Raw genomic sequence first — 461,373 nt, 5'->3', positions numbered from 1 at the left:
ATATTTACAAGTCACGTCTATACCAAACGTGTTATATTCTTTCAAACTAAAGTTTTCGCTAATCTCAATCATTTTATTTCTAACTGTTAATCAACTCCGCGCTCTCTTTTCTCTCGCGAAGGTAAAATATATCAGGAAATAAATCACTAAATTTGTCCCATTAATCCAACGTGTATATGATCTCATTACCACCAGCATTTACAGAAAGGATGCAGCAGCTCCTTGGAACGGAATCGGAAGCCTTCTTCCAGGCGTTAGTTTCGGAATCACCCACTTCCATCCGGTTAAACCCGGAGAAAACACCCCTTACCAACCTGCCCTTCCCGGAATTAGTTTCACAACAAGTGCCCTGGTGCAGTAATGGATATTACCTGAAAGAACGCCCCTCGTTCACCTCCGACCCGCTTCTACACGGGGGAGCTTATTACGTGCAAGAGGCCTCTTCCATGTTTCTGCAAGTCGTTCTGCAGCAAATAACGGGGAATACCCCTCTCCGGGTCCTCGACCTATGTGCTGCCCCGGGAGGTAAATCCACGTTACTGGCAAGCAGTCTGCCCAAGGATTCATTGCTGGTTTCCAACGAGGTCATCAAATCAAGAGCCTCCATCCTTAAAGAAAATATGATCAAATGGGGGTACGATCACGTCGTCGTCACCAATAGTGACCCCAACCGTTTCACCAGTCTGAAGGGAGCGTTCGACATCATTCTCGTGGATGCCCCCTGTTCCGGGGAAGGTATGTTCCGGAAAGACGAGAAAGCCATCACGGAATGGAGCGAGAATAACCTCCGTCTATGCGAAGAACGCCAGAAAAGAATCCTTTCCGACGTGTGGGACGCGCTTACCCCCGGAGGGTATCTCGTGTACAGCACCTGTACTTACAATCCGGGTGAAAATGAAGAGATACTGAATTGGATGCTGACCACGTTCGATGCATCATCCATCGCGATCCGGCATAACTTCCCGGCTATCACCCCATCCCCCGCCCCTCTTCACGGGTATCATTTCTACCCGCACAAAACGAACGGTGAAGGTCTGTTCATGGGAGTTATTCAAAAAAACGACGGGACACCCTTTATCATGAAAAAAGAGAAGCGAGCCACCCCGTCACCCGCGGTCAAACTCCCGGCCGACATACTCCCGCTTCTACCGGACATGACCCCATACACGCCTTACATCGCGGGTGAAACGCTAGGTATTCTCCCCAAGCAACATGCCGAATTTATTCAATATCTATCCACCAAAGCCGGTGTCATTTACAAGGGATGCGAAATCGGTGAATGTGTAAAAGGGAAAACGAAACCCGCCCACTCTCTGGCGCTATACCACAAACTTCAACAAAAGTACGTCACCCGTCAGGAAGTGGACCTCCCGACGGCCCTCCAATTCCTACGCAAAGAAGACATCCGTTTCGATGCCCCCAAAGGCGAATGGATTCTCATCACCTACAAAGGCATCGGACTGGGCTGGGTAAAAGAAGTCGGTAACCGGGTAAACAACTATTACCCGAAAGAGTGGAGAATCAGACAATTTTAAATTTTAGATTTTAGATTTTAGATTTTAGATTCCAACCTCACAAAACCCCGGTTGCCCCAGCAGCCACAAGCAAAGCGCCCCGCAAGGGGCCACCTTACGGACTTTATAAACTTTTATCTCCTTTTACTCCTCCTCCACCGAGCAATAGCGCTTGATAATGCTATAAGAATCCGTCAGCCCAAGCTCCCCGGCTTTACTTAAATCCACGTTGGCCGCACTCCGGTCTCCCTGGTAGATATGGAGTAGCCCCCGGTTAAAATAAGCCTCGGCGATATCCCCGTCCACCTCCAGCACCTTCGTGTACATATCGATCGCTTTCTGGATCTCACCGCTCTTGGCATACACGTTAGCGATATTAAACAGGGCAAAAACGAATTCCGGATCAATCTCCAGACATTTGTTATTTCCTTCCAACACCAAAGAATAATCCACGTTCCGCTCCACTTTCTTCTCCTCACCCACGACACGGGAAGTCTTCTCTTCTATCGACTCGATGTAGTCGTACATTCGGGAACGGGCACTTGCCAAATTCATCAAAGCAAACAAATGATTCGGCTCACGCTCCAGCACGGCCCGAAAATCTTCGATCGCTTTCGTGTAATCTCCCCGGTTCAAGTACAACGAACCGCGCAGCAACAATGCATCCGTGACCTCCTTGTTTTTCCGGATATCCGAAGACAGCGTCTCGATATAATTATCCTCGAATTCCCTCGGGTAATTAAATTTCTTATTCGAGACGGTCAACGCCGGGTTATAATTATGTTCCTGGTTAAACTTCATGATCCGCTTGTCAAAATACTGCACCTTCCCTTTTCGTAATGTATCCAAAGACAAGTACTGCACGATAAACATATCCTGCAATTCGATAATCACGTTCCGATCCTGCAAGCGTCCGTTAATCACGTCTTTCATCCGGTCATCCCGGGAATTTATATCTATCAGTCGCTTGAAATTTTCCGTGGTATCCACCAAAGCATTCCGATCCCCCTCCTTCATCCGTCGGTAGCGGTCCATGATCTCTTCCGCCTTGTAACGATCCTTTTCGGCCGCATCGTAATCCCGCATATCCATGCTCGTCGCGGCTCTTGCCAGGTATGCCTTCACGAAATCGGGGTAGATCGAGATACTCTGGGAAAAGTCATTATAAGCCCCCTCGTAATCCTTGATCTCCATTTTCAACAATCCGCGGTTGAAATAAATCAAAATGTTATCCGGGTTCATCTCCAACACCTGGTCAAAATCATGAATGGCATTATTCACGTCTCCGATTTCCGACCGCAACAAAGCCCGGTTATAATAAGCATACGCGTAAGTACTATCCACTTTCAAGACGGCCGTGTAATCCTCCAAAGCCTCGGGATACTTTTTCATCTCGTACCAAGTAATCGCCCGGCTCATAAGAATCCGCTTGTTCTCCGGGTTAATCTTCAACGCCTTGTTATAATCCTCTATCGCGTCGTGATACTCTTTTGCCTGAAACCTCAAATATCCCCTCAACCCGTAAGCATCATCTGAAAACATATTCAACTTGATCGCCATGTTACAATCCGCAATAGCCCCCTCTTGATCGCCCAGCTTCTCCCGCATGATCGCCCGGTTCAGATAGGCAGGCAACAGGTTTTTATCAATAATCAACGCCTTTGAGTAATCCTTCTCCGCCGCCTTGAAATCACCCATATCCGCCTCGGTAATTGCCCTGTTCGCGAACACGTAAGCCTCTCCCGGATTTATCGCGATTGCCGTATTGTAATCGTGCATGGCCTCCTCGTACTGCTTCATGTTATGATAGGCTATTCCCCGGTACATGTAAGCATGGAAATAATTCGGGTTCAACTCTATCGCCTGTGTATAATCCCTTATCGCCCCCTCAAAATCATCCAGGTTCAACTTTGCCAGTCCCCGGAAGAAATAAGGTTCAGATAAGTAAGGCTTTATCCGTATAATATTATTGAAGTTTTCAATTGCACTCACGTAGTCGTCAAACATGATCGCACTCTTTCCCACTCGCAACATATTTGTCGTATTCCATTGTGCCGACACTCCCAATGTCGCCAAACAGAAGAATAGTATAATGCCAAATTTCTTCATTCGATAAGCATATATTTTGGGGGATAAAGATAATAAAAAAGTTCGCATCTGTATTACTTCCTGTATCAAGTTCATAATACCCGTATGAATTTTCCCTACACCACCAAGCCTGACTTATAATAAGAACCTAGGGAAAACCTAGGGAGATACTAAGGAAATAATTCCACATATTCGAAGATTATTCGAAGCTTAAACAGAGCTCAACCATTCCGGAACGTTTGAACAACGAATGAACAACGAAAGCGCAACGAATATGTAGGATTATTGGGGTAAGATTACTTCCTTATTTGGGTTAAATTAGAGTAACATCACGGGAGTAAATTACATGGCAAACAAATACGACCTTTCCCGCTACAATCTCATAGATACAAATACATCTTGATCGATTTCGTTTATCAAATAGGCATTGAGATACTTAGATTATAAAGTTATGCATCCCTATACCTTCAAATGCAAATCTCGAGAAGTCAAAAAATACCCTTCTCCAAAAGAATTTCCGATCATTAAAGAAGCATCTGCCTCCAAGATACTTCTTAAACGAGTAATACCTTTTCTCAATGCATTTCCCTTCTCTGTATACCCCATTCCCCATAATCCACGAATCAAATAATCATTGCTTGCTATCTCGTGCATTTTGACACAAAGCAAATGAAGCAAACGGGAGTCCATTGATTTTAGAACCAAATTTTTCCCATTCATAACTAACAATCCAGTCACGGCATTAAATTTTGTCGTTTCAGATAAGAAATATATTTGAGGACTTCCTTCATCTCGTACAACTCTACGATAAATACTTCTCAATTTTTCCAACAATAGCTCTATCGGGCAACCTTTCCGAATACAATCATCCGCTCCTAATTTTATCGCCTCCAATTCTTTCTCAACATTCATGTACGAACTATAAAAAACGATCGGAACTCGTTTGTTTACCTTTCGAACCAATTTAACAATCTTCAACCCATCTTTTTTCGGCATTTCCAAATCCAACAGCAACAAATCCGGGGGACTATGCTGAAAAACATCCCACACCCGCTTCCCGTCACAAGCAATCCGAACATGAAATTCATGATCTTCCAGCAAATTTTTCACCATCTTAGCCATCTTGTCATCATCCTCTGCGTACAAAACATCTATTTTCTTTTCCATTGTCTATGAGGTAAAATAATAATAAATTCTGTTCCTACATTTACAATACTACGAACAATAATCTTTCCATGATGAGCTTTCACTACAGAATACACAAAAGACAAACCAATCCCGAACCCTTTTCTCGAATGGTCATCCCGTATGGAAGGATCGCGATAGTAAATTTCAAAAATATGTTTTAAACTACGCGGGGGAATCCCTGCCCCATTGTCCTTTACTCGAATTTCAATCCATTTCCCCTTTTCTTGACAAGTAATATCTATTTTCACGTTCTTTCCTGAATACTTTATGGCATTTCCTATCAAATTTTCAAAAACAATCGGGAAATAGACCGGATCAACAGAAATTTCCGGGTTTTCCATCTCACAAGCAATATTCATATCTACCTGTTTTCCAGGTTGGATTTTCACAAAATTCAAAGCATTTAGCTTTTCAAGCATCTCTTTCAAACAAAGAGGATAAGGATAAATCTGAATCCGGTGAAATATATCCGACAAGGTTAACAAACGAGTAATGGCCCGCCCCATATCCGATTGTTTTTCCCGAATTCTTTCTAGTGCCTGTTGATCCTCTATTTCCATCATACTTCCATATTTCTTGTCAAGAACTTCTTGTGTAAAACTCATATAATCCAAAGGTGATTGCAAATTATGTATCACGGTATCAAGAAAAAGATGTTGCCCGATAGTACGTTTCCTCTCTTGGTTAATCTTGCGTATTAAGATCATAATACAAACAATCAACAAAACCATAAATACGAATAAAAGAATAAAAGAATTTTTCGAACGGTTCCAAAACTGATGAATCGAAAACATGAATCTAACTTCTAACACGTGCTTCTCCCCCAAAAATAACCGAATGGGTTCCGCTTTAACCATAGACCAAGGGTGTATATATCCACAACTAAAACTATCAATTCTATTTCCAAAACTATCCAACAAGCTAATCTCAATAGGAAAAGATTTTTCATCCATCCTCATGCTTTGTCTAAGAAGCGAGTAGAACTTTTCCAATGTCAAAAGAGTTGTATCCCGGATATCATATATTGCCCGACATTCCGCATCAACCCAATCATCATCTCGCCAATGTCGACACCTCTCGCTTTTTCCTCCTTTCGTAAGCATCAAACAAGGAACAGAACGCTCAACGGGAACGGTAGCTGATTTTTGTACAGCAAGCAAATTCAATTCGTTAACGAAATGAGTAATCTTATGGTTCACCTTGGTGACAAATCTCTCTTTTTGGAAATGATACAATTCAACAATCGAAAGTGCCTGCCAAACGAGCACTCCCAAAACAGCTATTACCGTTACCGCTATACCCCAATTTACGCCAAAGTGTTTATTCATAAACAAGATTTACTACAATAAATTTATCATACGGCACAAATAAAAACACCACAAAAAAAGGAACAATTTTACCACAAATCAACCAACATTGCAATTGTTTATTACCATACCTTTGCAAATATACAAATAAACACAGATAAAACATAAAGAGTTGTGAATTATCAAAATTTAGTCATTTAGTTAAATATCCAAGAAAGTGAGGTGTAATAAAAAGTAAAACAAGTAGCCGAAGAAAAACCGTAATCTTCACGTAAATAGCTCATTTATGTTTCTATATCGGGACTAATATTTATTAATAAAAATCAAAATCATGAGAAAAATTACAATTTTAATCGCCTTGTTCATTGGTGTTATGTTGGGATGTCAAAATTCAGATTTAGAACTAGTTCCGACTGAAAATTTACAGAGCAATGACCCATTTATTCCATTAAGAGAAACATTTGATTTCACTTACAATGGAAAAACTTACTCTTCACCTTTCTATATGGAAAATGACACACTTATGATATTAGAGGATGAAGAAGTTGCAGCAGTCTATAATAGGCTCCAAGAGTTACCAGAATTAGCAACTTATGTTGCTTCTAATGGAGATATAGAATATTACAATTCTTATGAAGAACTGGAGATGAACAAACAATCTAAAGGAGTTAAAAATAAGAATGCTATTTCAAGAATATTTGGGCCTTCATACGAAATCTACATATACGAACATGCAGATTACAACACTCTACGCCAAGGAAGAAAAGCATTGCTTATTCCTCCTGTTGCTATCCCACACCTTGACGCTTACGGTATGAATGACATGATATCATCATTTACAGCAGGCGCTCACAATCTGATGTATTCATCTAATGGCGAGGGAATAACGTTTTTCAGAAATCCCGATTATAAAGCTCAATCCATAACATTTACAGTTAATGGCCTCACCAGTGTGGAATCTGGTTATTACTATTATTGCAAAGTAAGGAATTTTCACGATTATAAAGTAAAAAAAGGAATTAATTGGAACGATCGAATTTCGTCTATCAAGACCTTTGAATAATTAAATATTAAAAACTCAATCGAAATAACCGAGTTTCATCTCTCAAATCTCAATGTTAATTATCTATTAATTAGGGACATATATCCCTAATTAATAGATTTCGTCTTTCATGATGCTCTATCAAAAGCACCACTACTATGACGCCTGCAGACTTCGAATGGCTAACTTTACTCTGTGACTTTCGTAAAAAGGCAACTAATCACCATAATCCGTGCGACCTCTTCGGATAAGGCAATATCTTTCTATACTATACTCTCTTCATTTACGGCAACTACATTCCAAATAGTGATAGAACACATTGATTTGTTTGGCGATTTCATCCATGCTAATATCTTGTATAGTGGTCCTGTCGTCAAGCCAGATGTTTGGCCATGGACGTTCTTTTAGACTCCTCCCTATACATACACCCTTGCCATTGTCTATGTAATTTTCACTATTAAAGTTTGCTCAGGATTTACACCTGTTAGACGTTGCTCAGCCACATCCCCCCAAAAAAAATTCTGACAAGATCATTTCTCTTGTCAGAATTTATAAACCTTTATGTGATCAAACTAAATTAATAGTCGTTTCTACGAGTTTCTTTTATATCTGGGATAAATTTCCAAGTAGAATTGGTAAAGTATCTTGTTGATGAACTTGAAACTGCATCAATTGGATCTATACTAGTACCACCTGTTGTATAATAACCATAACCATCAGCAACAAAAGATACAGCACCAACAACGTTACCTGCAGATGGAGCTAAATCCTCCATTTGATGCCATTGATCTTTTTTATGATTATATTTCCATACAGTTGAAGAACTATTTCCCGTACCAGTTGCAATATAAGCATAATTTTCACCATCCTTCCCTTTATTAGAAACGAAAGATACTGCGAACGCTCTTGGAATCCGATCATAATCTTTATCTTGCTTTACGCCTGGCTTATCAGTTAAAGCTTGCATATTATCCCAAGAAACTTTTCCCTCTCCTAATGGGGTACATTTAATAACATCCTGTGCATATCCAGATCCTTTTGCACCTAAACATACATAAGCAGCACCACCAACGACAAAAGCAGATGCCCCGTATCTTTGATCCCCCTTAAACCCTAACTCGTTCGTATTCCATGTTTCGGTCTTTGGGTCAAAGCAATAAAAATCTTTGAAGAGTAATGCTTTATCAGCACGCCCCGTTCCTACATATCCATAATTATCTAGAGTAAAAGCAACTGCATCTCTACGAGCTTCTCCTGGAAAATCTTCTATTCTTGTCCAAGAATTATCTGTCGGGTCAAAACGATAAAAATCTTTCAAATATTCTTTAGCACGAATTACGTCTGTTCCATCTGATCCCTGTATTTGATTTGCAGAAATATAGCCCAATCCAACATAAGCATAAGTTTTCCCTTCCTTTTCAGCTACAAATGCGACAGCGCCATGGCGTCCCTTTCCCGGAAAATTATCTGGAACATCAGTCCAAGTTCCCTCTTTCAAATTATACTTTTTAAAATCTGTATATTCTGCTAAATCAACTCCGAATCCAGTTCCAACATAAGCGTAATCTCCAATAACAAATGATACAGCTTGGTTACGTAATCTACCGCTAAATTCAGGAGCTTTCTCCCAGTCACCTAAATGATCATCATCATCACAAGCGACAAAAGCGAATCCTAAAATGGCTAGTACTAATAAACTAAATGTTCTCATACTTTTTCTACTTGATTATTTTATTTGCAATATTCTATAATATTTTCTCTAATTCAAAAGGCAAAACTACATATTTTATCATGAAATCCAACAAAACGATGACAGAAATGTCACGCATTCTTTTTTTTTAACCTCTCATTAGATAAAATACAACTTCAAATATCGATTTTTTAGAAAATAGTTATACCTTCGCATCTTGTTATAAAACAAAATCAAGAAACATGAGAATATTCTTTATCGCATTTTTTTTGTTATCATTATATGCGTGTGACAATGACCTTACAACGATTGGTGATAATTTAATTCCCAACGACCACTATGTAGAAGTAACACGTTTTATTTTAGACGAAACTTCTACAATTAAATTAGATTCATTTCCGACATCTAACATGTCAACGACTAGTGCTTTCCAGCTCACTATGGGGAAAATTAAAGATTACTATACTGGTGTCACCAAGGCAATACCTTATTTTCAAGTAAACCCAACTGGTTTCGCTAGTAATGTCACGTGGGAAACTAATTGTGTATTTGATTCTTTAATACTAACAATCCCTAATCCTCAAACATTAGCAGGAGATACCACAAAATATCAAGCATTCGATTTATACCAATTAGACAAACACATGATTTATAATATAGATAATCCTATATTCTGTAATATCGATTCTTTACCATGGTATAAAAAACTCGCAACATTAAATATTTATCCACAAAAAGAAAATTATACAAGAGAACTTTATTTTAAAATAAATGACACTATCGGTCAAAATCTATTTAACCGAATGAGATCTCGTGATCCCATGTTTGAGGAAAAACTTGGAATAAATTACCTATTTATGGATTATTTAAAAGGATTTGCCATTGTTCCCCAAGAACACAATTCAGTATTAACATCACTATCGGCTACCGATATACAACTTCGCTGCTATTATCACATTGGATCAAAAGAAGGATTATATTTTTCAATGCCAACATTTTCTTCCGGATCTTATGCTTATACAAATATTAAATATGAAGCATCAGAAAATTTTCCATTAAAAAATGCAACATTTACAGATGCTATACCTTTTCAAGAAGGGAGAATGGCTATCATAGAAGGAATGAATGGTTTCATGTTGAAGATGAAAATACCGTTTATTGCAGATGAGACCAGATACAAAACGATTGTAAAAGCAGAAATTGAATTACGACCTAAAACTGAAATATGGGAGAATATCCCAGAACCTCAATTATTAAGTGTATACATTGTCAGTAAAGACAATTACGTCAAGCAAGTTTTAACTGATAATTCATCAAATAATATATATGGAGTTCTTTCTCAAAATGTAATGGATATTAATAGTAAAAAGTATACTATAGATCTTACAGATTTTTATATTAAACAAGTAGAAGGAGTTCACCCTCTAGACAAAGAGATATACCTATTAATAGGTCTGCCAGGTTATATTTATTCTCCATGGGACGGGTATCAAATTTTTACTGGAGATGTTTACAACAAATTTCGACGGGTTATTTTTGAAGAATTACCTGTATTCAGCATATATTATAGTAATTATAAGTAAACGAATTATTACGTAGTGTCAAAAATGAAACTTATGAGAAAGTTATTAGGATGTATCATTATTTTATTGATAGCAATAAATACTTGGGCGCAAAATAATTCAGGAACACCTTATTCAAAAGAAGGTTTTGGATTATTGCCTGACAATTACGGAGCGTTTACAGGAATGGGAGGAGTTTCTGCCGCCATGCGCGATAATTACAATATCAATTTTTTAAATCCAGCTTCTTACACAGCCTTAGATTCTGTCAGATTTTATTTTCAATCAGGAATTACTGGAGAATATGTTGATATTTCAACTAACAAGACGCATACAAACTATAAAGTTGCTCAAAATGGAGAAGTCGTAATGGCATTCCGTGTTTACAAAAAATTATTTGTATCATTTGGTATTCTTCAGCGATCAAATCGAGGATTTGACGTATTATATAACAATGATGTACGAGGTGACTATTCTATGCGTTATATCCAACATATCGAAGGAGAAGGTGGATTAAATGAAGTTTATTTAGGGGCAGCTTATCAACTGGGACGCCTATCCTTAGGGGTAAACATGTCTTATTTATTTGGGAGAATTGATGATCGCTTGACATTGGTTTTACAACCTGCCACTAGCGGCTATTATATGAAAACGCAAACTGTTACCCAAATGGGAAGTGCTCTATTTACATTAGGAGCACAAATGCCGTTTTCTATTGGTGGAAAAAATAAATTTGTAATAGGTACAAGTTTTAATTTTGGAACCCCGCTTCACGCCAATCAGACTTTTGTTTCATACAAAATAAGTAATACTAATTCATCCATGATTCCAGTTGACAATGAATCTTTGGAAAATAGTAGCGTCTTTTACCCATTTAGAATTGTAACAGGACTTTCTTACCAAAGTAATCAAAAATGGCTTTTTGCCGGAGATTACACATTTCAAAATATGTCACAATATGAAGAATTCCACACAAACAAGGAGTATCAAAACTATCATAAGATAGCCATGGGGGCATATCTACAACCCAACGAGAATGGGCGTTATTGGTGGCAAAGAAATAAGTATATGGCAGGAACTTATTTTACCAGATCACATCTTAATTTCAACTCCACCGACATAAACACTTACGGCGTGACCATCGGAACCCAGATGCCTCTTCGCCTGGCCCGTCAGGAGTTGATGTTGGGAGTCGCCGTTGATTTAGGTATGCGCGGAACTCACCGGAATAACCAAATTTTGGAGAAATACGCAAAATTAAGAATAAACATTGCCTTTAAAGAGATCTGGTTTATGAAAGCTAAGATTTATTAAAGACAACATATTTCATATTTAGAAAACTAAAACACATGAGAAAACTTTTATTATCAATCGTTGCTGCAAGTATGACTCTTGCAGCATGTAACGCCCAAAGTGGTTACAAAGTAACCGGAACGGTAGAAGGAATGCCGGACGGTAAAGCCATTATCGCAACGGTTAATGGCAGTACTCTTGACACGTTAGCAAAAGCAGACGTGAAGAACGGTTCATTTGAATTTACCGGAAACGTAAGCGAACCTACCGGAGCTTACATCATGGTTATCGGTCAAAGAGGAGCGATCCCATTCATGTTGGAAAATGCAAACATCACGATCAGTGCCGGACAAGCAGGATTGACGGTTACCGGTAGCGAAGGTCAAAAAATATATGACCAATTCATGGCTATCAACGCAACAGCTCAACAAGAAGCCATGAAGTTGCAACAAGAATTCCAAGCAGCTAACGGAGATCAGGCTAAAATTCAAGCCATCCAAGAAGCATACGCTAAATTAATGACGGATGTTCAAGCTAAAGAAACCGAATTAATCAAAGCTAATCCGGATTCTTACGTTTCAGCTTTCGTTATCGCTTCCGGCATGGGACAAATGGAATACGAGCAATTGAAAGAAAGATATAATTTACTGGGCGAAAAAGCAAAAGCTGGCGCACAAGGTAAAGCTATCGCTGCTCAAATTGCTAAATTAGAAAGCACTGCCATTGGCCAAATCGCTCCTAACTTCACGATCACTACCCCGGAAGGAGAGTCTATCTCTTTGTATGACATCAAGGGTAAAGTGAAATTAATCGATTTCTGGGCTTCATGGTGTGGTCCTTGCCGCGGAGAGAATCCTCATGTAGTTGAGATCTACAAAGAATATCACCCGAAAGGATTGGAAATCTTCGGTGTATCTTTGGACAACAACAAAGAGGCTTGGGTGAAAGCTATCGCTGATGACGGTTTGGTATGGAAACACGGTTCCGACTTGAAAGGTTGGCAATCAGCTCCTGCTCAATTGTACAGTGTAACCGGAATTCCTCACACGGTATTATTAGACGAAAATAACAAAATCATTGCCAAGAATTTAAGAGGCGATGAATTAAAACAAAAGATTGCTGAATTATTGAAATAATTTTCAAGCTATCGATACAAGTGCGGCAAACATAAATTGATTGCCGCACTTTTTTTAACCAACCTCTAACGCTAAAATTTGCAACTACCATGCACAAGCTCCTTTCCGCAATCGGACTATTTTGCATGCTCCTCCCCTCATTTCACGGTCAAGCCCAGTCCGCGTGGGCCGATTCGACATTAAATACCATGAGCCTGGATGAAAAGATCGGACAGCTGATCATGGTTGCCGCCTACAGCAACAAAGACAGCGTGTACGAAAACCACTTAGGAGCTACCGTTGAAAAATATCATATCGGGGGAATCATTTTCTTTCAAGGCAGTCCCCTAAAGCAGGCTTTGATGACAAATAAATACCAGCAAAGCGCAAAAATTCCACTCATGATCGGGATGGATGCCGAAAATGGGGTCGGTTGGCGGATTAAGCCCGCCATGGAATTTCCCAACCAGACCTTATTGGGAGCCATTCGAGACACGAATCTGATTTACCGTCTGGGAGCAGCCATCGGACAGCAATGCCGCGCCATGGGCATTCACGTGAACTTTGCCCCCGTGGCCGATATAAACGTTAACCCCAAAAATCCGGTGATCGGCATTCGGTCGTTCGGTGAAAAGAAAGAGGAGGTTGGCAACCGCACCCTGCAATACATGCGAGGCCTGCAATCCCAGCACGTGATGGCCGTGGCCAAACACTTCCCGGGACACGGGGACACGGACGTCGATTCACACTTGGCATTACCCCTGATCCGTCACACGGTAGCACGTATTGACACGGTTGAGTTGTATCCCTTCCGCCAGCTTTTCGAGGCAGGAATACCGGGAGTCATGATTGCCCACTTAAACGTACCTTCCTACGATTCGGCCAATATCCCGGCTTCTTTATCCAAACAGATCGTCACGGATCTGCTACGCGAGAAATTGCACTTCGACGGTCTTTGTTTCACGGACGCCATGAATATGAAAGGTGTCACCCAAGGAAAGACTCCCGGGGATGCTGATGTCAAGGCGCTGGCAGCAGGCAACGACGTGCTGTTGTTCCCAGAAGACGTGGAGGCCTCCGTGAAGAAGATCAAAGCAGCCATCCAGCAAGGCATTCTCTCGGAAGAAATGATCCATGAAAAATGCCGCAAAGTCCTCGAAGCAAAAGCCGAATTTGTGCTCCCGTATGCTACTCCCGTGGATACAGTCCGGCTGACCGAACGATTAAGTTCTCCATCTGCCCAAGCATTATTACAAGAGGCATACGCCAAAGCGATCACGCTCGTGAAAAATGACGATCTCTTACTCCCACTGACACACGTGGACACGCTACGTATAGCCTCTTTGAATTTTGGCGACCGGAAAGCGACCGCTTTCGAGAGTACCTTGGAGAAATACGCTCCTTGTGCCCACTTTTCTCTATCGCCCGGATCCTCAAAAGAGAAAGTGGAACAACTGATCAAAAATCTATCAAAATACAATTGTGTCATCCTGTACAACAGTGCCGCCCGTAACATGGCCTCCCGACAATTCGGGGCGACCATGGAACTTGTCAATATCATCAAGCAACTGAAAGGGAAACATATCGTGTTCTGCCATCCGGCCACGCCTTACGGGCTCGACCTGTACAGCTACCTCCCCATGGATGCCATCATCGTGAGCTATTCACATGACACTCCCGCCCAGCAGTTTGCCGCCCAAGCCATTTTCGGGGGCATCAACGTGAACGGGAAATTGCCCGTGAGCATCAACCTCTACTATCCCGCGGGTACCGGGTTGTCCACCCCGAAATTACGGTTGGGATATTACCGGCCGGAAAGTTGCGGCATGAATTCTCAGACGCTGCTTAAAATTGACAGCATATGCCAAGCCGCCATAAAAACAAAGGCCACGCCCGGTTGTCAGGTACTCGTGGCAAAAGACGGTTACATTGTCTACAACAAAGCCTTTGGCTTCAACACGTATGATAAAAAAAAGAAAAACACGACCGACAATATATACGACATTGCCTCTATCACGAAAATTGCGGCCACCCTTCCGGCTGTCATGATGCTTTATGACCAGCAACATATAGCGCTCGACTCCCCGATTGTCCGATACTCTTACGCGCTTCGGGAAACCGACAAGCAAGATATCACCGTCAAGGAATTGTTGCTGCACACGTCCGGACTAAAGGCATCTTTTTCTTTCTTCCAGCACGCGATTGACTGGGACAAGATGCAAGGCCGGTTATTCACGACAAAATACACGAAAACCAATACCCGCAAACTCCGGGATCGACTCTACGTAAATCCCAAATTCACGTACCGGGACAGCACGTTCAATTTCACGGGAGGCGAAGGCTACCTGGTTGTTTCCCCACATTTTTATATTCACAAACATTTCCAGGATTCCATTCACGACTTGATTTTAAACTCCAAATTGCTGCCCCAGAAAAAATACACGTACAGCGACCTTGGATTCGTGTTGTTAAAGGACATCGTGGAAGCACAGTCCGCCACCCCTTTTGACGTTTATTGCCGGAAACATTTCTTTAAAAGACTGGGAGCCTATAACACGGACTTCAACGCTCATTTTAATCTTGACATGAAAAGAGTGGTCCCCACTAATAAAGATGATATTTTCAGAAAATCCCAACTACACGGGTACGTGCATGACCCGATCGCGGCACTCATGGGCGGTGTGTCCGGAAATGCCGGTTTATTTTCCACCGCGGAAGACCTGGCCAAAATCATGAGTGTTTACTTGAACCGCGGCACGTACGGGGGAGAACGTTTCATCGATTCGACGACAATTGACCTTTTCACTCAAACCCAATTACCTCTCGAACAGAACAGACGGGGACTCGGGTTCGACAAACCGGAAACCCTGCCCAACAAATTAGGCCCAACCTGCAAGGAAGCCCCTTGCTCCAGCTACGGGCACACGGGATTCACGGGAGCCATCGCATGGAATGACCCGGACAATCAATTGATATATATCTTTCTATCCAACCGGCTTTATCCCAACGAATTCAATGACAAACTGATCAAAGACAATATCCGTACTAAAATTCAAGAAGTTATTTATAAAGCAATGGACAACTGAGTTCGTAAACTAAAAAAGTCGAAAGTCCATGGACTTTATAGACTTTTGACCTTATGGACTTCCGACTTTTATACTCTTTTTCAACCTCCTTCATTACGGAAAAAATTCAGTATATTTAGAATGATTTTAAAATAGGCAAACCCGTTTAAAATGACGGAAAAATAGATACTTTTGTGCCAGATAAAGAATTTAAATAGTTATCAATAAATAGACCCAATTATGAGTAATTTCTTAACATCGTCGATCGGGAAAAAGATCATTCTGAGTTTATCAGGCCTTTTTCTTATTGCGTTTTTGTGCGTCCACTTAGCACTGAATCTACTTTTGATTGTAGATAATAGTGGAGATTTGTTTAATATCGGAGCCCATTTCATGGCTACAAATCCTATCATTAAAATCGTAGAGCCGATTCTTGCCATAGGATTCATTATCCATATCATCTTGGCTTCTATCCTGACTCTTCAAAACAGAAGCGCACGTCCTATCAAGTACGATCTTCGCAGACAATCAGGGAATTGTACATGGTCATCCAGAAACATGTACATCTTGGGTGGTTTGGTTTTGATCTTCTTACTTGTTCACCTTTGGAACTTCTGGTGGAAAATCAAGTTTGCCGGGGATCCTCTTTTAGCAGAGATCAACGTAGACGGTACTGCCATGGAAAACACCTACGCTTTGGTTTCCGGACTATTTAAATCAAGTATCATCTATTGCTTGCTTTACATCTTGGGAGGTATCTTCTTGGGATTGCACTTGACCCACGGTTTCTGGTCTGCTTTCCAATCTATCGGTTTCTGTAACCAAATTTGGAGAAAAAGACTGGAATGCTTGGCTAAAATCTTCGCTTTCATCATTGCTGCAGGCTTTAGCATCATTCCGCTTTATTTCATGCTTGGACTGGCAAACTAACAACAATTTTAAATTTATAGATTGTAGATTTTAAATTGCATGAATCAACGATCTAAATTTAAAATTTAAAACTTAAAATTTAAAATTACTAAGGTTATGACAGAATTAAACGCTAAAATACCAGCAGGCCCACTAGCCCAGAAATGGTCGAATCACAAAGCCCATATCAATGTTGTGAGCCCTGCTAACAAAAGAAAACTTGATGTTATTATCGTGGGTACTGGACTTGCCGGAGGATCGGCTGCTGCCAGTCTTGCTGAACTAGGATACAATGTAACCACATTCTGCTATCAAGACTCTCCCCGTCGTGCACACTCTATCGCTGCACAAGGTGGTATCAACGCTGCCAAGAATTACACGAATGATAACGACTCTATATATAGGCTATTTTATGAAACTATCAAAGGTGGTGACTACCGTGCTCGTGAAGCTAACGTGTATCGTTTGGCAGAGGTAAGTAATGCCATCATTGACCAGTGTGTGGCTCAAGGTGTACCGTTTGCCCGTGATTACGGCGGTCTTTTGGACAACCGTTCTTTCGGAGGAGCATTGGTTAGCCGTACATTCTATGCTCGCGGTCAGACCGGACAACAATTGTTGTTAGGATGCTATGGGGCAATGAACCGCCAGATTGAAAAAGGCAAAATCAAATCATATACCCGTCACGAAGTGCTGGATGTTGTTATCGTGGACGGAAAAGCAAGAGGTGTTATTGCCCGTGACTTAGTCACTGGAAAGATCGAACGCTTCGGTGCTCATGCCGTGGTACTGGCTACCGGAGGATACGGAAACGTGTTCTTCTTGTCAACCAATGCTATGGGATGTAACGGTAGTGCTGCTTGGCAAGCTTACAAACGCGGTGCCATGTTCGGAAATCCTTGTTTCGTGCAAATCCACCCGACTTGTATCCCCGTACACGGAGACCAACAAAGTAAGTTGACTTTGATGTCCGAATCATTACGTAATGACGGACGTGTTTGGGTTCCGAAAAAATTGGAAGATGCCAAGAAATTACAAGCCGGCACGTTAAACCCGAACGATATTCCGGACGAGGATCGTGACTTCTACCTGGAACGTCGTTACCCGGCATTCGGGAACTTGGTTCCGCGTGACGTGGCATCCCGTGCCGCTAAAGAGAGATGCGACGCCGGATTCGGAGTAAACAACACCGGTAAAGCCGTGTTCCTGGACTTCAAATACGCTATCGAACGTTTAGGAAGACACGTGATCGAGGAACGTTACGGAAACTTGTTCCAGATGTACGAAAAGATCACTGCTGTTGACCCGTACCACAATCCGATGATGATTTACCCGGCTATCCACTACTCTATGGGAGGTCTTTGGGTTGACTATAACTTGATGACTACCATCCCGGGATTGTACGCTATCGGAGAATGTAACTTCTCTGACCACGGTGCAAACCGTTTGGGAGCATCTGCTTTGATGCAAGGCTTGGCTGACGGTTATTTCGTGTTACCGTACACGATTGGAGATTATCTCGCCCATGATATTCAAACCCCGAAAATCAAAACAAATACACCGGAATTCGACGCGGCCGAAAAGAATGTTACCGATCGTCTGCGTAAATTGTACGACATCAAGGGTACGAAATCACCGGATCACTTCCACAAAATGTTGGGACACATCATGTGGGATTACATCGGAATGGCTCGCGAGGCCGAGGGCTTGAAGAAAGCAATCCAATTGATTGCCGAATTGAAAGAAGAGTTTTACAAGGATTTGCGCATAACCGGAGAGTTTACTGCGATGAACAACGAGCTTGAAAAAGCCGGACGTGTGGCAGACTTCATCGATATCGCACACTTGATGGCTTTGGATGCCTTGAATCGTAACGAATCCTGTGGAGGTCACTTCCGCTTGGAATCAGTTACCGAGGAAGGTGAAGCAAAACGTGATGACGAGCACTATCAGTACGTTTCCGTTTGGGAATACAAGGGAGATGACAAAGAACCTGAATTACACAAGGAAGACCTTGTATTTGAAAACATCCAAGTAGCTCAACGTTCTTATAAATAATCTTAAATGAAAAATCGTTATGGCAGATAAAATATTAAAAGAACTAACCCTAAAGATCTGGCGTCAAAAAGATGCAAAATCAAAAGGTGGGTTTGAAACTTACAAGATTCATGATATTTCAACCGGTAGCTCATTCCTTGAAATGCTTGACATTTTGAATGAACAACTGGTTAGCGAGAACAAAGAACCGGTGGCTTTCGATCACGATTGTCGCGAAGGTATCTGTGGAACCTGTAGTTTATTCATCGATGGACGCGCACACGGACCAGATGATGACGTGACCACTTGTCAATTACACATGCGCCGTTTCGAGGATGGGGCAACCATCACGATCGAACCGTGGCGTTGCGGGGCTTTCCCAGTAATCAAAGACTTGATCGTAGACCGCGGTGCTTATGAGAAAATTCTGCAGGCTGGAGGATACGTTTCAGTAAACACCGGTGGTGTTCCTGACGGAAATGCAATTCCAATCGCCAAGCCGGCTGCCGACGAGGCTATGGATGCAGCCGCTTGTATCGGTTGCGGAGCTTGTGCCGCCACTTGTAAGAACTCTTCAGCCATGCTTTTCGTGGCTGCAAAAGTTTCTCAGTTGGCCCTTCTTCCGCAAGGGAAAATCGAAGCTGCTCGCCGTGCTAAAGCGATGGTGGCTAAAATGGATGAACTCGGATTCGGTAACTGTACCAACACGGGTGCCTGCGAATCAGAGTGTCCGAAGAGCATCTCTATCGAGCATATCGCTCGCTTGAACAGAGAGTTCTTGAAAGCTAAATTGAAAGACTAGTACAGTTGGACGATTTAACACGATGATGTATATAAAAGGGTCCGGTATTGCACCGGACTCTTTTCTTTTAGCCTTGTTTTTATTCTCCAGCTTCCCGGTAATAAACAGAGGGTGTGTCACTACCCCCTCCAACTCTCCCCCTTACACAGGGGGAGAGTTGGTACTTCTTCTTGAAGATTGTGTATATTTCAGCTCTCCCTCTGTTTATAGAGGGAAACCACCGGGTAAGCGAGAACAGACGAAGAGCTTGCTCGGAATCTGTCAAACGAAAGGTGGTTCGAGTCCCTTTCGGGCTCAATACGGCGAAGCCGGGAGGGAGTTGAATCTGCGGAAGAAAAAGCCCCTCTTTTTCATTGTTGCTCAAAAAATATTTTTATAATTTTGCACGTGGGTGATGGCGCTTTTATGGTATTGTTTAGCATTATAAAGGACACGCACATACAAGCCGTGTTGCCCAATTACAGTAAATGATCAAAATCAACCGACGGATGTTGTAATGGAGCACATGATATATAGTTATTCACTTTGCGTTGCCTTGCCGTTGATGTTATTCTTCGGCTTTTCTTTTTTGTTCTCAAAAACTCCGGACAAAAATATTTTTAATAATTATCTGCGCTCACGACGTATTATGGGGGTAGCCCTGTTGTTGCTCGCGGTGAACTACTCCATGCACTTTTTCTTCGAAATCAGGTATCTGAATCCTAACGCAGCTATATTGATGAACCTGACCACCTATTTCTTGTGTTACTGGCTCTTCAGTTCGGCACTGACGTCTCTGCTCAACCGATTCTACATTACGCGGAAAAGGTTTGGCATCCATATCGGCATGTGGATATCGTTCTCATTACTTTCCGGGATCGTACTATTTGTCCTGCCCGAAGGGATGGTACAAAAGGTGGGCTTGATCGCCATGGCGATATGGCTGATCATTTATGGCCTTGTTTTGTCCCGAAGACTTCTTCTCGCCTACAAAAAGGCCGTTACGATTTTAAACAATTCTTTTTCGGATGACATCGGGACATACATCCATTGGATGTCCGTCTTTACCTATTGGGCCATCATATTCGGCGTAGGATGCGGGGCGCTAACTTTTCTCCCGGACAAATATATTTTTATATGGATTCTTTCTTCAGTTCCATTTTACATTTACCTCTATATCTGTTACCAGAATTACCTGCTGTTTTACGAGCAAGTGGAAAACGCGATGGAAAATGAAATGCCTTCGGAAAATGAAGTCTTATACACCCCTGAACAGGAAGACGGGAATACCCATGAGTTGCCCGGTAACTCGACCGAAATAATCGGGAAGAGAATCAACGCGTGGATAAACATGGACAAGTATGTTCATCCGGGACTTACCATAACAGAACTCTCTAAAGAGCTTCACACAAACCGTACTTACCTTTCGACATATATAAACACGGAGTATAATATGTCTTTCCGCAACTGGATTACCGAACTGCGCATGGAATATGCCAAGCGAAAGATTATTCAATACCCTGAGAAAACCATTGTTGAAATAGCCGGGATATCAGGCTTTTTGTCAATGAGCCATTTCATAAAGACATTCAAAGAAAAAGAGGGTTGTTCTCCGTCCACATGGAAGAAGACGAATCAAGGGAACAAGAAAAAAGCAGATCATGAAACGTGCTAAAACGATAAAGATATACTAAAACAACAAAAATAAAATATACCCAAAATATGAACAAACGATTGAATTTATTCCTGTTATTGTCCGGCTTGCTTTCCATGATAGCCGGTTGCAGCGAAGAAAGCTTTAACAGCGATACGACCGGAAGCGGGGACATACGTTTCGATATCGGGTTCACTTCCGCCGCGAGAGTAGCAACAGACGCGGAATTTGAAAGTACCTGGGAGAAAGGCGACGCTATCGGTATTTTTGCCTACGACGCCAATAACAATTTAGTTCTCAATAACGCAAAAGTGACCTATGACGGTTCCGAATGGAATAGTAGTGACGGTTTGTACTGGAAAGGCAAAACATTGAAATTCTATGCCTATTATCCTTACGACGCAACGGTATCCGATCCGGCAGACATTACATTTCAAGTAAAATCAGACCAAAGCGGTACGACGGGCGAGGACAATGATAAACAATCCAATTACAGCCTTTCCGATCTGATGACAGCAACGAACACGCAGGGCCTATCAGTAGGTTCTACAGTTTCCCTGTCATTTAAACATGAATTTGTCATGATCCAAGTAGAAGTTCCGGCTCAGGCACTGGGGAAAGGTTTGGGTGCGAGCGAAAACATGACCGTAAGCCTTAAAGGTGTACAGACAGGAGCAACACTAAATCTAACAAGCGAGAATACTCCCATCGTGCAAACAAAAACCGAAACGGGGAACGTGAAAATGTACCTTACCGGAAAACCGGGTACGGATGGTTACAACAATTACACGTACCGGGCAGTCATTCCCGTACAGACGCTACAAGGCGGTTCGGATTTGTTCCTGATTTCTAACGAGGGGGTACTTTACAAAGGTAGCGGTCCTGATGCGGAGTTGGAATTGCAAGCCGAAAAAGCAGTAATTTTTACCCGTTCGTTGCCGAACGATATTAAAAATTTGCATAGGGTACTTATTCCTGCCGGCAAGTTTATGATGGGTGATGCAGAGAGTATTTACGCATCTATGAAGCCCGTTCATGAAGTAACCTTATCGCATGATTTTTATATGACCAAATACGAGATAACCAACGCCCAGTATGCAGCTTTCCTAAATGCAACGGGAGTCGGAGAAGACGGTAAGGGACAGGTTTCCTATCCCGACGGAAAGGGCAATGAGCAGACAGAAGAACAGGCGTTGATTAAGATAGATACAGATGGAGTGAACTACGAAAACGGTACGTGGAAACCGCAAGACGGCAAGGATGATTTTCCTGTCATTAACGTAACATGGTACGGAGCTAAGGCTTATGCCGACTGGGTAGGCGGCAGTTTGCCAACCGATGCGCAGTGGGAGTATGCCTGCCGTGCAGGAACTACGACAACATACTCTTTCGGAGACGACAGCAACGAACTCGGTACATATGCATGGTTCAGCTACAACTCGGGAAGAAAAACACACGAAGTCGGAACCAAGGCTCCCAACTCGTGGGGACTTTACGACATGCACGGAAACGTGAATGAGTGGTGTGCCGATTGGTTCGATTACTATTCAGACGATGCTGTTACCGATCCTACAGGGCCTGCAACAGGTAGTTTCCGCATAGCGCGCGGCGGCTCATATACAGGGAATCCGCAGATGTGCAGTTCGGCCTATCGTCTCAACCGCAAACCAGATGAAATAAACACCACCTATGGTTTCCGTGTGGTCTTTTTGCCTTAGTTCACCAGTCTGAAATCACACCGCAATAATATGAAATTATTTTTTCGTACCATTGGAGAGGGGACTCCTTTAATTATACTACACGGTTTATGGGGGGCATCTGAAAATTGGCTCCCCATTGCCCATCTATTAGAAGATAAATTCCAAGTCATTTTACCGGATGTCCGTAATCACGGTCAATCCCCCCACGACGAGGCTATGAATTACGAAGTGATGAGTAATGATGTCATCGAACTCATTGAAGACCTGAAACTCCCCGTACGGCCTCATATCATGGGACACTCCATGGGTGGCAAGATCGTGATGGCTTTGTTACTCAAAAGACCGGAACTCGTGAATAAAGCCATTGTCGTGGATATCGCCCCGATATCGTATTCCCAACGAGATGGGGGAAGCCATAACCGGATTATCGATTTCATGACAAATTTCGATCTTTCCCGTTTACACAGCCGTGAAGAAATCAAGGAGGCCATTCGGCAACATTTCAGAACGGAACGTTCTCAACAGTTGTTTTTGAAAAATATTAAAAAGACGCCTTCCGGTTTCGAGTGGAAAATCAACCACCAAGTCATCAGTAAACACTTTGACGAGATTAGCGGTTGTCCGTCTTCACTACCCTACAAGACGTACGATAAAGAAATCCTGTTCATTAAAGGCGAACAATCCAACTTGATCACCGGAATGGAATGCCTGCAAAAAGAATTTCCGGCTGCCCGCCTTATCGAACTTCCACAGTGTGGACATTGGATTCATAGCGAACAACCGGAAAAACTGGTTCAGGCAGTTAGAAATTTTCTTCTAGAATAATCTCAACTTGCTATCTGCCAAGTAGGCATTTATCTGTCACGTACACGACTGCTTGTACGTGACTTTCTGCTATTACACTATTAGAAGCGACACCGGACTCCAACATAACAGCAGTCAAACGAAGAGTGTACTCTTTCTTGGAATTAATTTTATCCAATTTATTAATTTTCCCGATAGTACTCTCGTTAAGGATATATCTACCATTGTCATAAGGGAATAATCCACTCTCAAAATACACATCGGCTTCATTGTCCTTTGAATACACCTCCATCTTGTAATACACGTTTTCTCCCTCAAATTTATTCCACGTGATTTCCAACTGATTAGGATAGCCGGCCTTTATTGATGAAGTAAAATCAATGTCCGTTAATCGCATGGAACTGAAATTATCTGCCGTGATAAATTCGTCAAATTTCACGTAATCAGAGCCGATACGACAAGAGAAACGAACTCTTCGATCCTCTACCCGACTAATGTCAGCCTCTCCTTTCCAAACATTACCGTAACCTTTCAGTTCTATTTTATCGTCCGATAACAAAGCTAGTACATACCCCGCACGCATACTTCGATCGTTTGAGATCCGGAAACCAAGTTGGGGCTTACTTACTCCATCTACAAATTTATTTACCCAGAAAGCATCACCTGTCAAATTCTCAAGATAGGATGGCACCGTGACATATACCCGTTTACCCCATCCATTATTCACGACGAACTCACGAGACGTACAATTTTCCACCGTCCACATTTCGGTATTCCCATCCTTCCAATCCACGGCAAGAATGTTCTCCCCTTCATCCCGCCATGTTCCGGCTACCGAATCAATCACTCCTCGCAGATCAATGCCATTTATTCCCCCGCTTTTGTCAAAACGATGTATTTGCAGTACGTTTTCATCCGAGAATGACAAGTAATTCTTATTCGTGGTTCTATTGTAATACCAATCAACACCTGTCATTCGATTAATATCTAACATAAAATCCTTGTCATCGTCACTACAACCACTCAACCACAAACTCCCCACAACGAGAATTAACATTCCTAATTTCTTCATTTCACTCCGTTTTATATCATTAACCGTAATTCTATCGCAAAATTAATCCATAAATTATAATCCCCCAGTCACAAAATTCCTATCTTTGTTCTTAGTACAATAATTATGCCTAACAAAAAAATAAATCATGTTATACCCGTTAAAATTCCATCCAATTCTCAAAAAAAAGATATGGGGAGGTGAAAGATTAGCTTACAAAAGTAAAGAACACGAAGAATCCATTGGTGAAAGCTGGGAAATATCGGCCGTGGAAGACAATATTTCGGTGGTTTCAAACGGAATCCTTGCTGACAACGATTTGCAAGAGCTAATCGAAGTGTACATGGGCGACCTTGTCGGAGATCATATTTACGAGAAATTCGGGATTGAATTTCCTCTATTAATTAAATATATCGATGCGAACGATGACCTGTCCATCCAAGTTCACCCGGATGACAAGACCGCAAAAGAACGCCATAACGCCTACGGCAAAACCGAAATGTGGTACATTGTCGACGCGGAAAAGGATGCCTCCCTCGTGTTGGGATTCAATCAGGAAATAGACAAGGCAACCTATCTTCAGGCATTACACCAAAACAAACTCATGGATTTATTGAATGTCCAGAAAGTGAAAAAGGGGGAAAGCTTCTTTATTCCCGCCGGACTGGTACACGCTATCGGGAAAGGATGCTTGATTGCGGAGATTCAACAAACTTCCGACATCACGTACCGGATTTACGACTATAACCGGAAGGACGCTAACGGGAACACCCGCGAACTGCACACGGATCTAGCCACCGATGTGATCGATTATAGCTATCAACCACAACACCGGGTAAACTATACCCCTCAGGACAATCAATCCACAAGACTCGTGAAATGCCCCTATTTCACTACAAATCTACTTGTTTTTGACCGGGATATTGAAAAAGAGTATGTTCACCTCGACTCATTTGTTATCTACATGTGTCTGCAAGGCACATTCACCATCACAACCGGTGAATGTGACCCGGTGTTAGTCAACAAAGGGGAAACCGTTCTTATTCCCGCTTGCTTTAAAAATCTCACACTATACCCCGATGATATAACGCAAATCTTAGAAATATACGTGGAAGAGTAAGGTGGTCCACAAAGTTTATAAGGCAAAATTGCTTTATCCTGTTAAACAAACTACCCCCTCCAACTCCCCCTTACACAGAAGGGCTGCTTACCAAGCGGTTTCCCCTCCTGTGCAAGGAGGGGTTAGGGGAGGTAGTCGTTAAACAATCCCTTTATGGACCACCCTATCAACTTCATGAACTATCTTATCGCTTCTCTAATGCGAACCAGTTTTTCCAGTAATCCTTCGATCAGGTCCAAGCGCAACATATTTGCCCCATCCGATTTGGCACAACGAGGCTCAGCATGAGTTTCAATAAAAATACCATCTGCCCCCACGGCAATTCCGGCCTTGGCAATCGTTTCAATTAACGCGGGCTGTCCTCCGGTTACCCCGGAAGCTTGATTCGGTTGTTGCAAAGAATGTGTCACATCCACAACCACCGGACACTGGCAAGCTTGTTGCATGATACTGATGCCGCGGTAATCCACGATCAAATCCTGATACCCGAACGTCGTTCCCCGTTCTGTAACCATCACCCGGTCATCCCCGGATTCCCTCACCTTATCCACGGCGAATTTCATGGCCTCGGGAGAAAGGAACTGTCCTTTCTTGATATTCACCATTTTTCCCGTTTTCGCGGCAGCCACCAACAAATCGGTCTGACGACACAAGAAAGCCGGAATCTGTAACACATCCACGTATTCGGCAGCCATTTCCGCGTCTCGTTCCGTGTGAATATCCGTAACCACCGGGATGCCGAATTCGGCTTTCACCTTGGCCAATATCTTCAATGCCTTCTCGTCCCCGATCCCCGTGAAAGAATCCAGACGCGAACGGTTGGCCTTCTTAAACGACCCCTTGAACACGTACGGGATTCCCAAACGATCCGTCACCTTCTTCACGTGTTCAGCAATATTTAAAGCCATCTCCTCCCCCTCGATCACGCAAGGCCCGGCCAACAAAAAAAACATCTCCTGATTTATCAACTTATCCATGATACAACTTTAAATTTATGATTTCATTCTAAAATTTCAAATCCTATATCCTAAATTATCATCCCCTGTATTTTCTCCACCAAGCCTTCAGGCGCTCCAGAATCTTCGCTTCTTGAGCATTCGGTTGAGGCTGATAAAACTTCTTGTCCTTCAACTCTTCCGGCAAATATGGCTGGTCTACAAAATTTCCCGGATAATCATGCGGGTACTTGTAATCCTGACCGTAATTCAAATCCTTCATCAACTTGGTCGGGGCATTGCGTAAATGTAAGGGTACCGGAGAATTTCCGGTCTGTTTCACCGTAGCAATAGCCGCATCAATAGCCAGATAAGCGGAATTACTCTTCGGTGAAGTCGCCAGATAGATCACGCATTCTGACAACGGGATACGAGCTTCCGGCATACCGATTTTATGCACCACTTCAAAGCAAGTATTCGCGATCAAAATTGCATTCGGATTAGCCAACCCGATATCCTCTGCCGCAGAAATAATCAAACGACGGGCTATAAACTTCGGATCCTCTCCCCCCTGCAACATACGAGCCATCCAATAAACCGCCGCGTTCGGGTCACCTCCCCGGATGGACTTGATCATCGCGGAAACAATATCATAATGCTGTTCCCCATCCTTATCGTACATCAACGGGTTTTCATGCAGTTCCCGATGCACCGCCTCGTTATCGATCACAATATCCCCCTCGCCCAATCCATTTACCACCAACTCCAAAATATTCAACAACTTTCGGGCATCACCGCCACTATAAGAAATCATGGCCTCTTTCTCCTTCACCGTGATATTCCGCTTACTCAAGTAATAATCTTTGGTGACGGCACGATCTATCAGATCTTCAAGGTCTTTCTTTTCTTGAGATTTTAGCACATACACCTGACACCGGGATAAAAGCGGGGAAATCACCTCGAAAGAAGGATTTTCAGTCGTGGCACCGATAAGAGTCACGGTACCTTTCTCGACAGCTGCCAGCAAGGAATCCTGCTGGGCTTTCGAGAATCGATGGATTTCATCGATAAACAAGATGGGATTCGGCGTATTAAAGAATCGCTGTCCCTCGGCTTTCTGTATCACTTCTCGCACATCCTTTACCCCGGAACTCACGGCACTCAGCACGTAAAACGGACGTTTCAACTGTTCCGCGATTATCATTGCCAACGTTGTTTTCCCGACACCCGGAGGCCCCCATAAAATAAAGGAAGACACCACTCCCGAATCAATCATCTTTCGTAGCACCTTGCCTGGTCCTACCAAATGTTGTTGTCCGATATAGTCTTCTAAAGACTTCGGCCTCATGCGCTCTGCCAACGGCTTATTCTCCATGTTTCTCTTCTTTCTATCCTCACAAAGATACTCAAAATTCAATGGAGAAAAAACAAAAAAGGAGTTCATGCAAAAAGCGGGACTCACTGATCGTGCATCCCGCTTCCATATTTATTACAGTATCATTTACAGGTCCGTATTTCTTTCCGGAAGTTCGCCATTGATTGCAGCTTTTACCACGCCAATAGCCTCTTCTAAGCCCTCGACAAACTTGTCAAAGTCTTCTTTATACAAGAACACTTTATGTTTCTCGTAGCTTGGATTACCGTTATTATCAAATTTTTTCTTGCTTTCGGTGATCGTCAAATAGTAATCATTATTACGGGTCGCCTTCACATCAAAAAAATAAGTTCTTTTCCCTGCTTTCACTGCATTGGAATAGATTTCATCTCTATCATTCGTATCCATTCCGTCGTTTTGTTCGTATCCTTCCATTGTTTCTCAATTTTATTTGACTTTGCACCTCAAATGTAGAAAAAACAACGTAATAAATAGCCTTTTTTAATCTTTTTTTTTAACGATTCTTGTTTTTATACGAAAAAACCTCTCAAAACACCATATAAACACGAATTCATAGCCTCTTTCTTACCAATTTCGAATCAAAACTCCCTGTATTCTTAAAATTACAATTCATTGGGTATCTTTAAAATATCGCCATCAAGAATCCCCCTCCATTCCCTTGGGAAAACGAAGTAATATGGGTATATTTGTTTTATTAAAACAAACCATTATGATAGGAATCTACTTTATTATTATAGTCGTATTGATCGGCCTGGCTTTTATTGGCTTGGGGATCTCTACTTTTTTCAGCAAGAAAAAGAAATTCCCCGATACCCATATCGGGAAAAACAAAGCCATGAAAGAACGGGGTATCAGTTGTGCAGCCACAACAGATCGTCAAGAAAGAGAAAATTATAAACCCATTGAAATAAAGAAAACGGAATAAAAAAGGGAGGTCTTAACGCCTCCCCTTTTCATAATCATGCTTCGATTATATTATTTTTTATACATTCCCAAATCCTTCAATTCGAAATCATTGATAAATGCAGCATATCCTGCCACCTTTGCCTGACCATATTTCACGAAAATCTCGGCAGATTTAGCAAAACGATCGCAACGTTGAGAATCTAGCAACAGCAAGTAACCTAAAATAATATACCCAGCCATTTCAACCAAACGACGTGCATGGAAATCCACGTATTCCGTCTCTCCAACAGCCGTTACTTTTGTCACGGCAGCCTCGAATGCCCCGGTCATACCTTTCAATATTTCGCGAATATATTCTTGCTCCGGACAGATAGAAGCTTGCTCGTATTCTTCTCGAATTTGTTTCAAGAATTGTCCCGTGGTCACACCGCGGATGGCAGCCACGACCTGCAACTGAGAAGTCCCCTCATAAATATTAGTGATACGAGCATCACGAACCAAACGCTCAATCGGATAATCCTTCATGAATCCGGAACCTCCGTGAATCTGCAATGCATCATAAGCAATCTCGTTTGCATACTCGCTGGAGAACAATTTCAATAACGGAGTAAAAATATCAGCCAACTTCTGGTATTTCTTCATCTCCTCACGCTCCTCTTTATTTAATGTACGCTCGTTAGCGATGTGCGTGTAAGCTTTGTACATATCAACGAAACGGCTGGTCTCGTAAAGAACAGAACGAGCGGCTTGCAACTTCGCCTCCATATTGGTCAACATCTCGTACACAGCCGGGAATTCGATAATTGCTTTACCGAACTGGCGTCTTTCTTGAGCATATTTCAAACCTTCACGGTAAGCGGCTTCAGCAATACCCACAGATTGAGCACCAACACCCAAACGGGCACCGTTCATCAAAGACATCACGTACTTGATCAATCCAAGTTTACGCTCTCCCACCAATTCTGCCGGTGCATCCTTGAACACCAACTCGCAAGTCGGAGACCCCTTGATTCCCAATTTATTCTCGATACGACGAACAGTCATTCCACCGTTAGCTTTGTCATAGATAAACATGGACAAACCACGTCCGTCATGTGTACCTTCTTCAGAACGAGCAAGTACCAATGAAATGTGAGCATCTCCATTCGTGATGAAACGTTTCACTCCATTCAGATACCATTTCCCGTCTTTCTCACAATAGGTAGCTTTCAACTGTACAGACTGTAAATCCGACCCTGCATCCGGTTCGGTCAAGTCCATGGCGTAAGTATCGCCTTTAGCGGCACGAGGTAAGTATTGACGTTTTTGCTCCTCGCTAGCGAACTCGTGAATGGTTTCAGCACAATCCTGCAAGCCCCAGATGTTAGCAAAACCGCCATCACCACGGGAAACTAACTCTGCAGCCATCACGTAAGGCACCATCGGGAAATTCAACCCGTCATACTCACGCGGTAATGACATACCGTACAATCCGGCCTGAGTCAGCATATCATGATTCTGTTGAGTTCCGGCAGCATATTTTACCCGACCGTCAATTACTTCCGGTCCCTCGTGATCCACGCTCTCTGCATTTTCAGCCAGCACGTTACCACAAATATCTCCCACGATCTCCAACACTCTATCATAATTATCCATTGCATCCTCGAAATCACGCGGTGCGATTTCGCATTTCCCTGCATCCTCGAAATTGCGCTCTTTCAAAGCAACAATCTTCTGCATCAAGGGATGTCCCAAGTGGAACTTTAAATCCTCGTTATCTGTATAGAAATTTGCCATACCTTTTTTAATTTTAGATTTAGTGATTTATGATTTTAGATTTCTCCCCACAAAACCCCTCTTTCTTCGTAAATCCTCAATCGTAAATCGTAAATAATTTTACTTGCTATTCTTCTTATAATACTGAATCATCTTGGGGATAACCACGTTCAAGTCACCCGTGATCACGTAATCGGCAAATTTATTAATCGGAGCGTTTGCGTCCGTGTTAATAGCAATCACCATAGAAGACTCTTCCATTCCGGCCGTATGCTGAATCTGTCCGGAAATACCGCAAGCGATATATAATTTAGGACGAACCGTTGTTCCTGTCTGTCCGATCTGGCGTTCATGTTCACAGAACCCGGCATCAACAGCAGCACGAGAAGCACCGACTTCCCCTCCTAACACGGCAGCTAGTTCGTATAACAGATTAAAGTTCTCTTTTGAACCGACACCATATCCACCGGCAACAATGATCGGGGCAGCCTTGATATTCACTTTGGATTTCTCCATGTGACGCTCGATCACTTTCACCACCAAGTCGGTATCATCCAGATATTCGTCCACGTTCAATTTCTTCACTTCTCCCTGGTGTTGAAGATTGAAGATCTCTTTCTTCATCACACCTTCACGAACCGTCGCCATCTGCGGACGACATTCCGGGTTTACGATCGTGGCCACGATATTTCCTCCAAAGGCCGGACGAATCTGGTATAACAAATTCTCGTATTTTTTCCCGCTCTTGGCGTCGGTATATTCACCGATTTCAAGACTCGTACAGTCTGCCGTCAATCCGCTATGCAATGCAGAAGACACGCGAGGACCCAAATCACGTCCCACGCTGGTTGCTCCCATTAAAGCCACCTGTGGTTTCTCCGCGTCAAACAAACGTACCAACATCTTCGTGTGGGGTAACGTCGTGTAAGGAGCCAAGCGAGCATCGTCACCCACCCAAAGCACGTCCACACCATAAGGGAATACTTGTTTTTCAATACCTTTCAAGCCTTCGCCCAGAGCGATAGCCTCCAACTTCACGCCAAGTTTTGTAGCAAGGGCACGTCCTTTGGTTAATAATTCAAGACTCACGTCTGCAACCGTACCCTCTTCTATTTCGCAATATACAAATACACTGTTCATTCTGTAATTCTTTTATAATTTATGATTTATGATTTCATGATTTACGATTAGGTTCATCTAATCTAAAATCGTAAATCTAAAATCGTAAATTATCCAATTGTATGGTTAGTTATCAACTCTTTCATCATGGCATCCAACTCTGCATCCGTACCGGAAAGTACTTTAGCCTCTTTAGCTTGGAACACCACATTCTCGATATTCTTTACCTTGGTCGGCGATCCGCTCAAACCGAGATCCTCCGGGTTACTCTGAATATCGTTCACGCTCCATTCCGTCAATTTCAAATACGGACGTTCGTTCACCAATGCGAAATAATCCTCGTTAGCATCCTGCGCCTCTTGAGTACCTTTTGCATTTTTATATTTCATCACGAAACGGGCGTTTCTCGGACGACAAGGTGCAGCAGAACCGTTCACGGTCACCACGCAAGGCATCGGACAAGTAACCACTTCAATACCTCTTTCCAAACGACGTTTGATCGTCACGATCTTCCCGTCACAGCCTTGAATTTCTTCAGCATAAGTAACCTGCGGCAAAGCCAATTTCTCAGCCACCTGCGGACCTACCTGAGCAGTATCCCCGTCAATAGCCTGACGACCGCAAACAATCAAATCATATTCCAAATTACGTAACGCACAAGACAAAGCGTAAGAAGTTGCCAACGTATCCGAACCGGCAAAAGCACGATCAGACAATAAATAACCTCCATCTGCCCCACGGTACATAGCCTCGCGAATGATCTCGGCAGCACGGCCGGGGCCCATCGTCAATACATGAACGGTCGTCCCTTCAATTGTATCTTTTAATCTTAAAGCTTGCTCTAAAGCATTTAAATCCTCAGGATTGAAGATGGCAGGTAAAGCTGCCCTGTTTACAGTTCCGTCCGCTTTCATTGCATCTTTCCCCACGTTTCTCGTATCGGGAACCTGCTTAGCAAGAACAACAATTTTTAGTCCTTTCATATTAATATCCAATTTTATGTTCCAAGTGACATGAAATACTCCTTTGATTTACAACCAGAGACATGAACTCTCGTTACAGAATACTCCATATACCAAATATTTTCAACACTAATAAAATTTTAAGCGTGTAAAGATACTATTTTCCACTTAGAAATACAAAACAATCTCAGCAATCCTCTCTACTTTACCTTTACCCATTTCACGGCATCGGCAACAATACATGGGATGTACTCCTTAGAATCCCCGTGTCCCTTCCCTATAAGAAAAGAAGCCCCTCGATCATCCAAGACGACACGACATTCTCCCACCGGCAAAGTAAACATACCTAAAAAAATCCAGCCAGTATCGTCTTTTTCAAATTTTAAAACAACTTCCTCCTCCCCTTCCGGAGTATAAACTGTATAATAATTTTTCAACTCCGGACACTCCTTCCCGTCCGAAGGAGTACTGCCACTATAGGTTCTATAGACAAAAATCTCATATTTACTTGTTTCAGGAATATCTGCCACCCATTCCGCCTTACATCTACCTGTTCCGGCTCTCTTGACAAAAACACTAAGAACACTTTCCCCGTAAAACCAATCAAATCCGTTTGACAGGATAGGCTTTCCCCACGTGTTGACTTTAGGATTCAGGGCATTCGTGTATATGTCCTCGTTCTCTTTTGTGAACAGATCAGCCAATCGCTTTCGATCACCGATCGAATCAATCAAGTGGAAATCTTTATCTTCATTATCAACAACAATCTCTCCCGGAGGATAAAACTGCTCCCTCTCAAGTAACGTCACTCCTTCATCCGGGATCACATCATACTTTAAAACCTGTTCTCCATCAAGAGAATACGTTTTAGGCATATTCCCTGAAAAATTAGTAGTCAACTTCAAACCGTATCTCCCGTCTTCATGCACAACTATCCGTTTGCATTCCCCAGCTTTAATCAAGTAACTACGCCTATCTTCAATCTTATCCCTCCCGCTTTCTGTTGTCCCCATAGTGATAATCGATATTACCCCGTCCGTTTCACTAAAATTACCCACTTTGAAGTCCAAAACCTGCAACTCTTCCGTCTTTTTAATGGACAAATCTTTTATCCGCAACCACGGAATCGCACGGCTCGCGTACCACTCATCCAGAGTTTCTCGAATATTCTGCCCGAAACACCGTTCAAAATCGTCAATAAACATTTCAAAATCAACTTCATGAAAATGAGCTCTTGCACTAAATTCCTGCATAAATTGCTTCAAGGAATCCCTAGTCGTTATTGACGTCAAGTATCCTAGCAACTGAGAAACTTTTAAAGAAATCGCCAAACTTTGTTCCGAACCATATTCTTCCGCCATACATCCTTCCAATCCCTTTTCTACAACATGGTTCAATACTCTTGGACGTATTGTCCGATACAACATTTTTTCGTCCAACAACTCATTGTATATTAAATTTATTCCCCGGTATCTCTCGGAAGTCACACCACGAGTAAATTCCGTAAAAATACGGTCTATATTCATCCTACTTAAATTATAAGGCAGATTTTCGTAAAGCATCCCTTCCTGCACACCACCTTCCCCGGCAATTGCATCTGGTTTATAATGATCCGTTGTCGCAAACCGTTCCTCGAAAAACACAATTTCAGGCTGCACGTTATCCCCCGACAAAAAACCTCGTAAAAAGGAAGGAGGGGTCTCTATCATCTTAAAAAACTTAAAAGGATAAGGCTCCGCTTGATTCTCCTCTATCATCCCCTTACACATGTTAAATATTTTTGCCAACCTTTTCTCTCGCCCCGGCATCTCCTCTTTCAATACATCCCACTTGTCAAAATGCTTCATGTAGAAATCATTGCCCGGACCCGTATAAAACTCCACCGTCAAGGAATCGACTGTCACCGTCCGCTTCTGGAATTCTCCTATACAAAGACTCAATCCGGTCAGTTTTTGCACATTTTCAAATACAACATTACCCCCATTCATCTGCTGTTCACCTTGTGACACAACGGTCATATTCTCCCCGGGTTCTCAACCCGAAGCACATAACTCGTGAAATTCAACTCCTTACCTGCTGCTCCCCCGGGCAACACCGCCATCGGGTACCACATCACTTCTGGCAAGAGCAACGTATAACCTCGCGACACGAAAGCCGCACGTTTTCCGTAATTTTCATGGTACGAAGAATAAACAACAGGAGCGAAATAATCTTCGTCGAGAATTTTCACCTGATAAATATCCTCATCGATACTGCCCTCATATTCAATCTTTAGCTCGACTATCTCACCACAAGCCAACGCTCGTTCAACAACAACAACTTGACGATTTTTGCGAAAAGCCACTCTTTGCCCGTCGGATTCAATCTTAGAAATTTCGAGTCCCGGGTTTAAAAAAAGAGGGAACTTATCCATCTCCGCTTTCCGCCGATTCTGTATTTTCATTAGGCTCGTTGCTGAAAATTTATCCCCCAGGGGACGATACGTGATCTCGTGTTCAAGCACACGTGCCGTGGGGCACTTGCCGTATTCAAGAATAGCTTCCCTGAACGCACCCCTGTTTTTCAAGCGGGCTTGATACTTCCCGACATAAAGAGCCCCCAGGCACAAGGAAACCATCAAACACAAACAAGCGGGAACAATAAGGTAAAACTTTCTACCGGGAATATTGGGCAACCTTTTCACGAGAGAAGCGGCAAAACAAAGGAAACTAATTCCCAACCACAAAAAAGCCCCTCGTTGCATCAAATTCTCCTCGACATGTATAAATCCGACCAATGACGAAAAAGAGTCTGGCAACAAAGATCCCCGGAAATCCAACACCCCATACAAGGGGGACACCAAGAACGCATATGAAAAATAAAGAAAACCGATCAGAACAAACCAACTAACAAAAGGTAATTTCACCAACTTAGTAACAAGCAAAGACAAGCCGGAAACAAAAATAAGCGGAGGCAACACTCGCACGAAAAAATAAAAAAGAAATACCCAAAGATTCTCAGGCGAATCAGGCACGACTATATGGATCATCGCGCAAACAATCATGAAAACAACATCCACCACAAGGAACGGTAAGAAAATACCAAAGAATTCTCCAAGAAAAAAACGTCCATTCCCAACGGGACGGATAGAAAAAGTCTCTCGAGTTTCTGCCTTGTTCCGTTTCCTTTGAATATCACAAACGAGAAAAACAACAATCACCGATTGAAACAAATTCAAAAAAGAAATCCCTCGAGAAAAAACTGACGAAGCCAATGCAACATCCGACCACAGCACCTGTTTGGCATTCCACGGGATCAAAACACCCACGATGTAACCTAAAACCCCGAGAATAAAAAAGTAGAACAACCAATTTCTCCTTAATAATTTTTCCTCGTAAAAGATAATTGTTTTCATAACTGTTTTTTAACGTAATTAAGACACAAAGGGACTATCTAACAAGTCTTATTCCTATCAACAAGCTACCCCTTTACACAAGGGGAGGATTGATTACCAAGCGGTTTCCCCTCCTATAGGAGAGATTATGGAAGGTAGTCATTAAAAGACTGACTTGTTAGACACTCCCTCATAATTACTCTATTTCACAAACGGATCTTCTATCATTATCATATCACTCGGCTTTGATGGATCACTCAGTCCTTCTGCATTGACAGCACGCACACGAAATTGCATCTCACTACCTTCAACTAAACCATCAATAGTATACTCAAGGTCCGTAGGATTATCTTTTCCACTTACTTTATACCAATTATCTGATGACTTATACTTCCGCTCAATAATATATCCTGTTATCGACGACCCACCGTCATACCGGGGTGCGGCATACTTTATCTTACAACGATCTCTTTGAACATCAACCGCCTGAGGCCTTCCTGGAGGATCAGGAGGACTAACCATCATAACCGCACTAGTAAATACAATTGTAGCAATCAAACCTAAACAAATAAACAATAATGACCTAAACCCCTTTTTTTTCATAATTTTCTGTTTTTAGCTATCTGATTAATTCAGCATTCTATACAAAGATAAGATAAAAAATCACACTTATACAATTAACATACTTCTCGGATCAACTTGCTGATCTATAAAAATTTTCTACTCCGTTCAAGAACAGCTCTCGACACAATCAGTCATTCCATGTAAAAGAAATAATATTTATACTATAATCTTAGTATTAATAATTTGGAATTTATATACAGGCTTATAGCCAATGAACTCCCTTCCCCCCCTTCGGGAAGAAACACCAACTCTTCCCCTTGTGTAAGGAGTTGGAGGAGGTAACAACGGAGGAGTTTGAGTGTAATAACAAGAGTTACGTTGATGTACTGCAAAATGGTATATAATTACCATAATTTTTATGCTATTTCTATTTTCTATTCAAATTTAAATTCTATTCTTATACCTTTATAGTAAGAATTAAATGAAAATTGAATAGGAGATACTACCTATCAACCACAATTAAATTCTTTGTTTATACACATTATTTATCTTACATTAACGCAAACGCAAGAGAAACCTTTTAAAATCTAAAATCGATTTTATTTTCTATTCTAAACAAATCCCCTAATTTTGTGTCCCAATGATTCAGTGTAATAATTATTCACATTATAAATGACAAATAAAATGAAATACGACTTAATCGTGATTGGTAGTGGTCCTGGTGGATACGTGGCTGCTATTCGTGGGGCTCAATTAGGAATGAGCGTGGCTGTTGTAGAACGTGCCGAACTGGGAGGTATTTGCCTGAACTGGGGATGTATTCCCACGAAATCCTTACTCAAATCAGCACAAGTGCTGGAATACGCCCATCACGCCGCAGACTACGGGGTAAAGATCGAAAATGCCACACCCGATTTCGATGCCATCATCGCTCGCAGCCGGGGGGTTGCTGATAAAATGAGCAAAGGAATTCAGTACCTGTTCAAAAAGAACAACATTACCGTGATTGAAGGCCATGGAAAGTTAACCGCGGACAAAACGGTAGAAGTAACCAATGCCGCCGGAGAAAAAACCATTTTCGAGGCTCAACATATCGTTTTAGCCACGGGAGCACGTTCCCGTCAGTTACCGAACATTCCCCAAGATGGAAAGCGGATTATCGGTTACCGCCAGGCGTTAACCCTTGACCACAAACCGGAATCCATGATCGTGGTAGGCTCCGGTGCAATCGGTTCTGAATTGGCATACTTCTACAATGCCATGGGTACCAAAGTATTGCTGGTTGAATTCATGCCGACCATCCTGCCGCTTGAAGACGAGGAAGTATCCAAACAAGTGGGTCGCTCCTTCAAGAAAGCCGGCATTGACGTGATGGTAAAATCTTCCGTGGAAAGCGTGGAAAGCGGAGAAGGCCTGTTGAAAGTGAACATCAAAAACAAGAAAGGCGAGATCGAAGTACACGAAGCTGAAATCGTATTGTCTGCCGTGGGAATCTCCCCGAACGTGGAAAACATCGGCTTGGAAGAATTGAACATTGAAATGGAAAGAGGTCGCGTGAAAGTGGACGACTACTACCGCACGAACGTGGAAGGTGTTTACGCTATCGGGGACATCGTTCACGGTCCGGCACTGGCTCACGTGGCATCTGCCGAAGCCATCTGCTGCGTGGAACATATCGCGGGTGTCCACACGGAACCGATCGACTACACCAACATCCCCGGGTGTACCTACACGACTCCGGAAGTGGCATCCGTTGGTCTGAACGAGGCAAAAGCACTGGAAGCCGGTTATGAAATCAAGATCGGTAAATTCCCGTTCACGGCATCAGGTAAAGCAAGTGCAGCCGGGGCAAACGAAGGATTCATCAAATTGATCTTCAACGCTGCCGACAACACCCTGCTGGGAGCCCACATGGTAGGAATGAACGTGACCGAAATGATTGCCGAAATGGTGCTTGCCCGCAAAGTAAAAGCTACCGCTCATGACATCATCAAAACGGTTCACCCGCACCCGACCATGAGCGAGGCTGTGATGGAAGCTGCCGCGGCCGCTTACGACGAAGTAATCCATATCTAATTAAAAACGAGGATACCAAAAAAATGAAAATCACGCTACTCACAAGCTCTTTACTATTCATCGGTGCGTCGCTATGCGCCCAAACGATCGGTGAAAAAGAACTGAATGACATCAAGGGAAGCTTTCAAAAAGACGCCTCCACGAAAGCCATTCAGAACGTGTTGACCAATGACAAAAATATCCGGGACAACGCCCTCAACCGGGAAATTCAAGGGAAAATAGACCACTATTTCAAATATCGGGTAAAAGTACAAGGTATCACGGATCAGCAAAGCTCCGGACGCTGCTGGATGTTTACCTCCATGAACGTGTTACGTCCGAGCATCATCGAGAAATACAACCTCACGGGCTTCGACTTCTCTCACAACTACCTTTACTTCTGGGATATGTTCGAGAAATCCAATCTCTTTTTAGAGAATATGATCGCCACGGCCAACAAACCGATGGACGACCGGGACGTGACCTTCATGTTCCAAGCTCCCGTGGGTGACGGTGGTGTATGGAACCTCTATTACAACCTGGGAGAAAAATACGGTGTTGTACCCAAAGAAGTTATGCCGGAAACCGCCCACTCGAACAACACGAGCGCCATGGGATCATTGATCAACGAGCGTCTCCGCAAAGGTGGCTACACCATCCGGGAAATGGCCGCTCAAGGCAAAAAAATCAAAGAACTGCGTGCAGAGAAAGTGTCTGTTTTGAAAGACATTTATCGCATCCTGGCTCTTTGCCTAGGAGAACCGCCAACCACGTTCACCTGGAGATACAAGGACAAAAACGGGGATATCAAGGAACTGGCAAACTACACTCCTCAACAATTCTACAAGGAGATCACGCCAGCCGATTACAGCCCGAAGAATTACATCATGATCATGAACGACCCAACGCGGGAATATTATAAAGTATATGATATTCAAAATTACCGAAACACGGTCGAGGGCATCAACTGGGTATATCTGAACCTGCCGAACAAGGACATCAAAGCAGCAGCCATCGCCTCCATCAAAGGCAACGAGGCCATGTACACCTCCAGCGACGTGGGTAAATACTTCAACCGGGAAACCGGAATTCTCGACCCGGAAATGTACGACTACAACTCGTTGATGGGCGTAGACTTCTCCATGGACAAGAAAACCCGTATCCTAACCCGTCAAAGCGGTTCCGCTCACGCCATGACATTGATCGCCGTGGATGTTGACGCGAACGGCAAACCCACGAAATGGGAATTCGAGAACAGCTGGGGCCCGCAAGCCGGACACAACGGTTACCTCACCTTCACCGACCGATGGTTTGACGAATACATCTTCCGGGTAGTTATTCACAAAAAATACTTGGGAGAAAAGGCATTGAAAGCCCTAGATCAAAAACCGATCCTACTGCCGATGTGGGACTATATGTTCTAAAAGAAACTCAAACAACAAGCATAACGCCCGGAGGAACCTCCGGGCGTTATTTTATTTCATCAACTTCCGTCCGTCCATATCCGCCAACACTCTCATTTGCTGGATGGCAATCCGGTTCAATTTCAACAAACGCTCTTGTTGATCCATACCTTCCTGGATAAAAACGGCATTCAAGTTTTCCATGTTCGAAAGGCAGATCAATTCATTGATCGTGGCATAATCCCGGATATTACCTTTCAAATCCGGATGTGCCTCCCGCCATTCGAAAGCCGTCATCCCGAACATGGCCACATTCAACACGTCGGCTTCATTGGCATACACTTGAGAAACCCGTGCCGGAGAAAGCTCCTCCGGGATCAGATTCTGCTTAATCGCGTCCGTGTGGATATGGTAGTTGATTTTTGAAAGCTCCCGTTTGGCCGACCAACCGAGTTGAGCTTGCTCCTGTTCTTTCAAACGCTGGAATTCCTTGATCAAGTATAATTCAAATTCCACGGAAACCCAACTGGCAAACTTAAACGCGATATCCCTCTGGGCGTATGTACCTCCTCCCGCTCCATTTTTCGTGATAATACCAATAGCTCCCGTTGTTTCCACCCAACGAGACGGACTCATCGTGAAAGCATTGTTTCCCGCCTCGTTCAAAAGGGGGTCGAATTCGACCCCTTTAAAATTGAGATTATTCAATTTCTCCCACAGGCCAAGATATTCCAACGTATTCTTTACCCTCATCCAATTCTTCACCACATCTTTAGGTTCAACTGGATTCTTCTGACGAGCAATATCCGTGATACAGATATAGTCTATTCCATTTTCTTGTAACGTCCGGATCATCGTGTCCCGAACCTGTATAACCGCCTTCTTTACCATTTTATCTAGTTTTTCAATTTTCAAGTTACCCATTACATTTTAAACACACCGAATCAGAAGCATCCTTCCCATCTGCCGCACGGGCAAAAACATAGACAACCAGCCCCTCCTCTTCTGCCTTTTCCGGGAAATCCATGCTCTCGTTCCAATCCTCCCCGCGCGTTCCTAGTCGCATCACTTTACAGGAATGCGTCGATTCGTGAAGAAGTACACCATAAATCTCGTCATCCAAGAAACAGTCTATAGCCTCCACGACCCTTCTTTGGTGCGAAAAATGCACCTTCCGGTTCCCTGACTCCACCTCGCAAACAACTACCGGGCTGACAAGCGCACCCGCCGCCACGCGAAGTTTCGAGTAATCAATAACACCCCGGTATTCCTGGGTAGCCTTCTTATAGCGGGCAATCGGCTTCATGGGATTAATCTTTTCAACCGTCACCGCCGTTGTCACGTTCACACTCGTGAACCCGTTAAAACCTTTCGGGTATTGATTTCCCGGAAATCCCAATCGAATCGCCCGAGCCATCCATCCTTTTTTACTCACCACAACAGCAAACGCTGCAGCCCGTTGCTTTTGCAACTCCGTACTCGGCTTACGAGAAATACTCTCACCTTTACAATAATTCTTACCGTTAGCCCGCACATAGGCAACCACGTTTCCGAATTTTCCCCGCACCTGACCAATAGAGTTCACAAATTCCGCCATAATCCTTTTATTTAATTAAGACCCGCAATATACGACAATTAATCTGAAAGTAGAGCTAATTAGCATAAAAGTTGAAATAAAAATTCATCTTCATTTTTTGATGAATACCGAATTAATACCTTCATGAACCTTATAGATACCTTATAGAAACCTTATATGAACCTTATTATATATAAGGTTCATAAAGTGTAGATATTGTTTATTCAAAATATTATTACTACTATTGCACCGATATTCATCAATTATTCATTTCTAAATCAATATTGACATGGACATAACCTCTCCTCTATTTTTAGCTTTACTTGCAAACGGCCCGGTTAAAGCCGACGGGTATACTTATTTCTTGTACGGGGGGAAAGCCCGGAAATGCAAATCCAGCCGGGGACCCAGAAAATCCAGAACAGAGGGAGAGAAACAAACCACGGACCGATTCACGGAAGCCCGCAAAATGTGGAAAATTTACAAACGGGCTATCGGGGATTTACCCATATGGCGAATTGCGGCCCGGGAGAGAGGGGTTTCCAAGAGCGACTCTCTATTCCATTCAACCAATGGAGGATGCCTACTCCCGGGCAAAGGAGTATGGGCATTCAAAACTTTCCGTTTTTCCGTGGGAACACTAGAAGCTCCCGTCATCACCGGTTCGGAACGTAACGGGTGGACGGTCACCTTGCACTGGGAAAACGGTATCGATTGCCCGAAAGCAAGCGCCTCGGATCAAGTGTTCGTGGGATATTTCTACGACACGCTACGACGTTCTCCCTGTCTGCTTCGTGACATTCCCGCTCGCAGGGGCGACGAGGGCGTAACCATAGAAATCCCCTCCGGGGATCAACCGGAAGGGACACCGCTACATCTTTATTTATTTTTTGGAGATAGCGAACTCGCCCGGTTTTCACCCAGCGAGTACACCCAAGTATAACATCTACCGGGAGAATAACAGTTCCCGGTATTTCGGCAACGGCCAGATCTCGTCGTCCACGAGCAATTCCAGCTTATCCACGTGATAACGGATCTTCTCCAGGTAGGGACGAACCTTTTCCGTGTATTCCTCGGCCCGTGCCACTTCATCGGCAATCGCGTTGGCTTGTTTGCGAGCTTCCGTCATATCCGACACCATCGTCTGGATCTCCCGGATATGATGGGAAATCGTGCGGATGGCCTCGATTTGCACGTCGGCCACAGACTCGTAGTCCGGCAGGATATTCTTCAGCGCCGTCACGTTCGTCAACAGCGTATTCTGGTAAGTGATCGCGGTCGGGATAATGTGATTCAACACGAGATCGCCCAAAACACGGGATTCAATTTGCAACTTCTTCAAATAAATTTCATTCTTGATCTCGAAGCGCGCTTCCAGCTCCCGTTCACTCAATATCCCGTTGTCCACGAACAACCGTTTGGCCTTCTCCGAACAATAAGCCTTTAAAGCCGGGATACAATCCACCTCCGTGGACAATCCCCGACGGGCAGCCTCTTCCCGCCATTCCTTGCTGTAACCGTTCCCCTCGAAACGCACGGGTTTGGACTCGATGATGTATTTACGCAATACCTGGAAAATGGCCTCGTCTTTCTTGACGCCTTTCTCGATTAAGGTATCCGTTTCTTTTTTAAAGGCGATCAACTGCTCGGCAACAGCGGCATTCAACGCGATCATCGGTCCTCCGCAATTGGCTGACGACCCCACTGCACGGAATTCAAAACGATTTCCGGTAAAGGCAAAAGGCGAGGTTCGGTTGCGATCCGTGTTATCCAACATGATCTCAGGGATTTTACCCACGTTCAATTTCAACTCGGTTTTCTCGTCCGGGCTCATCTTCCGGTCGCTCACTTTCTCCACCAACTCGTCAAGCATTCCCGACAAGTAATTCCCCAGGAACACGGACATGATCACCGGTGGGGCCTCGTCTCCTCCCAACCGGGCCTCGTTTCCTTGAGAGACGATCGATGCTTTCAGTAAATCACCATGTTCATACACGGCCTTGATCGTCGATACCAAGAAGATCAAGAACTGCATGTTTGACTTCGGATTCTTGCCCGGCGATAATAGGTTCACTCCCGTGTTGGTCAACAACGACCAGTTGTTGTGTTTTCCCGAGCCGTTCACACCTTTGTAAGGTTTCTCGTGCAACAACACCCGGAAATTATGACGACGGGCCACTTTTTTCATCGTGGACATCAACAATTGATTATGATCGACGGCCAGATTCGCCTCTTCGAAAATGGGAGCACATTCGAATTGATTGGGAGCCACCTCGTTATGACGGGTCTTGATCGGGATTCCCAGGCAATGACATTCGTATTCCAATTCCTCCATGAATGCCGTCACCCGCGCCGGGATGGAACCGAAATACTGATCCTCCAGCTGTTGATCTTTCGCGGAAGAATGCCCCATCAGCGTACGACCGCACAATTTCAGGTCGGGACGGGCATTGTACAGAGCCTCATCCACCAGGAAATATTCCTGCTCCCATCCCAACGTGGCTATCACTCGCTGCACGTCTTTATCGAAATACTGGCAAATATCCACGGCAGCCCGGTCGATCATTGCCAACGCCTTCAACATAGGCGTCTTGAAGTCAAGTGCTTCTCCCGTATAAGCCACGAATACCGTGGGAATACACAACGTGCGGTTATTAATAAAAGCCGGGGAAGCCGGGTCCCAAGCCGTGTAGCCGCGAGCCTCGAAGGTGTTGCGAATTCCCCCGTTCGGGAAACTGGACGCATCGGGTTCCTGTTGAACCAGTAACCGTCCGTCAAATGATTCGATCACGCCGCCATCCGGCAGCAAATCAATAAAAGAATCATGTTTCTCAGCCGTAGCACCGTTCAAGGGATGAAACCAGTGTGTGTAGTGAGTAACTCCCCGTTCAACAGCCCAAGCTTTCATCGCGGCTGCCACTTGATCGGCTAACCCACGATCGATTGCCAATCCTTCAGACATGGTCTTTTCCAATCTTTTGTAAGCTTCGATGGAAAGGTAGTGGCGCATTTTGTCCATTGAAAACACGTTTTCTCCAAACACGACAGAACACCTGGGACGTTCCCCGCACTCCACGGGTTTACGACGGGCAATCTCTTGTAAAGCTAAGAATCTAAATTTTGCCATAAATTTATATTTAAAGAAGTGAACCCTGTTTTTACAGGGGCAAATATACAAAATAATGCTAATTTTATGCACATACCCCCATATTTTTTGATGCAAATTCAACAAAAACATGTTTATTACAAGACACACCCCCTATAAAACACACCCATGCTTAATTTTATAATACGCGTACTCATAAAAATAAACAATGTATATACATGACTAGTAAATAAAAAAACGTACATTTGAAAAATTTCATACACACGGATAAAAGACTCACAAAATAGCATTATATATGTCAGAATATCTTTCAACTTTCGGAGCAAATATTTCCGCAGAAATGCAAGAGGCTATACTAGCCGCAGCCCCCAACATGATGGTTTTCTTTGATGAGTCGTATCATCTACTCAGCTTGCTTAACCCCATCATCGAACATATCCCTTACCCCCCGGAAGAGATGATCGGTAAAACACTGGAAGAACTCATTGAAGAACCGGAAAGTAAAAACTATTTTCAAGAACAACTCCAAAGAACACGAGAGGAAAAGAAGCCCCAATATTTTGACATCTATCTCCCGGTAAGAAATACGAAGTACTTTTTTGATGTTCACACGGCCCTCCTCCCGAACAATCAAGTGATCGCTTTCATGCGGGATATCACCGATTACACGTTGAGAAAAACAGAGACAGAAAAATTACAACTCTTTTTGAACCGGGTACTTGAAAGTATCGAGTTTCCTATTTCAATCAAAGATATGAACACGGAACGTTATATATTCTGGAGTGAACGATCAGGCATATTCGGGCGTACCACCGAAGAGATGATCGGACAGACGGAGGAGATGATCGCCAGTAAAGAACGGGCCCGACAGATGCAAGAATTCGACCGACAACTAGCCTTGGGAAAAAAATCCTATCAAGGAATCGAGAAATTCATTTTTGCCGACGGTCAAGAACACTCGCTGCTAATCACCAAACATCTTTTCACGGAAGACAATATGAATTGGCTCGTGTGTACCACTCAGGATATAAGTGACATGCAAAGGCAACAAGAAAAAATCAAATCCCTTACCAAGAAGTTGATTCTCGCCCTAAACATCACGAAGCATGCCCTCTGGATGTACGATATCAAGGAGCAAGTGTTTATAACCAACTCCCTGCAGTTAAAGGGTATTTACAGAGAAACCCTCGAATGGGACTTAAAAATACCCATGATCAAATTCTATAACGCCATTCACCCGGATGACCGAAAACATGTAGAGAAAGAATTCAACGACCTTATTCGCGGTAAAGTGTTCCAGATAAGATTCACCTTTCGGGCTGATTTCAAATATCATAAAAACTACAAATGGTTCGAAATTAATGCCTTACAAAAAGAAGAGGAAACTTATAAAAATATGAACAGGCTAATCGGAACCTGCAGCTCCATCGATGATTACAAAAGACTGGAAACTTCATTGAGGGATGCCAAAGAGAAACTGGAAATCACGAACTCCTCGCTTTCCTCCGTTCTCAGCCTGGCACACGTTCTCCCGTGGACTTGCGACGTCCCATCGCAAACCTTCTCCTGTGATTACGACATCCATCATCACGAAGATGCTCTTTTTGCCATCAACGGCAAATATTACTGTAAAGTCGAAAAATATATCAATTCCATACACCCCGATTACCGCGAACATATGCGTGACATATTCCGTGAACTTTTAGCAGGTAAACGCAAGGAGTTTCACGAGGAATACCTCGTACACTGGTACAACGACTGGGAATACGAGTGGGTCAACAAGCAAGGAACCGTTTACGAGTACGACAGTACGGGAAAACCGAAAACCATCATCGGGTCAAGCGTCGTGATCACGGAACGCAAACAAATGGAACAAAAACTATTACAAGCTAAAGAACAAGCAGAAGAAAGCAACCGTTTGAAATCTGCATTTCTGGCAAACATGAGTCATGAAATCCGCACCCCACTCAACTCGATCGTAGGTTTTTCCGAGATTCTTGCCATAACTGAAGATGAAGCCGAAAGACAGGAATACATTCAGATTATAAAAAACAACAACAATTTACTACTACAATTAATCAACGATATTCTCGACCTCGCTAAAATTGAAGCGGGAACGTTGGAGTTCGTGTTTTCGGAAGTAAATATAAATAGTCTCATAGAAGAAATTGCCCAGACAACCCAGCTTAAAATGATTCATCCCAATGTCACGTTCAGCGTGGAAGAACGTTTGCCGCGATGTATCATCAGAACCGAACGCAACCGTGTATTCCAAGTTATAAACAACTTCATCACGAATGCCATCAAATTTACCCATCAAGGGAGCATAAAACTAGGTTACAGACTCTCGTCACCCGGCACGCTTTATTTTTACGTGTCAGACACGGGTTGTGGAATTGCACCCGATAAAAGAGAGAAGGTGTTCGATCGCTTTATTAAACTGAACAATTTTGTCCAAGGAACGGGATTGGGATTAGCCATCAGCGAAACGATTATCACGAAGCTAGGCGGCAAGATAGGCGTTGATTCAGAGGAAGGTAAAGGTTCCACCTTCTGGTTCACCTTGCCGTATGTTCCACTGAAATAAATTTTATTACCTTTGGGAAATAAAGAAAACGCTTAATCATGAAGAAAATTGCCGCCATTCACGACCTGTCTGGCTACGGAAGAGCTTCATTGACCGTGGCTATCCCCATACTTACACACATGGGATTCCAGGTTTGCCCCCTTCCCACTGCCATACTATCCGCCCATAGCGAATACAAGGATTTTCGCTCGCTGGATCTGACTGATTACATGGAAAGTTTTATCGCTCATTGGAAAGAGTTGCAACTCCAATTTGACGCCATCTACACGGGATACCTGGCTTCCGTGAAACAAATGGGCATCGTCAGTGATTTTTTCGCACACTTCAAAAATGATCAAAATTTCATCCTCGTTGATCCCGTACTGGGAGACCACGGGGAATTATATTCCAGCATGACACCCGACATGGTGGAAGGAATGCGGAAACTCTGTTCCCAAGCCAAAGTGATCACCCCCAACTTGACAGAAGCGGCCTTTCTGCTCGGGTATAACCCGCGACTGGAGATTTCCGTGGAAACCGCAATACAATGGTGCAAACAGTTGAGCGAGCTCGGTCCGGAACACGTGATTATCACCTCCGCTCCCGGAGGTAACGCCCAAAACGTGGCCACCCTCGCTTATAACCGCTTGGATCACCGGACCTGGCGGGTACTATGTGACTACATCCCGGCCTCGTATCCCGGCACGGGCGACGCTTTCGCCAGCGTGATCACGGGGTGCATGCTCAATGGAGACAGTCTCCCGGAAGCCCTCGACCGAGCCGTACACTTCATCAATATGGGTATTAAAGCCACCTTCGGTTACGCCCACAATCCCCTTGACGGCATGAATCAGGAAAAAGTACTCCACTACCTCAACGAACCTCTGCCTTATTACAAGTATGAACTCGTTGAAACAAATGAAGAAATTTAGAATTTAAAGTTTAGAATTTAGAATGAAAAGAAGCTGGTCATTTACGATTTACGAAGAGGACTTATGATTGAAAAAACGTCGTTTAACAGGTGAAAACCTCTTCATCCAAAATCCTAAATCTAAAATCAAGAAATTAATTAATCATGATTAAAGCTATTATTATCGATCTGGACGGGACTACTCTTCCTCGCAATTGGCACCAAATAAGCGAGGAGAACCGGGAAGCGCTGGAAGAAGCGGGACGACAAGGCGTGGTTCGCATCCTAGCCACGGGACGCTCCGTGTTCTCTCTCAACAACACGCTACCCGAAGGCCTTCCGGTGGATTACATGGTATTTTCCTCCGGAGCTGGCATCATGCGCTGGGGAGACAAAGAGATTCTTCTCACCCGGGAATTATCGGCCGAAGAGACACTAGACATTGCTACCCACCTCTGGAAATACGATATAAATTTTACCATACAGCAAAGAATTCCCGACAACCATCATTTCTATTACCGGAATATCTCCTCTCTTCACGAAGATTTCCGACGTCGCATCGAAAATTATCCCGGATTGGGAACACCCATCTCTTCAATTGACGAGATACGGGACGGGGCCACTCAATTTCTTGTTATCCTAGACGCGAAACAACTCCAACTTCACGGGGATATTCAACAAAAATTATCAACCTATTCCGTGATCCGTTCCACGTCCCCCATCGACAATCAAGCCATCTGGACCGAAGTTTTCGCTCCCGATGTCAATAAAGGTACGTCTTGCCAGTTGCTCCTTGATCAGCTAGGTATTCATTACGATGAATGCGCCGGACTCGGGAATGATTATAACGACCTTGATTTTCTCAAACGCTGCGGCCACCCGTTCATCGTGTCCAATGCCTCGCAACCTCTACGGGATCAATTCGACAACATGCCCGCGGATGAAGATAACGGACTGGCCGTTTTCATCCGGCACGCCTTAAACTTGTAAACATGATTTATAAACCGAACTTCTTTGTCATTGACACTTTAAATCAAACAAAGGTTATTTCAGTCGTACGTTGAAATCGTACAACTGAATTTTTCATTCATTCACGTTTCAAACTATCCTTTTATAAATCAAAAAGGTGTGTCGCCTAACGACACACCTTCTCTATATTGCAATCTATTTCTCTTAAATCACTCCTTTGGCAACAAGCAATTCCGCCATTTGTTGTTGCAATTTCACGGCCTCTTCTCTCGCTCTCACGGCAAAATTCTCGGTCTTGTCCGCAAAGATGATCCCGCGAGAAGAATTCACGATTAACCCGCAATGAGAGTTCATACCGTATTTAGCGACCTCTTCCAAACTACCACCTTGCGCTCCCACTCCCGGAACCAGCAAGAAGTGATTCGGAACGATCTCACGGATACCGCTCAACATTTCCGCTTTCGTGGCCCCCACGACATACATCATATTCTGGTCATTCCCCCACTCCTGAGATTTACGCAAAACCCGTTCATACAATTTCACGCCATTCTCCTCAAAGAATTGGAAATCAAAAGCACCTTTATTAGAGGTCAATGCCAACAGGATCACCCATTTGCCCTCATATTTCAGGAACGGGGTCACGGAATCCTCTCCCATGTAAGGAGCCACCGTGATAGAATCAAATTCCATCGTCTCCAGGAAAGCACGGGCGTACATCTCGGACGTATTCCCGATGTCCCCGCGTTTAGCATCGGCAATCAAGAAGATTTCGGGATATTTTGATTTGATGTATTTCACCGTTTTCTCCAACGTGATCCAACCGGCTACCCCATTACTCTCGTAAAACGCAATATTGGGCTTATAGGCAATTGCCACGTCGGCCGTTGCATCCACGATAGCTTTATTAAATTCGTACACGGGGTCCTCCGCTCCCATCAGGTGTTGAGGCAATTTCTTTATATCTGAATCCAAGCCCACGCAAAGGAAGGACTTTTTCTTTTTTACCTGTTCAAATAACTCGTTATAAGTCATACCCTCTAACTTTTATCTTTTAGTTTTTAACTTTTATCTTTAGAATCCGCTCTCCTTCAATTTCTCCGTGTTCTCCTCGATCTGCAATTTCTCGATAATCTCACCCAACTCGCCATCCATAACGGCAGCCAAGTTATAAAGCGTCAGATTGATACGATGATCGGTCACACGTCCTTGCGGATAATTGTAGGTACGAATCTTGGCAGAACGGTCACCCGTGGAAACCATCGTTTTCCGTTTTGAAGCTATTTCATCCAAATATTTCTGATGCTCGATCGCGTAGATACGAGACCGCAACTCGGTCATTGCTTTCGCCAAGTTCTTCAACTGCGATTTCTCGTCCTGACAAGTCACCACTATACCCGTGGGAATATGCGTCAAACGGATAGCGGAGTAGGTCGTGTTCACAGATTGCCCTCCAGGACCGGAAGAACAATAGGTATCTTTCCGAATATCTGCCGGATTCAACACGACATCCACCTCTTCTGCCTCCGGCAGTACGGCCACCGTGGCCGCAGAGGTATGCACCCGTCCTTGAGTCTCTGTCGCCGGGACGCGCTGCACGCGATGTACTCCCGACTCGTATTTCATAATCCCGTAGACACCATCTCCCGTGATGTTTGCGACGATTTCCTTGTATCCCCCGGAAGTTCCTTCACTATAATTGGTTACTTCTATTTTCCAACGTTTGGATTCACAGAATTTCGTATACATACGGAACAAATCCCCGGCGAAAAGACTGGCCTCGTCTCCCCCGGTTCCGGCACGAATTTCAAGAATCACGTTCTTCGAATCCTCCGGATCGGCAGGAACCAACAACATTTTCACCTTCGACTCCAATTCGGGGATCTTGGCACCCAGCTCCTCAATCTCCATCTCTGCCATTTCTTTTAGCTCCTTATCGGTCTCCGTGTTCAATATTTCCTGTGCCTCATCGTAAGAACTCACCGCACGTTTCAACTCGTCTCCCGCCTCCACGATCTGTTCCAGATCGCGATACTCTTTATTCAACTTCACAAAACGATTCATGTCCTGTATCACCTCCGGGTCGGTTATCAACTGTCCGATCTCGCGGAAACGGATATAAAATGTTTCTAATTTCTCTAATAGGGAATTGTCGCTCATATATATATCTAAATTATAATCGAACGCGAATTTAATAAATTATCCATTGATATCACAAATCTTCGATCAATTGCTCGACAACTTCCTTTAAAGGAGTTATTACATATCTTTGAAAAAACGGGCCGTCTCTTCAAGCGTATGAAAATGGAAATCGGGAAAAAGAGACAATACTTTCGCGCTGGAATAACGGGATTTATGTTGAGACGAACGAGCCGTTTCCTTCGTGAAGGCCGGTTTCTTTCCCGTGAATAGAGCCACGAAAGCCAGCAAACGCCAAGCCAAACCCGTCATCCACGGGGTCATCCGGATACAAGGCGGACGTTTACCCACGACACGGGCAATCACGGTGAACAACTCCCGATAAGAATAATTTCCCCCGCACAACACGAAACGCTCTCCCCGAACGCCACGATCTTTAGCCAAACGGATCATCAGTTCACAAACATCCCGCACGTCCACGTATCCATTCATGCCTTCCGTGTAAAAAGGCATTCCCTTGCTTGCCTGTTCAAACAATTTGACACTACTTCGTCCCCGTAACCCCGCTCCCAAAATGATAGCCGGATTCACGATCACGGCATCCAATCCTTGACGGACATATTTCCAGACAATCTTTTCCGATTCTCCCTTACTGCCGGAATAAAGCGAGTGAATCGACCCCGGAATTTCCGGCGTATTCTCGTCAATCACGACACGCTCGTCGGGAGCATCCCCCAATGCGGCAATCGAACTCACAAAACATAGGCGTACCCCACGTTCCAAACAAATCTTACAGATATTTTCCGTTCCCTTGATATTCGTTTCCAGTAACGTATTCCGGTCTCCGCCATTGAAAGAAACCAGGGCTGCACAATGATAAACGGTGTCCACTTTTTCCACAAACGGGGTCACGGATTCCCCATCCAGCACATCCCCGACCACCCAAGTCACCCGGGACACGGCCTCTTCCGGCGAATCGGAATAATACGAAAAGAGAGCCTCCGTTTCTTCAACGTGGCTCTTATCTCTTTTTAACGCGATGATTGTCTCACCGCATCGTGCCAAATGACACAGCAAGTGGCTACCTAGGAAACCGGTAGCCCCGGTTACCATTACTGCCAATTAAACACAAAGTTTTGTTTCACATCCGGGTGTAAGCTCAAATGCACGGGACAGGTGTGTGCCACACGTTCGAGAATCTTTTTATCTTTCTCCGAATAGCCTTTGGCCGGCATGTTAAAGATCACGTCGATCTCGGCAATACGACGAGGTTCTGCCGCCATTTTCTTGGTTATTTCGATCTCAGCTCCCGTCAGATCGATACCGTTATTTTTAGCATAGATTCCCATGATTGTCATGGCACAAGCAGCCAGTGACGTGGAACACAAATCGGTCGGAGAAAAAGCCTCACCTTTCCCGTTGTTATCTGTCGGTGCATCCGTGATAATCTTCGTACCACTCTGTAAATGCGTACACTCCAAACGCAAATCTCCTAAATATTTTGCTTTTACTGTTGCCATATCCTTTTTCTTTTATGTTTTACTTTTCAAAGATAGTAAATTTCGTACAAAATCATCCATATGAAAGAAAATTTGATACTTTTTGCAGGAACCCGAATTTCTAGCACAATTTTTGATAATACACAAGTATCCCTATTGACACTTTTCTTATGCCGGGTGGTTTTTCATATTCCTACCACACCACACACGACAAAAGCCACCCGGTTCTTTAAAACAAATCAATGGCTTCTTTTATATATTCCAGATGCATTTCTACACCGGTGACCACAACCAAATCGAATCGTATTTCCCGGTGAATGTTCTTTTTCGTCAAATAAGCAGCTCCCGCAGCTTGCAAATTTCTCCTCTTCTTGTAATCCAGCAAATCAAAAAGTGATACGTTGTCACTCTCCCGGGTTTTCACCTCCACCACGACCAATACCTCCCCGTCAAGACACACAAAATCCAGTTCCCGATGTCCCACCCGCCAGTTTCGTTCCAGAATCGTGTAACCCATATCCAAAAGATACCGGTTCACCTTTTCTTCTCCGTATTCACCCAGTTTGTTATGCCACGCCATAGTACAGTCTCCCCCTAATTTACAGCCTAAAAAGAGTTTCGCAATGTTATACAAATCTATCATAAACGCAAAATTTTTAGTCAAAAATTCTACACCCCGCATCGTTTTTAAGATTCAAGTGGTTTATTTCGAGAGAGGTTTATTTCGAACTAGTTTTGAAATCTGAACCAAAATGCCTATCTTTGTAAGGTTTTTGGGAAAAGTAGTAGTTATGGCTAAAAAAAGAGTTTTATTCATTTCTCAAGAGATAGTTCCTTATCTGCCGGAATCAGAGATGGCAAATATTGGAAGATTTCTACCTCAAGGGATACAAGACAAAGGTAAAGAGATTAGAACATTCATGCCCCGTTACGGCTGCATCAATGAAAGACGGAATCAACTTCACGAGGTAATTCGCCTTTCGGGGATGAACTTGATCATCAACGACACGGATCATCCGTTAATTATCAAGGTTGCCTCGATCCAAGCTGCACGAATGCAAGTTTATTTCATCGACAATGAGGATTATTTTCAACGTAAGTACACGATCTCCGACGAGGAAGGAAATTTTTTTCCGGACAATGACGAAAGATCTATTTTTTTTGCCCGGGGAGTATTCGAAACCGTGCGCAAACTCAGATGGGCTCCCGACTTGATTTATTGCCAAGGATGGTTCACCGCGCTGGTTCCCCTTTACCTGAAAAAGGAATATCATGATGACCCTGTTTTCTCCAAAACGAAAGTGGTATTCTCTACCTATAATGACAAATTCGACGGAAAGCTGGACGAAAAGTTCGGGGAAAAAGCGATCACGGAAGGAGTTTCCCGAAAAGATGTGACACTTTTAAAAGACCCGACACACACGAACATCAATAAATTGGCTTTCCAATATGCCGACGGAATCATTTTCAACCACAAAGACGTGGACGATGAACTCCGTACCTTCGCCTCCGATCTAAAGAAGCCCACCTTGGAATACCCGGGCGAGCAAAGTTACATCGAGGCTTATTCCGATTTTTTCGACAAGATTATTGAATAATTATATAAACAAGCGGCAATGGTTGTTATGCCGCTTGTTTTCATTTAATATAAATCATTAAAACATAACATTTATGTGTGGTATTGTAGGATACATCGGGCCCAAAGAAGCCTGTCCGATCTTAATTAACGGTCTGAAACGCCTGGAATACCGGGGATATGACTCTGCCGGAATCGCGTTGATCCATAATAATAACATCCAAGTTTACAAGTGCAAGGGAAGGGTACAAGACCTGGAACATCACATGGAACTGGAAGACACCAGTGCCACGATCGGCATGGGGCATACACGCTGGGCCACTCACGGGGAACCCAATGACACGAACGCGCATCCCCATACTTCCATGAACGGTCTTTTTTCCATCGTCCACAACGGTATTATCGAGAATCACGCTCTATTAAAGGAAAAATTGCAGGCCAGAGGCTATACGTTCCAAAGTGAAACCGACACGGAAGTGCTGGCAAACCTGATCGAGTATATTTACACGAAAGGCCAAGTCAATGCAGAGAATGCCGTGCGTCTGGCTTTAACCAAGGTTATCGGGGCATACGGACTGGTTGTTTTATGCAAGAACGAACCGGACCAGCTCGTGGTGGCGAGGAAAGGTAGTCCTCTCGTGATCGGCGTGGGACAAAGCGAATATTTCGTAGCCTCGGATGCTACACCTATCGTGGAATACACGAAAAACGTGATCTATTTGAATGATGACGATGTTGCCATCTTGAAGAGAGACGAGATGGTTTTGAAAACGATCAAGAACACCCCTGTTTCATTAAGCATCCAGCAGGTGGATATCGACATCGAGAAGATCGAGAAAGGCGGTTTTCCACACTTTATGCTGAAAGAGATTTTCGAGCAGGTAAATTCAATATACGACACGATCCGCGGACGCGTGAATGCCGAGGCTTCGGAAATCTATCTGGGAGGTATCTCCGAGATTATCCCGAAGATGGTCAATGCCCACCGCATCATCATTATCGGTTGCGGAACGTCATGGCACGCCGGAACGGTAGGCGAATATATCTTTGAAGAATTCACCCGTATCCCGGTAGAAGTGGAATACGCGTCGGAATTCAGATATCGCAACCCGATCGTGGACGCCAACGATATTGTTATTGCTATTTCACAGAGTGGCGAGACAGCCGACACGCTGGCGGCCATCAAGTATGCAAAGGCACACGGGGCTACGGTTATCGGCATTTGTAATGTCGTGGGATCAAGCATCGCCCGGGAAACCGATGCAGGAGTTTACACGCATGCCGGCCCGGAAATCGGGGTTGCCTCCACGAAAGCTTTCACGGCTCAAATATCCGTGTTGGTCATGATGGCCTTACAGATCGGCCACCGCAAGGGGACATTATCCGACGAACTGTACAAAAAGTATATCCAAGAATTATATAATTTACCGGACAAAGTAAAAGCGATTTTGGAAAAGAATGACAAGATCAAAGAGATTGCAGCCATTTACAAAGACTCCACGAACGCTATTTACCTGGGAAGAGGTTGTCAATTCCCGGTTGCCCTGGAAGGTGCGTTAAAACTGAAAGAGATTTCTTACATCCACGCGGAAGGTTACCCGGCAGCAGAAATGAAACACGGCCCGATCGCATTGATCGACGAGAATATGCCGGTTTTTGCCATTGCCACGAATGACAATTATTACGATAAGATCGTTTCCAATATCAAAGAGATCCAATCCCGGAAAGGACACGTGATCGCTCTTGTCAACGATAACGATACACAGGTAAAAAAACTGGCAGAACACGTGATCGAAATCCCCGAAACGCTGGAATATCTGTCACCGCTTCTGAACGTGATCCCGTTACAACTCATTTCCTATCACATTGCTGTAATGCGAGGTTGCAACGTGGATATGCCGAGAAACTTGGCTAAATCCGTAACCGTTGAATAGACTAAAAAAGGTGGGAAATCCCACCTTTTTTTACTTATTTAGTGTTTGCTGCCATTTCCAAGCATTCGCCAGCGTCTCCTCGATGGGTGTGACCGCTTTCCATCCCAGTTCATTATTAGCTAAAGTTGTATCGGCCCAGACTTTCTCTATATCCCCGGCACGACGTCCCACGATCTTGTAATTCACTTTCACCCCGGTTGCACGCTCGAAGGCATGAATAATTTCCAACACGGAAAGGGCTTTCCCCGTACCGATATTGAAAAACTCGTAATTCTTTTTATTCTTCCCTTCCAACAACCGATGAATGGCCACCACATGCGCTTTAGCCAAGTCTACCACGTCAATATAATCCCGTAATGGAGAACCGTCTGGCGTGTTATAATCGTCACCAAACACGCTCAACTGCTCCCGAATCCCAATAGCCGTTTGTGTCAAGTAAGGAATCAAATTATTGGGCACTCCATTGGGCAACTCCCCGATAAACGCTGTCGGATGAGCCCCGATCGGGTTAAAATAACGCAAAGCCAACGCCTTCATGTCCGGCTCCACCCGCATCAGATCCCGAATAATATCTTCACTCATCACTTTCGTGTTCCCATAAGGAGATTCAGCCTCATGACGAGGTGTTTTTTCCGTTACCGGCAACACATCGGCTTGCCCGTACACCGTGCAAGAAGAAGAAAACACCAAATTCGGCACCTTGAATTCCCGCATACAAGTCAACACGTTCATCAAAGAGTTCAAATTATTGAAATAGTACTCCAAAGGCTTGTTCACCGACTCTCCCACGGCCTTCAAAGCGGCAAAATGAATCACGGCCCGAAGATCCGAATGGCGAGCAAAAAAATCCCGTGTAACCTCCCGATCGGTAAGGTCTATCTCCTCGAACTCGGGACGAATTCCCGTGATCTTTTCTATCCCGTCTAGTACATCCAAACTCGAATTCACTAGATTGTCAGCAATAATTACATCATACCCATTCTTCTGGAGTTCGACCACCGTGTGGGAACCTATATACCCAGTACCTCCTGTCACAAAAATTTTCATACGCCCATAATTTTATCTCAATTTATAACATTCTGAGTGTCTGCAATAGACACAACAAAGTAAATAATAATAATCCGAAATGCCTAAAATCAGTTTGACAACCTTACGTTTTTTCTTACCTTTGTGGCATGAATAAATATGTTGAACACATCGAAGAATTGCTCTATTTGCATGATTGCGTGATCGTTCCGGGATTCGGAGGGTTCATTTGCGACTACACGTCCGCAAGCATCAACGAGAAAACGGGGATCATCGTTCCCCCGTCTAAAAAAGTCGTGTTCAACAAGTATCTGAAACAAAATGACGGTCTCTTGATCGATTGGATCGCACGTAAAGAACAGGTTGATTACGAAAAAGCGCAACGACGTTTGGCTCTATTCTGTGAAGAGGTCAAGGTACGTCTGAATCAGAAACAAAAAGTGGATTTCGGAACAATCGGGACTTTCTCGGTCGACCGTCGGTTTAATATTCTTTTTGAATCCAAAAACCATAACTTCTTACCGGACGTGATTGGTATGGAAACCCTGCCTTTGGTAACTGTCAACGGGAAGAAGGCTCGCAAAACCCAAGAAGAGGTGATTAACACCGAATCCGGTAATCTGGTTACCCGTTTATTCAAATTCGGTTTGTCGGCAGCCGTTGTGACCGGAATCGTGGTGATTTCCCAACAGGATATATTCCAAGGAGACGGGGTGACGAATATGACAAACATGCAACCCTCCCCGATAAAAAACAAAACAATCCTCGTGGAGAATCCAGCCGTGATCTCTCCTACATACGATTTTGTGGATTATGACCCGATTATTGATCTGCCCGAGCCGTCAGTTTCACGACAAGCACAATCAAGTAAGCCGGAAAGACAATAAACAAGGCTGCCCATTTCAATAACAGGAAGAGTAGCACGAGTACCCCCCAGAACCTCCAGTTCCATTTCTTCTTGAAATCATAACAAGAGATCAATATATAAACGGGGATCATACAGGATAATGCTTTCACACCCCAAATGACAAAACCGATTATTACAGCCCCCAAAAAACAATACAAGAGAGCATTCCCGTTCCATGAGAAGTTGATCAATTTCAACGAGAACATCGGGATTTCACTGATCAGCAAGATCGCCAGCACCAAGGCAAAAAGAGCCAACAGCCACGGTTTGCCCCACATCGCCATGAAAAATTCTTCCTGATGATAACGGGTAAATACCAGCATCACCCAAAACAAAGCATTCGACGGGGTTGGCAAACCGATAAACGAATGAGTTTGCCGCACATCCAGATTGAATTTAGCCAAACGATAAGCCGAAAAAGCCGGAACCAGAAACGGCACGTACATAAACGTCCCCTGCCAGGGATTCGCAGCGAACAACTCTCCACCACCATACCCCAGATCGCGAATCAGGAAAAAAGCCATCACGGAAGGCATTACCCCGAAACTAACCATGTCGGCCAAGGAATCCAGTTCCTTGCCCATTTCCGACTTCACGTGCAACAATCGAGCAGCGAAACCGTCAAAGAAATCAAACACCATTGCCAGAATCACGAGCCAAGCAGCAAGATACAAATAGCCGTGAAAAGCGGCATAAATAGCCACCGTGCCGGACGTAACATTCATACAGGTAATCAGATTGGGTATATGTTTCTTCATGATATTACTTTTTATGATCTGAGCACGAAAATAGTTCTTTTTACGATAGATAAACGACATTTTTATTACTTTTGTTGCAAATTCGTTTTAGATATGGCTAAATTTCTCATTATCAGGTTCAGTTCCATCGGAGACATCATCCAATGTATGAATGTCGTAAACGGTATAAAGAACCATTTCCCCGATGCCGAAATCCACTGGATTGCCCGAAAAGATATGGGTTCTTTTCTCAACATGGACAAACGCATCGACCGGGTGTGGGGATTCGATAAGAAAACGGGATTCAAAGGTTTACTACAAATGGCCCGTCAACTGAAAGCCGAAAAATTTGATTATATCTATGACGCTCATAGCAACATCCGCTCCAACATCTTGAAAGCCGTGTTACTCCCGCCCTTTTACCATCTTTTCCCAAGAGGGCCACACTACACACTACGCCACAAGGATCGCTGGAAACGATTCCTGCTTTTCAATCTACGGATAAATAAGTTCGACAAACCGTTCCGGGGTATCGTTTCTTACCAGAAACCATTAGCCACGTGGGGCATCACGAATTTTGAATCCGATTACAGCGATTGGAATTTCCCGGCAGAGTATGAGGAAAGATTTCGTCGCACACTTACCCCAAAGACAATCACGCTCGTCCCTTCCGCCAACTGGGAAATGAAACGCTGGCCGGTCAGTAATTGGCAACAAGTAATACAGCTTATGCCCGACTATCGTTTTATCATTCTGGCAGGTCCGACCGACACGTTCTGCGAAACGATCAAGGCCATCGCTCCCGAAAGAGTCAATAACCTGGCAGGTAAAACCAGCCTTTTGGAATCTTGTTATCTCGTGAAACAATCCAATCTCGTGATCAGCGGGGATACCGGCTTCCTTCATGCCGCAGACCTATTCCACACGAAAGCCATCGCCTTGATGGGTCCAACGGCTTTCGGTTATCCCACGGGCAAACAGTCCGAAGTCATCGAAGTCGATCTTCCCTGCCGCCCCTGCACCAAAGACGGTCACGGTAAATGTAAACAATCCACCTGGCAGAAATGCATGGTTGACATTCTCCCTAAACGTGTAGTCGACACAGCTCTAAGAATTTTAGATTTTAAATTTTAAATTTCAACAGCAAGGGGCTAACGCTTATTATATGATTTCGTGATTTCCGATCAGGTGTTTCCCTCTCGCAAAGCAATACTTTTTTGATCGTAAATCGTAATTCATAAATCATAAATTATTTAGTTTTCAATTGTCTTGTTTCAGCACCACATAAAACGTTGTTCCTTCATTCTCTACACTTTCAAAAGTGATTGAGCCTCCCATCGCTTCTATAATTTTGTAGGACATCGTTAATCCTAGTCCCGTACCTCCGGACTTCGTCGTGAAATTAGGCTCGGAGATCCGATCCCGAATGTTTTCCGGAATTCCGCAACCATTATCTTTAATAAGCAATATAATCTTACCCAACACCGTTTTCAGTCGTACCAACACGTGCCCTTTTCGTTCTTCCGGAATACTCTGTTCCGCATTCTTCAACAAATTCACAATTACCCGGTTCACCTGATCCCGATCACCGTACACGGAAACATTCGGTTCTATATCACATTCCATTGTGTCCACATTCTCATGAAACAATTTTGCACACCCGTTTACCAGTTCACTCAGATCAAACCACTCGTTATTTGCCTCCTGCAACTTGGCAAAATCAGAGAAAGCCGAGGCAATTGATGCCATATGATCAATCTGTTCGATCAACACGGCCGAGATATCTTTGAATCGTTGACGCACTTCCTCCATATTCCCCCTCTGCAACGTGCGCTGCATAAATTGCAAATTCAATTTCATCGGGGTCAACGGGTTTTTGATCTCGTGAGCAATTTGCCGGGCCATTTCCCGCCAAGCGCTCTCCCGTTCCGACTTCGCCAACTTCTTCACGTTCGCCTCCAATTTATCAACCATCTCGTTATACTCTTTCACCAGCATACCGATTTCATCCCGCTCATGGTACACGATCTTCTCGTTCTTCCCCCCCACCCTCATTTGACGCAATTTCTCATTCACGACTTGTAGTGGTTTCATGATTCGCTCCGCCACGATACTTGACAAGATAAAGGCAAGCACCATCACGATCATGGCTATATTCACCGCGATAATCACAATCAATAAAATATCCTTGTTCAGTTCCTCCCCACGGGTAAAATAGGGGATACTCAACACGTACCTTTCCCCATTTTCCAGCACCAACGGCATATACACAGCCATGTATGTCAACTCCACGATTTTTTCATCTTGAACAAAGTTAATTTGTTCCTTTTCAATAATTTGTTCAAAAGCCTTCGGATTCAACAATGTCCCGTCAAATCCCTTCTCGAATATCACGGGACGAGAAGTCGCCACGAGAACTCCATCCCAATTATAGATATTAATATCTACCCAAAGTACCTCAGACATATCCTTTAACTTTTTCAATATCTGGGGACACTTTGCAGCATCCATACAATCATTATGCTCCAATTCATCTGTTATATACCGAGACAACTCGATCACTTTCGAACTATGTCGACGTTCAAAACTCTTGGCATTCATGACAATACTCATGATTGTCATGATCAAGAACAACGCACCGATCAACGTGATAATATTCTTTTTAATCCTCAACGTGAGACTCGTCTGTCGAAAACTTCCCCATCCCCTGTCAAACCGGAAGAACATCCCGTAAGAAGTTAAGATACCACTGACAAAAATAGCGTACAACAGGTTCAAATAGTAGAGTGCAAACACGTCATCCCCCAAACTGACAATACACACCCCGTCATTCTCCACGGGAATCACCATGTGCGAAAACCTGTCCATGTTCATAATACGGGCGTGTTCGATCTTCCCGAAACGCTCCAAATAACGCGGATAACTAAAGTCTCCTTTGGAATCCACCAGTATTCCATTCTTGTACTTCGCATAAGAATAAGGATAACGTGCTTCCTTCTCCACGCCGATTTCCCTTGATAAAATCTGGGCATACCCTATCCCTTCATGCCGGTTTTTCGACTTGAAACGGATATACACGCAATTACTCCCCTGAGGAGTGGAGAAAGAAAAACGACCGAGATATTCAGCTACCCCGTCAAAATCCTTTATACTGAAAAATGATGTGTAACCAATACGGGTTCCCAAACTATCAATCAGCTTATCGTAAAACTCGTCACAACTATACTTTTTAAAAGTAGGTGTCAACAATATCGAATCCCGAGGATCACATATCATTGCCTTACAAGTATAATAGAAACCTGTCATATCCAGCAACTCACTTGAAATATAATCCGACAACAAATCCAAATCTCCTACCTTCACTAACGAATCTACCTCCTGGCTTTGTTTTATTTTATCGTTAACTTCCAGTAATTTATATTCAAAAATCGGGTCTCGTTCTTTGATAATCTCGTTCGCAAAACTTGCCCTCACCCCGTGTTCCCGATGGATCTCGCTACTTTTTGCCAAGAAAATGATATAAATACAAACCACCACTAGCGCAATCATGAAGATACTCTTCTGTGCATCCTGTTTCATCAAATACACCCCCAAAATAAACAAGATATAAAGCGCCAACGGGAAAAGACACTCCAACGGGGACAGAGAGAAATTAAAGAAATAACAAAGTGCCGCACAAAAAACAAGTACGCCAGTTACACCCAAAAACGCCTGAGTAATAGAGAATAAATTCCTGAAGTAACGCACAGAACTATTAATCAGCACGATAAACCCCATCCCGGCAATAATCAACGTGATAAAAGCCACTATCGATGAGAAATCAACATTAATAAGACGGGCTATATTCAAGCTGACTTGCGTGCTTTCAATTAACATGTTTATCGAAAAGTGTAATAAATTCGTGTAGAAGAAAACACCTATCACAAATCCCACTAGGAATATATATTTATAATGGACCAAACGAGGCTCATCATATTTAATTTTCAGCTTGTTAAAGGTAATGAAAAAATAATGTGCCAGACAGAACATCGTGACAAACAAATCTCCCACCGACACAATAAACCCTCCCCCAATTTGCCCCGTCATGAAAATAGGTAGAGAATAAAGCACTTGTGGCACCTTGTAATCAATCATCAAAGAACGCAACAGCATGATGAAAAAGAAGAATCCGAACACGTGGAATAATTGTATCCGGAACGACCGGGCCCGATCCAAGGATATTTCGTAAGCATAGAACAGCAAGAAAAGATACAAAATATAGGGAATCAACAGAAAATAAGAGGGAATGACATCCCCACGTTCCACCCGACTCTCGATCTTGAACAACGGTCTCCCGTCCCGGTTGTACACAAGTTGACCACCTTTTTCCCATATCTCCCGGACAATTACCTTACTCGCATAATCCAAGTTTTCGCCTAATGACGGGTTAAAATGATTTTTCACGTAATTACTCGAATACGGGTAATCCTCCTTTATAAACAGAAGCGCATAATAAACCGTATCCCCGACGACATGTCTACGAACATCAAAATAAAGATTATTAATCTTCACGAAGTCATTTCCCGCGGACAATATCTCGTACAAACGAGGTGAACCGACTCTCTCGTTACTCCAATAAACTAACTTACTTCCCTTAAAACCAACCAGCACAGACTGTTTACCTTTCCATTCCGGCTTTTTCCGCTCTGCCTCATAATCAAGTTTCCGCAACTGATCGTCAAGCCGCTTCTCTTCAAACTTCAATCGTTCTTGAAAAAGAAACAGCTTCTTGTCTGCAGACCAATCATTCAGAGAATACTCCCACAAAGAGCCCACGATCAGGCAGAACATGGCAAGTGACAGTACAAGCCAAAATTTCTTCATGCTTTTCATCCTCATTTTATTCATGATGATAAGGTTCTCCTTTCAATATAGTCATTGCCCTGTATAATTGTTCCGTGAAGATCATCCTCACCATTTGGTGAGAAAAAGTCATCTTGGATAGTGATATTTTCATATTTGCACGTTTATATACTTCTTCCGAAAAACCGTAAGGTCCCCCGATGATAAATACAAGTCGTTTCATACTTGTCAGCATCTTCTGTGCCAAAAAGTTCGCAAAAGCCTTCGAAGTGTACTCGTTCCCCTTCTCATCCAACAAAATTATGTAATCCGCTGTCTCCAACTGTCCCAATAATAACTCGCCCTCCCGTTCTTTCTGTTGTATCTCGCTCATGTTTTTCGTGTTCCGCACATCCGGAATCACCTTCATCTCGTAAGGGATATAATATTTCAAACGTTTCTCATACTCGGCAATTCCCGCCCGTACAAATTCCACATCCGTCTTTCCTATCACTAGCAAACAAACTTTCACACCACGAATTTTATCAATTATACTAATAAGTTCATCTACACGCAAATGTAAATAAATTTATGGTATCTTCCACAAACCATCAAAAAAAAGCCCTCCAATATTTGCCCGAATTTTAATAAAACACTATATTTGCACCCGTTAAAGGCTAACCACTTTAACACACGCAAGTGTAGGTCCTATAGCTCAGCTGGTTAGAGCACCTGACTCATAATCAGGGGGTCCTTGGTTCAAGCCCAAGTGGGACCACTTCTTACACAACAAACTCGCTGAAAATCAGCGAGTTTTTCTTTTTATAGTACGGTATTTGGTACACTATCGTTGATTCCCCTTTCATGGATCAACAGCAAAATCCGTAATTTAGGTACACATCTCTGTAATTTATATACAAGCAGGACACAGGAAGCGATGTAATTTTGTAACATAAAATCATGAACACAACATACTGGAATAATCATTATAAAAAATCATATTATGGCAAAAAGAATTTTAATTCTCTCTTCCAGTCCCCGGAAAGGCGGAAACTCCGACACTTTGTGCGATGAATTTTTGCGGGGAGCTAAAGAAGCAGGACATGACGTTGAAAAAATTTTCTTACGAGATAAAAAGATCAACTACTGCACGGGATGTAGCACGTGTAGCCTGTATCACAAACCCTGTCCGCAAAAAGATGATGCAGCGGAGATCATTGACAAGATGGTGGCAGCAGACGTTATCGTCATGGCAACACCCGTCTATTTTTACACGATGAGTGCCCAGATGAAAACCTTGATCGACCGATGCTGCGGTCTCTACACGGAAATGAACGACAAAGAGTTTTATTTCATCATCACGGCAGCTGAAGATAATAAAGAAAACATGATGCGCACCGTGGACACGTTCCAAGGATTTCTTGATTGCTTGGAAAATCCCACCATCAAAGGGGTTGTCTTCGGACTAGGCGTATGGCACGTCGGAGAAATCAAAGGCCACCCGGCCATGCAAGAAGCGTATGAAACAGGAAAACGAGTATAAATTTAGAAAAACTATGTACTTAGAAAACATTAACTCCCCGGAAGACGTGAAGCGTCTTTCCTTCGAAAATTTAAATATACTGGCGGATGAAATTCGTCACGCCCTACTAACCAAACTAAGTGCCCATGGCGGACACATCGGACCTAACCTGGGAATGGTAGAGGCCACGATAGCCCTACATTACGTGTTCAACTCGCCGGTGGACAAAATCGTGTATGACGTGTCGCATCAAAGCTACACCCATAAAATGTTAACCGGGCGTAAAGATGCTTTCCTTCACGCGGAAGAGTACGATGACGTGTCCGGTTATACCAACCCGCAAGAAAGCAAACACGACTTCTTCACGATCGGTCACACGTCAACCTCCGTAAGCCTCGCCTGCGGGTTAGCCAAAGCCCGAGATTTAAAAGGGGATCATGAAAATATTATCGCCGTGATTGGCGACGGTTCCCTGAGTGGCGGAGAAGCCTATGAAGGGCTAAGCAATGCCGCGGAAACAGGCACCAACCTGATCGTGGTCGTTAATGACAATGAAATGTCTATTGCCGAGAATCATGGCGGTTTGTACCAAAACTTGAAAACCTTGAGGAACACGGACGGCCAAGCGCCTTGCAATTTTTTCAAATCGCTCGGACTTGATTATATTTACGTGAAAGATGGGAACGATATTACCGCCTTGATACACGCTTTCACGCAAGTAAAAGACGCTTCCCATCCCGTCGTCGTGCATATCCACACGCTAAAAGGAAAGGGGTACACTCCCGCGGAAACCTACAAGGAAAAATTCCACTGGGGTATGCCGTTCAAACTGGAAACCGGAGAACCTTTGTCTAACGGGGGAAACACGGAAGATTACGGCAACCTGACGGGAAAATTCCTGCTGGAACAAATACAAAAAGATCCTACCGTGGTAGCCATCTCTTCGGGTACTCCCGCGGTAATCGGTTTTAATCCCGAACGCAGGCAACAAGCCGGGAAACAATTCGTTGATGTGGGAATAGCCGAAGAACACGCCGTGGCTCTTGCATCCGGTATCGCGGCCAATGGCGGGAAACCCGTGTATGGGGTTTACAGCACGTTTATCCAACGGTGTTACGACCAACTGTCACAAGATTTATGTATCAACCGAAACCCGGCAGTTATTTCCGTGTTCCTGGGTGGTTCCGCCGGGATGAACGATGAAACCCATCTTGGATTTTTCGATATCCCGCTTATCAGCAATATCCCGAACATGGTGTATCTGGCCCCGACTTGCAAAGAGGAATATTTTGCCATGTTGGAATGGGGTATCAAACAAACCACGTACCCTGTTGCCATTCGTGTTCCGGGACCGGTTGTTATTGAAAGCGAAGAGACCTTTGACACGGATTACAGTGAATTAAACCGTTATAAAATCACCCGCCAAGGGGAACGGGTGGCTGTCATCGCGCTCGGAAATTTCTACCCGCTAGGAGAGTCCGTATGCCAGAAGTTACAAAAAGAAACCGGGATACAGGCCACATTGATCAATCCTCGCTATATCACGGGAGTTGACAAACAAATGCTGGAAGATTTAAAGGCCAATCACCAACTGGTGATCACGTTGGAAGACGGTGTACTGGACGGTGGGTTCGGGGAAAAGATTGCCCGCTATTACGGGGATTCCGAGATGAAGGTCAAGAACTACGGTCTGAAGAAAGAATTTGCCGATCGCTTTGTTCTGGAAGAACTGTTAAAAGAAAATCATTTGACAGACACGCAGATCACGAACGAGATTCGGGAAATCTTAGATAAAAAACAAGACTAAGTTTTAGGTTTATATGTAGCAACCAGCAACTAAAAAAGTAGACATTTTTAGTGCAAAAGTCCGGACTTTCAATAGTTCGGACTTTTAAATTCCCAAACAACTAAATCACCCCAAAATGCCGTAAAGCCTTTTCAACTCCATCCTCATCCACGGAATCGGTAACATAATCCGCTGCCCGCTTCACCTCGTCTTCCGCGTTGCCCATTGCCACCCCGATCCCGACGTGTTTCAACATGAGAACATCATTTCCCCCATCCCCGAAAGCCATCGACTCATCCAACGATATTCCAAAATAATCCAACATCTTATCCACCCCCACTTGCTTACTACTTCCTTTCGGAATAACATCCGAGAACAACGGATTCCAGCGGGTCGCCTCGCAATGCGGCATAACTGCCATGATTGCTTTCTCCTGTTCTTTCGTGAAAAAAGCCACCAACTGAAAAATATCACCTGTGGCAGCCTCCCGTAAAGGCAGAGTAGGAGGTTGCGGAAAATTCAACAAACGAAAGACCTCGTCTGTCCGTTCATCCGTGTAATTGATACAAAATGCATTCTCATGCACAAAAATACAAGGGAAATTTTCTCGTTCTTCCATGTATTGCACCAAAGAAACCATATCCTCCGACGGCATACTGTGCTTATAAATCACTTGCTCTCCCACAATACAATATCCCCCGTTCAACGTAACATAACCGTCAAATTGTAAATCTTCTAAATTATTAATAGCCAGCAATTGTCTTCCACTCGCGATAAACACCCGAACACCTTTAGCTCGTAAAGCGGCTATCGCCCTTTTCGCGGAATCCGGAACCCGATGTGTCTTAAAGCTGACCAACGTCCCATCAATATCAAAAAATACAGCTTTTATCATATCATCCTAATTTCAACGCAAAAATACAGATTTACTCAACAACTCTCATTGACTTAAATCAAAATTTATAGGAAGAAGAAAACAGTCGGGAATGATATGGTATCGAAAAGAAGGCAGTATTTCTGTTGGTGTGATGATCTGCCATACCGACTGTTTTCTGTAGATCAAGTTCAAATTCTTTCACATTGCAAATATACAAACAATTTTCAATATTACACTATTTTTAATCCAATATTATTTACATTTATTGAAATAAAGAGCTATTTGCACTGTTTCAAAACAAATCGGACGGCTTCATCAATAAAAAATCATCCATTCTCCCCCTTTGCAAGCTACTTTCATTACTCCTGCTCTTTTCCCGCCTCCACGTTATCCAGCCTATATTCCAACGCCTTCACCGAAATCAATATCTCTTTCACGGAAATTCCCAATGAAATCACCAACAGCAACAAGGCTATACCAAACGTGTAGACGGCTAAAGTCTGCAGGCCAATATAAATAAAAAAGGTACAAACCACGCAAAGTAACAAACTGATCACCCCGTAAATTTGCATCGACCGAGCCAAGTAAAGCCGCTTCCGTAAATTATCCAGTTGCAACTTGGTCATCGTACTTGGCCGATTCTCATGCTCCCCCTTCAAATTCCGAATCACTTGAGCATACGCCAAGAAACGATTCGTGTAAGCCAACATAATCAACGATATCGCTGAAAACAAGATAGAAGGAGTTGTCAACGTAAGCTCTTCCATGGCAGCAACATTTAAATACCCAACACTTTACGAGCACATTCGTACCCTTGATTATACAAATCCGTCAATTTCTCCACGTCCTGTTCAATCCGATCCACCTCCAACGGTTTCTCCGGACGAATCAAGACCACTTTCCCCTCCCGCTCCAACTGTTCCAGGAAATCAAGCGTCTCGTTATAACGTTTATTCTTCACTCTCAAACTCTCCCGCAAGGCCGGATACTTACGATACATGAACCAAGGCAACGACTTCTCCTTTTCATCTTTCCGGTAACCTTTATTACGCGTCAATACCACCACGTTACGATCGAACCCGTCAGCTATAGCCTTCCGGATCGGGATGGCATCACAAATTCCCCCGTCCAGCATGGGTACTCCGTCCACGTGAGTGATCGGGCAAACAAAAGGCAGGCTGCAAGAAGCCCGACAGATATTCAGCAAACGCACGGGATCGTGCTTTTCCTCGAAATAATTCGCCTCTCCCGTCCTGCAATTACTTGTCACCATCACGAAACGCTCCGGGGAAGCAAAGTACGTATCATAATCGTACGGAATAATCCGGGTGGGGAAATCATCAAAAATAAGATCAAAATCCATGATACTCCGCTTCGTAAAAAAATAACGGAACCCGATATAATGATACTTGTCCAACAAATCAATATTACACGCCTTGGCCCGTCCTCGTTGACGGGATGCGTAAGAAAGCCCGTTACACGCCCCGGCTGAAACACCGATCGTGTAAGGGAAATAAATCTTTTTATCCATCAAGAAATCCAGTGCTCCGGCAGTAAAGACACCTCTCATCCCACCACCTTCAAGCACCAATCCCGTATGTGAATCCAATATCATAACCAACAAACATTTTTATCTTCTTTTAAAACAGGAGGAACCACATCCCACACATCACTCAAGTCCGGTCCTTCGCTTCCCGCCGCATACGTCCGCAATTGCTCTCCCGGGTGTTCCCGCCAATAATTTACGATCGGATCGATAAACTTCCAACTGGCCTCCAAGGCATCATCCCGCGTGTAGAGCATCGAATCCCCCTGCATGGCATCCAGTAACAAACGCTCGTAAGCCCCCGGCAGATAATTGTTGCACAGGGAAGCATACAGGAAATCCATCCCCACCTGTTTCACCGTGAAACCACCACCCGGCATTTTCAACCCGAACTTCAGCATCACCCCCTCATCCGGTGTCATACGAATAATCAACTGGTTACAGGACGCCCCCTCACATTGTCCCTGAAACAACTTGTGCGGCGTCGACTTGAAATGAATCACCACCCCGGAACGCTTATCCTTCAAACGCTTGCCCGTGTATATATAAAACGGCACATGACTCCAACGCCAGTTATCAATAAACACTTTCAACGCCACGTAAGTCTCCATGTCGGAATTCGGAGCAACATCCTTTTCCTGCAAATACCCGACCACGGGCTGCCCCTTTGATTCCCCGGCCACGTATTGCGCCCGGACAACATTGCGGGGAATATCCTCCCCCCTCCACGGACGAAGCGAGCGCAACACCTTCACCGTCTCGTCGCGAATCACCTCCGGTTCCATCGTCGCCGGAGACTCCATCGCCACGAAAGCCAGCAACTGCATCAAATGGTTTTGCACCATATCCCGCAAAGCCCCCGTCGTTTCGTAATACTTTCCCCGGTTCTCGATCCCGAGCGATTCCAAGGCATATATCTCCACGTAATCCACGTAATTCCGGTTCCACAGGGATTCGAATATCTCGTTTGCAAAACGCAAGACCAATATATTCTGTACCGTCTCCTTCCCCAAAAAATGATCGATGCGATAAATCTCCCGCTCACAGAACACCTGCAACAAGGCTCTATCCAACTCCTTCGCCGTCTCCAAACTTGTCCCGAAAGGCTTTTCCACCACGATCCGGTGCCATCCGCCCCGTTCCTTTACTCCAAACAGACAACTTCTCCCAATGTATTTCGTGATTGCCTGCTGGGAATTCGGCGGAGTTGCCAGATAATACACCACCCGCGTCGGGATAGCGTTTTCCTCCATCAAAAACATCACCCGTTCCCCCAACTCATCGGCTCCCTCCACCGGGTCAAAAGGCTGGTAGTACACTTTCTGCAAGAAACGATCCACCTCTTCCCCCTTCAAGCCTTTTTCCCCTTTCAACTCCTCCAACATCAAACGGATCGACAAACGGAACTCGTCGTCACTCATGGATTTCCTCGAAGTCCCCAAAATAACAAAACGCTCCGGCAACATCTGCCGCACGTGCAACTCGTACAACGAGGGCATCAACATCCGTTTGGTCAAATCGCCCGATGCCCCGAATATAACTAATACCTGATCCTCCGGTCTATTCATAATCACACGTTATAAGTTCCTGAAACCGTCTTTCCTCCCTTTCCCGTCCAGTCGGTATGGAAAAACTTACCTCTCTCCGCATCCGTACGTTCGTATGTATGCGCCCCGAAATAATCCCTTTGCGCCTGAATCAAATTCGCCGGGGATGTAAAATTACGCAACCCGTCAAAATAACTCAATGCCGAGAAGAAACAAGGTGCCGCGATACCGTTAAACACGCAATCCACGACCACGCCCCGCAAGGCCGGCAAGGCATTCTCCATCCTCTCGTGGAAAAAGGCATCAAACAACAGGTTCTGCAATCCCGGACTCTTCGTAAACGCTTGAGTGATCCTCTCCAAGAACACGGAGCGGATAATACATCCTTTCCTCCAGATTTTGGCTATCGTCCCGTAATCCAAATTCCAACCATTCCGCTCGGAAGCCCTGCGCATCAAAGAAAATCCTTGCGCGTAAGAGATCAGTTTTGCCGCGTACAAAGCATCCCTCACCGCCTCAATCCCGGAAGAATTCAAGGTAATACAAGCCTCCATATCCCCCACCTTACCCGACGGGTACTGCACGGATGCCCTCTCCCGTTCACTCACCAAAGCCGACATGAAACGGGCAAACACCGCCTCCGACACCAGCGTCAACGGGTCACCCTCGTCCAACGCCGCCATCACGCTCCACTTCCCCGTTCCCTTCTGCCCGGCAACATCCAAGATATGATCCAGTAAATAATCCCCATTCTCTTCCTTGTAATGCAGGATATGCGAAGTAATCTCTATCAAGAAACTATTTAACTCTCCCCGGTTCCACAACTCGAAAATATCTCCCAACCCGTCATTGTCCAACCCGGTTCTCTTCTTCAGCATAGAATAAGCTTCCGCGATCAATTCCATATCCCCGTACTCGATCCCGTTGTGCACCATCTTCACGTAATGTCCCGCCCCTCCGGCTCCGATCCATTCGCAACAGGGAGAACCGTCTTCCAGTTTTGCAGCGATCGACTGTAATATATCTTTCACCAACGGCCAAGCCATCACCGAACCTCCCGGCATAATGGACGGCCCGTTCAACGCACCTTCCTCTCCCCCGGAAATCCCGGCTCCAATAAAATAAAGACCCTTCTCTTCCAGCATCTTCACCCGACGCTCCGTGTCGTGGTAATCCGAATTTCCCCCGTCAATAATAACATCTCCCGGGGAAAGCCACGGGAGCAACTGCCCGATCAACTCATCCACCGGATCCCCGGCCTTCACCATCAACATGATCTTCCGCGGCAAACGTATGGACTCCACGAACTCTTCAATCGTGTAGGTCCCATGAAAACGCTTCCCTTTCCCTCGTCCTTCCACGAAACGGGTCACCACGCTCTCCCGGTCCGGGTGAACCCGGTTATAAACAGAAACCGTGTATCCCTTACTTTCCAAATTCAGAGCCAAATTCTCCCCCATTACCGCCAACCCGATCAATCCTATATCTGATATTTCCATCATAACAATAATTTATTCGTAACTCTATTGTACGACCATTCCTTTCAATTTGTTCGTAAATATAATAAAATTTACACTCGCAAAACATCCTACAAAAAGAAAGCCAAAATTAATCGGTAAACGAATAACCTCACTCGTCCACCCTGACATACTGACTCGAAGAATAGGTCATTCCTCCTTTCCCCGAGAAAAAGCAATACAAATGAGCCGCCTGCCCCCGTGTCCGCTCCAACCTAAATGTCATACGCCCATCCTTTCTCCGGGCATCCACGCCTTCCACGATAAAAGGAGAAAAACAACGGTCATTCAACAGCACGATCACCCGTAAGCGATCGTCATCCCCGGCCGAAGGCGAATCGATCCCCACCTTCCACGTCAAAGTAACTTGCTTCCCGTTATCTTCCGCTACCTCCAAGTGATTCACTTGTTGCAAAACACCGGCAGTCAAACACAAGCGAGAAAAATCCCCCACCCGCCCACACGGGGTAAACACCATCATGTTTTTCTTCATAAAAAGATTAAAACCATTCTGACTTGTCCCTGCCGCCGCTAATTTCCATATTTCCCGAGAAATCACCTTCGTTAACCGTTGATAAAAAAGAGTTGCCACCCTTAACCGAGACCTTCCGGATCGTTGCCCCTCCGAATCGGCATCTTGAAAATCACTCGCGGTGCTTCTCACCCGAGTTTCACTACCCATCTTGTAGAAAACCATATTACCCACTTTACCTCTAATCTCCTGTTCGGTCTTTGCCATATTATCTTTGTTTTTTAGATTACGGTGACAAAAATACTTTTCCTATCCCCTCCCAACGAATCTATTATACAAACAACAGAAAATACTACATAAACAACATTAAATACCACATAAACGACATTTTCCCTTATCAATTTCAGTACACTCCTCTTGCAAAACCAACAAACAAAGCACATTCCATTCCCCCACACGCCTTCCACCCCCGCTTCCCCTTCGCCCAACGAGCGAAGGGGCACCGAAGATATTCCGAAAATCCACCGGAATTAACACGTAAGTTTCCCCTTAGTACTAAAGTATTACACCGGAAATTATTCTATTAGAGTTTGCAAAAACTATACACCCCAGCTAATCAACCAACGATTTCCCCTCCCGTGCAAGTAGAGTAGAAATAGTGTGTCAAAATTTGTATTTCACCTAAAACTCCTCCGTCAGCTTCGCTGCCACCTCCTTCTTCCCCTGCTTGAGGGGAAGTACCCGGAAGGGGGAGATGGGGAGGGAGATATAACTTCCACCACGCAATCACTGGTATATCATCCGTTTAATCTGATACGTACCTCTTCTTTTATCTTTACATTGCTATGGATAAAACTAAAGTTATCCAACAATTGAGTTACTTCATTGTATATATTTCCCTTCTTCTTGGTATCCTTAATCGTAATGATAAGGCAAAAGTCCTGACTAGGGGTTCTGTCTTCCAGTTCGCATTTTTCTTCCATAAAATGACGATACAAACCTTCGACTTTCAAATACCAATTTTTAGGGGCTTTCAAGTACTTTTCTTTGTTCCCTTCTGTAAATTCATCCAAATTTACGCTCCACTTTTTTACGGGTTGAAATTTATCCCCGTATGTGACTAACATTCTTTCCGCAGCAAAAGGCATTTCAATGTCTTTTTTGGCTCTTGAACTATAGTTAGTCATCGCCAATATATTTTGTCTTCCACCTGCTCCAATTGGATTTTTTATCAATGGGTTTGACATATCTCTTTCGACTTTTTCATCGTAAGAGCCTATCATAACATCAATGTTAGATTGACAGTATTCCGCTCCTTGTGATACTTCCAATATTGGTGAAGTAACCAATGTAACGGTCATTTCTCCGTAAAAATATCCGTCTTCATCAACCATGCTCTGTGGGAAAGGAAAATCTAAAATATCAATGAAATGCCCTTTCTCCAAAGTGTCTTGAAGTATCAGTGTTATTTCGTTTGGCTCATTGAAAAGAATATCCTTTATATTGGACGGGAGGCCAAATCCGGCATATTTTATCTTTTCTACAATTGGCATTTTCATTTCTTCCGGGTATTTAGCCGAATGGATAATCAAAGCCTTTAATAACGTGGGATTGAATGATTCATTTAACATCGCATCAAGTCCTGATGCAATGGCAGCAATTCGTGGTGTCGAAAAACTCGTTCCAACCTGTTTTGCTATCTGTCCGTTAGGCGAAAATGATTTTACCGGATTTAGGACAACATTATTTGAGACATCAAGTCCCACATTACCACCGATATGAACAACATCAGGTTTAATTAAATGAGAAGGGCCTCGACCGATTCGAGAGAATGGAGACGGATTGTGTTTGTCTGCGATATCCGTTGCATTTTTGTCATGGGCTAACGAACCGACAACAAGTCCACGAACAGTGTCAGCTGACTTTGCAATCCGGCTTACAGGTGCATTTAATTTGAAATTAGTACAATTCCCCACAGATTTACAAATGAGAACATTGTTTTGCTCCTGTATTTCATCTAATGCTTTTGCAAAATCGGAAAATTCATACAAATCAACTTCCCTATTGGTTCCTAACGATAAATTCCAAACTTTGACATCATTATTGCGACTAACGGCATCCCATATTTGTTGTACAAGTTCATCTTCGGTTATTTGTTGCTTTTTTGTATCGGGCATCACTATCGCTTCCAACAATTTACATCCTTCAAAGCCTGTATACTCTTTGCCTTCCAATTCATCACCGTATAGTAATACTCCGGCAACAAATGTTCCGTGACTTTTATCTACATCATCATCAGGATAATATGTGATATTTTCGTTATGTAACCATGGTTGCAAATGTGGAATGCTTGCAATTCCGGTGTCTAACACTCCAACTACAGGGTAATTAATTCCGGCTTTGGGCTGTTTGATCGGAATGGTAATATCTTCGGTAAGCTCATCCAAAGTAATGTCGTAGGTTGGCATTTCTGCAATCAATTGTATTCCGTCAAAATCTTTAAGTTCATTAAACGCATCAGTAGTAATACCATTGATACGATATATATTTAACTCACCGGAATACGGAACGTTCTTAAAATCCAACTGATATTTCTTGCAATACTTTTCAAATTCTTTGGTAAGTACACTGTTTAATGAACTGTCACCATAATTGAATAGCTTTACCTTTAAAATAGTGCTTTCATGGGGTTCGACATTTACTTGCGGCTTAAATTCTTCGATGTTGGTTATAGCACAAATACCCGTTATTGTTGATTGACTGGAATATTTATTGCCAGCATTAGCAATCTTTTCTGTCATTTTTTGCAAATCTTCTTGATTGTCGATTTTAATCAAGACTTCATCTTCACCACTAACACCAATCGTATTCAATTTGCCAACGTTGAATAAATTGCCAATTTCTCTACGATAAGTTTTGGCAAGAGCGTCGGAATTTACTTTTAATTTTACTACAGACGGAATGTAATTGTTCCGCTTCACTTTCTCTGCAAGCGAATGTGAAACATTATCTAATACTTGCCGTATGTATATGGATTTTTCGCCTACACTACTTGCATCTATCCATTGGGGTGGTTTTCCGCCGCCACCACCTTCGGTGTCTCGCTCGTCTTTCTGTCTTTTCTGAAAGAACTTTATGGGAAGATTCTCCTCTGCCATGGTTATGATTGTTTATTTAAATAATTTCGTATTTGCCTAATGGAAACATTCATCCGTTCGGCGATAGTATTCTGGGGGACTCCATTCTCATAGAGATATTCTACCAATTTTTCAATCGTTAAATTACCTCGGTGATTAAACTCGAACAGTTCTATCAAAACATCTTCATAGTGCAATGTATCCCTGTCATTAATTACAGTTTGCGCTTTAGCATTATTAATTATTGTTTTTATATCTGACGGCGACTTTCCCGCAAATTGTTTGGATAATCTATCAAGTCGTTTGTCGTCTGTATTAAATTCAGTGCTAAAATCACTCGTGAAAGTCTTTATAAGGGTTACAATTTCTTCTTCTTGTGGCAACCCAATTTCAATTACCGTATTGAATCTTCGCCAAATCGCCTTATCCAATAACTCGGGATGATTTGTTGCTGCAATAAGAATATTTTGCTTCGAGAACGAATCAATGTTCTGTAAAAGGCTATTGATTACCCGTTTTAATTCGCCTAACTCATATTGGTCATCACGAGCTTTTGCAATGGCATCAAATTCATCCAAAAAAAGGATACAAGGTTTATGATCCGCAAAATCGAAAATTTTCCGAATGTTTTTAGCCGTATTTCCCAATAGCGAAGATACGATAGCATCAAATCTCGCTATAACCAAAGGTAATCCTATCTGCTCCGAAATATATTTAGCGACAGTCGTCTTCCCACATCCCGGATTTCCATATAATAATAAGGAATTAGATGTTTCCACCCCTTTTTGTATTAATTGACTTTGATGTTTAACCACATTAATGAAGTCTGCAATTTTTTCATCAACTAATTTGGGAAGAATGACAGGAATTTCTTCTTTTGACGGGATGGTAACATCAACAATACTTAACCTGCTTTCTTGGTCAACAGGCGTCGTGAGCAATTCGTCCATTGTCACTGTTGTCACAGCTCTGCTTTCAATGACTTTAAGAATCATCTTAGCCATTTTACTATCACCATCTTTCTCTACTTTTTTTGCAAGCAAATTGGCATAGTTAAAAACTTTTTTTGTATCCTTCGATAAGCCACCCTCTATTATCCGTAATATTTCCGTGTACATGAGACCTTTCTTTTAATTTCTTTTCTACAAAGGTATGGCATCTTCAAATACAAAACAAATTTATTGTCACTATTATATCAAATATCGTACTGAAAATAACACAACACGTTATCAAATACACAAAAATCGTAATTATTAATCCACAATTTAACACATTTTACCTTTATACTTTAATGAAAAGTAAATGCAGTTATTTTATTGTGCCGTTCTCAAATAGAGTAAACCGATTTCAGAACGGCACAGTGTCTTTTTTCCAAAATACCATTGTCGGATTCGTTCTAATTGGGTTCAATCTCCTTATTCGCTCAGATATATCGCCCTGATGCCACCACTTGTCCCTCCCGTCGGGATGTCAAGGTCGGTGCGTACGCCGTCCACCCAATAGCAGGGGTGTTTTTCACGGACATCGGTATAATGCTCACCGCCGACATAAACCTTGCCACCGATAACGCCAATGGATGCCGCTTCCGACCAAGCACCGTCGGGAACGCTGAGGTCGGTGCAGACACCGTCTATCCAATAACAGCCTTTGCGATAATTCCTATTTTCCGGAATAGAATATCCCGAAACATATACTTTACCGCCTGCAACGGTCATTGACTGGGCGACAGATCCCAATGCCGCCGACCCGGCAGAGACAAGTTCGTTACGTGTGCCGTCTATCCAGATGCACGGGTAATACCGAGAGTCCTGAAAGTACGTGCCCATGACGTAAACCTTGTTGTCCGAAACAACGATGTCCATTGTTCCGGAACTCCAGAAGGATGCTCCCTCGGGCAAGGAAAGCTGCACGAAACTACCGTCCAGCCAGTATCCCGGAGTACTTGTACCGTTGCTGTTTGCATGATATCCAACTGCATATATTTTCCCGTCCAAAACGGCAATTGATGCGGCAGCGCCCTCAGAAGCCCCAGCGGGCAGCGTAAGCGTTGTCAGAACGCCGTCCACCCAATAACACGGGGCATTTCTATAATCATTATTGTTGTAGGATCCCGCTATATATATTTTACCACCCGAAACGAGGATTGATTCGGAATAGTCGGGTCCTTCGACAATTGAGCGATCCGGAACTTCAAGTTTCGTGGCTGATCCATTGACCCAATAACAAGCTCTTGCCCAACCGTCCGTATCAAAATAACCACCGGAAACATAGGTTTTGCCGCCGGAAACCGCCATAGCCTTCGGGTAAGCATCACTACCTCCTGCCGGAGGAGAGAGCTCCGTCTGAGCATCGTTTACCAGCGTATATACAAACGTGTCATAATTGTCGTTTCTATACCACCCTGTCAGATATGTTGAATATGAAACCCCGCTGTCGTTGGTCAGCTTGAGATTTACCACCTTTTCCTCTCCTTCATTCAGCGTGGTTAGCCCGGCAGGGACGGGATAGGTGACGGTTCGGCCGCCCACGGTGATTTCTATCCACGGGGTGCCAGGAGTTACATTCTGCGGCAGGAGGAGGACGCAGAAGCTGTTGCCGTCAGTGGATTTCAAGGGGGTGAAGTCTCCGGTATTCCCAGCCTGCGGCATTACGCCGCCGCTAAAACTTACAACGCCTTTGGTCTCCATGTTCTTTATCACGACCGTGGTGGCATCTACATCCGCCTGCGTCAATGTGCCGGAGTTATCGGACAGGCTGAGGTTTACCGTGAGGCGGTGCATGCAGTGGCGGAACGTAAGCTGTATCGGTTGGTCGTTTTTTTTCCCGTTAGCCACCGCATGGAACCAGTCGCAGTCGGCATACTGCTCCGTAGTGCTTTGGTCGGTGGGGAGATTGATGGCCATTTGACCGAGTTCACTAAAGTCGCTCAGAGACAGTTTCGGGAAAAAGGCGGAGAAAGCGACGTGCGCACCCTCGCCGAATTCATCCCATGTCATGGTGGTAGTCCACGTTCCGTCCTTGTAGGTGGCGGGGGATTCTTTTTTGACCGGCGGCATCGCTTCATAGACGAATCCCATAATCGTCGTTTCGTCGCCGTTGGAGAAGCTGCCCGTACCATCCTCGTCGTTGATAGTGGCGCGTGCGCCGGGGTTTTCGACGGCATCACTGCCTGTGAAGCTGGCAATGGCGATGGTAAAGCGGATGGCGTTGCCGTCGTCCGGCGCAGTGCCACCAGAAGTATCATCGTCGCTACACGAGGCGAGCATAACGGTTGCGGCAATCGACAGTAGGACAGCAATGCAAACGCTTTGCCAGTAGCCGAAGGATAAAAATGTTATCTTGTTCATATACGCTTAATTTTAAGTTCTTAAATTTTAGGGGTTCAATATGAAAGAGTATTTTGTCTGTTCCTGACTATGATGCTAAAAGTCTCTTATCCAGCGAATATTGCCATCCATGTTTTTCTCATCCATACTATACTGCCCATCTTCAAGATTAAAACTGTAAGATCTTGTTGATACTACTTCCGATGAAGACAAATAGAACCAATCGGCAGAATTGCCGCTACTGCCAAAAGCCATTCCGCCTTTTGCTGCAAGACTGGAATTGAATGCGGCACGAGCCATTTTGCAGTTTTCCGAATCATAATCCGGCATTTTGTTCGATATCCAATCAGTAATCTCCTCGTACACCTTTCCGCTATATCCGGCATAAAGCATCTTCAACTCATCTCGGGCTGGCAAATACCAAACGCCATTTTCGTTACCACCGTTCATCGTATTATAAATGTAGTGAAAGGCGGGGTAATCTGCCGAGAATGTGCCACTGCTCTTGTATTTGGCAATCATACTCTTGGTAGCTGTCGCTCCGTCCGTAACGCTGCGGATACCTGCTACTCCCGCTGCTTGTTCATCATTATCTACACCCCATTTAGCGACATAAGTCTCTCCCAGTCCCACAACTTTACCCTGAGTACCAAGACTACCCGGCTTCACCCAGAAAACAATACCTACGGGACTGGTATTATCGGGCCAATAATCGCCAACAGCGTAGGAGGTCCCAATTATTGCATTAAGATCACCCGATTCCACTTTCAATTGGAAATAATAACTCTTGCCCTGTTCTATTCCGTTTGAAAGGAACTGGAGGGAAGTTCCGATGGGGTACGTTTTGGTAACAAGATAGTTATTGCTTCCTTCAGAGAAAGATAGTTCAAACATTAAATCATCAGAATCTTCAAACGCATCTGTAGCGGTGGGCAACACAGCCATATAGCCTTCGCACCGGTTCTTTCCATCTTGGATTGAGAAATTCCGGGCATCGCCGGTCAGTCGTAAGGTCAAAGCAGGAACATTCGCATAGTTGGAAAGCAACAACGAAGTAGCATCGACATCAGTCAATTTAGCTTTGGTAGCGAACACCGCTTTGCCGGAACTCAGTTTTACAATTATATTTTCCAGTCTCAAATTATTGTTGCCCGAATTATTCCAAACGACAAAGCGCACTACCGAAGCAAGATGGTTGTAGGTGAGCTTCATAGGAGTACTGCCGTCTACTGTTACATCGCTTTGGGCTTTCATCAGCATATAGGCTCCCAAGTGTGTAGAATTCGCCTGTGTCTGTGTTTGATAGGTGGGGATATTTGTTTCAAGGAAAGAGTAGTAGTCGGCTCTGACTTCCCAAGCCGAGGTCGGATAAAGACCGTATGCCGTGTATGTGCCATTATCGAGACTTTCCGACTGAGTGGCCTGAAATGTACAGTTATTGCTTTGTACACCTCCTGCAACGCTTGCCACATATTCCGCTCTTTTGTACTGGGTTGCATTCGTCATACTTGGATTTCGGAAAAGAACGGTGGTAGCATCTCCGTTGCTCCAATAGAATTTTTCACCGTCCGCATAGTTGCCGTTGTTCTCTATTACGCCCGACCGGGTGACTGGAAGCTGTTCCACAGTCGCTGCCAGTTGCGGCGCACCGCTTTTCCCTTCGGGTTGTCCGGTGATCGTTTCATCTTTGCTGCATGACCCAAGCGACATAACAACCCCTGCTAATAGTAATATATTTATTTTTCTCATATCTATGGAATGCTTTATTTATTTTCAATAGTCGATACCTCCTCCGGGGGAGTAGTTATCGCCGCTACCGCTGTCGGCACTTACACCTCCCCCGCTGTTAGTCAGCGTAAGGGTGATGAGGTATTCATTACCACTGACAAGGTATTTCAATTCCATCGTTTTATAGCTTATCACCTTGCCGGAAACGGTGATTTCAATTTCCAATCCATTTCCCACCGAATGCGGGGGAACAAGGGCATAGAACGTGTTTGTACCGGAGCTGTCCGATTTTCTCGGGATAATATCATCGCGTAACGTTACGTCTGTCTCCGTATCCCCGGAATACTTTCTTGTACAACGGATAGCCATGTTTTTAAGGATGATTGTGGCCTGGTCTACCTCCTCCGCAGATACCCCGCTTCCTTCCACGAGCTTCACCGTGACTCTTGCCATCGCGTGATAAAAAGAGAGATTCACGGTGCCGTCCTGCGGCTTTTCCGAGTATCTTGATTGGGCTTCCAGCAGGTCGGAGGCTTCATAGGCTTCGATGATGCTTTGGTCAGTTGCAACGCTGAACTCAAACTCGCTATCGGAACTGCCCCATGTCTGTTGGGGATAGTGGGCGGAGAAAAAACGCCGCCGTTCGTCTGTCGGCTCTCCCAACTCGTCCCAAGTTGGGGTGAAACCATCCCACGTGTTGCCATTATTGGTCAGGGTATACATCTCGCTCATATCACTGATAATGAAGTCGGGAAAGTCGACCATGTAAGTCCAAAGCCTTATTTGGTCGCCGTTGGTGAAACTGCCCGTTCCGTCCGGATTGATGGTGGCACGTGTTTCGGGGTCATTGGCGGCATCACTGCCCGTGAAGTCGATGATGGTGGAGGTAAAGCGGATGGCATTGCCATCTTTCGTGCCATCGTCCGGAGTTTGCACATCGTCCTGCGAGCAGCCTGCCAACAGGAGAAGGTACGCTAATCCGATAGTGGAAACGAACGCCGGAATGTTTGATTTCTTATTCTTCATATTCATATTTTTTTATTATTTTATTCTAACGGATTCTCATTCTCGCCACCGTCGCTACTATCTCCGGTAAGTTCATCATCCACCTCCGATCGGAAGAGTTCTTCTCCCGATTGGAGGTGAAAGTCGATGCATGGACTACTGCTGGAAAGCAATGCTTTTCCATTTCATGAAATGCGCATCGGCCGTAATCGTCCATTCACCGTTGGCTGTGGCTTTGGGGAGAGCCGCACCGGTATCGGGATGCTTGTCCGCATTCAGCACAAGGTCACACTTGGCGGGATTGAATGCGTTCTCTCCGGAATGAACGGGGGTTCTATTGAGAAAAACAGCGTAATGCTCTATATCGTCACCATCTTCTATGTGAACGATATTTCCGGCTGCAGTAACCTCTATCCGAGTAAGGCTGCTGCAACCCGTTACGATATAATTGGCGAATTTCGTACACTTCGGCAGTTTAAGTGTCTGTAGAGACGCGCATCCAAAGAAGGCCTCCAAGCCTATCGCAGCCACATTATCCAATGTGAGTGCCTCCAGTAAAACGCAACCCCGAAATGCTCTTTGTTCAATCCGGGTAACCTGCGAAAGATTCACCGCTGTCAGCGAAGCGCAGCCGTAAAAGGCATTCTCTCCGATTACCTGCACGTCATTGGGAAGCACCACTTCCTGCAAGGCGGTGCAATTCAGGAAAGCGCGTTCGGGCAAAGTTGCCGGTGTTCCCCAACCCGTCACTCCGCTGAGGTCACATTTCGTGATTCGGGGGTTATTGGCAAATGTACCCCAATTACCGCCCATTCCTATCTTGGAAAGTTCGCCCGTCAACTTGAGTTCGGTGAACTCCGCATCAAGAGCATTCTCAATGGCAGCCTTTGCCTCCTCGGCAGTCATGCCGGTCATATTGATATTACCGGAGATACCGGGTGGAAGATTTTTTCTGCGCAACTTGATTTGCCTATCCTCCGAAGCGAGATAAAGTTCAAACTTATCACCATATTTCCTCGTTTGTTCTCCATAAAGGCTGACCATCGACTCCGGATTCACTTTCAGCCGGTCGCAGTCCGTCTGCGTCAGTTGGTAACCACCGGTTCCTTGGGCGATGGGGGTTACACCGGGCAGACCGAGATAGAGGTGCACATCACCCGTGAGGGCTTTCGAAACGGAGATAAGGGGATAGGAAACGAGCGAGGCAAGATTGTAGCCTAAATCTATGTAAGTCCCGGCGGCGATCGTTCCTCCGTTCAACACGAGAGTGGCGCCATTCATGACGGATGCACAGAGCGAACTACCTGTCGCATAAGACAATTCGGAGCCGTCACCTAATTCCAATGCCGACTCCTTGCCAACAGCCATAATCATACCACCCCCGTTCAATGTCACATTCCCACTCAGCGTAATCTTACCATTATACATACATATCACGGCACCCATGTACAAATCTTGCTGAACCAAATTGATATTGGCAAATTCGATATAAACGGCATTGGGTGTGGCATTGGCATTGCCGAGAAAATAGTAACTACCTTGCTCCCAAGTCAGGGTATGTCCGCCACCGTCTATTTTGAAATAGCCGTTGTCGGTCATGGAAGGAGTGTTGTAGTCACCGCCTGCGGGTATCGTAATATCACTGCCCAGCGTGACAAGCGTCGGAGCGTCTGCCGAAGCGCCACCCGTCTTCAGGGCAGCGAGCAGGGCTTCGTAGGTAGTGACACCGGAAGCATCACCGCCTATCGCCACTTCATCCGTAATCGTTCCGCCATCGCCCCAGCCGGAGATTTCGGAAGCGGTCAGTTCCACCTCGGTCTTTCCCGTCTGCTGGTTCTTTTTCAGCGTGAGGTTGAGGGTGAGCCGCTTGCCGCTTTCGAGACGGGTTTGGTTACCAGGTTCGGCAGTATTCAGGTCGGCAGGTACATGATAGTACCACACATCCTCGTTGCCATCCTTGCTTACGGTTATCTTGAGCCATTCCTCCCCGGCGGTCAGGTCTTGCGGCGCTACTATCCAGTCGGCATTGCCATTAAATCCGTTGGAGAGGTTTATACCATCCGTTGTGCTGTTATAGCTCACCGCACCGGTCAGCAGGTTTACCTCCACGCCGAGAAGCATCGTTGGCATGCCATCTCTTGCCATGGAGTTTATCAGCGCGGAAGACAAGTCCACCCCTTCCATGCCCTCTCCGGCAATCAAGTTGACAACGAGCCGGTGCATCAGATGCTTGAATGTCAGTGCCACCGTCTCACCCTTGCTTGCTGTGGCAGTGGCGTGGAGCAGGTCATCCGTGTGGTTCCACGGCTTATATATGTACGCCTCCGGATCAGCAATCTCTTCCGTGATGTGCGGATAGTAGGCGGAGAAAGTCACCGCTTCCGTCTCACTGAGATCTTTCCAGTACAAAATGGTTTCCTCGTACTTGTATTCCGTATTGGCATTCATGTAATCGCCTTTGGTCGTGTACGTGTAAAGTCCCCACGTGTCGCCGGGGTCGAATGTACCTTCCCCGTCATTATCGACTGTCGCACGCCCCGCGGATACCGTTCCGCCATCGGCAGTGCCGTCGATCGAGGCGGTGATTTGTACTACGTTGTCATCGTCTTCCAGGTGATTACCTTTGTCTTTATTGCACGAGACAAGCAACAGCGTTGCCAGTGCAAGTAGAAATAGATTGTTTTTCATCATGCTTGTATATGGATTAAATGATAATTTACCGAGGAGTATTTATACAAAAATACAGGGTAAAAGCCGTCGAGACAAAAAAAGTGAATTATCTTTCGTTTGCTCGCACGAAAGATAATTCACTTCCAAAAATATCGGATTTTCAACGGGAAACGAAAAGAACAATCAACATCCGTCTTCCCCCGCTTGCGCATCGCGACGTTCCTCGTTCACTCTCTTCTGATAACATTTGGGTGTCATCCCTGTCACCTGTTTAAAATCCCGGTTGAAATTACTGCAATTATTGTAACCTACTTTTCCACAGACTTCGTCTATGCCGTATCCCGCATGTTCGTCAAACAACCGGGTTGCCTCGCGTAAACGCAACTCTTTACGCCATGAACGAAAATCCATCCCATGATACATTTTCATGTATTGTCGAAAAAACAACAGACTTACCCCCAAAGAATCCGCCACGCAACCGGAAGAAATATCTTTTTGGCAGTACTCTTTTTCGTCTATGTATCTCTGTAATTTCTCTTTTAACAACTGTTCCTCTTCGGCAGAAGCCATTGTCGTGATCTCACCGGGGGACTCTTGCACGTTGCCAATCGCTTCCGGGGGAGCAAGCATGATGACCGGAAGCACAAACTTCATTTTGCTATAGTAATTAACAAACCACATCACCATGAAACCATAGTAAAGCACGTACAACGGGACGAAATATTGGTACAACGCGGTAAAAAATAACACGGGTATAACCATGATGCCGATACCCAACGCGCTATAGAACCCCATTTTTATCCACGACAGACGATATTCCTCGTCATTGTCATAATAGTCCTCCACGTCATGCACCGTCCGGCGGTATGCCAACATGAATTGCCGCGTATAAATCATCAGTTGGATAATATAAGCAACCATGCCCGCGTAAAAAATTCTCGAATAATAGTCGGTACACCAAAACAGGACTCCAAACAAGATTACACCCCCTGCCGCGATCACGCCTGCCTGCCGGAGCACGACTCCCCACCGGACTACATTCGGACGTATAAAAACCAGCATGGACATCGTAAAAAGTAAAGCCTGAAACGAAGCGACCAAAAGTGTGGTGCCAGATTCGATATGACGATCATATCCCGTGAAACAACACACGAAACTGAGAAGAGCCAACACGAAATACGATGGCACAAGAATATTACGTGCCTTACGCAACTTTTCCAAGCCGCATCCCGGCTGTATTGTCGTAGCCGCCAGCATCCCCCCGAGCAACGCGATCACGAAAGCCGAGGTTCCCATCAAAAATTTATAGGTTACGACATCCATTCTTATCTATCGTTTAAATTTGACTCTATTTCATTGATTGATTACACGAATAAGTTTACTCATATTTCCCCCTTCATTTTTTACGCCTTCTACAAAAGCAGTTTCCTCTTTTCCCGTTCATTCGCAAATATAAACAAATTATCTTATCTTCGCAGCGTTATTTGAAAATGCAAATTCATTTTCAATTTTCAACTTTCAATTTTCAATTAAATATGATTTCAGTAGACGGACTAACAGTAGAATTCGGAGACAGAACACTTTTTAAAGACATTTCATTCGTGATTAACGACAAAGACCGCATCGCACTCATGGGTAAAAACGGGGCGGGAAAGTCCACGCTGTTGAAAGTACTCGCGGGCGAAAGACAACCCAATCGAGGTAATGTTTCTTGCCCGAAAGACACGGTGATAGCCTATCTACCACAACATTTAATGACCCACAACGAAAGAACCGTTTTCGATGAAACGGCACAGGCATTTGCCCACCTTTTCGAGATGGAGAAAGAGATTGAACGATTGAACCAACAACTCACCGAAAGAACGGACTACGATTCGCCTGAGTACTACAAGCTTATTGAAGACGTGTCTGCCCTCAGTGAGAAATTTTATAGCATTGATTCCACCCACTACGAGGCGGATGTGGAAAAGGTCCTGTTAGGACTCGGGTTTCAACGGGAAGATTTCAACCGCCCGACATCCGATTTCAGTGGAGGATGGCGTATGCGTATCGAACTGGCAAAAATGTTACTTAAAAACCCCGACGTGCTATTACTCGACGAGCCGACCAACCACCTTGACATCGACTCGATTCAATGGTTGGAAGACTTTCTCGTGAATAACGGGAAAGCCGTTGTCGTGATTTCCCACGACCGGGCCTTCGTGGATAACATCACCACCCGCACCATCGAGGTTACCATGGGACGTATCTACGATTACAAAGTAAATTACTCGCAATATCTCGTGTTACGCCAAGACCGTCGTATTCAACAACAAAAGGCATACGATGAACAACAAAAAATGATTGCAGAAACCAAAGAATTTATCGAACGCTTCAAAGGTACCTACTCTAAAACGCTACAAGTGCAATCCCGGGTCAGGATGCTGGAAAAATTGGAGATATTGGAAGTTGACGAGGAAGACACTTCCGCCTTGAGACTGAAATTCCCGCCCGCCCCGAACTCCGGTAAATACCCGGTGATCGCGGAAGAACTCACGAAAGACTATGACGGTCACATCGTGTTCCAAGATGCCCACTTCACCATCGAGAAAGGGGAAAAAGTCGCTTTCGTCGGTCGTAACGGGGAGGGAAAATCCACGCTGGTAAAATGCATCATGGGAGAAATCCCTTATACCGGAAAACTGACATTAGGATATAACGTGAAGATTGGCTATTTCGCCCAAAACCAGGCCTCTCTCATGGATGAAAGCCTTACCGTTTTCCAGACCATCGACGACGTGACCCCGCTGGAACTGAAACACAAAATCAAGGATATGCTGGGAGCATTCATGTTCAGTGGCGACGACATCGACAAAAAGGTGAAAGTCCTGTCCGGTGGAGAACGCACCCGCTTGGCCATGATCAAGTTGCTGCTCTCTCCCGTGAACCTGTTGATTCTCGACGAGCCGACCAACCACCTCGACCTCCGCACCAAGGACATCCTGAAAAATGCCTTGAAGGAATTCGATGGCACCTTGATCGTCGTGTCCCACGACCGTGACTTCCTCACCGGACTCGTCCACAAGGTCTACGAATTCGGTAACAAGAAAGTAAAGGAACACCTGGAAGACATCCAAGGTTTCTTACGGAAAAAGAAAATGGAAAACCTCCGGGAGATCGAACGTAAAAACGGGTAAATTACATATCTTCCAAGGATAAACCGACAAATTCGATATGATACTTGGGGTGACTTGCCTTTATATTAATGGCTTTCTCCTCAAGTACACGCATATTCAGAGACTTACGATTATATTTAACCTCTCCGATAAACATTTGTTTTTCCATTTCATTCAAAGCGACAATATCTATTTCATTTTGATTACCATTTTCCCAGTATGAACCAATGGCCGAGTAACGTTTCGATAAAATCAATTTTTCTCTGAAATATTTCTCCAAAACACGCCCCACATAGACAGTATAATCCCTTCTGATAATATCTTTCAAATAATCAAAATTTCCAATCTCAATCACACTTCGATATTTATATATAAAACGAAACCAGAAATTTAAAAAATTATCATCGATATAGTACTTGATCTGTCGGGTTTGAGGTTTGGCAAATATAGGAATTACTCGTTTTATCAAGTTAAAATCAGTCTCCAGATTCTTTATTTGAGGTCCGACAGACATTCCTAACTCTCCTTCGATCTCCGGCCTCGATGTTTTAGAAGAAGCCAACAAAGACAATATCGAAAAATAAGTTGTATAATCTTTTCCAAACTCCTCGATCAACACATTTCTCCCTTCATCCAGAAAATAAGAATTTTCAGAAAATACCATGTCAAGAAGTGCCTCCTTTGTAAAAGCTCTAGCCTCAATCATCAATTCAATATAGCGGGCAACTCCTCCCGTAATCATATAAAATGCCAGTAAATCATCATTTGAATACTCTTTATAGTGATCTGATAATATATTTTTGATAATCTCTACATTGAACGGTCGTAACACAATTCGATGATTAGCCCTTTGGAATAAAGGTTCTCGTGCATTCTCAAAAATACGTTTCATCAATGAATAAACAGAACCACAAACAATCAGATTCAATTTACTTTTCTCCTTGTATTCATCCCAAATATTTTGCATATCGCTATACACGGACGAATTAATATTAAAAAATTCTTGAAATTCATCGATAATCAATGTAAAATGCCGCTCTGTCGATAACTGCATGAGATACTCAAAAATACTTTTAAAATCAGTAAGTTGCCCTACTATCTTCACGTTTAACACGACACGAATCAATTCCACAAATTCCTCGCAAAGCAACGTCTCATTTTTCTTTGCCACGAAAAAATAGAGCGTCATTCTGCCTTCCATGGCCTTCTTAATCAAAGTTGTCTTTCCTATTCGTCTCCTTCCTACAACAACTGTCATTTGGGCATACTCGAGAGACAACTCTTCCCATTGTCGCAACTGTGCAATTTCTTTTTCCCGGTCATAAAATTTCATGGTTCTCGATTTATTGTAATTTTAAATACTGTAATACTCGTTACAATAACACAAAGATAAAACAAAATTACCGTATTACAAGCACATACCAAAAAGAAACGGGGTCTAAAAACAGACCCCGCTCCAGCAAAAAAAAATATAAAACACAACATTTATTTCCTATGCTTGTAACGCACGAAGACCTCCATCGCCTCGTACTCCGCCATTCCCAACTTGTTGTACAAGTCGGCCGTGTTGCGGTTACGGTCTTCGGCCCGCTGCCAGAACTCGCGAGGATCATCCCCCGGGTAAGCCGGTCCGTTATTCTGTGAACCGTGTCGATAAATCGCTTGCCGCTTGATGGACAACTCCGACGGGCTTACCGGTACGGCCATATCCACTTTTTCAACCTCCCATTCCAACCAAGCACCGCGGTACAACCACACGTAACAATCCTTGAACCAATCATCCTCACACACGACGTCAAAAGCCTGCATAATCGCATCCAGACAGACGCTATGCGTTCCGTGCGGGTCGGCCAAATCTCCGGCAGCATAAATCTGGTGAGGCTTCACCTCCCGCAACAAATTCACGATAATATCAATATCTTCTTTTCCTAACGGGTTCTTCTTGACGGAACCCGTTTCATAGAAAGGTAAATTCAAAAAATGTACTCTCTCCGAGGGAATGCCCATAAACCGACAAGCAGCCAAAGCCTCTGCTTCCCGCAAGGCCGTTTTATACTTCAATATCTCCCGGGAATTGCCTCCCTCCGATTTCTGCTTCCAGATAGCCTCCTTTACTTGTTTGTACCCCTCGTCAGGATGCCCCATGTTAAGGGAAAACAAGTCGGCAATATCCATCATCTCGTACAGGTAATCATCAAACACGGCAATATTCCCGGACGTCTGGTAAACCGCGTGGACCTCATGTCCCTGTTCCACCAAACGGGCCTCCGTACCTCCCATCGAGATCACGTCATCATCCGGATGCGGGCTGAAAATCAACACCCGTTTCGGGTAAGGATTCGCTCTCTCCGGACGGGTTGAATCATCCGAGTTAGGCTTCCCTCCCGGCCACCCGGAAATGGTGTGCTGCATATCATTAAACACGGCAATATTCACCTTGTTTGCAGAACCGAACTTCTCGATCAAATCGCTCAATCCGTTATCTTGATAATCTTTATCCTCCACTTTCAGAATGGGCTTTTTCAACTTCTGGCACAAGCGGATCACCGCCTTACGAATCAACTTATCATCCCAATCCACCTTGCTCACCAACCACGGGTAATCCGCCCGGGTCAATTCACTGGCCGCACTTTCATCAATAACAAACTGCACGTTAGAATGCATTTGCAAGAATGTTGCCGGAACCGAATCAGACACTCGTCCTTCCACGGTAGCCTTGATAATCGGGGCTTTCTTCTCTCCCCACGCCATCAAAATCACTCTCCGGGCCTGCATGATCGTCCCGACGCCCATCGTAATGGCTTTCGTGGGTACCAGATCCCGACTACCAAAATCCTTTATCGCGTCTTTTATCGTCAAGTCATTCAAAAACACCTTCCGAGTCTGAGACGTGATAAAAGAACCCGGCTCGTTAAAACCGATATGCCCCGTACGTCCAATACCCAATATCTGCAAGTCGATTCCCCCGGCAGCCTCGATCTCCTTCTCGTAATTCCGACAGAATTTATCTATTTCATCCCCTTTCAACGTTCCGTCCGGGATATGAATATTCTTCGGATCAATATCGATATGATCAAACAAATGGTGGTGCATGAAATAATGGTAGCTCTGCTCCGACTCTTTCGGCATCGGCAGATACTCGTCCAAATTGAAGGTAACCACGTTACGGAAAGAAACTCCTTCTTCCCGGTGCATTCTCACTAACTCTTGATACAATTTAATCGGAGAAACCCCGGTAGCCAAACCCAAAACACACTTTTCACTGCTAGCCGCTTTCATTTGTACCAAATCCACAATCTCGCGGGCAACGGCCTTCACAGCCTCGTCCGCTGTTTCATAAATCTGAACAGGAATCTTCTCGAACCTGTTAGCTCCCTCGCCCTTAGCGATGTAGTTTTTAGTAATCACCATATCTTAATCTTTAATTTTCCTCTGTTAATAAAGCGAGTACTCGCATTCCGTGTCATCGTACAAATGTTCCATGACCATCATCAACGTACCCAATATCGCCGAATAAACGCCCAAATTACTCATTTTCAACTCACAATGTCCCCGCATACGAGCCAAAGCGTACTTGTTTATCGCTTGTTGAACCGGAACCAGCATCAAGTCACCCGCTTGCACAATCTCCCCTCCGATCACCACCATATCCGGGTTAAACAAATGTATCATCGTGGCAATCCCCTCTCCCAACTTCTCTCCCGCACGATGCAACAGGTCGATAGCCGAAATATCATCCTTCCGGGCGGCCTCGATAATCTCTCGCAACGGTTTGCCCGCCACATTCTCGATCGCCCGTCCCGAAGACACGGTTTCCAAGCAACCGATCTTTCCACAATGACACGGAGCCTCCAGTCCTGAAATACGAATATGCCCGAACTCTCCCGCCATGCCAATCCCCCCACGATACAATTTTGAGTTCAGGATCATCCCCAAACCGATACACTCGTTCACGCTAATACACAAAACATTGTCCACGTTCTTGGCAACCCCGAACGTGTGTTCTGCCATAGCCATCACGTTAGAATCGTTATCTATAAATACCGGAATTTGCAGCATCTCCTCCAAAATACTCTTTATCCCCGGTTGTTCATACGTTAAATAAGTATACGAAGTCCCCTCCCGGTCAATCAATCCCGGAAGAGCGAAACCTGCCATCTTGATCTTTGCCCGATCAATGTTCAATCGCCCGATCGTCTCGTCAATCTTTTCCCTCACATAACGAAGCGTCGCCTCATCATCCTGCTCTTCCAGTATCGAAGGATACTCCAAAATACCCTCGATCGGTTCATTCTTCAAATTAAAAATAGCCACCCGCAGGTATTCCCGACCAATATCCACACCTAATATATAAGCGGCATCCGGATTCAACGAAAACACGTGAGGACGTTTGCCCCCGATTGAATTCCCACATCCCCGGTCAATCACCCATCCCTCGTCCATCAACTCTTCAATCATGCGACTAACTGTGGGCGTGGTCACGTTTGTCAAACGACAAATTTCAGGCTTGGACAACTCTCCCATCCGGTAAAGGAACCCGATAATTGCCTTCTTCTGCAAGTATCGTTTCTCCTTCAATCCCGGTAGTGAACCTTTATTTATGGTATTCGAGTCATTCATAGCTCTCCGTTTTCAAAAAAATCGTGTTTATCGTCCCACAAATATACAAATACTTTCTAAAATATTTACGTAAGTCATATTAAAAATGAAAAATATTTTTTATTCGATTCCAAATTCAAGAAAAAAAGCGACATACAGATTCCCGACACGCGCTCCCTGCAAGCATGTTGCCTCCCGACAGCATGATCGCATTCAACAATTACATTCTTTAATAACAAAAAAACTCATTTTACAAAAGAAAGTTTTATTCCTATCCAATAAAAATCTATCTTTGCCCCTCGAAAAAGTGGAAAGATTTGGCTGATTGCAACCACGGAAAAAAAGCGCTAAAATGCATATTAATTCTGAATTCAACCATCCATGTACTTTCCTATAGTTTAATTTACGATTTATGATTTACGATTTCCCGGGATAAACATCCGAAATCTTTAAATCTAAAATCTTTAAATCTAAAATGAATTATGGGATATTTATTTACATCTGAATCTGTATCGGAAGGTCACCCCGACAAAGTGGCAGACCAGATTTCCGATGCCGTACTTGACAAAATCATTGCCTTTGACCCGGATGCCAAAGTAGCTTGCGAGACTTTGGTGACAACCGGACAAACCATTATTGCCGGGGAAATCAAAACCAAAACGTATGTCGACGTGCAACAAATTGCCCGGGAAGTGATTAACCGCATCGGCTACACGAAAAGCGAATACATGTTTGACGGGAACAGTTGTGGCGTGCTGAGCGCCATTCACGAACAATCCCCTGACATCAATCGCGGTGTCGTTCGGGAAGACCCCATGGAACAGGGAGCCGGAGACCAGGGCATGATGTTCGGTTACGCTTGTAACGAGACGGACAACTATATGCCGCTATCTCTCGAACTATCACATGTATTATTGTACGAACTGGCACAAATCCGCAAAGAGGGTCAAGAGATGACCTACCTGCGTCCGGACTCCAAATCGCAGGTGACCATCGAATACGGGGAAGACAATAAACCCGCACGGATTCACACCATCGTGATCTCCACTCAACACGACGAGTTTGTCAAAGCCACGACTCCCACCCCGGAAGCACAACTGGAAGCCGACGCTCAAATGGTGGATCAAATCCGTTGGGACATCATCAACATCTTGCTGCCGAGAGTAAAACGGCAATTACCGGAACGAGTGCAAGCTCTCTTCGACGAGAACCTGATTCTTCACGTAAACCCTACCGGGAAATTCGTGATCGGCGGTCCTCACGGGGACACGGGGCTTACCGGAAGAAAAATCATCGTTGACACCTACGGGGGAAAAGGCGCACACGGGGGAGGTGCTTTCTCCGGGAAAGATCCATCCAAAGTGGACCGTTCGGCCGCTTACGCCGCTCGTCACATTGCCAAAAACATGGTAGCAGCTGGAATTGCCGATGAAATATTGATACAGATTTCGTACGCTATCGGTATTGCACGCCCCGTCGGTGTGTTCGTGAACACTTACGGAACTGCCAAGGTGAACTTGAGCGATGCTGCCATTGCCGAAAAAATCACCTCTATCTTTGACCTGCGTCCCAAAGCCATCGAGGAACGCTTGAAACTCCGTAACCCGATTTACCAGGAAACGGCAAGCTACGGCCACATGGGACGTACTCCCAGAATCGTGAAAAAAGTTTTCACTTCAAATTATTGGCCGACAGTAGAAAAAGAAGTAGAACTTTTCACGTGGGAGAAACTGGATTATATCGAAAAGATCAAAGAGGCATTTCTATAAATGGTCTATCCTTACGCTAGGATAGACACGGCACTTGTACATTATAAACACGGCATGGACACTGAAGTATGTCCATGCCGTGTTTATAATGTACAAGCGCTCCCATGGTGCCTTAGCCCGAGAAACACCTCGCTAATCTCTTCTTCCTAAATAAATCATGATATAATATAACAAGGTCGCCAGAGAAGAAAGTGCGGCAATTACATAAGTATAGGCAGCCCATTTCAGCGCATCCTTAGCACTCTCTTGCGATTCGTAAGTCGTGATACCGGAATTACGCAACCAAGCCAAAGCCCGATGACTGGCATCAATCTCCACGGGTAAAGTAATAATACTAAACAACGTTGTCATCCCAAAAAGAGCGATACCGATCAACAACAAATTGGGGAACGTGTCAACCAAAAGAATTCCGGCCAACAAGATCCATTGCACCCAATGCGAAGCAAAGCTCACCACCGGTACCAAAGCCGAACGTAATTGCAACATACTATATGCTTGCGCGTGCTGCAAAGCATGACCGCATTCATGGGCGGCAACAGCGGCGGCTGCCACATTGGCACCGTAATATACTTCATGACTTAAATTAATCGTCTTGTTCGCGGGATTATAGTGATCCGTCAATTGTCCTTCCACGCTACCGATCTTCACCCCCTGCACGCCATTGTCCCGCAACATTTTTTCTACCACGTCACGCCCGGTCATCCCGTTGGCCGTGGGGATTTTCGAATACTTTTTAAAACGAGATTGCAACTGGCTGCTCACCAACCAGCTCAACAAGGTAAACCCGATAAATATAATCCAAATTAAAGGTAATCCTATCATATTCAAATCATCAATTAAAGTTTTTCCAAAGATATACAAAAAATGCGCCATCGCCCTAGAGCCTGGTACATAAAAAATACTAACACGCACTTTCTGCATTTATTTTTATCAAGAATGACATTCTCTATTGTTTTTTTAGAAAATCTTCACTAATTTGTAACCCTCGAATCATTCGAAGAGTTAATACGTTTACAATATTAATCTAAACCGTATTATAATGAAAACCTATAAACCTAACGAAATTAAAAACATCGCGCTCGTGGGTAGTGCCGGATCCGGTAAAACCACGCTAGCGGAAGCCATGATGTATGAGGGCGGGGTCATCCCGCGCAGAGGTAGCATTAGTGCAAAAAACACGTCATCCGACTACCGTCCGGTAGAACAGGAATACGGATCATCCGTGTTCCCGGCCGTATTATACACGGAATGGAAGGAGCACAAGCTCAATTTCATTGACACGCCGGGAGCAGACGATTTCGTCGGAGGAGTTATCTCTGCGCTGAACGTTGTTGATACCGGAGTAATGGTCATTAACGCCGTCAGAGGTATTGAGGTCGGAACCGAAATCATCAGCCGTCATGCCAAAAGACTAAACAAACCGCTCATTTTCGTTATAAATCAGGTTGATCACGAGAAAGCAAACTTTGACCACACGGTGGAACAAGCCAAGGCCGCTTTCGGCTCGAAAGTCGTGCTCGTTCAATACCCGGTGAACCCGGGAATCGGCTTTAACCGCGTGATCGACGTCCTGAAAATGGAAATGTACCAGTGGAAACCGGAAGGTGGCAAACCCGACGTACTCCCCATTCCCAAGGAAGAAGAAGAAAAAGCGAACGAATTACACAACGCGCTGATCGAAGCGGCAGCCGAAAACGACGAAGGATTGATGGAACTATTCTTTGACAAGGGCAGCCTCACGGAGGATGAAATGCGTGCCGGAATCCGCAAAGGACTTATCGCACGGGATATGTTCCCCGTTTTCTGCGTGTCGGCAGAAAAAGATATGTGCGTGCGCCGTTTCATGGAGTTCGTGATCAACGTGGCTCCCAGTGCCAGCTCCATGCCACCTTCCATCACGGAAGACGGGGATGAAGTCCCGTACGACGAGAAAGGCCCGACCTCCTTATATATGTTCAACACGACGGTTGAACCCCATTTGGGTGAAGTGATCTATTTCAAAGTAGCATCCGGGACCATTCATGAAGGGGATGACTTGTACAATGCCACCAATGATGCAAAAGAACGCATCTCGACACTGTATGCCGTGGCCGGGAAGAACCGGACGAAAGTAACCGAAATGATGGCCGGAGACATCGGGGCAACCGTGAAATTGAAAAATACGAACAACGGCGATACGTTGAACGAAAAAGACGTTCATTACAAATTCGGCAAGATCCAATATCCGAATCCTCGTTTCAGAACAGCTGTCAAAGCCGTGAACACGGGCGACGAAGAAAAACTGGCGGAAATCCTGCAACGGATTCACCAGGAAGACCCGACATTCCTCGTGGAGTATTCCAAGGAATTGAAACAAATGATTATCTCCGGACAGGGCGAGTTCCACTTGAACACCATGAAATGGCGTATCGAGCATAATGATAAACTGGAAATCGAATTCTACCCGCCACGTATCCCGTACCGTGAAACCATCACGAAATATGCCTACGCAGACTATCGCCACAAGAAACAATCGGGTGGAGCCGGACAATTCGGCGAGGTTCATCTCGTGATTGAACCTTACACAGAAGGAATGCCCGACCCGACCATGTACAAGATCAACGGTGTGGATAGTAAAATATCGGTAAAAGACAAAGAAGTTATTGACCTCCCGTGGGGCGGCAAGCTGGTATTCTACAACTGTATCGTGGGTGGAGTGATCGACGCACGTTTCATGCCCGCCATCTTGAAAGGAATCATGGAAAAGATGGAAGAAGGACCGCTTACCGGATCATACGCACGAGACATACGTGTCAGTGTGTACGACGGGAAAATGCACCCCGTGGATTCAAACGAAATCTCGTTCAAACTTGCCGGACGTCACGCTTTCAGCACGGCGTTCAAACAGGCATCACCGAAGATTTTGGAACCGATTTACGACGTGGAAGTCCTCGTCCCGGATGAATACATGGGAGATGTCATGGGTGACCTGCAAACCCGTAGAGCAATCATCATGGGTATGGAAGCCGATACCGGATTCCAAAAATTGATGGCTAAAGTGCCGTTGAAGGAAATGCAACGCTACTCCACGGCATTGAGCTCCATCACGGGAGGACGAGCTTCCTTCACCATGAATTTCTCCGGATATGAAAAAGTACCGGCAGAAGTTCAAGAAGAGTTGTTGAAAGCTTATCAAGAGCAAGAAGAGGAAGAATAAAATTCCACATATTACAATTATCAACATTCTGAAAGTTAATCATTTATATCAAAAGCACCATTTAACTTCATCCAAGTTAAAATGGTGCTTTTGTATTAGATGGGATCACGGTTTTAACGTGAGTTCACGGTAATCATCAGAAGTAATTTATAACAAAACCAGAGGAAATCCTACTGAAATCCTAGGGAAATAATCCCACTCAGCCGTTGCTCAGCCGTTGTTCAAACGTTGCTCAAACGTTACGGAATGGTTCAGCTTCGAGTAAACACTGAATGATCTCTGAGTATGTGGTATTATTTGGGTTTATTTACTACCTTATTTGGGTTAGACCTGAGTAGTATCACACATACGCATGGATAAGAGAATCATTTTGGAAGTTCTCGTCTATTTTCATACTTTTGTTTCAAAATTTAACCACATTCTATGCATTTATTTTATACACCGGATATTACAGAAAACCTATACGCTTTACCGGAAGAGGAATCCAAACATTGTGTCAAAGTGCTTCGCCTCGAAGTGGGAGACGAAATTTTTCTTATCGACGGGAAAGGGGGATTCTATCGGTGTGAAATCATTCAGGCTCAGCCGAAACGTTGTGAAGTTCGCTGTATCGAGAAGACAGAGGGATACGGGAAACGGGATTTCCATATTCACATAGCCATTGCCCCGACCAAAAACATCGAGCGAATCGAATGGTTCCTGGAAAAATGCACGGAAATCGGAATTGACGAAATTACCCCCCTACTCTGCGCCCATTCGGAACGCAAGGTAATCAAGGAGGATCGCTTGGAGAAAGTCATTATTTCTGCCATGAAACAATCCTTAAAAGCCTACTTGCCGAAACTCAACCCGTTGACGGAGTTTTCCCATTTCGTGAAAAACAATCCGTCCCCGCTGAAATGTATCGCCCATTGTGACGAGGGGAATAAAAAATCACTTCAAGAGATATATCAACCCGGCCAAGAGATCACGATTCTCATCGGCCCGGAAGGAGACTTTTCGGGAAATGAGATCCGGCTAGCCCAAGAAAACAACTTCATACCTGTCACTCTCGGTGAAAGTCGCCTGCGAACAGAAACCGCCGGAATTGTCGCGTGCCACAGCATCAACTTTCTGAACGAGATAAAACATACATCCCAAATGAAGTAGTTCTGCCATATTATTTGTATTTTTGCGGACACAAGGTTAAATGTTTTTCTGAATTTATTTATCGTGGATTTTATTAACGAATTGAACGAGAACCAACGAGAGGCCGTCATGAACACGGATGGGCCCACGCTTGTGATTGCCGGAGCAGGATCGGGTAAAACAAGGGTATTGACATATCGTATCGCGAACTTATTAAGCAAAGGAGTACCCGCTTACCGTATTCTAGCCCTAACGTTTACCAACAAAGCCGCACGGGAAATGCAGAAACGTATTGCCACTCTCGTGGGACAAAGCAATGCCGCCAATTTATGGATGGGAACTTTCCACTCCATTTTCTCCAAGATTCTGCGGGTCGAGGCCGAAAACCTCGGTTACACGTCCAACTTCACGATATACGATTCACAGGATTCTAAAAACTTAATCAAGTCGATCGTCAAGGATTTGAAACTGGACGACAAGGTATATAAACCTAACGACGTGTTGGGACGTATCTCCATGGCCAAAAACAATCTTATCGTGGCACAGGCATACGCCCAATCGGCAAAGATCACGTCTGCAGATCAAGCGGCCAAGAAGCCCAAGATCTCGGAAATATACAAGTATTACCAAGCCCGTTGCAAGCAAAGCGACGTCATGGATTTCGACGACCTTCTATTACAAACGAATATTCTCTTCCGTGATTTCCCGGAAATACTGGAGAAGTACCAGAATAAATTTGACTATATACTCGTGGACGAGTACCAGGATACGAACTATTCGCAATACCTCATCATCAAAAAACTGGCAGAACAACATAAAAACATCTGCGTGGTGGGAGATGACGCACAAAGTATCTATTCGTTCCGAGGAGCCCGCATCGAGAATATCTTGAACTTCCGGAATGATTACCCAGGCTACAAATTGTGCAAGCTGGAACAAAACTATCGCTCCACGACCACCATTGTTGACGCGGCCAATAGTATCATTAGCCGGAACAAGGAACAGATTCCTAAAAAAACGTTCTCTCAAAACGAAGAAGGGGATAAAATCCGGGTAATGAAAGCCCTGTCCGATAAAGAAGAGGGTTTTCAAGTGGCACAAGAAATATTCCGCATCTCCCAAAACGAACAAGCGGATTTCAACCACTTCGCCATTTTGTACCGGACAAATGCCCAATCGCGTATCATGGAGGAATCTTTACGTAAAAGAAATATACCTTACAAGGTGTACGGGGGCCTTTCCTTCTACCAACGCAAGGAGATCAAAGATTTGATTGCCTACTTACGCCTGACCATTAACCAGAACGACGAGGAGGCTTTAAAACGAATCATCAACTACCCGCGGCGGGGCATCGGGGATACCACGATCGACAAGTTAAAAGAAGTGGCTCAACATTATAACGTGAGCATCTGGACTCTACTTTGCAACTTGAACAAAGTTCCCGGTATGGTTTCCGCCACGACGGCTGCCAAGCTAACTCGTTTCAGGCAATTGATCGAGGGATTCACCGAGATAGCCAAGGAGGATAACGCCTACGAAACGACCTGTCGGATAGCCCAAGCTTCCGGAATTAAAGAAGACCTTTCTTCCGATGACACACCGGAAGGAGTGTCCCGTCGGGAAAATATAGATGAGTTGTTGAATGCCGTCAAAGATTTCTGTGAAACCGCTTACAAAGAAGGACGGGATGACAAGCTTCCCGCGTTCTTGGAAGGTGTTGCCTTGTTGACCGATCAAGATAGCGAAAAACCGGAGGACAATAATAAAGTAACCTTGATGACCATTCACTCCGCGAAAGGACTAGAGTTTGAAAATGTCTTTATCGTGGGCATGGAAGAAGAACTTTTCCCCGCCCAACAAAGTGTCTATACCCCTTCCGCCTTGGAGGAAGAGAGAAGGTTGTTTTACGTGGCACTGACCCGTGCCGAAAAAAGAGTGATCATGACCTATGCCACTTCCCGGTATAAAAATGGTAATGTAGTCTACCCGCAGCCTTCCCGGTTTATCGCGGAAATTGACCCACACTACCTGGACGGATTTTTTACCCCGGCCCGTCCCTCCATGGGGCGCTCGTTAAACGGGCCCGGTATACAAGGGAAAGTGGCTCGTCCGAATATCACCCTTCAACCCAAGGTTGAAGTGCCGGACATTGACACCTCGAAACTGGTTCCTATCAACGGGGATCAGATTATTCCCGGTATGGTAATCTTCCATCCCAATTTCGGCCCGGGGAAAGTAATTTCCATAGATGGCCTGGGAGTCAATAAAAAGGCAAAAGTGATGTTCCCCAAGCACGGTCAAAAGGTTTTATTGTTAAAGTTTGCAAAACTTTACGTGCAAGGACATACAAATTAACGACTTATAAACAAAAAATATTATATTTGCAGCATATTCTAATTTCTAATAGATTCAAGGGATTGATTATTCCGGCATTTTAATGTGATTTTCCGGCGTTTTCCCATAAAATAAAAAAAATTAAGACCAAAATTATCCGGTAATGGACTATAATAGCCAAAGAAAAAAACTTATTCTTCCCGAATACGGTAGGAATATTCAAATGATGGTTGACCACCTGGCAACAATAACAGACAGAGATGAGCGTACCCGTGCAGCCAAAACGGTAATCAGCGTGATGGGAAATCTTTACCCACACCTTCGGGATGTTCCGGATTTCCGCCACAAATTGTGGGATCACTTGATGATCATGTCAAACTTCACGCTGGATATCGATTCTCCTTATCCTCTCCCGGAAAAAGATATTCTGGAAGAAAAACCGGAAAGGTTACCATATAACAATCACCATATCAAGTACAAGCACTATGGTCTTCTTACCGAGAAACTGATTGAAAAAATCAAAGAAACAGAAGACCCCGAAATCAAAAGAGTACTCACGGTGTTGACCGCTAACCACATGAAAAAATCATTCCTTACGTGGAATAAAGACTCCGTGGAAGACGATCAGATTTACAACGACATCAATACATTATACGGTGGCAATATCGAAATGCCGGAAGGCATGATCCTTTCTCACTCGAAAGACTTGTTGCAAAAGAAAAACAATAAACCCATGAATAACAACAAGCAACAGAAAAACAACAAGAAGCAATTTTACAAAAAACACAACTAATCGTAGATTTTAAATTGAATGCTTTTTCAATCTAAAATCATTAAACCTAAAATTACTTCGGATGTTTGTCACTTTAATCTTCGGGGGAAATCAAGGAGATCGAAAAGCCTTGATCCGTGAAGCGATAACGGAAATGTCAAGCATAGGGAAGATCCAACATTGTTCTTCCCTTTACGAAACCGCCCCGTGGGGATTCGAATCATCTGACTCTTTTTACAATCAAATTGTTACTTACGAAACCGATTTACTCCCGGAAGAGGTGTTGGATAAATGTCAAGCCACGGAACAAAAACTGGGACGGGTTCGTACCGGCACGCAATTCTGCTCCCGAACCATGGATATAGATATTCTATTCTGTGATTCCCGGGTCATCAATACTCCTCGTCTGACGGTTCCTCATCCCAGACTTGCACAACGAAATTTTGTACTCGCACCTTTAAACGAAATCATGCCGGATTTCATTCATCCGGTCATTCACAAAAACATGACCACTCTTCTCTCTGAATGCACGGACACGCTAAAAGCAGAGATCATAGAAAAATCATTCCTCAATCAATCCGTCTGATCTCCGCACCGATGGCATTCAATTTTTCATCAATATGCTCGTAACCGCGGTCAATTTGGTCGATGTTATCAATGACACTTGTCCCCTGGGCTGACAACGCTGCAATCAACAAGGCGATTCCGGCACGTATATCCGGAGAAGTCATCTTGGTGGCTCGTAACTGGGATTCATGATTTTGCCCGATAACCGTGGCCCGATGCGGATCACAAAGAATAATCTTCGCTCCCATATCAATTAATTTATCCACGAAGAACAAGCGGCTCTCGAACATTTTCTGGTGAATGAGCACGCTCCCTTTCGCTTGAGTTGCCACAACAAGGAATACACTCAACAAGTCAGGAGTCAAGCCCGGCCACGGAGCATCGGCAACCGTCAGGATGGAACCGTCAATAAAATCCTCTATCATGTAGTGCTCCTGGCGAGGAATATACAAATCATCTCCACGCTCCTCAATCCGGATCCCCAACTTGCGGAATGCATCCGGAATAATACCTAACTGGGGAATAGCGACATTTTTGATCGTGATCTCCGAGCGAGTCAATGCAGCAAGTCCGATATAACTGCCTACCTCGATCATGTCGGGCAGACAACGATGCTGGCAACCGCCAAGACTTTCAACCCCCTCAATCGTCAACAAATTGGAGGCAATTCCCGAAATTCGGGCCCCCATGGCATTCAACATCCGGCACAATTGTTGCACGTAAGGCTCACAAGCGGCATTATAGATCGTGGTTACCCCTTCTGCCAACACGGCTGCCATGATGATATTCGCCGTTCCGGTCACGGATGCCTCATCGAGTAACATGTAAGTCCCCCGCAATTTCTGGGCAGAAGCCTTGTAACATCCTGAAATAGCATCATACTCGAACGTGGCTCCCAATTTCTCGAAACCGAGGAAATGGGTATCCAACCGACGCCGTCCGATTTTATCCCCTCCCGGTTTGGGCACCAAACCGCAACCGTGCATGGCTAACAACGGGCCTAAAATCATGATCGATCCGCGCAAACTAGCCGCTTTACTGTAAAAATCCTCTGTTTCCAGGTAATCAAAATTGATCTCGTTCGCCCGGAAAGAAAACTCTCCTTTTTGAAGTCTCTCCACCTTCACTCCCATTCCCCGAAGCAGATCAATCAATTTCATTACATCCAATATCTCCGGGATATTACAGATAATCACCTCTTCCCTCGTCAGCAAACAAGCACAGATCACCTGTAATGCTTCATTCTTTGCTCCCTGGGGAATCAATTCACCTTTCAATCGTCTCCCACCAATAACTTCAAATTTGCTCATGTCGTATAATTAAAGAGTTACAGTTTTCGCTACAAACATTTTTAGTCACGAAACGCAAAGTTTATTCTCCTCTCGAAACGCAACCGGATTCTGCACGTAAAACTATTAAAAAAACAAATGTCAACAAAATAAGTTTGTAAAGTTTGTAACGTCGTAAATCTACAAAATCAAATAAAATTTTGTATGACCGAAATTATATCCATACATTTGTAAACAAGATTTACAATATAATTCATATTTTGTATATCGAAATTTTACCCGGGAATATTAATAATTTAAAACAACACATATGAAAAGCTTTCTGAAATACTTGTTAGCAACCATTGTTGGTATTATTATCGTACACGTTATCCTGTTTTTCGTGTTCATCGGACTCGTCGGGGCCATAGCTAGTTTCTCCAGTCCATCAATCGAAATCAAGGACAACACGATACTGAAACTATCGCTGAAGACAGCAATCCCGGATAGAGCATCGGAGAACCCATTACAAAATTTTAACTTGACGACCATGAGTTCCGAAAAACAAATCGGGCTAAATAAAATACTTGAATACATTGACAATGCCAGCAAGGATTCCCGCATCAGGGGGATTTACTTGGACCTGACCGAAATCAACTCTAACTTCGGGGCTCTTGCCACGATCGACGAGATCCGTAATGCCTTATTGAGATTCAAGCAAAGCGGCAAATTCATTTACAGTTATACCAACTTGGGATATTCTCAGAAAAGCTATTATTTGGCTACAGTTGCTGACAGCGTTTTCGTTAACCCCGAAACCCCGTTACTGTTAACCGGAATGAGCGCAAATATATCCTTCTATAAAGACCTTTTGAAAAAAATCGGTGTACAACCGGAGGTCATTCGTGTCGGCAAATTCAAAGCAGCCGTGGAACCCTACATTGAAACACACATGAGTGAGGCCAACCGGGAACAGGTGCAGACTTATTTAGGTTCTCTTTGGGGTAACATCGTGAAAGGTATTTCCGCCAGCAGAAATATCCCGGTAGAAAAAATCAATCAAATCACCGATGATTTCAAAATCTACCCGGTAGAAGAATTTGTGAAAGAAGGATTTTTTGACGGAGCCCTTTACGAATATGCCATGCTTGACAAACTACGTGAGGCATGTGGGTTGACAGAGAACGAAAAACTATCCTTAACAAGTTTCGAGGATTACACGAAAGTCACTTTCCCAACCGTAAATTTTGCCGCTGAGAAAATCGCCGTAATTTACGCTCAAGGAAACATTGAATTCCAACAGGGACCGGAAAGTATCGGACCGGAACTGGCCACAACCATCCGAAAAGCACGTGAAGACAAAAATATCAAAGCGATCGTGTTGCGTGTAAACTCCCCGGGGGGTAGCGCACTGACTTCCGATATTATCTGGAAAGAGGTGCAACTCGCCGCACAGACGAAGCCGTTCATTGCCTCCATGGGTAACGTGGCCGCATCCGGTGGATACTACATTTCTTGTGCAGCAGATACCATCGTGGCCGACCCGACAACCCTTACGGGATCCATCGGAATATTCGGACTGCTATTTAGTGGAGAAGAGCTAATCAAAGATAAACTTGGCATCTCTTCTGACGTGGTGAAAACCAACGAGCACAGTGATTTCGGCGGCGGATACCCGTTACCTATCCCAATCAGTGATCGTCCTTTGACGGAGTACGAACGCAACGTGATGCAGACTTACATCAACCGGGGATACGACACCTTCCTTGATCGGGTAAGCCAGGGACGCCACATGAGTAAAGAGGCGGTAAACGAAATCGCACAAGGACGGGTATGGACAGGAGAGGACGCTCTGGAACTCGGATTGGTTGACGTGTTAGGCGGACTGGAAGATGCCATTGCCATCGCGGCAAACAAAGCAGGCCTGGACTACTATCAGCTCATCGAACTACCGGTAGAACGCAGTCCTTTCAAAGATATTCTGCTAAATTTCTCGCAAAGCATCAGGACCAGCATATTAAAATCAGAACTGGGTGATTTCTATGATACTTATCGGGAACAGAAAGAGTGGTTAAAAATAAAAGGGATGGTAGCCAGAATACCTTACGATCTCACGTTTAATTAAAGCGAAATATTGTGTTGAAAAATCTCATTCTATGGCCTTTAAGCGTACTGTACGGCATTGGGGTCAGCATTCGGAACCGTTTGTTCAACTTGGGTATACTAAAGATCCATGAATTTGACATTCCTATTATTTGTGTGGGAAATATCACCGTGGGTGGAACGGGGAAAACCCCTCACACGGAATCCCTGATCAACGAGTTGAAAAATGATTACCGTGTAGCCTGTCTCAGTCGAGGGTATAAACGGAAGACGTCCGGTTTTGTTCTGGCCACGGAAACCTCTACGGCAAACGACATCGGGGATGAACCCATGCAGATAAAAAATAAATTTCCAGAAATCATCGTAGCTGTAGACGCGGATCGAGTACGTGGAATCAAAAAGCTCATGCAACTTCCGGAAAAACCGGAAGTAATCATCTTGGATGATGGTTTTCAACATCGCTACGTGAAAGCGGATATAAACATCATGCTAATCGATTACAACCGCCCCATATACGAGGATCATTTACTGCCCTTGGGACGTCTTCGGGAAAGTATTCATGCCAAGGAAAGGGCAAATTATATCATCGTGACCAAATGCCCCACGAACATTTCGCCCATAGAGAAACGGATTATTCTGAAACACTTGAATTTAAAAGCCTATCAACAGCTTTTGTTCTCCTCCATGAAATACGGAGAAATACGTTCGCTCGACGGGAATAGTCATCAAACGATAACCCCGAAAACGGCCATACTCTGTGTCACCGGGATTGCCCAGCCGGCTCCCTACCTGGAACATCTAAAACAGATGACTAACCAGATTGATCACATCGCTTTTCCCGACCATCACAATTACAGCGATACAGATATAAAACGTATTCTCCAGGAATACGAAAAGATCAGCACCCCGGACAAGTGTATTTTCACCACGGAAAAGGATGCCGTTCGCCTCACGTTATGCGATATACCGGAAGAGATCAGGCAACAAATTTTCTACATCCCGATCGAACCGGAGTTCCTAACCCCAAGAGACCAACTCATAAAAAATATATACGACTATGTTAGACAAGATACAAGAAAGTAGCAAATACTTGGCCCCCTTCGTGAAAGGAGAGCATACCATCGGTATTATCCTAGGAACAGGGCTGGGAGAATTAGGGAAATCAATAGAGATCGAACACGCCATTCCGTATATGGCAATTCCCAATTTCCCCGTTTCCACGGTACAAGGACACCGGGGTGAATTGCTTATCGGTTCCTTCGGAGGTAAAAAGGTCATTGCCATGCAGGGACGTTTCCACTATTACGAGGGATATTCCATGAAAGAAGTAACCTTTCCCGTGAGAGTGATGCACGCCCTTGGGGTAAAAACGCTTTTCGTTTCCAACGCGGCCGGAGGCGTGAACACGAATTACCTGGTTGGAGACCTGATGATTATTCGGGATCATATCAACCTATTCCCGGAACACCCGCTACGGGGTAAAAATATCGACGAACTCGGTCCCCGCTTCCCCGGAATGGCCGAGGCATATAGCAAACGTTTAATTCAATTGGCAGAGGAAGCCGGAAAGAAATTAAATATTCCCTTGCAAAAAGGTGTGTACGCCGGACTACAGGGGCCGTCCTTCGAGACCCCGGCAGAATATAACTGGATTCGGGTCATTGGCGGGGATGCCGTGGGAATGTCTACCGTACCGGAAGTTATCGTGGCTCGCCACATGGATATGGAATGCTTTGGCATGTCTGTTATCACGAACAGCACGGCCAGCGAGGAACTCATAAAAACAAATCACACGGAGGTACAAGATGTGGGTAATCATGCACAACCTCGTATGGGAGCTATATTCAAAGAAATCATCCGTAAATTATAAGTTTTTCCCTCGCCATCAACGAGGGAAAAACTCATGAAAAAAGACTCAACTTTGACAATTCGATCATAATTTTCGCCGCCCCCCGAGCATCACTTAATGCCTCATGATGATTTAACGCTATCCCGAAATGATCACACAACGTATTCAATTTATAATTGGGTAAACCTTTCACCAACTTCCGGGACAATCGGTAGGTACAAAAAGATTCAGGCAAACGAACGTACAAATCCGCCCGTTCCAGACAAGCCTTCAAAACACTTATATCAAACCCCGCGTTATGCGCGACCAACGCTTCTGCATCAAAATAACGCCCGATCACGCTCCACAAATCATAAAAGGAAGGTGCATCTTCCACCATCGTGGGAGTAATCCCGTGAATCTCGATAAACTTTTTGTTAAAATAGAATGGCTCCGGCTTAATCAGGTGCGAGAACTCTTCCGTGATCTCACCGTCCTGTACGACAACAATCCCGATCGAGCAAGCACTTGTCGGGTAACGGTTAGCCGTTTCGAAATCGATAGCTGTAAAATTCTGCAACATACATTAAAATAATGACATAACCCATTCGACAACAGGCACCAGTATCGCAGTCATCACCCCCATCAAACCAATCGCCAAACCACTAATGGCCCCTTCCAACGCACCCAGTTCCATAGCCCTGGCCGTACCCAACCCGTGAGCCGCGGCACCAAGGGATAACCCTCGGGCTATCTTACTATCGATATTCAATTTGTTTAACACGAAAGGCCCCACGATTCCCCCGAATATCCCCACCACGATAACTATTACCGCTGCAATGGCAGGAATACCACCCGCCTTCTCGGCTACCCCCATTGCTATCGGAGTCGTCACGGACTTTGGCTCCAATGTCGCTATCAACACGTGGTCTGCCCCCATCCAGCGAGCAATACAAATCACGCTTACGATTCCCACCAAACTCCCCACAAAAATGGAAGTCATGATCGACACCGCATTGCTCTTCATGTATTCCACCTGTTCCCACAACACATACCCCAAGGCCACGACAGAAGGGCCCAACAGGAAATTAATCATCCGACTCCCTTGCTGGAAAGATTCATACGGAATCCCCATCACGCTCATCACCGCCACCAGGGCCGGGATGGATACCAACAAGGGATGTAATAACGCCAATCTCGTTTTCCGATACAACCAGAGTGCTGCCAAGTAAACTCCGGCCACTAATGTTATTATAAATATCTCTGACGAAACTATCGACTGCATCTTTCTACAAATTAATTCGTTCTACCATGTGCCCGATGATCCTCCTGCCATTGTTGCAAAACCGCCACCACAATCAATACCAGCAACGTGGTTACCGTCCCTACAACCAACACGACATCCCAATAACGAGACAACACATCCATGGACGTGATAATCCCCACTCCCGCCGGAAGAAAGAAAAACGCCATGTTATCACAAAGAAAACGAGCCACCGGACGCACTCTCTCCGGCTTAACCCAACGCATGGATAATGCCAAGAACAAAAACATCATTCCCAACACGCTCCCCGGTACAAAACCATTTATCAACCAGGCACAACATTCTCCCAGTAAATAAAAAGCCATAATAATAAAAATTCCTCCTAACATTCCCTCTATATATTTAACATGATTCCCGCCCCGAATCGTCCCGTGTTACCCCGGTCCCCTCGATAGGAATAAAAATGATCATGATGACAAACAGTACAAATACCCGCCACTTCAATACGAGCGTCTTCCACTCCCACTTGCCGTAATTGACGACGGTTCGCCTCCCAGAGATTCAACTGGTACTTCCCGGGTTGTTTTCCCGTTTCCACCAAGCCCTCCAAATTCCCCAAGCCTTCGCGTGCCGCCTCAACGACTTCTTCCCCGACCTCGAAACAACAGGGACCGATAGAGGGGCCAATTCCGACAATCACATCCCGAGTATCGCATCCGAACTCATCCCGCATCCGTTCCACGGTCTGCGCGGCAATTCTTCCCACCGTACCTCGCCATCCGGCATGAACGGCAGCAATCACCCGCATTCGGGAATCGTACATCAAAACAGGAACACAATCGGCCGCAAGCACCATCAGGCAAACACCTGTTTCCCTGGTAATCAAAGCATCCGTCGAGGGCAAGCGGGTTGCTTTTTCCCGTCCTCCCCGACCGCGCTGTGCCCGGGTCACGACTTCTACGTGAGTGGTGTGTTTTTGTTCTCCAAAAGTAAAATTATCCACACTACAGCCAACAGCCTCTGCCAACAACATCCGGTTAGTCAATACCCGATCATCTCGGTCTTCATCCATGAATCCCAGATTCAACGCGGCTTGCCCACCGACACTAACACCCCCTTCTCTTCCCGACACGAAATGACTTAATCCCGGAAAACTCCGCAATCCCAAGAATTGGTAGAACGTAACTTTATCTCTCTCAACCCTAATCATATTTATTCGTTCTTTTGAGCGCACAAAGATACAACATTCCGAACAAAATTATCAACATAAATCACCTTGTCACCAATAACCATAAAAACGCCCCCGTTTTGTTTAGATGTTAACTCCTGCATGCAAGAAGGAATATTTACCATTCGTAATCCAATGGATAAGGGATTAACTTCCAAGACAAGCGCCAATCAATTTCGCCACGGAGACGCTCTGGGACGTTCCCGAACGTCTTTGTAACGTCTTTGATTCGTCTTTGATACGTCTTTAATCCCTAAGAACACCGAATATGCTACAGAAGATAAACGTGTATTATCTAGGAAAAGTTTACTTTATGTTTCATTGTAAAGTGGTATATAAATACCATTATAAAAAAGAACGATTACGTGGCAAGAGCTATGTGAACCCCGCGAAGAATGTGAATTTCAACTCTTTTCATCAGACTTTTCTCTCTCTCAATTAAAAAAGTCTCTGAAATTCTTTGTGATTTATAATGAATCAACTATCTTTGCTGCCCGTTAAACTAAGGAACAATTTTAAAATTATATACGAAATGAAAAAGGGCATACATCCTGAAAATTACAGATTAGTAGCGTTTAAAGATATGTCTAATGGAACGACTACAATCACCAAGTCTACTGCTGCAACGAAGGAGACTATCGAGATCGACGGAGTTGAATATCCATTAGTAAAGATGGAAATTTCCAACTCTTCACACCCGTTCTATACCGGTAAGATTAAATTGATTGACACGGCAGGACGTGTTGACAAGTTCATGAACCGTTACAAGAACCACATGGAAAACAGAAAGAAATAATTCTTCTGATATAATACAAAAAGAGGAGATTCTTGGAATCTCCTCTTTTTGTATGGTTACAAGTTGCAGGTTAGAAAGCAATTCATAACCTGCTAACGCCCTATCGTTCAGGATCCGCAAACACGTGTTCGAGAATTCGGCGATCGACATCATCAAACGTTTTGTTCCGGCGTTTCATAACAGCTTCAGCCGTGGAAACGAATTGATTCATTTTATGCTCCGTGAAACCGCTGGCACCTCCCCATGAGAAGGAAGGAACAAAATTCCGGGGGAAATCCGAACCGAAAATATTAGTCCCCACACCGATCACCGTTCCGGTATTAATCATGGTAGAAATACCCAATTTTGCATGGTCACCCATGATCAAACCGCAGAATTGGAGTCCGGTCCGACAAAAATGCTTCGTCTCGTAATCCCACAGTTTCACTTCCACGTAAGTGTTTTTCAGATTGGAATTATTCGTCCCGGCACCAATGTTACACCACTCGCCCAACACGGAATTCCCGAGGAATCCGTCATGAGCCTTATTCGAATAACCAATCATCACGACGTTGTTCACCTCTCCCCCACATTTACAATACGGGCCTAAGGTTGTCGCCCCGTACACTTTGGCCCCCATCGTCAGTACCGAATGTTCACACATAGCCAATGGTCCTCGCACGAGAACACCTTCCATAATCTCGGCATCCTTACCGATATATACCGGGCCTCCCTCCGTGTTAATTACTGCACAACGTACAACAGCCCCCTCTTCCACGAAAACGGGATACTTCCCGTACACCTGCACGCTGCTATTCAGCGGGGCACTTTCACGCCCTTCCGTAATCAACCGGAAATCAATCTCCAACTCTTGGGCATTCCGTGAAAACAAATGATAAGGATAAACAACACGGGTAAACTCTCCCGTGTATTCTTTACATATAAAATCGGGTATCGTCACCGGATCAAAGGTTGCAACGTCCTGTCTACCCATTCGCACGGCGATCAGACAATCACCCTGTAATAACATCTCTCCAGCCTGCAAAGACTTAATCTCCCGCATCAATTCATCATTCGGACAAACCGAACCATTGACAAGCAAATTATCGTCTTCCACAGACAACGGGAACTTTTCCTGAAGGTAATCTTTGGTCAGATATGCAACCTTATCTCCAAACCGTTTTTCCCACTTTTCCCGGATCGTGAGAATTCCTACCCTCAATTCAGAAATCGGACGAGTAAAAGTCAAGGGTCTTAAAGTTCCCCAACTTTTATCATCAAACAAAATTATTTTCATCGTGTGTTTTATATTTGCACACAAAAGTAACAAATGCATCATAGATCACAAAAAAAATATTTGGCATAGGAATTGTCCTATTATGTAGTGGTTTATTTTTCAGTACCTTTTTGTCAAAATGTCAGTTTTTTGAGACAAAGCTAATCACGGGGAAACAGAAGATAAACCACATGTGGAAAAGTTTAAACCAATAGAGATAAGGAGATCATAATGAATAACATAGACTTAAAAGATATTTTACAAGAAAGCTTGGCGGACAACAATCAGGATTATTTATCCATCTTGGGAGACGAGAAAGAAATGCTCAACGACCACACGGATATTCCTGACACCCTGCCAATTTTACCGCTACGGAACACGGTTCTGTTCCCGGGCGTCATAATTCCTATAAATATTGGCAGGGAGAAGTCATTGAAACTTATCCGGTACGTGTACAAAAGCAGCGCACCTTTCGGTGTTATTGCCCAAAGAGACACCAATACCGAAAACCCGAAACTGGAAGACCTGTACACGATCGGCACGGTAGCTACCGTTTTGAAGATTCTGGAAATGCCGGATGGCACCACAACGGCTATCATACAAGGTAAAAAAAGATTCGAACTCGACGACATCCTGTATGACGAACCCTATCACGTGGGAAAAATCATTGTTAAGCAAGAGGAGAAGATCACGGAAGAAGATCAAGAGTACAATGCCATCGGAGAGGCGTTAAAGGACATGGCTCTCAAGATTGTAAAATACTCCAGCAACATTCCGAACGAAGCCGGCTTCGCCTTGAAAAACATCGAGAGTATGCTATTCCTAATCAATTTCATTTCCTCGAACACGGATATTGACTACCGAAATAAACAGGAATTACTGGAAATTGACCTCTTAAAAGAACGGGCAACCAAATTACTGGAACTTTTAGGCAAACAAGTCAAGATACTGGAACTCAAAGAGGACATCCAGAAAAAAGTGAAAGTCGATCTGGATAAACAACAACGGGAATACTTGCTCCACCAACAGATGAAGACCATCCAAAACGAGCTGGGTGCCAACCCGGTGGATGAAGACCTTCAAGAATTGGAAGAGGCAGCCAAAAAGAAAAAGTGGGGAAAGAACGTGCAGGAAATTTTTGAAAAGGAACTTCAAAAATTGAAACGCCAAAACCCCTCCACCCCGGACTATTCCGTGCAATTCAACTACGTGAAAGAATTGACAGAATTACCGTGGGAACACTACTCTGAAGACAATTTCGATCTGAAGAAAGCATCCGAAATACTGGATGCCGATCATTACGGATTGGACAAGGTGAAAGAGAGAATTCTCGAATACCTTGCCGTACTGAAACTGAAAGGAGATATGAAATCCCCGATCCTGTGCCTATACGGCCCTCCGGGGTGGGCAAGACCTCTTTGGGCAAATCTGTTGCCCGGGCACTTAACCGGGAGTTCGTACGTATGTCATTGGGAGGTTTACACGATGAATCCGAAATTCGGGGACACCGTCGCACCTATATTGGAGCCATGCCCGGCCGAATCATCCAAAGTATCAAGAAAGCGGGTACATCAAATCCCGTATTCATACTGGACGAGATTGACAAAGTCGGTCAGGATTTCCGGGGAGATCCACAATCTGCCCTATTGGAAGTACTTGATCCGGAACAGAACACAACCTTCCATGATAACTATCTGGACGTGGACTACGACTTATCGAAAGTCATGTTTATCGCCACGGCAAACGACATTTCAACGATTGCTCCCCCGTTAAGGGATCGTATGGAAATGATCGAAGTGAGCGGTTACCTCATGGAAGAAAAAATAGAGATTGCCAAACGGCATTTGATCCCCAAGCAACTGGTGAATCACGGGCTGAAAGCAGAACAAATCGAATTTACCGATGATATACTAAACTTCATCATCGATAAATACACCCGGGAATCGGGAGTACGGGGATTAGATAAAACTTTGGCAAAAATCATGCGTCAAGTGGCAAAGAAAGTGGCCATGGACTCGTCTTTCACGATTAAACCGACAAAGACTACCGTGGAAGAATACTTGGGCACCCCCATCTTTACCCGGGAAGAATACCAGGGTAACGAGTTACCGGGAGTGGTTACAGGTTTAGCGTGGACAGCCGTGGGTGGTGAGATCCTTTACGTGGAATCCAGCATCAGCAAAGGGAAAGGCACGCTAACCATGACAGGAAGCCTAGGCGACGTGATGAAAGAGTCTGCCACCCTGGCATTGGAATACATCAAATCACACGCCGAAGAGCTGGGCATACAGCCCTCTGCCGTGGAAGAACACAATATTCATATCCACGTCCCGGCAGGTGCCGTTCCGAAAGACGGTCCCTCGGCAGGTATCACCATGGTCACCTCGTTAGCCTCATCGCTAACCGGAAGAAAGGTAAAGAAAGCCCTCGCCATGACCGGAGAGATCACGCTGAGGGGTAAAGTTCTCCCCGTGGGTGGTATCCGGGAAAAGATCCTTGCTGCCAAACGCGCCGGCATCAAAGAGATTATCCTTTGTCGGGAAAACAAAAAAGATATTGACGAGATAAAAAAAGAATACGTCAAAGGCATTAAATTCCACTTCGTCGACCACATTCGGGAAGTATTGGACATTGCCTTAATCTAAAAAATAACCAAGGTTTACGTCTGTGAATTTCAGACGTAAACCTTATTCAAGTCATTTTCTCCCCACGCTATTTTACCAAAAGAACAACATCATTTTCTCTTTTCATCGACATTATTTTTATAACTTTGTGTGATAAACATACACTCGATGAAAAATCTAATAGAATTATCGCACACGGAACTAATACTATCATTCGCCGCCTCTTGCATCGAAGGCGTTGCTCGCAAACTTGGAATCCCTTACCAAGAAGTATTTGCCCGTATGAAACGCGTGGGTATGATTGAAAATTACATTCTACCCTACTATGACACGCTCCACACGGAAAGTCGTGAACATGTAACTGACAATATGGTGGAATGTTTAATAACATGGGAGGCAAAACGATGACTATAACCGTGTATCATGGTGGAACGGAGCAAGTGAACTCACCTCTGTGTCGATTAGGACGAGAGAATTTGGATTTCGGTCGTGGTTTCTATGTGACCGATATAAAAGAACAAGCGTATCGTTGGGCTATCACAACGGCCAAACGCCGTAAAACCCAAGCAGTCATTAACATCTATCAACTTGATCGTGACGCTATTCTGACTGAAGCCCGTTGCAAGATATTTAAAGCCTACGATACAGAGTGGCTGAACTTTATCGTCGCCAGCCGCAGAGGCGAGAATCCTGCATCCATTTACGACTATGTAGAAGGAGGCGTAGCCAATGACCGGGTTATCGATACGATAAACTTATACATGTCCGGCTTGATGAGTGCCGATGTAGCATTGCAACGCCTAGCCCAATATCAGCCCAACAACCAAATATGTTTGTTAGACCAAAGTATTACAGACAAATATCTTGTTTATGAAAGAACAGAACTTGCAGAATGACCCGGTAAAGTCACCCGAAATTCAAGAAATGATATTGAGTAACCGCATCGGCATTATATCCGCCGAACTAGCGAAACGCTTGGATATTGCCCCGGTCCGAGCATTACAATTATTCTACGAAAGCAAGACTTGTGCCGATCTGCACGATAAGACAACCGGGCTTTATCTCTACGGTAATCTCTATATTGCGGATGAATTCATGCGAGAATACGAGAATAAAATTTAAATATTAGTTTTATCTATCCACACATAGAATAATTCAATTGGTTTTCTTGTTTTAATAAAAATAAATGATATATTTTTGTATTAGAAAATAAAAACAAGAACACTTATAAAATAAAAAACAATGGAACCAATTATCAATTCACAACTTCCTGAGTTCAAAGTTCAGGCATTTCATAACGGAGAGTTTAAAACAATAAGTAGCGAAGACATAAAAGGCAAGTGGGCAATCTTCTTTTTCTACCCCGCAGATTTTACCTTTGTTTGTCCGACCGAACTCGTTGACGTGGCAGAGAAATACGAGCAGTTTCAAGCCATGGGAGTAGAAGTCTACTCTGTAAGCACGGATTCTCATTTCGTACACAAAGCATGGCACGATGCCTCGGAAAGTATCCGTAAAATCAAATACCCGATGTTGGCTGACCCGACCGGAGTGTTGAGCCGAGGTTTCGGGGTGATGATCGAGGAAGACGGAATGGCTTATCGCGGGACATTCGTGGTAAACCCGGAAGGAAAGATCAAGATTGCTGAAATTCACGACAACAACATCGGACGTAATGCCGACGAATTACTTCGAAAAGTAGAAGCCGCTCAATTCGTGGCAGAACACCCGAACGAAGTTTGCCCTGCAAAATGGAAAAAAGGAGCAAGCACGCTGAAACCGAGTATTGATTTGGTTGGAAAAATCTAATCAAGACCTTCCAAGGGGTGCATTACACGACACCCCTTTTTACCCGCCTTCCCCCTCATTCTAAATTCTAAATTTTAAATTCTAAATTCTAAATTATATGCTAGATATCTCTTTAAAAGATCAACTTAAAAACATTTTCGCTGTTTTAGAGGCACAATACACGTTGGACATCGCCGTAGCTCCTCAACACGAAAGTCGTCAGGAATTAACAGAGATGTTGGCTGACGTGGCTGAATGTACGGATAAAATTTCTTGCCGGATTAGAGAGGGAAAGGAATTAGAGTTTGCTTTACTGAAAAACGGAGAGCCCACAGGTATCAAATTCCGGGGTGTTCCCAATGGGCACGAGTTCACCTCTCTTCTGCTTGCCATCATGAATGCAGACGGGAAAGGAAAGAATTTTCCGGACGAGACCATTTGTAACCGGGTAAAAGCATTGAAAGGCCCGATTCACTTGACAACCTACGTATCTTTAACTTGTACCAACTGTCCGGATGTCGTGCAGGCATTAAATGCCATGGCTACATTAAATCCACAAATCCACCACGAAATGGTTGACGGGGCCATCTATCAGGATGAAGTAGAAGAATTAAAGATACAGGGTGTACCTTCCGTGTTTGCTGATGGAAAACTTATTCATGTCGGAAGAGGAGAATTCGGTGAATTATTAAACAAACTTGAGGCACAATACGGGATCCAAGAAAACACGCTGGAGACGAAAGAAAAAAGTTATGATGTCATCGTTCTAGGAGGAGGCCCAGCGGGTTCGGCAGCCGCCATTTACTCTGCACGAAAAGGATTGAACGTGGCAGTTATAGCGGAACGCATCGGGGGACAAGTCAAAGAAACGGTGGGAATTGAAAACCTGATCTCTGTCCCGGAAACAACAGGAAATCAATTGGCAGATAATTTACGGACACATTTACAATGTTACCCGATTGACTTGTTAGAACATCGGCGAATCGAAAAAATAGAATTAAAGGACAAACAAAAAGAACTTTCCACGGCTACCGGGGAGAAATTCTCCGCACCGGCAGTTATCGTGGCTACCGGAGCCAGTTGGAGAAAACTGAACGTACCGGGAGAGGCAGAGTATATCGGCAGAGGTGTCGCGTTCTGCCCACATTGCGACGGACCGTTCTACAAAGGCAAACACGTTGCTGTTGTAGGAGGAGGAAACTCAGGGATAGAGGCTGCCATTGATTTGGCAGGAATATGTTCAAAAGTTACCGTATTGGAATTCCTGGACCATTTAAAGGCCGACCAAGTGTTGCAAGAAAAACTAAAGAGTCTACCCAACGTGGAAGTCTTTGTCAGTTCACAAACTCTTGAAGTTATCGGCAACGGGGATAAGGTAACAGGTATTCGGGTAAAAAATCGGGCAACCGAAGAGGCTCGCACCATCGAATTGGACGGAATTTTCGTTCAGATCGGGCTAATGCCCAATAGCGGTGTTTTCCGGGAAGTGGTCGACACGAATCGAATGGGAGAAATTGCTATTGACACGCATTGCCGTACGAATATTCCGGGAATCTATGCCGCGGGAGATGTCTCCACAGTCCCCTACAAACAAATCATCATCGCCATGGGAGAAGGAGCAAAAGCAGCCCTTTCGGCCTTTGAGGACCGGATGCGAGGAGCTATTTGAACTAAAAGATAAAAGTGAAAAACTAAAAGTGAAACAAACTCCGCTTTTAGTTTTCATTTTCCATCTTCCAGTCCTTTGGTCAAGGACTTGACCAATTTATATTTATTAAAAAATTCCCTCAATATTACCCTCAAAACCGTGTACCCCGGTATCGCCAAGATCATTCCCGGTATACCCGCCAGATTTCCCGCGATCAGTATCACCAAAAAAATCTCCATCGGGTGAGCGTGAACACTATTCCCGTAAATCAAAGGCTGTAACACCACGTTATCTATCAACTGGGTAATAATAAAAACAATACTCATGTATACCAACAAAGGAAATACCACTGTATAAAAATCGACATCCACATTCGTTGCAATCCCAACAGACAACCCGAAGGCCGCCCCGATCAGAGGACCAATATAAGGAATGACATTCGTAATCCCCGTGATCAAACCAATCAATACCGCGTTATTAAACGGAAGCCCCACGATCGTCAATCCCAAAATATTCAACCCCATCACGATCAGTACCTCGAAGGTAATCCCGATAAAATAACGCATCAATAATTTTTGAATCGAGTCCAACGCATTCCCCACGCCTTCCCCGTAACGTGTCGGTATGACGGTCAACAACATCCGGTAAAATAACTTACTATCCTTCAAAAAAAAGAAGGCCATAAACGTTACGGAAAACAAGGCGATGAAAATACTACTGATCGTGCCTGCCAAGGATCCGAACATATTTTGAATCTGCGAGACATCCACCACCGACTTCAAGTTCGTCACGATATACTCTTTCACATCTTGATCCGGTTCAAGAATTCCAAACCGTTTCAATCCTTGTTCCAAATCGGCCAGAGGATCTTCAAACTTGTTCACGATATTCGTGATACTAATATCACTTAATGACTGGAACTCTTGACTCACCAACGGGATTACCGTGTAAAAGAAAAGGATAAATACCACCCAGATACAAACCAGAGCTATCGCGGCTCGCAAGCCTTCCGGCAGCCGAACCCCTTTGACCTTCAGCCGTTCCAAGCAATTCATCACCGGTCGCCCCAAAAAAGAGATGATCACGGCAATCAAAATATAAGCTATTATGGAGGAAAAATACCAGCACAAAAATCCCACAACCGCCAAAGCGAATCCTCCAAGACAATACTTTCCTATATTATTCATAATTCAAACTTTACAAAATAACCAACAACTCTCCGTGTACGGCAAAAACAACTTGACGTTACACGTTTCTTTCCCCAAAAATAAATAAATAAATTCACTCTATCGGTAGATAGGTATTATTTATGCAAAAAAAACACGGAAATCAAGAAAACATTTTTATCTTTGATTACGTTCTTTAATAGATAAATAACAAAATAAAGTCGTGTATGCTAAGAAAAGCTTGGGACCTATATTACGATGGATTCAGGAGTATGCCCCGCTGGGGAAGAACTCTTTGGCTTATTATCATTATTAAGCTATGCATCATGTTTTTAGTTTTTAAACTTTGGCTCATGCCCAATTACCTCAACTCCCACTACGACAGTGCCGAGGAGAGAAGTAATCATGTTTTTGAAGAATTAACCACAAAACCTTAATATCATGCTTCTTGATCTGACAACAACCACTCTGGTGGAGTGGTCACGATGGCAATTCGCCATGACAGCAATTTATCATTATATGTTTGTACCCTTGACCTTGGGTCTGGCTCTGATGCTCGCCATCATGGAAACCATGTGGGTAAAAACGGGCGATCCAAGTTGGCTGAATGCCACTAAATTCTGGATGAAACTATTCGGCATTAACTTTGCCATCGGCGTGGCTACCGGATTAATTCTGGAATTCCAATTCGGGACAAACTGGTCAAACTACTCTTGGTTCGTGGGGGATATTTTCGGTGCCCCGCTGGCCATTGAAGGTATTATCGCGTTTTTCTTGGAATCCACCTTCGTGGCCGTTATGTTCTTTGGTTGGAATAAAGTAAGCAAACGCTTCCATCTGGTTTCAACTTGGATGGTATTTGTCGGGGCAAATATTTCAGCTTTATGGATTCTGGTTGCCAATGCTTGGATGCAAAATCCTGTCGGCATGGAATTCAACCCTCTGACAGCGAGGAATGAAATGGATGACTTTTGGGCAATTCTCTTCTCTCCCACCGCGATCAGTAAATTTACCCACACGGTAACTTCGGCCTACACGCTCTCGGCCTGTTTCGTGGTAGGAGTGAGCTCATGGTTCATCCTGAAGAAAAGAAACCTGGAATTCGCTCGTAAGAGTATCATGCTTGCCTCCGTGTTCGGGTTAATCAGTATCCTGCTCACGATGTACACGGGGGATTCCAGTGCACAGGATGTAACCAAAACACAACCCATGAAATTCGCTGCCATGGAAGGCTTGAACGAGGGTGGTAACGGGGTAGAATTCACCGTAATCGGTATTCCGACAATCGATCCATCATTACCGACACCCAAGATGAAAAAAATGGAGTACGCGATCCATATACCCCAAATGCTTTCCTTTCTGGGGTATCACGACTTCAACGCCTACATCCCCGGTATTCAAAATATTTTAGACGGTTACACGTCACAAGAAGGTATCACCTATCCCTCTTTGGAACAGCGTATGGCTAACGGCCGCACCGCCATCGATGCCTTGAAGACATATAAACAAGCCGTGAAAGACGGAAATCATCACCTTGCCGACAGCACGTTACAAGTCTTTAAAGCCAACTACTCCGACTTCGGGTACGGCTATTTGTCTTCACCACACGATGCAATTCCCCATGTGCCACTCGTGTTCTATAGCTTCCGAATCATGGTCGGCCTGGGGATGCTATTTACACTTCTATTCATTCTTTCCTTGTGGTATGCAAAGAAAAGAAAATTCGAGAAATTCAAACTAATTCCTTACCTGGCTCTTGTCTGCGTTCCCTTGGCTTACATCGCCTCCCAATGCGGTTGGATCGTGGCAGAGGTGGGCCGCCAACCTTGGGTCGTACAAGACTTAATGCCCACGAATGTCGCCGTTACCAAAATAGCGTCCGACTGGGTAATCACCACATTCTGGATGTTCGCCATACTTTTCACCGTCCTACTCATTGCGGAACTGAAAATTATGTTCCACCAGATAAAAAAGGGACCGGAAAATCATGAATCATAAATCATAAATCACAAATGAATATGGAATTTCTTCAACACTACTGGTGGATTTTAATATCATTGCTTGGCGGATTGCTCGTATTCCTGCTATTCGTGCAAGGTGGACAAACACTATTATATACCATTGCCAAGACCGAAGATGAACGCAATCTCTTGGTCAACAGTTTGGGGCGTAAATGGGAATTCACGTTTACCACATTAGTCGTATTCGGGGGAGCATTCTTTGCCAGTTTCCCGCTATTCTATTCAACCAGTTTCGGGGGAGCTTATCTCGCCTGGATGGTTGTTCTGTTCTGTTTCGTGATGCAGGCCGTTTCCTACGAGTACCGCCGGAAAGCCGGAAACTTGCTCGGCGAAAAGACCTACAACCTATTCCTGATCATTAACGGGGTCATCGGCACCATCTGTATCGGGGCTGTTGTCGGGTCTTTCTTCACGGGCAACCCGTTTAAACTGGGAGAAATGAACGATGTTACCTGGATGAGTCCTTGGAGAGGCATCGAGGTGCTATTCAACGTAGCCAACCTCTGCCTGGGGCTAGCTATTTTCTTTTTGTCCCGCACATTGGCCTCCCTCTATTTCATGAATAACATCAAACACGATGCGATTTACGCAAGAAGTAAAAAACAAGTACTATACAACTCGATCCCTTTCGTTGTACTTCTACTTGCCTTTCTAGCCATCATATTGCTGGGCAAAGGCTACGCTATCATGGAAGATAAGAGCATCCAACTCGTTCCATACAAATATTTCCACAACCTACTGGAAATGCCTCTGAACACGCTTGTCTTACTGATCGGGGTCATCGGGGTATTATTCGGAATCATCCAATCCATCTTGAAACCCCACTGGAAAAAAGGAATCTGGTTCTCCGGAATCGGAATCGTTCTGGCTGTAATCGCCCTGTTTATCGTGGCAGGATTCAATAACACGGCATTCTACCCGTCATACACAGATCTCAATTCGTCCCTGACCATTTACAATGCCTCTTCCTCCCTCTACACGTTGAAAACCATGGCATACGTATCATTGGCCTCCCCCATCGTACTGGCTTATATATTCTACGCTTGGCGTGCTCTCAACAAAAAACAGATTGACATACAGGACGTGAAAGACGACCACCATGCATACTGAGTAGAAACTAAAAGTTAAAAACTAAAAGATAAAAGTGGGAAATGCTCCCTAACTTTTATCTTTTAGTTTTTAACCTTTATCTTTCTTCTTATATGTAAAAAGGGCTGTTTCCAGCCCTTTTTACATATAAGAAGAATTGTCCCAACAGTGAGTACAAAGCTCTTCTTTCGGCAATCCGATGGCCTTCACAATATCTTCCAATCGTTGGAATTTCAATGAATCCAATTGCAAATGTTGAGCCATCACTTCCTGCATCTTCTTATACTTCTCGGAATCGGGATCAGTATACGGTTTCAGTATCTCTTCCGTCAAATCGGACGTCCCTTCCAAATCCCGAATCACCCGACGGGTAAACAAGTCAAAATTAGAACGAGAAGACGAAAAATTCAAGAACACGCAAGGATACACCAGCGGCGGACAAGCAATCCGCATATGAACCTCTTTCACCCCGCATTCCTTCAACTTCACCACGTTATCCTTCAACTGCGTTCCTCGCACGATCGAATCATCCAAGAAAAGTATCCGGGCATCCCGCGTAAACGCCTCGTTAGGCAACAACTTCATTTTGGCTACTAAATCCCGCATGGCCTGATTCTGCGGCATAAAACTACGAGGCCACGTAGGCGTGTACTTCACGAAAGGACGCTTGTACGGCAGGCAACGGGCATTCGAGTAACCAATCGCGTGACCGACTCCCGAATCCGGTATTCCTGCCACATAGTCCACCTTCACGTCATCCTTCTCGGCAATAGCCGCCCCACAACGATAACGGGCATCTTCCACGTTAATTCCCTCGTAATAAGAAGAAGGATAACCGTAATACACCCACAAGAAAGAACAAATCTGTTTCTTGCATCCCGGAGTCGTCACTTGCGTGATCCCGTCCCGAGTAATCTGTAAAGCCTCCCGCGGTTGAATATCCCGCACGATCGTGTAGCCCAGATTCGTGAACGAGGAACTCTCGCTAGCCACCACGTACCCATCCTCATTTTTCCCCAGGATAATCGGCGTCCGCCCATATTTATCCCGGGCCGCGTAAATCCCTGTTTCCGTCAGGATCAGAAAGGAGCAAGACCCCTTGACTTTATTATACACGTTCTCGATCCCCTCCTTGAATGTATTTCCGGCATTGATCAGCATCGCCACCACCTCCGTCTGGTTCACCGTCGAACTCGACAATTCGGCAAAATGCTTGCGTTCCTTCAAAAACTCGTCCACGATCTCGTCCAAGTTCGCCAAACGCCCAACCACCACGACTGCAAACCGTCCCAAATGCGAGGTCACCGTGATGGGCTGAGATTCCATATCACTGATCACCCCGACTCCCAAGTTAGATCCGGCAAAACGATCCAGTTCCGGTTCAAATTTATTCCGGAAATAGGCACTCTCCAAACTATGGATAGAACGATTAAATTCCGTGCCGTTATAAAAAGCAAGTCCCGCACGTTTCGTCCCCAGATGAGAATGGTAGTCTGTACCGTAAAACACGTCGGCAACACAATCTCTACGAGATACACAGCCAAAAAATCCGCTCATACTTCAATACCTTTTTAATTATTTCTCTTTAACCTTCTCTTTCGCGGCCTGTAAAGCCAGATCAAATTTCGGGTAAATATTCTCAACACCTACAAGTTCACCGATTCCTCCCTTCAACAAATCTTTCTTCACCGATTCGCTCACTCCCGATAAAACGATATACGTACCCTCGTTCTTCAATTGGAGAATTGTCTCTCTCAGATTTTTCAACCCGGTAGTATCCACGAAAGGAACATGACGCATACGAATAATCAGCACATCATAATTCACGCCTAAGTTACGAATTGTTTCACAATATGTCTTTGCCGACCCGAAAAAAAACGGCCCGCTAATCTCGTATATACCCAAACCTTTCGGCAGATCCTTATAATTCTCAAGCACATCACTATCCATATTCGTGGCACCGATCATCTCTTTCGGAGCGTTATCCGCCATACGTTTCATAAACAACAGGGCAGCCAACACAACTCCGATTTCAATTGCCACGGTCAGATCGACCAGCACGGTCAAGAAGAACGTCACCAGCAAAATCACCACGTCGGACATAGATGCCCGCAGAATAGAACGGAACGACCGCCATTCACTCATATTATAAGATACCACGATCAAGATACCCGCCAGACAGGACATCGGAATCAAAGATGCCCATTTCCCAAAGAACAACATGATCAGCAACAACACCACGGCATGGGTGATTCCGGCAATCGGAGTCCGCCCCCCGTTCTTCACGTTGGTTGCCGTACGGGCAATGGCTCCCGTGGCAGGAATACCACCAAACAAAGGAGAGGCAATGTTAGCAATACCCTGAGCGATCAACTCTGTATTCGAACGATGATGCCCACTAATCATACCGTCAGCCACCACCGCAGACAACAACGACTCGATTGCACCTAAAATAGCGATCGTCATGGCAGGCTGCAAGTAATGAGACAACTGCCCCCACTCGATAGAGGGGAACACCGGAGTCAAATTACATTTAATCTCCCCGAACTCGGAACCGATTGTCGTCACCGCACCTTCCGGCAAAAAGAAAGCCACGATAGGTGTCACCACCAGTATAGCCACAAACGAACCCGGCACCCGGCTCGTGATTTTCGGCATATACACCGCGATCAACACGGTCACGATCGTGATTCCCACGGCATACCAGTTCACCGTATCTATTCCCCCGAAATAAGCGCCCCACTTACCGATAAAACTCCCCGGCACATCCGTCAGCGTCAATCCCAACGCACTGGATATCTGCGTGGAGAAAATCGTCAAGGCAATACCGGAAGTAAAACCGACAATCAACGGGTGAGGAATAAACTTCAGCAAAGTCCCTAACCGCAACATACCAAACCCGATCATGATCACCCCGGCAAATATCGTTGAAATAATCATCCCGTCCAGACCGTAATCATTTACAATCCCGTAGACAATAATGATAAAAGCTCCCGTGGGTCCCCCAATCTGTACCCGGCTACCACCAAAGAACGAGATGAGAAATCCGGCCACGATAGCCGTTATAATCCCCTTTTCAGGAGAAACACCTGAGGCCACGGCAAAAGCAATTGCCAACGGTAAGGCCACGATACCTACCACGATTCCGGCAAGAATATCCTTCGACAAATTCTTCTTTACCGAACCGTCTTTAATTAATCCGAATAATTTCGGACTAAACACTTTTTCCATACTATTATACCCTTAATTAAAAAACGCACAAAGGTATATATTAATTTCGGAAGTTATACATGAATTTACAGTAAACCAACTTCCAGGCGGATTCAATCCATTGATACAATAGTTTAGACAGTTACTCGTACACCGGTTTCGACGCTTCAAATAAGCTCGTCAAATATGAAATACTTGGTGAAAGAAATGCTCCAATTCCCCTTTGGACACGGCCCCGCATCCCACTTGCGGCTGACCTTCCACGGGAACAAACATCAAGGTCGGGATGCTTCGCACGTTAAAGGCCTTCACCAGCTCCTTTTCCATATCGCTATCCACCTTGTATATATCAACTTTCCCCTCGTACTCCCGCTGCAATTCTTCCAGAATCGGGGCTATGGTCTTACACGGAACACACCAGTTCGTGTAGAAATCTATCACAACCGGACGCTCCCCTCAAATCTATACATCTTGCTATTCTGGTAGTCAAACACTTTCTGTTTAAAACTATCCTTTGTCAAATGTTCGATCATAGTCATATTATTACAAGTTAATAAATACATGAATCATACGCACGGTTCTCACAACAAGTTACAAGTTCCTTTCCATTCCTGTATCTAAATTGCATACTTTATCGTATCTTTGAAAAAATCATTATAAAACACGATAACACATGAAAATTCTTGGAAATATTATCTGGGTCCTATTCGGCGGATTTTTCATCGCCCTGGAATACTTTGTATCCAGCATCGGTTTGTTCATCACGATCATCGGAATCCCTTTCGGGCTACAAACCTTAAAACTCGGAGTACTGGCTCTTTGGCCATTCGGTAGTCGGGTGGTCGACATTCCGCAAAGTAGCGGTTGTCTATCCCTCCTCATGAATGTCATTTGGTTCTTCATCGGGGGAGTATGGATATGCTTATCCCATCTCCTTTTCGGGATACTCTTCTGCATCACCGTTATCGGCATCCCGTTCGGATTGCAACACTTCAAACTGGCCGGCCTGGCCATCACCCCCTTCGGTCACGACGTCCTATAGAAAAACGGGCCCCATCCCTAAGGCCCGTTCATCTGATAAAAAGCTCTAAACAACTGTCCAAAGCCAAACTAAAAATTCAGTGATCTCTCATTAATTGATTTCAGATTTATGATTTTAGATTTTAGATTTTAGATTCCAACCGCACAAATACTTTTAATCATAAATCATAAATCGTAACTCTAAAATTCCTAGATTCCCTTCAACGCCTTCAGCGTCTTTTCCGTTTCAGGATTTGACGGACGCGTCATATTGGGATTTACAATTTTTCCTTTCTTGTCCAACAGGATAAAACGAGGAATACCTCTAATCCCGAAAGCGGTCATAAATTCACGATCTCCGCCATTGTGTAATTGCACTCCGCCCAAACCTTGTTCTTTCACCATTTTCTCCCAGGCAGCTTTATCTTTATCACAAGAAATACTTACGAACACGATTTTCTTCCCATGCATCTTTTTCTCCAACTCTTTCAAATGAGGAAGCTCATACTGGCAGGGTCCACACCATGTAGCCCATACATCGATATAGACATATTTACCCTCCAAGTCACTCAAGGAAACTTCCTTCCCGTTTATATCCAAATACTTGAACGTGGGAGCTTGATCCCCTTCTTTCAACTCTTTTTTCTCTTGTGCATTCACCGTGATAAACGACAACAAGATCAACATACAGGATAAATAATGCTTTAATCTCATAGCTTTTCTTTGTTTATTTTTATAATAACACAAAGCTAACGATTAAAATCAGATCAATATCATGTACCCAAGGTTTTAAGATAGATTTAATACAATCCCTTATTTTTTATCCACGACCACCCGGAAGCTATCGTCCAGACGTAAGGTGCCGCTAAACGTACTACCATCCTCATTTTTAAAGCCATTCAACGACCCGGTTTTGCCTTTCAACACCAAAGCCTCGACTTGCTTTTGTGTTAATTTTTTCCCAAAAAATTCCATGGGGATAATAAAGTCACACGATTTCCGGTACAGGCTACACCCCCAGGCCGTCCGTCCCTTGATAACCTCACCGTTCCCACACTTCGGACATTTCAACACAACGGGTTCCGCGGGAGTTTTTTCTTTTTTCGGGGCTTTCTCTTTTGCAGCCGCTTCTTTTTTCACCTCTTCCACCGCCTCCACCGTAATCGCTTTCCGGGGCGAACACTTCACCACGTGTACCAACTCGTTCACCATCACCTTCAACTCCTCCATGAAATCCGACACGTTGTAGGTTCCCTCCTCAATCATCCGCAATTTTTTCTCCCATTGTCCGGTCAGTTCGGCCGACTTCAACAAATCATTCTGAATCGTATCAATCAATTCAACACCCGTGGCAGTGGCCACCAATCGTTTTTTATCCTTTCGGATATACCCTCTTTTCAATAACGTCTCGATAATCCCCGCCCGGGTAGACGGGCGTCCTATCCCGTTCTCCTTCATCAGATCCCGGAGCTCTTCGTCTTCCACCTGTTTCCCGGCCGTCTCCATCGCCCGTAGCAAATCCGCCTCCGTGTAATACTTGGGAGGCTGCGTCTCTTTCTCCTGCAATTCGGGAGCGTGCGGTCCCTTTTCCCCAACCTCGTACACGGGCAACACGTTCTCATCACTCTGTTTGTTCGATGCTGTCGGGAATACCACCCGCCAAGCCGGGTCTATAATCTGTTTTCCGGTCGCCTTGAACTCGTTCTCCCCGACTTGCGCCATAACCGTGGTGTTCGCAATCTCGCAATCCGGATAGAATACGGCAATAAACCGTCGAGCTACCAGATCGTACACCCGCTTTTCATCCGGGGTCATGTCATAACTGAAAACCCCCGTCGGGATAATAGCGTGGTGATCCGTGATTTTCTTGTCATTGAACACCTTCGGGGACTTTCGTATCTTACTCCCGCTAACAATCGGGTCGATCAACGTGACGTATGGTTTCAGTCCTTTCAAAATCCCGGGGACCTTGGGATATATATCATTCGGCAAGAAATTCGTATCTACACGGGGATACGTCGTCAACTTCTTCTCGTACAGCGACTGGATCACTTTCAAGGTCGTGTCTGCCGAGAAAGCAAACTTCCGGTTACATTCCACCTGCAACAAAGTCAAGTCGAACAATTTCGGCGGATGCTCCATGGCCTTTTTACGTTCCACGCTCTTGATTTCCAACTCCAGGGGCAGAATCTCTTGCATGAAAGCCTCGGCCTCCTCCTTTACCGTGAAACGTCCTTTCGTGTAAGAGAACCAACCGCCCCGGTAATCCGTCCTCACCTCCCAATAAGTTTCCGGTTTAAATTGCTCGATCGCTTTCTGCCGATCGACAATCAGTGCCAACGTCGGGGTCTGCACCCGCCCGATCGACAACACGTTCTTCCCGTTCCCGTAGCGTAACGTGTAAGCCCTCGTGGCATTCATCCCCAACAGCCAGTCCCCAATCGCCCGGGCCGAACCAGCCGCGTATAGCGTGTCAAAATCTTTCGATGACATCAACTTGGCAAACCCATCCCGAATCGCCTCTTCCGTCAACGAAGAAATCCATAACCGCATCACCGGAGCCTTACACTTCGCCTTCGTAAGCACCCATCGCTGGATCAACTCCCCTTCCTGCCCCGCATCACCGCAATTAATCACCATCTCCGCCCGGTTGAACAACTCTTCTATAATGGCAAACTGCCGCTTGATCCCATCATCATCAATCAACTTGATCCGGAACGAGGAGGGAATCATCGGTAACATACTCAAATTCCACTGCCTCCACTTCTCCGTGTACTCGTGCGGTTCCTGTAACGAACAAAGATGCCCGAATGTCCACGTCACGCAATAGTCATTTCCCTCGAAATAACCATTCCGACGCACTTTGGCTCCCAGAACCTCCGCAATCTCCTTCGCCACACTCGGCTTTTCCGCTATACAAACACGCATGAATTGATTTTAGATTTAATGATTTTAGATTTTAAATTTCAGCCGCACAAAGTCGACATTTTTAAAACTTTTAGTTTTTAGCTTTCCAACTACCCCTCTAACTCCCCCTTACACAGGGGGAGAACACGCTACATTATTACATTGAAGCACTTTCTCGCATCCGTCTCTTCCCCCGTACAAAGGGAAGCCGGTGGGGCAGGCCTTTCATTTTCAATTTACAACTTTCAATTTTCAATTATTTAAAAGCTCAACTGAATCCTCCCCTGTATCATGCTAAACGTCTGTTTCCCATCCACCGGTGCATACTTATCCAAACTCACCAGACTGTAACTCATCTTCACCGCCACGTATTTATTAAAATAATAGATACCGCCTATCGAAAAATCATTCTGTTTTCCTCCCATAATTCCGGCATCCTTATCGTTCATGTTGGTTATATTATAGCGACACAGGATTTCCAAACTCTTCGCACCCGGAGCCGTGGCCATACCACTCATTTTATTATAACCATAACGGCCATTCAGCAAGGCATATCCCACTTGTGCATACCAACCGTCACCGTTATAATTCTCGACCGACGCTTTACGATTCACGTGAGCCATCAAGTATTCACTCTGGAAATACCACTTGTCAAGAACCATCACCACCTCAGCCCCGAACTTCCACTCGTTAATCGCCTCGGTCACTTCAGCCTTTAAAAACTTCTCGGGAATTAAATTCGAAGGAGCCCCTGCCGAATAAGTCAATTTATTTTTTTCCGCCTTCCCTTGCACCCCGAAACGAGAGGATACACCCACATGAATAATATCTTTTCCCTTGACATAAGGACGGTACAACACTCTCCCCGACAACGCGTATCCCTCATCTCCTTTCTCCGTATTATCAATATCTTTATCACTGAACATACCTCCCGACACGTTCAACACGTCGCAATTGTACGTGTAACTGATTCCCAATCGCCGACGATCACCGAAGGCAGTTCCGGTCACGGCAGCCCCGTTAAACTTCATATCCGAAGTCCCGATCCGGTACTCCAAACTGAACGGTTCAAAATAATGCCCCACCTTGAACACATTCTTTCCATCATTATACTCGATATAAATATCTTTCATGGACACTTTACTCTTGGCAAACCCCAACTCAATCTTCCCCGTCCAACGTTCCAAAAAACGTACCACCGTTCCCAAACGAACATCGTACACTTCCAAAGAATTCCCCAACGCGGTCTTATCACTGAAAAACACCCCTCCGTCAAACAATGCCCGACCGATCAAGCGAGCCTCGAAATCCCCTTTCTCTGACTTCAACGTCAACTGTGCCGAAGCACTCATTCCACAAGCCAATAACATCAAAATTAACAGCGTATGCCTCATCATCAATAATTTAAAAGTTAATTTAATTAGTTCCAATTCAGAATATCTTCGCAAAAGTACAAAAAAATCGAGAATCCCTTACCTTCATTTTTTATTCGTATCTTTGTATATTACCTGAAACACCAAAACATGGAACAAGAAATTATCCATCAAACCATAAAAGCCTTGGAAAGAAATCATTTTGAAGTTTACTTTGCCCACGACCGACAAGAAGCTAAAAACATTTTCTTTCAGGAAATTTTTGACAGAATAAAGCCGACCACTATTTCATGGGGAGATTCTGAAACGATGAAAGCCACGGGGATCCTTTCCGAGATCGAACAACGACCGGAATGTATTCTCATCCGAACTTTCCAAGAAGGGTACAGCCGGGCCCAAAAAACATACTGGCGCCGCCAAGCCCTCCTTGCCGATTTATTCGTCACGGGAACGAATGCCCTCACCCGCCAAGGCCAACTTGTCAACGTGGACATGGTAGGAAACCGGGTATCAGGCATCACCTTCGGACCGGAACACGTCGTCCTATTCATCGGCACCAACAAGATCACGGATAACATCGAGCAGGCCATCGAACGCATCCGCACGACAGCCGCCCCGCTCAATGCCATCCGTCATCCTCATTTACACACCCCTTGCCAGACAACAAAAACCTGTATGAACTGCCAAAGCGCCGACCGTCTGTGCAACACATGGAGCATTACGGAAAAATCATTCCCGCCCAAACGGATCAAAATTATCCTTATTAACGAACCATTAGGCTTATAATCACGAATCATAATTAGTCATATCAAAAAAACATCTTACCTTTGCGTGTAGAAATAAATCTATAACCATGAAAGAGTACGCCTTTGAAATAGAGATGAAAGTACGGGACTACGAATGTGACCTGCAAGGCGTGGTCAACAATTCCAACTACCAACACTATATGGAACATGCCCGTCACGAGTTTTTGGAAACCACCGGAACCAGCTTTTCCACCCTTCACGATCAAGGTATCGACGTGATGGTCTCCCGCGTAGACATCTCCTACAAACACTCCCTTCGGGGCAGCGATCGCTTCGTCGTTCAAGTCGCCTACCAAAGAGAAGGTATCAAACTGGTATTCTTCGAGGACATCTACAAACTCCCGGAACATACGCTGTGTGCTAAAGGACGAATAGAGGCTATTTGCCTGCAAAACGGAAAACTTACCCGGGGTGAACTGTTTGAAACCATCTTTATTAACAAAGTGGAAAAGAGAGAAGAAGATCGGGGAAATATTATACCCTAGGACATCACTAAAATATAAGAAAACATAGTCCTAAGCCGATGCATCCCTGAGTTTACCGCAAACTAACCCAAATAAGGTAGTAAATAAACCCAAATAATACCACATACTCAGAGATCATTCGACGTTTACTCGAAGCTGAACCATCCCGTAACGGTTGAGCAACGGTTGAACAACGGCTGAGCAACGACTAAGGGGGATTATTTCCCTAGGATTTCAGTAGGATTTCCCATAGTTCTAGGCTATACCTTACCTATTCCTTTTTCAATTCGCGATATCAAAATTTTACACATCATACGAACATGTTGACTCTTATGAAGATTTTCCAATTTCTTTAAATTCTCACAGAGTTCTTGTAACTTCCATCTCACCATAGAATTACAAAGATCTTCAGTTTGAGTTCCAGTAACTTGTTCTAATAAAACATCAACACATAATATCTGCATATCCATCCGATCAAATGATATCTCGCTATTTTCAGCAAAATCACAAAACAACATAGAAAATAAATCTTTAAAATACATATCGGTCGTGTAAACCTTTCCCACGTGTTCTTGTTCCGAATCAACGATACGTTTTATTACCTCCGAAGAGGATAGATATTGAAATACTTTCTTCATTTGACGGATATAATTTTCTCGCATTTGCCCGAGCATATTCTCTCGAACCGTTTTCGTGATGATCTCCTTTTCCCCTGTAAACACATATTTGTCCAATATTTTCATGGCTTCACTTTGTTCCTCAATAGAAATCGGAACGTTTCCTCTCTTTCCGCCGATATAAGATGCAACTTGCAACAAGTATTCTCCGAACAAATCTATACCGGCTTTATTTAAAGCCATAATTGCTCGTCCCCAATCATACTTTTTACCGGGATAGACAATATCATCCATAAGTTCGGTTAGAGAGAGCAAGTTGGTTATTCCATCATCCAAGGCTTTCAATGGATTATTCGATAAATCCCCGCGACACACCCGCGTGTCTTTTTCTTTCGAAGACAAATTCTCCAACTCGAAATCCTTATATTTTTTTCGTAAAATCTCCCATGCCTCGTAACGATCTTTACAGGAAAGAAATTCCCGATATCCCCATTCAATGGCCAAACAGTCATAAATTCCAATTCTTGGAACAAGTTCTTTCAAGGGGACCCGATCTGTTTTCCGTATAGCATAATGATACGGATTCTCATCCATGATTGAACCCGTATAGCCGTATTTTTTTAGCCATGCTGCATCTTTCACCTGCTCTATCGTAAAAGCCGTACTACCGATTAAATTATCTCCCAATCCTAAAGCCTGACCGACGGCCTTCATTACCCGTGCACGCAGTATCTCCCCTGCCACTTCCGGGTGAAAACGATTAGCGCATATCCGATCATCAACCGTCCCGCACTGCAACAAGTAACGCTGTAATTCCCCAGGCAAAAAACCATGCCCGATGTTAATTCTACACGACAGGATTTCTCCCGTTTTAGGATGAAACGTACATGTTGTTTTAATACCGATCTCATCCAAATCGTATGCAATCACGGCTCGCTGTTCAACCAACACGGTGCGAGTATCCGCTATTCTTACTTGCATTACATTTTTAAAACCTGCCTTCTCAAAAGCCGTATTCCACGCGAGAACAGCTTCTTTTATACGAGGAATCCATTCAACCGGACAACAAGTGTCTATGTAAAAAACAATCGGATTCAAGGGGTTCACCCATTTCCCGCGTTGATACGCCTCCTTATCCCTTTTAGAAATTCCAAGATTCCATCTTCGGATGATTGAATCTCTTTCCGCACAATAAGGATTCTGAGAATAATCCCAAAAAGAAATCGCCTGATACTTGATTCGTTCATCAGCCCACCGTTCTTTCATTTCCTGTTCCGGCAATAAGGTTACGACACAACCAATTTCTACCGGTAGAAAACCACCAGGGGAAATCATACCGGCCTGTGCCTGTTCCGGAGAAAAGCCATACATCCGATGCACGGCAAAACTCACCCCATCAACAAACGAGTGCACCCCAAGAATCTTTGCTAAAGAAGATTCCTGCCCCCTCATTTTTGAAAAAGAAACTTTGAACCATTCATCTCGTGTTTTCAACATTTCAGTAATATCAATAATATAACCGGAATTACCCGAAGCGTAAGCTTTTATCGGATACACGATATCAACAGGTTGCAGGTTTGATTTCCGGAAAGCCTCGTACAATTCATCCTTTTTCCCAGACACACGTTCTGAAAAATTCCGACGCTGCAAATAAATAGAACCATTCTCGACTTTTTCCAAATACACGACGCCTAGACTCTCCAACGGACGAGCCACCATGTCAAACCCTTTATTTATTTGTGCCCGAATCTCTATTTCTCGTCCTAACAAACGATCCGGGATTTCAAGATACACGCTCGTGGAATCCTGATAAACAGGCAAAATCCCTACTATTTTTTCCATCTTTTCATGGAAAAAATCATTAAAAGCCAAGGGTTGTTTTACATCCTCCTGTCCCAACACGTTTATCACGGGCAAGCAACAAAAAAACAAAAGAAGTATATATAGTCTATCCACTCTTTTCATATTAAACAATTATTTTATAATGACTTTAAATTTTCCAACAGCCATGTAACTTTTTTTCTTTCCACATCACTCAAACCTGTCATATAAGTATTCCCTTCCTCTACGATGCGTTCAACTTCTTTCATCCCCTTTACAAGTACGCGCGAGGGTATATAATCGGGTTTGCCGAACAAGGCTTTTAATGCTTTCACGTAAATGGATTGCATCATATACCGGGAAGCCGAAACCGTTGTGTTTTCCCGCCACTCCCGAAATATCAAATGATGCAATTCATCCAGATATTCGTCCAATGAATAAACCTCTTCATTCACGTTATCCTCAATTAATGCTATATTTATGCTTTTTTGTACTAATCTGGTTATCGTTGATTCGTACAAATCTTTCGCTAACCTCCTCGCGTCGACATCCACCCTTGTTGCCAAAGAATCACGATATAACCATTCAAAAGGCACTAACACGTGTTGATCAAGGAATTGCATGACTTTTATCATGTAACTCTTACTGACAGGTACATAAAATCTTGTCGTGTCGTTCTCGCTTCTCATCACTCCGCCTATATCCGTAAGCACGTGACCTATATAAGTGGAATATTGATGCAACACTCCCATAAAACGAGATTTTACTACCCGATAAGATTGTTGGTCTGTCACTTGCCAAACGTCAGGCATATCCATTAATCGCTTCAAGTTTTCTATGCCCTGCCCATTAAAGTCAACATGATCATTTCCTAAATCCTCCGATTGGGCCCTTACGTCTATCATGTCCACGAAACGTTTCTCCGGGTTTCGTTGTTCCTTTTCAACCCACTCATCCAAATTTTTAACGCAACCCTCCGGGGCATAACGATATCCCCACTCTATTGCAAAATGGTCGTACGTTCCAATCCGAGCAATCCTATTTCTCAAACTCACCCGATCTTCCCCTCTTGCCGCATAATTAAATCGCATGTAATCCATGATAGAAGTTCCCATCCCATGTTTATCCAGAAATTCGTTATCGCGAAGTTGTTCCATTGAATAAAGACTACTACCGATAAAATTATGCTCCAATCCTAGCGTGTGTCCAATTTCATGCGTGACCACCATTTTTATCAATTCTCCCAGTAATTCATCAGGCACTTCGATTTGTCGGGCAAGACTATCGACAATACCACATTGAGCAAAATACCATTGCTGTACCAAATCCCAAACACTACTGAATATTCCCACATGGCTTGTAATTATCTCCCCGGAGCGGGGATCTACGGTCGACGGACCGTAAGCATTCTGAATAAACGAGGTTTTCCAAGAAATAAACGAGTAGCGAGTATCATCTTCTGAAAATTCCGGATTCTCTTCAGGAGTTGGGGCTAACTCTCCCCGAATGGCATTCTTGAATCCAATCCGTTCAAATGATTCCTGCCATGCATTCACCGCCTCAATAAAAAACGGAACCCAACGAGAAGGAGTATTCCGGTCGATATAGAACACAATCGGTTTTATCGGCTCAACCAATTCTCCCTTGAAATAAGCTTCCGGGTCTTTAGGCTCTAACCTCCAACGCTTAACAACAGAAATCAGGGAAGGGGTGTAGGCATTGCGGGAAAAATCCACTTTCGACAAACCAAAATATCCTACATTCCGATTACGCAGACGCATTTCCAATGGTTCACGAGGCAAAAGAGCCAGACAAACCCCGATTTTCCAACTTGTCGTAAACGTTCCATTTGCCCCCAAAGATCGATCTTCGACAGAAAAACTTCTTTTTGACCGGATTAAAATATTCTCCGGAAATCCTTTTATCTCCTCTATTCGACTTTTCTCCATCTCCTCCATGCCGAGTGTCAACTCAAAATTAAAAGGATGTAAATTGAACAAAGGGCTTTTCATCAACAAATTAGTTACCTTAACCAACACGGAAGAAGAGGTTCTCTCCAAAATTGGCAATGTTTCATGAAGCATCAGATCTCCTCGTTGACAAGCGACATGGTGTATGCCACCTTTATCTTTATCCATCCCGATACGGTCACATAAAGGAATTTGCAACAACACGTTGTTTCCATCTTTTTGAAAGCAAATGATTATTGGCCCGAGGAGATCTCCGGAATAACCGTAACGTTTCTCTTCACGTCTTGCCTTCAAAGCTGCAGCCTCAAGAATCGTCGTCGTAATAATCATATCGCGTCCGCATAAAGAATCCGGAATTTCCCAATATATTTGTTCTCCTTGGCAGTATGTAGTAAACATTCCGGGGATAACGATCAATGAATCTTTCGACTGACGGGAATCAAAAAAGTGATAAATCTCTTGCTGTGCAGTCAAATGAAAGCACACGCTTCCTATAAATAACAAGATTAGTCCAACTCTCTTCCACATATATAATCTATCTAAACGAAATTCTCGTATTCAGTTAATGCTCTCTGTCAAAAATCAATTCACATCAAAATAGACCGGATCAGAATACGGTGAAACACGGGTGGTGACACCATCTTCAGCAACAATCAACTGGATGGCGGTATAAAACAAACGCCACCCGTTGTCCCTGTGTCGCTTGTAATCTAAAACATGTTTCGCCCCGCTGAATGTATAAACGTTCATCGTGTCCACCTTTATTCCACGTGTATTCTCCTTTGTAAAGTCTGCTCCCTTCGGACGATTCATCTGGGTAAGAGCCACCGTGTGCCAAATTCGATTTCCTTTTTTTAGCTGTTGCTCGACTTTAATATCTCCGGAAAACACAACCGTCGCTCCCGTGTTTACCATTTGCATATTAAAACACTCGTTGTCTGTTCCATGGAGAAAATCAACCGCGTACTCATGTGGCTGACCATCCGTTATAAGGTTTACCACTTTTTCTTCCATGGCCATCCCTCTACGATCAGCCCAGTGACGTATGGCAAGTTTAACCTCTTCATCGGGGGTAGCGGCAAATGCTGTCGCCGTAAATTTAATCGTGAATTTACCTCCATCGTACGAAGCATCAAAAATGGGAGATTGAATAAGTGGGGTTAAAAGCTCCGGATCAGAAACAGCAGATCTCAAAACAAGTCCTTTCGTAGAAACTTGTCCCATAAGCATATACCATCCTTGCCCGGTCATGTAATCATGGACATAAGCATTCATATCCAAAGGTTTGTATTCGTTTTCAGCGAGTGTCGAATCCCCTTTTATCGTTGTGATCAAGACGCTCTGTCGCCCACCCTTGTCAACAACACGTTCTAAACCGACATAAACAATAATAGAACGAACCACAGAAGTATCCAACGATTTCCAACTCGCCACAAAGGTTTGTTCATTTTCATTAACTTGATATGGCGAAAAGGTATTTAATTTAGGCAAATCCATCCTGTATCCCTGTGCATATATTCTCAAAGGTGAAATGTAACACACGAGGAAACAATATAGTATCATTTTTTTCATTACATACAATATTTACCCGGACTATTCCAAAAGTTTTATTTGTTATCTAAACTTTTGGAATAGTCAAACAATGATTTATAAATAGGGAATTTCCTTCTTAAAGTTTCACGCTATATCCAAAATCAACAATTTTACCGAACCCTTTGTATTCCAACACCTCACTATCGCGCTCGACTTCTCCGGTAGTTGTTAATTTCAATTCAAGAATTCCTCCTTCATTCCCACCATAATCCAAGGAAACACCCAAGCGATAAGGAGTTCCAAGCCATATCCACTCAGAATCCCAATCATTCGGATCGGCCGAGTAACCCCAATCGTAATGTTCATTTTTGAATTTCAACCCGGTAATTTTTACTGCAGCATTTTCATATTCATAAAGCAACGTCATTCTCGGTACCGTACGATTGAAATCTACTTTATAAATTTTATTACCTCCGGCAATAAATAACGTCTTACCAAAAACATAGCACGTCGTGACACGCATCTCGTCAACACTCATGCCTCCCGGTAAATCAAAAGTATATTTCCCGGCACATATTGCCGTTTCCCCATTAAATCCTTCTCCATTAAAATCATAAACATGAATCTTACGATCAGATGTACTGAAGAATGTCGCCAACACATTCGAACGGATCATATTCATATTTATCATGATTTTATCATCTCCAATATTATCCGGGTTAAATACATTTTCTGCTTTTGGGTTCTCCCCTATCTTACCGATTTTCTTCACCACCTTGGAGGGGTAAAAATAATTGTTATAACCGTATTTTCTAAACATCTTATTATCTCGATAGCCTTCCATCATCTCATCATATTTTTTACATCTCAGGAAACGATGATTTTGTTCATCATAGAAAATAAAACCGTATTCCAATATGGGGGCTATTTTTGTGATCTTATACGATTCTTCGGAAGTACTTTCCCACTGAAGCGGATAATATACAGAAAAACCGTCGTCATTCGCCATGTACAACTTCCCGTTGTCAGATAAAACTTCTCCCAAACGTTGATAGGTGTTCGTAACCAGCCAATCCGGAGAAAAATTGTTATCGCCATTCACAACTTTAACGTGGAGCATGGCCTGATACGTATAAATTTGGTTGAAAGAAACGGCGTTCATTAAATGTACGTCTTGATCCGTCCCGATTATTATCACCGGTTGTTGGGGATTGATGAATGATCCTTCTAGTGAACCAAAAGCCCAATCCGTCAATAGATACTTGGGGGTTCCCCCTATAGGCAGATCCTGTTTCATATCCATTTTGTAGGCATCCGGAATGACAACGCCCCCACTTCCTTCACCATCTACCGCCCCCAAAACACATTTCCCGTCAGTATATTGAAGTACAAACCAACTGCGACTATAAGGCACAATCGGTCGCACCGTGGTTACCTTATACCACTCGCTACCGTCTTCTCTATGATCCGTAACGATCAAACGTATCGTCTGTGATTCCACGTCTGTCGGTTGAAACACCAATTGACACGTTTTTTCCTGTCCGCATTCCACCCATTCTTTTAATCCGGTACTCTTTTTTACTTCCTTTTCCCATCTATAGCTCAAATGAGATTCTTCCTTTTCCAATGTCTGGGATAATTTCGGTTCAATAGACACGGGAACAGCCTCTTCTTTACTCAAACGAACATTCACCGTGGCCGGTAATTCTATATTTATCTCATTTATATCATGATAGTTATAAGAACCTTTATCATCATAACACCCCAATAATAAAAGCAAACTACCTAAAAGGAAACTATTTATTTTTACAAACCCTTTCATAATCTTCATTTTTTCAGTTTACTTGTTTAAATACGATCTCTTCTCCATTTTCATCCAATAAAGGAGGATTACTCTTTTTGTATTCTTCGTAAGCATCATACAGATTTTTTTGAGCTTCCTGCGTGGTCGGAATGCCATCATGAGTTGCTCCAAAATAATCCATCATAAAGAAATATTTGGAATCCGCGTATTTCCCCCAGTACCATTCATTCCAGTCATTACGTTTTATCCTGTAATAAACATTCATCGATAAATATTCCCGATCTTCTCTCCCTGGATCAAACTGATGCAGGGGATTATCCAAATCGAAATAAATATCCGCCTGATACGCCGACGTTACGGTCAAAGCCTCCGGCCGATGAACTTTTATGGTTACAATCTGGTAAATCGAATCCATCGGGAATACATATTTCTCGTCAAAAGATATATTTGCTTTTAGGGAATAGGTCTCGTTCGGTTGAACTTTCAGACAAAAATTCCTCGCTTCCGGCAAACGGTCCCCCTGCAAATTTACCCTTAACATCCATTCTTTTTCCGTGTGTCCTTTCACGTAATCGGTGTCTACAAAATAAACATCCATATTACTATAGTAAAAATTCAAGCGGGGAGTTTCGTTATACAGATCAATATCATTTTCTTCACATCCTACATACAAAAAAAACGATACCAATAACAACAAAAGAAATCTATATTTTTTCATCTTCATCAATTTTAATTGTTATTACCAAAAGTTTTCTCGTTATCCGGTAAAGGCCATTGGTAAGAAGCGGACATATCCTCCTTTACACAATAAGGAAAAGTTTTATAATTATGCCGTTTATAAAAATAGAACAATTGCCCTTCAGAGAAAAACTCCTTCCGATACTCTTTCATCAATTCATTGACCCGCTTTGTATGCGTCGGATCGTATCCCGCTCTTGTGTCCAAACGATCATAATCATCGTCTGCAACAACTCCGTCCTCGTAAGCAATCCCACGGGTCCACATCACGGTATTTAAAGCCTCCGCACTTTTACTTTTATCAGTCTCACATTCTGCTATAATGTAATACATTTCGGGTAATCGAATCAATGGCAACACATCTTTCCCGTAATATTTTGAAGCATTAGAAGTATAGGAAGACTGATCGTATTTCAGGCAAAGTTTATATTCTTTACTACCATTCCCGGCAACATTTTTAAAAGCGGATGTATTTGCCCGGATATCAAAAGTTCCCCGGCTTCCTGTTTCAAAATGTTCATCAAAATTAGCTTTCGTACGCATGATATAAACGCCATCGGAAAGTTGGCCTTCCGGAATTCGTGTTTTATAATTACCTTCGTCTTCCAATAATTTATCCAATTCATAAACATTCAAACCGAAAATATGTTCAGCAAATAAAACAGGATTAGAATTATCTTCATAAAGAGCAAAATAATTGCTCTCCACAACGTCATACGCGTACGTTAGCGCTTTTCGCTTACTTTCTGCATCCCCTTTATAACAATATACTCGGGCCAACATGGCTTTTACGGCACACGTATTCATGCGTAACTGTCTTGAATCTTCAAAAGCATTGTAATCTTTGCTATAATACTCCGGTAAATCAAAATTCTTCGGATCTGAAATCTCCAATAGCGAATCTGCTTCATGCAAATCTGTCAAGATATGCTCAATCACCTTCTCTGCCGGTAGAACCGGAGTTGCTTTTTGATCAAAACTAGTTCTATACGGGATTGCTTTCCCCGTCGGAGTTACACTATACACGGGACCATACAATCTTAACAAATCAAAATGCAAAAATGCGCGTAATCCCAAAGCCTCTCCTTTCATCAACTCATAGTATTTCTCTGTTTTGATAACAGATCGATTCTTGTCTATATACTTCAAGAAATTATTGATGTTTGCTATTACATTGTACATACTTGTATAGACTCCGTCTTTCACACTCGACCACGTATTATCGTAATCATATATCTCTCGCCATCGCATTACTCCCGGGAACTCATCATAATTACCGGAAATAGCATCAAGATACCCATAGGTTAAATTTTTTGCGTACAGGTTGGTCTGCCCCATCTTCAAATAAAATCCAGTTAGGACATCCTTAAATCCTGCTTCGCTCTCGAATAATTTTTCCACCGGGATAGATGTTTTAGGTTGCACATCCAACCAATCGGTACAAGAGGTGATCCCTGCCACAAGTCCTAGTAATAATATATATAATCTCTTTTTCATATCTCAAAAGTTTAATTAAAATGCAATATTTAGAGAAAACGAAAACTGACGGGCAAAAGGATAATCAGTTCCCCGTTCCCGCTTCACGGACGACAGATAGAATAAATCCTCCATATTAAAAGCAAATTTTACAGAACTTACTCCCCAACGTTCAATGAATTTTGTATTTGTTTTATCCATACGATAACTCAATGAAAGCGAAGTCATTTGTAACGTGTTTTCATCCATAACAAAACGGGAAGTAGCTTTCGTTCCGGCTCCGTTAATACCTGTATTCATTCCCTTAAATTTTGCTTTATCGCCAACATTCATCCATCTCAAGTCTAAAACCCGTTTATCGGCATTATACATCAAATCAGCATTTTCAACCTTATCCAACAAGGTTTGATTATACACTTGTCCTCCGAATTTATAAGCCATGCTTACATCTATCCCAAAGCCCTTATAAGCAAAAGAAGAATTAATATTTCCCTGCCATTTCGGTTCAGTCGTACCTACTGGCACTAAATCTACGACATCATATTCTCCGGTAATCTTTCCATTTCTTCTCAACAATATCTCCTCGCCCGTCATCGGATCTATTCCTAAGGATTTCACCACCCAGATCCGGTTAATTGACTCTCCTTCTTCATAATACGGGAGCGGACTATCCCCTTGTTCATTATAATTTTCTTCATTCATGTGGCGTAATGCCTCTGAGATTTTTTTCAATTTATCTTTGTTATGAGAACCATTAAGGGAGATTGTCCAGTAAGCTGAATTTCTCGTGTCCTGATAAGGAATAAAGGCTACGTTCAATTCCACTCCTTTATTTTCTAAAGAACCCAAATTCTCCGGGTAAGAACTAAATCCTAAAGAAGGAGCTAAAGTAACTTGGGTCAATGAATTCTTTGTCAACTTCCGGAAATACTCTGCCCGAGCAGTTATACGCCCCTTCAACACGCCCAATTCCAAGGCAATGTTCCAAGTACCTGTCTGCTGCCATTTCAATTTCTCATTCGGCATCGCAACAATCTCTACGCCAGTTCCATCAGAAGCCAAATAGGGGTAAAGCAGATTATTATAACTGTAAAGTTCCCTTGATTGATACGGGGCAAAACCTTGGGTTCCGGTAATTCCATACGATCCTCTCAGCACGAGTTCTGAAATAAAATCAACCCGAGACATGAAATTTTCCTTTTTCACATCCCAGCGTATCCCGCCAGCCCAGAAAGGTGCAAACCGATTATCCTTTCCAAATTGAGAAGAACCATCTAACCGCACGTTAAAATCGACAGAGTATTTGTAAGCGTAAGAATACCCGAAACTTCCCGCCCAACCTATCAACCGAGAGGTATTCTCCGAACCGGACATTTTCTCGTTATATTGTTTACCAAACAATATTTCATCCATATTTTCATTCGGGAAACCTGTTACGTACGCTCCGTAATTTTCATCTCTACTCTCCTGAATTGACATACGAGCGTTAGCCGTCAAGTAATGTACTTCATTCAGTAGTTTATTGTAACTTGCCGTCAAATCTAATGAATATTGGAAGTTTTCCCTCTGCGTACGCCTAAAATCACCTCTTTTAGTCGGATCTGTTATTTTGTCAAAAGCCGTATGTTGAGCAGGTCTGAAAACATCCGTCTTACCATTCCCCTTGGAAAGAGAAAAGGCACCGATTAACCGGATGTCCTCGTTGGGATTGTACTCCACGCTAAACAAGTTTCTAACACTAAAGTTGGTTGTTCTATTTTTCGTGTTCAAGGTAGCATTGTACATCGGGTTGGCATAATCGGTCGTTCTTCCTCCCGTATAAGTAAATATTACAAAATTATCCAAACGCTTCAATATTTCGCCGTTTTCCCCGTAAGGACGCAAGTAAGGATTCAATTTCGCGTACTCGCTAAAACTCCCCCATGGAGACTCGTCCCCCACGGTATTATCGACCGTGATACTATTTTTTAGTAATACTTTATTAAAACGATACTGCAAATCCAATGCTCCGGTCATCACATCTCTTTTACTCCCTTTCATCACTCCCGGGGTATGATTGTATCCCACGTACAACCGGTAACGCAATGCCCGATCACCACCCTCCAAAGTTACCGTATGTCTTTGTTGCACGGAAGTTCGTAAAGGTTTATCCAACCAATACGTGTTCACGCCACGCTTTACTTCTCTCAATTTATCTTGGTAATTTTGAAGTATTTCTACGCCATTATTCCCTTTATACATACCGGCTAACACTTCTGCTCTCAACTTTTCCTCCGCATTCATCAAATTGTAGTCTGACAAATCAGGTATTTCTATTCGAAGGTTTCCACCATAAGAAACCCATAGACGTCCTTCTTTCGGTGTTTTGGATTCAATTACAATGACTCCATTCGCAGCCCGGGAACCATATATCGCGGTAGCAGCTGCATCCTTCAACAAGGTAATGGATTCAACCCGGTCCGGATCCAAATCAACCATCGTCTGTAAGTCGATCTCAAAACCATCCATTATTAACAACGGTTTATTAGGGTAAGTATCATACTCTCCCTGTAAAGTCACCATTTCCGCGGAAGCACCGGCATTACTTCCCCCGGGCAACGTGGCTTGTCCTCGCATTCGCAAATCCGGTAAACGATTCGGATTAGACCCATTCAACACATCCTCCATAATCCGAAAACTAGGATCTATTGCTGCTAATGCTTTCGCTATGTTTGTCGTACTTATTTTCTTTAAATCATCCCCTTTTACTGAAAGAGCCGATCCGGTAAAACCCTCTTTTCTTCGATTAAACATTCCTGTTACAACAATCTCAGACAGCTCTTCTTTATCCTCTTCCATAACCACGGTCAATGGTTTCATATCTTTCTTTAAGTCTTTCAACACGACAACCGTATTTTTCATTCCCACGAAAGAAAAGACCAATACAACACTATCCATTTTCGGCACTTCCATTGAAAATTTACCATCAGCACCCGTTGCCGTTCCAATACTCGTTCCTTTTATTAAGATCGTTACCCCGGGTAAGGCTTCTTCCTTTTTATCCTTCACGATTCCCGTTATTCGAAAAGACTCTTTCTCCGCCTCTCTCATAATTTGTTCTACACGAGTCTGGATCACGATCACATCATCTTGAATATAATATCCAAGTAACGTATTATTTAAACATTTATCAAGAATATACTTTACATCGTCAGAAGTCACATCCAAGGTTACTTTTCCAACTTTATTCACATCACCCTCATTGTAAATAAAAGTATATCCCATTTTTTGTTTGATCTCCTTGAAAACAGATTTCAAACTTGCATTCGAGACTTTTATCGTCGTCCTTTGTGCAATAGTCTCTGCCGAAACAGATAGAAACGACATCAACAAAAAAGCGGTTGTCAATTTCATAATTAATAAAATTTTCTGTCGGGTCTGCCGAAACAGGCCCTCCTCGTTCTTTTTTTTCATACCTTTGTCTAGTTTAAATTATACAATGTGCCTTTGGGCACTCACCGTGTCAGACACCGCTACATGTCTGACACTTTTTATTTCACAAAAACATTATTTCCTTTAACTTCTATCTGCACCGCCCTAGTTTGTTCTATCAAACGGAGAACCTCTTCAAAATTTTCATGCCTACGCGTATCCACAGAAAAACGTTCATCGCGTACTGATGAGTTTTCAAAGAATACGTTTACATTATACCAACGAGCCAATTCATTCAAAATGATCTCCAATCGTTCATTTTCAAAAAGGAAATACCCTTGTTTCCAAGCGATATAAGGAGTTACATCGACCTCCCGTTTATCATTCCTTTTCCATCAAGTTCCTTTATCACTTGCTCTCCCGGCTTCAATTGGATATTCTGATCAGCATCTCGAATCATAACACTTCCCTTTACCAACGTTGTCGCAGAAGGTAAACTAGGATAAGCACGAACATTAAATTCCGTTCCCAGCACTTCCACCTCATAAAGTCCCTCGATCTCTACCCGAAAAGGCAATAAAGAATCCCGAGCCACCTGAAAATAAAGTTCGCCACTAGCCACCACCTTACGTTCTTTTCCTTCAAAAATGGTTGGGAAACGCAATTTAGATTCTGAATTCAACCACACGATTGTTCCATCCGGTAACACAACTTGATACTCCCCTCCTCTCGGTGTTCTTATTTCACCATAATCTACTTTTTGCATATTTCCCGAATCTGTCGATGAAAATAATACTCCCTCTCTATTCTCTAATAAATTTCCATTTTCAGACACGAACAAATTAGTACTATCTTTATTTAACGTCATCACTCGACCATCCGATAGAACAAGTTCCGCATTTACTCTCCCCGGCTCAATGCTTTGCATTACAAACATCGAAGAAGTATTTTCCTCTTCTTTTGTAAACTTCCACATCGCAAAGATCACAATCCCCAATAGAGAAGCTGCAACCATCCAATATCCCCTATATATTTTTCTCTTCCCATGCAGTTTATATTCGACTTGTTTCCAACTTTTCTGCCAATCATATTCCTCCATCCTCTCCATTTTCATCATGATGCGATGTTTATCTACCAAACGAGAAAAAGTTTTTTTATTTTTCTCATCTTTCAACCACTCATCCAACTCTTTCTGTTCCTCACGAGAAAGTTTTCCTTGAAGATATTTAAAGATTAATTTTTCTACGCCCATTTACTTCAATTCTATTATCAATTGTTTACATATAAAACGACCAACTTTTCTATCAGTATTATTTAAAAAAAGTTAAATTTAAAGTTTACACATAAGGCTAACTTGCTTTTCGGGGCGAAAGCAATACCTTTGATTCTAATTAGAGAATGATATTTGTAACAAGATTTATTTTGTCTGATGAAAATTTTATAGCAAAACTTCATTTCGGTGAAGAGAGTATATTCAAGAAGATATTTAAACAATTTTATCTTCCTATCAGGTCATTTGCTTCACGTTTTGTAAAAGATAACGACATTGCCGAAGATATTGTACAAGATGTTTTTCTTCAAATGTGGGAAAAACGTCTGATGTTTGCGACACTCTCTGAAATAAAAAGTTACTTGTACACCTGTGTCCGTAACGCCTGTCTGGATCACTTGAAACATGAACGCATAAAACAAAAACACGAAATTTATGTACAAACTTTCGTGTCACCCGAAGAAGAGCAAGAATATATCCTTGAAGAAGAAGTCGATGCTTTAATTCACAATGCCATCGGACATCTATCCCGACAAGCACAAAAAATTGTAATCATGACAATGAACGGGGATTCAAATATCGAAATTGCCCAAAAACTAAATATAACCGTGAATACTGTCAAATCCACGAAACTAAAGGCTTATCAAGTTTTACGTAAACGACTTCGTAACGTACAATGGCTTTTAGCTCTTTTATTAACCTAAAGAAACGGATTCCTCAAGAAAAAGAAATACTTAAGATACAAATAAGGGGGCCTCGGATGCACAGCTCCGAAGCCTCCCTATTATTTGCATCATCTCGTTTTAAAAGCGATACTCTTTACCTTGCACAAATTCTTCCATTCACTTCCTTTCTCTTCCTCAATGATAATATGATCCACATCATCCACCACTTTATATTTCATAATCATTCCTCCTGTAGAGGTCGGTTTCGACGGGTCATAAAGAGCTATATAAAAATAATCACTCGAAGTCTGCACCAAGATATCCGATGAAAACAAGGTAATCTCGTAACCATCAAATGTCTTCAACAGTTCACACTTCTTCCTCGCAAAATCATAGCCATACAATTTATTGCCCACGGTATAATAAATCACAGATAACATATTGCTTGCCCCGAAAAACTCAGCCTTATCCAAATCAATCACGTTATCCATTTTTACCACCAACTGCTTTATAATACCGTAATTATTGGAAATTCTATAACTATACAAATAAAAATCACTTCCATCTTTCAGTATCGTGTAAGTCGATCCCGAACCTTTATGACAATTGAGCGTTGTCACATACTCGAGTCCCGGTTCCCAAGAGAAAGGATCTCCTACCCGATCAGATATATTCGCACAATAACCTATGGGGGTCCCATAACCGCTCTGCTGATACACGAAACGTCTGTCTCTTTCGTTATATAACACAATAGCTTGTCCCCGCTCTTTCACGCTATACCCAATTTTATCGCCCACGGGGAATAGATCATAATCCCCCTTGTAATGATTACTCGGGGATCCGAAGAAACAAGACTGTTGTCCAGACAATTCCGTATAATACAAATTACCATCCACAATAGCGGCCCTATAAAATCCCATAATCTGTGCCGCTTCAGTCATCACACACTCTCCGGCAGCCGACATATCATAAAAAGACCATTTCAAATGTGCGCCTTCGATAGGCAACAAGGTTGAAGTACTAAGCCTGTAAGTACCTTTATCCGTCCCGACGTGAATATAATTCAATGCGGCAACAGGGCGATACGGCGGGACAAAAATATAAGTCGGCTTGCCCCATTCTTGAATATCAACCTCTTGCAAAATATTTTTCAACAAGGTCGTATCCTCTCCTCCCGTTGATATCATATCAAGTTGGGCCAACCCGTTATCTCCTTCTCCCAACACGAGCCACCCCTGCGAAAACAAGGTTGACAACTGCAAACTTAAACTTGAAATCGTAGTCAATCCAGTGGACTTATCCTTAATTTTGAAATAGACTCTATACCTTTGAGAAGGTAACGTAATCGGATAAACCAAATCCTTTTCTTTTCCCAACAGATACTGTCCACCGATAGTCTGATCGCCACCCACGGCCATCCATTCATACTCATAATTATCGGGGTCATTGTTAACGGATGTCGAAATTTCAGGAAAAACCCGTAAGGTATCCACGAAAGAATACATACGTATCGTCGTGTCTCCAAAAAAGTCATGTTTCACGGTTATCTCGTTAATCGCGCGATAGGAGTAATTCCCCTTGTCATCATAGCAACTTTCAAAAAGGAAAATCCCCAATAATCCTATCAGCCAAATCTTATATATCATTCTCATAACATTTCATTTAAAAATAAATCATATCAGAGGCCCCATCGTCATCTCAAACTCGTTACCAGCAGCATCCTTATCCATCACCGTACGCCCTGCCGCCTTTTCCTCTTTCAGATACCGATCAAAATTCTGGGCTAACGCTTTCGCCCTATTCGAGGTCATAACCTTGTTATCTTCAAAATCCTGCATCGATAAACCAAGTACTTCGCATACCAGCTTAAACTTCGTGGGAGAAAAAGCTCCCCAATAATTCACGGTCCATTGCTTGGGAACAACCACTTGGTCATTTATCCCGATCACGTGAACAATAGGGTTAACTACTTTATCTTTTGAACCGTATATGCTTCCGAAAGGAATCCATCTCTTCAACGGTAACTTAAAGTCCGCACTCTCCTCCAGTCGTACCGTCAAATAAATCACTGTATCAGGATTTTGCATTAATTTTTCAGTCCACACGATCCGGCAAGGGATTTCCGTCTGTCTCTCCCCGGCTTCTACCACTTGGCTATTCTCAAACGGTTCGTAATCTTCTCCCACCTTTGCCGTCGTGAGAGTATCTACCACCCGAATGGTGAAATAACGGTCGTGATCTGCCACATCCCCGATAATCCTCACCCGGATTGGTAACACGGTATCCTTGGCCGTGAACATCGCAAAAGGAATCAACGTGGTATCCACGTATTCATACTGCTCCAAATCGCCATACCCGGAAGCCGGAGCCTTCTGCATCATAAAATAAATACCGCTCTCCCCTTCGTAGCCCATCATCTCTGTCTCACAAGCGCACAACCACATTGCCAGACCCATAACAAATATTGCTATATATCTTTGTTTCATAATCTCATCCGTTTAATTCATCATTCCATACTCCGTTTATCTTTCTCGCCTTGAGGCAAATCAAACAAATAAAAACTTTGCTCCATCTCGATCATGTTATTGAAGTCTTTACTTGAAGGTATTTGCGTCCTATTCTGCCGTTTGTAAAACCAGAACAATTGTCCCTCTCCAATAAACTCCCTCCGGAATTCGGCCTCTACCAGATTCATCAACCCAAGTGCTTGGTTCGCCTTGGCAACTCCCCGTGCCGCCCGTAATCGATTCAGATGGTCAAACGCTTCCTCCTCATCATTGGAACATTCCGCCACGATCAGATGCATCTCGGAAATCCGCATGACAGGCATGAGATACGTGTACCCTTGGCTAACTTTATTGTCATCAGGCCCTTCTGTATCATCCACGGTCATATACTTCACGAAATGTTTCTTTTCATTCCCGTCCGGGTCTTTCAACGTCATCCATTGTTCCGTGTAACGCCAATCATTCACCCGCGTGTCCTCCTCGTACAAACTCTCGATATTAGCATCCGTCGGGCGTAGAATCACCTTCTCTCCCAATTTGTTGGAAAAAGTGGATTCATACACGTCTGACCGCTTCAAATTATACAACCCGAACAAGATTTCCGTTTTATACACCCGGTCCCATTTCGAAAGAGTCGTAGCCGCCGCACGGGTCACAAAAGGAAACCAGCTATTATCCTCCTGCGTTTCTTTGATCACTTGTCGGGCATACGTCAACGCTGTTTCCTTATCTCCCGTGTACAACGCCAGCCGGGCAATATACGCCTTTACCGCGTAATAATTCAAGCGCAGGGAACGATACACCATATCATTGGGTAATCCCGGACCTTCATCCCCCCAAAGCGCTCCTTTTTTAATTACCGGATCATAATCCTTCAACAACTCCTCTGCCGCCTTGAAATCATCCATAATCAATCTCGCCACTTCCGATGCTTTCAGTAAAGGTCGTACTCTCAAATCAGAAGATTCCGAATAAGGAATACACTCCGTTTCCGGATCAACGGAATAGATCGGTCCAAACACCTTGAATACCTCAAAATGCAACAATCCCCGCAACGCCAAAGCTTCCCCTTTGATGACATGATAATATTCACTATTCAGCACATCTTTTCTCTCGTCACACGCCTCTATAATCGTGTTCACGTTGACAAGCAACGTATACACCTTCGACCACAACCCGGACACTTGTCCTTTTTTAGTTGTTGGGTCAAAAGTAGATAACCTTTGCCACGCCTGCTCATCTTTATCACAATCATAGTATTGCGCAAGAACATCAAACGTCTTGTAAGACAACGTGCCTCCATACAAGTTGGCATTCAGCAATTCAATATACACCCCATTCAACGCGGTCATAAATCCGGTTTGAGAAGAGAAAAGCGTATTTTCCATAATCCGGTCCTCCGATCCCAAATCCAACCAACTATCACAAGACACCACGGTAGAAACCAGCACGATCATCGTGATGTATTTCAACTTATTAAATAATTTACTCGCAAATTTCATAATTTCGTCTTTTAGAATCGTAAACTCAATGAAAATGAAACCGTACGGGCAAAAGGATAATCCGTTCCCCGTTCTTCCTTGAAAGAAGACACCCGGAAAATATCATTCATATATGCCCTGAAAGTAACTCCTTCTGCCCCGATTTTCTTTATCCACGCACCGGAATATTCGTATCCAATGTAGATGGATTCACCGGAAAACGTGTTTTCCGTCCTCACGAAACGGGAAGACATCGGTGTAGCGGAATTATCCTTTATCGACTTGAACTTTGCCTTATCTCCCGGTTTTTGCCAACGATCATACAACGCCCGCTTATCCTGGTTATAATAAATCTGCTCTTTCGATAGATTTTCCACTTTCGAGTACAATGCCGAAGCCATCACCTCTCCTCCTAAACGATACCGGAAATTTACCGAAGCAGAAAAACCTTTGTAATAGAAAGAAGAGCCAATAACTCCCTCCACGTCAGGACGGGAACACCCCACAACTACCTCGTCGGCTGTCGAATAGATAAAGGTTTGGGATCCATCTTTTTTTCTGAACATTTCCGCCCCGGTTGCCGGATCAATTCCCAACGAAGGCACAGCCCACATATCATCAGGACTGGCCCCTTCATAGTAACGAACTAAATTCTGTGCACTTCCCAATTCATTAAACTCGTTCAATTTATCACCAATATCCCGATACTCGGACTTGGACGTTCTAAAATTCGCATTCAGCGACCAACTCAGATTCTTTTTCTGGATCACTGTTCCGAAAATACTCCCGTTCCATCCCCAGGAAAGCTGCCGCCCGGCATTTGCATTAATGGAACCCACGCCCACGGACGGAGGCATCGGAACACTGATCAAAAGAGGATCGGTATCCTTGTAATAATAATCCAATGTCACCCGGATCCGATTCCGCCACATGGATATATCCACCCCGATATTCTTATCCAACGTTCGTTGCCAATCCAAATCCTTGTTACCGAACTGGTCTATAATCGCACTGGAGCCGAACATATTTTGCAGCTCCACATTATACTTGTAAATTTTCATCGCCTGGTAAGCGTCAAAATTCTGATTCCCGGGATTCCCCACGGATGCCCTGATTTTGAAATTCGAAAAAAGCCCCAAAGACTTCATAAATTCCTCGTTATGAAGATTCCAAGCCAACCCCACGGACCAAGTGGTCGAGAATCGTTTATTTGCCCCGAATTTAGACGTACCGTCCGAACGCATGTTGAAATCCATCAGGTAGCGATTCATAAAAGAATAGTTGACATTCATGAAGAAACTGGTTGCACGACTGCGCTCCAAGGAATAATTAGGCTTCTGTCCATCTTTAAAACCCGTGGAAAAAGCCGGATTCATATGCAGGTCATCGTTGAAACCGACAACACTGTAACCGTCCCGCTTACTTTTATTCTCGCTAAAAGACCATCCTCCCACCACATTCACTTGATGTTTTTCCACGAATAACTTACCGAAAGCAATATTCAAATCCCCGTTATACGAGAATGCCTCCGTGGTCGAAGCCGAAAATGACCCCTGTTTCAACTTTTCCGTTTCCAGAAAATCAGGATGTTTGGGGGATTTAAACTGCTCATCCCGGCTCACGTTCTTGGTTAGCCCGACCCTTGCCTTCACCCTTAAAAAAGGATACATCCTCCACTCGATCGAGAAGTTATCACGCAAGGCGATCGAATTACCGATATTCGTATTTTTTATTCCCCACGCATACAACGGATTTTTTAACGTTCCCGTATTTTGTTCCGTCCCGGTATCCTCCAACCACATGGGGACATAGCCGTTCTCCAATTTTTTCCGATAATACGGGTTAGCTTTTGAAAATTCGGAAAAAGCCACGGGTTCCCGCTCCGTATGAGTCACATCCATACTAAATTTATTGGCAAACAATAATTTATCTCGCCGATAAGTTAAATCAACGTTGGCACTGATGATATTCCTGTCAGACCCTTGCATCACACCATCAGAATTATTGTAACCGAATCCCAACCCATAACGCATGGCATCGTCGCCACCGTCAATATAAACGTTGTGACTATGCTTGAATACCGTACGGAGCGGTTCATTCATCCAGTAAGTATCGACACCCCGCTTTACCTCTGCCAGCCGCCGGTTATATCTTTCAATATTAACTACATTCGAGTAACTCTCCAAATCCTCGTAAAGCCCGGTCAGGCGTTCAAACTCCAACTTCTCGGAAGCATTCATCAAATTATAGGCAGAAAGATCTGCAAATTGAATCCCGTAATTACCGCTATAAGAAAGGCGTAACTTTCCCGCTTCGGGCTGGACCGTTTCGACTACAATCACCCCATTGGCTGCTTTGGAGCCGTAAATAGCAGTGGAAGCAGCATCTTTCAATATCGTCACGCTAGCCACCCGGTCCATGTTCAAATTAACAATCGTTTCCAGTGTCGTTTCAATACCGTCCAAGATAAACAAAGGCTGATTCGGGTCGTTATCAAATTCCGTCTTCAAGCCTACCACACTCGTCTTTCCCCGGATTTCAATGTCCGGCATCCGGTTCGGATCCGATCCCCATTGCTTACTCTCCAACACCAACATGGAAGGATCCAAACTTTTCAAACTCTGGATAACATTCTGACTTCCGATCATTTTCAAATCTTCCTTCGAATAGGTAGCAAACGATCCGGTAAAACTTTCCTTATTACGAGTATAAATTCCGGTCACCACCACTTCTTGAATCGTCTCGGAATCTTCCTCCAAGGTGACATTCAATGCCCTTGCATCCTTTACCGCAATCTCCCGTGTCTTCATCCCGATACACGTGAAGGTCAGTACCACACCATCCAGCGAGGGCAAGGCTAGCGCAAATTTTCCGTCAGCATCCGAAGCCGTACCTAACGTGGCCCCTTTCAACACAACAGATACACCCGGAAGGGTGTTACCGTCTTGATCCGACACGACACCCCGAATAACCACACCATCTGTTTTTGGGGCAACAGTTACCCGTTTTCTTACCACAACCGAGGAACCCTCGTAAGTGTACTCAAACAGGCTTCCCGCAAACACTCGCTTTAAAACAGCATCCACCGTTCCCCCTTCCATCGTCAGCGTCACGGGAGGGAACGCAGTCATCTGCTCCTTGTCGTAAACAAAATTCAGACCTGTCTGCTCCTTAATCTGTCGAAAAACCTCCTGCACGTCCGCCTTATTCACCCGAACGGTCACCTTTTGTTGTTGGGCTTTGCCAACAAAGGGCAACATCAGCAAAATCACACACGTAAGGCAAACGTGCCTCCACGGCATTTTTGCTTTTTCCCGGATACAACGCTCCCAAAAAACAAAATACTTCTTGCTTTTTTTCATAAATTTGTGTTTTAAAATTAAACCTTACTAGATGCTTCCAACATCTAGGACGAGCCGGGAGTTGTTAGCGCAACACCCGGTTTTTCATTATGTTACAGTTACATGTATTCTCTCGAATCTTGTTCGCCGTCAATCTTTCGAACGACAATTTAGGCGTAAAACTTTCCAGCCATAAGTTTTTTTCATAACTTTGATCGTTGATTAATTTGTAAAATTGATTAACAAGAGGAGTGAGTATTCTGTGTTTTCTAGGCTCGGGATACACTCCTTTTTTTTATCGAACTAATGTGGCGGCTCATTCATAGACTATCGCTATTTCAATTTTGCCCAATCCCCCAAGCAAAAATTATACAACAAAAAAAGCGAGGATCGTACATTCTATCTCATCTAAGGCATCGCCAAACGCCCGGTAGTAAATAGACAACGATCCACGCTAGCCAGCGTGAATCCGATGCCTAATCTCACTACCTTAAAATTGGCGATTTCTAGACGAAGATTAGAACAAACTCACAATATTTTCATGCGGACTCTTCCGCATTCTATTTTTCAACTCCTGCAAATATATGATATTATTTCATAAAATCAAACACTTTATTCCATCATAGCTATATTTACATCTATTTTTCTACTCATCAAGACAATAATCGGAATCTCTCAAAATTTCGAATCCATCGGAATATTCACAATTTCAAGTCAATATCAATTTTCGACTTCATCTTTTTGATTTTCTCTTGATACAGATTCATTCGATTCACTTCATTAACAAACTCCTCACAAACTTTATCCGGTGTATACTCTTTTCCCGTTAAATCACAATAAACAGGTCTTCCGTCTCGATAAAAAAGGAAATAATTCATGGCATAAAGCGTAAACATTTTATACTCTTTTGTATTTGCTTCCAATAATTTATCGGGAAGCCAAGAAACCACGTTCTCCCACTCCTCCGTCATGGATTCCATTTTCCAAACGTCATTTTCTTTTATTGTCATCAACAAAAAAGTTGTCCCGTCCTCCCGTTTCCCCCATAGACACACCTTATCTTGGGGAAGTGATAAACACTCCAAAATCTTTGCAGGAGATGGAGAAGAGTAAAATTCCTGAACATCAAATTCATAATAAGGACATATCTCTATATGACACTTTTTAAGCTCCACCAACGTCTTATCTGGCTCCTGTTGCAACATCGATCGAGAAACGGTCGAGTATCTCTCTACTAACGCATCCAATATTTGATCCACATCTTCGGTCAAAGGAAGATTAATCCTCTCTCTAACTTTATTCAAATCACTATTTCTATTCTTATCCATGCAACCACATACCAAGAACACTATTAGAACTAGATATTTGCTCATATTTAAACTATTTAATATCAACTAATTTTAGCTATAACTAATAAATCTGAAATATCCCTAATGTTCCGCTCCGCATATTGTATTGTTCCCGTTGCTGGATTGATCACTCTTAATTTAATCACATATTCTCCATTCAAAAGAACACGATCAAATCCTAATAATAATACTACATGTTTTAGACTTAAAATACACAGGGCTGTGGGTATATTCATATTAATCTCTGCAGAACTTTTTGAAATCCCAAATATTTGATCAAACGTCGCAACAACATGAAATCGTTCTTCTGCAAAATGTTTTTCTCCATTATAATAAGTAATAATATCTAATAGTTCCCAAGGGGTTACTCCTGCATCTATCACACAATATTTAAAAAAAGGATCATATGATGCATCAAAACAATTCAAATGAAATGGACCATCTAAATGAAAAATACCATGAAATGTTGCTGATTCCTCTTGCAAAACCATCCCACATGACAACATTTCAACAGTAGCATGTCCACACCACGTACTCCATTTCTGATAGGCTTTACACCAATCTACACGTCCAAACGATTGAGAATTGGATGTATAAACCACCATCAAAAACGATATAAATGTAATTAATCTTTTCATAACAATTTCATATTAAAAGATTGCTACTTTTCTTAAATTCACACTACTTTTTCGAAAAATCAAGAATTACATATCACTTGCCTAGACGCAACGATCAACCTGAAGATAAAGCAAGTAATCATACACTCAATCACTCAACAAAAGGCAATTTAAAATTAAAACTTGCTAGTCATAAGTTTTTCATAAATTATTGATTAATTTGTGAAATTACTCAACAAGAGAAGTGGTATTCAATGTTTTCTAGGCACAGGGTATACTTCTTTTACACATCAGTATGGTGGTTCATCCATAATTATCATTATTTTAAAGTTAATTATTAAGTTCCTGATGTCTAAAGCAGTCTTTAGATAAAGATCAAAACTTACTTACCCTATTTCATGCAGACTCTTCTGCACTTTATTTTTCAACTCCTACAAATATATGATATTATTTCATAAAACCAAACACTTTATTCCGTCATAGCTATATTTACATCCATTTTTCTACTCATCAAGATAATAATCGGAATCTTATCAGACTCTCTCAAAATTTCGAATCCATCGGAATATTCACACTTTCAAGTCAATATCAATTTTCGACTTGGTAGTTATATACGATTTTATTGTGAGATGTTAACTCCTGCATGCAAGAAGGAATATTTACCATTCGTAATCCAATGGATAAGGGATCCATTTCCAAGACTAGCGCCAATCAATTTCACCTCGAAGACATATCGTGGACGTTCACGAACGTCTTTGTAACGTCTTTGATTCGTCTTTGATACGTCTTTAATCCCTAAGAACATCGAATATGCCACGGAAGATCAACGTGTATTATCTAGGATGTCTAAAGCGACCTTTAGATAAAGATTAAAACTTACCTACCCTATTTCATGCAGACTCGTCCACACTTTATTCCGTCGTAGCTATATTTGCACTCATTTTTACACTGTGATACAAAAATAGTTTTACTTATCCAATCTCTTTTCGTGCAACCATTTGCAGATGAAGTCAAGTACCTCCACATTATTCAAGTCTGACATGGGAAAGTGGGTGTTTCCCTTGATACCGACTTCGGGCAAATGAACAACGGTGACATCTCCGCCACGGCGATTCACGGCTTCTGCCCATTGGCGGGCAAGGCTCAATCTTGTAGTCCATACATCAAGTTCATAAACGCCTGTCGGACTGGTCGGGATGTTGTCTCCATAGAGGAGTAGCATCGGGGTATGAGTGAACGCTTCGAACACTTCGGGTGAAACCATGATGTATTCAAGACCTTCCTTCTCATGAGTCTTTGGACGTGGCCCATCTGTCGGGAAAGAAAAATATCCACCACCCTCCAGAGCAATCACAGCCTTCACATGGCTTGTCTTAGGTAGAATCTTCCAAGTGTGCATCACGCCTTGCGAGTGTGGCATAAGAATCACACCACCCAGACTATCGCAAAGCGAAGCAATGGTTGATGAGTTGTGCTCAAAATCGGTTGGTCCCGTTTCGGGCGTCATTTGTCGCATAAACTGGTTAATCGCTTCCTTGCTCCGGCTGAACTGCACATTGTCAAAATAGTCAGGATATATTCCGATGCGCCATTTAACGTACCAGGTCTGTTCATCAAATGCAGGAACAACCTCCATCCCTACCGTACCGCGCCCGGCATTTCCACGACGAGGCATCGTCACGTTGTATGTGCTGAAATTTCTGCGCAATAGAAGATTCTGATACCCCTCTCGCCCATCAGGGGTAGTCTCCCAAGTCTTCGGACCTTCATGTATACCGTGAATCATTACAACCGGATACTCGCGTGGAGCCACAGGCTTTTGAAAGAAAACATAGGCATGGTCGCCATGAAACAGATGTCCCATGCTGTCGGTAATAACGATGCCGCCAAAGGCAAAACTGCCTTGCTCTTGTATGATGAGCGGCCGTGTGTGCGAAGTACTTGAAACTTTTCGATTGTCTTTCGCGTTTGCTGGACAAGCATAAATCATTATCGCCATAATGATAAAAAAGTTCTTGAATAATAATTTGAACGATTCGTACATTTTACTTGAAATTTTAGCGTGTTGAATGAATAAGGTTATAAGGAGAGCCAATAAAATGAGCAAAGTGGCAACCATCATGCAATGGCTGAAACGCATCGTGCTGTCTATGATGCTTTCTGATGTCGAGACCATGAGCGACAATCCTATGGCACCGCCAATCTGATGAGTCACGTTCACGAATCCCGATGCCGCACCAGTGTCCTTGCTATCAACCCCCTCTATGCCGAGGTTAGTGAGTGGACTCATGGCAAGTCCTTGCCCGAAACCAATGAATATCATGGGCAAAGCGATTGAGAACAAATAAGAACTGTTACTCTCAATTTTTGCAAGCCACACGAAGCCGACAACAAGTAACACAAGCCCGACAAGCAGGATAGGAAGATTACCGTGCCGTTCTACCAGTCGTGGCATTGCCAAAGCTCCCAAAAACGTGGTTACCGTCATAGGCAAGAACGAGCATCCTGTTTGCAACGGAGTGAAGCCAAAACTACTTTGCAGAAACACGGATAGGGCAAAATTGTAGCCCATCAAGGCCCCTATAAGCATCAGCCGAGACGCATAACCATTGCATCTGTTACGCGAATGAAACAGACAAGCTGGAACAATCGGTAGTTTTGCCTTTCGCTCCACTTTTATGAATACGGACAAGCAGATACCAACCACAAACAGCCACATCCAAGGATTCTTCGCTCCATCAATGGCATAGACAAAAGCAAATATGGCTATCGCGGACAAGATTGTTCCCGATACGTCCAAGTGCCCCTCTGCTTTGGTGCCCTTATGCAACCATTTTGCTGCATACGAAAGCATGATCAGTGTTATGGGAATATTCACCAAGAATCCCCAACGCCATGAGCTGTAACTAGTAATGGCACCGCCAAGCACCAGTCCCACGCACAGCCCCAATCCCGAAATACTGCCATACCAGGCCACTACTTTTACTCTTTCTTGTCCTTGGAAATAATCGACAATCAGTCCGAGAGCAGCAGGTGCCATTGCCGCAGAACCTACACCTTGCACAAAACGTGAGGCAATCATCAATGGTGCCGTCTGAGACAATCCCGCCCCTAACGAACCGATGCAGAATAATACGATCGAGATACAGAACGTCAGTTTACGCCCATAGATGTCACCCAATCGTCCACCTGCCAGCATGAATCCGCCAAAGGCAAGGACGTAAGCATTCTGCACCCACGACATCGCCATGCTGCCCATATGCAAATCGGAGGCTATTTCTGCTATCGCCGTTATCACAAGTGAACCATCAATGCCCACCACCAAATAGCTTGAGAGTACAAGCGCAATCAATATACGCTTGCGCCTATCGTCTACTGAAGTTTTTTTCATACCTAAATCTATAACACTCTTTGTCCGAACGCAAAATTATGATGAAAGCAGCGTTTAGTTGGTAGTGAGATTTCTGATAAAAATATACAAATCACTTTTTTGTATTTGGCTCCACACTAAAAAGTAGTAAATTTGTCTTTATAACAGGTTCTTGGCAAAACAAAATGAAATTATGGAACAAATAAAGGTGAGTGACATCCGCGGTTATAACGAGATGGTGGGGGCTGAGACATTGCATCCACTTGTGGGAGTTGTTGACTTCAGCAAACTTCCGCCTATTTTGTTCAACAGTCCACAACGCATGTTCGGATATTATGCCATATACCTGAAGGGGAAAAAATACACAGAACTACATTATGGCGACAGCATTTACGACTACAGTGAGGGCGCATTGGTGTTCTTTGCTCCGGGACAAGTGGCTGGTTCCGAAGCTGATGGCCAGTATCATCAAGTGCAAGGTCATGTGCTGATGTTTCATCCCGACTTGCTCTCCGGCACTCCATTACAGGGAATCATGTCGCAATATACTTATTTCTCATACAACACGAACGAGGCTCTCTTTCCTTCTGAACGAGAGAAACGACTTCTTGTAGATATTTTTGACAAGATAGACGATGAACTTCATACCGACAATCCTAGTTTGCTCATCATCACCGATTACATAAAAGTGGTCCTCGATTATTGCCTTCATGCCTACGACCGCCAGTTCAAAGCCTTTCCCGCGGCAAGCAATGGCACTCTTGTACGTTTCGAGCAACTCTGCAATGACTACTACGACAGCAGGCTACCCCTTACCAACGGATTGCTTACCGTGCAATATTGTGCCGACAAACTCTGTTTTTCCGTCAATTATTTCAGCGATTTCATACGCAAAACCACTGGTCTTTCACCCCAGAAACATATCCAACAAAAGACTTTCTCAAAAGCAAAGGAGTTGCTATTGACCACATCGAAGCGCATCAACGAAATAGCCCATGAGCTTGGTTTCCAACAACCACAAAACTTCACCAACTGGTTCAAAAAAATGGCACACTGCTCACCTAATGCTTATCGGAACAAATAAAGTTATCGTGCATTTATTAAAGATTACAACTCACCTCCTTTTATTCCACTTATTTTTCACGTGAGCCTATTAAACGGTTCGATCTCTCAAAACTCAATCGAATAATTTTCAATTCACGCTGGAAGATAAAAATTTATTTCCTGTATATTTGCAAAACCTTTGAGTTGTAGCATTCTTTGAGTTTTTTTCAAAAGCTAATGATCAAAACAATGGAAATAAGATGTTTAAGATGTTAAACACATGGACAAGTCGAAAGAAATATTAATGCTATTTAAAGAAAACGAAGAGCGTGCCTTTCGTGAACTTTTTAACTCGTTCTATGATAATTTATTGCTTTACGCCATTCAATTTTTGAATGATTCGGAAACAGCGAAAGATGTTGTCCAAGATTGTTTTGTCGATTTTTACGTGAACAAGCGTTTCAATTTTATTCGAATCGGTTTGGAACAATATTTATTCCAAGCCGTCAAACATCGTGCCATTGATCACATCCGAAGTCAACAACGTAGAGAACATCGCCATCAAATAGTCATGACTGAAATTTGCGAAAATGTATCCTCAACAGCAAACGAACAAAATGAATTGGAAGCGATCTACGTGGCCATTAATCAATTACCAGAAGCTCGTCGAAAAATATTCACGATGATTTACCTGGATGGGATGAAATACCAAGAAGTAGCAGATAAATTATCCATCAGTATCAATACCGTGAAAAAACAAATGGGAAGAGCTTTCAAAACTTTACGCGAAAACTTACAAGGCCTCTCGTTTACGGCTATTTTAATGATCTATTTTAAAAGGGTCTTTCAAAAATAGACAAACACATTTCCCTCATATTCTGCATACTGCAGAACAGTTTCCTTTTCTTTTGATGCATCATGAAAATATTTGTCACACAAATTCAATTTGGTGACGCCTTATGGGAAAATATTAAACGATCGCCATGGAAAATATAGACGAAATTATCGCGGCTCGATTAGCAAAAGAGTCCCTTTCACAAGAGGAAATAAACTCGTTGGACGAATGGTTATCTCAATCAAAATCTCATAAACATATCTATTCCCGCTTGGAAACAATGGCAGAAAGAGGAAAACTCTTACAAGAAGATCATCGAGACCATAACCTGGTTTATCATGAAATCTTGAATAAGATTCTCCAGAAAAAAAAGAAACAACAAAAACTTATCATACATTCTATCGCGGCAAGCATCACGTTGCTCATCGGATTATTCTTCCTATTTCAACAGGAACCTGAGCAACCAGTATTCTCTCACAATTCCTTCTCGGAACCTATCAAGCCCGGCTCTCCCAAGGCAAAATTAACCTTAGAAGATGGTAAGAGCATTGACATCGAGGTTTCTGAAGAAAGTGTTATTCTGGCCGACAGCCTGGTTAAAATTGAAAACAAGGGCAACATGCTGGTTTATTCTTCAGAGAAGATGGAAAAAGTGGCATACAATACGCTTTCAATCCCTCTAGGCGCTGAATATTGCGTGATGTTACCGGACAACACGAAAGTATTTCTGAATTCAGGGTCAGAACTCCGTTATCCTGTGGCATTCAACAACAATTCAAGGGAAGTTTTCCTGCAAGGAGAGGCTTATTTCGAAGTACAGAAAGATTCGACCAAAGAGTTTATTGTCCACACGGATCAAATGAAAATCCGCGTTTTGGGAACTTCATTTAACGTGAAGGCCTATCCGGAACAGGATATGATAGCAACAACGTTAACAGAAGGAAAGATACAAATAAGTTGTGACTCCCAATTATATAATATCATCCCAGGTATGCAACTGACCTACCACAAGAGAAACAGGGAAACAAATATTCAAGAAGTAGATACCGAATTGTACACCTCATGGAAAAATGGGTATTACAAATTTGAAGAAATGCCTCTCGAAGAGATCATGTCTACCTTATCCCGGTGGTATAACCTTGAAATCTTTTATCAAAGTCCAGCCAAAAAAATGATCATATTCACAGGACAATTAAAACGTTATGATGATGTTACCCAGTTATTACGCAAATTTGAAGAGACCCATGAAGTCGAGTTCTTGATAAATGGTAAATGTATTACCGTAAAATAAAAAAGTGTATCCTCAATCCCAGCCAGAAAATCGGATACACCATGTCAAATTATAATATGCGAATTTATGAAAAAGAAACGAATCGACACAAAATTCGATTATCGAATTTTGTCACGAAAAAATTTATTGTTTATGAAATTTGTTATTATCATTTTAGTCGTGACTTGCTTATCTGCACGGGCAAACGTGTTCTCCCAACGCATGATAGTAAACATTGACTTACAAGATGTTTCTCTAAATCAACTTTTCAAAGAGTTGAGCAAACAAACCCGATGTGATTTCCTATACAATCACACGTTACTCAAAACAAAAGGGAGTTTAAATATAAAAGCTTCGAACAAGCCACTCGAGCAATTACTCGGTGAAATTTTACCCGGTTTTGGCTTGGAGTATTTTCTAGATGACAACGTGGTGATCATTCGGGAATGTTCAAAATCTACTGATGAGAAGAAGTCACTAACGATTAACGGGAGGGTGACGGATGAACAGAAGAATCCGTTACCGGGTGTTACCATTATCGTGAAAGGATTAAAAGTAGGTACCAGCACGGATGTCAACGGAAAGTTTAAAATCTACATCCCCGGAGTAGAGGAATGTACCTTGTTTTTCTCTTTTATCGGGATGGAGACACAAGAGGTAAAATATTCCGGCAAAGACTCCTTACACGTGGTGATGAAAGAGTCCTCGGAACAACTGGAAGAGGTTATCGTCAACACGGGATACGAACGCATTGACCCGAGAAAAACGACAAGTGCCATTCAATCCATTAAAGCAGAAGATATCGTTGTATCGGGACTAACCTCCATCGACCAGATGTTGGAAGGACATGTACCGGGTATGATTTTCATGCAAAACACGGGGCAAATCGGAGCCACCCCTCGTCTACGAATCCGGGGGACGTCAACCGTGTTGGGATCGCAAGAACCATTGTGGGTCATCGATGGTATCGTACAAGAGAATCCGGTGGATGTGGATCCTCAACAAATTAACGACTTGGATTTCGTCAACTTGCTCGGTAACGCCATCACGGGTTTGAATCCGGAAGATATATCTCAAATCGACATTTTGAAAGATGCCTCCGCAACCGCTTTATACGGAGCCAAAGCCGCTAATGGCGTCATTGTCATCACGACAAAAAAAGGGAAACAAGGCCCACCCACTCTTTCTTATTCGCTATCCGGCTCGTTTATGAGACGCCCCCATTATTCGGACAACAGTGTTTACATGATGAATTCCAAAGAACGTATTGATTTTTCCCGGGAACTTATCGAGAAACGGGTCACGTACCCGCAAGTCACCTCATGGATGGGATATGAAAAACCATTACGGAATTACTGGTCCGGTCTGATCTCATTTGAAGAGATGCAAAAAGAAGTGGGATATTATGAATCGGTGAACACCGATTGGTTTGATATCCTCATGCAAAATTCTTTCTCTCACAAACACACGTTAAGTCTCTCGGGTGGAAGTTCTGCCCTACGTTACTACGTGTCTGCAGGATTCGCTGATACACGCGGAAATATCAAAGGTGAAGAGAATAAACAATACACGGCAAACATCAATTTAACGGCTAATTACCAACGTATATCCATTCGTTTCGGCTTCAATGGAAACGTGATGAAAAAGAAATACACGCCCAATGACGTGGAAGTACCCAAATATGCTTACGAGACAACACGCGCATTACCGGCCTACAATGAAGACGGAAGTTTATGGTTCTATTCGAAAGACACTGGTTACGCTTACCGGGATTACAACATAATCAACGATGTAAATAATACTTCTCAAGATATCCGTTCCTCAGGATTAACCGTAACAGCATCGCTGGACTATCAATTCAACGAGGCATTAAAAGCATCTTTTACGGCCTCGTACTCCACCAATAACACGACTCAAGAAATTTGGCATGGAGAAAATTCATTTTATGCCGAGATCCTACGACGTCCCCAATACAACGGAACTGACAAGAACGGGATGCCTTTCGGTGGAGAACTCCAGTATCAAAATACAGAACGTTACGCTTACACTGTTCGCGGGCAAATCAATTTCAACAAAACCATTGATGCAGAACAAAAACATTTAATTACTTCTTCCATCGGGGGTGAAGTTTCTTCCAATCAATACTTCGGATTAGACCAGACATTTAGAGGTTATTTGAAAGAAAGAGGGAAAAAAATGGCAGGAACAGATTTGTCCGAGTATCCCTATTTTGAAGAATGGAAAGGTAGCGATCCCAAAGCACTAGGGGTATGGACCGATAAATTAACCAACATGGCCTCCACATTTGCCACGTTCTCGTACACCTACAATAATCTTTACACGTTAAACGCAAATGTCCGGTTGGATGCATCCAATCGTTTCGGTTCTCGTGCCAACGAAAAATTAGCTCCTATCTGGTCGGTTTCGGCCCGTTGGAATATAAAAGATGATTTACTTCCATACACCAAGTGGATTTCCTCCATTGCCTTGAGAGGCTCTTTCGGATACCAAGGTAATATGCTGGATACGGAATCTGCAAAACTAGTATTAACAAGAGGCGGATTGGATCCCAATTTCGAAGAATATGAATCTTATGTCTCCAGCTACCCGAATCCAAACCTGAAATGGGAAAAAACAGAGTCTTACAACCTGACCTTAGATTTCAGTCTATTCAAAGGACGTATTAACGGAAATTTCACTTATTTCTATAAAAACACGAAGAATGCTTTTCTATCGAAAACAATTTCCGCTATTAACGGGGTCAACAACTGGGTCGTAAATCAAGGTACGTTAAAGAATCAAGGATTGGAAGGATCATTAAGCCTAACCATTATAGACTCGAAATCCCGCAATGCCAACGGTTTCCGTTGGACGATGAGTCCCAATATCGGACAAATCTTCAATAAAGTTAGCGGAAACTCAAAAGATCAAACGTTAACAAACGAAATCACTTACTCCGGCTTCCTGGATGGTTCCGTGGAAATACAAGGACGCCCGTTAAATTCATTCTACTCGTATAAATTTTATGGTTTGAACGCATCCAACGGCTTACCCATGTTCTACGGATCGGATCGCTATCAATACGTCGGAAATCAAAAAGTTGACCTCTTAAAAAAATACCAGGAGTTGAGTCCCAGCGAAGTTTTCACCGATGTAATGGAATATTCGGGAACAAGGGTTCCTACATTACAAGGTGGTGTACAGAATTCTTTATCTTGGAGACGCTTCTCTGTTTCCTTGAATCTGACATACAGCTTCGGATCAAAAATCCGACTATTAAAAATGTATCCCAACGTGAATTCAGACTTCAACACGATAGCTCCCCAACCGACCGATAATGTTCGCAAAGAATTCCTGTCAAGATGGAGACAGCCGGGAGATGAATTACACACGAATGTGCCGGGTATTGTCTCTTCTTCCGAATTTACAAGTACCCTAAACACTTGGATGTGGTGGTATTCATTAAAAAATACAAACGGAGAATCCATCAAGTTTGCCGGAAACATTTGGGATATGTATGACAACTCGAATTTACGAACCGTTAGCGGGGATTTCGTGAAAATTCAATCTTTAAGTATACGTTATAATTTCCCCGACGATATTTGCAAACAACTCCGGATTAAATCGGCTTATATCGGCTTTACCGGCACGAATCTACACACATTTTGCAATAAAAAATTAAAAGGACAAGATCCGGCAACACAAGACGGGATAGCCCCGACAATCAACATGTCGCTTCGACCTACTTATTCTTTTAATCTCAATGTTTCATTCTAATTTGAAAGAATATGAAAAAATTATTATTCATAACTGCTTGCATTCAAATACTCTTGCTCACGGCCTGTCATGATTTCCTGTCTCAGTACCCCAAAGACCAAGTGTACCCGACTTCAACATCCGATTTTAACGAATTACTCGTCGGGGACGGTTACATGGATGCCATTAAAGGTACGGATATCGGTCCATGGTTACAAGTCATGGATGATGATGTTCTATTCGTAAGAACCAATACCAGCAAATCGACTGAAAACAACTTTTATTGGTATGAACCAGAACCCAACACGCAATCCACGTGGACAGCACTTTATAAACGTATTGGAGTTGTCAACGTGATCCTAAACGAAATTGACGAATTCAAGGATGAACCCGGAGACGGATATCGGAAAGTAAAAGGGGAAGCCCATTTCCTTCGAGGCAGCAATTACTATTTCCTTGTCAACATCTATGGACAACCTTACTCAAAAGAACGGGCAGCAACGGAACTGGGAGTACCCCTGAAACTAAACGCCGAGATTGAGGATAAACGTTTTCAACGGAACTCGTTGGAGGAATGCTACCAACAAATCGTAAACGATTTGCAATCTGCCGTCAGACTTTTAAAAGGTTTAAAATCGACAACCACCTATCGGGCAAATGAAATGGCCGCCCGTCTTCTGTTAAGCAGAGTATTCCTTTACCAAGGGGAGTGGGAAAACGTAATCAAACAATGTGACACGATTTTAATGGATAAATCGTATTCACTACTGGATTATAATACTCTAACCACTACCTCTAACGTGATTTCGGCTAAATCTCCTGAAACAATTTTTACGAGTGGGGCCACGACATATACCAATACTCCGTTTCTACCTTTTATCAATTACTATTTCCGAGCCAGCGAAGAAATTTTGGCTGCATACAGCTCGAACGATCTAAGAAGAAAATTTTACTTCAGGGGGTATTCGGCCTACGCTCCACGGAAGATGCTCAATACAAAGGACGGCAGTTGTTCTGATTTCTTCCTTCTCCGTCTACCGGAAGTTTATTTAAACAAGGCTGAAGCCCTTGCCATGCTTGAGAAAACGACGGAAGCCATAGAAACCATCCAAACGTTACGAGAGCAAAGAGTAAAAACCGGGACACTGGAAGACCTCCAATTATCGGGGGAAGAGCTGGTAAATTACATTCGCAATGAACGCCGTTTGGAACTTACCTTCGAGGGACAACGCTGGTTTGACCTACGCCGTTACGCCGTATGCCCGAAATGGCCTTTCCAAAAGGAAATACACCACCCGTACTACGTTGAAACCGAAATCAAAGGAGCACGCGTACTGCGGAAATACGATGAAGAGCCCGAATTTTATGTTCTTCCTCTACCCGAAAACGAAATTGTCCTAAACGGAGGAACGTTAATCCAAAATGCAACCCGGGAACAGAAATCGGAAGTCATGTAATTCTAAAATTCTAAATATATGAAAACATATTCATTATATTTCCTACTGATCATTCTTTTCATCAGCTGTAGTGATGAAGACAAGACATTGACACCCAGCTACGCCGATATTAACTGGTTCGAACTATCGGACAGTCCGGATGAACTGGGCCACATGTGTTATGAAATTTACAAAAATACCAATATATCCGTATTCTATTCAGACACGATAGGCCGCCAATTTAGGGGAATCGACGGTTATGGCGACAGCATCATTCATTACGAAATAATCAACCCTCAATACACGATTGCAAGTGCAACAAGCACGATCACCTACATTTTATCTTATGATCGGAATGCCATTCGCGATGGAATCATGTTTCTCCGGGACAAAGTAATTCCCGTGTTGTCCCCTAATACATATCCCAGAAGTTTTCTTATCGTAGAAAATTTAACATTGAATGCGACCTCCACTGTCGCAAACGGGCAAAGAGAGGGGCAAGTATTCAACGGATTAATGACCACACTCGTAAGCAATATCAGCAAACTTAGCACCATGAGTTCCGAAGATCAGACCCGTCTTGCCAAACAAATTGCATCACCCATTCTACAAACCTATTTAAATAACACACGACGTGATGAATTAGAGAATTTCTACGCAGTCTCGGATAACAGTGTCACATGGCCGGCAGACGCACTATCAACAACCGCATACCAGCGTCTCGTAAACTCTACCATTCCCCCAACGAACACAGGGTATCTCCCTTATCGGGAACATTGGAATGCTTATGGTTTTCTAATATCCAACCCCAATTCTCCGGGGACACTAAACGGGGGACCTGATGTGTATACAAAATTTACAACACCCACGCAAGCACAAGATGTTATATCATTCATAGAGGCCGTATTGACGTATAGTGAAACAGAATTTCAAGCCCTGTATGAAAATACCGTGGGATATGAATTCTTGATAGAAAAATACCGTATGATAAAAAAACTTCTTGATGAGGTAAGAAATAATCACTAAAATGAATATTGATATGAGAAAAATAATTTTCATAGGAATGATTATCGGCATATTTATTTATGCATGCGAAAAAGATGACAGTTATCTGGAACTCTCTGAAACAGAAATTCAATTGGATGCCGCAGGAGCCGAACAATACATACAGGTAAACACAAATGCCATTACCTGGCAAATTTCCAGTTCGTCCGACTGGGTGATAGCCGAACGTGACTCCTGCTTTTTAGTCATTAAAGCAGAATCAAATCAAGTTCGTTCAGAACGGAACGCCAAAATAGTCATCGTGGCGGACAACAAATACGTACGAATCAATGTTTCTCAAGCAGCAAGTACCCGTGCGGTCGGAGAACCCTATCCCGATGAAACAAACCCCATTGGCATTATCTACAAGGTCCTTGATGGAGGAAAGCACGGGAAAATCCTTTCTTTTGATGAATTTAACGGGAAGTGGGGGCTCAATTCAAACACAGGAATAAGAAGTCTGGAAGACGGAAAAAGCAATACACGCGACATGATCAACGCATACAAAGATGCGGCAACTTTTGATAGTGACTATTCTATCTTCTGGTGGATTTACCAAGAAAAAAATAATGGCGATATCGATGGTCAATGGTATATTCCGGCTTATTCGGAACTTGTCGAATTATATTTGATTCTCGTGGGACAATCCAAGACAACAACAACCAATGCAACTCAGACAGTAAGCGTTTCCCACAACATTAATGTCCGGAATCAATTCGATTATCAACTAAAATTATACGGAGGAGTCCCTATGGATTATGAAGAAGGGTATTATTGGTCGTCCACGGAATATAACACGAGTAATGCACGTCGGGGACTTTTTAAACACAGAACATCAACAAACAATTACACAACCAAAAAAAGTTCATTCAACGTTCGAGCTATTTTACAATTCTAATTTAAAAGAAAAGTGCTAAGATAGGAAAAATCCCAATAGAAGATTTCTAATGTCGCACCATAGAAATCATTCTATTGGGATTACTACTTTAACACTTATTTCTTCACGCTCTTCAATATCAACAACAAGGATTGATAATGAGCCGCATCATCTCTATTAGCCGAATTTACTTTGCTCTCGACCAAACGGGTTATTTTTTCCAGCATACTGCAATAATAAGCCGGAGTTTCATTTATCGCCGTTACATCCAATGCTTTTTGCCAACCGTACCCGGCTCCAAACTTATCCAAAGACATGGGAGCAGAAACAGAAGCCGTTTCATGTTCATTTTCCATCTTTTTCAATACATCGAAATAACGATCGATCATTCCGCTTGCATCCAAACCGTAAAGACGAACCTCATCCAAAGAAGGTAAATAACCGTTGCCGGTAGCCCCGATCACGATACCTCCGCCACTGCTCTTTCCTCCGGTCAATCCTTGAACGGCCTTCACGGCTTCGGCAACCATCATACGCTGTAACAATTTATCTCCCACGGTCAATTTCCGGTTATTGATCGTACTTTCCCATACCCCACTGTACAAGTCATCGAAATACTCACGTGTCGAATAAGGCTTGTCGCTCAAGTAAGAAGAAAGGGTTACTCTACCACCCAATGCCAACAATTGCTTTGCCATGGTGCTCATCACGATGGTCTTAACGCCATAATTCAAATCAAACTTGGACAACAGCTCTTTATTGTCGAGCCAATCGCAATCCCGCAATTGTTTGATAACCCAACGCATGGAAGCCTTTTGTACGTCTCTCGACACCGGTTGAAAGGTTGCACCCGGGGTTCCATCCTTCACTGCTGTCAAGTATATACCCCCTACATTATACGTCACGTTCATCAAGTAACGCACATACTGCTGCAGAATGTTATTGTACAACTCTTGCCGATGCTCGGTCGAAGGATCATCCTCAATCCAAGTATTCAGATTCTTTAAAATATACTTCAAATTACTGATACCATAACTTCCGGCCTTGATCGGATCATCTCCCAAATCCTCCTCGATAGCACTCGGGTCATAACGACTCGCAATTTGTTGTTTGCCATAACGGTATATCGGATCCCCGGCTTTTTCATCCACCCATCCTTCCAGTACTTTCGCCTCTTCTTTAACAGACAAATTTCCGGCTATCGGGGAATACAACCATTTAATGGCATAATAATCGTAAACTCCCAAATCGGGCGGAGTCAACCGCACGCCCTTGTCTCCGGGTTGTGCCACGTAATTAAAACGAGCGTAGTCCATGATAGAAGGCGTCGTTCCATACTTTTGGGTAAAGCTTGCAGAACGCAAAGAGTCCACGGGGTAAGCATTCGATGCGGCCATGTTATGCATCAACCCCAACGTATGCCCGATCTCGTGAGCGATAACATACGTGATCGATTCGTCCATCACATCCTGCGGCATCTTCTTCGCACGCACTCTCGGGTCTACCTGAGCCGTATGCGTGAAACGCCAGTTATTGATCAACTTCACGATGTTATTGTACACAAGCACGGAAGCATTAATAATCTCTCCCGTTGTCGGGTCTACCCAAGAGGGACCCATGGCATTTTCCGTGGCAGTCGGCACGTAACGGATACATGAATATTTCAAGTTATCGGGGTCAAACGTCGGATCATCCTGCGGGAAATCCCGAACCTGCATCACGTTCTTAAACCCGATCTTTTCAAAAGCCTTGTTCCATCCCAACACGGCATCGCGAATCGGTTGTTTCCAAGATTCCGGGAAAGCGTCATCCACGTACCACACGATCGGTTTGATCGGCTCCACCAGTTCCCCGCGTTCCCAAGCCTTCATGTCCTTGGGTTCCAAACGCCAACGGTTAGCGAATGTAAATTGTTGGATTTTATCCTCTTCTGTCGAAATATATTGTTTCGGAGTTAAGAAAATACCGATACGAGAGTCCGAAATTCGGGGTTTCATCTTCTCTTCCGGTAATAGCAATATGCTTCTCGTTGCCTTTATTGAAACCTCTCCCAAATTAAACGTAAACAAGAAATATGAAGCGGAACAAGTGTACGTCAGGTAAGTTTCAATAGAAACATTATCCTCAAACGATTTCACCGCCCCCAAGTAAGCCAACTCGCTCTTCGGTGATGCATTCACGTTAAGCCCCATAACCTGCCCTCCTACAGGATTCAACTGCGGCTCGTTTCCCGTGAATAGAGACGTTACCTCGAACACCACGGCGGTAGTATCATTATTATAGGCCTCCGGTTTATATTTCTTCAAGAAAGCCCCTATGAAGTTCTTATCGATAGCCTTTTTCAATGATTTTTCACTTTGATCGTATTCCGTCATGGCATTCACCTTTTTCAGGAACACCGTGCTATCTATCATCTCGAACTTCACGTGTATCGGATCCTGCGGCTTGTATCCCACCGTCGTGATATCCGGATTGCTTGTTTCCGACACCACGGAAGCGATCAACAACTCCCGTCCCATGTATTTCAAGGGCATCTCGAAATACAACTTATCCCCCGTCTTGTGCAACGTGATAAACGATCCGGCAACCGTCTGCAATCCCGGAGTTTTCAAAAATTTATCATACTTGCTTTCTTTTTTGGCAGGTGTGGTCGTTATAGCTTCAACCTGCCCTTTTTTCTTCTTTTTCTTTTTACCGAAGGCATAAGCCGATTGCGAACACGGCACAACAAGCAACGCCACCATGAAAAAAACGATTAATTTTTTCATACAAATTAAAATTCAATTTTAAAACAATAATTTATTAACACATACGAAACCCAAGAGGGATGAAAATGGAGTTTTACCCCCCCCCTCTCGTATCTTTTTTCAAAAACTATTTCTTGTTCAATATCTCCTCCAACCTTTCCCGCAATATATTGCGACGAGCATTCTTAGCTGCGATCTTTCCCTCCTTGTCTACCACGATGATATGGGGAATGGACTCTATTCCCAACGCCTTCCGGATGGTCGACTTCTCCCAGCCGCCTTCCGCCAAAGCGCTCAACCAAGGTATCTGTTCCTCCTCGCAGGCTTTCTTCCACCTCTCTTCCGAATCGTCCAGCGAGATACTCACAAAACGCACACCTTGCCCTTCCAGCTCCTTGTACAACTCCCGCAAACTTTTCATCTCCTTGCGGCACGGTCCGCACCACGATGCCCAAAAATCCAACACAACCACCGAACCCCGCAACGAACTCATCGATACCTTGTTTCCCTCCTCGTCTGTCACTGTGAAATCCGGTACTTCCGTACCCTCTATCGAGGTGACTAGATCATCAACATGCTTCTTCAAGGCGATCCCCCATTGGGATTCTCGCACCTTGGCGCCTAATACCTCGTACAACCCCTTCGCGTACCGGTAAACTTCCCTCCCGATCTGCTCCGAAGCGTACGCCGAGAAAATATTATCGGGGTGTTGACGAGCGAACTCTCTCGTCAACTCGTACCGGGTATCCTCCAAGCGGATCACTTGTGTCATCACCTTATCTGCCAACTTCACGTCCCCAGCATCATCTGCCTGTTTGTACTCCTCCAAAAGAGGCCATTGCCGTCCATAATATTCCTTGTTAATAAGATCACGATATTCCCTTTCCAAATCATTCGCCGGCGAACCCTTCAAATCATTGGCGGACAAAGACTCGTAAGCTCCATCCAGCCGCATATCATGACCGTCCATGAAAACCAAGAAAGACCTCTCCCCCACTTTCAACCCGAACTGTCCGGGAGCCTCCAAGCATCCTTTCAACTCGAATTTTCCACCCTCGATCCTCGTAGAACACAACACCTCGTTCTTGAACGGCTTCAACAAGGCGACCTCGCCATCCATTATCCCCTCCAAGTTGCCCCGGAGCGTGAATTTGTAATGCTGCGTATCGGAACATCCGATACACAACAATACACTCACAAACAACAATAAAATAATTCCTCTATTCATCATTTGCTCAACACTTCGTCCACTATTTCTTCAAAACCATCTCCCGGACCGGGAACATCTCTACTCAAAAATTTCCCATCTTTACCGATGATGAAATACTTAGGTACCCCCATGATACCGTAGTCATCACAGAAAGGATTCTTTCTAGCAAAAGCGATCAAATTTATTCCACTTGTATAACCACGCTCTTCCAAAAACTTCTTCCATTTGTCAAAGCTACCCACATCATCAATAGAAACTGTGATAAATTCCACATCCTTACGATCTTTGTATTTTTCCTTCACTTTTATGAAGTAAGGCAATTTCTTGATACAACCGCCACACCACGTCGCCCACACATCGATAATCACAATCTTTCCGCGAAACTCTGCCAACGTGTGTTCCCGTTTTTCACCATCCAACATTGTGAAAGCAGGTGCCTCTTTTCCCGCTTCCAACCGATCGTGTTTCATGTACAAATCTATCACTTCCGTTTTCAACTCTCCCTCTGGCATGCATTGTTCAAATAGGGAACGGCACTTTCTCAAGACATCCGTGTAACCTTGAAAGTGAAACTCGTGCCTAACTACACCCCTGAAATAATTCACGATCAGCACGGAATCCCGTGTTTCCAGTACCTCCTTCCATGTTTTGTATTGCAAATCATCTTTCTTGTCACCAAACACTTGAGAAGGTGTAAAACCGCCAACTAAAGCCTTTGTCGCATAATAACAATCCACGTTCCACTTAAGACTGTGAAGATTACAAAAATCCAACAAACTTACCTTGTTCAACAATTTTTGAATCTCCTTCTTATTCACCTCCGCACTTTGGTTTTCACGATAATACAGAAAAACCTCTCGAATCGCCCACACCGTGTTGGCAAGTACGGCTGACTTATCCTTGGTATTCTTGGAAAGAATATTCTTCTCAATCTCCGCCTTTTGTTTCAAAATAGCATCGAAACTCTCGGCTCCATTAATCGAGAATGGACGCCATCCTTGAATCACCTCTTCCGTCAACGCCGACAAGGTTTGCCCATTCGCGGCGGGCATTGACATCACTTTAACTTGAGATTGAACTTTTCCACAGCAAAACACGACGAGAAAAAGCAACCCGAGCATTTTTACATACAAACAATTCATAACATACATACTATTAGAATTAAACATCCTCTATCCATTATTTACCCAACACCTCATCCACAATTTCTTCAAAACCATCTCCCGGACCGGGAACATCGCTATACAAGAATTTCCCGTCCTTACCAATAATGTAATACATGGGTATTCCCATAATACCGTAATCATCTTGAAAAGAATTTTTATCCGCAAAAGCAATAAGATTTATTGCATCCGTCAGATTATGCTTCTTCATGTGTTCTTTCCACTTTTCAAAAGAACCACTTGCATCAATAGAAACGGTAATAAATTCCACATCTTTACGGTCTTTGTATTTCTCTCTCACTTTCATAAAATAAGGTAATTTCCGGATACAACCACCACACCACGTCGCCCACACGTCGATAATCACGATCTTCCCGCGGAACTCAGCCAACGTGTGTTCCCGTTTTTCGCCGTCCAACATCGTGAAAGCGGGAGCCTCTTTTCCCGGTTCCAAACGTTCTTTCAACTCGTACAAATCTTTCACTTGCGTTTTCAACTCTCCTTCCGGCATATATCGCTCAAACAGTGGACGCAACTTTTTCAAAACATCCGTGTAACCCTTAAAAATAAACTCGTTCCGGATAGCACCGAAATAATTCACGATCATCAAGGAATCTCGTGTTTCCAACATCTCCTTCCATCTCTTGTACTGCAAATCATCTTTCTTATCACCAAACACTTGCGCAGGAGTAATTCCCACTGCCAATGCTTTCGCATTGTAATAGGCATCCACGTTAAATTCAAAACTGTGAAGGGTCGTAAAGTCTTTCAAATTCATCCCTTTCAATAGTTTTTGTATCCCCTTCCTGTTCACCTCCGCACTCTGATTGTCACGATAATAAAAGACGGCCTCGCGCATCGCCCATACCGCATTAGCAAAGGCAGCTGACTTATCCTTGGTATCCTTGGAAAGAATATTCTTCTCGATCTCTGCTTTATGCTTCAAAATAGCATCAAAATCATCATCCTTAGTAATCGAAAAAGGACGCCACCCTTCAATTACCTCCTCCGTTAATGCAGACAAAGCTTGTCCGTTAGCGGCAGGCATAGGCATCATCTTAAATTGGGCTTGCATTCTTCCACCACAAAATAAAATGAAGAAAAACATCCCAATCATTTTTACATACAAACGATTCATAACACACATTTATTTTATTAAACATCAACTGATTGTCTGTTCGGTTCACAAAATTCATGAAGCCACGAGTGTCCTTTGGCAGCCGAACTGCCATCACTCAAACCCCGCAACATCCGATGAATTTTATGAACCTTATAAACTTTATAATCCCGGTCCTACCCGCATCGCATCCAAATCCAGGCCGTACTCCGTCTTCAAGTAATTGGACAAGTACTCATACTTTTCCTGTATCATGGGATACTTGAACCATCCCTCTTCCCGCTCTTCCGGACTATACTTCATACCCAAGAGAATATATGCCATCACGTTTTCATAACGGTTCATCAAACCAATCCAAGCCACACGCTGAAGCCCTGAATCGACCCCATAGTTCAACCCTGGTAAACCTCTCCTCTTGTAATAATTCTCTGCATTTTCGTCATAGCTATTAACTGCCGAAGTATAATCAAAACCTTCATGGAATTGTTCGGGAATTTCGATAGTACCTTTCTTTACCGCTCTCTCCAATATCTCCATCAAAATAGTACCCCTGCATATAAAATACTCTTCCTCAGTACTAGGAGGAACTATCTTTTTGTAAAAAGAACCCTCTTCCGGATTGTCGGAATACATGCAAATAGACCAATAATCCATGCCATCAAACTTATTTTTCCCAAAATACCAATATCCTCCCCAACCCATAGAACGGAAACTATATACCATATAATAGTACATAGGCAATACTTTTCGTGTTGCTTGTGGGGTCAAATAGGCAAAAATATGATTCTTCATGAACTTGGTCATAAACTCCGCCTGTTCGTCATTCAAACTCTCCCCGAAATAGGTGCTGCCCTCACCCAACGCTCCCGTCCACGAACGATTCAAGTCAGTCTCCTCAAAATCCTTGTAAATGATATAAATTCCAAATTCTTTCTGAATTTCTTCAAGATCCTTATCCCATGAATTATTCCCCTGCGGGAATTCATAACGCATGCCACCTTCTCCCTCTTTGTCGGCGACCAATTTATCCTCGCTATAACAGGACAAAAACAGACATCCGAATAAACAATATAGATAAAATTTCCAATTCATAACATTCTATTTTTTAATTCCTTACTTCTGGTAATGGGTTTTGCACCAACTGTCGGTTCTCTTCCAACACGCTCGGCGGGATTGGCAACGTGTAGAACGGGTCCTTCTCTTTCAGGGTGTAGCTCTTCACGTAATCCCCGTTTTTCCATACACGGGTGATTGACGGCATCCCATAACGGCGCAAATCAAACCAGCGGTGCCCCTCGAAACACAATTCCAAACGCCGCTCCAAACGGATACGCTCCACTAGAGCGTCCCCCCTTTCCGTTATCTCAATTTCGGTTCCCGTGACAAAACGATTCTTCAACAAGGTTTCCAACGCCTCCACGGCAGTTTCCTCGTCATCATCCAACGCCGCCGCTTCTGCCAAGTTCAGGTAAGCCTCCGCCAACCGGAAGGCATGGGCGAAATTCTCGGAATTAGAAGGCGTAATCCTATAATCCACGGCAAACTTGCCGTAAGGGGCATACCCGAGTAAATGTCGCTCGGTATCCTCATAATAACGACGCACGATATAATTATCTTTACGAAGGTCTTCTTCCTTATATTTCCCTAGCAAATCCGATGAAGCATTGAAAAAGTTCAATTGACTTCCTCGATCCTTCGGATCAGCCATATCTATATTAACTAAATTCAAGAAAAGCTGCAGACTACCAAACACCCATATCGTTTCCGAACACTCCTGCGAGATAAAGTTATAATAAGGTGCGGCATACGTTGGCGTCGGCAACGAGTTCAAATCCGTCAATGTGAAATTCCAATCGTTGATCACCTTTTTCGCATAAATCGCTGCATTCTTCCAATCCTCCATATACAGGTAAACACGGGATTTCAACAACTGCACCATCGGCAAGCTCGTGCGGTAATCCTTCTTGTATTGCTGCTCGACAGGCAACTTCTCGTAAAGCGATTCTGCCTCGTTCAAATCCTTCAATACCTGCTCATACACCTCCTCCACCGTATTCCGGGGAAGTTCCAGCACCTCCAAAGCACTTGTCAACTTTAACGGTACCCCCAATGCCTTCTTGTCATAATTGTAGGGAGCCCCCCACATGTTGACCAACTGGAAATAATAAAATCCCCGTAACGCCAACGCCTGTGCCTTCACAATATTTTTCTCATTCTCCGTTCCGGACACGTCGTCAATGTAATCCAATGCAGCATTCGCACCCAATATATAAGTATAAAAGTTTTTATAAGCATTTCCTGGTGTTATACAAGGCTCAACAAAAATATCCGGTTGCCAAGCATACGCTTTTTCCAACCCGACAATATCTTCTGCCGTCCTCATAGCTGAGGCTTTCAACTCCCCGGTAGAATCCGTGCACATGATGTCATCATCGAACATCAACAACAGATTCATAACCTCCTTTCCATTCCCGATGAGGATATAGGCATCTCCTAACAACATCTCGTTCAAGGAAGAAGCCTCCCTCGGTATATATTCAGTTTGCGATTTCGGTTCCAGAAAATCGGAACAGGCTACCGCTAGTCCTGCTAATAAAACGATCAATAACTTTTTCATATTTCCACGCATTTAAAATCCAATATTAATACCCAAGGAGTAATTCTTCGGGTGTACGCTATTCCCCAATTCCGGATCGAAACCATTCCAACGCTTGCTCGCAATCACGAACAGGTTAGATACTGAGGCATTTACCGAGAGCGTCTTCAATCCCATTCGCTTACACCATTCCTCCCCCACTCTCCATGACAACGACAACTGGCGGCAGCGCAAAAAGGACGCATTGGCGACCTGCACATCGGAATCAGCCCACATTTCCATCCATCTTTCAGTACTATTATCCGGCAGGTATAACGTTTGCGATGTCCTCACCACCCCCGGTATTTTCGTGTAATTCTCGTCGCCAGGCTTTTTCCAACGTTTATTCAAATCCTTGTTCAGATTGACAGTAGGTTCCGGCATATACGTTCCACCCTGCTCGAATCCCTCGTAAGGTGAAGGCAAACGTTTCTTACTTCCCAACAGCAACGAGAATCCCGAAGAAAGGGTCAATCCTTTCCAGCGCAAGCTGAAATTCAAACCTCCCGTGAAATTAGGTTCTGTTGTGCCCGAGTACACGAGGAATGTCGTGGGATCCACCAACGAATTTCTCTCCGCCTCTGGCACGTCCACGTAATTGAACAAGGGACGCCCGTCCTCTGCGCTCAATCCCGCAAAAGAATATGACCAGAATCCCCCGACCGGATACCCCTTTTTCAACACTTTGGTGGAAGAACCGTTAATATACTCGTTTTTATAGGCAAAATACTCTGCCTCACCGGTTTCATTCCAATTCTTAGACGAATTCAACGACAAGTTCAACGCCCAATCCTTCGTTCTGATCGGTGTAAAACTAACCGTGAACTCCATACCTCTATTGGTAATCTTTCCCCCGTTCATTTGCATACTTTCCTTTCCGTACTCCGCTGGTAAATCCTGTTGCACGATAACATTCGAACTTCTCGTGTAATAATCAACAACCACGTCAAATATATTGAACAACGTCATGTCCACTCCCCAGTCCCATGATTTTGTCTTTTCCCACGAGAGCCCCGGATTAGGCAAACTGGAAATCGTCGAGTAATATTGGTTATAAACAGACTTTATCCCTCTTTGTGCCAAAACCAAGTCCGGTCCCAATTTCGTCATGGCATTACCCTGTATTCCATAAGTGGCACGAATGTTGAAAGTGTTCAACCAGCCTTTTATCCCAGCAAGCCAAGGTTCATCCATGGCACTCCATGACAAACCGAAAGAATAGGTCGGGTCGAAACGATCGTTCTGGTCCTGCCCGAAACGATTGGATGCATCATTACGCACAGAAAAATTGAACACGTACCGATTCTTCAAAGAATAAGCCACCGTTCCCATGAAAGAGAGGTAATTCTCCGTGTTATTCGTACGTTTCCATCCCATACCATTATAAAATTCCCCCAACAATCCCCATCCGGAGAGCGAACTGGAGATTCCGACAAACTTGTCGGGGGAAGTAGGTTCGATTAAAGCCTCGCCCCGGTCAGGCAAGTACCCAAATACTTTACTGGAAGAATTCTTCACGGAAGAGGAACGAACCTCCATCATCAACATGGCATTCAAACGATGATCTTCATTGAATGACTTGGATACCAATAATTTGTTTTGCACGTTGTACGAACGTTGCACGGCATCCGTCGTGAACAACACGCCTCCGAAAGGCATAAGCGCCGAGTTGAATAATTCACTACCCGGTTCCACCGTACCGTAATCATACCCCCGGTAATTTTGTGCCACACGGAAAGTCCTTTCCGTAAAATAACTCTCTCCGTTCGTGCTGGAAGCCGTGTACCCTCCGGCAAACTCGTAACTCAACCAATCCAGAATATACCACTTGAAATTCAACGCCGTGGATAAATGTATGTTTTTGTTTGTCGTACCGCTATTATCCCGTTCATTGATAAAATTATAGCTCAAATTTTCCACGGCTCGATTGTACTGATAACCGCACCTCTTTTGATAATATACCGGATCCCCGTTCTCATCATAAGCAGGAAGTGCCCTACTCGTCGTCGTGGCATACGACAACGGGTTTACTCCTTGTCCGAAAGTCTTTGTTTCCGTGGAAGTCGCATTAATCTGCACGTCCAAGCGCACCTTCTCGTGCAGGCGAGCATTCAACGCCAACCGTCCGGTCATTCTCTCGCTTGAGTTCCCGATCTCTTGCCCCATCGTGTTGTTATACCCCACGGAAGCATTGTAAGTAACCTCTTCTGTTCCGCCTGCCACGCTTAAATTATGATTGTGACTGACAGCCGTGCGGGTCAACAAGTCGAACCAATCCGTGTTCACCGTTTCCAGAAAAGCCTTTCTTTTCGTGTACGTCTCGTAATCCATCTCTCCCTCCAAATACATTTTCAATGCTCCCTCGTAAGTATAAGGCTGGTTGATCGGCTCCTGGTAATAAGGAGTTCCGGCATTATACACTTCCTGTGAAAAACGTACCCTTTCTTGGGAATTCATGTAATTGAACATCCCGTAATTGGGACGGGTGTTAATCGTCATGTTTCCCGTGTAATTCACGGTCAAGCGTCCCGCTTTCCCTTTCTTCGTCGTGATCACGATCACCCCGTTCGAAGCCTTCGAACCGTAAATGGCCGTGGCTGAAGCATCCTTCAACACCGTGATCGTTTCTATATCCATCGGATTCAACCATGAAATCTGGCTTCCCACGATATCTTTCAAATCTTGCGTCATCACATCACTTGCCTCAATCTCCAACGGATCTTCCTGCACGATACCGTCCACCACCCACAACGGCGATGTATTCCCCAGCATCGTACTCGTCCCTCTTAACTTGATTTTCGGGCTTGTACCCACCCGAGAACTAGTGTTCATCACGACCAACCCAGCAACCTGCCCCTGCAACATCTGATCGATAGAATTGTAAGAAGGCATCAACACATCCTCCGCCTTCATCGCCGTGTAAGAACCGACCATATCTTTCCGGTTCACGGTATTATATCCCGTCGACACCACGGTAACCTCGTCCAAAGCCTTTGTATCCTCTTCCAGGGTAACATGCAACGTATCTTGAGCCGTTTTTTGGGTAAACTCAATCAACTTCTTCTTGTATCCCACGAAAGAAAACTCCAAGACTCCTTTCCGCAAAGGCAATTCCAACACGAACCATCCCTTGGCATTCGTGGCCGTACCAATGGTCAAACCCGCCACTTTCACCGTTACCCCCGGCATCGGATGTTTGTTCTCGTCCCGAACAAAACCTTTAACCTTCACGCTACTCTTTTCCCGCTCGTCTTGTGCCTTGAATTTTATTATAACCACATCCTCCAAAATCTCGTAAGCATAGCCTCGTTTGCCTAGTACATTCTCTAAAATCTCAGACAAAGTAGCTTGCTTCATGTCCACCGTTATCCGCTCCGTCGCAGAAATGCTTTTATCGCGATAGAAAAACTGTAATCCCGTCTGATCCTGCAAATAATCAAACACCTTCACGATAGCCTCGTTATTAAACGAAATGTCCAACTTTTGCTCTTGGGAAAAAGCTGTCGCGTTCACGGTTTGAACACAACACAATAAAACGAACAACTTCAATTTCATAACTAACAAAATTTTTCGCCTTTTCTCTTTCGAGAAAAAGGCACAATTCCTGTTTTTTTTCATACCTTTGTTTAAATTTAGATTTAACATGCATCTGTTACCAGCAGATGTTTCGTTCCACAAGAGGAATTTACCAGATTCCTCTTGTCGTTTTTTATATACTTACCGTAATTACACGATTTTTCTCACTGAATTTGACTTCACTACTTTTCTCCAAAATACTCAACATCGTCTGGAAATCACTATATCGAGGAAGATTCCCCTTGAACACGATCTTTTTGGCTTCCTCGTTTTGATAAAAGACCGTAACATTGTACCAACGGGATAATTTAAGCATAATCTGCTCCAACGTCTGCCCGTTAAACACGAACATGCCGTCTTTCCACGCGCACTCCTTTCGCACATCCACCTCTCGCACCACCATCCCTCTATCCGCCACGTCCAGACAAAGTTGCTCCCCGGGATGCAACGCCACGCTTTTCCCCGTCTTTTTATCCTTCACCTGCACACTTCCCCGGGCTAGGGTCGTGTAAGTCATTCGTTCTCCCTCGTGCGCATACACGTTAAAGGCCGTTCCCAACACCCGAATACTTTGCTCCCGGGTTTCGACGATAAAAGGTCTGGCAGTATCCCGCGCCACATCAATATACCCCTCTCCTTCCAAATACACCCGTCTCTCTTTGCCGGTAAAAGAAACCGGGAACTTCAACTTGGAATCCGCGTTCAACCACACGCGCGTTCCATCTCCGAGCACGATATCGTACTCTCCCCCCTTGGGAACAACCAACTCATTATAGACAACCGTCTCACTCGTCTTTTGACCATTCTCGTAAACCACGCCCGTCCCCTCTTTCCGGACAGTCTCTCCCGAAACAAGCGTCAAATTTCGGGCTGACATCGTGTCCAAAAGAATCTCTTTCCTATCTGCCAATATCAGTCGGGCCGTATTCACCCCGGGTACGATAGCATCCACCCGTGCCAACGGCGGCACCTCCGCCTTTTCCCGCACACTCCACCATATCCCCGCGACAAGCAATGGCAATATAACCGCCGCGGAAGAAAGCACCACTCGCCGCCACGCCAACAAACGTCTCTCCTTTTGACGGAGAGGCTTCACCAAGCGATCGTATCCTTTCTTCTCATCCACCCGCTCGATCTCCTCCAGCAAATCGAGGGCTTCTTTCAATTTTTCATCTTCTATACCCGGCTCCATATCACTTTAATTCTTTTATCATTTCATCATCTTTTTATATAAAACAATTCAGACACGAAAAATACGTAAGCCCATTTGAAAAAAAATACATTTTTTCATGAAATAAGTTTTGCCGTGAGTTTCAGATATTAACACACAACTTGAGCCATCCGCGTTTCAAATATTATTTTTATCTTTGCCACGGAGATCACGAATATGATTTGAATATATGAGTTATTTGAAATCACATATCTTTTCAGTATCAATTAGCCGCAACATTGATTTATTCGAATCATTATTTAACACGTATTACGCGGGCTTGGTTGCGTATGCCACCCGCCTTGTCGGAAATGTTAACACGGCTGAAGACATCGTGTGTGACGTTTTCACCCTCGTGTGGGAAAAGCAGGAAATACTGCAAATGGAAAACCAAAAGGCATACCTGTTTACAGCCGTGCGAAACCAGTCACTCAATTACCTTGCACAATTAAAAGTGCGTGACGAATACCGGGAATATATCGTTCAAAAAGGAGATGTCACCGGTCTGCTCACGTGGGAATATTACGTGAAATCCGAATTGAAAGAACACATCGAGCGTGCTGTCCACAACCTCCCGGCCCAATGCCAGAAAATTTTCATCATGAATCGGTTTGAAAACAAAAGTGTCGCGGAAATCGCTAACGAAATGCAACTTTCCACCCGTACCGTGGAAAAGCAAATCGGAATAGCTTTAAAAAAACTTCGCGTTGACCTTGCCGATTATTTAAGTGTGGCATATTTAATTTACTTGTTGTACCCGTAAGGAAGCCACTTTTTATACTCAAACTTCTCTGTTACATCCCTCCATAACACACTCTTATACAAGAATGTAAATTTAACACTAAAGCGGTAGATGTGGGGAAATAATCCGGAATTAAATCCAATTTTATACCCCAATTGTAAATAAACACATGATTACATCCGGATCACTACCGTGTAAAACGCTATTAGAACGCTATTAAAACCCTATTAAAACGCTATACGGAATAGCGTTCTATTAGGGATTTATAAGCATACTAAAAACTTTATATCCGGAAATGATCCACTAGTGATTATGATTTGTCATTCTATTGTTTTACTAAAAGTTTAATATCTCGCCATATCAAACTATAGACCTTGAATATTTTACACGACAGCACCGATGTACAAAATAATTGTATTACATTATCCTAAAAAATTTGTTTTACCCCCTTGTAAGCCGGAATCAAGATGTTAAAAAATATATTATTTTTACACCGCTAAATTAATTTCAATTTTACGACTATGAAACTCAAACATTTTTTGTTCCCCATGCTGCTTATTTTTGCAGGATTAGGGTTTACAGCCTGTTCATCCGGCAGCAGCACCTCTGATGAAGGTGATGATGACGAACCCGAAAAAAACTTAGCGAAAGAGGCCCGTCCATTTGTCGGTTACTGGAAAACTACAGGATCAACCGGAGGAGACTATCTATTCTTCGGAGATGGAACCTGCTGGTTTATGAAACTGGAAAAGTGGAATAAACATTCATTATTAACTGGTTCAAAAGGATCTTGGAATTATGATCCTGCCACGCAGATTTTAGCCACAACGGTAGGAGCCCAATGGCAAGTAACACTTCCCAATGAAAACGAATGGAGTGGAAAATCCCAATCCAGTGACGATAGTTTCAAACGCGAACAAGACAAACTTGAATATTTAAAATTATTGCTCACCTACTCCTCATGGAAAGAAAATAAAACCGATAGCACTCTCTCTTTCGGGGTGTGGAAATCTTTAGCAACGAATTCTAACGAAAAATACACGGAAGCTTTTGACGGTATGGAAATAATGCGGCGCAAGGATAACTCGGATATTAACCTTGGCAAGGGACGTTACCTGGAATTAAAACATAGCGGAAAAGACGATTACGCGTTCACGTATAATCTACGGGAATGTAATTCCAGCTACGGCAAATACTCCACCAAAAAACTTGGAACGGGTACTTTGACACTTAAAAACCCGACAAGTTCAACGACATGCCGTATCGTGCTGACCGGACACATCAATAGAACTTTTACTCTGACGGACGTCAATATGAGAAAAGATTAAATCGAAGAACGATTCATTTCAAAAGAAGTTGTCTAAAAAACCAGCGTATCGCTTTTTTAGACAACTTCCTATAAAAACAAGAGTAATTATTGTACTCCCCCGCCTAAAGCGTGATAGAGCGAAATGATGCTCTGTATCTCATCAAATTTATCCTGCGCAACAGCTTGCTCCGCATCCAAAAGCGTTTGTTGTGCGGTTAATACTTCAAGATAATTCATCGAAGAATGGCGCATGAGTAACTCCGTTTTTCGAACAGCTTCCTGCAACAAGCTAACTTGTTCCCCGTCTATCAAAAGTTTACCGCGAGAGGTTTGCAGGGCTGCCAACGCATTGTTTACTTCAGCACCGGCAGCCAGCAAAGCTTGACGAAATGTCAACAAGGCTGCATTTTGTTCTGCTTTGGCAATCTTCAGGTTGGCAACATGGGTCCCTTTGTTGAAAAGCGGCTGGGTGAGTGAACCGATGGCGTTCAGAAGCCACTGCGTGGGATTGAGTTCCACGCCTCCGCCATTATTCGTCCATCCCAAACTACCGGACAGGTTGATTGACGGATAGAAGGCACCACGAGCGGCATTAGTAGCATAAAATGCTTGTGCCAATTGATGTTCCGCCATTCGTATATCGGGGCGATGGGCAAGCAATTGAATGGGTAGACCCACGGATAGTTTTTCCGGGAAACTTTGTTCCGCCAACACCCCTCGCACGAAGGCTGTCGGAGGTATCGCAAGTAATGTACAAAGTGTATTCTCGGCCTCCCGGATACCCTTTTCAATGGAAAGCACGGCACTCTCCAATGACATGCGGTTGGCTTTCGCTTGTAAAACGGCAGCATCGGTTACGCCACCGCCTCCACGCTTCAAGGCTTCGAGCATGTGGATTCTTTTTTCCCAGTTGACAAGTGTCGCTCTGCTGATGCGCAATTGTTCATCAAGCATGAGAAGCGTGTAATATCCCGTTGCAACAGTAGCCACTATGTTGGTCTGCACGGCTTGCTCGTACGCTTTACTCGCCTCCAATGCTTCACGTGCTCCCCGCTTGGCATTTGTGATTCGACCGAAAATGTCCACTTCCCAGCTGGCTGAACCACCTAGTGAATAGGTTTTAGACATCGATTCACTTCCCAACTTGCTCAGCGTCCCTTCGGCCGACAATCCAAATGAAGGGAGATAAGAGAGGCGAGCGTTTAACAACAGGGCTTCAGCCTGCTCGGTGCGCAAACGTGCCACACGCAGATCGGTATTGCGGAGCAATGCAGAATCCACAAGTCGCTGCAAATACATATCGGTAAACAGTTCTCGCCACGAAAGGGAAGCCAACGTCGACGTATCTGCCGATACATACTCTTGACCGTACAATTCTTTATCCACAGTTGTGGTTTCGGGAAAGTTACGGTAAATATGGCAACTCGACACCATTACCGCAAATACTGTATATATGATTAGCTTTTTCATTTCTCCTCCATTTCTTTCAAATGTTTTATGAGTGCCACCTCCTCTATTTCACCCGTAATGGCGGGATCGGCGTCCTTAAACGTTATCGGTTTGATTCTCTCTTGAATGCCTTGGAAGAACATCCACAAGGCAGGAACAAGGAAAAGCAGCACTAATGTTCCCACAAGCATACCTCCAATCGCACCCGTACCAAGTGCCGAGTTTCCATTGGCTCCCACTCCCGAGGCGAACATCAACGGCAACATACCGAATACCATTGTCAATGCCGTCATCAATATCGGACGCAAACGATGCGTGGCCGCACCAATGGCCGCTTGTTTGATGGACATTCCCGAACGCCTACGCTCACCGGCAAAGTCGGTAATAAGAATGGCCGTTTTCGCCAACAAACCGATAAGCATGATGAGTCCGGTTTGTAAATAGATGTTGTTTTCCAATCCAAACATCTGTGCAAACAGGAAGCTACCCATCAGCCCGCAAGGCACGGACAGGATGATCGTAAAGGGCAACACCAAGCTTTCATACATGGCACTCAAAATCAGGTACACCAAAACGATACAGAGTACAAATATCATGATCACGTTACTGCCTGACGCGGCCTCTTCACGTGATATTCCCCCGAATTCGTAGCTATAATTACGAGGCAATACCTCAGCAGCCACTTCGGCTACCGCTTTCAATGCCTCTCCCGAACTGTAGCCGCTGGCCGGTGTTCCGCTGATGGAAATGGCATTGTAAAGGTTGAAACGATTGAGTGATTGCGGTCCGTACGTTTTGTTGAGTTTGACGAAGTGTGACAACGGGGTCATCTCTCCCGCGGCAGTACGGACATAGAATTTATTGAGAGATTCTGCCGTTACGCGATCTTCGGGAGGTGCTTGTGTCATAACACGGTACAATTTCGAGAAACGATTGAAATTGGAGACATAACCGCCCCCGTAATACCCTGACAGTGTTTCCAGCACTTCAACCGTGGATACTCCGGCACGCTCGCAAACCGCTGCATCTATATCTACCCAATATTGAGGGAAGCGCGTGTCGAACGCAGAATAAGCCATGTCAATTTCCGGACGAGCATTCAATGCCGCTACAAATTGGTCATTCACAGCCTTGAATTCATCGATGTCTCCCGCCATCCGGTCTTGAAGGTAGAGTTCGAAACCATTTCCCATACCATACCCCGGAATCATTGGCGGAGCCATTGCAAAAGCTTCGGCATCCGGAATTTCGGATACCACTTCATATATTTTAGCGATCACGTCATCGGCAGCGTGTCCTTTGCCTTTACGTTTATCCCAATCGGAAAGCGTGAGGAAATGCAAACTCATGGACGGACCGGAACCAGAAAATGAATAACCGCCCACCGAACCGACATAGTCCACTTCGGGGAATTTTGCCATTTCAGCAGAAACTCTCTTCATCACTTTTTCATTTTCAATGGTAGAGGTTCCCGGCTTGGTGTTCATGCTGACAAATGCCATTGCCATATCCTCTTGCGGTACAAAACCGGTAGGCGTTACACGCATCAACACGATCAAAAGAGCCAAACCGCACGCAAGGATTGCCCACGCCATTTTAGGCCGTTTGATGAAAAACATCACTCCGCTTTTATAGCGTTTTAACAAGGCGTTAAAACCAACGTTGTATGCCTTTCGAAATTTGGCTGCAAAGTTTTTACGCTCATTCCCATTCTCGTCAACAAAGCTTGTCAACATCCAGGCACACAGCGCGGGAGAAAGCGTGAGAGCATTGATGGCAGAAAGACCGACGGCTGCCGCCATGGTAAGACCGAACTGGGCGTAGAAGGTTCCCGAGGTTCCTCCCATCATTGAAACAGGAATGAACACGGCCATAAATATCAGCGTTGAAATAATGATTGCCGATGAAATGCCTCCCATCGCGTCGCACGTGGCGGCATACGAAGAGCGATACCCTGCCTCGAACCGACTCTGTACAGCTTCCACCACAATAATCGCATTATCCACCACCGTACCAATGGCAAGCACCAACGCAAATAATGTCAGGAGGTTGATAGAGAATCCTGCCACCGCCATAAAGGCAAATGTTCCAATGATGGAGACAAAGATGGAGATGGTCGGGATAAACGTGGAACGCAAATCCTGTAAGAATAAATACACCACCAAAACAACCAATAGTATCGAAACAAGGAGCGTGATGATTACCTCTTTGATGGAAGCTTTCAAGAAACGATTGGTATCACTCAAACTTACAAATTCCAACCCTTTGGGCAAACTTTCACTTATCTCGGACAAGGTGGCATCGATTTCGCCAATGATTTCAGAGGCATTTGTACCGGCAGTCTGGTAAATCGAGAACATGGTGCTCGGTTTACCATTGATCTGACTAAAGAAATTGTAAGATTCTGCCCCCAATTCCACCGTTGCCACATCTTTTAAACGCAGGATGTCGCCGTTGGCCAGTGAACGGACCACCAGATTCTCAAATTCTTCCGGTGTTGAGAAGCGACCGCGATATTTCATGGTGTATTGATAGACATTATCGTGGTTTTCACCAAACGAACCGGTAGCCGCTTCAATATTCTGACGTGCCAACACGGCCGTAATATCACTCGGGATCAATTTGTATTGAGCCATTTTTGCCGGATCCATCCATATGCGCATGGCATAATTGGCTCCAAAGTGCATCACCTTACCCACTCCATAAATACGCTTTAACCGAGGCTCGACATTGATCTTGAAATAGTTGTCGAGAAACTTCATGTCGTATGTATTCGTCGGGTCATACAAGCCCACGGTTTTCAATTCGGCATTTTGCTGTTTTGAAGTCGTCACTCCGATTTGAACCACCTCGGCAGGCAATAGCGCCATCGCCGTAGATACACTATTCTGCACGTTTACAGCTGCCATATCGGCGTTGGTTCCCTGTTTGAAATAAATCATAATTTCGGCATCGCCATTATTGGAAGCCGTGGAGGTGATATAGGTCATATTTTCCACTCCATTGATGGCTTCTTCCAGCGGAACGATAACCGCTTTCTGTACCGTTTCAGCATTTGCACCCGGGTAGTTGGTCCAAACAGATATCGTGGGAGGGGCAATATCGGGGTACTGTTCCACCGGAAGAGAGGTGACAGCCAGTCCACCGATCAATGTGATCACCACAGAAATAACGATGGATAGAATCGGACGGTCGATAAATGTTTTTAAATTCATAGTTCCTCCTTACTCTTTGATTGATACTTCCGCCCCGTCTTGCACGAGACCCACGCCTTCGGATATTATTTTGTCACCCACGGTAAGGCCATCGCGAACGATATAGTGCTTGCCGTCATTTTGTTTGGCTACTACAATTTCAGAGGCAACGGCTTTTCCATCTATCACCTTGTACACAAAGATTTTATCTTGAATTTCATAGGTAGCACTCTGCGGAATAACAATCGCATCCGTTTCTTGTTGAGGCAGAACGATATTGCCGATTCCACCGCTGAACAGCAAACGTTTTTCGTTAGGAAAGACGCATCGAATCGAAACGGTTCCTGTTTGCGGGTTGATGATGCCGCTGATGGTTTCAATACATCCCTTCTGTTCGTATTCCGTACCGTCATTGAGACGAAGAGTGATTGCAGGCAGGGACTTGATGACCTCGTCGGGCGTGCCATACTGACGGATAAGACCGCGGATGTCGTTCTCCGTCATGGAGAAATAGATATACATCTGTTCGGTATCCGATATGATAGTCAACGGTTGTAGCATGGAGGGCCCTACCAATGCCCCTGTACGATAGGGCAATGTTCCCACCACTCCGTTAGCCGGACTTTTCACTTCGGTGTACGACAAGTCGTTTCTTGCATTGATTTCCTGCGCTTTTACCTGTTCCAATCCGGCTTTGGCAATAGCCAACGCATTTTTTGCCTGTAAAAGGTCGTATTCAGAAATCACCTCCTCGTCGAAGAGCATCTGCTTACTGTCGTAGTCAAGTCGGGCTGTTTCAACCTGAGCTTCTGCCGCACGGACATTGGCGGTTGCCACGCGTAAGGCAGCCTGATAAGGCACTTGGTCGATTACAAAGAGGGGCTGCCCTTTCTTTACCTGTTCTCCCTCCTTTACGCAAAGTTTAGAAATAGTTCCCGATACCTGCGGATAAATCTCCACATCCTGACGTCCTTTCATCGTAGCCGAATAGGATTCTTGCAATTCAATGGAGCTTTTATTTACCTGGATTACAGGATATTGTTGCACCTGTTCCTGTTGCATCTGACCGCTGCCACAGGCACACAGGGTCATAATACTGGGCTAATAAGCCAATAGCTTTCACTTTCATTATCATTTAAATTTGAGGTTTTATTTGTATATTATTCCATTCTTTTCTGACATTTTTTGCAATACAATAGCAAGGATCAGGCAAATTGCCTCGGCAACAGCCATCGAGTACCATACGAAATCATAGCCGAAAATAAGAGGCAGCGTATTTATACACAACACGTTGAATATCACTCCACGGCATATATTTAACGGTATCGCGTATTGGGTACGTTTCGTTGAATACAAGTATGCCGAAACCACTGTACTCATTGCCGCAAACACGAAATTCAAACAGAATTTCGGAAGGGAGGCAATAACGATCGGCGTGGAGGCCGCATCAACACCAAACAACCGACATATGGGAGCACCGATAACAAAGGTCAGAGCAAAGATCGCTAGCCCTCCAATCAGAGCGATTCGTCTTCCGCTACGAAAATAATAATGCAGGCTGTAGTCATCTTTCGCCCCGTAACTCAACCCGTATAAAGGCTGAAGGCCTGTTGCCAAGCCCCACATCAACGACGCAAACAAGGAGCAAGTATAGTTTATGGCGGAAAAGGCATTTACAGATGCATTTCCCAAATAGGTGATCAACATGTAGTTCATTGAAAACGCGGTAAGCGGTACCGATGTCTCGGAAATCATCTCCGGTAGTCCTCGAAGTAATATTTTTCGTAATAAGACAAACTGTACTTTGAAGGGCCGAACGCGTAAATTCCCTTTCTTCTGCCAATAGTGTGTAGAGGCAACAAGAAACGCAGCGCAGCTTGCTACCCCAGTGGCAATGGCGGCACCTTTGACTCCCATCTGCAAGGGATAAACGGTAATCCAGTCGCCAATGATATTGACAATCATACAGGTCAGTGCTACCTTGATTGACATTTGTGGATTGCCGTCATTCCGGGCGAATCCGTTAAAACAATAAAACAGACAAGCAGGCAGGATAAATACGGAATACCAAAAGATATAATCCGATACCATCTCTTTATACGTCTGATTAGCCCCCAACAACACGGCTATTTTATCCGGGAATACGGTACCGATGAAAGTCATGCACAAGGCAAAGCACACGTTGTATGTCAACGAGTGTAGGAAAGCCTGATTAGCCCCTTCAATATCCCCGCGTCCCATCCGGATGGCTGTTACGGTTATTCCCCCGATATTAAACAAAACGGCAAATACATTAATGATCATGACAAACGGCAAGGCAAGATTGACGGCCCCCAACGCATCCGTTCCCACGCCATTACCGACAAACATGCCGTCGATAATGGTCAAAATGAAGAAACTCACATTGGCAAGCATGGCCGGTATAATGTATTTTTTTAAGTTCTTGCTTTGTTCACTCATACATCTTTTTTTTGTGGACGCAAATATACCATCATATATCCACATAATAAGTAACATAATCACGCTTATTCGGGTACTTTTTCGGACAAATCGAGCTATTTAGATTAAATTGTTCGTACTTTTGTAGTTGTTATGAACAGCATTAAATATAATTTTTGGGAATTTGAAAAATATGGCGTATCCGGAGATACCGACTTGAGGGAGTGTATCGGAAAATCGGTTGATGTAAACGGCTGTACGATACTTTTAGGCACTAGCGGCTATGCCACCGTCAGCATAAACTTCAAACGTTACAAGGTTTCAAAGGGAGACTTTATTTTTCTGCCATACGACATGTCGTTTATTCCCATTCAAGTTTCTGCTAATTTCAATATTCGGTACATTTCCATCTCTTATGATATCTTGGAGAATATAGCTTATAATATCGCCTTTGATTTTTGGACGGTGATGTACAATTCTCCTGTTCTTAACAAAGTATCTTCCGAACAGTACGAATTATTACTGGAATGGTACAAGCAAACCGATTGGATCATAAAACATGGCGATGATGATATCACAGAGATGTTAAAGAACAATCTCTGCAACCTGTTCATGGCTATAAATTGCGAGATAAAAAGATTGGGTATAAACGAGGGAAACACTTATCAAAAAAGCAAAACATGGAAGTTGGTGGAGAAATTCTACATGCTACTCAATCGCTATCACACCAAACATCGCGATGTGAAATTCTATGCAGACAAACTCAACGTTACTCCCGATTATCTATACAAACTGATATATCGCTCGGATAACGTTACTCCCAAAGAGATGATAGACCGACAAACCATTATTACGATAAAGACCTATTTACAGAATACGGACTTGTCGGTAAAAAACATTGCCAGCGAACTTAATTTTGACGACCCATCGTACATGTGTCGCTTCTTCCGCCGAATGACGGGAGTTTCACCTGTCAAATTCCGTGAAAAAAGGAACAAATAGGACCGGGTGTCAAACAACGGGTATTGATCGCATGATATGATCATGCTAATCCGGAATCTTCACTTTTTGGGGCTCTTCGTTCTGAAACCGCTCAAATTCCCGCAATACTAATACCATATCATTAATAAATTCGTCGCTACACCCTTTTTCTATTGCCGTCTGCAAATAGGTCTTTAAGGTCGCGATGGCACACACGTCTTTTCCCGTTAAAACAAATGCCGGGACATCTTCTGTCAGGCATTTATGTAAAACTTGATGTTGATCTTTCATCTGATTTCAATTCGCTGTTTAATATACGCAAAGATACTATAGTTATTCCCAACTTACACCATAAAATAACCGTATCTTTGTAAAACATCATCCCTCTTTTTCACGTAAAAAAGTAATAAAACATAGCGTATTATGAAACATATCACTACCCTCATCGCATTAGCCCTAACGTTAGGAACACTAGTCCCACTTGCCGCTCAACCCCAAATGACAGCAAAGGAAAAACGTACACAAACCAGACAAGAGCGGAAAATTGCTCAACAAAAAGCAAGGGAACAATTATATCAAGATGCTGTTCGCGCTTTGGAAAACAACACTTTCGTACTGGAAGCCAATCGACTGATTTTCAAACGAGGCGGGTCGGTAAGTGTCAGTTCTGTCAAGAATTTTATTTCCATGGCAAACAAAAAAGCCACCGTACAAGTCAGTTTTGATACCCCTCGTCCTCTTCAAAACGGGTTGGGAGGTTTTACCGTGGAGGGTAATGTTTCGGACATCCGGATGAAAAAAGATAAAAAGGGAAGTATTACTTATAGCTTTCTCGTTCAAGGAGTCGGTATTTCCGCTCAAGTGAGTCTTACTCTTCCTCAAGGATCAAATAAGGTGTCGGCAAACATTTCACCTTCATTCCACTCCAACACGCTCACCATGATCGGGGAGTTAGTTACGCAAGAAAAAGCCCGGGTCTTTGAGGGATTTAAACGTTGAATGATTTTATTCTTTTCTATAATTAAACACGCCTATTTTGTATAAAATTCAATAATCATCTATATTAACTATTTAATTTTCTGCCTTAAAGAAGATATAGATTTATTAAATATTTCTATCATCGAACTTGGAACATTAAAATAACCTATACTTAAGTCTTTCATAGAAATATCTTTCCATATTAATTGATTTTTTTGTTTCCCCATCAAATTCATGGTGTCTGGTCTTACTGAAATTCTATTGTCTGTAATTAGTGCATTTATTTCTTTAACAAGCTCGACATTTTGAAAACGTAATTTATATATACTATCACCTAAAAGACTTATATTTTGTTCATTATTTGAATAAAAAAAAATCACTAACATAGATACATGAAGAATCTGGATATTTAAACAAAGGTAACTATATACAAGTTTACACCAATAGCATTTTAATACAAAACGGGTACTCGCTTGAGGACATATGTTTACTCAGATGAGTACCTGTTAAATTATTCTCTCCATTAAATCAAGTACTGTTTTCACCTCCTTGTTTTTAAGGAATTTATTAACCCAACGAAACTGATGTATGATGACAAGGTTTTGATTGTAATATACCCGATAATCAAAAATCCATCTGTAGTTACTCACGCCATCTTCCCAATAATAATAACCTGAACCATATTTCAGTTCTTGTTTTGTAGCACTGTGTAATTTTTGTGTTACCTTGTTAATATGGTTTCTTAAAGATACGAGCATTTTATTTTTCTGGGTTAGCAAGTTTTTCTCATTGAAATGGAAGTTCATTTTCAAGATTGACACGAAGCTATCAATTCGCATCACGACATTTTTATTAACAACAATATTCATCATTTAATATCTTCAAATTGATGTACAATCTCGTAGTCGAACATTCTGCTAAACACATCTAAATAAACGCAATCATATTTTTGTATGAGTTGTTTTGCTGACAGGTTCATATCAACATTCACGTTTTCTTCAGGAGTTCTTGAGACCGTATTTTTATTATCATCCGAGTTCATATAACAAAGAATCTTTCTAATATAAATATCACGTTGTTCCTGTTTTTTATTTGTGAACCATTATGAACTTGTTTTATCCATTTTAGTACTATATTTTTGTAAAATAAACTTAAAACAAGAGAGATGAACATTCCTGTATTTGCAACGGAGGAACAAACAAATGGTTCCACCATAATTGTTAGATATGATAGAGTAAAAGGTGATTACATACCTGTAGATGGTGAAATCTATTTCTCAGAAAAGGATGCAAAAATCCGAGCAAAAGAACTTAATGAAGGTGTTCCTCCTGTCGTAGTTCCTGATATTCAAGGTAGGAAACATTATTATTATTAGCAATAACACTATTTCCACATTTGAGACATGGATAACCAATTTTATCAAGTTCTATGATAAATTTCATAATATCATCCTCGTAATCAATGAAAAAATAGTTTCCACATTCCGGGCATGTTAGTTTTACTTTCATAATGTAATTTTTCTAAAAATTATTGATTAAAACTTTTCTTTTCAATAGAAAATAGAAATAAATAGCACTTTTTTTCAATTTATGAACCATTATGAATAATAAAAGTCATCCCACAGAGCGTTTGATGTTTCAGAAAACCTTTATATCTTTGCGCCAATGTTAGGAAGTAATGTTTCCTGACAGGACATGTTGATTAATGAAGCGTTTTTGCTTTATCCTTTGTTCGAAAACGACCAATTTTTATTACCGAGGATGAAACAGCTAACAAACGCTCATGCTTGCCTTGTATTGTTTCTTACATATACAACCGGTCGAGCGTGGGATGACTGTTTATTCGGTAATGGGTGCTTGGTCGTACCTCGGACAAGATAAACAAAAAGTACCCACGCTTTTTTTTACGTGAATAATCTCCTTGAATCAGGGTATCTATAGAGGTGATATAGTACATAAGTTGAACTTGACATGAACGTACAACAGATTTATAGACCTCTATGGGTTAGCGGTAGATACTCTCCAGAGAAAAGTGTCGCAATTGCGTACAATTTGATTCGTGGAGAATCTTTTTTCTTTAAAAGTCATTCCGCTCATGTTATAGGAAGTATTTTAGCTCTAAAAAGAAACGAATGTATAGATATAGAAAAATTAGCACTAGAAACTGGTATACACGTATCTTCCATTCATGAGTTTGCCGAAACGCTTCACGAAGTAGGATTGATTTCCTTTTCGGTGCTATCAGAAGAAGAGGTGAGAATTTTACAAGTTAAACAAGGTGAGTACGTGAAAGGACAAACTCGTTGGACCCAGCAAGGAGAGAAAGAAACTCTTGTTTACGAAACTACCTCAGCTGAACAAGCTTATTCTGAAGCGTTGAACGACGGGAAACACGTGACAAGTGTTATGTTTGAACTAACCTATAATTGTAGCGCAAAATGCATACATTGTTTTAACGATGGTGCAGCACGTGAATCTGATGAAACAAGTAAACGAAACCGGAAAGAACTAACGTTAAATGATTACAAAAGAATAATTGATGAACTATATTCACTAGGGTTGTATCGTGTATGTTTGACGGGAGGAGACCCGTTTTCCAAACCTGAAGTATGGGAGATTTTGGACTATTTGTATAACAAGAATATCGTGTTTGATATATACACGAACGGATTATCAATCACGCATAGCGTGGATAGGTTACGCTCTCTTTATCCTCGCCTTGTTGGTATATCTATATATAGTGCTGACGAGATGGTGCATGACAAGATAACACGAGTTAATGGTTCTTTGAAAAGAACATTACAAACCGTTAAGGACATAGGGCGTTACGGGATTCCGATGGCGTTTAAGTGTGTTATTTTTAAAACGAACGTGAAATCATACCAAACCGTTGAATCTCTCGCAAAAGAACACGGGGCGGTACTTCAATACGAAGTTAATTTAAGTAACGGTGTTGACGGGGATACTTCTGTAGTTAATAACCTTCGTCTTCCACCTGAAGTGCTAGAAATCGTTTTACTTGACAAAAATATTTCCATGTATGTCGGAAAAGAGTTACCCAATTACGGTGCGAGAGACAGGGATATGGAGGCCTCTCCATGTCTGGCAGCTTCTGGCACGTTCAACATCACGCCGGAAGGAAATCTGACTCCATGTTGCGCTTTTCCGGCTTCACTGGGTAACTTGAATGAAAAAACAGTTGAAGAGATACTAAACACGAGTCAGACTTTAAAACGATGGCAATCTTTAAAAGTCAAGGATATAGATGAATGTGGCAAGCATGACAAATGTGCATTCTGTTTTCTCTGTATCGGTAACGCTTACGTGGAACACGGGACCCCGTACAAGGCTTCATCGGTTAATTGTTTCATGGCAGAAGTTAGGTATAATCTAGCTTGTAAGCTAAAGAACGGACAAGACCCGTTAAATGGTTCATCTATTCATGATAAACTGGGGCAAATAGTAATAAACACGCCTGTTTCTTTCAAGAAAGAAGTGGGAGAAAATTATAGAGAGAAGCATTGGGAATAACAGGGATGCAAGGATAAATAGGTTGTCCTGAACTAACCTTGTAACAAGAAAAGTTATACGATTATGAAAATAACTCTTTCAATCGAGATGTCATCAAGCGTGAAGGCTATCCCGGGATGTGGAAAATCTTCTGATTACTCTTGTGGAATTTCCTCTAGACACGGATAGTAGATGAAAATAACTAGGTGTATTTTTTCAGATACGCCTAGTTATCTATTGAAAATGCTTTAAGAGTTTATTATATTATGAGTAATAAAATTACTTGAGACATGAAACAAGAGATAAAAAATACCGAAGAAACATATGATGAACGTCAACAAAATGTTGATATTTACAAGTTTCATATCAATGAAGCGTTAAGAAAATCACAGCATGGAGCATACGACAATGCTGTTAGACGAATATTTTTTTCTGATTATCATCCGTTTATTACATCAAAATATGATTTTGATTCCATTTTCTTTCCGTTATTTGATGAGTATGTCAAAAAGCACAATTTAACCGAAGAAGAAGCTAAAAGATTACTCAGATAAAGAATATTTTTGCGTGATTTTTTCAATTTCATTTTTGAGTTCCCTATAATATTTTTCTGCAACTTCTTTGTTAGAAAAGACTGTCAAAATGTTATTCTTACTTTGAGGGTCAAAATTGACATCCACAAAGTATAATTCGTTTTTAGTCTCACTACTTAAATACTGGATAGGCATATCATGTTTTAATGATATAGTTATATGTCTAATATCCACAAAATTAGTTTCATGGGATGGAGTTAAGCTACTTTTAGGTTTAATGTATTGCTTAAAAATCTCTTTCTGATGCAGTTTCATAATCTTTCTTTTTAAAAAGTTTGTAAAGTTCTCAAAGGTAGAGATTTTACTCAAAAGGAAACAAGTTCATAATGGTTCATTGTGAAAAGATTTTAGAAATATATTACACTAATATTTTGTTTGGTGTAATATATTTCTTATCTTTGTACTGTAATCTTTAAAACGATAGACATTATGATGGGGTTTGCATTTAAATCGCTATTCGAGTTACTAAAGGCATTTCCTTCTGACGAGGAATGTTTCTCTTATCTGGAAGAGGCAAGATGGAACGGGAACGTGGTTTCCCCGTTTGACCCGAACTCTAAAGTGTACAAGTGCAAGGGACACAATTATAAATGCAAAAACACGGGAAAGTACTTCAACGTCAAAACTAACACCTTGTTTGATAACACCAAAATTGAACTACAAAAGTGGTTTATGGCTATCTGGATTGCTACTTCTCACAAGAAAGGTATTTCATCGTTACAGTTATCGAAAGATATTGACGTGACGCAAAAGACTGCTTGGTTCATGCTTCAAAGAATTAGAAATTGTTTTGGCATCGAGAATAACTCGGAATTTGAAGGTACGGTGGAAATTGATGAAACTTATATCGGTGGGAAGGAAAAGAATAAACACGCTTCAAAAAAAGTCGATGGAACGCAAGGTAGAAGCACTAAAGAGAAAACCCCTGTTTTAGGTATGATTGAAAGGGAAGCTGGCAAGGTTGTTGCAAAGCAAGTTGAAAGTACTTCTTCTCAACATATCACGCCAGAAGTCGTGAAAATCGTGAAAGAAACCGCAACGGTTTACACGGATGAATGGTTAGGTTACAAGCAAGTGAACAAGATATATAACCATTTGTTCGTGAGACACAACGAAAAAGAGTTCGTGAACGGTAACGTTTACACGAACACGATAGAAGGATTCTGGTCTTTACTGAAAAGAGGAATTATCGGTATCTATCACTTCACTTCCAAGAAACATTTACAGAAGTACGTGGACGAATTTGCGTTCAGGTACAATACTCGTGATTTCGAGAGTGAAAGCGAAAGATTTTTCTTATTTTTGCAAAAGATTGGAGGGCATAGATTGACTTATAAACAATTGATACATGGCTAACAAGATAGTTAAAGTGGGGAAAGTCCAGCTAGGAGCTAAAGACATACGGGTTTATTTACTGGATACAGGGGAATATTTACTGGATGAAGCTATTATCCAGTTTTACCGGAAAGGTTGTGATGCAAGCATCGTGAAAGTGGAAACACTCACGGGTAAAGAAGCAAGCGGTTGTTTACTATCTCACGTTCTTCGAAACGTAAACAAAACGATACTCAATCAAATAGTGATGCGTAGTTTTCCCTTTTTGCTTGACCATGTTTTGCAAGAAAATGGAGAGGATGATTTGCCATCGGAAGAAAGAGAATTAGGTTCGTTTGATAAACTCATAATTCAAGCGTTGAATTATAATCCAAACAAGAAAGAAAAATAGTCCTAATTTTTGGCATTAGGCATATTTTTCATATATTTATAGCATAAAAAATTAAGCAGATATGGCAACAAACTTTACCGAATTAAACTTTGATAGTATTGACATAGCCAAGGCAATAAGATATTCTGCTAAACAGCATAATTTGAGTGTAAACATGACTCAAATACAAAAATTGATGTATATTATATATGGTACAATACTTGTTATTCATAAAGAAAGATTAACCACAGAACATCCAAGCGCATGGCCTTATGGTCCTGTTTTTCCACGGGTACACAAAAAAATAAAGTTATCAGATGACATAACGGAAGAAGCATATAATGAAATTAAAAATAGATGCTCATTTATTACGAGTATAATTGACCAAGTTGTTCAAAAATTTGGAAAATTATCAGCAGGACAATTGTCTGAATGGTCACATCAAAAAGATAGCCCATGGGATATAGCAGTTCAAAATAGTGGAGGAAAATGGAATACAAAATTAGATGACGAAGATATTTTCAACTATTTCTTTTCATTTGTAAAACTTAACGATGATGAACAGTGATATTGATGCAAATTTGAATTTAGATGAACTTTTCAAGACCATCGAACGTACTAATCATCGAAAGAATTCATCAGATAAAGATGCTCTTCCCGAACAAACATTGAAAAAAACATGGGAAGAGGAAGTTCATCAACTGTTAAAAAGTCGTTATAGATTTGATACAATTGTAAGAATCATATTAGCTTGTTCAACCCAATTGTTGATTTTTGGTTGGATAACTTGTGTTATTATAATATTAATGAACAACAGAGCGTGTTATAGTTTACATGATTCAGTTTTAATAGCAATATTGGGAACTACAACAGCAACTGTAATAGGGCTTGCTTTAATTGTATTAAAGGGATTTTTCCAATTTATGAAACAAGATGTTGATTTAAGGGATAAATAATTTGAATTAGTCAAGACTTAATCTGACAGTTACACAATTATAAAAGGGATAGTTTTATTCTATCCCTTTATAAATTACAAGTTGGTGTAAACTTGTATATAGTTACCTAAACAAATATTCAACATTTTCTATTGTCGTATTAATTGACAATATGTACCCTTTAGGTACGTAAAGTTCAAAAACCTTATTATTTAATTGCAGTTTGACTTTTTTATTTTTTACTTTAGATATTTGCGTAGTACCTAGTGAAAAAGATATTAATGATAAAAAAAACAATAATGTAAATTTCATTTTCATCTGTTTTTAAGCAAAAAAGCCGGACTGACAACAGCCCGACCTTTCCTCCAAATAACAACAATTTTAAATATTATAAAACGTAGTGAAAGCTTTTATCACGTAAGCATGATCCAATACCCCGCCCGTTTCCCGAACGGAATGCATTGCCCACATAGGATTACCGATATCCACTCCACGCATTTCCATTTGCGATAATAATATATTTCCCAACGTTGAACCTCCGGCCATGTCCGAATGGTTTACAAATTCTTGACAAGGCACCCCAGCCATCTTACAGATCGTCTTGAAGACGGCAGCAGAATCCCCGTCCGTGATATATTTCTGGTTCGCGTTAATTTTAATCACGGGACCACCGTTTATCACAGGATGATTCGTGGGATCATGTTTTTCCACGTAATTCGGGTGAAGCGCATGAGCCATATCTGCAGAGATCATGAAGGAATTATGAATTGCACGATATAAATCTTCCGGCTTTCCTCCCAATCCGAAAACGATACGCTCAATTATCGTTCTCAAAACCGGAGATCCAGCACCTTGTTTCGTTCCACTTCCCACTTCCTCGTTATCAAAAATAGCAAGCACTTTCGTCTTACGACATTTCTCTGAAGCCACGAATGCTTTTAACCCGGCATGAGCCATGGCTAAATCATCCAGCTTACCGCTTGATATGAACTCCTCGTTCGCCCCGAACAAACAGCCTTTCTCGTATTCATATAGAGTCAAGTCAAAATCAAGTATGTCGTCCTGACTTACACCCATCTCTTCGGCAATAAGTTTTACCAGATAATTATCTTTTTCGAAAGTTTCGTTTATCATGGCAATCACGGGAAGCATATCTTTCTGCTTGCTCAACGGGTTACCTTGGTCATTCACGGCACGGTTGAAATGGATGGCAATGTGAGGAATAACCATCAACGGACGCTTGAAATTCACAAACTGGGTTGCAGGTTTCAACGGGTTCAAGCTACGCAACATCACCCGCCCAGCCATGGACAATGGTCTGTCGAACCACGTGTACATAATCGGCCCTCCATACACTTCCGTGTTCAATTTCAAATATTTCCCGGCAACAGGCATGGCAGCATTCGGTTTAATTTTAAACGTTGGGGAATCACTATGGGCACAAATAATCTTGAACCCTTCTTCAGCGATCTCTCCACTGCCAATCTCGAAAGCAAAAAGCGAAGAGTGATTTTTCGTCACGAAATACTTACCTCCTTTTTCTATTTGCCATGCTTCTCCCGAGAAAAGTTGTTTATAACCATTACCTAGTAATTCCTTTTTGGCATTTGCCACAGCATGAAAGTTTGTCGGACTCTCGTGTATAAACTCTACTAATTCTTTAGCGTATTGTTTTTCCATTATATCTTGTTTTTTTATTTCATTTCTTCGAGCCCCAAGATAATCATTTTTTACTACACTTTTTGCTTTGAAATCTAAAAAAGTCTTATTCCCTTTTTTAATTTCATCATAAACACGCTTGCCAAACATGACAAAAGGAGGACTTATCATATCCTCTTTATTATAACAGACCTCTCCTCCTGTCTCCGCGTTTACCACGTAACCTCCCGCGGCTTCCACTAGCACTTGTCCTGCCGCTACATCCCATTCCGAGCATTTCCCGAACTTAGGACATATATCTACCTCCCCTTTAGCAAGCATACAATGCTTTGATGACGCTCCTAACGGGACGAGTTCCACCTCATGCCCCAAAGATTTCAGGTAATCGACATATCGTAGTTCCCATTCCGTTACATGAAAACAACTGACAGCTACCCTCAACTTTGAGCTTTTCTCCTCGTCATTCGGGAAAATTTCTTCCCTCCCATTTTTTACCATTCCCTTCTCCCCGCTAGCAAAAGCCCATAATATCTCACCATCACACACGTTATTAATCATCCCGAATACAGGTTTCCCCTTTTCCAGAAGGGCAATGTTGATGCAAAAACGCCCATTCCGATATATAAATTCCTTCGTACCGTCCAGCGGATCAATAATCCAAGCGTATGTCCATTTCTCGCGTTCTTCATAAGCCGGCAACGACGACTCTTCACTAATCACCGGAATGTCCGGATACAACTTTTTCAAAGCACTTGTAATATACTCACTCGACATTTTATCCGCTTCCGTCACCGGTGTATGATCTCCTTTTAGCTCCACGTTAAAATTTCTCTTGTCATACACCTCTTTTATCAGCTTTCCCGCCTGTTCAATAAGACGCTGAATATCTGCTACTTTTATCCAATTCATCATATTAATTTATTCATCTAAAACCACTTGTTAAACTTACAAATAAAATTCATTTTATAGGTCATTTACTAATAAGAAATTAACAAAAATACACCTGCATTCACACGAGCTATACACGATAAAACCTATTAATTACCCAATTACAATGACATACACTTACAATTACTCAAAATATGGCTTTATCGACACAAAACATTAAACAATATTAACTCATTAAATAGCTTTTATTAACAATTAAAATTAGTCTAGTTATAATAGACGCTTTATCTTTGCAGCGTCTTTAAGAGATTGAAGATTTTTCATAAGTTTGTATGGTTTAGGTTAGTAGTTAGTAATGTAATCTTAAGAGTCGACATTTCCCGTCGGCTCTTTTGCATTTAAAGACGAAAGATACTATTATTTTTACAGAAACAAAAATTAACAATTATGAATGGAATCATCGAAATTGAAGGAATGGAATTTTTTGCTTTCCACGGATGTTATGAAACAGAACGTGTCGTGGGGAACAAATTCATGGTTTATGCCCGTATCGAAACAGATTGCACCAAAGCGGCCCAAACAGACAACATCGAAGATGCGTTGAATTATCTTACCGCATACGAGGTGATAGCCAAAGAAATGATGATTACCTCACATTTGTTGGAGCATGTGGCCCAAAGAATGATTAACGCCCTTTATAACGCCTTTCCGCAAATTTCTCATGTAACTATCAAGGTTTCAAAACTAAACCCGCCATTGGGAGGAAAGATTGCAGCCACGAGCGTTACTTTATCCAAATAAATTATAGCAAGGTATTGCAAAATCCAAAATATTGCCTTATCTTTGCCACGCAAAATCGCAAAAGGGTCGGTTGGCCGAGCGGTTAGGCAGCGGTCTGCAAAACCGCGTACAGCAGTTCAAATCTGCTACCGACCTCAGAAAATCAGTTACTTACAAGGTGACTGATTTTTGTTTATAGCATGTTTATGGTACAAACAGGGCTCACGTACCCCAGAATATTCTCAAAAAAAACAAACAAAATACATTGATTTACGTTCATGCTTAACAAAACATTTATAACATTAGCAAGCATGAAAAAGAAAAAAACGAATCCTTGGACTATTGTCGGAATTATTATCGCCATCATTCTATTAATATATTGGCTATTAGCAGCGACCGTATTAGAAGAGGACGAAAACGTGATTCCCATTCTGGATGGAAAAGAGCAGGCAATCCCTTAGGATTCCTGCCTTTCTCCTTATTTTTGAATACCGACATCTATCTTTTTAGAAATGATCGTGTCAAGAGATATTCTCCCGGCTCCCGTAAAAAATAGCAAAATATAAATACCTAAATACAGGAAAGGTAATTCCTTCATCTGAAATGGATCATTGGCATGCACAACAAATATAACCACCAGCATAGAAAACACCAACGGGATTACTGCTAATCGTGTAAAAGCTCCCACGATAACGAATAAGGAACATCCGACTTCGGCTCCAATAATCAAAATCAACGACAAAGTACTCCCTAAACCGATAGGATCCGGGAAGGTGGCAGACAGTTCGGAGAACGATGTCAATTTGGCTAAACCATGCGTCAACATAGTTATTCCAACCAATACACGTAAAATCAACAAGCCCAGGCTCAAGAATTTCTGGTTGGGGGCGATTATAGACGAAATTACTTTTTTCATAACAACATTTTAAAGATTTAAATACGATAACATTAACGTAACACATTTCATCCATGTTACATTTTTAAGTATGAATTTATAAATATAGCAATTCTGCAAAAGAAATTGTAGTTTTGTAATATGAAATCTAAGAAATTATGATTACAGTTATTAGCTTGATGGTTTGTGGCGTCATTTTAGGATATGCTTTTAAAGAGAAAAATTTGAAATTCGTGCAAAAACTCATCAATTATGCCATATTTCTCCTCCTCTTTCTTCTAGGCATCACGGTTGGAGCTAACGGGGAGGTAATGAATCATCTAGACTCTATCGGATTAGAAGCTCTACTTATTACTCTAGCTGCCATCGCGGGAAGCGTGTTGTGCGCTTGGGGAGTATATCGTTTTTTCTTCATGTCCACGAAATAATTGCATCCATGAAAGGTAGTATCATCATTGTCTCTTTCTTTATTGCAGGCGTCCTAATAGGCAGATTCGTGCATGTTCCTTCTCTGTTAACCGCCGAAGCCCCTACCCTTTATGCCTTATATGCTCTCATGTTTTTTGTCGGCATCAGCATCGGAAGCGATAAAAAAGCATTGGAAGCCTTAAAACATCAAAACTTCAAAATTATCTTGGTTCCATTGGCAACAATCATTGGAACTCTAGCCGGCTCCGCTTTAATCAGTCTTGCCTTAAGCGGCAAAAGTCTAACCGACTGCCTCGCCGTAGGTTCCGGATTCGGATATTATTCTCTCTCAACCATTTTCATCACTCAGTACAAAGGAGCAGAACTCGGTACAATCGCCCTCGTTTCCAACATTCTACGAGAATTGATCGCCCTACTGGCAGCTCCTTTGCTCGTGCGTTATTTCGGAAAACTTGCCCCGATATCCGTGGGAGGAGCAACGACTGCCGATACCACACTCCCTATTATCACGAAGTTTTGTGGGAAGGAGTTTGTAATTATATCCATTGTTCACGGAATGCTGGTAGATTTAAGTGTACCGTTTTTAGTTACTTTCTTTTGTACGATATAGCACTCACGTTAAAAATCACCCCCCTATTCTACCAAATCATACTTCTGATCCACCCCTCTCTCATTAATATTAATTCCCTCTTTCATCCAACGGGGCATCGGAGCACTCTTTAGATAGTGGTCAAAGAACTGCTGCAAACGAATAGTCCAATCAACCTGAGCCGGACGGGAGGTCAAAAAATGTCCTTGTCCCATATAATTCAACATCCAAACCGGCCGTTGCAACCGCCTTAAGGCTAAAAAAAGATTACGTCCATCATAAAACGAGACAGCCTCATCTTGATCACAATGAAATATCAATGCCGGAGTGTGTATTCTATCGGCAAATAACAAAGGCGAATTAGCAATATAACCATCCAAATCATCCCACAAGGTTGCCCCCATACGACACTGCCAATCTTCAAACATAAACATATTCGGTTGTCCGCTTCCCTCCCGAATTGCCGTGTAGACAGATGTCAAATTTACGGTGGCCGCTCCGATATTCACACATTTAAAAATATCCGTTCGAGTAACCAGATAAGCCGCCAAGAAACCGGACCAACTATGTCCTTGTAATCCGATCCTAGAAGAATCGGCAATTCCCCTGTCAATTAGCGACCGGACTCCACTAACCACGGCATGATAAGCGCTTTCTCCCGGTTTTCCAATTTCAATATAAACATCCGGTTGAAAAACAATATACCCTTTACTAACGTAGGTCGGAATATCGATCATAGCCTGACTCAGTCCCGGAACCGGATGCACATGCAAATCCGATGAATGCGTTTCATAAAAAGAAACTATTGTCGGATAACTTTTATTCTTATCATAGTTTTCCGGCAAATAAAGTACACCCTGGTTATTCTCACCCTTATCATTCGTCCACTCCACCACTTGGGCTGTTCCCCAACTATATTGCTTTTGTTGAGGGTTCACCTCTGTGATTTTTTTCATATTGCGCCCTTGTCCATTGCATACCCATAGATTCCGATCTTCTTGATAACTCTGTTTCATGCAAAGCATTACTCGCCCGTCTTTTGTTTTTTGCAGGACGGAGAAAGCAACATTCTCTTGAACTAATGGCGTTAACCTCCCTTGAGAAGACAATTTGCTCAATCCCGTACTTTTACTCTTCCTATCAAACGTCACGACCTGCTGATCTTGTATCAAATCGATCCGAACCCCATTCCTCCCGGGATCGACCAAACGCAATACCGTATTATTTTCCCGTCCTTTGTTTTTTGTCCAGCAATACGACTTTTCTACCTCACTTAAATTAATCACCCAAATATCAAAACGATCATAAATTATCGCATTCCTACCATCCCGAGTCCAACCTGCCACACCATAAGGAGCAGGAGGATTGGGGCGATCATACCATTCATCATACAAAGGATACGGGATGATATCACTTAACACATTTCTTTCCATTGAACGAGGATTCACGATTACCCATGAATGACTTTTATTATCAAAATAGAGCAAATAATCTCCTTTCGGACTCCAATGAACCGCTTGGGTCAATTCTTTTTCCAACAATTCGTGTTTCCCGTTTCTTAAATCCACCAAGTAAAGATCAAAACGTTGATCATGCATCCAATCCCGCTGACGCGAATAAGGACGCTCATCTTTCTCGTACGCGAAAACAGGATGCTCCCCTTCTGCTATATATAATTCGGAGTGATTTTCCCCACACATTTTATGGCATTCCTTACTATCCAGATCAAGCAAATACAAAATCGGTGAATACCGGGATCGACGAAGACCGCTTTTAGCCTGTTCCGAAGGGATCACAAGATCATTCCAACTCCAAAGCTCCAATTGAAAACTTTCATCCTTTTCATCTTGCACGTCAGATCTTACGACCTTTCCTTCTTGCTGGCGATACAACAATTGCTTCTCGCCATCAAGTAATCGCATGGAATACCGATCTATATGAAATTGCTCCATTTGCTCCGCTGATAATACTTTGCTCGCCTTCTTATCTGCCAGAGAAAAATAATAATAGTCTAACTTTTCCTTACAATTTATATCCGCACCAACAAAAAAACTCCCTTCACCCACTCTTTCGTAAAAATAAAAACTCTCCAAGCTTTTGGTTTTATCCACGTAAATCACATCCTCAACCCCATTCTCCACAATCCTATTGCGCAACACATGGCCTTGCTCCTCCTTACTCGTGTAAATCACGTTCCACTTTTTCCCGTACAAATAATATTGGAACACACCGTGTAGCACCACACTATCCCGCCTCATCACATTCAAGACAATCAATCGATCCTCCCGTTGATAAGCAATCTGCGGATATGAATCATTCAACTCGGCGTCTGCCGGTATTGCAATCTCGTATCCATCTTTTAACCGATAAGCAACTCGTTCCCCATCACCACCTCCCTCCTTCTTTACCTTACAAAAAGCGATCCAATCGCCTTTTGCAAAAAACACGGGAGAATCAATATCCCTTAAGATACGAGTTCTCCCGGTTTTCATTTCATAAAAATAATACGTATTACGAGCAAAGGCATTAGCCGAATCATTATCATAGAATATGTATCGATATTTTATCCACCCTCCATGATCTGACAACTGATAATCATCAACCCGTCGCCACGAGCGATAAGCTTCCTCGTCCAACTCCTTTTTTTGCGTATAGCCGACCACTGGAAACAGCGTCAGAACAACACTGGCAATAATTATAACACGATACATATCTATCTTTTCAAATCATTCTTCAATCAGCCAAACCCGTTATCGCCACCTATTTTTTAAGCTTTTTCGCATTTATATACAAAAAAGCAAGCCGAGGATTAGCTTCCTGGACAACAAGACTCAATGAATCCCGAGTTAATAAACCGATTCTTTCCTTCGTCTCGTAAACCTCTTTCGTACCATCCTCTGCAACTTCCTGTCCTTTCACGATCAGGTACCCGTCTTTAATTTCCCAAGATTTCAATTCTAAAGATGGGATATTAATCGCTTCACAATCTCCCCCTTTCTTGAAATGAAATCCTTTCAATTCTCCCGTGGATTGATACGTGTAAGGATTACACCATTCCCCAACGATTGTTTTCTCCATTTCTTTTTGAGGATCACTTGCACAAGCAAAAGCCAATAAAATCAAACTAAAACACAAAAACTTTTTCATACTCAATATTTAAAAATTATATACATCCAAATCATATTCCTATTTCACCAAATCATATTTCTGATCAACCCCACGTTCATTTACATTTATACCTTCTTTCATCCAACGGGGCATGGGAGCATCTTTCAGATAATAATCAAAAAATTGCTGCAAACGAATCGTCCAGTCAATCTCTGCCGCTTTATTATAGAGGAAATGCTTATCTCCCTTATAATTTAGCAGCCAAGCCGGTTTATGCAATCGACGCATGGCTAAAAAAAGATTTAATCCCTCGGAATAGGGTACAGCCTCATCTCCATCACAATGAAATATCAATAATGGGGTCTGAATTTTATCGGCATAAAAAATGGGTGAATTCTTGATATACATCTCGGGATCATCCCAAAGCGTTTTACCCATCCGGCTCTGCGTCTCTTCGTACATAAACATACGAGGCATCCCGCTTCCCGTGCGAATACCCGTGTACGCCGACACCATGCTGGATACGGCCGCTCCCGGATTGGCACAACGGAACATATTCGTACGGGTAACCAAATAGGCAACCTGATAACCGGACCAACTATGCCCTTGTATTCCAATTCGATTCTTATCGGCAATACCTTTGTCTATCAACATTTGTGTTCCACTGACAACAGCATTATAACAACTTTCTCCCGGAGCCCCGATAGTAAAATGTACATCAGGCATAAATACCACATACCCGTTACTCACGTAAGTCACCGTATTAATCATGGCACTACTTAAGGTCGGAAGTGGACTAATATGCAATTCCCCCGTGTGGGTTTCATAAAAGTTTACTATCACCGGATATGTCTTTGACGAATCATAATCGTCCGGCAAATACAATAATCCCCGATTCCTTTTTCCCTCATAATTCACCCACTCAACCAATTTCACGGATCCCCAACGATAATCTTTCTGTTGCGGATTTGCTTCCGTTATCTTGACCGGGTTAACAAAATCAGTTTTACTCCACCAAATATCCCGGAATTCGGAATAACTCTGCCGAATAAACATACAATATTTTTTATCCTGAGACACGGCCCTAAAGTTTAACGCGTAAGGCCCCTCCATTAATTTTCGTAGCTTCTGGGAAGGGGACCATTCGTATACCCCCTGATCCAAAGTCTCGGTGTTTACCGTCTCTAACAACATATTTCGCTTCGGATCAATTCTCTTTGAATCATAATCCGATTTCAATATCCGCAAAACCGTGTTGTTCTCTCTTCCCCAACCGTTCGTCAAAGAATATGGTGTTTTTCTACCGGTTAAATCAATCACCCACATATCATATTTGTCATACAACACCACCTCGTCTCCTCCTGCCATCCATCCGGCAATACCATACGAATTGGCAGGTTTCGGTAAATCATGTTCCTCGTTATACACCGGAAAACCGATAGCAGCAGAGATGTCTGTCAATTCACCGGTAACCGGGTTCAACTTGTACCACGCTTTTTTCTTCCCATGATAAAACAAGGCGTACTTCCCATTCGGACTCCATACCGGACGATCACGTAAATCGGAAAACACTAATTTCCGTTCTCCCGTTTCAAGATGAACAAGGTAATAATCGGCCGCATTCCCATCCCTCCAGTCCGTCAATTTACGATAAGGAGTTTCGTCTGCAATAATCACATAATTATACTCATCACAGGTCGGACTATATATATTATTCATGTGAGAAGGTGCCACCAACACACATTTTTTCGAATCCACATGATAAACATATCGAGGCTCTCCCGGTCGAGAAACTCGCTCGGATCTCTGCCTACTTTGTGATATTTCGTCATCCCATTTCCACAGCTCCAGTTCAAAACTTTTATCGGGCTCTATTTTCTGACGGCGAGGAGTGGGCACTTTAGGCGTGACACTTACCATGATATACTTCCCCTTATTAAAAGGCTGAGCCAATCCACCTCTTACTCTATAATCCCCTTCCAAATGAATCTCTTTCGTATCCATAATCAATGTAGGCTTTCCTCCCTTCATATCAAAGGAATACAACAAATCGGGATCATTTAAATGAGAAGTATCCGAAGCCACAGTAAACACTCCCTGAGAATTATCCCGATTTAAAGAGAAATTTATCAATCGAGCCTTCGGCTCCCCGTAAATCATGCGTTTCCTTCCTTTTACCGGACCAACGTAAAGAGACTTATATCCATTACTCTCTTTCGTGTAAATAATTGTCTTATTATTATCAAGTAATATATGATAATCCAAACTATCCATAACGGTAGAATCTCCCGTTTCATAGTTCCAGATGACCAGACGCTTGATATCTTTTCCCTTCTCGGTTTTCCCTATCGGATAAGTGTAAGTTATGATAGGAGAATCAAATGACTCGTTACAATTATACGGTCTATCCCATAACCGCTTTTTCATATTCTTCAAGGTCATCAAAAAGACTGAGTCTTTTACCACCCCGGAAGTATCTCGCGGAGAAGGAGAAACAACATACTTTAACCCTTTTCCCCCATTAAAGAAATAGACTTGATTCACATTTTCCAATTCGTACGTTTTCCCGGTTTCCGTGTTATACAAATAAGTAATGGGAGTATCTTTATCATGTCCGTCGTTATCAATATAAACGAAACGATACGTAACCCACTTTCCATCATTCGACATTTGCTGCGCTTCAACCCTACGCCACAATTTATAGGCCTCCATATCCAGAGGTCGCTTTTGTGCCATACTGTCCGTAAACCAAACCGACAACAGGCAACACAACATAATATACTTTCTCATCATAAACTAACGTTTCTGAAAATAATTAATATCTCCTTGGAAATCAGCAGAGGAATCCCCTAATAAATACTTTGCAAAATGAAACCACAACTTGCGTTCAAAGAACTCTTCCGCAGCCCCGGAGAATCCGTGAGAATTACCGGGCAACACGAGCATATCAAAGTTCTTCCCCTCTTTAATCAAGGCATCGACCACTCGCAGGGTATGTGACGGATGCACCGTACGATCCATATCCCCGGTCACGATCAACAGGCCCCCCTTGTAATTCTTCGCCAGCTCCTGGTTCGTTTTACTCCGGGTTTCAAACATGATTTCTTCCCGCTCGTTTCCCGTGCTGTCTTTTACCACTCGCGTTTTCTCCTTCACGCCATAGTGAATTTCAACAAATCCCTTGTTGTAAATATTATTATCATGATTTCCCGCAGAAGATACCGCCGCACTGTAAAAATCCGGATAGGTCAATAATGCCGCCGTGGACATAAAACCACCACCGGAATGACCGAATATTCCCACTTTCTTGGCATTAATAAAAGGATAACGTTGTGCTAATTGCTCAATGGCATATTTATCGTCAGCCAAAGGATAATCCCGTTGATTACCATACCCGTAAGTATGATAATATTTCCCTCGCATAGGTGTTCCGCCCCGGTGCCCCATGGACACAACGATAAAACCGACCTGAGCCAAACGGGTATTCAAATCATCGTTTACCGTAAAACGGGTTTGCACGTATTCAAAAAAAGGCCCCGGGTAAACGGATGAAATTATCGGATAGGTCTTCGTGGAATCGAAATCCGCCGGTTTCCACATCACGCCATAAATATCCGTCACCCCATCTGCCGCTTTCACTTTAAAACGTTCGGGCTTTTTCCAACCAAAAGCATAAAGGCTTTCCAAATCCGCCTTGTCTAACTCAACAATCACTTTGCCTTTCCGGTCTCGTACCACATTGACGGGTTCCATATCTACCCGTGAATAACTGTCCACGAAATACTTGCTCGACGGGAATATGTCCACGTTATGAGAAGCATTCTCCGGGGTCAATAATGATATTGCATTGGTTTTATCCAGATCGGCACGATAAAGGACATAATAGTAAGGATCAATCTCTTTCTCTTTTCCCAAACCTATAAAATAAATCTGTCGACGGGCGGTATCAACCTTCATAATCGGTCCGGCCACCCATGCTCCAGATGTCACTTGATTTTTCAAATTACCATCTTTATCATACAGATAGTAATGTCCCCATCCACTACGTTCCGAGCGGAAGAGAATCTCGTTCCCGTCATTCAAGAAATGGATGGCTCGCATTTGATAATCCAGATACGGCTTGTCAACTTCATGTATCAACACGTTCACCTCTCCCGTTTCCGTATCGACTACACAAATCTCACATTCATCCCACGTTCTCTTGTAACGTTGAATATAAAGTCGTTTTGCATCATTACTGGCATACAAAACATCTACATATTGATCTTTCCAACGACCAATATTGATTTTTTTTACCTCACGGGTATCCGCATCACCTATCAACAACTCAAACTGAATCACGTTCTTATCACCCGCCAACTCAGCCTTATACGTCTTCAAGCGAGGACGGGGAGTAGCTAGCGCATCAATCAACCACAAATCCTCCACCTTACGGGAATCATCCCGAATAGCGTAAAACTTGTGTCCCGTCTTAAACCATTTGGCAGAACATCCCATGCGTTCATCCAATTCGCCTTCATCCTCCCGGTTGAACGTGAAATAACGCTCCCCGTCAGCAGTCAATTGCACTTCCGTCGTGTCCTTCCCTTTATTCGGGTTCCCCACGACATAAAGATTATTGCGTTTAGCAAACAGCATGTAAGAACTATCCTGACAATAATACATCCAATAAGGATCATAATTAGTTTGTCCCTTTTGTTTTTCCGCCAACTTCAACTCTTTCGTATTGATATTATAGGTAAAATCATTCCGGTCAAACCAAAAACGAATTGTTTCTCCATCCGGATCAAAAGTAATATCCAATTCCAAATCTTTGTGATTGTATCCCTTTCTCGTGATCTCACTGATCTTCATCAACAATTCGGCATTATCAAAAAGCAGACGTTTTGCCTTTTTAGCGGGGTCTACCAAATAATAGTTTTTCCCTTCACTCGTGCGAAATGAATACCAAAAACAATCCGTATTGTTAATATAACGAGGATGTACTTCCAAGCTATTCTTCGTCAAAGGCACTTGTGTTATGCGCCGGAAGCGCTCGGCAAGCTCATAATTCGCTTTTTGCTGCCCGAACACTCCAGCGGTAACAACTAAAAACAAAACAAACAAAAAACTCTTTATCATCTATCAGCATTCTTGTATTGTTCAACCTCATAATAATAATCCCCTGTATTATCCCCCAGCAGGATACGGGCAAAATGGAACCACATCTTATGCTCATAAAATGTATTCTCTGCCCCACTGAAACCATGATTCGATCTTGGTAAAATGATCATATCAAAATTCTTGTCCGCCTTAATCAACGCATCAACCATACGCAACGAGTGAGCCGGATGCACGTTGTCATCCATCCAGCCGTGAATCAACAACAACCCACCTTTATACCGTTTCGCCAGTTCCATATTCGTACCCACCTTGAATTTAAACATCGATTCCGTCCGATCTCCGTTCACGCTATCCTTGATCACTTTCTTTTCTTCTTTCACCCCGTTGTGAGTTTCCCCCCACCAGTGATTATAGATTGTATTATCATGATTTCCCGCAGAAGATACTGCCGCCTTATAGAAATCCGAATAAGTACAAATAGCTGCAGTAGACATGAATCCACCACCGGAATGGCCATAGATACCGACTTTCGTCGCATCAATAAAAGGATAACGGTCTGCCAATTGCTCTATCGCATACTTGTCATCCGCTAACGGGTAATCCCGCAACCTTCCATGACTGTAAGTATGATAGAATTTTCCCCGCATAGGTGTACCCCCACGATGCCCCACGGCAATCACGATAAAACCTGATTGAGCCAAACGGGTATTGTCGTCATGAATCAACCGGAATTGTGTTGGCACATACTCGTAGAAAGGACCGGGATACACGGAAGAAATAATCGGGTAAACCTTTGTCGAATCGAAATCAAACGGTTTCCACATCACCCCGTATAAGTCTGTCATTCCGTCCGCAGCCTTTACTTTAAACCGTTCCGGAGCCTTCCATCCCATCTCCAAAGCCCGGCGAATATCAGGTTTTTCCAATTCCATGATTTCCTTTCCTTTTCGGTTCCTCAACACAATACGGGGAACCATATCCACTCGCTCATAGGTATCCACGAAATATTTAAAAGATTTCGAGAAATGCACTTGATGATTCGTGTTATCAAAGGTCAATTGAGTCAGACTCTCCGGCTTGTCGATATTCACCTTACACGGGATATAATAATACGGGTCAATATTTTTATCTTTCCCCAAAGCATAGAAATAAAGTGTACGCCCCACGGTATCGATATCTGAACAAGGACCGGCCACCCATTCCCCGGAAGTAATGGCATTTTTAAAGTTGCCTTCATTGTCATAGAGATAATAATGTCCCCAACCTGTGCGCTCGGAACGATAAATAATATCCTTCCCGTCGTTCAAGAACATAATATTCGCCATTTTGTAATCCATGAAAGGTTTATCTATTTCGTGGATTAAAGTTTTCACTTCCCCCGTCGTGAGATCGGCAACGCAAACCTCTTGTTCATCAAAAGCCCGGGTCTTCCGGTCGAAATAAATCTTATTACCGTCCTTGGAGGTATAAAGCACATCTACATACTGATCTTGCCAATGATCGGTATCAATCGTTTTCACCTCTTTGGTTTCCACATCGATAACCGTCAACACGTATTTTTCCAATTTCTGATCGCCCGCCATGGAATACTTGTACGTTTTCACTTTAGGACGGGGAGTTTCCATCACGTCCACCAAAAACAATTCATCCACATGCCGGGTATCCTCGCGCAAAGCATACACTTTCTTGGAATCTTTCATCCACACGGCAACAGGAGCCGCAGGAAATGTATCCGTACCCACCTCTTCTTCCTCCTTGAAATAAGAGAAATATTTCTCGCCGTCACTCGTCAACTGCACTTTCGTCGTATCCTTCCCTTTATCCTTATTTCCCATCACATAGAGGTTATGACATTGAGCGAATAAAATATAAGTACTATCCGGTGAATACTTTTTCCATGATTCTCCAAATCCCTTGTTAATAACCGTATCCAGTTTTGTCACTTCCTCCGTTTTCATATCATAGCGATACTTGTGCTTCGCGTAATCAAAAGTGAAAGAAGAACCTTTTTTATCAAACTCTAACCCTTGAAACGTAAAATCTTTCGCATCACACACCTCGTGCGTTTCCTTATTCAAGAACCCGAACAACTTCTCCGGGTTAAACAACAAACGTTTTTCCTTCTTCTCCGGATTTACGTGGTAATAACGCTTCCCATCCTCCGTCGTGAAAGAGTACCAAAAACATTCCCCATCATTGATATACATGGGATATATACTCATACTATTTCTATCTGCCGACCGGAAGTTTCGACTTGAGAAACGATCTGCAAGCTTAAAATTAGCCTTTTGTTGTGCACATACAGAACTTCCAGCCACCAACAACAAAAGCATTATAATATATTTTGTTCTCATTTTCAATTCTCAATTTTCAATTCCCTTATATTCTTCAATGTTACCGTAATGATCGGCAGTAGTATCACCTAATAAATATTTAGCAAAATGGAACCATAATCTTCGCTCAAAAAATCCATCCGCACTCCCATAACCATGAGTTTTACCCGGTAATACCAACATATCGAAATTCTTTCCTGCCTTAATCAAAGCATCCACCATTCGTAAAGTATGAGCTGGATGCACATTCTTATCCATATCCCCGGTCACGAGTAGCAAATGTCCTTTTAGATTTTTAGCCAACTCCATATTCGTAGGCACCTTCACGCTGAACTTTGAAACCTCATGATCTCCGTTCACGCTATCTTTCACCATTTCCTTGGTCTCTTTAACGCCATGATGAATCTCCACCCAACCATTATTATAGATATTATTGTCATGATTACCGGAAGAAGATACCGCAGCCGTGTAAAAATCCGGATAAGTACATAATGCAGCCGTTGACATGAAACCACCGCCGGAATGTCCGAAAATACCGACTTTCGTTATATCGATAAAAGAATAGCGATCCGCCAATTGTTCGATAGCATATTTATCATCAGCTAAAGGGTAATCCCTCAAATTTCCATACCCGTAACGATGATAAAACTTACCCCGCATAGGGCTCCCTCCCCGGTGTCCCATGGAAACCACGATAAAACCGATCTGTGCCAATTTCATGTTATAACTATCGTCCAAGCTAAAAGATGTACTCACGTATTCAAAGAAAGGCCCCGGATATACAGATGAAATAATCGGGTATTTTTTGTTCGGGTCAAAGTCTGCCGGTTTCCACATGATCCCGTGCAAATCCGTCAATCCATCGGCAGCTTTCACCACGAAACGCTCCGGTGCACGCCATCCCATCTCGTAAGCCCTCCGGACATCGACCTTTGCTAAATCCTTAATAATCACTCGTCCGTTATTATCCTTCAACGTGAATCTCGGTTCCATATCCACCCGGGAATAACTATCAACAAAATACTTCCGGGATTTAGAGAACTCCGCTTTGTGCTGTCCGTCTTCCGGGCTTAACAACTTCACTCCTTCACGATCAATATGAGCCTTCACAACCTGATAATAATAAGGATTCATCTTTTTGTCATACCCATGCGCATACAAGTAAACGGTTCTACCCGCGGTATCGATAGCAGCAATCTGTCCTGCCACCCAATCACCGGAAGTAATCGTATTCTTCAAATTCCCATTACCATCGTAATGATAATAATGAGCCCACCCGGTACGTTCTGAACGATAAAGGATGTCATTCCCCTCGTTCAAGAAAACGATGTTACGCATGTGATAATCGATATAGGGTTTATCCACCTCGTGAATCAGCACTTTTACTTCTCCCGTTTCCGTATTCCCCACACACAATTCCACCTCATCCCGCACTCGGTTATAACGTTCAAAGAATATCTTATCCCCCTTGTCCGTCACGTATCTTACTTCGGCATCTTGATCCTGCCAACGCTCGATGTTAAAATCCGTCACTTTACGCTTGTCCACATCGATCACTGAAAGCACCCACTTCGACAAATTCTTATCTCCTGCCATATCATATTTGTAGCGTTCCAGTACAGGTTTCGGCTTCGCCAATACATTAATCACCGCCATCTCGTCAGAGTTCCGGTTATCTTGACGTAAGACATAAACCTTATTCACTTTCGGGAACCAACGCCCTGCCATTGCTTCTTCATCAGATACCGTATCCTGGCCATTCCGGGCATAAGAAAAATACCGTTCCCCGTTCGTGGTCAACTGAATCTCGGTCGTATCCTGTCCTTTATATTTATTCCCTCGCATGTAGAGGTTATGATTCTTTGCATATACTAAATAATTCGTGTCCGGAGAAAAAGACATCCACGTGTACATTACCATGTCCTCCTTCTTCTCCTTTTTCGGCAACTCCTTTACCTTCTTCGTTTTCATATTATACTCGAAATCTCCCCCTCCCAACGAAAAAGTCATCTTCAACATATCTTTTGAAAAATCTATATTTGATAATTGCAGATCCTTTTCATTATACGCCTTCCGGGTAATACTACTCACCCCTTGCGCTATATCCGTATTTTTGAAAAGCAACCGCTTCTCCGCTTTCACCGGATCAACCAAATAATACATCGTCCCCTCATCCGTTCTAAACTCAAACCAAAACTTCTCCCCACCATGAATATAATGCGGTACCACCTGCATACTATTCCGGGCGGCAATCCCCGACAACCCCATCTGGGTAAACTTTTCTGCCAACTTATAGTTTGCTTTCTGTTGGGCATCCCCTCCCAAGTAGGCAAGAAGCAGGCATAATAATACAAATGTTTTTTTCATAACAATAATTTACACGAAACAATATCAATTATAGAGGGTGTATCAAAACTCTTTTTTCACACAAACTCCTCCGTCAACTTCATTGCCTCCCCTCTATAAACAGAGGAGGAACTGGTACTTCTTTCCAAAGCAAAGAGTCAACCCAACTCTCCCTCTGTTTATAGAGGGAGTACCCCGAAGGGGGGAGGGAGTTTGAATGTGGAGTTTTCACACACCCCCTTATCTCAAATACAATAAATTCTAATTCAAATATCCGTCGAAATTTCCACCACTACCATATTTATGGATCATATCTACAATATCTATAATTTCAGGATCCAATTGTTTCAAATTTTCTTCGTAAATCTTTTTAACGGTAAATGCGTCTGCCTCGTAATTAACCTCCAACACTAGGAATGTCCCATTTGTCAACAACACTCCTAAATGAATATACATACACCCCTCCTCATTAGCCATAGAATTACCAAAATAACGAGCTTTCACAGACACAATGTCCGCAGATGCAGAAAAAATCTCTTTACTATTCTGCTGAGGTTCATTCCAGTCCATCGCCGTTCCATACAATTTATTTCCAGAAGCAACGAACAACCATTCCCAATTACCGTAATACCCGTACACAAAAGCAGCATCTTTGAAATTAGTAAACATTTCTGCTGCCAACTCTCCCGTTTCAGAACTCTCTACTTTCACGTCATCTCCCGTAGTATAACGGTATGGAAAATCCAAAGCGTACTTATGCCATAGATATTTGCCATCGCGTTCGATAAGTGACAAAAAGTAATCATCCGTATTTACTAAAACATGTTTGATGTACCTTCCTGTGAAATTATTAAACAACGACATATCAAATGTTCCCGCCGAATTATTGATCAAACGCGCTCTCGAACCGATACTATTCAAAGGATCAACGAGTCCATTACTATTATACTTTTCCGATCCGTTATCTATCAATGCCCACATGGTGTTGGTTTCATCAATAGCGAGAAAGAATTTCGGGGCATAATATCCTCCAGATTTCATCACCTCAACCAATGTTTTGTATTTTGCTCCATTGAAAGCCGGATCATCAGAATAACGCCCTGAATGCAGATCACTCGTCACTCTTGCAACAGAATAATACAAAAGATTGTCCTCCGTCTGCAACCACTTGCTACTCCAACTTAAAGCAGCATCCTTTATCTTTTGTCTAGGAGCTTCTCCTGTAAATTCATTTAATGGATTTCCCGTAAAATCCAATTCATAACCACCCAATTCAATCGGGCCGCTTTCTTGCAGAACCATAATTTCAGAAGTCAACGGAACATTAGAATTCTCCTGATAAGCAAATTCCTCTACAAGCTTAATAGGCCCAGAACCTAACGATTCACCTAAATTGGTGTAAAAACCGGTGTAAACTAAAGAATCTCTTGTTCTTTGATAGTTACCATTCATATAAGTAACAGACATTTTTCTTCCTGCCAACAACGATAAACGGGAATTTCCCGAAGCGGTACGACTAAGGAATAACCACCCCAATTTATACTGAGGCGCTACCCGGAATTCGGTTTCTGCCGGGAATGATACCCCAGTTTTTTTATCTGTTGCCAAAAAAGTCAATTTATAATCCCCGTATTCCGTTGCCTTAAAAGTATAAGAAGGCCCCGTTGCCACCTCGGTATCACCCAATATCCAATGACCTTCCACATCCGGATTCAAAGAATCTATCGACAACCGGACTTCCGGTGTTAGTGTCACAGACTCCCCAGGAAACAGACTATACACTTGCTCAATCCCTGTAATTTTCCATTTATCATCAAAGTTATTTATATCACGATAATCCGTGTTTGTTTTGTCATCCAAGCAGGCTCCTGCTACAAACAAAACCAATATCAAAAATAAAATACGTTTCATATTCTTACCATTTTATATTAACCGGCAACAGGAACTTGCATCACTTGATGATTATCTTCATCCCACATCGGAGCTGCCCCCGAAGCGATATTCTCCGGATCATTATTAAAATCTTCTAGCCAATATTTCAGTCGTAAAGCATATTTTTTGATCATCACCATATCATCTCCCTCCAATGAAGCATTATCTTCTGCCAAACGATCCAAAAACAATTGATACTTTTTCTCAGAGTAGGCTCCCAAATATACCTCTTCTACAATATTATAAGGATTATAGGCAGTATTATCATTACGACTCCACCATTCCGGTATTTCCAATCTATCAGAAACATAAAATTTCGCTATTCGGTAAGCATATTCCCCTTGCTTAACACGATCGGTTTCATTAATGCGCAAAAACAAACGATAACTGCGGTTCTTTAAATCATCGAAATTATTGAAAAATTTAATCTCAATTGTGTCAACTTCCTGCCCAGAGGCAAATTCACATTTCGTTGGCAATTCATAAGCGGTTTCTGGCAATGTGGTCGAATCAGGATATGCAGAAACAGTAAACTCTCGAGACTCAGTCAACCAATGTCCACGAACCCGAACCGGAACTTTTACTACAATTTCTCCACTCGGGTAAGTTTTAAAACTATAGATCATGCTATCTGCTGAAGCATTTTTCGTGAATGAAATATAAACTAGATCTCCCGAAAACATTTCTATTCCCTTTTCAGAACAAGCCCCAAAAACGAATAGAACCAATATAATCGACAATGTAAATACTTTTTTCATTTCAATACTCTTTTAGTTCAAATTAGTCTCAGAATCTGGTATCGGTAAAATTACATGTTCAGCATCTATCGGAATGACATTTCCTGCTCTCACAGCGGGAATACTTTCTTTTAAACGCTTGTACATAAAAAAGATTTGTCCCTCTCCCAACCACTCTCTCCGGGCGTCATTTACCAGTACGGACATGAAATTACTCTCATCGGCATTATCCAAATTTAACATAGAAGCATCTGAAGCCCGTAAACCGCGGCCTGATTTCACTTTACGAAGATATTCCTTAGCTTCTTCCAAATTACTCTTGTAAATAGCCTCTGCTGCAATATAGTACACCTCACTCATACGTACCATCGGAATCAAATAATTATTAATTTTAGCCTGAGTACGATCTTCATTGTCATACTTTTCATACTTTGTAAAACGGTACTCCGTCCCGTTTCCGTAATCATACATCCAATGCTTGTAGCGTAGATCATTACATCCGGACGATGTTATATCACCTTGGAAATAGTTATCTTTAACATTTGCCACCCGTATATAGTAATGGTAATATGAATCAGGATTTGTCAATTCATTAATAGCATTAACATACTCTATTAAATCCAGTGACTCTACCCCCCAAAGGATATCGGAATAAAATTTCTTATCTCCGTATCTCGTTTGGTCATAAAACCTGAAAGCATTTGTCTTATTTTGGTAATCAATAATCTCTTTTGCATACACGTACGCCTTTTCTGGCTTTTGAGCATATAAACAAGCTCTAGCCAAAATAGCCGTAGCAGCGTAATAATTCAATCGATAACCTCTTTTATAATCAACAAAGAGAGACTCTCTCAAGGTATTATTCTCAAAACGCAAACTAACATTGAATGTTCTACCCGAATCTGCCTTCCAAAGTAAAGCCCGAGCATCTTCCAAGTCTTGAATAATAAGATTCAAACAACTATCTGCAGTCAAACGCTTGGAAACATACGAGGGATACTCTGAAATATAAGGAATATATACGTTATTTTTTTCTGTTTCCATCGTAAGAGAGGCTGCAAAAAGACGTACCATATCTAATTGTATTGCAGCACGAAGAGCCAAAGCTTCTCCCCAAATTTCACTCTTTTCTCTTTCCTTGTAATAAAACTTCTCCGGATCTTCATTCGCAATATTCTGAACTAAATTATTACAATTGGCAACGATTTTATAAGAATTTTCCCACATCGTTTCGATTGCAGGCTTCAATTGATAATGTTCCCATGCATAATTGGTTGCGCCATAGCTCAACCATCCTGCTGAAGCAGAAGTCGTGTTATCAAAATCAAAACATTGACCCAAAGCATCAACAATACCCCATGTCAATTCCCGACCATACAAACTCTGGTCTGACAAACCATAATAAATTCCATTCAACAAGTGGTGATATCCATTTCCTGTCGCAAACAGATCTTTTTCGTCTATTTCATCTTGTGGCTTTACATCCAACCACCCATCACAAGAAATTGTGACCAGTGATATCAATAATAAAAATAACAATAACAATTTATATTTTCTCATCGCATCTAATTTTTAAAACGTTGCCCGTAACGAAAAATTCACACTCCGTGCAAACGGATAACTTGTACCGCGTTCTTGTCTTACTGTAGAAATCCGGAAAAGATCATTTGAACTAAGTTCAAAACGCAATCTCTGCAAACAAAGTTTCTTAACGAAATTTGTGTCAAAATCATAACTTAACGTAAGAGCACTTAAAGACAACTCATTGTCATCCTGCACAAAACGAGAAGTCGGCATTGTCACCGATTTGATATCTTTGATATCCTTTAATGGAGCTATATCCCCCGGTTTTTGCCAACGATCTGTCAACACACGACGATCAACATTGCTATACTGTACATCGGCATTTTCAACCTCATTAACTAAAGTTTCATTATAAGCCTGTTTTCCCCAATCATAACTGAATGAAGCAAACAAAGATAAATTCTTGTAAACAAGATTCACACCGAAAGATCCACTTGCCTTGGGTTCGGTATCTCCTACACGTACCTCCTGCAAAGCATTCCATGTATTGGAAATAGAGCCATCTCTATTCAAGAACAACTCTTTTCCCGTCACTGGATCAATACCTAAAGAACGAACAGCAAAAATAGAAGTCAAAGAAGCCCCCTCTTCATATTTCATGATCGGCTTGGAATATTCCGCATTCCATAGAGGACTATTCCCATCCTGACGATCTTCTGCTTCTCCGTAATAATCATTTACTTGCTCGTTATAAGCTCGCAAAGCATCAGATACCTTCAATATCTTATTCGTGTTATGGTTCAAATTACCCCATAAAGAAACACTCCAGTCTTTAGTTTTATAAACATCAAAACGTACTTGGATATCAAACCCCTCATTTAATGTCTCTCCCATGTTATCTTTATAAGAGGTAAAACCGGAAGAAGAAGGTAAAGTAACATCCGTGATCAAATCTATTGTTTTGTTATGGTAATAATCAAAGTTCAACGAAATTCTTTCGTTCCAGAATTGCAAATCTGTACCAATATTCAATTTATTGGTAGTCTCCCATTTCAGATCCGTATTCCCTAGAGCTTTTAAGTTTACCCCAAATCCGGTCACATACCAACGGTCATAAGTTTGAAAAACAGTCTTAGCTGCATAAGACGGGAAATTAACCTTACCCGTTTGACCGTATGAAACACGTAGTTTTAATTGACCAATCCAAGCATTATCTTTCAAGAAGCCGTAATTGTGAATATTGATACCCACACCTCCGGACCAGAAAGGGGCCCATTTTTGATCGGAGCCAAACTCAGAAGAACCATCAAAACGAATAGACAAGTCTGCCAAATAAATATCATTCCACGTATAATTAGCACTCAATAAGAACCCCAACAAACGACGAACGCTCTCTGTTTTAGTCGGTTTACGGTAAATCTCGGCAGCATAATTAGGAGAATGAAACTCCCCGGATGGGAACCCTCTATAATGTGAGGAAGTTGACTCCGTCTTGGTTGACATTGCATTAATCGTTGCAGAAGCATTTAAATTATGCAAGCCGAATGCTTTCGTAAAATAAACAGCAAACTGCGTATCCCATTTTGTCATATCACCCCGATCCACATAAAGATCACCTAACAACGTTGTATTTGTAGAACTGCTAGAACTCGTCAAAGCCGTAGCATTAGATGATTTCGGATCAATAAAACGCTCTCCATTGCTTGTGGATTTTGTTACAGCAAATTGCCCTTTAAACGTGAACGCGTCGGAAAAGAACCATTGAAACATAAATTGATCAATAAACTCATCCGTTTTGTCAAAGTCATAATTATTCAACTCAGCCTCGTACAAAGGGTTATTCAAAAAGCTACCGGACCCCTTAGCCTGTGAAAACTCAAGCTCTTTCACCAAAACACCATTTTTATCATAAGGACGGTCATACGGTTGCAAGTGCGCGTAATCGGAAAAACTACCGTAAGGAGATTCCGTCGCATCTGTATAAGTATAGGTAATTTTATTTAACACCTGCAATTTATCTCTCAAACGCCAATCCACAGTAAAACCGAGATCCACATTTTCACGATAAGATCCCTTCATAACTCCATTATTTCCCGTGTAACCCAACTCCAAATTATAACGCAAATCCGAATTACCACCCTCAATAGAAAGACTGTGTTTATGGTTTACAGCATTACGCAAAGGAATAGCCATCCAATCGGTATTCACACCCTCTTCGACTCGAACCAATCTCTTATTGTACGCCAATTCTGCATCATAAATGTTATTGAAGTAGTCCGTAGTATATATACCAGCTCTTCTTTCTATATCCAACTTCTCTCTGGCATTAGACAAATTATAATCTGACAAATCAGGCATAGACAACGTTCCCGTTAAATTATATGAAATCGTAACCTCTCCCGGCTTCGGAGATCTCGTCGTGATTACAATTACACCATTAGCCGCACGAGAACCATACATGGCCGTAGCGGCTGCATCTTTCAAAATATTGATTGTTTCTACCCGATTGGGGTCCATGTCATACACTTTCTGTACACTAACCTCAAAACCATCCATGATAAAAGTCGGAAGATTAGGATTGTTTTCCAAAGCAGATTTAGATAATACATCTTGTTCCAGAGCCTTGACTCCTATACCGGAACGTCCTCGAATATACATCTCTGGAACCATATTCGGATCGGACCCCCACTGATTGCTTCTTTGGATACGAAAAGAAGGATCAAACGACTGTAAAGCTTGAATCACGTTTGTCGCAGAAGCTTTTAGCAACTGGTCTCTTTTCACGGTAACCGAACTACCTGTAAAACTCTCTTTTCTAATATTCCCATATCCCGTCACAACCACTTCATCCAAGTTCTCCGTGTCAGGTTCCATCCGAATTGAAATTTCCTTACTTAAATCTTTCACCTTGCCTACATTCAGTTCATGTGATTTCATCCCCACGAAAGTGAAAACCAAAATCATCGTGTCCCGTTTCGGTAATTCAATTTTGAATTTTCCATCAATATCCGTAACGATTCCAACTGTAGTACCTTTCAAAAGAACAGTTACACCAGGAAGCATTTCTCCCTTCTCATCAACGACCTTTCCTTTTACGGTTATTTTTTTAACTTCTTCTTTCTTTTCGTCATCCGGAGTAATTACGATCAGATTGTCGACAATCTTAAAGCTATACTTCGTTCCCGCCAAACAAACCCTCAAAACTTCTTGTACCGAAGCGTTCGTGAATGAACGGGTAATTCCCGTGATTCCTTTGATTTCCTCATCGTTATACAGGAATTCGTAATTCGTCTTCTGTTTTAAAACACGCAAGACTTCACTTAAAGACTGTTGCTCAAACTGAACAGTAATGCTCTGTTGGCTAAAAGCATTTCCACTCGAAAACGCAAAGTGTGTAAATAGCAACAAAATCATCATTAGCTTGCAGCCTAATGACAATTTGGTAACTCTAGTCACCCAGTTTTTAATTCTACTTCTCATTGATAATTTATTTAGGTCATTTTTGCACACATCTTCTCGGACATCCCGGCAAATCCACGTGAATTTGCCTTCAGTCCAAGCAATTGATGTTTATTAAAACTTAAAAATTCAAACATCACACCACTCTCAATGAAATTATTTTTCATTGTTTGAGACACATCGTTTTGTTTTGGAGAAAAATCGTGTATATTTGTGTAATCCCTTTGGGGTTTATTTTAGTACACATTTTTTGTAAAGCCGGAGTTGCAGCTTCGGCTTTACTATTTTATTACTTCTCCATTACTATCACTGTTTTACCTTCTACATCAAACTTTATATTTGTTGTTAAACTTAATAATTCCAACACATCCGCAATCTTGGCATAACGAGGCAAATACCCGGTAAAATGATAATTCCTGACAGACTCGTTCATGTAAAACACATCTATCGCGTACCAACGAGAAAGTTTTGTCATAATCTCCTGAATACTTTCACTCTGGAACCGGAAATTATCGAACATCCAAGTCGTGTACACTTCAACATCCACTTCTTTCACGTTCACCTCTCCGTTTTTTATAATTGCCTGTTGACCGGGATTCAAAATCGTCTGTTTCCCATCCATATCAATTTCGACCTTACCGGTAGCCAACGTCGTTTTAGACGTTTCATCACCCTCGTAGCTATTCACATTAAACGAAGTCCCCAAAACCTTCACCGCGTAATCCTTACATTGCACGACAAAAGGCTTGGATGGATTTTTAGTTACCTCGAAATAAGCCTCCCCTGACAGATACACCAAACGTTGCTCACTACTAGCAAAACTTTCCGGGAAACGAAGCTCCGTTTGCGCGTTCAAATACACCCGAGTTCCATCTCCCAGCACAATCTGGTACTCTCCCCCTCTTGGAATCTCGACTTTATTATATTTTATCTCTCTCTCACCTTCCTCCAACTGTCGATCGATAAAAACAACCTCTTTTCCATTATTTTCCGCCAAAGAAGTAATTAAATCCACCTGATGCAATGAATCCAAATGATAAACATCCCCTGATGCAACCGTCAATTTAGCCATGGAACGCCCCGGGGTAATCTCTTCCACCTTGACAACCGGAACCACAGTAGTCGCCTCTTCCCTCAACAAGAAAGCAATTGCCACTCCAAAAATAATCACGACAGAAACTGCAACTCGATACACCCTCGTCAAACGTTTTCTTCTTCTCCGAGCCGCTTTTTGTTGCACAACTTGCCATGCCCCGCCTGCATCATAAGACAATATTTTTTGAATATCTTCATATTGCATCTTTTCATCCTGAATCCGGGCAAAAAGAGTCTTATGAGAATCAGACTCCTCCAGCCAAACTTTTAGCTTGCGTTGCCCTTCTTCATCTACTTCATCCCGCAAATAAGCCAATATTATCGCGGCAATGTCATACAGATATGTGTTATTAATATTTTTCATACACTATTATTACACGACCCTACCCCAAAAGGATTAAACGGGATTGCACTTTTTTTCAAAAAAAATACAATTCACATCTTACTCCTAATTTTCACACACCACCGTTATCCCTCAGAACAAGGGATTTAACAACATTAATAAAGGGAAAATATCTTTCAAATTTTCTCTTAAAATCCTTTTCCCGCGAGCCTTTTGTGTTTTTACGGTATTAACACTCACCCCAAATTCTTGCGCGACACGTTCATTATCCAGCCCTTGAAAATAACAAAGCTGAAAAACCTTCCGGCACTCCTCCGGTAATTTTTCAACAGCAGCGGCCAATTCCCGATGGATTTCAGTCAAAATAATACTTTCCTCAAAATTTTCAGTTTGTTCCTCATGAGCCAATGAAGCAATATATCGATCTTGCGAACGAGCACCGCGGATATAATTCAAACAAGAGTTTCGAATAGATAAATACAAGAAATTCTTTAAATGGACTTCGGACTGGAAAAGCATTTTCTTCTCCAGCAGAGTGATAAAAACATCCTGCACAAGATCCTCTATCACCTCCTCGTTTTTCAAAAACTGGGAAGCAAAATAACAAAGAGAACCGTAATACTCTTTAAATATCACCTCAATATTATTAACTTGACCTTGTACACCAGCAATCTCACGCTTTTCCATCTTATCAATTTTATTGCCGAAATAAAAACTAATAAAGGAATTAAATTCAATGACACCACACCACCCAACAATATTTAATAAAAAATAAATAATGTCAACTAATTATTGTCCACGTGTTACTAAATCCCGTATTATTTTAGGAATATCCGTGTTATCCAAACATCCATTATTACGGGTTAATTTATCCAGAGACACTTTCTGATTTTTCAACACCCGAAAACTCAACTGATACGAGCCCGTCCCAAGAACGATCCCTCCTGTCTCGTGACTTGGCTGTGACCATGATCAACATCTCATCCAGATGTTTCAAATAATACACTATACTACAACATCTTGACATGCAAACGTATGCACGATTTTATGTTTTACAAGATGTTTTTTATCCAAAACAAATGTGTTAATTTTGCCCGGCTTAAAAACAAAGGCAAGGTATTTAACAATATATCAACAAAAAAACAAAAACAATGATTTACTCACATGAAGTACAACACATGTGTGTTGTGAAAAAAGGGCCGAATCACGGTCCGGCACCCATTCCTGAAGAAGGGAAATGGGTTCGTTCCAAAGAAATCAAAGACATTTCTGGATTAACTCATGGCATCGGTTGGTGTGCCCCGCAACAAGGAGCTTGCAAGCTAACCCTTAACATCAAGGACGGAATCATCGAAGAGGCATTAATCGAAACGATCGGTTGCTCCGGGATGACACACTCCGCGGCTATGGCTTCTGAAATTCTACCGGGCAAAACCTTATTGGAAGCCCTAAATACGGACCTTGTTTGCGATGCAATCAACACGGCCATGCGCGAACTCTTCCTACAAATCGTTTACGGGCGGAGTCAAAGCGCTTTCTCTGAAGGCGGACTTCCCATCGGGGCCAGCCTCGAAGACTTGGGTAAAGGCATGCGGAGCCAAGTAGGAACCATGTTCGGGACCAAAGCCAAAGGAACCCGCTACCTTGAAATGGCCGAAGGATACGTAACCCGTATGGGACTTGACGAAGACGGAGAAGTTATCGGTTACGAATTCATCCACTTGGGCAAATTCACCGATATGTTGAAAAAAGGTATTGATCCCAAGGAAGCCGTCGAAAAAGCAACCGGATCATACGGTCGTTTCGCGGATGCAGTAAAATACATCGATCCGCGTCAAGAATAAACTAATTATAAATTGCAAATTTTAGATTTCAAAAGTTACAACTCAAATCTAAAATCTGAAATCATTAAATCTAAAATGAATTATGGCTTTATTTGAAAGTTACGACCGTCGGATTAATCAAATCAACGCGGTTCTAAATAATTACGGAATAAAAGACATCGAAGAGGCAAAAACAATTTGTGATGCCAAAGGGATCGACCCGTACAAAATGTGTAAAGACATTCAACCCATCGCGTTCGAAAACGCAGCTTGGGCTTATGTAGTCGGTGCAGCTATCGCAATTAAAAAAGGATGTAAAAAAGCAGCCGAAGCAGCAGAGGCCATCGGTGAAGGCTTGCAGTCATTCTGTATCCCGGGATCCGTTGCCGCCGATCGTAAAGTGGGTTTAGGTCACGGTAACTTGGCAGCCATGCTACTCCGTGAAGAGACTAAATGTTTTGCCTTCCTTGCCGGACACGAATCTTTCGCCGCGGCAGAAGGAGCAATCGGTATTGCAAAATCAGCCAACAAAGTACGCCAACAACCGTTGAAAGTGATCTTGAACGGCTTGGGTAAAGACGCGGCCATGATCATCTCCCGTATCAATGGCTTCACGTACGTGCAAACCGAATTCGATTACTATACCGGAGAATTGAAAATCGTAAAAGAAAAAGCATACTCTAACGGAGAACGCGCCCAAGTAAGATGCTACGGGGCTGACGACGTTCGGGAAGGTGTAGCTATCATGCGTCACGAGGGTGTCGATGTTTCCATTACCGGAAACTCAACCAACCCGACCCGCTTCCAACACCCGGTTGCCGGAACATACAAAAAAGAGTGCATGGAAACCGGAAGAAAATACTTCTCAGTAGCCTCCGGCGGTGGTACCGGACGTACCCTTCACCCGGACAACATGGCAGCCGGACCCGCCAGCTACGGATTCACCGACACGCTTGGCCGTATGCACGGTGACGCTCAATTCGCGGGTTCCTCCTCCGTTCCCGCACACGTGGAAATGATGGGATTCCTCGGGATGGGTAACAACCCGATGGTTGGAGCTACCGTTGCCGTGGCTGTTGCTATCGAGGAAGCAATGAAATAAAATTCAAACATCACTTCATAAAAAATCCAGGATTTTAGTCCTGGATTTTTTTATTCTTCAACCACTCTTTTATACTTCCATCGCCGACGCGACCACGGCCAATACGCAGGTTCCACTCGAATAAAACGTTCCAACATCCGGATATGCATTCGAGTCGTCATCCAATACATCACGGACAAAGGTAAAAAGGCTGTTAGCAGAACAGCACGTTCAACTCGACGGCTCCAGAAAACTTCTTACACGGATAAGTCCCTTTTCACTCTCAATTAACACCAAAATCCATCATCACAAGCAGACCATTACCTGATGAATACCGTCATGAACCTTATAGATACCTTATAGAAACCTTATATGAACCTTATATATAATAAGGTTCATAAAGTATTCTTATAATATAAGAAAAATATATACTACGCTATTCATCCAGTGGTGATCACCTATTCACCATAAAATCAATACAAACCTCCTATAAACTTCCCATTTATCTGTACTCCATAAAACTAAGCCTCTCGACGATTGTTGTTTTAAATCGACGAGAGGCCTAGAATTTTCCTATTTCAACCTAGATTACTTCTTGAATATTTTTTCGTGCCCTGATTTTGGGGTACGCAAAGTATCTGGTTTAAAAAATAGCTTACCCGAAATTTATATTAAAAAATAGTTGTACATTTAATTCTTTTTGAGGTAGGTCGTGTATATATTATATATAAACTTTTAATACCTATTAATTATGAACACTATTAAAAAGATTTTAGTTTTACTGATGGGTTTATTCTTTAGTATAACTTTGTTTGCAGATGAGTGCAAAATTAAAGTGACTGTCAGACCTCCTGTAGATGATGGAGGAGCCCCCATCACTGGTTATTACATTGAGCAAATGAACACCACGATTGGAAAATGGGTTAAGGTCAGTAACTGGGCTTTCAAACCTTATCCCACTTCTGTATATACTATTGTTGGAGATTTTCAACGTGTTAGGTATGGATTTCGTGTAATTGCAGTTAATAAATATGGAGAATCCGAGCCATCTGAACCCGATTATGCCGACCTGGATAAGGACACGTATTGGGAAGTATACTTATTCTGTAAAAATGGAGCATCTAAGACAAGAGTGAAACAATCAAGTACTACACCATTTAAAATCCCTAACATTTTTGACTCCAATACCCAATCTACTGTTCAAGTCCCTTTTAGACTTGAAGAATAAGAATTAAATTCTCGTTTGCGTAAAGGAATCTCATAAAAGAATAATATGATGAACTACCATATTTTGAAACAAATCACGATCCACCAGGTTAAAATACTCAGAAGAGACCGGGGACTTAATGGTATCATGCTGTTCTGCATCGTACTGATCGCATTTGCACACATCATGATACAGAGTAATATAAAGTCACCAACATGGATAGCCATATCACTTTCTTCCGCGATTCCTTTCGCAAATGCATACCTGATTAATTACCTCCAAGTTCTTATTATTATTTTCTGGGCAGGTAATTCCATCCGGAAAGACATGCAGGCAGACTCTTCAGATGCCATACAGACCCGTCCGTACGATAACACAGAATGGCTGTGGGGTAAAATCATGGGATTTATCGTGATCATGCTAATTTTTGACATTACAGCAGCAATTGTTGCCATGGTCATACATCTATTTGTCAGTGACTCCCCTTTTACATTCCATCCTTATCTTTTCTATTTTTTCACATTGACCTTGCCGACACTTATTTTTATGACAGGCTTAACGATATGCCTGAAAGGAATTGTAAAAAAAACTTTTATCGCATCACTGATTCTACTTGGCCTTTCCTACTTCATAATAGCGCATGGGGCCATAGGTTGGCATGGGGCCATCGATTTATTTGCATCGACATTACCCAACACGTTTTCCGACACGACGGGCTTTCCTCACTTGAGCCTTTACCTGATGCAGCGAGGAGCATTTCTCTTCGTCGGAATTGGTTTACTCGTTCTCGGTATCTATTCCATCACACGTATTCCCAATCGCCCGGAGATTCGACGCCTAGCCTGGATTCCAAGCCTAGCATGTTTGATCGTTGGTGTCACTTTTTCATGCTTGTATTTACACTCGTTTAATCAGGCAAACCAGAAACATCAGGCTTTTCGGGAAACCTTTCTAAAATACGAGGATTACCCGAAAGTACGCATTACAAACCACGATATTCAATTCAAACAAAACGAACACTCGTTCTCGGCAACAAGTAGGATAACCGTGTATAATCCTCATGAAGAAACACAAACATCCTTTATTCTGTACCTGAACCCGGGATTGGAAATTAATCACCTTTCAGCAAATAATCAATCACTTGACTTCGAGCGAGAGAATCAAATCATCACGGTCCAAGAACCATTAGGGGCAAAAGAGACAAAAGAATTTATCCTAGAATATAGCGGAACAATCTGTCCGGAAGTCTGTTATGCCGAAGTAGAAGATTTGAATACATTGACCAAGATCCGGAAGTACTATATTTTTAACGTGGGTAACGATCTTTATTACTTACAACCGGATTTCACCCTACTCACCCCCGAGTGTCTATGGTACCCGGATGCACTTCCCTCGGTAAATATCCGCTCCCCGTACACCACGGTACAAAGTTATACCCGTTTCCAATTAACCGTTACCGGGGAGACAACACGAACTCCGATCTCTCAAGGAATGGTATTCACCCGGGAGGACACGACTCGTTTCATCAATAAAAATAATCAATCCGGTCTATCCCTCTGTATCGGAGACTACACGAAAAAATCAGTCATGATAGACAGCGTGCTATTTGAGGCGTATCTCTTTAAAGGACACGAATATCTTGTGGAGCAGTTCGGCGATCCTCACACGCTACTCCCGGTTTGGCTTGCATCCCCCGGGCAAGATCACCAAGAATACGTCTACCGTAAACTATCCATGGTCGAAACGCCCGTCAATTTCCGCGCATACAGTCGAAGTTGGAAAGAGGGAAGCGAGTACATACAACCAGAAATCATTTTCAGACCGGAACGAGAAGCGTTAGTTAGCTATGCCCCGAAAGTACTCCCGGAATCGATTAACCCAGGAATGCCACCCGAAGTGGAGTGTTTTTCTGCCTACATGCAAAACTATTCAACCTCACGCAGTCTATACTTGGGTAGTTTGTTTTTTGACAAACTCTTCTCTCCTAAATGGGAAAGTGTAAAAAACGAATACGACATTTCGCCCTTATTACAGAAATACCATGTTCATGTGACTTCCCCCGAATTCCCGGGTATCAACTTGATATTCCAAGACATGCTGTCTTCCTGGGAACAAGCCCTTTCTAGTTATAATGATTCCCCCAGTTGGGAATATGCCTCAACGTACTTCAATGATCACAACTTGGTTGACGTGTTCAACAATCCAGTGGATGACGTTCAATTTCAACAGCTTATCCACACAAAAAGCCTGACTCTTTTACTCCGTACAATAAATTTTGTTCCTTTAGATAAATTCAAATATTTCATTGAAGAATTTAATACTCGTCACGCTTTCCAAGAGGTCAGTTACGAACTATTATGTAGAGAATTACAAGTCGCCTTCTCGATTGATTTACTAGCACTTACCCGTCAACTATACATGGAAAAAGGGCTACCCGATTTCCGGGTAAAGGATGTGAAGGTGCAATGGATAGAAAATTCCGGAGAGATCAAGGGGTACGCCTTGAGCCTGAAAGTCTGGAACCGGGGAAAGGTTGATGGGACGATCACGATCACTGGTAGTGCCTTCGATCGGAATATCCAGCATCTCATCCCAGCGGGAGCCTGCCAAGAGATCAGTAATTATATACTCGATCAACCTAATGAAATTGACATACAGGTACAAACGAACTTGGCCCGAAATATTCCAGCCTTCTACTCGTTCCAAAACATTCAACCAGAAGGTTTTACTCAGGAGATCCACCCGGGAGTCACAGATATAGACACGGCATGTTTCATGCCTGATCCGAACATGTTCATTGTCGATAATGAAGATCAGGGATTTCATATCATAGAATCGGCTCAAGCATTAACCCGCCTTGTCCGAGAACAAAATAAAAACAACAAGAATACCTCGAACAGCAAAACATGGACACGGGACTACTATAACAAGGGAGGAATCGGGGAGCCAATAAGAAGTTATCACAAGAAATTAGCCGGGACAGGTGAATCTAACGTGGAATGGGAAACAACTTTACCTGAAGCCGGAATTTACGAACTATTCGTATATCATGACGAAATGACCTTCAAAAGGAATGGATACATCAAGAAATATGTTAATAGAAAAGAGCTAACCAGCCCCAAGCCTACACAAACTTATTTATTCCTCCACAAGGGCGGGAATGAAAAAATAACGCTCGAAACGGAAGAAGCGGGTTATGGTTGGATTTCTCTCGGGAAGTTTCCTTTCCCCGCTGGAAAAACAAAAGTAACATTACTTGACATCGGTTCCGGTCCTTATCAAGCTATTATTGCCGATGCCGTGAAATGGGTAAAATGTCCATAAAGGGGTATAGGGATATCACCTGACAGCGTTGCATATCAAACATCACCTATTCACCACGAAATCAATACAACACTCCTATAAACTTTCCATTTATCTGTACCCCATAAAACCAAGCCTCTCGACGATTGTTGTTTTAAATCGACGAGAGGCCTAGAATTTTCCTATCTCAACCTAAATTACTTCTTGAATATTTTTTCTAATGCTTGATCAAGCCTGACGTAAAGAATTGATTATATCTAACTAGTTCAGAGTCAAATTTCGAATGGAGATAAACAAATAAGTTTTTCAATGCCTCAAAAGTTGCTGAATAAACATTTGCAATAACCTCGGTTCCAATAACACGGGAAAAATCAATCCGAATACCGCACCGTAGAAGTGTGCGTTATGATTGATGTTATCGCCACCCCGTTTTGCCATGTATTGACAATAAAGCAAGTACACGAATCCAAACACGATGCCGGGAATCGGAACAATCGCGAAGAAATAAATCTTATCCCAAGGATTCAAAAATATCGCCGTGAACAAGATGGCAGAAACCGCACCGGAAGCCCCAATGGAAGAATAGTATTGATTGTTCCGATATTTCCACACGTCATAGATCGAAGCCGCTACCATCCCCCCGAAATACAGGACCAAGAAACTGGAACCACCGAATCCCCATGCGACAAACTGGTTCTCTACATATAATCCGAAAGAGAGGAAAGTAAACATATTCACGATCAGGTGCGTCCAATCGGCATGGACAAAACCGTGAGAAATAATCCGGTACCACTCCCCGGAATGCACCATCCGGTAAGGATTACACGACAATTTATTGAACAGGGAATAATTATTAAAACAAGCAATTGACACGACAACCGTGACAATAAGTATAACATAAGTCATCATAATTTCCAAATTAAAAATGACAACGCCTGGCAAAAAGCTTACCCGGCGTTGTCATTCTATTTTATTTAAAATAAATTCCTATTTATGCAGGAATCAATCCGGTAATCAAAATCAATACCAACAATCCCAAGATGGCATACAATTCCGGGAACACGGCCAATACCATCGTGGTACCGAACACGTTATAACCGCTACCGATTGCCACGATACCGTTAGCACATACTTGAGCCTGACGGATAGCAGAGAAGAAGGCTACCAAGCCAAGTCCCAATCCGGCACCGAAGATGGCAGAAGCAGGCCCCCAACCCATATCCACGTTCGTCAAGAAACTACTTAACAAGAAATATCCCACGAAACCATACAAACCCTGAGAAGAAGGTAGCGCGGACAAACCGATATACTGACCGGATGCGGTCGGGTTTTTCTTCAAAGCACCTACTGCAGCATTACCGCAAATAGTAACTCCATAAGCACTACCGATTCCTGATAATGCCACCATCAATGCAACACCTAGATAAGCTAATAAAATTGGTTCCATAATTCTAATCTATTTAATTTGTTATTTTTATAATCTTTATTTTTAATCATTTACTTTTTTTCTGAACGGGGCATATTGTTTTCCACCACCTTCAAATCCGGCATTCTTGTAGAATTCCACGAAGGTCAAACGCATCGGGTGTACAAATGAACTGATCATACATAACCCGAAGTTAATCGAGTGACCGATAAGCAGAATCAAGAACACGGCAATGAATTTCACGATAAACGGTAGTCCATCCGTGAGCTGGAAAGCCAACGTGTTAAACACGCCTCCCAAGATACTTCCCGTTAACCCGATCGCGAACAACCGGATATATGAAAGCGTGTCTCCCAGTAAGCCCGTTGCCATGTTGTACGTTCCCCACAATCCTGATCCGAAATTCGAGAAAATCCCTTTTCCCGGAGAATTGTAGAAATAAATCGTCAACGCGGAAAGGCCTAACAGAACGTAAAGCACGTATTTCAAACCTTCCGGAATCACAACTTTTAGCATCGGTAAACCAATCAGCACACCCAACAGGATAATGGCTACCACCCAACCTAATGTTGATACCGCGTATTTAAAACCGAACTGTTTCGTTAACCTTGCAGCATTCAGGCACATACCGTAAAGGATCTGGATAATACCCACGGCAACCGCGATGATCATCATCGGGTTATATCCTCCCAGATATTTCCCGTAATTCGCCTCCGTCAGGAAAAGCGACTTCACGCCGGCCAACCAAGGCCACTCCACGGAATCCAAAGCGATACCAAAGAATGAACCCGTCAGTAAACCGACAACGACCGTCATGATTCCCAAATATTGCCCCAGTACAAGGTAACCCTTTACCGAAGGCGAGGCTTTCCGGCCCATAATGAAACAAGCCAGCCAGATGATCAACCCGTAGCCACCATCACCCATACACATTCCGAAGAACAGCATGAAGAATGGAGCCAGGAAAGGTGTCAAATCCAACTCTTTATATTGCGGCAGGGCAAACATTTCCGTTACGGGCTCAAACAATTTGGAGTAAGCATTGTTTTTTAACTGCACGGGAACATCATCCTCCGGAGTAGGTCGGGTAAATTCGAAGTACACATCTTTCGTTTCCAAGAAACTTCTCATTTCATCCTCTCTCTCCACCGGAATCCATCCTTCCAGGGCGATGACTTTCTCGTCGATCAGATGTTGAGCTGCATCCTCCACTTTCATCTTGTCTGCCACCTCGGTAATCTTCAAACGATACTTTTTCAAACGTTCGATGGCATCCTGCGAAACGGCATCCAGCTCATGCCCGATATTCACGGATTCTTCTCGCAAAGCCGTGATTTGCTTGGCCAGTTCTTCTGCCGTGGCCTGCGGGAATAGATAAGGATCTGCCTCCAAGTTCACGTTCGTCCCGGCAGGGGTAACGGTAACAAAATATTTCTGTCCCATCATCTCGCTGATCACAACCGCATCGTACATTTCCTCCCATTCCGGCTGATATTTCTGTTCCGGCACGGAAAAGAAATGAAATTCCCAACCGGCAGTTTCCAATTTTCGGATCATCTCCCGGGAGAACTTTCCCCACGGGCGATAAGCCGCGTAATCTTTCTCCAAACCTGCCAATTGTTGCTCGATCTGATCCTGCCGACTGTACAAACCTTCCAGATAATCCAGTAAATGCTCGTCGTCCACTTTCACTTTTTCCACCTGCTCCACGTCATTCCGACTCTGCATGTGTGTGATCATCTCCCCGGTCCGTTTAATCAACATCAATTTCGCCTGTAGATTCGTATCTTCTGCCGTACGTTCCGCATTCTCATGAATATGAACCATTCCCTTTTCCCGGAGCTCCCCGAGAAATGCTTGATATTCTTTGTAAAATATCAACAGGGACAATTTCATCATAGGTACTATCATAGGCTATTCCTCCATCAATTTACGGGTTTTCACGATCTTCTGTGACGACTTGGAAAGGTTTTCCTCGTCTTCCAAGAACCGCTTGATTTTGCGAATCGCTTCCTGGAATCCCGGGATCTGTACTTTCTCGTACAAATTCACTTTCTGTGTCGTTTTCTTTCTCGCCTTATCCAACAGCTCCATTTTCCGGGTGAAAAATTCCTTCTCCAAAGCGATACTTACGACCTCTTTGATGTATTCCACACCATCGAGCAGCCACCCGGGTTGATTAAACAAGCTGAAATCCTTCACCTCATAATCCACCCCGTCGAGAACTGGCGTCTTTACCCCGGCAATCTTTTTCACCGACATCCTGACATCCTTCACGACAAGTATGTCTTCCTTGTACTCGTCATAAAGTTGCAGCATGTCGTTCAATGAATTCAGCGTATCCTCCAACTTCACATTAAATTCATCCGCCACCTGTTTCGCTTTCTTCACCTCCGAACGCAAAGCCGACTCCTTATTTTTGATGGTAGGCAATGCCCTCACTCGCATCTTCAATTGCTTATCCAGCCCTTGAAGCGACGTCTTATTATATTGAAACTTTATCACCTTACCAATGTTTTAAATTTATGATTTATGATTTATGATTTTAGATTCATGATTTACGATTCTAAGGATTTATGATTCAAATTATTGGTTTTGGTCTTTATGGAAGCTACGATCATGGCAACAAGTTCATTTGTCTCCTTTTTTAAAGGTGAAACAATATCCCCCGATAACATTCCTGCTTCTTCCATAATCTCCAACCAATATACCGTTTCATCGGCTTCCTCTTCAACAATTTTCATTTTACTGATAAAATCCTTATCAGATTTAGCACGACAAACAGCCCGATAATTTGCCCCAACGGACAAGGATGAACGTAATATCTGATCACAAACTACTCTAGCCGCTTGTGTCTTCGGCAAACCTTCCGTTAACCGAATCACGGCAAGCCCTAATTGTTTCGTCCGATATTTAAATGTTACCTTATCCATTAATCATAAATCAAGCAATCATAAATCATAAATTCTCATATCCGCCGAACTCTTCCACGATCTCCTGCTTAATACCCAATTCCGCCTTGTTAAAGTACTTGCGGAAAAGATCCCAAGCAGTATCCAACATCTGGTCGGTACTGATGTTTACATCGATAGCAAGCAGGCTGTTGGAATAGTCTTTAGCGAAATCTAGGGTACGGCGGTCGTAGTCTGTCAAGTCGAAACCGTTCTCCATCTTGGTCCGGGCGTTAGCGGCATCGGCATACAGACGGATGGCGGCATTCATCACTTGCGGGTGGTCCTTACGGGTTTTCTTACCGATCACGAGCTGTTTCAAACGAGACAAACTTCGGAACGGGTCAACGATAACCTTACCGATTTCCGAGTCTTTACGCAGGAACAACTGACCCTCCGTGATATATCCGGTGTTATCCGGGATAGCATGGGTAATATCACCTCCGGACAACGTGGTCACGGCTATAATCGTGATAGAACCTCCGGCAGGGAACTGCACGGCTTTCTCGTAGATCTTCGCCAAATCGGAATATAACGAACCCGGCATGGAGTCTTTCGACGGAATCTGATCCATACGGTTGGACACGATACTCAAAGCATCGGCATATAGCGTCATATCAGTCAACAAAACCAACACTTTCTCGTTCTTATCCACCGCAAAATACTCGGCAGCCGTCAAAGCCATGTCCGGTACCAACAAACGCTCAACAGGCGGAGCCTCCGTGGTATTCACGAAACTGACGATACGATCCAATACTCCGGCATTGTCAAACAAATTTTTGAAATACAAGTAGTCATCGTTCGTCAATCCCATACCTCCCAAGATGATTCGGTCGGTCTGCGCTCTCAGCGCCACGTTTGCCATCACTTGGTTATAGGGCTGATCCGGGTCGGCAAAGAACGGAATCTTCTGACCGGACACCAACGTGTTGTTCAAGTCGATACCCGCGATACCGGTCGCGATCAGCTCCGACGGTTGTTTACGACGTACCGGGTTCACCGACGGTCCCCCGATCTCTCTTTCTTCCCCGTCAACAGCAGGTCCCCCGTCAATCGGGTCTCCAAAGGCATTAAAGAAACGCCCGCATAAATCATCTCCCACTTTCAGAGTAGGCGCTTTTCCCAAGAATGTCACTTCTGCATTCGTCGGAATCCCTTCTGTTCCAGAGAACACCTGAAGGGTTATATCATTTCCCCAAATCTTCACGACCTGAGCCAAGCGTCCGTCCACAATGGCCAACTCGTCATTTCCGACGCCTTGGGCATTCAACGTACACGTTGCTTTCGTGATCTGGGTGATTTTTGTATAAACTTTTTGAAAAGCAGTCGTCATACCATTTATTTTAGATTTTAGATTTTAGATTTTAGATTTAAAATCCGGTCAATGAAACAAAGAATCATAAATCAAAAATCTTAAATCACAAATTATTTTTTTCTTTCGTTAATGATCTCGTTCACTTCTGCTTCATACTTTTTAAACGCTTCCGATTGATATTCGGAATAGTTCATCTGTTTGAAACCATTAATGATACGTTTAAAATAGGGGTTAACCTCTTCGAACGTGTCAAAATTAAATTCGGAACGAACCACACCCAGTACCATATTCAACATATATTTCTGACGTTCCATGGCGGTAGAACCGTCGATGTTGTCGAAAGCATCCTGTTGCAGGATCACGAAGTCGATTAACTCGGATTTCCAGTATACCACGTGATATTCCAAAGGCACACCGTCATCTCCCAAGATGTCGATCTGCTCAGCCGTTTCACGACCGCGCACCAACATATTGCGAGCCTCGTTCACATCGGCAATCCATGTATCGGAAATATTTTTCTTGGCAAATTCGATAAATTCCGGATATTCCAAATATTTAGAATAAGACTCCAACGTATCAATCGCAGGGTAACGTTTCGCATCCGCACGAGCCTGAGACAAGGCGTAGAAGCAACGTGCCACTTTCTTCGTTGACTCTGTCACCGGTTCCTTCAAGTTACCTCCGGCAGGAGATACCGTACCAATAAAGGTAACAGAACCCGTCTTACCATTGTTTAAGTACACCATTCCCGCACGAGCATAGAAGTTTGAAATAATTGCCGACAAGTCCATCGGGAAAGCATCCTGTCCCGGCAACTCTTCCATACGGTTGGACATCTCACGCAAAGCCTGTGCCCAACGGGAAGTCGAGTCTGCCAGCAACAACACTTTCATCCCCATGGAACGATAGTATTCCCCGATCGTCATGGCCGTGTAGACGGAAGCCTCACGGGCAGCCACGGGCATATTGGATGTGTTGGCAATGATCGTGGTTCTCTCGTACAACTTACGACCGGAACGAGGGTCTTCCAACTCCGGAAACTCGGTAAAAATTTCCACCACCTCGTTTGCACGCTCACCACAAGCCGCCATGATAATAATATCAGCATCGGCAAACCGGGACAAAGCATGCTGCAATACGGTCTTTCCCGTTCCGAACGGCCCCGGGATAAAACCGGTACCCCCTTCCAGTATCGGGTTCATCGTGTCGATAACACGCACTCCGGTTTCCATCTGACGGGAAGGACGGGGTTTATCCACGTAATTACGGATAGCCACCTTCACCGGCCATTTCTGAACCATCGTAACCGGGATCTCTTTCCCGGCCTCATCTTTCAGCACGGCAATCGTATCTTTTATCGTGTACTCTCCGGCAGCAACTATCGAAGCCACGGTATACTCACCTTTCAATTTGAAAGGTACCATAATCTTATGATCCAACCAGTTTTCCTTCACGTTGCCTAACCAATCGGCACCGGTCACCTTATCACCGACCTTAGCCAACGGGGTAAAACTCCATTTTTTATCTTCTTCCAACGGGTTCGTGTATTCTCCTCGTTTCAAGAATACCCCCGTCATTTTATCCAGGTCATTTTGAAGACCGTCAAAATTCTTTGACAGCAAACCGGGACCTAATGTAACTTCCAACATATGGTTTTCGAATTCCACGAGGGAGCCGGGTTTCAATCCCCGGGTACTTTCAAAAACCTGTACATAAGCAATATCCCCGACAACCTTGATCACCTCAGCCATCAATCGCTCGTTTCCAAGCTGGATAAAGCAAATCTCATTCTGAGATACCGGTCCTTCGGTACGCACAAGTACAAGGTTGGAAATAATACTATGAACTTTTCCTTGTGTCTTATTCATGTCTCAATTTTAATTTTTAAATTCTTCCGCAAATTCGAAACTCTTTCTGAACTTATCCACGACTTCCATGAAGACTTTTCGTCCCGACTCGGAACTCATCTTGCTCCATCTCTCAACGATCATCAGCTCAAGCATAAAACTCAAAACTTTCTCCATGGAGAAATACTCGTAAACCACGGCCTCTTCAATGTAATCCCAAAGAAGTAAATCCAAACCTCTCTCCCGCTCGACAAGGTTCGTGTTCCCCATCAGAGAAATCACCTTCTCCACGTACGGGAACTCCATCGCCAAACCGAAATCTTTCGAGTTCGAAGTTCTCAACGCTTTGGAAAATACGTTATCACCGATAATCTCCGGGGCCACCTCTTTCCCATACTTCCGACAAGTCAGGGCAGTTTCCAGATTCTTCACGTTCATCACGAATTCCGCATAGTTTCGGACGAACTTACTACCACTTTTCATCAAATGATCGTAATACATCCAACTCAATACATTCTCTGGCGAGACATCATATTTCAAATGTTCCCGCTTAAAATCCGCGATAAATCGATTGAGGTAAACAGGTAAAGAATGGGTGGGTTCGGTGATTTCGTCTTCCAGACGCTGTAATGGATATACTGTTTCAAGATTGGTATCGGGAGCCATTTTATTTAGCAACCGCAGGACTTGTTTATTATCGGCAGGCAGGAAAAAAAGTTCAATCAATTTCACATCCTCTTTTTTCAGAGCCTCCCGAGCCAACTCCCGAAACCCATTCACGGATAACGCTAGTTTCCGATCATCCAGAAAGACTTCCGGTAGTCCTGCTATAAAACAGTAGTAGTTATTTTTTAATATCATCCTTTTCAAATTTTAAATTTTAGATCTTAGATTTTAGATTGAAAGGCCTTGCCTATCTCCCCCGTCTAAAACCTATTTATTACTTTCAAAAAGGAGTTTTTTCGTGAAGCCTTTCATGTACTGGTTAAAGAAAGCTTCAAATAATTTCTCGGAGAAAGCGATCTGGAATCCGCCATCTTTAGGCTGAATCACAAAACCTTCTTCCAGGTTACCTACTTTCACATCAAGCCCTTTATCCAACAGATCCTTGTACTTGGCTGCCACAAACGATTCGAACGTTGCCTTCTCGTTTTCGGAAAGAAGAACTTCCATGTTGAGGTTTCCACCTGCCACATCCCACTTCTTCACAATCGTCATAAGCAACTCTTGAATAAAAGCTTTTTCCTCGAACCCGATCTTGGCTATATCCCCGGCAACATCTCCGGCGACAAGATTCGTAATTGCCTGTTTCAAAGCCGTGATAGCCTGACGAGCGCTTAACGTCATTTCAGACTCAGCCTTCTTTTTCAAATTAGAAATCTCAGTCTCCGCATCAGCATTCATCTGTGCTACTTTCGCTTTCGCATCGGCAATAATCTTTTCGGCCTCTTGCTTCGCTTGGTTGATGATATTCTCAGCCTCTTGCCGAGCCTTATCTACCCCCTCATTGTAAAGCTTTTGGGTCAAAATATCTAATTTATTCTCCATACTAAAAACGTGTTATATTAATTTATCCTTAAATTTCCATCAAAATCAAATGTCAATAAATGTACCTACAATCTAGAAAAACGCCGTCAAGATATTAAAAAACATTGACAATAACAAATAAAAATTACACTAGAGATTTTGAAAAATATCTTCGCATCAGATACGAATTTCCCCGCAAAGGGTTCCACTCGCACCACAAAGGAGGCAAAATCCAAGCGGTACAAAGGAATGCCTACTTTAAAGCAATAGATTGACCATTTTTCTCTACCTTTGTTCAGAATTAAAAGTAATCCCGATGTTAGACCACAAGCTTACAATCTTTTACCACACGGCAAAGCATTTGAACACGACAAAAGCCGCCGAAACATTACGACTTTCCCAGCCGGCCATTTCCAAAAGCATCAAGGAGTTGGAAAAAGGATTAGGGATCACGCTCTTTGATCGCGAGAAGGGGCGATTGTTGCTTACCCCTGCCGGGAAATACCTTTTGGAACAAAGTGAAGAACTGATTGAACGGGAACGTGTGATCACCTTCAACCTTCAGCACATGAAAAAAGAATTCTCAGGAACTTTACACATTGGGGCCAGCACCACGCTATCCCAGTATATATTACCCGAATTTTTGGCCCGTTTTCGGGAAACTCACCCCTATATTGAAATTAACCTGATCAGCGGAAACACCTACCAAATCGAGCAGGAATTACTGGATAAAAATATTCAACTCGCTTTCATTGAGGGCGTCCCCTCGCAAACAGACATCCACTATATCCCCTTTCTAAAAGACGAAATAGTTTTGGTCACCTCAGCCAAAAATCATTCCCCGGAATCCATCACGAAAGAACAATTAAAGACTTTAAAATTTGTTGTCCGGGAAGAAGGATCCGGCACATATAATATTATCCAACGTCAGCTATCCGCCTCCGGGATGTCGATTAACGAACTGAACCAACAAATCGTCATCGGAAGTTCCGAAGGAATCAAACAATACCTCAAACATTCGGATTGTTATGCCCTGGTTTCCGTGTTCTCCGTTCAAGACGAACTGGCCTGTGGTCTGCTAAAAATCATTGATATCGATGACTTCGAAATTACCCGCACGCTCTATGCCATCCACAAGCAAGGCACTATTGACCCCTACGCCGAATTACTTCTAAGATTTTGCAATACATCACGGACAAACAGGGGAAATAGACCATGACACGGGGTGTTTAAACAACAAAATGTGCCGAAATAGCAAAAACAAAATTGCTTAAACGACAAAAATATGCGAATCTGACAATAAAGATATCCCACACGAAACAGAATTGATACCAACATTGATTTTTTATTCTTATTTTGCAAGTGAAACCAATATATAAATTCACTTTCAAAAACATCACCATGAGAACAAGAAACCTTTTAGCTTTTGCATCCACGATTACGGGTATCATCCTGCTCGCTTCATGCAGCGAGCAGAAGGCATGGCAGGATGGCACTATTTCGCCACTCGGGGGAAAATATCCGCTGCGATTGTCGGCAAACGTGGAACAGGTTCAGAGCCGTAGCACCGGTAAGGACGCATGGACGGGCGGTGAAGAAATTGGTGTCATTTTGGAAAGCCAAACAGGAAAATATTATATCACGGACGCTTCGGGTAATGTAGAAGCGATAGATGAAAGCAACACGCTCTACTGGCCGCACACGGCTAAAGCCGAGGTCAAGGCATGGTACCCATTCGATACTCCGACATTACTCGACATTTCCGACCAGTCGGCGGGCTATGCCGCATTCGACATTCTGTCCGCCCAAACGCGGGGCAGTTTCAATCAGCCCGTTTACCTCAATTTCGGTCACAGTATGTCGAAGATTGCCTACACGCTCGCGGCAGCTGACGGTATTACGGAGATCGAGTTAAACAGTGCAACGGTAACGTTACTCGGTGATGCAGAAGCCCGTATCGAAGCCGGGATAGTGGCTCCCGCAGATCAGACGGACGGAGAGATAAAGCCCTTTCACGATGCGACAGCAAAGCAAGGAGAGGCCCTGGTAGTGCCACAAAACATGAAAGGTAAACCACTTTTCAAGGTAAGCATTGGCAACAACACCTTTGTCTACACCCCCGAAACAGATGAAGAGGGGAATCTCATGGCCGGCAACTGCCACACCTATGCCATCACGGTAAAAGCTGCCGGTTTGGAAGTGCAGAGAGTGGCAAGCAATGACTGGGGTAATGGTGGAGAGGAGAAGATATTCAGCATAACAGCCACGAAATATACCGCCAACGAAGTGAAAGCCGGAGACTATATCTATTCTGACGGAACGACTTCCGACGGAGGATTGCGTGCACGTTATCCTAATGGGAAAGGGGTGCTTGTGGCAAACCCGAAACCAAAGCCCCTGGCAAACAAAACAGTTGTCGGAATCGTATTTTGGACGCCCAAGGATACAAATCCTAAAGGCCGAACAACTCCAGCCTCGCTGACAGATGACAAGATTATGGCAGCAGACTTTCCTAACTGTACACATGGTTTGGCAGTATCTCTCAAAGATATTCCAACAGGGGAAAAGTGGATAAATATGCCCTCTTATTCCTTAACGAATGAATTCCAGAATAGAGAGCAATTCACCCACCCCAGAAAGTCAGATTTTGTTTCCGTCGCCTCGGGTCTCGGTCCGACCGATCCCATCAACAGAATTCTCGGCTATCAGAATACACAAGTGATACTCGCCTTCAACGCGTTGTGCAAATCAAATAACGAAATGGAATGGGCAGCCCAACCTGTCGAAGACATTGCAAACTTCAGCAAATCCAATCCCGCCCCAAAGAACAGTACCGGTTGGTTCTTCCCCTCTGTGAAAGAATTACATATCCTCTGCTACAAGGATGTAGACAATGTTTATCTGAGCTATAATTACACTTTCACCGAAAACCGCGATTTGGTCAACGCCTCTCTTCTTGCGGCCGGTGGCGAAGTTTTTTATAACAGCCAATATTGGTCGTCTTCGGAATACGCATCCTACGTGAATGGTGTAGACTATAGCAAATATGAGGTTATCATCGTGGACTTCAACCGAGCCTTTCCGTACTCCACGCGGAAAACAAACTCGGCCAGAGTTCGTGCCGTGTGTGCCTTTTAGCATGGGAAAAGAAATATCTCTACAGTAGAAAAACGGTAGAAAAGGATAAGGAACATATCTATAACTTTTAGTTATATGGTATAAGCACTTCTTATTTCCAAAACTCATGTATTTAAGAGAATTTTGCGTCGAACAAATTACTAAATATCATGAGCAAAATTCAACTGAACAAAAATCAAAAGGAAGTACTTTTCATCGTAGCTTTATTTCTTGTACCATTTCTTGACCCGGGATTTGCCCTTTTACTAGGTCTGATTTTATCGCTGACTATCGGTCACCCGTTCTTGACAATCAATAGCCGAATCACGCATATACTTCTCCAAATATCCGTTGTCGGACTAGGTTTTGGTATGAACGTGGAACAAGCCATCGAGGCGGGGAAAACGGGTATCCTATTCACCATATTTTCCATCATTATTACGATCGGGTTAGGATTATTCTTCACCAGCAAACTGAGAGTCAACCGGGACACCGGATTTCTCGTTTCCGGGGGAACCGCCATCTGCGGGGGAAGTGCCATAGCCGCCTTGGCCCCTGTCATTAAAGCCAAAGACAAGGATATCACTGTGGCCATGGGAACCATTTTCATGCTGAACGCCGTGGCGTTATTTCTCTTCCCGCTGATCGGTCGTTGGCTAGAGATGAACGATCACCAATTCGGATACTGGTGTGCCATTGCCATTCACGACACGAGTTCCGTGGTCGGTGCAGCCAAAACATTCAGCAACGAGGCATTGGCTATTGCCACCACAACCAAACTGATCCGAGCCCTTTGGATCATCCCGATCTCACTGATCGCCGCCTTCTTCTATAATAAAGGCACAAATACCCACTCAAAAATATCCATTCCTTACTTTATCTTCTTCTACATTGTCGCCATGATCATCGCAACCTACACACCACAATGGGGACATATCTACACTCAAATCGTGGGATTTGCTAAAGTTGGAATGTTATTCACACTGTTCCTTATCGGTGCCGGCCTCTCCAAAGATACCATCAAACAAGTAGGATTTAAACCAATCTTGTTAGGTATCATCCTTTGGGTCTGCATCAGTACATTATCAGCTAGCGTGATCATGCTACTGTAAATTAGCCCGAAGAGCTCCATCACCTTATGAACTTTACAAACTTTCTCCCCCTCGAATTTGTGAATTCATAAAAACCACATTATCTTCGCACGACTATAAAAAACGAGTATGATTAGAGCTTTTATACTGGCAGTTCAAACTGCACCCGCGAGCAACGCTGGAATGAATTTATGGGACATGGTCGTGATGGGCGGCTGGTTGATGATCCCCATATTTATATTGTCTATTATCATTATCTATATTGCTTGTGAAAGATTCTGGCTTATCCGCAAAACAGGTCTCACGGATGTCCCTTTCATGGAAAAAATACAAGAAACCTTGAAAACCGGTAACACGCGTGCCGCTCTCGAAGAATGTGAAAAAGAAGCCTCCCCGCTAGCACATACCATTGCCAAGGGAATCAAAATAAGTGGCGAAGACCCGCAAGAAATTCGCCAAGCCATGGAAGACACGGCCAATTACGAGGTCGCCAATTTGGAACGAGGTCTCCCGACCTTAGCCACTTGTGCCGGAACCGCACCCATGATCGGTTTCCTGGGAACCGTGGTCGGGATGGTACAATCCTTCTACGATATGTCCATGGCCGGAAGCAGCATCGACATCGGTCTTCTCTCCCGGGGTATCTACACCGCCATGATCACCACCGTAGCCGGGTTGATTGTCGGCATCATCGGCCAACTGGCCTACAACTTTCTCGTAGCCCGTGTGGATAAAATCGTTTTCCGCATGGAACACTACTCCTCTGAACTCATCGAATACCTCCGTACCAAAAACAATTCTAAACTCTAAATTTTAAATTCTAAATTCATATTTAGTCATGGCAATAAAACGTAAAAGCAAGATCAATCCGAATTTCAACATGTCGTCCATGACCGACATATTTTTCCTATTGCTGCTATTCTTCATGATTTCCTCGACGTTGATCAATCCCAACGCATTGAAATTATTATTGCCCAAAAGCACGAACCAAACTTCGGATAAACCTGTCACGGTCGTGTCCATTGACAAAAACTACACGTTCTACTTGAACGAAAAAGTAATCCCGTTCTCCATGTTGGAGCGTCGACTCGTGGAAGAATTGCGAGAGTTGGAAGATCCGTGCATCTCTCTTCAGGCAGATAAATCTGTTCCCTTGGAACAAATCGTGAAAGTGATGAACATTGCCAAAGATCACAACTACCGCCTTATCCTAAGCACGGAACCCGAATAGCTTCCCAAAAACTCATACCATCGAATGAACACAGAACAGGTTCGCGAAAAAAATCATCGTGAAGCTGAAACTTATCACCCAAGCCGGCGTATACAACCTCACAAGTGAGCAAAACTTAACACTCATCGCTTGTAATGATTATCTCGTTGTAGATAAATATATTAGCAACAATTGTTAAACTAAAACTAACACAGTATGAAACGTTTATTATTTTTATCATTCATCGGGCTGTTTGCACAGTTTCTGGTATCATGCTATCCCGGAGGCGCTGACAACGTGGAGGAGATGGACGTTGCCATAACGAATTATGACAGAAATGCGGACTTCACCAAGTACACCACATTCTCGCTCCCCGACACGATTGTTTATTTCGTGGCAAAAGGAGAAACTCCGAACCACGAATTCGACGCACAAATCTTACAACTGGTAAAAGACAACTTTACCCAACTCGGATACACCTACATCGAACCGACTAGCGAGGCCGATCAACAACCGAGTTTCATTGTCACCGTATCAGCTTTCTCTAACGTGAACTACTATTACGGCACTGACTACTGGTATAACTACTGGGGTTGGTATCCGGGCTGGAACTGGATCTGGGGTCCGACATGGGGTCCGGGATGGGGTCCTTCATACCCGTGGTACCCGGTAACGGTGTACTCTTACAGAAGTGGTTCCATCGTGATTGACATGATCGCAACCGATCAGGAAGCCACTACAACCAAGAAAGTTCCTGTACTCTGGAGCGGTATCGCCGACGGTTTGTTACAAGGATCAAACCAATCTATTATTGACAGAATGGAAACGACAATTGACCAGTGTTTCATCCAGTCACCGTATTTGAAAAAATAGTAGGATAGATCATTAATTGTCAATTTTAAATTTAAATGATTATGAGAAAGTTATTAATTATATCGCTCATACTATTCGGGCTTAGCCCATTAGTAAAAGGACAAATGCTGAACTTAAACTACCAGATGTCTGTTCCACTTGGGAAGATGAATAACTATGCTGGCAAAATGAGTTTCCGGGGTATGGATCTTGAATACCATTATTTCCTCAACGAGAAATTCTCTGTCGGGGGTATGATCGGTTGGAACACATTCTACAAAGATAAAGGCAAGGTAACAGGCGATTTCCTGTTCAAAGGCAGTAAAGACATTCATACCATCACCGGTTATCAATATCGTTACATCAACACGGTGCCCATCATGGTCATGGGACGTTACTGGTTGACGGATCAGAACACCATGTTCAGGCCTTACCTGGGACTTGGATTAGGTACCAGTTGGACGGAACTAAAAACCGATTTAGGGCAATTCACTGCCAAGGATGCGAGATGGCAATTCGCTTTCGCTCCTGAAATAGGTACCATTATTCCTGTCAACGACCAATTTGCATTCAACATCGGGGCCAAATACACCTACGGAACCAAATCTGGAAGAGTGGATGCCATGCAAAACTTCACGATCAGCATAGGTATCGTCTTTATGGGCAATTAAACAGGTTAAAAACAACTAGGTAATCAATAGGGAGACGTGTCAGAAGAGACTTTTGGCACGTCTTCCATTTATATAACCCGGACTTTCACTGATTCAGCCATTGTTTAAACTCCTGAATTCTTTCGGCACTCACGATGGCCTCTATTCCTGCAGGCGGTGCCGGAGTTAACACAATCTTGATCCGACTGTTGGAGTATTTCACCATTTCCTTGATCGAATTATAGCTGATAATAAATTTCCTGTTGATCTTGAAAAACTGTGCCGGATTTAACTTCATCTCTATACCACTGATCGTTTGATCCAAGATATAATTTTGCCCGTCCCGGGTAAAAAGCACCAGATACTTCCCGTCTGCCATGAAATAGGCAACATCTCCCACGGTCACGGACTTCATCTTCGTCCCCACGGTAACCAGGAAACGCTCCTGATACACGGCCAACGATGCCACGGGGAAAGGAACATTTACCGGAGAAAGCGATTCCAGTTTATTCAATGCCTGCTGCAACTCCTCTTTATCAAAAGGCTTTAATATATAATCAATCCCCTGATATTTGAACGCCTTGAGTGCGTATTCATCATAAGCCGTGATAAAAATAACCGGTACCATAATCTCCACTTGTTCGAAAATATCAAAACTCTGCCCGTCCCCCAGATGAATATCCATAAATATCACATCAGCCTTATTCTTCCTCAACCATTTCACACTCTCGCTCACCGAATCCAGTTTCGTCAATATCGTCATGCTCGGGGCCACCTCTCCCAACAATCGTTCCAATTCTGCCGCTGCAAGGTATTCATCTTCAATTATAATTGCATTCATAGGCTATTTTCATCAATACATTCTCCGGCTTTTTCATCCATCGTTTCTGTATTCACAAAAATAACGAAAATAATTCATGAAACAATAAAACAGCCGTGGGGAACCACCCCCACGGCCTTCCAACTACTAGATTAACCTAGTAACATACAAATTAATTGCGCAAATTCGGATTAGCTTCCGTAGCTTCTTTCGGGAATGATATGGTATACCGGATATCATCTTGTGTTAGAGTTATTTCTCTTTCTTCACCATTTAAAACGTAGGTTTTCTCCATACTTGGGCGAGTCGTACGACGTAAATCAAACCACCGATGCCCCTCTATTGCCAATTCCCTTGCACGTTCATTAGCAATCTCCTCGATGAATTGATTCTGATTCATTCCATCTATCTCCGCAGCTTTTTCCGCATAATAATCCGGAGTCAAACGGTTTGCGATCAATTCTTTTAATCGAGTTTTTGCAAGTTCAAGTTTTCCTTCTACATGAGCTGCCGCTTCTGCTGCTATCAAATATATTTCTCCACTTCGGAATGTAATTCTTGCGTTATTACCGTACTCTCTTTTACATACATAATAATTTCCATTTTCTTTAAAATACATCCCAAACCGCTTGTCTCCCGCTTGATTATATTTTCCCAACAATTGAGATGTAATATGCATCCCTCCATTCAAATAATAACTACCAATCACTTCCAATGACAAGATTGCCTCTTTAGAGGTAATTAACGCCGGATCACCCGCCGTCTCCTCATTCAAATTTTCCAAAGGACATGAAGGAATCAACTCTTCTGCCAATGCTAAAGCATCCTCCCAATCCTGGTGGTAAAGTCTCACCCTAGCTTCAAGGGCAATAGCAGATCTTTTTGAGAAACGATACTGAACATTCCGGACTTGTTGCTCCACTTGTAATAACTCCCGTCCTTCCTTTATATCCGCAAATATCTGCTTATATACTTCTTCAACAGTTGCCGCTTCGTATTTTTGCTCTATATCTATTTGAGTGGCGATTGGTATTCCTCTATCAGACATGGCTGATTCAGGCTTATAGGGCTTTCCATACAAATTCAACAAATCAAAATGAGCATAAGCCCTAAGCAACAAAGCTTCTCCCTTCACTTGCTCCCTTGAATCTTCTTCCGTATCCTCCTCTGCAGACATGACATCCTCGATAACGCTATTGGCATAAAATATCGCCTTATATGGACTACTCCAAGGGTAGTTCACAGTAGTATTCGGAGAATTATCCTGCCATATTGCAAAATCTATATAGTCCATATAGTAGCTATCTCCAACAATCGGCATTACTTCATCCGAACGAAGTGATAACAAATATTTATATCTCGGAAATGCACTATATCCGTTAGTGAGCAAAGCTCTAAATTCTGTAACTTTTTCTGGGATAACCTTACCGGTTGGCACTATATCCAAGTAATTACAAGAACTTAGCGCAAATATCGAACAAATTATATATAATATTCTTTTCATATCCGCCTATTTAAAATGTTATATCTAAACCACAAGAGAACGTCTTCGGAAGAGGTTGCGTGTATATATTTCCCCAAGTTTCCGGATCAAAATAACCTTTATAGCTCGATGCTATTACAAACGGATTACGAGTTTCAAAACTAATTCGAGCACTACCTAAACGCAATTTCTTTATAACGTCATTGGGTAACGTGTAGCCTAATCGGATGCTATTCACTCTCAAATAACTCATATTCTTAAACCAATAGTCATAATTCCTAAACGAATTAGCTGGATCGTCGCTATTGTACCAATTATAAATCATCGCATCGTCCCCACTATTTCCTAACACTTTAGGATACAGACCTGCAGGATTAGAAGATGACCAAATTTGGGAAACCCGGTTCGAATAATTTGACCCCGGAGATGTCGCAGATGGATTATAAAATGGCGTTTCTTGCATAGTTTGATCAATGATAAAACTTGTACTAATTGTCAAATCAAAATTCTTATAGTAGAAACGATTTATAAACCCACCAGTAAATTTCGGTTCCGTGGTTCCTGCATACGTGAAGAGATTTCTATATTCTTCGGCAGTCAGATTTGACAATGTCAAAAATCCATAAAGGTCCTCAAGTTTGAAGAAATCCTGCATAGAAACTTTCTGACCATCCTTCCAAAACATTTGTATACCATTCTCATCCAAACCTGCCGTATTCAACTTGAACAAGGCACCGATAGAATGACCTTCCAATGAAGGGGTATACGAATCATCTCTCACCTGAATCTTATCAACATTACTTGTGTTATGTGCGATATTAAAATCCATGGTCCAACGGAAATCTTTCGTACGAACATTTACCGTTGACAAAGAAAATTCAACTCCTTTATTTGTTGCTTCAGCCCAGTTCATGGTTGAAAAATCGAAACCATTTTCTTGAGGAATAGATCGCATTCCAATCAAATCTACACTTTTCCGATAATATGCATCGACACTGAACGAGATTCTATTATCAAATACCCCCATATCCACTCCCACATTCCAGTTCTTTGTCTTTTCCCAACGCAAATTTTGGTTTGGAGGGGAGGATACGGAAATAATCGGCTCTGAATTTCCTGGTAAAATTGTCGTAGTATTCCAATCTCCAACAACAAAAGGAGAGGTATTCTTGTCAACATTTCCCTGCAATCCATAAGATACACGCAATTTCAAATTAGAAAGCCAATCAGAATTACTCATAAAACTCTCCCGATCAACATTCCAAGCTGCAGACAATGCCCACAATGGTAAATATTTATACTTCTTGGCAACACCGAACAAATTTGATCCGTCAAAACGCATACTTCCAAATACAGTATATCTATTGTCATACGAATAAGATGCCGTCATATAATATGACAAGTAACGGTTTTCCGTTTCAGTTTTCTGGTATTGCACAAATTTTGCATCTGAAGCCAAAGAAGTTGTCCCATTGGGAAATACAAGAGGTTTCGTTGCTAAAGAACGAGAATCAAATCCAAAACCTTTCGTATGAATGCTTGTCGTTTTATTTCCGCGCATTTCAAAACCTGCCATGAAATTAACAGAATGCATCTCCTCGAAAGTCTTATTAAACTCACCCTGTAACTTCCACTGATACTGACTCAAATCATCATCCCAATTTTGAATTATACCACCATCCGGCAAAAAATACTGATTGTCCCCATAGGCTGTAAATTCCCTATATTTGCGAACAAAGTATGTTTCTTGATCTGCAAATTTTTCCGTACTGGATTTCTCGATTTGCATAAACACTTGCGTGGATAAATTCAACCAAGTAACAGGTTTATAATTCAATGAAAGCATCGGTTTTATCGCAAAATTCTTCAACCAATAGTCCGTGTTTTTACGTTCTTCCAATATATTAAACTTCAATCTAGCCTCATTATTCTTTAAACCATCAATATCCTCGTCATAAACATATTTTCCATTCTCATCTTTTGCTTCCAAATAAGGATTGACAGTTCGCGTATAATTAGAGGCATTTGTGAAAGCGTCCGTATCAGAAAGATAACTTCCCCGTTTACTGTGACTTAAAAACAACGAAACACCTAATTGCAAATTATCTCTCAAATTAAAATCAGTTTTTATTGTTCCATTAAAACGCTCAAAACTAGTACCAATCGTCGTTCCCTTCTCATTATAATAACCGGCAGAAACATAATAACGCGTTGACTCAGACCCTCCGGAAACACTTATATTATATTGTTGATTCACGGCATTCTGATAAACTTGATTTCCCCAGTCTGTCCCAGAAGTTCTCAATTTATTTATTGCTTGTTGAGCTTCTGAAGATATTGCATTAAAACCACCATCACGATAAACTCCTAATTGATCATATTGGGCAAGTATACGAGCAACAGCACCTCGATCCGTTTGATAGGTTAAATTCGGATTAGCAGCCATTCCTAACTCAAAATCTACCTTTTCCGAGGCATTCATCAAATTCAATTTCCCTAAATCAGGTTTAGTCGTTATAAACATTGCTGCCGAAGCATTTACCCGCATTTTCCCTGCAGCTCCTTTCTTTGTTGTCACAACAATAACTCCATTTGCTGCACGAGCTCCATAAATTGCAGTGGCTGAAGCATCTTTTAAGATCGTAATACTTTCAATATCTGCCGGATTCACTCCTGCGATTGAAGTATTATATAGATTATCAATGTTATCCTTATCATTAAAATCTGCAGGAATATCATTTCCTTCCAAAATCATTCCATCCAACACCCAAAGTGGATCAGTACTCCCTGTTAGAGAAACGGTACTACGAATACGCATTTTACTAGGGGCTCCTGGGGCTCCGTTCGTTGGAATTGCCGTCATACCGGCAACCTGCCCTTCCAACAATTGGTCAATACTAGCCACCCCAATACGTTTTATATCATCCATCTTTACGGTCTGAATTGCCGATGTCGACTTACGTTTCTCTATCTGTTGATACCCCGTCACCACCACCTCGGTCAACTGCTCCTGATCCGGTTGCAACAGGACCTTAAAATCCGTGGTCTTCGTCACGTCCAGTTTCATATTTTTATAACCGACAAAACTAACCACCACATATTTCACGGCCTTCGGCACTTTCAATTCAAACTTTCCGTCAAAGTCAGTAATCGTTCCCTTCGGGCCGAGATTCTTAGCCTCTGCCGCATCCGGGTCAATCATTACCGTAGCTCCAATCAAAGTCTCGTTCGTCACGGAGTCCATCACGACTCCCTTGATCGTACGATAGTCGCTCTCGCTTTGAGCGAACAGCCAAAGCGGGCACAATAACGCAATCAATAATAAACTTTTCTTCATGCTAACTTATTTAATTTGTATGTTATAAGGTTATAAATCATCTCATGTTCAACGCCTCTTTCACCCGGATTATCAAATCCTCGTAATGATTACGAGTTTCTACACTACCCGTATTACGTTTACTTTCTGCTAATTTCAAAATTTTCAACAATTCGCCTCTCTTCACCGATACCGCCTCGGAAACTCTACCCATCGCAGAGAAATGTAAGGTTCTCAACTGAACCTCTTCTCTAGGTTCAATCGCAAATTCAGGGGCTTTAGAAGCAAAACAACAGGTATTGGAATGATGCAAAGCTTTCTTGGTCGTCTTCTCGACAGCCCTATTCGAGCTAACGATAATCGCATCGACAAAATTCTTTTGTGTCATCCGCTCGTAAATAGATAAGTTACGTCCCGCCTTGCTTCCGGCAAATATCACGTTATGAATATCCGCGAACATCTCTTCCGGCGTGTAACTCTTTGCCCGACCTAAAGTCGCCTCCGTGTCAAACATACGCAACAACCGCTCGTCCTTCAACAGATTATAGAAAGTAGCATATTGCAACTCCCGAGCAACCGTGTAAGGAGAATACTCCACGCCCATCTGAATCGGGTAACTCTTCTTCCATACCTCTGCACCGAACAACCATTCCGGAACGATAAACACCTCTTCAATCAAATACTTCACGCTCTCCTTCTGAATCTCTTTCGGCACCGGGATATACCGATCCTCCGGGCTTCCCTTCACCGGGTTATTAATATAAATACCTCCCACGTTAGCCGTAACATGTCCGGCATACATCTTCCACTGATTAATTACGGCCATCAACAGCTTTCCCGCCTCCGCGAAAGACGTCCCGTCTTCCTCTGTCCAAGCAACAATATTCGGAACAATCCGTTTCAGATTCATAATCCCGTAACGATTGGCTTTCACGATGTCATCTCCAAGGTCTTCATCCTGAGAGCGAGGATCGATCGGATCCTTCGGGTCTTGCTGCTCGCCATACCAATACATCGGATCTCCTTCATGCTCTTGAATCCATTCATTCAATATCGGTAACTCCTCTTGCGGCGTTTTCGTGTCTAACCAACGATAAGCCCAGTTGATCGCAAACTTGTCGTACGTACCAATTTTAGGTGTAATTTCCTCTACCCCGTCTTCCGGTTGCGCTACATAATTAAAGCGCGCGTAATCCATGATAGAACTTGCCGTTCCTCCCATTTTTGCCGTAAAGCTCGGGGATCTCAAAGAATCCACGGGGAAAGCATGAGAGGCTCCCATGTTATGTTTCAACCCGAAAGTATGTCCCACCTCGTGAGAAGAAACAAAACGAATAGCACTTGCCATGTGCTCGTCACTCAGTTTATTTGCACGGGCTCTCGGATCTATCGGTGCAGTCTGCACGCGCATCCAAGTATGTAACAATGACATCACGTTATGCCACCAAACCACATCAGCCTCGATAATCTCTCCTGAACGGGGATCTACCACAGAGGGGCCCATAGCGTTAGCTTGCTGGGATGCCGCATAGGTGATCACAGAATAACGAATGTCATCGATATCGAAATCTTCATCATCTTCCGGCGCATCCTTCGCGATAACAGCATTTTTAAAACCTGCCGCCTCGAACGCGGTCTGCCAATCCCGAACTCCCGCTTTGATCTCTTCTCTCCATTGTTTCGGGGTTGAAGGATCTATATAAAACACGATCGGTTTAACAGGTTCCACGACCTCACCCCTTTTGTATTTCTCTACATCTTCCGGTCTCGGTTCCAATCTCCAACGATGAACAAATTCCCGTTTTTCCACTTGTTGCTGTTCATCCGTAAAATAAATATGTTCCGTAGCAAAAAAACCAACACGAGGATCGGCAAAACGCGGCTTCATCGGCACCTTGGACAACAACACCAGATTCGTTGTTGTTTCAACCGTGAGAGGCACCGCTACACCGCCATCAACCACCTGCGTTGTCATCAACGCCTTCACCACCACATTCTGCGGAAAAACCTTCATGCCTACTATTTTGGACAAGTCCTTCTTTACCGAACCTCCTAAAGCAATCTCATTGTATATATCATTAAAACTTTTCTCACTTCCGTCGAAAATTTTGTTTACCTTGATGACCACGGAAGTCGAATCCTTCCCGTAAGCCTCGATCGGGAAATACTCGATCACGGACTCGCGATAATTGGCTTTCACCGATTCACTGATCGCATCTCCCTCGGGTACACTCACTTTCCCATTGTAAGTCGTCACCCATACCTTACCCATTGATTTATCTTTATAAAAACGCACCAGCTTATCATTAGACTCCATTCCCCTGTTCAAACCGGCATCATTTAACTCGTAAGGTACTCCCGACACTTTATTAACGATTAGAAGATCACGTCCCATCAAAGAATCAGCCACCTCGAAATAGTAATCATTCCCAATCGTTAAAACCTTTACCACGCCTTCCGTAATCTTGGCTTTCTTCACCAAATCCCCGTAAGCATCCGGCTTGGACACTTCCGTTGTATCTTTGGCTTGTTTTTTCTTTCGTCTTTCCAGGGAATATCCCGGTTCTGACAATAAGGATAGGGCAACAAGGACTATCGCGCCTGAAATGAATGTTTTTATTCTTACCATACTTCTTTTATTCATTAAATCTATCTGGTTAACTGATTCCTTACAATGATAAGACAGATTTCAATCAATAAAAATAAAAGGGGAGTGAAACCCCGAAAAAAAGGAGTGAATCATCGATTTTTTGTCATAAATGATTTCTCAAAAGAGGTAATTGACAAACATAACATCCATTTTGACAACCACATACGAATTTTTCATCCGAATAGAAGTCATAAATCGCCTGAATACGTTCGAAACCCACGCCCATGGACTCTTCACTCGATTCAGCACGAGGTTGGTAATTATTCTCCACAATTAAACATCCATCCCGATCATAAATTTTAATACGCAAGGGATTTTGTAAAGTCACCTGGTTATGTTTTATAGCGTTCTCTACCAACATCTGCAAACTGACCGAAGGGATCTTCATTTCCCAACAATCCGGTCTCACATCTATCGACAAATCCAACTGCTCTCCAAAACGGATCTTCTGCAAGAAATAATATTGCCGGGTAAACTCCATCTCTTCCTTCACCGTGGATAAACTTTCGTTTCTTGTCTCCAGCAAATAGCGATACACTTTTGACAACTTCAGTACGAATTCCCTTGCCAATGCCGAATTCGAACCGATTAACACGCTTAACGAATTCAGTGAATTAAACAAAAAGTGAGGGTTAATCTGATTTTTCAACTGCTGCAAATGTAATTCCATCGATTCCTGTTCCAGCCTGCGACGCAAACGGTATTCTTTACGCCATTTATACTGGGCAAAAAGTAATAAAATCGCGAATATAATAACCGTTATCAAGGCAATCATTGCCGTGTAACGATGAAATTCATCTAATATCTCCCGGTTCCCATACTGCGGTACGTTAACGGCAATCACCCACTTTTCATTCCCGACAAACAAAGGGTAGTAAACACGAAATACCTGTGAGGACAAAAAACTAGAATGAACCATGATTTCCAATTCATTCTGACTTTTCAATACTTCCTTGATAGAATCCAACTCCTCTTTTTGGAAAGGTGAAGTCCCCAATAAATTTTCATCAGGATGCGAAAGTAATATTCCCTGCTCATTCAAAATAAACACGTAACTTGAAACTTTTCCTGTTGCTTCCGCAAAATACGAATGCAAATCCGTTAATGATATATCAAATCCAAACAAAGCCCGCCGGGCTACCGTCGGTTCAATCGCCTCAATCGTAGTCCAGTAAGTTCTCCCATTCTCGTGATAAGTTCCGCTAAAATGATGATCCCCATGCGAATCCAACAGCATATACATATATTTCAACTCTACCCCGGAAAGTTTCATTTTTCGAAATTCAGTACTATTCCGTTCCAATAAACGCAGCGAATCATTCGTCCCCCTAAAAAACCACGTTCTGCTTAATTTGGGATCCAGTTGTTGCATCGTCTTCAAAAGCGAAAACAAATCCCCCTCTTGATAAGATTCGCTCATACCAAAAAACTCTCTTGCTAAACGTTGTAACTCTTCCGTTTTCTTAAATTCATAAGCAACAGATTCAGCTCGGTATCGACATGCCTCCCGCGCATTAGCATTATTCATATCATTTCCTACATCACTAATCTTTTTTCCGATCAAGTAAATAGCGGCGATGAATAAAGCTAACAAGATTAATCCTATCGATATTATATTTGTCCGAATTCTCATATATACAAAGGTAATGAAAAAAATTGCCTTCAGCAAGTTACAATCGGCAGGTTACAGGTTCGTCGAACAATTGAAAGTTGAAAACGAGGAAATAAAAAAAGAGCGAGTCGTGTTGACTCGCTCTCCCTAAATTCGGCATCGACCTACTCTCCCACCCGGGGGCAGTACCATCGGCGCTAACGGGCTTAACTTCTCTGTTCGGGATGGGAAGAGGTGGATCACCGTAGCTATAGATACCTTTTAATAAGTTTAGAATTTAGAACGTGGAATTTGAAATGACCTCTCGTCACCCAAAAACACCTTCCAGATTCCCGTCACTTCTCGCGGCCCTCCGGCCGGCGTGACAAATACCCTTGAAGATCGTTTATTCATGCTTTTCTCGCGATTGCCGCTTGACAATCGCCGGGAACGTTAACCGGATCATCTCACCCGCCGAACGTCAACTTTCGGGTGATTAGTACCACTCGGCTTTGCCGTCACCGGCTTTACACCTGTGGCCTATCGACGTCGTCGTCTACGACGACCCTGCAAGGAGATCTCATCTCGAGGCAGGCTTCGCGCTTAGATGCTTTCAGCGCTTATCCCGTCCGCGCGTGGCTACCCTGCCGTACGACTGGCGTCATAACAGGTTCACTAGCGGCGCGTCCAACCCGGTCCTCTCGTACTAGAGTCAGGACCTCTCGAATCTCCAACGCCCACGACAGATAGGGACCGAACTGTCTCACGACGTTCTGAACCCAGCTCGCGTGCCACTTTAATCGGCGAACAGCCGAACCCTTGGGACCTTCTCCAGCCCCAGGATGTGACGAGCCGACATCGAGGTGCCAAACCGCCCCGTCGATATGAGCTCTTGGGGGCGATCAGCCTGTTATCCCCGGAGTACCTTTTATCCTTTGAGCGATGACCCTTCCACGCGGGATCACCGGATCACTATGCCCTGCTTTCGCACCCGATCGACTTGTAAGTCTCCCGGTCAAGCACCCTTGTGCCATTGCACTCCAAGGTTGATTACCAACCAACCCGAGGGTACCTTTGGAAGCCTCCGTTACGCTTTTGGAGGCGACCACCCCAGTCAAACTACCCACCACGCGGTGTCCCCATCACATGGGTTAGATCCCAGACAAGAGAAGGGTCGTATTTCAACGATGGCTCCACGATTCCTGGCGAAACCGCTTCATTGCCTCCGACCTATCCTACACGTCCCGTGCCCGGGAACAACGCGAAGCTGCAGTAAAGGTTCACGGGGTCTTTCCGTCCCGTCGCGGGTACCCGGCATCTTCACCGGAACTACAATTTCACCGAGCTCATGGTCGAGACAGTGCCCAGATCGTTACACCATTCGTGCAGGTCGGAACTTACCCGACAAGGAATTTCGCTACCTTAGGACCGTTATAGTTACGGCCGCCGTTTACCGGGGCTTCAATTTGAACCTTCGGGTCACCCCTGAGCTCTCCTCTTAACCTTCCGGCACCGGGCAGGTGTCAGGCCATATACGTCATCTTTCGATTTGGCATAGCCATGTGTTTTTGGTAAACAGTCGCCTGGGCCATTACTCTGCGGCTCTATCACTAGAGCGTCCTTTTTCCCGAGGTTACAGGACTATTTTGCCTAGTTCCTTGACCATGAATCACTCGAGCGCCTTGGTATGTTCTACCCGACCACGTGTGTCCGTTTACAGTACGGTTCCTCGTCACTTGAAGTTTAGCGGGTTTTCTCGGGGGTAAATTGCCTGGACGCTATCCCCTCGGCCGAGGCCTCGAGGTACTATCGACTTTCGCCTCCGGTGGCGTGCTTGACTACCACCGTCAAAGGGTACGGTCTTCAACGCGCTATTCCGTCAGCGCGCGGTCCATTCATCACCCCGTCACCGCGTCACGGTGACGAGAAGCACGGGAATGTTAACCCGTTTCTCGTCGGCGTCCCCCTTCGGGTTAGCCTTAGAGGCCGGCTGACCCCCGGCTGATTGACATTGCCGGGGAATCCTTGGTCTTGCGGCGTGGGGGGTTCTCGCCCCCATTATCGTTACTTATGCCTACATTTGCTTTTCATGCCGCTCCAGTCACTCTCGCGGGTGACCTTCAACGCTGGCAGGAATGCTCTCCTACCGGTCAGTTCAACACTGACCCCACGGCTTCGGTTGACAGTTTGATGCCCGTGTATTATCCACGCGGGATCGCTCGACTAGTGAGCTGTTACGCACTCTTTAAATGAATGGCTGCTTCCAAGCCAACATCCTAGCTGTCTCCGCGATCCCACCTCGTTTGATCAACTTAACTGTCCATCCGGGACCTTAGCCGGTGGTCCGGGTTCTTTCCCTCTCGTCCGCGGACCTTAGCACCCGCGGGCTCACTCCATGATTTCGTGTTCCAGCATTCGGAGTTTATCCGGATTTGATAGGCGGTGAAGCCCTCGCGTCCAACCAGTAGCTCTACCTCTGGAACAGAACATCACAGGCTGCACCGAAATGCATTTCGGAGAGTACGAGCTATTTCCCAGTTTGATTGGCCTTTCACCCCTACCCGCGAGTCATCCGAAAACTTTTCAACGTTTACCGGTTCGGTCCTCCATCACGCGTTACCGCGACTTCAACCTGCTCGTGGGTAGATCACAAGGTTTCGCGTCTAGCGCCACCAACTCGTCGCCCTGTTAAGGCTCGCTTTCACTTCGGCTAACGGGCCTGAAGCCCTTAACCTCGCTGGTGACGACTAACTCGTAGGCTCATTATGCAAAAGGCACGCCGTCACCATATTTCATGGCTCCGACCGCTTGTAGGCGCGCGGGTTCAGGGTCTATTTCACCCCCCTGCTCGGGGTACTTTTCACCTTTCCCTCGCGGTACTGGTTCACTATCGGTCTCTCGGGAGTATTTAGCCTTGCCAGGGGGTCCTGGCGAATTCAGGCAGGATTTCTCGTGTCCCGCCCTACTCGGGATTCCGCTATCTTCGATGGGGCTGTCGTGCACGGGGCTATCACCCTCCGCGGCTTACCTTTCCAGGTAATTGCACTTCGTCCATCGTCGAATGGCGCGGTCCCATGACCCCGGTGTCGCCGAAACGGCACCGGTTTGGGCTCTTCCCCGTTCGCTCGCCACTACTGGGGGAATCACTGTTGTTTTCTTCTCCTGCGGGTAATGAGATGTTTCAGTTCCCCGCGTTCGCCTCCATTGCTGGATGACCGTCATCTAGACGGCCGGGTTGCCCCATTCGGAAATCCACGGGTCAAGGGTTACTTGCACCTCGCCGTGGCCTATCGCGGCTTATCGCGTCCTTCATCGCCTCCGAGAGCCTAGGCATCCACCGCGCGCCCTTGATCGTTCACGTTCGTTAGCGTCGTGTGTCTTTAATCATTTCACCTTTGCCGTCGTCTCCCGACGACGGCGGCTCTGTGTTATTCTACTACATTCTTATACTTCGCGGATCAAATGATCCGTTAACGTTCCAGCATGTCAAAGAACTTCTCGAATTCCAGATTTAAAGATTCTAGATTCTAGATTGACTAGATTCTAAATTTTAAATTCTAAATTCATGATGTCGGGACCGGGGCAACGAGCCTCGTCGTGAAGATCCCTCGAGGGAATCCCGTTGATGATGAACTTGCTGTAGCGAGCCGCATGACTCCAGCTCCAGAAAGGAGGTGTTCCAGCCGCACCTTCCGGTACGGCTACCTTGTTACGACTTAGCCCCAGTTACCGGTATTACCCTAGCCCGTTCCTCGCGGTCACGATCTTCAGGTACTCCCGGCTTCCATGGCTTGACGGGCGGTGTGTACAAGGCCCGGGAACGTATTCACCGCGCCATGGCTGATGCGCGATTACTAGCGAATCCAACTTCGTGGAGTCGGGTTGCAGACTCCAGTCCGAACTACGACCGGCTTTAGAGATTCGCTCCGGGTCGCCCCGTGGCTGCCCTCTGTACCGGCCATTGTAACACGTGTGTCGCCCCGGGTGTAAGGGCCGTGCTGATTTGACGTCATCCCCGCCTTCCTCGCACCTTACGGTGGCAGTCTCGACAGAGTGCCCGGCCGAAACCGATGGCAACTGGCGATAGGGGTTGCGCTCGTTATGGGACTTAACCCGACACCTCACGGCACGAGCTGACGACAACCATGCAGCACCTTGCAGGTGGCCCCGAGGGGAAGAGGTGTTTCCACCTCATGCAACCTGCATTTAAACCCGGGTAAGGTTCCTCGCGTATCATCGAATTAAACCACATGTTCCTCCGCTTGTGCGGGCCCCCGTCAATTCCTTTGAGTTTCATCGTTGCCGACGTACTCCCCAGGTGGCTCACTTAATACTTTCGCTTGAACCCTGGCCGTGTATCGCCAAGATCCAGTGAGCATCGTTTACGGCGTGGACTACCAGGGTATCTAATCCTGTTCGCTACCCACGCTCTCGCGCATCAGCGTCAGATCGAGCCTGGGAAGCTGCCTTCGCTATCGGGGTTCCAAGTGATATCTATGCATTTCACCGCTACTTCACTTGTTCCGCCTCCCTCGTCTCGTCTCCAGGTCGACAGTTTCAACGGCGTGCTACAGTTTAGCTGCAGTCTTTTACCGCTGACTTGCCGTCCCGCCTACGCGCCCTTTAAACCCAATAAATCCGGATAACGCTCGCATCCCCCGTATTACCGCGGCTGCTGGCACGGAGTTAGCCGATGCTTATTCGTCAAGTACTGGCAAGGTGGCACTCGTGCCGCTTATTCTTCCTTGACAAAAGAGGTTTACAGGCCATAGACCATTCTTCCCTCACGCGACTTGGCTGGTTCAGGCTCTCGCCCATTGACCAATATTCCTCACTGCTGCCTCCCGTAGGAGTCTGGACCGTGTCTCAGTTCCAGTGTGGGGGACCTTCCTCTCAGAACCCCTAGACATCGTCGGCTTGGTGGGCCGTTACCCCGCCAACTACCTAATGTCGCGCGTGCCCGTCCCGTACCACCGGGGTTTTAAACTCCCCCCCATGCGGGGGAAAGGTCTTATGGGGTGTTAGTCCACGTTTCCGCGGGTTATCTCCCGGTACGGGGTTGGTTGCACACGTGTTACTCACCCGTGCGCCGGTCGCCACCGGGGTATTGCTACCCCGTGCTGCCCCTCGACTTGCATGTGTTAAGCCTGTCGCTAGCGTTCATCCTGAGCCAGGATCAAACTCTTCATGGTAAAAGTTACTTTACAGAAATTTTTATTCTGGCAGGGTCATGTGTATGAATCTCGACTCGCGTCGATTTCCGATTCACGCTCGCTACGTTTTGTTCATCTCAATATCTTAAAGAACTCTTCTTTCATCTTCTCTCGCTCTCGATCGTCCCTCCCAGCTCCCCCTCTTGAAAGCGGCTGCAAAGGTAAGGCTTGTTTTTCAATCTCCAAATTTTTTCAAGCTTTTTTTCAAACTTTTTTCCCGGCCCCTCGTTTTAACCTCTTCCCCCTCGCGCCCTCTCTCTCGAAAGCGGGTGCAAAGATAAGGCAATCATTTCCCTTTTTCCAAATATTCTCGCGATTATTTTTCAAGTTTTTTCCGCCAACAATTACAAAAGCGTGACGAGCAGGACGTTAGGCGGGAAACTTTTTTTTTCAAAACAGGATCATGCAGGCAAGAGTGCTATGGGGAAATAACTTCAAACTACACGCTGAAGAGAACCACACAAGAACTTGAAAAGAATTAGAAAAGATAACCGGGGGGAAAATATCCGGTATTATGTCCGCTTTGTACTCCAAATGAGAATAAATACATGATCACATCCGGATCACTACCGTGTAAAACGCTATTAGAACGCTATTAGAACGCTATTAGAACGCTATTAGAACGCTATTAGAACCCTATTAAAACGCTATATAGAATAGCGTTCTATTAGGGATTTATAAGCATACTAAAAACTTTATATTCGGAAGTGATCCACTAGTGATTATAATTTGTAACACTATTGTCTTAACACAAGTCTAATAAAAGAATAACTCCTGATATTGAACACCCATTAAAATTAAAGAGGGAGACTACGCCATTAGACGTAACTCCCCCCTTAGCACGCACCTAAAAAAGCTCTCTATCACTTCTTTCTTTTCTTCTTCGTCAACTCTGCCACTTTCGCACGAAGATCGGAAAACGAGAGATCACGGGCAATGATACGATTCTCGGCATCCAGCAGAACATACGCAGGAATATCCTTAACCAAGTAAAGACGAGTGATTTCGGAATTCATTCCCTTGAGATCGGAACCATTCGTCCAAATCATTCCGTCAAGCCCAATAGCTTGTTTCCACATGGCATGGTTATCGTCAAGGGAAACACTAATGACCTCAACCCCTTTGGGGCGGTATTGCAGATAAAATTTAACCAGTTCCGAGTTGTCTTGACGGGAACTTCCTTGTCGTGCAGCCCAAAAATGTAGCACTTTCCACTTGGCAGGTAGGCCATGAAGGGTAAACGTGTTGCCATCCGGTTTCATTAAAGTAAAATTCGGGGCAACTTCTCCCTCCACCAATTTACCGTAACGATTCAACATTGCCGCAATAGCCTTACCGGGGACAGAAGCACGAGCCGACGGACCCAATAATTCGTATTTGGCACGAAGTGTGGCCTCATCGTCAATAAGCATGTTCAAGGCTATGATATAAGCCGATATATAATGATCTGCATTCGCTTTAATCAATTCTTGTGTTTTAAGTTCCGATTGTTTATAGGCATTGTCAAGACGGACTTGCAGACGTTCAACTTCCGCTGCATTACCACGACCTTCCAATGCTTTATACTCCAACTCGGCACGGTTTTTCTCAATGGCATAATCGTGACCGATGCGCTCAAATTCTTTCCAGAGTTTCACCGCCGGCCCTTCTCCCTCGATTGCTGCACCTTGGGCTGTAATAGAAATCTGATAATTTATATTCTCTAACAACAAGGGGACCTGTCCTTCTACCCCGGCAAAAGTCAAGTTCACGGCACGCACTCCCCCCGGAACAGTCCCGCTGAACATGAACTTATCTCCTTCAACAGCCGTTGATGCTAACGTGTCCGCACTTCCGAAGTCAGCTGCCACCAAAAATGCCTTAGAGATCGATATACCTCGAATTTTCCCGGAAATCGTGTATCCATTCTGAGCTAAACAAGTCCCGCCCAATAACATTCCGGATAACAATAATAATATTACTTTTTTCATACACAAATTATTTTGTGCTCCCGGTAAACGAGGAGCGTTCTACTATTTTCTCAATTATTCCGCAACTCTCCTACCCGGTTTTAATAACTATCCATATTTCCACGCCACTAATTTTTCAATAACTCTGCAATTTTTTTCTCCAGTTGCTTTCCCCGAAGATCTTTGGCTATGATTCGATTATTTTCATCTAATAAGATCGTGTGTGGAATTCCTCGCACGAAATACAACCTTGCAATACGAGATTCCATGTCGATCATATTCAGCCACTCCATTTTCTCTTCTTTCATAGCTTTGGTCCATTCTTCCACTTTCTTGTCAAGCGACACACCAATAATTTCCAACCCCAACTCGTGATATTTTTTATAGATTTTACTTACGTTCGGCATCTCCTGACGACAGGGGCCACACCATGAGGCCCAAAAATCCACTAGTTTCACTTTTGCCTTCACTCCGTGGAGGGTAATCGTTTCACCTGCCGCAGTGACACCTTGAAAATCGGGTCCGACAGAACCCGGCTCAATCTGTTTGAGAGCCATCAACTGCCGAGCAATTAACTGTCCGTAAAAGTTTGCCTGAACATTTCCTCCCAGCATATCATAGAGAGTCTTCAGAGAAACATAATCCATTTGTTGCATTCCTGAAGCAATCATGAAAGCTGAAACAAAGGAATCCTTGTATTTCTTGAACAGATCTAATTGCTTTGCTTCTGCATCCGTGGCAATCTTCGCAAATTGTTGTTGCAACGCCTGCAATTTCATCTGGTTTTGCTGGGCATAAGCAGCACGTCCCTCCTGTTCCATCTTCATTTTTTCTTTTAGCACATGTCGATTAATGACCTCAAATTCGTTCCAGATTTTTTGTGACTCACCGCCACCCAACACCTCAATCCCAGATTCTCCTGCCACCAAGGTGTATTCCAGATTTTCCAACATAACCGTCGCTATCGGTTGCTGTTCCTCTGTCAATATATAAGCGGGCATCACTCCCTCCACACTACCAGAGAACTCGAAGTTTCCATCTATCATTGTTGTTTCTCCCAGTTTTACAGCCCCTTCCGAACTACTACCCACCAACACAAGATTTCCTCCTAACGAGCCTCCTAATCGTCCCGTGATTTTAAATCCCTCTTGTGCCAAAATCGCCGGACTCAATCCCAATATTATCAAAAATGCAATTACTATCTGTTTCATTAATGTCATTTTTTATTTTTAATCCCATGCTCCTTTTACCCGGTTATCTATACCGAACTGTCTATCAAGTATTATTGTAAAAATTTAAGTTTATAGAACCCGTCGGGTTCTATAAACTTAATTCACCAACTAATAAGGCATGCAACTACCTAGACGCAAATTGCACAACGCAGAATTGCTGACCGTACCTACCTGCTGGTTACCCATTGACAAGCGCACATAACGTACTGCCTCCTGTTTGCTTTCAGGAATATTAATATAAGTTACCTCACCGGGAGCATTACCTATCGTAATCGCCCCATCCTCATTGGTAGCCAATTTCCATATATAACCATCATTAGAGAATTCTATCTTTATAGACGACAACAAATAATCCTGGTCTCCTTCGTCGTTACGCGTATATTGCATGACTTTAAAACCATGCACGACTTGTTCACTCTTCATATCGAAAGTAACCTCGATTACCGAAGCTCCTAACGTTTGGCCCGGTTCGAAATACGTGTTGGCATCATCATCAAGCAACCATGCCGCTCCCTTTGCCTTGTACCCATTGTAAACCGTATCGGAACAAGTTACTACCCATCCCTCCGTGTTAAGCGGGGTAACAGAAGGAGCGTTATCCAGATTCGATGCTCCCATTTCGGTTAAAGAAAAATTACGCTTCAATTTTCCCAACATTTGATAAAATGCAATATAATCCATATAAAACATGTTATCCATCCCGAAATAATGTTTATTATAGCGCTCTACCGTAAATCCCTCTCGAGTATCCATCAAAAATTGTAATGTAGTTAACCCCACATATTCATCCGTAGTACTCGCATGAGAGGTCGCGTACGTTCCTGCCATATAACGATTTTTACCAAGGATGACCTTTTTAAGATTCGGGAAATACATCAAATCCTGAAACACGGGCATGTTATAGTCTAACTCAAGCGTCTCGATCCGATCAACTTCATTTTCCCAATTCGTTCCGTAATTTTTTAGCATCAATTGAGAGAATGCCGTTGACCATACTCTTTCATTCAAATCCAAGACCTCATCTGTAAACTTGATTTCGTCTATACAACCGGCAAGTAATCCCCGTCGTTTTATCGTGAGCGCTTGACTAAAGTCAATGCCCACGCCTTCTTCCTCCGGCAACAAGAACATATAATCACGACAAATCGGAACAATTCCCGTCCAACTTCTCATGCCAAGCGAATCGTCCATGTGATCTTTTATATCCCATTCTTGCACATTCCCTCTCGTATCTCGATAAGTTAGGATAAGTTCCTTCAAATTTTCATTGCTTTCATCCAGGCAAACAGCCAACTTATCTCCTAATTTATAAAAATTTATAATTCCACGAGTAAAGGATCGTAAATCCTCGTGACTTTCAGAGTAAGGGCGACCGTACTTTTCTTCCACTAACGACTCCGTACTATCGGCAGAAAGACTACTAACTCTTACCGTGTAAACAACGTCTTTCAGATTTTCAATATAAATCGTGTCCATCAAACCGGCATTATTTTCGTTTGCCTGCCGATCAATATAACGCACGAACGGTTCGCTGTCCTCTTCCGATTGCCAAGAGATTTTCACTCTTTTAATAGTTGCATCAAGATTATTTTTCCAACTTACCCGTAACCGTTCCCATCCCGGCTGCACCTCTACGTTTGAACATTTTCCAACGTAACGGATCATGCCATCACCAGCGTATTCATCATATGTATCTTCGAGGTCCTCACAGCCTATCACAAAAAGCGCCGCAAACAACCATGCAATATAATATAATTTTCTTTCCATAATTTTATTGATTCTTCGTTTACTCTGCTTTTACACATACTTCCAATTCATCAAACGTAACATACTCCAAGGGATTTTCTTCCTGTCCACTCCAACGCAAACTATCGTATGTATCCTCTACTACAAAAATCAAATAACGGTAAGCCGTACCCGTATAATTACATAACAAATTCAGGACAATCGGATCTGCAGCATTAAACACATCATCCGTAACATCTTGGTATTCCACATCTCCACGCCCATACGCACAATCCGAATAGGCACACCAAGATTCACGGAAACCTGTTTCGAAAGTAGGTGTGTCCTTAAATTTACACAAAATTGCACAAGAGGACAAATCAACATTTCGAGGATTAGGGTCATTTGTTCCATAAACATTTACCTTACTAGGCAACCTCGATGTATAATAACCACTCCACACTTCACTCGGGAAAGGATGTGCTGAAACTCGATAAGGATAATAACCGTTAAATTTTAAAAACGCATAAAGATTTATAGCTGCCGGAATTTGAGGTGAACGTAAATCCACAATAAAGCGTTCATTAAAAGCCTGAGGTCCGGCCACAAAAGTTGAGTATTTGTATCGCTCTCCATTCATGATATTTTTACGACGATCATCCCCTTTCTTTTTACCGTCAAAAAGATATTTTTTGCCAAATTCATACGTCTCGTCTTCTAAAATATTTCCCGTAAAATCAAAATCAAAATCGGTAGAAGACAAGGTTGTCATCCTTAAACGCGGAATCTTCTCATACACTTGCAGCTTCACACGATGCCCCGCATAATCATCCGTCCGCACCACCACGTCAACGAGGTCCATCGACTGTTGCATCTCAAAATTAAGCGTATCTCCCCCCTCTGAGATAGGATAACTTCCCATCAATATAGAATCCTGTTCATGTGTTAAAGGATTGGTCCCCACGTAAAACACATGGATCATACCACTCACAATTTCCGGAGAAAAGTAGGTAACGTTGAAACCTCCCCAAAAAGGATTTACCGTCAAATTATCGAAAAGGGCCACGGTTGCAGCAGCTTTCGTACTAAATGTCTTTTCTATCATTCCCGACTCCTTCAAGTTACTATTAAAGAAAGAAATCTGTACCGGAACATCTGCACGCGCTTCCGTGAATCCACTTAACAATAGTGTATCACTAAGATACGAACCGTCCTTATATAGCTGTTCTCCAAAAGCATCCGTGTAACGTACGCGCACGCCGAAAATATCCTCATTATCAGGCAATTTATATCGCATTACAGCTCCACCCGGCACCGCATCGAAACTAAGAGCCGTGAATTCGACAGGCACGTCGAATCCCTCATTGTCATCGTCTTTACAAGCCGACAAACAACCTAGCAGGAATATCCATAAAAATATGCTGTATTTCATAAATCATATTATTTAATTATTAACTGTCATTTGTTTTTACCATCCCGGATTTTGCACGCAACCGGAGGTTATTGCTTCTTCACTCCGAATTGGCCAGAAATAATCACGCGGAGCCACGAAAGTATTACCTGAATAAACAATTACAGGTCCTTTACCATTATTATAAAAAGTTTCTGCCCGATTACCGGCCACATTCCATCCATACAATTTTTCATTCAACTCGATATTAGCGGTTTTCCAACGACGTAAATTCCAAAAGCGCATACCTTCGAAGGCAAATTCAACATTCCATTCCTGTTGAATGATCTCCCGTAATCCATTTTGTTCAGTAACCTTACTTTTGTCTTTCGCATTTTTCCAAGATACCTCCACATCAGGAATTCCAGCCCGCTTACGTATTACATTGAGGTTTTTATATACTTTTGCATTATTGCCGCCATACTCATTCCAAGCTTCTGCAGCGATCAAATACATCTCTGCCAAACGAATCACCGGATAAGGAGCTGTACCCATACCTTTTAAACCACTCGAATACGTGTAAAGCTCCACTTTGGAACAACTCCACTTCTTCACCCAATATCCGGTCAAATTCTGAGGTATCGTTGAAGTAATTCTTTTAGCTTGTAATCCGAAGTTTTCTCCTTGATAGGCGACCACTTCTTGAAGACTAGATGTGGTACGTCCCAATCGCCAATAGGTACGATCGCTCGCGATACTCGCATAAAAACGAGGTTCACGACGACGATGTAAATTCGGGATTGTCTTCCCCAACATCACCACATCAGTATATTTCGGATCGGTTTCCTCTCCCAGATTGTAAGGATTACCACTCCCGATCCAAGCCGGATCCTGGCTGATAGGTAAACCGTTCTCCGTGTAGAACATTTCGACCATCTTCATGCTCGGGCTTAAACAGGTTCCAGGCAAGTTCTTGTTCGGATCATTTTTCACGCTAGGTATATAATATTGCCATGACATGTCATAATCATACGGAGCAGTTTTTATCATCAACAAAGCCTCATCGCTAGTGTAATTGAATGTTTGCACAGAAGCCTCTATATTAGCCATGTGAGTTTGTAGGGGTGTAACTGCCGTCTGATTATCCACTAATTTTTTCCCACTTTCTTTACAAAGTTCTATAACAACCTCAGCAGCCTCAGCGGCAAGCCGCCATTTTTCCTTGTCCACTGTAGTACTAAAGAGTGGTTCTCCATTTTTATTTACAAAATTCGTATAATCAGGATTTCCATTAAAAAGTGGGGATGCTTGATAAGCCAACGCTCTGGCTTTAAGAGCCAATGCAGCCTCTTTGTTGAAATAGCAACGACGTTCTGTACTTTTATCATTGAATATAGGAAGCACTTCAGCCGCTTCATCACACAAACGTACAATCGCCTTAAAACAAGTATCCACGTGACTCCGCGGCACCTTCATCTCTTCAACCGGAACATTCCGATCTATATTTTCAGGTACTAAAATGATGGGACCGTAATGACGAACCAACTCAAAATAGTAATACGCTTTCACTGCTTTAACCTCAGCTTTCCATTCACGTTTCTCTATCTCTTCCATGTTATACACTTGGTCTATTTTATCAATAAATATATTACATGTCGCGATAGCCGTATAAAAATCGGACCTTGCCGGAGTCCCTTCATAACTACCTTTTCTCAACCAAATATCTCCATAAGGATTCAACACATTTTGTAAGCCGGCACCAATGGCAAGTCCGTCAATATATCCCAAATTACGTGCATAATCATCGCCCACGACCTCGTCAGCTCCCGTAAAAGCAATATTTGTTGAAAAACCAAATGGTTCCTGCAAAAACACATAACAACTCCGAAGCCATGTTTCAGCTTCATCCCGAGTTTCAAAATCTGTATCAATCGTCGTTAAGTCTTCTTCCGGCACAACATCCAGCCAATTATCACAAGCGGAGAGCAGAAAGAATGATATTATAAAAAAGAATAATAAACGTTTCATTTTATATTGATTTTAAATTAGAAACTGACATTTATTCCTATTGCGTAGGTTTTCTGTATCGGATAGTTAAACCCGTATTCGCCTAATTCTACGTCCCATAATTTGAAATTAGTAATCATAAAAGGATTATTAGCTCGTGTAAAGAATTTCACGTTTTGCATTCGCAATTTCTGGCATAGGGTACGTGGCAAATTGTAAGCCAATTCCAGTGACGTACACCGTAAAAAAGTACATTCTTGCATGAAATAGGTAGACTTACGAACCTCTGTATTGTTTTGATTATACCAATCCTCTTGAGGGTTATTAACCGTAATACTCTGAGTAGAAAGACGCGGCCAGAAAGGATGGTTATCTGTAGTATTTTCAGTCCAGTGGCTATCATAAATAGCTTTCAACATAGCATGATTACCAACAAATGGAGACAAAGCGTCCGGTCGAGTAAAGAAACCGCGTTGACCTGATCCTTGGAATGCAAAATTAAATTCCCAATTTTTGTAGTTGATAAAACCACTGAACCCGTACACGAAACGCGGTGTTGTCGGGAAACCAATATGCACGGCATCCTCGATATCGATCACTCCATCTCCATTCACATCACGATAGCGAATATCTCCGGGCATAGACGTTGTTTTGGCCTGAGGAGAATTATCTATTTCGGCCTGATCGCGGAAAAGACCTTCGGCTATATAACCCACCTCTTGTGAAAGTTCATGACCTGTTTTCCATTGCCAACGAGGTTTATCAAAAGCTTCCTCCAATTCCTTATAAATAGCCTTGCTGTAAGTAAACGTTCCATTAAAGATTACCCAAAAATCTTTGGAAAAAGCATGTTGAACCTTAGCCGACAAATCAACTCCCCGGGAGCGAACTTTACCCATGTTATCCAATGGAGCCACTTCAACCCCCATATTGGCGGGGAGCACGGTACGACTTTCAATAATATTGTGACGAATCTCTTGATAAAAATCAGCGTTGATCTCCAAAATGTCTTTAAACAAACGGGTTTCCAAACCAAGGTTAATTTGTTCCGAAACTTCCCATTTCACGTCCGGGTCCCCATAATTTTTCACCTCCTTACGATGGAAAGGATCATCAATTCCTGCATCAGGATACACGAATGATTTAAAACCTGTCGTTACAATCTCCGGCATATATACAAAACGAGGATCTTTAATGATACCGTCGTTACCAACCTTTCCCCATGATGCTCTCAATTTCAAGAAAGAGATCCGGCTAGAAATGTTCTGCATAAAATTCTCTTTGGAGATTAACCAAGCTCCACCCACGGCAGGAAAGAATCCCATACGATTATTTTTCGTGAAACGTTCCGAACCGTTGTAACCAAAACTAGCTTCTACAAAATAGCGATCCAAGAATCCATAACTACCCCGCATGGAGAAACTTAAGTTACGTTGTTCAAAACTGTTAAACAACTCTCTACTCGGAGCAGAATTAGCTTGTTGAGCTTGAAATACTGCTGTCAATGAAGTCTGATGGAGAGTTGCATCCGCTCCCCCCCAAGCTGCCGTATGAAGCAATCGTCCTTCATATACCCATTGTGTCGTGGATGAAGCTGCCGTTCCTCCCGACATGGGTTGCTGTAATGTTCGACGGCCGCTTTTCACCAAAGTCAACGTATGTTCACCCGTTTCAAAATCATAACCACCATTTTCCGTGTTTAACCAATAATAGAAAGGCTGGGTCGAAAAAGCATTCATATCATATCCCGTTTTCGAAAGCGACACGGAAGCTCGAAGTTCCAAACCTTTCACCAAAGAAGATAAATTATGAATATACTCGGCACGAGTTGTCACGGAATAACGCCCTCTTTCTTTATAGCCGGCCTGCAAGCTTGCATAAGGATTTTTTACTCCGGAATCAGGTCCCCCGGGAATATTTCCAAAACGCAAATGAGGCCAACCATATTGCTTATCTCCCGGATAAGTCGGTGCGAAATCTACCGGAGATGCATTAAAAGCCAAGGCATAAGCTTCCGATGTTTCTGCCAAAGGGCCATGGTATTTATCTATAGAAAAAGACGTGTTGACTAATAAACGAATAGCACTATTCAGATCCACATTCAAATTAATACGCGAGGAAAGAGTGGAATTCTTAATATTAACATCAAACTGGTTTAACCTGTCCGTTTTCAACATACCTTGATCATTCGTGTAATTCACGGATGCATAATATTGCATCAATTCCGAACCTCCGCGAACATTCACTCCCACGCGGTGGTTTACAGAGTAATCTTTAAACAAAATATCATACCAGTCATTCGCAGGGTACACGTAGGAGGGATACCTCGGGTCACCGGTGCGCTCAATTTTTGTCAAGGAATAAGCAGGAGTAGCATTCGGATTACGCGTCAACAAGGCTTCATTATACATGCGCATATAAGTTTTCGGATCTACCACCTCGATCTCTTTCGTTGGCATAGAAGCCACCGCTTCGTAACGCACAGAGGTGTACACGCTTCCCGCCTCACCTTTTTTTGTGGTCACCAAAATAACTCCATTCGCCCCCCGGGCTCCATACATCGCCGTAGCGGAAGCATCCTTCAACACGGAGAAACTTTCAATATCCTCTGGAACCATACGAGCCAAGTCCAAACGGGAAGATTCTACCCCGTCGATCAAAATCAACGGTTCGGACGCTCCATTAGAAGAACTGATACCTCGGATGTAAAACTTTGTATTCATCTCTTCTTCTGTCAACGCACCAGGAGCACCTCCCGTTTGCCAACCAATAATACCGGCAATTTTTCCGGTCAAACTTGTGGTCAAGTCACTACTGGATGATTTCAAGTCCATCGGACGAATCGTGGTTATAGCCGAAACAACGCTCTCCTTTTTCTGCGTACCGAATGCAACGACCTGTACCTCATCCAATTTTTGCTGATCCGGGGTCAATCGTACATTGACTTTTGTTCGTCCTTTCAATTCTACGATCTCTGTCTTATAACCAATAAAAGACACCCGCAAAATATCGGTAGGCCGCACGTTAATCCGATATTGTCCCTCAATATTGGTAACAACCCCCTGAGAGGTTCCTTGGATAAGCACCGTGGCTCCCGGAACAGAATTTCCGTTTTCATCCACGACTTTACCGGAAATCTCTATCAACTTCACATCGGGTTGTTTTTTCAAAGAAATCACCACATTCTTTCCCACAATCTCAAAACTGAAACGGGTATCCTCCAAACACTTCGTAAGAATCTGTTGCAAAGTGGCGTTTTTAAAAGTTTCAGAAATCTTTTTACTTTCCCCTTTCACGCTTTCGCTGTTGTACGTGAACTTGTAATCACTTTTTCCCCCGAAATAATCAAAAACCTCTACCAACGAGGCATTTTTAAAATTTACGGTAAATTTTGGAACCTCTTGTGCCATGACAATTCCGATATTGCCAATAACAAGCAAAGATAACAAACCCAGGAATCGCTTAAAAAACCCGGCATTTCTAAAAATACACTCTCTGAAAGTGTAACAAATCGGTTTTTTCTTCATAAATTTGCTTTTAATTATTACAATTAATGAGTAAGAAATAGGTAAAGGGAGTGAAGGCTCTTTGCCTATTTTTCTTTTATAATGATTATATCACCAATTCTCGTGTACCGGAAATCACCTGTTCCCGCCAATATCTGTAGCACACTATCCACATCAGGATACCTTTCCACCATCGTCGTATATGGAATATTTTCCAATGCGGCACTCTCAAAACGACATTTACACTCGTACCAGTCTTCTAACACCGTAGCAATCTCCCGTAAGGAGGTTTCCCGAAAGGCGAACATATTGTTCATCCAACTTGTATAATATCTTGTATCAACCTCCTGAACTCGGATTTTCTCCGTTCCAGCAACCCAAGCCTGTTGTCCCGCACGCAACTCCACACTATCCTTTATCCCGTGTTTCATTCGCACACGCCCTTCCACCAAGGTTGTAACACATGAGTTTTCTCGGGCATTCACGTTAAAACTTGTTCCTAACACACTGATTTCCGAAGAGATCGTTTTCACGATAAAAGGATGAGAACGATCCTTTGTCACATCAAAATAAGCTTCTCCTTTCAAGTACACCACCCGCTGATTTTCCACAAATGTATTCGGGTAACGCAATTCACTTCCGGCATTCAACCACACAAGACTGCCATCATACAATACAATTTTTATATTTCCCTGTTTCGAAGTTGTCAACACGTTATACTCTACTTCCTGTGTCGGAATAACTTGCGGGTCTGATTCATTTTCGATCGGTTTCAATGTTTCTTTATTTCTCTCCTTTAAAGACTCTTGCTTTACTGAATCCTCCAAGTAAACCACCTTTCCCGATGTTGTCACTAACGTTGCAAAAGACTCCGTTTTTCCTTTTGAAACAGAAGAAAGTAGCACTTGTCTTACCGGCTCATTTTTCTCCTCTTCCATAAAAAAAACAAATACCATGCCTACCATCAATACGGCTGCGACACCCGCAACATACTTCATCAAATGTACACGTTTCTTTTTCCGAATTTGGGCATTCACGTTTTCAAAAGGTATACTTGTATCCACATTACACATATCCGTTACCCCCTCGTAAAGATGATTCGCATCCCGAAGTTCCATGAATAATTTCCGGTTCCTCGGCTCCAAACACCACGCCTCCAATAACTCATCCTCGCTTTTTGAGGTTTCGCCTCGAAGAAATTTGTAAATCAAATCACTAATTTCTATATCCTTTCGCATTCTTTTCATGAATATACTTTTTATCAATTACAAAAACATGCTACAAACAACGATACCAATACCAAAAGGCATTGTTTATAATCCGACAAATGGATCTTTAAATCTTTATATGCCTGTTTTTTATGTGTCTTTATCGTATTAATACTCAAAGATAATTCCTCCGATATCTCGTCATAGCTATATCCTTTCATGCGCAACAGCATAATCTCCCGCTTCACATCCGACAACTTATTGATCTCTTCCAGTATTCTGGCTTTTAGCTCATGCTCAATAACCAAATGATCGATCGAAACGTCATCCACGAAAACATCTTCCAACTCTTTCATGTTTCGTTCCACCCGATGATCCCGGATATAGTTCAACGTTTTATTCTTCAAACAACTATACAAATAAGATTTAAACGATATTAAATCCGGGAAACGATACGCTTTTTCCCACATATAAAGGAAAGCTTCTTGTGTAATATCCGCACTAACCACCTCATCCCGGAGTAACTTTAGCGTGAACGCGTAAGCCCGGGGATAGAACATATTAAAAATAGCCTTGAAAATTTGAGCATCTTTCAAATCTATTTCTGAGGTTTCTATTTGAATTTTTTCTACAACCATTATCCAATCATTAGTGCCATTTTTCCCCTTAAAGCACAAAAATGAGGCATAAGGGGTGAGGCAAATGCGACTTTTTTTAAAATATGATCATTTTTTTACATTCACCGCTCTATGCCTCTGCAAAGATCACCGCAATGATTACAGAAGAAACGAATATTAAGGTAAATATAGAGACTGATTTAACTTGTATGCCCACAGATCAAATTACCGGTTTTGGTAATGCAAAAAAAGTACCGGAACTCTTCTAAGAATTTATGATTTATGATTGACCTTTTTCAATCATAAATCATAAATCGTAAATCACTTGTCTTTCAATGCTTCTTCCACGAACTTCTGGATGAAATCCACCGTTTTGTGTACTCCCAATAGACCCGAATCCACAGACAAGTGGTAAGATGATGCCACGCCCCACTCTTTGTCCGAGTAGAAATTATAATAATTCGGACGGGTTTTATCCATCTTACGAATCAACTCCCGAGCTTCCTGCTCCGATATATGCTGACGATTCATCACGGTCTTCACACGTTCTTCCATACCCGCATGAACAAATACATTGATGCAACGTTTATTGTCACGCAAGATGTAATCGGCACAACGCCCCACGATCACGCAGGAATGTTCGCCTGCCACCTTACGAATCACGTCCGACTGGATCTGAAAAAGCTTATCATTAGAAAGAAAATCATTGTACTGGAAAGGTCCGAAGGTAAATCCGGCAGCAAAAGCCTGTAACAAATTTCCGGAATTCTTTTCATCTGCTTTCTCGAAAAACTCCTGACACAAACCGCTTTCTTTCGAAGCGAGAGCAATCAATTCCTTGTCATAGAATGCAATCCCGAAACGTTTTGCCAATTCATGTCCGATTTCTTTACCACAACTTCCAAACTGGCGACCTATTGTAATCACAAATTTATTATCCATATTTTGATCTTTTAAACCTATTCTCCTACAAAGCTATCGATTTTTTTCGAACCTGTAGCCCGCTACGATATAAATTTCTTCACACTTTCAGATGTTTCAGTTGCCATCTCAACATACAGGCGGCCACGACCGTTGCGATGGCATCCGCAACCGGCATACTCATCCAAACCCCAATCGTACCCCAAATGGAAGGGAATATCAATAACGATGGGATCAGGAATAGCAATTGCCGAGTCAACGATAAAAAGATTGCCTTCTTCGCCATCCCGATGGATTGGAAGAAACTGGACGTTACCATCTGGAAACCGACAACCGGGAAGAAGATCAACACGATTCGCAAACCTTCCACCGCTATATCTGTTAATGTTTCATCCGATGTGAAAAGATAAATCAATGACCGGGGAAAGATCTGCCCCGCCAGGAAACCGATAGTAGTAACCGTCACCCCGCAAAAAATGGTATATTTCAATACCTGAATCAAACGATCAAACAGCCGGGCTCCGAAATTATACCCCGCGATGGGTTGCATACCCTGGTTAAAGCCCATCACAATCATGATAAACAAAAAGATGATCCGGTTCACAATACCGTACGCCCCGATAGCCAAATCGCCTCCATACGTTTTCAAACTCTTATTAATCAAGATCACGACAAAACAGGCGCACAAATTCATCAAAAACGGTGATAACCCGATAGCCAGCATTCCCGTCACGATTTGACGTTTCAGTCCGAATATTCCTTTCTGGAAATGCAGAAAACTCTTTTCTCTGGAAAAGTGGTGTAACTCAAATCCCAAAGCGATAATCTGTGCCGCAATGGTTGCCAACGCCGCTCCCCGGATTCCCCAACCAAATCCCATGATAAACAAGGCATCCAATCCGCAGTTCACGATGACAGCCGTCAACGTTGCCGCCATGGCTTTTTGCGGATACCCCGAAGCTCTCAGTACTTCGTTCAATCCCATGTATATGTGCGTGATAAGATTCCCCGCCAAAATCACCTGCATATATTCCCTTGCATAAGGTAATGTATCCGGGCTCGCCCCGAAAAAGAGCAGTATCGGATCAAGAAACAGTAATGCCACGGTCATAAATATCAACCCGATGATCCCGTTCAACATGACCACGTTCCCCAAAACGTGAACAGCTCCATCCTTATCTTTTTGTCCCAGTTTGATCGCCACCAACGTCGAGGCACCCACTCCCACCAATGACCCGAAAGCCGCCGCCAGATTCATAAACGGGAATGTAATCGCCAACCCCGCAATGGCCAATGGTCCTACTCCATGGCCGATAAATATACTATCCACCATGTTGTAAAGTGAAGATGCCGTCATGGCAATAATTGCCGGGATAGCGTATCGCATCAATAATTTCCCGATCTTCTCTGTACCTAAAACTAAAGGTGCGGTATCTCTTGTATTATTCATTCCAATCTCCGTTCTCTTTTATTAATTGTTTCAACGCCTCAATGGCTTCTTCCTCCGGTACAGCCACACGTACCATTTCTTTCCCCCGGAACAGATTCACTTTCCCGTTTCCGGCACCCACGTAACCATAATCCGCATCCCCCATTTCACCGGGTCCGTTCACGATACAACCCATCACGGCAATCTTCAAACGGCTTAGATGAGCAAACGTCTTCTTCACTCTCGCCACGGACTCCTGCAAATTATATAATGTCCGCCCACATCCGGGACAACTGATAAATTCCGTTTTATATCGACGCACTCCTGCCGATTGCAATATATCCTGGCTCAAATGTACCCCGTAGAACCTATCCGGGATGTCGGGACATGACAACCACAAACCATAAACCAACCTGTCAAGAAATAAACCTCCCAAATGAGCAGCCATCCACAAACTCAACCTGTTGACATCCGGTTCATTCAGCACGGCTCGTACAATTACCCGATTCATTATCCCCAAACGTTCCAACTCTCCCAAGTACAAACGGAACAAGGTACAGGAGGGAACATCAGGATTCAACACCACGATCGCATTTTTCTCCTGTTCCAACTTTCTAGCAAGATCAGCATCTATCATTTCTCCATCATGTATCTCCACGAGAATACAGTCTCCCTCCACGGTTTTCGATAGACGAACGAAATCTTTGGCATCCATCAAGGCAACCGCCTTACGGTTATACACGTGGGCAATATCCAAGCTATCAAAAGGAACCACCACGGTCACCGAATCCGGTAATTTCGTCAACTCCGGTCCCAAGGCTTCAGTATAGATCATCTCCGGAGCCCGCATTCCTCCTTGCAGCATATCACCATACACGGGATCATTCTCCGTCGCCACGTGAAAATCCAACCCGGCCATTACTGCCTCGTCAAGACATTCCACCTTAGATATATCCGCAACAATCACGGGATGAGAACAATGCCCTTCCAAGTGCCTCGGTTCAGCCTTCACATCCTGCAAACAACAGATCTCATTTAAAAGATTTGCCACGGGAATCTCCTGTTCCGGCTCTTCCGTCAAGGACACCCGGATCGTATCGCCTAATCCCTCGTTCAATAACGTACCGATACCCACGGCCGACCGGACTCTTCCGTCCTCTCCTTCCCCGGCTTCCGTCACACCCAGGTGCAACGGGTAATTCATTCCCTCTTTCTCCATTTCTTTCACAAGCAAACGTACCGCCTCAACCATCACCCGACAATCACTCGATTTCAAGGAAATCACGACATCATCAAATTTCTCATCCCGGCACACCCGCAGGTATTCCATGGTTGCCTCCACCATCCCGGCAGGTGTATTCCCGTAACGACTCATAATCCGGTCAGACAAGGAACCATGATTTGTACCTATCCGTACCGCCGTCCCGTATTCTCGGCACACGTCCAGAAATGCCGTGAACTTTTCACGCAAACGCTCTAACTCCGCGGCATATTCCTCGTCCGTGTAAGTCAGAGTCTTAAAAGTAGCCCGTTTATCCACGAAATTTCCCGGATTGATACGCACCTTCTCCACATGTTTGGCAGCCTCAATCGCCGCCTCCGGGTTAAAATGAATATCCGCAGAAAGCGGGGTCGTGTAACCTCTCCGACGTAACTCCGCGTGAATGTTTTCCAGATTCTTGGCTTCCTTCACCCCGGGAGCCGTAATCCTCACCAACTTTCCTCCCGCCTCGATAATCCGTATAGCTTGTTCCACGCAAGCCTCCGTGTTCATCGTATCGGTATTTAACATGGATTGTACCAAGACCGGGTACTCCGACCCAATATATATTTCTCCAACCTTAACCTGCTTTGTAGATCGACGCTTCATAATAATTGAAAATTGAAAATTGAAAATTGAAAATGACGACACTTCCAGACTTCCAATTTAGGACATTAATTGCTTTAAATTCTGAATATTACGTTTATTCGTAATCTCTTTCCCTTCCGGGGTGTAAAGATAATCGATTTCTTCTTTAAATCGGTCATAAACTTTAGCTCTTACCACTTTCATGGTCGAATTTATCATGCCGTTCTGTTCACTCAACACCTCCGGCAACACGGCCACGACTGCAGGCAACCACCTTTCTGGAAATAAATGAGCGTGTTTCCCTCCTACCCGGTAGGCCATCAGCTCACCCTGGATCTTTTTCAACATTACCCGGTAAGCATCCATGGAGTCCGGTTCAATATTCTGTTTCTCCATATACTCCCGCAAGGCCATCTTATTCGGGACAATCAACCCGACCGTGTACGGGGATTGATTATTATACAATATACAGGAATCTATATATTTCGATTGTTCGGCAATAGTTTCCTCGATCCCTTCCGGGCTGTATTTCTCCCCGTCATTCGCGATCAACAAGGACTTGAAACGTCCCAACACGTACAACCAGCCATCAGGATGCAGATATCCCAAATCACCGGTATGCAGCCAACCGTCCACGATCGTCTCGGCCGTACTTTTCTCGTTTCGCCAGTAACCGGCCATCACGTTTCCTCCTCTTATCCACAACTCTCCTTTTTGTCCTTGAGGTAATTCCCGCCCCTCCTCGTCACAAACTTTCAAATCCATCGGTTTTACCAATATCCCCGAAGAGCCGAAACGATAACGAGCGGGCGTGTTAGAACTGATTACGGGAGAAGCCTCCGATAATCCATATCCCTGAAACATCGGAATGCCTAGAGCCGCGTAATATCGCTGCAATTCAATATCCAGCAAAGCACCTCCGCCCACGAAGAAACGAAGATTCCCGCCAAACACCTGTTTCCGAAGTTTCGAGAACAAGAGGGTATCCCATAACTTCACCAAAGGCTTCAGTAACACCTTCCATCCCCTTCCACGATCATCCCCGAAACCATTATACGAATAAGCCATCTTCAATCCCAATTGATAAAATTTATCCGTAAAGCGTCCTTTCGCTTTGATTCCCGCCTCTATATTCTTTCGGAAATTCTTCGCCAAGGCTGGAACGCTCAATAATATATGAGGTTTCACCTCCTGTAAATTCACCGGGATATTACGCAAATACTCCATTCCCGATTGCCCGTAATCGACAGAAGCCAACGAGGCCCCGTTATACATGAAGGAGTAAAGCCCCACCGTGTGGGCAAAACTATGATCCCATGGCAAAAACAACAATATCCGGTAATATGCCGGGATTTGTATCAAGGAATCTGATTGCAATACGTTCGTCACGTAATTCCGGTGGGACAACATGATCCCTTTGGGCTCTGCCGTCGTCCCCGAAGTATAAGAAATGTTTACCAGGTCATCCTCCGTCACGGCATGAATTCGAGCATTTAACAACTTCTCATGTTCTCCCCGCCAACTTTCCCCTTCTCGTTGCAACTGCTCAAATGACACGTATTTCCCTTCATTTATATCTGAATGTAGTACGATAATCTTTTCCACCCCTCCCATGCGCCCTTCAATTCCTCGAACACGACTCAAAAAGTTTGCAGACACGATCAAAAAACGAGCTTGAGAATGTTCCACCCGAAAAACGATCTCGTTATCCGTCAACTTAATAGATAGCGGCACGTTCACGCCTCCGGCATATAGCATTCCTAACTCTGAATATACCCAATCATTACATCCTTCACTTAACAATGCAACCCGATCACCCCTGTTCATCCCCAGTTGACATAATGCACTCGCGAAGTTCAAAACCTCTCGCTTTACCTCTATATATGATGTAGCCGCAAACCTCCCCTTTTTCTTTTCCCATAAATACGGGTTATTCGGAAACTTTTCGCAACTTCTTTCAAATAAATCTATAATCGTCCTCATATTTTTTTATCGTTCCCACAAAACTAACAAAGAATTTGAAATTTTTTACAAAACCGAAAGCTACGACAAGAGCATTAATCCTTGAATATTCCTCATTACGAACAAGATAATTATTGCGTAATTTGTGTAGCACTTTTTTATGTTACACAAATTACGCAATAACTTTTAAGAATAACAAGAGGTTTAATAATATTTACGCCTTCTTCGCATCCAACCGACGTACCACTTTCCCGTAAATAATCAAAGCCACGGCTGATACCAAAGCGATTGCCGCAAAGTAATACCAAATATAATGCGCGTGTGCTGAAGCAGCCATCCAATCGGCCTCGTTACTAAATAACTCGCGAGCCGGACAATATTTACTCAACAAGAATCCGGACAAACCAAACCCGAAAATGGATGACAGGAAGGAGTGTAGATGACTAAAACCCAAATACATTCCCTCTTCTCCCTTCGGCGCTTGTAAAGAGAAATATTCCAAGAAACGAGGAGAGATAAACACTTCAGCCAATCCCTGGAACACGATACCCACGATCATCATGAAGGCTACCGGATGCAATCCAAGAATTTCACCTCCGCCCAACATATTCCCGGAGGCCATACACAAAGCCGAAATCGGCATAATGAACATACCGCAGGTCATAGAGAACAAGGCGGACTTTTTACGCATCAGCGAAGTTATCAAATTCACGGTCAACACAACCACCAACGGATTCACGTTAGCGTACCAACCAATGGCACTGGACTCTCCCGCCAAACGAGTCACGTATTTCGGCATCGTGGCATACAATTGATGTTGCACCATCCAAAATCCGGTAATAATCAAGATCAAAACAATCAGCCGTCCGTTGGTACAAACTTTCACCAACGCCGTCCATATCTGCCCGAAAGTTTTTCCTTCCCCGGCGTGTTTATCACTCTTGTAAAACAAATAAATCGCGATCAGCGCAAGGAAAGTCATTCCCGCGGAGAAATAATTCAACACGATCATTCCCTCGTGTCCCATGGCATCACGCAACGGGGTTACAAGCACTTTCCCGGAGAAAGCACCGATATTCACCATCCCGTAAAAAATAGCAAATCCCCTCGCCCGACTTTTCTCGTCCGTCTCTTTGGCCACCGTACCGGAGATCACACTCTTAATAAATGATCCCCCCACGATAATCAGAATCATGATCGGGATAATCCCGTAACGATAACCACTTTCCTGCAATCCCGTGAACTTCGTCACGTAACCATACTCAACCAATCCCGTCGAGGCCAGAAAATTCGGGAATAATCCCAATCCCAGATAACCTAACGACAACAAGGAAAACGCCAATAACATCGACTTACGAAAACCGATCTTGTCGGCAAGCGCACCCGAAAATGTCGGCAATAAATACAAACAAGCGGAAAAAACTCCCGCGATAGTGGCCGCTTGAATATCCGTGAATCCCAAAACGTTACTCAAATATAACGTGATCACGACAAATACCCCATAATAAGCGGCACGCTCTAACAATTCTACCGTGTTGGCAACCCAAAACGCTTTACTAAACTTTACTTTCTCTTTCTTTTTTGTTGTCACACTCATACTATTAATTTATTACTTACACTTTTACACACGCTGACAAAAATAATATTTTTTAGGTACTTATATACCAGTTTACAACGAAATATAAAGTAAACTTTTCCCGGGTAATACACGTTTATCTTCCGTGGCATATTCGATGTTCTTAGGGATTAAAGACGTATCATTTTCGAATCAAAGACGTATCAAAGACGTTCGTGAACGTCCCTGATACGTCTCCGTGGCGAAATGAATTGGCGCTTGTTTTGGAAGTTAATCCCTTATCCATTGGATTACGAATGGTGAATATACCTTCTTGCATGCAGGAGTTAACATCTCACAACCGCATATAAGCATCAATCTCCCGGAATTGATCGGACGAATAATCCCCCAGCAAATGTTTCGCGAAATGAAACCACATCTTCCGTTGATAGAAAGCCTGTTGTATGCCCATAAACCCGTGAGATTGCCCCGGTAAAATCACCAAGTCAAAATTCTTTCCCGCTTTCAACAAAGCATCAGCCATGCGCAAGGTATTCGCCGGATGCACGTTATTATCCACATCACCCGTAACCAGCATCAAATACCCTTTCAAATTCTTTGCCAGTTCAATATTTGTCGGGATTCTCGTTTCAAACTTTATCTTCTCCACGGAAATCGTGGTATCTTTACCCGTAACGGAATCTTTCACGGTTTTCTTCTCGAAAGATTTAATCTCCTGAACCCCGTGATGAGTCTCTCCCCACCACTGGTTATAAATATTATTGTCATGATTTCCCGCCGACGAAACAGCCGCCGTGTAGAAATCGGGATAAGTACACAAAGCCGCGGTAGACATGAAGCCGCCACCGGAATGCCCGAAAATACCCACCTTGGATTTATCGATAAAAGAAAAACGATCAGCCAACTGTTCGATACCACATTTATCATCTGCCAACGGGTAATCCCGCAAATTATTATACCCGAACGTGTGATACCATTTATCCCGCATCGGACTTCCTCCCCGGTGCCCGAAAGTAACCACCACGAAACCGACTTGTGCCAGCCCGACATTATAAGCTGCCGTCACGGAAAACTCCAACGGGATTGCCTCGGTTTGCGGTCCGGGGTAAACATATGAAATAATCGGATAATGCCGGCTTGAATCGAAATCAAAAGGTTTCCACATAAAGCCGTACAAATCCGTGTGCCCGTCGGCAGCCTTCACCGTGAAAGGCTCCGGCATCTTCCACCCCGTCTCGTAAAGCCGGGTCAGATCGGGTGATGCCAGTTCCATGATCACCTTCCCCTTGTTGTCCCGCAACACGCTCCGTGGCTCCAAATCTGCCCGGGAATAATTATCCACGAAATAACGTCCCGACTTCGAGAAATAAGCCTCATGAGTGGCCTGTTCGGGAGTCAGCATCTCCACCTGACCATTCCCGTCGATCCGGGCTTTGTTCACCCGGGCATAGTAGGGACATGCCCCCTTCTTTTGCCCGTAAGCCCCGAAATAAATGGTGCGTCCCACGGTGTCTATTTTTATCATCTTTCCGGCTGTCCAGTCCCCCGAGGTAATTGCATTCTTCAGATTCCCTTCGCCATCGTAATGATAGAAATGTCCGTGTCCCGTTCTCTCCGACCACCAAATAATATCTTCCCCTTCGTTCAACAAAGAAAGATGGAAGAAATCATTATTGAAATAAGGTTTGCTGACCTCGTTAATCAACACCTTTACATCCCCCGTTTTCAAATCTACCTTACAAAAATCGATCTCGTCACAAGTTCTCTTTTTACGCAAGAAATAAAGACTGTTGACCTTTTTCCCGGGAGTAAACAACCTCAATGTCTGGTCCGGCCATTTCTCAACCGGCACTTTGATCAATTTCTTATCGGCCGTGTCCACCAGGAACAACTCCTCGTGTTGCACCTCCTGATCTCCGGCCATCACGTATTCGTACTCGTTCAACGTCGGACGAGAACTCAGATTATTAACGACATAAAGTGTTTTGATTTTCCTCCGGTCCGAGCGGCGCACGTAAAAACGTTCCGAATTCTCGAACCAAGTCACCCGGGCAGATACCCGTTGGCTCGTTGTATCCGTATCATCATAAGTATAAGAGTATTTTAACGCTCCATCCGTCGTGATCTGGGTTTCCACGGAATCTTTCACGGAAAGCATGTAGAGGTTATGACTTTTCGCGTAAACGATATAAGTACTATCCGGAGAATACGTCCCTACCAGCCCGTTCGATTTCCTGGGAGTTTTACTCGGTTTCTTCCGGGCAGAATCGATTTTCACCAGACGATTCGTATAAATATTATACTCGAAACGGAATGTATCCACCTCAAACTTCAATGTTTTCTCGTCTTCCTTGAAAGTCAATGCATGCACGGGTAATTCCTTGTAATTCACCGGTCCGTGGGTGTACTTGCTGATCTCGGCTGTCATGAACTCGCGATCGAATAATTCCCGATGTACTTTGGCCTTCGGGTCGACGAAATAATAACGGGTACCATCGCCCGTTTTATAACTATACCAAAACTTATCACTTTCTTTCAAAAAGTGAGGACTTACTTTCGTGGACCCCACGAGTTTCTCCGCGTTGCCACGCATAAAACGTTCGGCTTCCTTATAATTGGCTTTCTGCGCGAACCCGGCCAACACGAAGAAGCAGGGCACAAACCATAAAAAACATTTGATCATTATTTATTCCTTTAAATTTGTTTTATTGGTATTTAGAAAGGCGAAATTAGTCATATCCCCCCAAAGATTACGTTTCTATCAAAATCTTAATAAATATTTAACAGATTCAGATTATTTAAAGTAATCATCTTCTACACAAACGTTTGAATATGCTACAAAACATAATGTTCGAGGCCACGATTTTATTTTTTTATAGCTACTTTTGCCCGCGTATAAAAGTGCAGATATTTTCATTTACTTTAAATAAACAGGACGAGGTGATGGAAGTTTTCCCGATAGATAAAAAAACAGAGCAACTCTTCAATGAAGTCTGCCGAAGAATATTCCGGTTACAAAACGGAAGAAGTCTTGACAGCATGGAGCGGATAGGAGCCGACACGCGGGGACAGATTGGGGCAAGTTACCTCTCTCTTAAAAACCTGGCCGGACAATACCAGCCCGATTTAAGATTGGCACAACTATTGTGGGGAACAAAGAAGCGAGAAGAACAAATCGTTGCCTGTTTTTTATTCCCGATTCAAGAGTTGATTACAGAAAAAATTACTCAATTGTTACAACACTGTTACAACTTCGAGATCGCGGAGTATTTCGGGACTCTGGTTCTTTCAAAACGGGAAAACGTGGAACAAATGGTAAATGAATATTTAAATTCCGATCAGCCCTATCTCCAAATTACGGCCCTAACCGCCATCGGTCGGAGCCGGATTGATCGCAAATTAAACTCCCCATTTACCGATAGTTACATTCTAAACATAGATCGTAACAAGTTCGCGGATATAAACGTACAAAAGGTATATGACCGTGTAAGTATATGCTTGAGAGAATAGGCAAACAAGAACGTGTTAATAAAACATAAAGGGGCACGAGAAAGGGGAAATTGATTCTTTTATATCAAAATGTTTCCTATTTTTGCGCCGAATTAAAGAAAAAAAGAATTAATTAATTTCTAACATAAATTTATTGCTATGGCAAAATTAGATTTAAGTATTTATGGAATCACGGATGTGAAAGAGATCCTTCACAATCCCTCATATGAAGAATTGTACAAGGCAGAGACAGACCCGAAACTGGAAGGGTACGAAAAAGGATATTTGACCGAACTTGGCGCGATTAACGTAATGACCGGAATCTACACCGGACGTTCACCGAAAGATAAATTCTTTGTAAAGAACGAGGCCAGCGAGGAATCCGTATGGTGGACTTCTGACGAATACAAGAACGACAACAAACCTTGCTCGGAAGAAGCATGGGCAGATTTGAAGGCCAAAGCCGTGAAACAATTGTCCGGCAAAAAATTGTACGTGGTTGACACCTTCTGCGGGGCCAATGCAGGAACCCGTTTGAAAGTTCGTTTCATCATGGAAGTTGCATGGCAGGCTCACTTCGTGAAGAATATGTTCATCCGTCCGACGGAAGAAGAATTGGCAAATTACGGGGAACCGGATTTCGTTTCTTTCAACGCTGCTAAAGCTAAAGTTGAAAACTTCAAAGAATTAGGTTTGAACTCCGAAACGGCGACCGTATTCAACTTGAAAACCAAAGAGCAAGTGATCTTGAACACTTGGTATGGTGGTGAGATGAAGAAAGGTATCTTCTCTATCATGAACTATTTGAACCCGTTACGCGGAATCGCATCCATGCACTGCTCTGCCAACACGGACATGGAAGGTAAAAATACCGCTATCTTCTTCGGTCTGTCAGGAACCGGTAAAACCACCCTGTCAACTGACCCGAAACGTCTTTTGATCGGTGACGACGAACACGGATGGGACGATGAAGGCGTGTTCAACTACGAAGGCGGATGCTACGCTAAAGTGATCAACTTGAGCAAGGAGGCAGAACCGGACATCTACAACGCCATCAAACGGGATGCTTTGTTGGAAAATGTTACTGTCGATGCCAACGGGAAGATCGACTTCAATGACAAATCAGTTACCGAGAACACGCGTGTTTCTTACCCGATCTATCACATCAAGAATATCGTGAAACCGATCTCTAAGGGCCCAGCTGCTCAACAAGTGATTTTCTTGTCAGCAGACGCGTTCGGAGTATTACCCCCGGTATCTATCCTGACCCCGGAACAAACGAAATACTATTTCTTGTCCGGATTCACGGCAAAATTAGCCGGAACGGAAAGAGGAATTACCGAACCGACTCCTACTTTCTCTGCTTGTTTCGGAGCTGCATTCTTATCTTTGCACCCGACGAAATATGCAGAAGAGTTAGTAAAGAAAATGGAAAAATCCGGAGCAAAAGCTTACTTGGTAAATACCGGATGGAACGGTACCGGCAAACGTATCTCCATTAAAGATACCCGCGGTATTATCGATGCTATTTTGGATGGCTCTATCGATAAAGCCCCGACCAAAACCATCCCGTTCTTCAATTTCGAAGTTCCGACCGCATTACCGGGAGTCGATCCGAATATCCTTGATCCTCGCGACACGTACAGCAATGCCAGCGAATGGGAAACTAAAGCAAAAGACTTGTCTGAACGTTTCATCAAGAACTTCAAAAAGTTCGAAGGGAACGAGGCCGGAAAGGCTTTGGTTGCCGCTGGGCCGAAATTATAATTTCAGGATTAGAACAACAAAAAAAGGCACTTCGCAAGGAGTGCTTTTTTTATTGCCTTTCCCCGGTTCTCCTCCTGCCGAAAAGATCTATATCAAAGTTTTAAGTGGGAATAGAAGTCTCCAAAAGACAAGAACCCCGAAAGTTGTTATAACAACTTTCGGGGTTCCTGCTTCTTTAAGAATACTTTCTTATCCCATGTATCCTTTCATAATGCCTCGTTTACTGTTGCGTACGAACATGATGATCTCATCGCGTTCTTTTGAAGCCGGCATCTCTGCCTCGATTCTTTCAACAGCATCAGAGTTATTCAAGCCGGATTGGAAAAGAATCCGGAATATATCTTGAATCTCGTTGATTTTTTCATTTACAAACCCGCGGCGACGTAAGCCGATAGAGTTTACTCCGGCATAGGACAAGGGTAGTCTTCCCGCTTTCACGTAGGGAGGAACATCTTTACCGATCAAAGAACCTCCTTGAATCATCACATGGCGTCCGATGTGTACAAATTGATGTACGGCAGACATTCCGCCGATAATTGCAAAATCATCCACCACTACCTCTCCGGCTAACTGGCAGGCATTGGTAATAATACAATTATCCCCGATTTCACAATCATGCGCGATATGCACATAAGCCATGATCAAACAATTATTCCCGACTTTAGTTATTCCCTTAGCGGCCGTACCTCTGTTTATAGTAGCGCACTCCCGAATCGTGGTATTATCGCCAATCACGACAATCGATTTTTCACCTCTGAATTTGAGGTCTTGAGGAATGGCAGAAATCACTGCACCCGGGAAGATTTTACAATTTTTTCCGATGCGCGCACCTTCCAAAATTGTGACATTCGAACCAATTCTTGTTCCCTCCTCAATGACAACATTCTTATCAATCGTCACAAATGGCTCGATGACCACGTTATCCGCGATCTGAGCTTCAGGATGAACATAAGCTAACGGTTGTTTCATTCGTTTTTCTTTATTTAATTACAATATAATAATTACATTTTAGTACAGGCTTAGCACTATTTTTTCGTTTTTGCAACCTGGGCCATGAATTCACCCACTTCACAAACTAACGTTTTACCGACAAAAGCGTACCCTCTCATCGTCACGATCCCGCGACGGATAGGAGCAATTTTCACTAGCTTAAAGACCAGCGTATCGCCCGGAACAACTTTATGACGGAATTTGATTCCATCTATTTTCACGAAATACGTGGAGTAATTCTCCGGGTCTTCCACTTGATTCAATACCAAGATACCACCGCATTGCGCCATAGCCTCCACGATAAGTACCCCCGGCATCACCGGCTCTTCCGGGAAGTGCCCCACGAAGAACGGTTCGTTCATGGTCACGTTCTTGCAGCCGATCACGATGTCGTCCGTTACCTCATAAATCTTGTCTACCAGCAAGAACGGCGGACGATGGGGCAACAACGCTCTCACCTTGTTCACATCCATCAACGGTTCTGCACTCGTGTCGATATCGGGGCGAACATCCTCTCTTTCCGCTTGTGCAATCGCCTTGCACATTTTTTTCGCCAAGGTTGTATTTGCCTTGTGTCCGGGTCTCTCCGCGATAACACGTCCTTTAATGAAACGCCCACACAAAGCCAAATCGCCGATGATATCCAACAATTTATGACGAGCCGGCTCGTTATCAAAATACAAGGTCAGATTATTCAAGATGCCTTGTTTTATCTCTATCGAATCGTAGTTAAACAATTTTGCCAATCGATCTGCTTCTTCCTGTGAGATCTCGCGATCAACGATTACAATTGCATTTTCCAAGTCCCCCCCTTTGATCAAATTGTGCTGCAAAAGCATCTCCACTTCACGCAAGAAAACAAACGTCCGACAAGGAGCGATTTCTTTCGCAAAATCCGTCGTTTTATCGGAATAGGTTGCATACTGCATCTGCAGATAAGGAGAATCGTAAGCAACCACCAAGTTCACGTTGTATTCCGAATCCGGCAACAACGTGATCTTCGTCAACCCATCCTCGCTACAAAATTCCATTTGTTCTTTTACGGTGAAGTATCGTCTCTCCGCATTTTGCTCTTCGAGCCCAACTTTCTCGATCTCTTCCACGTAATATTTCGCACTACCGTCTAAAATCGGGAACTCCTCCCCGCTTAGTTCTATCAGACAGTTGTCAATCCCACATCCATAAAGAGCAGCCATCGCATGTTCCATTGTAAACACGCACACACCGTCTTTCTCAAGACAGCTGGCACGATCCATTAATTTAACATATTCCGCCAAAGCCGGAATTTCCGGAGTTCCCTCCAAATCCATCCGACGGATTCGATAACCAAAGTTCTCTTCAGCCGGCTTAAAGGTTGCAGTCACGTGTTTTCCCGTGTGCAAGCCTTTACCATTCAAAGAAAATTCACTCTTTAAAGTTCTTTGCTTCACTGACATTTTATTTTGATTTTAAATTATTCACCTCTTTCTCTAAATCCTTTATTTGCCCGTAGAGTTCCGGTAATTTACGGAATACGACATAACACTTTTGGTATTTCGGGAAATCAAATGCTGGAGATCCGCGCAACACGGACTTCTCAGGCACGTTGGAAGTAATACCACTCTGTGCACCGATTTGGGTTCCAGCCCCTATCGTTAAATGACCAACAATACCCACTTGGCCGCCAAACACACAATTCTCCCCGACTTTCGTCGTCCCGGCAATACCGGTCTGAGCTGCAATAACCGTGTTGCCGCCAACCACGACATTATGTGCAATCTGGACTAAATTATCTAGTTTTACTCCCTTTTTAATAATCGTCGACCCCATGGTTGCCCGATCGACACAAGTGTTCGCCCCAATCTCCACGTCATCTTCCAAGAGCACGTTACCAATTTGCGGAATTTTTTTATAATGATCCCCTTCCGGAACAAAACCGAATCCATCGGCTCCCAGTACCACTCCGGCATGGAGGATACAGGATTTCCCGACCACGCATCCCGTGTAAATTTTTACCCCGGCATAAATAATCGTGTTATCCCCAATAACGACACCATCACCGATATAGGCCTGGGGATATATTTTCACGTTATTCCCGATTTTCGCACCTCTCCCTATATATACAAATGCCCCGATGTAAGGCTTTTCCCCGATCGTGGCACTATCACTGATATAAGAAGGTTGTTCGATTCCTACTGGTTTCGGCTTCATTTCATCATACATTTGCAATAATGTTGCAATGGCGTCATAAGCCGATTCTACCCGGATCAAAGTACAAGAATATTCATGCGCGGGTTCAAATGTTTTATTGACTAACACGATCGACGCCTGCGTCGTGTAAATATAATGTTCGTATTTAGGATTAGCTAAAAAAGCCAATGTCCCCGGCTTCCCTTCCTCTATCTTAGATACGTTATTTACAGAAATCTCGGGGTCGCCATCGACAACCCCACCTAATAGAGCTGCTATGTCCTTTGCTTTAAACTCCATAATTCAAAAAATTTCGGCAAACTTACAAATTTTATTTGGAACTATATAGAAAATATGACAAATATGTTTCAATACTAATATTTAAAATCATACATATCAACACTTAAAGACTTACCGTCAAGAGTGTTTGCCTTGACATGCGACATCTTCTCCGGAAACGTTCGCCCCGAAAAAATATCCGGATCTCACCTATTTTCTACTGGAACTCTTTGGATTAAAAATAATTAATTGTATCTTTGCACTCGGTTATTAACAAACGAGGGGGCGATTAGTCCCCTCTTCTGTTATCTTAGATTAAAGAGTAGAATGAAAAGTACAGAGGAAATAAAAGACATTATTGAAACAATACTGCAAGGGACAGATTTGTTTCTGGTGGACTTGAAAGTATCTTCGGAAAACTCGATCGAGGTCTACATCGACTCTCTGAAGGGCATTAACGTGGATTCCTGCGTGACCCTCAGCAAACAATTGGATGCCAAATTGGATCGAGATGTTGAAGATTTCGAGTTAACCGTTTCGAGCGCCGGGATCGGTTATCCCTTCAAAGTTCCCCAACAATACGAGAAAAACCTAGGGAACCAAGTAGAGGTAAAACTGCAAAACGGGGAAAAATTACAAGGAATATTAAAATCCCATTCCAACACGGGGATCGTGATCGAATGTGAAGAAAAAGTCGCCGTGGAAGGAAAAAAGAAAAAAAGCGTTGTCAAAGTGGAGAAAGAGATTCATTTTACAGACATAAAGGAGGTTAAAGATATTGTTGTTTTCTAAATACATAAAATAAAAATGGAAGCCATTAATTTGATAGATTCATTTGCAGAATTTAAAGAACTTAAAAATATTGATAGGGCAACCTTGATGAGAGTGTTGGAAGATATATTCAGAAACATGCTTATCAAGCGTTACGGAACGGACGAGAATTTTGACATCATCATAAATATTGACAAAGGAGACTTGGAAATCTGGAGAAACCGTATCGTGGTAGAAGACGATGCTTTCGAAGATCCGAATGCCCAAATCTCGTTGACAGAAGCCAAGAAAATCGATGCAGACTATGAAGTGGGAGAAGAGGTGACAGACGAAGTGAAATTCAAAGATTTCGGACGTCGTTCCGTTCTGGCATTGAGACAGAACCTTTCTGCCCGGATTCTTGAACTGGAAAAAGATCACATTTTCACTAAATATAAAGAGAAAGTGGGTCAGATCGTGACCGGCGAAGTTTATCAGGTGTGGAAAAAAGAAATTCTGGTACTGGATGACGAGGGAAATGAGTTAATTCTCCCGAAACAAGAACAAATTCCCAGCGATTTCTTCAAGAAAGGAGATACCATCCGGGCTGTCGTAATTCGCGTGGAAATGAAGAACGCTTCCCCGTACATCGTTCTTTCCCGTACATCACCCGTGTTCCTCGAAAGACTCTTCGAGAATGAAGTTCCGGAAATATTCGACGGTTTGATCACGATTAAAAACGTGGTGCGTGTTCCGGGTGAACGGGCTAAGGTAGCCGTTGAATCCTATGACGATCGTATTGATCCGGTGGGAGCTTGTGTCGGCATGAAAGGTTCGCGTATTCACGGAATTGTTCGGGAATTAAGAAACGAAAACATCGACGTGATCAACTACACGAACAACATCCAGCTATACATCACCCGTGCGTTAAACCCGGCTAAGATCAACAAGATCGAAATGGACGAGGAAAACAAGAGAGCAAACGTTTACCTGAATCCGGAGGAAGTTTCTCTGGCCATCGGTAAAGGCGGTTTGAATATCAAACTGGCCAGCCAGCTCACGGGGTACGAGATTGATGTTTATCGTGAACTTGAAGCCGCAGAGGAAGAAGACGTTAACTTGGAAGAATTCTCCGACGAGATTGAACCATGGGTAATCGAAGAACTGAAACGCGTGGGTTGTGATACGGCAAAGAGCGTGTTAGAGTTAAGTGAATCAGAATTAGAGAGCAGGACTGATCTTGAGATAGAGACCATCAGGGATGTTCTCAAAATATTAAGAGCCGAATTTGAATAAGGAACGCTCAAGGTTATAATGCTTGTAAAATAAAATCTTAATATGGCAGTTAGACTAAGTAAAGTTGCTAGAGAATTTAACGTAGGATTGTCCACGATAGTGGATTACCTGCAGGAAAAGGGGATTAAGATTTCATCTGATCCAAATGCAAAATTAACAGATGACCAGTACGCTTTGGTAGCAAAAGAATTTTCTACCGATAGCGAAGCTAAAAAAGAATCCAATCGGGTAGATTTAAAAAATACACGGTTAAAAAAAGAAACGGTTACCATTGACAACATGAACAATGGCACGGAAGAACATACGCCGGAATTCATATCTATAAAAGACGAGATCAAACTGGAAAACAAAATCAAGGTTGTGGATCACATCGATCTGAACAAACTGAATAAACAACAGAAACCGGAAGAGAAAGTCGAGGAGAAAAAAGAGGTGAAAGTAGAAGAAAAGAAGGTGGAAAAACCGGTAGAGCCACAGGTAAAAGAAACTCCCGCGGCAGCACAAACACAAAAGCCTGAACGGGAAGAGACACCGGCTCCTGTTGCCAGACCTCCGAAAACGATCATCAAGCAACCGAAAGTTGAAAACCGTCAGGAAGAAAAACCCCGGGGTGAAAATTATTCCAACAGAATCGACAGGGAAGTAAGCTACAAATCACCGACCCCGGCGATTAAAGACGTGAAGGTTGTCGGAACGATTGATTTGGACGCCATCAATCAACGCACCCGCCCCCCGAAAAAGAGTAAACAGGAAAGAGAAAGGGACAAACGAGAACTCAAGAAAAAATCTTTAGTTCCTCCCAAGGGTACGGATGAAATTACGCTCAAGAAAAACATCGTAATAAACGATGGTGAGGATGATTCGGATGAATCAGAAATACGTAAAAAAAGAAAACGGATTCTGAAGAAAGACGAGAAAATCAACATTGAAATTTCGAAAACGGCGAAACAGGAAGAAAGCAAGAAGAAGCTAAAGAAAATAAAGAAAAAGAAAGCCAGCAAGGCCGAAATTTCTGAAGAAGACGTACAAAAGCAAATCAAAGACACGTTTGCCCGTTTGGGAAGCAAGGGAAAAACCAAGAGTTCCAAACACCGGAGAGACAAACGAGATGCGGTACACCAGAAAATGCAGGCTGAAATGGAGCAGGCAGAGCTGGAAAAGAGTATTCTTAAACTTACAGAATTTGTTACGGTTAGCGAACTAGCAACCATGATGGATATTTCCGTGGCAGATATTATCTCTACTTGTATGTCTCTTGGCTTGTTCGTGTCCATCAACCAACGTCTGGACGCTGAAACCATCAATATCGTGGCAGAAGAATTCGGCTTCGACGTTGAATTCGTGAGCGTGGATATTCAAGAGGCTATCGACGAGGATGAAGACGAACAGGAAGAACACATGGAACCCCGTCCACCCATCGTGACCGTCATGGGACACGTTGACCACGGTAAAACATCTTTACTGGACTATATCCGTAAAGCAAACGTGATTGCCGGAGAGGCCGGAGGTATCACCCAGCACATCGGTGCTTACAGCGTGCAACTTGCCGACGGCAGAACCGTGACTTTCTTGGATACTCCGGGACACGAGGCATTTACCGCCATGCGTGCCAGAGGTGCTCAAGTAACGGATATTGCTATCATTATTATCGCAGCTGATGACAATGTCATGCCACAGACCGTCGAGGCAATCAATCATGCCAGTGCCGCAGGAGTACCTATTGTATTCGCAATAAACAAGATAGACAAACCGGGAGCTAATCCGGACAAAATTCGGGAAGAACTGGCCGCCATGAACTACTTGGTAGAAGAATGGGGAGGTAAATACCAATGCCAGGAAATCTCGGCCAAGAAAGGTTTGCATGTAGAAGAACTCCTGGAGAAAGTATTGCTTGAAGCAGAAATTCTGGAATTAAAAGCTAACCCGAAACGAAAAGCAATCGGTTCAATCATCGAATCCTCTTTGGATAAGGGACGGGGTTACGTGGCAACCGTACTCGTACAGAGCGGAACGCTACACGTGGGAGACGTGGTACTTGCCGGACAATATTTCGGACACGTGAAAGCCATGTTCAATGAACGCGGAAGTAAAATGGAGGAAGCCGGACCATCCTGCCCGGCATTGATCCTCGGATTGAACGGGGCTCCACAGGCCGGTGACAAATTCAACGTCATGGGTAACGAGAAAGACGCCCGTGCATTGGCTAACAAGCGAGAACAATTGCAACGCGAACAAGGGTTGCGTACCCAGAAACATATCACGCTGGATGAAATCGGTAGACGTATCGCTATCGGAAACTTCCAAGAGTTGAACATCATCGTAAAAGGAGACGTGGATGGTTCTATCGAGGCATTGTCCGACTCTTTGATCAAGTTATCGACCCCGGAAATTCAGGTGAACGTGATCCACAAAGCCGTGGGACAAATTTCCGAAGGCGATGTCATGTTGGCTGCCGCATCGAACGCCATCATCATCGGCTTCCAGGTACGTCCGTCTATGAGTGCCAGAAAGTTGGCAGAGAAAGAGGAAATCGATATCCGACTTTACTCGATCATCTACACGGCAATCGAGGAAATCAAAGCTGCAATGGAAGGTATGTTATCCCCAGAATTCAAGGAAGAGATCACCTCTACCGTGGAAGTGCTTGAAACATTCAAAATTTCCAAGGTGGGAACGATTGCCGGATGTATCGTGAGAGACGGAAAAATTACTCGCACTTCAAAAGTACGCGTGATTCGGGATGGTATCGTGATCTACACAGGTGAACTGGGATCATTGAAACGCTTCAAGGATGACGTGAAAGAAGTTGCCAAGGGATTCGAATGTGGTTTGAACATCAACAATTACAACGATATCCAGACAGGAGATTTCATCGAAAGTTTTGAAGAAGTGGCCGTGAAAAAAACATTATAAAAAATTTAACTATAAGCTAACATAATTTCTCTCGATAATTTCGTACTTTGCATCACGAAATTTTAGAGAGAAATTATTTAAAAACTAATTTAATTTATTCATGAAAAGACTATTAATTCTTACAGCAATATTGACCTTAATGGTTGGAGCTGCAAATTCACAGGTATTAAAACCCGTGAAATGGCAAATTTCTTTCAAAAAAGTAAGCGAAGGTGTTTATGACATCATCTGCAAAGCAACTATTGAAAGCGGCTGGCATCTGTATGATACCAAATTACCGGAAAACGGACCTCTTCCTACAACCTTCAATATGGATGAAGATGAGACAAAAGACATTGAATTAGTAGGAGAATTTAAAGCAACTACAGAACCGAAAACCGAAAAGAGCGAAGCCTTCAACATGGAATTGAAATATTTCGAAGGAACCGTAACTTTCGTTCAACGGGTAAAATTGAAAAAAGATAAAGCTAAATTAGTAGGCTATATAGAATACATGTCTTGCTCCGGTGGACAATGTATCCCTCCTGCCGAAGAAGAATTTGAATTCGAATTAACGAAATAATCAAAAGGCCGTCTTCGGACGGCTTTTTTTATCCCCTTTCTCATGGATCAACTTGAAAAAATAAAAATACATGCACTATAACCCAACTCTCTTGTTTTGCATCTTTTTCCTGTTGTTCACCTCTTGCAAAGAAAAGAAATCATCCGTACAAACCGATCTCCCGTCGGAATTTCCTCACTCACCACAAACATTAACCCTTTTGTTTTGCGGGGACATCATGCAACATCTTCCACAGATACACAGCGCTCACGAACCGTCGGAAAAAGACTACAAATACCGAAAATGTTTCAAGTACATTGCTCCCTATTGGGCAGATGCAGATTTCGTCATTGCGAACTTGGAAACAACCTTGGGAAATAAAGATTTTTCCGGTTATCCCCGATTCTGTTCTCCTTGGCAAATCGCCCGGGATCTTCATCAACTGGGAGTAACAACATTTGTTACCGCCAACAATCATAGTTGCGACCAACTCGGGAAAGGGATCGCCAATACGATCTATTATCTGGATTCATTGAAAATCCCACATACAGGAACATTCACGGACACGCTCAGCTATCAAAAGGAACACCCGCTCTACCTCAAAAAAAACGGATTCAAAATAGCATTGCTCAATTACACTTACGGGACAAACGGACTGCCCGTCCCGAAAGGCTTTGTAGTCCCGCACATCGACACAACCGTTATAAGACAAGATATTCAACGGGCTCGCCGGGATACGGCCACCAACATCATAGCTTTCATGCACTGGGGATATGAATATCATAGCTTACCCAACAAGGAACAACGGACATTAGGTAAATGGCTGCATGAACAAGGAGCAGATATCGTCATCGGCTCACATCCTCACGTAGTTCAGCCTATAGAATATTACATCCCGGACAAAGACACATTAGGCGTTACCGCTTTCTCCCTAGGTAACTTTATTTCCAACCAATCCCAACAAGGAACAGAGGGGGGAATATGTATTCGCTTAACTTTAACGAAACCTCGGGACCTTCCTGTACATTATCAAATGAAGCCGATCAAATTTTATATGTACCGCCCTTACGAGGAAGGACGGCGCCGTTATTACGTGGTACCGGAGAGCTTGGCCGACAGCGTTATGAAAGATTTTCACCTAACGAAGAGTAAAAACTTCTTCAGAAGAACGGATTCTATACTGCAATCAAGCAAAACTTTTAGGTTTTAGCCTTCCGGTTTTTCACTTACATATTCGTATATTTGTATGACCTAAAATAACATGAAGATGAAACTAGCAGTAATCGCACATGACGGGAAAAAAGCAGATATGGTTGCTTTCCTAAACAGACATTATGAATTCATGCACTCGGCAAACATTGAAATCATTGCTACCGGAACTACCGGGAAACATGCTCAAGATGCCGGATTAAAAGTTGAACGCCTTCTGTCCGGTCCACTCGGGGGAGATGCCCAAATTGCGGCACAAGTAGCAGAACACAAAGTACAAATGGTTTTATTCTTCCGTGACCCGCTGGGGAAACACCCTCACGAACCGGATGTACAAATGTTAATGCGCGTTTGTGACGTACACAATGTTCCATTAGCAACGAACCCGGCTTCCGCGGAATTAATGCTGAAAGGCTTTGAGAAGCAGATGTTGAAATAGTTAATGTTTTATTAAACTGCGTGTAAAGATTTGCAAATTCATACAAAAAAACTACGTTTGCATGAATTAAAGGTTTGTGGACCATGAGGAAACGACAGATAGCTATTATTCCGCTTATTTTTGTTAGCATGATTATGCTACTGTCGTCCGTTATGCCTCATCATCACCACGGTAAATTGGTATGTTTCACGTCAATGCATGAACAAAGTTCATGTACTGAAAATGCATGTCAATGCCATCACGAACATGAATCAAATTCCGCTGAAGAAGAATGTAAAGTCAGGCTATTATTCCAGACAAGTGTTATAAAACAACATCATGACGAGTGTCATTGTTGCCCGCACATCACTCCGGATCAACTATTCCAGACGATACTGACCATTGCCGGGTTCGATCACTCGTTATTACTACTCGGAACGCCAAAAGAACTTCCACCCCTCTTTTATCAGGAACGCCTCCACCCGATCACGTGGAGCGTCACCTCTGCCGGCAGGGCTCCTCCTACCGTAATAGCTTAAATAGAAATTTTCGCCCGGTGCAAACCGGACTATTATCATTTATTGTTTTATTCTCAACATTAAATCATTTATTATGAGAGCAATTATTTATGCTATTACAATACTGGCAATCTCTTTGTGGGGATGCAAAAACCAATCATCACAAGATAAACACAATCACTCAGAAACGGAAACTCATGCCGGACACAATCACGAAGAACATGATCATTGTCATGAAGGACACGATCACAGCCATGAAGGACATGACCACGACCATGAAGGACATGATCACAACCACGAAGGCCATGACCATGAACACGCCGATCACAACCATGAAAGCGAAGAAGCAAAACACAGCGACGAGATCATTTTCCCGAAAGCCCAGGCAGCAAAAACCACTTTTGAAGTGCGGGAAATTCAACCTGCTTCTTTCAACCAAGTAGTAAAAACAACAGGACAAATACTCGCAGCACCCGGCGATGAAGCCGTTATCGTTGCCACCAGCAACGGCGTGGTTTCTTTCACCTCCAACAAATTAACGGAAGGAACAAAGGTGCAAAAAGGACAATCCCTATTCCAGATTTCCTCCAAGAACATCGCGGAAGGAGATTATTACACGAAAGTAAAAGCAACTTACGAAGCTGCTAAAGCCAGCTACGACCGTGCCGAATCTCTTGTAAAGGATAAAATCATATCTCAAAAAGAATTCGAAAACACCAAGTTAGAATTCGAGAATGCGAAAACAGCTTATGATGCCGTATCTAACAACAAAACGGCAAAGGGAGTCAGTGTAAATGCCCCCATTAACGGACACGTGAAAAACATTCTTGTAAAAGAAGGAGAATACATCACGATAGGACAACCGTTAGCAACGGTTTCTCAAAACCAACGCCTGGTACTCCGGGCTGAAGTATCCCAAAGATACTACAACGCCATGCAATCCATTAAGAGTGCTAACTTCAAAACTCCGTACGACAACAAAGTCTACTCCCTGGAAGACTTGAATGGACGCTTGCTTTCTTTCGGAAAAACGTCCAACGAGAATTTATTCTTTATTCCCGTATCTTTCGAATTTGACAATAAAGGCGAAGTCATTCCGGGTTCCTTCGTAGAAGTATATCTTATTTCAGCCCCGATTGAAAACACGCTATCCATCCCCGTGTCCGCGTTGACCAACGAGATGGGAACCCACTACGTGTACGTGCAAATTGACGAGGAAGGCTACCGCAAACAAGAAGTGGCATTAGGCGCCAACAACGGCAAAGAGGTACAGATCATCAAAGGCCTGCACCCCGGAGACCGAGTTGTAACCCAAGGAGCCTATCAAGTCAAAATGGCTTCTGCCTCCGGAGCAATCCCTCACGGACACAGCCATGAACACTGATAAACTAAAAGTTAGACGACAAAAACTAAAAGTTTAAATCTAAAATTAATCGCGAATGCTGAATAAGATTATACAATATTCATTACACAACCGGTTGGTGGTAATGATCGCGTCGATAGCTTTACTCCTATGGGGGTCGTACACGGCGCATAAAATGGAAGTGGATGTATTCCCGGATTTGAATGCCCCCACGGTGGTCGTTATGACCGAAGCACAAGGAATGGCACCTGAAGAAGTGGAGCGCATGGTAACCTTCCCCATCGAAACGGCAGTCAATGGAGCCACGGACGTGAAAAGCGTACGTTCATCCTCGACCACCGGCTTCTCGGTAGTCTGGGTGCAATTCGACTGGGGCACCAATATCTACACGGCTCGCCAGATCGTATCCGAAAAACTATCCACGCTAGGAGACGTTTTACCGGGCAACGTGGGACAACCCACCCTTGGACCGCAATCCTCCATCCTAGGAGAAATGATGATTTTCGGGTTAACTGCCGACAGTACCTCTTTACAAGATTTACGGACAATTGCCGACTGGACCATCCGTCCCCGTTTGCTATCCACGGGAGGAGTGGCACAGGTAGCCGTGATCGGTGGTGACATAAAGGAATATCAGATACTTCTTGATCCTGCGCGGATGAAACATTACGGAATCAGCATGGATGAAGTGCTGGCCGTCGTGGACAACATGAATCAGAACTCCACCGGAGGTATTCTATACGAATACGGTAACGAATATATCGTGCAAGGCCTCTTGGCAACAAATGATGTAGAAGAAATCGGTAAAGGAGTGATAAAAACCGTGAATAACATTCCCGTTCTTCTATCAGACATCGCCACCGTACAAATCGGGCCGAAAGAACCCAAATTAGGTCTTGCCTCCGAAAGAGCAAAACCTGCCGTACTGGTAACCATCACGAAACAGCCGAACACGAACACGCTGGAACTAACCGACAAACTGGATCAAGCCATCGTGGATCTACAGAAGACATTACCCTCTGACGTGAAAATCTCTTCCGACATATTCCGTCAATCCCGCTTTATCGAAAGTTCCATATCCAACATACAGGAAGCCCTATTCGAGGGAGCCATTTTCGTGGTTGTCGTGCTTTTCTTCTTCCTGATGAACGTGCGAACCACGATCATTTCACTCGTTGCCCTTCCCCTATCCCTGTTGGTTGCCATATTGACCCTTCACGGCCTTGGTTTGACAATTAACACGATGAGCTTGGGAGGACTTGCCATTGCCATCGGTTCACTCGTAGATGATGCCATTGTCGACGTGGAAAACGTGTACAAGCGACTACGGGAAAATCAATTAAAACCCGCAGAAGAAAGACTTTCCACGCTTAAAGTGGTATTCGAAGCTTCCCGCGAAGTGCGCATGCCGATTCTAAACTCGACACTCATCATCGTGGCCTGTTTCTTGCCGTTATTCTTCCTTTCCGGAATGGAAGGACGTATGTTGATCCCGCTGGGTATCGCATTCATCGTGGCCCTGTTTGCCTCAACAGTAGTGGCATTAACCTTGACCCCCGTATTGTGTAGTTACATGTTGACCACCAAGCGGGCGCTAAAGAAAAATGAAAAAGAACCATTCGTATCCCGTACCTTGAAAGTAGGATATAAAAAAGCTTTGGAACGAGCTCTCCATCACAAGAAAGTGGTTATCGGGACCTGTGCGGCCCTGCTCGTCTTCTCGATCATCATCATGACCGGATTGGGACGCAGCTTCCTGCCCCCGTTCAACGAAGGATCACTCACGATTAACATCAGTACCATGCCCGGAATCTCCCTGGAAGAATCTGATAACATGGGACGTATGGCAGAAAAAATCCTTCTGGATATTCCGGAAATACAAACCGTAGCCCGCAAAACCGGACGTGCCGAACTGGACGAACATGCTCTTGGAGTAAACGTTTCTGAAATGGAAGCTCCTTTTGAACTGGACAAACGTTCCCGGGATGAATTCCTGGCGGACGTACGTCACCGGCTGGGAGAACTAAAAGGTGTGAACATTGAAATCGGTCAACCGATCTCCCACCGCATCGACGCCATGCTTTCCGGTACAAAAGCGAACATTGCCATCAAACTATTCGGCAACGATTTGAATAAACTATACAACATCGGCGGACAAATCAAAGAAGCCATCCAAGGAATTGACGGAATTGCCGACTTGACCCTGGAACAACAAATCGAGCGCCCCCAATTGCAAATCAAACCCAAACGGGACATGCTCGCCAAATACGGAATCCCGCTGCCTGAATTCTCGGAATTCATTAACGTGGCTCTTTCCGGTAAAGTCGTGTCACAAGTATACGAAGGCGGCAAAGTGTTCGACCTCACCGTAAAAGTACATGATGACGACAAGGCCAACATGGAACAGATCGGGAACTTAATGATTGATGCCAACGGGCAAAAAATCCCACTTCATTACGTGGCTGAAATCCTCCCCTTGGTAGGTCCGAACACCATCAGTCGTGAAAACGTACAGCGGAAAATCGTTGTCTCGGCCAACGTTGCCGGACGCGACTTGAACGGCGTGGTAAAAGACATCCAAAAGACCGTGGGAGAACAAATCACCTTGCCGGAAGGGTATCACGTGGAATACGGCGGGCAATTCGAAAGCGAACAAGCCGCCTCACGCACGCTATTCTTGACCTCCGTGATATCCATTTTGCTGATCTTCCTGCTACTATTCAACGAATTTCACAGCATGCCGCTATCCGGTATCATCATGTTGAACTTGCCGTTGGCAATTATCGGAGGTATATTAAGTATTTGGTTTACATCGGGTATTATCAGCATTCCGGCCATCATCGGATTCATCTCCCTGTTCGGTATCGCTACCCGAAACGGTATACTGCTCGTGTCTCATTACAACCACCTGCGCTCGGAAGGCATGTCCTTGCATGATAGTGTCATTCATGGTTCTCTCGACCGGTTGAACCCGATCTTGATGACAGCATTGACTTCTGCCCTAGCCTTAATCCCGTTAGCAGTAGGAGGTGATCTTCCGGGCAATGAAATCCAAAGCCCCATGGCCCAGGTCATTCTAGGCGGACTATTAAGCTCTACTTTATTAAACGGTTTTGTCGTTCCGATCATGTATTTGTTACTTAATCACGAGCAAAAAGAGATCGAGAACCTGGAAATATAACCTCTTGAAAATAAAGAAATGAAAACATATACATTATACATACTCGGATCGATACTTTTGGGAACTCTCACCACGAGAGCCCAAAGTAGCATCGATCAAGTGCTGAAAAGCATTGAAACCAACAACAAGTCATTGCAAGCCAACACGAAAATGACCGATGCCCAAAAATTGGACGCCCAAACCGGAAAGTTCCTTGCCAACCCGACATTCGAATGGGAACAGATGTGGGGAAACCGGAACAATCCCGGCTCGGAATATTCATTCACGGCGAAACAATCCCTTGATTTTCCGACAACTTATGCCAACAAAAATAAACTGGCAGCTTTAAAAGCAAACACGATCGGCTTCCAAGCCGCCGCGTATCGCCAACAACTACTTTTAAACGCCAAACAGACTTGTATCGAAATCATCTATTTACGAAAACAAAAAAGTTTGCTGGACAAACGATTGGCTAACGCGGAAACCATGTTCGCGCATTACAAAAAACGATTTGAATCGGGAGATGCAAACCAACTGGAACTAAACAAAATCCAACTGGAACTATTAAATGCCCAGAACCAAAGTCGTCTAAACAAAACCGCTTTAACCGCCGCGGAAGAACAACTCCGCAATTTAAACGGGGGAGAACCTATCCCGTTCGACGCGACAAATTATCCGGAAGGAGAAGACCTTATTGATTTTGAGCAATTACAAACAGCTTTCATGGAAAACGACCCGAACTTGAAAAGCCTTACCGGAGATCAAGAGATCGCCAACCGGGAAGTCAAGCTAAACCGTTCTCTTACTTTACCGAAATTCGACGTCGGGTATAAACGGACCGCCTCCTCCGGCAACGTGGCATCCAACGGTTTCGTGGTCGGAGTATCCATTCCGCTATTCGAAAACAAGAACACGGTGAAAAAAGCAAAAGCGCAGGCAGAATTTGCCACGGCCTCGCTAGCCGACAACCAACTGAACCTGAAAACGAATCTACGCCAGCTGTATCAACAAGCCGAAGCGTTACAGATTTCCCGTGCAGACTATGCTAAAGTCCTGGAACAACAACGTAACATCGAGTTACTGAACAAGGCATTGAATGCCGGACAGATCTCCGTGATCGACTACTTCACGGAACTCACCACAATCTACGACAGCCACCAAAGCTATCTGGACGTGGAGAAAGAATATCACAGCATATTAGCTCAATTGTACCAGTATAAGCTATAAAAATAAAAAAACACCGGTTACTTTTAAAGAACGACACATCACTTATACAAGAGGGGGGAGCCAATAACCAAACGGCTCCCCCTCCTTACGGGTGACTTGCGCCCGAGAACAATAAACTTCCCCTATCTTACGATCTCCAATAACGCGTCCATCCGCGGCAACACGTTCCCCTTCTCCGCCAAGCGTTCCGCGCTATTATGTCCCCCGGCGTACAATCTAAAATCAAAGCCCAAGGCCTCTGCCACCTCGGCGTCATGCAGCGTATCGCCCACCATAACCGTCTCCTCCGGGACAATCGGGAACATCCGTAACATCTCCATCCCGCGCGCCACCTTGCCATCCGCGTAAATGTTATTTGACCCGCAAACGCCCTCGAAATATTCCCGAATACCGAATCGTTCCAACATTCCGATCAACAAATCTTCTTTCAACGCGGATAACACATACTGGTGTACACCCTGCCTCTTTATCCCCTCCAGCACGGGAACAATCCCGGGAGTCAACTCCACGTTCTTCGCCAAATCGTTATAAATATTCACGAAATCTCTCGACACCGCATCCCAATCATCCCGACTAAAATCAAACCCGATCGATTCATAATAAGGTTTCACGGGGAATCCGAAAACAGAGCGGTACTCCTCCACCGTCAACCTCCCCAAATGCTTCCGTTCCAACATCACGTTAATCGTGTCCACGCTAACCTTCACGTCATCCAACAACGTCCCGTTCCAATCCCAAACTACATTTTTGTATTTCATATCATTCATTATTTCAACATTTAGACGGTTGTCACGTCGCATGCAAACCATTCCCGACAAAGGTAATCATTTCTCGTTTGAATTGAAAAATAGAATTCAAGGGAGGATCGATTCGTGTAAAATACACAATCAAATACTTACTACCCTTCATATAGCGATCATCATGCTATCATCCACCTATCCAAATGTTAATATCTACTATACAAATACCTTTTTTTACTATTGTAATAGGAGCGGAATGGGAGGAGAATGGGAGCGGAATGGGAGCGGCTTGCTATATGATAGCAATTTGATGGCAATTAAATAGCATTTATTCACATTAATTCAAGATAAACTGTAAATCCAACCTAATACCGGATTATTTTCCGATGACTGTTTCTTCCCATTCTTTCCGAATCCTTGTGTGGTTACATATAAAACACCCACTGAAGTTCTCTTAATCTTTTATAATAATTCTAAGGGTAACAGTCAGATCTCCCTCATTCATTTTTTTATACCAACATTTTATCTATATTCGCGTGCATAAATCATTTTTTTGTATCCTTCTTTCTCTTTTACAAGAAATTACAAATTGGAGATTTATGAAAACAGATTATTTAAAAGGCCTTAATAATAAAGAGAAGAATTCGTGGAAATCCTTCTACGAGGAATTTTACGTTGCCATTTGCTCATACATAAATAAATTCGTGAAAGAAGAATCCGACGCGGAAGATATTGCACAAGAAACCTTCATTAATATTTGGAATCTATCTCACCGCTTCAAGAATATGCAGGAACTCACGTGGTATCTTTATAAAGCAGCTTACACGAATGCCCTTTATTATCTTCGAACAAAAAATCTTCACCGGGAGTTACTCGCAAAATACCAAGTCGAAGAGGTTGAAATGCCTGAAGAACATTTCGCCATTACCATCCAAGAAGAGTTAACGCGCCAATTACATCTCTATATCAACGAATTACCACAGGAGGCACAAAAAATTTTACGACTTAGCCTTGAAGGTTGTTCCGGTAACGAAATCGCCGAAAAATTAGGTATTAGTATTCACACCGTTAAATTTCAAAAGAACCGAAGCCTCAAGGTTCTACGCAAAAAATTACAACGTCCTAGTTACTTGTTGTTGCTATACTCCGTTTTACCTTAATTTTTATCACTCATATTCAAGTTCTTACAAAATATTTTTCAAATATTTTCATTTTCTTATATACCAAATCCGATGTCATGCATTTTAGGAATGCAAAATGTCAATACAACACGTATGGATGCGGAAAAGAACTTCAAAACGATTATTGAATTATTCAAAAAGTCTTTTTTGGAATCACTCCATGAAGACGAGGCTCGAACGTTAGAAAAACTTTTAGAAAACCCGTTTTTTGCCCGGATTCACGAAAAAATGAAAAAAGGTGAATTGATCGAAGAAGGGGAGTACAACCAGTCACGGTTTTCCTGTCAAAAAGCATTCCGAGACTTTGAACGTCGCACCCAGCATCAACAAGATAAACGTCCTATCCTACTCAGGAGATTAAGTCCTATCGCGGCCGTTTTAATTATCGGTATCACAATTTCTCTTTTCTTCCTTCTCTCAAATAAGCAAGAAGAAAGGATTGCCCAAATTCCTCAAACCATCAGTCCGGGAAGTAACAAGGCCCAAATACAACTGGAAAACGGTGACATTGTCATCCTTGCCGGTAACACGTTACAAGTGGAAGAAGAGGGAGGAATTAATATCAAGTATGAAAACGGTACGGTATCCTACACGTCTCAAAAGACAGAGACCAATAAACTAACGACGAACGAATTAACCGTTCCTGCCGGAGGCGAGTGTTTTCTCGTTTTTGATGACGGGACGAAAGTATGGCTCAACTCCGTGACAAAATTAAAATACCCGACAAAATTTACCGGGGAGGAACGCAAGATATACCTGGAAGGAGAAGCCTATTTCGATGTAACTCCCGACAGTAAACCCTTTATCGTACAAACGTCCCGGGGAGAGGTTAAAGTATTAGGCACCACGTTTGGAATAAAAGCCTACACGAATGAAGCTATGGCAACGACGCTAGTTTCCGGGCGAGTGGTTTATCAAGGAGCTGACACCGTGCAATTGGTTCCAGGCGAACAAGTCGTAGTAGCCCCTACAAACGGGGAAATCGAAAAGCATGTAGTTGACGTGGAGGAATACGTCGGATGGAAAAATGGGGTATACCTCTTCAACAAACGTTCATTGGGAGATATTATGAAAGATTTTGAAAGGTGGTACAATGTTAAAATCACGTTCCGAAATGAAAAATTAAGAGATTTACTTTTCAGCGGGGACGTGGATCGTTATGATAATATCAACACGTTCCTAGAATTATTAGAAAACACAGAGGAGGTACGCTACAAGATAAAAGATAAACAAATAGAATTATATTAAATAAGAAAGGAAGAGGAGAACTATTTTTGACCGAATATCTCCTGCTTCCCCATTCAAGTATTACTAATACTCTAATACGATTCAAATCTATGAAAAAAAAAGGATTATTAAAAATTCGAAGTTTTCTATTCCGAGAGCCTCAAAAAATCGTGAAGATTATGAAACTGAATCTGCTTTTCATTTTTCTTCTTAGTCTCAATCTTTCCGGGAATGTATTTTCACAACACGTGAAGGTTTCGCTGGATCTAAAAGAGGTGAGCATGCAAGAATTTTTCAAAGCTATCAAACAAGAAACAGGAATTAGTTTTCTTTATAACTACTCCCTGCTAGAGGATGCTGACCGGATTTCCGTGCAAGTAAAGGATAAGTACTTGGATGAGCTCCTAACCGATATTTTAGGAAAACAGGGTTTGACGTTCACGTATCAAAATGGAGCGGTCATTATAAAGAAACAGAAAGTACTTCCCGTCACCGAAGAAAAACAACGTTTCATCACGGGAAAAGTCACGGACAATAAAAAGCTCCCCCTGCCGGGAGTCTCGGTGTATTTCAAAGGGATGCGTGTCGGTACGGCTACCGATATAGACGGTAATTATAAAATATTAATGACCGACTCTACCGACATTCTTATGTTTTCTTTTATCGGGATGAAAACCGTGTACAAGAAATACACGGGACAAAATACGATTAACGTGATCATGGAAGAGGATCACACCGCACTGGAGGAAGTTACAGTTGTCTCAACCGGTTATCAAGATATTGATAAACGGAAGTTAACGAGTTCGGTTGTTAGCATAAAAATGGATGATATTCAAACGGCCGGATTAAGTACGGTTACGCAAATGTTGGAAGGTCGGATACCGGGTATGACTTTCATGCAAAACTCGGGGCAAGTTGGAGCCACGCCCAAAGTCCGTATTCGAGGTACTTCCACGATTATCGGGAATCAGGAACCGTTGTGGGTGGTTGATGGCATCGTGCAACAAGACCCCGTCAACGTGGATCCCGCCCAATTAAATGATTTGGATTTCGTGAATCTGTTGGGAAATGCCATCACAGGTTTGAACCCGGATGACATAGAGCAGATCGACGTGTTGAAAGATGCCGCTTCCACGGCTATTTATGGAGCCCGTGCTGCTAATGGAGTCATCGTGATCACGACCAAAAAGGGAAAAGTTGGAAAACCTACGGTTAATTATTCATTGACAGGAACTTTCAATCGCCGTCCCTATTATTCAGACAAGGAAGTATATCTGATGAATTCCAAACAACGGGTTGATGTGTCGAGAGAACAGTTTCAACGAAATATGTTTTTTTCCAATATTTTGGAATGGAGTGGTTTTGAAAAAGCCTACACGGATTATAAGTCAGGACGAATTGGTTATGATGAGTACAAACAACAGGCGGATTACTACGAAACGATCAACACGGACTGGTTTGATATATTATGCAAAAATTCATTCAGCAATAAACATACGATCAGTTTAAGTGGAGGTACACCTGAATTCCGTTATTACGCATCCTTTGGGTATCATGACGAAAAAGGGGTCATCCGTAAAGAAGGCAAGGAAACGTTCACATCGGCGTTAAAGCTGAATGGAACTTACAAACGTTTTTCCTTTCTATTTGGAGTTCAATTCAACACGTCGGAGGCCGATCACGTACCGAATGATGCCACAGGAAAGAACATTGTGCAATATGCTTACGAAACAAGCCGGGCCATTCCTGCATATAATCCAGACGGAACTCCTTATTATTACACGCTGGGAAATTTGAGAAGTACAGCAAACGTCAATCTTTTCAACATGGAAGAAGAGATGCGGAACTCCAAAAACCATATAAGTTCGAACTCGGTCACATTAACTGGAAATTTACGTTGGCAAGCCCTGGATTATCTTAACGTGGAAGGAACGATATCCTACCAAAGTAGCCGAACCAATCAAGAAACAACATTCAACGAGAAAACATATTATATCAAGCAATTGGATGGAAATTTTGACGGAAGTCTCTGTCCATTAGGAGGGGAATGGAGAAATGTGGATACCCGTCAACGTTCGTACACGGGAAGAATGCAATTGAATTTCCACAAAACTTTGGACCGGGAAGGGAAGCATTTTCTGAACCTGTCGCTCGGTGGTGAAATTTCTTCCTCGAAGTACAATAACCTCAGTCTTGTTGAGCGCGGTTACTACGAAAAACGGGGAAGGACATTTGCACAGTTTACACCCGATATGCTAAAGTCCGATGAATATAGCAAATATCTAAGCTGGTTATCCAGCAATTTCCCTGGAATCCAAGATAACTTGACCAACTTACTCTCCGGTTACTTTACGGCAACTTATAGTTATGACAATCGATATACTCTTAATTTCAATACCCGCATGGATGGTTCAAATCAATTTGGCAGCCGCAGCAATGAAAAACTACTCCCGATCTGGTCTATATCCGGTCGCTGGGATATTGGTAATGAATTCTGGAAAGACAACGCAAATGTGAACGAATTGGCTCTAAAGCTTTCTTACGGGAAACAGGGAAATATGCTGGACAATCAAACCTCCAAGATGATCATCCAAAAAGGCGCTTATGACGGATGGTTCGATAGTTTTCAATCCACTATCGCACATTACCCGAACCCGGACTTGAAATGGGAAACGACCACTTCATACAATGCAGAAATCACGTTCTCCCTATTACAAAATAAGATTAGCGGAACTGTCGGGTATTTTTACAAGAAAACGAAAGATGCCTTCTTGAATAAAACGATCTCCGAGGTGAATGGAATCACCAATTACGTGATTAATAAAGGTACGCTCACGAACCAAGGCGTGGAGGTATCACTAAGTTTTACCCCAATCAATCAAACCGTTGATTCTCGAGGGAAGCGAGGGTTTGTTTGGAGATTTGATCCTCAGATAGGGCAAGTTGTCAATTCATTAGTAAATAAGGCGATCAATAATAAGACCAATACGGTGCTAGACAAAATCACGTACAGCGATTTCCTGAACGGGACGGTTCAATTTTCCGGAAAACCGCTCCACACGTTCTATTCCTATCGTTTCAAGGGGTTAAGTCACGAGGATGGATCTCCTATTTATTACGGTTTAGAGAAAGAGAGGGAAGAAGAGCTGAATGCCCGTTTCCAACTCATGAGTAACGAGGAAATTTGTATGGAAGTGATGGAAGAATCGGGAACGCGGGTTCCTGTGTTGCAAGGAGGTTTCTCTAATTATTTCGGTTATCGTCAATTCGGTCTATCTTTCAATTTCACGTATAGTTTGGGCAACAAGATCCGTTTGCTAAAATTATGTGATGATATGACAATACGTCCCTATCCTGTACAGAATGTACGCCGGGAAATGGTAAACCGGTGGCGGCAACCAGGTGACGAAGCTTACACTAATATACCAAGTTTGGTTACACAGAATACATTACCACAGGGATGGTGGGGACAGTATTATTACAACGGAGATTATGAATTTGCTGATGTATCGCCTTACCGGATGTACGACTATTCGGATATTCGTGTTGTAAAAGGGGATTACCTGAAATTACAATCCCTATCATTCCGTTACAATGTACACGAGTCATTTTGCAAGAAAATTGGTATTCAATCGGCATATTTGAGCATAACGGGGACCAATTTGTTCACAATCGCCAACAAGGCTTTGAAAGGACAAGATGTTACCCAATCCGGAAGTTCTCCGACCATTAACTTGTCGGTACGCCCCAATTACTCGATCTCTTTTAATGTAACTTTTTAACACGACACGATCATGAGAACTAAAATCATATACATCATTTTAGTGGCCATCAGTAGCTTGACAGCGTGTTCTGGCTTTTTGGAAGAGAATTCCCAAAACATGGCTTACGTGGAAACCATTGATGACCTGGATGAATTACTAGTTGGAGAGGTTTATTTCAAAAAAGATGTAAATTACGGGTTCGATCCTAAATCTGCCCCCCTTCAACTGGGCTGGGCAAGCACGGCCTCTTCCCGATTTATATCCCATTTCTTGATGGATGATGATATTGAAGAGTTAGTTGCTGGAATTGAGCATTATACACTAGGCTCTACCGAAGCGTGGATTCGTTATTCCGCAGCCGCAACGTTCTACTGGCAGCCCAATCCATATAAAGATCACGAGGGGGTTCCTTATAAAGTAAGTAGCTGGACCGATTATTACAAACGAATTGCCGCGGCAAATTCCATCCTATTTCAATTAAACGAAGTGAGTACTGAAAAGAAGGATACGCTAGCACCCCGCGTGGAAGGTGAAGCCCGATTTCTACGAGCTGCTTATTATTTTATGCTCGTGAATACTTATGCACAACCTTACAATAAAGAGACCGCTGCCACGGAACCGGGAGTTCCATTAAAAACATCGGAAACCGTTGAAGACCGTTTCTTTGCTCGTAATTCCGTGGCAGAAGTGTACAAACAGATCGTGAATGACTTGGAACGTGCCGTTGTTTGCTTAAAAGAAGTTGCCCTATTCCCAAGACCTGTCCGAGCTAATTACGCGGCAGCAGCAACTTTGCTAAGCCGGGTATATCTTTATATGGAGGAATATGATAAGGCTATTACTTACGCAGATGAGGCTATCAAGCATCCCGCTTTCAGTCTTCTGGATTTGAATACACATCCAAAGGATAAAAGTTTTTGCTCGTTAAGTTCTCCTGAAACTCTATTTTCTCAAAGAGGAACGTTCATGGCATATATTCATGCAAACGATTCTTTACAGGGTGGTTCCTTCGCACGCCCCACGGCCATACAAACATCTAACGGATATACGACTTCTGAAAATTTACTCGCAAGTTACGATGATACCGATTTGAGAAAAGAGGTCTTTTTCGTCCCTCATCATATCGATAAATCGACATTTCGTTGTCTAAAAGTTAGAGAGTTAAATGATGATGTAGTAGGAGAAGATCACGTCATTCGGCTCGCGGAGGCCTATCTTAATAAAGCAGAAGCACAAGCTGCTCTCGGACAAGATGGAGAAGCTCGTTCAACATTAAGGATATTACTAGAAAAACGTTACGCTCCAACAGACATACCGGAACTCACTGAAAGCGGAGCCGCCTTAGTAAATTACATCCGAGAAGAGCGCCGTCGTGAACTTTGTTACGAGGGACATCGTTGGTTTGATCTTCGCCGTTATGCAGTAAATAGCAAATTTCCTTTTACAAAGGCTATCGAGCATAAGGCATATAAATATATCAAAATCTCAGATACGGAAGGGAATTTCCGAGAAATTGGTAAATATGTTTTAAAACCCTACCCGGAAGATAAAGCCGCATACGTGATGCCCCTGCCGGATTATGCCGTATTATTTAATGAAGGCGTTTTAGAGCAAAATCCGGCACGCCCGGAGAGGTCTTTACTCCCGTTGGATTAGTTGAATTACGCGTAGAATTTAAAAAGAAATTGTGATATGAAATACAAATTACTCTATACCGTTATAATTCCCATTTTATTATTAGGTTGTGGGGACAATGAAGATTCATTAAGTCCGTCAAACATAGATCGGGATTGGTTCATTATTGAAGATAATCCTAATGATCAAGTCGATCATCAGCGTTATCTATTGTATCAGGAATATCGTCTTCCAATTTTCTATAACGACACGATTGGAGAGGCTGAAATCGTTCATCCGCATGGAGGAACATACACTCATTACGAAATTTTACAAACTTTCTACATTCCAAGTTCTTTGGAGGGTAAAGTGTACAGCGGACATTTTTCTCTTTGTCCCCCGGAAAAGAAAAATCAACTCCTTCCGGCTCTGAGTATGCTGGAAAAAACGATTATTCCACAAATTTCCAAAAAAATGTATATTACTAGTATCCTTTTAGTTGATACGTTGCTTGTGTCCACTACCGGGATCGGGATAGGTTCTCCCGCGACAAATTATAAGGGATTCAATACTTGGATAATCGGGGATATTTTCAAAATCGCAGAAATGGACGAGGAGGAAATGAAAAAATACGGGATTAATTTGCTCATCAATCTCGTGCAAAACAACAATACCGCACTCTCTACTCAGTTTGCAAAACTTTCAACAGATCGATTTGGTGCAGCTTATTCCGCAGGTAGCACTTCTAAGTATTTCTACCCGCTGGGCAATGGAAGTGAAGAAGAAATTTCATATGGATTTCCTTTTGCACTCAATGTAGCTGAAATATACGCCGGAGTAAGATTGGAAACCAATACATGGCCTCCTCAGAAAATCACCGATTTGGATTATCTGAATTTACCGGAAGATTTATGCCCGGAAACATTCGGAATTCTCCACCCCATGAGAGCGCCCCGACCGGAAGAACCGAAATATTTGTGGCTAATCCCTACACAACAAACAGATTACAATGATTTCTGCCAAGCTCTTTTCGAGTATACTCCAACGGAATTCAGGGCAAAATATGCTTCATTTCCTGTTGTTCTCGAGAAATACGAATTGGTGAAAAAAGCTTTTGAAGATTTTGGTTTTTCGTTCGAATAACTTTTTATCAAAAATTTAAATTTCAAATTAAAAAAAATTTCATGCAAACCATATCATTTTTAGAGACGGCTATCGTTAGTATTACGTTAGCCTTGATTTTCTACACGATCGGAACTTGGGCGGAACGCCTACAAAAGACACTCAAAATCTGGCATGTTGTTTTTTTTCTTCTCGGACTTACAGCCGATACCCTCGGAACCAGTATCATGTCACGAATCGTTAATGAATCTGGTGGAGAAGAAGTTTTACACGCAATAACCGGACTGCTTGCGTTAATCCTCATGGCAGTTCACGCGATATGGGCCATTTGGACATACTGGCGCGGATCTGAAAAAGCAAAACAAAATTTCAGTAAATTCAGTGTTTTCGTATGGGCTTTTTGGCTAATTCCCTACATCATAGGAGCATATTTAGGGAGTTCACATTAACATAGCAAACCTGCCCCGGTATGAATACGCCGGATTCATACCGGGCAGAAATATAAAGGGATAGAAAACGTATTTATTAAATTACTTAAAGATTCTGATCATTTATAAGGTATCGCTTTGAGAATAGAGGCGAAAGTCACTGTTGTGCCTAAAAAAGGGATCACCAATAGCTCAGAATATAACAAAACATTACTTTTTATGGAAACACCTATTGTGAAAGTGGAGAACTTGTCGCACCGTTACAACATCCAATGGGCGATCCGAGATATCAACTTCGAGATCACCCGAAACGGGGTCTATGGGTTACTCGGTTCAAATGGAGCCGGGAAGTCAACCACTATGAATATTATGTGCGGGGTATTGAAGCCAACGGAAGGCAACGTGTACATTAACGACATCAGCTTGCAGGATCATCCGATCGCAGCCAAAAGCCAAATTGGTTTTTTACCTCAACAAGCCCCTTTATACATGGATATGACCGTAAACGAATACTTGACACATTGTGCAAGAATGCGACACATTCCCCCTAAAAATATTTCAGAAGCCGTACGAAGGGTTATGACCTATTGTGATATTACTCATTTCGAAAAACGCGTGATACGCAACCTATCAGGAGGTTACCAACAACGTGTAGGGATTGCCCAAGCCATCGTTCATAATCCCAGCGTTGTTATTTTTGACGAACCCACTAACGGCTTGGACCCGAATCAAATCATTGAAGTCCGCCACCTGATTCAAGAAATTGCACGAGATAAGACAGTTATCCTTTCGACCCACATTTTACGAGAAGTTCAATCTATCTGTAACTACATTTATATGATAGAACAAGGAACACTAGTTTTTTCCGGAACCATTGAAAAATTTTACAATTACATTGAGCCTAATTCACTCATCATTTCTTTGATTTCAGCTCCTCCCATGGAAGAATTACGTACAATACCAGGAGTTACAAGTGTAGAAGAAATAGGAGGAACACGATATCGCTTACGATTCTCAGAACGGCAAGACATTACTACGCGAATAGCCGAAACAAGCGTTGCCAGAGGTTGGCGTCTCAATGAACTGAGACTGGAAAAAAGCTCTCTGGATTCCATATTTGCAGAACTATCAAGATACAAACAATCCTAAATCCAAGAAAAATGAACAAGGTTAAGAAGTTTATAATGATAGGACATATTGCTAAAACAGAGTTACAAACACTTTTCTATTCACCTATCGCCTGGTTGGTTCTCGTAATCATTGCCATCCAGACCGGCATGACATTCACGGACAATTTTGGGAGTATTGTCGAAAGTCAAGCTTCAGGATATTCTAATACAGGTATATCACTCCGACTTTTTGGACCTCAAGGGTTACTCTTTATGCTACAAAATAACCTATACCTATATATCCCTTTACTCACGATGGGATTAATTAGTCGAGAATTAAGCAGTGGTTCCATAAAATTACTATACTCTGCACCCGTAAATAATGCTCAAATCGTACTGGGGAAGTACCTCGCCATGATGATTTTCGGTTTAACAATTATCAGTATACCATTAATATATATTATTTTTTGTAACTTCACCGTGGAGCATTTTGAACTAGGAGCAGTACTTGCCGGGTTAACAGGGATCTACCTACTCATATGCACATATTCCGCAATCGGACTTTTCATGTCAAGTATCAGTTCTTACCAGATTATCGCCGTGATTTGTACCGTAACGACTCTCGGAGTATTACAAGTGGCAGGAACCATGTGGCAGGACATGGAGTTCGTGCAGGATATTACGTACTGGTTGTCTATCAGTAATCGGACAACCGAACTATTTAGAGGGTTAATATGCAGTGAGGATATTCTTTATTTTATCATTGTTTCTTCACTATTCTTAAGCCTTACTATCGCACGTCTACGAGTGATCCGCCAAAAAATTGCATGGCCCGTTGCCTGGAGCCGATATATCGGGATATTTGCTCTTGCCATGCTTCTTGGCTTTCTGACTACTCGCCCGTATCTAATGAGTTTTCACGATGCAACTCACCAAAAATCAAATACATTAACTCCTGCCAGTCAAAAAATCTTATCAAAATTAGACGGCGGCCTGACCATTACGGCCTATAATAATATTCTGGATCGGAATTATTATTTAACTTTACCAAAGGCACGAACTTTCGACAAATACCGATTCCGTCAATACTGGCGTTTTAAACCGGAGATTAAGTTTCAATATATCCATTATTACGATAAAGTGGATAATATTGCATTAGAACAGCAATACCCAGGTTTATCCGACCGAGAGAAAATGATTAAAATGGCAAAATACTCTCAAATAGACACTAGCCTGTTTTTGTGCCCGGAAGAAATACGAAAAATAATAGACCTCTCCCACGAAGGGAATCGCTTTCTGCGAGTCCTTGAACGGGAAAATGGCAAAAAAGCGATTCTTCGTACGTTTGACGATAATCATTCCATCCCTACAGAAAATGAAATATCTGCTGCACTCCAACGTTTGGTAATGGAAACTCCTATTATTGGCTTTTTCCAGGGCCACGAAACCCGGGATTATACCGATCCGAGTGAAAGGGGCTACAGCCGTTTCTCTGGAGACATACAGAATCGTCATGCCTTGATAAATAACGGATTTGATATCACAGGGGTTCAACTAGACAAAGAGGTTCCCGATAGCATTGATATTTTAGTTATCGCAGATGTAAGAACATCATTGGAAAGTAGCGAAATGGTACACTTGAATAATTACATTGCTAAAGGAGGTAACCTTGTTATTGCCGGAGATGTCAATCGACAAGAATACATGAATCCGATCACAGAGTCTCTTGGTGTTACGTTCCTAGCGGGGCAATTGGTAAAACCATCACGATATTCAACAGCAGACGTGATTATTTCCCAAGCCGGCCCTGAGGCCCATTTACTTTCCGCTCCCTATTTTTACACGGGTATGCAGATTGTCATGCCTGGTTGTACGGCTCTCGCTTATTCTTCGAAGAAAGGTTATCGTGTTACTCCTCTTTTTACTTGTGATTCCAGCTGGAATAAACTGGAACCCTCCAATTTCATCGATGACACTATTCGTTTAAATACAACAATCGGTGAAACCATACAGAATCATGTAACAGCACTCGCTTTATCCCGAAGAGTCAACAATAAAGAACAAAAAATAGTGATTTTGGGAGATGCCGATTGCATCAGTAATGGTGAAATCGGACGTTGGCGAGCCAATTTACCCACTCGCAATCATTCACTGGTTGGAGGAATTTTTCATTGGATGTCAGACGGACAAGCTCCATTGGATGTCCGCCGTCCCCTAAGTCAAGACAATAAAGTATTTCTTGATGCGGACGAATTACCTCTCATCAAAATAGTTTTTCAATGGATTATTCCAGGATTATTATTTCTAATGGGACTATTTATTTGGATCCGAAGACGAGGGAAATAAATATAACAATTCGAAATTCATGTAATTTATGACAATGCAAGAATCTATTATAAGCATACAGAAACTATCCCATCGCTATTCTGCTCAATGGGCAATTCGGGATATTAACCTCGAAATACGAAAAAATGGAATTTACGGTTTACTCGGTTCCAACGGAGCCGGAAAATCAACAACGATGAACATCCTGTGCGGAGTTTTGCAACAGACGGAAGGAAACGTTTTTATCCAAGGTATTGACACAAAAAAACAACCGGAAGAAGCAAAATGTCGTATAGGTTTCCTTCCGCAAAAGGCACCTCTACATTTGGATCTAACCGTAGAAGAATTTCTATCTTACTGCGCAAAACTGCATTATATTCCAGCAAAAGAGATAAACAAAGCGATTCACGAGGTGTTAGAACGCTGTAATATTTCTCATTTCAGAAAAAGGTTACTCAGGAATCTATCCGGTGGATACCAACAACGTGTTGGTATTGCACAAGCAATCATACACCACCCAGATTTTGTGGTACTAGATGAGCCCACGAATGGTTTGGACCCGAATCAGATTCTAGAAGTTCGCCATCTAATTAAAGAAATAGCGGAAGAACGCACAGTCTTACTTTCCACGCATATTCTATCAGAAGTTCAAGCAACCTGTGAACACATTTATATGATTGAAAAAGGCCATATGGTTTTTGATGGGAGCGTAAACGAATTTGATAATTACATTCGCCCCTCTACCCTATTCGTGGCATTGGCCAAACAACTTTCACCGGAAGATTTACAAGCAATACCGGGAATCCTTTCCGTGGAAAATCTTGGTAATTCTCAATACCGTTTGCAATCTGCTAACGTACAAGAAGCCCTAGAACAAGTTGTAGAAAGCAGTGTTTCTAATCATTGGGGGTTAATAGAAATTTATCCAGAAAAAAGCTCTTTAGATTCTATATTTTCCGAATTATCTAAAAAATAAATGAACATAGCATGAAAACAATATATGACATAGCAAGGGCCGAATTGAAAATTATGTTCTATTCTCCTATAGCTTGGTTAATTATTATCATATTTACCGTACAAGTCGCTCTACGATTTACCTCCACATTCGGAGGTCTGGTATGGAACGAATCCATGAATCTCGGTCTACCTGCCGGATTAACAGAGCATCTTTTCGTTTCTCCATTCGGAGGGTTGTATCTGACTGTACTGAATTACCTGTATCTTTACATTCCTTTACTCACGATGGGGCTAGTGAGCCGAGAATTAGGAAGCGGCACGATAAAAATGCTCTACTCATCTCCAGTGACTAATACCCAAATCATTCTCGGTAAATTTTTTGCCATGATGATTTTCGGAATTATCCTAGTTATAATTATTTCACTATTTATTGCTTTTGCCACTATTAACGTAAAAGATTTCGACCTAGCCCCGACACTTACTGGATTATTGGGTATTTATCTGCTAATTTGCCTCTATTCTGCAGTAGGAATATTCATGTCAAGTCTCACCTCCTATCAAGTTGTTGCAGCCATTTCGACTTTGTTTGTGTTGGGAACTCTAAACTTCGTTAAAGGCTTATGGCAACACATTGATTTCATCAGAGATATTACCTGGTGGCTATCCATGTCTGGACGTGTTAATGAATTGATCAAGGGGTTGATTTGTAGTGAGGATATTATTTACTTTCTTATCGTCACCGCTTTATTTCTGGTGTTTGCCATTATTCGGCTACAAGCAAAACGTCAAAAAGCCTCATGGTGTATAACATGGAGTAAATATGCCGGAACATTTGTACTCGTGGCATTAATTGGCTACGCCACGTCCCGTCCGAAAACCATGTTTTTTTATGATACGACAGCCACCAAGCATAACTCGTTAACTCAAAGCAGTCAAGAAATTATCTCTCAACTAGAGGGCAAACTAAAAGTTACAACTTACATTAACATTCTCGATCCAAACTTTGGTTTCCTTTTTCCCCGAGATAAGAATACAGACCTGCAACGTTTCAGACACTACACTCGTTTCAAGCCGGAAATGGAGTTTGAATACGTTTATTATTACGACCAATCTCCAGATCCATCCATCGAAAGCAGATATCCCGGCATGACCGACCACCAATGCATGATTGACATTGCCAAAACCTATAGGGAAGACACGAATCGTTTTCTTCCTCCTCAAAAAATTAGGGCGCTAATTGACCTTTCAGGAGAGCATAATAGATTAACTCGTATCATCGAATGGGAGAACGGGAATAAAGCAATATTACGAACATTCAATGACGTTATGAAATTTCCCAGTGAATCCGAGATTTCTGCCTCACTAAAACATTTGATTACCAAGATGCCTCTGGTTGGATTTGTAACCGGGCATGGAGAACGTAATTATCTGGGAGAAAATGCTAGAGATTATAGCCTATTCACGGATAACCGACCTTTTCGTAACGCTTTAGTGAATCAAGGTTTCGATTTCACAGAGGTAGATCTTCGAGAAAAGGTTTCCAGCAAAGTGGATATCCTCGTGTTGGCAGATCTCCGCCATCCATTGTCTCCGGAAGAATTTGCTCACTATAAAGAATACACGGAGCGGGGGGGTAATGTACTCATCGCTGGAGAAGTTAATCGACAAAAAACGATGAATCCCCTAGTGAAAATGTTCGGTATAACATTTATGCCCGGACAACTCGTACGCCCATCACAACTAAGCTCTCCGGATCTAATCCTTTCCAAAATCACACAGGATGCCCCAAAAATTGCACCCTCTTTTATTCATGGTATTCCTGTTACCATGCCTGGGTGCCTAGGGTTAACTTACACTCCCGATCTAGATTATCAGATGATCCCGATTACCGTAACAGACAACAACGAGGTGTGGAATGAAACGGAAACAACGGATTTTATTGAAGACAAACCGGAACTTAACCCAGAAAAGGGAGAACATCAACAGGTTTACCCGACCACCCTTGCACTGACAAAACCAGTGGGAGGGAAAGAACAGAGAATTATCATTTTAGGAGATGCTGATTGTTTCAGTAATGACGAGCTCGGTAGAGCCCGGAAAAATATAGATGCTTATAACTTTTCTTTGATTTATGCTTCTTTCAATTGGTTATCCTACAACAAAGCTCCTATTGATACAAGCAGACCCTCTAAAACCGATAACAAAATCTACATTCAAGAGCAAGGAATGAAAATTGCCCGTATCGGATTCGTTTGGTGTCTTCCAAGTATTCTTCTACTGACAGCCCTCATTATTGGAATCAGAAGGAGAAAAAGATAAAACCGTGTTGTTGTATTTAAACATTAAATCATATGAAGAATTTTATACTTTTCACGTGTTTACTCTTCTTATACACATCCAGTTTCTGTCAAGAAGGGATTCATTTTGAACCATTGACTTTTGAGCAAGCAAAAGCAAAAGCCAAAGCAGAAAAAAAACTAATATTTATGGACTGTTACACTTCGTGGTGCGGTCCATGTAAATACATGACAGAGCAGGTGTTCACACGCAAAGAGGCCGGGACATATTTTAATCCTCGTTTCATTTCCGTGAAATTCGATATGGAAAAAGGGGAAGGAAAGATATTAGCCAAACGATTTCCTATCTCCGCTTACCCGACATTTTTTATTATTCGCCCAGATGGAAGCATTCAACACACGATCGTAGGTGGTGGGCCTTTAGATATATTTATTGACCGGGTGGAAAAAGGAGTACACGTTAAAACATCTCTTGATTACCTACAAAAGCAATACAAAAAAGGAAAACTAAGTAAGAAACAGATGATGGAATACATCACGATATTAAATCAAAACCAAAACTACGAGAAAAGCAAACAAATAAGTCAAGAGTTAGAAACTCGATTAACTTATAAAGACCGGGTAAAAAAAGAGTTTTGGCCATTGATAGAAAGCAAAAATTACGGAGATCCAGAATTTCAATTTGTATTAAATCATCTAAGCGTTCTTCAAAAAAATATAGGTGAAGAGACACTTGATCATTATTTACAATCTCGATTCCTTGTTCCTATCAGCCAATGTAGAACCAAACAAGGAGAGGCCACTCAACAACAATTGGAAAAGATACGCCAAGAGTTATCCCTAGTCGAATTTAAAAGTAAAGAAAATCTTATCAATAAATTACTCTTTGCAGAAGCTTGTGCACAAGAAAATATTGACAGCATCATCACTTTGACTCAAAAAATGTCTATTCAACCTTTTAGTAATGATGACCTCTGGTTCATTTTATCGCCCTATTTGAACTGGATGGATAAAAAAGGAAATAAAAAACAATTCTACGAGGCTGCTAATTTATTGGATTCTCTTGCCCTCAAAACGCAAGATAAAAATATGAAAACCAAACTGTCACATTATGCAGAATCATTCAAAATTCTAGCTTATCAAGGAATTTTTTTTCATGACTTGTCTTTCGATGAGGCTAAGCAAAAAGCTCAAAAAGAGAATAAAATGCTTTTCATCGATTGTTATACCAGGTGGTGTGGACCGTGTATGTACATGACCAATACTATTTTTAAAGAAGAAGCTCTTGGAGATTTTATGAACAAACAATTCATTTGTGTAAAATATGATCTGGAGACAGAGAAAGGAAGTATTATCCAAAAACAATATAACGTACAAGTTTATCCAACATTTATCATTTTAAATCCGGACGGCTCTTTACGTCATCAGTTTGTCGGGGGAGGTAATTCCAGTAAGTTCTTACAAAAAGTTAAAGATGGGCTAGATGATCGCCAATCCTTATCAGCACTAAACCATAAATACAACAACGGGTGTCGTGATAAAGAATTTCTAACTCTATATCTGAATAAACTAACCGAGTTATACTCTCCCCAAGCCATTCAAGTTGCCCTCGATCTTTTTCAGCAGTTAAATGAAGAAGAAAAATTATCCAAGAATTATTGGTTTCTTACTGGTAACATTGATATAGCCCCAAAAGATTCTGAAATTGGGAAATATGTCTTAGAGAACAGAGCTAAATTTTTCCAAACGATCGGAGAAGAAGAAGTTAACAACCGTTTGCTTAATAGCTACATGAAAGAAGTAATGATGATTCTTTATGGCAAAATGATACAAACAAGTCCAGAAAATTTAGACAAAATAAGTCGCCAAATCACAGCTTTACATTTAAAAAATAATCAAGTATACCAAGCTTATATAAAAATAGCTAAAGCTAAACTAAGCAACGATATTGATCATTTCATTTCGGTATGCGAAAAAGAGTATTCGAAAGAATTTAATAAAAAAGTTCTTTATAACATGGAAGGTGTTGGAAATAATGCAACTTCTGCCCAGAAAAAACGATGGAATGATTTTCTTAAAAAGATTAGCTCAAAATAAAGACATTTATCTCATGTGCTTACAAACAAGAGAGTGAATCAAGACTCCTACATTCAAACTCCCTCCCCTTCGGGGCCCACCCTCTATAAACAGAGGGAGAGGTGAAAAATACTACCCGTCGTTGCTAAGAGTTCCTCTATTTATAGAGAAGGTGGCAACAAAGCCGACGAAGGAGTTTATTTGAAAAACAAGTTTTTATTCCCTCTCTTTTATATATTCCTACTAAACAAGATTATTTTTCGTCACGATAAAACGCCTCGATCCCCGTCCATCCTAATCGTTGACGGGCCACATTTTCAGGGAATATACGATAAACCACATCTGCCTCACTCCCCAGCGTTCCATCGGCATTGAATAGTTCCACGTGCATTTTCGCCAGACGCGAAGTTTGTTCCACGATGCGGGAACGCAGGAATAGTTCTCCCCGGTCGGAATAGACTGTAGCACGATATTTCGTGGTCAATTCAACCGTGACACCCGCGCTTTTCACCTTCGCGAAAACATTCCAACATGCGATTTCATCTATCAACGTTGCCTGTATCCCTCCATGTAACACGTGAAAAAATCCTTGAAACTCTGGCCGGGGCATCCAATGGCAAGTAATATATTCCCCTTCTTCGTAGAATTCACAGCGTAAGCCATGTTCATTTCCGGATGCACAACCGAAGCAATTATATCCCTCGTGTTGTTCGTAGGCGTTATATAATTTTTTTCTTTCCATCTTCTGATAAAAAAAGGGACGTGATCGCGTCCCTCATGATAAATTGTCCAATATTTTTACAGATTGCTATTAATCAGCTTAGCGCAAGCTTCCATTTCCTCTTTCGGGAACTGTTTTTTCGGGTTAGAGAAGTTCAACTCGTTGCCTTCAACCAAAGGAACCAAATGAATATGAGCGTGCGGGACATCCAATCCTACCACGGCTACCCCTACTCGTTGACAGGGGATACTCTTCTTTATTGCTTTGGCCACCTTTTTGGCAAACAGCATCATCCCGGCTAATTCTTCATCCGTCAGGTCAAACAAATAGTCTTCCTCTCGCTTCGGAACCACCAGCGTGTGTCCCTTTTGCAGGGGGTTAATATCCAAGAATGCGTAATAATGCTCATCCTCGGCCACCTTGTAAGATGGAATCTCCCCGTTAATAATCATCGTGAAAATTGAAGCCATGATCTATTTAAGATTTAAAATTTTAGATTTTAGATTGCCAGCTCCGCTGGCCTTCATTTTCAATTCTCCATTTTCAATTTTCAATTAAATTGAAATGTCCATGATCTCAAACTCCATCGTGCCTGCCGGAACTTGCACTTCCACCTTGTCTCCTAGTTTTTTACCGATCAACGCTTTAGCGATTGGGGTCGTGATGGATAATTTGCCAGCCTTGAAATCAGCTTCACTCTCTGACACCAACGTGTAGGTCATTGTCGCCTTGGTTTTAGTGTTTTTGATCGTCACCTTATTCAATATCTGAACTTTTGACGTATCGATCTGAGACTCGTCAATGATCCGACAATTGGATATTATATCTTGTAGCTGAGCGATTTTAGCTTCCAGTAATCCCTGGGCATCTTTCGCCGCGTCATACTCTGCATTCTCGGAGATATCTCCTTTTTCAATGGCTTCCCCTATTGCTTTGGAAATCTTAGGGCGCTCTACATTCTGCAAATTGTCCAGTTCATCCTGCAATTTTTTCAGCCCTTCTTTGGTTACATAAGATACCTTCTTTGTCATAATTATTATATTAAAATATTGATTTATACATAAAAAATAAATGACACTTATCCTCCAATAAGTGCCTTTATCTAGTTAAGAATTCCATTGTATCTGGAATCCTCACCTCCTGAATACAAAATTAGGACCTTTTTTTGAATAAAACAATTTTTCCCTACAAATATTTTTAATTTAAGATCCTGCCGCCATTTATCTGATACAGAAAAAACTATCTTTCACTCTCTACAAGCGGGATAGAAGGGATCAATTTAAAATCATTCTATTTCACTTTCCCGTGTCACAGCATATAAATCAACTAAAAAATAGGATCAAGGCAAGTAATCCTCCCGGATATTTTGCATCGCAGCGAACAAATTACTCCGGGCATGGGGGGAAATCATTTCCATCTGATCAAGCAATCGACTCACGGCATCCCGGTTCGTCGCTTTTTCGTGGGGACAATATTTTTTCTGCTTTTTAAACTGTCGCATTTCAGCATACCGTAAAGTCTCGTCATTCGAAAGATAAATTAACGGACGAATGAGCGTGAACGTATTCTTGAACATTTCCAAGCGGGCCGGCATGCTACAAATTGTCCCGTTGAACATCATGCTCATCAAAAGACTCTCCACGGCATCATCCCGATGATGTCCCAATGCCAGTTTTTTACAATCGTATTCTTTGGCAATATCGAAAAGCATCTTGCGCCGGTGCCATGAACACACGAAGCAAGCCGGCTTCTTGGGATTCACTGTCGTATCCACCCGAATTGTCCGGTAAACATACTCCACGCCCAAACGTTCGCAGAATGCCCTCAAATAGTCGCCATCCACCTCGTAAGCGACATCCTCCACGGCAATATGAGCCGCAATAACCGTGTAATTTTGCTTCGGATCCTTGGCCCGCATGGCCAACACTTCCAATAGTGCCAACGAATCCTTTCCACCGGAAACTCCCACCAGTATCCGGTCTCCATCCTCTATCAAATGATAATCATGTATCGCTTTCCCCACCTTTCGAAAGAAATCCCGGGTAAATACTTTATCTCGTTTTTCCTCTGTTATCATTCTCTTCTATATATAATTTCCCTGTTTTTGTTGTTATATATTTTTGGTTCCGATCGTTCGGGTTTTCCGGAATTGTCCGAGCTAATAATCCGAGTTGAACTAATTCAGTTATATGTAACTTTCTATTTTTCGAATGATTAATCACGCCTAAATAATCTAATATTTCCTTACTTTTCCTTGGTTTCAAACAAAAATACAATATATCTATTTGTCTTTTCCTCAAATATATTCCTTCACTTTCTTGGACACTTTCTTGGACACTTTCTTGGACACTTTCTTGGACACTTTCTTGGACACTTTCACTACCATCCGTATATTCCCTATACAACTCAACATCCACGAAATCACCTTTCTCTGTAATCAACGGTTTTACACCTCCTGCCGCTTCACACCATGAAAATATCCTCTTTATTCCACTGCCCCATTGCTCGATATAATCCAACTCTTTAAAAACACGGGCAATCGCCTTATTCCTTGCCTCGGAGCGACCTGCCAACACGTCATCAATCGTAATCGAACTCGGAAAACCTCCGGGAGAAACAATATTCACGATATCGTCATAAATGCCAACTTTTATATCCCGTCCCAAATTTATATAATCCCGATGTACATAAGCGTTCAATATAACTTCCCGAATCGCCTCCATCGGAATCTCATACCGATCTTCCCTTTGCAACCCTTTAATCACTCCTGCCAAATGAAGATGATTCTTTATAAACATCTCAACTTGATCCAACTGCGAAAAAAGATCTCCCGAATATTCCTTCTTATCAATAAATGATCCCATGGTAGTTCCCTTAAAACGGGCACATTTTACGGTAGCATTTTCCCGTATTCCTAACAAAATCAACAAGGCTTGCGAGGGATACAAACGACCGTGTTCTTCCTGAACAAGTTTCAGACTTTTCAACTTCTCCATATCAAGAGTCTTTCCCCTCGCCTCGAACCTTTTCTGCAACGGGGTCAAATCCAAACTCTCAAAAGAGGTGTCAAAACAGATCTCCTCATCAAAACTTCTATTTATTCTCTGTCGCTCCAAATCAATCACGGTTTCCACGTCAGCTTTACGGTTAGAACTTCCTATCCGCACGTAAGTACCATGATTCCGCCCTTCTTTTTTCAAATAGTAAGGCAATAAATTCCCTCGATAGACCTCTATTACAAACAACAATTTGCCATCCACGTTTGTCGTGTAAAATTCGGGTAGAATATTCGGGTAACATAAATCATAGATAATAGATACTACTCTATCCTGCAATGCAAAAATATCCACGTCGGGATCAATACCTTTTATCGTTCTGTCGTCCCCGACACCGATAATTAATTGCCCCCCACTCGTATTAGAGAATGCAACAACGGTTTTCGCTATCTTATCTCCTTGCGGCAGAATTTCTTTGAATTCCAAGACTTTACTCTCCCCCGCCCGTATTTTATCCTGCAAACGTGAGTCCATTATGATTATGATTTACTTCTTTCATGCAAATTTAAGAATTCCAAGTCATATATTGTTGCTCTCTCACAAATATTTGTAAATTTGAACCCTTAATCTAAAAACACAGTCCATCATGCTAAAGAAAGTTCCGCATACTTATACCATTGTATTCTCGATCATTATTATCTGTGCCATCCTAACCTGGATTATCCCGGGCGGGGAATACGCGCGAGAATCTATCGATGTCAATGGCGTAGAACGAACCGTGATCGTGAACGATTCATTCCATGAGGTTGCCAAGAGCCCTCAGACGTGGCAGGTATTCTCGGCTCTTTTCAACGGATTCGAGAAACAATCCGGCATTATCGCTTTCATACTGATTATCGGGGAGCTTTCTGGATTATGAATAATAGTAAAGCCATTGACGTGGGGATTTTTTCTTTCTTACGGTCCACACAAAAACTGGAGCATATTAAAATCATCCGTAAACTAGGTGTCAATAACATCATTATTTCGATGGTTATGCTTCTGTTTAGTTGTTTCGGGGCGATCTTCGGCATGAGCGAGGAAACGCTGGCTTTTGTCATCATTATCGTTCCCCTGGCCATATCCATGGGTTACGATTCTCTCACGGGAGTATGTATGGTCTATGTCGCTGCCCATGTCGGGTTCGCGGGAGCAATTTTGAATCCCTTCACGATCGGTATCGCACAAGGGTTGTCGGACCTTCCGTTATTTTCCGGTTTCGAGTACCGGATATTCTGTTGGGCCATACTCAACGTGATCATGATAGCCTGGGTGTTACGCTACGCCGCAAAAGTCAAGAAAAATCCCAAGGCTTCACTCGTGTACAACCTAGATAGTCATTGGAGACAAGAGAAAGTGGCCGACACACAGGAAATTGAATACAAAAGTTACACCTCATCTTGGGTTGTCTACTTTTTTATCCTCACCGGACTAATACTTTTCTCCTGTTATTTTCCCCGCACGACACTATCCATCGGGGAACATTCCAGTCTAACCACGTTTGTAGTCCCGGCATTAACCGTACTATTCGCCTTGATCGGATATTTTTCTTTACGGAAATCTTTCCACTTTTTTATCCTGACGATCCTTGGCTTCACGATTCTTTTTCTAATCGTGGGCGTGATGGGTTACGGGTGGTATTTGCCTGAAATATCCGGGCTATTCCTTGCCATGGGAATACTTTCCGGTTTTGCAGCAAAAGAAAACGCGGATAACATTGTCAAGCTCTTTATCGCCGGAGTAAAGGATATTCTTTCTGCCGCACTAGTAGTTGGTTTAGCCGGTGGAATTATCATTATTTTACAAGAAGGCCATATCATAGATCCTATTCTCCACTCGCTGGCGGGCCTAATGAGCGAGGCCGGACGTGTTCTCTCGCTAGGTATCATGTACTTGATCCAAACAATGATCAATATTATCATCCCGTCAGGTTCTGCCAAAGCAGCTCTTACCATGCCCATCATGGCCCCCTTTTCCGACGTAATCGGACTATCCAGACAAGCTACCGTGATGGCGTTCCAGTTTGGAGACGGGTTCACGAATATGATCACTCCTACTTCCGGAGTGCTGATCGGAGCTTTGGGAATCGCTCGTATCCCTTACGACGTTTGGGTGAAGTTCTTTTGGAAATTCATTCTCCTACTTGTTATTATCGGTTTCGTACTATTAATTCCCACCGCAACCATGCAGTTGAATGGGTTTTAATGAAGGGGAGTGTCTAACAAGCCTTATCCCTATCAACAAGCTACCCCCTCCAACTCCCCCTTACACAGGGAGAGGGTTGATTTCCAAGCGGTTTCCCCTCCTGTGCAGGAGGGGTTAGGGGAGGTAGTTATTAAAAGAGTAGCTTGAAGCTACTCTTTTTCATTAATTTCAGAAATACATAACGTCCAGGCATGTTCACAAGCCGGGTTCTTCACGAAAGACGGTGGTAGTGTCACCAACACGCCGTTGTCCACCCGTTTATAGGATAAATTTCCTTTATGTCCCAATAACGAGATCCGGGCTCCTTTGGCCGGCTTAATACCGCTGAACATAATCTGTGAAGGCGGATTCGGTTCATCCTCATCATTTAGATAAATAGCATATACTTTCCCGTTATTTTTATGTTTCGTGTAACAAATCTTCGCTTCTTTATAAGGGGCGATTGGGCGGGTTTCGTAGATTGCCTCCCCGTTAATCTTTATCCAAGCACCCATCTCTTTCATGATCTTAATCCCTTCCGGCGGAATCTCTCCATTACCATCCACTCCCACGTTCAGTAAAAAGTTTCCCCCTTTACTCACGATATCCACAAGATAATGTACAAGTTCTCGGGTAGACTTGTATTTATCACCCGGCAAATAAGACCACTGATTTGCCATCGTCATACAAGTTTCCCACGGGTAATTCCACGGTTTTTCAGGAATCTTCTGCTCCGGAGTACGGTAATTCTCGTATTTCCCGCCGACCCAACGGTCAACAACGATCAATCCGGGTTGATGTTCTCGTGCCATCTCCACGATTCGATCCATCTTGATATCTTGATTCCGATTTTCCGGTGCCACCCATCCCCGTCTAACCAAATAATATCCACCTTCCCATACCCGGTCATCAACTCTTTTATCTGATTATACGTGAAATCGCAGAATTTCTCCCACATCCACGGGTGATTCTTGATCTTGTAATTCACGTTGCGATCTCCGTGTTGCCAACGATCCGACCAATAATAAGGGTTATTCCAATCCGGTTTCGAGAAATAGGCACCGATCATAAAATCCCGCTTTTGGAACGCACCAAACAATTCTTTCAGTATATCCGGATGAGGTGCCGTATGATACGGACATTCAGAGGAAGTAATCTTATAATCCGTTTCTTTCGTATCCCACATACAAAAACCATCGTGATGTTTCGTGGTAAACACGAAATACTTCATTCCTGCCTCTTTTGCCAGATCAGCCCAATACCCCGGATTAAACTTCACCGGATTAAATGTCTTCTTCAGATTCACGTAATTCCGGTAATATTCATCATAAGAAATCGTCGTGTCCCGCTGGATCCAATCTACATCTTCCGTACAAATAGTCCACGATTCACAATACCCTTTTTGGCTATACGGTCCCCAGTGCACGAAAAAACCGAATTTCAAATCCTGCCATTGTTCCAATTTTGCTTTTACCGCCGGGTCTTGCTCTTGATAATATTCCATACCCTCGTATTGAGCTTTCAATAAGGTACACCACAATATCAGTATCGCACCCAAAAATAATCTTCGCATACTCTATTTACTTTTAACATATTACACAACTCTGCAAAGATAAAAAAAGAGGGAGATAAAACCCCCTCTCTTTACACAAATCATGACACCCTCGTCACTTCAATCTTTCCTCTACAAAGGCTCTCAATTTCTCTCCTCTTAAATTCTTCGCTATAATCCGGTTATTCTCGTCCAACACGAATATTGTCGGAACTCCGTCAATATTATACAATTTAACGATTTCACCTTTCCAACCTTTCAAATCAGAAAGATGTAACCATTTCAACCCGTCTTTTTGTATAGCTTCCGTCCACTTGTCCTTTTTCTCGTCAAGAGACACGCTCATCACGGTAAGTCCTTTATCTTTAAAATCTTGATATAATTTAACCATATTCGGATTCTCCAGCCGACACGGTCCGCACCAAGATGCCCAAAAATCGATAATTTTGATTTTCCCTTTTACATCATACATCGCGACTTCTTTACCATCAGGTGTCCACAACGTGAAATTCGGAGCCATGGCATTCACCTCCACCCCCTCCAATGCTTGAATTCGGGCAGCCACTTGTTTCCCCGGTTCCAGTTGACGAGCTTTCTCTGAAAGTCGTTGATAGCAAGCTTTTAAGGCATCCAAATTCATTTGTTCCATTCCTATCGTCTGGATATAAGCAGCAAAAAGATTATCCTTATTTTTCTCTACCAGTGCATCCAATTCTTTTTGAGCATCCTCTCGCATTCTAGCTAATTTTTTCTGTAACTCTCCGGCCGTCTTATAATGTTTCTCGCTAGAAGCTTTTTTAATTTCCCCCTTCAATTTATTCATCCCTTTGTTGGCTTTCTCGACAATCTCTTTATAGGCATTCAATTCTTCTTGCAATTTTCCCCCTTTTATCTCTTCTTTTTTATCCTGCCACAACCGCATCTCGTAAGGAGCATCCGTATCCAAAAGAAAGATAAATCCCCCGTTATACTGTGCCACTTTAATTAACGCGACACAAGGCTTCTCTAACTCGCCTTCCAACACGAATTTCCCATTCACAAGCGGAGCTTGAGCCAACGTATCCACTCCATCCAACCGATTCACGATAACCAACATCTCTCCTTCACTTAATTCAGGAGCCCAACCATTGATCTTGAATTTTTTCCCCTCCCCGAAAGCCATGCTCACGAGGAAAAGGGAAAAAACAAACATTACTATTTTCAAATTGCTCATATTTTGAATTTCACTTAACGTCTAACTATTCCCGGGTTTGTAAAAACAATATCTTGGATCTCCCCGAAACCCGTATGAATGAATGTTTTATCAACATCACCCCCGGAAGTCAGAAACAACTCATGCAATTCTCCCGTTCCATCCGGATTATTCACCACAACAGCCAATCTCCTATTCGCATCAATGGTCCCATACTCCGTGTCATACCAAGCCGCAATTCTAAATTGCAATTTCGTAATGGGGCCCCCGGCATCATATAAATAGATTTCCTCACCACTCGCCACGTTATACAAGTAAACGGCACTATTCCGGGTATAAAAAATTTGATCTTTAAAGGCAATCGAAGTGGCAAATTGAGAAGTCGCATCCAAATTCATATTAACGGCAGGAGTCTTGCTTACTTCGATAAAAGAAGTTCCTTGTCCATTAAAGCCAAGTTGATATACCGTGTAATTTTGCTGACCGTCCACACCAATAATTATCGTCCCTTCCTCGGATATGTCGCTATTTCCTTGTCCCATATAAACAATCTCCTGATTCTTCCATTCGTCCTCTGCAAAAATACCTTTATCAAACAATGTTAATACTACAGAACTTTCATCTTCCGGATGGATTTCCGAATTACTCCAGATCATTCTATTCCCATTCATGTTATAATACATAAACTGTCTATGTTCTCTATCCCAGATTGTAGCATAACCACTTCGGGAGAGGAACACGTTCTTCACTTGATAATTTTTCGTGTTGTCATCCGTCTTTACCGTGAACATCCAACCCATTCCTTTCGTCCAATACAAATGTCCGTTTGCATCCACCAAGAAGCCGGCAGAATACCCGTCACCCGAAGCATACGCCAAACGAGGACGAGGTGAAACGTTAGGCATCATCAACTCGAATCGTTTATTAACAACTAAGTCAAAAGGGTGCATATAAGCACAACTATCCGGTTGTATTGCAAACATGTGTTCAACAATCAGATTTGCGTAATCACTTCCATCCGAAGAAAGATAAAGTAATTTCGTTGCATCTTGAAAGCGACGAATTCCCCAAATATCCTGATAAGCATCATAAACGACACTTAACTCATCAGTTTCTGCATTAATTCCCTCGACAACGCCTAATTTGCGATCTCCTTGCGCCCCATGCAGTACAAACCAACTGTTTACAAAGGGAACCACCGTGTTCATATTGAACTTGGTATAATACTCCACTCCCGTGGAATGATCTATTACTTTGAATAATGGTGCGTATGACGTCTTTTTCTTGGGAGCAAATTTTAAAGTTAACTCTTTAGACCGCAATGTATCCAAAACCGTTTTTTTATTTACCGTCTTCGAGGTAATCCATTGGAATTCCAAATTATCCTCTCCCGTTACATCCGATTGAGTCACTACAGGCGTGTAAGTCACCCTCAATGTATCCAACGAAGGCTGGCGATACCTGTAATTGCAAGAAGTTTCTGTTCTCTCGGTCGGTTCCGGAAGAAAAGTAATGGATTCCAGATCGTTTACTTTTTTATAGTCATAGTTACCTTTATCCTCATAACATCCTCCCAACATAAAAGCAACTACCCCCAATATATAAATTCTATTTCTCATGGTTCTCATTTTTATTCGTTAACGATACTATTTGTCATTATCCGACACTTCAGGATCCGGCGGGAAAGGAGCAAATGGTAACGGTTCATCCGGGTGCTTTTCATTATAAGCATCATAAGCCTCTCTCAATTTTGGCATAAAACTAGCCCAATCTGTATAACTTGTATAGTTTTCTTCTCCAACAACGCTGATCACAAACTCTTTCTTTGCTTCGGAAAATTCTCCTAAATAAGTCCCGGCTCCCATGTACCAATCCCACCAATTGGGCTTCGTCCACACGGGAAAACTAAAATCTTTGGGTGCATCCGGGTGTTTTTCATTAAATTCTGCCAACTTATCCCGCAGCACTTGATTATAAGTTCCCCAATCCAAATAAGGGCTAAACTTCACGCCAAGAATCGTGACGAAGAAAGCATACTTTTCTTCCGAAAACTCTCCCAATGCATTCTCTCCCTCAGCCCAATCAGCTGGTTTTTCATAACGATCAGATACCATCACCTGATACACGCTCTGTTCCTCCGCTCCCGAATCGAACAGAGAACTTGCATCCTCAAAATCAAACGTGATACCTACCGCGTATTTACCTCTTCGTTCCGGTCGTATCAGCACAACCTGAACGGTATCAAGCAAACGATTCGCCCGGAAAGTATACTTCGGTAAAAACTCAACCGTTGCCAAAGGAAGCTCTTCCAGCAACTCCAAAGGAACTGTTTTCAATTTAAATTCCCGATCCACATCACTTGCATGCCCCATCAATGATAAAAATACAGAAATAGTATCCCTGGAAATCGAATCGCCCAAATAAATGGTTGGATAACCCCACTCATCTTTACCAACAACACTCTGAAACGCAAAATCATACTCCAGCACCATTTGGTTTTCCTGTGGATCATAATTGAATTGGATGCAATCCTTTTTTTGATCAAAACTCACAATTCCCTCTTTCTGGCAACCTAACAGAAGAAATAAGAATCCGATATAAATATATTTATTCATAATGCCGTCTAATTTAATGATACAACAATCACTCGCCTGTCATAGACCCGAATTCAACTTCATCGTCCGGAATCGGGAATACATAATACACCATTTTAGCCACGGGACAACGATAGAATGTCTCGTAATTATGACGTTTCAAGAAATAAAAGAATTGTCCTTCAGCAAAAAATTCCTTTTGATACTCTTTCAACAATGCCTCCCGACGTTCAACATCCGTATAACTACTACTATAAATAATATCATATGTCCGAGAAATACCTCTCGTGTTGCGTACTTTGTTTATATACTCCACACTTTCTTCCAAAGAAACTGATTCTGCAAGAATATAATACATTTCCGACAAACGAATCAAGGGAATATTTTCATCATAAAATGTATTCTCACCCAAGTACTTCCGACACATATTCTGATTATCCCCATGGATAAAACCAAATCCATTCTTATACCGGATATCATTAATACCGCAAGTCATGGATTCAAAAACCGTCGTTCGGTTGTTATCTGAAATCCACAATTGATTATTGAAAGGGAGAGCGGTTTTCCAGTAACTATTCAATTTCTCGCTCATATTATACATGGACAATCCGAAAAGCGTTTCGTCATGCATTGAAACGTCGGTCTGGTTATCTCGCACGAGACTCAATCCACATTCATTGATCACGCTACGGGCATAAGCCGCGGCCATTGTCTTATTACCCATCCACAAATACACTCTGGCCATCAAAGCCTTTACCGCATACTTGTTCATCCTATATCCCCGTTCTCCCACGAAAGGTTCATCAAATTTATACGCCCAATTCACTTTGTCATTTTTCAACAATTTTTCAGCCTCTATCAAGTCGTCTAAAATTTTATGTGCCAATTCATTTGCTGCCATGGGAGCAACTTTATCCGAGTTAAATTTATCCCGGAAAGGAACGGCCTTAGCCGTCGAATCCTGAGCATATATCGGTCCCCACATTCTCAACAAATCAAAATAGTGAAATGCCCGTAATCCCAAAGCCTCTCCCTTGATCATCTCCCAGTATCCCTCCGTCGTAATATAATGCCCGTTTGTTTCCAAGTATGTCAACAAACTATTGATATTAGCTATATCCTGATACATGGCACTCCAAATAGAAGCCAACGTGTTTTTCGGATCGCTCTGGTTTTTATAGTCATATATTTTTGCCCGCACATCATCCGAATCATTATTGTTATCATAACGTTGCACGAGTTTCTCCATAAAGTTGAACGTCATGTGCCCGCCATATAACGATTGATCTGTCATACGACCGTAAATTCCGATCAACGCGCTCTTGAAACCGGATTCAGAGGTAAACAAATCTTCCGATTTTACATCCGTATTCGGGCTTACGTCCACCCAATCCGAACAAGCAGACATCATCATTAAAATGATCCAACTACACGCTAATATTATTTTTTTCATCGTTACTCCTCCCTTTGTTTTAATTGAACAATACAGATAAGGATAAATTAAAACTCCGTGCGAACGGATAGTCAAGTCCCCGTTCTTGCCTAATTGTAGAAAGAACAGCAATATCATTCATGGTAGCATTCAACGACAAACTCGCTACCCTACAAGTCTGCAAAAATTTAAAATTCTTCGGATCAAAACGGTATCCCAGCGTGATGGAAGAGAAGGTTAACTTATTCTCTTTCTGAACGAACCGACTACTTTGTGGCGTATCATTTCCAATGATTTCGATGGACTTATATTTTGCATCCGGATTATCCTTTGACCAACGAGCCTTTATTGCCCGACGATCCAAATTATAAGCTACCTTTGAATTTTCAATTTTATCCACCAATGTCTGGTTATAAATATGAGCACCTAACGAATAAGTAAATGCCAAATTCATCGACCAATTCTTATACAAGAATGAAGACGAGATCGAACCATTCCACTTGGGCTGTGAGTCGCCCATAGGCACCTTGTCCACGGCATCCCAAACGAAAGTCTTCTCTCCGTTGCGTTTCAGATAAACTTCCTTTCCTGTGGCCGGATCAATACCTAAAGAACGGACAGTAAACAATTGATTCATTGATTTACCCTCTTCATAAATAGGAAGTGGTTCATCTTTTGAAGCTAAATTCGTTTCATTCAATGCTTTCAAAACATTTGAAATCTTTTCAACCACGTTACGATTATGAGCTCCATTAATTCCTAATGTCCATTGTATATTCCGCTCCCAATCATTAATAATCAACCCATTCAACTGCAAATCAATACCTTCATTCTTCACAGCTCCCACGTTCGTCGTCATTGTCCTGAAACCAACGGAAGGTGCCAACGTATAATCCAGCAACAAATTTTCAGTCAAATTATTATAATAAGAAGCTCCGAAATTCAACCGGTTTTGGAAAAATCCTAATTCCAAAGCTACACTTCGATTTTTTGTTTTGGACCATCCCAAGTCGGGGTTTCCGATTCCTTTCAATTGAGCTCCCAAAACATCAGTTGCCGGGTAAGGAAACATCAATTCCCGGAAAGAATACATTTCAGTTGCTTGATAAGGCTCATAACTCTGGGATCCTGTTACTCCATATGACCCTCTAAGTACTAAATTAGATATAAACGTATTCTCCAACCACTTTTCTTTATGCATATTCCAACGGGCTCCGATCGACCAGAATGGAGCCATGCCCGTATTCGAACCAAACTGAGAAGATAGATCACCCCGGATACTGAAATCCATTGAATAACGGGTATCATACATATAACTAACCTGCCCGATGACTCCAACAGAACGAGAAGTAGATTCCATTCCGGCCACCCGATTATCCATCTCGAATCCAAACAGAAAATCCGTCATGTTATCATTGGGAAAACCTTTAGCAGACAAGTTAACACTATTTCCTTGATTTTCATCAACATTCCAACGTCCGAACAAACTGATCAAATGCTTCCCGAAAGTCAGGTTATAATTTACAGATGCGTTCAAACTCCAAGTAAACGTCTCCCCCGTATTCTTATTATAAGATCCTCGTTTAGTCAGATCCTTTTCTCCCGCGAAATCAGTATGATTCATAGATTTAAACACCTCCGAACGAGCTGTTCCCTTAGTAAAGGAAGCTGCCACATTCACACGCAAGTTTTCTTGTATTGCACACTCGATGGCAAAATTATCCGTCACACTAAAATTCTCCGTCATATCCTTGTAAGGGAACTGTATATTATACAGGGGATTGGTAATTTCTTCTCTTTGTGTACCGGCACCCATCGACTTATACTCGATCAATTTCGTGTAATGCCCATTTTCGTCTTTCACCCGATAATAAGGATTCAATTTCGTGTATTCGCTAAACGACCCATACGGAGAATTATTTCCCTTCACGTTGGAAAGGCTCAACTGGTTATTGATATTCCATTTTTTCCGCCGATATTGCAAATTCAAGCTTAACCCCATGCTCGTGCGGTCGGATTCTTTCATAACCCCCGGCTCGCTACTATAATTCACACTCAAAGAATACCTTAAAGCCTCATCCCCGCCTTCCATCGAAAGCGTGTGCCGATGAGTGATAGGCGTTTGCAACGGCTTCGACAACCAATACGTATTCACACCCCGTAAGATCTCCTGCTTGTAATAATTATAATAATTCATATCACTTGCACTTAACGGGTTAAATAATCCCGCCCGTTTCTCATATTCCAACTTTTCCTCCGCATTCATCAAATTATAATCAGAAAGATCCGGTGTCGTAACTCCCAAATTCATCGAATAAGAAACATTCAAGGCTCCCGATAACGGTTTCTTGGTTTCAAAAACCAACACCCCGTTTGCCGCCTCCGAACCGTAAATGGCCGTGGCCGATGCATCTTTCAATATCGTCACGGATTCTATCCGTTCCGGATCCAAATCCACGATACGTTGCAATGTTGTCTTAAAACCATCCAAAATAAACAAGGGCATATTCGGACGATTGGAATAATCTCCCATTAACATCTGCAAATCATTAGCACCTGTCGGGTTCAATTGCACGTCACCTCTCAATCTGAATTCCGGCATGGCATTCGGGTCTGAACCCACTTTATTATTTTCCACGATCCGGAAACTCGGATCAAAAACCTGCAACGCTTTTAATATATTCGTCGGGTTCAGCTTTTTCAATTCCGAACCTTTCACGGATACATAACTTCCCGAAAAACTTTCTACTTTCCGCGGAGCCATACCGGTTACAACCACATCTTCAAGTTCCTCCTGTTTGGGAGTCAATTTAATCTCCAGATCTGTCAATTTACCGGTTAATGGAATTTCTTCGTTCTCATAACCGACAAAAGAAACCAACAGCGCACTAATACCTTCCGGCACCTCGATAAAGAATTTCCCGTTAATATCTGTAACGACTCCCATCGCCACCCTTTCCTTCAACACGATACTGGCTCCCGGAAGAGGATCTTTGGTCGAAGCATCTATGACCACACCGCTTACCTTATGAATCAAACTTCTAGGATCCACTTTAGGACGAGGCTTCAAAACAATCACTCGATTCATCTGGTATTCCACATCAACAGGTTGATCTCCCAGAATCATAAGTAAAACATAATCCAAGGTACGATTTTTCACATCAATCGAAATTTCTTTCTGCACGTTAATTTGTGCATGATTGTAAAAAAATTGTACTTTTACCATCACCGCCAAGGAATCCAGTACCTTATCCAACCGCATATTATCCACCTTAAGCGTAATTTTCGTGTTTTTATAATCATCATCATTGCCTGCTTGCACGCTACCGACAAACAAGAAAAGCATCAGCACGAAAATTGTAAATTTTACTCTACACGAATGTAGATGCACTTCTTTTTTTTGCATAACTTTGTTCAGTTTTTTAGTTTAAGTGGCTTTAAATTAAAATCTAAGCATCGGGGAGTGGGCATACTCCCCAAACTTTGAATCATTTCATCACTTGCACGAGAATCTTTTTATACTCCTTGTTCTTATTGTATCTTTTCAAGTAATCCTTTTTCAACTTCTCGATTGTATCGAAATCTCGGTTAGCCGCCACCTGATTATACAAAAAAACGAATAAAGCCGCATCCCGCAAAGTTCCATTATAGAAAGTTGCAATGCTTTCATACTCTTTTTCCATACTATCAGCCGGTTTATACTCTTCATTTTTATCACGTGCAGCCTTCCGTTGCTCGTATTCCTTATATTGCGCGAGGAACGACATATACAATCGATTCCTCAAAGAAGCCTCGTCATCACGTAAACGATAATCATCCAATGCACTCCAGTAACCATCCGCGATACAAGCCTCCAACGCTTTTTTATGATAAGACGAACTGGCATAAGGATACGAGATTAAATTTGTCAACAACGTCGCCTCTATCTCGGAACGCAAATAATTATACATCCGCCCGGAAATTGAATCTTTAATCTCATCCAGCAAAGCAATCTCATCCTTCCACTCTTGCATCGTGGCAGTATAATGCTCTTTCGCGTCATACAACAATACTAAAAGAGCCGGAATATTTGTCTTATACCTTCTCTCTGCACGCAACGTACGGACTTTATGCAAATAATTGCCTACCGCGACAGCCTTCGGGGTTCCCGTGTATTCAACATCCGTGTAACGTCTCCCGTCATATTGAATTTTAGCGTGAATCTGATCTCCCGGTTCCAGACACACAACAACCCAAGCATTGATCTTCATCATTGTAATGTCATCCAACTCCACGTCAAACTCCATCTCCTGATTTTCCATATAAGGAAACTCCTGATTGATTCCATCTTTCTCTACGAAATCGAAATAGACCATCTTCCCGTTAAAGCCTTGAATTTGTGCGCTAACCCGACTTACCTCTTTGGCGGTCAAAGAGAAAGCTGAAAAACAACTTACTAACAATACAAGTATCAAACTCTTCATCTCATCATTTTTTATTTCTTTCCAAGGACTTCTTTCACCTTCTGAATCAACTTTTCACCCCGCAAATCCAAAGCAACAACTTTCCCCTGCGGATCAATCAATACCGTATAAGGAATTGCTGTCACGTTACACAATTTTACCGGAGCAGTCGACCACATCTCCAAATCGCTCACTTGCGGCCATTTCATATTATTCTTTTTAATGGCTCCCAACCAAGCCTCTTTTTTAGAATCCAACGACACACCGAGAATTTCAAAATTTTTCCCTTTACATTCCTTGTACAACTTCACGATATTAGGCATTTCCCTCATACAAGGCCCGCACCAAGAAGCCCAAAAATCAATCAAAACATATTTTCCCCTGAAATCACTCAACTTTATCTTTTTCCCGTTTTGATCCGGCAACGTGAAATCGGGCATATCACTCCCCTCCGAGAATGCTGCCAACCGAATGTACTCTTCCAGCTGTTTCGTATAGGGATGTTCATTCAAACTCGGGTCTATTTTGGCCCGTAACGCTTTTAGTTCCTCCAATGGCAAACGATACCTCATCGACCAATAAATCACAAACGGGGCAAAAGCCTGATCCGGGTAAAGATTTACCATTTTTATCCCGATCTCCGTGTTCCGTCTTTTTGCTATCGCACCTCTTTCTTTAAAATTTTTGTTTTCAACTTCATAAGGTTGTTCTCCATAAAGCATTCTCTCCAATACACACACTTTACGAATACTATCTGTCACGTATTGATCCAAAAATTTATAAAAGTCAAAAATATCATTATTAGGCGTCCCCTTTGCCGTAGAATTCAAAAAGAAATCTGCATTTGCCCGAATACTGATCTCCCCATTTTCCAAAAAGAAAGGCGTGATCGGACTCAAACAATCAGGATCAGCACTCTTGATAAAATACATTCTCGGATATTTCACACTCGGTCCTTGAAAAGTGTACTGATTATTCACCACTTCCGCACTATCGACAATATGCGGCTTCCCCTGAATTTCCTCCTCCTCCACGAGATATACTTTATTGGCTTTATAATCACCCTCTATCACACCTTTGATTACATATCCATCCATTTTCTTGTATTGAGATTGTCCCATCAGCAAGCCAGAAAATGCAACGCATAACCCAACTAATACAATTTTTTTCATATTGAACTAATTAAATTTTTATATATCAAACAAAACGTACGTTATCTTCTTATTTTATAAATACCTTATTTCCTTCCACCCGGCAATCAAACTGCGAAGTTTCATCCAAACGCTCCACGAAAACATCGATTCGCTCCTCTTTATTTATTACCCCCGTGTAAATTGCTTGCTCACACCCCTTGTTCTCAAAAATGATCTCAACCTCATACCAACGCTGCAACACTTTAGCAACCTCCACCAAAGGCTTACCTTTAAAAATATATTGCCCGTTTTTCCAAGCGATATAATCATTCACATTCACAGCCTTTATATCCACCATCCCGTTATTCTTATCCCAACGCAATTGTTTACTAGGCAATAAATTATATATCTTATCATCCACGTGAGCGGCAACACGTCCTTCCACCAAAGTAACTTCGGTAAATGTCTCGTCCGGGTAAGCATTAACATTAAACGAAGTACCCAACACCTCAACTTTCATCCCGTTTGACACCACGAAAAAGGGATGCTCCGCATCTTTTGCCACTTCCAGATAGATTTCACCCTCCGCGTACACCACGCGCTCTTTCCCCGTAAAGGCCACCGGGTAACGCAAAGACGACTGCGCGTTTAGCCAAACTCTAGTCCCATCTGCTAAAGTAAACGAGAAATCACATTGCGAAGGAGTGGTCAATGTATTATACACCATTTCCTCCTTCGTCGAATCGGAAGTGATATATTGCATCTCTCCCTCCGACTTCATCGTAATCTGCACCCCATTCTCTTCATTCAATGTCAAATCTTGATTATAAAGCACCATTTGCTGTCCGTTAGAAAGTGTCAACACGGGAACATTCTTTTTTATCATCATCGTATGGGCAACCTCTAGCGGCGATTTCTCCTCCACCTTCTCCTGATACCAATAGAATAATACGAGCAACAAAGGCAGGGCAATTATTGCCGCGTAACGAGAAATCCTTATTATCAAACGTCTACGACTATTTTTCTGTTCTCTCCTCTGTATAAAAGAATTAAATGCCGACTGCACATCACTATTCCGATATAACCGGATCTTACCCCGCATAACTTCATCCGAACAAATTTGCTCGTACAACATTCTATTTTGCTCGGATTCATTTTTCCATGTATCTAACTTTAACTGTTCTTCTTTTGTTGCATTACCTGATAAATCTTTATAGATCAGTTCTGAAATCTCAAATAATACATCTCCGTTATGTTTCATAAAGTTAACGTTTAATCACATTTTATACCCAACTTTATAAACAAAACGCACAAGAATGAAAAAAGGGGGGATAAGCACACGAAATATTTATACAGAAAATACAGTTTTGAAATATTCTGTTATATTTCAAGCATTTAGTTGGTTACAAAAACAGAATAGGCAATGACATAAAAACGAGCGAAAATCTTTGGCCTGCTTTTCTTCCCTCTACTTCAAATAACTCTAACAAGGGGAAATTTAGAAAAAACATCTCAATAGAAAAGGTGTTAAGTTGATAAAATTCACTATTTTTACATCATAGTTTTATAAAATATGGACTTTTTTAAAATCATAAAACCGACTTCCGTTTTAGCTCCTTACATAAAACACTATTGGATATTTCAATCTGATATAAAAGATCTGCGCAGGCTAACACCTATTGGTAGTGTAGAACTTGTGTTTCATCGGGGTGACGCAATCTTGTCCTCTGTCAATAACGACATGGAACCTCTTGGCTTTATTAGAGGACAAAAAATTGGCTATTATGATGCTATTCCAACAGGGACAGTTGATATGATCGCAGTAATATTTCAACCACACGGTTTTAGAAGTGTTTTTAATATTCCGACATGCGAGTTGTATGAAAATTTAACACCTTTGGATATGATAGGCGTAAAGTCTCTTAGTGAATTGCAGGATAAAATCGGTAACACAAAAGACAATGACCTATGTATAAAATTTATTGATGACTTTTTTCTAAAACAATTATCTATAACAAAAGAATACAATTTCAATCGAATGGATGCCGTTATTTCTGTCATAAATACACATCCAATCATTAAGTTTACTTCTCTGGCAGAAACCGCCTGCTTAGGATATAAGCAATTCAAAAGGATATTTTCAGAATATGTCGGAATAAATCCACAAGATTTTTTTCGAATCGTCCGTTTTCAAAGATCTCTTTCCTTATTAAGCCGAAAACCTAATATGAATTTTACACACTTAGCTTACGAATGTGGCTTTTATGACCAATCGCATCTAATTCATGAATTCAAAAATTTCACAAATTACAATTTAGGCAACTACCTTACGAATAACTCACCCTACTCCGATTACTTCTCTTAAAGTAAATGTCTTACACGATATTTAAAATGTCCATGTATTACAATTTATTGAAATACATGTGCTCTACCTTTGCCCCGAATAAAAATCAATAAAATGTATTATCATGATTACTATAATTTATGTACACCCTTGTCAAGAAAGTTTTAATAGAGCAATTTTTAATGAAATAGTCTCTAAGTTAGAGCAAACTAATCAATCTTACACAGTCTTAGATTTGTATAAAGACGAATTTAATCCTGTTTTATCCGAAAAGGCAAGAGGTTCTGTTTAAAATATTCCAAATATGAAAAGATTTAAAATAACGGTAGACAAAGTTGTCGGATATTGCAGTTGTAATTATAAAAAGGGAGATGTTTTTTATGTGCAAGGCATGAATACCCCTAAAAAAGAGTTTTGTGGTGGAGCTTTTCTCATCATATACCCTATACAAGTATCACTGCATACTGGAGGGTGTTTTTCTTTTGAGAAAAATCCATTATGTAAGACCCAATTAGCATGTCCCGACAATGGCAATGTCATTTTTTCTATTGAATTAATGGCTGAATAAAGCAAAAATCTTTACTATCCAAAACCCAACAAACAATAACAAGGTTTATGCTTATAAATGAATTATTGACATGTGCCTTCCACAAATACAAGGATATAACATCAGGAACACTCCTGATTTACACGAATAATTTTTAGAACTGAATTAATTTAAAACCAAAGTAACCAGATCAAGCATTGTAATTCAGCATCCTTCAATTGGGCAGCCAACTTTTTCTTTCCACTACTCTTGTGTTCCTTCACCGTATCCAATGAAATATGTAGTCTTTCAGCAATTTCTGCCCCTTTTAACCCCTCAAGAGTTAACATCATTACCATTTTACATTGAGGCGGTAATGTCTCGACGGCTGCCATCAACCGGGTATACACGTCTTCCTCCAACACTTTATCCCAAAAGTGTTCTTCTTCCGTTTGCGACGAGATAATATCCTTATAATACTTGTCCCGGATCTTTTGTTTCCTGAAATGGCTGATACATTTATTTTTCAGTGAACTATACAAGAAATACTTCACCCCATTTGCAGTTTCAAATTTATTCCTGCTTTCCAGTAACGAAATAAAAACATCCTGCACCAGATCTTCCGCCACGTCATTATCCTTCACGTAATAACTTGCCAAAGCCTTCAACGCCACGTAATAGCATTGATACAAATATTGATAAGCCCGGTTATCCTTACGTACCAATAAATCCAACAAAACATCTTGCTCCAACATACCTTTCTCCCTGGAAGATAAAAAAGGAAAGCGTTTCAAACCCTAACGATGAAACGCATTCCAATATAATTTAAAAGAATCTATTTCTCGTCATTGGATGACTCAAGCGGATCACAGGTACACATCAAGTTACGATCACCATACCCATCGTCCACGCGACCTACTTGCGGCCAGAACTTGTTCTCTGCCACCCAAGCCAGCGGGTAAGCCGCCTTGCTACGCGGGTAAGCATGAGACCACTCGTCAGCAGTCAACACTTTATGCGTGTGCGGAGCGTTCTTCAAAACATTATCTGTCTTGTCAGCTTTTCCTTCTCCGACTTCGATCATTTCCTCACGAATAGTCTTCAAAGCCTCAATGAAACGATCCAACTCTTCTTTCGGCTCGCTTTCCGTCGGCTCTACCATCAATGTCCCGTGAACGGGGAACGACAAAGTGGGAGCATGGAAACCGAAGTCCATCAAACGCTTGGCAATATCCAACTCGGAGATTCCATATTCTTTATTGAACATATTGCAATCCCAGATCATCTCGTGACCTACACGACCTTTCGATCCCTTGAACAGAATCTTGAAGCCCAATTTCTCGAAGGATGAAGCCAGATAGTTAGCGTTCAAGATCGCCATCTTGGTCACCATCTCCAATCCTTCCGCACCCAACATCAGCAAGTAACCGTAAGTCACGGGAAGCATTCCTACCGAACCGTAAGGAGCGGCAGCAACCGCATGAATACCATGCTCTCCTCCCGTTTTCACCATCGTGTGAGTCGGCAAGAATTCAACCAAGTGAGAAGCCACGCAGATCGGGCCTACACCGGGACCACCACCACCGTGAGGCATGGCAAACGTCTTGTGCAGATTCAAATGGCAAACATCAGCTCCGATCGTTCCGGGATTTGTCAAACCACATTGTCCATTCATATTAGCACCATCCATATAGAACAATCCTCCATTCTCGTGAATGATATCTGCCAACTCTTTGATTGACTCCTCGAAAATACCATGCGTTGACGGATAAGTAATCATGGCACCAACCAGATTATCCCGATTTTCAATCGCTTTCTTACGGAAATCCTCCACGTCGATATTTCCTTCCGGATCAGTAGCAGTCACTATAATTTTGAAACCTGCCATCGTGCTTGAAGCCGGATTCGTTCCATGAGCGGAAGCCGGTATCAAAATCACGTTACGATGCCCTTGTCCATGTGCAATATGATATTGACGAATCACCATCAATCCGGTATATTCCCCGGCTGCACCTGAATTGGGTTGCAAACTGCATCCGCTGAAACCGGTCACTTTACACAACATCTCCTCGGTTTCCCGAATCATTTGTTGATAACCTTCTGCCTGTGACAGTGGAACAAACGGATGTAATCCGCCGAATTCCGGCCATGTAATCGGTAACATCTCTACTGCCGCGTTCAACTTCATCGTACAAGAACCCAAAGAAATCATCGAAGTTGCCAAAGAGATATCGCGTCTCTCCAGATTCTTCATATAACGCATCATTCCGGTCTCAGAATGATAGATATTGAATACAGACTGTTGTAATATTTCATCATCGCGCAACATCTCCGGGTCAAGCACCGTACGATCGTCTATAAAATCAACGTGACCCACCGTCTTTCCAACAGCTTGTGCAAAAATTCCGATCAACGTATTGATCTCCTCTTCGTTGATTTTTTCGTCGGTAGATAAACCAACCACTTTACCACAAGGACAATAATACAGGTTGATCTCTTTCTCCAAAGCTATATCCTGTAATGCAGACTGGCAAACACCTTCCGGCAACTCGAAACGTAACGTGTCGAAGAACTTATTCACCTTCAACTTGTAACCCAACTTTTGAATCTCCTCTGCCAAAATTACAGCAGCAGAATGAATGTGACGGGCGATACGTTCCAAACCCTCACGCCCGTGATAAGCAGCATAGAATCCTGCCATCGTGGCATTCAAGGCCTTAGCCGTACATATATTGGAAGAAGCCTTTTCCCGTTTAATATGCTGCTCACGCGTCTGCAAGGCCAAACGCAGAGCGTGATTTCCTTGTGCATCAACTGTCACGCCGATAATACGCCCCACGATATTTCGTTTATACTCTTCTTTCGTGGCCATGTAAGCGGCATGAGGACCGCCATAAGACATCGGAATACCGAAACGCTGCGTTGTTCCCACAACCACATCAGCTCCCCACTCTCCCGGAGGCGTTAACAACACGAGGCTCATCAAATCTGCCGTCACGGCTAACAACGAACCGTTAGCATGCACCCGATCCGCGAATGCTTTATAATTGCGTATTTCACCATTGGATGCCGGGTATTGAACAATTGCCCCGAATACATCCGGAGTGAATTCAAACGTATCGTAATCACCGTAAACCAATTCGATACCCTGTGGAGCAGAACGAGTGATCAACACGTCCTTTGTCTGAGAGAAAATCTTGTTGTCAACAAAAAACTTATTAGCCCCGGCCTTCTTCATCTCTTTCCCGCGCAAGCCATACAGCATAGTCATAGACTCTGCGGCTGCCGTAGCCTCATCCAACAGCGAACAATTGGCAATTTCCATCCCGGTCAACTCAATCACCATCGTCTGGAAATTCAATAAAGCCTCCAAACGCCCTTGGGAAACCTCAGCTTGATAGGGAGTGTATGACGTATACCACGCCGGATTCTCCAAAATATTCCGCTGTATCACGGCAGGAGTAATCGTGTCATAGTATCCTTCTCCAATAAACGTTCTGTATAACTTATTCTTTGCAGCTACCGCTTTCACTTTCGAGAAAAACTCGTACTCCGTGAGAGGTGCCGGTAAGTCCAACGTTTTTTTCAACCGGATTGATCCAGGAACAGTCTGCTCTATCAACTCGTCAAGAGAACTGACACCGACCACTTTGAGCATATCCTTGATATCCTCCGGACGCGGCCCTATGTGTCTCCACAAAAATTTATCTGTAGCCATCTAATTATTTTAATTATTAATGATTTAATTCAAAAACATCGTTTCGTCAACGATTGTGTAAAAATAGACATAATTCTTATCCTTACAAAAAAAACAGCACAGGAATATAATCCCATCCGAATCGAATATTTCGGCTCACGTGAAAAAGTAGTGTCAAGTAGAAAACAAGTGGAGCCAAAGTAGCTCCCTCTCAAGCCGGGAAGTAAAAAATGAAAAACGGAGAACTGAATTCCAATTCTCCGTTTCAACGGGTGGAAGATCGGTCTCGAACCGACGACCTTCGGAACCACAATCCGACGCTCTAACCGACTGAGCTACATCCACCATTTTGCTTTTGCGCTGCAAAGATAGAATAACTTTCCTTTTCCACAAAGAAAAGTTTCAAAAAAATTAGCGTCCGAACTTGATTTTTCCCGTCTCAATCTCCCGGGCGGCATAGCATAGCTGCTCGTACCACTCTTCCCCGTATTTACGAATAAGGGCATCTTTCAAAAACACGTACACCGGAATTCCCTCTTGCTCACCCTTTAAGCGGGCACAAGCACAAATCGTCCACTGGTCATAATTCATCGCCTCGTAATTCTGGTACTGTTTCACCCGAATTGGATACATGTGGCAAGATATAGGTTTTCGGAAAGAACTCTCTCCCCGGCTCCACGCTTTTTCAATAGCGCACCACGAACACCCGTTCTCCTCGATAATATACGCGCACTCTCGTCCCCCGATCAGCGGGGTAACCAGATCGCCCTCGATGTCGATCACGGAAAAGCCCTGCTCCTCCACGGTGGCGATACCCTCAGGTTTCATGTAAGGTTTTATCTTCTCGTAATTCTCCCGGATCTCTTCTGCCTCCCCGGCTTCCAAAGGTGCTCCCGAATCCCCCTCCACGCAACAAATCCCCTTGCAAGCTGCCAAATCACAACAAAACTTCTTCTCGAAAATATCCAGACTTATAATCGTGTCCCCTATCTGTATCATATTTTAATTGAAAATGATTTTGCAAAATTACTAAAATCGGTGGAATAATTGCATAGGTTTGGAGAAATCCGTTCACACGCAGATTCAACTCGCCAATACGACTCTAATCTCTTTTCATTCAACATCTTTAGAGTTTGCTTTTATAGATGCAGAAGGTGTCATTTTTTCCAACCTCTTAAAAAGACGGCTTAAATGCGATGGACAATCAAATCCAAGCGCATAGGCCGTTTCTGTTACCGACTTGCCGGATATCAACATATCCTTGGCTCGACGGATAATATTACGCCCAATAAAATGATTGGCCGAATCGCCTGTTTCTTTTCGTATCAGATCACCGAGATAATTCGGGGCAACACAAAGACAATCAGCACAAAAGCGTACCGTGGGCAGTCCTTGGGAATGTTGTTCGCCTGCAGCATAATAATCATCTAACATACGTTCTAATCGGCTGACTATATGACCGCATTTTGTTCCGTTCCCTATTGAATATTTTCTATTGAAAAAAGACGAGCAATACGTCAATATTAGTTCTATCAATTTTATAATCACTTGCTTGCGTTTACTTCCCATCAATTCAGATCGCAACATTCGTAACAATGTTTCATAGTCTTGTCGTTCCTGGCTCGTAATTGTAAGAGCCGTGCTTATGTGGTAATGAAAGAATTCCAAACGTAAAAGTTCTTCCTCGTAGCTTGTGCCATGAAACAAATCAGAACTGAATAGAAGTGCCCAACCTTTACGTTGAAACGTACTTCCATCATCTCGCGCACCTCCTATTTGGGAGGGAGAAACGCACACGATACTTCCTATGGAATAATCGTACTTTCCTGAACCGTAATCAAGCTGCTCCAAATCATCATCCAAAAGGAACAGACCGTATATCCCCCACAGCGTGCGGCAATGCCTGATTGGAGATAACTCATCATAGTGAATGACACTCACTTGAGCGTGAATATCTTCTACACCTATAAACTGATTGTAATCGTGTACCGTTCTTACTTTTATATCATAACTCCGAGTCATATCAAATGCAAAATTAGCCATTAAATTTTCAAAACAGTAAAATTGGCTTTTATTTCAGTATTAGCTCATACTCTTTTTGTTGGGGAACAAGTAATTTCACATTCAAAATGAAATCAATCCTTGCCTTAAGCCTTGCATGGGGTATGGCAAGCCAAACAAGTGCACAAAAAATGAATACAGTACCAACGATCAAACTGAACAACGGCATGGAAATGCCGCAATTAGGTGTCGGCACGTTCCTTGTCAAGGAGGATGCCGCAAAACGTGTATGTCATGCTATCCAAATAGGATTCCGATTAATTGATACGGCACAAGGTTATGACAATGAAAAAGAAGTAGGTGAAGGCATCCGCTTGAGTGGTATTGACCGCGGAGAACTTTTTATAACAACAAAAGTAAACACAACAGAAATGCGAAATGGAACGGTTAGGCAGTCTCTTGACAAAAGCCTTTCCGACCTCGGATTGGAATACCTTGATTTGGTGTTGATACATTGGCCCGTGGAAGGACATATCAAGGAAACGTGGCAGATACTGGAGGAATATGTAGATAACGGAAAAATCCGTAGCATCGGACTGAGCAACTTCAATCCTCATCACATTGATTCACTTCTTGTCTACGCGAGAGTACGTCCCGTTATCAACCAAATAGAGATACACCCCTACATGACTCAGATAGATAAATCCGGTTATAACTTCCAACAAAATATTCAAACTGAAGCATGGGGACCGTTAGGCCAAGGTACCACGGAGGAGCTTAAAGACCCCGTGATTGGTAAAATGGCCAAACAGCATGGAAAATCTATCGCCCAGATTATTTTGCGTTGGCATATGCAACGAGGACTTGTCACGATTCCGCGTTGTGATAATGATATCTATACAGAGGAAAACATCGATATCTTTGACTTCGAATTATCTGCTGCTGAAATGGAGATTATAACAGGGCTGAACCGAAACCAACGTACGAATACACTGAACAATCCTGATAATTTCCCATGGTAACTATCACACCCATCCTTAAAATTCGTCTATCCATATAGCTCACTTGATAGATCTAAAAGAAAGGACGCTGGCCATTTACTCGACCAGCGTTCCATTTTTATATCAAACTAATAACGACTTCCCTGTCATTTCCTTGGGTTGTGGAAGCCCCATAATCGCGAGAACAGTGGGAGCGACATCGGCCAAAACCCCGTCCCGCAAGTGATCGCACTTGGAATCGGTGACCCAGATACAAGGCACCGGGTTCAGCGAGTGAGCCGTGTTCGGCGTTCCATCCTCGTTCACCGCGTTATCGGCATTCCCGTGGTCGGCAATAATCAACACGTCGTAACCGTTAGCGCGAGCGGCAGCCACGGTCTTCCCGACACACTCGTCCACGGTAGCCACGGCCTTCTGGATAGCCTTGTACACTCCGGTATGCCCCACCATATCTCCATTAGCGTAATTCAAACAGATGAAATCAACACTCTTTTCATTTAACTGCTCCACGATCCTTTCCGTCACGATAGGAGCAGACATTTCGGGCTGCAAATCGTAGGTAGCCACTTTTGGAGAGGGTACCAAAATCCGGCTTTCACCCTCGAAAGGCTCTTCCCGTCCCCCGTTCAAGAAAAACGTCACGTGAGCATATTTCTCCGTCTCGGCAATACGTAACTGTTTCAATCCCTGCTTGGCAATATATTCCCCAATCGTGTTTACCACGTTCTCTTTATCGAACAAGATATGCAATCCCTTGAATTTAGCATCATAAGGAGTCATCGTGCAATAATATAATGGTATGGTCTTCATCCCGAAGTCCGGCTTATCCTCTTGCGTCAACACAATGGTCAACTCCTTGGCCCGGTCGTTACGGAAATTGAAGAAGATCACCATATCTCCCGGTTGTATCGTTCCCACGGGCTTTCCGGCCTCGTCCACGCAAACAATCGGTTTGATAAACTCATCGGTCACACCCGCGTCATAAGAAGCCTGCACTCCCGCCTCGGCGTCCGTTACCGGAGTCCCCACGCCATTCACCAACAAGTCATAAGCCTCCTTGATACGCTCCCAGCGGGAATCACGATCCATGGCATAATAGCGTCCGATCACGGAAGCGATCTTACCCGAGGATTGTTTCATGTGATTCTGCAACTCACCGATAAAACCCTTTCCACTCTTCGGATCCGTGTCCCGGCCGTCCATAAAACAATGAACAAAGGTTTTCTCGATCCCGAACTCCTTCGACAAATCACACAAGGCAAACACGTGATCGAGCGAACTATGTACCCCACCGTTAGAAACCAGTCCCATGAAATGCACCTGTTTCCCGTTCTCCTTGGCATAGTTAAACGCCTTCACGATTTCCGGATTCTGTGCAATGGAATGATCTCGACACGCCCGGTTTATCTTCACCAAATCCTGGTAAACTACCCGTCCGGCCCCAATATTCAGGTGTCCGACTTCGGAATTCCCCATCTGACCGTCAGGCAACCCCACATTCTCCCCGCTCGTGTACAACAAAGCACGAGGATTATTACTTGCCAATTCCGTGATGTTAGGAGTCGGCGTACTCCCTATCGCATCCGAATGATCGTGTTTTCCAACACCCCAACCATCCAGTATCATCAACAAAACTCTCTTCATATCTATTTCATTTTTTGTTATTTACTTTTCTAAATTCACAGCAAAGTTAATCTTAAATATCCAGTTTAGTGTCTTACAATCAAGGAAAATCAACGAAAACGTTTTAAAGCACCCCAGCCGTTTACTCCAGTGAAAAGAATAAAATAACGCCAGTTCGATATAAGGATTAAATTATTTTTTTGAGTATTACAGGCATAGTGATAAAAGTATTCGGCGTGCATTGTACCATTTCATACTATATAGAGCCTCTGTTAAAACAACAAAAGTATAACAAATCAGGATCACTAGCAGATCACTACCGTGTACAAAATTTTTAACAAGCTATTAGAATGCTATTAGAACGCTATTCTGTATAGCGTTTTAATAGCGTTCTAATAGCGCTTTACACGGTAGTGCTCCGGATGTAATCACGTGTCAATCCTGATTTCGTGTATTAAGTCGGGCTAAATGCCGGATTATCTTCCCATAACTCTCTCCTCTAATTCTTTACAAGTCCTCGCGTAGGCGCTCTTCTTGTTTTATGCTGATTTATTTCAAGCTCAAATTAAAATTAATAATACTATGTATTACATAATACTATTTTTTATTTATATCTTTGTCTTGCATTATAAAAGAACCAAGACATGAACATTGAAAACACACAAGCTCAAATGAGGAAGGGTATCTTGGAATATTGCATTTTACTGATCATCGCACAACAGGACGCCTACGTGCCGGACATTATCAGTAAACTGAAAGCATCCAAGATGATCGTTGTCGAAGGGACGATATATCCCTTACTGACCCGACTGAAGAACACCGGTCTACTGTCATACCGCTGGGAAGAGTCACAACAAGGTCCTCCCCGCAAGTATTACAGTATCACGGAACAAGGGCGAGGTTTCCTCAAGGAACTCGAAAACTCCTGGGAAGAATTGACCTCCGCCGTGAACAGCATTAAAGAAAACCATAATAACTAAATCTCCCGCTCATGAAAAAAACATATACTATAAACTTAAGTGGCAAGATTTTTCATATCGATGAAGACGCCCTGGAAAAACTACAAGAATACATCAATACCCTCAAAACATATTACACGCGAGAAGAAGACGGGAACGAGATCATGGATGACATCGAAAATCGTATCGGGGAACTTTTCACGGAAAGCCTGAAAGGACAATTCCGTGAGGTTGTCACTCTCGAAGACGTGGATCAAGCAATCGCCACGATGGGCACACCGGACGACATCATCGATGAAGACGAGCAACCCCGGACATCCCCCTCGAAACAGGCTAAAAAACTATACCGGAACCCGGACGACAAGATTCTCGGCGGGGTTGCCGGAGGTATGGCAGCCTATTGGGGAATATCTTCCCTGCTCATCCGGATATGTTTCGTACTTTTGTGTTGCTATTACGGAATATTCATTATCGTATATATCATTCTATGGATCGCGGTCCCCAAGGCCAAGACAACCAAGCAAAAACTCGAAATGAAGGGAGAGAGTATAAACGTTTCCAACATCGAACGTTCAATAAAAGACGAGTATCAAGAGATTAAAAACGGTAAGGGTGCCGCTTTCATGAACCGGATAGGCGAAGGCTTATACGAAGTGCTCACCATTATCGGGAAGGTGTTGGCTATTATTATCGGTGTAAGCCTCTTCTTCGGAGGAATTTTCATGTTGTTTGCTTTCCTGTCGGCATTATTTTTACCCAACCTTTATCCTTGGAAAAGTGGTTTCATGGAATTTACCTATTCCTTTACTCCCTTAAACTTTACTTTGGGTAAAATCGCTATATCATTCTTGATTGGAATTCCTATTATCATGATCATTTATATGGCGATCAAATTGTTGTTCTCCTTCAAGAGTAATAACAAGGTGATCGCCCTTTCTGCCTTTTCGTGTTGGATGTTAGGATTCGTTATGCTCCTATTCGTGGGGATTAGCGAAGGTCGAAGTTGGTCGTTTAAAGGTACCCGCTATGGCGAATCACTCGAACTGAGTCAACAGGACACGCTCGTTCTGCTTGTAAATGAACGCTACAAGCTACCTGAAAATCTTTACATAGATCAAGATGTGTTCCGGTTATCCTCCAGCAACATGATCGCCCCTAGCATCAAGATATACTCGACCGATGACACAATCCCGACGTTACGTGTACAATTTTACACCCAAGAAGAAAAACCGGTATATGATAACATGGATTTTAACTGGGATTACAAAAACGACACGCTTCGATTTGATAATTACATCAAGATCGCGAGACAATGGAGAGCTCAAAGAGTGACACTATCTCTATATCTGCCTGAAAATAAGAAAGTGCTCCTTCCTCCTCAAACAAGCCAATACTTGAGGAATTTGAGAGATTTTGACTGGAAAGTACGTTCCAAACTAAACAAAGATCAAATATTATTAATCATGCGGGACGGGAAACTTCAACCCCTCATGTAAAGCGAAAAAGAGGAATATGAGGAAGGTGGTTCCGCATCAACGACCTCCCCTAACCCCTCCTTACACAGGAGGGCAAACCGCTTGGTAATCAACTCTCCCCCTGTGTAAGGGGGAGTTGGAGGGGTAGTTAATGCGGGATCACCTCTCCCCGCTTTCTATTTTTTTGAATCAATTTCTTTCAACAACTCCTTCACGGCTGTTTCCAACTGCTCGTCCTCTCCCTTGATAATCTTTTCCGGAGAGTTGGCAATCTTCACATCCGGTTCCAGTTGTTTGTTCTCCAGATAGCTACCATCCGGCAAACGATAACCGACGATCGGGATACCGAAATATAACGTCGGATCCTGTAAGGTCTCCCACGACACGCTCGTCATGGTTCCCGGCACGGGCATTCCGACTACCTTACCGATTCCTTGATGTTGGTAAACCCAAGGCGTACCGTGGGCATTCGAGTAGTTTGCCTCACAAGTTAGCATGATCGAAGGTTTATTCCACCTACGGCTTGGCATATCGCAAGCCTCCCGACCCCGAACGACTTGAGTGAAATATTTCTTACCACTGAACAGGATCTCAATATCCTCGTGCAAACGGCCACCACCATTGAAACGAGTGTCAATAACAATTCCTTCCCGATCATTATATTTACCCAGGATATCAGCATACACGGAACGGAAACTCGGATCGTCCATACTGGAAATATGCACGTAGCCCAAACGTCCTCCCGACAAGCGATCCACATCGGCAGCCCTTTGTTTCACCCACCGCCGGTAAAGCAACCCGCTCATCGCACCCTTTGAAATCGGTTCGATCACCTCATCCCAACGTTCCTTGGTGGATGGATCATAAATAGAGAACAAAACTCGTTTACCGGACTTGCCTCGCAGCAGGGGATAGTAATCCTCCCCGGCTTTCACCGTCTGACCGTCAATTTTCTCGATTATCATTCCGGCTTTCAATTTCGACCGGACATTATCAAAAGGTCCTTTTTCCAACACCTCATCAACCAGCAACCCATCCTTGGAATAGTTCACGTTCAACAGTACTCCCAGTTCGGCAGTCGCCTCACCTCTTGCCCGGGAGCGATAACCGGACCCGGTATGTGACACGTTCAACTCTCCCAGCAATTCGCTCAACAATTCGGAGAAATCATAGTTATTATTGATATAAGGTAAAAACTTCTCGTATGCCTTGGTCATTTTTGCCCAATCCACCCCGTGCATGTTCTTCTCGTAGAAACGTTTGGCTTCTTGACGACGCACCCTGTCAAACATATACGCCCGCTCGGCAGCCTGATCCAGTTCCATTTCAGCAGTATACGTGATCGGAGTTCTTCTCTCCGAACCCAGACTGATCTTTTGCATGGAACGGCCTCCCAACAGGAACAAATCTTTCCCATCTTTATCCATCTCCAAGGATGCCCAGCCACTGTTCAATTTATGCATCACCTTGGTACTCCGTGAACGCAGATCGCTCACCCACAAATCCAGGCCTCCCTCGAAAGATGCCATGTAATAAAGTTTGTCTCCACTCTTACTTAATATCGCATCACCCAATTGTGAAGAGTTCGGTGTTAACCGCATCACCCGATCCTCGATACCTTGCAGTTCAACCTCGATGTTCTTGTTCTTCACGGCGGGTTTCGCCTCGCCTTTTTTATCTTTCTGATCCTCTTTCTGTTCTTTGTTTTTCAAAGAGGCTATACGTTTCTCCTCCTCTTTCAATAACTCGTAATCTTCCTTATTCAACCGGAATTTATCGTAAGCATCTTGATTCATGAACACGATCATCACGTCCTGCAAAGAACCCCACGATGCATGGTTACGCATCCCGTAACGTTCACTGGAAAACAAGATTGCATTTCCATCCAGCACCCACCGGGGATTGCTATCAAAATACCCGCTATTAGTCAAATTTATCACTTCTCCCTTTCCATCGGCACTCACGATGGCAATATCGCTATACGGGTCGTGACGATTCCCGATAATCTCCATCGCAAACCACTTGCCGTCGGGCGACCACGTGTACGTGAAACCGTCACCCGTCCGATATTGATATTTATCGTCTGCCACTTGCCGTACTTTCTTTGTTTTCAAATCAACGACCATCAATTTCGTACGGTCCTCGATAAAGGCCAATTCTTTGCCATCCGGGGAGAATTGCGGGGCGAACCGCTCTTTGGTTGAAGACGGCAGAACGGCCTCCTCTTCGATCAAAGTTGCACTCGGGAAATTCACCTCTTCCTCGCGGGCGATCTTTGCCGTGTAGATATTCCAATTCCCTCCCCGTTCGCTGGCGTAAGCGATCGTCCGGTTATCAGGAGCAAAGCTTAACCACTTCTCGCCTTCCGGGGTCGCGGTAATTTGTTTGGTCGTCGTGTAATCGGTGGAAGTCACGAACACATTTCCCCGAATAATCATGGCAACCTGTTTCCCATCCGAAGAAACAGTCGCGCTAGTTGCCCCGGAAGTAAAACGCAACGAAGCAATATTATCTTTCGCGTTGTCACCAATAATATCCACTTTCACTTTCTTGGGAGTTCCCTGTACGTCCTTCACGTATATTTCACCGTCATAACCAAAACACAAACGCCCGTTACCCGCAATACTCAAGAAACGCACCGGGTGAGTCTTGAAAGAGGTTTCCGCCTTCACGGCAGAAGGATCGGCCACGGGAAACGAGTACACGTTAAACGAACCTTCCCGCTCACTCAGGAAATATACCCTTTGTTCGTCCGGAGACAACACGGGCGAGCGATCTTCCCCTGCCCGATCAATCAAACGGGTATGTTTCCCGCTTTTCATATCATAATGATAAATATCACGCGTGATCGACGAGGTATGATGTTTCCGCCATTCATTCTCCCCACCTTTTTTATCTTGGTACAAGAATGCATCGCCGGATTTAAAGAAACAAATCTCTTCTGCCGGAGTTGCCAATATCTGCCGGGGACGTCCACCATTCACCGAAATGGCATACAATTCGGTCATAGAGCCTGCCGGAAATAAAGCACTCTGCGCGGGATCACTCATTTGTGCTCCATAAACAATTTCCTTGCCATCCGGGGTAAACGTGTAAGGTATCTCCCTGGCAGAATTCGTTGTCACTTGTCGGGCATCACCTCCCCGAGACGACATCACGAAAATATCGAAATTACCATTCCGATCACTCGTGAAGGCAATCTGTTTCCCATCCTGAGACCACACGGGATACGATTCGTACGCCGGATGTGTGGTCAATTGGCGAGCCTCGCCACCTTCCGTGGAAACGACATAAATATCTCCCTTATAACTAAATGCGATTTGCTTTCCATCGGGTGAAATCTTCGGATAACGCATCCAAAGCGGTCCCGCCTGAACGAAAAAAGCAACCAGTAAAAAAATAACAGTCAATACGATTTTATTCATTTTTCATTTATTTTGGTATTTAACTTAGCGCAAGTGTATGATCCGGGATTCCGGAGTCCAGATGAAATGGGAAAAATCAGCCCCTTGAATAAGGGCAAGACCATTCCCGCATGCCTTATTTTCCCTATATAATTGAAGAATTTTTTCACGAATCGGATCACCGGGAGACCACACGATATGCTGTCGTACACGATCGTCAACAAGCATCCCCCCATAGAATTCGAGACAAGGAATTTCCCGGATCTCTCCCCCGGTATTCACCACGTCCACCACCATCCCGTCTTTCAAAACAACATATCCATTCTTCACAAATTCAAATCCGGGTAACAAAATATAATTAGCCGCAATCTTTCTCATTCAGAATATCACCTTATTTCTTTTTTGCAGATTTCCTTTCAAGTTCTATCTGTCTCCTCTGCTCGTATTCTTTTTTCAATCGTTCCTCCCTATTCGGTGCCACGTATGTTTTAAAAATCTGGGTTTTGTACACGTAGCCTTCACGGTCGTTCAACTTCTTTACTTTTACCCGCGAATCCCAGTCACTTTTAGGAATCTTTATAAACAACTTCGTATAGCTAGAATCCGCCACGTAGAACTCCCAGTCTTTTTTGTAGGGTCGTAGCGTGTCAACCCCCACGTACTGGTCCGGAACCTTCAGCGTATCATTATCGGCAGACAGAAAATAAGTCTGTATAAAATTCCGTTTTCCCCGATCGGATTTCTCCAATTTTATCGTCGAGGTAAACTTGTACATACCGGGAACGATGCTATCCAATTCCACCAGCACGAATTGATTTCGCTTGTCAAAATAAACGGTATCGGCTTTCACCACACGCGTTTCGTAGACGATGGAATCTTTCTTCCGGACTTTAACCTGTGTAGAATCCGGACGTATCGTATCTGCCACGATCATCGTATACCCGGGAAACAAGTCGACCGTATCCTTCATCGTCAACTCTTTCCACTCCCGCATGACTTTCGTCTGGCGACGGCTCAAGGTATCAATCACAACGTCATAGATTTTATTGAACAACGCTGATTGTAGAGAATAATAAGTCACGCAAGAATCAAAATCCTCCCGTGTAATCCCGTATTTTTTAAACAGATCGTTATAATATAAATAATTGTCCTTTTCGGTTCGTATATCACCCTGCGCAACCGACAACATTCCATCCGTCGTATGCATATCAATCAACAAAGATGTGAATTGATCCTTGTTCAACGGGACCTTCTTCGAACAAGCCGTTATCGCCGCAATAATCAATATCACCCATAAAATACGTTTCATATCGCTAAAACTTTTAGTATTTATTCCTCACCCTTTTTTCCCTAATTTCTCCCGTACCATTCTGTTCAACTTCGACGAGAACAGGAATTCGTTCAATGCCTTGTTGTTCGTGTACATGATCTCTTCGTTACTGCCTTCCCATTCTTTGTGGCCTTCATGGATAAACAACACCTTTTCCCCGATCTCGAAAACCGAGTTCATATCGTGCGTGTTTATAACCGTGGTCATATCATATTCATGTGTCAACTCATGCAACAGATTATCGATCACGATCGAGGTCAAAGGATCCAGACCGGAATTCGGCTCGTCACAAAACAAGTATTTAGGCTGTAAAACGATCGCCCGGGCAATGGCCACGCGTTTCTTCATACCCCCACTGATCTCCGCGGGATAAAGATTCTCCACGTTATTCAAGTTCACCCGGTTAAGGCAGAAAATAGCCCGCTCCGTTTTCTCCTTTTCCGTCATCGAGGAGAATAGATTTAACGGGAACTTCACATTCTCCAGTACAGAAAGCGAATCAAACAATGCCCCGCCTTGAAAAACCACCCCCAGTTCTTTCCGAACCTCCTTTAACTGTTTGTTATTCATTGCGGTAATATCCCGGTCATTGTAGAATATCTTTCCCTTATCAATAGCATGTAAACCAATCAATGATTTCAATAGCACGGTCTTCCCGGAACCACTCTTTCCGATAATCAAATTTACCTTTCCCGGTTCGAAGACGGCATCGATATCCGTCAACACTTCCTTTTTATCAAATGACTTACATACCCCTTCTGCCCGTATCATTACAACAATATTTTGGTTAATATCAAGTTCATCAGCAGGATGGCAATACTGCTATCCACCACGGCTTTCGTACTCGCCTTCCCGACTTCCAGCGCTCCTCCCTGTACGTTATACCCGTAAAAAGCAGGAATAGAAGTAAATATCACGGCAAAAAACAATGTTTTGACAATAGAATAGGTCACGTAGTAAGGATTGAAAGCAAAATGCAACCCGTGTATATAATCGTCATAATTCACCACGCCGGATGCCAATCCCGAAAGGATTCCCCCGATAATACCGATAAACACGCTGAATATATAAAGCACCGGATTCACTACCAAAGCGGCCGCAATCTTCGGCCCCACTAAATAAGAAACAGAATTCACACCCATCACCTCCAGTGCCTCAATCTGTTCCGTGATTTTCATACTACCGATTTCAGAAGCGATGTTACTCCCAATCTTTCCGGCCAGAATCAAGCTCACGATTGTCGACGAGAATTCCAACAATAACGTTTCTCGGGTCAAATACCCGATCAAATAGCGAGGCAGCAAAGGACTCGACATATTGTAAGCCGTTTGCAGCGTCAATACCGCCCCGATAAAAAAAGAAATAATCATCACCAACATCACGGAATTCAACCCCAACTTCTCCAACTCGTTAGTCAATTCTTTTAAATAAACCTTCTTTTTCTCAGGTTTCGTGAAGATACGCCTCATGAATAATATGTAAGCTCCTATCTTATCTAATACTTTCATCTATACTAACTCCTTAAATAATACCCTCCTGTAAACCCTATCTCAAATTTTATCGTAAAAATAGAAATTATTCACGGATTTATTACTAATTTCGACAACAATAAGATGAATTTAATTTTAAATGTACAACTAAATAAGATGAATAAGAACTCATATTGCGTTATAATGGCCGGTGGTCTCGGAAAACGTTTTTGGCCCGTGAGTACGAAAGCCTGTCCGAAACAATTTTGTGATATCTTAAATGTTGGAAAAAGTTTCCTCCGTCAAACCTTTGAGAGAGCAAATCAAATCTTTGATACCCGAAATATATTTATTGTTACAGGTTCCGCCTATGAAGAACTGACCAAACAGCAGATCCCGGAAATCCCTTCCGAGAATATTCTGAAAGAACCTTTCGGCAAGAACACCGCCCCATGCGTGGCTTACGCGGCCTACCGGATTGCCCGGATCAACCCGCACGCAAGTATGGTGGTTGTCCCTTCCGACCATTTTATCACCAATGACGTGGTCTATCTGGACAACATACAGAAAGGGATTTCTTTCGTTGAACAATCTGGCGGGCTACTCACCATCGGAATCAAACCGACTCGCCCGGAAACCGGATATGGATATATCCAAATCAAGAAAAACAAGTTCTCCGAATTCATATCCAAGGTTAAAACCTTTACCGAAAAACCGAACAAAGAGCTGGCAAAAGTCTTTTTGGAATCGGGCGATTTCCTTTGGAACGCAGGGATATTTATCTGGAATGTCGATGATATTATTGAAGAGTTCAAAACATACCTCGAAGACATATATTTATTATTCGAGCAGGAATATAAAAACGTTGAGAACCCGGATTCCCCCGAAAACATCGCCCACATCTACGGACAATGTCGTAACATTTCCATAGACTACGGTATCATGGAAAAATCGGCAAAAGTCTATGTCATGAAAGGAGAATTCGGTTGGTCTGATGTCGGCACTTGGCACTCATTCCATGAAATCAGTCCGAAAGACGAAAATAACAACGTCTCCAACAGCGAACAAGTCCGTTTAATCGAAACGAAAGAATGTATCATTAACGTACCCAAAGACAAGAAAGTTATCATTGAAGGGATTGAGAATTGCATCATCGCGGAAAACAATGATATTCTAATGATCTGCCACCGGGATCACGAAGACAACATACGACATTTCGATGATATACTAAAACATACGACAAAGGAGCTTTAGTCAAGCTCCTTTCTTTTTATATCTTTACCCGGACCTCCTCAATCCGGGCACTCTTGACTCTTACGATCTCAAAAGATATATCCCCTATTAAGATTCGTTCGCCCTCTTCCGGAATATCCTCATTGTAATAAAGAATCAATCCGGCCAATGTCTCGTACTCCTCGTTTTCCGGAAGATTCAAATCATATTTTTCATTCAGATAATCCACTTCAAGACGACCGGAGAAAATGTATTCATCGGGAGCGACCTGTTCTTCTTTCAAGTTCAAACGATCATGCTCATCCTCGATCTCTCCGAATATCTCCTCCATAATATCTTCAATCGTAACCATTCCGGCCGTTACTCCAAACTCATCAACCACGACCGCCACGCTTTTCTGTTTCTTCGTGAAAAGATTCAACAACCTCAAAGCCGACATGGTTTCGGGAACAATCAATATCTTGCTTACAGCCTTCTTCACCGTTTCGGGGTGATGAAACAAAGCGGAAGAATGTACATAACCAATCACATTATCAATCGAATCGCGGTAAATCAATATCCGGGACAAACCTGTTTTCACGAAAAGCTCCCTCAACTCATCCAAACTGCTATCAATAGACAAAGCCACAATATCCGGACGAGGAACGATACATTCTCTCAATTTCACTTCCGAAAAATCCAACGCATTCCGGAACAATTTAATATCGTGTTCATCCTCATTTTCTTCTCCCCCGGCCTCCCCTTCTTCGATCAAATTATTCAAATCTATCTTACCAAAAGCCCGGTTTTCCTCTTTATGTGTTAATTTGCGTCCGGTAAATATTCTCAGCAACAATCCCCCAAACCAAACAGAGAAATATGAGATCGGGAAGAATAGAATGTAAAATAAAAATACCGGAATAGCGAATACCCGCAAAAATGCATTCGGTCTCAAACGGAACACCGCTTTCGGGAAAAACTCTCCCGTCACCAGCATGACCAACGTCGAAATAAACGTCACGAGAATCATGCGTAATCCCAGTGAAATCCCAATCCCCTCCAACCTCGGATCGAGATAATCGGACATAAAAATACCATAAATAACCATCACCACGTTATTTCCTACTAGAATCGTGGTGATATACATTCCCGAATTGGATACAAAAAGATCTATCAATTTCTGCGTGATACCCTTGTTCGACTTATCAATCTCAATCCGGAGTTTATTGGAGGCCATAAAGGCAATTTCCATTCCCGAAAAGAATGCAGACAAGACCAGACAGATCAATATGGCAACAAATCCTGACATTTAAGGTCTATTTTCAATTTCTACCACTCCCGTAATCTTATTAAAGACCGGATTTTTCAAGGACTGATCCGACTTGAAACCTTTATTCCCCTCTATAATCTGGTCCCCGGAAGAGAGTCGGGAATAGCGATCGGAATAGACAATCTCTTTTTTCATGTCCCAGTACATCAAATCGGTTTCCAATTTCTTCCCTTCGGCATTGATCACGACCACTTCGTTACGCAACTCCCACAACATCTCCTCTTCCAACTTCTTCGCGTATTTTGATGTAATTGAACCGACCATACTGCCATCCTTCTCGTACAACTCCGCATGTATTCCTTTCGGGAACTCATCATACTTCTTGTCGTCTTGATTATATTTATTATAAAGGGGGGTTATTACTTTATATTTCAACAATGCAGAATCGGAATAAAATAACTCCATGTTCTCCCCGGACATTTCAGGCATATCGTTTCGATTACCGATCGCATCCACATCCTTCATATTTGTTTTACACGAAAAGAGCATTACCGTCCCTAAAGCGAGGACGGTAATGCTCTTAATTTTTAATGCACGATATAGAAAGGTCATGTATCTAATCTCTAAATCTCGCAATCGTTGTCTCGTTAATCCATCCACCGACTTTCACGCTTTTTCCTGCCGTAATATCACGGAAGAAAGCCTCGTCTTTCGTCGGGAAGTGAGGAGAATACCGTTCAATATATTCGTTAACCTTTGCCGTTAGTGACGGGTCAACTTGTTTAGCTTTCACAAATTTATCCACGGCAGCCCAAAATACGGTTCGTTTGTCAAACTCGTCTCCTTCATAATCATTACTACTTACCGCATAAGCCAAGCCTATCGTGATGTAAGCATCTCCCAGGTTCGGGTTTGTCTTCAAAGCATCCAAAGCATATTTTTTTGCTAACGGATAATTTTTCCTTGACAAATACACCTGTGCCAACTTGTAATTATAATCTGCTTTGGCTTTCGGATCATCCGATTTATTAATAGCTTCCTTCAAATATTGCTCGAATTTCGCGATATCTTGTTTAGAAAAGAACATCATGGCCAAGCTATAAGCAGCATCAGCGTTTGGCTCCTGATGATAAATTTTCTCGGCAACCATAGCATACAATGGCAAATCCGTGCATTCACGTCTTCTCAAGATAGACGAAATCTCTTTCAAAACAGGCAGGCTATCTCTATTTGCCTCGTATTTTTGAGTTAACAAATCAGCCAACGTATTGCAGTCTGCATATCCGGATTCGAAGAAAATAGCATCTAATGCAGCTTTACATACACCAAAATTTTCACATCCTTTTTCACCTGATGCCAAACGCTTGTCTGCGAAATCCGAGAAATTCATATACAAATTAATGAATTCCTCCTGAGACAATTGATTTTGTTGTACCAATCCACAAGCCACGTCAAAAGTGGCATGAATCAATTGGGGAGGAGTATTCTCCTTCTCCAATTCATACGCTCTCATCAAGTTATCAAATCCGGCTTTCAACATATTAATATCCCCATTGGAATACTTTACTTGAGCCATACCTTTCTTTCCAAGAACATATCCTTCACGGCTCTTTTTTGCCATGTATTGAAGACGACGGTCAAAAAGCATCATTAACGTATCCACGTACTCTTTCTTCTTTGTTTTTTTGATCATGTACTCAATAATATCTTCCCCACGGATATAGGTATTTAATTGAAATGCAGGTGCGTTTAAGAAAACGTATCTCCAAGAGGGCAACGCTTCTTCATAATTTTTCTGTTTCCAGTATTCCGTGTACAGAGAAGCATTCAGAATGGTATTTGCACTATCCAATCCGTACTGAGACTCTAACGTTTGCGCTTTCGTCGGCAGAATGAATAGAAGCATTCCAAATGCTATAACAGCAATTTTTTTCATGGTCATCCCTTTTATTTAAGTTAGTTTGAATAAGTTTTTTCATCATAGCCAGTCCCACCCACATGAGGACTATTGCAAAATTACCACTATTTCTTTAAAACGGAAATGTTTCACATATTTTTCATGTATAATTAACCGTTTTTTGATATTCTAAAATTCTATTTAAACCCGTGATCACCAACTTATCTTCAAAACAAACGGTGCGTTTCAACGTTTTCTTCAAATATTCACTTCCTCCACCCGTTATAATTACCACAGCATGAGGATTATTTCGAAGCAACTCATCTATATACCCTCTTACCTCAAAAAGTATACCATTCATCACCCCGTTCAAAATCGCATCATGCGTGTTCTTTCCGATATAGCCGTGTTCCATGGAACATTTCACCAATGGAAGACTTGCAGTGAACTCGTTGAGCGCCCGGAAACGAATACCCAGACCCGGAGAAATATTTCCTCCCCGAAACTCTCCGTCAGCACTGACAAAATCATACGTAATCGCCGTTCCTGAATCAATCACCAGCAATTCCCTACCCGGGAAAAGGAATGCCCCTCCCACGCAACCGGCAATCCTGTCAACGCCCAATGTCTTCGGGGTATCATATCCCAAGCGTATAGGCAAGGGGATTTCCGATGACACTTCACAAAAGAAAGTAGAAACTTCCCGCAATCTTTCCCGCACTTCTGCCGAGATGGCACCCGTGCTTGACAAAATTAAGTCTACCTCCTTCCCGTTTTCTCGATACGTCTTTGCCAGATCATACACTTCCGGTAATCCCAATCCACACTCCACCCACGCTCCGTCATCAAAAACAGCGTACTTAGTTCGTGTATTTCCAATATCAACAATTAAATTCATAGCCTAATTATTACCATAAGCAAAGTCGCGCATCTCTCGTATAATCTCCGATACCCGATTAATATCGGCAATGTTCGTGAAAACCAGACTCAACTTATCATTCTTTTCGCTGATCTTGCAAGGGATCACCTGTTTCTGTATAAATTTCAATAGCTCACTAAACACGGGTGAGGCATAAAATGACGAATTCTGATCACTGATAAAGTAAACAATCATCTTATTATTCTTCACCATCAACCGTTCAATTCCCAAATCTATACACTTTTGACGAATCCGAACCACTTCCATCAACCCGACAACCGGCGTCGGAATCTCGCCAAAGCGGTCCTTCATTTCTATTTCAAAACGCTGTAAAGCCTCCTCATTCGTGATGTTATCCAACTCCCGGTACAACCGGATTCGTTCACTCACATTCTCCACGTAAGTATCGGGAATCAATAAAGCAAAATCCGTATCAATCACACAATCCGTGGCAAACACCGTCGGCTCATCCGGATGCTCTTTCTGCAATTCAGGAAACTCCTCGTCCCTCAATTCCACTAACGCCTCGTTCAGAATTCTTTGATACGTCTCGTACCCCACTTCCGCGATGAAACCGGATTGTTCTCCTCCCAAAATATTCCCGGCCCCGCGAATATCCAAATCCTGCATGGCAATATTGAACCCACTCCCCAAACCGCTAAAATCCTCGATCGCCTTCAAACGTCTCCGGGCATCCGCGTTCACTAATTCCAAGGGTGGGGCCAACAAATAACAAAAAGCCTTCCTGTTGGAACGTCCCACCCGGCCCCGCAACTGGTGCAGATCGCTCAGCCCGTAATTCTGGGCCTGATTAATAATAATCGTATTCGCGTTAGGAATATCCAACCCCGACTCCACAATTGTTGTGGCAATCAACACATCGTAATCTCCCCGCACGAAATCATGCATCACCGTTTCCAACTCTTCCCCACTCATCTGCCCGTGTCCCACACAACTCTTGATGCCGGGAATCAAACGATGAATCATATATTGAATATCCCGGATATTATCCACCCGGTTATGAATAAAAAACACCTGTCCCCCGCGGCTCACCTCGTAAGAAATTGCCTCCTTAATTACTTTTTCATCAAACCGATGCAATTCCGTCACGATCGGGTAACGATTGGGCGGGGCTGTACGGATTATTGACATATCCCTCGCCCCCATCAGTGAGAATTGCAACGTTCGCGGGATCGGCGTGGCCGTCATGGTAATGGTATCCACGTTCAATTTCAACCGTTTCAACTTCTCCTTCACCGCTACCCCGAACTTCTGCTCTTCATCAATCACCAGTAAACCGAGGTCCTTAAATTTTACATCATTGCTTGTCAAACGATGCGTCCCGATGATAATATCCACCTTCCCCACTTCCAGATCTTTCAAAATTCGCTTAATATCAGCACTCTTTTTCATTCGGCTGATATACTCGATCCGGCAAGGCATCCCCTCCAGGCGCTTCTTGAAAGTATTATAATGTTGATAAGCCAAAACCGTTGTCGGCACCAACACGGCCACCTGCTTGCTATCGGCCACCGCCTTAAATGCCGCCCGGATAGCGACTTCCGTTTTCCCGAATCCCACGTCCCCACAAATCAAACGGTCCATCACGTGAGGACTCTCCATGTCCGCTTTCACCGCTTCAATCGCTTTCATCTGATCCGGCGTTTCCTCGTACATGAAGGAAGCCTCCATCTCATCCTGCAAAAAACTATCTTTCGAGAAAGCATAAGCTTCCTCCCGCCTGCGCTTGGCATACAAGGCTATTAACTCTCGGGCAATATCCTTTACCCTCGACTTCGTCCGCTGCTTTAATTTATTCCAAGCCTCCCCACCTAACTTACTCACGGTTGGCGGTTCTCCATCCTTTCCCTTGTACTTGGAAATTTTATGCAATGAATGGAGACTCACGTACAATTCAGAATTGTTCTTATACACCAAACGTATGGCCTCCTGAATCTTTCCGTCATTATCGATCTTTGTCAACCCACCGAAACGTCCGATTCCATGATCAATATGCACCACGTAATCACCGGGATGCAAATTCTGCAAATCACTGATCGTGATGGACTCCCGACCTTTTCGTATTTGCGAAGTCTTCAAGCGGTATTTTTGGTAACGGTCAAAAATTTGATGCTCCGTGTAAATACACACCTTAATCTGGGCATCACTGAATCCCTCGTGAATCGTTCCCTCCACGGGCACAAAATTCACCTCATGCCCCTTGTCCGAGAAAATATCCCGCAATCGCTGAAGCTGCATATCGTTCGTGGAACAAAGATAAACCGTGTACCGATCCATCTGCTTGTCCAGCAAATGCTCTGCCAATAAATCAAATTGTTTATTTACGGCCGGTTGCACCTCCGCCTCCAAGCGAATCACCTCACCCCGGAAAAACAACTCCGGTCCCCACTCCACCACACTGTTCTCTTCGATTGTCCGAAACAAACTATCCGACGTAATCAAAAACTCTCCGGCATCCAACTCTTTTAATGAATTGATGCGGTCATGAATCAACAAGGAATTCTTCATCCACCAGGTAGTCTCTCTTCCAAGAAACTCCGTCAATCCAACATTATCATTCTTATCCGTTGATTCACTCAAATCAGGCACGATCACCACCTTGTCAATCAACTGCTCGGAAAGCTGTGTCTCGACATCGAAATAACGGATGCTTTCCACCTCGTCCCCGAAAAAATCTATTCGCACCGGACGCTCTTCCGCGAAAGAATAGACATCCACGATACTCCCCCGAATAGAAAACTGCCCGGGTTCATACACGAAATCACTCCGCTCGAAACCATACTCTCCCAACAACGACTCTAGGAATGTTATCGACAACTTATTCCCTTTTATCACGGGCATCGACATGTCAGCCAACATCTTCTTACTCACCACCCTCTCAGCCATCGCCTCCGTGTAAGTAACCACCATTCCCACTTCCTTGGCCGTCAAGGCATTCAACACCTCTGTCCGAACCAAGATCGAATCGTTATCTTTATCTTCAAAATTACCGGAACGCCGAAACGAAGAAGGCAGAAAACGCACTCTTTCCTCGTCATAAAAAGTCAATAAATCATTATAAAAATAAGCTGCTTCCTCCTTGTCGTTCAACACGAAAAGCTGCAACCCATTCAACTCTCGTCCCACGGCGCCCGCGATAAAAGCCACCAGCGAACCGATCCCGTTCTCCAGCTTTATCTTTGTCCCCGCCTGCTTACGCAAACGACCGGCAATTTTCTGAACAACAGGATGATCTTGAAATAAATCTAATAACTCTTTTGCTTCCAAATCTTTGTCCCTTTATCAAAAAAACGGCATACCTTTCAGCATACCGTCTTCAACCCTTAGGTTCTATATTTCAAATGATAAGCATGGCATCGCCATAGGTACCAAAACGATATTTCTCCTTAACCGCCTGATTATACGCTTCCATCACGTGTTCATACCCACCGAAAGCCGCCACCATCATCAGTAACGTCGAATAAGGCAAGTGGAAATTGGAAATGAAAGCATCCGGCACGCTGAAATCATACGGGGGGAAGATAAACTTATTCGTCCACCCTTCAAATTCCGTCAACCGCCCTTTCGTGGTCACGCAACTTTCCAATGTACGCACAACCGTCGTACCCACGGCACAAATTTTATGCTTTTCATCCTTTGCATCATTCACGATTTTCACCGTTTCCGGTGTCACGAAGATTTGTTCCGAATCCATCTTGTGCTTCGTCAAATCCTCCACGTCCACCTCCCGGAAGTTTCCCAAACCGACGTGCAGCGTGATATAAGCGAAATCAATTCCCTTGATCTCCATCCGTTTCATCAACTCGCGGCTGAAATGCATACCTGCAGTCGGGGCTGCCACCGCACCTTCATGTTTGGCAAAAATAGTCTGATAATTCTCGGCATCCTCCGGTTCCACTTTCCGGTTGATAAAACGAGGAAGCGGGGTCTCGCCCAATGCGTACAACTCCTTCTTGAACTCGTCATACTCTCCATCAAACAGAAAACGCAATGTTCTCCCGCGAGAAGTGGTATTATCAATGACCTCGGCCACCATGCTATCATCTTCTCCGAAATACAACTTGTTCCCGATACGTATTTTCCGGGCCGGATCAACCAACACGTCCCAGATACGCAATTCCGGATTCAACTCCCTCAGCAAAAACACCTCGATCTCCGCTCCGGTTTTTTCCTTGTTTCCATATAACCTCGCCGGGAACACCTTGGAATCGTTAAACACGAATACATCCTTCTCGTCAAAGTAATCAATCACATCTTTAAATATCTTGTGTTCAATCTTTCCGGTTTTCCGATCCAGAACCATTAACCGGGCCTCATCCCGGTTAGGCGTCGGATGCAACGCAATCAACTCCGGCGGCAACTTATATTTAAACTTAGATAATTTCATGTTGAATAATGTTTATGTATTAATCAAATCTTGCTAAATTACAAATTTTCCTGTAAAACTCCAATAATTTCATCCATTTTAAACCCATCTTCCACCCGAAAGTCTCCCACCCGGGTCCTTCTCAGAGCGGACAAATGCGAACCACTCCCGCAGGCTTTTCCCAGATCATGAGCCAGTGAACGAATATACGTCCCCTTGCTACACACGATCCGAAGTTCCACTACTGGCAATTCCGCTTTCAATATTTCAATCTCCCGAACCATCACCTTCCGACTCTTCATCTCGACTTCGTCCCCGCGGCGTGCTTTCTCGTACGCCCGGACCCCGTCAACACGAACAGCTGAATAAGAAGGCGGGAACTGCTCGATCTCCCCGACAAACTGCTCAATCGCCCGCTCCAAACAACTTCGATCCACGTGCTCGTACGAAAACTCCTCGTCAAAAGAAGTCTCCAAATCATAAGAAGGAGTCGTATGTCCGAAAGTAATTTCCGCCACATACTCTTTCTCCTGCCCCATATACTCCTCGATCTTTTTTGTCTCCTTCCCCACGCAAATAATTACCACCCCCGACGCCAACGGGTCCAACGTCCCCGCGTGTCCCACTTTTATCTTTCCGTATCCTTTTCGCAAACAAATACGAACTTTATTCACCACATCAAACGATGTCCAATGCAAAGGTTTATCCACCACGAACACCGCTCCGGCTCGAAAGTCCTCTCCTTCTCTAAAAAAAATATTACCCCACTTGCTCATTATCCCAAAACAATCGTCAATATACCCGCGATAGCACAATAAATGGCAAACCAAATCAATTTACCCTTTTTCACGACATCAATCATCCAGCGACAAGCAATACATCCCGAGATAAAAGCTGCAGCGAATCCCACTAGTAGAGCCCCGGTCGAAATACCGCTTGCCTCTACCGAGAAGCCTCCTTTCATCAGATCCAGTAAAGCCTCTCCCAAAATAGGAATCAACACCATCAAAAAAGAGAACTTGGCCACCGCCTCCTTCTTGTTACCCAACAATATTCCGGTAGCAATTGTCGAACCGGAACGAGACAAACCGGGCAACACGGCACACGCTTGCGCCAACCCGATCACGAAAGCATCCCGGTACGAGATTTTCTCCTTCATCCGGGGTTTTGCGTAATAAGCGAACGACAACAACACGGCCGTTACCAGCAACATACATCCCACTATCGTCAATTCCGAACCGAACAAGGCCTTCACGTAATCCTTGAAACAAAATCCCACGATAGCCACCGGTATCATGGAAAGAAATATTTTCAACACGTAGGCCATTTCATCATTATACTTGAACGCAAAAAAGCCCTTGAATAACACGGAGACTTCTTTCCACAAAATCACGATTGTACTACAAACCGTCGCTGCATGAACCGCCACGGCAAACGTTAAATTTTCCTCTCCCTCAATCCCGAAGAGAGCGCTAAAAATCTGCAAATGTCCGGAACTACTCACCGGCAAAAACTCTGTAAGCCCCTGGATGACACCAAGTACCAATGCCTCAAACCACTCCATCTATAAATTGAAAATTAGAAATTGAAAATTGAGAATGCACGTACGTCAATATTCAATTGCATTAATATTTAATTTTTCTCCTCCCCCTTCGTTTTGGGTTTCCGCATGATTCCCCAAAAAACGAAACCAAAACCAAACAACACCACAATAGGCGCTAACGTAATCCGGCGGAAACTAAAAATGTCATAGTTAAAAGTATCGGGAGAATCCGCTCCTCCCCCCATCATCAAGAGGAAGCCCACTATAACGATCCCGAAACCTATCAGGATCATCTTGTAATTATCCTTCGGTATGGGAAAACCGTCTTTCTTTTCGTTTAAAATTCTTGCCATATATTTTTATTTACACGTATAAATCATTCAAATCCCGTCGCAAATAGCGACGAACCGAGAACCAAGCCGAGAAAAATGATAACACCACCCCGGAAAAGATCACGAACCCCACCATCAACAGGATCACGTCCTGCCGCATGATATTAATCACGTTCCCCACATTTTCCTGCACGAAAAATATGGCTCCCAACAATACCAAGTTAGCAATCAACGCCCCGAAGAAACCTCTCCACATACTCCCGTACACGAAGGGCTTGCATATAAAAAACGGAGTGGCCCCCACCAACTGCATGGTCTTGATCAGCAACCGCTGTGAATAAACCGCCAGATGAATCATGTTACGAATCAACGTGAACGAAATCAATACCAGCACCGCCCCGACAATCAAAAAGATAATCGTGATCCGCCGTATATTCTCGTTAATACTTTCGATCATGGATTTCTGATAATACACCTCATGAATAATATCAAACCTTGCCAATCCTTTCTCTATCATCGCCAACGAATCACTATTCGCGTAAGCCGGATTCAGTTTGATCTCGATAGAAGGCAACAACGGGTTGGCGTCCAATATCCGTTCAAAATCCTCACCCATCTCTTTCTTGAAAGACTTCGCCGCCTGTTCTTTGGTAATATACTTGGAAGAATAAACATAAGGTTGTGTATCCAGAATCTTTTGCACCCGCTTGATCTCCACTTCATTCGTGTTATCCTTCACGATCACGGCAAAACCGATATTACGTTTCACATGATCCGAAACCACCCGGGCATTCAACAAAATAAATACAAGCATACCAACCACAATCAACACTAAAGAAATACTGATTGTGGGAACAAAATAAGCACTTTTTCCCTTTCTACTCTCTGTTCGCGACATTTTTTCTGTCTTAAAAACTTGACAAATATAATCATTCTGCACCCGAGAACAATCCATTTCCTAAAAAAAATCACAAAATCACATCTTCACCAAGCCCATTTCGACCTCCAGTTCCCCGATATCCCCCTCTTTCCTCCTTTAGTAACTACATGAAAAACAGTTTTCAAGGAACGAATTAATAAAATCCTTTGCATTTTCTTATCAAACCCTTTGTTGGAAACAAAAAAATGCTCTATATTTGCAAGTGCAAAAAAGGAAAGAGTTCCTAGACAATTTTGCAAGCAATCATGCGAAAATAGCTCAGTTGGTAGAGCATAACCTTGCCAAGGTTAGGGTCGCGGGTTCGAGTCCCGTTTTTCGCTCCAAGTTGCTCGAGTGGTGGAATCGGTAGACACGCGGGACTTAAAATCCCGTGGCCATTGCGGCTGTGCGGGTTCAAGTCCCGCCTCGAGTACACGGAATATCAAGGAGTTAGTTATCACTAACTCCTTTTATTTTCCCCCCGAAATTTTCCATCACGCTTTTCAAATATCTTTTCTCGATACCCTAAAAATGATATGCGGCATCTCAACACCTCGATAATGCTTAACAAAGGTATCAACCTCTGTCATCCCGTTCCGTCGGGCCACATTTTGGGACGCTACATTTGAATCCCGAATAATTGAATACACCTCGTCAAAATTCAGCACTTGAAATGCATACTCTTTACAAGCCATGGCAGCCTCCGTGGCAAATCCCTTATGCCAAAACTCTTTCCGGAACAAATATCCGACTTCCGGCACCCATCCCCCGTTATATTCCTGATACGTGATGCCACATTGCCCGATAAGTTCACCACTACTCTTCTCGATGACCGCCCACAGGGCAAAACCGTCATTCTCGTACCGCCAGAACATCTTGTCCAACCATGCCTGAACTTCCTGATCACTAAAAGCACCCTCGTAAGCATACATCACCACGGGGTCCTGTAACAATTTACACACCTCCTCAAAATCATCCTGCTCTAACGTTCTCAAAACCAACCGTTCCGTTTCTAATATTACTTCTCTCATTTTTCTATTTTCAAGCAAAAATACCCAAAAAAATATTTTTCTCAACAAATAAATCATACCCGATAAAGCAATCGACCATAACGACAAGATATATTACCACCCGTTAGCAAATAAAGAAAGGAGGAACACTTGAAGTAATTATCCGACAACCATAAATCAACAATCTATCAATTTCAATACAAAGACGTTCGTGAACGTCTTTGATACGTCTTTGATTCGAAAATAATACGTCTTTAATCCCTAAGAACATCGAATACGCAACAGGCAAACACCGTGTATTATCCTAAAAAAATCTACAATAAACCCGTGTCAGAATCAACAAAATAACTTTTTCTTGATCTATCAACTCCCTTTACAGTTCATTCTCTCCATAAAATCAGTGTAAAAAGCCCTACCAATCGGGATAGTAACATCTGAATTATAAAGAGTTATCCCCGTTCGCGAATAAGATTCAACACGATACAAAGGAACAACAAACGACTTATGAATACGTACAAACTCTTTAGGAAGTAATTCCAGTAAATTTTTAAGACTTATTTGCGAAAGGATCTGACGCCCGTGCAACAAATGAATACGGACGTAATTATCCATGGCCTCAATATAAATAATCTCCGCAAGCCGTATTCTTATGTTTTTATATTCGACCTTGACCGTAATCTCTTCATCCGTCAAGACGGGTTCCCTTGAAAGCTCCTGAAGAGTTTTTAATTGACGCACCTTTTCAACAGCCTGACAGAAGCGACCAAATGAAAACGGTTTGTGCAGGAAATCGACGGCATTAAGATCGAAACCATCAACAGCATATCGGGCATATGCCGTCGTAAAAACGAGGAAAGTTCCTTTCGGTATCTCTCGGGCTAATTCAATACCACGAATCTCTCCCATTTGAATATCTAGGAATAGCAGATCAGGCTTCACTCGTTCCACTGCCCGCATCCCGACAACCGGGTCCGAGTACGTTTCCAATTCCAAATCCCCGCTTCGTTGGCAATATTGACGCAGAATACTTAAAGCAATCGGTTCATCATCTATAGCTATGCATTTCATCTCAAATGAAGAATAAGTGTTACACGATAACAATCCCCCTGTTCCGTTATTTCCAATTGATACCTATCAGGATAGAGTAACTCCAGCCTCTTGCGGCAATTAGCAATACCGTAACCACTCTTCTCTTTTTCCGGTAAGCTGATAATCGAGTTTTGTGTCGAAAAACGGAAACAAGTTCCATCTATTCCAACCGTAACATATATATCAGTATCCTCATGGGAAGAAACCCCGTATTTGAACGCGTTTTCCACGAATGTAATCAGAATCATCGGGGCAATCATAAGATCGGGATTCTCGTTTCGGCTTTCAAACGAAAAATGCACCCGCGTATGCTCGTTCATACGATTTTTCTGCAATTCGATGTACTTGCGGATGTAGTCGATCTCAGCCTGCAAGGGGACTTTATCTTTTTCCGCGCTCGTATACATGTATTTCAGCATATCCATGAATTGCATAAATGCCGTTTCAGCCCGTCCAATATCAGTCAACATCAAGCCGTAAAGCGTGTTGAGAGTATTGAACAAAAAATGCGGGTTTATCTGGACTTTATAAAGAGCCAACTCGGCTTTTTTCTTTTCATGTTCAACAATTTGCCGTTCCATAACCAACCTGTACAATTCTGCCAAAACACCCACGGCAAAACTAAACGCCAAGACAACGACATACAAGAACCACACGGCTCGCTGGTGAAGGTTTATTTCCATCCGGGACTGCGATCCGGTCTCTCCATGCAAAAGATGTGGCCTCCGCGGAAGGAATTGAGGAGTCTCGAAACGGTAGCATGAAATCAGATAGGTAACCACAACCGTCATCAGCACCATAACCAATGCACCAATTAAATGGGCTCGATTTCGGAATATCCAAGGTATAGTACAATATCTATTAACAAAATAAACAACATATAACCATCCCACGAATAAAAAAACAAACGACGCATTGTTGTTCATCCACCGGTTAACAGGCAATAACCAGATCATGAAAGGAAGTAAAAGCAAGCAAAACGCCAAATCGATATACAGCAAACGCCTATTGATTTGTATCATATATCTTCTTTTTGATTTGTACAAAAATACAAAATCCTATAAATATATAAAACGGGAAATTCCCGTTCATCCTCATTTTCGTGTCGTTCACCATCATTTTAAGTAAACCTGTTTTTTCGTATTTGAAGAGGTATTATTTTTACATCCGAAAAACAATTAAAACGATAAAATATGAAAAAGCTAATTTTTATTCTCATGTCATTGTGCTTGATCGGAACTTCTCAAAGCACAAGTGCGGCAAGTAAATCTACGGCAGCTAAAACCTCAACGATCAATTCTATCACAAGACCACACAGGCACGCCATCCAACATTTCCACAAACGGCCACATCATTGTGCTGTCATTCACTTCCGGCATGTGCCATACTATTATGCTACCGGTATATATTATCGCAAAATAAACAAGCTGTATCAAGTTGTACGTCCAGAAATAGGGATGACCGTCGCAGAATTACCGGCATCCGGGGTCAAGACGATAGAAACTCCGGACGGAACCCGTTTCGTTTATGACGGAGTGATTTACAAGCAGGTGCTCACCAAGAAAAAGATTAAATGCGAAGTAGTTGGTTTTATTAAATAAATTAATGACATGAAACACATATTTACATTTTTAGCACTGATGATGCTATTTACTCTCGCGTCATGTTCAACAGGTCATGAAAAAGAAGAAGAATCGGATCCCATTCCGGAACCAACCCCGGAATCCATATCCTTTTCGTACGAGCAAGGTATATATCAAAGTGTAAATTTGCCTTATAGAAAAGCCGCGATCTCCGCGACAGACAATAAAAAGGCCGCACTAGTCCTTTACCTGCACGGGGGTACAAGCAAGGGAAACGACAATACAACACAAATGAACGAGGTTGGAATTGATTCTATCGGTAATTACCTCGTTTCACACCAGATTAATTCCATATTTCTCGTTCCCCAATGCCCCTCAAATAAGTCATGGGGCGGAAGCATGAACGGAGTATTAAAATCTCTGATAGACGAATACGCGGCTAGCGGGGTCATTGACACGAAGCGTATTTATATTTTTGGAGGATCCATGGGTGGCACTGGCACCTGGAGCATGATATCCTCTTATCCGGATCTATTCGCGGCCGCCATGCCCGTGGCCGGGAAACCCTCGGGATGCAATGCTTCAAATGTTGCCCGAACTCCAGTCTACACTGTAATGGGAACAGCTGATGAAATCATGGATATAACCGTAGTAGAAGATTTTATCAATCACTTGAATGAATTAGGAGGAGAAAGCGCTTTTGACATTGAAAACGGATGGACACATGAAATCACTTGCATCAAGAGTTATACAAGTAAACGACTTGAATGGATTTTCAAGCATACCCGGCAAACCGAATAGAGAGAAGTAATTATTTATCAACTTTAAGATCTGCAACAATAGAGAGTTCGATACTACTCAAATCTTACCCAAATAAAGTAGTAAATATACCCAAATAATCCCACATACCCAGTGCTCATTCGAAGTTTACTCGTAGCTGAACCAACCCGTAACGTTTGAGCAACGTTTGAACAACGGCTGAGCAACGACTAAGTGGGATTATTTCCATAGAATTTCAGTAGGATTTCCAATAGTTTTCAGTAGAAACTATTGCTGATGATTATATCGAACTCTCGTTAAATGCAGGATCATTAAAGGTAAAACAATTCCCTATCATACAGAATTCCGAATAACCATCAGCAATTACAAACCATTTTACAACAGATAAATGTCCCCCACAATTAAGGAAGCAACTCTGATAACTTTGTTCTTAACTCCTCGCCCCTCAATCCTCTCGCCACAATTACATTATTCTCATCCAACACTAGAGTCTGTGGGATCGTATTTATCACATACATACGGGCAATATCACTTTGCCAGTATTTCAGATCAGAGCAATGCAACCAGCTCTGGCCATCTTTTTGAATCGCCTCTTTCCAAGGTTCTAATTTCCGATCCAGTGACACTCCAAGTATTTCCAACCCTTTTGCATGAAAATCCTTATAAATTTCTACCATATTCGGCATTTCAGCCCGACAGGGACCACACCATGAGGCCCAAAACTCGATAATCTTATATTTTGCTTTTATGCTATACAAAGAAATCGTATTCCCGTCCGGGGTCATAGCTTCAAAATTCGGGGCCTGAACGCCAGGAGTCGTAGCTTTCAGACGGTGGAACCAATCCTCTACCTCCCGACCATACTTCGATGTTTTCACTTTCTGTCCCAACAATGCAACCTTCTCTTCCAATTGGGGCAATGATAACTTGATGAGTTTAGAATGTAATCGGTAAGCCGAAGCTATCGCGTTTGGATTTTGACGAATCACCTCACTCTCCTGTCGGTCAGCCTCTTCATCCAAATCCTTAATTTTGCGAGTCAGTTCTTCTGCTTCTTGAAATAAGTTTTCTTGCAATTTTATATTTCTAGCACTTCGTAACCTCTCTCCCTCAATGAAAAGTTTTTTATCGATATTCCAAAAAAGATTATACACATCTTGCTCTCTGCCCCCGGTAATCACGGCCCCGTCCATTCTCGCAAAATCCATCTTCGCTTCAAACTCCCGATTTTCCAAAAAAATAGGGAATCCACCCCTTAGTCCTTCAATACCAATCATTGCAACAATTACACTATCAACCGAACCACGGAAAGAAAACAAACCGTTCTCAACCACCGAAATACCCAATGTATCGTATCTTTTACCTTTAACTAACCGATCATTCACATCCGAGAGCAAATAAATCTCTTTCCCATCAAGTCCTTCAACATGTCCTTGTATGATAAATCCCGCCGGGGTGCTCTTACAAGCACCCAAGCAAAGGATTACCATCAAATATACCCATATATGACTTTTCATATTTTTATTTCTTCGATAATTTTTGAATAGCAAATAATATTTTCTGATAATGAGGTCTGTCTTCTACAGGTAAAGAATTCATGCGAGTAGACAACATTACAGTTAGTTTACTCCCCATTTTATAAAAATAAGTTTCAAAATCAGCTACCGCCTGTACAGGTAGTGCCTGTTGCCAGCCATAACCTTTTCCATAATCAGTAAGCTTCATATTTTGAGCAACATAACCTCTCCCGTATTCATCCTCTATTCTTTGGAAAATATCCTGATAACGAGAGATAATACCCGTTTCATCCAGACCATACAGGCAAATATCCCCCACGGAAGGAGCGTAAACTTCTGAAACAAAACCTTTCTGTCTTGCCCCAGCATTCGCAGAGGTTGCTTGTTCTATGGTCGCGATTGCTAATGCCAATACCTGACGTTGCAGCTGTTTCTCGTGTAGCGTTAATTTACGTCCAGTCAAGGCAGCATCCCAAACCCCTAGATATAGGTCATCAAAATATTCTTCCACGGAATACTTACTATCTGCCACGACGTTTGCCGCATACACATTCATAACTGAATTAAGTATACTTACAGATAATTTATTACCTGTCAGAAGAGATAACGGCATGTCCAACGGGAATTGAGATGTTAGTTCCTTGTTATCCAGCCAGCTCAAATTCCGGAATTGCTTTAATGCCCATTTCAAAGACTCTTTTTGCACGGCTTTCGAAACCACCTGATGCTTTTTCCCGGGTGTTCCCTCTTTCACATCATTCAAATAAATACCACCGACATTCATCACCACGTTGTTCACGTAACGCACATATTGATCCGCTATCGCTTTACAAAGTCCAGCCTTATGCTCCGCGGTCGGATCATCTTGTATCCATTCATTCAAATGTGATAAGATATATTTTAGATTTTTTATACCGTAATTCCCGGCCTTAATCGGGTCATCACCCAAATCTTCTTCCAGAGCGCTCGGGTCATAACGGGCATCCAGTTGCTGACGTCCGTAACGGAAACAGGGATCTCCCACCTTTTCATCAATCCAACTCTCCAAGGTGGGAATTTCATCTTTTGGAGTCACTGCCTCCGGAATCGGACAATATAACCACTTAATAGCGTACTCGTCATATACCCCCAGATCAGGAGGCGTCAGTTTTACCCCCTTGTCTTCTGGTTGGGCCACGTAATTAAATCTAGCGTAATCCATGATGGAAGGTGTTGTTCCATATTTTTGAGTAAATGAAGCTGAACGCAAGGAATCCACCGGATAGGCAGCCGAAGCAGCCATATTATGCATTAATCCCAACGTGTGTCCCACCTCGTGACCGATCACGTATGCCAAAGTTTCATAGACAATATCATCCGGTAATTTCTTTCCCCGCACGGAAGGATCTATCTGGGCGGTCTGCACGAAACGCCATTGATTATTTAATTTTATCACGTCATTATACACAATAACCGAAGCGTTAATAATTTCTCCGGTAGTCGGATCTACCCACGACGGCCCCATTGCATTTGCCGTATATGAAGGCACGTAACGAATACAGGAATATTTCAGATTATCCGGGTCAAACTCTGGATCATCCTTTGGAAAATCCCGAACTTGAATCACATTTTTAAACCCGATTTTCTCAAAAGCTTTATTCCAACGCAAAGTTCCTTCTTTAGCAGCTTTCCGCCATAATTCCGGGAAAGCATCATCAATGTAATACACGATCGGTTTGATTGGTTCCACCAATTCCCCACGTTTCCAGGCTTCCATATCTTTGGGTTCTAATCGCCAACGATTAGCCAACGTGTAATTCTGTAACCCATCCTCTTCGTTCGAAATGTACTGCTTATCGGTCAAGAATATACCAATACGAGAATCTGAAATTCTCGGACGCATCTTCTCCTCCGGCAACAACAACAGCGTACGGGTAGCCTCTATCGTTAAAGGACCGTTTCCAAGGTCGAACATCATGATTCGCATCGAGTAATCGTATGAAAACGTCGATTTCACCATGATATTATCATCAAAAGCTTTCATCTCGCCCACAATTGTCAAATCGGTTTTCGGGGTCACTGATACTTGCAAAAGTCCTGAACTTTGACTTTCGATCGGGGCCAATGCAGGTTCTCCCCCGTTAAAAAGCACGGAAGCATCAAAAACAACAGCCGTACTATCCGTATTATAGGCTTCTCTTTTAAATTTCCGTCTCATCGGATCCAGAAAATTCAATTTCTTCACTTTTTCCATCCGCACCGCTTCTTTCTCATCAAAAGTTGCCGATGTATTCACATCACACATATATATCGTACTGTCAATCATTACGAATTTTATGTGCATCGGATCTTTTGACTTAAAACCATTCAAGCAGAACATGCTATTATTAGAAGCTGTCATCGTGGAAGCCAATAGCATTTCACGATTAAAATACTTTACCGGCATTTCAAAGAAAATTTTCCCTTTCACGTTGTGCAACGTGATGAAATCGCCTTTGACGGTCTTCGCCCCTTTCAATAGCTCTGCATAAGGATCTGTTTTTTTTACGGGCGGTCTCACCAAAGTCGTTTGCTCTGTAGGCATTTTTTTCTTCTTTTTCTTCCCGAAGGCATTCGCGTCTTGCACAAAAGGCAAAACTAAACAGGTTACCATTAACAATACAATAATCTTTTTCATACATTTTTGTCTTAAAATTTAACGTACATCGCCCTTGAAAGAGAGGTATTTCACTCTCTTTCAATTCTATATCATTCAATCAAATTTCTTGTTATTCGTTCATTAACGTTCTGACTATCCCCTTCAGTACCTCGTACTTATGCATCACAACAGGATACATTCCGTTTTCCTCCTCAAACTGTTCGTCGGTCATAGTCAATATCGCTACAACAAAGTCCCTCACATCCTCCTGCTGGGAAGAAGTCAGGTAACTATAAAAATCAGGCATTGCCGCGGGAAAATCTTCCGGAAGATCCCAATAAGAAAAAGTGCCGTAACTACAATTCAGGAAACCGAACTCTTTCCAATAAGCATCACCGACAGCCTCCGAATCATAATTAGAAATACGTACACCATAGGCAGACCCCGTCAACACCGAGTTGTTGGAATAGCGATAGAAAGCATTCAACGTATCCGCGTAGTTATATCTCAAATAAGCACCAAACTCTTCTCCTACAATATTATAAGTTAATGCTAATTTCTCGTCTTCAGACATCTTAGACAAAGTGTCGATACCAATCACCGTACACCCAGCTCCCCGATACATCGTTCCCGGTATCCAATTAATATTCCAACTGACACTCCCCGCTCCTCTCAAGTAAACAGAATCGACTAGCAAGAAACACTTGGGCTGAATGATCCCGGGTAAACGTTCCAATACTCCATCACAAAGAAATTCCACTCCAGTCTTCAATTTTTCCCGATCCCTTGACAAAACATACTTTACGCTCGCCATCACACTTTCGATCGTGTAATTCGGGTCCAAAATTTCATAAGACACCCACTCTTGTCCGAATCTATCAACCTTCTTCTCTCTCCCGATAGTATCATTATAGAAGACAGGGACATGATGATTCTCGTAAACCTTATAGATCAATCCATCCAGGGGATCATCAGAAGGATACACGATATACCAATTTTTATCCTCCCCGGAAGGTCCCACATTGCTATCCTCATCATTACATTGCCAGCAACAAAACGCTAATATACATATCAATATAGTGTAATACTTATTCATAACTTTATTCACTTAAATTTCTCGGTTTTCTAACATTATCTACCATCACGCCGTCATTATATTCCATCGCATACTTGGGTATCGGTAACACGTAAGCTTCCGCATCCACGTCATAGGTTCCCAACACGTAATAACCGGCAAGCACCGCGGTATTATTTCCTCCATTTTCATAGCATGCATGCCGGATTTCCTTACTATCCGCGTATTTCGGGCTAACAGCATAACGACGCAAATCAAACCAGCGATGCCCCTCGAAGCAAAGCTCCCAACGACGTTCCCAACGGATTTTATCAATCAATTCTTTGCCCGTTTCTGTAATCTCATGGTTAGTCCCCGTTATAAATCGTTTGTCTCTCAATTCTTTCAATACGGCAGCCGCTTCTTCGTCCCGATCCTGCATAGCCAACGCTTCAGCTTTATTTAAATAAACCTCAGCCAAACGAATAGTTCCAATATCAGAGGTTATATCATTATTCATTCCCACTTGTTCATAAAAATCACCATACTTTGAAGAGATCCAGAACATGGCAAGCTGATCTCCTGGCAGATATAGTTTTGCTCTCTGATCTCCCTCTTCATAAGAATTTCGCAACTCATCGGATACTTTGTATGACATCGCCATTCCTCTCGGACCGCCACCCGGAGCGCCACCGAGCGACGTGTTCGGAACCATAACATAAGTGTACAATCTATTAAGCCCTTGTGCAAATATTGTTTCCGAAGAAGTTGTTCTAATGACTCCTGCTGCCGTTTGGGTTAGATCCACCGGGATTGCAGCCATTTGCAAATATTTTAATGCCATTTCTTCCGTGTATCCCATTCGCAATAACTGATCGAACGTTGATTTCAAGCCACACCAAGCATGGGTCAATCCGTTATAATCTTCCAACTTAAAAGCTCCTTTCGTCAACACTTCGTCACATTGTTTTTCTGCTAATTCCCATTCTCCCATATATAGATAAACCCGGCTTAACAAAGTATTAGCAGCAAAAACAGAAGCCCGTCTTACAGATTTTTGCTCCACGCCGGTCAAATTAACAATCGCCTCTTTCAAATCATTCACAACCAACGCGTATACTTCCTCCACGGAGGCTCGTCCGAATTTAACGCCTTCAACATATTCCGTTGTTTTCAAGGGAACTCCCAAATCCACGGAAGCTGTTGCTTTAGAATAAGGCTTAGCATACATATTTACCAACATAAAGTAATAATAAGCTCGCAAGAAGTGTGCTTCTCCCTTCACTCGCTCATAACTACTTTCCTCTTGAAATTCCTCAACATTTACCAATAAGGCATTCAACACCGCTATGTGCTTGTAATAAGTCTTCCATGCAAGATCTTTTATTTCCTGATCTCGGGTATAAAAAGGATCTTGTTGCCACCAATGAAACCCAGCTACCCGCCAAAATGTTGAATTATTGTCATATCTGGCTGCATAAGCATCCGTATCATCATCCATTGCATGCAAATAATAACCATAATCGTTATTTTGCAACGCGATGCTATAAGCATTCTCTTCAGTTCCCGTTCCCAAATCCGGATAACAGCTTCCTACCAACAATTCATCCAAATCGTTAATAGAAGTCACGTAAGCCAAATCCTGAGATTGCTCTTCCAAAAAATCACGACAAGACACTCCCAGAAAAAATACAAATATCAAACATATATATCTATTCATAACTATCTGTTTTAAAATGCTATATTCAAATTGAATGAATACGTCGGACGTATTGACATATTAATAGTTCCCGCGCTCCCCGTTTGCGTTGTCGGATCCTGTCCCTTCAAATCTTTACTGCAGATGGTAAACAAATTTGTCCCAGAAAACCCAATATAAGCTGATTTCAAATGCATTTTCTGACAGAATCTATCCGAAAAGCTATAACGTAAAGAGAAAGACTGCATTTTCACATAGTTCCCACTTACAACCCGGACATCCGAATTATCATACATCTGCCAAATGTTTTCGGCAAAACTCTTGTTTCTCAATTCCGCCGGCCAAACTCCATTCTCTCCCTGCATACCACCGCCAACCGTATTTATAAACTCTGAATTGGGAAGTATTCCCGGTATATTCGTATATTTTTCATCGCCAGGACGTTGCCAACGATCTAAAAATTCGCGACGTACATTTTCCAACGGTTGTGGAGCCAATGTTCCGTTACCTAACGAAATATTCGGATATAACTGCAATAAACGAATCTTTGAGCCAAAACTATATGCCATATTAACCGACAGGGTAAACCGATGGTACGTGAACGTGTTGAGAATGCTTCCCTGAATGTCCGGGACCCGACAACCAGAATAAGCCATCACGGATTTGAACATTTCTTCTTTATCCATCGTGATATAACTATTTAACTCTTCATCAGAAATGCCATAAAAAGTCGGTCGCCCATCCTTGGGATCCAAACCAGCAAACTTGTAAGAATAAAAACTATTTAAAGGCCGTCCTGCAATATTTATGCTTCCGTCCAGATAATCCTGGTAAACGATTTCATCTTGTACTGTCGCATCTTTGTTGTCTATAGCCTTATCAATCAACTGATTTATCACCTGACCTATTTGTGGATCCAACTTCCATCGAAAACCATTCGGATTCCCGGCTGAAATCTGATCTATCGGGACAAAATTCAAAGAAACTTCTACTCCTTTATTTTTCAGTGTTCCTTGATTTACCATATATTCTGTTACACCATTAATTTCTGAAACCGTTTTCTCCAAGAACGCATCTCTTGTCTTCTTGTAATAATAAGAAACAGAACCATTCACTTTGCTATTAAATAATGAGAAATCAATCGTCAAGTTTGTTGACGCCGTTTTCTCCCATTTCAAAAAAGGATTTGCAAATTTATAGACAGTCGACTTGTATTCCCCAAAATAAGGATCCATTGATCCTCGTTGAATTACCATATCAGGTCCCTCTCCTTCCAGCATATTTCCCTGATAACCAAAAGAAGCTCTTAAAGAAAGATCATTCACCCAATACACGTTCTTCAGAATATCCTGCGCAACATTCCAACGTCCTGAAATAGACCATATGGGTAAAATCTTTTCATTACTCCGACTCCCAAACGCATTGGAATAATCCATACGTCCATTAACATTAAACATATACACGTCATTGTAAGAATAAGATCCCGAGAAATAAACCGACATCAAATTTGTCAACTGATGCGTACGCTGCCCCAAGGCTTCTGCCGTTTGTGTCCATTGGGCATAATACGGATATTTTTCCAGATCAATGGTTGTCATTTTCAAGCCACGTTCCGGAACATATCCCCGATATGTCTGACTTATTCCAGTGTATTTTGTTGAAGAAACTTCCCATCCGGCCGAAGCAAATAGCAGATGTTTTCGATTTGAATCCATGTAATGATTAAAATCTAACTGGGCTCGGGCCATGTAACTGTTATTTCGGGTATTACTTTCTTTCAACTCACCACCAACTGGCAATAGAGAAGAAGTTCCGCCATCATGTCTCAAACAAGCGACATAATACGACTTTTCTCCATGATAAACGTCCATTTCCGTGTGATTTAACGTATAGGAAAGTGTCGTGCTTAATTTTAAAAAATCAAACAAATTATAATTAACCGTAGCATTCAGCGAGACTCCACTGGAATTAATATCCTGTGATGAATTGGCAATCTCATTCAAAATATTAAAAGCAGCTAGCTGGTTCTCATCTCCATTTATTCTTGACGGAGCTGCATACGGCCGGTTATAGTACAGCAATTCGCCATTTTCGTCATAAGCCGGCACGGCACGGCTTGTGTTATAAGCATAATTTACCAGACCTACATCATCGGGGGTATATTCCTTTTCTTGAATATTAGCATTAAGCCCAAACTGCATGGAAAAACGATTATAATTTGAGGTCAATTTAACGTTTGCAGTATACATTTTATTAGACTCTCCTTTTGCGGTTCCATTAATGTCACTATACCCCAAGGAAGCGTAATAACCGAATTGGTTAGCTCCACCGGAAACGCTCAATGTATGTTTATGCGTGAAAGCATTCTGGGTAAGAATATCGAACCAATCCGTATTTAAAGCCTCGTAATATCCAACGACCTCAGACATCTGATCATAGGAATACTCTCCATTCCAGTATTTTCTCATAGCATCTTCATACCCCACCCAGGTTTCAATCGTGGGATACTCTATACGTTTTTGAATCAATTCCCGAGAATAAGCAATACGTTCCGTTGAATTCATCATATTCACGCTTTTATCCGAGTAATGTGGACGACGAGTAATGCTACCAGACACGGAATAATTGAAGCGAGGAGGTCCCGCTTTTCCTTTCTTCGTTGTAATCACAATTACACCGTTAGCAGCTCGAGCCCCGTAGATGGCCGTAGCCGAAGCATCCTTTAACACATCTATCTGTTCAATATCCTCGGGATTCAATCCGGATATAGCATTACCTAACAAATTCACAAAATCCAAATCATTGAGTTGACTAGGATCCACGTTTACCGGATCCGTCTGAACGATTCCATCTACTACCCACAACGGTTCTTGAGATCCTAATACTGTTGACGTACCACGAATTCTCAAACGTGGAGCCGCCCCTATCTGCCCCGTATTTTGCATAAATATCATTCCCGGGATACGCCCTTCCAACATTTGGTCTATTGACTGTAAACCAGGTAATACCACATCCTCCGCTCTCACCGATGTCACCGCACTAGTAATTTTCCGCACACTTTGGCTAGTATATCCCGTATTCACTACAACTTCTTCTAACATAGCTGCAGTTTCTTTCATTGTCACGTTAATAGAGTCCTGCCCCGTATACTTCACCTCTTGAGGTTCCATTCCAATAAAAGAAAACATCAGTGTCAAATTCCGTCCTCCCGGCAAAAGCAACTTGTATCTTCCATCTTTGTCTGTAGAGGTTCCACTTGTACTTCCCTTCACCTGAATGGTCACACCTGGAAGAGGATACCCATCGGTGTCAATAACCTTTCCCTTAACCATTTTCAACTTCATCTCATCATCTTTCTGAGGTACAGGCTTTATAATCACCACTCCTTTCACATATTCATAATTGAAGGGCAATCCCTTAAAAATGCGATCCAACGCCTTTTCGAAAGGTTCATTTGTCAGGACCATGTTGAGTTTCACGTTCAAACTCGCAATTTCTTCCTCGTTAAACACGAAATAAACCCCTGTTTGATTTTTCAACTCTTTAATAGTCTCTCTGAGACTTGCATTCTCTAATTTCAACGTCACTGACTGTGACGACACACTGGCTATTGCCGTGAAAGAGAAAAACATCGTTAAAAGCAAAGTCAATCTCATTGCTAAATAAATTTTACTCCTTACATTTTCAGGAGAGGATTGTGTGGAATTTCGTCTTTTTTTCATACATTTGGATACTTTGATTAATAAACGTAGCCTTTTGCCGAAGGCTGCCATAAATTTTCAACAGGGAACGGGGAATGCTGAGAACATTTCCCGTTTTTGTATTTTTCCTATTTCATCACTGAAGTTATGGTAACATTTCTTCCATGGACAATAAATTTTACGTTCGTTGTTTTTTCTATCATATCTAGCACATCATTCAAATCTTCATATTTTCGTATCACCCCAGTGAAACGACGCTCTTTATATTCCGGTGCCGAGAACGTGAATTGTACATCGTACCATCGGGCGAGTTGTACTACAATATCCTTCAATTCCATGTTCTCGTATTCAAATATTCCTCGTACCCACGAAGTGTACAGAGAAAGTTCCACGGCTCTTTGGCTGATAGTTCCCGCATGCGGATCAACCACGGCTTGGTAACCGGGCTTTAATACGACTTGATTATCCCCGGACATTACTTGCACTGCTCCCTGTACCAAAGTAGTCATAACCCCTTCATTTTCGGGATAAGCCGAAATACAAAACTTCGTTCCCAACACTTGCACACTGACATCATTTACCCGAACGATAAAAGGTTTACTTTCGTCATGTTGCACGTCAAAATACACTTCTCCCTCGACGAGTACCTCCCGTGTATTTCCTGTAAAGCGAGTTGGGAAGATCAGTTGGGAAGATGAATTCAACCATACCATCGTACCGTCTGCTAACGTGAAATGGTATTCTCCTCCAACCGGAGTTGAGATCGTATGATATATAGGCTTTTCTTCGATCTCTCCGTTTACCTCCACATTATCATATCGCAACTCGTTCTTTTTATCTTCTAAAACAGTAGCCCCATACTGCCCAATCACTTCTTGCAAATTATCTTGTGTCAAATCGACTTGTATACCATCGGCCACTATCAGTGTCGCTTTTGTTCCTCCAGCGTGTACCTTTGCCAACGTGGGAGACGTTTTTTCTGATTCGGAGGCATAAAAGAATACAAATGATAAAGCGAACAAGATTATCACGGAAGCCGCTGCTGCTATCCGCGTCCATAATAGTCTCCTCCCGCGGGCCCTAATCTTTTCCCGTACACGTTTCAATGAATTGGAGGCATTCCGCCCCGAACGGAGAACTGTTTGATACTCCCGTACCATTTTTACCCCTTCCATAAAAAGTTGTTTGTTTTCTTCTGCTTCGTCCATCCACACACGCAATTCCTGTTCCTCGCTCTTATCCAAAAGTCCGGAGCAATAATCACCAATCCATTGCCAAATTTTATCGTTCATCTCAATCTCGTTTCTTTTATATACCAGAAAATCGAAAAAGAGATGACAATTTTTTTAAAGAAAATTGCAGGAAGAATAATTTTAACAAATTTACGAGTAAAAACTTATTGTTAAAGAATAAAAAACAATACCACGGCATTCCCTCCCAACTCTTCTTTCAACTGTTTCAACGCCCTGTAATACATTGTTTTTACGGTATTCACGGTTATTCCGAACCGTTCCCCCACTTGCTGATAAGTCATGTTATCCAACACTACAGCTTTAAATATATTTTTTGTCTTTTCGGGCAAAGCTTCCACCCGGGCATATACGCTATCACGTAATCGAGTGAACTCGTTCTCATCATAATCCCCCAACTCTTCTAAAAATTGATCGACATATTTTTCCACGTCGTCAAACATGATCTTTGCTCGACGTGTAGCAAATTTAGCTGCAGCCTTGGCTACTGCCCCGAAAAGATAAGAACGAATGGAACCGGAAAAAACAGTTCTTTTTTTATTCATCCAGAAAGAGACAAACACCTCTTGCACTATATCCTCCACATCATCTCCATCTGAAACAAACCGAAACGCATACACGCACAATGCCCGATAATAATTATCAAAAAGCATATTCAGACAGCTTTCATTTCCTGCCTCCAGTTCGTGTATAATCTCCGATTCGCTATATACCATTATAAAAATCTAAATCGATAATTATGATTTATGCAAAGATAGACATTCCCGTCAAAAATCAAAATAGCAGACATCCCTACCGGCATGCTGCTATTCTCAAAATCAGTATAACTTGATCATATTTAACAAAACCTACTCACTTTTCGATGGATCTTTCGTTTCAATAAAATTCAATCCAATCTCCAACGTTTCCGTTTTCTCTAACGCTACAGGTAGATTTGTCAGTAATTCTTTTAAAGAAATGTACAGGGGAGAACCACTAGTCGCCGGTATTTCAATCTTTGCATCCTCCGGAACAACACTTCCTGCCATTTTGATTAACGGGATCAATTGTTTAATATACTCTTCATCCACATACATATACAATGTTCTAGGATCAACGTCTTCTTTTAAATCAAAATTAAGAGGAACACCATTTACCAGAAATTGCTGAAGCATTGATTTTTCTATTTTCATTGTATCCAGTGCCGGAATCTGACTAGCTAACGTTTCTACATTCGGATAAATGCAGCAATTTGTTTCATCCTCCACATAATAATGAATAGAATTCAGATCTAAGGATTTCCAATCAGCTGCAGTTTCCGATTCAGAAGCATTATAGGTAGCCAATAGATTTCCATCCGCTAGAAAAGATATATCCTTTAAATAATTGGTTAATTCCTTCATCAGCATCGGGAGAAGGGTAGCAACTGTTTTGGTTGTTAAAGACATTATTCGTACACCATTTGCAGTCGTTATTTCTGCCAATGTAACAGATTCTCCATCAACCGTAGTCCAAATCACACTCCCCGGCTTTTTCTCGTTCAACAACCATTTCCCGATCAAAACATTATCAAATTTCACGTTCACACCCAACACCAACAAACCTTTTTCTATTTTCCCTGTCAAATTTATAGCCCGGTGAATGTTTTCATCTTTTCCCGTTAACTGATAACCTGCATTATCCTGTAGCAATTCTACTTCTGAAATAACTGTTTCCAACTCCCCGGGAATAACCCCATTCAATGTCAAGGAAGCACCCTGACCATCTTGTGAAGAAAATACCACGGTTTTTCCAGGAAACACGACATCACTATACGTCAATTTTAACGCATCTCCTGAATAGCTTCCATTCAAATTTAAAGAACCATCCCCGTTATCATCGCCACAAGCAAAACAGAATGCAATTCCCAAAATTGCCATTAAAACAAAAAATCTTTTCATGTTATACCATAAAATTTAAAACTTAACATTTTCTATTTTTTCTCTCCGTCAAATACAATTTTTACCCCCAACACTTTCGGTATAATATATACCGTTCCATCCAAATGGATCGCGGTTCCCTCTATTTTCCCCTCATGTTCGTAAGACAACGAACCTTTAGTTCCTAACGACACCTTGCCTTCTCCTTCCAAATTAAATACTTCACCATCTTGGCTTACCCGACAAGAAGAGGGAGCCAGTTCCATGCCATTCGGCATTTTAAAATCAACAATTTCGATTGTTAACTCTTTATTTTCATTCTTTTTTATCTCTAATTTACAAGGTATCGGGCCATCAGGAATCGGACTTTTCCCTGTAGAATCCGGTTTAACCATCTTTTTCAAATTATCCGGAATCAACAACTCTGCCTGCCCCTCGTAAATTCCCGGGACCTTAGAAATGTCATCAACTCTCTTATCACCACAACTACGACAAGAAACCATCGTGCTCATCACGAATAAAATCATCAAACAAACACTGCAAAAAATTAAGATTCTTTTCATATAAAATTATCATATTAGTTTCAACAAAGACTTGCACACGCCGTTCAAGTCTAGCTTATTCTCTATGAATAGAACGGATGAATTTAATTTTAGGGGTACAAACCGAATGAATTTTTAGGAACATTCCTAAAAAGAAGTTGTCTTGAAAACATAGCTTTCAAGACAACTTCTAACACAAATAAACAAGAAAGTTTATTTAAATCTTTTGAAATAAGGAGCCAGTCGATTTTGCATACTTGCTGAATTTGCAAAATACCCTTGAATTCTTGTCTCGATTGCCAAGATTCTCGCTTTATCCACTTTTCCCCCTTCCAAGTCCACAAATTCCAATGCAGACAGCATCATCCATAAATCAAAATTCCATTTAGACACCTTTTGTTTGTCCAAACCGAATTCAATACATGAAATAATTTGTTCCGCATTTCGGGAAACACAAGCTTTAAGCAAGTTCAATTTATTCTGTAAGCGAGTATCTGGTTTCCAACCTATTAAACTCCATTCCTTTGACACTTGATCCAATAAATTTTTTATCGCTTTTACATCATTATTCCCCTCTTCTTTAAAGACATTATTTAAAACTTTGTTGTAATTTTCAGACAAATAATCCGACAACTTCTCTTCTCCGATATTTTTCTTCAACTTAGCATAATTAGTGATAACAAAATTGAATCCTTCAGATCCATGTGGTTGGCCTTCTAACAAAAACCAGTAATCCGCTTTTACCCGATCGTCATCATTCAACTGACTTCTCAATTTATCTAAAATAACTTTAGCATTCTCTCTCTCTCCGGCACACAAAAGAACTCTATGATACTCCAACATTTGTTTTTTATTCATTCCCCCTTTTTCGTATTGTTTATTCAGAAAGTCAAGAGAAGTTTCCTCATGCAATCCTTTCTCCACCCAACCCAAAAAAGCTTTTAAAGATCCTGCTCCTCCTATTTTATGCTGTATGCTTCCATCGGGACGAATAATAAAAAAGGTCGGGAAACTCTTCACGTTAAAACGTTTTGCCAGTTCAATGCCTTCACCTTTCTCCATGTCGTATTTTACATTCACGAAACGGGGATTAAAAAAGTCCCCAGCTTCTTTTTGAACAAAAACAGTATTCAACATTCTCTTGCAAGGTCCACACCATGAAGTGTAACAATCCATAAAAACAAGTTTGTTCTCGACTTTCGCTTTAGCCAAAGCCTGCTCAAAAGTCAGATCTTCGAATTTTACCCCATCCTGGGCGTTTGTTATAATGCCCAAAGACATTATAACAAACAATAATACCATAAATTTCATCGTCCGATTTTATTTATAATTTTATTCCATCCATCATCTGCATCAACATAAACAACATGGCTTGATAGTGTTGTTTAGAAGACTGATCCGTGGCGTTCATTGCTTTACCCATCAACAACGTGCGCAATTTCACCCCAATAGCACAATAATTAGTCAATGTTTCATCAATAATATCCGTCTTCACCGGACGTTGCCAGCCATAGCCATATCCAAACCCGAAACTATTCAACACCTCGTTTATCTTCTCTTGTTCTGTCATGCCCAAAGAACTCATTTCCTCTATAGACTCCTTTTCTGTAACCGCATCATACAAACCATACAATTCAACCTCATCCCAAGAAGGTGAACCCACTTCATTCGAAATACCTCCTAAAAGTGATCCCAACAAATTATTAGATGAAGGTTTAATTAACGATTTCATCATCGCCAACATATTTTTTTGCATGATTTTATCTCCTTGGGTTACTTTCCGATTAGCAATAGCACTCTCCCACACTCCATCGTACAAATCATTACAATACTCTTCCAGAGAATAAGAATTATTGGAAATATGAGATGCCAATACTACATTTTGTCCTGCTTTAAACAAAGCCATAATCGCCATATTCTGCACCCGAGCAGACATCGCCATGTCCGGGCCAAAATGTTTAGTCACCTCTTTATTATTCAACCAATCACAATCATTGATTTGTTTCAACACCCATTTTAAAGAAGCACGTTGAACTTCTCGATCAACCGGTTGAACACGTTCTCCGGGAGTCCCGTCCTTTACATCAGTTAAGTAAATACCCCCCACATTATATATTACATTTTGCAAATAACGAGCATATTGACTAACAAGCGTGTTGTACAAAGACTTTCTATATGAACCATCGGGATCATCTGTGATCCAATTATTCATATTTTTCAAGATATACTTCAAATTCTTGATACCGTAATCAGCTGCTTTCACAGGATCATCTCCCAAATCTTCTTCAATAGCAGAAGGATCCAATCGAGCAAGCATCTGCTGTTTTCTGAAGCGATAAAGTGGATCTCCGGCTTTTTCATCTACCCATTTCTCCAACACCTTATTTTCTTCATCTGCATTTTTTAGATCAGGGAAATAAGTATACAACCATTTAATCACAAACTCATCATACACACCTAAATCCGGAGGAGTCAATTTTACACCCTTATCTCCAGGTTGTGCCACATAATTGAATCTGGCATAATCCATGATCGAAGGTGTTGTCCCGTATTTTTTCGTGAAATTGGCAGAACGCAACGAATCAACCGGGAAGGCACTAGAGGCTCCCATATTATGCATTAATCCCAACGTGTGACCAATCTCATGAGCAATCACATAAGTAATTGATTCATCCATTACATCATCTGGCATTACTTGAGCCCGAACACGAGGATCAACCTGTGCAGTTTGCGTGAAACGCCATTGTGCAATCAACTTCACAATATCGTTATAAACAATTACAGAGGCTGTAATGATCTCTCCGGTTTTCGGGTCTACCCAAGATGGCCCCATCGCATTTTGCACTGTCGACGGGATATAACGAATGCAAGAATATTTCAAATTGTCCGGATCAAAACTAGGATCATCTTTCGGGAAATCGCGTACTTGCATCACGTTCTTAAAACCGATCTTCTCAAAAGCTTGATTCCAACGCAAAACAGCTTTTTTTATCGGTTTTTTCCAAGATTCCGGGAATGCATCATCAACATACCAAACAATCGGTTTCACCGGCTCCACCAATTTTCCTCTCTTATAAGCTTTCGGATCCTGGGGTTCCAAGCGCCAACGATTTGCCAAAGAGTATTTACGCATTTGGCTACCCTCTTCCTCGATACTCTGCTTATCGGTCAAAAACACTCCAAGACGAGCATCTGAATACCTTGGGCGCATACGATCCTCCGGCAATAACAACAATGAACGCAACGCCTTCACGGTCAACGGAGCATCAGTCACCACGGGAGTTCTTCCTTGGCTCACAGATACACGATAAGCATACCAAGTTGAAACCATCACATTGTCTTCAAACGCTTTAATCTCATCCAATTTTATTCCTGCCTTCTGAGGAGATGCTTTTACGGTCAACTTCCCAATACCATCATTAACGGGAGACAAATCTGCATCCGATCCCGTAAACAAAGAGGTCACGTTAAATACAACAGCAGAACGGTCTTTATTCCAAGCAGCCACTTCATATGCCTCCAACATCGGCTCTATGAAATTTTTCTCTTTCAACAATTTTCCCCGCTCCCCGTTTACACGGCAATCCAAAGCAGCATTAACACTTCTCATGTACACCGTGCTATCTTCCAAAGTAAACTTGATGTGGCGAGGAGTATGCGCTTTGTAACCGTTTGTACAAAGCATCGGATTACTAGACTCTGAAGCCGTGGAAGCTAACAACATTTCTCGTCCCATATATTTCAATGGTAACTCGAAATACAATTTTCCATCCACCAGGTGTAAGGTCATAAAACCACCCGTTGTAGCAATATGCCCTTTCTTGTCGAACAACTTGTCATATTTACTTACTGATTTAGCTGCCGGTTTCTTTGCAGTTTCGGCAGTCTTACTTTCAGATTTCTTTTTCTTTGTATCCTCCTGTCCACATGCAGTATCACATAAGGAGAAAAGAAATAACGAAATAAATAAAAATACAAAACTTTTTTTCATACATACAATATTTAATTATCTAGCTTTTCTGAAATTCATAATAGCCCATGCGTTAAACACCACGATAAACACACACAAGGCACCCATCTGCGGCAACACATGCCGTAACTCACTGCCATAAGCAAAGAAAAGTCGCATAACCTCAATATAATAACGCAATGGATTTATATCCGCAATAAATCTCGCCCATGTTGGCATACTGTCTATCGGAGTCCACATGCCACACAACAAACATATAATCAACAAAAAGAAAAAACACAACAACATGGCTTGCTGTTGATTTCTACACGCCGTGGAAATTAGCACGCCAAATCCAACCATGGAAACCAAAAAAAGAAATGAAATCAAATAGATACTCCAATAACTACTTTGGGGTACAATCCCGTACATTACCCGCACAATAATCAAGCCAATCGTTAAAATAGCCATTCCTATCACCCAAGAGGGAACAATTTTTGAAACGATAAAAGCACTCCGACTCACCGGACTCACATTCATTTGTTCTATTGTTCCACTTTCCTTTTCTGTCACAATATTCAAAGCGGATAAGGTTGTTCCTATAATACATACCAATATGGCTAAAAGAGAAGGGATTTGATATAAGCTGGATTCTCCATCCGGATTATAACGATGACTCACCACCATATTTACTTGCTCGAATCCGCAATCAGCAGGTTTCTCAATAAGCGGAACGGTTACATCCGACACGTAACTTTCCTGTACAAACCGGGGCACCACAATCTCTTCATTCGAATTCCCATTCTCCATATCGGATAGACTTGTGGAGATACCGTAATTTTCACCCCACGTTATTTTTTCCGTTTCGGGCATATCTGTCTGCATTGCAACCTCCTGCATTTGCATCACATTTTCCCGGTATGCAGCCTCCTTCCTAAGACGTTTCGTCATCTCTGCTTGAGCCTCCGCTTCTACCCGAGCCATCATCTCTTCTTGTGATTCAATTTGAAAACCGGACTGGAAACCAAATCCTTCCGCATACTCCTCTATATATTCTCCCAAGATCTGTAAAAAATAAAACGATGATAGTCCCGCCGTCACCCCGTTCACCGCATCTATCTCCAACATAATGGGGGCCTCCACCCGTTCCATAATGTTCTTCTCAAATCCTTTAGGAATCTCAAGAATTCCAGAAGTCTTACTCTTTTCCAAAACCTTCAACCCCTCCTCGTAAGTATTCGTGTAGGCACCAATGGCAAATTGACCGGAACTTGTCAACTTGCGCAAAAAATTGGATGATGTCCCTGTACGATCGTGATCCACCACGCTCAACGCAATTCGAGAAGTCCGAACTTTTGCCGCCGGAGGAAGAATAAACAACAAGATCACCGTGATTAAAAATAAAATCAGCAGTATCGTCTTATCCCTGAATATTTGAATAAACTCTTTTTGCAATAAAAATCCAAGAATCCTCATGACAAGCGGTTTTTGAAACACTTAATACTAATAACAATTAACACCACGGTAATCACAATCAAACCGAATAATTCCGGGTAAACAGCATCCATCCCCAAACCCTTAATCATAATATTTCTTGCAGCAGAAATGAACAACGTTACCGGCATCAAATGAACAATCACTTTCATCAACAATGACAACGAGCCCAATGGAAATATAAAACCGGATAACGTGATTGCCGGCAACATCAATCCGGCAATAGAAATGATAATAGCACTACGCTGCGTCTTCGTCAAAACCGATACCATGATTCCTAGAGCCAACGATGACAATGTAAAAATCGTTCCGACCAGAAATAGCAAAAAGATATTTCCTGCTATGGGTACGTTCAAAATAAACACGGATATCAGCAAAATAACCACAATATTTATCATTCCTACCAACAAATAAGGCACCAACTTTGCCAAAATAATGACGGGTGGTCTCACGGGTGAAACCAGTAGTACCTCCATCGTTCCAGACTCTTTTTCTTTCACGATAGCCAATGAAGCCATCATCGAACAAACTAACATCAACACAATTCCAATCACCCCGGGCACAAAATGAAACGCACTATCCAAACGAGGATTATACCTCATCTTCACCTCCGGAATAATCTGTATAGGCAACTCCCGCCCCGCATTGATCTCCTGCTGATATTCCAACAATGTAGCCAAAATATAAGATTCCAACGTGGAAGCGTTAATCTGCAAACTCGCATCCATAATGATCTGTACATTCCCTTTGCCAGTGCGTTTAATCTCACGCTCAAAACCGGGCATGAACACAAATACCTGTGACAATTTTCCGGATTTAAACAACTCATCTACCTCCTGCATGGAATGTACATACTCCTCTACTTTAAATGTAGAACTAGCGTCTATTTTTGAAATAATTTGGCGACTCATCCGATCATTCGACAGATCTAGCACGGCCGTCGGCATCTCCGTCAAACTACTATTCAAAGCAAAACCGAATATCAACAATTGGGAGATCGGCAACACAACCAACACTAGCAAGGTCTTTCTGTCGCGAAGAATATGAAAAAACTCTTTCTGCGTGAAAGCTAAAAATTGATCTATAAACGTTTTCAATTTCATCACATCACTCCTTTCTTTGGGCGCCTCGAGCCAACAAATAAAACACTTCTTGCATTCCCGGAACCCCGTACTGCTGTTTCAACGCCATAGGAGTATCTAACGCTTGAATTCGGCCATCCACCATAATCGATACCCGATCACAATATTCGGCCTCATCCATATAATGCGTAGTCACAAAAACAGTTATTCCCTCGGCTGCAGCCTCATATATCAATTCCCAAAACATTCGTCTCACAGCGGGATCCACCCCACCGGTCGGTTCATCTAAAAACACAATCTGCGGTTCATGAAATGTTGCCACGGAAAAAGCCAATCGTTGTTTCACCCCCTGTGGCAACAACCGCACCAACGTGTTACGCTCCGAGGAAAGGCCAAGAAACGCCAACACCCGATCCATCTTTTGTGCAATATCACGACGTCGCATTCCGTAAATCCCCCCGTACAAACGGATATTTTCCTTCACGGTCAATCCCTCGTACAAAGAAAATTTCTGACTCATGTACCCAATTCGTCTCTTTATCTTCTCCGACTCCCGGATAATATCGAACCCGACCACATTCCCTGTTCCAAAAGTAGGTTTGCTTAACCCGCACAACATTCGCATGGCAGTTGTCTTACCCGCTCCGTTTGCTCCCAGAAATCCAAAAATTTCCCCACGTTCCACGTAAAAGCTAATATAATCAACCGCGGTGAACGTACCAAACTTCTTTGCTAACCGTTCCACTTCAATAACCCGTTCCATCGCTTATATCATTCGTTAACATCATAAAATAATCTTCAATCCCCGTTTCTATGTTTTTCCATTCCACGTCTGTATATCCCGCATTCTTCAAGGAGAGAACAAACTCTTCCACCGGAAAATCCTTCTCCCGGAAAGTGGTATGAAGAGAATCTCCAAACGTGAAACAGGAATAAACACCCGGTTCTTTTCGAATATCTCCTAGTAAACGATACATGTTTTTCGCCTTGAATGCTACCAATTTTTTTTCATGCTTTCCAATCAATCGCTCCGGAGTATCCACATCAAGCAATTCTCCTCGAAAAATCAATCCGATTCGGTCGCACAAACAAGCTTCATCCATGTAAGGAGTGGACACAAAAACGGAAATCCCATCTCCACTCAATCTTTTTAACACATCCCAAAACTCCTTTCGTGAAATAGGGTCAACACCTGTTGTCGGTTCATCCAAGAACAAAACTTTCGGTTTATGAATTAAAGCACAACACAACCCCAACTTCTGTTTCATACCCCCGGACAAGGCTCCGGCTTTTCGATTCTTAAAAGGAAGCAATTGTTCATAAATATCTTTCACTTGATCATAATTGGCTTCAATCGTCGTGTCAAACACGCTAGCGAAAAAAGTCAAATTTTCCTCTACAGACAAATCCTGATAAAGAGAAAACTTACCCGGCATATATCCCACAATATTCCTCACCTCCCGGAATTGCTTAATCACATCATACCCCCCGACGGAAGCCTTTCCTCCGGTAGGTAAAAGAAGGGTTGTCAAAATTCGAAATAACGAGCTCTTACCGGCCCCATCCGGACCGATCAACCCGAATATTTCACCCTTCTTCACATTCAATGAAATATTTTTTAAGGCTACAACCTCTTTAAATACCTGACGGTATTTCATACAAATATCCTCAGCGACAATCATACCTTCGGATTACAACGTATCAAACTTCACATCACCATACATACCAACCCGCAAAACACCGTCATTCTCCACATGAATTTTCACGGCATACACCAAATTATCCCGTTCGTCTTGAGTGTGTACAGTTTTAGGAACAAACTCTGCGTCTGAAGCGATCCATGAAATACGTCCCTGGTATTCTCGTTCCTCTCCCCCTCCCAACTGGGCAAACACCTTCACCGAATCTCCAACTTTCAAACGATTGGCTTGAAATCCTTCAACATACACCTGCAAATACATGTTCTTCATATCCCCTATCTTGTAAAGAGCTTTCACGGGTGCGGCAAGCTCCTGCTCTTCCGTGTATTTGGCCAAAACAACACCTGACACAGGATTGGTAATCAAACAACGACGAATCTGATCATTCACTTGATCCACTTTCAACGCAATCGCCGCGCTCTCAGCCTTTGCTCCGGCAATCATCACCTCGGCCTGATGAGTCTGTCCCTCCAATGCAGAACGCCCCTCATCCACCATTGCCTTCACATCATCATACTGCTTTTGCGTGGCAGCCTTTCCTGCCAGCAAACGTTCCACCCGTGCCAACTCCTTCTCTCCCCGCTCCACTTTTAAGCGGTAAACTTCCAATATTTTGTCTAAATTTGGGATTCGTTCATTCACAGCCACTGCAGCTTGCTGGGCTTGCACCTTCAACCAATGCAACTGCATCGTGTCGATCAAACCGACCACTTTACCTGCCTCCACGTAATCACCTTCCATCACCTCCAAACGCTCCACTCTTCCACTGATTTCCGACGAAACCACCACTTCTCTTGTCTCAAACATTCCCGACGCTTGGCGTTTTTCCATTTTATGATTACAACCGACTCCAAAAACACAAGCCAAAAACACTGTATATAAAATTTTGCTATTCATCATTCAAATACTTTAAACTTTATCAATTCGATTGAACTCTCCTTTCATGGATATTATAAACCCAACGTTATCTTTTTTGAATAAATCATCATTTTCAACTCGATCTCCCGCAATAACTTCTCTTGTTGAGCAATCAACGCATAATTTACATCGGAAATCAATTCGGAAATCGTGTACACGCCATTCGCGTATTTTACCTCCGAAGCCTGTCTAATAGATTCTCGCAAACGAAGCACCTTTTCGTCCTCCTTCACCAGATTTCTCATTTTCTTAATTTCAGCATCCTGCATCAACATCTCCATCTTCGTGTTAAAAATAAAACTCTCCTGCTCGATTCTCACGCTCTCCTGTTGCACCCGTTTCAATTTACGATCATTTTTCAAAGTATTTAGTTTCCCAAAATTCCAGCTCAACATAATTCCTCCGATAAAATAAGGTTTAAATTCTTTGTCAAACGTATTCAATCCCGACTTTCCATACCCCCCCGTGGCAAACAATCCTAATTTCGGCATGTTTTCTGCGTTTTGCATCTTTAAATCCGCCTCCAAACGATCAATCTTACTATCCAAATATTTCAACTCAGGCCGTTCAATCTTATCGCTTTCCAATATCACCTCCTCGGGCACTTGCAACTCAGTCTCCTTCGACAAAGGGCGATGAATCAACATGGACAACACACCCAAACACGCCTCTCGCTTAGCCTCCAACTCCAATCGCAACTGCCTGTATTTAATACGCTCCACCTCTATCACATCTAAATCCGTTTCATAAATCACACCATCCTTCAATGCGGCCTCGGCACGAACATGTAAACTATCCAAAATCTCATCCGCACAATCCAATTGTTTCTCTTTCCCCTCTATCGTCAACAAACCGAAATACAACTCTTTGACCTTATCCTTAATCTCGTATAACTGAGCATCCAACCCCGCATGCATCATGTCTATTTCGCTCTCTGCCACTTGCTTCCCGGCCTTCACTCTTCCCCCCGTCCACAACGCTTGTTTTAACATCAACGACACGTTATACCGATCTTGATCACTCACCGGAATGGACATCTCGGGAATAGAAACCGGAATACTCACCGGCCCGTTCAAATCCATGCTGACATTCACCGTCTTCGGCATTTTCAAGTCCAACTTCATCCGCTCAGACTGCCACGAAGCGACCCCCGACAAGCTAAACTCCGGTCGATAAACCCGGGAAATGTTCGACAATGTATATTCCCGAGCTTTATCCAGCAAATCGTGTTGCTTGATGGCTGGATAATTCTCCATCGCCCATTGTTGACACTTTTCTATCGAAATGCGTTTTTCCGAAAAATCTCCTTTACTCGCCTCCTGTCCTCGAAGTGAAATGCTCAACAACATGATACACAAAAAAGGCAATACCCTTTTTCTTGCAAACTTCAATTTATTCATCTATACTTTTTCAGTTAAATTTTAACTTAACACGAACTTCCACCAAAAAACGGGTACAGGAATTCATTTATTTTCAACAAAAATCCCCGCCTACCTTGTCGGCAGGACGGGGATTTTCTCTTGTTAAACAAAACAGTCTATTTATCAGCGTTTTATTTCTTTTTTTGATTTTTATATTCGTCAATAGTTTTCTTCACAAACTCTTTAGTGAAATCTTCCGTGGATGGATAACCAATCCAACGAACAATGCCGTCTGGATCTATCAACACAGCCATTGGATAGAACTTCAAACCATAGATTTTAGACATCCGCTGTTGCGTATCGATTGCACTGAAATACTCGATAACCGGTTCTTTCATCTTACGAACACTCTCCTCTTTATTCGGTGCAACTCCGATAACCAACAGATCCTTTTTAAACAATTTACTCCACTCGTTCAATTCCGGAATCAATTTGCGACAAGGCCCGCAAGAAGGTCCCCAAAAATCCACCAATATAAACTTACCTTTCATCTTTGGCTCTTTCGTCAACCATTTCTCAACCACAAACTCCGGAGCCTTTTGGTTCATCCATTTTTCCCGAAGTTTTTCTCCGGCGATCTGTGCAGCAGATTTTTGAGCGAACGTTGGCAATGCCAACACGATAACCGCAAATACAAGTAAAAACCTTTTCATCATAATCAAACTTATTCTCCTTTAATAAATTGTGTTAAACCACTCAATTTCAATAACTCCAACAACATCTCATAACGCTTCATAATCATAGGGAACTCGCCATGCTCAGCCCGAATCTCCGCATCGCTCATCGTGTGAATCATCTCGGTAAATGCCATAAGATCTTCCAATTTAGTGGGAAAATAAACGCTATATTTATCAACCTTTTGATATCTTAAAACGCCATATCTCCTCGGATTGGTTGGAAAATCTGCATTATACCCGGGTTTGTTCACGTAATTATAAGAATTTATTCCACTATCTTTAATCTCAAAAATATCTCTTAATGCACTTCCATTTTTCCATTGTTCATGATCGGGCGTTTCCAAAGTAACGTCAAAATAGGCCTGAAATTCTGTGGGATAAACCATTTGCAAATAACGTTTTAACTCATAAATAGCGAAATTCCATCCAAATCTCTCCTTCTCCTCTTCCGTCATCATATCCACTGAAATTAAACTACTTCCACGTTTCATCACGTAACGGGTACTCAAAGCCGTTACCCCCAAAGAGTGATATAATGAGTCAGGCTTACTATTTGCGTTAAACAACGTATCTAACAAAAGAAAGGCATAAGCCCCGTATCTTCCTTTAAAGTCAGGACCTTGATTTTTTGCAAGATAAGGTTTTATCGCATAATCTCGCAATAACTCTACCATCAATCGCACCTTCTCTTCATCCCGCTGCAAAGAGTAGTAACGCTCTTTCGCCTGTCCAGAATAAGAATAACCGGTTTTGAAAATTTCATAATAATTATAAGGTTTACCTCCTTTATCATAACGCACTTGAGTCTTCAACGTATCATTGTAGAAAATAGGGAAACCCGTTTCATCATAAATTTCATAAATCAACTTATCCAACTCTCCGGCATTGGGATCATACTCTAAAGTAAACCAATTCGCTTCCGCGTGAGATGCCGATGCCTCGTCATTATCTCCGCATGCCCAAAGGGCAACGGCTACCAATAAGCCACCGATTAATATGTTTGCTTTCATAATCCTAGTATTCATATAATATACAATCTTGTCTCTCATTATTCACGATAGATCCATCGGTCTGTTCAATCTCTTCATTTGGTATCGGTAACAACCAACCTCCGTCCGGATATTCGGGTAACACGTAATATCCGCGATATGAACCGACCGTATTCATATCACCATAAACATAATCGTACACTTTATGCACAATCTGTTTTACTTCAGGATAACGGGGAGAAACCGCATATCGACGAAGATCAAACCACCGTTGCCCTTCGAAACACAACTCTCGACGTCGTTCATTCCGAATCAATTTTACAAGATCTTCACCCGTTGCCGTAATATCATTCACTCTCACCAAACGCTTCTCCAACAATGTTTTCAAGGTTGCCTTGGCCAAATCCTCTTGATCAGTCATCGCGTAAGCCTCGGCCAAATTCAAATACACCTCCGAAAGACGAATAGAAAAATTATCCGAAACAAAATCATATTCACTCTTTACCTCATCTTTTTTCGTCTTCCGAGGAATATAATAATCCACATTCGGAGCGTCCTCCATGTAAAGAGTCACCGCTTTTCGACAATCATTCAACACCTCAACAGAGGATCCACCAACAGTCGTTTCAACCGTTCCGTGTTCATTAAATAAGTCCACCAACTCATCGGAAACCCGGAAACCGGATCTTCCCGATGCATTTTTCACGGTTGGGAATACCCGATTCACACAATGACTACCATTGGCAAAAATAATCTCGGGAGAGGAGATCTCAATCCACGAAGAATCTGCATTCATCGTATTTAAATTCCGAAGACTCCATCTATTTCCATCCAAAATGGCATTACACAAGTCAGGAACCAATTCCCATTTCCCCATATAACAATATACACGGCTTAACAAAGCTCGCGCAGCATCCTGTGAAGCCCTCCGAACAGTTGCCGGTTTATATCCCTCCAACTCGGTGACAGCTAATTCCAAATCTCTAACAATCTGCATATAGACACTGTCCACCGGAGATCTCGTGTAATTGATATCCTCCACGTAAGGAGTCAACTTTAACGGAACACCCAAATCCCGAGAGGCGGAAATCTTGTCATAAGCCTTTGCATACAAATTCACCAACAGGTAATAGTACGCCCCTCTCAAAAAATGACTCTGTCCCTTGATTATATTACGATCTGCTTCCGTATCGTGCTTAAACTCCTCCACTTTATCCAAAATCACATTTACAACACCGATGTGTTCGTACAAGCGTCCCCAAGTCTTATCACTATAAAGAACCCCATCGATATTATACGGGTTACTCACCCATTCGTAAAAACCTTCCAATTCCGCCAATGGAGAATTCTTAGAATACGATCCTCTAACAAACTCTTCCGCATCATCATCCATAACCAACAACCACGGGAAATAAGGCCCGTTTTTTGTATTAACACTCAACGAAGATAAATTTGCCCGAGACACGTAATATTTCATGTACCCGTTCCCAATCAATAACTCGTTCAAATCCTTACAGGTCGTCGCATAAGCATTGTCATTCGAATGCTCCTCCAAAAAATCATCACAACCGGTAAGCAATCCACAGGCAACCACCCAAATTAAAAGAATATATTTTTTCATACATCTACAATTTAAAATGCCACATTCACACTAAAAGTATATGTCGGAGTAATCGGCACGTTAATCTTATCTGCCGAACCCGATTGAGAAGAGGGATCCTGACCTTTCAACTCCTTCGCACTCCACGTGAACAAGTTTGTTCCTGATATTGACATGTAAAGAGAATTACAATGTAATTTTTTACATACATTATCCGAGAAAACGTAACGCAAATTCAAACTTTGAAGTTTCAAGTAATTACCGCTAACTACCCGGATATCGGCATAGTTATACATTTCCCATATATTCTTGGCAAATGAATAAGTTTCTGATTTCCACCAAGGATTAAGAGTTGCGGAGTATTCATTCTTTGACAACAATCCCGGTATATTCGTGTATTTCTCATCACCGGATGTTTGCCAACGTTTAACAAACTCTTTTCTCAAATTTTGAGTTGGAGAAACCGCCATTGAAGAAGCATCCGGATTATAAAGCTTCAACAAACGAACCTTTGATCCGATACTGTAAGAGATGTTGCAACTCAACACAAAACCGTTCCATGAAATTGTATTCAAAATTCCTCCTTGTAAATAAGGAACCCGACATCCGGTATATTTCATCACCTCCGTGAAAACTTTCGATTTGGGCATATCGCAATATTTCTCAAAATACTCCTCTCCCGTACGGGCAAACATCGGACGTCCGTCATCGGAATTCAAACCGGTAAATTCATATGAATAAAATGAGTTCAACGGTTTACCTGACACGTGTGCCGTTCCGTTCAAATAATCCAAATACGTGTAATCATCATGTAACGGATCATATTTCTGTGTTTCAATCACCTTATTAATCAATTTATTGACAACCTGTCCCAATTGCGGGTCTATACGCCAAGAAAATCCTTTCCGACTTCCCCCCATAGACGTGTTAACCGGATTGATATTTAACGCCACCTCAAGACCCTGATTTTCTACCGTTCCTTGATTCACCGTGTAAGAGGTCACACCGTTCACCTGAGCCACCTTCTTCGTCAAGAAGGCATCTTTTGTCTTTTTATAAAAATAAGAGATCGATCCCACCAACTTTTTATTGAACAAAGAGAAATCAATACTTGAGTTGATGCTCATTGTTTTTTCCCAACTCAAATCCGGATTCGGGAAATTCTTGATCGTTGAACTATATTCACCAAATGCCTGATTCAACTCTCCTTTTATAATCACCAATTCCGGCGTCTGCGTAGAGTGCATCGTTCCTTGATAACCGAAAGAAGCTTTCAATGACAAATCATTAACCCAGTAAACATTCTTCAACACATCTTCCTTCATGTTCCAACGAGCAGATGTAGACCAAATCGGCAAAAATTTCTCTCTGGCCCGGTCTCCGAACGCGTTACTGTAATCAACACGCATATTGGCATTAAAAATATATCGGTTTTGATAGCTATAGTTTAAAGAACCGTAATATGAAAGTTTATTACTTAAATTATCTTTCAAAACACCCAATGCTTGTTTATCAGTTGTCAACCATTTGGTGTAAGCATCATACTGAGCGTAATCGACATTACCGACAGTTAATCCACGTTCGGGAACATAACAACGGAATGTTTTTTGCAAACCGGTATAGTGAGAAGAAGAGATTTCCAATCCCGCCATAAACGTCAACATATGCTTTTCAGCTTCATCCAAGAACAAGTAGTAAGAACCTTGCAAACGCGCCATCCAGTTTTCATTCTTCGTTCCGTTCTTCTTCAACTCTCCTCCATAAGGCAACAAAGTAGCTTTTCGGAAGGAACCTGAAGCGAAGTGATCGCCAATTCCATTGTCCGTAAAATCATCTTTTGCGTAATTCTTCTTCGCCAAACTTTTCGCATAATTAGTAGTCTCTCCGTGGTACACGTCATCATCCGTGTTGGACACCGTGTAAGAGAAAGTAGCTCCTAACTTCAATGCTTTCAAAATATTATAATTAATTGCCGTTGAGAAAGAGACCGAATTCTTCTTGATTTTTTCGTATGAATTATCCCGCTCGTTCAAAATATTAAACCAAGATTGAATATCTGATGAATTCTGTTTTTTAGGATAATAATAAAGAGAACCATCTTCATTATATAGCGGAACAGCCCGACTGGCATTGTAAGCGTAATCCGTTAACCCCACGTCAGAAGGCGTGTGATCCTGCTTTTGAGTATTCCCGCTCAATTTGAATTGCAGATCAAATCGATCGAATTTCAACGTGATATTAGCATTCGCCGTATATCGATCACCTTTTTCTTTTTGCAATATACCATTTTGACGGTTATAACCTACAGACGCGTAATATTTCGCATTGCGAGATCCACCGGAAACCGACAAAGTATGTGTGTGTGAAAAAGCGTCACGCATAATTGCATCAAACCAATCCATGTTCAACGTCTCATAGTAATCCACTTGACGACAAAACTCGTTATAATCAATTACTCCGTTACGATAGTTCTCATAAGCAGCCTCGTAACCAATCCAAGTATTCTTGTCTCCATACTCATATTTTTTCTCCAACAACTCACGAGAATAAGCTACACGTTCCGCAGAATTCATCACGTTAACGCTTCGATCCGAATAACGAGACCGACGAGACAACGTTCCTCCAAAACTATAACGAACAGAAGGAGGCCCCACCTTCCCTTCTTTCGTGGTAATCACGATCACACCGTTAGCTGCTCTCGTACCATAAAGAGCGGTTGCTGCCGCATCTTTCAACACGTCAATTTGCTCTATATCCTCTGGATTCAAACCAGAAATTGCATTTCCCAACAAATTCACAAAATCCAAATCATTCAACTGATCCGGATCCACATTTACCGGATCCTCTTGAATAATACCGTCAATCACCCACAACGGCTCCTGAGAACCTAACACGGTAGACGTACCGCGAATCCGCAAACGAGGAGCGGCACCCACCTGACCGGAGTTTTGCATAAACGTCATACCCGGGACACGTCCCTCCAGCATCATGTCGAGCGTGCTCATACCCGGAGTCATAATGTCATCCATTTTCAATGACGTAACAGCCGACGTCAGTTTTCGTTTATCTATTTTCTGATATCCTTCATTTACCACAGTCACCTCTTCCAATTGTTGAGAATCATCTTCCAACGTCACTCTCAATGTTTTCTGACCGGTATACTTAATCTCTTTCGTACGTTTACCGATAAATGAAAAACGCAAAACCACGTCATCCCCTTCCGGAATCACGATCGAAAATTTACCATGAACATCGGTAACCACACCTTTAGATGTACCCTTCACCATAACGGTCACCCCGGGCAAAGTATCTGTCACCGCTGTTCCCAAAACAACTCCTGTAACCACACGCGTTTTCTGTTGCTGTTGCGCCAGCACGTTTGTTTTCTTCAAAATGATCAAATCATCTTCGATCGAATAAAACAAATTAGTTCCCTGCAAGGCCAAATCCAAAATTTCTCTGATAGTCTTGTTCTTGACACCCATTGAAATTTTCCCAACCTGCTCCACGTCTCCGGCAGAATAAATAAATGAGTAACCCGATTTTTGTTTAATCAAATCCATCACCTCAATCAGTGATTTCTGTTCAACAAACAAATCCATCCTCACATTTTGAGCCGAGACACTTGCCCAAAGCGTATTGGCCGACAAAGCCAAAATCACCATAACCAGTTTCATCGTTCGCACCGCTTTAAGTAATCCGGAATACCTCCGAGACCAAGAATATAAATTCCCTTTTTCCATAAATCTGTATTTGGTTAAATAAATGCTCATTTCATCAATACAATGACTTTTTTGTAAAAACAAAACGAACACAACAGATTTTATGGGTACATAAAATTATTATTTTTATCTAAAAAAATACATTTTTACATTCAAACACAAATTCTATAAAACAAAAATAAGAAAAACGAGATATATTCAAAAATCTCGCTTTTCTTATTTAGAAACTAACTTAATGGGATACTCCTATAACACAAACAAAACATTAAACATCTATTCAGACTCCGACACCCATGTCCCGTACTTCGTGGGAATATCATGAAGTACATAGTAAACAGCAGGATATCCGGTTCCCAATCTAGTACGAACAAGCTTATAACAAGTCCGGAGCGGAGCACTGCACGGCCCGCCTTTTATGGACGTGGGTGCATGCGGAAATGCCATCCCGTTTTTTCCGATAAAACGGAAGCGTATTTCATGAGAAATCAGCGTGCTTGAATTCGTTGATAACTCAAAATTTATATGATTACACAACGGGACAACGAACGAAGCCGTGTAAACATCACCCTCTTTTTCCAAAGATGCCTGTTCCACGTACACACCGTAAGCATCCCATCCCGTATCTTGCATCTCGTCTTTATCAATCGACTCATCTCTCTTTCCGAACACCGGGTCGTACGTACGCCATGGATCATCCAACATCAACACTCCAGCCAACTCAACAGGACACTTGAATTTACAAGTCACATGCAACGTGTCATCTGCATATTCCAAAACTCCTTGCTTAGAAAGAACTTTCACATCTTCCACCGTCACATCAAAAGGTTCGTATGAATAGTCATCGTTAAATAACTGTGTACCTGCCAAATAACGAATATCCCAAATCATCAACCGCACTTTATCGGGAGTTCCTTCCATGTATCCGGTACTACTTGTCACCCATCCGGCATAATTTCTACTATTAAAATAAGGCTGTGCTTTCATGGCAGAAGCCCCCAGAGCTTTTTCCGCTCCCATCAAAGCCCGGAAAGGAGAATCCAAACCCGCGTTGGAGTACGGTAAGAAACACGACTTGGCAAAAACTCTCAACACGGTTCCCAAATTAGAAAGGAACGTGGCACGAGCGCGTGCTGAATCAAAATAACGAATTTTCCATCTCGTGTTATCTACCCCGGCAAAAGCAAATCCCTCCTTGGCACTCGGATAATAAAAGTTAATGAAGCTACCACTATACTCCGGCATCCATACTAAGTAATGATCACTTTTCTTACTCTCCGGATGTTGTTCAAAATAACCCAACACCTCTTGAGCCATCTCCGACATATTTCTCTCCTGCATCTCGACCAGCTTCCTTGTACTCTTGATGTAATGGATACGAATAAAATCCGCGTTCACATCATTCAACTCCAACCCGAATTTTTTATCCACCCGATAACGCATGAAATTTTCGTAAAAATAATTTTGCACATGCAATGTTACTCCAGACAAACGATAATGCCAATCCTCAACATCCTCGACATCTGCCGGCACGTAATACACTACATTCAAACAATACGTTTCTTTTTCTGCCGTGTAAGTATCACCCGGAGGAACAATCACTTCTTCTTCCTCAGAATCATCTTCCTTGTACACATCCGTACAAGATATGGCAAAAATGGATAGTAAAACCCACACTAAAAAACTACATTTCTTTTCCATCAAGCTATTGGTTTAGTTACTATATAATTTTCACATAAAACGAACAAAAAATAGAAAACGGGTACAACCATTTCATTTTTTTATCGATTTTCTTCAAAAATAATTCTCAATTCGATTTACATGTACGAAAATGAAGTCTAAATCAACATTGTATTTACTCTATCAATATATTACTAAATTATTACCATATACAATCCGCACCCATTCCGCTCCTATTCACATCCCATTTTTATCCCATTTTTATCCCATTAAAATATAAAAAAAAGTAGTTATATACGATTTTGTCGTGAGATGTTAACTCCTACATGCAAGAAGGCATATTTACCATTCATAACCAAATGGATAAAGGATTAATTTCTAAGACAAGCGCCAATTCATTTCGCCACGGAAACGTGTCAGGGACGTTCGTGAACGTCTTTGTAACGTCTTTGATACGTCCTTGATACGTCTTTAATCCCTAAGAACATCGAATATGCCACGGAAGATAAACGTGTATTACCTAGGAAAAGTTTACTTTATATTTCGTTGTAAAGTGGTATATAAGTACCCAAAATTATAAACTCCTGTTAAATTTTAGACAACTTTTTTCATTTCAATCGCATATAAGCATCAATTTCATTAAAACCTTCGGAAGAGTGATCATCCAAAAGATATTTTCCAAAGTGAAACCATAATTTTCGCTTAAAGAAATCCAACGCAATTCCACGGTATCCGTGTCCTTGTCCCGGAAGAATGAACATATCGAAATTTTTGCCGGCTTTCATCAAGGCATCCACCATTCTCATGGTGTTAGCGGGATGCACGTTGTTATCGGCATCTCCAGCCACCAATAGTAAATGACCTTTCAGTCGGCTTGCCAATTCGATATTGGTCGGGATGTTCGGTTTCTCGAATTCCACTGTCTTCACCGTTATCGTGGAATCTTTTCCTGTTACCGGATTTTTCACTTTCTTTTTCTCTGTAACCACCCTTTCCTTTATTCCGTGATGCGTTTCCCCCCACCAAATATTATAAATGTTATTATCATGATTTCCGGCAGAGGAAACAGCAGCTTTGTAGAAATCGGGATATGTACAGATAGCAGCCGTTGACATAAAACCACCTCCAGAATGCCCGAAAATACCAACACGCTCACCATCTATAAAAGGATAGCGGTCGATCAATTGTTCCAATCCATACTTATCATCCGCCAAGGGATAGTCGCGCAAATTTCCGTAACCATAGGTGTGATACCAACGATCACGCAAAGGACTTCCTCCCCGATGACCGAAAGTCACCACGATAAACCCTACTTGAGCCAAGGCTGCATTGTTGAATGCCGTCACGACGCTAAATTCAAAAGGAACAGCCTCCGTTTGAGGTCCCGGGTAAACATACGAGATGATCGGGTAGCGTTTCGTTGAATCAAAATCTGCCGGTTTCCACATGTAACCGTACAAATCTGTCATATTGTCTGCCGCTTTCACGGTAAAGGGTTCCGGCATTTTCCAACCCGTTTCATAAAGACGACTCAAATCGGGAGAAGCCAGCTCCAACACGATTTTCCCATCGGAGTTCCTCAACACACTACGAGGTTCCATGTCCGCCCGAGAGAAATTGTCCACAAAGTAACGTCCTCCGGCAAGAAAATGCACCTTATGCGTTGCCAGTTCCGGCGTTAATAACTGCACGTCACCTTTCCCGTCCAAACGCACTTTGTTTAAAAGAGCGAAATAAGGAAACTCTCCTTTTTTCTGACCATAAGCCTCGAAATAAAGCGTCTGTTTTACCGTATCGACTTTCACAATCTTGCCGGCAGTCCATCCCCCCGAAGTAATTACGTTTTTCAAATTTCCATCTTTGTCATAACGGTAGTAATGACCATGTCCAGTCCGTTCCGACCACCAAACAATCTCCTCTCCATCATGCAATAAATGTACATTAAAAAGCTGATCGTTAAAATAGGGTTCGCATTTTTCATGAATCACCACTTTTACCTCCCCGGTTTCCGGAATAACCCGACAAAACTCCACTTCATCGCACGTACGTTTTTTACGTAACAGATAAAGGTTTTTCACCGGTTTCCCTATTTTATACACCGTCAGGGTCTGATCTTTCCATTTTTCGATAGGGAATTCGACCTCTTTCCGTTGGTCTACACTGAAAACGTGCAACTCATTTTTTCTTATATTTTTATCACCCGGCATTGAATATTTGTATTCATTCAACGTGGGACGCCCTTGAGTCACCGTGTTCACCAAGTATAAAGATTCCATCTTTCGTTTGTCTTCCCGCTCCACATAAAAATATTTGGAACCGGCCAGCCATTCAACGGGGGCTGCCACTTTCTTTCCCGTTGTATCCAAACTTTTTCCCGCGTACGAACATTCGGGTGTTCCATCTGTTGTCAATTGAATTTCCGAAGAGTCTCGAACGCAAAACAAGTATAAATTGTGTCTTTTAGCATAAACCGTATAGCAACTATCCGGAGAATAGGTGCCGTTCCATTGTTGTGTTTTATTGTTCTTTGGAGAAGTTTCTAACTTTTTATTCTCTCCTTTTTTCTTCTTTTCTACAGACACTTTTACAGAGTCGGCAGGAATTACTTTGCCGGAACGGGCATCATACTGGAATTCGATTTTTTCCGAGGTAAAATATACCACATCATTCCCTTTTTCTAAACGAACACCTGAAATTTTCAGATCCTTGTAATTTATCGGTTTATGGGTTACACGACTGATTTCTCCTGCCACTCGTTCGCGATCGAATAGTTCACGTTGTGTTTTCGAGGAAGGATCCACTAAATAATAATGCACCCCGTCCCCAGTCTGGTACTTGTACCAAAATTTATCCGTCCCTTTCAAGGCATTCGGAATAATACTGGTTGTACCGACCAACGATCCCAAATTCAAAAAACGCTCTGCCTGCTTATAATTAGCTTTTTGCCCCATTACCGTGGTAACGAGGCAAAAAGTAAATAACCATAAAATAAACTTTATCATCATGAATGAGTTAACAATCATTTATATTTGGCAATTATCTCTTTAATCTTTTTGGTTGTCAAATCGATGCACAATCCCTCCCAACGTACAATTCCTTTCGGGTCAATCAATTGCACATACGACAACACGTGTAAATCCATTTCTTGCCATATTTTACCTTGAGGATCACTTGCCAGCGTGTATTCAATTTTAGGTTCTATGGTTCTCAATCGTGCAATACCGTCCTTTGCACAACCGATAATAACCAGCTCTCCAGCAAATTCCTTGTTCCATTTGTTTAATTTCGGAATAGCTTTACGACAAGGTCCACAGTGGAAACTGAAAAAGTCACGTAACACGAATTTACCTTTCAAGTCCGGCTCTTTTGGGAACCACTCGCGCATAGATAATTCAGGAGCCTTTTCATTCAAATATGATTTTGAATATGAACGGTGTACCCCTCCGTCTTCATAATCGTATTTAGTAATCAAGTGTTCCAAAACTTCTGCCGTCAATTCATGACCACTTTGTACAGGATTTCCTTCCCAACGAACAATTCCGCGGGTATCCAAAAGAATGGCGTGGGGATATCCTTTGATTTCAAACTTACCGATATACTCTTTCTTCGTATCTATAGCGCTATAATACTCAATCACAGGCTCTTTCATTGCACGTATATGTTCTTCTTTATTGAGAGACACCCCGATAACAACTAGTTTATCTTTAAATTGTTTACTGAATTTATTTAAATCCGGGATACTTTTCCGACAAGGAGAACATGACGGTCCCCAAAAATCAATCAACACAAGCTTCCCTTCAGTGTCGGGCACATCGGTTAACCATTTCTCTACCACCAATTCCGGAGCCGCTCGATTTAAATAGGATTTTGCATACAATTTTTTATCACCATTGCTCTCCATCGGACGTTCCTCCGGACTTAGCGTAGCTACCTTCGATTGTTTTTTCGCATTCCCGTTGTCATTAGAAACTTTTACATTTGCACCACCAAAAAGTTTCAATAGGTCTTCCGCACTTTTAACCTCCATTTTAACTGTTTTCCGGACCTGCTTTCCAACCGTATCCGTTTTCACTTCTACATTCTGAGCAATTCCGCTAGAAGAAAACCCCGCCAGAATACATGCAGCTAATAAAAATTTCGTTGTTTTCATATTGTTCTCACTATTTAATGATCATTTATGTTTCTCCTCATATATTTTTTCTGCCAATTTCACGGCTTCCAATGCATTTACGATTCCCCCCGTACGGCATAAATCAGCAAAATCGATTTTCTCGCCACTTCCCGGACAAGGAACAATGGCCCCTTTACGTGAGGTAACACTACCCAAGACTGCCTCTTTTACTTCCTCTGCCGTCAACTCCGGGAAATAGTTCCAAATTAAAGCAATCACACCAGTCACCACCGGAGCCGCCATACTCGTTCCATCCATGGCCCGATACTTGAATCGTTTATCATAAATCGTGGAATACACATTCACTCCGGGAGCAAATAGATCCACCTCTTTTTTACCATAATTACTGAAAGGAGCCGGATTTCCATTCATATCGTTGGCTCCTACCGCAATCCAATTCCGCAGTGTTTTGTTTTTTGAAACATAGCGATTCGGATAGAAGTCACGTTCATCCAAATTAATACCATCGTTTCCGGCAGAATGTACCAACAAAACGCCTTTTTTCTCTGCATACTTCATGGCATCAATCATCCACTTATTGTGTAAAGAAAAAGGTTTTCCAAAACTCATGTTTATCACCCGTGCACCATTGTCCACGGCATAACGAATACATAACGCCACCTCTTTGTCGTGTTCGTCACCGGCTCCCGGTCCCACACGCAAAAACATCAACTCCACGTCGGCGACACCTTCTATACCAATATTATTGTGGCGATTAGCCCCCACGATACCCCCGACATGCACACCATGCATTGCACTTTCCGCCAACAAATTGTTATTACCATAAAAACGGTCATTTATTTTTTCCGGATTGTCCCCCAACGTTGAGCGGATACGTACCCCTTCGTAATAGTCATTCTTCAATTTATTGTATTCCGCTTTCGTTTCCTCGACCACGCTATTTCTATTATTATAGAATTGCTCACTCCACTCCAAACGATTTTTCCGGCGTTGAAAACGTTTCAAGAAAAAATTATATGCAGAAATTCGAACCGGATCAGTTTCGCCCTCTTCCAATAAGGGACCAAATTCTTTGATTTCAAATTTCTTTTTCTTCGGGAATTTCTCCTTTAATTCTCGATTGAAGACTTCAGCATACTTCACCGCAGCCTCAGCTATCGCTATTTCCCGGTAAGCACGACAAATCGGAGAGTACTTACATACATCTTTAAAATAAGCATATTCTCCACGCTCTTTAGCAGACAACTTGGTTGTATCTATTCCCTCATACTTTTCACACAACTTCAAATACTCCTGATCAGCCATGGTGAACCCCAATTCCATCTGTTTCCCGTCAGGCGTTCCTAGAAAGTTCCATCCATGTACATCATCCACGTATCCGTTCTTGTCATCGTCAATACCGTTGCCCGGTATTTCTCCCGGATTTTGCCAAAGCACATCCTTGAGGTCTTCATGGGTGATATCTACACCTCCGTCAACAATTCCCACGATTGTTTTCTTCGCGGGTTTCCTATCCTTTAAATATTCATAAGCTTGGTTCACCCCGGCAGCGTACACACCCTCCTTTTCATACGAAAGCAGATGCCAACCTACAAAAGATACATTTTTAGTATCTGTTGTTTTTTGTGCCGATACGGGAATCGTAAAACCAGCACAGGCTCCCACGAATAACATTTTTAATAAAACTCTATTCATATCTATTATTATTTACTTAATTCCTCATCTAATATCTCTCGCATTTTTTCACACCCCATAAAACCGTTATATCGATATTTTATATTTCCTTGCTTATCCACAATCAAATAATAGGGTAATCCTTTCATTTTAAATTGTTCATCGATTAGATAGCGATATGCCTCATTCGTAACACGATAGTGTATGCCTTTCATGTCCGGAATCATTTGCAACCAACGCACTTCTGGAGATGCTTTTTCCCCCGTGATAAACAAAAATTTCACCCCTTTTTTCAAATACTCTTCTTTTACCGCCTCCATCTCTGCCATCGCTCTTAAACAGGATCGACAGTAAACATACCAGAAATCAACAAAAACGACCTCTCCACGATAACCTGCCAAAATAGAATCCAAAACTTGTTCCCTGGGAACCACAGGCACTTTACCGATTTCATACCCTTTTTTCCCCACATGAGCTTGCCATTCCTGTTCTACTTTTTCATTTAACCGAAGAAACCAATCCGCAACTTCCGGAGAGACATATTTCAATTGTTCCAAACATTTATCGTTTAAAGGAACATTTTCATGTAACTTAATAGCACTGGACCTTGTTCTATACAAATCAAACAAATAGCCCGTGTTAACCCCTAAACAAAGAAATAATTGCTGCTCGTCTTTCAAGAGACGCAACAAAGGCAACACCTTATTTTCCGGGAAAAGCATAAGATCATAGCCAGCACCAATAATATCGGATGACAAAACTTTCAAATCATCGCAAGTTATCCGCAAACCACTCCTTTCCGGTTCTGCACGGTGAGCCGCTTCGAAATTGCAATATCCGGAATAAATATGCTTAAAGCAATCCAACAAGGCTTCCAGGCTGGCGTAGTGAAACTCACTTTCTCCAAGCTTTGCTTTACGTAATTCTCGAACCTGATCTTTATATAAAGACTTACAATACAAAACATATTCATGCCCTGTCATCCCTTTCATTTTTTCTTTCGCCGGCACGAAAGCATGTTCACTTTTTTTGTAGAACAAATAACGATTCAGTTCCGCGTAATCTCCTTTAAAATCGAAGGTCTGCCTTTGTGCATCCAGTTGTAATTCCACGTTTTCTCCCGGGTTGACAATAACGTCGATTGTCCGTTGAATTCCACTCACGTTAATTTCCAAACACAACGTTCCGCAATGTTCAAACTCCACTTTCCCAATTCCTTGTTGATTTAACGAAAACTCCCGCTCCCCTGCCATGAAACCATGCCAAGCGACTTTCACATTTTTCACTTTTTCATTCAAACTACCTGAAACGACAACATTCAACGTCGTTATGCCTCCACGTAAAACCGGAGACAGCCATTTATCTTGAGTGGGTCGGTTTTTAGCAAACGCGATAGCAACACCACCCACAATCAGGGTTGCGATCAGACACACCTTTCCGCATAATCCTAATCCTCTCGTGATTACATTACTCTTTTTCATACATACAGTACATTAAATACTCCTGTATCATTTTCTAGATCACAGGTGATAACATTCCCAATTTATAATAAAACGAATAATTTCTTAAAATCGGGTACATCAAATCCCATTTCATCGATTTTTTCACACAAAAAAAAGAGACTTGTTAGACACAGTCTCTTTCTCTTTTATTTTAGAATTATTCAAAAAGAACTTGGAAGAAATACACTTTTATTTTGTCATCACGTTTATCACATTTCCCTTCACACGGAACTCGACTTCCCCTGTTTTTTCAAACTTATCCAACAACTCATTCATGTCGCTGTAGCGGTCTATATTAGCGTAGAAACGAATATCTTTTGCCTCTTCATTCACGTAGAAGATATAAACATCGTACCATTTACTCAAACGCGTCAAAATATCTTCCAATCGTTTATTCCGGATGTTCAACCTACCGCTTTTCCAATCAACATACTCAGACACGTCAACTTCTTTTGCCTCGAGTATATTATTTTTCTTATCCAACACGGCCTGATGGTTTGATTCCAAAATACAAGATTCTTCACCCACGCACACTTTCACTTTTCCCGAAACCAGCGTTGTTTCAACATAATCTTCATCCGCGTAATCCCGTACATTGAAAGACGTTCCCAAAACCTCCACGTTCAAATGCCCCGTTTTCACGATAAAAGGACGATTCGTATCGCGAGCGACATTGAAATACACCTCCCCGGACACTCTTACTTCCCTCGATTTTTTCCCAAAAACAACGGGATATTCAATCTCGGAAAGAGCCCCCAAATAAACCTGCGTTCCATCAGCCAATGTGATGCCGTATTCTCCCCCCCGGGGTGTTACAACCCGATTCATCACACGTTTTTGCAATACGGTATCTTTATATTCTTCGTAACTTAATGATGATCCCGAATTCACAATCTTTACCGATGCTTCCTCAAATTCATCAGAATGGTTCTCCAACGCAATTTTCTCCCCGTTAGATAACCACAAAACAGCTTTATTGCCACCAGCAACAATTATTGACTCCCCCTCTTTATTTACTACGCCTCTTTCTTGTCCAAACCAAAACAAGATAAACATTCCGACCAACAAACAAGCAGCGACAGATGCAACACTCCAATAGGAGATCAAACGTTTTTTGCCGTCCTTTTTATTCTTCACTTGCATAGAGAATTTATCCCAAGAAGTGTTTACATCTTGATCCGTTATCTCTTTGACAAAACCGTTTTCTTTATAAAAGGTTTCCAATTTATGGTAATAATTTCTATTCTCTTCACTTTCCGCATACCAATCTTGAAAACAAATCTCCTCGTCGGGAGACAATCCTCCCTCCAATCTACGTTCTATGATATCCCATTCAATTTGTTTCATAATCTCCTCCTCTTAAATTAATACGAATTCTACTTGCATCGTATAAAAGAAAACGAACTGGCTACCATTTCCGGGTACAATAAAATGATATTTTTTCATAAAATTTTGTTCAATATCAAATTCAAGAATATTAAAAGCAACACCAAATGACTTTTGATGTATTTATACGCCCGTTTTATATGAGTATGCACAGTGCCTTCCGCTATGTTCAAACGCTCCGCAACTTCCTTATATTTCAACCCCTCCCAAATACTCAATTTCAACACCTGTCTTTGCATATCCGGCAATTCGTCCAAAAGTTCTCTCACTTTAACTGCTCGTTCCGTCTCTTCTCCCCCGTAAGGAAAGTAGACCATCGCTTCAGCTTCCATCAAATGCTTTTGGTATTTATCCAAAATGTTTAATCGACGGTGGTAATCTACACACAAGTTTCTCGTTGATATAAACAAATAACGTTCCAGAGGAATATCTTCTCGCATCTCTTTTCCCTTGTTCCACAACCCGAGAAATACCTCCTGAACAATGTCATCTGCCAACGCTTCATCCATTAAAAAATTTCGAGCAAAAAAATACAAACGCTTGTATATTGATTTATACAATTCTTCAAAATGAGCAGAATAATTCTCATTCAACCATTTCACCGTATACAATTCATGCTCCATACGTTACCCTCCTCCTTATTTGTATTCTCTAACAAAAATCTTTCATACACCGCAAGCAAATATAATTACTTCTTGTTATTTTTTCGCTACCCGCCTCCATTTTTCTTCATCAATTCATGTAAACAGCCCCTCAAAATGAAAAACAACTTGACCTCGCTCGTCAAAAGTAGTTCGAACATCACCTTGGGTGGATAACAATCGTTTTCTTCTCCTTGTAGCTTGTCATTATGCTAGTCGTGTTCCAGCGGTCTATCGCGTCGTTCATCACCATACAATGCGAATCGAGGAAATTAGTTTATCTAAACAACTTAAATTCAGTATCTATTACTTTATATTGAATTATACTAAACTTCTATATGCACAATAGAATTGCAAATCATCATCACTAGCGGCTCATTTCCGGGTATAAAATTTTTAGTAAGCTATTAGAATACTATTAAAACGCTATTCAGTATAGCGTTTTAATAGCGTTCTAATAGCGTTTTAATAGCGTTTTACATGGTAGTCATCCGGATGTGATCATGTATAATTCTTGATCTCGAGGGTTAAATCGGATATTATTCCGGATTATTTTCCAATAATTACCTTTTTTTCCTTGCGTGACCGCGCCTCTTGTTTTCACGTTCAAACTCCTCCGTCAGCTTCGCTGCCACCTCCTTCTTCCCCTGCCTGAGGGAGAGTGGATGGGGAAGGTGAACAAAGGAGAAGTTGTATTTCTTATCGAAAATGGGTGATATTTTACATGTAGAAAACCCCGTAAAGTCTACTTTTTGCGACCTTACGGGGTTCAAATTTCACAACATAAACAAGCTATTCACAAAGTTCAGCTATTTTTTTACGTAATTCCTCTCCTCGTAAATTTTTTGCAACAATACGTCCAGCCCCATCAACAAGGTAAAGACAAGGAATACCCATGAAATCATACAATTTAGTGAGTGGCGTTTTCCAGCCTTTCAAATCGGATACCTGGCCCCACGTGATACCATCTTTCTCGATAGCTTCTTTCCACGCTTCCATTTTGGTGTCCAAGGAAACTCCCAAAACATCAAATCCTTTAGCATGATATTCCTTGTAAATCGCTTTTATATTCTCCCCCTCTTTACGACAAGGTCCACACCAAGATGCCCAAAAGTCTATTAAAACAAGCTTTTTGCCCTTAATATATTCATGTAAAGATAAAGGCTCCCCTTCCGGAGTATTCAATGTAAAATCCGGTGCTATTGCTCCCAGCGCAAGCTTGACATAACGATCGTAATACTTCTGCAATGCTTGTCCGGCAGCAGACATTTTCACGATCGGAGACATCTTATCAAGACTCTCTTTTACCGCAGAAGCTAATCCATGTTCAAATACAAATTGGTTATACTTACGCAAAGCGTAGGCCGAAGCCAGATCATGTCTCTTCGCTACTTCTTTCAATTTCTCAATTGCCGTATCCGGATGGTCAAGCCAAGTAGCATTGAAAAAAATATCATTAACCTCCCGAAGCACCGCATCCGTCTGATTACCAGATACAGTACATTTTATAAAATTCGTATTAAATGTTTGATACGTTTCTTCTCCAAGTTTCAAATAAGTATCACAATAATCAAGATAAAGTAATACACATTCCTGTGTCCCATCTTTACCCACACGTACCACTAGCACCTCTTCCGGTTGGAGATTTTTAAGAGGAAACTCAAATTTTCCATTCTCAACAACGGCAGAATCGCATGGTACTTCACTCCCCATTAACAAATAGAGTTTCTCACCATTCCTTGCTGGTGAACACTCACCTTTTAATGTCATTTTTCTATTTTGTGCAAACAAGGCTATACTTCCGCACAACACAAATACCAATAAAACTATTTTTTTCATCATCTTATTATTTATTTCAATTTACTTTTTCATTAACTGCTGCCATGTTTCTTCCACCGGGGGCATACACATATTTTCGTTACATACCTGGTATTGAATTTTTGCTTTCACAACAATCTCGCCCTTATTTTTCAATAATTTCTTAGAACAAATAAATTTTTGCTTGAAACTCTTTTGATTTCCCTCGTAAACCGGATAAAGTCCTACATAAGAAGGTTTCGGCGCACTTGTTTCCCCAACTTTTGTCACTCCTTTAGGAAATTCGAAATCAACCGTTGTCGGAATGAATCCCAAAGCCGTATTTATTTCATCATCAACGTACCCATGCCATCCTTTTTGAAAAGAAAAAATGACTTCAACTTCCAGTTCTTTACCAACTTCTAATTTATCCGGCAATTTCCAAGAAATCGATACCGGTTTTTGCATAGATTCTTCGACTTCTTCCTCTACCTCCCCCAAGGGAATATCTATGGACAAATGTTTTGCTTTTTTGGGATTTTTAGTTCCATACATCACGAAAAGATACCCACGATGTCGTAGTGTCAAATATTTATAATCCTTCAATTTACCGAGATAATGATTTTTTAATGCCGGATTTTCTTCAATTTTCTGTATCAATTGTTCAATACCTCCCGCGTACTCTACTCCTCGACCAGCGTCTTTTCCCGGCATCTCAATCCCAACATTACGAATCCAATCCCAAGCAATTTCCGGTGCGACTTCAAAGCCATTGATTGTCGGGATTGAAAGTCCAAGCACTATATCCTGCACACCATCATTGTTATAATCCACCAGAGTAATCATAGGTTGACACCCCGGCAAAGCCTTACGGCCTTCTTTTTCCGTGAATAATGGGATTGCTTTTTCAAACCTCAAACCCTCCGGTGTTTGCACTCCTTTAAAAAATTCAACCGGATGATGCCCCTCTTTTACATATTCATACGTCAACAAAATATCTAACACGCCATCGCCATCCCAATCTACTGGAGTCATGTAAGTTTTATACAAATACGCTTTGCTCTTTTCGTCTCTCGTATGAATAGTTAATTTAGATCCGTCCGTATGAAGCAGATATTTACGAATACCAAATTTAGGATTCTCTTTCGTCCCAACATTCAATGCCACACGTAAACCACCACTTCCTCCAACAAACAAATCCAATAAACCGTCACCGTCATAATCAGCAAAATGGACCGACGTATAATTCCAATAAGTTAATGAATTCGGATCGTCCCCCTTCCCATCACTTAATACGGCTCCTTCCACGTATCCCTCCTGTTCTATAAATACCCGAGGTAAAAAACCGTCTTTTGAACCCCGCCACCATGAAATCTGTCCCGGGTTATACTGTCCCGAAATAATATCCAAATAACCGTCTTGATCCAAATCGATTAGACGGGGGTGAATTCCGATACAACACCACTGGTAGTTTGTAATGGTATCTCCATTAACATCGGTCGCGTAAAAATATTTACCGGAATAACTGGGGGCAGCATCCGTTCCCTCATTCAAATACACCTTAATATACGAACCTTTCTGTCCTGTTTCGAATTCACCCAACAACAAATCTTTTTTACCATCGCCATTCCAATCAAAAAAGGCAGGATAAATTAAGCCATGTTTTTCGGTTCTGATTTCTCGTTCCGTTCCATCAATCCGTTGAAGCTGAGATAAAATCGGTGCTCCAGGAATATCACTGTTTACCACGACACGCATCTCCGGGAAATGAACGGTATGAATCATCGCCTCATCACTTGTATTTTGTGCCACAACACACGTGTAACTCCATACAAGCAAGCAATTAATTATACAAATGATTTTCTTCATACATATAGTTTAACCCGGTTATTTTCCTTGTTCTATTTCTTTCTTTACAATTTCAAATTGTTTTTCAAGCCTTTCGATCTCGTTGGCATCCACGTTTGACCGTTTTGCCACATCAATACTTTGTTGAAAATAGCTCAAGCTTCTCTCTTTGTAATAATCAGCATAACGACAACGCAGGATTCCTATATTTTCATACAATCTGTAATCACCACCTTTATTCTTATAGAACAATTCAATAATAGCATCTATTCCATTCTTAACAAGATTGTAATCGTGTGAATCCGAAGCTAAAACATCATGCATAACACTCTCCATTATATCAACATACAAAGGATGATCTTTATATTTTTCCCGTATTTCTCCAAAATACTCAATGGCATACCTTTCATCAAATTCAAGCAAACATGTGTACTTCAACGCCGCATACTCGGCAATTTCCGGCATACATTCCAGTAAATAAAGAGCTCTATCCCATTCTTTTTGAGCCATCAAGTTCTGAACGGTTGACACATCAGCTTTAATCCCATTTTCCGGTACAATTTTCAGAGCCCATATCGCCAGTTTTACCATACCGCCAAGCCCCGGAGACCAAGCATCCCAACGCCCCCGGATAATTCCTTCGTCATCAAGAAGTAACACGGAAGGATGTGTTCCATGTACTGTATCACAGCAGGCATCTGCCGCCTTTCCATAGACGGCGGGATAAGATATTTTCTGTTCTTCCCACCATTTTTTAGCTTTCAATCCTTTATCCACCATATTCTCATGGGCATCCACACCAATCACCTGTACCCCCTTATATGGTGTCATATTGCGAAATAATACGGTATCCAAATCACAAGATAATATACGACATCCTCCACACCAAGTTGCCCAAAAATTCAACACGACGAATTTACCTTTCAAGGCTTTACTATTCAATTTCTTGTCAAAATGATAGGAAGGCATAGGCTGCCCTATTTGCTCGTTATAGCTTCTAGCCCAATTCTGACTATACTTTTTCATAAATTTACCTAATGCCTCGTAATCCTGTGCTTTAACAGTTACAACTATAGACAACAATACAGTTACAATACAAACAAATTTTCTCATAATATTTCTATTTTAGAATGCAATAATTTAATTATCAATACAATATAACTAATGTATCATTGTAAAATTTGGCTATACCATCCTGAATAGAGTGAATTATCTTTCCCCAAACATCCATTTTCAAGAAATTTATCACTCTATTCAATATGGCAACAATTATAACAATAGCTATAATCCTTTCACAGCAACATCATATATTCTGTCAAAACCAGAATATGAAGTCTCTGATAGTACCCGACCACTGGATTGATCAACAATAAAGGCCCGTAACGTACCTTCTCCGTTAGCATAAGTTCCGACTACAAGCATTTGATTATAATATTTATATGACCAAGAATCATTGGTTGTTGCATTGGGTTTCAACAAACGCATCATCGTGATCTCAGCTCCCTTAAAATCTACCACTTGCCCATCAATAGTCATCAATTTTTCACTTTGAGGAACCTTTCCCTTCTCCACGGAATAACGATAGATAGCATTTGACGTGGCATAATAGCACATGTGAAATTGATCTTCCCCAAAAGCATAGGAAAAAGCCTGATCGAAATCTTGTAAACCACTCACATCACTATATTTTGCATAAGGCATTTGGGACAGAGTTTGTGTATTGAAATCCATTTCGACAACAAGTTTTTTCCCATCATTTTCCTGCATTACAGCCATCGTATGATTAGTACTTCCACCATGATCCATATACAATAAATCTGCATCCATCTTTGCAGGGTTAAATGGAACAGAAGTTGTCCCATCCAACGTGGCATCAAGTTTCGTGTATCTGTTGGGCCACATACTTCCATCGGAATATCCCACAAATCCGCGGTCTATCATATTAAACATGATCATACGGGTGTACGTAGCACCACTTTTCCCTCTCAACACAAATGGAGAAAAATAGATTCCATTTTCAAACTCTTCCAAAGAGGCCTGCACATCATCGTCAAGAGGTGCTATATACAAAGGAGCATAGGAAGGTGTTGTAAAAAATAACATACCATCATCCACAATTGTCTCATAAGAATCATACACGTAAAAACTTTGCGGTTTCCCATGCGGAATCGAGGGAGAATAAAACAGATCCAAATAGTCTGCCGATCTTTGTAATCCAGAATAATTTGCCAACGTAACTCCTTGATCCGTCAACGCGGCAACATAACAACGATTTTCTAATCCATTATACACCATATTAGATGTGAATAAATGATAGATAGCTTTGCCTTTACCCTGTATTTTTGACCCATTAGCCTGTGAATACATGGTGGGGTAATTTTCGATGGTTTCATCCATCACATTGGTCCCCCGAAATTCAGGTGCAACCAATAAACCGATATCGCTTTGTGAATCATTACCGTGTAAGACAAGCAATCCCGTCACTCCGGCAATAGAAAGTGTAATTTGCTCCGAATAAAAATTACGTTGCGTGGATGTCTGAGTTGCATGAAGACGAATTGTATATTGACCGATACCCGGCATCAACTCTGTTGATACACATTCCCAATCAAGATCTTTGCCCTCCGCAAATTTATTAAAAAGAGTATACCCATCTCCCGGCTTCAAACTATGTACTTCCCATTGATAGGTAAGATCCGTTTCCGGTATCTTTGTCTTTATGGTGGGTTGTATGGACAAATGTCCTCCTATCTGACGTTCGAAATAAGTTTCTTCAAGACTTATTTCAAACGCTTCTTGTGTCGTGTAGTCATAATTACCTTTATCGTCATAACACCCGCAAAAAAACATCACGGCAAGTAAGACAAAATATATTTTTTTCATCGTTAAAATCATTTATAGATTAGGAAATGTGATTTCAGTAACTCCATCTGCTTCATAAAAAGGACCATGGTCCTGAACATATTTTTTGAGTAAATATTTGTTCAGTAGCCATTCCGAACCATACCATCCTTCTCCTGCCGGACTGCCGGTAGAACCCGTTGCAGCAATAATAACGCGATATCTTTCCTCTGAATAATTCCCAATATAATAATCTGCCCAATTATTCCACCATCCCGGTTTTACGGCCATATCTGCAATTACCAAAGCTTTTTTCAATTGTAACGTGTCGCCTACTTCCAAATACTCCGTTGCACATAATTTAAAAACCATCGTGTCTGCTCTTTCAGTTAAATTAGCCGTTCGAAAAACTTTTATCTTGACAACTCCGTTCACCGAATCAGCAGGAATGATTGCATTCGTCACCTCCACCTTAGTGCCTACCCCACTAGGAGGCGTACTCATTTGCACATCTATTTTCCGGTCATAAGATACCGTCTGCCCTGCCATGGAAAGCTCAAATTCTATCATGGCCTCTTTCACATCATCAGCATATTGCAAAAAAGAGAGTACCGTCGTATCAGTATTTACAAACCACACAAAACTCTTACTCTCCCACGTCTCTATCTTATCTTTGGAGCAAGCCATAACAACGAGTGCAGCCAACACCATAAAACATATTTTCATCTTTTTCATGTCATTCAATTTTAGAATTAAAAGCGGTAAGCATCCTCATTTTCAGGACGATCAAACGTATAAAGATCAATGCTCGTGAAATAATTTTTGTTTGCTTCAATCGTCGGAGCTAACGTACGTTTGTAATAATACCACAATTGTCCCTCTCCATAAAATTCCTTCTGGTATTCCTTGAAAATTTCATTCTTAAGCAAATCAGGAGTCAAGTTCTCTAATTTCTCGGCTGTAAGCCCGCGGTTATTACGGACCGCATTCAGATAATCCGTTGCTAACGTTCCATCTCCTTCACACTCTGCTGCAATATAATACATCTCAGAAATACGAATCATCGGTATCCTGTTTTTGAAGGCCGCAGATACATTACTCAAAGACTCGTATTTACGAGTAACATACAACGTTGTACCATCCAATATCTTAAACAAGTTCTTATAACGATAATCAAAAGAGCTCGGGTAAATAGAACGATCGGTCAATAACAAACTCCCTTGTCCTCCATACAGGTAACCATCCGATAAAGTCTCCAATTTCGTTGCATTCAACGCAAAAATATGTTCCGTAGCAAACGTAGCATCCTGAATTTTATCCGATATCTTATCTGAACCAATATTCATTAAATTACCGGCAATAACCCATGGGAACTTTTCTTCTTGAGCAGCAATCACCTCCAACGCTTTTGACAATGCATTCGCTTTATCCCCTTTCCACAAATACACTCGTGCCATTGTTGCGATTGCTGCATAATAATTAAAGTGGAAACGACGATTGTGCCAAGCGTAAATATTATTGTTTGCATCAACTGTTACTTTTGAAGCTAGAACCGTACTGGGGGTCGTTCCTAAGTGTATCGGATCATTCTCCAATAATCCTTTGGCCGTTTCCAAGTCTTTTAATACCAATGTAATAATCTCATCCACTGTATAAAGACGTGTAACAGAAGTCGTAAATTCATCCACATAAGGAATTGACTCGGCATCCTTATCCTTGGCATAAGGTTCCCCGAACATACGCAATAATTCAAAATGTAAAAAAGCCCGTAAACCTATTGCCTCTCCTTTAATTACATTATAATTTTCCCCTGAAAACAAATTCTTATTTCCGTCAATCGTCTGGAGCATGGCATTCAAGTTCGCAATCTGGGTATAAATTTTTGACCAGAAAGCATCAATTATATTTATTACATAATCCTGCTTATTCGTATTATCTTTTTTGTAAAGATATTGATAAAGATAAGGAAATTCTCCCATCATATTTCCCTTGTCATAATACCCGGCCATAACATCCAAAGCCCCGTAAGTCAATTCACGCCCATACAGACTCCCGTCACACAATTCGGCATAAACACCAATTAAGGCATCCGAATAACCATTCTCCGAGGAGAACAAATCATCCCTATCCAACTGGGATTGAGGCTTTACATCCAACCACTTGTCACATGACACACTCAAAAGTGCCATACCCACAATCAGAAATATTTTTATCACTTTCATAATCTTCTTATTTATAATTAAAATGTAGCCTGCAATGAGAAAGAATAATTACGGGCAAACGGGTAAGACGTTCCTCTCTCTATTTTCAACGTTGAGAAACGAGCTAATTCATTCATATAGAAAGACAATTTTAAACGCTCCAATCCCACCTTGCTTAACCAACTATGACCAAAAAAGTCGTATCCCAAATTAATGGATGATATATATAGTTCATTATTTTTCTGTATGAAACGAGATGTCGGCTTCGTATAATTTATTGCTCCATCATAACTCTTAGCAGCCTTATAAGGTGCTTCATCACCCACCTTTCTCCAAGAATTTAAAATACGCTTATCCAAGTTATCTCTCAAGGTAACATTTTCTACTCTTGAAATTAACGTGGAATTATAAATATCCCCACCAAACTTATAACTGCAAGTCATGGAAAGCGTGAATCCTTTAAATCCTGCGCTTAACCCGATTGTTCCTCTTAACTTATCTTGAGTATCACCGATTACCACTTGTTGATCAGAACTCCAAAGTTGAGTCCGATTTCCAGCTTTATCCAAATACCATTCTTCCCCGGTCATCGGATCAATCCCTAGCGATTTCATTCCCCAGATAGCGGTCATTGATTGTCCCTCATAATAAAGAGTTGAAGGTTTCGTGTATTTTTCAACCCGTTCCTCATACTCCTCGTTTGTTCCCGAATTTGAATTTATGATCTCATCTTTAGCGGCATTTTCCGTATCATTATGACTCTTGAATATGTCATGAATTTCCTTAATTTTATTCTCATTATGAAGAGCTGAAACATTAACGGTAACCCATGCAGATTTCTTATCATTCCGCCACGGGGTCAAGGCTACGGAAAACTCATACCCCCGATTTTCTATTTTTCCTAAATTATCTTTATAAGAAGAAAATCCCATAGATAAAGGAATAGAAATATCTGATAACAAATCATCTGTCCGTTGGATATAATACTCTGCACGCAAAATCAGCAAGCGTTTCACGGCTAAATCCATTCCGACATTATAATCCATATTACGTTGCCATTTCAATGCAGCATTAGGCAAACCAAGTAATTGAGCACCATAACTGCTATCATAATAAGTATCTCCATATTCATACCGGGCCCGAGCCTGGAAGGGATCGAAATTCTGTGTACCCGTGTAGCCCATTGAGGCACGCAATTTCAATTGCGTGATGACTCCGTTGTCTTTTAAAAAACTTTCTTTATGAACATTCCATCCTGCTCCTAATGACCAGAATGTACCCCAGCGATTATCTGCACCATACATGGAAGAAGCACTTTCCCGAATCGAGGCGTCAAAAAGATACCTGTCATCGTATGAATAATTCAATGCCCCAATGATACCGATCTCACGTGTTTTACTATTACTCCCTGAAGGTTTACTATCTTTAGCATATTGGATGGCAAACGAGATATCATCCATGTGATCATTACCGAACCCTTCAGCCATGTAAGAATTTGTTACATTATGATTGGTTGAAATATTCCAAGTCGCGTTAGCAAAAACCAAATGCTTCCCCCATGTTTTATTGAAATTCAAACCGATATTTACTTGTATTGCATTTCGATTACCATACGTTTTAGTATAACTGCCTTTACGATCGCTCATTTCCTCCTCATTATACTCGATAAATTTCGTATGACTGGCAGGGTAGAAAACATCTGAACCATTTTGATAATGAGTGTAGGCAAACGAACCTGTAGCCCGAAACATTTCATTCATCTTCCAATCCATGCTAAAATTCTCACGAACTTCACTATAATAGGATTCATCTTTCGTATTTAACGTTGCATTATACAAGGGATTGTAATAAACTTTCTGTCTGATGGTTCCCAACTCCACTATCGGGTTTCCATTTTCATCATAAGGTCGCCAGTAAGGATTCAATCGTGTATATTCATCAAAAGAGCCGTAAGGAGAGTTTGCAGACCAATTCCGCGTGTACTCCAAACTATTGCGGAAAATCATATTCTTATATGTGTACGAAAGAGTCGTGTTAATATTTAACGTGTTACGATCTGATTTCTTCATAACACCGGCAACATTATTATATGAAACTCCCGCTTGATAACGCATTCGTTCATCACCACCTTCCAAGGTTAAAGAATGCTTTTGTCCCACCCCGGTACGTAAAGGTTTGCTAAGCCAGTAAGTATCAACACCATTTAACACATCATCATAGAGTGCATTATACAACTCCTCGTATTTCTGTTTCTCCGATGCACTCCAATATCCTTGAAAATACATCCCGCGTTCTTTCTCAAATGCCAATTTCTCCGCAGCATTCATCAAATTATAACCGGTTAAATCAGGAACTTCTATATCCAAATTACCCGTGTATGAAATCATCAGCTGACCGCTTTTAGGACGAATGGTTTCTATAACAACTACCCCATTACCTGCTTTAGAACCATAAATAGCCTTAGCTGCAGCATCTTTCAATAACGTTACACTAGCGACCCTATTCATATCCAAATCATACACTTTTTCAATCGTTGTTTCAAATCCATCAAGAATAAACAACGGCTGATTCGGATTTCCTTCATACTCTCCTTGAAGATTAGGAAATGATGTTTGTCCACGCATCTGAATTTCCGGAGTTCGGTTAGGATCCGAACCAAATTCTAGATTCTCCATAATTTGAAAAGAAGGATCCAAATTTTTCAAACTCTTCAGCAGATTTTGGTTCCCGGCCCTTTTCAACTCCTCTTGTTTAAATGTCGTTGCCGCACCCGTGAAACTCTCTGCTTTACGAGTAAACATACCGGTAACCACAACCTCGTCAATCTCAGAAGCTTCATCTTGCAATGTAACGTTTATAATATCTTTTCCTGCATAAGTAATCTCCTGTGTATTCATTCCCACGAACGAGAAAACCAACACGGGCTTTTCATTTCCCTCTGCCACGGTAATCGTGTAATTACCATCCATATCCGTGGCAACTCCTATGTTCGTATTTTTTATTCGTACAGTAACTCCCGGTAGTGGATTCTTTCCGCTATCGGTGACTTTACCCGTGATTTTTAAAGCCTTCACCTGTTGTTTTTCTGTCTCACGCTTAATAACATACACCCCGTCAATCACCTCGCAACTAAAACCTTTTCCCTTCAATACCGCATCAATGGCATCCTTTACCGGGACGTCTTTCAAGGAGATGTTCTGACATATCACTTTTTCCAACTGATTCTCGTTAAAAATAATCTGCTCTCCCGTAATATCCTTAATACGAATCAAAACATCACTTACGGATTCTGATTTCACGTTCAATGTCACTGTTTTCACTTGTCCCCAAACAGCATTTGAAATGAATAACGTGAAAAATAGTGTGAAAATAACATACGTTTTCATAATTCGACACGTTTTTCTAAAATTAACAGGAACTCCTCTCCTGTCAAATTGATTTTTTTTCATACCTTTGAAATGTTTACATGTTAAATAATATGTATCAATAAATTGTACGGGTTCAGGTCGCCAAACTTTCAACTCGTACTTTTTTATTTTCTCCTTATCTTTATATTTTTACCATTTATCTCAAACTTAATATCATAGCCTGCCTCAAAAAATCGCAACAATGTTTCAATATTCCCATAACGATTCAATGTTGCTGAAAAATAAAGTTCATGCAAGGATTCGTCTTCGAAAGTAATATTCACATCATACCACCGCATAAAATCTTTCATGATTTCATCCAACGGTTTCCGTTCAAAACTGAATTGATGATTTTTCCAAGCAATCTCATTATATACTTTTACTTTTTGAACAATAACTTCCTGCCCTTCCTCGTAACGAACTTGATAACCAGGCTCTATTTTTACGTATTCATCTTCTTTCTGCCCATTTTTAGCAAAGCCGACACTTCCATCCACCAAGGTTGCTCTAATTCCCTCTTCATCAACATAACGCCGCACGTTAAATTGCGTACCATACACCCTGACATTTCCCAAATCCGTTGTTACAACAAAGGGATGCCCTTCGTCATGCACGACCTCAAAATAAGCCTCTCCGGAAAGAAATACCTCCCGTTTTCCCTCTCCAAAATTTACCGGAAACTTTAATTTTGAATCAGCATTTAACCAAACTTTACTTCCATCACTCAACACGACATGGTACTCTCCCCCTTTGGGCGTTATCACTGTATTATATTCCATTTCAGTCCCTCTCCTGTCTTCTTCAAACAAAATGGTTCCCTCGTTTCTCTTGATTTTTGCCACACCGATGAATGTATCCGTGCTATCCACACCACGATCAAGGTTCACACTTGTCCCATCAGACAGAATCAAAATAGCCTTACTTTTCCCCGGAGTAATAACTGCAACCGATGTCTTCTCGAGGATTTCAACTCGCGTACGTTGTAGCATATACACACTACTGATCAACCCGACAAGCAATACGGCCGCCACACTCCATTTCAACCATCGCCTACGCAACATTACCTGATGCCCTTTCTTCCTCTGCAGATAAAGGAACTGATCCAATTTTGCCAACTCCCGTGACATATCACTCTCACGGATAGTATCACTGTTCCATTCGGCAACCATCCTCTCATAGTACGCTTTTCGTCGGGTATCCTTGGCAAGCCACGTCAAAAACTTCTGTTCTTCCTCCTTAGATAATTCCCCGTTCATGCGACACACCAATAGTTTCCAATCTATATATTCATCATGTCCCATAGTCATCAAAATGTTTTCAAAAGCAATAACCATTCACCCTTAAAACGGGGGACAAGATTTTTTATTTTTTTGCAGATAATCGAAATATAACTTAGATTTGTATTCAAAATCTGGCATATGGTGAAACCTCACTTGGACATACAAGAACTTGGTCGAAGGATAAAAAAACATGACGAAGAAGCGTTTCGTATACTATATATCAAATATTTTTCAAACCTACGACATTATGCCATGCGTTATCTCTATGATTGGAATGAAGCAGAAGACCTTGTTCAAGAAGCCTATTTCACGTTATGGTGCAATTTAGATAAATACGATGGTGAACGTAACATCATCGCCTACCTGCTCACGTATGTCAAAAACGCTTGCTTGAAATACATTCGCAACCTCAAGATTCAGGATAACAATCAAGATAAAATTATCGAAGCGATGCTATTTTCAAATATAACGGATGAAGAACCTGACGAAGAATTACAGCATCGTTTAAACGAAATCCTTTCCCAGTTACCTGAAAAGCAAAAAGAAGTATTGCTAAAACACGTTGTCGACCACAAAACCATTCCCGACATCGCTAAAGAATTAAACATCGCCGAGTCAAGCGTAAAGACCCATTACAAACGAGCTATTGCCCTTCTTCGAAAAAATTTATGCTTTATATTGTTCGGTCTTTAAAATAAGAAAAGCCCATAAAACCACTTCCATGGCCTTATGGGCTTAACAAAACCTTACGAACTATTTATTTGTTTTCAAAAACAATTTTATCATCCTTCACGTCTACCATGATACGACTATCTTTGGAGACTTCCTCGGCAAGGATCTGTTTGGACAAATCGTTCAACAAAGTACGTTGAATAACCCGTTTTACCGGACGAGCACCGAACTGCGGATCATACCCGGCCTCGGCCAACCATTGTACAGCTTTATCCGTGATTTCAATGGCAATACCATTATTTTCCAACATTTTCTTCACGCCGTTGAACTGCAAACGTACGATATCCACGATTTCCGATTTCTTCAACGGGGCAAACATGATAATCTCGTCAATACGGTTCAAGAACTCCGGTCGAATAGTTTGCTTCAACATCTCGTAAACCTCGTGGTTCGTCTTATCAAGCACCTCATCCCGGTTATTTTCGTCAATACCTTTCAGACGCTCCTGAATAATGTGCGCACCGATATTGGAGGTCATGATAATGATCGTATTTTTGAAATCAACGACCCGGCCTTTATTATCTGTCAAACGTCCATCGTCCAACACTTGCAACAGGATATTGAATACATCGGGATGGGCTTTCTCGATCTCGTCCAACAATACCACGGAATACGGTTTCCGCCGAACAGCCTCTGTCAACTGACCACCTTCATCATATCCCACGTATCCCGGAGGTGCTCCGATCAACCGAGACACGGAATGACGCTCCTGGTACTCGGACATATCGATACGCGTCATCAAGGATTCATCGTCAAACAGGAACTCTGCCAACGCCTTAGCCAACTCGGTTTTACCCACACCGGTAGTTCCCAGGAATATGAACGAACCGATCGGTCGTTTGGCATCCTGCAATCCCGCACGGTTTCGACGGACAGCATCGGCCAATGCCGTGATTGCCATCTCTTGGCCAACCACCCGTTTGTGCAGCTCATCTTCCAAATGCAGCAACTTCTGACGCTCGCTCTGCATCATCCGGTTAACCGGAATTCCCGTCCATTTAGACACGACAGCCGCGATATCATCTTCCGTCACCTCTTCCCGGATCAATGAATTGCCATGCTTCATATCTGCCAACTTAGCCTTCACCTCTTCAATACGCCGCTCGGCTTCTTTGATCTTACCGTAACGAATCTCGGCCACCTTCCCGTAATCACCTTCCCGTTCGGCCCGGTCTGCCTCAAACTTATATTGTTCTATCGCATCTTTATCTTTTTGAATCTCATCGATCAAAGAACGTTCCGATTCCCATTGGGCACGTAATTTCGTGCGTTCTTGGTTCAAATCAGCCAATTCTTTTTGAATCTCATCCAACTTCTTGCTCTTTCCTTCCCGTTTGATCGCCTCTTTCTCAATCTCCAGTTGTTTGATCTTACGATCCAATTCATCAATCTCCTCCGGCACGGAGTTCATCTCCAAACGCAGACGGGCAGCCGCCTCATCTACCAAGTCGATAGCCTTATCCGGCAGGAAACGATCGGAAATATACCTGTGGGACAACTCCACGGATGCGATGATGGCATCATCCGTGATACGCACTTTGTGATGATTCTCGTAACGTTCCTTCAATCCACGCATGATACTGATGGCGCTCATCACGTCCGGTTCGTCAATCATCACTTTCTGGAACCGACGTTCCAAAGCCTTATCCTGTTCAAAATACTTTTGGTATTCATTCAACGTCGTCGCACCGATAGCCCTCAGGTCTCCACGAGCCAAAGCCGGTTTCAAAATATTCGCCGCATCCATAGCTCCATCCGATTTACCGGCACCCACCAACGTGTGAATCTCATCAATAAACAAAATAATTTCACCTTCTGAAGCTAACACCTCGTTAACAACCGATTTCAGACGTTCCTCGAACTCTCCTTTATATTTTGCCCCAGCGATCAATGCTCCCATATCCAAGGAGTAAATACTCTTGGAAGCTAGATTTGAAGGCACATCCCCGTTCACGATACGTTGTGCTAATCCCTCGGCAATCGCCGTTTTACCAACACCCGGTTCACCGATTAATATCGGGTTATTCTTCGTCCTCCGGGACAATATCTGCAATACCCGACGGATTTCATCATCACGCCCGATCACGGGGTCAAGTTTACCGTTCCGAGCCCTTTCATTTAAATTGATTGCATACCTTCCCAAAGCATCGTAATTATCTTCTGCCGATTGGGAATTCACTTTCGATCCTTTCCGCAACTCGTCAATAGCCGCACGGGTTTCCTTTTCCGTCATACCCGCATCCTTCAACAGCCCGGAAACCGGATCCTTCACGGACAATAACCCTAATATAATATGTTCCAGAGAAACATACTGGTCACCCATCTCTCCCGCCAACTTCGTGGCTTTCTCCAGCACTTTATTGGCCTCATCGGACAAATAGGGAGAACCACCCGAAACCTTCGGGTATCCATCCACGATCCGATCCAACGCCGCCAAAACATTTCGGCTATTAATACCCAACTTATTAAAAATGAAGTTCGTGATATTTTCACCTTTCTCGATCACGCCTCTCAACAGATGTCCCGTCTCGATGGCTTGCTGACCTTTTTCTTGTGCAAGTTGCACGGCTGCCTGAACAGCCTCTTGCGACTTAATTGTATAATTGTTCATGTTCATAGTCTCATTTTCTCCTTTCTGCTTCCTAAAATTACAAAGTATATACCGAAACTCTTATCTAAAAGCTTCATATTGAAAAGCGGAAAAGCGTTTTAATCTAAAACATTAAAAATCAACAAGAATATGAATCATTTATTTTCATTTCCCCTAACAACTCTTATTGCACGACCGACATTTTGTCTTTACATTTTACATACAATATGTCAAAATGACTCGATTATTTATTCTTTTTCCATTCCCGGAATGTATCGTTAAACGGGAAATAGGCGATTCCCTTTTCCGTGATAATTGCCGTGATCAACTCGGCAGGAGTCACATCAAAGGCTGGATTGTACACGTGAATACCCTCTGGAGCCATTCTGCGATCGTACCATTTCTCGGTCACCTCTGCCGGATCACGTTCCTCGATCTTAATCTCTTTCCCCGTGGGGCAATCCATATCAATAGTCGAGGTCGGTCCCAGCACGTAAAACGGGATGCCATAATATTTAGCCAATACTGCCACACCCGAAGTTCCGATTTTATTTGCCGTGTCACCATTGGCAGCCACACGGTCACACCCGACCAGTACGGCTTGCACCCACCCCTGTTTCATCACCGAGGAGGCCATATTATCACATATCAGGGTCACGTTCACACCCGCTTTTTGCAACTCAAAGGCTGTCAACCTCGCCCCCTGCAATAACGGACGGGTCTCGTCAACAAAAACCGAAAAACCAAATCCTTGTTCCTGCCCCAGATAAATGGGAGCCAAGGCCGTGCCGTACTCCGAAACCGCCAAATGTCCCGCGTTACAATGTGTAAGCAATCCCATGCCCGGCTTTAACAAAGACAAACCATGCTCCCCGATTTTTCGACACGCTTCCGCATCTTCTTTCCGAATTGCCTCGGCCTCTTCACGCAAGACTTGTTTCAAAATTTCCACTCCCACACCTTGATGCTTCAGCAACGCACGATTCAAACGCTCCAATGCCGTAAACAAATTCACCGCCGTGGGGCGAGAAGACGCCAAATAGTCCTTCACCCTTGAAAACTCCCGGTAGAAATCGTCAAACCCAGTCGCGGCCACCTTTTGCATACACACGGCAACCCCGTATGCCGCAGCCACCCCGATAGCAGGCGCACCCCTTACCTTTAACAAATAAATAGCCTCCCAAATTTCCTCCGAAGTTTTCAACGCCAAATACACTTCCCGTCCAGGAAGTTGCGTCTGATCAATAATCACCAACGCTCCTTGTTCATAATCCGCACGTGCGGTCACGATCGTAAACAAATCCATATTGAAAATAGTTTTTGCGATATTAAAACAACCACATACTTCATTACACGTCACACTATACTAGTACATTCTCCCCCCCTCCATCTCGCTTTTCTTTACAAATATAAAGATTTCAGAAGACAAATTACACGCACGTCCGGTATTTTCTCAAGCCCTTGTCATCTTCAAAACTCTCCACGTACAAACTAGAATCAACACGCAACACACGAACATAATAGCACTCGTCGAATAAAGGATATTTCCTATACCCGTCAAAGGCGAAACAATCCCTCCCCCCAAGAAGGTCAAAAAACCCAGTATTGCAGAGGCTGTACCCGAATTTTGTCTTTCCAGATTCAGAGCCAGCGTCGTGGAAGTCGGCAATATAATCCCCAAGAAAAAAAGAAACAAGAAAAAGACAATTTCAATAATAATAACGGATAATTCCAAACAGAGAGCCGCACCAGTGCAACAGCACAAGAACATAAACCCGCATACGCCCACCCGCAATGCATGTTCGTTCGATCGGAAACGAACCACACTCAAACTACCCAGCATAATTGCCACGGCATTACAAGCAAAACAAATGCTATACATGACAGGAGAAAGATGATAATGTTCCTGAAAAACAAACGGTGAAGACGCAATATATGAAAACATTACTCCCATCCCCAAAACCTGAATCAGCACGAAATACATGAATTTTCGATGCCACAACACCTCTTTATAATAAACAAATCGCTCCTTCAACTCCCCTGGCAACCGATTCTCCTTAGACAACGAATCATGAAACCGGAATAATACCGATAACAACAACAACCCGATCAACACCAGTAATCCGAATATCCCTCTCCAATTCGTCACCATCAGTAACAATCCTCCCAACACGGGTGCGCAAATCGGGGCCAATCCCTGCACACAAGCCAACATGGAAAAGAATTTCGCCAAATCCTTTCCCCCGTACAGATCGGTTGCGATCGACTTCGAAATCACGATTCCTCCCGCACCCGAAAATCCCTGGATGAAACGGGCCAAGATGAAAATCTCTATGCTCGGCGAAAAAACACAAGCAACCGACGACAAGACAAAAAAGAACATCGAGATCACCAGCGGTCGCTTTCGTCCAAATTTATCACTCAACGGGCCCAAAAATATCTGTCCCACGGCCAAACCAATCATGCTAAACGTCAAGCTCAACTGCACTTGCGAGGCCGTCGTGTCAAAATAAGTTACCAAACTGGGAAATGCCGGCAAATAAAAGTCCGTCACAAAAGGTCCCAGAGCCGACACCATTCCGACGACAATAAGTATGTAAATTTTCGAATTTTTCTGTTCCATAACCTCTAATATTTATCATTTTCACGCCGCGAATATCCTCAACATCCCACAAATGCTTTCGTCCTAATCATCCATAGATTTGCCCTATAATGCTTTTTCGTGCAAATACCTTATCTTTGTTCCCGGAACGTGAAATCAGAGCACATGCAAAAAGGGAAGGACATATCAAACAGCACGGCAATCCCCTCTCTTGGAAATTTTTTTATTTCCATGTTAAACAAAGAACTCTTTATCCGGCTATTCCCTCTCCACAAACCACGACGCAACGACCACAACGGGCTAACCGTCATCATGATCACCGTCGGAGAAGGCCATCTGAAAATCAACGGCAAAGACTATCTCGCCCATCCCGGCACGCTACTCTCTCTTTTACCTTTCCACCTGGTCGAGAATCATTACCTGTCAGACGATTTCACATGTAAATGCCTGTCTTATAGCTTTGACTTCATGGTAGATTTCCCGTTCGTCCTCAAATCGGGAATCTCGGAGAGAATAGGTAATAAACCCTACCTATCCCTAACGACAGAAGAATACAACCATCTGGATGAATTTTTCATTTTCATTACCCGTCAGGCTGCCAGACTCGATCATCCCTCCCGGGAAGAAATCATCAAAGCCTTACTTTTCTCCTTTATTGCTGAACTCAGTTTCATCTATTCCCGCCAAGCCGTACTAGTGGGGACCAATCGCCAAAAACAAGTCGTAGATGATTTCTTCCGACTACTGCATCAACACCACAAACAAGAACGTTCTCCATCATTCTACGCCGACAAACTCTGCATGACACCGAAATACCTGTCGAGCATATTAAAACAAACCACCGATTGCACCCTCTACCACTGGATCACGAATTTCAGCCTGCAAGAAGCCAAAGTGTTATTGAAATCATCAGACATGAGCATCATCCAGATTTCCGAGGAACTTAACTACCCGAACTCTTCCTTTTTTGCCCGTTTTTTCAAAAAACACACGGGCATGACTCCCCTACAATTCAGAAATAACCGACAAGTCCATGAAACCTCCGAAGAATAAAACAAAAGCAAAAACTTACATAACAACAACATAATTCCCGTTCGGATTTCGTAATTTCGCACCGTTTTTAATCCATTAGCAATCATGTCTAAATTACGTAGTTATATACTTCCGATGGCCATCATCCTAGGGCTTCTATTACACAGTTGGTGTAGCTTGTTAGCCTGGATTGTACCCTATTTCATTTTTATCATTCTACTCCTAAATTTCGTGGCCGTTGATTTACGGAAGTTACACATCTCCTCCATGAATTTGTGGCTCATGCTATTCCAGATCGTGGTCAGCATCGGAGGCTATTACACCATAAGATCGGTATACCCTAACGAAACTGTGGCTCAAGGCATTTTAATCGGGATTCTATGTCCCGTGGCAGCTTCCGTTGTTGTCATTGCCAGCATGCTTGGAGCCAAGAGAGAAACAACCACCACTTACACAATCGTGGGAAATCTCATGGTAGCCATTATCGCTCCTGTATATTTCTCTTTCATCGGTTCGCATCAAGATATGTCTTTTATAAATTCTTTTCTATTGATTCTCAGCAAAATCAGCCCGGTGATTGCCCTACCGTTTTTCGTGGTACTTGTCTTGCAAGTATTTTTCCCTAAAACCAACCATTTTCTCAGTCGCTATAAGGGCATCTCATTTTATCTCTGGGCCATATGCCTACTGCTCACGTTAGGACAAACCATTAACTTTATATTCATCCACGGGAAAGGCAATGAAAACACGATTCTCGCCCTAGGAATTTCATCCGTCATCACCTGCACCATCCACTTCGCAACAGGCAAATGGCTGGGAGGCAAATACGGCGATCGCATAGCCGGAGGTCAACTATTAGGCCAAAAAAACACCGCCATGGGCATCTGGATGGCAAACACGTATTTGAATCCATTAGCCTCCGTGTTTTTAGCCTTTTATTCCATTTGGCAAAATCTCTTTAATAGCTGGCAGTTGTGGTATCAGGATAGAAAAAATGAGGGCACTTCTGTAAAGGCACACCCTTTTTTCGGACACAACTTTTGTGATTAGGAAAAATAGTTGATTGATAACGAGTTAGTAAATGACACAAGTACGGATTTATCCGTATAAACATTATTTCGCTAAGGAAACTACTCTTTTCATGTAGGTTTCTATGTAGGTTAATTAATACCAATTGATTCCTACTAATGCGAATTAATAATAAGTCATTAACTAACTCGTTATCAGTCTATGTACACGATTAACATCAGGGGTAAGCAGAACCCGAAAGACACCAAGATGGTCAAGCTGGAGATAATTTTCTTCAAGACCGGTTACGCCCGTGTGCCGAAGGTTATAAACATCACAGGGCTATTAAAAGACTGGGATGTCAAGTCTCAGAGTTTCCGTGTAGGGAGTGCGGAGGCCACTACCAAGAACAAACTGCTTTTCGATTTGCGAACCAAATATCTGCATGTCGCCGATACCTGGGAGATGGAAGGCAGGAACTGGTCGCCCGTCCAGCTATCACATTGCTTCGATGAAATCAAGGCGGCCAAACCCGAGGTCAAAGTAAAGAGTGTCCAGCAGATGATCGATTATCTTGAAGAGACATTCAAAAACAAGAAACGCATCAAGAACGGTCAGATTGTCGACAGCACGACCAATGCTAAACGGTATGTCTATCTCAAGCGTGAACTGCAGGCGTTTACAAAGGAAAAATATGAAAAAGCCTTTTCCTCTTATTTCTTTACGGATATTACAGAAGAGTTTCTTCTTGACTTTGCGTTTTGGCTTAAAGAAAGAGGTATCAGAAATGGCAACAAGGCCGGACTTACACACAAACTAAGGTTGCTCCGTGCCGTATGCAGGCAGGCAGAAAAGAAAGAGATGTACGGGGTGAATATGGATAACTTCCTCTGTCTCGGTGATGATATTAATTGGCCGGAAACCACTTCAAGAGCAGTTCCGGAAACAGTCATAGCTAAAATCGCAAATGTTGACCGTACCTTGTTTACGAAAAAAGAGCAGTTGCATCTTGATTTGTTCCTGTTCAGCTACTATACCGGAGGTATGGCGAATGTCGATGTATGTAACCTGACATGGGATTTGGTCCAGGAAGACCGCATCGTCTATGAACGTATCAAGTTTCCCAAAACAGCCAAACCGGAATTACTCAGTAAAGCAAAAGCCATCATGAATAAATACCGTGGGCAAAGTTATGGAAATTATGTATTTCCTGTTTTTACTCATAAACACACGACCACTTCCAAGAAGACTACACGTGTCAAGCAAATTTCCACACGCCTTTCACAAACCTTGACGAAAGCATGCAAGATGCTGCGCATTAAAGAAAACATCACATGGTATTCCGCCCGTGGCTCTTTCATATCGAAGATGGTAGATGCCGGTAACAATCCGTATGTGGTTGCAGAGATGGCTGGTAACAGCCCATTGACCATCTATAAGCATTACTACAAGAATACAAAGCGGGAAGAAATCAAGCGGCAGATGGAAGAAATGTTCTGACCAGACATATCCATAAAGTTGTAAACACCTTGACAATTTCTCTGATGGATAAATCATACGGTATAATGGCTGTTAAAAGTCATTGATTACCAATGTGATATTTATTATATTGACAGAATCGCTCTTATTCTTGATTATTTTCACTACCTTTGTAGTCAATAACTTAAATAATATTTATATGAAAGAGTTGGTTTCAAAGATACAGGAAGTATATGCTACATTCTCCACGGATGCGGCACTTCAGATTGAAAAAGGCAACAAGGCCGCAGGTACCCGTGCCCGCAAGACTTCGTTGGAATTGGAAAAACTGATGAAAGAGTTTCGTAAGGTTTCCTTGGAAGAATCCAAGAAATAGCCTTTACACGTCCGGTCGTTATCACATAATGCCGGTTCTTCTGCAGATGCGGCATAAAAACCATATTGGCAGAACAACATAATAAAATACGGAAAGCGTTAGCTTTTGTCATGCACCGAAATCTGGTAAATTTCACTTATCCGCAGGACAAACAGTTTTCGCCTATGCTTTTGCGTGGGCTTAACTTGTTTGCGGATAGGTTTACCAGAACCTCGGTGCTACGGGTTATGTCCCACGCTTTTTGGTCTTGGTACATTGAATGCTTGACGGGACTCAAGCCAAATACGGAGATATTATGAACGACATGAATCTGATGGATGAACTTTTGAAAATTCCGGCCGATGCAACTGCCGCTACCGTACAAGGCATAGAAATGCTTCTTATCGATGAAAACAAGGCGGGGGCTTTATTGGAGTCGGATCCTAATGACAACACCATCCACGAATGCCTTTTAAGCAACGGCCGTTTCCTGTTCCAATCGGACAATGCCAACCTCGTTGCCCTGTATAAAGTAACAGGAGCATCTGAATAACGCTCCTGTTGCATATAATCACCTTATTTGTCTGATTTCATCCTTCCTGCAAAGGCTTTTGACGGTTTGAATGCCGGGATATTGTGGGCAGGCACTATTATCGTGGTATTCCTGCTTATGTTGCGTGCTGTCTTTTCCGCACGGTGTTTGATGATAAAAGAACCGAAGCCGCGAAGATAAACCTCCTCGCCGTTTATCATGGAAGACTTTACGCTATCCATGAATCCTTCGACAACTTGTAACACGACCTGCTTCTCCAGACCGGTCTGCGTTGCTATTTCCCTGACGATATCCGCTTTTGTCATATTAACTCTTGATTAAATACTGTCAATCCGGTCACAAAGATACATCATTTCCTGAAATATCCTCCTTTTACAAACACATATAATAAACATTAGCCGGCGTCCGTCTCTACTCTTTCGATACAAATAGTATCGAAGTATGAAGCTGACACTCAACCGCAAATTCAAAGGTCAGACCTATACCATAGGCGACCTGTCCATCAACGGCAAATTTTTCTGTAACACCATCGAAGATGCCGTGAGGAAACTTCCGGCAACCTGTCCGGATACTCCTCGCGGCCGTTCCTGCACATGCAGGGAGAAGGTCTATTCCAAGACCGCCATTCCTGCCGGGACTTATAAAGTTACCCTTCAGTACAGCCCCAAGTACAAGAAAAAAATGCCATATCTGCACGATGTACCGCATTTCCTTGGCATCCTAATCCATTCAGGCAACACCGAGGGAGATTCCGCCGGCTGTATCATCGTGGGAAAGAATACGGTCAAGGGAAAAGTTTTGGAATCCCGTACTACATTCCAAAAACTGTATGCCATGCTCGAGTCCGAAAGGGACATAACCATTCAGATTATATAAATCGAATGGCGGTCAACAGGCTCAAACCACCCAGAAACCTGCGCATCGAGTTCAAACCGTCCCCACGGCAGTATGAACTCTGGAAACTGTTGCAACCGAACTATTGTCCCCATTGTGGCGGGGAGATCGAGCAAATCCTTATCGGTTATGACCAGCAAGGCAACCCTCAGTACAGGCCTCAATGCAGGCATTGCAAGTCGCAGAACCTGCCGCAGCTGATACTGGGAGGCGGAGCGGCCGGCGGCGGAAAATCGTATATCGGCAGCGTTTGGCTGGTGTCTTCATGTATTCGGTTCGAGAATATCCGTGCGGTGGTGGCCCGTAAGACACTCAAGTCGTTAAAGGAATCGACATGGAACACCATCAAGTCGATTCTGAAGGACTGGGGACTGAAAGAGGATACAAACTACAAGATAAACAACCTCGAAGGCACGCTCACATTCTGGAATGACTCGGTCATCATCATGAAGGAGATGGCGGATATCCCCAGCGACCCCAACTTCGAGCGTTTCGGCTCTTCGGAATATACCATCGCCATGGTGGACGAGGTGTCGGAAATCTCGGAACGGGCCGTCGAAGTGCTGTTCTCCCGTCTCCGCTGGAGAACCCATGAGACATTCAAGACCCCGAGAATGCTGCTCACCACCAATCCGACAATTAACTGGGTGCGTTCCCGCTTCGTGCAGGACGAAAACGGAGACAAGGTCATCTGCCGCGAGGGTGAAGCGTATATACCTTTCTCCGTGTTTGACAACCCGAATATCGCTTTCCGTCAGGTGTACGAGGCGGCCCTGAACAAGATCCGGGACCAGGCGACAAAAGAACGCCTGCTCTATGGCAACTGGGATTTCGTGGAAGCCAACGATATGGCGATTTATAACAGTTTCGACGGCTCCCGGCATCTCGTTACCGGACTGAAAGAAAAAGCGTACGATCCGATCAAGCCGCTCATCACGGTGTGGGACTTCAATGTTGCCCCCCAAATGTCGGTACTCTCCGCACAAATAGACTATGAAAACAGGAAGGTCTATATACTGGAAGAGATACTCGGCAAGCCGGAGGAAAAGGAGAACAACACACCTGCGTTGGCACGGAAAGTACGCTTAAAACTTTACCGGGACAAGCATATTGGCGGAGTGGATGTGACCGGTGACCCTTCCGGGTTACAACGCTCCACCACCAACGAGGACGGCATCAACAACTATACCATCATCACGGACACTTTCGGCAGAGGAATCCTGCGACCGAAGGTAAAGCTATTACGCAAGCAGCCTCCGCAGGCTACACGGTGCGAGTTCGTCAACGAGGTATTCGGGGGCTATGAAGGCTGGGAGATACAAATCGATATCAAATGTCGCAAACTTACCCAGGATCTGATTTACCAGCTTCGTAACGAGGACGGTACCAAGAGCAAACAGAAGACCACCGACCCGAAAACCGGTGTCAAATATGAACGGTACGGGCACTTGTCCGACTGCCTTGACTACCTGCTCTGTTACTACCTGCGTGACAGCTGGTACAAGTTCAAGAGCGGAGGCGACGGGAACGGGTATGTGGTATCCACATCGGTAATTCAGGAAGGATTTTCATACTAATAACGGAACAAGGATATGTACAGACGGTTTCTCAATAATGACGACTATCTTGGGATAATTACTCCGGAAGCCCTGGCACAACTCACGCGGGGCAATGATGCACGATTCATCCAGGCGGAAGAATCGACGGAGATGAGTATCGTGGAATATTTGTCGGAGAACTACGAGATTGAAAAGGAACTTGCAAAAGGAAAATATATCGCCGAATACGACCGTCGGATTACCTATCCCGTGGGTGTGCATGTCTATTTCGAGGGACAAATCCATGAGGTGATACGCTCCGTCAGCGGCTATCGCAAGCCGGCAACGGTTGTCTATTGGGAAGAGAGTTCTGATATCCGTGTCGATGCGGGACAAGTTGTAAATTATTCCCAGTTCAACACCTATTATCCGGGAGATAAAGTGAATTATAACGGCATTGTTTATACTTGTCTTAATGAAAACGGGTACAAGTTCGATGATGTCCGTATCCCGTTGGTCGGCGGTTGGATCGAGGCGGAAGCCTCGTTATGGCAGCCTGTCGAGTATCCTCTGTGGGCAGTCGTCGAGTATGAAGGAGCATTCTATACTTTGATGACGCTTGAAGGTTTCGATTACAATCTTGACCCGATGGTTTCCGACTGCTGGGGAGCCATAGCCGATTACGATTCATCATACAATGCCTATGAGTTGTCGGAACACGAATATGTCGTTTATGACGGACGGGTATTTTACCCGGAAACGGATGTGAACGCGGACACACCGCAAGTCGGGCAGAACCTCTCGTTGCATGACCCCCGCAACTACAATCTCAAGAAGCACATGGTCCGGCTGGCCATCTACGAACTCACGAAACTCATTGCTCCGAATAATGTCAGTGTTGTCCGCATGCGCGATTACGAGGATAGCATGAAATGGCTCAATGATGCCGCCAAACTACGGCTTAATCCGCAGATTCCCCGCAAAGTCGATGACTCGAAGAAACCTGTCACCGACTGGCAACTGGCTACTTTCCAGACGGATTATGATCCGTATAAGAATCCGTGGATGGTGTAAATAGAAAAAGTATTAGGTATCAGAGAAATAATTGTTACATTTTTTCAACTGACTAAATAACAGAAGAATGTCGATGCCTTATACCTTACGAGCAACTAATCAAATCTAGCATCTCGTTACTTATCTAAATTTTTTAATTAGTAATATCTGGTAAATGCCGGAATTCCGGAATGAGGGATAGAAAAGTGAAAGAACTCTTTCGTACAAAAAAACAGATTTTCGGGCATTGAAAGAATAATTGATAATCAGTTATTTGTGCTGTTTTTTGACCAAAAACTTGTTTTTTGGACAGAGCAAAAATTGTCTTCTCAATTAAAAGATGGGAAACTCGCAGTCTTTATATAGCGAGTATTTCTTCCTACACCCTCTTTCTGTATAATCCCCATCTCTTCCATTTTTGAGATAAACACTCGAACCTGTCTGTCAGAACCTTGATATTATCTGATTACAGAATCAGCAGTCTATCAACTTTTCTATCCATTCATTGAAGTGACTGCACCGGGCACGAAGTTCATCCATGCCGACACTTTTGGTAACATCTTTGCCGGTAGCCGGCTTATTGTAGTTGTAATGCTGTTTTTTGTCTCCTTCTATCGCCTTGATAATACGTTTGCTCGGAGCCGTTTCCGGACTATTGTTTATCAGCTCGGGGTTGCTGGTTTTCTCCAGGTCTTTTTTCAGCTGTTCGCAGCGTTTCTCACAACCGGGGTAACGCTTTGCCAGATAGTCAATACCGCAAAAGAGCAGAGCTTCAAATTCATGCAGCTGAATATAGGGAATGAAACGACTATCGTTGATTGCTTCAGCAAACGCCGTTTCCAATGCTGCGACACGGGCGTAAGGCTCACCGATTGCTTTGGCTGCTTCATAACCGGGAAAATCATCCGGCAATGCGTAGAGGTCGAACATCGTTGTGAAAACATGACGTTCGTATTCGCCGTCCATCTTCATTTTCCGCAACAGTTCTAGGTCTGTCACCGCCTGAGCATAGCTCAGCATTCCACCACGGGCATTCTTTTTCTTGTTAGTGGTAATCAGGATGCTTTTTACACCTGCCACACCTTGCGCTTGCAGGTAGGGACGCAACACTTCCTCCACAAATCCCTGTTCCGTCTGTCCCTCACAAAGGACATGAATAATCTTCGCTTTCATACGGGACGTCCTCCTATGATGTTTTTGTCCCAAAGTTCGCTCACCGTATAGTTCTGAAGCCAAAGATGATATTCTTTGGCGTCAAGGTGAGTGACAGAGGTTGCCTGCGTTTCCTTGTTCATTTCCACCACAGAGATATCGCCGATGTCGAAATGATCGACCAAATCCTTGCTCTGCGTGGCAATAATGACCTGTGCGTGTATGGACGCATCCTTAATCATTTCTGCCAGCTGGCTGATGGCATAGGGATGCAAGCCAAGTTCCGGTTCATCCAAAATGATGACGTTGGGCATTGTCTGGGCAGGCTGCAGAAGCAAGGCGGCCAGGGCAATGAAACGGATAGATCCGTCGGAGAACTGGTAGGCATTGAAACGATAGTCCGTGGCAGAATTATCTATCCACCGGAGAGAAATGATACCACCCACGGGCTCCAGATAGAAGTCCTGGAACTGGGGAACTACGTCACGGACATAGTCAACAATCCGGTTGTAGGCATCCTTGTAGTTCTCCCGCAGGAACAGCAGGAAAGAAGGCAGATTGTTTCCGTGCGACTGGAGGTAATTGGCCGTCTCGACGGGACAAGCCTGACGTAGCGGCCCCTCTGTCGATGAATCGTGAAACTGATATACCTTGCAGTAAGAAAGCATCTGGAAAATAGTTTTGGCAACCGGATCCTCACACTCTGCGAGAGCGGACTCCTTGAAATTCGGTTCCAGTGCTATCTCATAGGGCTTTTTCTCCCCCTTGCGATGCCATGTAATCCGCTCTTCCGTGATAATCAGCCTGTCGGGAGTGGCATTGGCCAATGAAAAGCCATAAACATCCATGGAATTGCTGTCGGCAAACTTCAGTTCTCCGGACATGACCGGTGTCCGTTTAATGCCGTAATGCAGCAAGGCATGAGACGTGCCCGATATTTCCACATATCTCCCGAATGACTTGCTCATCATGTAGCTCAGCATCCGGAAAAAACTGATGATATTGCTCTTGCCTGCACCGTTGGCACCCAACAAGATGCTGACATCACCCAGCTTCAAGGTCACAGGTCTGTCATAGGCTATGGATTTATATCCTCTGATCGTGACTTCTTGTAATTTAGTCCTTTGGTATGTCTTTGCCATTATCGTCATATTATTGATTGAATTACAAAAATAACCATAAATCCCAATACGAACGAAGGAATGCTCAAAAAACTATAGAGTTAATTTGTCCGGAGTCTGAAGGCATAAATAAGAAATCTGTTTTTCTTTTTAGCTAGGTCGGATTTTCAGTTCTGCTATGTGTTTCTTCTTCTCCAAGCCCTTTGTGGTAAATCCTTCACATCGAAATGGGAAAAAGACGTGCAGAACAAGCGGAACACTCGGTAAATGCCGGGATTCCTGAATGAGGGATAAAAAGTGAAACGCCTGCCAATGATAACAAAACCAGCAGGCGTCATTTATTATATTTTGTCATTTTACGAATGTGACATCTCCTTCCACAACTTCCCAGTCGTCGATTTCAGCTCCTATTCCCGGTGTGCGAAGCCCGTCCGTACCGAGTATAAGCGAGATTTGACATTCCTGTCCCGCTTTGAAATTCGGAATGGACAGGTAATCATAGACCATTTCATTCAAGTGAACTTGGATGAAAGGCTCTACCGGGCTGTAGTCTAACGGCAAGGTGGCAATGTAATGTCCGTCGCCGGTATGGTCTTCCGCAGCCACAGACAAGAAGTTACCGTTGCCGTCCATACAATTGAGCCAAATGTCTGCCTCTGTTATGCTGCCGATGTCTTTGTCCGCCTGCAATACGACATTCACCTTCGGTACTAACATATTTCTTCTGGTGAATGTGTCAAGAAAATACAAAAGTTACAACCGAACATTAAGTGTTTGCGTTATACGCATACACGCTTTTCCGTCACCGTAAGGATTAATGGCTTTACTCATTTGCTCATAAGCAGATGCATCATCCAATAAAATCGATACCTCGGAGACAATTTTGTTATAATCGGTTCCTACCAATTTTACCGTTCCTGCATCCAACGCCTCCGGACGTTCGGTGGTGTCACGCATCACCAGTACCGGTTTGCCTAACCCCGGAGCCTCTTCCTGAATACCACCGCTGTCGGTAAGGACAAGGGTCACTTTTTCCATCAGGAACACGAAACTCAGATATTCCAATGGTTCGATAAAGAACATATTTCCCAAACTATTCAAATTCTCCCCGAATACTTCATGGATAGGTTTGCGGACATTGGGGTTCAAGTGCATCGGATAGACAAAGTCCACATATGGATATTTTGCCGTCAGATCCTTAATGGCTGTGCACATGCTGATGAATCCGTCTCCGAAATTTTCACGTCGGTGTCCGGTTATCAAAACGAGTTTCTTGCCATCAGCAAGCCGTGAGGTATCGTAACCCGCTTTTTCCAGCACCCCGGCAAGTTCTTGTTGTAGAGCTCCGTCAGTCTTTATTTTATCAACAACGATATGAAGGGCATCGATGACCGTATTCCCTGTTACGGTTATCTTGTCCTCCTGCACACCTTCCGTCAACAGATTTTTCTTGCTTAAAGCGGTCGGAGAAAAGTGATAGGTGGCAATGCGCCCTGTTATTTGTCTGTTCATCTCCTCCGGCCAAGGGCTGTATATGTTGTGGGTACGCAGGCCCGCTTCTACATGACCTACAGGGATCTGCTGATAGAAAGCTGCGAGTGCGGCGGCAGTAGAAGTGGTTGTGTCACCGTGCACCAATACCACATCAGGTTTCGCCTTGTTCAACACATCACGCATCCCGGTCAGCACACGGGCGGTTACATCATACAGATCTTGCCCCTGCTTCATGATGTTCAAGTCATAATTCGGCTTGATATCGAATATCTGCAACACCTGATCGAGCATTTCACGATGCTGCCCCGTCACGCAGACGATTGTTTCAAAGTCTGCTGATTTTTTTTGGAACTCCTTCACCAACGGAGCCATCTTAATGGCCTCCGGACGAGTCCCGAAGACCAGCATTACCTTCTTCATTGTTCTATAATTTTTTAGTTATCAGCCACCAGGCATACTTTATCAAGTGAATTTGCCGTTTTATTCTTTTCGGTTCTTTGAGCAACCGATAGGCAAATTCAAGATTGTGGTTCACCCACCATTTAGGAGCCCTTTCCACATGGCCAGTATATACATCGAAGCTGCCGCCTAATCCTTGAAAGATGGCTTTGTGTCTATGCTGTATTTCTTCCATCAGTAATTCCTGTTTAGGAGACCCCATAGCCACAAATACCACATCAGGTCTTTTTTCGGTTATGTCTTTTATAAGTCTTTCCCGTTCCTCGTTTGCCTTGATATATCCATCCCGATAACCGATAATGTGAATCCCTGCATATTCTTTACGCAGTTTAGACACAGTTTCTTCTATGATTTGAGGTTTACCACCTATCAAATAAAAAGTCTTTTCTCTATAAAATTGAGCTACAATTTTGAGCCACAACTCACAACCGGGAATTTTACACGCATTTTCAAAACCTTTTTGTTTGAGAGCCATTTGTGCGCCGGCTCCATCGCAATACCCTATGTTCCGATTGATAATTCCTCGTGTCTGATCTGTAGCATGTAAAATTTTCTCAGCATTTATGGCTACTAATATGCCCTTATTATCGTTTACAAAAGACAACAAAGACTGTTCGGAATCGAACGGATATATTTCGACTCCGTTTAAAGAAACTTTATTCATTTATGTTGGAAATTTTATATTGCGAGTAAATAATGCGACATTGCATTAAACATAAATGCATTACTCCATCGCATATACGAGATTTTAGAACTGATGCCAGGTTTTAATTGGTAGTAGAAATACCCCTTTTTATCTTGCATATTTCGGATTGTCCATTGCAATACTTTTTTGGCAAGTTCCTCATATTTTTTCATCTTATGTAGGCGGGTCAATGTTATCAATAGCTGCCCTGGACAATGGATGTCAATAGGATACATTCGGTTATCATAATATTTAGGAGTTCCGTCCGCTTCGAAAAAATGATTGACATAGTAGTCGAAACCTTTTTCGATGTAACCATTGAAAGCATGATCCTCTGTCAACTCTTGATAAGCGATCAGCGCATCTAAATTATATCCTGTATGAAAGCTGTCTACCCAATTCTGTACGGGGAGCATTCCATATACCCAAGCCCCGTCTTCCCGTTGCCCGGAACAACAGGCTTTAATGGATAGCTCCGCTAGTCTTTTGTATTCCTCCTGTTGTGTATAATAAAAACAATAACTCAACAATCGAGAACCGAGCAGCGAAGCATTGAACACAGTGTCATTACCCTCTAACGGACTATAAGAAAAGAGAAAGCCACCATTATACGGCGTGCGATGCAAATCTTTTATTACAAAATCCGCTGCACTTAATGCAATCTCCAAATAGTGTTTGTTCCTAGTTATTTCATATGCCTGCATCAGTGCCGTGGCACAGAAATTTGTAGCAACTACTGTGGGCGTGAATTTGGGAAAAAGAAACAGACGGCGTGCCTGCCAATCGAAGTTATACCCCCAGCAAGCACCGCTGTAGCCTTTAGATTGTAAGGATATAAGCAACTCTGCCAATTCTTCAATCCGAGCCTTTATCATCTCCAACGTTCCCATTTTTTCGGATAATTGCGGATGATTTTCCACAACTTTATACAGATTGCAATATCCGGACAAGAACAGCCCGATACCTTTTGCGTTAT

General features: G+C 42.7%; 340 protein-coding genes, 5 tRNA genes, 3 rRNA genes and 4 pseudogenes (2 of these 352 running past the window's edge). 129 read left to right on the top strand and 223 right to left on the bottom strand.

The genetic code is table 11. The features are described from left to right. Positions 1-72 carry the 5' end (the start) of a UDP-N-acetylmuramate dehydrogenase gene (gene murB, locus D8S85_RS18185; protein ID WP_172726541.1) on the bottom strand. Its footprint begins 942 nt before the window's first position, so 72 of the gene's 1,014 nt are visible here — the first part of the coding sequence; its start codon is at positions 70-72; its stop codon lies off the left edge, out of view. Between the two features lie 104 nt (positions 73-176). Here murB and D8S85_RS18180 point away from each other — a divergent pair, with 104 nt between their 5' ends. Beyond that, positions 177-1,535 carry a methyltransferase RsmF C-terminal domain-like protein gene (locus D8S85_RS18180; RefSeq protein ID WP_172726540.1) on the top strand — a complete coding sequence of 453 codons (1,359 nt, stop codon included), beginning with the start codon at positions 177-179 and terminating at the stop codon, positions 1,533-1,535. A gap of 123 nt (positions 1,536-1,658) precedes the next feature. Here D8S85_RS18180 and D8S85_RS18175 read toward each other — a convergent pair whose 3' ends face one another. The 3 genes from D8S85_RS18175 to D8S85_RS18165 all read right to left on the bottom strand — a co-directional run bounded on the left by D8S85_RS18175 (position 1,659) and on the right by D8S85_RS18165 (position 6,118). Then, positions 1,659-3,623, bottom strand: coding sequence for a tetratricopeptide repeat protein (locus tag D8S85_RS18175; protein ID WP_228423265.1), 1,965 nt, complete (start codon positions 3,621-3,623; stop codon positions 1,659-1,661). 438 nt (positions 3,624-4,061) lie between these two features. After that, positions 4,062-4,769, bottom strand: coding sequence for a response regulator transcription factor (locus tag D8S85_RS18170; protein ID WP_106481739.1), 708 nt, complete (start codon positions 4,767-4,769; stop codon positions 4,062-4,064). Continuing rightward, positions 4,754-6,118, bottom strand: a complete 1,365-nt coding sequence (locus D8S85_RS18165; protein ID WP_127075483.1) for a sensor histidine kinase — start codon at positions 6,116-6,118, stop codon at positions 4,754-4,756. Before D8S85_RS18165 ends, D8S85_RS18170 begins: the two co-directional genes overlap by 16 nt. Positions 6,119-6,428: 310 nt before the next feature. Here D8S85_RS18165 and D8S85_RS18160 point away from each other — a divergent pair, with 310 nt between their 5' ends. After that, on the top strand, positions 6,429-7,160 hold the full coding sequence (locus D8S85_RS18160) for a hypothetical protein (protein WP_127075481.1): 732 nt from the start codon (positions 6,429-6,431) through the stop codon (positions 7,158-7,160). Positions 7,161-7,716: 556 nt separating this feature from the next. On the opposite strand, the gene D8S85_RS18155 is transcribed toward D8S85_RS18160, so the two are convergent. Then, entirely contained in the window at positions 7,717-8,850 is a 1,134-nt protein-coding gene (locus D8S85_RS18155) for a Kelch repeat-containing protein (RefSeq protein ID WP_106481735.1), read from the bottom strand. A 221-nt stretch (positions 8,851-9,071) separates the two neighbouring features. Here D8S85_RS18155 and D8S85_RS18150 point away from each other — a divergent pair, with 221 nt between their 5' ends. From D8S85_RS18150 to D8S85_RS18120, 7 genes are all read left to right on the top strand, one after another. Further along, positions 9,072-10,412, top strand: coding sequence for a DUF4270 family protein (locus tag D8S85_RS18150; protein WP_106481733.1), 1,341 nt, complete (start codon positions 9,072-9,074; stop codon positions 10,410-10,412). Positions 10,413-10,445: 33 nt separating this feature from the next. Continuing rightward, a complete protein-coding gene (locus D8S85_RS18145; protein ID WP_106481731.1) occupies positions 10,446-11,705 on the top strand; it encodes a hypothetical protein in 1,260 nt (419 codons plus the stop codon). A gap of 35 nt (positions 11,706-11,740) precedes the next feature. Continuing rightward, entirely contained in the window at positions 11,741-12,820 is a 1,080-nt protein-coding gene (locus D8S85_RS18140) for a TlpA disulfide reductase family protein (RefSeq protein WP_106481729.1), read from the top strand. Between the two features lie 89 nt (positions 12,821-12,909). Continuing rightward, positions 12,910-15,885 (top strand): glycoside hydrolase family 3 N-terminal domain-containing protein, encoded by a 2,976-nt coding sequence (locus D8S85_RS18135; RefSeq protein ID WP_127075479.1) that lies wholly within the window; start codon positions 12,910-12,912, stop codon positions 15,883-15,885. Between the two features lie 219 nt (positions 15,886-16,104). Further along, a complete protein-coding gene (locus tag D8S85_RS18130; protein ID WP_106481725.1) occupies positions 16,105-16,794 on the top strand; it encodes a succinate dehydrogenase cytochrome b subunit in 690 nt (229 codons plus the stop codon). A 96-nt stretch (positions 16,795-16,890) separates the two neighbouring features. Further along, positions 16,891-18,831, top strand: coding sequence for a fumarate reductase/succinate dehydrogenase flavoprotein subunit (locus tag D8S85_RS18125; RefSeq protein ID WP_106481723.1), 1,941 nt, complete (start codon positions 16,891-16,893; stop codon positions 18,829-18,831). Between the two features lie 19 nt (positions 18,832-18,850). Beyond that, a complete protein-coding gene (locus D8S85_RS18120; protein ID WP_027201261.1) occupies positions 18,851-19,612 on the top strand; it encodes a succinate dehydrogenase/fumarate reductase iron-sulfur subunit in 762 nt (253 codons plus the stop codon). Positions 19,613-19,691: 79 nt separating this feature from the next. On the opposite strand, the gene D8S85_RS18115 is transcribed toward D8S85_RS18120, so the two are convergent. After that, complete coding sequence (locus D8S85_RS18115; protein WP_127075477.1) at positions 19,692-19,976, bottom strand: hypothetical protein; 285 nt, start codon at positions 19,974-19,976, stop codon at positions 19,692-19,694. A 132-nt stretch (positions 19,977-20,108) separates the two neighbouring features. On the opposite strand from D8S85_RS18115, the gene D8S85_RS18110 reads away from it, so the two are divergent. From D8S85_RS18110 to D8S85_RS18100, 3 genes are read left to right on the top strand one after another with little or no spacing between them, the layout of a single operon-like run. Then, complete coding sequence (locus tag D8S85_RS18110) at positions 20,109-21,266, top strand: helix-turn-helix domain-containing protein (protein ID WP_127075475.1); 1,158 nt, start codon at positions 20,109-20,111, stop codon at positions 21,264-21,266. 47 nt (positions 21,267-21,313) lie between these two features. Continuing rightward, positions 21,314-22,963: an SUMF1/EgtB/PvdO family nonheme iron enzyme gene (locus tag D8S85_RS21600; protein WP_158641631.1), complete on the top strand. Its 1,650-nt coding sequence runs from the start codon at positions 21,314-21,316 to the stop codon at positions 22,961-22,963. Between the two features lie 30 nt (positions 22,964-22,993). Continuing rightward, positions 22,994-23,770 (top strand): alpha/beta fold hydrolase, encoded by a 777-nt coding sequence (locus D8S85_RS18100; RefSeq protein ID WP_106481716.1) that lies wholly within the window; start codon positions 22,994-22,996, stop codon positions 23,768-23,770. A gap of 10 nt (positions 23,771-23,780) precedes the next feature. Here the strand turns inward: D8S85_RS18100 and D8S85_RS18095 are convergent, their stop codons facing one another. After that, positions 23,781-24,821 carry a hypothetical protein gene (locus tag D8S85_RS18095; protein ID WP_106481714.1) on the bottom strand — a complete coding sequence of 347 codons (1,041 nt, stop codon included), beginning with the start codon at positions 24,819-24,821 and terminating at the stop codon, positions 23,781-23,783. Positions 24,822-24,948: 127 nt separating this feature from the next. On the opposite strand from D8S85_RS18095, the gene D8S85_RS18090 reads away from it, so the two are divergent. Then, entirely contained in the window at positions 24,949-25,920 is a 972-nt protein-coding gene (locus D8S85_RS18090; RefSeq protein ID WP_106481712.1) for a type I phosphomannose isomerase catalytic subunit, read from the top strand. Between the two features lie 179 nt (positions 25,921-26,099). On the opposite strand, the gene kdsA is transcribed toward D8S85_RS18090, so the two are convergent. The 3 genes from kdsA to D8S85_RS18075 all read right to left on the bottom strand — a co-directional run bounded on the left by kdsA (position 26,100) and on the right by D8S85_RS18075 (position 28,665). Beyond that, positions 26,100-26,897 (bottom strand): 3-deoxy-8-phosphooctulonate synthase, encoded by a 798-nt coding sequence (kdsA, locus tag D8S85_RS18085; RefSeq protein ID WP_106481710.1) that lies wholly within the window; start codon positions 26,895-26,897, stop codon positions 26,100-26,102. A gap of 58 nt (positions 26,898-26,955) precedes the next feature. Next, complete coding sequence (locus D8S85_RS18080; protein WP_127075473.1) at positions 26,956-28,230, bottom strand: replication-associated recombination protein A; 1,275 nt, start codon at positions 28,228-28,230, stop codon at positions 26,956-26,958. Between the two features lie 126 nt (positions 28,231-28,356). Beyond that, on the bottom strand, positions 28,357-28,665 hold the full coding sequence (locus D8S85_RS18075; RefSeq protein WP_106481706.1) for a DUF3276 family protein: 309 nt from the start codon (positions 28,663-28,665) through the stop codon (positions 28,357-28,359). Between the two features lie 295 nt (positions 28,666-28,960). Between D8S85_RS18075 and D8S85_RS18070 the strand changes: the two genes are divergently transcribed. Beyond that, positions 28,961-29,176 carry a hypothetical protein gene (locus tag D8S85_RS18070; RefSeq protein ID WP_106625168.1) on the top strand — a complete coding sequence of 72 codons (216 nt, stop codon included), beginning with the start codon at positions 28,961-28,963 and terminating at the stop codon, positions 29,174-29,176. A gap of 50 nt (positions 29,177-29,226) precedes the next feature. Here D8S85_RS18070 and D8S85_RS18065 read toward each other — a convergent pair whose 3' ends face one another. From D8S85_RS18065 to D8S85_RS18045, 6 genes are all read right to left on the bottom strand, one after another. Then, positions 29,227-30,933, bottom strand: coding sequence for an Acyl-CoA dehydrogenase C-terminal domain-containing protein (locus tag D8S85_RS18065; protein ID WP_106481704.1), 1,707 nt, complete (start codon positions 30,931-30,933; stop codon positions 29,227-29,229). A 99-nt stretch (positions 30,934-31,032) separates the two neighbouring features. Continuing rightward, positions 31,033-32,052: an electron transfer flavoprotein subunit alpha/FixB family protein gene (locus D8S85_RS18060; RefSeq protein ID WP_106481702.1), complete on the bottom strand. Its 1,020-nt coding sequence runs from the start codon at positions 32,050-32,052 to the stop codon at positions 31,033-31,035. Between the two features lie 89 nt (positions 32,053-32,141). Further along, the gene (locus D8S85_RS18055) at positions 32,142-33,014 is read right to left on the bottom strand and encodes an electron transfer flavoprotein subunit beta/FixA family protein (protein ID WP_106481700.1); all 873 of its coding nucleotides are present in this window, start codon (positions 33,012-33,014) and stop codon (positions 32,142-32,144) included. 179 nt (positions 33,015-33,193) lie between these two features. Then, entirely contained in the window at positions 33,194-35,011 is a 1,818-nt protein-coding gene (locus D8S85_RS22030) for a carbohydrate-binding protein (protein ID WP_240648730.1), read from the bottom strand. Further along, positions 35,008-36,387: an ABC transporter permease gene (locus D8S85_RS22025; protein WP_240648727.1), complete on the bottom strand. Its 1,380-nt coding sequence runs from the start codon at positions 36,385-36,387 to the stop codon at positions 35,008-35,010. The genes D8S85_RS22030 and D8S85_RS22025 overlap by 4 nt, the downstream gene beginning before the upstream one ends. A 180-nt stretch (positions 36,388-36,567) precedes the next feature. Then, positions 36,568-36,969, bottom strand: coding sequence for a fibronectin type III domain-containing protein (locus D8S85_RS18045; protein WP_106481696.1), 402 nt, complete (start codon positions 36,967-36,969; stop codon positions 36,568-36,570). A 645-nt stretch (positions 36,970-37,614) separates the two neighbouring features. Here D8S85_RS18045 and lpdA point away from each other — a divergent pair. Next, on the top strand, positions 37,615-39,006 hold the full coding sequence (gene lpdA, locus D8S85_RS18040; protein WP_106481694.1) for a dihydrolipoyl dehydrogenase: 1,392 nt from the start codon (positions 37,615-37,617) through the stop codon (positions 39,004-39,006). Positions 39,007-39,029: 23 nt separating this feature from the next. Continuing rightward, positions 39,030-40,409 carry a C1 family peptidase gene (locus D8S85_RS18035; RefSeq protein WP_106481692.1) on the top strand — a complete coding sequence of 460 codons (1,380 nt, stop codon included), beginning with the start codon at positions 39,030-39,032 and terminating at the stop codon, positions 40,407-40,409. A gap of 51 nt (positions 40,410-40,460) precedes the next feature. Here the strand turns inward: D8S85_RS18035 and D8S85_RS18030 are convergent, their stop codons facing one another. Together D8S85_RS18030 and D8S85_RS18025 are read right to left on the bottom strand one after the other, a co-directional pair. Further along, entirely contained in the window at positions 40,461-41,279 is an 819-nt protein-coding gene (locus D8S85_RS18030; RefSeq protein ID WP_106625167.1) for a KilA-N domain-containing protein, read from the bottom strand. A gap of 25 nt (positions 41,280-41,304) precedes the next feature. Continuing rightward, on the bottom strand, positions 41,305-41,985 hold the full coding sequence (locus D8S85_RS18025; protein ID WP_106481690.1) for a hypothetical protein: 681 nt from the start codon (positions 41,983-41,985) through the stop codon (positions 41,305-41,307). 268 nt (positions 41,986-42,253) lie between these two features. On the opposite strand from D8S85_RS18025, the gene D8S85_RS18020 reads away from it, so the two are divergent. After that, positions 42,254-42,907 carry a hypothetical protein gene (locus tag D8S85_RS18020; protein WP_228423264.1) on the top strand — a complete coding sequence of 218 codons (654 nt, stop codon included), beginning with the start codon at positions 42,254-42,256 and terminating at the stop codon, positions 42,905-42,907. 3 nt (positions 42,908-42,910) lie between these two features. Here D8S85_RS18020 and D8S85_RS18015 read toward each other — a convergent pair whose 3' ends face one another. After that, on the bottom strand, positions 42,911-45,091 hold the full coding sequence (locus tag D8S85_RS18015; protein WP_106625165.1) for a glutamine synthetase III family protein: 2,181 nt from the start codon (positions 45,089-45,091) through the stop codon (positions 42,911-42,913). 274 nt (positions 45,092-45,365) lie between these two features. Here D8S85_RS18015 and D8S85_RS18010 point away from each other — a divergent pair, with 274 nt between their 5' ends. From D8S85_RS18010 to D8S85_RS18000, 3 genes are all read left to right on the top strand, one after another. Next, on the top strand, positions 45,366-47,657 hold the full coding sequence (locus tag D8S85_RS18010; protein ID WP_127075471.1) for an ATP-binding protein: 2,292 nt from the start codon (positions 45,366-45,368) through the stop codon (positions 47,655-47,657). Positions 47,658-47,695: 38 nt separating this feature from the next. Beyond that, positions 47,696-48,568, top strand: coding sequence for a pyridoxamine kinase (locus D8S85_RS18005; RefSeq protein ID WP_106481686.1), 873 nt, complete (start codon positions 47,696-47,698; stop codon positions 48,566-48,568). 143 nt (positions 48,569-48,711) lie between these two features. Beyond that, a complete protein-coding gene (locus D8S85_RS18000; protein WP_106481684.1) occupies positions 48,712-49,536 on the top strand; it encodes an HAD family hydrolase in 825 nt (274 codons plus the stop codon). Positions 49,537-49,719: 183 nt separating this feature from the next. Here the strand turns inward: D8S85_RS18000 and pyrF are convergent, their stop codons facing one another. The 5 genes from pyrF to D8S85_RS17975 form a co-directional block, all read right to left on the bottom strand. Beyond that, entirely contained in the window at positions 49,720-50,547 is an 828-nt protein-coding gene (gene pyrF, locus D8S85_RS17995) for an orotidine-5'-phosphate decarboxylase (protein ID WP_027201231.1), read from the bottom strand. A gap of 39 nt (positions 50,548-50,586) precedes the next feature. Next, positions 50,587-51,672: a peptide chain release factor 1 gene (prfA, locus tag D8S85_RS17990; RefSeq protein WP_106481683.1), complete on the bottom strand. Its 1,086-nt coding sequence runs from the start codon at positions 51,670-51,672 to the stop codon at positions 50,587-50,589. Between the two features lie 99 nt (positions 51,673-51,771). Next, positions 51,772-52,764 (bottom strand): NAD-dependent epimerase/dehydratase family protein, encoded by a 993-nt coding sequence (locus D8S85_RS17985; RefSeq protein WP_106481682.1) that lies wholly within the window; start codon positions 52,762-52,764, stop codon positions 51,772-51,774. Further along, the gene (locus D8S85_RS17980; RefSeq protein WP_106481681.1) at positions 52,764-53,171 is read right to left on the bottom strand and encodes an OsmC family protein; all 408 of its coding nucleotides are present in this window, start codon (positions 53,169-53,171) and stop codon (positions 52,764-52,766) included. Before D8S85_RS17980 ends, D8S85_RS17985 begins: the two co-directional genes overlap by 1 nt. 208 nt (positions 53,172-53,379) lie before the next feature. Next, positions 53,380-53,793 (bottom strand): YraN family protein, encoded by a 414-nt coding sequence (locus D8S85_RS17975; protein ID WP_228423263.1) that lies wholly within the window; start codon positions 53,791-53,793, stop codon positions 53,380-53,382. A gap of 148 nt (positions 53,794-53,941) precedes the next feature. On the opposite strand from D8S85_RS17975, the gene D8S85_RS17970 reads away from it, so the two are divergent. Together D8S85_RS17970 and glmS are read left to right on the top strand one after the other, a co-directional pair. Further along, positions 53,942-54,748, top strand: coding sequence for a glycogen/starch synthase (locus D8S85_RS17970; protein WP_106625163.1), 807 nt, complete (start codon positions 53,942-53,944; stop codon positions 54,746-54,748). Positions 54,749-54,821: 73 nt separating this feature from the next. Then, positions 54,822-56,660 carry a glutamine--fructose-6-phosphate transaminase (isomerizing) gene (gene glmS, locus D8S85_RS17965; RefSeq protein ID WP_106481680.1) on the top strand — a complete coding sequence of 613 codons (1,839 nt, stop codon included), beginning with the start codon at positions 54,822-54,824 and terminating at the stop codon, positions 56,658-56,660. Between the two features lie 30 nt (positions 56,661-56,690). Here glmS and galE read toward each other — a convergent pair whose 3' ends face one another. Continuing rightward, positions 56,691-57,707, bottom strand: a complete 1,017-nt coding sequence (gene galE, locus D8S85_RS17960) for a UDP-glucose 4-epimerase GalE (protein WP_106481679.1) — start codon at positions 57,705-57,707, stop codon at positions 56,691-56,693. 128 nt (positions 57,708-57,835) lie between these two features. On the opposite strand from galE, the gene D8S85_RS17955 reads away from it, so the two are divergent. After that, positions 57,836-58,573: an HU domain-containing protein gene (locus D8S85_RS17955; RefSeq protein WP_106481678.1), complete on the top strand. Its 738-nt coding sequence runs from the start codon at positions 57,836-57,838 to the stop codon at positions 58,571-58,573. Here the strand turns inward: D8S85_RS17955 and pssA are convergent. Then, positions 58,509-59,351: a CDP-diacylglycerol--serine O-phosphatidyltransferase gene (gene pssA, locus D8S85_RS17950; RefSeq protein ID WP_106625162.1), complete on the bottom strand. Its 843-nt coding sequence runs from the start codon at positions 59,349-59,351 to the stop codon at positions 58,509-58,511. The two genes, D8S85_RS17955 and pssA, sit on opposite strands and share 65 nt — an antisense overlap. A 93-nt stretch (positions 59,352-59,444) precedes the next feature. Between pssA and D8S85_RS17945 the strand changes: the two genes are divergently transcribed. After that, positions 59,445-60,464, top strand: a complete 1,020-nt coding sequence (locus tag D8S85_RS17945; RefSeq protein ID WP_106481677.1) for a glycosyltransferase family 9 protein — start codon at positions 59,445-59,447, stop codon at positions 60,462-60,464. 126 nt (positions 60,465-60,590) lie between these two features. Here D8S85_RS17945 and D8S85_RS17940 read toward each other — a convergent pair whose 3' ends face one another. Next, positions 60,591-64,193, bottom strand: coding sequence for a sensor histidine kinase (locus D8S85_RS17940; protein WP_172726539.1), 3,603 nt, complete (start codon positions 64,191-64,193; stop codon positions 60,591-60,593). A gap of 16 nt (positions 64,194-64,209) precedes the next feature. Further along, the gene (gene rlmH, locus D8S85_RS17935) at positions 64,210-64,683 is read right to left on the bottom strand and encodes a 23S rRNA (pseudouridine(1915)-N(3))-methyltransferase RlmH (RefSeq protein ID WP_106625161.1); all 474 of its coding nucleotides are present in this window, start codon (positions 64,681-64,683) and stop codon (positions 64,210-64,212) included. A gap of 172 nt (positions 64,684-64,855) precedes the next feature. Between rlmH and D8S85_RS17930 the strand changes: the two genes are divergently transcribed. The 3 genes from D8S85_RS17930 to D8S85_RS17920 all read left to right on the top strand — a co-directional run bounded on the left by D8S85_RS17930 (position 64,856) and on the right by D8S85_RS17920 (position 67,480). Continuing rightward, positions 64,856-64,929, top strand: a tRNA-Ile gene (locus tag D8S85_RS17930). A 225-nt stretch (positions 64,930-65,154) separates the two neighbouring features. Beyond that, positions 65,155-65,694, top strand: a complete 540-nt coding sequence (locus tag D8S85_RS17925; protein ID WP_106481675.1) for a flavodoxin family protein — start codon at positions 65,155-65,157, stop codon at positions 65,692-65,694. Positions 65,695-65,707: 13 nt separating this feature from the next. After that, positions 65,708-67,480, top strand: a complete 1,773-nt coding sequence (locus D8S85_RS17920; RefSeq protein WP_106625160.1) for a 1-deoxy-D-xylulose-5-phosphate synthase — start codon at positions 65,708-65,710, stop codon at positions 67,478-67,480. Between the two features lie 100 nt (positions 67,481-67,580). On the opposite strand, the gene D8S85_RS17915 is transcribed toward D8S85_RS17920, so the two are convergent. From D8S85_RS17915 to D8S85_RS17855, 13 genes are all read right to left on the bottom strand, one after another. Then, positions 67,581-68,354: a Cof-type HAD-IIB family hydrolase gene (locus tag D8S85_RS17915; protein WP_106481674.1), complete on the bottom strand. Its 774-nt coding sequence runs from the start codon at positions 68,352-68,354 to the stop codon at positions 67,581-67,583. 341 nt (positions 68,355-68,695) lie between these two features. After that, on the bottom strand, positions 68,696-69,103 hold the full coding sequence (locus tag D8S85_RS17910) for a DUF2721 domain-containing protein (RefSeq protein ID WP_106481673.1): 408 nt from the start codon (positions 69,101-69,103) through the stop codon (positions 68,696-68,698). Positions 69,104-69,114: 11 nt separating this feature from the next. Next, positions 69,115-69,951 (bottom strand): patatin-like phospholipase family protein, encoded by an 837-nt coding sequence (locus D8S85_RS17905; RefSeq protein ID WP_106481672.1) that lies wholly within the window; start codon positions 69,949-69,951, stop codon positions 69,115-69,117. After that, complete coding sequence (gene zwf, locus D8S85_RS17900) at positions 69,948-71,450, bottom strand: glucose-6-phosphate dehydrogenase (RefSeq protein WP_127075467.1); 1,503 nt, start codon at positions 71,448-71,450, stop codon at positions 69,948-69,950. The genes D8S85_RS17905 and zwf overlap by 4 nt, the downstream gene beginning before the upstream one ends. 2 nt (positions 71,451-71,452) lie before the next feature. Next, positions 71,453-72,928 (bottom strand): decarboxylating NADP(+)-dependent phosphogluconate dehydrogenase, encoded by a 1,476-nt coding sequence (gnd, locus tag D8S85_RS17895; protein ID WP_106481670.1) that lies wholly within the window; start codon positions 72,926-72,928, stop codon positions 71,453-71,455. A 130-nt stretch (positions 72,929-73,058) separates the two neighbouring features. Further along, positions 73,059-73,685, bottom strand: coding sequence for a DUF6266 family protein (locus tag D8S85_RS17890; RefSeq protein ID WP_106481669.1), 627 nt, complete (start codon positions 73,683-73,685; stop codon positions 73,059-73,061). 530 nt (positions 73,686-74,215) lie between these two features. After that, positions 74,216-76,576 carry a S8 family peptidase gene (locus tag D8S85_RS17885; RefSeq protein WP_127075465.1) on the bottom strand — a complete coding sequence of 787 codons (2,361 nt, stop codon included), beginning with the start codon at positions 76,574-76,576 and terminating at the stop codon, positions 74,216-74,218. A gap of 2 nt (positions 76,577-76,578) precedes the next feature. Beyond that, positions 76,579-77,673, bottom strand: a complete 1,095-nt coding sequence (locus D8S85_RS17880) for an AAA family ATPase (protein ID WP_106481667.1) — start codon at positions 77,671-77,673, stop codon at positions 76,579-76,581. A gap of 297 nt (positions 77,674-77,970) precedes the next feature. Then, complete coding sequence (locus tag D8S85_RS17875) at positions 77,971-79,821, bottom strand: fimbrillin family protein (RefSeq protein WP_240648723.1); 1,851 nt, start codon at positions 79,819-79,821, stop codon at positions 77,971-77,973. Between the two features lie 156 nt (positions 79,822-79,977). Further along, entirely contained in the window at positions 79,978-81,630 is a 1,653-nt protein-coding gene (locus D8S85_RS17870) for a hypothetical protein (RefSeq protein ID WP_127075461.1), read from the bottom strand. A gap of 24 nt (positions 81,631-81,654) precedes the next feature. Then, a complete protein-coding gene (locus D8S85_RS17865; RefSeq protein ID WP_158641629.1) occupies positions 81,655-82,635 on the bottom strand; it encodes a fimbrillin family protein in 981 nt (326 codons plus the stop codon). A 135-nt stretch (positions 82,636-82,770) separates the two neighbouring features. Beyond that, positions 82,771-85,305: a leucine-rich repeat protein gene (locus D8S85_RS17860; RefSeq protein ID WP_394345025.1), complete on the bottom strand. Its 2,535-nt coding sequence runs from the start codon at positions 85,303-85,305 to the stop codon at positions 82,771-82,773. 162 nt (positions 85,306-85,467) lie between these two features. After that, the gene (locus tag D8S85_RS17855; RefSeq protein ID WP_106481663.1) at positions 85,468-86,607 is read right to left on the bottom strand and encodes an AraC family transcriptional regulator; all 1,140 of its coding nucleotides are present in this window, start codon (positions 86,605-86,607) and stop codon (positions 85,468-85,470) included. A 212-nt stretch (positions 86,608-86,819) separates the two neighbouring features. Here D8S85_RS17855 and D8S85_RS17850 point away from each other — a divergent pair, with 212 nt between their 5' ends. Continuing rightward, a complete protein-coding gene (locus D8S85_RS17850) occupies positions 86,820-88,460 on the top strand; it encodes an ABC-F family ATP-binding cassette domain-containing protein (protein ID WP_106625158.1) in 1,641 nt (546 codons plus the stop codon). 1 nt (position 88,461) lies between these two features. Here the strand turns inward: D8S85_RS17850 and D8S85_RS17845 are convergent, their stop codons facing one another. From D8S85_RS17845 to D8S85_RS17835, 3 genes are all read right to left on the bottom strand, one after another. Beyond that, a complete protein-coding gene (locus D8S85_RS17845) occupies positions 88,462-89,772 on the bottom strand; it encodes an ATP-binding protein (protein ID WP_106481662.1) in 1,311 nt (436 codons plus the stop codon). A 152-nt stretch (positions 89,773-89,924) separates the two neighbouring features. Beyond that, complete coding sequence (gene nagB / locus D8S85_RS17840) at positions 89,925-91,850, bottom strand: glucosamine-6-phosphate deaminase (protein WP_106481661.1); 1,926 nt, start codon at positions 91,848-91,850, stop codon at positions 89,925-89,927. A 24-nt stretch (positions 91,851-91,874) separates the two neighbouring features. Further along, complete coding sequence (locus D8S85_RS17835) at positions 91,875-93,059, bottom strand: ROK family transcriptional regulator (protein ID WP_106481660.1); 1,185 nt, start codon at positions 93,057-93,059, stop codon at positions 91,875-91,877. 461 nt (positions 93,060-93,520) lie between these two features. On the opposite strand from D8S85_RS17835, the gene metK reads away from it, so the two are divergent. Then, the gene (gene metK / locus D8S85_RS17830) at positions 93,521-94,807 is read left to right on the top strand and encodes a methionine adenosyltransferase (RefSeq protein WP_106481659.1); all 1,287 of its coding nucleotides are present in this window, start codon (positions 93,521-93,523) and stop codon (positions 94,805-94,807) included. A 132-nt stretch (positions 94,808-94,939) separates the two neighbouring features. On the opposite strand, the gene D8S85_RS17825 is transcribed toward metK, so the two are convergent. Continuing rightward, positions 94,940-95,629, bottom strand: a complete 690-nt coding sequence (locus D8S85_RS17825; protein WP_106625157.1) for a zinc metallopeptidase — start codon at positions 95,627-95,629, stop codon at positions 94,940-94,942. A gap of 217 nt (positions 95,630-95,846) precedes the next feature. Between D8S85_RS17825 and D8S85_RS17820 the strand changes: the two genes are divergently transcribed. The 5 genes from D8S85_RS17820 (at position 95,847) to folK (ending at position 102,823) form a co-directional block, all read left to right on the top strand. Then, a complete protein-coding gene (locus D8S85_RS17820) occupies positions 95,847-98,003 on the top strand; it encodes an elongation factor G (RefSeq protein ID WP_106481658.1) in 2,157 nt (718 codons plus the stop codon). A gap of 423 nt (positions 98,004-98,426) precedes the next feature. Next, positions 98,427-99,152, top strand: coding sequence for a 16S rRNA (uracil(1498)-N(3))-methyltransferase (locus tag D8S85_RS17815; protein ID WP_106481657.1), 726 nt, complete (start codon positions 98,427-98,429; stop codon positions 99,150-99,152). Between the two features lie 63 nt (positions 99,153-99,215). Continuing rightward, positions 99,216-101,486, top strand: coding sequence for an ATP-dependent helicase (locus D8S85_RS17810; RefSeq protein ID WP_181951163.1), 2,271 nt, complete (start codon positions 99,216-99,218; stop codon positions 101,484-101,486). A gap of 142 nt (positions 101,487-101,628) precedes the next feature. Continuing rightward, positions 101,629-102,258, top strand: coding sequence for a DUF4290 domain-containing protein (locus tag D8S85_RS17805; protein WP_106481655.1), 630 nt, complete (start codon positions 101,629-101,631; stop codon positions 102,256-102,258). A gap of 61 nt (positions 102,259-102,319) precedes the next feature. Next, the gene (folK, locus tag D8S85_RS17800; RefSeq protein WP_106481654.1) at positions 102,320-102,823 is read left to right on the top strand and encodes a 2-amino-4-hydroxy-6-hydroxymethyldihydropteridine diphosphokinase; all 504 of its coding nucleotides are present in this window, start codon (positions 102,320-102,322) and stop codon (positions 102,821-102,823) included. Here the strand turns inward: folK and murA are convergent. Continuing rightward, the gene (gene murA, locus D8S85_RS17795) at positions 102,807-104,114 is read right to left on the bottom strand and encodes a UDP-N-acetylglucosamine 1-carboxyvinyltransferase (protein ID WP_106481653.1); all 1,308 of its coding nucleotides are present in this window, start codon (positions 104,112-104,114) and stop codon (positions 102,807-102,809) included. The genes folK and murA overlap by 17 nt on opposite strands. Positions 104,115-104,403: 289 nt before the next feature. On the opposite strand from murA, the gene sppA reads away from it, so the two are divergent. The 3 genes from sppA to D8S85_RS17780 are packed head-to-tail and all read left to right on the top strand — an operon-like array spanning position 104,404 to position 108,045. Then, positions 104,404-106,197, top strand: coding sequence for a signal peptide peptidase SppA (sppA, locus tag D8S85_RS17790; protein ID WP_127075459.1), 1,794 nt, complete (start codon positions 104,404-104,406; stop codon positions 106,195-106,197). 8 nt (positions 106,198-106,205) lie between these two features. Then, on the top strand, positions 106,206-107,258 hold the full coding sequence (lpxK, locus tag D8S85_RS17785; protein WP_106481651.1) for a tetraacyldisaccharide 4'-kinase: 1,053 nt from the start codon (positions 106,206-106,208) through the stop codon (positions 107,256-107,258). After that, positions 107,233-108,045, top strand: a complete 813-nt coding sequence (locus D8S85_RS17780) for a purine-nucleoside phosphorylase (RefSeq protein WP_106481650.1) — start codon at positions 107,233-107,235, stop codon at positions 108,043-108,045. The genes lpxK and D8S85_RS17780 overlap by 26 nt, the downstream gene beginning before the upstream one ends. Positions 108,046-108,076: 31 nt before the next feature. Here the strand turns inward: D8S85_RS17780 and D8S85_RS17775 are convergent, their stop codons facing one another. Genes D8S85_RS17775 through pgeF form a run of 4 tightly spaced genes read right to left on the bottom strand, consistent with a single transcriptional unit; the run spans position 108,077 to position 110,477 of the window. Continuing rightward, positions 108,077-108,586, bottom strand: coding sequence for a 3'-5' exonuclease (locus D8S85_RS17775; RefSeq protein ID WP_106481649.1), 510 nt, complete (start codon positions 108,584-108,586; stop codon positions 108,077-108,079). Between the two features lie 3 nt (positions 108,587-108,589). Next, complete coding sequence (locus D8S85_RS17770) at positions 108,590-109,288, bottom strand: LrgB family protein (RefSeq protein WP_106481648.1); 699 nt, start codon at positions 109,286-109,288, stop codon at positions 108,590-108,592. A gap of 11 nt (positions 109,289-109,299) precedes the next feature. Then, positions 109,300-109,656: a CidA/LrgA family protein gene (locus D8S85_RS17765; RefSeq protein ID WP_106481647.1), complete on the bottom strand. Its 357-nt coding sequence runs from the start codon at positions 109,654-109,656 to the stop codon at positions 109,300-109,302. A 5-nt stretch (positions 109,657-109,661) separates the two neighbouring features. Then, a complete protein-coding gene (pgeF, locus tag D8S85_RS17760; RefSeq protein ID WP_106481646.1) occupies positions 109,662-110,477 on the bottom strand; it encodes a peptidoglycan editing factor PgeF in 816 nt (271 codons plus the stop codon). A 550-nt stretch (positions 110,478-111,027) separates the two neighbouring features. Here pgeF and D8S85_RS17755 point away from each other — a divergent pair. Next, entirely contained in the window at positions 111,028-111,291 is a 264-nt protein-coding gene (locus tag D8S85_RS17755; RefSeq protein WP_027201758.1) for a type B 50S ribosomal protein L31, read from the top strand. Between the two features lie 100 nt (positions 111,292-111,391). On the opposite strand, the gene D8S85_RS17750 is transcribed toward D8S85_RS17755, so the two are convergent. Beyond that, positions 111,392-112,567: a GlmU family protein gene (locus D8S85_RS17750; RefSeq protein WP_106481645.1), complete on the bottom strand. Its 1,176-nt coding sequence runs from the start codon at positions 112,565-112,567 to the stop codon at positions 111,392-111,394. 210 nt (positions 112,568-112,777) lie between these two features. Here D8S85_RS17750 and lon point away from each other — a divergent pair. The 6 genes and pseudogenes from lon (at position 112,778) to ahpF (ending at position 118,627) form a co-directional block, all read left to right on the top strand. Beyond that, positions 112,778-115,191 (top strand): annotated as a pseudogene (gene lon, locus D8S85_RS17745) (endopeptidase La). A gap of 147 nt (positions 115,192-115,338) precedes the next feature. Beyond that, positions 115,339-115,578: a DUF3791 domain-containing protein gene (locus tag D8S85_RS17740; protein WP_106481643.1), complete on the top strand. Its 240-nt coding sequence runs from the start codon at positions 115,339-115,341 to the stop codon at positions 115,576-115,578. Beyond that, the gene (locus D8S85_RS17735) at positions 115,548-116,066 is read left to right on the top strand and encodes a DUF3990 domain-containing protein (RefSeq protein ID WP_106481642.1); all 519 of its coding nucleotides are present in this window, start codon (positions 115,548-115,550) and stop codon (positions 116,064-116,066) included. The genes D8S85_RS17740 and D8S85_RS17735 overlap by 31 nt, the downstream gene beginning before the upstream one ends. Next, entirely contained in the window at positions 116,041-116,292 is a 252-nt protein-coding gene (locus D8S85_RS17730; protein ID WP_106481641.1) for a hypothetical protein, read from the top strand. Before D8S85_RS17735 ends, D8S85_RS17730 begins: the two co-directional genes overlap by 26 nt. Positions 116,293-116,412: 120 nt before the next feature. Then, complete coding sequence (gene ahpC, locus D8S85_RS17725) at positions 116,413-116,979, top strand: alkyl hydroperoxide reductase subunit C (RefSeq protein WP_106481640.1); 567 nt, start codon at positions 116,413-116,415, stop codon at positions 116,977-116,979. 97 nt (positions 116,980-117,076) lie between these two features. Further along, the gene (gene ahpF, locus D8S85_RS17720; RefSeq protein WP_106481639.1) at positions 117,077-118,627 is read left to right on the top strand and encodes an alkyl hydroperoxide reductase subunit F; all 1,551 of its coding nucleotides are present in this window, start codon (positions 117,077-117,079) and stop codon (positions 118,625-118,627) included. A 53-nt stretch (positions 118,628-118,680) separates the two neighbouring features. Here the strand turns inward: ahpF and D8S85_RS17715 are convergent, their stop codons facing one another. Continuing rightward, a complete protein-coding gene (locus D8S85_RS17715) occupies positions 118,681-119,793 on the bottom strand; it encodes an AI-2E family transporter (protein WP_127075457.1) in 1,113 nt (370 codons plus the stop codon). Between the two features lie 206 nt (positions 119,794-119,999). Between D8S85_RS17715 and D8S85_RS17710 the strand changes: the two genes are divergently transcribed. The 3 genes from D8S85_RS17710 to D8S85_RS17700 are packed head-to-tail and all read left to right on the top strand — an operon-like array spanning position 120,000 to position 122,903. Continuing rightward, on the top strand, positions 120,000-120,209 hold the full coding sequence (locus D8S85_RS17710) for a DUF4492 domain-containing protein (RefSeq protein ID WP_106481637.1): 210 nt from the start codon (positions 120,000-120,002) through the stop codon (positions 120,207-120,209). Positions 120,210-120,213: 4 nt separating this feature from the next. After that, a complete protein-coding gene (locus tag D8S85_RS17705; RefSeq protein WP_106481636.1) occupies positions 120,214-121,770 on the top strand; it encodes a cytochrome ubiquinol oxidase subunit I in 1,557 nt (518 codons plus the stop codon). A gap of 14 nt (positions 121,771-121,784) precedes the next feature. Further along, positions 121,785-122,903 carry a cytochrome d ubiquinol oxidase subunit II gene (locus D8S85_RS17700; protein ID WP_106481635.1) on the top strand — a complete coding sequence of 373 codons (1,119 nt, stop codon included), beginning with the start codon at positions 121,785-121,787 and terminating at the stop codon, positions 122,901-122,903. 120 nt (positions 122,904-123,023) lie between these two features. Here D8S85_RS17700 and D8S85_RS17695 read toward each other — a convergent pair whose 3' ends face one another. The 3 genes from D8S85_RS17695 to D8S85_RS17685 form a co-directional block, all read right to left on the bottom strand. Continuing rightward, positions 123,024-124,439, bottom strand: coding sequence for an amidophosphoribosyltransferase (locus D8S85_RS17695; RefSeq protein WP_106481634.1), 1,416 nt, complete (start codon positions 124,437-124,439; stop codon positions 123,024-123,026). 18 nt (positions 124,440-124,457) lie between these two features. Continuing rightward, positions 124,458-126,113: a SulP family inorganic anion transporter gene (locus D8S85_RS17690; RefSeq protein WP_106481633.1), complete on the bottom strand. Its 1,656-nt coding sequence runs from the start codon at positions 126,111-126,113 to the stop codon at positions 124,458-124,460. A gap of 159 nt (positions 126,114-126,272) precedes the next feature. Further along, on the bottom strand, positions 126,273-126,533 hold the full coding sequence (locus tag D8S85_RS17685; RefSeq protein WP_240648721.1) for a thioredoxin family protein: 261 nt from the start codon (positions 126,531-126,533) through the stop codon (positions 126,273-126,275). Positions 126,534-126,765: 232 nt separating this feature from the next. Here D8S85_RS17685 and D8S85_RS17680 point away from each other — a divergent pair, with 232 nt between their 5' ends. Continuing rightward, positions 126,766-127,134 carry a YccF domain-containing protein gene (locus D8S85_RS17680; RefSeq protein WP_106481632.1) on the top strand — a complete coding sequence of 123 codons (369 nt, stop codon included), beginning with the start codon at positions 126,766-126,768 and terminating at the stop codon, positions 127,132-127,134. 188 nt (positions 127,135-127,322) lie between these two features. Here D8S85_RS17680 and D8S85_RS17675 read toward each other — a convergent pair whose 3' ends face one another. From D8S85_RS17675 to D8S85_RS17665, 3 genes are all read right to left on the bottom strand, one after another. Further along, the gene (locus tag D8S85_RS17675; RefSeq protein WP_106481631.1) at positions 127,323-127,826 is read right to left on the bottom strand and encodes a TlpA family protein disulfide reductase; all 504 of its coding nucleotides are present in this window, start codon (positions 127,824-127,826) and stop codon (positions 127,323-127,325) included. Positions 127,827-127,925: 99 nt separating this feature from the next. After that, positions 127,926-130,040, bottom strand: coding sequence for a type IA DNA topoisomerase (locus tag D8S85_RS17670; RefSeq protein ID WP_106481630.1), 2,115 nt, complete (start codon positions 130,038-130,040; stop codon positions 127,926-127,928). 239 nt (positions 130,041-130,279) lie between these two features. Next, on the bottom strand, positions 130,280-131,416 hold the full coding sequence (locus tag D8S85_RS17665; RefSeq protein WP_127075455.1) for an OprO/OprP family phosphate-selective porin: 1,137 nt from the start codon (positions 131,414-131,416) through the stop codon (positions 130,280-130,282). A 126-nt stretch (positions 131,417-131,542) separates the two neighbouring features. Between D8S85_RS17665 and D8S85_RS17660 the strand changes: the two genes are divergently transcribed. Together D8S85_RS17660 and D8S85_RS17655 are read left to right on the top strand one after the other, a co-directional pair. Beyond that, entirely contained in the window at positions 131,543-132,178 is a 636-nt protein-coding gene (locus D8S85_RS17660; RefSeq protein WP_127075453.1) for a lactate utilization protein, read from the top strand. A 67-nt stretch (positions 132,179-132,245) separates the two neighbouring features. Next, on the top strand, positions 132,246-132,683 hold the full coding sequence (locus D8S85_RS17655; RefSeq protein WP_106481627.1) for an acyl-CoA thioesterase: 438 nt from the start codon (positions 132,246-132,248) through the stop codon (positions 132,681-132,683). Between the two features lie 239 nt (positions 132,684-132,922). Here the strand turns inward: D8S85_RS17655 and D8S85_RS17650 are convergent, their stop codons facing one another. From D8S85_RS17650 to D8S85_RS17610, 9 genes are all read right to left on the bottom strand, one after another. Continuing rightward, positions 132,923-135,244 (bottom strand): DUF5117 and DUF5118 domain-containing protein, encoded by a 2,322-nt coding sequence (locus tag D8S85_RS17650; RefSeq protein WP_106481626.1) that lies wholly within the window; start codon positions 135,242-135,244, stop codon positions 132,923-132,925. Positions 135,245-135,258: 14 nt separating this feature from the next. Beyond that, entirely contained in the window at positions 135,259-137,598 is a 2,340-nt protein-coding gene (locus tag D8S85_RS17645) for a zinc-dependent metalloprotease (RefSeq protein WP_106481625.1), read from the bottom strand. A 54-nt stretch (positions 137,599-137,652) separates the two neighbouring features. Then, positions 137,653-138,642 carry a hypothetical protein gene (locus D8S85_RS17640; protein ID WP_106481624.1) on the bottom strand — a complete coding sequence of 330 codons (990 nt, stop codon included), beginning with the start codon at positions 138,640-138,642 and terminating at the stop codon, positions 137,653-137,655. A 97-nt stretch (positions 138,643-138,739) separates the two neighbouring features. Next, on the bottom strand, positions 138,740-140,425 hold the full coding sequence (locus D8S85_RS17635; protein WP_172726537.1) for a PKD-like family lipoprotein: 1,686 nt from the start codon (positions 140,423-140,425) through the stop codon (positions 138,740-138,742). 13 nt (positions 140,426-140,438) lie between these two features. Next, on the bottom strand, positions 140,439-141,125 hold the full coding sequence (locus D8S85_RS17630; protein WP_158641626.1) for a DUF4843 domain-containing protein: 687 nt from the start codon (positions 141,123-141,125) through the stop codon (positions 140,439-140,441). Positions 141,126-141,136: 11 nt separating this feature from the next. Then, a complete protein-coding gene (locus D8S85_RS17625; protein ID WP_106481621.1) occupies positions 141,137-142,642 on the bottom strand; it encodes a RagB/SusD family nutrient uptake outer membrane protein in 1,506 nt (501 codons plus the stop codon). A gap of 15 nt (positions 142,643-142,657) precedes the next feature. Next, positions 142,658-145,987, bottom strand: coding sequence for a SusC/RagA family TonB-linked outer membrane protein (locus D8S85_RS17620; RefSeq protein ID WP_394345048.1), 3,330 nt, complete (start codon positions 145,985-145,987; stop codon positions 142,658-142,660). Positions 145,988-146,151: 164 nt separating this feature from the next. Next, positions 146,152-146,385: a FecR domain-containing protein gene (locus tag D8S85_RS22305; RefSeq protein WP_127075780.1), complete on the bottom strand. Its 234-nt coding sequence runs from the start codon at positions 146,383-146,385 to the stop codon at positions 146,152-146,154. An 8-nt stretch (positions 146,386-146,393) separates the two neighbouring features. Then, positions 146,394-147,284 carry a FecR family protein gene (locus D8S85_RS17610; protein ID WP_127075447.1) on the bottom strand — a complete coding sequence of 297 codons (891 nt, stop codon included), beginning with the start codon at positions 147,282-147,284 and terminating at the stop codon, positions 146,394-146,396. A gap of 146 nt (positions 147,285-147,430) precedes the next feature. Here D8S85_RS17610 and D8S85_RS17605 point away from each other — a divergent pair, with 146 nt between their 5' ends. Continuing rightward, positions 147,431-148,006, top strand: coding sequence for an RNA polymerase sigma-70 factor (locus D8S85_RS17605; RefSeq protein ID WP_106481618.1), 576 nt, complete (start codon positions 147,431-147,433; stop codon positions 148,004-148,006). Positions 148,007-148,095: 89 nt separating this feature from the next. On the opposite strand, the gene D8S85_RS17600 is transcribed toward D8S85_RS17605, so the two are convergent. The 7 genes from D8S85_RS17600 to D8S85_RS17570 form a co-directional block, all read right to left on the bottom strand. After that, a complete protein-coding gene (locus D8S85_RS17600) occupies positions 148,096-149,619 on the bottom strand; it encodes a PKD-like family lipoprotein (RefSeq protein ID WP_106481617.1) in 1,524 nt (507 codons plus the stop codon). Between the two features lie 21 nt (positions 149,620-149,640). Beyond that, positions 149,641-150,453 (bottom strand): DUF4843 domain-containing protein, encoded by an 813-nt coding sequence (locus D8S85_RS17595; protein WP_106481616.1) that lies wholly within the window; start codon positions 150,451-150,453, stop codon positions 149,641-149,643. 20 nt (positions 150,454-150,473) lie between these two features. Further along, entirely contained in the window at positions 150,474-151,976 is a 1,503-nt protein-coding gene (locus tag D8S85_RS17590) for a RagB/SusD family nutrient uptake outer membrane protein (protein WP_106481615.1), read from the bottom strand. A gap of 11 nt (positions 151,977-151,987) precedes the next feature. Then, entirely contained in the window at positions 151,988-155,317 is a 3,330-nt protein-coding gene (locus D8S85_RS17585; RefSeq protein ID WP_228423261.1) for a SusC/RagA family TonB-linked outer membrane protein, read from the bottom strand. Positions 155,318-155,997: 680 nt separating this feature from the next. Beyond that, positions 155,998-156,669, bottom strand: coding sequence for a hypothetical protein (locus D8S85_RS17580; RefSeq protein ID WP_106481614.1), 672 nt, complete (start codon positions 156,667-156,669; stop codon positions 155,998-156,000). A gap of 17 nt (positions 156,670-156,686) precedes the next feature. Beyond that, complete coding sequence (locus D8S85_RS17575) at positions 156,687-157,283, bottom strand: hypothetical protein (RefSeq protein WP_127075445.1); 597 nt, start codon at positions 157,281-157,283, stop codon at positions 156,687-156,689. Positions 157,284-158,229: 946 nt separating this feature from the next. Continuing rightward, positions 158,230-160,653, bottom strand: a complete 2,424-nt coding sequence (locus D8S85_RS17570; RefSeq protein WP_106481612.1) for an MFS transporter — start codon at positions 160,651-160,653, stop codon at positions 158,230-158,232. A gap of 172 nt (positions 160,654-160,825) precedes the next feature. Between D8S85_RS17570 and D8S85_RS17565 the strand changes: the two genes are divergently transcribed. The 7 genes from D8S85_RS17565 (at position 160,826) to D8S85_RS17535 (ending at position 170,915) form a co-directional block, all read left to right on the top strand. Next, positions 160,826-161,716 (top strand): helix-turn-helix domain-containing protein, encoded by an 891-nt coding sequence (locus tag D8S85_RS17565; protein ID WP_106481611.1) that lies wholly within the window; start codon positions 160,826-160,828, stop codon positions 161,714-161,716. A gap of 240 nt (positions 161,717-161,956) precedes the next feature. Then, the gene (locus tag D8S85_RS17560) at positions 161,957-162,532 is read left to right on the top strand and encodes an RNA polymerase sigma-70 factor (RefSeq protein ID WP_106481610.1); all 576 of its coding nucleotides are present in this window, start codon (positions 161,957-161,959) and stop codon (positions 162,530-162,532) included. Between the two features lie 127 nt (positions 162,533-162,659). Then, the gene (locus tag D8S85_RS17555) at positions 162,660-163,802 is read left to right on the top strand and encodes a FecR family protein (RefSeq protein ID WP_106481609.1); all 1,143 of its coding nucleotides are present in this window, start codon (positions 162,660-162,662) and stop codon (positions 163,800-163,802) included. Positions 163,803-163,934: 132 nt separating this feature from the next. Continuing rightward, positions 163,935-167,558, top strand: a complete 3,624-nt coding sequence (locus D8S85_RS17550) for a SusC/RagA family TonB-linked outer membrane protein (RefSeq protein ID WP_228423260.1) — start codon at positions 163,935-163,937, stop codon at positions 167,556-167,558. Positions 167,559-167,569: 11 nt separating this feature from the next. Further along, positions 167,570-168,994, top strand: a complete 1,425-nt coding sequence (locus D8S85_RS17545) for a RagB/SusD family nutrient uptake outer membrane protein (RefSeq protein ID WP_106481607.1) — start codon at positions 167,570-167,572, stop codon at positions 168,992-168,994. Between the two features lie 18 nt (positions 168,995-169,012). Further along, positions 169,013-169,999, top strand: a complete 987-nt coding sequence (locus D8S85_RS17540; protein ID WP_106481606.1) for a hypothetical protein — start codon at positions 169,013-169,015, stop codon at positions 169,997-169,999. A 13-nt stretch (positions 170,000-170,012) separates the two neighbouring features. Next, positions 170,013-170,915, top strand: coding sequence for a BACON domain-containing protein (locus D8S85_RS17535; RefSeq protein ID WP_127075443.1), 903 nt, complete (start codon positions 170,013-170,015; stop codon positions 170,913-170,915). A 95-nt stretch (positions 170,916-171,010) separates the two neighbouring features. Here D8S85_RS17535 and D8S85_RS17530 read toward each other — a convergent pair whose 3' ends face one another. The 8 genes from D8S85_RS17530 to D8S85_RS17495 all read right to left on the bottom strand — a co-directional run bounded on the left by D8S85_RS17530 (position 171,011) and on the right by D8S85_RS17495 (position 184,534). Continuing rightward, positions 171,011-173,662, bottom strand: coding sequence for a zinc-dependent metalloprotease (locus D8S85_RS17530; RefSeq protein WP_106481604.1), 2,652 nt, complete (start codon positions 173,660-173,662; stop codon positions 171,011-171,013). 106 nt (positions 173,663-173,768) lie between these two features. Next, entirely contained in the window at positions 173,769-174,872 is a 1,104-nt protein-coding gene (locus tag D8S85_RS17525) for a TlpA disulfide reductase family protein (protein WP_228423259.1), read from the bottom strand. Beyond that, positions 174,869-175,993: a TlpA family protein disulfide reductase gene (locus D8S85_RS17520; RefSeq protein WP_172726535.1), complete on the bottom strand. Its 1,125-nt coding sequence runs from the start codon at positions 175,991-175,993 to the stop codon at positions 174,869-174,871. The genes D8S85_RS17525 and D8S85_RS17520 overlap by 4 nt, the downstream gene beginning before the upstream one ends. A 37-nt stretch (positions 175,994-176,030) precedes the next feature. Beyond that, positions 176,031-177,152, bottom strand: a complete 1,122-nt coding sequence (locus tag D8S85_RS17515; protein WP_158641623.1) for a TlpA family protein disulfide reductase — start codon at positions 177,150-177,152, stop codon at positions 176,031-176,033. A 141-nt stretch (positions 177,153-177,293) separates the two neighbouring features. Then, complete coding sequence (locus tag D8S85_RS17510) at positions 177,294-178,223, bottom strand: hypothetical protein (RefSeq protein ID WP_106481601.1); 930 nt, start codon at positions 178,221-178,223, stop codon at positions 177,294-177,296. Between the two features lie 13 nt (positions 178,224-178,236). Then, entirely contained in the window at positions 178,237-179,748 is a 1,512-nt protein-coding gene (locus D8S85_RS17505; protein ID WP_106481600.1) for a RagB/SusD family nutrient uptake outer membrane protein, read from the bottom strand. 12 nt (positions 179,749-179,760) lie between these two features. Continuing rightward, positions 179,761-183,321: a SusC/RagA family TonB-linked outer membrane protein gene (locus D8S85_RS17500; RefSeq protein ID WP_106625153.1), complete on the bottom strand. Its 3,561-nt coding sequence runs from the start codon at positions 183,319-183,321 to the stop codon at positions 179,761-179,763. Positions 183,322-183,475: 154 nt separating this feature from the next. Then, positions 183,476-184,534 (bottom strand): FecR family protein, encoded by a 1,059-nt coding sequence (locus D8S85_RS17495; RefSeq protein ID WP_106481599.1) that lies wholly within the window; start codon positions 184,532-184,534, stop codon positions 183,476-183,478. A 208-nt stretch (positions 184,535-184,742) separates the two neighbouring features. Between D8S85_RS17495 and D8S85_RS17490 the strand changes: the two genes are divergently transcribed. Next, the gene (locus D8S85_RS17490) at positions 184,743-185,315 is read left to right on the top strand and encodes an RNA polymerase sigma-70 factor (RefSeq protein ID WP_106481598.1); all 573 of its coding nucleotides are present in this window, start codon (positions 184,743-184,745) and stop codon (positions 185,313-185,315) included. A 500-nt stretch (positions 185,316-185,815) separates the two neighbouring features. Next, positions 185,816-186,622, top strand: a complete 807-nt coding sequence (locus tag D8S85_RS17485) for a hypothetical protein (protein WP_106481597.1) — start codon at positions 185,816-185,818, stop codon at positions 186,620-186,622. A gap of 86 nt (positions 186,623-186,708) precedes the next feature. Here D8S85_RS17485 and D8S85_RS17480 read toward each other — a convergent pair whose 3' ends face one another. The 4 genes from D8S85_RS17480 to D8S85_RS17465 are packed head-to-tail and all read right to left on the bottom strand — an operon-like array spanning position 186,709 to position 193,706. Next, complete coding sequence (locus D8S85_RS17480; RefSeq protein ID WP_106481596.1) at positions 186,709-188,073, bottom strand: efflux transporter outer membrane subunit; 1,365 nt, start codon at positions 188,071-188,073, stop codon at positions 186,709-186,711. Beyond that, positions 188,070-191,267 carry an efflux RND transporter permease subunit gene (locus D8S85_RS17475; protein ID WP_106481595.1) on the bottom strand — a complete coding sequence of 1,066 codons (3,198 nt, stop codon included), beginning with the start codon at positions 191,265-191,267 and terminating at the stop codon, positions 188,070-188,072. Before D8S85_RS17475 ends, D8S85_RS17480 begins: the two co-directional genes overlap by 4 nt. 9 nt (positions 191,268-191,276) lie before the next feature. Continuing rightward, positions 191,277-192,338: an efflux RND transporter periplasmic adaptor subunit gene (locus D8S85_RS17470; RefSeq protein WP_127075439.1), complete on the bottom strand. Its 1,062-nt coding sequence runs from the start codon at positions 192,336-192,338 to the stop codon at positions 191,277-191,279. 57 nt (positions 192,339-192,395) lie between these two features. Then, complete coding sequence (locus D8S85_RS17465) at positions 192,396-193,706, bottom strand: MATE family efflux transporter (RefSeq protein WP_158641622.1); 1,311 nt, start codon at positions 193,704-193,706, stop codon at positions 192,396-192,398. A gap of 132 nt (positions 193,707-193,838) precedes the next feature. Here D8S85_RS17465 and D8S85_RS17460 point away from each other — a divergent pair, with 132 nt between their 5' ends. Then, a complete protein-coding gene (locus D8S85_RS17460; RefSeq protein WP_106481592.1) occupies positions 193,839-194,687 on the top strand; it encodes a helix-turn-helix domain-containing protein in 849 nt (282 codons plus the stop codon). A 45-nt stretch (positions 194,688-194,732) separates the two neighbouring features. Here the strand turns inward: D8S85_RS17460 and D8S85_RS17455 are convergent, their stop codons facing one another. Further along, positions 194,733-194,957, bottom strand: a complete 225-nt coding sequence (locus D8S85_RS17455; RefSeq protein ID WP_106481591.1) for a hypothetical protein — start codon at positions 194,955-194,957, stop codon at positions 194,733-194,735. Positions 194,958-195,089: 132 nt separating this feature from the next. Here D8S85_RS17455 and D8S85_RS17450 point away from each other — a divergent pair, with 132 nt between their 5' ends. Then, entirely contained in the window at positions 195,090-195,665 is a 576-nt protein-coding gene (locus D8S85_RS17450) for a DUF4251 domain-containing protein (protein ID WP_106481590.1), read from the top strand. Positions 195,666-195,733: 68 nt separating this feature from the next. Here D8S85_RS17450 and D8S85_RS17445 read toward each other — a convergent pair whose 3' ends face one another. Together D8S85_RS17445 and D8S85_RS17440 are read right to left on the bottom strand one after the other, a co-directional pair. After that, complete coding sequence (locus tag D8S85_RS17445) at positions 195,734-196,030, bottom strand: hypothetical protein (RefSeq protein WP_106481589.1); 297 nt, start codon at positions 196,028-196,030, stop codon at positions 195,734-195,736. A gap of 120 nt (positions 196,031-196,150) precedes the next feature. Continuing rightward, positions 196,151-196,516, bottom strand: a complete 366-nt coding sequence (locus D8S85_RS17440) for a hypothetical protein (protein ID WP_106481588.1) — start codon at positions 196,514-196,516, stop codon at positions 196,151-196,153. A gap of 293 nt (positions 196,517-196,809) precedes the next feature. Between D8S85_RS17440 and D8S85_RS17435 the strand changes: the two genes are divergently transcribed. From D8S85_RS17435 to D8S85_RS17425, 3 genes are all read left to right on the top strand, one after another. Continuing rightward, positions 196,810-197,019 carry a hypothetical protein gene (locus tag D8S85_RS17435; RefSeq protein ID WP_106481587.1) on the top strand — a complete coding sequence of 70 codons (210 nt, stop codon included), beginning with the start codon at positions 196,810-196,812 and terminating at the stop codon, positions 197,017-197,019. Positions 197,020-197,614: 595 nt separating this feature from the next. Continuing rightward, on the top strand, positions 197,615-199,174 hold the full coding sequence (locus tag D8S85_RS17430; protein WP_106481573.1) for a radical SAM protein: 1,560 nt from the start codon (positions 197,615-197,617) through the stop codon (positions 199,172-199,174). Between the two features lie 269 nt (positions 199,175-199,443). Next, complete coding sequence (locus tag D8S85_RS17425; protein ID WP_106481572.1) at positions 199,444-199,707, top strand: hypothetical protein; 264 nt, start codon at positions 199,444-199,446, stop codon at positions 199,705-199,707. Here the strand turns inward: D8S85_RS17425 and D8S85_RS17420 are convergent. Then, entirely contained in the window at positions 199,696-200,001 is a 306-nt protein-coding gene (locus D8S85_RS17420; protein WP_106481571.1) for a hypothetical protein, read from the bottom strand. The genes D8S85_RS17425 and D8S85_RS17420 overlap by 12 nt on opposite strands. A 174-nt stretch (positions 200,002-200,175) precedes the next feature. On the opposite strand from D8S85_RS17420, the gene D8S85_RS17415 reads away from it, so the two are divergent. From D8S85_RS17415 to D8S85_RS17400, 4 genes are all read left to right on the top strand, one after another. After that, entirely contained in the window at positions 200,176-201,102 is a 927-nt protein-coding gene (locus tag D8S85_RS17415) for an IS1595 family transposase (RefSeq protein ID WP_205702813.1), read from the top strand. Then, the gene (locus D8S85_RS17410; protein ID WP_106481570.1) at positions 201,095-201,472 is read left to right on the top strand and encodes a hypothetical protein; all 378 of its coding nucleotides are present in this window, start codon (positions 201,095-201,097) and stop codon (positions 201,470-201,472) included. The genes D8S85_RS17415 and D8S85_RS17410 overlap by 8 nt, the downstream gene beginning before the upstream one ends. Positions 201,473-201,533: 61 nt before the next feature. After that, positions 201,534-202,019, top strand: coding sequence for a Panacea domain-containing protein (locus tag D8S85_RS17405; protein WP_106481569.1), 486 nt, complete (start codon positions 201,534-201,536; stop codon positions 202,017-202,019). Next, positions 202,006-202,407: a hypothetical protein gene (locus tag D8S85_RS17400; protein ID WP_127075436.1), complete on the top strand. Its 402-nt coding sequence runs from the start codon at positions 202,006-202,008 to the stop codon at positions 202,405-202,407. Before D8S85_RS17405 ends, D8S85_RS17400 begins: the two co-directional genes overlap by 14 nt. 360 nt (positions 202,408-202,767) lie before the next feature. On the opposite strand, the gene D8S85_RS22165 is transcribed toward D8S85_RS17400, so the two are convergent. Beyond that, positions 202,768-204,957: a M18 family aminopeptidase gene (locus tag D8S85_RS22165; RefSeq protein WP_106481566.1), complete on the bottom strand. Its 2,190-nt coding sequence runs from the start codon at positions 204,955-204,957 to the stop codon at positions 202,768-202,770. Positions 204,958-205,380: 423 nt separating this feature from the next. Between D8S85_RS22165 and folB the strand changes: the two genes are divergently transcribed. From folB to D8S85_RS21595, 3 genes are all read left to right on the top strand, one after another. Further along, entirely contained in the window at positions 205,381-205,734 is a 354-nt protein-coding gene (gene folB / locus D8S85_RS17390; RefSeq protein ID WP_106481565.1) for a dihydroneopterin aldolase, read from the top strand. Positions 205,735-205,798: 64 nt separating this feature from the next. Next, positions 205,799-205,869, top strand: a tRNA-Cys gene (locus tag D8S85_RS17385). Between the two features lie 155 nt (positions 205,870-206,024). Next, positions 206,025-206,174, top strand: a complete 150-nt coding sequence (locus D8S85_RS21595; RefSeq protein ID WP_172726534.1) for a hypothetical protein — start codon at positions 206,025-206,027, stop codon at positions 206,172-206,174. Positions 206,175-206,191: 17 nt separating this feature from the next. Here the strand turns inward: D8S85_RS21595 and D8S85_RS17380 are convergent, their stop codons facing one another. Then, positions 206,192-206,629, bottom strand: a complete 438-nt coding sequence (locus D8S85_RS17380; protein ID WP_106481563.1) for a DoxX family protein — start codon at positions 206,627-206,629, stop codon at positions 206,192-206,194. Positions 206,630-206,766: 137 nt separating this feature from the next. On the opposite strand from D8S85_RS17380, the gene D8S85_RS17375 reads away from it, so the two are divergent. After that, the gene (locus D8S85_RS17375) at positions 206,767-207,036 is read left to right on the top strand and encodes a LysO family transporter (RefSeq protein ID WP_106481562.1); all 270 of its coding nucleotides are present in this window, start codon (positions 206,767-206,769) and stop codon (positions 207,034-207,036) included. Positions 207,037-207,044: 8 nt separating this feature from the next. Then, positions 207,045-207,647 carry a lysine exporter LysO family protein gene (locus D8S85_RS17370; protein WP_106481561.1) on the top strand — a complete coding sequence of 201 codons (603 nt, stop codon included), beginning with the start codon at positions 207,045-207,047 and terminating at the stop codon, positions 207,645-207,647. 23 nt (positions 207,648-207,670) lie between these two features. Here D8S85_RS17370 and D8S85_RS17365 read toward each other — a convergent pair whose 3' ends face one another. From D8S85_RS17365 to D8S85_RS17310, 12 genes are all read right to left on the bottom strand, one after another. Beyond that, on the bottom strand, positions 207,671-210,337 hold the full coding sequence (locus tag D8S85_RS17365; RefSeq protein WP_127075434.1) for a S9 family peptidase: 2,667 nt from the start codon (positions 210,335-210,337) through the stop codon (positions 207,671-207,673). A 49-nt stretch (positions 210,338-210,386) separates the two neighbouring features. Then, complete coding sequence (locus tag D8S85_RS17360) at positions 210,387-210,773, bottom strand: lipocalin family protein (RefSeq protein WP_106481559.1); 387 nt, start codon at positions 210,771-210,773, stop codon at positions 210,387-210,389. 39 nt (positions 210,774-210,812) lie between these two features. Continuing rightward, the gene (locus tag D8S85_RS17355) at positions 210,813-213,527 is read right to left on the bottom strand and encodes a S9 family peptidase (RefSeq protein ID WP_106481558.1); all 2,715 of its coding nucleotides are present in this window, start codon (positions 213,525-213,527) and stop codon (positions 210,813-210,815) included. Between the two features lie 3 nt (positions 213,528-213,530). Further along, entirely contained in the window at positions 213,531-215,855 is a 2,325-nt protein-coding gene (locus D8S85_RS17350; protein WP_106481557.1) for a S9 family peptidase, read from the bottom strand. Further along, the gene (locus tag D8S85_RS17345) at positions 215,852-218,191 is read right to left on the bottom strand and encodes a S9 family peptidase (protein WP_127075432.1); all 2,340 of its coding nucleotides are present in this window, start codon (positions 218,189-218,191) and stop codon (positions 215,852-215,854) included. Before D8S85_RS17345 ends, D8S85_RS17350 begins: the two co-directional genes overlap by 4 nt. 9 nt (positions 218,192-218,200) lie before the next feature. After that, positions 218,201-220,537, bottom strand: coding sequence for a S9 family peptidase (locus D8S85_RS17340; protein WP_127075430.1), 2,337 nt, complete (start codon positions 220,535-220,537; stop codon positions 218,201-218,203). Between the two features lie 240 nt (positions 220,538-220,777). Then, positions 220,778-222,427, bottom strand: coding sequence for a PKD-like family lipoprotein (locus tag D8S85_RS17335; protein WP_106481554.1), 1,650 nt, complete (start codon positions 222,425-222,427; stop codon positions 220,778-220,780). 17 nt (positions 222,428-222,444) lie between these two features. After that, positions 222,445-223,206, bottom strand: coding sequence for a DUF4843 domain-containing protein (locus D8S85_RS17330; RefSeq protein WP_106481553.1), 762 nt, complete (start codon positions 223,204-223,206; stop codon positions 222,445-222,447). Positions 223,207-223,218: 12 nt separating this feature from the next. Further along, positions 223,219-224,745: a RagB/SusD family nutrient uptake outer membrane protein gene (locus D8S85_RS17325; RefSeq protein WP_106481552.1), complete on the bottom strand. Its 1,527-nt coding sequence runs from the start codon at positions 224,743-224,745 to the stop codon at positions 223,219-223,221. Positions 224,746-224,757: 12 nt separating this feature from the next. Then, on the bottom strand, positions 224,758-228,189 hold the full coding sequence (locus tag D8S85_RS17320) for a SusC/RagA family TonB-linked outer membrane protein (RefSeq protein WP_106481551.1): 3,432 nt from the start codon (positions 228,187-228,189) through the stop codon (positions 224,758-224,760). Positions 228,190-228,457: 268 nt separating this feature from the next. Further along, complete coding sequence (locus D8S85_RS17315) at positions 228,458-229,627, bottom strand: FecR family protein (RefSeq protein ID WP_106481550.1); 1,170 nt, start codon at positions 229,625-229,627, stop codon at positions 228,458-228,460. 111 nt (positions 229,628-229,738) lie between these two features. After that, a complete protein-coding gene (locus D8S85_RS17310) occupies positions 229,739-230,293 on the bottom strand; it encodes an RNA polymerase sigma-70 factor (RefSeq protein ID WP_127075428.1) in 555 nt (184 codons plus the stop codon). Between the two features lie 464 nt (positions 230,294-230,757). On the opposite strand from D8S85_RS17310, the gene D8S85_RS17305 reads away from it, so the two are divergent. From D8S85_RS17305 to D8S85_RS17290, 4 genes are all read left to right on the top strand, one after another. Next, the gene (locus D8S85_RS17305) at positions 230,758-231,450 is read left to right on the top strand and encodes an iron-sulfur cluster assembly scaffold protein (protein WP_027201981.1); all 693 of its coding nucleotides are present in this window, start codon (positions 230,758-230,760) and stop codon (positions 231,448-231,450) included. 82 nt (positions 231,451-231,532) lie between these two features. Beyond that, complete coding sequence (locus tag D8S85_RS17300; protein ID WP_106481547.1) at positions 231,533-232,531, top strand: GGGtGRT protein; 999 nt, start codon at positions 231,533-231,535, stop codon at positions 232,529-232,531. 730 nt (positions 232,532-233,261) lie between these two features. Next, positions 233,262-233,738 (top strand): fibronectin type III domain-containing protein, encoded by a 477-nt coding sequence (locus D8S85_RS17295; RefSeq protein ID WP_106481546.1) that lies wholly within the window; start codon positions 233,262-233,264, stop codon positions 233,736-233,738. Between the two features lie 45 nt (positions 233,739-233,783). Beyond that, positions 233,784-237,041, top strand: a complete 3,258-nt coding sequence (locus tag D8S85_RS17290) for a golvesin C-terminal-like domain-containing protein (RefSeq protein WP_106481545.1) — start codon at positions 233,784-233,786, stop codon at positions 237,039-237,041. Between the two features lie 285 nt (positions 237,042-237,326). Here the strand turns inward: D8S85_RS17290 and D8S85_RS17285 are convergent, their stop codons facing one another. The 9 genes from D8S85_RS17285 to D8S85_RS17245 all read right to left on the bottom strand — a co-directional run bounded on the left by D8S85_RS17285 (position 237,327) and on the right by D8S85_RS17245 (position 246,107). Continuing rightward, positions 237,327-237,929: a rhomboid family intramembrane serine protease gene (locus D8S85_RS17285; protein ID WP_106481544.1), complete on the bottom strand. Its 603-nt coding sequence runs from the start codon at positions 237,927-237,929 to the stop codon at positions 237,327-237,329. 82 nt (positions 237,930-238,011) lie between these two features. Beyond that, the gene (locus D8S85_RS17280; RefSeq protein WP_027201691.1) at positions 238,012-238,467 is read right to left on the bottom strand and encodes an ATPase; all 456 of its coding nucleotides are present in this window, start codon (positions 238,465-238,467) and stop codon (positions 238,012-238,014) included. A 42-nt stretch (positions 238,468-238,509) separates the two neighbouring features. Next, positions 238,510-240,357 carry a V-type ATP synthase subunit I gene (locus D8S85_RS17275; protein WP_127075426.1) on the bottom strand — a complete coding sequence of 616 codons (1,848 nt, stop codon included), beginning with the start codon at positions 240,355-240,357 and terminating at the stop codon, positions 238,510-238,512. Positions 240,358-240,360: 3 nt separating this feature from the next. Beyond that, the gene (locus D8S85_RS17270; RefSeq protein WP_106481542.1) at positions 240,361-240,951 is read right to left on the bottom strand and encodes a V-type ATP synthase subunit D; all 591 of its coding nucleotides are present in this window, start codon (positions 240,949-240,951) and stop codon (positions 240,361-240,363) included. Between the two features lie 53 nt (positions 240,952-241,004). Further along, positions 241,005-241,379, bottom strand: a complete 375-nt coding sequence (locus tag D8S85_RS17265; RefSeq protein ID WP_106481541.1) for a four helix bundle protein — start codon at positions 241,377-241,379, stop codon at positions 241,005-241,007. Positions 241,380-241,404: 25 nt separating this feature from the next. Continuing rightward, complete coding sequence (locus D8S85_RS17260; RefSeq protein WP_106481540.1) at positions 241,405-242,730, bottom strand: V-type ATP synthase subunit B; 1,326 nt, start codon at positions 242,728-242,730, stop codon at positions 241,405-241,407. A 92-nt stretch (positions 242,731-242,822) separates the two neighbouring features. Further along, positions 242,823-244,580, bottom strand: coding sequence for a V-type ATP synthase subunit A (locus D8S85_RS17255; protein WP_106481539.1), 1,758 nt, complete (start codon positions 244,578-244,580; stop codon positions 242,823-242,825). Positions 244,581-244,589: 9 nt separating this feature from the next. Then, positions 244,590-245,420: a DUF2764 family protein gene (locus D8S85_RS17250; protein WP_172726533.1), complete on the bottom strand. Its 831-nt coding sequence runs from the start codon at positions 245,418-245,420 to the stop codon at positions 244,590-244,592. Between the two features lie 72 nt (positions 245,421-245,492). Further along, positions 245,493-246,107 (bottom strand): V-type ATP synthase subunit E family protein, encoded by a 615-nt coding sequence (locus D8S85_RS17245; RefSeq protein ID WP_106481537.1) that lies wholly within the window; start codon positions 246,105-246,107, stop codon positions 245,493-245,495. Between the two features lie 295 nt (positions 246,108-246,402). Here D8S85_RS17245 and D8S85_RS17240 point away from each other — a divergent pair, with 295 nt between their 5' ends. From D8S85_RS17240 to D8S85_RS17210, 7 genes are all read left to right on the top strand, one after another. After that, positions 246,403-247,305, top strand: a complete 903-nt coding sequence (locus D8S85_RS17240; protein WP_127075424.1) for a LysR substrate-binding domain-containing protein — start codon at positions 246,403-246,405, stop codon at positions 247,303-247,305. A gap of 182 nt (positions 247,306-247,487) precedes the next feature. After that, on the top strand, positions 247,488-249,224 hold the full coding sequence (locus D8S85_RS17235; protein ID WP_106481535.1) for a fimbrillin family protein: 1,737 nt from the start codon (positions 247,488-247,490) through the stop codon (positions 249,222-249,224). A gap of 149 nt (positions 249,225-249,373) precedes the next feature. Beyond that, positions 249,374-250,315 carry a YeiH family protein gene (locus D8S85_RS17230; protein WP_106481534.1) on the top strand — a complete coding sequence of 314 codons (942 nt, stop codon included), beginning with the start codon at positions 249,374-249,376 and terminating at the stop codon, positions 250,313-250,315. A gap of 108 nt (positions 250,316-250,423) precedes the next feature. Then, positions 250,424-251,104, top strand: a complete 681-nt coding sequence (locus D8S85_RS17225; RefSeq protein WP_228423256.1) for a MotA/TolQ/ExbB proton channel family protein — start codon at positions 250,424-250,426, stop codon at positions 251,102-251,104. Positions 251,105-251,132: 28 nt separating this feature from the next. Then, positions 251,133-251,525 (top strand): ExbD/TolR family protein, encoded by a 393-nt coding sequence (locus D8S85_RS17220; RefSeq protein WP_027201730.1) that lies wholly within the window; start codon positions 251,133-251,135, stop codon positions 251,523-251,525. A 195-nt stretch (positions 251,526-251,720) separates the two neighbouring features. Then, on the top strand, positions 251,721-252,377 hold the full coding sequence (locus D8S85_RS17215) for a DUF4136 domain-containing protein (protein ID WP_106481533.1): 657 nt from the start codon (positions 251,721-251,723) through the stop codon (positions 252,375-252,377). Between the two features lie 41 nt (positions 252,378-252,418). Next, positions 252,419-253,027 (top strand): outer membrane beta-barrel protein, encoded by a 609-nt coding sequence (locus D8S85_RS17210; RefSeq protein ID WP_106481532.1) that lies wholly within the window; start codon positions 252,419-252,421, stop codon positions 253,025-253,027. A gap of 85 nt (positions 253,028-253,112) precedes the next feature. Here the strand turns inward: D8S85_RS17210 and D8S85_RS17205 are convergent, their stop codons facing one another. The 22 genes from D8S85_RS17205 to D8S85_RS17100 form a co-directional block, all read right to left on the bottom strand. Then, positions 253,113-253,847: a LytR/AlgR family response regulator transcription factor gene (locus D8S85_RS17205; RefSeq protein ID WP_106481531.1), complete on the bottom strand. Its 735-nt coding sequence runs from the start codon at positions 253,845-253,847 to the stop codon at positions 253,113-253,115. 151 nt (positions 253,848-253,998) lie between these two features. Further along, positions 253,999-255,330 (bottom strand): RagB/SusD family nutrient uptake outer membrane protein, encoded by a 1,332-nt coding sequence (locus D8S85_RS17200; protein ID WP_106481530.1) that lies wholly within the window; start codon positions 255,328-255,330, stop codon positions 253,999-254,001. A gap of 10 nt (positions 255,331-255,340) precedes the next feature. Further along, on the bottom strand, positions 255,341-258,646 hold the full coding sequence (locus D8S85_RS17195) for a SusC/RagA family TonB-linked outer membrane protein (RefSeq protein WP_106481529.1): 3,306 nt from the start codon (positions 258,644-258,646) through the stop codon (positions 255,341-255,343). 37 nt (positions 258,647-258,683) lie between these two features. Continuing rightward, on the bottom strand, positions 258,684-261,254 hold the full coding sequence (locus D8S85_RS17190; RefSeq protein ID WP_106481528.1) for a zinc-dependent metalloprotease: 2,571 nt from the start codon (positions 261,252-261,254) through the stop codon (positions 258,684-258,686). A gap of 124 nt (positions 261,255-261,378) precedes the next feature. After that, the gene (locus tag D8S85_RS17185; protein ID WP_106481527.1) at positions 261,379-262,908 is read right to left on the bottom strand and encodes a histidine kinase; all 1,530 of its coding nucleotides are present in this window, start codon (positions 262,906-262,908) and stop codon (positions 261,379-261,381) included. A 130-nt stretch (positions 262,909-263,038) separates the two neighbouring features. Then, positions 263,039-263,149: ribosomal RNA gene (gene rrf, locus D8S85_RS17180) — 5S ribosomal RNA — on the bottom strand. Between the two features lie 193 nt (positions 263,150-263,342). Beyond that, positions 263,343-266,227: ribosomal RNA gene (locus D8S85_RS17175) — 23S ribosomal RNA — on the bottom strand. Between the two features lie 306 nt (positions 266,228-266,533). Beyond that, positions 266,534-268,058 (bottom strand): 16S ribosomal RNA (locus D8S85_RS17170). Together the 16S, 23S and 5S rRNA genes form the textbook arrangement of a ribosomal RNA operon. Positions 268,059-268,942: 884 nt before the next feature. Further along, positions 268,943-270,049 (bottom strand): TlpA disulfide reductase family protein, encoded by a 1,107-nt coding sequence (locus D8S85_RS17165; RefSeq protein ID WP_106481526.1) that lies wholly within the window; start codon positions 270,047-270,049, stop codon positions 268,943-268,945. Between the two features lie 107 nt (positions 270,050-270,156). Then, a complete protein-coding gene (locus D8S85_RS17160; protein ID WP_106481525.1) occupies positions 270,157-271,239 on the bottom strand; it encodes a TlpA disulfide reductase family protein in 1,083 nt (360 codons plus the stop codon). Between the two features lie 129 nt (positions 271,240-271,368). Continuing rightward, on the bottom strand, positions 271,369-273,027 hold the full coding sequence (locus D8S85_RS17155; protein WP_106481524.1) for a DUF4998 domain-containing protein: 1,659 nt from the start codon (positions 273,025-273,027) through the stop codon (positions 271,369-271,371). A gap of 19 nt (positions 273,028-273,046) precedes the next feature. Continuing rightward, on the bottom strand, positions 273,047-274,417 hold the full coding sequence (locus D8S85_RS17150; RefSeq protein WP_106481523.1) for a DUF4959 domain-containing protein: 1,371 nt from the start codon (positions 274,415-274,417) through the stop codon (positions 273,047-273,049). 36 nt (positions 274,418-274,453) lie between these two features. Further along, the gene (locus D8S85_RS17145) at positions 274,454-276,403 is read right to left on the bottom strand and encodes a RagB/SusD family nutrient uptake outer membrane protein (protein WP_106481522.1); all 1,950 of its coding nucleotides are present in this window, start codon (positions 276,401-276,403) and stop codon (positions 274,454-274,456) included. Between the two features lie 17 nt (positions 276,404-276,420). After that, positions 276,421-279,909, bottom strand: coding sequence for a TonB-dependent receptor (locus D8S85_RS17140; RefSeq protein ID WP_106481521.1), 3,489 nt, complete (start codon positions 279,907-279,909; stop codon positions 276,421-276,423). Positions 279,910-279,974: 65 nt separating this feature from the next. After that, complete coding sequence (locus D8S85_RS17135; RefSeq protein WP_106481520.1) at positions 279,975-281,135, bottom strand: FecR family protein; 1,161 nt, start codon at positions 281,133-281,135, stop codon at positions 279,975-279,977. Positions 281,136-281,149: 14 nt separating this feature from the next. Beyond that, positions 281,150-281,734, bottom strand: coding sequence for an RNA polymerase sigma factor (locus D8S85_RS17130; protein ID WP_106481519.1), 585 nt, complete (start codon positions 281,732-281,734; stop codon positions 281,150-281,152). A gap of 300 nt (positions 281,735-282,034) precedes the next feature. Next, positions 282,035-282,655: a cytidylate kinase-like family protein gene (locus tag D8S85_RS17125; RefSeq protein ID WP_106481518.1), complete on the bottom strand. Its 621-nt coding sequence runs from the start codon at positions 282,653-282,655 to the stop codon at positions 282,035-282,037. A 79-nt stretch (positions 282,656-282,734) separates the two neighbouring features. Next, positions 282,735-284,084, bottom strand: coding sequence for an MATE family efflux transporter (locus D8S85_RS17120; protein WP_106481517.1), 1,350 nt, complete (start codon positions 284,082-284,084; stop codon positions 282,735-282,737). Beyond that, on the bottom strand, positions 284,077-285,933 hold the full coding sequence (gene ispG, locus D8S85_RS17115; protein WP_106481516.1) for a (E)-4-hydroxy-3-methylbut-2-enyl-diphosphate synthase: 1,857 nt from the start codon (positions 285,931-285,933) through the stop codon (positions 284,077-284,079). Before ispG ends, D8S85_RS17120 begins: the two co-directional genes overlap by 8 nt. A gap of 57 nt (positions 285,934-285,990) precedes the next feature. Beyond that, complete coding sequence (locus D8S85_RS17110; protein ID WP_106481515.1) at positions 285,991-287,895, bottom strand: AMP-dependent synthetase/ligase; 1,905 nt, start codon at positions 287,893-287,895, stop codon at positions 285,991-285,993. A 193-nt stretch (positions 287,896-288,088) separates the two neighbouring features. Further along, the gene (locus D8S85_RS17105; protein ID WP_106625149.1) at positions 288,089-289,465 is read right to left on the bottom strand and encodes an MFS transporter; all 1,377 of its coding nucleotides are present in this window, start codon (positions 289,463-289,465) and stop codon (positions 288,089-288,091) included. 319 nt (positions 289,466-289,784) lie between these two features. Beyond that, on the bottom strand, positions 289,785-292,133 hold the full coding sequence (locus tag D8S85_RS17100) for a S9 family peptidase (RefSeq protein WP_106481514.1): 2,349 nt from the start codon (positions 292,131-292,133) through the stop codon (positions 289,785-289,787). 149 nt (positions 292,134-292,282) lie between these two features. Between D8S85_RS17100 and D8S85_RS17095 the strand changes: the two genes are divergently transcribed. Both D8S85_RS17095 and pckA read left to right on the top strand, forming a co-directional pair. Then, the gene (locus tag D8S85_RS17095) at positions 292,283-292,960 is read left to right on the top strand and encodes a DNA alkylation repair protein (RefSeq protein ID WP_127075422.1); all 678 of its coding nucleotides are present in this window, start codon (positions 292,283-292,285) and stop codon (positions 292,958-292,960) included. 138 nt (positions 292,961-293,098) lie between these two features. Further along, on the top strand, positions 293,099-294,706 hold the full coding sequence (gene pckA / locus D8S85_RS17090) for a phosphoenolpyruvate carboxykinase (ATP) (RefSeq protein ID WP_106481512.1): 1,608 nt from the start codon (positions 293,099-293,101) through the stop codon (positions 294,704-294,706). A gap of 189 nt (positions 294,707-294,895) precedes the next feature. Here pckA and lpxA read toward each other — a convergent pair whose 3' ends face one another. Genes lpxA through lpxD form a run of 3 tightly spaced genes read right to left on the bottom strand, consistent with a single transcriptional unit; the run spans position 294,896 to position 298,165 of the window. After that, positions 294,896-295,675: an acyl-ACP--UDP-N-acetylglucosamine O-acyltransferase gene (gene lpxA, locus D8S85_RS17085; protein ID WP_106481511.1), complete on the bottom strand. Its 780-nt coding sequence runs from the start codon at positions 295,673-295,675 to the stop codon at positions 294,896-294,898. 56 nt (positions 295,676-295,731) lie between these two features. Then, on the bottom strand, positions 295,732-297,132 hold the full coding sequence (locus tag D8S85_RS17080; RefSeq protein WP_106481510.1) for a bifunctional UDP-3-O-[3-hydroxymyristoyl] N-acetylglucosamine deacetylase/3-hydroxyacyl-ACP dehydratase: 1,401 nt from the start codon (positions 297,130-297,132) through the stop codon (positions 295,732-295,734). Between the two features lies 1 nt (position 297,133). Then, positions 297,134-298,165: a UDP-3-O-(3-hydroxymyristoyl)glucosamine N-acyltransferase gene (lpxD, locus tag D8S85_RS17075; RefSeq protein WP_106481509.1), complete on the bottom strand. Its 1,032-nt coding sequence runs from the start codon at positions 298,163-298,165 to the stop codon at positions 297,134-297,136. Between the two features lie 306 nt (positions 298,166-298,471). On the opposite strand from lpxD, the gene rimP reads away from it, so the two are divergent. The 10 genes from rimP to D8S85_RS17025 all read left to right on the top strand — a co-directional run bounded on the left by rimP (position 298,472) and on the right by D8S85_RS17025 (position 311,539). Then, on the top strand, positions 298,472-298,936 hold the full coding sequence (rimP, locus tag D8S85_RS17070) for a ribosome assembly cofactor RimP (protein WP_106481508.1): 465 nt from the start codon (positions 298,472-298,474) through the stop codon (positions 298,934-298,936). A 15-nt stretch (positions 298,937-298,951) separates the two neighbouring features. Next, complete coding sequence (gene nusA, locus D8S85_RS17065; protein WP_106481507.1) at positions 298,952-300,190, top strand: transcription termination factor NusA; 1,239 nt, start codon at positions 298,952-298,954, stop codon at positions 300,188-300,190. Between the two features lie 42 nt (positions 300,191-300,232). After that, the gene (gene infB / locus D8S85_RS17060; RefSeq protein WP_106481506.1) at positions 300,233-303,103 is read left to right on the top strand and encodes a translation initiation factor IF-2; all 2,871 of its coding nucleotides are present in this window, start codon (positions 300,233-300,235) and stop codon (positions 303,101-303,103) included. Positions 303,104-303,203: 100 nt separating this feature from the next. Beyond that, positions 303,204-303,665 carry a protein-disulfide reductase DsbD domain-containing protein gene (locus D8S85_RS17055; RefSeq protein WP_228423255.1) on the top strand — a complete coding sequence of 154 codons (462 nt, stop codon included), beginning with the start codon at positions 303,204-303,206 and terminating at the stop codon, positions 303,663-303,665. 70 nt (positions 303,666-303,735) lie between these two features. Further along, positions 303,736-304,854, top strand: a complete 1,119-nt coding sequence (locus D8S85_RS17050; protein WP_106481504.1) for a CapA family protein — start codon at positions 303,736-303,738, stop codon at positions 304,852-304,854. A gap of 57 nt (positions 304,855-304,911) precedes the next feature. Further along, the gene (locus tag D8S85_RS17045) at positions 304,912-305,292 is read left to right on the top strand and encodes a methylglyoxal synthase (RefSeq protein ID WP_106625148.1); all 381 of its coding nucleotides are present in this window, start codon (positions 304,912-304,914) and stop codon (positions 305,290-305,292) included. Between the two features lie 83 nt (positions 305,293-305,375). Then, positions 305,376-305,810: a DUF6769 family protein gene (locus tag D8S85_RS17040; protein ID WP_127075420.1), complete on the top strand. Its 435-nt coding sequence runs from the start codon at positions 305,376-305,378 to the stop codon at positions 305,808-305,810. A gap of 73 nt (positions 305,811-305,883) precedes the next feature. Continuing rightward, positions 305,884-307,173, top strand: coding sequence for an efflux RND transporter periplasmic adaptor subunit (locus tag D8S85_RS17035; protein WP_106481503.1), 1,290 nt, complete (start codon positions 305,884-305,886; stop codon positions 307,171-307,173). 55 nt (positions 307,174-307,228) lie between these two features. Beyond that, complete coding sequence (locus D8S85_RS17030; RefSeq protein ID WP_106481502.1) at positions 307,229-310,333, top strand: efflux RND transporter permease subunit; 3,105 nt, start codon at positions 307,229-307,231, stop codon at positions 310,331-310,333. An 18-nt stretch (positions 310,334-310,351) separates the two neighbouring features. Beyond that, a complete protein-coding gene (locus D8S85_RS17025; RefSeq protein WP_106481501.1) occupies positions 310,352-311,539 on the top strand; it encodes a TolC family protein in 1,188 nt (395 codons plus the stop codon). Positions 311,540-311,661: 122 nt separating this feature from the next. Here the strand turns inward: D8S85_RS17025 and D8S85_RS17020 are convergent, their stop codons facing one another. Next, positions 311,662-312,297, bottom strand: a complete 636-nt coding sequence (locus D8S85_RS17020; protein ID WP_106625147.1) for an HAD family hydrolase — start codon at positions 312,295-312,297, stop codon at positions 311,662-311,664. A gap of 581 nt (positions 312,298-312,878) precedes the next feature. On the opposite strand from D8S85_RS17020, the gene D8S85_RS17015 reads away from it, so the two are divergent. From D8S85_RS17015 to D8S85_RS16965, 11 genes are all read left to right on the top strand, one after another. Continuing rightward, positions 312,879-313,439 (top strand): RNA polymerase sigma factor, encoded by a 561-nt coding sequence (locus D8S85_RS17015; RefSeq protein WP_106481499.1) that lies wholly within the window; start codon positions 312,879-312,881, stop codon positions 313,437-313,439. Between the two features lie 114 nt (positions 313,440-313,553). Further along, positions 313,554-314,708 (top strand): FecR family protein, encoded by a 1,155-nt coding sequence (locus tag D8S85_RS17010; protein WP_158641618.1) that lies wholly within the window; start codon positions 313,554-313,556, stop codon positions 314,706-314,708. A gap of 158 nt (positions 314,709-314,866) precedes the next feature. Beyond that, positions 314,867-318,469 (top strand): SusC/RagA family TonB-linked outer membrane protein, encoded by a 3,603-nt coding sequence (locus D8S85_RS17005; protein ID WP_228423253.1) that lies wholly within the window; start codon positions 314,867-314,869, stop codon positions 318,467-318,469. Between the two features lie 12 nt (positions 318,470-318,481). Then, positions 318,482-320,107 (top strand): RagB/SusD family nutrient uptake outer membrane protein, encoded by a 1,626-nt coding sequence (locus D8S85_RS22345; protein ID WP_106481496.1) that lies wholly within the window; start codon positions 318,482-318,484, stop codon positions 320,105-320,107. Between the two features lie 36 nt (positions 320,108-320,143). Further along, on the top strand, positions 320,144-321,208 hold the full coding sequence (locus D8S85_RS16995; protein ID WP_106481495.1) for a hypothetical protein: 1,065 nt from the start codon (positions 320,144-320,146) through the stop codon (positions 321,206-321,208). 41 nt (positions 321,209-321,249) lie between these two features. Beyond that, on the top strand, positions 321,250-321,636 hold the full coding sequence (locus D8S85_RS16990; protein ID WP_106481494.1) for an HsmA family protein: 387 nt from the start codon (positions 321,250-321,252) through the stop codon (positions 321,634-321,636). 198 nt (positions 321,637-321,834) lie between these two features. Beyond that, a complete protein-coding gene (locus tag D8S85_RS16985; RefSeq protein ID WP_106481493.1) occupies positions 321,835-322,764 on the top strand; it encodes an ABC transporter ATP-binding protein in 930 nt (309 codons plus the stop codon). An 11-nt stretch (positions 322,765-322,775) separates the two neighbouring features. After that, entirely contained in the window at positions 322,776-325,070 is a 2,295-nt protein-coding gene (locus tag D8S85_RS16980; RefSeq protein WP_240648719.1) for a Gldg family protein, read from the top strand. 34 nt (positions 325,071-325,104) lie between these two features. After that, positions 325,105-326,025: an ABC transporter ATP-binding protein gene (locus D8S85_RS16975; protein ID WP_106625145.1), complete on the top strand. Its 921-nt coding sequence runs from the start codon at positions 325,105-325,107 to the stop codon at positions 326,023-326,025. 11 nt (positions 326,026-326,036) lie between these two features. Further along, entirely contained in the window at positions 326,037-328,325 is a 2,289-nt protein-coding gene (locus D8S85_RS16970) for a Gldg family protein (RefSeq protein WP_106481492.1), read from the top strand. Between the two features lie 32 nt (positions 328,326-328,357). Beyond that, the gene (locus D8S85_RS16965; protein WP_127075418.1) at positions 328,358-330,400 is read left to right on the top strand and encodes a thioredoxin family protein; all 2,043 of its coding nucleotides are present in this window, start codon (positions 328,358-328,360) and stop codon (positions 330,398-330,400) included. 232 nt (positions 330,401-330,632) lie between these two features. Here D8S85_RS16965 and D8S85_RS16960 read toward each other — a convergent pair whose 3' ends face one another. From D8S85_RS16960 to D8S85_RS16940, 5 genes are all read right to left on the bottom strand, one after another. Further along, positions 330,633-331,121, bottom strand: coding sequence for a PaaI family thioesterase (locus tag D8S85_RS16960; protein WP_106481490.1), 489 nt, complete (start codon positions 331,119-331,121; stop codon positions 330,633-330,635). A gap of 56 nt (positions 331,122-331,177) precedes the next feature. Then, on the bottom strand, positions 331,178-331,570 hold the full coding sequence (locus tag D8S85_RS16955; protein ID WP_106481489.1) for an HIT family protein: 393 nt from the start codon (positions 331,568-331,570) through the stop codon (positions 331,178-331,180). A gap of 84 nt (positions 331,571-331,654) precedes the next feature. After that, a complete protein-coding gene (gene greA / locus D8S85_RS16950) occupies positions 331,655-332,131 on the bottom strand; it encodes a transcription elongation factor GreA (protein WP_106481488.1) in 477 nt (158 codons plus the stop codon). A gap of 308 nt (positions 332,132-332,439) precedes the next feature. Beyond that, complete coding sequence (locus D8S85_RS16945; RefSeq protein ID WP_106481487.1) at positions 332,440-333,177, bottom strand: tRNA lysidine(34) synthetase; 738 nt, start codon at positions 333,175-333,177, stop codon at positions 332,440-332,442. After that, positions 333,152-334,630, bottom strand: coding sequence for an RNA-binding domain-containing protein (locus D8S85_RS16940; RefSeq protein ID WP_127075416.1), 1,479 nt, complete (start codon positions 334,628-334,630; stop codon positions 333,152-333,154). The genes D8S85_RS16945 and D8S85_RS16940 overlap by 26 nt, the downstream gene beginning before the upstream one ends. 112 nt (positions 334,631-334,742) lie before the next feature. Here D8S85_RS16940 and D8S85_RS16935 point away from each other — a divergent pair. Beyond that, positions 334,743-336,340: pseudogene (locus tag D8S85_RS16935) on the top strand (YfcC family protein). 149 nt (positions 336,341-336,489) lie between these two features. On the opposite strand, the gene D8S85_RS22005 reads toward D8S85_RS16935, so the two are convergent. The 10 genes and pseudogenes from D8S85_RS22005 to D8S85_RS16890 form a co-directional block, all read right to left on the bottom strand. Then, positions 336,490-336,834: an alpha-L-fucosidase C-terminal domain-containing protein gene (locus D8S85_RS22005; protein WP_240648956.1), complete on the bottom strand. Its 345-nt coding sequence runs from the start codon at positions 336,832-336,834 to the stop codon at positions 336,490-336,492. Between the two features lie 30 nt (positions 336,835-336,864). Beyond that, positions 336,865-337,823 (bottom strand): annotated as a pseudogene (locus D8S85_RS21695) (alpha-L-fucosidase); the annotation flags it as partial. Between the two features lie 163 nt (positions 337,824-337,986). Beyond that, positions 337,987-339,084, bottom strand: coding sequence for a TlpA disulfide reductase family protein (locus tag D8S85_RS16925; protein WP_106481483.1), 1,098 nt, complete (start codon positions 339,082-339,084; stop codon positions 337,987-337,989). Between the two features lie 14 nt (positions 339,085-339,098). Continuing rightward, positions 339,099-340,682, bottom strand: coding sequence for a PKD-like family lipoprotein (locus tag D8S85_RS16920; RefSeq protein ID WP_172726532.1), 1,584 nt, complete (start codon positions 340,680-340,682; stop codon positions 339,099-339,101). Positions 340,683-340,709: 27 nt separating this feature from the next. Further along, on the bottom strand, positions 340,710-341,678 hold the full coding sequence (locus tag D8S85_RS16915; protein WP_127075412.1) for a DUF4843 domain-containing protein: 969 nt from the start codon (positions 341,676-341,678) through the stop codon (positions 340,710-340,712). A 28-nt stretch (positions 341,679-341,706) separates the two neighbouring features. Further along, positions 341,707-343,110: a RagB/SusD family nutrient uptake outer membrane protein gene (locus D8S85_RS16910; RefSeq protein ID WP_172726531.1), complete on the bottom strand. Its 1,404-nt coding sequence runs from the start codon at positions 343,108-343,110 to the stop codon at positions 341,707-341,709. Positions 343,111-343,129: 19 nt separating this feature from the next. Beyond that, positions 343,130-346,495, bottom strand: a complete 3,366-nt coding sequence (locus tag D8S85_RS16905; RefSeq protein ID WP_172726530.1) for a SusC/RagA family TonB-linked outer membrane protein — start codon at positions 346,493-346,495, stop codon at positions 343,130-343,132. An 82-nt stretch (positions 346,496-346,577) separates the two neighbouring features. Further along, positions 346,578-347,552 carry a hypothetical protein gene (locus D8S85_RS16900; RefSeq protein ID WP_106481480.1) on the bottom strand — a complete coding sequence of 325 codons (975 nt, stop codon included), beginning with the start codon at positions 347,550-347,552 and terminating at the stop codon, positions 346,578-346,580. An 11-nt stretch (positions 347,553-347,563) separates the two neighbouring features. Further along, on the bottom strand, positions 347,564-348,703 hold the full coding sequence (locus D8S85_RS16895; protein ID WP_106481479.1) for a TlpA disulfide reductase family protein: 1,140 nt from the start codon (positions 348,701-348,703) through the stop codon (positions 347,564-347,566). Positions 348,704-348,752: 49 nt separating this feature from the next. Then, the gene (locus tag D8S85_RS16890) at positions 348,753-349,925 is read right to left on the bottom strand and encodes a FecR family protein (RefSeq protein ID WP_106481478.1); all 1,173 of its coding nucleotides are present in this window, start codon (positions 349,923-349,925) and stop codon (positions 348,753-348,755) included. Positions 349,926-350,237: 312 nt separating this feature from the next. On the opposite strand from D8S85_RS16890, the gene D8S85_RS16885 reads away from it, so the two are divergent. The 3 genes from D8S85_RS16885 to D8S85_RS16875 all read left to right on the top strand — a co-directional run bounded on the left by D8S85_RS16885 (position 350,238) and on the right by D8S85_RS16875 (position 351,576). Next, positions 350,238-351,029 (top strand): AraC family transcriptional regulator, encoded by a 792-nt coding sequence (locus D8S85_RS16885; RefSeq protein ID WP_106481477.1) that lies wholly within the window; start codon positions 350,238-350,240, stop codon positions 351,027-351,029. Positions 351,030-351,132: 103 nt separating this feature from the next. Next, on the top strand, positions 351,133-351,300 hold the full coding sequence (locus D8S85_RS16880; protein WP_106481476.1) for an NAD(P)H-dependent oxidoreductase: 168 nt from the start codon (positions 351,133-351,135) through the stop codon (positions 351,298-351,300). 12 nt (positions 351,301-351,312) lie between these two features. Further along, entirely contained in the window at positions 351,313-351,576 is a 264-nt protein-coding gene (locus tag D8S85_RS16875) for a TIGR04076 family protein (RefSeq protein ID WP_106481475.1), read from the top strand. A 149-nt stretch (positions 351,577-351,725) separates the two neighbouring features. On the opposite strand, the gene D8S85_RS16870 is transcribed toward D8S85_RS16875, so the two are convergent. From D8S85_RS16870 to D8S85_RS16850, 5 genes are all read right to left on the bottom strand, one after another. After that, complete coding sequence (locus D8S85_RS16870) at positions 351,726-352,289, bottom strand: RNA polymerase sigma-70 factor (protein WP_127075410.1); 564 nt, start codon at positions 352,287-352,289, stop codon at positions 351,726-351,728. A gap of 80 nt (positions 352,290-352,369) precedes the next feature. Further along, a complete protein-coding gene (gcvP, locus tag D8S85_RS16865) occupies positions 352,370-355,252 on the bottom strand; it encodes an aminomethyl-transferring glycine dehydrogenase (RefSeq protein WP_106481473.1) in 2,883 nt (960 codons plus the stop codon). A gap of 249 nt (positions 355,253-355,501) precedes the next feature. Beyond that, positions 355,502-355,577, bottom strand: a tRNA-His gene (locus D8S85_RS16860). A 65-nt stretch (positions 355,578-355,642) separates the two neighbouring features. Next, positions 355,643-356,230, bottom strand: coding sequence for a DUF3109 family protein (locus tag D8S85_RS16855; protein ID WP_106481472.1), 588 nt, complete (start codon positions 356,228-356,230; stop codon positions 355,643-355,645). A gap of 114 nt (positions 356,231-356,344) precedes the next feature. Continuing rightward, positions 356,345-357,253, bottom strand: a complete 909-nt coding sequence (locus D8S85_RS16850) for an AraC family transcriptional regulator (protein WP_158641616.1) — start codon at positions 357,251-357,253, stop codon at positions 356,345-356,347. 170 nt (positions 357,254-357,423) lie between these two features. Here D8S85_RS16850 and D8S85_RS16845 point away from each other — a divergent pair, with 170 nt between their 5' ends. After that, positions 357,424-358,254, top strand: coding sequence for an aldo/keto reductase (locus D8S85_RS16845; protein ID WP_228423251.1), 831 nt, complete (start codon positions 357,424-357,426; stop codon positions 358,252-358,254). 102 nt (positions 358,255-358,356) lie between these two features. Here D8S85_RS16845 and gpmI read toward each other — a convergent pair whose 3' ends face one another. Next, positions 358,357-359,877 carry a 2,3-bisphosphoglycerate-independent phosphoglycerate mutase gene (gene gpmI, locus D8S85_RS16840; RefSeq protein WP_181951162.1) on the bottom strand — a complete coding sequence of 507 codons (1,521 nt, stop codon included), beginning with the start codon at positions 359,875-359,877 and terminating at the stop codon, positions 358,357-358,359. 623 nt (positions 359,878-360,500) lie between these two features. Here gpmI and D8S85_RS16835 point away from each other — a divergent pair. Next, the gene (locus D8S85_RS16835; RefSeq protein WP_106481468.1) at positions 360,501-360,836 is read left to right on the top strand and encodes a PadR family transcriptional regulator; all 336 of its coding nucleotides are present in this window, start codon (positions 360,501-360,503) and stop codon (positions 360,834-360,836) included. Between the two features lie 11 nt (positions 360,837-360,847). After that, positions 360,848-362,311 (top strand): PspC domain-containing protein, encoded by a 1,464-nt coding sequence (locus D8S85_RS16830; RefSeq protein WP_106481467.1) that lies wholly within the window; start codon positions 360,848-360,850, stop codon positions 362,309-362,311. A gap of 155 nt (positions 362,312-362,466) precedes the next feature. Here D8S85_RS16830 and D8S85_RS16825 read toward each other — a convergent pair whose 3' ends face one another. Genes D8S85_RS16825 through D8S85_RS16805 form a run of 5 tightly spaced genes read right to left on the bottom strand, consistent with a single transcriptional unit; the run spans position 362,467 to position 368,532 of the window. Continuing rightward, on the bottom strand, positions 362,467-365,715 hold the full coding sequence (locus D8S85_RS16825; protein WP_127075408.1) for a S41 family peptidase: 3,249 nt from the start codon (positions 365,713-365,715) through the stop codon (positions 362,467-362,469). 24 nt (positions 365,716-365,739) lie between these two features. Beyond that, positions 365,740-366,072, bottom strand: coding sequence for a hypothetical protein (locus D8S85_RS16820; RefSeq protein ID WP_106481466.1), 333 nt, complete (start codon positions 366,070-366,072; stop codon positions 365,740-365,742). 13 nt (positions 366,073-366,085) lie between these two features. Beyond that, positions 366,086-367,003: a DUF4296 domain-containing protein gene (locus D8S85_RS16815; protein WP_106481465.1), complete on the bottom strand. Its 918-nt coding sequence runs from the start codon at positions 367,001-367,003 to the stop codon at positions 366,086-366,088. A gap of 27 nt (positions 367,004-367,030) precedes the next feature. Beyond that, positions 367,031-367,795: an ABC transporter ATP-binding protein gene (locus tag D8S85_RS16810; protein WP_106481464.1), complete on the bottom strand. Its 765-nt coding sequence runs from the start codon at positions 367,793-367,795 to the stop codon at positions 367,031-367,033. Continuing rightward, positions 367,795-368,532 (bottom strand): MlaE family ABC transporter permease, encoded by a 738-nt coding sequence (locus tag D8S85_RS16805; protein ID WP_106481463.1) that lies wholly within the window; start codon positions 368,530-368,532, stop codon positions 367,795-367,797. Before D8S85_RS16805 ends, D8S85_RS16810 begins: the two co-directional genes overlap by 1 nt. A 138-nt stretch (positions 368,533-368,670) precedes the next feature. Here D8S85_RS16805 and D8S85_RS16800 point away from each other — a divergent pair, with 138 nt between their 5' ends. After that, a complete protein-coding gene (locus D8S85_RS16800) occupies positions 368,671-369,747 on the top strand; it encodes a mannose-1-phosphate guanylyltransferase (protein ID WP_106481462.1) in 1,077 nt (358 codons plus the stop codon). Between the two features lie 16 nt (positions 369,748-369,763). On the opposite strand, the gene D8S85_RS16795 is transcribed toward D8S85_RS16800, so the two are convergent. The 10 genes from D8S85_RS16795 to D8S85_RS16750 form a co-directional block, all read right to left on the bottom strand. Next, entirely contained in the window at positions 369,764-371,014 is a 1,251-nt protein-coding gene (locus D8S85_RS16795; protein WP_106481461.1) for a hemolysin family protein, read from the bottom strand. Next, entirely contained in the window at positions 371,015-371,587 is a 573-nt protein-coding gene (gene lptC, locus D8S85_RS16790; RefSeq protein ID WP_106481460.1) for an LPS export ABC transporter periplasmic protein LptC, read from the bottom strand. It lies immediately after the preceding gene. A 4-nt stretch (positions 371,588-371,591) separates the two neighbouring features. Further along, positions 371,592-372,911 (bottom strand): tetratricopeptide repeat protein, encoded by a 1,320-nt coding sequence (locus D8S85_RS16785; RefSeq protein ID WP_228423250.1) that lies wholly within the window; start codon positions 372,909-372,911, stop codon positions 371,592-371,594. Between the two features lie 121 nt (positions 372,912-373,032). Further along, entirely contained in the window at positions 373,033-373,770 is a 738-nt protein-coding gene (locus D8S85_RS16780; protein ID WP_127075406.1) for a type III pantothenate kinase, read from the bottom strand. 3 nt (positions 373,771-373,773) lie between these two features. After that, entirely contained in the window at positions 373,774-377,079 is a 3,306-nt protein-coding gene (gene mfd, locus D8S85_RS16775) for a transcription-repair coupling factor (protein ID WP_106481457.1), read from the bottom strand. Positions 377,080-377,149: 70 nt separating this feature from the next. Beyond that, positions 377,150-378,199, bottom strand: coding sequence for a tRNA preQ1(34) S-adenosylmethionine ribosyltransferase-isomerase QueA (gene queA / locus D8S85_RS16770; protein ID WP_106481456.1), 1,050 nt, complete (start codon positions 378,197-378,199; stop codon positions 377,150-377,152). Positions 378,200-378,237: 38 nt separating this feature from the next. Further along, positions 378,238-378,954, bottom strand: a complete 717-nt coding sequence (gene truB / locus D8S85_RS16765; RefSeq protein ID WP_127075404.1) for a tRNA pseudouridine(55) synthase TruB — start codon at positions 378,952-378,954, stop codon at positions 378,238-378,240. Next, entirely contained in the window at positions 378,954-379,742 is a 789-nt protein-coding gene (locus D8S85_RS16760) for an undecaprenyl-diphosphate phosphatase (protein ID WP_106481454.1), read from the bottom strand. The genes truB and D8S85_RS16760 overlap by 1 nt, the downstream gene beginning before the upstream one ends. A gap of 68 nt (positions 379,743-379,810) precedes the next feature. Next, complete coding sequence (locus tag D8S85_RS16755; protein WP_027200463.1) at positions 379,811-380,074, bottom strand: DUF3098 domain-containing protein; 264 nt, start codon at positions 380,072-380,074, stop codon at positions 379,811-379,813. Positions 380,075-380,084: 10 nt separating this feature from the next. Then, positions 380,085-380,867, bottom strand: coding sequence for a cell division protein FtsX (locus D8S85_RS16750; protein ID WP_240648714.1), 783 nt, complete (start codon positions 380,865-380,867; stop codon positions 380,085-380,087). Between the two features lie 373 nt (positions 380,868-381,240). Between D8S85_RS16750 and D8S85_RS16745 the strand changes: the two genes are divergently transcribed. Both D8S85_RS16745 and D8S85_RS16740 read left to right on the top strand, forming a co-directional pair. After that, positions 381,241-381,316, top strand: a tRNA-Gly gene (locus tag D8S85_RS16745). A gap of 4 nt (positions 381,317-381,320) precedes the next feature. Continuing rightward, positions 381,321-381,405, top strand: a tRNA-Leu gene (locus D8S85_RS16740). 70 nt (positions 381,406-381,475) lie between these two features. Here the strand turns inward: D8S85_RS16740 and D8S85_RS16735 are convergent. The 3 genes from D8S85_RS16735 to D8S85_RS16725 form a co-directional block, all read right to left on the bottom strand. Next, positions 381,476-382,003 (bottom strand): GNAT family N-acetyltransferase, encoded by a 528-nt coding sequence (locus D8S85_RS16735; protein WP_106481453.1) that lies wholly within the window; start codon positions 382,001-382,003, stop codon positions 381,476-381,478. A gap of 342 nt (positions 382,004-382,345) precedes the next feature. Continuing rightward, positions 382,346-383,050, bottom strand: coding sequence for a LytR/AlgR family response regulator transcription factor (locus D8S85_RS16730; RefSeq protein ID WP_106481452.1), 705 nt, complete (start codon positions 383,048-383,050; stop codon positions 382,346-382,348). Then, the gene (locus tag D8S85_RS16725) at positions 383,047-384,093 is read right to left on the bottom strand and encodes a sensor histidine kinase (RefSeq protein ID WP_106481451.1); all 1,047 of its coding nucleotides are present in this window, start codon (positions 384,091-384,093) and stop codon (positions 383,047-383,049) included. The genes D8S85_RS16730 and D8S85_RS16725 overlap by 4 nt, the downstream gene beginning before the upstream one ends. A gap of 171 nt (positions 384,094-384,264) precedes the next feature. Here D8S85_RS16725 and D8S85_RS16720 point away from each other — a divergent pair, with 171 nt between their 5' ends. Then, positions 384,265-384,672 carry a DUF6515 family protein gene (locus D8S85_RS16720; RefSeq protein ID WP_127075402.1) on the top strand — a complete coding sequence of 136 codons (408 nt, stop codon included), beginning with the start codon at positions 384,265-384,267 and terminating at the stop codon, positions 384,670-384,672. A 9-nt stretch (positions 384,673-384,681) separates the two neighbouring features. After that, a complete protein-coding gene (locus D8S85_RS16715) occupies positions 384,682-385,455 on the top strand; it encodes a carboxylesterase family protein (RefSeq protein ID WP_106481450.1) in 774 nt (257 codons plus the stop codon). A 380-nt stretch (positions 385,456-385,835) separates the two neighbouring features. Here D8S85_RS16715 and D8S85_RS16710 read toward each other — a convergent pair whose 3' ends face one another. The 35 genes and pseudogenes from D8S85_RS16710 to D8S85_RS16535 all read right to left on the bottom strand — a co-directional run bounded on the left by D8S85_RS16710 (position 385,836) and on the right by D8S85_RS16535 (position 441,671). Then, positions 385,836-386,951 (bottom strand): TlpA disulfide reductase family protein, encoded by a 1,116-nt coding sequence (locus tag D8S85_RS16710; RefSeq protein WP_106481449.1) that lies wholly within the window; start codon positions 386,949-386,951, stop codon positions 385,836-385,838. A 4-nt stretch (positions 386,952-386,955) separates the two neighbouring features. Continuing rightward, the gene (locus D8S85_RS16705) at positions 386,956-389,607 is read right to left on the bottom strand and encodes a zinc-dependent metalloprotease (RefSeq protein WP_127075400.1); all 2,652 of its coding nucleotides are present in this window, start codon (positions 389,605-389,607) and stop codon (positions 386,956-386,958) included. A gap of 91 nt (positions 389,608-389,698) precedes the next feature. Next, on the bottom strand, positions 389,699-390,664 hold the full coding sequence (locus D8S85_RS16700; RefSeq protein WP_127075398.1) for a hypothetical protein: 966 nt from the start codon (positions 390,662-390,664) through the stop codon (positions 389,699-389,701). A gap of 4 nt (positions 390,665-390,668) precedes the next feature. Next, positions 390,669-392,342: a RagB/SusD family nutrient uptake outer membrane protein gene (locus tag D8S85_RS16695; protein WP_106481446.1), complete on the bottom strand. Its 1,674-nt coding sequence runs from the start codon at positions 392,340-392,342 to the stop codon at positions 390,669-390,671. A gap of 11 nt (positions 392,343-392,353) precedes the next feature. Beyond that, on the bottom strand, positions 392,354-395,977 hold the full coding sequence (locus D8S85_RS16690; RefSeq protein ID WP_228423249.1) for a SusC/RagA family TonB-linked outer membrane protein: 3,624 nt from the start codon (positions 395,975-395,977) through the stop codon (positions 392,354-392,356). Positions 395,978-396,150: 173 nt separating this feature from the next. After that, positions 396,151-397,314 carry a FecR domain-containing protein gene (locus D8S85_RS16685; protein WP_106481445.1) on the bottom strand — a complete coding sequence of 388 codons (1,164 nt, stop codon included), beginning with the start codon at positions 397,312-397,314 and terminating at the stop codon, positions 396,151-396,153. Positions 397,315-397,424: 110 nt separating this feature from the next. Beyond that, positions 397,425-397,988 carry an RNA polymerase sigma factor gene (locus D8S85_RS16680; RefSeq protein ID WP_228423248.1) on the bottom strand — a complete coding sequence of 188 codons (564 nt, stop codon included), beginning with the start codon at positions 397,986-397,988 and terminating at the stop codon, positions 397,425-397,427. Between the two features lie 132 nt (positions 397,989-398,120). Further along, positions 398,121-399,191, bottom strand: coding sequence for a DUF4925 domain-containing protein (locus D8S85_RS16675; RefSeq protein ID WP_127075396.1), 1,071 nt, complete (start codon positions 399,189-399,191; stop codon positions 398,121-398,123). A gap of 32 nt (positions 399,192-399,223) precedes the next feature. Then, a complete protein-coding gene (locus D8S85_RS16670; RefSeq protein ID WP_106481442.1) occupies positions 399,224-399,733 on the bottom strand; it encodes a hypothetical protein in 510 nt (169 codons plus the stop codon). A 192-nt stretch (positions 399,734-399,925) separates the two neighbouring features. Further along, positions 399,926-401,023, bottom strand: coding sequence for a thioredoxin family protein (locus D8S85_RS16665; RefSeq protein WP_106481441.1), 1,098 nt, complete (start codon positions 401,021-401,023; stop codon positions 399,926-399,928). Positions 401,024-401,036: 13 nt separating this feature from the next. Beyond that, positions 401,037-403,703: a zinc-dependent metalloprotease gene (locus D8S85_RS16660; protein WP_106481440.1), complete on the bottom strand. Its 2,667-nt coding sequence runs from the start codon at positions 403,701-403,703 to the stop codon at positions 401,037-401,039. 15 nt (positions 403,704-403,718) lie between these two features. Continuing rightward, on the bottom strand, positions 403,719-405,137 hold the full coding sequence (locus D8S85_RS16655; protein WP_106481439.1) for an ABC transporter permease: 1,419 nt from the start codon (positions 405,135-405,137) through the stop codon (positions 403,719-403,721). Then, a complete protein-coding gene (locus D8S85_RS16650) occupies positions 405,134-406,258 on the bottom strand; it encodes an ABC transporter permease (RefSeq protein ID WP_106481438.1) in 1,125 nt (374 codons plus the stop codon). Before D8S85_RS16650 ends, D8S85_RS16655 begins: the two co-directional genes overlap by 4 nt. A 4-nt stretch (positions 406,259-406,262) precedes the next feature. Further along, positions 406,263-407,919, bottom strand: a pseudogene (locus tag D8S85_RS22285) (ATP-binding cassette domain-containing protein). A gap of 9 nt (positions 407,920-407,928) precedes the next feature. Next, entirely contained in the window at positions 407,929-408,837 is a 909-nt protein-coding gene (locus tag D8S85_RS16635; RefSeq protein ID WP_228423247.1) for an HlyD family secretion protein, read from the bottom strand. A 50-nt stretch (positions 408,838-408,887) separates the two neighbouring features. Continuing rightward, a complete protein-coding gene (locus D8S85_RS16630; RefSeq protein ID WP_228423246.1) occupies positions 408,888-410,255 on the bottom strand; it encodes a TolC family protein in 1,368 nt (455 codons plus the stop codon). A 152-nt stretch (positions 410,256-410,407) separates the two neighbouring features. Further along, positions 410,408-410,932: a TlpA family protein disulfide reductase gene (locus D8S85_RS16625; RefSeq protein WP_106481435.1), complete on the bottom strand. Its 525-nt coding sequence runs from the start codon at positions 410,930-410,932 to the stop codon at positions 410,408-410,410. An 8-nt stretch (positions 410,933-410,940) separates the two neighbouring features. Next, positions 410,941-411,963, bottom strand: coding sequence for a hypothetical protein (locus D8S85_RS16620; RefSeq protein WP_106481434.1), 1,023 nt, complete (start codon positions 411,961-411,963; stop codon positions 410,941-410,943). Between the two features lie 4 nt (positions 411,964-411,967). Next, positions 411,968-413,563, bottom strand: coding sequence for a RagB/SusD family nutrient uptake outer membrane protein (locus D8S85_RS16615; RefSeq protein WP_106481433.1), 1,596 nt, complete (start codon positions 413,561-413,563; stop codon positions 411,968-411,970). Positions 413,564-413,574: 11 nt separating this feature from the next. Next, positions 413,575-417,285, bottom strand: a complete 3,711-nt coding sequence (locus D8S85_RS16610) for a SusC/RagA family TonB-linked outer membrane protein (RefSeq protein WP_127075392.1) — start codon at positions 417,283-417,285, stop codon at positions 413,575-413,577. A gap of 252 nt (positions 417,286-417,537) precedes the next feature. Next, positions 417,538-418,962: a hypothetical protein gene (locus D8S85_RS16605; RefSeq protein WP_106481432.1), complete on the bottom strand. Its 1,425-nt coding sequence runs from the start codon at positions 418,960-418,962 to the stop codon at positions 417,538-417,540. Positions 418,963-419,549: 587 nt separating this feature from the next. After that, entirely contained in the window at positions 419,550-421,946 is a 2,397-nt protein-coding gene (locus D8S85_RS16600) for a S9 family peptidase (protein WP_317128921.1), read from the bottom strand. Positions 421,947-421,960: 14 nt separating this feature from the next. Beyond that, positions 421,961-423,091, bottom strand: a complete 1,131-nt coding sequence (locus D8S85_RS16595; protein WP_106481431.1) for a TlpA family protein disulfide reductase — start codon at positions 423,089-423,091, stop codon at positions 421,961-421,963. Between the two features lie 21 nt (positions 423,092-423,112). After that, positions 423,113-424,768 carry a S8 family serine peptidase gene (locus tag D8S85_RS16590; RefSeq protein WP_106481430.1) on the bottom strand — a complete coding sequence of 552 codons (1,656 nt, stop codon included), beginning with the start codon at positions 424,766-424,768 and terminating at the stop codon, positions 423,113-423,115. An 8-nt stretch (positions 424,769-424,776) separates the two neighbouring features. Further along, complete coding sequence (locus tag D8S85_RS16585; protein ID WP_106481429.1) at positions 424,777-426,228, bottom strand: TlpA family protein disulfide reductase; 1,452 nt, start codon at positions 426,226-426,228, stop codon at positions 424,777-424,779. A 210-nt stretch (positions 426,229-426,438) separates the two neighbouring features. Next, positions 426,439-427,596, bottom strand: a complete 1,158-nt coding sequence (locus tag D8S85_RS16580; RefSeq protein WP_106481428.1) for a FecR family protein — start codon at positions 427,594-427,596, stop codon at positions 426,439-426,441. A gap of 95 nt (positions 427,597-427,691) precedes the next feature. Continuing rightward, complete coding sequence (locus D8S85_RS16575) at positions 427,692-428,258, bottom strand: RNA polymerase sigma factor (protein WP_106481427.1); 567 nt, start codon at positions 428,256-428,258, stop codon at positions 427,692-427,694. A gap of 810 nt (positions 428,259-429,068) precedes the next feature. Further along, a complete protein-coding gene (locus D8S85_RS16570; RefSeq protein WP_106481426.1) occupies positions 429,069-430,118 on the bottom strand; it encodes a TlpA disulfide reductase family protein in 1,050 nt (349 codons plus the stop codon). 18 nt (positions 430,119-430,136) lie between these two features. Further along, entirely contained in the window at positions 430,137-431,942 is a 1,806-nt protein-coding gene (locus D8S85_RS16565; RefSeq protein WP_106481425.1) for an FG-GAP repeat domain-containing protein, read from the bottom strand. Positions 431,943-431,960: 18 nt separating this feature from the next. Beyond that, entirely contained in the window at positions 431,961-433,034 is a 1,074-nt protein-coding gene (locus D8S85_RS16560; protein ID WP_106481424.1) for a TlpA family protein disulfide reductase, read from the bottom strand. A gap of 168 nt (positions 433,035-433,202) precedes the next feature. Further along, positions 433,203-434,804, bottom strand: coding sequence for a PKD-like family lipoprotein (locus D8S85_RS16555; RefSeq protein WP_158641614.1), 1,602 nt, complete (start codon positions 434,802-434,804; stop codon positions 433,203-433,205). 12 nt (positions 434,805-434,816) lie between these two features. After that, positions 434,817-435,497, bottom strand: coding sequence for a DUF4843 domain-containing protein (locus D8S85_RS16550; protein ID WP_106481422.1), 681 nt, complete (start codon positions 435,495-435,497; stop codon positions 434,817-434,819). A 17-nt stretch (positions 435,498-435,514) separates the two neighbouring features. Then, positions 435,515-436,984: a RagB/SusD family nutrient uptake outer membrane protein gene (locus D8S85_RS16545; RefSeq protein ID WP_127075390.1), complete on the bottom strand. Its 1,470-nt coding sequence runs from the start codon at positions 436,982-436,984 to the stop codon at positions 435,515-435,517. 17 nt (positions 436,985-437,001) lie between these two features. Beyond that, entirely contained in the window at positions 437,002-440,349 is a 3,348-nt protein-coding gene (locus D8S85_RS16540; RefSeq protein ID WP_158641613.1) for a SusC/RagA family TonB-linked outer membrane protein, read from the bottom strand. Positions 440,350-440,495: 146 nt separating this feature from the next. Next, positions 440,496-441,671 (bottom strand): FecR family protein, encoded by a 1,176-nt coding sequence (locus tag D8S85_RS16535; RefSeq protein ID WP_205702810.1) that lies wholly within the window; start codon positions 441,669-441,671, stop codon positions 440,496-440,498. A gap of 117 nt (positions 441,672-441,788) precedes the next feature. Here D8S85_RS16535 and D8S85_RS16530 point away from each other — a divergent pair, with 117 nt between their 5' ends. Beyond that, positions 441,789-442,343 carry an RNA polymerase sigma factor gene (locus D8S85_RS16530; RefSeq protein WP_106481418.1) on the top strand — a complete coding sequence of 185 codons (555 nt, stop codon included), beginning with the start codon at positions 441,789-441,791 and terminating at the stop codon, positions 442,341-442,343. Positions 442,344-442,407: 64 nt separating this feature from the next. On the opposite strand, the gene clpB is transcribed toward D8S85_RS16530, so the two are convergent. The 3 genes from clpB to D8S85_RS16515 all read right to left on the bottom strand — a co-directional run bounded on the left by clpB (position 442,408) and on the right by D8S85_RS16515 (position 447,595). Continuing rightward, positions 442,408-444,999 carry an ATP-dependent chaperone ClpB gene (gene clpB, locus D8S85_RS16525; protein WP_106481417.1) on the bottom strand — a complete coding sequence of 864 codons (2,592 nt, stop codon included), beginning with the start codon at positions 444,997-444,999 and terminating at the stop codon, positions 442,408-442,410. 217 nt (positions 445,000-445,216) lie between these two features. Further along, entirely contained in the window at positions 445,217-446,278 is a 1,062-nt protein-coding gene (gene mtnA, locus D8S85_RS16520; RefSeq protein ID WP_106481416.1) for an S-methyl-5-thioribose-1-phosphate isomerase, read from the bottom strand. 147 nt (positions 446,279-446,425) lie between these two features. Further along, a complete protein-coding gene (locus tag D8S85_RS16515) occupies positions 446,426-447,595 on the bottom strand; it encodes a multidrug effflux MFS transporter (RefSeq protein ID WP_106481415.1) in 1,170 nt (389 codons plus the stop codon). A 144-nt stretch (positions 447,596-447,739) separates the two neighbouring features. Between D8S85_RS16515 and D8S85_RS16510 the strand changes: the two genes are divergently transcribed. The 5 genes from D8S85_RS16510 (at position 447,740) to D8S85_RS16490 (ending at position 452,001) form a co-directional block, all read left to right on the top strand. Continuing rightward, complete coding sequence (locus D8S85_RS16510) at positions 447,740-448,627, top strand: helix-turn-helix domain-containing protein (RefSeq protein ID WP_106481414.1); 888 nt, start codon at positions 447,740-447,742, stop codon at positions 448,625-448,627. An 84-nt stretch (positions 448,628-448,711) separates the two neighbouring features. Next, positions 448,712-449,656 (top strand): bile acid:sodium symporter family protein, encoded by a 945-nt coding sequence (locus D8S85_RS16505; RefSeq protein ID WP_127075388.1) that lies wholly within the window; start codon positions 448,712-448,714, stop codon positions 449,654-449,656. Positions 449,657-449,836: 180 nt separating this feature from the next. After that, positions 449,837-451,114, top strand: coding sequence for a phage integrase SAM-like domain-containing protein (locus D8S85_RS16500; RefSeq protein WP_004293508.1), 1,278 nt, complete (start codon positions 449,837-449,839; stop codon positions 451,112-451,114). A gap of 178 nt (positions 451,115-451,292) precedes the next feature. Continuing rightward, the gene (locus D8S85_RS16495) at positions 451,293-451,469 is read left to right on the top strand and encodes a histone H1 (protein WP_004293509.1); all 177 of its coding nucleotides are present in this window, start codon (positions 451,293-451,295) and stop codon (positions 451,467-451,469) included. 295 nt (positions 451,470-451,764) lie between these two features. After that, positions 451,765-452,001 carry a hypothetical protein gene (locus tag D8S85_RS16490; RefSeq protein ID WP_008860755.1) on the top strand — a complete coding sequence of 79 codons (237 nt, stop codon included), beginning with the start codon at positions 451,765-451,767 and terminating at the stop codon, positions 451,999-452,001. A 23-nt stretch (positions 452,002-452,024) separates the two neighbouring features. Here D8S85_RS16490 and D8S85_RS16485 read toward each other — a convergent pair whose 3' ends face one another. Continuing rightward, the gene (locus D8S85_RS16485) at positions 452,025-452,306 is read right to left on the bottom strand and encodes an HU family DNA-binding protein (protein WP_008142902.1); all 282 of its coding nucleotides are present in this window, start codon (positions 452,304-452,306) and stop codon (positions 452,025-452,027) included. Positions 452,307-452,442: 136 nt separating this feature from the next. On the opposite strand from D8S85_RS16485, the gene D8S85_RS16480 reads away from it, so the two are divergent. The 3 genes from D8S85_RS16480 to D8S85_RS16470 are packed head-to-tail and all read left to right on the top strand — an operon-like array spanning position 452,443 to position 455,507. Further along, positions 452,443-452,877, top strand: a complete 435-nt coding sequence (locus tag D8S85_RS16480; protein WP_008860756.1) for a DUF5675 family protein — start codon at positions 452,443-452,445, stop codon at positions 452,875-452,877. 5 nt (positions 452,878-452,882) lie between these two features. Next, on the top strand, positions 452,883-454,472 hold the full coding sequence (locus D8S85_RS16475) for a phage terminase large subunit (RefSeq protein ID WP_008860757.1): 1,590 nt from the start codon (positions 452,883-452,885) through the stop codon (positions 454,470-454,472). A 15-nt stretch (positions 454,473-454,487) separates the two neighbouring features. Further along, positions 454,488-455,507 (top strand): hypothetical protein, encoded by a 1,020-nt coding sequence (locus tag D8S85_RS16470; RefSeq protein WP_004293514.1) that lies wholly within the window; start codon positions 454,488-454,490, stop codon positions 455,505-455,507. Positions 455,508-455,960: 453 nt separating this feature from the next. Here D8S85_RS16470 and D8S85_RS16460 read toward each other — a convergent pair whose 3' ends face one another. The 6 genes from D8S85_RS16460 to D8S85_RS16435 all read right to left on the bottom strand — a co-directional run. Further along, on the bottom strand, positions 455,961-456,659 hold the full coding sequence (locus tag D8S85_RS16460; protein WP_004293516.1) for a DUF4276 family protein: 699 nt from the start codon (positions 456,657-456,659) through the stop codon (positions 455,961-455,963). Continuing rightward, a complete protein-coding gene (locus tag D8S85_RS16455) occupies positions 456,656-457,780 on the bottom strand; it encodes an AAA family ATPase (RefSeq protein WP_004293517.1) in 1,125 nt (374 codons plus the stop codon). The genes D8S85_RS16460 and D8S85_RS16455 overlap by 4 nt, the downstream gene beginning before the upstream one ends. A 330-nt stretch (positions 457,781-458,110) precedes the next feature. Beyond that, a complete protein-coding gene (locus tag D8S85_RS16450; protein WP_004293518.1) occupies positions 458,111-458,476 on the bottom strand; it encodes a hypothetical protein in 366 nt (121 codons plus the stop codon). A gap of 36 nt (positions 458,477-458,512) precedes the next feature. After that, positions 458,513-459,673: a non-hydrolyzing UDP-N-acetylglucosamine 2-epimerase gene (wecB, locus tag D8S85_RS16445; RefSeq protein WP_004293519.1), complete on the bottom strand. Its 1,161-nt coding sequence runs from the start codon at positions 459,671-459,673 to the stop codon at positions 458,513-458,515. A 4-nt stretch (positions 459,674-459,677) separates the two neighbouring features. Then, on the bottom strand, positions 459,678-460,376 hold the full coding sequence (locus D8S85_RS16440; protein ID WP_004293520.1) for a WecB/TagA/CpsF family glycosyltransferase: 699 nt from the start codon (positions 460,374-460,376) through the stop codon (positions 459,678-459,680). Between the two features lie 14 nt (positions 460,377-460,390). Beyond that, on the bottom strand, positions 460,391-461,373 hold the 3' portion of the coding sequence (locus D8S85_RS16435; RefSeq protein ID WP_004293521.1) for a glycoside hydrolase family 88 protein. The gene runs 211 nt beyond the window's last position; only the last 983 of its 1,194 coding nucleotides appear in the window; its start codon lies beyond the right edge, outside the window — the gene reads right to left on this strand; its stop codon occupies positions 460,391-460,393.

It is taken from the genome of Butyricimonas faecalis (assembly GCF_003991565.1).
GTDB classification, from domain to species: domain Bacteria; phylum Bacteroidota; class Bacteroidia; order Bacteroidales; family Marinifilaceae; genus Butyricimonas; species Butyricimonas faecalis.
The sequence above is the reverse complement of the archived record's forward strand: the minus strand, read 5'-3'. Positions and strand labels throughout refer to the sequence as shown.

Excerpts from the sequence above, each read along its gene's own strand:
- D8S85_RS18180 (WP_172726540.1), top strand. The coding sequence starts at position 177 with ATGATCTCATTACCACCAGCATTTACAGAAAGGATGCAGCAGCTCCTT.
- D8S85_RS18175 (WP_228423265.1), bottom strand. The coding sequence starts at position 3,623 with ATGAAGAAATTTGGCATTATACTATTCTTCTGTTTGGCGACATTGGGA.
- D8S85_RS18170 (WP_106481739.1), bottom strand. The coding sequence starts at position 4,769 with ATGGAAAAGAAAATAGATGTTTTGTACGCAGAGGATGATGACAAGATG.
- D8S85_RS18165 (WP_127075483.1), bottom strand. The coding sequence starts at position 6,118 with ATGAATAAACACTTTGGCGTAAATTGGGGTATAGCGGTAACGGTAATA.
- D8S85_RS18160 (WP_127075481.1), top strand. The coding sequence starts at position 6,429 with ATGAGAAAAATTACAATTTTAATCGCCTTGTTCATTGGTGTTATGTTG.
- D8S85_RS18155 (WP_106481735.1), bottom strand. The coding sequence starts at position 8,850 with ATGAGAACATTTAGTTTATTAGTACTAGCCATTTTAGGATTCGCTTTT.
- D8S85_RS18150 (WP_106481733.1), top strand. The coding sequence starts at position 9,072 with ATGAGAATATTCTTTATCGCATTTTTTTTGTTATCATTATATGCGTGT.
- D8S85_RS18145 (WP_106481731.1), top strand. The coding sequence starts at position 10,446 with ATGAGAAAGTTATTAGGATGTATCATTATTTTATTGATAGCAATAAAT.
- D8S85_RS18140 (WP_106481729.1), top strand. The coding sequence starts at position 11,741 with ATGAGAAAACTTTTATTATCAATCGTTGCTGCAAGTATGACTCTTGCA.
- D8S85_RS18135 (WP_127075479.1), top strand. The coding sequence starts at position 12,910 with ATGCACAAGCTCCTTTCCGCAATCGGACTATTTTGCATGCTCCTCCCC.
- D8S85_RS18130 (WP_106481725.1), top strand. The coding sequence starts at position 16,105 with ATGAGTAATTTCTTAACATCGTCGATCGGGAAAAAGATCATTCTGAGT.
- D8S85_RS18125 (WP_106481723.1), top strand. The coding sequence starts at position 16,891 with ATGACAGAATTAAACGCTAAAATACCAGCAGGCCCACTAGCCCAGAAA.
- D8S85_RS18120 (WP_027201261.1), top strand. The coding sequence starts at position 18,851 with ATGGCAGATAAAATATTAAAAGAACTAACCCTAAAGATCTGGCGTCAA.
- D8S85_RS18110 (WP_127075475.1), top strand. The coding sequence starts at position 20,109 with ATGGAGCACATGATATATAGTTATTCACTTTGCGTTGCCTTGCCGTTG.
- D8S85_RS21600 (WP_158641631.1), top strand. The coding sequence starts at position 21,314 with ATGAACAAACGATTGAATTTATTCCTGTTATTGTCCGGCTTGCTTTCC.
- D8S85_RS18100 (WP_106481716.1), top strand. The coding sequence starts at position 22,994 with ATGAAATTATTTTTTCGTACCATTGGAGAGGGGACTCCTTTAATTATA.
- D8S85_RS18095 (WP_106481714.1), bottom strand. The coding sequence starts at position 24,821 with ATGAAGAAATTAGGAATGTTAATTCTCGTTGTGGGGAGTTTGTGGTTG.
- D8S85_RS18090 (WP_106481712.1), top strand. The coding sequence starts at position 24,949 with ATGTTATACCCGTTAAAATTCCATCCAATTCTCAAAAAAAAGATATGG.
- kdsA (WP_106481710.1), bottom strand. The coding sequence starts at position 26,897 with ATGGATAAGTTGATAAATCAGGAGATGTTTTTTTTGTTGGCCGGGCCT.
- D8S85_RS18080 (WP_127075473.1), bottom strand. The coding sequence starts at position 28,230 with ATGGAGAATAAGCCGTTGGCAGAGCGCATGAGGCCGAAGTCTTTAGAA.
- D8S85_RS18075 (WP_106481706.1), bottom strand. The coding sequence starts at position 28,665 with ATGGAAGGATACGAACAAAACGACGGAATGGATACGAATGATAGAGAT.
- D8S85_RS18070 (WP_106625168.1), top strand. The coding sequence starts at position 28,961 with ATGATAGGAATCTACTTTATTATTATAGTCGTATTGATCGGCCTGGCT.
- D8S85_RS18065 (WP_106481704.1), bottom strand. The coding sequence starts at position 30,933 with ATGGCAAATTTCTATACAGATAACGAGGATTTAAAGTTCCACTTGGGA.
- D8S85_RS18060 (WP_106481702.1), bottom strand. The coding sequence starts at position 32,052 with ATGAACAGTGTATTTGTATATTGCGAAATAGAAGAGGGTACGGTTGCA.
- D8S85_RS18055 (WP_106481700.1), bottom strand. The coding sequence starts at position 33,014 with ATGAAAGGACTAAAAATTGTTGTTCTTGCTAAGCAGGTTCCCGATACG.
- D8S85_RS22030 (WP_240648730.1), bottom strand. The coding sequence starts at position 35,011 with ATGACCGTTGTGTCACAAGGTGAACAGCAGATGAATGGGGGTAATGTT.
- D8S85_RS22025 (WP_240648727.1), bottom strand. The coding sequence starts at position 36,387 with ATGAAAACAATTATCTTTTACGAGGAAAAATTATTAAGGAGAAATTGG.
- D8S85_RS18045 (WP_106481696.1), bottom strand. The coding sequence starts at position 36,969 with ATGAAAAAAAAGGGGTTTAGGTCATTATTGTTTATTTGTTTAGGTTTG.
- lpdA (WP_106481694.1), top strand. The coding sequence starts at position 37,615 with ATGAAATACGACTTAATCGTGATTGGTAGTGGTCCTGGTGGATACGTG.
- D8S85_RS18035 (WP_106481692.1), top strand. The coding sequence starts at position 39,030 with ATGAAAATCACGCTACTCACAAGCTCTTTACTATTCATCGGTGCGTCG.
- D8S85_RS18030 (WP_106625167.1), bottom strand. The coding sequence starts at position 41,279 with ATGGTAAAGAAGGCGGTTATACAGGTTCGGGACACGATGATCCGGACG.
- D8S85_RS18025 (WP_106481690.1), bottom strand. The coding sequence starts at position 41,985 with ATGGCGGAATTTGTGAACTCTATTGGTCAGGTGCGGGGAAAATTCGGA.
- D8S85_RS18020 (WP_228423264.1), top strand. The coding sequence starts at position 42,254 with ATGGACATAACCTCTCCTCTATTTTTAGCTTTACTTGCAAACGGCCCG.
- D8S85_RS18015 (WP_106625165.1), bottom strand. The coding sequence starts at position 45,091 with ATGGCAAAATTTAGATTCTTAGCTTTACAAGAGATTGCCCGTCGTAAA.
- D8S85_RS18010 (WP_127075471.1), top strand. The coding sequence starts at position 45,366 with ATGTCAGAATATCTTTCAACTTTCGGAGCAAATATTTCCGCAGAAATG.
- D8S85_RS18005 (WP_106481686.1), top strand. The coding sequence starts at position 47,696 with ATGAAGAAAATTGCCGCCATTCACGACCTGTCTGGCTACGGAAGAGCT.
- D8S85_RS18000 (WP_106481684.1), top strand. The coding sequence starts at position 48,712 with ATGATTAAAGCTATTATTATCGATCTGGACGGGACTACTCTTCCTCGC.
- pyrF (WP_027201231.1), bottom strand. The coding sequence starts at position 50,547 with ATGACTTATAACGAGTTATTTGAACAGGTAAAAAAGAAAAAGTCCTTC.
- prfA (WP_106481683.1), bottom strand. The coding sequence starts at position 51,672 with ATGAGCGACAATTCCCTATTAGAGAAATTAGAAACATTTTATATCCGT.
- D8S85_RS17985 (WP_106481682.1), bottom strand. The coding sequence starts at position 52,764 with ATGGTAACCGGGGCTACCGGTTTCCTAGGTAGCCACTTGCTGTGTCAT.
- D8S85_RS17980 (WP_106481681.1), bottom strand. The coding sequence starts at position 53,171 with ATGGCAACAGTAAAAGCAAAATATTTAGGAGATTTGCGTTTGGAGTGT.
- D8S85_RS17975 (WP_228423263.1), bottom strand. The coding sequence starts at position 53,793 with ATGATAGATTTGTATAACATTGCGAAACTCTTTTTAGGCTGTAAATTA.
- D8S85_RS17970 (WP_106625163.1), top strand. The coding sequence starts at position 53,942 with ATGGCTAAAAAAAGAGTTTTATTCATTTCTCAAGAGATAGTTCCTTAT.
- glmS (WP_106481680.1), top strand. The coding sequence starts at position 54,822 with ATGTGTGGTATTGTAGGATACATCGGGCCCAAAGAAGCCTGTCCGATC.
- galE (WP_106481679.1), bottom strand. The coding sequence starts at position 57,707 with ATGAAAATTTTTGTGACAGGAGGTACTGGGTATATAGGTTCCCACACG.
- D8S85_RS17955 (WP_106481678.1), top strand. The coding sequence starts at position 57,836 with ATGAATAAATATGTTGAACACATCGAAGAATTGCTCTATTTGCATGAT.
- pssA (WP_106625162.1), bottom strand. The coding sequence starts at position 59,351 with ATGAAGAAACATATACCCAATCTGATTACCTGTATGAATGTTACGTCC.
- D8S85_RS17945 (WP_106481677.1), top strand. The coding sequence starts at position 59,445 with ATGGCTAAATTTCTCATTATCAGGTTCAGTTCCATCGGAGACATCATC.
- D8S85_RS17940 (WP_172726539.1), bottom strand. The coding sequence starts at position 64,193 with ATGAAGAAATTTTGGCTTGTACTGTCACTTGCCATGTTCTGCCTGATC.
- D8S85_RS17925 (WP_106481675.1), top strand. The coding sequence starts at position 65,155 with ATGGCAAAAAGAATTTTAATTCTCTCTTCCAGTCCCCGGAAAGGCGGA.
- D8S85_RS17920 (WP_106625160.1), top strand. The coding sequence starts at position 65,708 with ATGTACTTAGAAAACATTAACTCCCCGGAAGACGTGAAGCGTCTTTCC.
- D8S85_RS17915 (WP_106481674.1), bottom strand. The coding sequence starts at position 68,354 with ATGATAAAAGCTGTATTTTTTGATATTGATGGGACGTTGGTCAGCTTT.
- D8S85_RS17910 (WP_106481673.1), bottom strand. The coding sequence starts at position 69,103 with ATGGAAGAGCTTACGTTGACAACTCCTTCTATCTTGTTTTCAGCGATA.
- D8S85_RS17905 (WP_106481672.1), bottom strand. The coding sequence starts at position 69,951 with ATGATATTGGATTCACATACGGGATTGGTGCTTGAAGGTGGTGGGATG.
- zwf (WP_127075467.1), bottom strand. The coding sequence starts at position 71,450 with ATGAATAGACCGGAGGATCAGGTATTAGTTATATTCGGGGCATCGGGC.
- gnd (WP_106481670.1), bottom strand. The coding sequence starts at position 72,928 with ATGGAAATATCAGATATAGGATTGATCGGGTTGGCGGTAATGGGGGAG.
- D8S85_RS17890 (WP_106481669.1), bottom strand. The coding sequence starts at position 73,685 with ATGGCAAAGACCGAACAGGAGATTAGAGGTAAAGTGGGTAATATGGTT.
- D8S85_RS17885 (WP_127075465.1), bottom strand. The coding sequence starts at position 76,576 with ATGGCAGAGGAGAATCTTCCCATAAAGTTCTTTCAGAAAAGACAGAAA.
- D8S85_RS17880 (WP_106481667.1), bottom strand. The coding sequence starts at position 77,673 with ATGTACACGGAAATATTACGGATAATAGAGGGTGGCTTATCGAAGGAT.
- D8S85_RS17875 (WP_240648723.1), bottom strand. The coding sequence starts at position 79,821 with ATGCTCGCCTCGTGTAGCGACGATGATACTTCTGGTGGCACTGCGCCG.
- D8S85_RS17870 (WP_127075461.1), bottom strand. The coding sequence starts at position 81,630 with ATGAGAAAAATAAATATATTACTATTAGCAGGGGTTGTTATGTCGCTT.
- D8S85_RS17865 (WP_158641629.1), bottom strand. The coding sequence starts at position 82,635 with ATGAAGAATAAGAAATCAAACATTCCGGCGTTCGTTTCCACTATCGGA.
- D8S85_RS17860 (WP_394345025.1), bottom strand. The coding sequence starts at position 85,305 with ATGATGAAAAACAATCTATTTCTACTTGCACTGGCAACGCTGTTGCTT.
- D8S85_RS17855 (WP_106481663.1), bottom strand. The coding sequence starts at position 86,607 with ATGGATGTCGTAACCTATAAATTTTTGATGGGAACCTCGGCTTTCGTG.
- D8S85_RS17850 (WP_106625158.1), top strand. The coding sequence starts at position 86,820 with ATGATTTCAGTAGACGGACTAACAGTAGAATTCGGAGACAGAACACTT.
- D8S85_RS17845 (WP_106481662.1), bottom strand. The coding sequence starts at position 89,772 with ATGAAATTTTATGACCGGGAAAAAGAAATTGCACAGTTGCGACAATGG.
- nagB (WP_106481661.1), bottom strand. The coding sequence starts at position 91,850 with ATGGTGATTACTAAAAACTACATCGCTAAGGGCGAGGGAGCTAACAGG.
- D8S85_RS17835 (WP_106481660.1), bottom strand. The coding sequence starts at position 93,059 with ATGAATGACTCGAATACCATAAATAAAGGTTCACTACCGGGATTGAAG.
- metK (WP_106481659.1), top strand. The coding sequence starts at position 93,521 with ATGGGATATTTATTTACATCTGAATCTGTATCGGAAGGTCACCCCGAC.
- D8S85_RS17825 (WP_106625157.1), bottom strand. The coding sequence starts at position 95,629 with ATGATAGGATTACCTTTAATTTGGATTATATTTATCGGGTTTACCTTG.
- D8S85_RS17820 (WP_106481658.1), top strand. The coding sequence starts at position 95,847 with ATGAAAACCTATAAACCTAACGAAATTAAAAACATCGCGCTCGTGGGT.
- D8S85_RS17815 (WP_106481657.1), top strand. The coding sequence starts at position 98,427 with ATGCATTTATTTTATACACCGGATATTACAGAAAACCTATACGCTTTA.
- D8S85_RS17805 (WP_106481655.1), top strand. The coding sequence starts at position 101,629 with ATGGACTATAATAGCCAAAGAAAAAAACTTATTCTTCCCGAATACGGT.
- folK (WP_106481654.1), top strand. The coding sequence starts at position 102,320 with ATGTTTGTCACTTTAATCTTCGGGGGAAATCAAGGAGATCGAAAAGCC.
- murA (WP_106481653.1), bottom strand. The coding sequence starts at position 104,114 with ATGAGCAAATTTGAAGTTATTGGTGGGAGACGATTGAAAGGTGAATTG.
- sppA (WP_127075459.1), top strand. The coding sequence starts at position 104,404 with ATGAAAAGCTTTCTGAAATACTTGTTAGCAACCATTGTTGGTATTATT.
- D8S85_RS17780 (WP_106481650.1), top strand. The coding sequence starts at position 107,233 with ATGTTAGACAAGATACAAGAAAGTAGCAAATACTTGGCCCCCTTCGTG.
- D8S85_RS17775 (WP_106481649.1), bottom strand. The coding sequence starts at position 108,586 with ATGTTGCAGAATTTTACAGCTATCGATTTCGAAACGGCTAACCGTTAC.
- D8S85_RS17770 (WP_106481648.1), bottom strand. The coding sequence starts at position 109,288 with ATGCAGTCGATAGTTTCGTCAGAGATATTTATAATAACATTAGTGGCC.
- D8S85_RS17765 (WP_106481647.1), bottom strand. The coding sequence starts at position 109,656 with ATGTTAGGAGGAATTTTTATTATTATGGCTTTTTATTTACTGGGAGAA.
- pgeF (WP_106481646.1), bottom strand. The coding sequence starts at position 110,477 with ATGATTAGGGTTGAGAGAGATAAAGTTACGTTCTACCAATTCTTGGGA.
- D8S85_RS17755 (WP_027201758.1), top strand. The coding sequence starts at position 111,028 with ATGAAAAAGGGCATACATCCTGAAAATTACAGATTAGTAGCGTTTAAA.
- D8S85_RS17750 (WP_106481645.1), bottom strand. The coding sequence starts at position 112,567 with ATGAAAATAATTTTGTTTGATGATAAAAGTTGGGGAACTTTAAGACCC.
- D8S85_RS17740 (WP_106481643.1), top strand. The coding sequence starts at position 115,339 with ATGAAAAATCTAATAGAATTATCGCACACGGAACTAATACTATCATTC.
- D8S85_RS17735 (WP_106481642.1), top strand. The coding sequence starts at position 115,548 with ATGTTTAATAACATGGGAGGCAAAACGATGACTATAACCGTGTATCAT.
- D8S85_RS17730 (WP_106481641.1), top strand. The coding sequence starts at position 116,041 with ATGAAAGAACAGAACTTGCAGAATGACCCGGTAAAGTCACCCGAAATT.
- ahpC (WP_106481640.1), top strand. The coding sequence starts at position 116,413 with ATGGAACCAATTATCAATTCACAACTTCCTGAGTTCAAAGTTCAGGCA.
- ahpF (WP_106481639.1), top strand. The coding sequence starts at position 117,077 with ATGCTAGATATCTCTTTAAAAGATCAACTTAAAAACATTTTCGCTGTT.
- D8S85_RS17715 (WP_127075457.1), bottom strand. The coding sequence starts at position 119,793 with ATGAATAATATAGGAAAGTATTGTCTTGGAGGATTCGCTTTGGCGGTT.
- D8S85_RS17710 (WP_106481637.1), top strand. The coding sequence starts at position 120,000 with ATGCTAAGAAAAGCTTGGGACCTATATTACGATGGATTCAGGAGTATG.
- D8S85_RS17705 (WP_106481636.1), top strand. The coding sequence starts at position 120,214 with ATGCTTCTTGATCTGACAACAACCACTCTGGTGGAGTGGTCACGATGG.
- D8S85_RS17700 (WP_106481635.1), top strand. The coding sequence starts at position 121,785 with ATGAATATGGAATTTCTTCAACACTACTGGTGGATTTTAATATCATTG.
- D8S85_RS17695 (WP_106481634.1), bottom strand. The coding sequence starts at position 124,439 with ATGAGCGGATTTTTTGGCTGTGTATCTCGTAGAGATTGTGTTGCCGAC.
- D8S85_RS17690 (WP_106481633.1), bottom strand. The coding sequence starts at position 126,113 with ATGGAAAAAGTGTTTAGTCCGAAATTATTCGGATTAATTAAAGACGGT.
- D8S85_RS17680 (WP_106481632.1), top strand. The coding sequence starts at position 126,766 with ATGAAAATTCTTGGAAATATTATCTGGGTCCTATTCGGCGGATTTTTC.
- D8S85_RS17675 (WP_106481631.1), bottom strand. The coding sequence starts at position 127,826 with ATGAGATTAAAGCATTATTTATCCTGTATGTTGATCTTGTTGTCGTTT.
- D8S85_RS17670 (WP_106481630.1), bottom strand. The coding sequence starts at position 130,040 with ATGCGTGTTTGTATAGCGGAAAAGCCGAGTGTGGCGAAGGAGATTGCG.
- D8S85_RS17665 (WP_127075455.1), bottom strand. The coding sequence starts at position 131,416 with ATGATGAGGCATACGCTGTTAATTTTGATGTTATTGGCTTGTGGAATG.
- D8S85_RS17660 (WP_127075453.1), top strand. The coding sequence starts at position 131,543 with ATGGAACAAGAAATTATCCATCAAACCATAAAAGCCTTGGAAAGAAAT.
- D8S85_RS17655 (WP_106481627.1), top strand. The coding sequence starts at position 132,246 with ATGAAAGAGTACGCCTTTGAAATAGAGATGAAAGTACGGGACTACGAA.
- D8S85_RS17650 (WP_106481626.1), bottom strand. The coding sequence starts at position 135,244 with ATGAAAAGAGTGGATAGACTATATATACTTCTTTTGTTTTTTTGTTGC.
- D8S85_RS17645 (WP_106481625.1), bottom strand. The coding sequence starts at position 137,598 with ATGTGGAAGAGAGTTGGACTAATCTTGTTATTTATAGGAAGCGTGTGC.
- D8S85_RS17640 (WP_106481624.1), bottom strand. The coding sequence starts at position 138,642 with ATGAAAAAAATGATACTATATTGTTTCCTCGTGTGTTACATTTCACCT.
- D8S85_RS17635 (WP_172726537.1), bottom strand. The coding sequence starts at position 140,425 with ATGAAAGGGTTTGTAAAAATAAATAGTTTCCTTTTAGGTAGTTTGCTT.
- D8S85_RS17630 (WP_158641626.1), bottom strand. The coding sequence starts at position 141,125 with ATGAAAAAATATAGATTTCTTTTGTTGTTATTGGTATCGTTTTTTTTG.
- D8S85_RS17625 (WP_106481621.1), bottom strand. The coding sequence starts at position 142,642 with ATGAAAAAGAGATTATATATATTATTACTAGGACTTGTGGCAGGGATC.
- D8S85_RS17620 (WP_394345048.1), bottom strand. The coding sequence starts at position 145,987 with ATGTCGTTTCTATCTGTTTCGGCAGAGACTATTGCACAAAGGACGACG.
- D8S85_RS17610 (WP_127075447.1), bottom strand. The coding sequence starts at position 147,284 with ATGGGCGTAGAAAAATTAATCTTTAAATATCTTCAAGGAAAACTTTCT.
- D8S85_RS17605 (WP_106481618.1), top strand. The coding sequence starts at position 147,431 with ATGATATTTGTAACAAGATTTATTTTGTCTGATGAAAATTTTATAGCA.
- D8S85_RS17600 (WP_106481617.1), bottom strand. The coding sequence starts at position 149,619 with ATGAGAATGATATATAAGATTTGGCTGATAGGATTATTGGGGATTTTC.
- D8S85_RS17595 (WP_106481616.1), bottom strand. The coding sequence starts at position 150,453 with ATGAAACAAAGATATATAGCAATATTTGTTATGGGTCTGGCAATGTGG.
- D8S85_RS17590 (WP_106481615.1), bottom strand. The coding sequence starts at position 151,976 with ATGAAATTTGCGAGTAAATTATTTAATAAGTTGAAATACATCACGATG.
- D8S85_RS17585 (WP_228423261.1), bottom strand. The coding sequence starts at position 155,317 with ATGAAAAAAAGCAAGAAGTATTTTGTTTTTTGGGAGCGTTGTATCCGG.
- D8S85_RS17580 (WP_106481614.1), bottom strand. The coding sequence starts at position 156,669 with ATGAGCAAATATCTAGTTCTAATAGTGTTCTTGGTATGTGGTTGCATG.
- D8S85_RS17575 (WP_127075445.1), bottom strand. The coding sequence starts at position 157,283 with ATGAAAAGATTAATTACATTTATATCGTTTTTGATGGTGGTTTATACA.
- D8S85_RS17570 (WP_106481612.1), bottom strand. The coding sequence starts at position 160,653 with ATGAAAAAAACTTCAGTAGACGATAGGCGCAAGCGTATATTGATTGCG.
- D8S85_RS17565 (WP_106481611.1), top strand. The coding sequence starts at position 160,826 with ATGGAACAAATAAAGGTGAGTGACATCCGCGGTTATAACGAGATGGTG.
- D8S85_RS17560 (WP_106481610.1), top strand. The coding sequence starts at position 161,957 with ATGGACAAGTCGAAAGAAATATTAATGCTATTTAAAGAAAACGAAGAG.
- D8S85_RS17555 (WP_106481609.1), top strand. The coding sequence starts at position 162,660 with ATGGAAAATATAGACGAAATTATCGCGGCTCGATTAGCAAAAGAGTCC.
- D8S85_RS17550 (WP_228423260.1), top strand. The coding sequence starts at position 163,935 with ATGAAATTTGTTATTATCATTTTAGTCGTGACTTGCTTATCTGCACGG.
- D8S85_RS17545 (WP_106481607.1), top strand. The coding sequence starts at position 167,570 with ATGAAAAAATTATTATTCATAACTGCTTGCATTCAAATACTCTTGCTC.
- D8S85_RS17540 (WP_106481606.1), top strand. The coding sequence starts at position 169,013 with ATGAAAACATATTCATTATATTTCCTACTGATCATTCTTTTCATCAGC.
- D8S85_RS17535 (WP_127075443.1), top strand. The coding sequence starts at position 170,013 with ATGAGAAAAATAATTTTCATAGGAATGATTATCGGCATATTTATTTAT.
- D8S85_RS17530 (WP_106481604.1), bottom strand. The coding sequence starts at position 173,662 with ATGAAAAAATTAATCGTTTTTTTCATGGTGGCGTTGCTTGTTGTGCCG.
- D8S85_RS17525 (WP_228423259.1), bottom strand. The coding sequence starts at position 174,872 with ATGATGAATAGAGGAATTATTTTATTGTTGTTTGTGAGTGTATTGTTG.
- D8S85_RS17520 (WP_172726535.1), bottom strand. The coding sequence starts at position 175,993 with ATGAATTGTTTGTATGTAAAAATGCTCGGGTTGCTTTTTCTCGTCGTG.
- D8S85_RS17515 (WP_158641623.1), bottom strand. The coding sequence starts at position 177,152 with ATGAATCGTTTGTATGTAAAAATGATTGGGATGTTTTTCTTCATTTTA.
- D8S85_RS17510 (WP_106481601.1), bottom strand. The coding sequence starts at position 178,223 with ATGAATTGGAAATTTTATCTATATTGTTTATTCGGATGTCTGTTTTTG.
- D8S85_RS17505 (WP_106481600.1), bottom strand. The coding sequence starts at position 179,748 with ATGAAAAAGTTATTGATCGTTTTATTAGCAGGACTAGCGGTAGCCTGT.
- D8S85_RS17500 (WP_106625153.1), bottom strand. The coding sequence starts at position 183,321 with ATGAAATTGAAGTTGTTCGTTTTATTGTGTTGTGTTCAAACCGTGAAC.
- D8S85_RS17495 (WP_106481599.1), bottom strand. The coding sequence starts at position 184,534 with ATGGAGCCGGGTATAGAAGATGAAAAATTGAAAGAAGCCCTCGATTTG.
- D8S85_RS17490 (WP_106481598.1), top strand. The coding sequence starts at position 184,743 with ATGAGTTATTTGAAATCACATATCTTTTCAGTATCAATTAGCCGCAAC.
- D8S85_RS17485 (WP_106481597.1), top strand. The coding sequence starts at position 185,816 with ATGAAACTCAAACATTTTTTGTTCCCCATGCTGCTTATTTTTGCAGGA.
- D8S85_RS17480 (WP_106481596.1), bottom strand. The coding sequence starts at position 188,073 with ATGAAAAAGCTAATCATATATACAGTATTTGCGGTAATGGTGTCGAGT.
- D8S85_RS17475 (WP_106481595.1), bottom strand. The coding sequence starts at position 191,267 with ATGAATTTAAAAACATTTATCGACCGTCCGATTCTATCCATCGTTATT.
- D8S85_RS17470 (WP_127075439.1), bottom strand. The coding sequence starts at position 192,338 with ATGACCCTGTGTGCCTGTGGCAGCGGTCAGATGCAACAGGAACAGGTG.
- D8S85_RS17465 (WP_158641622.1), bottom strand. The coding sequence starts at position 193,706 with ATGAGTGAACAAAGCAAGAACTTAAAAAAATACATTATACCGGCCATG.
- D8S85_RS17460 (WP_106481592.1), top strand. The coding sequence starts at position 193,839 with ATGAACAGCATTAAATATAATTTTTGGGAATTTGAAAAATATGGCGTA.
- D8S85_RS17455 (WP_106481591.1), bottom strand. The coding sequence starts at position 194,957 with ATGAAAGATCAACATCAAGTTTTACATAAATGCCTGACAGAAGATGTC.
- D8S85_RS17450 (WP_106481590.1), top strand. The coding sequence starts at position 195,090 with ATGAAACATATCACTACCCTCATCGCATTAGCCCTAACGTTAGGAACA.
- D8S85_RS17445 (WP_106481589.1), bottom strand. The coding sequence starts at position 196,030 with ATGTTAGTGATTTTTTTTTATTCAAATAATGAACAAAATATAAGTCTT.
- D8S85_RS17440 (WP_106481588.1), bottom strand. The coding sequence starts at position 196,516 with ATGATGAATATTGTTGTTAATAAAAATGTCGTGATGCGAATTGATAGC.
- D8S85_RS17435 (WP_106481587.1), top strand. The coding sequence starts at position 196,810 with ATGAACATTCCTGTATTTGCAACGGAGGAACAAACAAATGGTTCCACC.
- D8S85_RS17430 (WP_106481573.1), top strand. The coding sequence starts at position 197,615 with ATGAACGTACAACAGATTTATAGACCTCTATGGGTTAGCGGTAGATAC.
- D8S85_RS17425 (WP_106481572.1), top strand. The coding sequence starts at position 199,444 with ATGAAACAAGAGATAAAAAATACCGAAGAAACATATGATGAACGTCAA.
- D8S85_RS17420 (WP_106481571.1), bottom strand. The coding sequence starts at position 200,001 with ATGAAACTGCATCAGAAAGAGATTTTTAAGCAATACATTAAACCTAAA.
- D8S85_RS17415 (WP_205702813.1), top strand. The coding sequence starts at position 200,176 with ATGATGGGGTTTGCATTTAAATCGCTATTCGAGTTACTAAAGGCATTT.
- D8S85_RS17410 (WP_106481570.1), top strand. The coding sequence starts at position 201,095 with ATGGCTAACAAGATAGTTAAAGTGGGGAAAGTCCAGCTAGGAGCTAAA.
- D8S85_RS17405 (WP_106481569.1), top strand. The coding sequence starts at position 201,534 with ATGGCAACAAACTTTACCGAATTAAACTTTGATAGTATTGACATAGCC.
- D8S85_RS17400 (WP_127075436.1), top strand. The coding sequence starts at position 202,006 with ATGATGAACAGTGATATTGATGCAAATTTGAATTTAGATGAACTTTTC.
- D8S85_RS22165 (WP_106481566.1), bottom strand. The coding sequence starts at position 204,957 with ATGATGAATTGGATAAAAGTAGCAGATATTCAGCGTCTTATTGAACAG.
- folB (WP_106481565.1), top strand. The coding sequence starts at position 205,381 with ATGAATGGAATCATCGAAATTGAAGGAATGGAATTTTTTGCTTTCCAC.
- D8S85_RS21595 (WP_172726534.1), top strand. The coding sequence starts at position 206,025 with ATGAAAAAGAAAAAAACGAATCCTTGGACTATTGTCGGAATTATTATC.
- D8S85_RS17380 (WP_106481563.1), bottom strand. The coding sequence starts at position 206,629 with ATGAAAAAAGTAATTTCGTCTATAATCGCCCCCAACCAGAAATTCTTG.
- D8S85_RS17375 (WP_106481562.1), top strand. The coding sequence starts at position 206,767 with ATGATTACAGTTATTAGCTTGATGGTTTGTGGCGTCATTTTAGGATAT.
- D8S85_RS17370 (WP_106481561.1), top strand. The coding sequence starts at position 207,045 with ATGAAAGGTAGTATCATCATTGTCTCTTTCTTTATTGCAGGCGTCCTA.
- D8S85_RS17365 (WP_127075434.1), bottom strand. The coding sequence starts at position 210,337 with ATGTATCGTGTTATAATTATTGCCAGTGTTGTTCTGACGCTGTTTCCA.
- D8S85_RS17360 (WP_106481559.1), bottom strand. The coding sequence starts at position 210,773 with ATGAAAAAGTTTTTGTGTTTTAGTTTGATTTTATTGGCTTTTGCTTGT.
- D8S85_RS17355 (WP_106481558.1), bottom strand. The coding sequence starts at position 213,527 with ATGATGAGAAAGTATATTATGTTGTGTTGCCTGTTGTCGGTTTGGTTT.
- D8S85_RS17350 (WP_106481557.1), bottom strand. The coding sequence starts at position 215,855 with ATGATAAAGAGTTTTTTGTTTGTTTTGTTTTTAGTTGTTACCGCTGGA.
- D8S85_RS17345 (WP_127075432.1), bottom strand. The coding sequence starts at position 218,191 with ATGAGAACAAAATATATTATAATGCTTTTGTTGTTGGTGGCTGGAAGT.
- D8S85_RS17340 (WP_127075430.1), bottom strand. The coding sequence starts at position 220,537 with ATGAAAAAAACATTTGTATTATTATGCCTGCTTCTTGCCTACTTGGGA.
- D8S85_RS17335 (WP_106481554.1), bottom strand. The coding sequence starts at position 222,427 with ATGAAACGTATTTTATTTTTGATATTGGTTTTGTTTGTAGCAGGAGCC.
- D8S85_RS17330 (WP_106481553.1), bottom strand. The coding sequence starts at position 223,206 with ATGAAAAAAGTATTTACATTGTCGATTATATTGGTTCTATTCGTTTTT.
- D8S85_RS17325 (WP_106481552.1), bottom strand. The coding sequence starts at position 224,745 with ATGAGAAAATATAAATTGTTATTGTTATTTTTATTATTGATATCACTG.
- D8S85_RS17320 (WP_106481551.1), bottom strand. The coding sequence starts at position 228,189 with ATGAGAAGTAGAATTAAAAACTGGGTGACTAGAGTTACCAAATTGTCA.
- D8S85_RS17315 (WP_106481550.1), bottom strand. The coding sequence starts at position 229,627 with ATGAAAAATATTAATAACACATATCTGTATGACATTGCCGCGATAATA.
- D8S85_RS17310 (WP_127075428.1), bottom strand. The coding sequence starts at position 230,293 with ATGGAAAAGCGTGAGATTGCTGGTGTACAAGGTCAAGTTAATAATATT.
- D8S85_RS17305 (WP_027201981.1), top strand. The coding sequence starts at position 230,758 with ATGATTTACTCACATGAAGTACAACACATGTGTGTTGTGAAAAAAGGG.
- D8S85_RS17300 (WP_106481547.1), top strand. The coding sequence starts at position 231,533 with ATGGCTTTATTTGAAAGTTACGACCGTCGGATTAATCAAATCAACGCG.
- D8S85_RS17295 (WP_106481546.1), top strand. The coding sequence starts at position 233,262 with ATGAACACTATTAAAAAGATTTTAGTTTTACTGATGGGTTTATTCTTT.
- D8S85_RS17290 (WP_106481545.1), top strand. The coding sequence starts at position 233,784 with ATGATGAACTACCATATTTTGAAACAAATCACGATCCACCAGGTTAAA.
- D8S85_RS17285 (WP_106481544.1), bottom strand. The coding sequence starts at position 237,929 with ATGATGACTTATGTTATACTTATTGTCACGGTTGTCGTGTCAATTGCT.
- D8S85_RS17280 (WP_027201691.1), bottom strand. The coding sequence starts at position 238,467 with ATGGAACCAATTTTATTAGCTTATCTAGGTGTTGCATTGATGGTGGCA.
- D8S85_RS17275 (WP_127075426.1), bottom strand. The coding sequence starts at position 240,357 with ATGATAGTACCTATGATGAAATTGTCCCTGTTGATATTTTACAAAGAA.
- D8S85_RS17265 (WP_106481541.1), bottom strand. The coding sequence starts at position 241,379 with ATGGATAAGGTAACATTTAAATATCGGACGAAACAATTAGGGCTTGCC.
- D8S85_RS17260 (WP_106481540.1), bottom strand. The coding sequence starts at position 242,730 with ATGACGACTGCTTTTCAAAAAGTTTATACAAAAATCACCCAGATCACG.
- D8S85_RS17255 (WP_106481539.1), bottom strand. The coding sequence starts at position 244,580 with ATGAATAAGACACAAGGAAAAGTTCATAGTATTATTTCCAACCTTGTA.
- D8S85_RS17250 (WP_172726533.1), bottom strand. The coding sequence starts at position 245,420 with ATGATATTAAAAAATAACTACTACTGTTTTATAGCAGGACTACCGGAA.
- D8S85_RS17245 (WP_106481537.1), bottom strand. The coding sequence starts at position 246,107 with ATGGAGAATAAATTAGATATTTTGACCCAAAAGCTTTACAATGAGGGG.
- D8S85_RS17240 (WP_127075424.1), top strand. The coding sequence starts at position 246,403 with ATGTTAGACCACAAGCTTACAATCTTTTACCACACGGCAAAGCATTTG.
- D8S85_RS17235 (WP_106481535.1), top strand. The coding sequence starts at position 247,488 with ATGAGAACAAGAAACCTTTTAGCTTTTGCATCCACGATTACGGGTATC.
- D8S85_RS17230 (WP_106481534.1), top strand. The coding sequence starts at position 249,374 with ATGAGCAAAATTCAACTGAACAAAAATCAAAAGGAAGTACTTTTCATC.
- D8S85_RS17225 (WP_228423256.1), top strand. The coding sequence starts at position 250,424 with ATGATTAGAGCTTTTATACTGGCAGTTCAAACTGCACCCGCGAGCAAC.
- D8S85_RS17220 (WP_027201730.1), top strand. The coding sequence starts at position 251,133 with ATGGCAATAAAACGTAAAAGCAAGATCAATCCGAATTTCAACATGTCG.
- D8S85_RS17215 (WP_106481533.1), top strand. The coding sequence starts at position 251,721 with ATGAAACGTTTATTATTTTTATCATTCATCGGGCTGTTTGCACAGTTT.
- D8S85_RS17210 (WP_106481532.1), top strand. The coding sequence starts at position 252,419 with ATGAGAAAGTTATTAATTATATCGCTCATACTATTCGGGCTTAGCCCA.
- D8S85_RS17205 (WP_106481531.1), bottom strand. The coding sequence starts at position 253,847 with ATGAATGCAATTATAATTGAAGATGAATACCTTGCAGCGGCAGAATTG.
- D8S85_RS17200 (WP_106481530.1), bottom strand. The coding sequence starts at position 255,330 with ATGAAAAGAATATTATATATAATTTGTTCGATATTTGCGCTAAGTTCT.
- D8S85_RS17195 (WP_106481529.1), bottom strand. The coding sequence starts at position 258,646 with ATGAAGAAAAGTTTATTATTGATTGCGTTATTGTGCCCGCTTTGGCTG.
- D8S85_RS17190 (WP_106481528.1), bottom strand. The coding sequence starts at position 261,254 with ATGGTAAGAATAAAAACATTCATTTCAGGCGCGATAGTCCTTGTTGCC.
- D8S85_RS17185 (WP_106481527.1), bottom strand. The coding sequence starts at position 262,908 with ATGAGAATTCGGACAAATATAATATCGATAGGATTAATCTTGTTAGCT.
- D8S85_RS17165 (WP_106481526.1), bottom strand. The coding sequence starts at position 270,049 with ATGAAAAAAGTAATATTATTATTGTTATCCGGAATGTTATTGGGCGGG.
- D8S85_RS17160 (WP_106481525.1), bottom strand. The coding sequence starts at position 271,239 with ATGAAACAGATAGTAATTGCATTTTTGATAATATTGGGATTGAGTCCG.
- D8S85_RS17155 (WP_106481524.1), bottom strand. The coding sequence starts at position 273,027 with ATGGAAAGAAAATTATATTATATTGCATGGTTGTTTGCGGCGCTTTTT.
- D8S85_RS17150 (WP_106481523.1), bottom strand. The coding sequence starts at position 274,417 with ATGAAATACAGCATATTTTTATGGATATTCCTGCTAGGTTGTTTGTCG.
- D8S85_RS17145 (WP_106481522.1), bottom strand. The coding sequence starts at position 276,403 with ATGAAACGTTTATTATTCTTTTTTATAATATCATTCTTTCTGCTCTCC.
- D8S85_RS17140 (WP_106481521.1), bottom strand. The coding sequence starts at position 279,909 with ATGAAGAAAAAACCGATTTGTTACACTTTCAGAGAGTGTATTTTTAGA.
- D8S85_RS17135 (WP_106481520.1), bottom strand. The coding sequence starts at position 281,135 with ATGAAAAGAATGCGAAAGGATATAGAAATTAGTGATTTGATTTACAAA.
- D8S85_RS17130 (WP_106481519.1), bottom strand. The coding sequence starts at position 281,734 with ATGGTTGTAGAAAAAATTCAAATAGAAACCTCAGAAATAGATTTGAAA.
- D8S85_RS17125 (WP_106481518.1), bottom strand. The coding sequence starts at position 282,655 with ATGGATAATAAATTTGTGATTACAATAGGTCGCCAGTTTGGAAGTTGT.
- D8S85_RS17120 (WP_106481517.1), bottom strand. The coding sequence starts at position 284,084 with ATGAATAATACAAGAGATACCGCACCTTTAGTTTTAGGTACAGAGAAG.
- ispG (WP_106481516.1), bottom strand. The coding sequence starts at position 285,933 with ATGAAGCGTCGATCTACAAAGCAGGTTAAGGTTGGAGAAATATATATT.
- D8S85_RS17110 (WP_106481515.1), bottom strand. The coding sequence starts at position 287,895 with ATGAGGACGATTATAGATTTATTTGAAAGAAGTTGCGAAAAGTTTCCG.
- D8S85_RS17100 (WP_106481514.1), bottom strand. The coding sequence starts at position 292,133 with ATGATCAAATGTTTTTTATGGTTTGTGCCCTGCTTCTTCGTGTTGGCC.
- D8S85_RS17095 (WP_127075422.1), top strand. The coding sequence starts at position 292,283 with ATGCTACAAAACATAATGTTCGAGGCCACGATTTTATTTTTTTATAGC.
- pckA (WP_106481512.1), top strand. The coding sequence starts at position 293,099 with ATGGCAAAATTAGATTTAAGTATTTATGGAATCACGGATGTGAAAGAG.
- lpxA (WP_106481511.1), bottom strand. The coding sequence starts at position 295,675 with ATGAAACAACCGTTAGCTTATGTTCATCCTGAAGCTCAGATCGCGGAT.
- D8S85_RS17080 (WP_106481510.1), bottom strand. The coding sequence starts at position 297,132 with ATGTCAGTGAAGCAAAGAACTTTAAAGAGTGAATTTTCTTTGAATGGT.
- lpxD (WP_106481509.1), bottom strand. The coding sequence starts at position 298,165 with ATGGAGTTTAAAGCAAAGGACATAGCAGCTCTATTAGGTGGGGTTGTC.
- rimP (WP_106481508.1), top strand. The coding sequence starts at position 298,472 with ATGAAAAGTACAGAGGAAATAAAAGACATTATTGAAACAATACTGCAA.
- nusA (WP_106481507.1), top strand. The coding sequence starts at position 298,952 with ATGGAAGCCATTAATTTGATAGATTCATTTGCAGAATTTAAAGAACTT.
- infB (WP_106481506.1), top strand. The coding sequence starts at position 300,233 with ATGGCAGTTAGACTAAGTAAAGTTGCTAGAGAATTTAACGTAGGATTG.
- D8S85_RS17055 (WP_228423255.1), top strand. The coding sequence starts at position 303,204 with ATGAAAAGACTATTAATTCTTACAGCAATATTGACCTTAATGGTTGGA.
- D8S85_RS17050 (WP_106481504.1), top strand. The coding sequence starts at position 303,736 with ATGCACTATAACCCAACTCTCTTGTTTTGCATCTTTTTCCTGTTGTTC.
- D8S85_RS17045 (WP_106625148.1), top strand. The coding sequence starts at position 304,912 with ATGAAACTAGCAGTAATCGCACATGACGGGAAAAAAGCAGATATGGTT.
- D8S85_RS17040 (WP_127075420.1), top strand. The coding sequence starts at position 305,376 with ATGAGGAAACGACAGATAGCTATTATTCCGCTTATTTTTGTTAGCATG.
- D8S85_RS17035 (WP_106481503.1), top strand. The coding sequence starts at position 305,884 with ATGAGAGCAATTATTTATGCTATTACAATACTGGCAATCTCTTTGTGG.
- D8S85_RS17030 (WP_106481502.1), top strand. The coding sequence starts at position 307,229 with ATGCTGAATAAGATTATACAATATTCATTACACAACCGGTTGGTGGTA.
- D8S85_RS17025 (WP_106481501.1), top strand. The coding sequence starts at position 310,352 with ATGAAAACATATACATTATACATACTCGGATCGATACTTTTGGGAACT.
- D8S85_RS17020 (WP_106625147.1), bottom strand. The coding sequence starts at position 312,297 with ATGAAATACAAAAATGTAGTTTGGGATTGGAACGGGACGTTGTTGGAT.
- D8S85_RS17015 (WP_106481499.1), top strand. The coding sequence starts at position 312,879 with ATGAAAACAGATTATTTAAAAGGCCTTAATAATAAAGAGAAGAATTCG.
- D8S85_RS17010 (WP_158641618.1), top strand. The coding sequence starts at position 313,554 with ATGGATGCGGAAAAGAACTTCAAAACGATTATTGAATTATTCAAAAAG.
- D8S85_RS17005 (WP_228423253.1), top strand. The coding sequence starts at position 314,867 with ATGAAACTGAATCTGCTTTTCATTTTTCTTCTTAGTCTCAATCTTTCC.
- D8S85_RS22345 (WP_106481496.1), top strand. The coding sequence starts at position 318,482 with ATGAGAACTAAAATCATATACATCATTTTAGTGGCCATCAGTAGCTTG.
- D8S85_RS16995 (WP_106481495.1), top strand. The coding sequence starts at position 320,144 with ATGAAATACAAATTACTCTATACCGTTATAATTCCCATTTTATTATTA.
- D8S85_RS16990 (WP_106481494.1), top strand. The coding sequence starts at position 321,250 with ATGCAAACCATATCATTTTTAGAGACGGCTATCGTTAGTATTACGTTA.
- D8S85_RS16985 (WP_106481493.1), top strand. The coding sequence starts at position 321,835 with ATGGAAACACCTATTGTGAAAGTGGAGAACTTGTCGCACCGTTACAAC.
- D8S85_RS16980 (WP_240648719.1), top strand. The coding sequence starts at position 322,776 with ATGAACAAGGTTAAGAAGTTTATAATGATAGGACATATTGCTAAAACA.
- D8S85_RS16975 (WP_106625145.1), top strand. The coding sequence starts at position 325,105 with ATGCAAGAATCTATTATAAGCATACAGAAACTATCCCATCGCTATTCT.
- D8S85_RS16970 (WP_106481492.1), top strand. The coding sequence starts at position 326,037 with ATGAAAACAATATATGACATAGCAAGGGCCGAATTGAAAATTATGTTC.
- D8S85_RS16965 (WP_127075418.1), top strand. The coding sequence starts at position 328,358 with ATGAAGAATTTTATACTTTTCACGTGTTTACTCTTCTTATACACATCC.
- D8S85_RS16960 (WP_106481490.1), bottom strand. The coding sequence starts at position 331,121 with ATGGAAAGAAAAAAATTATATAACGCCTACGAACAACACGAGGGATAT.
- D8S85_RS16955 (WP_106481489.1), bottom strand. The coding sequence starts at position 331,570 with ATGGCTTCAATTTTCACGATGATTATTAACGGGGAGATTCCATCTTAC.
- greA (WP_106481488.1), bottom strand. The coding sequence starts at position 332,131 with ATGACAAAGAAGGTATCTTATGTAACCAAAGAAGGGCTGAAAAAATTG.
- D8S85_RS16945 (WP_106481487.1), bottom strand. The coding sequence starts at position 333,177 with ATGATAACAGAGGAAAAACGAGATAAAGTATTTACCCGGGATTTCTTT.
- D8S85_RS16940 (WP_127075416.1), bottom strand. The coding sequence starts at position 334,630 with ATGGACTCACGTTTGCAGGATAAAATACGGGCGGGGGAGAGTAAAGTC.
- D8S85_RS22005 (WP_240648956.1), bottom strand. The coding sequence starts at position 336,834 with ATGGGTGCTTGGATAAAGATTAACGGGGAGGCAATCTACGAAACCCGC.
- D8S85_RS16925 (WP_106481483.1), bottom strand. The coding sequence starts at position 339,084 with ATGAGCAATTTGAAAATAGTAATGTTTGTTTTTTCCCTTTTCCTCGTG.
- D8S85_RS16920 (WP_172726532.1), bottom strand. The coding sequence starts at position 340,682 with ATGAGAAATAGAATTTATATATTGGGGGTAGTTGCTTTTATGTTGGGA.
- D8S85_RS16915 (WP_127075412.1), bottom strand. The coding sequence starts at position 341,678 with ATGAATAAATATATTTATATCGGATTCTTATTTCTTCTGTTAGGTTGC.
- D8S85_RS16910 (WP_172726531.1), bottom strand. The coding sequence starts at position 343,110 with ATGAAAAAAATAATATTAGCGTGTAGTTGGATCATTTTAATGATGATG.
- D8S85_RS16905 (WP_172726530.1), bottom strand. The coding sequence starts at position 346,495 with ATGCAAAAAAAAGAAGTGCATCTACATTCGTGTAGAGTAAAATTTACA.
- D8S85_RS16900 (WP_106481480.1), bottom strand. The coding sequence starts at position 347,552 with ATGAAGAGTTTGATACTTGTATTGTTAGTAAGTTGTTTTTCAGCTTTC.
- D8S85_RS16895 (WP_106481479.1), bottom strand. The coding sequence starts at position 348,703 with ATGAAAAAAATTGTATTAGTTGGGTTATGCGTTGCATTTTCTGGCTTG.
- D8S85_RS16890 (WP_106481478.1), bottom strand. The coding sequence starts at position 349,925 with ATGAAACATAACGGAGATGTATTATTTGAGATTTCAGAACTGATCTAT.
- D8S85_RS16885 (WP_106481477.1), top strand. The coding sequence starts at position 350,238 with ATGGACTTTTTTAAAATCATAAAACCGACTTCCGTTTTAGCTCCTTAC.
- D8S85_RS16880 (WP_106481476.1), top strand. The coding sequence starts at position 351,133 with ATGATTACTATAATTTATGTACACCCTTGTCAAGAAAGTTTTAATAGA.
- D8S85_RS16875 (WP_106481475.1), top strand. The coding sequence starts at position 351,313 with ATGAAAAGATTTAAAATAACGGTAGACAAAGTTGTCGGATATTGCAGT.
- D8S85_RS16870 (WP_127075410.1), bottom strand. The coding sequence starts at position 352,289 with ATGTTGGAGCAAGATGTTTTGTTGGATTTATTGGTACGTAAGGATAAC.
- gcvP (WP_106481473.1), bottom strand. The coding sequence starts at position 355,252 with ATGGCTACAGATAAATTTTTGTGGAGACACATAGGGCCGCGTCCGGAG.
- D8S85_RS16855 (WP_106481472.1), bottom strand. The coding sequence starts at position 356,230 with ATGATACAGATAGGGGACACGATTATAAGTCTGGATATTTTCGAGAAG.
- D8S85_RS16850 (WP_158641616.1), bottom strand. The coding sequence starts at position 357,253 with ATGACTCGGAGTTATGATATAAAAGTAAGAACGGTACACGATTACAAT.
- D8S85_RS16845 (WP_228423251.1), top strand. The coding sequence starts at position 357,424 with ATGAATACAGTACCAACGATCAAACTGAACAACGGCATGGAAATGCCG.
- gpmI (WP_181951162.1), bottom strand. The coding sequence starts at position 359,877 with ATGAAGAGAGTTTTGTTGATGATACTGGATGGTTGGGGTGTTGGAAAA.
- D8S85_RS16835 (WP_106481468.1), top strand. The coding sequence starts at position 360,501 with ATGAACATTGAAAACACACAAGCTCAAATGAGGAAGGGTATCTTGGAA.
- D8S85_RS16830 (WP_106481467.1), top strand. The coding sequence starts at position 360,848 with ATGAAAAAAACATATACTATAAACTTAAGTGGCAAGATTTTTCATATC.
- D8S85_RS16825 (WP_127075408.1), bottom strand. The coding sequence starts at position 365,715 with ATGAATAAAATCGTATTGACTGTTATTTTTTTACTGGTTGCTTTTTTC.
- D8S85_RS16820 (WP_106481466.1), bottom strand. The coding sequence starts at position 366,072 with ATGAGAAAGATTGCGGCTAATTATATTTTGTTACCCGGATTTGAATTT.
- D8S85_RS16815 (WP_106481465.1), bottom strand. The coding sequence starts at position 367,003 with ATGAAACGTATTTTATGGGTGATATTGATTATTGCGGCGATAACGGCT.
- D8S85_RS16810 (WP_106481464.1), bottom strand. The coding sequence starts at position 367,795 with ATGATACGGGCAGAAGGGGTATGTAAGTCATTTGATAAAAAGGAAGTG.
- D8S85_RS16805 (WP_106481463.1), bottom strand. The coding sequence starts at position 368,532 with ATGAAAGTATTAGATAAGATAGGAGCTTACATATTATTCATGAGGCGT.
- D8S85_RS16800 (WP_106481462.1), top strand. The coding sequence starts at position 368,671 with ATGAATAAGAACTCATATTGCGTTATAATGGCCGGTGGTCTCGGAAAA.
- D8S85_RS16795 (WP_106481461.1), bottom strand. The coding sequence starts at position 371,014 with ATGTCAGGATTTGTTGCCATATTGATCTGTCTGGTCTTGTCTGCATTC.
- lptC (WP_106481460.1), bottom strand. The coding sequence starts at position 371,587 with ATGACCTTTCTATATCGTGCATTAAAAATTAAGAGCATTACCGTCCTC.
- D8S85_RS16785 (WP_228423250.1), bottom strand. The coding sequence starts at position 372,911 with ATGAAAAAAATTGCTGTTATAGCATTTGGAATGCTTCTATTCATTCTG.
- D8S85_RS16780 (WP_127075406.1), bottom strand. The coding sequence starts at position 373,770 with ATGAATTTAATTGTTGATATTGGAAATACACGAACTAAGTACGCTGTT.
- queA (WP_106481456.1), bottom strand. The coding sequence starts at position 378,199 with ATGAAATTATCTAAGTTTAAATATAAGTTGCCGCCGGAGTTGATTGCG.
- truB (WP_127075404.1), bottom strand. The coding sequence starts at position 378,954 with ATGAGCAAGTGGGGTAATATTTTTTTTAGAGAAGGAGAGGACTTTCGA.
- D8S85_RS16760 (WP_106481454.1), bottom strand. The coding sequence starts at position 379,742 with ATGGAGTGGTTTGAGGCATTGGTACTTGGTGTCATCCAGGGGCTTACA.
- D8S85_RS16755 (WP_027200463.1), bottom strand. The coding sequence starts at position 380,074 with ATGGCAAGAATTTTAAACGAAAAGAAAGACGGTTTTCCCATACCGAAG.
- D8S85_RS16750 (WP_240648714.1), bottom strand. The coding sequence starts at position 380,867 with ATGCTTGTATTTATTTTGTTGAATGCCCGGGTGGTTTCGGATCATGTG.
- D8S85_RS16735 (WP_106481453.1), bottom strand. The coding sequence starts at position 382,003 with ATGAGAGAAGTAATATTAGAAACGGAACGGTTGGTTTTGAGAACGTTA.
- D8S85_RS16730 (WP_106481452.1), bottom strand. The coding sequence starts at position 383,050 with ATGAAATGCATAGCTATAGATGATGAACCGATTGCTTTAAGTATTCTG.
- D8S85_RS16725 (WP_106481451.1), bottom strand. The coding sequence starts at position 384,093 with ATGATACAAATCAATAGGCGTTTGCTGTATATCGATTTGGCGTTTTGC.
- D8S85_RS16720 (WP_127075402.1), top strand. The coding sequence starts at position 384,265 with ATGAAAAAGCTAATTTTTATTCTCATGTCATTGTGCTTGATCGGAACT.
- D8S85_RS16715 (WP_106481450.1), top strand. The coding sequence starts at position 384,682 with ATGAAACACATATTTACATTTTTAGCACTGATGATGCTATTTACTCTC.
- D8S85_RS16710 (WP_106481449.1), bottom strand. The coding sequence starts at position 386,951 with ATGAAAAGTCATATATGGGTATATTTGATGGTAATCCTTTGCTTGGGT.
- D8S85_RS16705 (WP_127075400.1), bottom strand. The coding sequence starts at position 389,607 with ATGAAAAAGATTATTGTATTGTTAATGGTAACCTGTTTAGTTTTGCCT.
- D8S85_RS16700 (WP_127075398.1), bottom strand. The coding sequence starts at position 390,664 with ATGAATAAGTATTACACTATATTGATATGTATATTAGCGTTTTGTTGC.
- D8S85_RS16695 (WP_106481446.1), bottom strand. The coding sequence starts at position 392,342 with ATGAATAGATATATATGTTTGATATTTGTATTTTTTCTGGGAGTGTCT.
- D8S85_RS16690 (WP_228423249.1), bottom strand. The coding sequence starts at position 395,977 with ATGAGATTGACTTTGCTTTTAACGATGTTTTTCTCTTTCACGGCAATA.
- D8S85_RS16685 (WP_106481445.1), bottom strand. The coding sequence starts at position 397,314 with ATGAACGATAAAATTTGGCAATGGATTGGTGATTATTGCTCCGGACTT.
- D8S85_RS16680 (WP_228423248.1), bottom strand. The coding sequence starts at position 397,988 with ATGGTATATAGCGAATCGGAGATTATACACGAACTGGAGGCAGGAAAT.
- D8S85_RS16675 (WP_127075396.1), bottom strand. The coding sequence starts at position 399,191 with ATGAAAAGATTTTTTGTTTTAATGGCAATTTTGGGAATTGCATTCTGT.
- D8S85_RS16670 (WP_106481442.1), bottom strand. The coding sequence starts at position 399,733 with ATGAAAAGAATCTTAATTTTTTGCAGTGTTTGTTTGATGATTTTATTC.
- D8S85_RS16665 (WP_106481441.1), bottom strand. The coding sequence starts at position 401,023 with ATGAAATTTATGGTATTATTGTTTGTTATAATGTCTTTGGGCATTATA.
- D8S85_RS16660 (WP_106481440.1), bottom strand. The coding sequence starts at position 403,703 with ATGAAAAAAAGTTTTGTATTTTTATTTATTTCGTTATTTCTTTTCTCC.
- D8S85_RS16655 (WP_106481439.1), bottom strand. The coding sequence starts at position 405,137 with ATGAGGATTCTTGGATTTTTATTGCAAAAAGAGTTTATTCAAATATTC.
- D8S85_RS16650 (WP_106481438.1), bottom strand. The coding sequence starts at position 406,258 with ATGAAATTGAAAACGTTTATAGATCAATTTTTAGCTTTCACGCAGAAA.
- D8S85_RS16635 (WP_228423247.1), bottom strand. The coding sequence starts at position 408,837 with ATGATGAATAGCAAAATTTTATATACAGTGTTTTTGGCTTGTGTTTTT.
- D8S85_RS16630 (WP_228423246.1), bottom strand. The coding sequence starts at position 410,255 with ATGAATAAATTGAAGTTTGCAAGAAAAAGGGTATTGCCTTTTTTGTGT.
- D8S85_RS16625 (WP_106481435.1), bottom strand. The coding sequence starts at position 410,932 with ATGATGAAAAGGTTTTTACTTGTATTTGCGGTTATCGTGTTGGCATTG.
- D8S85_RS16620 (WP_106481434.1), bottom strand. The coding sequence starts at position 411,963 with ATGAAAGCAAACATATTAATCGGTGGCTTATTGGTAGCCGTTGCCCTT.
- D8S85_RS16615 (WP_106481433.1), bottom strand. The coding sequence starts at position 413,563 with ATGAAAAAATATATTCTTTTAATTTGGGTGGTTGCCTGTGGATTGCTT.
- D8S85_RS16610 (WP_127075392.1), bottom strand. The coding sequence starts at position 417,285 with ATGGAAAAAGGGAATTTATATTCTTGGTCTCGGAGGTATTCCGGATTA.
- D8S85_RS16605 (WP_106481432.1), bottom strand. The coding sequence starts at position 418,962 with ATGGAAAAGAAATGTAGTTTTTTAGTGTGGGTTTTACTATCCATTTTT.
- D8S85_RS16600 (WP_317128921.1), bottom strand. The coding sequence starts at position 421,946 with ATGATGATAAAGTTTATTTTATGGTTATTTACTTTTTGCCTCGTTACC.
- D8S85_RS16595 (WP_106481431.1), bottom strand. The coding sequence starts at position 423,091 with ATGAAAACAACGAAATTTTTATTAGCTGCATGTATTCTGGCGGGGTTT.
- D8S85_RS16590 (WP_106481430.1), bottom strand. The coding sequence starts at position 424,768 with ATGAATAGAGTTTTATTAAAAATGTTATTCGTGGGAGCCTGTGCTGGT.
- D8S85_RS16585 (WP_106481429.1), bottom strand. The coding sequence starts at position 426,228 with ATGAAAAAGAGTAATGTAATCACGAGAGGATTAGGATTATGCGGAAAG.
- D8S85_RS16580 (WP_106481428.1), bottom strand. The coding sequence starts at position 427,596 with ATGAAACAAATTGAATGGGATATCATAGAACGTAGATTGGAGGGAGGA.
- D8S85_RS16575 (WP_106481427.1), bottom strand. The coding sequence starts at position 428,258 with ATGGAGCATGAATTGTATACGGTGAAATGGTTGAATGAGAATTATTCT.
- D8S85_RS16570 (WP_106481426.1), bottom strand. The coding sequence starts at position 430,118 with ATGATGAAAAAAATAGTTTTATTGGTATTTGTGTTGTGCGGAAGTATA.
- D8S85_RS16565 (WP_106481425.1), bottom strand. The coding sequence starts at position 431,942 with ATGAAGAAAATCATTTGTATAATTAATTGCTTGCTTGTATGGAGTTAC.
- D8S85_RS16560 (WP_106481424.1), bottom strand. The coding sequence starts at position 433,034 with ATGAGAAAATTTGTTTGTATTGTAACTGTATTGTTGTCTATAGTTGTA.
- D8S85_RS16555 (WP_158641614.1), bottom strand. The coding sequence starts at position 434,804 with ATGAAAAAAATATATTTTGTCTTACTTGCCGTGATGTTTTTTTGCGGG.
- D8S85_RS16550 (WP_106481422.1), bottom strand. The coding sequence starts at position 435,497 with ATGAAAAAGATGAAAATATGTTTTATGGTGTTGGCTGCACTCGTTGTT.
- D8S85_RS16545 (WP_127075390.1), bottom strand. The coding sequence starts at position 436,984 with ATGAAAGTGATAAAAATATTTCTGATTGTGGGTATGGCACTTTTGAGT.
- D8S85_RS16540 (WP_158641613.1), bottom strand. The coding sequence starts at position 440,349 with ATGAAAACGTATGTTATTTTCACACTATTTTTCACGTTATTCATTTCA.
- D8S85_RS16535 (WP_205702810.1), bottom strand. The coding sequence starts at position 441,671 with ATGGGACATGATGAATATATAGATTGGAAACTATTGGTGTGTCGCATG.
- D8S85_RS16530 (WP_106481418.1), top strand. The coding sequence starts at position 441,789 with ATGGTGAAACCTCACTTGGACATACAAGAACTTGGTCGAAGGATAAAA.
- clpB (WP_106481417.1), bottom strand. The coding sequence starts at position 444,999 with ATGAACATGAACAATTATACAATTAAGTCGCAAGAGGCTGTTCAGGCA.
- mtnA (WP_106481416.1), bottom strand. The coding sequence starts at position 446,278 with ATGGATTTGTTTACGATCGTGACCGCACGTGCGGATTATGAACAAGGA.
- D8S85_RS16515 (WP_106481415.1), bottom strand. The coding sequence starts at position 447,595 with ATGGAACAGAAAAATTCGAAAATTTACATACTTATTGTCGTCGGAATG.
- D8S85_RS16510 (WP_106481414.1), top strand. The coding sequence starts at position 447,740 with ATGCAAAAAGGGAAGGACATATCAAACAGCACGGCAATCCCCTCTCTT.
- D8S85_RS16505 (WP_127075388.1), top strand. The coding sequence starts at position 448,712 with ATGTCTAAATTACGTAGTTATATACTTCCGATGGCCATCATCCTAGGG.
- D8S85_RS16500 (WP_004293508.1), top strand. The coding sequence starts at position 449,837 with ATGTACACGATTAACATCAGGGGTAAGCAGAACCCGAAAGACACCAAG.
- D8S85_RS16495 (WP_004293509.1), top strand. The coding sequence starts at position 451,293 with ATGAAAGAGTTGGTTTCAAAGATACAGGAAGTATATGCTACATTCTCC.
- D8S85_RS16490 (WP_008860755.1), top strand. The coding sequence starts at position 451,765 with ATGAACGACATGAATCTGATGGATGAACTTTTGAAAATTCCGGCCGAT.
- D8S85_RS16485 (WP_008142902.1), bottom strand. The coding sequence starts at position 452,306 with ATGACAAAAGCGGATATCGTCAGGGAAATAGCAACGCAGACCGGTCTG.
- D8S85_RS16480 (WP_008860756.1), top strand. The coding sequence starts at position 452,443 with ATGAAGCTGACACTCAACCGCAAATTCAAAGGTCAGACCTATACCATA.
- D8S85_RS16475 (WP_008860757.1), top strand. The coding sequence starts at position 452,883 with ATGGCGGTCAACAGGCTCAAACCACCCAGAAACCTGCGCATCGAGTTC.
- D8S85_RS16470 (WP_004293514.1), top strand. The coding sequence starts at position 454,488 with ATGTACAGACGGTTTCTCAATAATGACGACTATCTTGGGATAATTACT.
- D8S85_RS16460 (WP_004293516.1), bottom strand. The coding sequence starts at position 456,659 with ATGAAAGCGAAGATTATTCATGTCCTTTGTGAGGGACAGACGGAACAG.
- D8S85_RS16455 (WP_004293517.1), bottom strand. The coding sequence starts at position 457,780 with ATGGCAAAGACATACCAAAGGACTAAATTACAAGAAGTCACGATCAGA.
- D8S85_RS16450 (WP_004293518.1), bottom strand. The coding sequence starts at position 458,476 with ATGTTAGTACCGAAGGTGAATGTCGTATTGCAGGCGGACAAAGACATC.
- wecB (WP_004293519.1), bottom strand. The coding sequence starts at position 459,673 with ATGAAGAAGGTAATGCTGGTCTTCGGGACTCGTCCGGAGGCCATTAAG.
- D8S85_RS16440 (WP_004293520.1), bottom strand. The coding sequence starts at position 460,376 with ATGAATAAAGTTTCTTTAAACGGAGTCGAAATATATCCGTTCGATTCC.